Genomic DNA, 449404 nt, shown 5'->3' with positions numbered 1-449404 from the left:
GCTCTGAAATGCGGAACCAAGCGATGACACTGGCGGCTGCGGCGCAATCCGCGACATGGACCTTCGTGGATGGCGACTGGTATGAAGGCAACGTCGCCATTCTGGGGCCGCGCAGCCATGCCATGTGGCTCGGCACCAGCGTGTTCGACGGCGCCCGCTGGTTCGAGGGCGTCGCCCCCGACCTCGACCGCCACGCCGCTAGGGTGAACGCCTCGGCGATCGCGCTTGGTCTCAAACCATCCATGAGCGCCGAAAAGATCGTCGGGCTGACCTGGGACGGGCTGAAGAAGTTCGACGGCAAGACGGCCGTCTACATAAGGCCGATGTACTGGGCCGAGCATGGTGGCTATATGGGCGTGCCGGCAGATCCGGCCTCGACCCGGTTCTGCCTTTGCCTCTACGAATCGCCGATGATCTCGCCGGCAGGCTTTTCTGTCAGCGTCTCGCCGTTCCGGCGACCGACCATCGAGACCATGCCGACCAACGCCAAGGCCGGCTGCCTTTATCCCAACAATGGTCGTGCCATCCTCGAAGCCAAGATGCGCGGCTTCGACAACGCCCTGGTGCTCGACATGCTGGGCAATGTCGCCGAGACCGGAACCTCGAACATTTTCCTGGTCAAGGATGGTCATGTCCTGACGCCGGCGCCGAACGGCACGTTCCTGTCCGGCATCACCCGCTCGCGGACGATGACGCTGCTTGACGAATATGGCTTCAAGACCATCGAAAAGGCGCTGTCGGTGCGCGAATTCCTCGAAGCGGACGAGATATTCTCGACCGGAAACCATTCGAAAGTCGTGCCGGTTACCCGCATCGAGGATCGCAGTCTTCAGCCCGGGCCGGTAGCGAAAAAGGCGCGCGAACTCTATTGGGAGTGGGCGCATTCGAATTCGGCCGGCTGACTGGCTAAAAGGGGAACCGGCGCTTCATTCCGGAGTTGTTCCACACCAATCCAGACCTATGTTAGTCCGGTATCGACACCGGATTTTTCCACGAGGAGTACGACCGATGGCTTTTGAATTGCCCGCCTTGCCCTATGACTACGAGGCATTGCAGCCTTACATGTCGAAGGAGACGCTGGAGTATCACCACGACAAGCACCACAAGGCCTATGTCGACAACGGCAACAAGCTGGCTGCCGAAGCCGGGCTCGGCGATTTGTCGGTCGAAGAGATTGTGAAACAATCCTTCGGCAAGAACCCCGGGCTCTTCAACAATGCCGGCCAGCACTACAATCACATCCATTTCTGGAAGTGGATGAAGAAGGGCGGCGGCGGCAACAAATTGCCGGGCGCGCTGCAAAAGGCATTCGACAGCGATCTTGGCGGCTACGACAAGTTCAAGGCCGACTTCATCGCCGCCGGAACCACCCAGTTCGGTTCGGGCTGGGCCTGGGTTTCGGTCAAGGACGGCAAGCTGGCGATCTCGAAGACGCCGAACGGCGAGAACCCGCTGGTCCATGGCGCGACCCCAATCCTGGGCGTCGATGTCTGGGAGCACTCCTATTATATCGACTATCGCAACGCCCGGCCGAAATATCTCGAAGCCTTCGTCGACAGTCTCATCAACTGGGACCATGTCCTTGAGCTCTACGAAAAGGCGTAGGCCTGACTGAATTGCAGAAAAGCCCCGGCAAAACCGGGGCTTTTCTTTTCTCTGTGTACCAAAGGATCGGCCACCCTTTTCCAGCACAGAACGACCGTCGCGAAAATTCACACAAGCGTGAGGCGAATTTCCGGAATTTTCAAGCCACCTTTGCCGTTATCGATCAGTCGGACCTTCACCCGAAACATCTTCACCATGGAGCCAGTTGAATGAGAAAGCTTATCCTCGCCATCTCGATGCTCGCCTTCGCCGGTTCGGCGGCGGTTGCCGATCCAATCCAGGAGCGGCAGGCCATTATGAAGGAACGTGGAAAGATCGCCGGCCAATTGTCGAAAGTCGTCAAGGGCGAGACCCCTTACGATGCAGCGGCCGTGCTGGCGGCGTTGAAGGCGCTGCAGGCCAACGCCGAGAAATTCCACGCAAACGTCGATACTCTTTTCCCGGCTGGCAGCGACACCGGCGACACCACCGCCGCCCCCAAAATCTGGCAGGATTTGGCCGGCTTCAAGGCGGTGGAGGAAAAATATCTCGCCAACGTCAAGGCTGCGGCGGCCGCCGCTCCTGCCGACGTCGATGCCTTGAAGGCGGGGTTCAACACCATAGGCGGCGATTGTGGCACCTGCCACCAGACATACAGGATCAAGAAGGGCTGATAGCGGGCGATGCGCCTGCTGAAAAAACTCGTCGGCGTCGCCCTTGTTTTGGGCGCCGCCGGCGCGGTTGCCGGCTGGTTCCTGTCGGCGCCGGTCAGGCTCGACAGCGAAACCCTGGCGCAGCTCGGCCCCGGCGATGCCGCCAGGGGCAAGCGCATTTTTTATGCCGGCGGCTGCACGTCCTGTCATGCGAAGCCAGGCGCGCAAGGCGATGCCCGTCTTCAACTGGCCGGCGGTCTCGAACTCAAGACGCCGTTCGGCATCTTCGTGCCACCGAACATCTCTCAGGATGCCACGGACGGCATCGGCGGCTGGTCGGTCGAAGATCTCGCCAACGCCATGCTGAAGGGCGTGTCGCCGAGTGACGAGCACTTCTATCCGGCGTTTCCCTATGCTTCCTACGCACGCATGAAGCCGGCCGACATTGCCGATCTCCATGCCTTCCTGAAAACGCTTCCGGCGGTCGCCGGCAAGTCGCCGCCCAATTCGCTGGGATTCCCGTTCAATATCCGTCGCGGCATCGGCCTGTGGAAACGTCTCTATTTGAGTGACCAGCCGGTGGTCTCCTTCCCCGATGGCACGCCGGATCCGGTGATGGCCGGCCGTTACCTTGTCGAAGGGCCCGGCCATTGCGGCGAATGCCACACGCCGCGCGATTTTGCTGGCGGCACCAGGAAGAGCGAGTGGCTGGCGGGGGCCGCGGCTGCCGAAGGCAGCGGCATCGTGCCGAACATCACTTCGGGTGAAGGCGGGCTCAGTGACTGGTCGGAGGCCGAGATAGCCTACTTTCTGGAAACCGGCTTCACCCCGGATTTCGATTCCGTCGGTGGCGCCATGGTCGACGTGCAGAGAAACATGGCCGAACTGACGCCCGAGGACCGGGCGGCGATATCAGCCTATCTCAAGGCCATACCGCCGCATCCCAGTGGCTATCCGGCGCGCAAGCAGCCAGCGAACTGATTCCGGGGACCGGACGGGATCGCGGCGCATCAGCGGTCGCCGAGGAAATCGAAGCCGGTTTCGAAGAAATGATTGTAGTTGCAGGTCATTTCCTCGCCGGGCGCGATGTCGCGCAATGCATATGTCTCCTCGGGCGAGGCGACGTCGCAATTGGGATCGTCGGCGTGGTTCATGAAGCGGGCGTCGTCGGCTTCGAAGACGACGAAGTTTGGATCGCGCCGATCGGGATAGGAATAGCGATCGAGATAGGCTCTAACCGGCCCAGTTTCGCGCTCATAGACCTCGACAGGGATGCGCCGGTCGTATTTGGGATCGAGCTTCCAGACCAGTGTGCCGCGGGGAATGTGGTTCTTGGCAAAGACACCGATGCCTTGGATGGGCGATTTGTCGAGATAAACGTCGACGAGCAACATGGCGGACCCTTGGCGTGACTGGATGATTTTGGTTGGCGCGGCTGCGAAAAGCCGCGCATTGGGTAGCGCTCGGCTATTGCAATTGCGAGCGGAAAATCGACCAGGCCTGACCCGAAATCGGAATCGATTTCCCGCTGGTGGGGACGGTGCGCAAGATCACGCTCCTACAGCGCCGTTTGTGCGTCCAAAAGGGTCGGCGGCGCTGTGGTGGCAAGATCGGCCTTGCCCGCCACCTTCAGCGCAAACGCATAAATGAAGGCGATTTCCTCGAGCCTGGAAAACCGGCCGGATGCGCCGGCATGACCGGAGTCCATATTTATCTTGAACAGCACCGGATTGTCGCCGATCTTGCGGTCGCGCAGCCGCGCCACCCACTTGGCCGGCTCCCAATAGGTGACACGCGGGTCGGTGAGGCCGGCAAGCGCCAGGATCGGCGGATAGTCGAGCGCGGCGACATTGTCATAGGGCGAGTAGGCGGCGATCGTTCGGTAGTCCTCCTCCGAAACGATCGGGTTGCCCCATTCCGGCCATTCCGGCGGCGTCAGCGGCAAGGTCGCGTCGAGCATGGTGGTGAGCACGTCGACGAACGGAACCTCGGCGACGATACCGCCGAAGCATTCCGGCGCCATATTCGCGACGGCGCCCATCAGCAGGCCGCCGGCCGAGCCGCCCTGTGCGACGATGCGGTCATGTTGCGTATAGCGTTCGGCGACGAGGTGGTGGGCGACTGCGATGAAATCGGTGAACGTGTTCATTTTGTGCGCCCGCTTGCCGTCGTCGTACCAGCCATAGCCCTTGTCCTTGCCGCCGCGGGCATGGGCAATCGCGTAGACGAAGCCGCGGTCGACCAGCGATAGCAAATTGGTGTTAAAGGCGGCCGGGACCGTGATGCCGTAGGAGCCGTAGCCGTAAAGCAGGCAAGGCGCTGATCCGTCGAGCGGCGTGTCGCGATGGTGAATGAGCGAGATCGGCACCAGTTCGCCGTCGGCTGCAGGCGCCATCAGCCGCCGCGTCACGTAATGGTCCGGGTCGTGACCGGACGGAACTTCCTGGGTCTTCAGCAGCACGCGCTCGCGGGTCCGCATGTTGTAGTCGAAGACCTGCGCCGGTGTTGTCATGGACGAGTAGGAAAATCGCATGATCTCGGTATCGTATTCATAGGATCCCGACAGGCCGAGCGAGAAGGCTTCCTCGTCGAAGGAGATGAGGTGTTCCTCGCCGCTGTTGCGGTCATGCACGACGATGCGCGGCAGGCCTTCCTTGCGCTCAAGCCTGGCCATGTGGTCCTTGAAGCCGATCACCGAAAGGATCAGCCGGCCCGCTTCGTGCGGCACCAGCTCCTGCCAATTGGCGCGCACCGGGTCGCTCGCCGGCGCAGTCATGATCTTGAAATCCTTGGCGCCGTCGGCGTTGGTGAGAATGAAGAAGACATCGCCGCCTTCTTCGAGGTCGTATTGCAGGCCGGTCTCGCGCGAAGCAACCAGCTTCGGTTCGGCGAACGGCTCGCTGGCGCTCATGATGCGATATTCCGAGGTCTCGTGGTCGTTGATGCCAACCATGATCCACTCGTTGGAGCGTGTGCCGCCGACATTCATGAAGAAGCCTGGATCGGTTTCTTCGTAGATCAGCCGGTCGTTCTCAGGACTGTCGCCAAGGGCATGAAACAGCACCTTGGAAGGACGGTGGTTGGGATCGAGGCGGGTGTAGAAAAATCCGTCATTTCCGGCATCCCACACGCCGCCGCCACCGGTATCCGGAATCCTGTCCGCCAGATCGTTGCCGTCGGCGAGATCGCGGACGCGAAGCGTGTAGAATTCGGAACCCTTGTCGTCGAAGGCCCACAGAAGCTTGCGGTGTTCGGTCGAATGGTCGACACCGCCAAGGCGGAAATAGGCCTTGCCTTCGGCCTCGAGATCGCCGTCGAGCAGGATCTCCTGGTCGCCGCCGTCGCGCGGCGTGCGGAAATAACGCGGCTGCTCGCCGCCAAGCTTGAAAGATGACCCATAGGCGTACGGCCCATCCTTCATCGGCACGGACGAATCATCCTCCTTGATGCGGCCCTTCATCTCCTTGAAAAGCTGCTTCCGCACCTGGGCGGTGTCGGCCACGAGCGCTGCCTGATAGGCGTTCTCGGCTTCGAGATGGGCGCGGATCTGCGTGTCGAGCAGCGACGGATCCCTGAACATCTCTTGCCAATTGTCGGCTCTCAGCCAGGCATAGTCGTCCGTTCGGGTCACTCCATGATGCACATCGAAGACCGGTCGCTTCTCTGCTTGCGGCGGGCTGACAGTCGGAAATGCTGCGGTTCGGGTCATTGTCTCTCGCTGTGAAAGTTATTTTGAATGGGGAATGAACACGCCGTCAGCGCAGGTTCAAGAGCCGGAATGTACGTTTGCGCCGGGCTGCGCCGAATTCTGGCGTGCTTGCAAACAGCAAATCGCAACCTATGGTTTCGCGGATTCTGAAAACAACCAGATAGCCTGCGCCACAACCAAGCATAGCCAAGCATTGAGATTTTTTTTACTGGCTCTCATGGATGTAACGGCACCTTGACCTCGCGTCCGCCGCTGCTGGTCTGGCCAGAAAATATCGCAAAGTTACAGAGTGCACGAAAGGTTGAAGCTGATCGTCGAATAATTTATTGCCGTCGATGAATACAGCGCAAGAAGCGAATTGACTTACTTGGTTTAGTGGCTCATTAGGATGTTGCGACGCGAATCGCAGAGGCTCTTTCCTGCAAAAATTTCGCGCGATGCCCGACCTATCAAAAATAGGGCGCAGGTAGAAACAACTCACGTTGGGGCCAGGATGCCATGGATATTATCGAAACACCTTCCAGAAATAGTGATGCGCTGATCGAATTGACGGCCGACGTCGTAGCCGCCTATGTCAGCAACAATCCAGTGCCGGTCGGCGAGCTGCCCAGCCTCATCGCCGATGTCCATGCCGCCCTCGGGCGCGTGGGCGGGGCCAGTGAACAGCCTCCTGCCGACAAGCAGAAGCCGGCAGTAAACCCGAAACGCTCCGTCCATGACGACTACATCGTCTGTCTTGAAGACGGCAAGAAGTTCAAGTCGCTGAAGCGTCACTTGATGACCCACTACGGTCTGACGCCCGACGAGTATCGTGAAAAATGGGGCCTGGACGCAAGCTACCCGATGGTTGCTCCCAACTATGCTGCCGCCCGCTCACAGCTCGCCAAGAAGATGGGTCTCGGCCGCAAGCGCAAGGGGCGCTGATACCGGCTCTTCTCCCAACCTGGGTTAGACGATCAACGGCGCCTCCGGGCGCCGTTTGATGTTGGGGCGATGCTGGAGCAATCGATATGCGTTGCGATATCTGCGGCTCCGGCCATGTCGGGCCATCGCGCTGTTCGTCTGATCAGGCGGTCTGCTTCAAGGCCGCCTCGGCGTCGCGCTTGATGCGCTTGACCATGGAACGAAGACCATTGGCGCGTTGCGGCGATAGGTGCTCGTCGAGGCCAAGTGCCTTCAGCGTCGCTTCCGCGTCGGTTTTCTGGATCTCGCTGGCGGGTCGTCTCGAAAACAGCGCGAGCATGATAGCGACGAGGCCGCGCACTATATGCGCGTCCGAATCACCGGCGAAGGTGACGACTGGGTCGGGCCCCGGTCCATATTCGGTGGTCAGCCAGACCTGGCTGACGCAGCCGGGCACCTTGTTGGCAGGGTTGCGTGCCTCATCGGGAAATGGCGGCAGGGCCTCGCCCAGTTCGATCACATAGCGATAGCGGTCTTCCCACTCGTCAAGCAGGGAGAAGTCGTCGCGGATCGTTTGGATCGTCGTGGTCATAGCCCCGGATATAATCATCCGGCGACGCCGCGTCACGGAAAAAGAGGAAAAACACCATAGGCGTCAGAGCGCGCACGGCCTGCGGTGCTGTGACAGATGCGCTGAAAGATATCTCAGTTTTTCGCCGGCAAGTGGACTTTCGCCGGCAGGACGAAATCTTCGGGCACGCTGCCGGTCGTTGTCGCCGTGTCGGGTTCGGCGGTCTTGTCGTCCAACATGGCAGCTGCGATCTTGGCTGTCTCCTTGGCCCGGGCGCTGATCGTGTGCATTGCGGACTTGCCGGTTTCGCAGACGTCGGGCTTGCGCTCGCATATGCCGGCAATATCGCCGACGGCTTCGCGTGCCGCAAACAACGCCTGGATCGGCCCGACGCTTTGGTGGCCTGTCTCGTCTGAGCCGACATTCAGCGGCAGCGCCAGAAGCACCAGCGAAAACCAGAAAGCCATTCTGATCAGAAAGCCCATCTGTATGCCCTCATTCATGACCGGATCATGCGTTCGTGCGGCATGACCTCTTTATGGATACGATAGTGGCATGGACACGCAAAGGACGGCTTGCCCGGTCAGCGAAAATTTTCCTCAAATTTTTGGCAAATTCGAAACGAAGCATTTTGCAATGGATTTGTCTCAAATCCAGCCGATTTTCTTCACTTAAGGTTAACCATCTATCCGACTGTTTTCCTTATGTATTTTCCAGAAATTCGGCTTGCCGGAGGCGATTGTCAGAGGCGGAAGGGCGGTCCGCCCGGATAACGTTGCATTTACTATGGCCACAATTGCCAAGGTTTGGCGGCGCCGGCCCTCCCAATATCTGCCTCAGGCCGGGCATTGATCGGTCCTGCCTTATCCATTCCTTAAACGCTGGATGAGAGTTTCAGATCAGCAAAAGCAAGCTGCGAAGCAGGGCTGTTCACGACCAGGTGCGAGTGCGTTGAGTTGAGTTCGATAAGGGCCAGATACGTTGAGTTGCCCGGCGCGATGGCAGCCGGTTGCGAACGTATGGTTCATCCGTCGATCCTCGGACACAACGACCGCCGATGCCAGAGGCGGTTTATCGGTGTCATGCTGGCCGCCCCGTTTTTTGCCGCAGGCGCAGCAGTCACGCTGGTCACCTCGGGCATGGGCGTAACCGTGACCATGGCTGCGATCTTTGCGACGTTCGGCCTCTGCTGGTTTGCTGCCTTGCTGGTAGCCGCTTCGGGCAAGATGGCGTTCGCCGGCCAGGTCGCCCTGGTGATGGGCAGTCTTGCTCTTGCCGGTATCATTGCCGCGGCGGGCGGGATGGCCTCGCCGGTCGCCATGCTTGTCGTGGCGCTGCCGTTCGAAGCCTGGTGGATCGGCGCGTCTCGTCGCGCTGCGCTCTGGGGCGCCGTATCCGCATGTGTCGCTGTCCTGCTGCAGGCTTTTGCCGGTTCTGTCTTCCCGTTCGGCCCGGCGGTAACAGCCGCTTGGCATTGGCTGCTGCCGCTGGCCTGGGCGCTCACCCTCGTTCCCCGCGTCGCAGCGCCTGGCAGCCCGGCCGGCGCGCAGCTTGATCAGGCGACCGACGATCGGCTCGAGAACATCATCGACGCCGTTGTCCTGCGGGCCGGCAGGCATGGCGAGGTTCTGGATGCGTCGGCAAAGGCGCGCACGATCCTGAAGCTGCAGCCGGAGCTGCTGTTCGGTACCGGCCTGTTCGATCGTATCCATCTGTCCGATCGCGTTGCATACCTCAGCGCGCTGGCCGACATGCGCGATGGCGCGCCGGCGCGCCGGCTCGATCTTCGCGTCCGGCTGCCGCAAAACGGCAATGGCCCGACGGCGGACAATTACCGGCCGTTTTCGCTTGAATTGGCGCGCGGGGAAGAGCAGCAGGACGTCCTCACGTTCGTCCTGCGCGAAAACGACGAACTCGCCGGCTTGCGCGAAGAGCTTGCCGCTGCGAAAGAGGCGGCCGCGTCTGCCGAAGTGGCAAAGGGACGGTTTCTGGCGGTCGTCAGCCACGAGCTGCGCACGCCGTTGAACGCCATCATCGGTTTTTCCGACATGCTGCTGCATGAGATGTTCGGCACCTTCAGGGATCCGCGCCAGAAGGAATATGTCGGCCTGGTCAAGGAGTCCGGCCAGCATTTGCTTGCCGTCGTCACCTCGATACTCGACGTGTCCAGGATCGAAGCCGGCGCCTACGCAACCGAGCCGGAACCATTCCGTTTCGTGGAAGCGGTCGAAATGTGCCAGTCGATGATGAGCTTGCAGGCCGAGGCAAAGAACATCGATCTACAGGCCCAGATCGCACCGGATGCAGGCGAGATAAACGCCGACCGTCGTGCCGTGCAGCAGATACTCATCAACCTCGTCTCCAACGCCATCAAGTTCACGCCCGATGGCGGCGATGTCGTCGTCGGCGCCAAGCGGATCGGCTCGCGACTGCATTTCTGGGTCAGCGACACCGGCATCGGCATTGCCGAGGAAGACTTTGCCAATCTCGGCAAGCCGTTCATGCAGATCCAGAACGACTATACCCGCCGCTTCGAGGGCACCGGGCTCGGCCTGTCGCTGGTGAAGGGTCTGGTGGCGCTGCACGAGGGCACGATGTCGATCGAAAGCATGCCGGGGGAGGGCACCACGGTCACGATCAGTCTGCCGGTGAACGGACCGAAAGGACGTTCGAACGACAAGCCCGGCGTACTGCCGATGCCTGCGGCCAAGGCGGAGACGAAAGGGGACAGGCATGGCTCGCTCCGCAAAACAGCCTAAGGCGGTCAAGCGCCGCGGCAATGCCTTCCAACGCAGCGCGGTCGCCCTCGGCAGCCAGATTTCACGCAATCCGGTTCTGGTTGGCGGTTCGACCGCCTTCCTGGTGACGCTGTTCTACGTCTCGGCGAACGCTTTGTGGTATCAGCCTTTTCCTCATGCCGGCGCGTTTTTTGCGACCAGGAGCATCGAGGGCTTTGCTCGAGCCGGCGCCGACGAGCCTGAAACCACCATCAACATCGTGCGGCCGGACCCGGCCCCGATCAAGAGTGATCCGATGGTCGAGCAGGTCCAGGGCATATTGAAGGATCTCGATTTCTATTCCGGCACCGTCGACGGCATTTCCGGCCCCAACACGCGTAAGGCCATCCAGGCCTATCAGCAGAAGGTCGGGCTCAACGCTTCCGGCGAGATCGACGGTGTTCTGCTCGATCAACTTGGCGCCACGCCAACCGCCTCGACGGTCGTGCCGCATCCGGCACCCCGTCCGGACGACACGGCCGCGATTCCCGTTTCCGCTTCGGCGCCGGCAGATGCGCCGGCGCAGGCACCCGACGCCCGCATCATCAAAATCCAGGCCGGGTTGAAGGCATTCGGCAATGACGACATGCAGCTCGATGGCGTGGTCGGGGCCCGCACCAAGGCAGCGATCAAGGAGTTCCAGTCGCTGTTTGGTCTGCCTGAGACCGGCGAGCCCGACGAGGTCGTCTACGTCAAGATGCGCGAGATCGGCCTGACCAACTGATGGTCGCAGGGCGGTTTTGGTTTCACCAAGACGCAAAGCGTTCTAAGTACCGTCCGATGTCGTCCAGAATCCTGCCATGCGCGTAACCACCGATCTGTGGGTGTCGGCCCTGTTGCGCCGGGTTTTCGGCGCCGGCGGCTTTGCCGCCGTGGTCAAGCGCGGCGCAACCGAGGCCGGCGCCGTCTTCGTGCTGGCGCGTGGCCGCATGGGCGAGATTGCCTTGTTTGGCCCGGCGCCGCAGACGAGTTACGATTCAGCCAAACCCGACGATCGTTTCTTCAGTCTGCTCGGCGCCGGCGAAGACGCCGCCGTCTTTGACGCGCGACTGGAAAGGGAGAAGAAATTCGATCCCGACATCTGGGTGGTCGAGATCGAGGCCGGCTCTGTTCCCGTCGAGGAGCTTATTTCCGTCAAGTCGCAATAGCGATATGCATGAAAGACAAAGGCTTAGAGCGTTCACTTGAATCTCTTTTCAGGCGCGACGCGCCTTAATGCATGTCGCGCAAAAGCCACGCCCTCGGGCCTGACCCGAGGGTGTGCAGCGGTTTTGCGATAAGGCCGGGTCAAACGCGACGCGCTTTAGAGCGGGATGAGATTACCTGCGGTCATAGCCTGAGTTTGCGAAGTAATTTGAGCACTCGAGCGGTGTGACGCGGTTGAGAATCTGGCCGATGGCGTTGCAGACCGTTTCAACGGTGCGCTTTGCGGCCTTTCGCAGCCAGTGCTTGAGCTTGGCGAAGAGCTGTTCGATCGGATTGAGGTCAGGCGAGTATTTCGGCAGGAAGAAGAGCCTCGCGCCGGCCTTTCGGATGGCGCGACGCACGGCCTTGCCTTTGTGGCTGCCGAGATTGTCCATCACAACGATGTCGCCCGGCTGGAGAGTGGGCACGAGAACCTTCTCGACATAGAGGAGGAACCTCTCGCCGTTGATCGGCCCGTCGATGAGCCAGGGCGCTTCGACGCGATCATGACGCAGCGCAGCCAGAAAGGTCATTGTCTTCCAGTGGCCATTGGGAACTTTGGCCTTGATCCGCTGTCCGACCGGTGCCCAACCCCTGAGCGGGGCCATGTTGGTCTTGGTCCAGGTCTCGTCGATGAACACCAGGCGGGCGGGGTCGATCCGGTCCTGATACAGAACCCATTGCCTCCGTCGGCGCGCAACATCGGGACGATCTTGCTCGGCGGCGATCAGCGTCTTTTTTTGTGAGACAGCTTCTCGGCGTGCACGAACTCCCACACCGAGCGGTAGTCAACCTTCAGGCCACGCTCGCCAAGTTCGGCCACAAGCCCGCGCAAGGTGAAGTCCTTCTCCCGGCAGCGCTCGACAAGCCAGTCGCGCCACGCTCCCGATATCTTCTTCGGCTTGTAGCCGCCCACTTGGCGGGGCGCCACGCTCCCCGTCTGTTCCACCCGCTTCAGCCACTCGATCGCCGCGCTGTAGCTGACGCCAAATCGAGCAGCCGCCGCGCGCCGCGAAAGCCCTTCAACCTTGACCGCCGCAACAACCCGTTCGCGCAGGTCCATTGAATATCCAACCATCAATGCTGGCCTCCTGCCCAGCAGCAAGGTTGAATCAGATCATCGCTGATTTGGGAATCCCACGACTCCCATAAATCTCATCCCGCTCTAGGGCTGGCGGCAGTATTGTCGCTGTCCGCTTTGCGGCTGTCGGCGTTTGCCGCGATCGGTCCGGCATTGCGAATGGCCTTCGACAGTGTCTCGGCTTTCCAGCCGCGTAGCCTGTCCAGCGCTGCGTCGCGATGCAGCAGCCGATAGCGGTCGAGAAAGATGCGGATGGCCTGCGGATGCGAAAACTCTGCGGGATAGACGGCCACGGTGATCAGGAACGCCCGCTCTTCACCGAGATCGAGCGCGCGCAGGGCGGCCAGCAGCGACGTGTAGTGCTGGTTCGCGGTGAGCGACCGCGCCGTTGAAAAATCGATCTCGAGCGCGTCGGCCAGTGCTGTCTGGAAGAATGCGGCATTGCCGGTCAGCGCCGTCTCGCGCAGTTTGACGTAGGTGTTAACGCCGGCGAACGGATTGATGGTCGCGCCGCCGCTCTCGGCATCACGCATCATCGACCGCAGCCGGCGCCGTGCATTCTCGGCGGCGGCGCCGGGCACCTGCTGGCTGCCATCGGCGACGACTTCGGCGCTTTCGGGCACCGTCTTGGCGTTCGCCTCCGGCTGCCGCACGCTCACCAGCGTCGGCTTTTCAAGCGCCCTGATCAGGTGGGCGATGGTCGGGTTCAGATCCTTGCGGCGCGCAATGGCGCGCGCATGCGGCAGGCCATGACGCCCGATCAGCGCGATGAGGTCGATATCGCTGAGCGCGCGCGAGCGGATGAGCAGCGGCGCGGCAACCTCGACCGGCTCCTCGCAAAGCCGCCGGACCAGCGCAGCAGGCGCATATTCGCATTCGGAAAGGGCGGCGGCGACGTAGCGGCGCGATTCGACCGACACATCGGCGAAAAGCGGAAGCGTCAGATCCTCAAGTTGCGCGATCTCCCGGCGCGAAGGGCGGGTCAGCGAACAGAACGCCGACACCGTGGCGCGGAACAGCCTTTCGGCCTTTCCCGATTCAGCCCGTATAGCGATTTGCCTGAAATCCGCAGATGACACGAAGGATACGCCTGACACTCGACACAATCTGGACCATGCTCGACCGGGACTGTGTCGGTTTCGCATTTGCCTCGGGTCAGGACTTGCCGACCCTGGAACAAAGATCAAATTAGCGGAGATCCGTTAGCGTTCCGTTAACCTACTGGCTCCTTAATCAGATTGGAGGCGTTGCGTTGTGCTCCGGGGCAACCGAGAGGAATGCACGAACCATGGGCATGGTACTGTCTTTCGTGCCGCGAACGGCGGCAACCAATCGAGCAGAACGAAAGGGAACGCCGGCGGCGGTGATCATTTTCCCCGGCGTCCGCTACGAGCAACCGCAACTGACGGGCGAGACGCGGCCAGGCGCTGGTCCGGACAAGCCGGGCTCGTCAAGGACGGTGCCGGGGACGTTGCCTGTTCCGCATCATTAAAGCGCGTCGCGGCTGAATGGATTGGCCGCGCCCTGTTGGGCGCGCAAAGGATGCTCTATCCGCTTGAATTAGCGCCGCGGCGGCTCGCAAGGCATGGGCCGGAACCGGCGGCATATTTCGGTTGACGTCAGTAATCCTGCAGCTCGCAGGAACTCTGCTCGAGAAACCGCGACACTGTCGGCTTCCAGCTGTCGTCGGGCACGAAGGAGCGGATGACGAACATGCCTTCGTCGATGGGCGCTTCGACGAAGATTGCCCCTTGCAATTCCTCCGGCAGATCCTTGCGGATCTCGATCATCTGCGCCGGTGTCAGTACGATACTGTCCAGCACCCTTCCGGTCGCGCTGTGGTCGTTGAAGGAGTAGATGTTATGGCCGCTGCGGTCATAGACCGATACGGACCAGAACGGGACGTTTCCCGGTGCCTTCACCCGAACCATCCCATCGGACAGATCGAAGCGGCAAGCCGCAGCATAAAACAGCGGATCGACGGATTTCACCACTGGCGTACCGCCGGCCTCAGCGTCCAGCCTGGTCATCCGATAAAGGTTGGAGGCCATGGCCAGCCGCGACCAGGCATTGCCTTCGGAAAATTCCGGGACGAGCAGCAGCACGATGATGTGTACGATGCCGGCGCCAAGCAGGCCGATCAGGATCGCGTGCAGCAGCCTACGCATTGCAGCCGACCTTCACGATCTGCGGCAGCGTGACATCCGAAAGGCCCGTGCTGCTGGCGATCGGCGTGTCGTAGAATGTCAGCACGAGATACATCCGGCCGAAGCCGTCGGAAAGCAGCCAGTTGCCCGGCGCGGGGCGGTTGCTGACGGAAATAAGCACGGAATTGTCGGGCTGGCGCAGCACCTGGTAGGACTGAAGTGCCGCAAGCCTTGGCTTGCCGGTCTCGACCACGCTGAGCGACCGATCGGCGGCATAGAGGGTCCAGAACCGAGCCGTGGGAAATCCGCCTTCTATTTCATAGGCGCATTGGCGTTTCAACAGTTCGCCGTCGGAATCGCGTTCGGCGACAAACGACAGGCCTTCTGCCTGCCCGAGTGCAAGGACACCCTCGCGCGCCACGCGGGCTTTCGAGTAAGGATCCGCAGCCTGCGTGCCGATATCGGGAAACGCCGTCCATTGGCCGATCCTGATCGCGCCAATGCCATCCTGCGTCTTGAGAGCGTACCAGACGCTGCCGCCGCCGCCGCCGATGGCTATGGCAAGCGCGAAGAGCGTCAGGAATGCGTTTTTGAGCATGGAGAGCCGCGGGCAAGAGGAGTGCCGCCCGGGGATATCGCGGGGCAGGGGGCCATGGCAAGCGGACCTCTGTGGAATTGCGGCCGAGCGATGGCCTGGCCCGTCGTGCCGGCATCAAAGCGCCGACAGGGTCTCCGGCGTCGCAGGCGCCTGGAGGACGGGCGCCGACTGGAACAGCCTTGTGATGTCCCTGAGCGCCCGCGTCGTCTGGCTGGACAGCACCGGCGGGCGCTCGGCAGCGGTGTCGGCCGCTGCCTGCTCGGCATTCTTCTTTTCCGCTTCCTCGGCCTTGGCGGCGATCTCTTCGTCGACGAAGGGATGATCGAGGCCGGGGATCGGCTTGAGGTCGATATTCTGGTGCGCATAGACCATCAGCCGCTGCCAAACCATCGCCGGCAGCGAGCCGCCGGTCATGTTGTTGGTCGGGGTGAAGTCGTCATTGCCGAGCCACACGGCAGCCGTGTAGTTGCCTGTGAATCCGACATACCAGGCGTCGCGGTAAGACTGGGTTGTGCCGGTCTTGCCGGCCGAAACGATATTGGGAAGGGCAGCGCGCCGCGCCGTGCCCATCACCGGCACCGCCGCCAGCATGGTGTTCATGGATTTCAGCGCCTGTTCCGAGAGCACACGGCGCGGCGGCGGCGCATCCTTGGCGAAATCGTAAACCACCTCGCCGGTACGGGTGACGAGTTGGGTGATGCCATGCCGGGAGCCGACGAAGCCGTTCTGGGCAAACACGCTATAGCCTGTCGCCTGGTCCATCACGGTCATGCCCGATGTGCCGAGCACCATCGTCTTGTGCGATTCGAGCGGCGATTCGACGCCCATGGCTTCCGCCATCGCCTTGATCGGCTTGATGCCGAGATGATTCTTGGCCAGCCGCACCGGCACGGTGTTGACCGATTTGGCCATCGCCGTGATCAGCGTGACCTTGCCGGCCCGTCCGTCATTGTAATTGTGCGGCGACCAGGCACCCCAGGAGATCGGCGCGCCGGAAACGACGGAGTCCGGCGTGAAGCCGTGCTCCATCGCCGTTGCGTATACGTAAGGTTTAAACGATGAGCCGCTCTGGCGCAGCGCCTTGGTGGCGCGGTTGAACTGGCTGGCGCCGTAGTCGCGGCCGCCGACGATCGCCCTGACTGCGCCATTGGTTTCGATGACGACCATGGCGCCTTCGGTGACGTTGTATTCCTTGCCGAACTGGCGGAGATGGAACTCCATCGATTCTTCCGCCGCCTTCTGGATGTTGGCGTCGAAAGTGGTGTGGGCGACCAGCGAATGCTGGCCGGACTTCGCGGCGATCTTCTTGACCTCTTCGAATGCCCAGTCGAGGTAGTAGTCCGGGCTCTTCTGCTCGCCGCGGTCGACGATTTCAGCCGGATTCAGCCGCGCCTGCAGCACCTGACCCTCGCTCATGAAGCCGCCTTCGACGAGATTCGACAGCACCACATTGGCCCGCGCCCTGGCAGCAGGCAGGTTGATGTGCGGCGCGTATTTGGTCGGTGCCTTGAACAGGCCGGCCAGCATCGCCGCTTCGGCGAGGTTCACATCCTTGACGCTTTTGCCGAAATAGAAATCGGCGGCCGCTTCGATGCCGAACGTGCCGCCGCCCATATAGACGCGGTCGAGATAGAGCTGCAGGATCTCCTTCTTCGACAGATTGGCTTCGAGCCACAGCGCCAGGAAGGCTTCCTTGACCTTCCGCTCCAACGTCCGTTCATTGGTCAGGAACAGGTTCTTGGCCAGCTGCTGGGTGATGCTCGAGCCGCCCTGCACCACGGAATTCGCCCGCACATTCGCGAAGATCGCGCGCGAAAGACCGAGCGCATCGATGCCGTAGTGATCGAAGAAACGCCGATCCTCGGTGGCCAGCACTGCCTTGATGACCTGGTCGGGCATCTCGTCGACCGGCACCGAATCGCGCTGGATGATACCGCGCTGGCCGATCTCATTGCCATAGCGGTCGAGGAAGGTGATGGCGAAATCGCCCTGGGCGCGCCAGTCGCCGGCGGTTTCCTGGAAGGCCGGCAAGGCGAGCGCCAGCATGACGACGATGCCGCCGGCGCCGAGCGTGAAGCCCTCACTCAACAGTTCGATGATGCCGCGGCGCCAGCCGGAGACGCGGAAGCGCCGGAAAAAAATGGTGGCCGCTTCCCAGAACCGGCGCGCCTTGAAGCCGATCTCGTAGAGCGAGGAATCGAACCACGCATCCGCCGCCAGCAGTCTTGCGGCAATCGGACCCCTCTTCCTGCGTGTTTTCAAAGGACTGGTCATTCCAAGATCCGGCTGCGGCTACGCCTCCCACTGAGAAGCGGCACTCCTACCAGACTATTTGTCCATTTTGGCCTCGCTCACAAGGGTGAGGGGAGCTTTCGCGGTACAGTTTGTTGATACCAGGGTAGGACATGCCACCTCCGCCACCTCGCACCCGCCTACCGCGCCGCGATAAAGCGCATGAAACGCGCCACGTCGCCATCGCTTGGCTCCTGGCCGGTGAAACTGCACGGAAGAGGGTGGCGCAGCACCGGTCTCGTGAGGATCAGTGCAGTCCCTGCACGAAGGTGGCCGCCGTGAGCCCTGGCCGTATTCCGCACCGCGGATGCTGTGCCCTGCCGCTTCGCTTGTTGCAGTCGGTGCCGCATTGAGCTCTGTGCGAATGAATCTAGTATTATTTCACGATGTCATTTCAAGCATTTGTTCAATCAAAAACATTCTGAAAATTGGTTTTTCCGTCCCGAGTTCCTATTTTAGGTGAGAAACTAATTTTCAACACCTCAGCGAAAAGGAGATTTTATCGATGGCGGAACCCAATCAGAATATCATGGAAAAAGCTGAGGCGCGCTTCATGGAGAAGCAGAAGAAAACCGCCGAGCGAAACCAGGCTACCGCCGAATATATTTCCGAGGCCAAGGCCAGGACCATCAAGACCGAAAAGTTGCGGGCGCTGCGGCTGGCCAAGGAAGAGGCCGACCGTGCGGCGGAAGCCCTCAATCCCGTCGCTCCCAAGAAAAAGCGGGCGGCAGGCAAGAAAGCGGGGGCCGCTTGACGGCATCAAGCCATGAGCCTGACATTTCCAAACCTAAGCCGAAGCTATGACGAGGCGAGCCGGCGGATCCGCTTCGTCGGCTATGATGGCATGTGCCAGATCTCTTTCTTTGTCCATGCCGACGCCATCTCGACGGCGCCGCCGGGGACGGCGACAGCCGAAGCCGCATATCTCGCCGCCTTCGATTCGGCCGTCGGTCCCATACATGACGTCGCAAGGAACGCTTATGCCCGTACCGGCAAGAGCATGTATGTGCTGACCGCAGCCGATTTTCGATGAATACCGACTGTCCGCGCGATCGCGGCCTTGGAAATCCCGGGATCTGGCGGCAGAATTTCAACGCGGCTACGCTGCACGGAAATCGATGTCGGATGAAGGCCTGTTCAGCCGCGACGGGCGAGGGAGAAAACAATGGCCGCGCCGGCTGCCGCGTTGCAGAAGGCCTTGTTCCAAGCACTGGACGCTGACGGTTCCCTGTCGGCGGCATTGGGCGGCGCAAAACTATTCGACCATGCCCCGGACAATATCCCGTTTCCCTATGTGACGTTCGGCCGGACCAGCGTCTATGACGAGGTAACAGGCAGGGAGAATGACGCCGAGCAGCTTTTCACTCTGCATTTCTGGTCGAAATCCGAGGCCAGGAAAGAAGTGCTCGACGTGATGGACATGGTCAGCGCCCGCCTCCAGCATGCGCCGCTGGCGCTCGACGAGCATCACCGCGTCAATCTCAGGCTCGAATTCAGCGAGGTCCGTTACGACGAGGATCTGTCAGCCTGTCACGGGCTGCTGCGTTTTCGTGCCGTAACGGAAGAAAACGCCTGACGCGCTTTCAATATGGCTGCAACCCAGTCTAGACTGGCTTGGATTTGCCGGGTTGGGGCGGCGAAATCACAAGGCTGGTTGTGTCGCATTTCAGGGGGTGAGACAGGCTGTGTTGCAGGCATTCGATGTTCATTTCACGTTCAGCACCGATGCGTTAGGACGCTGATCATGAAAACATTTCGCTCCCACTTCCCAACCGCGACACTTGCGCTCTGCGCTGCCGGTCTGTTTGCGTCGCAGGCGACGGCGCTGCCGGTCGTCGTGCCCGAGCACAACCGGCCGATCGTCCTGGCTTCCTCCGACTGCTACGCGATCGGTCAGCAGGTCGCCGAGCAGAATGGCGGCACGCTGGCCAAGGCGTCGCAGTCGACGCGAGGTGGCCAGCCGGTCTGTGTCATCGTCGTGCTGGTTCCGGGCAAGGATGGGCAGCGTCCACGCCGCACGGAGATCGTCATTCCGCTGAACTGATGCCTGCCGTATCCCAGGCGCTGGAATCGGCCTATATCTGAAGTCCAGCGCCTCAACAGGCCGATTCCTCAACTGGTATTGTCCCCGCATGCGCGTACTCGTCGTCGAAGATGACAAGGATCTGAACCGGCAGATATCCGACGCGCTTGTCGATGCCGGCTATGTTGTCGACCGGGCCTTCGACGGTGAGGAAGGGCATTTCCTCGGCGACACCGAGCCCTATGACGCCGTGGTGCTCGACATCGGCTTGCCGCAGATGGACGGCATCAGCGTGGTCGAACGCTGGCGGCGCGGTGGCCGCAAGATGCCGGTCCTGATTCTGACGGCGCGCGATCGCTGGAGCGACAAGGTATCCGGCATCGATGCCGGCGCCGACGATTATGTCACCAAGCCGTTCCACATCGAAGAGGTGCTGGCCAGGGTCAGAGCACTCATCCGACGCGCGGCCGGCCATGCGTCGTCCGAGCTGACCTGCGGGCCGCTGCGGCTCGACACCAAAGCCTCCAAGGCCGATGTCGACGGCGTGCCGTTGAAGCTGACGTCGCACGAATTTCGCCTGCTTGCCTATTTGATGCACCATATGGGCAAGGTCGTGTCCCGAACCGAGTTGGTCGAGCACCTTTACGATCAGGATTTCGACCGCGATTCCAACACAATCGAGGTCTTTGTCGGGCGGCTTCGCAAGAAGATGGGCATCGACATGATAGAAACCGTTCGCGGCATGGGGTATCGAATGCGTGAGCCGGAGGCGTAAGGCGGAACCGCAAAAAAAAACTGCAAGGACGCCGCTTTCGCTGCGGTTCGGGCCGCGTTCGCTGGCGTTCCGGGTGATCGCCTTTTCCACGGTCTGGGCGATACTCACCCTGATTGTCATCTTCACGCTGATCACGACCCTTTATCGCCAGGCGAGCGAGCGCGGTTTCGACAGCCTGCTGTCGGCGCATCTGTTCAATCTGATCGGCTCGGTCGGCGTGTCCGAAGGCGGTTCGCTGACCGGCGCTCCCGACCTGGGCGACCTTCGGTTCTCGGAGCCGAATTCCGGCTGGTACTGGTCGGTGGAGCCTGCGTCGGAAGGCGTGAGCGGTGAGTTGCACTCCTCCTCGATGACCGAGGCGATCCTGTCGCCAAGCGTCGCCGAGGTTCCTTTCAACGCCAGCTTCCAGCGCAGCTATGCGACAGAAGGCATCGATGGCGAGGAACTGGAAGTGTTCGAGAGCGAATTCGTTCTCGACGCGAAAAATCGCGCAGCGCGCTTCCGCGTCATGGGCAACAAGACCGAGCTCGAGCAGGAGATAAGCGCCTTCCAGCGTCGCCTGCTGACCTATCTTTCGCTGTTCGGCGTCGGCATGATCGCCATCAACGCCATTGCCATCCTGCTGGGCCTGCAGCCATTGCGCCGGGTCAGGGACGCTCTCGCCATGGTGCGCGAAGGAACCGCGCAAAAGCTCGACGGTCGCTTCCCTGCCGAGATCGAGCCGCTCGCCGACGAGACCAACGCGTTGATCGAAAACAACAAGCGTATCGTCGAGCGCTCGCGGACGCAGGTCGGCAATCTCGCCCATTCGCTGAAGACGCCGCTGGCGGTGCTGATCAACGAGGGGCGGGCGCTCGGCGGCGCCAAGGGCCAGCTCATAGCCGAACAGGCCGCCTCGATGCAGAAGCAGGTTGACCACTATCTGCAGCGCGCCCGCGTCGCGGCGCAACGCGACAGCGTCGTCTATCGCACGCCGGTGGCGCCGCTGGTCGAGCGCATGGTGCGCGTGCTGCAAAAACTCAATCCGCAGACCGCTCTCTCACTTTCGCTGCCGGCAGTCGATATCGTCTTTGCCGGCGAACGCGAGGATCTGGAAGAATTGCTTGGCAATTTGCTCGACAACGCCATGAAATGGGCAAAGAGCGCGGTCGCGGTGACGGTGGCGCCAATCTCCGGCAAGAGGACTGGCTCCGGCAAGATGACTGGCTCCGGCAAGATGACTGGCTCCGGCAAGGAGGGTGCTGTCAATCTGTTCGAGATCAGCATCGAGGATGACGGGCCGGGCATTCCAGAAGACAAGGCACGCGAGGCGCTGAAGCGCGGACGGCGTCTCGACGAGACTAGGCCGGGCACCGGGCTTGGACTTGCCATTGTCGCCGACCTCGTCAACGAATACGGAGGCGTTCTGGCTCTGGAACGGTCCAGCATGGGCGGGTTGAAGGCGGTGGTTCGATTGCGGAGCCTTCACTAGGCCTATGCTTTTTGCTGGGCCAGGTCGACATTGATCAACGGTGCGTGATATTGCGGCAAGTCGACTGGTCCCGGAGCCGTCGGCCGCGGCCAAACTTCCGACAAACATCGACACTATGGCCACGCCGACTTCCCCCGATGGCGCGGCCCCCCGCATTAACTCAAGAGACCGGTTGTTGGCATGAAGATTCGCGTCGCGCTCGTTTCCGCACTGCTGGCCGTTTCCGGCTGTACGACGCTGGGCACGAGCCCGGGTCCCACGGTGGCGCCGCAGCCGGCCGCAACGCCGCCAAGTGGCGGCAAGATCGCGACGACGGTCATTTCCGCCATGGGCGGCGGCCTCGTCAGCGGATCGATCGGTACCGGCTTGAGCGATCCCGAAAAGCGCAAGGCGCTGGAGGCGGAATACAGGGCGCTCGAGTACACGGCGAGCAGCCATAAAGTGACGTGGAAGAGCGATCGGTCGGCGCATTACGGTGAAGTGGTGCCCGCCCAGCCCTATCGTGTCGGCTCGCAGGACTGCCGACAATACACCCATACGGTGTTTACCGGCGCCGCCGGCGCCACCGCGCGCGGAACCGCTTGCCGCAACGCCGATGGCAGCTGGACGCCGTTGACGTAACGACCGGCCGGGGCCTGACCCGAGGGTGTGCAGCGGTCTTGCGATGACGACATGCATGAAAACAATTATCTAAGTGCGTAGCATTACGTCGGTCGAACGCGACGCGCTTTGGGTCCGGTCGACAACGATCAAGGACATGCGACGCATCTGCCGTCAAAGCGTCGCAGGACGCCTGTGTTGGCAGGGCAGGGCTCTGCCGGTATTGGAAGAAGCATGCTGTTCTGGGTCATAGCCGCCATTCTCACGCTGGGTGCAAGCCTGGCGGTTCTGCTGCCGCTGGCCGGCGGCCCGAAGGGGGGTTCGGCGAGCAGCGATCATGACCTTGAAGTCTATCGCGACCAGTTGTCCGAGCTTGACCGCGACGTGGCGCGTGGCCTGATCCAGCCGGCGGAGGCCGAAGAGGCGCGTGCGGAGATCGCCCGCCGCATCCTTCGCCTGGACAATGCCGCCGACAAGGCAGCGGCGCGGCAACCATCGATGGCGACCAGGCTGGTTGCGACGGCTGCGGTCCTGGCGGTTCCGCTGGTCAGTTGGGGCTTGTACAGCCAACTCGGCTCGCCCGATCTGCCGTCGCAGCCGCTCAGCGAGCGACTGGCCAAGAATCCCGCCGACAGTTCGGTCGACGAGCTGGTGGCACGCGCCGAGGCCCACCTTGCCGCCAACCCGTCCGATGGCAGGGGTTGGGATGTTTTGGCGCCAATCTATCTGCGCATGCAGCGGTTTTCCGATGCGGTGACGGCGTACCGCAACGCCATTCGCCTCGACGGCGACAGCGCAGCCCGCCAGGCCGGCCTCGGCGACGCGATCGCCAGCGCAGCGGGCGGCATTGTCTCGGCCGACGCTCAGGCCGCCTTCGAGGCGGCGCTGAAGCTCGATCCGGCAAATCCGAAGGCCAGCTTTTATCTGGCGATGGGCATGGCGCAGGAAGGCCGCATTGCGGAGGCGACGGCTGGCTGGCAGAAAATGCTTGCGGCCTTGCCGCAGGACTCGCCCTGGCGCGGCGCCGTCGAGCAGGCACTGGCCGAATCCGCCAGGCGCAGCGTCGCTTCGGGAGTGCCTGCAAAAGGCCCGAACCCCGGGGATGTCGACGCCGCCTCGTCGATGTCGCCGCAGGATAGGGAAGCGATGATCAACACCATGGTTGCGGGGCTTGATGAAAAACTGCGGCAAAACCCGCGCGATGCGGAAGGATGGATGCAGCTTATTCGTTCCTATGTCGTGCTGGGCAAGGCCGATCAGGCGCGCGACGCGCTCAATCGCGGTATCGCCGTTTTTGGCTCCGATAGTGACGAAGCGAAGAAATTCACCGCCTTTGCCGCCTCGCTTGGCCTGACGGCGACGGAGTAAGAAATGACGCGCAAGCAGAAAAGACTGTCGGTGATCGCCGGAGGGTTGGCCTTCCTCGGTGCCGCCACCGGCCTGACCTTCTACGCGCTCGGCCAGAAGGCCTCCTACTTCTACATGCCCGCCGATCTGACCACCGCCAGCCTGCAGCCCGGGCAGCGTATCAGGCTCGGCGGCCTCGTCGAAAAAGGCACGATCGAGCGCGGTCAGGGGACCACCGTCGCTTTTTCGGTGACCGACAACCAGAAGCAGGTCAAGGTCACCTACACCGGCATTCTTCCCGACCTTTTCCGCGAGGAGCAGGGCGTCATCACTGAAGGCACGTTTCGCCCGGACGGCGTGTTCGTCGCCGACAGCGTGCTGGCCAAGCACGACGAGACCTACATGCCCAAGGAGGTGGCCGACGGCCTCAAGTCCAAGGGCGTGTGGCAGGAGAGCAAAAGTGAGTAGCGGCCTTGGTTGAAACCGGACATTTCGCGCTGGTCCTGGCGTTCGCGCTGTCTTTGGTGCAGACGCTGGTGCCGCTGTTCGGCGCACGCCTCGACAACCAGAAGTTGATGGCCGTAGGCGGTCCGGTCGCGGTGACCGGCTTTACCTTGACCGCTCTCTCCTTCGCGGCGCTGGCGACGGCCTACGCGACGTCCGACTTTTCGGTGGCCAACGTCTGGGACAACTCGCATTCGCTGCAGCCGCTGATCTACAAGATCACCGGCACCTGGGGCAATCACGAGGGCTCGATGCTGCTCTGGGTGCTGATCCTGAGCTTCTTCGGGGCGCTCGTCGCTGCTTTCGGCAGCAATCTTCCCGCGACCCTTCGAGCCAACGTGCTGGCCGTGCAAGGCGCGATCGGCGCCACCTTCTTGCTGTTCATCCTGGCGACGTCCAACCCGTTCGCCAGGCTCAATCCGGCGCCGATCGAGGGCCGCGATCTCAACCCAATTCTGCAGGACCTTGGCCTCGCCATCCATCCGCCGCTGCTTTATCTCGGCTATGTCGGCTTCTCGATCTGCTTTTCCTTCTCGGTCGCCGCCCTCATCGAAGGCCGCATCGACGCGTCCTGGGCGCGCTGGGTGCGGCCATGGACGCTGGTCGCCTGGATGTTCCTGACCGGCGGCATCGCCATGGGTTCCTACTGGGCCTATTACGAACTTGGCTGGGGCGGTTTCTGGTTCTGGGATCCGGTCGAGAACGCCTCGTTCATGCCTTGGCTGGCCGGCACGGCGCTGCTCCATTCGGCGATTGTCATGGAAAAGCGCTCGGCCCTGAAGATCTGGACGCTGTTGCTGGCGATCCTGACCTTCTCGCTGTCGCTGCTTGGCACCTTCCTGGTGCGCTCCGGCGTGCTCACCTCCGTCCACGCCTTCGCCACCGATCCGACGCGCGGCGTGTTCATTCTCTGCATCCTGACACTGTTCATCGGCGGATCACTGGCGTTGTTCGCCTTGCGCGCCTCGAGCTTGACGGCCGGCGGCCTGTTTCATCCGATCTCGCGCGAAGGGGCGCTGGTCCTCAACAATCTGTTCCTGACCACGGCCACCGCCACCGTGCTTATCGGCACGCTGTATCCGCTGGTCGTCGAGGCCGTTTCAGCCGACAAGATTTCGGTCGGCGCGCCATTCTTCAACCTGACATTCGGCCCGCTGATGGTGCCGCTTCTGATCGCGGTTCCGTTCGGGCCGCTGCTGGCCTGGAAGCGCGGCGACATTTTCGCCGTCGCCCAGCGGCTGATGGCGGCCTTCGCCGCAGCGCTTCTGGCCGTGCTGGTGACGGCCTTGTTCATCGATGGCGCGTCGGTGTTCGCCGCACTTGGCGTCGGCCTGGCCTGCTGGCTGATCTGCGGCGCGCTCACCGATATTGCCGTCAAGTCCGGCTTTGGCAGTGTCGCGCCTGCCATCATGCTCAGGCGCTTCGCCGGCCTGCCGCGTTCGGTCTTCGGCACCGCGCTCGCCCATCTCGGCCTCGGGCTGACCACGCTCGGCATCGTTGGCACGCTTTGCTTCGGCACCGAGAAGATACTGTCGATGCATGCCGGCGAGACCGTGCAACTGTCCGGCCACACGCTGCGTTTCGACGGGCTCCATCCGGCCCAGGGGCCTAACTACAGCGAGGATCGTGGCCGCTTCGCCCTGCTCGGCGCTGATGGAAGCACCACCGCCCTGATCACCTCGTCCAAGCGCTCCTATCCGGTCCGGCAGATGACGACGACCGAGTCCGGTATCAGGACGATCGGGTTCAGCCAGCTCTACCTCTCGCTTGGCGACGAGGCGACCGACGGCTCCGTCGTGGTGCGGCTGTGGTGGAAGCCGCTGGTGACGCTGATCTGGGGTGGCAGCCTGGTCATGATGGCAGGTGCTGCGATGTCGCTGATGGACCGGCGGCTGCGGGTCGGCGCACCGTCGCGCCGCCGCAAGTCGGCCGGCGCCGTGCCTTCCGCGAGCCAGCCATGACCGCAAGATTTTCGCTGGCATCGCTGATCCTGCTGCTGACACTGTTGTTTGCCGGCGCCGCACTGGCGGTGAAGCCGGACGAGGTTCTGGCCGATCCGGCGCTCGAGGCGCGGGCACGGACGCTTTCGGAAGAGCTGCGCTGCATGGTTTGCCAGAACCAGTCGATCGACGAATCCGATGCCGACCTTGCACGCGACCTGCGCGTGCTGGTGCGCCAGCGCCTGGTCGCCGGCGACACCGATCGGCAGGTGATCGATTACATCGTTTCCCGCTACGGCGAGTTCGTGCTGTTGAAGCCGCGCTTCAGCCTGCGCAACGCGTTGCTCTGGGGCACGCCGATCCTTCTGCTGCTTGCCGGCGGGATTTTCATCGTGCTGAGCGCCCGGTCGCGCCGTTCGACGCCTGCGGCCATGCTCACCGCCGAGGAGAAGGCAGCGTTGGACAAGGTGCTGGGTAACTAATTCGGCCTGTCCCGCGCGATGAAGGCGATTTGCTGTTTGATGTCGTCCAGCGCTTCTTGCGACCAGGTGACGACCGCTTCACGCCTTGTCCGCGCGCCTGGCTTCAGACGCTTCGATGATGGCGTCGATTTCCGCCATGGCTTCGTCGTGCGGCACGACACGGCCAGCTGCCGCGTCGGCCATGCCGCGCTTGATGCCTTCGACGACCCCAAGCTCGCGATCGACATAGGCCGATATTGCCTCGGCCGCGAGGAAGGATTTGCTGCGCCGCGTCTCGGCGGCGATCCGCTCCAGCTTCAGCTTGGTTTCGGACGAAACCCGAATCGTCATGGTGGCGCTTGCGGTCATGGTGAAAGCCTTGTGCTGAACTGTATACAACATAGGGCAACGGGCGGGCGCAAACCCAAGGGTCTTATCCGCAAACATTACCAAAGTTTCATGCACTGGAAATGGCGCCGTAATGTGCGCGCCTCTATTTCTCTTACCCGAGGATGCCGACCGAAGCGCATCCCTTGAAAGAGGATACGAGACCCATGAATATTGCCCCCAATTCACATTCCCGCACCCGCAAACGCCTGATGGCTGCCGCCGCATCTGTGGCCATTGCCGGCGCGATCGGCTTCGGCGCGGTTGCCACCGGGACAGCCCCCGTCCTGGCCGAGGCCGTGCGTGTCGAGGCGCCTCAGGTCCCGAGCTTCGCCGACGTGGTCGAGCGCGTTTCGCCGGCGGTCGTCAGCGTCCAAGTCAAAGCCAAGATAGAATCGACCGCCGACGACGGCTCCGACCTGCCCGACGCCTTCGGCAATCTCCCCGACGATCCGCAATTGCGCCGCTTCTTCAGGGAGTTCCGTGGCTTTGGCGATCAGGATGGCCGGGATGGCATGCGACGTTTCGGACGCCGTGACCGCCAGCCGCGGCCGGTCGCCCAAGGGTCGGGTTTCTTCATCTCCGAGGATGGCTACCTCGTCACCAACAACCATGTCGTCGGAGACGGCTCGTCGTTCACGGTGGTGATGCATGACGGCAAGGAACTCGACGCCAAACTGGTCGGCACAGATCCGCGCACCGATCTTGCAGTGCTCAAGGTCGAAGGCGACGGCAAATTCACCTATGTCGACTTCGCCGATGATTCAAAGGTTCGCGTCGGCGACTGGGTCGTGGCGGTCGGCAATCCGTTCGGCCTCGGCGGCACGGTCACCGCCGGCATTGTTTCGGCGCGTGGTCGCGACATCGGCGCCGGTCCTTATGATGACTTCATTCAGATCGATGCCTCGGTGAACCGCGGCAATTCGGGTGGCCCGACCTTCAACCTCAACGGCCAGGTCGTCGGCATCAACACCGCGATCTTCTCGCCGTCCGGCGGCAGCGTCGGCATTGCCTTCGACATTCCCGCCTCGACCGCCAAACAGGTCGTGCAGGATCTGATGAAGGACGGCACCGTCGAGCGCGGCTGGCTTGGCGTCGAGATCCAGCCGGTCACCTCCGAAATCGCCGAATCGCTCGGCCTGAAGTCCGATAAGGGCGCGCTCGTTTCCAGCGCCCAGGACGATGGTCCCGGCCAGAAGGCCGGCATATCGGCTGGTGACGTCATCACTCAGGTGGACGGCAAGGACGTCGCTTCGCCGAAGGAACTCGCCCGTCTGATCGGCGCCTACCCGCCCGGCAAGGCGGTCGACGTCACGCTGTGGCGTGACGGCAAGAGTGAAACGGTCAAGGTCGACCTCGGCACGCTGCCTTCGAGTGACAAGCAGGCTTCGGCCGACCAGCAGCCTTCCGCTCCGCCAACGGCCGATACGCTGGCCGATCTCGGTCTCACCGTCACCAGGTCCGAGGATGGCAAAGGGCTTGTGGTGACCGATGTCGATCCCGACAGCGATGCCGCCGATCGCGGTATCCAGCCCGGCGACGTCATCACCTCGGTCAATTCGACGGAGGTCAATGGCACCGACGACGTCGCCAAGGCCATGGCTGACGCGGTGAAGTCGGGCCGCAAGGCGGTGCTGATGCAGATCACCCGCGACGACAGCAACCGCTTCGTCGCGCTGCCTGTCGCCAAGGGCTGACGTTCCAGACTTTTCCGATGCGGCGGTTTCAAACACCCGAGCCGTCGCATGGGAAAGCACGGGGCTTGAATACGTTAGTCAGTCATCGTGTTCCGCCCCAGCGGCAGCGGGCCCATCGCCCGCTGCCGCTCGAACAGGGCATGACGATATGCTCAAGTAACAAAGCATCTCGCCCAATTCCGAGGATGCCGCGGCTCGGGTCAACGGCGCTCAAAAACAAAGACTTGCTGCTCGTTCTTGATTCACTTTGTTCGCGATACACCTGGAGGCCATGACGCCTATGCCGGCCACTCAATCTTCCAGCGAAATCGCGTATAACGGTGCCATGAAGATTCTCGTCATAGAAGACGATCGCGAGGCGGCCGATTATCTCCAGAAAGCCTTTACCGAGGCCGGACATACCGCCCATGTCGCCGGCGACGGCGAAACCGGCTTCGCGCTCGCTGACTCCGGCGACTATGACGTGATGGTCGTCGACCGCATGTTGCCGCGCCGCGACGGCCTGTCGGTCATCGCCGGTCTGAGATCCCGAGGCAAGACTACGCCGGTGCTGATCCTGTCGGCGCTCGGCGAAGTCGACGACCGCGTCACCGGCTTGCGCGCCGGCGGCGACGACTATCTGACCAAGCCCTATGCCTTTTCCGAGCTTCTGGCCCGGGTCGAGGTGCTGAACCGCCGCGCCAGCGCCAGGGAGGCCGAAACCGTCTACCGGGTCGGCGATCTCGAACTCGACAGGCTGTCGCATTCGGTGCGGCGCGCAGCCCGCGAGATTACGCTGCAGCCGCGCGAGTTCCGCCTGCTCGAATATCTGATGCGCCATGCCGGCCAGGTGGTGACGCGCACCATGCTGCTGGAAAATGTCTGGGACTATCATTTCGATCCGCAGACCAACGTCATCGACGTTCACGTCTCGCGGCTGCGCGGCAAGATCGAAAAGGGCTTCGACAAGCCGATCCTGCATACCGTTCGTGGCGCCGGCTATATGCTCAAGAGCGGCTAGCATGGCCCTTTCCATGCCGGCCCTCATGAAGACGACGGCAGCGCGGCTTTCGGCGCTCTATCTCCTGCTGTTCGCCATCTGTGCGGTGCTGCTCGTCCTCTACATGACCTCGCTGTCGGCGCGCATGCTGACCGGCCAGACGCAGGAGACCATCAACGACGAGGTGCTCGGCCTCGCCCGGGTCTATCAGCGCGGCGGCTTGCCGCTGCTGGTGCGCGTGGTCGAGCAGCGCTCCCGCCAGCCCGGCGCCAATCTCTATTTGATCGCCGATGCCAACGGCCAGATCCTGACCGGCAACGTGCAGAGCCTGGAACCCGGCGTTCTCGAGGCCGAGGGCTGGACGACGGAGCCGTTTTCCTACCGACGCTTTGGCGAGGGCGAGCTCGAGCGGCAACGCAACCCGATCGCCGACCCGAACGAACCCAGCCAGAACGAAGTCCAGGTCGAAGGTGAGAAGGGCCACAACGCCATTGCCCTGGTGCTGCGCCTGCCGAACCAGATGATCATGCTGATCGGTCGCGATCTCGGCGAGCCTGAGCGGTTCCGCGCCGTCATCCGCCGCGCCTTGACGTTGGCGCTCGGCATGATGGCGCTTGGCGGAATTTTGATCTGGTTCTTCGTCGGACGCGCGGCGCTGAAGCGCATCGACTCGGTGTCGCAGGCCAGCCGCCGGATCATGGGCGGCGACCTTTCCGGCCGGCTGCCGGTCACCGGAGCCGGCGACGAGTTCGATCGGCTCTCCGAAAATCTCAATTCCATGCTGGCCAGGATCGCTACGCTGAATGAAGGGCTGAAGCAGGTCTCCGACAACATCGCCCACGATCTGAAGACGCCGCTGACCAGGCTGCGCAACCGCGCCGAGGCGACGCTCTCCGGCAAGCACAGTCCCGCCGACTACCGGCAGGCGCTGGAAGCGACCATCGCCGAGTCCGACCAGCTGATAAAGACCTTCAACGCCATTCTGATGATCTCGAGGCTGGAGGCGGGCTATTCCTCAGAAAGCACCAGCCGGGTCGATCTGGCTGCTTCCGTGCGCGATGTCGTCGAGCTTTACGAGCCGGTGGCGGAGGAGGCGGGAGTGACACTCGAGACCTCGGTGCAGGATGGCTTCGCCGTTGAAGGCAATCGCGAGCTGATCGGCCAGGCGCTATCGAACATCGTCGACAACGCGATCAAATATTCTACCGACTCGACAGCCAAGCCGACCGTTCACGTGGCGCTCGATCGCGTCGGCAGCGAAATCAGGCTTTCCGTCACAGACAACGGCCAGGGCATTCCAGACGATGCCGATCGCGCGAGGGCTACCGAGCGCTTCGTGCGGCTGGAGAAGAGCCGCTCGCAGCCGGGTTCCGGTCTCGGCCTCAGTCTCGCCAAGGCGATCATGACATTCCACAATGGACGGCTTGATCTCCTGCCCGCAGATCCCGGATTGTCCGTCGTCATGAGATTTCCCGAACCGGAGGATCGCTGATGGCGGTGAAGGCGGCTGCGGAACACGCCAACTGGCTTCTGAAGCCGGCGGCGAGGCTCGTGCCTCTGGATCAGAACCGAGCCCGGCGGGAACTGTCGGAGATCGCTTCCGCAGCGCAGGAAGGGGGGCTTGCCCGGCTGGCGCAATTCCTGGCCGGCGAGGGCGCCGTCCAGGAGTTCCTCGCCGCAGTGTTCGACCTGTCGCCGTTCCTGCGCGACACGGTGCGCCGCCGCCCGCAGATCCTGGATGCGCTTTTCGATGCGACCGTCGAGGCGCGGCTGGCGTCGATCGGCACCGCCATCGACAAGGCCGCGCGGGCGGAAGCCATCTCTGAAAACAGCCTGATGATGGAGCTGCGGCAATGGAAAGCGGAAGCGCATGTCCTGATCGCGCTGGCCGATCTCGCAGGCGAGGCCGAAACTGCAATCACAGTACGGCGGCTGAGCGATCTTGCCGATGCCTGCACCCGCGCTGCCGTCGACTTCCTGCTTCGCGACGCGCACGGACAAGGCAAGCTCAAACTGCCGGACCTCGAGGATCCGGCGCGCCGGTCGGGCTGGATCCTACTCGGAATGGGCAAGCTTGGCGCGCATGAGCTGAACTTCTCTTCCGACATCGACCTCGTCGTGTTCTTCGACCCGCATGCGCCAGCAGTCGTCGATCCGCTCGATGCGACCGAGCTGTTTTCGCGCCTGACACGCCGGCTGGTCCGCATTCTCCAGGACCGTACCGAACACGGCTATGTTTTCCGCACCGACCTCAGGCTTCGACCTGACCCGGGTTCGACGCCGCTGGCGATCCCGGTCGAGGCGGCGCTGCGCTACTACGAGGCGCGCGGGCAGAACTGGGAGAGGGCCGCAATGATCAAGGCGCGTCCGGTGGCCGGCGATGTCAACGCCGGCACTGCGTTCCTGAAGGACCTCCAGCCCTACATCTGGCGCAAATACATGGACTATGCGGCGATCGCCGACGTCCATTCGATCAAGCGTCAGATCCACGCCCACAAGGGTCTTGGCGAGATCGCGGTGAAGGGCCACAACGTCAAGCTCGGCCGCGGCGGCATCCGCGAGATCGAGTTCTTCGTCCAGACCCAGCAGCTCATCGCCGGCGGCCGCTTCCCCGAACTGCGCGGCCGCGAGACGGTGCCGATGCTTGGCCAGCTTGCGGCACGCGGCTGGATCACCGCCGATGCGCGCGATACGCTCACAAGGCAGTACTGGCTCCTGCGCCGCGTCGAGCACGCCGTCCAGATGGTCGCCGACGAGCAGATCCATATACTGCCGGACGATGACGAAGGGCTCGAACGCATTGCCCGCCTGCTCGGTTTTACCGATGCGGCGAGCTTTGCCGAGGCGTTCCGTGCTGCACTCCATCAGGTCGAACGCCACTACGCAGCGCTTTTCGAGACCGCGCCCGAGCTTTCGGCGGGCATCGGCAATCTGGTCTTTACCGGCGATGTCGATGACCCCGATACGTTGCAGACCCTGCAAAGATTGGGATTCCAGCGGGCGAGCGACATCTGCCGCGTCATCCGCGGCTGGCATTTCGGCCGCTATCGCGTCACGCAGTCGGCCGAGGCGCGCGAGCGGTTGACCGAACTGACGCCGGCGCTGCTGCAATCCTTCGGCCAGACGCGCCGGGCGGACGAGGCGTTGATACGTTTCGACGAATTCCTTGCCGGTCTGCCCGCTGGCATTCAGCTGTTCTCGCTGCTCCATTCCAATCCAGCTCTGCTGAAGCTGCTGGCGACGATCATGGGTGCGGCGCCCCGGCTGGCCGCCATCATCACACGCCGGCCGCACGTGTTTGACGGCCTGCTTGATCCGGCCCTTTTGACCGAACTGCCGGACCGCGCCTATCTGTCCGGCCGTCTCGCCGCGTTCCTCGAAGGCGACAGGGCCTATGAGGACGTGCTCGACCGCTTGCGCATCTTTGCGTCCGAGCAAAAATTCCTGATCGGCGTCAGGCTGCTTGCCGGCTCGATCGATCCGGCGCGCGCCGGCCGTGCCTTTTCCGATCTGGCCGATCTCACCATCGACGCGGCGCTGCGGGCGGTCATCGCCGAGTTCGCGCTACGCCACGGTCGCATCGCCGGCGGCACGGTTGCGCTGCTCGGCATGGGCAAGCTCGGCAGCCGCGAATTGACGGCCGGCTCAGACGTCGACCTCATCCTGCTTTACGATCACGACGCCGATGCCGAAGAATCCGATGGCGACAAGCCGCTCGCCCCGTCCCACTATTACGCCAGGATGACGCAGCGGCTGATCGCTGCGGTTTCAGCGCCGACCGCCGAGGGCGTTCTCTATGAGCTCGACCTTCGCTTGCGGCCGTCCGGTAACAAGGGGCCGGTGGCGACCCATGTCGATGCTTTCAAGAAGTACCAGCGCAAGGACGCGTGGACCTGGGAGCATATGGCGCTGTCAAGGGCCCGCGCGATCGGCGGCGATCAAGCGCTGTGCGCCGAGGTTGAGGCCGAAGTGGCACAGGTGCTTGCCCTGCCGCGCGACAGCGCCAAGGTGATGGCCGAAGCATTCGAGATGCGCGCGATGATTGAGAAGGAAAAACCGCCGCACGATCTCTGGGACATCAAGCTGATCCCGGGTGGTCTCATCGATCTCGAATTCATCGCGCAGGTGGCGGTGATCACCGGAAAGGTCGAAGCCGGCCGCCGGGTCACCGGGACAGCGGAAGTCCTGTCTAGGCTGGCGCCGGATTTCGCCGAGGCGCAGATCAGGCAGGAGCTTTGCGACGCCTATGCGCTCTATCTGGCGCTGACCCAGATGACGCGGCTCTGCCTCACCGGCGTATTCGAGCGGGACGACGTTCCGCCGGGGCTTTCGGATCTGCTTCTGGCGGTCACCGACCTGCCGGATTTCGGCGTGCTGGAAGCGCACCTCAAGGAGACGTCGCAAAAGGTCAGGAAGGATTTTGGCTTTTTGCTTCGTGCGGATGAGTAGTGAATAGCGAATAGTGAGTAACGAGTAATGAGTGGTGAAATGGTGAATGGAACTAAATATTGACTACCGACTATTCGCTATCCGCTATTCAGGCGGCGGCTCTGACCGGCTGCGCCGGTTTCCTGGTCGGAATGCGCACCGACACGATCGTGCCGGTGCCTTCGGTGGAGCGGATTTTCAAGGCGCCGCCCTGAAGCTCGGCCAACGAGCGTGAGATGGCAAGGCCAAGGCCGGAACCGGCATGGCTCTTGGAAAACTGGTTCTGCACTTGCTCGAACGGCCGCCCGAGCTTGCTCAGCGCCTCCTTCGGGATGCCGCAGCCATTGTCTTCGATCGTCAGCACCAGAGCGCTGGAAGTGTTGCGGGCCCTGACCGCAATGCGGCCGCCCTGTCCGGTGAACTTCACCGCATTCGACAGCAGGTTGATGATGATCTGCTTGATCGCCCGGCGGTCGGCGAAAAGCGTCAGTGAATCGGGGATGCGTGTTTCGACGGTGATCGACTTTTCCGCTGCCTGCAGCGAGATGACGCGCACCGTTTCCCGCATCAGCGGGCAGAGGTCGATTTCCTCCTGATCCATCGAGAATTGGCCGGCCTCGATCTTCGACATGTCGAGGATGTCGTTGATGACGCCCAGAAGATATTTGCCGCTGCCGTTGATGTCGGTGGCGTATTCCTCGTAGCGCGGCGAACCCAGAGGCCCGAACAGCGCCTGTTCCATCAGCTCGGAGAAGCCGATGATCGCGTTGAGCGGCGTACGCAATTCATGCGACATGTTGGCCAGGAACTCGGATTTGGCCCGGTTCGCGGCCTCGGCACGCTCGGTTTCCTTCATGTATTTGTGATTGAGCTCGACCAGTTCGCGCGACCGTTCTTCCTCTGCCCGGCGGGCAAGGCTGAGATCATGGATCGTCGCCATCAGCCGGCGCTCGCTGTCGACCAGCTTCTCCTGGTGCAGTTTGATCTGGGTGATGTCGGAGCCGACCGAGACGGTGCCGCCGTCCCTGGTCCGCAATTCGTTCACCTGCAGCCAGCGGCCATCGGCAAGCTGCCGCTCGAAGGTCACGCCGCCTTGCTGCCCGTTGGTGTTGGCAAGCCTGCGCTCCGAGGCGAAGGCAAGCATGCGATTTTCGAGAACGGCGCGCGGGGCGCCCGGCATCACGTCGCGATCCGACAGGCCGTTGTCCTGCTGGTACTTGGAATTGCACATGATCAGGCGCTGGGACGAATCCCAGAGCACGAAGGATTCGTTGATGTTTTCGATAGCCGTTCGCAGGCGAAGATCCGCGGCCTCGGAGCGTAGCGCCAGGTGCCGCTGCTCGGTGACGTCGACGGCGATGCCGATCAGCTGGATTTCCGGCGCTTCCGGGTCGATCACCTGCGCCCTTGCGCGCATCCACACCCATTGTCCGTCGGCGTGGCGCATCCGGAATACCTGGTCGATGTGGTCGATCTCGCGTGCGACGATCCTGTTGGCGAGTTGGAACAGGTCGCCGTCCTCGGGATGGATGATCCCGTCGACCTCGCCGAACGACAGCATCGTGTCGCAGGGCTCATAGCCCAGCATATCGTACATCGAACGCGACCAGTACATTTTGCCGCGCACCATGTCCCAGTCCCACAGGCCGCAACGGCCGCGCACCAGCGCCATGTCGATGCGCTGGTGCGCTTCGAGATAGATGCGGTCGGCGGTCTGGGCGCGCGCCGCCTGGCCGAAATAGGCATAGAGAATGATGATCAGCACGCCGGCCGTCAGCACGAACAGCGTGACGTTGAGCGAAACGGTCTTGCGCCACGTGTCGAAGACCGCATCCCGCGGAACGAGCGCTGCGGCAGCACCATTCCTGCCGTTTGCCAGGCTCAGCGCGGCATACCAGTCCTGGCCGCCGATGCTGACCTCCATCACCCCGGCGCGGTCGCCGAACATGAACAGCGGTTGACCGCCCTGGGCGATGGCGTCGAGCGACCGCCCTTCCCAGCCCGTCGATTGCGGTGTCACGGCAACGATCTTGAACGCGCCGTCGGTGACCGCAAGCACGTGGCTTCGGCCCATAGCGCCCTGACGGCTGATGCCCTCCAACAGATCCTGCGTCGCGCCGGGCGTCGTGGCCATGCTCGCATCGACGCTGATCGAACTGGCCAGTTGGCCCGCCGCGAGCGAGAGGATCGCCTTGGCGTCGCGTTCCACGTCGTCGCGCTCGTGCATCAGCGACAGGAACCGCAGCGCCGCGATGACAAGCAGGAAAATGATGATGAGGGCCGGTATCGATCGGCGCAACAATGGCTCAGCCGCCAGGAGCCGTCGGTAGGCGGGTTCGGCAATGAGCCGCGCGTTGCCGGCAAGACCGTCGCTTCCCGCCTCACGCCGCTCAAAACCCGTCCCTCCGGGCGCGCCCCACGCGTCCGCCTTCGCCATAAATGGCTCTCCCCGATCTAATCTGCTTGACGATCCGGCGACGCCGCACTTCCGAATCTTCACCTAAAGAATCAAAGGTGATTCGGCTTGTCCATAGGCGCGGAGAAAAAACATTAAAAATCGACTAAAATAGTGGCTAATACCGCCGATCTCCCTCCCCTGGAGGAGGTTGGCCCGTAGGGCCGGGATGGGTCCCCGTCGAAGCGCTCCATCCTTGGATCAACAGTCGAGGCAGGTGGCGTCGGTCGAGGCCGCGCACTGCCGCAGCGACCCATCCGCCTTCGGCGGCTGTCCACCCTCCCCTCGAGGGGGAGGGAACCCTTACGCCAGCGTGCGTTCAATGATGTCCCGCAAATCGGCCGACAGGTTCTCGGTATTGGCAATCAAAAGCAGCGCTTCCCTTGCCTTGCCCTGCCGGGCCGGTTCGAGCGAGCGCCATGATCTGAGTGCCGTCGCCAGCCTGGCGGCCAATTGCGGGTTGCGCCTTTCGACCTGCAGGACAGTTTCGACGAAAAACCGGTAGCCTTCGCCGTCGGCGCGATGGAAGCCGGTCTGGTTGGCGCTGGAAAACGTGCCGACGAGCGAGCGCACCCGGTTCGGATTGGCCATCGAGAAGGCCGGGTGGTTGGTGAGGGCGCGCACCGCATGAATGGTTTGCGGGCCCGGCACGCTGGCCTGGATCTGGAACCATTTGTCCATCACCAGCGGATCGGTCGCATATTTCGCTTCGAAGTCCGCCAGCGCCTTGACCGTCTCGGGCGAACCGCGGTGGCGCAGCGCAAGCACGCTCAGTGCGGCGGCGCGGTCGGTCATGTTGGTCGCGGACTGGAAATGCCGGGCGGCAAGCGCCGCACCGCCATGCAGCAGCGAAAGATAGTCGAGCAAGGTGTTGCGCAGCGCCCGGCGCCCGGCGCTCGCCGCATCAGGACTGAATGCGCCCTTGTCGCCTAGTCGGTCGTAGAGGTCGGAGAATATGTTCCGGTTCGCCTCGGCAATCGCGACCGTAAGCGCCTCGCGGGCCGAGAAAATGGCATCGGGGTCGATGTTCTTGCCGATGTCGCGGGCGATATCGGCTTCGCTCGGAAGCGCCAGGGCCAGCGCCCGATAGGCCGGTTCGAGTGTCTCGTCGCCGGCTATTTTGCCGGCAAGCTCGATCAACCGCGATGCGAAACCGGGCTGCTTGCCGTCAAGGGCATGGCGGAAGGCTGATATCAGCGCCTCGGTCAAAAGCGTGTTGAACGCCTGCCAGCGCGAGAAGGTATCGCTGTCATGGCCGGCAAGGAAGAACTGATCGTCGGCCCTCTGCTCGACGGAAAGCGTCACCGGCGCCGAGAAGCCGCGGTTGAGCGACATCGCCGGGCGCGCGGCGACGCCCGAGAAGCGCACCATGTGCCGGCGCTTGCGGATATGGATGACGCCGTCCTCGACGCTGGCGCCCTCGACGCCGCTATATTCTATCGCTTTGCCGTCGGTGCCGACCAGGCTGAAGGCCAGCGGAATATGCATCAGCCGCTTGCGGCTTTCGGACGGCGTTGGCGGCACCGACTGCTCGATCTCGAGCGTGAATTCCTGGGCTGCCGCATTGTGCGTCGAACTGATGGTCAGATTGGGCGTGCCGGCCTGATGGTACCAGAGCGAGAATTGCGAGAGGTCGCGCCCGGACACATCCTCGAACACCTTGATGAAGTCCTCGATTGTCGCAGCCTCGCCGTCGTGGCGCTCGAAATAGAGATCCATGCCGGCCCGGAACGTCTCGGCACCGAGAATGGTGCGGATCATGCGCACCACTTCCGAGCCCTTTTCGTAGACTGTCGCGGTGTAGAAATTGTTGATCTCGCGGTAGCGGCGCGGTCGCACCGGATGCGCCAGCGGTCCCTGGTCTTCGGGAAACTGATGTGCCTTGAGCGTGCGCACTTCGGCGATGCGTTTCACCGCTCGCGATCGCTGGTCGGCGGAGAATTCGTGATCGCGGAAAACCGTCAGCCCTTCCTTCAGGCAAAGCTGGAACCAGTCGCGGCAAGTGATTCTGTTGCCAGTCCAATTGTGGAAATACTCGTGCGCGATGATCGCCTCGATATTGGCGAAATCGGTGTCCGTTGCAGTCTCCTGGTCGGCCAGCACATATTTGTCGTTGAAGATGTTGAGGCCCTTGTTCTCCATCGCGCCCATGTTGAAGTCCGACACGGCGACAATGTTGAAGACGTCGAGGTCGTATTCGCGGCCGAACGCCTCCTCGTCCCATTTCATCGACCGCTTCAGGGCGTCCATGGCGTAGCCGGCGAGTTGCTCCTTGCCCGGCTCGACAAATATGCCGAGCTCGACCTCGCGGCCGGACGACGTGACGAAGCTGTCAACGACCTTGCCGAGAGCACCTGCGACCAGGGCGAACAGATAGGACGGCTTGGGGAAGGGGTCGTGCCAGACTGCGTAGTGCCAGCCGTCGGCAAGGTCGCCGCTGCCAGCCGGGTTGCCGTTGGAAAGAAGCAGTGGCGCCTCGTGGTGCGGCGCCTCGATGCGCACCGTATAGACCGACAGGATATCGGGACGGTCGAGAAAATAGGTGATGCGCCGAAAGCCCTCGGCCTCGCATTGCGTGCAATAGACGTTGCTCGAGCGATAGAGGCCCATCAGGGCTTCGTTGTGCGCCGGCGCCAGCTCGGTCTCAATCAGGAGCTGGAAACGGGCTGCTGCGGGCGGCGTGGTGATCGTCAACTGATCGGGCGTGGCGAAAAAATCGGTGGGCGCGAGTGTCTGGCCGTCGATTGCGATGCGGCTGAGCGTCAGGCCATCGCCGTCCAGCACCAGCGGCACTGACGTCGCTACGCCGTCGCGGCGCTCGACTGTCAGCACGGCGATGACGCGCGTGGCTTCCGGCGACAGGCGGAAAGTCAGGCCGGTTTCCGGAATGAGATAGTCGGTGGGGCGATAGTCTTCGAGCTTGAAGACCTGGCCGGTGTCGGTGCGCATGCCGTTGGTTTTCCTGTCGATTCCCGCAGCGGCAGGTGTGTCCGCTGGTCGAAGAAATGTGAAGCACGCGCTCTTTACACGAAACCGTCACTCGACAAAACTGGCGCAGCGCCTATTTCAGGCACTCGTTTTCCAATCATCGTCGCGAGGTATCCATGACCGTCGTCACACCGAAATTCGGCATGGGCGCCTCTGTGCTGCGTCGCGAGGACCAAGCCTTCCTAAAGGGTCTCGGCCGCTATACGGACGACATCCAGCCGGCCGGCCTCCTGCACGGCTATGTCCTGCGCTCGCCGGTGGCCAAGGCAAGCTTCACCGTCGGTTCGACCGAGGCGGCCAAGGCGGCACCTGGCGTCCATCTGGTGCTGACCGGTGCGGATCTTGCTCATCTCGGCGAGCTGAAATCCGGCGTCATGCAGAGGCAGCCGGACGGCACCAAGGCGCCGACCCGCGATATCCCGGTCCTTTGCCGCGACCGGGTCAATTATGTCGGCGACGCCGTAGCCTTCGTCGTCGCCGACAGCCGCGCGCTGGCGCAGGACGCTGCCGAACTGATCGAGGTCGAATACGAGGGCGAGGATGCCGCGTCCGGCACCGCCACGGCGCTTGACGAAGACACGCCGCTGGTGTGGCCGGAACTCGGCTCCAACCGCGCCTTCAGCTATCACATCGGCGACAAGGCAAAGACCGCGGCGGCATTCGCCAGGGCGGCGCATGTCACCCGCATCGAATTCATCAACAACCGGCTGGTCTGCAACTACATGGAGCCGCGCTCGGCGATCGGCGAGTGGAACACGCAGGAGAACCGCTTCGTGCTGACCACGGGCTCGCAGGGCGTTCATTCCATGCAGTACATCCTGGCTGAAATATTCAAGATCAAGAAGACCCAGCTGCGCGTCATCACGCCGGATGTCGGCGGCGGCTTCGGGCCGAAAAGCTTCGTCTATCGCGAGCATCCGCTGGTGCTGGAGGCCGCCAGGCGCCTTGGCCGCCCGGTGAAATGGGCCGGCGACCGGACCGAGCATTTCCTCACCGATGCGCAAGGCCGCGACAATGTCGTGACCGCCGAGATGGCGATGGACCAGGACGGCCGCTTTCTCGGCATGAAGGTCGATCTCATCGCCAATATCGGCGCCTATATTTCGCAATACGGGCCATTCATTCCCTATATCGGCGTCACCATGTCGACCGGCGTCTACGACATCCAGGCGCTCGACGTTTCGGTGACCGGCCTCTACACCAACACTTGCCCGGTCGATGCCTACCGCGGCGCCGGCCGTCCGGAAGCGGCATTCCTGCTGGAAAAGCTCGTCGACGCCTGCGCCCATGATCTCGACTTGCCAGTCGAAGAGATCCGCCGGCGCAATTTCATCAGGCCCGAGCAGTTCCCTTACCGCACGCAGACCGACCGCCTCTATGATACCGGCGAATTCGCCGGCCATATGGACCGCGCCATCGAGGAAGCGGAGTGGCAGGCGTTTCCGGAGCGGCTGGCGCAGTCGAAGGCGGCCGGCAAAATCCGCGGCATCGGCATGGCGACCTATATCGAGGCCTGTGCCTTTCCAGGCTCTGAACCGGCCTTTGTCGAATTGAACGGCGACGGCACGGTGACGCTGAAGATTGGCACCCAGACCAACGGGCAGGGGCATGCGACCGCCTATGCGCAGTTCCTCTCGGAAAAGCTTCATCTCGACATCGGCAAGATTCATGTCCGCCAGGGCGACACCGACGAGCTGAAGGCCGGCGGCGGCACCGGCGGCTCGCGCTCCATTCCGCTTGGCGGTGTATCAGCTTCTCGCGCCGGCGAGGATCTGGCCATCAAGATCAGGCGCATCGCCGCCGATGAGTTGGAAGCCTCGGCCGACGACATCGAATTGTCCAACGGCGTTGCCCGCATCGTCGGTACCGACCGCACGATCGATTTTTCGAGCATCGCCAAGGCCGCCAGGAACCCGGACGATCTCAAGGGCTTTGGCGAATTCGTGCAGGACGAATGCACCTATCCGAACGGCACCCATATCTGCGAGGTCGAGATCGATCCCGACACCGGCGTGACGGAAATTGTCCGCTATACGATCGTCGACGATTTCGGCGTCACCGTGAACCCTGTCCTGCTGGCAGGCCAGGTGCATGGCGGCGTCGTCCAGGGCATCGGGCAGGCGCTGACCGAGAACACGGTCTATGACGAGGACGGGCAGCTGTTGACGGCAAGTTTCATGGACTATGCCATGCCGCGCGCCGACGATTTGCCGTTCTTCCATTTTGAAACCCGCAACGTGCCCTCGACCACCAATGCGCTCGGCATCAAGGGGGCAGGCGAGGCGGGCACGATCGGAGCGACGCCGGCCGCGCTCAATGCGGTGACGGATGCGCTTTATCGCGCCTACGGCATCAGGCACATCGACATGCCGGCAACGCCGGCGCGCATCTGGGCGGCGATCCAGGAAGCAGCTGCCAAGTGAACCCGACCGATCATACCGGCGGGCACAGCACGCTGACCGGGATCATGCTCAAGATCGTCTCGGTGGCAATCTTTGTCGCCATGTCGTCCTGCATCAAGGCGGCGGGCACGGTGCCGGCCGGCCAGATCGTCTTCTTCCGCTCGTTCTTTGCCATCTTTCCGATCGTCGTCTACCTGGCCTTCCAGGGAAAGCTCGGCACCGGGTTTTCGACCAAGCGCCCGCTCAACCACATTGCGCGCGGCGTTGTCGGCGTCTGCGCCATGGGGCTCGGCTTCTTCGCGCTGATACGGCTGCCGCTGCCGGAAGCGATCGCGCTGAACTACGCACAGCCGCTGCTGGTGGTGGTGTTCAGTTCGATCTTCCTCGGCGAAGCGATCCGCGTCTATCGCTGGAGCGCGGTTGCGGTCGGGCTGGTCGGGGTGCTGGTCATCTCATGGCCGGAACTGACGCTGCTGGGTTCGGGCGCAGCACTGGGCGATCAGGAGGTGCTCGGCGTCATCGCCGCACTGGTCGCCGCAGCGATGTCGGCCGTCGCCATGCTGCTGGTGCGCAACCTCGTCCAGAGCGAACCGACGGCAACCATCGTGCTGTGGTTTTCGGTGACGGCGAGCCTCCTGGCGTTGCTGTCGCTGCCGTTCGGCTGGCAGGCGCTGACACCGGCACAGGCGGGCCTGCTCATTGCTGCCGGCTTTTGCGGCGGGCTCGCTCAGATTCTGATGACGGCTGCCTATCGCCATGCCGAGGCCTCGGTCGTAGCGCCTTTCGAATACACCTCGATGCTGCTTGGCATCGTCGTCGGCTATCTCGCCTTCGGCGACGTCCCGACGGCTCATATGCTCATCGGCGGCGTGATCGTCGTTGCCGCCGGCATCTTCATCATCTGGCGCGAGCGCCAGCTTGGCCTCGAACGTGCCCGCACCCGCCAGGCGACCCCGCCGCAAGGATGATCAGGACGGCTCGGACCGCTCGTTCGCCAATCGTACCAGCACGGTCCTTGTCTGCTCATCGGCGGGGAAAAACGATTCGATCGCAAGTTCCGACAGCGTCACGTCGAGCGGCGTGCCGAACACGGTGATGGTGCTGATGAACGACAGCACCGCATCGTCATGCGCAAGCCGCAGCGGGTGCACGATCGCGTTCGGCTCGACCGGCAGCGGCCGTGCGCCGTTCCGGCCGGACGGATAGGTCCGAAGCTCGCGCTCCAGTTCGACCAGAACCGGGTCGCCAGTGGCGTCGTTCTGGTGTTTCAGCCGGTCGAGAAGATGCGCGCGCCATTCGGCCAGGTTGACGATGCGCGGCGCGACGCCACCCGGGTGCAGGCTGAGCCGCAGCACGTTGACCGGCGGCTTCAGCAAGGAAGGCTCGGCGACATTGGCCAGGAACGGGCCGATGGCGGCGTTCGCCGATACCAGGTTCCAGTGCCGGTCGACAGCCAGAGCTGGGAAGGGTTCGTGCCCCTTGAGCACGATCTCGACCGCCGCCATCGCCGGCGCCAGCGAGGCATCGGTGAGCGGACGCTCGCTGAAGCTAGGGGCAAAGCCTGCGGCCAGCAGGAGCTGGTTGCGCTGCCTCAGCGGGATCGACAGCTGCTCGGCCAGATGCAGCACCATGTCGCGCGAGGGCGCCGCGCGGCCGCTTTCCACGAAACTCAGATGCCGCTGCGAGATTTCGGCTTCCATGGCGAGATCGAGCTGGCTCATGCGCCGGCGCGTGCGCCATTCGCGAATGAGGCTGCCGGCGGAAGTCTGGGTTGCTGTCATGAGCGCATGACTAGGCCTGCCGCAGATGCATTTCAATTACCCGGGAGGTTATAGCGCCGCTCTTACCTTCTCTCCTTGTGGGAGAAGGTGGCCGAGCGAAGCTCGGTCGGATGAGGGGTGTTCCAGCTTGGCGAACACCCTCATCCAAGTCGAGAAGCTGGCGCACGGCGAACGAATCATCAGCGCCTCATTTCTTCCAGCACCCCTCAACCGTCTTGGCGCTACGCGCCAATCCACCTTCTCCCACAAGGGGAGAAGGGAAGACGCGCCACCCTCAACCCAGCGTCCACAGCTTCGCTTTCACTTCAAGGAAATCCCGCCACGCCAGCTTCTTGTGTGCGGGGTTTTTCAACAGATAGGCCGGATGAAGCGTCGGCATGGCAGGAATGGCAATGCCGGCGGCGGTCGTGTGGACGCGCCAGTTGCCGCGCAGCCGCAGGATGGCCTCGGTGGTGTCGAGAAGGATATTTGCCGAGAGGCCGCCCAAATTGACGAGTACCTTCGGATTGACCAGTTCGATCTGCCGTTCGATGAACGGCCGGCAAATCTCGGTCTCATGCGGCGTCGGCGTGCGGTTGCCCGGCGGCCGCCAAGGAATGACATTGGCGATGTAGGCCGAGGTCCGGTCGAGGCCGATCGCGGCCAGCATCCGGTCGAGCAGCCGGCCCGAGCGGCCGACGAACGGCAATCCTTCGATGTCCTCGTCGCGCTCGGGCGTCTCGCCGACCAGCATGACCGCGGCGTTCGGATTGCCGTCGGCGAACACCAGGTTCTTGGCGGTGAATTTGAGGTTGCAGCCGTCGAATGCCGCCATGTGCTGGCGAAGCTCGTCCAGGGTAGCCGCGGTCGTCGCCAGATGGCGCGCCAATGCCGCTTGCTGCTCGTCGGGCACGGTCGCCGTACCGGACGGCGCGCGCAGCGCCGGTGCCGCAGCTTGCCTTTCGCCCATTCCGGCGCGTGACAGGCTTGTCGAGCGTGGCAGTGCGGCGTTTTCCCTGGTTGGCGTCGTAATTGTCGCTGGCCCGCGCTCAGGCGGCTTTGACGCATTCTCGGCAAACCTGTTCAGCGGCTCCTCTTCGAGCGCTTCATCGACGCCGGCACTGGCGTAGAAGGCCAGCAGGTCGGCAATATCAGGTCCTCGGGAAACGGCAGTCATGCTTTCACATTCAGCCGCGCGGCAGGAATTTGCAACATCGTGATTGGCGCGATGCCTCGTGATTTCGTCATCCAGGGCCTCCGCGACGTCGCTTTGCCCCTGCTTCACCCCTGATGGCGAAGCAGCTCAGCTCGACGGTATACGCGGATCCTGCACCAGATAGAATGTCCAGCGGGGTGTGTAGTCGGTGATCAGGTAATCGAATTTTGCTGTCTTCAACGGGTCGATCTGGCCGCTCTTGAACAGCAGCCGGTCATAGGGTTCGAAGTCGCGATCGAAATCGGCAAAGCTGCTCGACCAGATGTTGTCAGGCGTTTTGTTGCGCTGGTCGAACGACAGGCCGTCGCCGAACACGCTCGGTCGGTGGAGTATCTCCTGGAGCTCGAACTGGAACTCGACCCAGGCCTGGCCGCTGTTGTTGAGCACGTCGATGCGCATATACATGAGGCCGTTGGCAAATTGGCCCGCAGTGCCGAAGGGATGGATCGGCTTTGTCGTGCGGATCGTCAGTGTCACTGGTGTCGCCGAATTCAGCTCCTCGGTGATGACAAGCGGGTCCTCCTTTGTCCCGATGCCCGAGGCGCTGGTGATGCGGAAGCCGCCCAGTTCGTCGGAAAAGGAGTAGGCTCCGGCCACCCAGACCCTTTGCGGCTCGGCGTGGGCGGCAACCGACGCCAGCGGCAAAAGGGCCAAAACGAGCGCCCGGCAGACCCGTCCGGGCGACGAAAAAAAGCGCGTCGATGAAAAGCCGGATGGCCCGTATGTGCGCATGGTGCGAAGTATGGCCGATAAGCAAGCCGTCGAACAATTAAAAAACGTCAGGGCAACGGCTCTCTTTGCGATGGCTTGGCCCGGATCGTGTTCCGGTGAACCGCAAATCGCGATTTTGTATTATGATGCGCGGCCTTTCTGACGAAATCGGCATTGTCACGTCAGCGCCGGTTTCGCGTCGCGAATTGATGCGCTATGCAGCGGATAAGCCAGCAAGATGCGCAAATGCGGCAGCCAGTGAGGGGTTGATGAGCGAGATCGAACGCGAAAGCATGGAATTCGACGTGGTCATCGTCGGCGCCGGTCCGGCCGGCCTCGCCGCCGCGATCCGTCTCAGGCAGGTCAATCCCGAGCTTTCCGTCGTCGTCCTGGAAAAGGGTGGTGAAGTCGGCGCCCACATCCTGTCCGGCGCCGTCGTCGATCCGATCGGCATCGACCGGCTGCTGCCGGCCTGGCGTGACGAGGAGGGACATCCGTTCAAGACGCCGGTCACGGCAGACCATTTTTTGGTCCTCGGCCCCGCCGGTTCGTTCCGTCTGCCCAACTTCCTGATGCCGCCGCTGATGAACAACCACGGCAACTACATCGTTTCGCTCGGCAATGTCTGCCGCTGGCTGGCGACCAAGGCCGAGGCGCTGGGCGTCGAGATCTATCCGGGCTTTGCCGCCGTGGACCTCATTTACAGTGGCGAGGGCGCGGTCACCGGCGTTGTCACCGGCGATATGGGCGTCGAGAAGGACGGCACGCATGGCCCGGGCTTCGCGCCGGGCATGGCGCTGATGGGCAAATATGTGCTGATCGGCGAGGGCGCGCGCGGCTCGCTGGCCAAGCAGCTGATCGCAAAATACCATCTTTCCGACGGCCGCGAGCCCGGCAAATACGGCATCGGTCTCAAGGAGCTGTGGCAGGTCAAGCCGGAGAACCACCGGCCAGGCCTTGTCCAACACTCCTTCGGCTGGCCGCTCGACATGAAGACCGGCGGCGGCTCCTTCCTCTACCATCTGGAGGACAACCAGGTCGCGGTCGGCTTCGTCGTCCACCTCAACTACAAGAACCCCTATCTGTCGCCGTTTGACGAGTTCCAGCGCTTCAAGACCCACCCGGCGATCAGGGGCACATTCGAGGGCGGCAAGCGGCTCGGCTATGGCGCCCGCGCCATCACCGAGGGCGGCTGGCAGTCGGTGCCGAAACTGTCCTTCCCCGGCGGTGCGCTGATCGGTTGTGCTGCCGGCTTCGTCAACGTGCCGCGCATCAAGGGCTCGCACAATGCCGTGCTCTCCGGAATGCTGGCGGCCGAGCATGTCGCCGAGGCGATCGGCGCCGGCCGCGCCAATGACGAACTGGCTTCCTACGAGGCGGCATGGCGGGCGACCGACATCGGCAAGGATTTGAAGAAGGTGCGCAACGTCAAGCCATTGTGGTCGCGCTTCGGCACCGTCGTCGGCGTCGGCATCGGCGGCCTCGACATGTGGCTGAACACGCTGCTCGGGTTCTCGCCTTTTGGCACGCTGAAGCACGGCAAGGCCGATTATGCGACGCTGGAGCCGGCCGCCAAGCACAAGAAGATCGCCTATCCGAAGCCGGACGGCGTGCTCACCTTCGACCGCCTGTCCTCGGTGTTCCTGTCCAATACCAACCACGAGGAAAACGAGCCTGTCCATCTGCTGGTTGCGGATATGGATCTGCAGCGGCGTTCCGAGCACGATGTCTATGCCGGGCCCTCGACACGCTACTGCCCGGCCAGTGTCTACGAATGGGTAGACAAGGATGGAAACCCCGCCGCCGATCCCGAGGCGAAGGACGTGCGCTTCGTCATCAACGCGCAGAACTGCGTCCACTGCAAGACCTGCGACATCAAGGACCCGAACCGAAACATAACCTGGGTGCCGCCACAGGGTGGCGAAGGCCCAGTCTACCAGAACATGTAGCGTCAGAACGGCTGCCGGCCGTCTCGACGTCACCTAATGAGAGCCGTTAAAAGCCCCGTTATATGTGCGGCATCTAAAAGATGTTGAAGCGGCGCGGCGCTTGTGGTTCCCTTTCCTCCTGACCCGGGGAGATGACCATGCGCCTGGCGGTTCTGACGTGCCTTGTGGCGATTGGTGGCTTGTGCGGCTTCGCGCCGTCGGCATTGGCTGACACGAAGGTGCTGGTCAAGACCCGGACCTACGACATCACTGGAACCACGGGCGCCGCCCTGATCGAGGCCATGGACCGCAACGGTCCGAAGCGGCACGGCTTCATGACGCACGCCATCGCGCTGACCGCCTATACCGTAAACTGGGACCTTGATATCCGCAGGGAAGGTGGTGCCTGCCGTCTGCGCCAGGCCAATGGCACGCTCGATCTCACCTACACCTTGCCGCGTTTGGCCTCAGCCGCGACGCCGGCGCTGCAGAAGCGCTGGAAGGCGTTTTTCGCGGGCGTTCGAGCTCACGAGCATAACCATGGCCGCATCGCCAGGACAATGATGCGGGCGACCGAAAAATCGATCACTGGACTGCAGTTCGCCGACAACTTGTTTTGCAGCAAGACGCACCGCGAGGCGAGGCGCCGGATCAAGGCCGTCTATGCCGAATACGAGGCGAGACAGAACGCCTTCGACGCGCGCGAGCATCGCGACGGCGGCCATGTCGAGCACCTCATCAGGGCGCTGTTGCGCAAGCAGTAGCTCAGCCTCGGGTCCTGCCGTTCTGTCTCACGGATGCCGTCGCGGTTTCGTGTTCGTCCACCGGTTTGTTCTGTTCCGGCCTGAGCGAGAACTCCACCATCAGCGGAAGATGGTCGGAGCCGGTTTTTTCCAGCCTCGACACCGATTTGATGAGAACTGCGCCCTTGCTGAAGGCAAGGTCGATCGGCAGGCCAGCGAAGCGCAGGAATTCCGGCAGCTTGATCGGGAGCCAGGTCGGCCCCGGCGAAGGCGCCACGGTCAGCCTGCCAAGGCCTGCGACGCGCCGGACGGCGGCGCTCCACGGCACTGCATTGCAGTCGCATGCCATGATCGATGTCTCGCCGAGCGAGGCGAACTCCCCCGACAATTCGCCGATCTGCTGTGACTGGTTGCGCGGCCATGGCCAGGTGAGGTGCATGGCGGCGACGTCGACGTCGGTTCCGCCGAAATCGACCGTCGCGATGGCCATCGCGCCGCGGCCATCACAGCGCGGTTGCGTGGCCGCGGCAAACGGCCGTCTGGACAGCAGCGCAACGCCGAACACGCCATTGGGGTAGGGGCAGAGAATCCGGTGGGGATAGGCGCTGGCGAGAAGGCCAAGCTTCGCCTTCCACATGTCGGACACCTCGTCGAGGGTGATCACATCAGGCTGGGTCCGGCCGATCAGCGACAGGACTTTTTCAGGCGTTGAATTGTCGAACCGCAGGTTCATCTGCAGCAGGCGGTAGACCGTCTGGTCACCGGGGTAGACCGCCTGGTCACCGGGGTAGGCCGCCTGATCGCCGGCCTCGGCTTCGTAGGCTGCCTGGACCGGCCACAGGCGCGGCACCGACAGGGCGTTCGACGTGGTGGCGATGGCAGCCACCGCAAAGAGCAGCGCCGTGGCCGCCTGCAGGCGAAACGAGGTCGCCAGCAGCGGCAGCGCGCAAAGCGCCATCAGCACGGCAAGATGGACGCGGAAATGAGCGAAGGAATCAAAGGCCGGATGGAGCGTTCCGAAAAACCCGGCCACCAGCGCGACCGAGAGGACGAGCATTGCTACGAATGCCATCGAAGCCATCATGTCTCGAACGGGTGCCATCTACTTTGTTTATCGGCAGAAATGCAGCCCAAATCAAGCTTACGAAATGCCCCTGCCGCGCTGTGACCAGGGTCACGGGCCGAGCGGTGCTACTGGAACGCCGTCTCCGAAAAGCTTCTGAGCTTGCGCGAATGCAACCGTTCCATCGGCATCTCGGCCAGCTTTTCCATCGCTCTGATGCCGATGGTCAAGTGCTGTGCCACCTGCCGCTTGTAGAACTCGGTCGCCATGCCGGGCAACTTCAATTCGCCATGCAGGGGCTTGTCGGAGACGCAAAGCAGCGTACCGTAGGGTACGCGGAAACGGAAGCCATTAGCCGCGATCGTCGCCGACTCCATATCGAGCGCGATCGCCCGTGACTGCGACAGCCGCTGCACCGGCCCACGCTGGTCGCGCAACTCCCAGTTGCGGTTGTCGATGGTGGCAACAGTGCCGGTGCGCATGATACGCTTGAGGTCATAGCCGGAAAGGCCGGTGACTTCGGCGACCGCCTCCTGCAGCGCCACCTGGATTTCGGCCAACGGCGGGATCGGCACCCAGACCGGAAGATCGTCGTCCAGAACATGGTCTTCCCGCACATAGGCATGCGCCAGCACATAGTCGCCCAGCGCCTGGGTGTTGCGCAGGCCGGCGCAATGGCCGAGCATCACCCAGGCATGCGGCCTGAGCACCGCTATGTGGTCGGTGATCGTCTTGGCGTTGGAGGGGCCGACGCCGATATTGACCATGGTGATGCCGCCATGGTTCGGCTTCTTCAGATGATAGGCCGGCATCTGCGGCAGGCGCGGCGGCGCCACGCCATGGCTGGGCGCGTTTTGTCCAGCCTTGGTGACGACGTTTCCCGGTTCGACGAATGCGACGTATCCGCCGCCGCCTTTCGCCATCAGATCATGCGCACGGGCGACGAATTCGTCGATGTAGAACTGGTAATTGGTGAACAGCACGAAATTCTGGAAATGCTGGGGACTGGTCGCCGTGTAGTGCGACATCCGGTGCAGCGAGTAGTCGATGCGTTGCGCTGTGAACGCAGCCAATGGCCTGGCTTCGCCTAACGCAACTTCGAACGTGCCGTTGGCGATCTGGTCGTCGGTGCCGTCGAGATCCGGAACGTCAAACAGGTCACGGATCGGCCGCCTGATGCGCTCGGCTGCCGCGCCGTCGACATGCGAGCCTTCCAGGAACGCGAAATGCAGCGGGATGGGCGTCGTCGATTCCGAAACCGTCACCGGAACGCCGTGATTGCGCATGATCAGGCGAAGCTGTTCGATGAGATAGCGTTCAAAAAGGGCGGGCTGGGTTATGGTGGTCGAGAAATGCCCGGGCGTCGGCATATGGCCGTAAGCCTGCCGCGAGTCGATCTGGGTGAACGAAGTCGTGGTGACACCGACCTCCGGATAAAACGCCCGGTAGCGCTTGTTGTTGTCGCCGCCTGCGGCGAGCGCCGTAAACGAATCGCGCAGGAATTTGGTGTTGCGGTCGTAGAGGGCCTGCAAGGCCGCGACCGCCTTTGCTGCATCATTGAAGATCTGCCGGCCAAACGGCTCCGGCATCACGACTGAGTCTATCGCTTGGGGGTAGATTCGCTTTTCCATGACCCAATATAGAGGCTTGGCCATGCGGTTGGGAGGGGGCCGAAGGGTCGTTTTTTGTTTTGAATGGTTTCGATGATTGCCTAACCACGCCGCAGGCTGACCAACAGCACAAAGCCGACGCCGGTCTTCTTCAGCGCCGGCGCTTCGATCGTCGAGCCGGCATCGGCGCGCATCGTTGGCACGGCCAGGACCGGCGCTGCAAGCACGGTCAGGATAAGCGCCGCCCGCGGCAGGAGCCGAAGGGTTTTCAGGGCATTGGCGACGATGTGGTTCATGGCTTTTGCTTTTGTCTCTCGAGGTCTTTGTCGGTTCAGAGGCGGATATGGTTCACGCAACCAAACCGGCAGGAATTGGCCTGGTCCCGGGAGCGGGCCGGACGGCCTGCCTCTGCGACGAGGATGGCGAAGAACATTCCGAACAGGCTCAGCAGCAGGCAGACGATGGTAAAGCGGCGAGCGAGCATTGCGTGGTGTCTCCTTCAATATGCACGAAAATGCCCGAGCCCGACTGAACCGGCTCTGATGCCAGCGTTCATCTGCGGTTCAAATTCATTAACGAGTTGTTGGACACGCAACAGTTCGAGTTTTGATGCGGCAGGCGATGCAAGCGCAGATCGCCGACGAAAAGAAAACGGGGCCTGCAAAGGCCCCGTTTTCATGTCCTTCGAATGGGAACGATCAGAGCTTGTGCCAGGTCTGGCTCCTGCAGATCAGCCCACCGAGCACGCAGCCGCTCATCTTGAGCGAAGCGCCTGAGACCGAGGCCTTGCCCGAATAGGTCTTGTCGGTCTCCGGGTCGGTTATCGTCCCCGTATATTTGTTGGCGCCGGACACCTTGAACGAACCGATGCGCTTGCCGGCAAACTTGCCAGATTTGAGCGTGATGGAAAATGCGCCGCCGCCGCCCGCGATGGCGGCGGTCGAACCGGCCTGCGTTTTCCAGTTGCCTTCGATCGGGTCGGCCCAAGCCGTGCCGGCCATGATCAATGTGGCCGCAAGGGCCATGCTGATTTTGCGAAACATGTTTCTCCTCCCTGTGGGGCATCCGGCCGGATGTTGCGCCCCGCCAGTCTGCCTCTTACGCAAACGTAAGCTAATCCACCTCCCGGTAAAACAAAAGCGGTGCCGCTGCGGAAGACTTCGGGATTTCTGAGGCCGCCCGAGGCGGTCTGGTCGGCGAGAAATGAAAACGCCTTGCATGCTGGCTTTGTCTCCCGTGGTTAGCGGAGTCTTGATTTGCGCCTCGCAAATTTTCATCAATTTTAGTCCAAACCGGCGCGATTGCTGGCTTTGCATCGTTAATGAATTTCCGCGTTTACCTCTTGTTTTAGCTTTGTTTTCCTCAAATTAAGCACGCCGTTTAACGACGGATTCAAGCCTTCGGTTCATTCTCGAAAGCATCGAAAGAGCAGCCGCCCCAAGGGTTTCCAAGGGACAGAACGAGGCAGCTCTCGGGAGCCTGACAGGGGCTAGAACAGGGGATGAAATGGCACGTTTTGAAATGCCTGAAGCCGGCTTCGGCGCCATGGGGGCAACTGCCCAGGCCGACATTCTTTTCGAACTGGGTATGATGTATGCGACCGGCCGCGATTGCGAGACCGATGTCGTCGCCGCCCACAAATGGTTCAACATTGCTGCGATCAAGGGCTCGGTCCGCGCCGCGGAACTGCGCTCAGAATTGTCGGCCGCCATGTCGAAGCTCGAGATCGCCAGGGCGCTGCGCGAAGCTCGCGAATGGATGACGATGCACTAAGTCTAGCCCTCAGTTCATCAGGCCCCTCAGTTCATCAGACACTGAGATCACCGACAGGGACGCTTCAAGGCCGCACAAGACGGCCGGACCAACAATGACAAGAACGCTGCAGGCCGGATACGGCCAAGCTGCGCCTAGACCATGATCCCGAAAAGTGGGAACAGGTTTTCGGACAGAATCATGGTCAAGCAAGAAGATAGAGCCTGCCATCCCGCTTCTATCGGGATGGCTGGGCTCTGGACAGGGAAGGCGAGCGGTTTCGGGAAGCGCGGGAGCGTTCGGGATTGTTCGATCGACAAAAGCCGCGACCGGCCGGAACAAGGCCGGCGCGGCTTTTGCGTTTCCGAACCATGATCCCAGAAAGTGGAGACCGGTTTTTGGAAGAAGATCTTGGTCAAACAATCGGACCGCAATTCCAAAAAGTGCAAATCGGTTTTTTGGAAGAAGTTCAAACAGAAGGCGGCAGGCCCAATCGAGTGCCGTCGATGCGCCTAGACAGGCTTGGCGAGGGGTGAAATTCTCCCACCTATTCTGGAAGAGGCGCGGCCGAAGCGGCCGCGCGAGTGGAGGAGTTGTATCGCCATGAAAAAATTGGGTATTTTGAGCGCGGCCATTGTCGGCCTGGTAATGAGCGCGCCGGTTGCCTTCGCCGAAGACATCACCTTTTCGGTGGTCGGACCGATGACCGGACAGCTTGCCACCATCGGTGACCAGTTCAAGCAGGGCGCGCAAGCCGCTGCCGATGCGATCAACGCCGCTGGCGGCGTCGACGGCCGCCAGATCAAGCTCGACGTCCAGGATGACCAGTGCGATCCGAAGCAGGCGGTTTCGGTCGCCAACCGCATCGTCGCCAACGGCGTCAAGTTCATCGATGGCCATGCCTGCTCGGGCTCGAGCATCCCGGCCTCGGCCGTCTATGCCGAAGCCGGTGCGCTGATGATGAGTCCGGCTTCGTCGAACCCGGAGCTGACCGACGCGGCGGCGAAAGCCGGCTGGCCGACGATCATGCGCCTTTATACGCGCGACGATGCGCAAGGCGCCTTCATCGGTCCATGGATGGCCAAGAAATACGCCGGCAAAAAGGTCGTCATCATGCATGACAAGAGCGCCTATGGGCAGGGCGTGGCCGACGCCGTCAAGGCGACGATGAACCAAAACGGCCTCAAGGAGATCCTCTACGAGGGCATCAACGCCGGCGAAAAGGACTATTCTGCGCTTGTCACCAAGCTCAAGGAGCTGAAGGCTGATGTGGTCTATTTCGGCGGCTACCACCCAGAGGCCGGCCTCATCCTGCGCCAGTCGGCGGAACAGGACTTCAAGTTCCAGCTGATCATGCCGGACTCGATTGCCACGCCGGAATTCTGGCAGGTTGCCGGCCCGGCCGGCGAAGGCACCATGTTCGTCTTCCCGTCGGATCCGCAGGCGAAGCCCGAAGCCAAGCAGGCCATCGAAAAGATCAAGGCGGGCGGCTTCGTGCCCGAGGGCTTTACGCTGTTCTCCTATGCCGTGATCCAGGCCTTTGCCGAGGGTATCAAGCGCGCCGGCAGCGACGACCCGGCCAAGGTTGCCGAAGCGCTGAAGAATGGGCAGCCGATCAGCACCGTCGTCGGTCCTGTCACTTTCGATGAAAAGGGCGACCTCAAGAACGTCAGCTACGACATCAACCAGTGGCACGACGGCAAATACGCGCCGATCCAGCCGTGACGGCTAATGCATGTCGCGCAAAAGTGCGCAGCGGTTTTGCGATAACGACATGCATAAGACAAGAACTAAAGCGCGTCGCATGAGACGCGCTTTAGAGCGGGATGAGATTTATGGGAGTCGTGGGATTCCCAAATCAGCGATGATCTGATTCAACCTTGCTGCTGGGCAGGAGGCCAGCATTGATGGTTGGATATTCAATGGACCTGCGCGAACGGGTTGTTGCGGCGGTCAAGGTTGAAGGGCTTTCGCGGCGCGCGGCGGCTGCTCGATTTGGCGTCAGCTACAGCGCGGCGATCGAGTGGCTGAAGCGGGTGGAACAGACGGGGAGCGTGGCGCCCCGCCAAGTGGGCGGCTACAAGCCGAAGAAGATATCGGGAGCGTGGCGCGACTGGCTTGTCGAGCGCTGCCGGGAGAAGGACTTCACCTTGCGCGGGCTTGTGGCCGAACTTGGCGAGCGTGGCCTGAAGGTTGACTACCGCTCGGTGTGGGAGTTCGTGCACGCCGAGAAGCTGTCTCACAAAAAAAGACGCTGATCGCCGCCGAGCAAGATCGTCCCGATGTTGCGCGCCGACGGAGGCAATGGGTTCTGTATCAGGACCGGATCGACCCCGCCCGCCTGGTGTTCATCGACGAGACCTGGACCAAGACCAACATGGCCCCGCTCAGGGGTTGGGCACCGGTCGGACAGCGGATCAAGGCCAAAGTTCCCAATGGCCACTGGAAGACAATGACCTTTCTGGCTGCGCTGCGTCATGATCGCGTCGAAGCGCCCTGGCTCATCGACGGGCCGATCAACGGCGAGAGGTTCCTCCTCTATGTCGAGAAGGTTCTCGTGCCCACTCTCCAGCCGGGCGACATCGTTGTGATGGACAATCTCGGCAGCCACAAAGGCAAGGCCGTGCGTCGCGCCATCCGAAAGGCCGGCGCGAGGCTCTTCTTCCTGCCGAAATACTCGCCTGACCTCAATCCGATCGAACAGCTCTTCGCCAAGCTCAAGCACTGGCTGCGAAAGGCCGCAAAGCGCACCGTTGAAACGGTCTGCAACGCCATCGGCCAGATTCTCAACCGCGTCACACCGCTCGAGTGCTCAAATTACTTCGCAAACTCAGGCTATGACCGCAGGTAATCTCATCCCGCTCTAGCGCCTGGCAACAATCGGAGATGGCCGGGTCAACCCCGGCCATTTCATTTCTGGGAGTGCGTTTTGTGGAGCGTGTCTTCCGCCGTCGCTGGTGGGTGAACAGCGTCAGCCGTGGGCTTCCTCGGCAAAACGCACCAGCACCGTCCCGTCGGTGACCTGGGCGCCCTCTGTTGCGATCTCGGCGATCGTCCCGTCATGCGTCGCGGAAATCGTGTGCTCCATCTTCATCGCTTCCAGGATCAACAGCGGCTGGCCCTTGATGACGGCTTCGCCTTTCGCCGCGCGCACCAGCTTGACCAGGCCCGGCATCGGCGCGCGCAGGCTGTCGGCACCGGCTGCGAGTTCGTCGGCCTTTGCCAACGGGTCCGGCACCGCGAAGCTGTAGCCGACGGCACCCGAAAAGACGGTGACATGACCTGGCCAGCGGGCGAGGCCGGCGGCGCGAAGATCAAGCGCGCTGTCATAAGGTGCGTCCAGTGCCACTTGGAAGCGCCCCTCCGGTCGCACCGATACATGCGCGAGGATCTCATTCTCGCCGTAGCGCAGCCGCGTGCGCCGCGCGATCGGGTGGAAATGCGCATAGCCGGCAAGCGACGACCACGGGTCGTCTGTCGGCGCGTGAGCCCCGGCGCCGGACGCCGCAAGTGCGGCCGCGGCCACGATCTCGCTGCTCGGCGGCGACACCGCGGTCAGCACTTGCTGGTGCCTGCCGATCAGTCCGGTGTCGACGTCACCAGCCGAAAAATCGGCGTCAGCGGCAAGCGCCGCGAGAAAGGCGGTGTTGACGGTCGAGCCGGCGATCTCGGTCTGCGAAAGGGCTATGCCCAGGGCTTCGAGCGCTGCCGGCCTGGTCTTGCCGTGGACGACGAGCTTGGCGATCATCGGGTCGTAGAACGGCGAGATGGCATCGCCGGTCCGTACGCCAGTCTCGATCCGCATGCTGGCGCCCTCGGGCGCTGTATCCGGAAATTTCAGGTGATGCAGCGTGCCCGTCGCCGGCAAAAAGCCCCTTGCCGCGTCCTCGGCATAGATGCGCGCCTCGAAGGCGTGACCGGAGAGCGTGATCTCGCTCTGCGTCTTCGGCAGCTTTTCGCCGGACGCCACCCGCAACTGCCATTCGACCAGGTCGGTGCCGGTGACCATTTCGGTGACGGGGTGCTCGACCTGCAGGCGGGTGTTCATTTCCATGAACCAGAAGCGGTCGGCCTTCAGCCCTTGCGAGGCGTCGACGATGAACTCGATGGTGCCGGCGCCGGAATAGTCGATCGCCTTGGCGGCCTTCACCGCAGCCTCCGTCATCGCCTTGCGCAATGCCGGTGTCATTCCGGGGGCGGGGGCTTCCTCGATCACCTTCTGGTGGCGGCGCTGCGCCGAGCAGTCGCGCTCATAGAGATGCACGACATTGCCGAAGATATCGCCGAATACCTGAACCTCGATGTGCCGCGGCTTCTCGATATATTTCTCGACCAGCACGCGGTCGTCGCCGAAAGCGGCCTTGGCCTCGCGCCGCGCACCCGACAGCGCCTCGGAAAAGTCGTCGGGATGTTCGACGCGCCGCATGCCCTTGCCACCGCCACCGGCGCGCGCCTTGATCAGCACGGGATATCCGATCTCGCGTGCCTTGGAGGCGAGCAGCACAATCTCCTGCGCCTCGCCGTGATAGCCCGGCACAACCGGCACCCCGGCCTTCTCCATCAGCCGCTTGGCCGCGTCCTTCAGCCCCATAGCGCGGATCGAGGCGGCCGACGGGCCGATGAAGACGAGCCCGGCCGCTGTCACCTGATCGACGAAGTCAGGGTTTTCCGACAGAAAACCGTAGCCGGGATGGATGGCTTCGGCGCCGGTGGCCAAAGCCGCCGCGACAATCTTGTCGCCGCGCAAATAACTTTCGCCGACCGGCGAGGGCCCGATATGCACCGCTTCGTCGGCCATCTCGACATGCAAGGCGCCGGCGTCGGCGTCGGAATAGACGGCGACCGTGCGCACGCCCATCCTGCGCGCGGTGCGGATCACCCGGCAAGCGATCTCGCCGCGGTTGGCGATCAGGATTTTGGCGAACATGGGACCTCCAAAGCCAGAACTTGCCGCCAACGGCGCGGGTGTTCCTTCGCGCCCCCCTCTGTCCTGCCGGACATCTCCCCCACTTGGGGGGAGATTCGCTGGCTCCCCTGCTTTCGCCAATCTCCAACGTTGAAAGAAGGGCTGCGAGGCAGCAGCTGCCAATCTCCCCCCTTGTGGGGGAGATGTCCGGCAGGACAGAGGGGGGCGCTGTCCCGCCAGCGCAACCGAGCGAGCGTTCTCATCGCCGTATCACATCACTCTCCCGCCAGGCGCAGCAACGCCTGTTGGTATAGATCCGCCGTCTGTTGGTCGAAGCAGCAGAAGATGACGGTTTCCGGAACCGCGTTGTGGCTGATGAAGGCGCTCACGGTGCCAACGGCGATCTGCGTCGCCTGGTCCTTTGGATACCGGTATACACCGGTCGAGATCGCCGGAAATGCCACCGTCCTGCAATCCTTGGCGGCGGCGAGTTCGAGGGACCGGCGATAGCAGGAGGCCAACAGCTCGGCTTCGCCCTTGCCGCCGCCTTGCCAAACCGGTCCGACCGTGTGGATCACATAGCGTGCCGGCAGCCTGTAGCCTTTGGTGAGTTTTGCGTCACCGACCTTGCAGCCATTCAGCGACCGGCATTCGGCCAGAAGCTCGGGACCGGCCGCCCGGTGGATGGCGCCGTCGACGCCACCGCCACCCAGAAGCGAGGTGTTGGCGGCGTTGACAATGGCATCGGCCCCCAGCTTGGTGATGTCGCCGACATGAATGCGAATCCTGGGGTCGATCTCGCTCATCGTCACATCCTGAACACGCCGAAACTTGTCTCCTCGATCCCGGCGTTCAGCGCGGCGGACAAGCTGAGCGCCAGCACCTCGCGCGTCCTGGCTGGATCGATGATGCCGTCGTCCCAGAGCCGGGCGGAGGAATAGAGCGGGTGGCCTTCGTGCTCGTATTTCATCAGGATCGGCTTCTTGAATTTTGCCTCTTCCTCCGCGCTCCATTGCCCGCCCTTGCGCTCGATCCCCTCGCGCTTGACGACGGCCAGCACGGTGGCCGCCTGCTCGCCGCCCATCACCGAAATGCGGGCATTCGGCCACATCCACAGGAAGCGTGGCGAATAGGCGCGTCCGCACATGCCGTAATTGCCGGCGCCGAACGAGCCGCCGATGATCATGGTGACCTTCGGCACGCGGGCCGTGGCGACCGCCATCACCAGCTTGGCGCCGTCCTTGGCGATGCCGCCGGCCTCATATTTCCGCCCGACCATGAAGCCGGTGATGTTCTGCAGGAAGATCAGCGGGATCTTGCGCTGGCAGCACAGCTCGATGAAATGCGCGCCCTTCAGCGCGCTTTCGGAAAACAGCACGCCGTTGTTGGCGATGATGCCGACCGGCATGCCGTGGAGATGGGCAAACCCGGTGACCAGCGTGGTGCCGTAGTTCTGCTTGAACTCGTCGAAGTCGGAGCCGTCGACGATGCGGGCGATCACTTCGCGCACGTCATAGGGCTGGCGCAGGTCGGTCGGCACGATTCCGTAGAGTTCTTCGGCTGCATGAAGCGGCGCAATCGGATCGCGTAGCGCCAGCCCGATCTGCTTCTTTCGATTGAGGTTCTTGACGATGCGGCGCGCGATCGCCAGCGCATGCTCGTCGTCCAGCGCAAAATGATCGGCAACGCCGGAAAGCCGCGTGTGCACATCGGCACCGCCCAGCTCCTCGGCGCTGACGTCTTCGCCGGTGGCGGCCTTCACCAGCGGCGGACCGCCGAGGAAGATGGTCGCCTGGTTGCGCACCATGATCGTCTCGTCCGACATCGCCGGGACATAGGCGCCGCCCGCCGTGCACGAACCCATGACGCAGGCGATCTGCGGAATGCCTGCAGCCGACATGTTGGCCTGGTTGTAGAAGATGCGGCCGAAATGGTCGCGGTCGGGAAACACCTCGTCCTGGTTGGGCAGGTTGGCGCCGCCGCTGTCGACCAGATAGACGCAAGGCAATTTGTTCTGCAGCGCTATCTCCTGGGCGCGCAGATGCTTCTTCACCGTCAGCGGATAATAGGTGCCCCCCTTCACCGTGGCGTCGTTGACGACGACCATCACTTCGGTGCCTTCGACGCGGCCGATGCCGGTAATGATGCCGGCCGATGCGATGTCTTCGCCATACATCGACCACGCGGCGAACTGGCCGATCTCGAGGAATGGCGAGCCGGTGTCGAGCAATTGGGCGAGGCGCTCGCGCGGCAAAAGCTTGCCACGGCTCTGGTGGCGCTCACGCGCTTCCTCCGCGCCGCCACGCTCGACCATTGCCGCCTTTTGCGCAATGTCGGCGACCAGCGCCCGCATGCGCCCGGCATTGGCGCGGAAAGTGTCGGAGGCGGGCGAGATCTGCGAGGTGAGGGTGGTCATGTCCGGCTCTACGCCTGCGCCAAGAGTTTGCCGTTGCGACGTTCGAAAATTTTGTCGGACAGCAGATTGAAGCCGTCCTCGAATGTAACGTCTATCATTCGTCTGGCCGCGGTTTGGGCCTGCGAATTGCCTGCATCGAAGACGAACAATTGATCCCGGCGTGGCAGCACAAACAAAACATCGCCGGGAAATTGAGGTCGGATCGAAAGCCAGAACTCGTCAAGAAGAACAAGGCTTGAGGACAGCATCGTGTTGCCGTCGACATAATACAGATGAACTATACCGAGTTCACCATCAGAGACAATTTTTGGCAGCCATTTCTTCACATTGTCTAGCGCGACGCCGCGCAAATCCGAAAGCGTCCGGCCTGGGAAGTCCTTTGGCGCAACAGGTGACATTGAATTGGGAAGGTCGGCCATGTATACGATTGCAAGTTCGCCAACCAATGGCTCCGACAACAAATCCATACCCGTCGATGTAAGTTGATCGACATACTGATGGGTCCGGACCACGGCGATAAGATTGTTTTCGCCGGCCTTGGCGAGATGCGCTTCTGCCAAGGCTCGAGCAAACCGGTCAATGGCAGCTTCGGCGTCCTCGTCGGGATATGAGTTCAAGTAGCCGAACACGTTTGTGATGTCCGAGGCTATGTCCGTATCGCCAATTCTGGTATTGATTTTTGCGGGGTCCGATGGATCCGCTATGGCGCTCTCGACGCCCGGTTGCCGTTTTAGGGCGGCAATTACAAGCTCTCTGAATTCCGCGATGTCTGGAAAGCGCTGCTTCTGTGCCTTGACGTGCACGAGAAGGCCCGCAATTGAGGAAAACAATGCCATCGCAAATATCCCCCGCCTTGTGACTGGTTGCGCCGACGATGGAACCATCTATCCCCCCTGCCTGTCTCTCAATACTCGCAAAACTACAGCCTCCCATGAGATAGCTATTTGACGTGTCAAGCAATCCGCAGCCCCTCGGGTACGTCTGGCACGCGCCTGCATCTCTTGCCAGGCTTCATACTTCCTCCGCCATGATTTCCCGCCCGATCAGCCAGCGGCGGATCTCGCTGGTGCCGGCGCCGATCTCGTAGAGCTTGGCGTCGCGCAAGAGACGGCCGGTCGGATAGTCGTTGATGTAGCCATTGCCGCCCAAAAGCTGGATGGCGTCGAGCGCCATCTGCGTCGCCTTCTCGGCAGCGAACAGCACGCAAGCGGCGGCGTCCTTGCGGCTCGTCTGGCCGCGGTCGCAGGCAGCGGCGACGGCATAGACATAGGCGCGCGCGGCGTTCATCGTCGTATACATGTCGGCGAGCTTGCCCTGCACCAGCTGGAATTCGCCGATCGGCTGACCGAACTGCTTGCGTTCGTGCACATAGGGGACCGCCACATCGAGGCACGCCGCCATCAGCCCGAGCGGGCCGCCGGCGAGCACCGTGCGCTCGTAGTCGAGGCCCGACATCAGTACCTCGACGCCGCGCCCTTCCTCATGCAGCACATTGTCGAACGGCACTTCGACATCTGAAAAAACCAGTTCGCCGGTGTTGGAGCCGCGCATGCCGAGCTTTTCGAGCTTTTGCGCGACGGAAAAGCCGGCCATCGATTTTTCGACGATAAAGGCGGTGATGCCGCGCGACTGGAGTTCTGGATCGGTCTTGGCGTAGACGACCAGCGTCTCGGCGTCCGGGCCGTTGGTGATCCACATCTTGGTGCCGTTCAGCACATAGCGCTCGTTACGCTTTTCGGCACGCAGTTTGAGCGACACGACGTCGGAGCCGGCGCCGGATTCCGACATTGCCAGCGCGCCGACCTTTTCGCCGCTGCACAGCGCAGGCAGATATTTTTCCTTCTGCGCCGGCGTTGCCCAGCGATTGATCTGGTTGACGCAGAGATTGGAATGGGCGCCGTAGGAGAGGCCGACCGAGGCCGAGGCGCGCGAAATCTCCTCCATCGCCACGACATGGGCGAGATAGCCCATGCCGGTGCCGCCGAATTCCGGATCGGCGGTGATGCCAAGCAGGCCGAGCCCACCGAACTCGGCCCACAGATGCGCCGGGAATTCATTCGAGCTGTCGATCTCGGCGGCGATCGGGGCGATCTTGTCCTGGGCGAAGCGCCGCACCAAGTCGCGCAGCGCTTCGATGTCTTCGTCAAGCCCGAAGTTGAGTGTGTGCGTGTACATGCCGTTCCTCCCGGCGCACGGCCCCGAAATCAAATTCAATTTCGGGAAGGGCGCAAAATCAAACTGCTACAGCGTCCTTTGCCCGCCGGCTGCGGCGCTGCAGGTCGTTGTCGCGCCATCGGCCTTTGCTTCCAACCAGGCGCATCGTCATTGAAAGATATGTGGCGGTTACCTCCGAGATCGATAGCCGCTCGCCCGGCCGGAACCAGACGATGACGCCGGTCATCATCTGGATCAGCGCCATGGCTGTCAGCCCTGTGTCTTCGACTCTGAAGACGCCGGCTTCTGCGCCGTCGCGCAAGATGACGCGTAGCTCCTTCTCATAGGCGGTGCGCATACGCAGGATCTGCGTCAGGCGGTCATGCGACAGGCTGCGCAATTCCATGTTCGAGACATGGGTGGAATGGCGGCGCTCGATATGGAAGGCGATGTGGTTTTCGACATAGGCGGCGAGCCGTGTCGCCGGATCGGCCGCGGCCGGGCGCGCCGCGTCCCACGCCTCGATCAGCCCTTGCATGTGCTCGCGCATCAGCGTGAACAAGAGGTCTTCCTTGGTCGGAAAATAACGGTAGAGCGCCGCCGCCTGGACGCCGACCTCGGCGGCTAGCTGGCGCATCGACATCGCCTCATAGCCGAGACGCGCAATCAGGCTGACCGCCGCCTCGCGGACCGCCGCTTCGGTCTTTTCGCCGTCGGAACCGGTCGTGCGCGCCATGCAAGCCTCGTTGAGAGGCGGAGCATAAAACGAACGTTCAATTAATTCAAGTGCGACTTTTTCCTTCTCCCCTTGTGGGAGAAGGTGGATCGGCGCGTAGCGCCGAGACGGATGAGGGGTGTTGGAAGGATCGCCATCGGTGCCAAGCTGGAACACCCCTCATCCGACCTCGCTTCGCGAGGCCCCCTTCTCCCACAAGGGGAGAAGGGGGAGCGCTGCCATTCGGCGCTTTGGCCAACGTGAAGTTGGCGATTTGCGTTGGACGGAGTGCTGAGGTTAGGTAATCTCGCCCGATGCCGCATCAGCCCGTCGCTCCGACCAAACGTCGTTTCGCCCGCTCGATGCGCCGCGAGCCAACGGAGGCGGAGGACCGCCTGTGGCACGAACTGCGCGGACGAAAGCTCGATCGTATCAAATTCCGGCGTCAGGTCCCTGTCGGCAGATTCATCGCCGATTTCGTTTGCGCCGAGGCCAGGCTGATCGTTGAGATCGATGGCAGTCAACATGCGGATTCGAACTATGATCGGGAGCGAGACGCCGAATTGAAGGCGAGGGGCTTTCGCGTGCTGCGTTTCTGGAACGACGACGTGCTGCGGGATTTGAACGCCGTCTGCGACACCATCATCGCTTATGTCCGTGATGAGAGTTTGCAACCGTGGCGGTAGCGCAGTCTTGCCTTCTCCCCTTGTGGGAGAAGGTGGATCGGCGCGGATAGTGTTCTGAAGGTTCTGCAAAAAGCTCTGGAGAGAGAACAGCCCTTACTCTGAGGCGAGGGGCGGCCATGGCACGCTGGTGACGTTGCGATCACCGATTCCCGTGGAAGGGTAAGTGCCATGACCAAGCGAGAGGTTAGACTGAGCAGAGGCGAGTTGAAAGCGTTGCTGTTGTCGGATGAGGACGGCTTCCGCAGAGTTTTGCAGACTGTGGTGCAGGAGGCTTTGGAAGCCGAGATGACGGAGGCGATCGGGGCCGAGAAAGGCGAGCGGACGACGGAGCGGGTTGGTTACCGGTCCGGCTATTACGAACGCAAGCTTGTGACGCGGGTTGGCGTGCTGGAACTTCGGGTTCCGCAAGATCGGGCCGGCCGGTTCTCGACGGAGTTGTTTGAGCGTTACCAGCGCTCGGAGAAGGCACTGGTATCGGCGCTGGTCGAGATGTACGTGCAAGGCGTGTCGACGCGCAAGGTGAAGGCGATCACCGAGGATCTGTGCGGCCATTCCTTCTCGGCCTCGACGGTAAGCCAGGCGACGGCGCGGCTGGATGAGGCGCTGAAGGCGTTCTTTGAGCAGCGGCTTGCCGAACCTTACCCGTACCTCATTCTGGACGCGCGCTACGAGCGGGCGCGCGAGGCCGGCGTGATCGCCAGCCAGGCCGTCTTGGTGGCGATCGGCGTCGACTGGGAAGGCCGGCGCCAGGTGCTCGGTGTCGAGCTGGCCAACCGTGAAAGCCATTCGAGCTGGCGCGCGTTCGTGGCAGGGCTCAAGCAGCGCGGGCTCGCCGGCGTCGAGTTTGTCGTCTCCGACGACCATCCGGGGCTCAGGGCAGCGATCCGCGAAGTCCTGCCCGAGGCAGTCTGGCAGCGCTGTTACGTGCACTTCCTCAGAAACGCGCTCGATTATGTGCCGCGCAAGGTCGATGACGACTGCCTGATGGAGCTCAGATGGTTCTATGACCGGCGCGACCTCGCCGAGGTCAAGCGCGACCTGGCGCAGTGGATCGCCAAATGGCAGGCCAAATACCCGAAGCTGGTGGATTGGGTGGAGAACAACATCGAGGAGACGCTGAGCTTCTATCGGCTGCCGCTGCCGCATCACAAGCACATGAAGTCGACGAACATGCTGGAGCGGCTGAACCAGGAGATCAAGCGGCGCACCCTGGTCGTTCGCATCTTCCCCAACCCGCAGAGCTGTTTGCGGCTGGTTCGGGCATTGGCGGTGGAGATCCACGAGAACTGGCTCGAGGCGACCCGCTACCTCAACATGGATCATCTGCGCGAGCACAAGAAGGAGAACCTGAGGGCACTGGCCGCCTGACGCGGCCGCCATGTCCGCCGCTCCGCTAAACACGGGGGCTGCGCGGCGGACACGCCAACGTCACCGCTGAATGCCACGCCATTTTTGCAGAACTTGACGCACACAACTTCGGCGCGTAGCGCCGAGCCGGATGAGGGGTGTTGGACCGAGCGCCGTCGGTGCCGAGCTGGAACACCCCTGCCATGAAAGTAATTTCAAACCCTGTTTCATTTCAAAGAGATAGCGGCTTGGGCCAAGAACTCGATTTTAGAGCCGATATACCAGAGAAAGCGGCCCGCGCACCTTTCATCTGCGATGGCGCCCGGTTCCGGGCGATGTGTCTCATCCGACCTCGCTTCGCGGGGCCACCTTCTCCCACGAGGGAAGAAGGAAGAGCGCTATTCAGCTCCCCCGGGCCGCCGCCAGCGCGCCCGGCAATTCCTCGGCGAAAATGTCGAGCTCGTGGTCGAGTCCGACGCTGACCCTGATGCAGCGGTCGAGCACCGGCACCATCGGCTTGCGGATGAACACGTCGCGCGACAAAAGCGCCTGCAGCAGCTTCAGCGCGAAGGCGCCGTCGCCGCCGCAGTCCATGGTGACGAAGTTGGTTGCAGACGGTAGCGGCTTCAGCCCGTTCGCCTCGGCTATTTCAGCGATACGCCGGCGGCCGGAAGCGACCCGCGCCACCACGCTTTTGAGATAGTCCTGATCGGCCAGCGCCTCGACGCCGGCGATCTGCGCCATGCGGCTGACGCCGTAATGGTTGCGGATCTTCTCGAAATCGCGGATCACCTGGGCGTCGGCTACCGCATAGCCGCAACGGATGCCGGCCAGCCCGTAGGCTTTTGAGAAGGTGCGCATGCGGATGACGTTCGGCCGCGACACGTCGATCGGCGGCAGCGCCGAGGCAGGGCCCAATTCGCTATAGGCCTCGTCGAGCACCAGCATGGTGGTCTCCGGCAGGGCTTCGATGAAGCGGATGAGCTCCGGCGCCTCCCACCAGCTGCCCATCGGATTGTCCGGATTGGACAGGTAGACCAGCGGCGCTTTGTCCTTGGCGATCGCAGCCAACAGGCCGTCGAGGCTTTCCCGGTCGTTCTCGTAGGGGACCGCGACCAGCCGGCCGCCGACGCCGGCAATATGGAAATTGAAGGTCGGATAGGCGCCGAGCGAAGTGACCACCGCGTCGCCCGGCGCCACATACATGCGCGCCACCAGGCTGAGCAACCCGTCTATGCCTTCGCCGACCACCACGTTTTCAGCACCAATGCCAAGATGCGCGGCAACAGCCAGCTTCAGATCGTGATTGTCGGGATCACAATACATCCACATGTCGCCGGCGATGCCGGCCATGCGGGCGATGACGCGCGGCGAGGGGCCAAAACTGCTCTCATTGGCGCCGATGCGGGCGCGAAAGGCGCGGCCGCGGTCCCGCTCCTGCGCCTCCGGCCCGACAAACGGCACCGTCGAGGGAAGTGCACTGATGATTGGCGTGAGGGGAGGGCGCTGGCGCATGGCAAGGCTCGCTCGAAAAGGGGGCTCGCTCGAAAAGGACCTTCTTGCTAGCCTGCCGGGTTGGCCGGCGCAAGTTCCTAGCAGCTGGAACTGTCACGCTGGATTCTGCCGGCTCTTTTTGCTAGCGAGACAGCATGAACACTCGAATGCCGCCCGCCTGGTCCAAGCACATAAAGGCCCAACCTGCGCCGAAAGTGAAACAACCGAAAGTGAAGCCACCGTCGCGTGCGCAGGCCGACGATATACTGCTGAGACAAGCGCTCGACCTTCAGCAGGCCAAGCGGCTGTCTGAAGCCGAGGAACTGTGTCACCGCGTCCTGGCACGCACGCCCAATCACCCCCTATCGCTATACATCCTCGGCACGCTCGGGCTTGGTTTCGATGATGAATTGGCGATCCAGTATTTTGCGCGAGCTATAGGTCAGGCGCCTCAAAATCCGTATTTCCACCTCAGTCTGGGCGAGGCCTATCTGAAGGTCGGCGACAGCTTGCTTGCGATCAAACACCTGCAGCGCGCCTGCGAATTGAAGCCAGATCTGGTGGAAGCGCTTTGCGGATTGGGGCGCGCTTACGTCAGCTCCGACAAGGCCGCCATGGCTTTGCCGCTCTACGAGAAAGCGCTCAAGATCAATAGCATTCATCCTATGGTCCGAACGGGTCTGGCAAACGCGCTCACCAGCCTCGGTCGCATGGACGACGCCAGGGCCTATCTGAAAGAGGCGATCGAGCGTCGCCTCAATATGCCGGCCGCCTACAACGATTTGATGCACACGCGCAAATTCACCGAGGAGCCCTCCGAACTCGCTTCCATCCTGAGCGAACTCGCCAACCCGAACCTTGCCCCAGATCTCGCACAGCAGCTCCATCACGCCGCAGGCAAAGTGTTGGACGACCTTCAGCGTTATGACGAGGCAATGGATCACTTCCAGAAAGCCAAACGCGTCGCAGGCTACGATTTCGACCTGGAATCTTACCGCCGCTGGGTCGATTCCATGATCGAGTTATTCAGTCCGGAGATGCTGGCAGCCAAGGCCAGCCACGGAAATCCGTCCGAAATACCGGTGTTTGTGCTCGGCATGCCGCGTTCGGGGACGACGCTGACTGAGCAAATCTGCGCGAGCCATCCGGATGTTCATGGCGCCGGGGAGCTTACGAAGCTGCGGCGAATCGCGAACTCGATGGGTTTCAGGACGCAGCCGGACGAAGCCTTCCGCGGTTCGATCATGTCAATGACGAGAGACCAATCGAGAACGCTGGCCGAAGAATATTTGTCCTACCTGCGTCAACACCCGCCTGCCGCGCTGCGCATTGTCGACAAGCTGCCTCATAATTTCGAGCTTATGGGTCTCATTGGAATTCTCTTTCCCAACGCGCGCATCATTCATTGCCGCCGCGATGCCATCGACAATTGTCTCTCCTGCTTTGTTTTGAATTTCACCAAGCAACACAGCTACAACGCCGACCTGCAGACACTGGGGCTGTACTACCGAGAGTATGATCGCCTGATGCGGCACTGGGACAAGGTTTTTCCGGGACGCATCTTCGAAAACCGCTACGAGACGCTGGTTGCGGATCAGGAGACGCAATCGCGCCGTCTCATCGAACATCTTGGCTTGCCCTGGGACGATGCCTGCCTGCGCTTTTTCGACAAGGATGGTTCGGTCAACACGGTCAGCCGCTGGCAGGTTCGTCAACCGATTTACAAATCGTCCGTCAAGCGCTGGAAGCATTACGAAAGCGAAATTCAGCCGCTGATACAGTCGCTGGGCGATCTTGCAGAGATTTGACTTGAGGCCGGCGGACCACATTGCGTGGACCGCGAGGTCGCAAGCGCATAGGCTTGCTGCCAACCGACCTTCTGCCGCCAATCCCCAACGATTAGGCTAAGCTAAATGCCACCTAGCTATCCGTCTTCCCCCAAAGGACGGGAGCGAACTCCCTATTCTGTTCCTTGCAGCGCTGCTGCGGTGCAGGATCTTTCGAGACGCTGGAGGGACAGGCCCCCCTCTGGCCTACCGGACATCTCCCCCACGAGGGCAGGGCTATCGCATTTGAGTCATGAGTTGGAAGAGATAAGCATCGTTCCAGCCTGCACGCATCATTTTGCCACGCATGGTGTCCTTTTTGCTGTCGGCTCGGAAAGTATTGAGGCAGAAGCGCCGCAGCAGAGCGAGGTTTTCGGGGCCGTGATCCTTTCTGGTCCGGCAGTCGTCCTCGCGGAAGACCACGTCGAGTTGCCAGTGCAGGCCATTCTCGACATCCCAGTGACGGCGCACGACGGCGAGCAGGTCGTTGGCGGACATCGGTCGCGAGAGCACATAGAGACAGCACTCTTCCTGCCGTTTGCCATTGATCACACGCGTGCGCTTGACCTCGCCGATGGCTGCGAGGCCGGTAAAGCCGTGCTTGCGGCCAAGCCCCGGCGCACGCACGACACGCGCCGCCCGCCGCTCCTGGCGCCCGTGGCTCTCCTCCTCGGTAACGGCCAGCGCCGCCTTGGGCGTTGGGCGGCCGGCGATCAGGCGCTCGGCATCGGCCAGAAGCAGCCCCTGATTGCCCTTCAAGGCCAGCACATAGTCGCCGCCGCGCCGCGTGATCTCCTCGGCCATGCGGGCCGAGCAATGCAGCGCATCGGCCGTAACCACGGCGCCGCGCAGGTCGATCAGGCGCAACAGTTCGATGGCCGCCCTGGCCTCGTTGCCGCCCTGCGCCGGCACGGCCGCCAACGTCATGCGCAACTGCGCGCGCCCCAGGCCGACACCATCATGCGCGGCGCGAACTGGCGGCCCTTCTCGAAGGCGCCACGCATCGACTTGCCGTCGAGGGCGATCTGCCCCGCGCCGCCAGAAGCGCTGGCGACATGGCGCATGAAACCGGCGAAGGCCTCGGCGAACGCCGTAGGGACAAGATTGCGAAACAGCGTCGAGAAGGTGTCGTGCGAGGGGATGCCATGCGCCAGGGTGAGCACATTTCGCAGCATTGCTTCCTTTTCCTGCCCAAAGCGCCAGATGTCGGAGCAACTCTTGGCGCCGCACAGCATCGCAGCGAAGGCAATGAACAGTATCTCGCAAAAATCGTGTCGAGCGTTCTGGTCGCGCGGATCGAGATGACCGAACACAGCCTGGATCGTTTCCATCGAGAGCTCCCCAATTACGGAGTCCTCCCAAGAATCCACAATCCGGCAATTGGCAAGTCATTTCCCAACTACTCAAATGCGATTCCCCTGCCCACGAGGGGGGAGATTGGCAGTTCCGGCGACGGCACTCTTCTTGCGACCTTTGTGATTGGCGAAAGCGACGATGACGGCCGATCTCCCCCCTCGTGGCAGGGCTGTCCGGGGAAAGTTTTGAGTGAATCGAAATGCCACATGTGCATGCCCCGTAAAACGGGGTTTGTCCGTCTTTTCTCTGGTTGTCGAGACTCAGAAAAGGAACGGGGCATGCGCTTTGCACCTAGCATCTTCGGGCAGCTTCTTGAACCCATCGATCGGCGTCAATTCCAAGCAATTGTGGATCGCCACGACGGGGATGCGTACGACAAATCGTTCAGAAGCTGGGATCATCTGGTGGCGCTGATCTATGCCCAGTTCTGCGGCAGCAGCAGCTTGCGTGGCCTGGAAGCCGGCTGGAACGCCAACAGCCAGCATCATTATCACCTGGGCAGCGGTCCGTTGATGCGTTCGACCTTGTCGGATGCCAACAGACGGCGTCCGGTCGCCATCTTTGCCGAGGCGTTCGGTCTGGTGGCGAACCTGCTCGACAGGCAAATGCGGCGCGAGGGCGAAGCGATGCTGCGGCTGATCGACTCGACCCCCATTCCGCTCGGCAAACTGTGCGATTGGGCCAAGTCGAACGGGCGCATCCGCGGCATGAAGGTGCATGTCGTCTATGACCCGAAGACCGACTGTCCGCGCATCCTCGACATCACCGACGCCAACGTCAACGACGCCCAGGTCGGTCGCCAGATCACGATCGAAGCTGGAGCGACCTACGTGTTCGACAAGGGCTACTGCCATTATGGCTGGTGGACGGCGATCGCCGAAGCCGGATCGATCTTCGTGACGCGGCCCAAATCCAACATGAGGCTGGCGCTGCTGCGTGATCGCCCTATAGCCGAGCCGCAGGGCGACGGCTTCCTGGTTGTGGAAGACAGTGAGGTAAGCTTGGTCAGCAAGGCTGCTTGCAAGCTGCCGATGCGGCTGCGTCGCCTGCGCGTTCAGCGCGAAACGGGCGACACCATCACGCTTTTGACCAACGATCTGGAGCGCTCTGCCGTCGAGATTGGACGGCTTTACAAAGGCCGCTGGCACATCGAGCTTCTGTTCCGATGGATCAAGCAGCACCTCAAGATCCGCAAGTTCCTCGGCAACAACGGCAATGCAATCCGCCTGCAACTCTTTGCCGCAATGATCGCCTTTGCGCTGCTGCGCATTGTCGCGCGCACCCGCCGCGTCACTATTCCTATCTTGAGGTTCACAGAACTGGTCGCTCAATACTTGTTCGGGCGGCGGAAACTGCACACCATCGATAAGCCGCCACCGGTCAATCCAAGCCGACCAAGGGACCGAGCCTCTCCCAATCAGATGGCCTTCATTTATGAATAACTTTCCCCGGACAGCCCTGCCCTCGTGGGGGAGATGTCCGGCAGGACAGAGGGGGGCGCGAAGGATCGCTGCTGGTTTCGTTCTGCGCAGCTGCATTCGTCGGCTGAGTATCGGCCGCGCCACGCACTACGCAACTTGACAGCCACGCAGACACGAAAAAACCCGGCGGTTGCCCGCCGGGTTCGAGTTCAGTCAGGCAAAGCCTGTTAGAATGAGCGCTGGAAGCGGAGGATGCCGCCGATGCTGTCCTCATCGTCCGCACCAGTCCAGTTGGAGAAGTCGGGATCGTCAAAGTCACCTGCGTGCAGGTAGTCGACTTCGGCCGTGATCGTCAGGCCGGGGACGATATCGTAGGCGATGTTCGCCGCGATACCGAGGTTCTCCCACTCGTCATACGAAGCCTGCAGGTTGAACGAGGTCTTCTCGTTGATGGTGTAGGTGCCACCACCCCAGACTGCCCAGTTGCCGCCCCAATTCTTGTAGAAGCCGCGGCCGTTGGCGTCCTTTGCGTAGCCGTCGTCATTCAGGTTGTCGTCCGTGCCGTAGCCGGCCATGATGAACAGCGACAGGTTCTCCATCGGCTTCACGTCGAGTTTGACCTTGCCGGCCACTTCTTCATAGTTGCTGTCATAGGCAATGACGCCCGTGATCGCACCCCAGCCCTGCGTCCACTTCACGCCGCCGACGACATGCGGAACGTAGCTGTCGATCGTGCCAATGTCGCCTGCGCCTTGTTCGAGCGAGATCACGGCCGAGAAGCCGTTGCCGGCGTCGAAATAGTACTGAACGACGTTGGTGTCGAAAGAACCATAGGGGACCAGCGTATCGTTGATGACGGCGCCAGCGTAGTCGTGAAACGTGAGGAAGGCCGATTCGTCCTTACCGACGCGCAGCCCACCGAGCTGGAGCCAGGCGAAGTTCAGCGAGACAGCGTCGTCGTCGTCGGCAGAGTTGTAGAAGGCGGAGCCTTGGGTGTTGAGGAAGTTGAAGCGGGTCTCGGTGTAGGTCTTCAAGGTGCCGAGTTCGGTTTCCTGGCCGGTCCAGGTCCTCAGCGAGAGGCGAGCGCGCTTCCAGTAGGTGTCATTCAAGTCGCCGTCCTCGGCGTCGCCGTTCTGCGCACCAGTAAAAGCGCCGATGTCGCCGACGCCGATGTCATAGCGGACGTAGCCGCCGATGCGCAGGCAGATTTCGGTGCCGGGGATGTAGAAGTAGCCAGCGCCGTAGACGTCGCAGATGCGGACGTATTCAGCGGGTTCCGGCTCGGCGACGACGACGGCGTCGGCGGCGCGCGCACCGGATACTGCGACCAGAGCCGCAGCGGAGCCGAGAAGAAGGCTCTTGATGTTCATTTTCTGACCTCCAGTCAAAAGTTAAAAAACGGGTCTGGGTATTCTTTGCTGAAGGACAGCGTTCCCTGCCCCATCCCCACTACCGAAAAAGATGCGCACCGCGCCGCTCCTTCGAACCCGACATTACCCATGAGGCGGCGGCGTTCAACAACCATCGCATCGGCGACAGGTCTGTGCAGGCGCTATCACCCTGCCTTGTTGCACAAATGACACGATTTGGCCTCACTCGGAAAGCTCCCGTTAACCATTGAGCGGTCGGAGACCCTTGGGCGAGCCCTTGCAATCCGGCCGATTCCGGCAATTGCCTGCCGCAATTGTGGCGATGTTTGTGAGTCGTCAGCCAAGGGCATTGCCGCAGAATCGCCGCATGGCGAAAAGCGCCGTTTCGGCGAGAGCCGGTTTTTTCAACGATAATGGGTCAGGCTTGTTGATTGTGCCGGCGCTTTTCTTTATCCACCGGCGCTACGGAGAGGTGGCCGAGTGGTCGAAGGCGCTCCCCTGCTAAGGGAGTAGAGGTCAAAAGCTTCTCGTGGGTTCGAATCCCATCCTCTCCGCCACCCTGCTTCGCGCTTCGCAGGACAAGTCCGGCGAATTCCTTTCTGCATTGGCGCTGCCCCTCACCTGCCTGCCGGCATCCTCTCCCCGTATAGGGACAGTATAGGGACGGGGAGAGGGCGGTGTCGTCGACGGTTTCGCCAATCACCAGCGTTACAGATAAAGGCGCCGCGGCCGCGGCCAGCTTCTTTCTCCCCGTCACTATACGGGGAGAAATGCCCGGCAGGGCAATGAGGGGCGGCGCTGACGTCGACATTTGGTCATAGCGATTGGCCTGCGTAAAACTCCCGGGATGATTTACTTTCGACCTTGGGTTTTACTTGGTGAACAGATCCGTTGCTCGGCCCTGTCCAGAAAAGCGGCGATGGCGCCGGGCAGGCCGCCGGTCTCGAGCAAAGGCGCATGGCCTTGGCCTTCGACCGTGATCGTCTCGACACAGGGATGACGGTTTCGCATTTGTTCGAAGGTCTCGGCGGACAGCAGCTTCGAATTGGCGCCGCGGATGGCGAACAAGGGTATTACCGCCAGCGCCTCGAACTGCGGCCACATGTCTGTCAGCTTCTGGGTCGGGTCGAGACCCGCCAGCGTGTCGACCAGCTTCGGGTCGAAATCCGGCAATAATCCTTCATCCGTCTCTCGGTAGAGCGCCGCTACCATCCGCTCCCAATCCGCCTCGGTCAGAGCAGGAAAGTCGCTGCCATGCGCGCCGCGCACGGCACTGAGCGCCTCAGCGCGGGTTTTCGGCTTCGGCGCGCGCTCGAGATAGGAGCGGATATGGGCGAGACCGCCGGCCTCGAGCACCGGGCCGATATCGTTGAGCACGATAGCCCGCAGGACGGCCGGCCGCATTGCGCCGAGCACATGGATAATCAGCCCGCCGCGTGACGTGCCGATGAACGCCGCTTCCTCGATGCCCAGCGCCGCCAACCCGGCGAGGACGTCACCGGCTTCGACGCCGACATTGTAGTGGCCGATATCGGGGTCGTAGGCGGATTGCCCGCGGCCGCGATAGTCGAAGGCGACGATGTTTCGCGGCGTTTGCGCTCGCCGCGACAGGTGCAGCGCCAGTCCATGAAAATCGCGGCAATTGCGGGTCAGGCCAGGCAGGCAGACGACCGGCCAGTGGCCGGAATTCGCTTCGCCGTAGATGCGGGCGTGGAGTTCAAGCCCGTCCGGCGAGGTGTAGAAGAAGTCGGAAAAACCGCTCGACATTTGGATTCGATTCCTCGCTTTGCCGGATCTTCGAGACTGCTACAGGCGAGGGCGGGCTCCCCCTTCTCCCCCTGTGGGAGAAGGTGGATCGGCGCGCAGCGCCGAGACGGTTGAGGGGTGCTGGACGGAGTGCCGTCGGTGCCAGCTGGAACACCCCTCATCCGGCCGCTTCGCGGCCACCTTCTCCCACAAGGGGAGAAGGAAGATCAACTCCGCCCGTTCACCAAATCCCCGACAATGTCGTACTTGCCGGAAATGCGCATCTTGTAGACTTCGTAATTCTCCATCACGCGCTGGACGTAACTTCTTGTTTCCGTATAGGGAATCCGCTCGATCCAGTCGACGACGGCGTCGATGTCCTTGCCGCGCGGGTCGCCATATCTGGCCACCCACTGGGCGGCGCGGCTGGGGCCGGCATTGTAGCCGGCGAAGGTCAGCACATAGGAGCCGTCGAAGCGGCCGAGCTGCTCGCCGAGGAAGGCGGCGCCCAGGGTCGCGTTGTAGCCGGCGTCGGTGGTCAGCCGCGCCTGCGAGAAGGTCATCCCGGCCTTCTCAGCCAATTGCCGGGCGGTCCCCGGCATCAGCTGCAGCAGCCCGCGTGCGCCGGCGTTGGAGACGGCGCCGATGTTGAATTCGCTTTCCTGGCGGGCGATCGCATAGGCCAGCGCCTTGCCGGAGCCGGCAATGTTGGCGGTCTCGGGAATGACGCCGAGCGGATGCGACAGCGCCCCGACATCGATGCCGCGCGCGCCGGCGATCTTGCCGACTTTCAGCGCCAGGAAGTGATTGCCCTGCTTTTCCGCCATCGCGGCCAGCAGCGCCAGCTCTCCGGGACTGCTCAACTGTCCGGCGAGGTCGCGGTAAAGCGTGTCGGCGTAGCGCTGATAGCCCGCCTGCTGCAGTCGCTTGATGGCGCTGACCGCCTCGCGGCTGGCGAAATTCCGGTGATCGGTGGCGCTCGGCTGCGGATGGGCGATCTTGAGGACCTGCCGGCCAACGCGCTCGCCGGCGAGCTGGCCGTAGAACGTCGTGCCGTAACCAGCGGCACGGCTAAAATAATCCCTGGCGCTGCCGGGACCGCCGGCTTCGGCCGCACGGCCGAGCCAGTAGTAGGCGCGCGACAGCGATATCGGCCCTTGGGCGAGACCGGCGATCCGCTCAAAATGCTTGGCAGCGGTGGTGGGATCGTTGAGGCCGCGCAGCGCGTACCAGCCGGCATGAAACTCCGCATCGGCCGCGTTGGCAGCAGTTTCGGCGGCGTGCGCGGCGACTATCCTGTAGGCGGTCTTCATCTCGCCCTGGTCGACCAGTTCGCGCGACAGCACCCGGCGCTCGGCCCACCAGGCGTCCGGGTCGATCAGCGCGTCGCGGTCGCTCGGCGCCTTCATCATCATTGCGGCGGCGTCGGAAAACTGCTTCTGCTTGCGCAGATATTGGGCTTGGGCGAAGAGATAGCCGGCCGAACGCTGCGCGGCTGGCACCGCCTTCAGCAGTCTGGCCGCGTTCTTGTCGCCCCTGTCTGCCGCGGCCCAGGCGTCGGCCAGATGCTGGGCGCCGGCAAGGCCGGCGACGCGCAGCGCCGAATTGACCCGGTCGGCATAAAACATGCGCTCCATGCGGAAACGGTGGTCGGCTGCGGGGATCAGCGTGCCGAATTCCCGGATGATCGCCGCATCGTCCCTGGCTTGCAGTTTCTCGGTGCGCCAGAAAGGTGACAGCACCGAGCGCGACGCCTCGAAATTGCCCTGCGCGACATAGGAGCGGGCGAGGATCACCACGCCCTCTGATGTTTGCGGCTGGCTGCCGCCGAAAGCCTGCACCACGATCTCAGGCGCGGGGTTCTCGCGGTAGAGCGCGCGCTCGCTGTTCTTGCGCAAGGCGATCATGCCCGGCCAGTTTGGCAACATTTTCGCAGCATCGGCGATGTCGCCGCTTGGCACCCTGTCACCGCCATAGAGCGCGATCGCCCAGGCAAGGATGTGCCGGTCGAGCGAATTGACCGGCAGGGCGTCGCGCACCTGGCGCGCACCGGCAATGTCGTTTGCCGCCAGCGCATCGAGGCCGCTCTTTAGCCTGGCGATACTGGCGGACGGAGATCCCGTATCTTGCTGGCCCGTATCCGGCAGGCCCGCATCCTGCAGATATGGCCTTGGAATGGCCGAAGTGACCCGCACATCGATTTTGCCGGCGGCCACAAGGATCGGCGTCAGCAGGACGATTGCGCCAAGCAGCGCGAAAAAATGAGGCTGCCTGGTCGGCATGGTCTTCATCGTTTCCTGCCTTGCACATAACCAACAGGCACAGATCAGCTGAAGCCTAGTTGGCTGTGATGAAGAGCCCGTAAACAAAGGGCTGTCGAGGACGTTCAAATTGCGCCTGCTGGCACTACTGCCATGCTTGCCGCGCAACGGTGTCGAGACTATGGTGCGCCGCTTCGCTTTCGGCTAGAAGGCGCGCACGACAAAACACCTGCAGCGCCGCGCGTCTTCTCGGACGCGCAAGGGACGCTGTAGCACTTTCAATTTGGCGCATGACCTTTCCGTAAATCGACACCGATTTTCGGGTCATGCGCCAGTCCCAAGGAGTTGGACGACATGCTGAGAGGCTCGCTTACCGCGCTCGTGACACCGTTCGAAAAGAGCGGCCGTTTCGACGAGAAAGCGTTTCGCGCCTTCATCGCCTGGCAGATCGCTGAAGGCACGACCGGCGTGGTTCCGGTCGGCACCACCGGCGAGTCGCCGACGCTGTCGCATGACGAGCACCGCCAGGTCGTCAAGGTCTGCATCGAGGTGGCCAAGGGCCGGGTTCCGGTCGTCGCCGGCGCCGGCTCCAACAACACCGAAGAGGCGGTCGGCCTGGTGCAATATGCCGAGAAGGCAGGCGCCGACGCGGCACTTGTCGTCACGCCTTACTACAACAGGCCGACGCAGCGCGGCCTCTACGCGCATTTCGCCGCGATCGCCAAGGCGACCAGCCTGCCGATCATCATCTACAACATTCCGCCGCGCTCGGTGATCGACATGATGCCCGAGACGATGGGCCAGCTGGTGCACGACTTCAAGAACATCATCGGCGTCAAGGACGCCACCGGCAAGGTCGAGCGGGTTTCCGAGCAGCGCGCCACCTGCGGCAAGGATTTCATCCAGCTTTCCGGCGAGGACGCCTCGGCGCTCGGTTTCAACGCCCATGGCGGCGTCGGCTGCATCTCGGTGACGGCGAATGTCGCACCGCGGCTGTGCGCCGAATTCCAGGAGGCGACGCTTTCCGGCGACAACGCCAAGGCGCTGGAGTTGCAGGACCGCCTGCTGCCGCTGCACAAGGCGATTTTCCTGGAGCCCGGCGTGTCCGGCGCGAAATATGCGCTGTCGAAGCTCGGCAAGATCGAGAACGTGCTGCGTTCGCCGCTGCTCACCGTCGAGCCGTCGACCGCCGAAAAGATCGATGCGGCGATGAAGCACGCCGGCTTGATTAACTAGCAATAAGCCCCCACCTCTCCGCATCATGAACCAGGTCAGAAAAGCCGATCCCAACAACAAGACCGTTGCGGAAAACCGCAAGGCGCGGTTTTCCTACGAGGTGCTCGACACGATCGAGGCCGGCCTGGTGCTGACCGGCACCGAGGTGAAGTCACTGCGCCAGGGCCAGGCCAACATCCAGGACAGCTATGCCTCAGTCGAGGGCGGCGAGATCTGGCTGATCAACTCCTATCTGCCGGAATATCTGCAGGCCAACCGCTTCAACCATGAGCCGCGCCGGCGCCGCAAGCTCCTGCTCAACAAGCGCGAGATGGCCAAGCTGGCGCAGAGCGTCGATCGCGAAGGCATGACGCTGGTGCCGCTAAAGATCTATTTCAACGAACAGGGCCGGGCGAAGCTTTTGCTCGCCGTCGGCCGCGGCAAGAAACTGCACGACAAGCGCGAAACCGAAAAGCAGCGCGACTGGTCGCGCGAAAAGGGCCGGCTGCTGAAGGAGCGTGGGTGAGGAGTGGTCCGCAAAGCGGACGAAAAGCCAAGGATTTGGCTTTTCGAGCGACGAACGCCTGCAGCCATTGCGGAGGGCAGGGCGGTTCAACAGGGATAGGCCGCTTTTGAAGAACCGGATTGTCCTTTGGGGTGCGGCCAGCCTGATCCTGGTGTGCCTTGTCGCGGCCGCCGGTTATTTCTACTTCCAACCGTTTTCTCCGGACCGCGGCAAATATCCGGTCAGGGGCATCGACGTTTCCCATCACCAACCACAGATCGACTGGCGGCGTGTTGCCGCCGACGATGTCGCCTTCGCCATCATCAAGGCAACCGAGGGCGGCGACCATGTCGACGATGCCTTCGCCGCCAATCTGCGTGGGGCGCGTGCGGCTGGTCTGGCGGTCGGCGCCTATCATTTCTTCACCTTCTGCCGGCCTGGCGCCGATCAGGCGAAGAATTTCATCTCCGTCGTGCCGCGCGATCAACGGCTGCTGCCGCCGGTGGTGGATATCGAATTCGTCGGCAATTGCCCGCGGCGGCCATCGCCCGAAGAATTGGGCGTTGAACTCTCGGCTTTCCTCGGCCCTGTCGAGGCAGCTTTCGGCAAGACGGCGATCCTCTATGTGACCGACGACGCGGCACGAGCCTATGCCGGCCAGATCGCCTGCCGCCCGCGCTGGGTTCGTTCACTGGCGCTGCAGCCGGGTCATGACGACTGGATCTATTGGCAGTACCACGACAGCGGTCGGGTCGACGGCATCACCGGCGATGTCGATCTGAATGTGCTTCGGGGCGGGCCGCAGAAATTGGCCGAGCTGTTTGCGCCACCGCCCGAATCTATCTCTCCAGAAACGCCGCTATCTCCCTGAAGACGTTGACGAACATTGCTTCCGTCAGCACGCCGGTGTTGGTGTTGTAGCGCGAGCAATGATAGCTGGAAAACAGCGTCACGCCATTGGTTCGCTGCTGCCCGCCATGCTTGAACGGATAAGCGGCGACACGCTGGCCGAGCGCCCGCACGGTCGATTGGTGCGCGATCGAGCCCAGCGCCAGCACGGCGCGCAGGTTTTCAAACCGCGCGATCGTCGGCACCAGGAACCTCCGGCAGGTGGCAATCTCGGCGCCGGCCGGCTTGTTGTCCGGCGGCACGCAGCGAACTGCATTGGTAATCGCCGTGCCGACAAGTTCCAGCCCGTCATCGGGCCGCGCCTTGAATTGGCCGCGCGCAAAGCCGTGTGCGATCAGCGTGTTGTAGAGCAGGTCGCCGGCAAAATCGCCGGTGAAGGGGCGCCCGGTGCGGTTTGCCCCGCGCAGGCCCGGCGCCAGTCCGACGATCAGCAGCCGCACCGCATCCTCGCCCTCGGGCGGCAGGAAGGTCGGCACCGGCGCATTGAACCAGGACGGCTCGCGCTGCCGCCATAGCGCTCTAAATGCATGCAGCCGCGGGCAGAGCGGGCAGTCGCGATCGGGTTCGGAGGACGCGACCAGGGGAGCGGTCAAGACCGCCGCCGTCAATACTCGTCCTCGTCGACTTCGGCCGGTTCGGGCCGGCGCACCGGCCGCTCGGACGGATCGCGGCCGACATCGCTCTTCAAGGTCATCAGGTCGATGAAATGATCGGCCTGGCGGCGCAGATCGTCGGAAATCATCGGCGGCTGCGAAGCCATGGTCGAGACGATCGAGACCTTGCGCCCGCGCCGCTGCAGCGCCTCGACCAGCGTGCGGAAATCGCCGTCGCCGGAAAAGATGACATAGTGGTCGACGACATCGGCGAGTTCCAGCGCATCGACGGTCAGCTCTATATCCATATTGCCCTTGATCTTGCGGCGGCCGGTCGAGTCGGTGAACTCCTTGGCCGGCTTGGTCACCACCTTGAAGCCGTTATAGTCGAGCCAATCGATCAGCGGCCGGATCGAGGAATATTCCTGATCCTCGACCAGCGCGGTGTAGTAGTAGGCACGCAGCAGGTAGCCGCGCTTCTGGAAGCTCGACAAAAGCCTGCGGTAGTCGATGTCGAAGCCGAGCGCGCGCGAGGTGGCGTAAAGATTGGCACCGTCGATGAAAAGAGCGATTTTCTCACGAGGGTCGAACATGGAAATATTCCTTTTCGAAAATAAGCGGTCGTCCAAATGCGCGTGACTATCGGTCGGCTTGAAATAACCGGCTGACCTTTCGTCATTTGAGATAACGCCGCTTTTACGGCAATCCAAGGGTATGATGCTGCACAGCAAGCAATTGTGATCGGTGCCGTATGTCGCAGGCGGCGAGCGCCCAGACTGGGCTTGACCCGGCCCCGGGCCTGGCCCCCGACCTGGTATTGCCAAAAAGCTTGTATTTTGGCGGCGTTCGGGTTATGGACCGCGCCTGTTTTCCATCAAATCCAGGCATGAAAGGGGCAGCTCATGGCCCGCGTAACCGTTGAAGATTGCATCGACAAGGTCAACAACCGCTTCGAGCTCGTGCTTCTGGCCGGCCACCGCGCCCGTCAGATCAGCCAGGGCGCGCAGATCACCGTTCCTCGTGACAACGACAAGAATCCGGTCATCGCGCTGCGCGAGATCGCCGAGGAGACATTGTCGCCCGACGACCTCAAGGAAGACTTGATCCACTCGCTGCAGAAGCATGTCGAGGTTGATGAGCCGGAAGCCGACGGCGAGGCGATCGCCGACCAGACGGGTACCGCCGCTGCGGCAACCGACGCTGACGACACCGAGGACAACATCACCTTCGACCGCATGACCGAGGAAGACCTCCTGGCCGGCATCGAAGGTCTGGTGCCGCCGGAAAAAAGCGACGATTATTAATCTTCCCACCGGCCGCCGACACTTTCGCGCCGGCGGTTTCGTGGTTATCTATGACATGCGCCGTACGCCAGTGCGGCGCATGATTCATTTCAGCACTGCGAGATCCCGCCCATGATGCGTCAGTATGAGCTTGTCGAGCGCGTCCAGCGCTACAAGCCTGACGTCAACGAGGCGCTGCTCAACAAGGCCTATGTTTACGCCATGCAGAAGCATGGTCACCAGAAGCGCGCCTCCGGCGATCCTTATTTCTCGCACCCGCTCGAAGTCGCCGCCATCCTCACCGAAATGCACATGGATGAGGCGACCATCGCGGTTGCCTTGCTGCACGACACGATCGAGGACACCACGGCGACCAGGGCCGAGATCGACGAGCTGTTCGGTCCGGAAATGGGCAAGCTGGTCGAAGGCCTGACCAAGCTGAAGAAACTCGACCTCGTCTCCAAGAAGGCCGAGCAGGCGGAAAACCTGCGCAAGCTCTTGCTGGCGATATCGGAAGACGTTCGCGTGCTTCTGGTCAAGCTTGCCGACCGCTTGCACAACATGCGCACGCTCGACCATGTGCCCGAAGCCAAGCGCCTGCGCATCGCCGAAGAAACGATGGATATCTATGCGCCGCTGGCCGGGCGCATGGGCATGCAGGGCATGCGCGAGGAGCTCGAGGAGATCGCCTTCCGCTTCATCAATCCCGAAGCCTACCGCGCCGTCACCGCGCGGCTCGCCGAAATCTTCGAGCGCAACAGGGATGTGCTGTCCGAGATCGAGAAGGCGCTGTCGACGCTGTTCGACAAATATGCGATCAAGGCCGAGGTCAAGAGCCGTCAGAAGAAGCCGTGGTCGGTGTTTCGCAAGATGGAGGCCAAGGCGCTGTCCTTCGAGCAGCTATCCGACATTTTCGGCTTTCGCGTCGTCGTCGATACCGTCGAGGACTGCTACCGGGCGCTCGGCGCCATCCACACGACCTGGTCGATGGTGCCCGGCCGCTTCAAGGATTACATCTCGACCCCGAAGCAGAACGACTACCGTTCGATCCACACCACCATCGTCGGGCCGTCGCGGCAGCGCGTCGAGCTGCAGATCCGCACCTATCAGATGAACAAGATCGCGGAATATGGCGTTGCCGCGCATTCGATCTACAAGGACAGCGGCGGCAAGGTGAACGGCACCGCCCACGCGATCTCGAAGGAGACCAACGCCTATGCCTGGCTGCGGCGCACCATCGAGCAGCTGGCCGAAGGCGACAATCCCGAGGACTTCCTCGAAAACACCAAGCTGGAGCTGTTCCAGGACCAGGTGTTCTGCTTCACGCCCAAGGGAATGCTGATCGCGCTGCCGCGCGGCGCCACGCCGATCGACTTCGCCTATGCGGTGCACACCGATGTCGGTGACACCTGCGTCGGGGCCAAGGTCAATGGCCGCATCATGCCGCTGATGACCGAGCTGAAGAATGGCGACGAGGTCGAGATCATCCGCTCCAAGGCGCAGGTGCCGCCGGCGGCATGGGAATCGGTCGTCGTCACCGGCAAGGCGCGCTCGGCGATCCGCCGCGCCACCAAGAATGCCATCCGCAAGCAGTATTCGGGTCTCGGCATCCGCATACTGGAACGCGCTTTCGAGCGGTCAGGCAAGGTTTTTACCAAGGAAAGCTTGAAATCGGTGCTGCATCGGCTGGCACGCAAGGACATCGAGGATGTGCTGGCCTCTGTCGGCCGCGGCGAGCTTGCCTCCACCGATGTCATCAAGGCGGTGTTTCCCGACTACAAGGACGAGCGCATCACGCTGGCGGCGCCCAAGCAGCGCGAGGAGGGCTGGTCGAAGATCCGCAACGCCGCCGGCATGCTGTTCCAGATTCCGGGCCGCGCCGCACGCAAGGACAAGGACCAGCCAAGGGACGGCGCCGTACCGATCCGCGGCGTGCGCGGCGACCTGCCGGTGCGCTTCGCGCCGGAAGGTGCTGTGCCCGGCGACCGCATCGTCGGCATCGTGCAGCCGGGGACCGGCATCACCATCTATCCGATCCAATCGCCGGCGCTGCAGGCCTTCGACGACCAGCCTGAACGCTGGATCGACGTGCGCTGGGACATAGACGAGCGCACCAAGGAGCGGTTTCCGGCGCGGGTTTCGGTCACCGCCATCAACGCGCCGGGCTCGCTGGCCGACATCGCGCAGGTCGTTGCATCCAACGACGCCAACATCCATACATTGTCGATGGTGCGCACCGCGCCTGATTTCACCGAAATGCTGATCGATCTCGAAGTCTGGGATCTGAAGCACCTGAACCGGCTGCTGTCGCAGCTCAAGGAGAATTCGAGCGTCAGCGATGCGCGGCGCGTGAATGGGTGAAAATGGTGAATAGCGAATAGTGAATAGCGAATAGTGAATAGTGAATAGTGAATAGTGAATAGTGAATAGTGAAATAAGGTGCTCTCGCTACTCGCTACTCTCTATTCGCCACCATTCACCATCGACATGGAGCCAACAATGGACACCGACGAAGTGCTGGGCGTTTTCCGTGAGGCCGGTGCCGTTCTCGAGGGGCATTTCATCCTGACATCGGGCTTGCGCAGCCCGGTCTTCCTGCAGAAGGCGCGGGTCTTCATGCATGCCGACAAGACCGAGCGCCTGTGCAAGGCGCTGGCCCAGAAAATCCGCGCTGCTGTGTCCGGCCAGATCGATTACGTCGTTGGCCCGGCGATCGGCGGGCTGATCCCGGCCTACGAGACCTCGCGCCATCTTGGCGCACCGGCGATCTGGGTCGAGCGGGAAGGTGGCGAGTTCCGGCTCCGCCGCTTCGAGATCGCCAGGGGTTCGCGCGTCGTCATCGTCGAGGACATCGTGACCACCGGCCTGTCGATTCGCGAAACCATTGACTGCCTGCGCGCGCTTGGAGCCGAGGTGGTTGCCGCTGCCTGCATCATCGACCGCTCGGCCGGCAAGACCGATGTCGGCGTGCCGCTGATCGCGCTCGCCGAATATGAGGTTCCGGCCTACCCGGCCGACAGGCTGCCGCCCGAGCTTGCCGCCATACCGCCAGTCAAGCCGGGCAGCCGCAACATATAAGGCATGATATAAAGGCATGTCGCCCAAAAGCATGCCCCCTTGGGCTTGCATCGGGACTTGAACCGAGGGTGTGCAGCGGTTTTGGGACACGACTTGCTAAAACAGACATTAGCTGAGGCGCTACCTTGATTGCCGGTATCGATCATTTCGTGCTGACGGTTGGCTCCGTCGAGGACACCTGCGCCTTCTATCAGCGCGTGCTCGGCTTCAGGCGCCTCGACGAGCCGGACCGGCCGACGGCGCTGCTGTTTGGATCGCAAAAGATCAATGTGCATGAGGCAGGCCACACTTTCGAGCCGAAGGCCAAGGCGCCGACGCCAGGCTCCGCGGATTTTTGCCTGGTCGCCGCGCGCCCGCTCTCCGAGATATGCGCCAGCCTGGCGGCCAACGACGTGGCGATAGAAGTCGGTCCGGTCGAGCGTATCGGCGCCCGCGGCCCGATGATGTCGGTCTATTTCCGCGATCCGGACGGCAATCTCGTCGAGATCAGCTGGTACAACAGGTAACCGGTATTTTCGGCGAGAACGAAGTGCGTCGGCAAGGTTGGCTTGCGGGCAACCGTGTTCACGCCGGCCGCAGCCATCACCGAGGTGCGACGCGCTTTAATTTGCCAAAGCCACAGCTCAGGCCAGTTCCGCTTCCACAGGGCAGTCGAGGCACACGGTATAGTTGCAGAGTCGGCAAATACGGTATGCATGGTCCTCGGTGCTGACGAGCCCACGCAACAGCTTGGCGGCTAGCTTACCGAATTCCTGCAACTCCTCCTGATTTAGAACAGCAAGCGCTGACGCGAGCCCTTTCTGGCGAGCGGAAAGAATGGCACTGCAGGTCGTCTCGCCCAAAGGAGTGAGCTTGATCGCTACCGCGCGATGGTCGTCAGGCGCCGAGAACCGAGCTGCCAATCCATTCGCGACCAGTCGATCGACCAGTCTGACGGCACCCGAATGAGACAGTGACAATGCGCGGCGCAGCCTTTCGATCGACAGGCCCGGCACGTGGCCGATAAGGGTGATCGCGGAAGCCGCTGGGCCGGGCTCCGGTGCCTTGGCCTGAGCGTCCCGGTGCAACGTGTCGGCAAAGGCGAGCGCTAGAGCGCCAATCACATTTTCAATCCTGGAATCGGTCATCGGCAAAAAATATATGCTCGGAGCATATACATCAAGGTCGAATTATTATATGCTTGGAGCATACAAATCGAAAGGAGAAGGCCATGTTCATCTCTGCAACCGCCAACGCTCCCTTCGTGGCGCGCATCAATCAAGCTGGCTACCAACTTGCTGCCGTCGGTCGCGCGGTAACCCTTCTGGGGGTGGTGCTCCCTCTGCTGTTGATCGGCATTTTGAAATTCACCGCAATCGAGATCGAGGCGCTTAGGCCATTCATCGAGAAAACGCCTTGGCTGGCATGGCTCTATCCCGCATTCGGATCTGCGGGGGCCTCCTACTTCCTGGGCGTCGTCGAACTGGCCACAGCGTTTCTGCTGGTGGCATCTGTCCGTAGCGTCTGGGCCGGCGTCATAGGGGGCGCCGTCGGTTCAGTCATCTTTGCGCTGACCTCCTCGACAATGCTGACCCTGCCGATCTGGGAAACCGGATCCGGAGGGTTTCCTTTCCTCAACGGGTTAGGTGCCTTTCTGATCAAGGATGTCGCCTTGCTCGGCGTGAGCCTGGTCATTTTGGGAAGCAGCCTTCAGCAACTCGTATCCGACCCCGACCGAAAAATTGATCGTGGTGATGAACAACGAATCGAGAGGTGAGAGCATGTCTCTAATCGCTATCTGGCGCAGGACGGACGAACCAGGGCACGATGTCGTGCAGCTAAAGCAGACAGACCTCGGCTGGCTCTTGGATGGAGCCGCTGTATACCTATCGGATGCGGGCCCGGCACGTTTGGACTACACCGTGCAACTGGCCGAAGATTGGACGACCAAATCCGGCAGCGTTCGCGGGTTCATCGGTTCCCAGTCAGTTGATCTCACAATCCTCCGTGACGAGATCGGCTGGACTGTCAATGGGCAGTGGCAGCCGGCGGTTCAGTCGATGGTGGATCTGGACTACAGCTTTACGCCGGCGACGAACCTGCAACAAATTCGCAGAATGAACCTGAAGATCGGCGACAAGGCGGATTTTCCGGCGGCCTGGCTGGTTGCCGGCACGTCGAGTTTGGTTGTTCTGCCGCAAAGCTACCATCGTGTGAGTGAGACCGAGTATATCTACGAGGCTCCCACAGTGCCATACCGTGCTACGCTGCTCATTTCCGAGGCTGGCTTTGCTCAAGATTACCCCGACGGCTGGGTTTTCGAGACCGGCAACCCCGGCCGTGCACTATAGGATTGCGGCTGAAGCTTGGCTGCTCGCAAGCTGACATCCATGCAACTTGCTACTTCGGGGCAAGGCGAACCCCATTTGGCCACCTCCTGTGGCAGACCATCGCGGCAGCGTTTCGTTGTCTTGGGGCCCGGGTGTCGCTATATCGAAGCCTTGATTGCCATCCGGCGTGCTTGCAGCGCAAGTTGTGAAGCCCGCTACTGGGTTGCCGGGCCGGCGTAGTTGGATCAGGACAGGAACAGAGTGCTTTTTCGACGCCGCAAGCCTGATGGTTTTCTCGAGCGGGTGCGTACCTGTCTGTGGCGATGCCGCTTGTTCTCGCGCTCCACGCGCCTGGCGGATAGACCTGGAATAGCCGGACGGGAAGTTCCCGCCCAATGATCATTGGCATCGGCAGCGACCTGATCGACATCAGACGCATCGAAAAATCGCTGGAGCGCCACGGCCAGCGCTTCATTCAGCGCATCTACACCGAGGTCGAACAGGCCCGCTCCGAAAACCGCGGCGCTCGCGCCGCCTCTTATGCCAAGCGTTTTGCCGCCAAGGAGGCATGCGCCAAAGCGCTGGGCACCGGTATGGCGCAAGGGGTGTTCTGGCGCGACATGGGCGTCGTCAATCTGGCCAGTGGCAAGCCGACCATGGCGTTGACCGGCGGGGCGGCGGCGCAGTTGGACAAAATCCTGCCTGAAGGGCACAGAGCGGCGATCCACCTCACCATTTCAGATGATTTTCCGCTTGCTCAAGCCTTTGTGATAATCGAGGCGATGCCCGTCGAAGAAGCGCCATATTGATCGCATCTGACCACCGGCATGACGTTGCCCAGCGCGCGCCGAGACTCTATACCAACCAACGCATAATCGAGGACGACATGAGCGTGGCTGAAAAATCCCAGAAGAAATCCGGCGGGCTTGGCGAAACCGTCAGCGTCATCGTCCAGGCGCTGTTGCTCGCTCTGGTCATCCGCACGCTTCTTTTCCAGCCATTCTCTATCCCGTCCGGGTCGATGCGGCCGACCTTGCTCGAAGGCGACTATCTCTTCGTCACCAAATGGTCCTATGGCTTCTCGCGCTATTCGCTGCCGTTCGGGCCGGACCTGTTTTCGGGCCGCATCTGGGGCGCCGAGCCGAAGCGCGGCGACGTGGCGGTGTTCAAGTTCCCGCCGGACCCCTCCGTCGACTACATCAAGCGCGTCGTCGGCCTGCCGGGCGACAAGATCCAGGTCAAGGATGGCCAGCTCTTCATCAACGGCGTCGGCGTGCCGCGCCAGAAGGTCGGGCAGATCGACAATCGCGACATCACCGAGGAGAGCGGGCCGGTCGACGTCTATCGCGAGACATTGCCGAATGGCGTCAGCTATGACACGCTCGACCTGATACCCAACTCAATCGGTGACAACACCCAGGAATTCGATGTGCCGCCCGGCCACTATTTCATGATGGGCGACAACAGAGACAATTCCTCGGACAGCCGCTTCACCGTCGGATTCGTGCCCGACGACAACCTGGTTGGCCGCGCCAATCTCATCTTCTTCTCGATCGGTGGCAGCGCCAGCCCGCTCGAAATCTGGAAATGGCCGTCGCTGATGCGCGCGTCGCGCCTGCTCCATTTCGTCAATTAGGATCATGGTGGCGACAAAACGGCTGACCGTCGACGCGCTCGCCGAAGCGCTCATGGAGCGCACCGGCCACGCCTTTGCCGACCGACAGCGCTTGCAGCGCGCGCTGACTCATGCCAGCGCCCGCAGCAGCCATGCCGGCATCGACTATGAGCGGTTCGAATTCCTGGGCGACCGCGTCCTCGGCCTGGTCGTTGCCGACATGCTGCTGGCGGCGTATCCGGACGCCGCCGAAGGTGAGCTGTCGCTGCGGCTCAACGCGCTGGTTAACGCCGAGGTGCTGGCCGAGATCGCCGAGGGGATCGGCCTGCCGGAGCTGATCCGTGCCAGCTCGGACGTACGCGGCCTGGACGGGCGCAAACGCGTCAATCTGCGGGCTGATGCGCTGGAATCGCTGATCGCCGTGCTCTATCTCGACGGCGGGCTGGAGGCGGCCCGCGCCTTCATCCACAAATACTGGCGGCCGCGCTCGCAGGCCATCGGTGCCGCCCGCCGCGATGCCAAGACCGAACTGCAGGAATGGGCGCATCAGGCGGCAGGCGCCGTGCCGGTCTACATAATCGACAGCCGCGAGGGACCGGACCACGATCCGCTGTTCACCGTCACCGTCAAGGTCGGCGCCTATCCGCCGGCGACCGGCAGCGGGCGCTCCAAGCGCGAGGCCGAGCAAGCCGCCGCGACTGCACTGCTGTTGCGCGAAGGCGTCTGGCTGAACAAGGGGAGCGCGGCATGACCGCCACCGAAGACGTCCCGCCGGCACCGGAAGCCGCCACCACGCACTCCGGCTTCGTTGCGCTGATCGGCGCGCCCAATGCGGGGAAATCGACGCTGGTCAACCAACTGGTCGGCGCCAAGGTGTCGATCGTCACTCACAAGGTGCAGACGACGCGCGCCATCGTGCGCGGCATCGCCATCCACAATAACGCACAGATCGTCTTCGTCGACACGCCGGGCATCTTCAAGCCGAAGCGGCGGTTGGATACGGCGATGGTGACGACCGCCTGGGGCGGCGCCAAGGACGCCGACATCGTGCTGCTGCTGATCGACGCCGAGCGCGGCATCAGGGGCGACGCCGACGCGATCCTCGAACGGCTGAAGGATGTCCGCCAGCCGATGGTGCTGATCCTCAACAAGGTCGACCGGGTCAAGCCCGAGGCGCTGCTGGCCCTGTCCGCGGCAGCGAATGAAAGAGTGCCCTTCAAGCGCACCTTCATGGTCTCGGCTCTAACCGGGTCGGGCTGCAAGGACCTGGTCGACTATCTCGCGGAAACCCTGCCCGCCGGCCCCTGGTATTACCCGGAAGACCAGATCTCCGACCTGCCGATGCGTCAGCTGGCGGCCGAGATCACTCGCGAAAAGCTCTATCTCAGGTTGCATCAGGAACTGCCCTATTCCTCCCATATCGAGACCGAGAAATGGGAAGAGAAGAAGGACGGCTCGGTGCGCATCGACCAGACCATCTATGTCGAGCGTGACAGCCAGAAAAAGATCGTGCTCGGCCACAAGGGCGAGACGATCCGTGCCATCGGCCAGGCGGCGCGCATGGAGATATCCGGTATCCTCGAACAGAAGGTGCATCTTTTCCTGTTCGTCAAGGTGCGCGAGAACTGGGGCGACGACCCCGAGCGCTATCGCGAGATGGGGCTGGAGTTTCCGCATTAGAGCGGGATGAGATTACCTGCGGTCATAGCCTGAGTTTGCGAAGTAATTTGAGCACTCGAGCGGTGTGACGCGGTTGAGAATCTGGCCGATGGCGTTGCAGACCGTTTCAACGGTGCGCTTTGCGGCCTTTCGCAGCCAGTGCTTGAGCTTGGCGAAGAGCTGTTCGATCGGATTGAGGTCAGGCGAGTATTTCGGCAGGAAGAAGAGCCTCGCGCCGGCCTTTCGGATGGCGCGACGCACGGCCTTGCCTTTGTGGCTGCCGAGATTGTCCATCACAACGATGTCGCCCGGCTGGAGAGTGGGCACGAGAACCTTCTCGACATAGAGGAGGAACCTCTCGCCGTTGATCGGCCCGTCGATGAGCCAGGGCGCTTCGACGCGATCATGACGCAGCGCAGCCAGAAAGGTCATTGTCTTCCAGTGGCCATTGGGAACTTTGGCCTTGATCCGCTGTCCGACCGGTGCCCAACCCCTGAGCGGGGCCATGTTGGTCTTGGTCCAGGTCTCGTCGATGAACACCAGGCGGGCGGGGTCGATCCGGTCCTGATACAGAACCCATTGCCTCCGTCGGCGCGCAACATCGGGACGATCTTGCTCGGCGGCGATCAGCGTCTTTTTTTGTGAGACAGCTTCTCGGCGTGCACGAACTCCCACACCGAGCGGTAGTCAACCTTCAGGCCACGCTCGCCAAGTTCGGCCACAAGCCCGCGCAAGGTGAAGTCCTTCTCCCGGCAGCGCTCGACAAGCCAGTCGCGCCACGCTCCCGATATCTTCTTCGGCTTGTAGCCGCCCACTTGGCGGGGCGCCACGCTCCCCGTCTGTTCCACCCGCTTCAGCCACTCGATCGCCGCGCTGTAGCTGACGCCAAATCGAGCAGCCGCCGCGCGCCGCGAAAGCCCTTCAACCTTGACCGCCGCAACAACCCGTTCGCGCAGGTCCATTGAATATCCAACCATCAATGCTGGCCTCCTGCCCAGCAGCAAGGTTGAATCAGATCATCGCTGATTTGGGAATCCCACGACTCCCATAAATCTCATCCCGCTCTAGAGCTTGTTCCCGAAAAGTGCGAGCTGGTTTTCGGAAAGCTGCCTAGGCATGCGCCTCTGCTGCCGCGGCTCTTCCTTCGCCCCGATTGCCCTGTTGCCCGACCCTTGCCTCACGAGGGGCAATCATTCAGAAGGACGGTCGAGGTCGGCGCCGCGCAATGAGGGGCAGCGCAGCCGAAGCGATTTTGTTCTTGCCGCCGAGGGTTGGAGCCTTGGCATCCGAGGCTCCAATCTTGATTTCGCCACCGAAGCGGTGACAAGCTGCGTTCATGGAATGGCGCGACGAGGGAATTATTCTCGGCACCCGCAAGCATGGCGAAACCAGCGCCATTCTTGAGGTCATGACCCGTGCGCACGGCCGCCACCTCGGCCTTGTGCGTGGCGGTCGCTCGCGCAAGCAGCAGCCGGTTCTGCAGCCCGGCAACCGCGTCGACCTGTTGTGGCGGGCGCGGCTCGACGAACATCTTGGCACCTTCCAGGCCGAGGCGATCGAGATGAACGCTGCCCGGCTCATGGACAGCGCCGTCGCCATCTATGGGCTGCAGACCATGGCGGCGCATCTGCGCCTGCTGCCCGAGCGCGACGCCCATGACGGCCTCTACGAGACGCTGGCCGTGATGATCGCCCATCTCGACGATGCGGACGCCGCCGGCGAGTTGGTGGCGCGTTTCGAATTGCTGATTCTCGACGAACTCGGCTTCGGCCTCGATCTCAGCCAGTGTGCCGCGACCGGCGCCAGGCAGGACCTTGCCTATGTCTCGCCGAAGTCCGGGCGCGCCGTGTCGCGCGTCGCAGGCGCGCCATGGCGCGACAAGATGCTGGTGCTCCCCGCATTCCTGCAGCGCGGCTCTGGGCTGCGCGCCGATCCGGCGGCGATCGAGGATGCCTTCCGGCTGACCGGCTTCTTTTTTTCCCGCCATGTCTACGAGCCGCGCGGTATCGAGGCGCCCGGCGCCCGTGCCGGCTTCCTCGCCGCCTTGCGCAAGCACCATGCGCTGCACAAGGTGATCGGCGGAGAGACCGTTACATGAGCGACGTGGAACTCTATCCCGGCCGGGTGTCGCCGCTCCGCCTCGGCATTCCGCACGCCGACGTCGCTGAATATACCGGCCTGGAATTGCTCCAGCGCATCATCGACAACAAATACAAGGCGCCGCCGCTGGCTTTCGGCACCGAAACATGCTCGATCTTTCTGGCCGCCAGTCTTCCGGCCGCCAGTCTTCCGGCCGCCAGTCTTGCGGTCGCCGATCTGGCGGCGCACTGAATCGGCTGGCCGTCGGGCCGCCGAAGGCCTGGTTTGGGGGAACCGCCATGTTCGAAAGCCTGATCGGCCTCGTCGCGATCATAGCGCTGTTCGTGATTATCTCGCGCCAGCAGAGCCGCATCGGCCTGATCGAGCGCGAACTCGGTGCGCTGCGCAGCCTCGTGCTTTCGGGGGCCCCGCCACAGGCCAAGCCGGTAGATCAGGCCGCAAACGACAGCATGCCGGCAGACGCGGCAATTGCGGCCGTGACCGACTTTGCCCCGCCATCGGCGGGCGAGGCTGAGGAAAAGCCGCTCACGGAGGTTGAAGCCGCGGAGGCTGCGTCCGGACCGTGGGCTACGGTCGAAGCGGCGCCGGCTGGGCCTGCACCTGCGCAACCGGCCGCCGCGACGGCGAAAGCGGCCCCAAAACCCGATATTGAAACGGCGCTCGGCACCCGCTGGGCGGTCTGGGTCGGCGGCATCGCGCTGGCGCTGGGCGGGCTGTTTCTGATCCGCTACACCATCGAGGCCGGCATTTTCGGTCCCGGCGTGCGGCTGGGCATGGCAGCAATGCTCGGGCTGGTGCTGGTCGCCGTCGGCGAGTTCATCCGCCGCACCGGCTTCAGGGTGCCGGTGCAGGGCGTCGCCGGCGCCTATATTCCCGCGATCCTGACGGCGGCCGGTGCTTTCATCTTGTTCGGCACGGTTTATGCCGCGCATGGCGTTTACGGCTTCATCGGGCCGGCGCTCGCCTTCACGCTGCTCGGCGCCATCGGCGTGGCGACGATTGCGGCAGCCCTCGTCCATGGCCAGGCACTGGCCGGCGTTGGCCTGCTCGGCGCGGTGGTGACGCCGATGTTGGTCGCCTCGCAGGCACCGAATCCTTGGGCACTGTTCGGCTATTTGGCGATTGTGCTCGCCGCTACCGGGGTGATCGCCCGCCTGCGCGACTGGAAATTGCTGATGGCGGCAGCGTTCGTCGGCACCGGCCTCTGGACCATTCTTTACATGACCGATGCACCGGGCGCCAACCTGCTTGTCATCCTCTTCATCAACGCGGTGATCCTGGCCGTTCTCGCCCTCGTCTGGCTCGGCCGTCGCGGTGGCGAAGCAGGCCCCGCCAGGGGCTTCGACTGGCCATCGATCGCGCCTGGCTTCTTCGTCGGCCTTTCGGCGATGGCGCTGTTCGTCGACCCCGCATACGCTGCCGGCGATGCTCTGCCGGGAGCAGCCCTTATCGCAGCCCTGGTCGCGGTAGCGCTCTACCGGCCGCTGGCGCTGGCGCTTCTGCACGCCGCAGGGCTGGCGACGGTTCTGGTCTATCTCGGCATCATTCCGCCAACCTCTGTCGCTTCAGACTTTTCAGGTGCCGCCCTCGGCGTCGATGGCCTGCCGGCTGCAGTTGCCGATACGCTGATGCTCAGGATCGGCATCTTTCTCGGACTTGTGTTCATCGCAGCTGGCTTCTGGGCAGCGCGCAAATTTGCGGAATCGGCTCACATCCGCGCCGGCTCATGGGCGGCATGGAGCGTTGTCGCACCGCTGGTCATTCTGTTGGCGCTCTGGCTCACCTTCGGCAATCTCGACCGGGATCTTGTCTACGCGGCGGTCGCAGCCCTTCTGGTCACGGCCTTCGCCGCCGGCGGCGAGTGGATAGCGCGCGGTGAACAGCCGCCGCTACAGGGCGGTGCTGCCGTCTCGTTCGCGCTTGGCGGGGCAGCAGTCGCCGCCTTGCTGATGCTCTACATGGCCTTTGGGTCCGGCTGGACGACCATGCTTCTCGGTGCCGCGGCCATCGTGCCGGCGCTGGCCACCCGCTGGCGCGCCTACCCGGTGCTCGGCTGGATTTCGGTCGCTGCGGTTGTCGCGGTCATCGGCCGCATCGCCTTTGATCCGACAATCGTCGGTGCTGAATTCCTGTCGAGGACGCCGGTGTTCAACTGGCTGCTGCCGGGCTATGGCGTGCCGGCGCTTGCTTTCGGCTTTGCCGCCTGGCAACTCGCCCACACCACAAACGGCCGCCCACGCCTCGCCATGGAAGCGGGCGCAGCACTGTTTGCAGTGCTCACGGTTGCCATATTGGTGCGCCACGCCATGCATGGCGGCGTCATCGACACGGGCGCAGCGACGCTCGCCGAGCAGGCGATCTACACGCTGATCGCCATTGGCGCCGGCGCCATCCTGGTCGCCATCGACATGCGCTCGCCAAGCTCGGTGCTGCGCTATGGTTCGCTTGCCGCGGGCGTCGTCTCGGTCGCCTTCATCGTCATCCAGCATTTTGGGGCGCTGAACCCGCTGCTTACCGACGAATCGACTGGCCGGATCCCGGTGTTCAACCTGTTGTTCCTCGCCTATCTCTTGCCGGCCCTTGCTGCTGGGGGGCTCGCGCTCTACGCACGTGACAAGCGGCCGAAATGGTATGCCGCGATGCTGGCGCTGATGGCGGCGCTGCTCGCCTTCGTCTATGCGACGCTGTCGGTGCGGCGGCTGTTCAAGGGCGAGTTCATCGGCCTGTGGAGCGGCCTCGGCCAGCTCGAGACCTACACCTATTCCGCGCTGTGGCTGATCATCGGCGTGGCGCTGCTTACCGCCGGCGTCTGGCTGAAGTCGCAGGTGCTGCGCGTTGCGTCGGCCGCGCTGATCTCGGTCGCGGTGTTGAAGGTGTTTCTCTTCGACATGTCGGAACTGGAAGGCGTTCTGAGGGCGCTGTCCTTCATCGGCCTCGGCGCGGTGCTGATCGGCATCGGCCTGTTTTACCAGCGGCTGCTGACAAGAGCAGCGAGAGGGACATAGTACGCTTCTTGAAACAATATGCAGAATAGGATATCTGGATATGCATTGGGAGATATCCAGATGCCGCTCTACATCCGTGACGACGAAGTGGATGCGCTGGCCACCAAATTGCAGCGCGAGACGAACGCTTCGAGCAAAACGGAGGCGGTGCGGATCGCACTTTTGCACGAACTCGAGCGCAACCGTACCAAGGTGCCGCTTCGTGAACGAATCGCCAAGCTGCAAGCCGAGGCGGCAAAGATCGGCCTGCCCAATCCCGACTTCGACATGAAGAAATTCACCGACGAGATGTGGGAAGACTGATGTTTGTCGACGCGTCGGTGATCGTCGCCATTCTCAACCAGGAACCGGGCTGGGAGGAATTGATGAAGCGGCTCTCCGGTTTTGCCGGCTTGCTCTACGTTTCTCCGTTGGTGCGTTTCGAAGCGACACAGGCAGTGGCACGCGCAGCCGCGGGCGCCCGCAAACCTACCGCTGAAGTCCTGCTCAAGGCTCGCGACCTGGTCGACCAGTTCATTGTCGAGATTGGTGGGGAAAATGTGATGGTCAGTGAGGAAATCGGTTCCCGGGCCATCGACGCTAGCGCGCGTTATGGCAAGGCCGTTGGGCATCAGGCCGGCCTCAACTTCGGCGATTGTTTCACCTACGCTTGTGCGAAAATCCTCGATGTGCCGCTGCTTTATAAGGGCAACGACTTTCTCCAGACAGATATGGGTTAGGATTTTCGCCAAGCGCTTCCCTTAACTTTCGGATGCAAGCCGGGAATAAATCGCCCCCTGGCCAGCGTTATTGAATTGCTTGGGTGGCCGGGCGGCGGACCGCTTCGCGCTGGCCGCTTGCGCCGCGCGGTGAAGGCGCGTTCAATCGGATGAACAAGGGCGACCTCAGAACCAGCGGTCATGGACGAAAAGAAGGCAGCAATCCTGGGCGAGATACCACGCCTGCGCCGTTATGCGCGCTCGCTGCTGCGCGATCGCGATTCCGCTGACGATCTCGTTCAGGACTGTCTCGAACGGGCGCTTGTGCGGCTCGACAATTGGCAGACTGGAGAAAGCCCCAGGAGGTGGCTGTTTACGATCATGCATCATTTGTTCATCGACCAGATGCGCAAGGTGAACCGGCGCGGCGAAGCAGCGATTCTGCCGCTGGAAGCGCGCGAGGCGCAGGCAGCACCCGCTGAGCAGGTCGAGAGCATCGCCTCGCGCGAGATCATCGACGCGTTGCAGGCGATCAGCCCCGATCGGCGCGCAGCACTGGTCATGGTTGCCATCGAAGGCTTTTCCTATGCCGAGGCCGCCAACATCCTCGGCGTTCCGGCCGGCACGCTGATGTCGCGCATCGCGCGCGGGCGTGACGAGTTGCGCAGGTTGCTGGATGATGCCGCGCGTCGCCGGGCGATAAGGATCGTCGAGAAATGACCCGGCGCGATTTTTCCGAACGCGACATCCATATGGCCCTCGATGGCGAGTTGCCGGTTGACGAGCGCGTGGCTTATGACGCCTGGCTCGAGGCCGTTCCTGAAATGAAGGCGAGGCGTGACCGCTATGTCGCTGACCGCGCAGCACTGCGTGCCGCCTTCGCCGGCGTGCTCGACGAGCCGGTGCCGGTGCGGTTGCAAAATATCGTGTTCGGTGAGGCGCCGGTCAAAACGGCGGCATCGAACTCGCGCTGGTGGCGGGCGGCTGCCGCAGCGGCGATGCTGACCATTGGCGGTGTTGGCGGTTATGTCGCCGGCATCGACCATCTCGGTCTGGAAGACCCTGCCGAGGACCAACTCGCTGAGCAGGCGATCGCAGCCCATGTCCTCTATGCCGCCGAGCAGCGGCATGCGGTGGAAGTGCCGGCCAGCGACAAGGATCATCTGCAAACCTGGCTGTCCAATAGGGTCGGCCTGAAGCTGGTCGCACCGGATCTGGCGGCGCAAGGATTCCAGCTCGTCGGCGGTCGGCTGCTGCCCGCTGGCGAGAGCAAGGCCGCGATGTTGCTCTATGAGGACGCCAAGGGCGAGCGCATCTCGCTGTTCGTCACAGCAGAATCGGCCGAGAAGGCCAAGGGCACTTATGGATCGCAAGAAGACGGCCCCGAGGCGATCTACTGGTTAGACAAGGGCTATGGCTGCGCCGTCGTCGGCTCGCTGCCGCGCGCGCAACTGACTGCAGTGGCGAAGAGCGCCTACAGCCAGCTTGTCGCCGGGCTGGCCAGCTGAGCTGTGCTGTTTTTCAAAGGTCGCGTCTGCATCGCCGCGCGTCTTTGGACAGGCAAAGGACGCTGTAGCACTTTAATTTTTGCGCATGATCCTTTCCGAACCGAAGGTCAGCGAAGCAAAAATCGATTCCGATTTTGGGGGTCATGCGCCGCCGAAACTGTCACAATTCAGCCCGAATCGAGGTGCGATAGCGCTTGACGGATGCTGGTGCTTCGGCTGTGTTGTCGACACTTCTGACCAAGCCTTTCCACAATCCAATCGAGGTTTTCCAAGCCCGCATGCCTGCCGAGATTCGCACGGCCCGCGCGTCCGACGTCGATGACCTTGCGGCGATCGAAAAGGCTGTTTTCTCTGGCGACCGCATTTCCCGCCGTTCCTTTCGTCAGCTGATCGAACGCGAGACCGCCGAGATGCTGGTTGCCGAAAACGACGGCCGCATCGCCGGCTATGCGGTCGTGCTGTTTCGCAAGGGCAGCGGAGTCGCGCGGCTCTATTCCATCGCCACCGGTCCGCTCTTCACCGGCCTCGGCATTGGCCGCATGCTGTTGAAGCGGGCCGAGGAAGCCGCCTTCGAGCACAACCGCATGATGCTGCGTCTCGAGGTGCGTGAGGACAACAGCCGAGCCATCCGCATCTACGAGCAGAGCGGCTACCGCAAGATCGGCCGCGAACCGGGCTATTACGAGGACGGCGCCACGGCGCTGCGCTACGAAAAGACCTTGCGCGGCGACATTCCGGTCGCCACCAGGGTGCCGTTCTACCAGCAGACCTGCGATTTCACTTGCGGCCCGTGCTGCCTGATGATGGCGATGGCCAATTTCGATGCCGGCTTCGTGCCCGACCCGGTGATGGAAATCCGTTTGTGGCGCGAGGCGACCACCGTTTTCATGATGTCGGGGCCAGGCGGCTGCGAGCCGTTCGGCCTCGCCGTTGCCGGCCACGAAAGCGGGCTCTCTGCCGAGATATATGTCTCCTTCCATGGTGCGCTGTTCCTGCAGTCGGTGCGCAGCCAGGACAAGCGCCGGGTGATGGAACTGGCGCAGGTCGACTTTCGCCGGCGCGCGGAACGTTACGGCATCCCGGTGAATTACCGTCCATTCGCCATCGACGATATCCGCACCGCAATCGCAGAAGGAAAACTGGTGTTGGTCCTGATCAGCGGCTTCCTTATGTTCGGCAAGAAGGTTCCGCACTGGGTTCTGGCCATCGGTGATGATGGCGACCATATCCTGATCCACGATCCCTGGGTCGAAAACGAGAGACAGGAGACCATCCTTGATGCCGCCAACATTCCGGTGCCTTACGGCATCTTCATGAACATGGCGCAATTCGGCCGCGATGGATTGCGGGCCGCCATAATCCTCGGAAAGCGCTGATAACAATGACCTGGGTTATCCTTACCGGCCGGCAGAACGATCTCGATCAGGTGGCGACACCGCACAAGATCATCACCAATCGCGACTATCTTGCGCATCCGGCGCTGTTTCGCGGCCAGCGGCCGAAAGTCATCAACCTGTCGAACAATTACGGCTACCAAAGCCGCGGCTACTATGCCTCGCTGCTCGCCGGTTCGCGCGGTCACAAGGTCATTCCCACGGTCGAGACGATGATCGACCTGTCCGAGCGCAAGCTCTACGATCATGCGCTGCCGGAACTGGAACTCGCGCTTAACAAATGCCGCAAGGATCTGGGCGGAGCCTTTCCGCAAAAAGTCTGCATCTTTTTCGGCATCGGCTCGTCGAAGATATGGGATCGCTTCGCCAAGCTTTTGTTCGACTGGTTCCGAGCGCCGGCGTTGGAAGTCCACATCACCGACAGCGCCGAATGGGCGTCGATCCGCAAGATCGGCTTTCATCCGCTGGCCAGGATGACCGAGGAGGAAGAAAAGCGCTTTCTTCAGTGCCTTGAGACCTACACCAGCCGCGAATGGCGTGACACCAAGGGCCGCACACCGGCGCGCTACACCTTCGCCACGCTGGTCGATCCGCATGAGGAGTTGCCGCCATCGGAGATCTCGTCGCTACGCTATTGGGCCAAGATCGCCGAGAAGATGGGCGTCGAAATCGAGCCGATCACCAAAAAGGATCTGGCCAAGCTCGCCAATTACGACGCGCTGTTCATCCGCGAGACGACCTCGATCTCCAATCACACCTACCGCTTCGCGCGCCGCGCCCAGCAGGAAGGCATGCCGGTCATCGATGATCCGCTGTCGATGATCCGCTGCACCAACAAGGTCTATCTCAACGAACTGATGACCTACAACAAGGTGCCGGTGCCGCCGACGGTGATGATCGCCGGCATCTCGGACCTTGAAGTGGCGGCGCAGACGCTGGGCTTTCCGCTGGTGCTGAAAATCCCGGACTCGTCGTTTTCACGCGGCGTCAAGAAATGCGCCACCTTTGATGAGCTGAAGACGCTTGCCACCGAATGGCTGGAGGATTCCGATCTCCTGATCGCACAGAAATTCATTCCGACCAAATATGATTGGCGCGTCGGCGTGCTCGGCGGCCAGCCTCTGTTTGCCGTGCACTACCTGATGGCCAAGAAGCACTGGCAGATCGTCAACCACAAGGCCAACGGCAAGCCCGACCAGGGCGGCATCAAGACCTTCACCTTGAAGGAGGCGCCGGCCCATGTCGTCGAGACGGCGGTGAGGGCGGCGCGCTGCATCGGCGATGGCCTCTACGGCGTCGACCTCAAGGAGACCAAGGACGGTGTCTTCGTCATAGAGGTCAACGACAATCCCAACCTCGACCATGGCTGGGAGGATTCTGGCGAAAAAGACGAGGTCTGGGTGCGGCTGACGCAGTGGTTCCTGGAGCGGCTCGACCGACAGGGGCGGTAGCAGGGGGTTCTATCCGATCGACGCCCCAGCCTTCTATCCGTCGCGGCGGACCCACACCTTCCGCTCCCCGCCCGAGGACGGCACTGTTATCCCCTGCGGTCAATTAGCGTTTTTTCAGTCGGCCGGCTGCAGCGTTTGGCGCCGCGATTTCTCAATTGCCGCATACCGTTTGAGAAAAGCGTTTTGCGCCCAGGTCACCGAACGCGGGGTGAAATCGAAGCGGTCGGCATTGAAGCCGCGCGGCCGGCCGAAGAATTCGGTCGCCTCGGCGGTCGAAAAACCGGCAAGCAGCGTCGCCTCGAAATAGGCGGCGATCTGGTCGGCGCGCTTGATCTCCTTGCGCAGGCCCGCAACCGGTTCGATCGGCAGCGAAAAGCGCCGATGGATGGCTCGCTGCAGCCTCAGCTCGCATTCCTTGTAGCTGCCGCCCATCACCGATTTGAACGGCGAGATCATGTCGCCGATGACATATTCAGGCGCGTCGTGCAGCAAAGCCGCCAGCCGCGCATCGGCTGGGGCGTCCGGCACCAGCTCGCCGAACAGCGCCTCGACCAACAGCGAATGCTGGGCGACGGAAAAGGCGTGATCGCCGATGGTCTGGCCATTCCACCGGGCGACGCGGGCAAGCCCATGGGCAATGTCCGAAATCTCGATGTCGAGCGGCGAAGGGTCGAGCAGATCGAGCCGCCGGCCCGACAGCATGCGCTGCCAGGCGCGCGGCGGCGCGCCGGGACGGTCGGCCGCCATCAGGCCTCCTCCGCGCCGACGGGTTGCTGCGGGAAAGTGAATTTCGCCCAGGCGGGAATGGCGAGCGACACAGTGACGTCATCCGCCACAATCGGCTGGCCGGCGTCGAGCGCTGCCTTGACGCGGTCGATACGGGCTATGGCCAGGCCTGTCGTGCCGGCGGCAGTGCCAAGCGTGCCGACCGGTCGCCCTGCAACTGTCAACTCTGTGCCAGGAGCGGGCAGTGGCCGTTCGGCCGAAACGATCAGCACCCGCCGTCTGGCAGTGCCGCGATGCTGCATCCGCGAAACCACCTCCTGGCCGACATAGCAACCCTTCCTGAAGCCGACGCCGCCGGTTTCATCGAGCAGCACATCATGCGGGAAGGCGTCACCGAGCTGATAGTCGCTGCCACTTTCGGCAATCCCATGGGCGATGCGCAGAGCTTGCCACGCGGCAGGGTCGCCGCCCGCCGCAATGGCGCCATAAAAGCGATTGACGACCGCGTTGCGGAACCGTGCATCGGCAAACGGTGTTGAATCGAATTGCGAAGTGGTTGCACCATCTCCCCACGCAACAGCGACAAGCCCCTGATCTACCTTGGCGATCTCGACCTTGGCGCGCAATTTGTAGAGCATCAGCCGGCGCATGAAATCGTCTGATATGTCGGATCGGCATTCGAGGCGAAACAGATTCTCGCCAGCGCGGGAGATCAGGAAGTCGAACAGGATTTTGCCTTGCGGCGTCAGCAAGGCGCCCGGCTTTGCCTCGCCGGCAGCCAGTGCGTCGAGGTCGGTGGTCAGAATGTTCTGCAAAAAACTCTCGGCATCCGGGCCTGACACGGAAACGAGCGCGCGGTCTTTCAACTGGGCAAAGGGCATGGGCGGAAAAGAACCTGATCTTGCAAAACGGTCGGTCATTACGTAAGCCGCTGGCACTCCCCCCGCAAGAGACCGGATCAGCATGGCCACGACCTACGACCTCATCCTGACAGGCGGCACGGTGGTCAACCACGACGGCGAAGGCCGACGCGACATCGGCATCAGCGGCGGGCGCATCGCTGCTATCGGCGATCTCGCCCAGGCTTCCGCCGGCGAGACGGTCGACTGTCGCGGCCTGCACATCCTGCCGGGCGTCATCGACAGCCAGGTGCATTTCCGCGAGCCAGGGCTGGAGCACAAGGAAGATTTGGAGACAGGCTCGCGGGCAGCGGTGCTGGGCGGCGTTACCGCCGTCTTCGAGATGCCCAACACCAACCCGCTGACCACCAGCGAAGCAGCGCTTGCCGACAAGGTTCGGCGCGCCACCGGCCGCATGCATTGTGACTTTGCCTTCTGGGTCGGTGGCACCCGTGAGAATGCCGGGGATGTGGGCGATCTTGAGCGGCTGCCCGGTGCTGCCGGCATAAAAGTGTTCATGGGCTCCTCCACCGGCGATCTATTGGTCGAGGATGATGAAAGCGTCGCCTCGATTCTCAGGAATACCCGCCGCCGTGCGGCCTTCCATTCCGAGGACGAATTCCGGCTGCGCGAGCGGCTCGATGAGCGCATCGAGGGCGACCCGGCCTCGCATCCGGTTTGGCGCGACGAGATCGTCGCTATACGCTGCACCGAGCGCCTGGTGCGCATCGCGCGCCAGGTAAGCGCCCGCATCCACGTGCTGCACATCTCGACCGCCGAGGAGATTGTTTTCCTCGAACAGCACAAGGACGTCGCGACCTGCGAGGCGACGCCGCATCATCTGACGCTGAGCGCGGACGATTATGCGCAGCTTGGCACGCTGATCCAGATGAACCCGCCGGTACGCGCATCGCGCCACCGCGACGGCATCTGGCACGGCATTGCGCAAGGCATTGTCGATGTGCTGGGTTCCGACCACGCCCCGCACACGCTGGCCGAGAAGGCAAAACCCTATCCGGCCTCGCCGTCCGGCATGACCGGCGTGCAGACGCTGGTGCCGATCATGCTGGATCACGTCAATGCCGGCCGGCTGACGTTGCAGCGTTTCGTCGACCTGTCCAGCCACGGCCCGCAGCGCATCTTCGGCATGGCCAGGAAAGGTCGCATCGCCGCCGGATACGACGCCGATTTCACGATTGTCGATTTGAAGCGCCGCGAGACCATCACCAATGCGCAGGCAGGCTCTAAGGCCGGCTGGACACCCTATGATGGCAGAGAAGTGACCGGCTGGCCGGTCGGCACCGTGGTGCGCGGCCAGCGTGTGATGTGGGAAGGCGAGATGGTCACGCCAGGACAGGGTCGGGCAGTGGAGTTTTCCGAGGCGCTGGCGGTGTAGGGCGGCGGACTTTCAAATCGCATCGTACCGCCGCTTATCTTCTGTTTGAGCATTGGATTTTCCCAAAACCGCTAACCACTCCGATGCTCTGGGCGGTTGCAGGTAGGAGAGGCAATGCAGCTCAATCCCCTGCGACGAAGAACGTCCACTGTCCATCCGGGGTGATGCCGACGCGGTAGAAGATGTAGGCGCCGAACTGCTTCATGCTGTCATAGTCGCCGGCGGTGACGATCTTGAACAGCTCGACCCGCTGCCTGGCGTCGAGCTTGTCCAGCGGCAGCGCGAAGAAATATGGCCAGACATAGAGCTCCTGCGGCGTGCCGACATCGATATGGACATAGCCGGCACTGAGCACCTCTTCCAGGATGGCGAGGATTTCCTGGCCTTCCGTGTCACCCGAAAGCCCTTTCAGGAAGGTGATCGGGTCGCCTTCGATCTCGCTCAGTGACAATTGGGTCATCGCATCGCCCTGGCCGATCAGCGGCCGGAGTTTTTCGATGTCGCCGCTCTTGCAGGCCTCGATGATCAAATCGTGCATGCGCCTGACCGGCTCCGGCAGCTTGCCGAGATCATAGACGACCTCTGGCAAGGGTTCATCCGGGTCGACTTGCGGATTGGCCATGCCACCATCGTCTGTTGGCCCGCCCGGTTCGACCTGTTCCCGTTCGTCGGGGCTGGCCGCAGGCGGCGTCGCGCCGAGCGGGCCGGGCGTCGGCGCCGCGTTTCCCGGCGGCGACATGTCGTCGTCGGCGGGCGGCGTGACTGGCGAGGGCAGGTCCTCGCGCTTGATTTCACTCAAAGCATAGGCGGGGCTGATTGCGAGGCAAGGCGCCAGCGGAAACGCAGCGCAAAAAGCGGCGAGCTGGATGCTGAGGGCCAAGCCACGCGGCTGGCCTGACGTCGAAAAGTTCACCGCCTGCCTCTCCATGATTCCGTCCAGCTGCCCAGGCCCGCCCAGGTGCCCGGGGCATGACGCCCAAGCGGCACGCCGTCATCGAAGAGCCTGATGCCAGTCAGTGCCGCAGCCGTCCTGGTTCGAAGGCCCCGGCTATCACCTTTTCACGCATGCGGTCGAGCAGGGCAAGGGCCGATGTCTCGCCATTGGCGCGCAGCATCTCGCCGAACGCGGTTTCGAGGGCCGCCTCGGCAATGATTTCCGGCTCGATTCCGGCCGAAAGCCCTTCCGCCCAGGCCTCGCTGTGGCTTTCCACTGCAGTCAGGCGCTTTTCTTCCCTGACCAGCGCGTCGATGTCGTTGACGCCATGTTCCATTGCGATGTCCACCCTTTTCAAGCGGCGATCCGGCAGATGCGGATCAGGCTTGGGCTGTCCCTTTTACACGCAGGTTAAGTAAGTACTTGTAAATACGACATTTTTGGGGTCGTCTCGACAAGGGCTCGTCACGTTTTGCACACCTGCGTTCGATCCGATTCAAACTTAGCCGATTAGGCCGGCGAGCGGGATGAAAACCTTCAGTTTGAGTTAATTCCACATCCGCGCCGTAACGTTTCATTAACACCGTTGCAGAAGTGCAACACAACGATTGCACTAAGAGGCAACTGGACACAAGCGGGCCCGGACACATGTGGGCCGGACACAAGCAGGAGGAGCCAGGGTCAGTTGCCGTAGCGTGAGGCGATGTCGCGCGACAGCGTCTCGCCTTCCTTCATGTAGCGGCTGATGGCTTCGGTCGCCGAGGCGGTACACTGTGTGTAGCTGCCGCCGAAGGAGCGGTAGCCGCGGTTGAAGCTGGCGATGAAGCGGGCGCGCCGCTCCGGGTCCGGGTTTTCCGAAGCGATCAGCTTCTCCATCTCGACCCGCCACTGGTCGCCCTTCTCGCCGCACAGATTACGCAGGAAGTGCAGCGACCCAAGCACCTCCGCCAGCCGCATCAGCCCCGGCTCGAACGGCGACTCGGCGGCCACAGCCGGCCGCGCCCCGATTGCCGTACTGGCGGCGAGGCAAGCTGCAAGGAAAACCGATGCGCGGATCATAAGTCTATGTGGCCAAACAATTTGTCGCCTGCAAGGCGATTTTGGAGGTTACGCCCCTGCATCCCTGAGCAATTCGTCGGCAACGGCAAATACCGAAGCGGCAAGCGGCAGCGCCGTCATTTCGCCGAGTGTATAGAAGGCGGCGGTCTCGGCGTCGTCGTTGGCCACGGGCTCTCCGCCGGCATAGGTGGCGCCGAATACCGTCAGCAGATAGTCGACCGGGTGCCCATCGCGGTCGCCGTCGATGTGGATTTCCCGAAGGCGGCGGTAGTTGTGCGCATGCAACCCGGTTTCCTCCAGCAATTCGCGCTGCGCGGCTTGTTCCAGCGTTTCGCCGGCCTCGACCTTGCCGCCTGGAAACGCGTAAAATCCTTGCGAAGGCTGCCGCGCCCGCTTGACCAGCAGCACCGTGTCGCCGCGGACAATGGCGACCGATACAGCCGGGAGCATTTTGCGCATCTCGTCCATGGGTCTCCGATCGCCATTTGCCGCAGCCGGTTGTGGACCGGTCGGCAAGAGGAAGCATTAGCGGTTGCGCAACGCCGGTTCCATCGCCACCTTCACATCCGACCAATCCAACGAGTGTTTAACTTATGTGCGGACGCTTCGCCTTGACCGCCACGCCGGACCGGGCCGCCGCTTTTCTCGGTCTGCCAGAACTGGAGGATTTCCCGCCCCGCTACAACATCGCACCGACGCAGCCGGTGCTGATGGCGATTGCAGGCTTGCCGCGGGCGCCAGGCTCGAACCTGCCGGACCGGCAGCCGATGCTGGTGCGCTGGGGGCTGATCCCGGCGTGGGTGAAGGACACGCGTGAGTTTCCGCTGCTGTTCAACGCGCGCTCGGAGGGAGCAGCGGAGAAGGCCTCGTTTCGCGCCGCCATGCGCCATCGCCGCGCATTGGTGCCGGCTTCCGGCTTTTACGAATGGCGTCAATCAGGCGGCAAGAGGGGACAGCCCTATTGGGTGCGGCCGAAGCATGGCGGGCTTGTCGCCTTCGCCGGACTGATCGAGACCTATGCCGAGCCGGGCGGTTCGGAGATGGACACCGGCGCCATCCTGACCGTCAATGCCAATGCCGACATTGCCCATATCCACGACCGCATGCCGGTGGTGATCGATCCGCAGGATTTCGCCCGCTGGCTGGATTGCCGCACGCGCGAGCCGCGCGACGTCGCCGACCTGCTCAGACCGGCACCGATCGATTTCTTCGAGGCTGTCCCGGTTTCCGACCGCGTCAACAAGGTCGCCAACACCGGACCGGACATTCAGGAAAGGGGCATGGTGGGGCAGGAGCCCGAGAAGGCCAGGCGCCGGAAGCCGGGCGCGGACGACAGTCAGATGAGCTTGTTTCAGCAGTAGCTGCTATTTCCTGGGGCGCTTCAGCGCCTTCATTGCCGGCGCTCCCATTTACCGGCGAACCGCCGGCCGCACGTCACATCAGGCAGCGCGCGGCGATGTGATCTTCTGCACCGGCTTCTTCTTCTTCGCCGTGTGGAGAAGGGCGGCGACGATCGCCGCCGGGCCGATCGCCCGGTATTGACTGGCGAGCGCCGGTTGCTTGGCGCTGCTGGAGTCCTGCTTGGCTCGAGGCATTTTTCTCTTCCCTGGTAACGTCTTCGTGTCCGCGTTTGCTGGTCGAATCCGACCAAATCGTGACATCTGGTGATCTAGCCCGCGAATGTTTCATGACTGTGCCGAGATGTTTAATAAAATGTTTCACCACGTCATTACCTGTGATCCAGCGACTCTTTTGCCGAAAGTTGCGACTTGACGGCAACACTGGGTGAGGCGATAAAGCCGCTCATGAGAACGTCTTTCGCCATTTGTGGCATCTGCATTATTGGCTAGCTTCGCGCTGGTCCGGACGTTTTCGCCTATCTTCCTTCTAGAGTGGACAAACGCCCCGGCCAGCAGGCTGGTGGCTGATTTGCGTCTCGGCGCAAGTGGCCCCAACCAAAAAGTAACGCACCGGGAAGGCACGAATGTCTGACGCATCGAAGGGCCTGCGCCTCTACAACACGCTGACGCGGACCAAGGAGGATTTCTTCCCGATCGATCCGCGCAATGTGCGCATGTATGTCTGCGGCCCGACGGTCTACGACTTTGCCCATATCGGCAATGCGCGGCCGGTGATCGTCTTCGACGTGCTGTTTCGTCTGCTGCGCCATCTCTACGGGCAAGCGCACGTCACCTATGTGCGCAACATCACGGATGTCGACGACAAGATCAACGACCGCGCACTGCGCGATTTCGGCGCCGAGATTGCCTCGGGAAAGCTGTCGCTGAACGAGGCGATCCGGCGGGTCACCGAAAAGACCGCCGACCAGTTCCACAAGGATGTGGCGACGCTCGGCTGCCTGGAGCCGACGGTCGAGCCGCGCGCCACTGAATTCGTCGAGCCGCGCGCAGATGGCAAAGTCGACATGATCTCCTTGATTCAACGCCTGATCGAACGCGGCCATGCCTATGTTGCGGCAGGCGAAGTTCTGTTCGACACGGCCTCGATGCCGGACTACGGCCAATTGTCGAAACGCAATCTCGACGAGCAGCAGGCCGGCGCTCGCGTCGCCGTCGATCCGCATAAGAAAAGCCCTGGCGATTTCGTGCTGTGGAAGCTGTCCTCGCCGGAAGAGCCGGGCTGGGACAGCCCTTGGGGCAGGGGCCGGCCGGGCTGGCACATCGAGTGCTCGGCGATGTCGGCCGCCTATCTCGGCGAGGTCCTCGACATTCATGGCGGCGGGCTCGACCTGATCTTCCCGCACCACGAGAACGAGATCGCCCAGTCGCGCTGCGCCCATGGCACCGAGGTGATGGCCAAGGTGTGGATGCACAACGGCTTCCTGCAGGTCGAGGGGCAGAAGATGTCCAAGAGCCTGGGCAACTTCTACTCGATCAACGAGTTGCTGGAGACGGAGACCTTTGGCGGCCGCATGTGGCCAGGCGAGGTGCTCAGGCTGGCGATGCTGATGACACATTATCGCGAGCCGATCGACTTTTCCGTGCGTAAGCTGGAAGAGGCGGAAAATACGCTGCGCAAATGGAAGCGGGCGGCGGACCTGGCACCGGCGGCGGCCAAGCAATTGCCGGTCGAAGTGGTGGAAGCGTTGTCGGACGATCTCGCAACCTATCCTGCGTTCCAGGTGCTGACGCAACTGGCCGGCGAGGCTGCGGATTCCAATGCTGCCGGCGCGGGCAACGATGCTGCCGCTTCGCTGAAGGCGGCACTATCGTTCCTCGGCTTCGACGTTGCGCCGGCCAAGGTTGATGAAGATGCCATCGCCAGGGCCATTGCCAGGCGCCTGGAACTGATCGCCGCCAAGAACTGGACCCAGGCCGATCGCATTCGCGACGAGCTTTTGGCGCAAGGCGTGCAACTGAAGGACGGCAAGGATCCGACCACGGGCGAGCGGGCGACGACGTGGGAGGTAAAGCGGTGAGGGCGGTTGGCGGACGGTTGGCGAAAGCGCCGGTGACGGCCGATCTCCCCCCTTGCGGGGGAGATGTCCGGCAGGACAGAGGGGGGTGCTGTCCCGCCAGCCTATCAACGAATTGCAGCCATGCCTTTAAGCTGGCTCCGAGGTGCGAATGGGTTACATCGAAAGTCGGCGATCCTTCCCACCCCCCTCTGTCCTGCCGGACATCTCCCCCGCAAGGGGGGAGATCGGCTGTCGTCGATGATTTCGCCAATCATGAAGGCGAGGGTGCTTGATGGGTCACGACCTCGTTCCATCGCGCCAGCGCAAGAATGCAAAATCCATGCGTCGTGTCATGACCGATGCCGAGTTGAAGCTTTGGAACGAATTGCGCGCCCATCGTCTGATGGGGATGAGCTTTCGCCGGCAGGTGCTGATCGGACCTTACATCATAGACTTTGCTTGCTCGACACACAGCTTGATCGTCGAGGTTGACGGCAGCCAGCACGCGGATCCCGAAAACGTCGAGCGTGACGAGGCACGAAGCGCCTACTTGAAGGCCAGTGGCTGGACCATCTTGCGTTTCTGGAACGACGACGTCATCCGCGATATCGACAATGTCTGCCAGCACATCGTCATCGAGGCCGGCCTGGCCGCTCACGAAATGCCGGCCGGCGAACCAGCAGGGAGGTAAAAAGATGATCGACCATCTTGGCATCACCGTTTCCGATTTCGACGTGTCGAAAGCTTTCTACGACAAGGCGATGGCACCGCTCGGTGCCTGGCTGCTCTACATGGTGCCGCAGGAATACACCGGTGGCGCCAAGGTCGGCGGCTATGGTCGCGACCGGCCGGTGTTCTGGCTGCATCAAGGCAAGGACATGCCGAAGGACCGTCAGCACGTCGCCTTCACCGCGCGCAGCCGCGCCGAGGTCGATGCCTTCCACACCGCCGCCATCGCCGCTGGAGGCAAGGACAATGGCGGGCCGGGCCTTCGTCCGCACTATCACGCGAACTATTATGGCGCCTTTGTCTTCGACCCCGACGGCAACAATGTCGAAGCCGTCTGCCATGCCCCGGAGTGAAGCGATGAGCCTGGATAACAGACCGGTCTACACAGGCGGCTGCCAGTGCGGTGCCGTGCGTTTCCGTGTCGAAGGCGCGCTGGGCGACGCCTCCGTCTGTCATTGCCGCATGTGCCAGAAAGCAAGCGGCAATTTCTACCTGCCGCTGGTGTCGGTGCGTGGTGCAAAACTCGACTGGACGCGCGGCGCGCCCAGACGCTTTCGTTCCTCCAACGCCGCGTGGCGCGGTTTTTGCGCCGATTGCGGCACGCCGCTGACGTTCGAGGCGCCTGACGGCATCGCACTCGCCATAGCGGCGTTCGACCATGCGGAGGAGATCGCGCCGACCGTTCAGTGGGGCATCGAAGCAAAACTCCCCTATGTCGATCACATCCACGAATTGCCCGGCGAGGACACGCTGGCCGATACTTCTTCGTCCTCCTCTCGCCGATCTCGTCTCTTACCAGCACCCCGACCACGACACCGAACAATGGCCGCCGGAGGAAAGATCATGACCGAAACCGTTCGAACCGGCGGCTGCCAGTGCGGCGCCGTGCGTTTCCGCATCCGTGGGGCGCTTGGGCGCCCTTCCATCTGCCATTGCCGCATGTGCCAGAAACAGTTCGGGTCCTTCTTCGGCGCGCTGGTGACGGTGCCGAAGGACGGTGTCGAATGGGTGCGCGAGGAGCCGAGCTATTTCCAGTCGTCGGTCAACATCGATCGCGGCTTTTGCCGCCGCTGCGGCACGCCGTTGACCTACAGGCAGCCTGGCGGGCTGGAGATCGCCATCGGTGCATTTGACGATCGCTCCGACCTCGCACCGCAGATCCAGATCAATTACGCCGCCCGGCTGCCTTGGGTGGAGAAGATCTTCGACGCGCCGGTCCATGACGATCCCGACTACTATACAAGGCAGGAATCGATCATCTCCTTCCAGCATCCGGATCACGAGACGGCCAATTGGCCGCAGCAGGGCCTGAAATTATGAGCAATGAACTGCGCAGCCTCTACCCGGAGATCGAGGCCTTCGCGTCAGGCATGCTCGATGTCGGCGATGGCCATCAGGTCTATTGGGAGCGTTCCGGCACCAAGGGCGCCAAGCCGGCCGTGTTCCTGCATGGCGGACCAGGCGGCACCATTTCGCCAAAGCACCGGCGGCTGTTCGATCCGAAGCTTTACGATGTCATCCTGTTCGACCAGCGCGGCTGCGGAAAATCAAGGCCCAACGCCTCGCTCGAGGCCAACACCACCTGGCATCTGATCGCCGACATCGAGCGCCTGCGCGACATGTGCGGCTTCGACAAGTGGCTGGTGTTCGGCGGTTCGTGGGGCTCGACCCTGGCGCTGGCCTATGCCGAGACGCACCCCGAGCGGGTCAGCGAACTGGTCGTGCGCGGCATCTACACGCTAACGCGTGCGGAGCTCGAATGGTATTATCAGTTCGGCGTCTCGGAAATGTTTCCCGACAAATGGGAGCGCTTCCTGGCGCCGATCCCCGAAGCCGAGCGCGGCGACATGATGGCCGCCTATCGCAAGCGGCTGGTCGGCAGCGACCGCAAGGCACAGGTCGAAGCCGCCCGCGCCTGGAGCCTGTGGGAGGGCGAGACGATCACGCTGTTGCCCGATCCGGAAACCAGCAGCCGGTTTGGCGAAGACGACTACGCCGTCGCCTTCGCCCGCATCGAGAACCATTATTTCGTCCATGCCGGCTGGTTGGAGGAAGGGCAATTGCTGCGTGATGCCTTCAAGTTGAAGGACATCTCCGGCACCATCGTTCATGGCCGCTACGACATGCCGTGCCCGGCGCGCTTTGCCTGGGCGCTGCACAAGGCGTGGCCGAAGGCGGACTTCCATCTGGTCGAGGGCGCAGGGCATGCCTATTCGGAGCCGGGCATTCTCGACCGGCTGATCCGGGCAACGGACAAGTTTGCGGGGAAATGAGCATGGGCCGCGAGCGCCTCTATCTCTTCGACACCACACTGCGTGATGGCCAGCAAACCCCAGGCATCGACTTTTCGGTCGAGGACAAGATCGCCATCGCCGGGCTGCTCGACGGGTTCGGCGTCGACTATATCGAAGGCGGCTATCCCGGTGCCAACCCGACCGACACCGCTTTCTTCGCCCAGCACCGCACGGCCAGTGCCAAATTCGTCGCCTTTGGCATGACCAAGCGGGCAGGGGTGTCGACCTCGAACGATCCAGGCCTTGCCGCACTGGTCCAGTCGAAGTCGGACGCCATCTGCTTTGTCGCCAAGAGCTGGGACTACCATGTCCGCGTCGCGCTGGGCTGCACCGACGAAGAAAATCTCGAGGCGATCAAGGCCTCGGTCGAGGCGGCGGTAGCTGCCGGGAAGGAAGCGCTGGTCGACTGCGAGCATTTCTTCGACGGCTTCAAGGCCAATCCCGATTATGCGCTGGCTTGCGCCAGAACCGCCTACGGCGCCGGCGCGCGCTGGGTGGTGCTGTGCGACACCAACGGCGGCACGCAGCCGTCGGAACTGCGTGCTATGGTCGAGAAGGTCATTGCCTCCGGCATTCCCGGCGACCATCTCGGCATCCATGCCCATGACGACACCGGCCAGGCGGTGGCCAATTCGCTGGCCGCCGTCGAGGCCGGCGTGCGCCAGATCCAGGGCACACTGAACGGCATCGGCGAGCGCTGCGGCAACGCCAATCTGATCTCGATCGTGCCGACGCTGGCGCTGAAGCCGGCCTTTTCCGACCGCTTCGAGACAGGCATCTCGGCCGACGCGTTGGCCGGCATATCGCGCCTTTCCCGCGCCTTCGACGAATTGCTGAACCGCGCGCCGGAAGCGCAGGCGCCCTATGTCGGCGCTTCCGCCTTCGCCACGAAGGCCGGCATCCATGCCTCGGCGCTGGCCAAGGAGCCTGCCACCTACGAGCATGTGCCGCCGGAAGCGGTCGGCAATCGTCGCCGAGTCATGGTCTCGGACCAGGGCGGCAAAGCCAATTTCCTTGCCGAGTTGAAACGGCGCGGCATCGACATGCCGAAGGACGACCACCGGCTCGATGCGCTGATATCAGTGGTCAAGGAGCGCGAGGCCGAGGGCTATGCCTATGAAGGCGCCGACGCCAGCTTCGAGCTGCTGGCGCGCAAGATGCTGCACGGCCTGCCGGAATTCTTCAGCGTCACCTCGTTTCGCTGCATGGTCGAGCGCCGCTTCGACGCCAATGGCCAGCTGAAGACGGTCTCGGAGGCGATCGTCAAGGTGCTGGTCGATGGCGAGGAGAAGATGTCGGTGGCGGAGGGGCACGGCCCGGTCAACGCACTCGACATCGCGCTGCGCAAGGACCTCGGAAAATTCCAGAACGAGATCGCTGACCTCGAGCTTGCCGACTTCAAGGTGCGCATCCTCAATGGCGGCACCGAGGCGATCACGCGTGTGCTGATCGAATCGCACGATGCGAGCGGCGCCCGCTGGTGGACGGTCGGTGTCTCCGAAAACATCATTGACGCTTCGTTCCAGGCGCTGATGGATTCGATCGTCTACAAGCTGATGAAGAACCGCGAGATGGCCGGTCTGGTTGCAGCGGAGTAGGATTGAACCATCAGCGAAAGTCGATTGATCCATCAGAACTTTGCGATGGTCTTGGCCCGGCGGCTGGCGCATAGCGTTGGGCCATGGCCACGCAAGCAATTCAGCTCGAAGCAGACTCAAAGGCCCGGCGTGGATTCCTGCTGGCGCTGGGCGCCTATCTCCTGTGGGGGCTGCTGCCCTTCTATATGAAGGCGGTCGCACATCTGCCGTTGGCCGAAGTCATCGCGCACCGCATCGTCTGGTCGGTGCCGATCGCGGCGGCCGTTTTGATCTGGGCCGGCCGCACGGCGGATTTCAAAGCGGCGTTGCGTTCGCCGCGCATCATTTCCATGGCGGCGCTGACGGCGGCGCTGATTTCGGTCAACTGGGGCATCTATGTCTGGGCGATCGCGGTCGACCGTACCATCGAGACCGCGCTTGGCTACTACATCAACCCGCTTGTCAGCGTCGTTGTCGGCGCGCTGCTGCTCAGCGAACGGCTCGACCGGCTGCAAATCGCGGCGGTGGTGCTGGCGGCCATCGCGGTCGCGGTGCTGACGATCGAGGCCGGCAAGCTGCCCTGGGTGTCGCTGGTGCTGGCGTTTTCCTTCGCCGCCTACGCCTTCTTCCGCAAGACACTGCCGATCGGTCCCAGCCAGGGTTTCTTGCTTGAAGTGCTTTTGCTGTCGATGCCCGCGCTCGGCTACATCATCTTCCTTATCGTCACCGGGCAGGACCATTTCGTCTCCAGTTCCCTGAGCGATACCGCATTGCTGATCGGCTGCGGCCCGGTCACCGCTATACCGCTGCTGCTGTTTGGCTTCGGGGCCAAGCTGCTGCGTCTCTCCACCATCGGCATCATGCAGTACATCGCGCCGACCATTGTGTTCCTGATCGCCGTGCTGATTTTCGGCGAACCCTTCGGCAGCACCCAGGCCATCGCCTTCGGCCTGATCTGGACTGCGCTGGCGATGTATTCGTGGTCGATGTTCCGTGGCCGCGAGATCCGGCCTGCCGCAACGGCAGCGCGGTAAAGGCAAGGGATTTCCGATGTATGTCCTGCATATCGCCAACAAGAACTATTCCTCATGGTCGCTGCGGCCATGGGTGCTGATGCGGACATTGGACGTCCGCTTCGAGGAGCGGCTGACACCATTTCCGACCGGATCGAGTTGGAGCCTCTACCGGCCGTTCTCGCCCAGCGGCCTCGTACCGTGCCTGATTGACGACGGCTGGGCAGTTTGGGATTCGCTCGCCATCACTGAATATCTGGCCGAGCGCCACGCGGGCGTCTGGCCTGCCGAGGCGAAGGCGCGAGCCTGGGCGCGGTCGGCGGCAGCCGAAATGCATTCGAGCTTCACCGCCTTGCGCGGCTCCTGTCCGATGAACTGCGGTGTCCGCGTCGCGCCGGTGGCGATGTCGGATGCGCTGAAGCACGACCTCTTTCGTCTCGGCGATCTCTGGGACGATGGGCTGCGGCGCTTCGGCGGACCGTTCCTCACTGGCGATCGCTTCACCGCCGTTGACGCCTTCTTTGCCCCGGTGGCGTTTAGGGTTCAGTCCTACGGACTGTCCTTCGAGGGCGCAGCTGCCAGCTATCCGGCGCGATTGCTGGCACTGCCGGCGATGCGCGAATGGTACGCGGCAGCCCTTGCAGAGGAGTGGCGCGAGCCGAACCACGAAGCGGAGGTGCGCGCCGCCGGCACTGTCATCGAGGATTTTCGCGCGAGCTTGTAACGGTTGCCGCTACATCCCGCGCCCCAGCCGTCTGACGAACAGATAGACGACCGCCGCGACGGCGAGCGATATCGCCGACGCCAGCCAAAAGCCCACCGGCGTGTCGACCAGCGGCAGCCCGCCGACATTCATGCCGAACAGGCCTGAGATGATCGTCATCGGCAACAGCACTGCGGTCATCACCGACAGCATGTAAAGTAACTGGTTCGACTGCGTCGTCAGCTTGGCCATCAGCTCGTCCTGCAAGAGCCGGGCGCGGGCCTGCAACTGCTCGCCGTCATGATGCAATGTATGGGCACGGTGGGAAAGTCGTGCCGCCATGTCGTTGATCGCGTCCGGCAGGTCATTGCGATGCGAATGGTCGAGATGGCGGAACAAGGTGGTTAACGTCGCCATCTGCCGGTGGATGACCACCAGTTGCCGGCGCGCATCGACCAGCGCCTGCCGCTCACTGTGCCATGCGTCGCAGACGATGCGGTCCTCAATGCCGTCGAGCGTGTCGCCCAGGCTAGCGAGTTCCGTCGCCATGCCGTCGAGCGACTGGCCCATGACAGCCTCGATCAGTTCGGCCGGAGAGCGGAACTTTCGCGATCCGTTGTCGATCGCCTTGCGGATTTTGTCGACCGATTGCAGCGGTTGCTTGCGGCCGCCGATCAGCATTGTGTCGTTGAAGGCGAAGCGGAAATGGCCGAGCCCGCGCGCCTCCGCCGAATAGTCGTGTCGCAGGTCCGGCAAATCGCCGTAGAGCCAGTCGCCCTCGAGGTCGATATGGCAGCCATGGCCGGCCGACAGGAAAGCATCGCGCACCGGCGGCGGCAAAGCCGGCTCGGTGGCGATCTCGTGGCGGGCGCGCAGGTCGGAAAGCTGGTAGCTGCGCCAGGTCCAGTGTGTGGCGGTCGCGTCTTTGGTTCTCGCGCCTTCGGCGGTGAAGTGATAGATGAAGAACAACCCGTGCTCGTCTGGCAGATAAGGCGACAGATCGCCGCCTTCCGGGTTGAGAGTGATGGTCATGGTCGCGTCGTCAGCCTCTCGAATATGCCGCCGCGCGGCGGCGACCAGGCTGTGATTACTAGCACGGGCGAACCGGTTTGGTGTGACGGTTTTGACGGTCATCCGAGGCGGCGTACCAACGCCGTTATTTGGAGCCAGTTTGGAATAATACGTCGTTGAGTCGCGTTCGCGTAAAGAGCACGACGCAATCCACGCGGAGGACGTCCGATGCATGCCGGCTTCCCACGAAGCATGCTCATAGCGGTATTGGGAGTCGTCATGGCGAGCTGCGCTGGCTTTTCGGCGCAGAAAACGGGGGCAATAACCGGCTATGGCCCCAACCCCACTTTACCGAAACCAAGACCGACGCTGATCCCGACCGTCAACATCGCCGAGGCGAAAGGCTGGCAGAAAGGTGGTATGCCGACCCCGGCGAAGGGCCTGACGGTGAACGCCTTTGCCACCGGCCTCGACCATCCGCGCTGGCTGCACGTGCTTCCGAACGGCGACGTGCTGGTTGCCGAAACCAATGCCCCTGCCAAGCATGACGAAGGTTTCAGCCTTAAAAAGGTCTTCATGGACCTGGCCATGAAGCGCGCCGGGGCCGCGACCAAAAGCGCCAACCGCATCACGCTCCTGCGCGACACCAATGGCGACGGCATTGCGGATGTGCGCAGGACGTTCGCAGAAGGCCTCAATTCACCCTTCGGTATGACGCTGTCCAAAGGCAGGCTTTATGTGGCGAATACCGACGCGCTCGTCGCTTTCCCCTACTCCAATGGCCAGACCCGAGCCACAACGCCGCCGGAAAAGATCGTCGACTTACCGGCCGGCGATCTCAATCACCATTGGACCAAGGATGTGATCGCAAGTCCCGATGGACGCAAGCTCTATGTCACCGTCGGCTCCAACAGTAACGTTGGAGAAAACGGCATGGCTGTGGAGAAGAACCGCGCCGCCGTCCTTGAAGTGGACCGGTCGACCCGCCGTACCCGGGTCTTCGCGTCAGGGCTGCGCAACCCGAACGGGCTCTCCTGGAACCCTGAAACTGGCGAGCTTTGGGTAGCCGTGAACGAGCGTGACGAGATCGGCGACGATCTCGTGCCGGACTATATGACCTCGGTTCGTGACGGCGCTTTTTATGGCTGGCCTACAGCTACTTCGGACAGAACGTCGACGAACGCGTCAAGCCGCAGCGCCCCGATCTCGTGGCGAGGGCGGTCAAGCCCGATTATGCGCTGGGTTCCCACACCGCCTCGCTGGGACTGACCTTCTCCAAAGGCGCGTCGCTCGGTCCTGCCTCCGGCTCCGGCGCTTTCGTCGGCCAGCACGGCTCGTGGAACAGGAGCGTGCTCAGCGGTTACAAGGTGATCTTCGTGCCGTTCCGCGGTGGTAAACCGGGCGGCCACCCGAGAGATGTGCTCACTGGCTTCGTCGGGCGTGACGGCAAGGCGATGGGCCGTCCGGTCGGCGTTGCAATCGATCAGACCGGGGCACTGCTCGTCGCCGACGATGTCGGCAATGTCATCTGGCGGGTCGGTAGGGCAGTAGGGCAGTAGGGCAGTAGGGCAGTAGGGCAGTAGGGCAGTAGGGCAGTAGGGCAGTAGGGCAGTAGGGCAGTAGGGCAGTAGGGCAGTAGGGCAGTAGGGCAGTAGGGCAGTGCCTCATGAGCGCGGCATGGATAGTGCCTCATCAGCGCGGAATTCACTACCTACTGCCCTACTGCCTTACTCCCCTACTGCCTACCCCTAAAGCTTGTCGATCACCGACTGCACACCCTCGGTCGGTGCGTCGACCGACGATCCCGCGACCATGATGGCGGCGACGATCGCTTCCGGGTCGTCGACCACCAGCGGCCTGACCCGCTGCGCGGTGTGGATGAAGCCTTCGGCCATCATATGGTCGAGCAGCGCCAGCATCGGATCCCAGAATCCTCCAACGTTGCCGAAGACGATCGGCTTGCGGTGATGGCCGAGCTGGCCCCAGGTCATGATCTCGATGATTTCCTCGACCGTGCCGATGCCGCCCGGAAGCGCCACAAACGCGTCGGATTTCTCGAACATGGTATGTTTGCGCTCGTGCATGTTTTCTGTGATGACGAGCTCGTCGAGCCGGTCAAGCGCGGTTTCGGTGGCCTCCCTGTTGATCAGGAAGCGCGGAATGATCCCTGTCACCTTGCCGCCGGCCCGCATTGCGCCTTCGGCGACGGCTCCCATGATGCCCCTGGTGCCGCCGCCATAGATCAGACGCAGGCCGGACTTGGCGATCGAACGCCCAAGCAGGTGTCCGGCCTTGGCGTAGGTTACATCGCGGCCAGGAGACGAGCCGCAATAGACGCAGATGGATCGAATCGTGTTCATGAGATGATTGGTGATTGGGTCTTTATTCGCGGTCAAGCCCGGGCGGGTTTTTTCTTGTCGGCCCCGTTTATTCGTGTCGGCCCTTTTCGTGTCGGCCCCCTTGTTCTCGTCGGCCCTTTTTCTTGTCGGCTTGGGCAAAACAGGCTAGACCGCATTAGGTGGCTAAGGGCAGGGAAATATGGCAATTAATCCTTTGAAGGCGTTTTTGTTCGTCGTCGGCGGCTCCGTCGCCGCGGCGGGAACCGCCTATGTGTCGGGCGCGCTCGATCCGTATCTCAATCGCACGCCGCCGGCGGACATGGCATCGCTGACGCCGCCGGTGGAGAAGCCGGCCGAACCGGCGACCGACGCACCGCCGCCGCCGGCGCCTGCCGCTGGTGCGATGGCACCGGCAGCGCCGGCCACGGCCGATGCGATCGCGCCGACTTTCGACATCGTTCGGGTCGAGATCAAGGGCTCTATCGTCGTCGCCGGTAAAGCCGCACCCAACGCCAAGGTCGAAATCCTCAACGGTTCGACGGTTCTTGGCTCGGCGGTCGCCGGTGCCGATGGCGCTTTTGCCATCGTTCTCGACGATCCTTTGAAACCCGGCGATTACACGATCGCGCTGCGCTCGATGACCGGCAATGTCGTGACCCCCTCGGCGCAGACGGCTATCGTCTCGATTCCCAAGACTCCTGCTGGCCAGGTGCTGGCGATGATCGAGGAGCCGGGCAAGGCCTCCGAATTGCTCACCGTTCCTACACCCGAGACAAAGCTTGAGTTGCCGCCTGCCGGCGACAAGGCGGCCGCCCCGGCTGCCGAGGACCCCGCTGCCGGGGACCCCGCTGCCGCAGCACCAGCCGCACCGGCTGCCACGGCGCCGGCCACTGTCGGAGCCGCCCCCGCGCCCGCTCCGGCGACACCAGCTTCAGGGCAAAAGGTCGTCGTCGAAGCGATCGAGATCGACGGCAACAAAATCTTCGTCGCCGGGCTCGCCGACCCCGGCCGCAAGGTGCGCGCCTATGCCAACGATATCTTGCTCGGCGACGCGAAGACTTCGCCCGACGGCCATTTTCTGGTCGAGGCGACGCGCAACATTCCGGTCGGCACCTACACGATCCGTGTTGATGCGCTCGATGCCGATGGGGTCAAGGTGGTGGCCCGTGCCGCCGTGCCGTTCGAGCGCGAGCCGGGTGAGTCGATCGCCGCCGTGGCGCCTGCCGAGGCAAAGCCGGCCGCGCCGGCAACCACGCCTGCGGCGCCCGCGGCCGAGGCGCCAGCCGATGTGGCGGCTGCGACGCCCTCGGCTGAAGTGCCCGAGACCGCAGCGCCGAAGCTCGAACACGCCGACAGCGCCGTTATCATCCGGCGCCACGATACGCTGTGGCGGATTTCGCGGCGCGTCTACGGCCAAGGTGTTCGCTACTCGACCATCTACCTCGCCAATCAGGATCAGATCAGGAATCCCGACCGCATCTGGCCGGGGCAGGTGTTCAAGGTCCCCGGAAAATCCAGGGAAGGCGAAGCCGCCAACATCAAGGCGATGGGCGACCAGATGACGACGGCCCCGACAAAGGCAAACTAGAAATCCTTTTCTTCCCTAGCGGGCTCTTGCAGAAAGTTCGTTCATCGTCTATCGCCGATAGACGATGAATGCTCCCTTGACTGAGAAGACCTGCGGCTTCGCCGACAGCCAGACCGTCGCCGCGAAGCTCGCCGCGCTTTCGCATCCGGCCCGGATCGAAATTCTCCGGCATCTTTCGGCCAGCCGCTCCTGCTGCTGCCGCGAGGTCGTCGACCATCTCGACCTGGCGCAGTCCACCGTTTCGCAGCACTTAAAGATATTGGTCGAAGCCGGGCTCGTCCGCTACGAGCCGGATCGGCAACGCTCGCGCTATGAAGTCGACAGCGATGCGCTCGAAGATGTTTCCGCATCGCTGGCCGCACTGGTCAATTCATGCTGCTCCGGCCGCTAGACCATCAGCCCGATCCGAAGGACCGCTTCAGCGATTTTCGGAAAAGATCGTGGTCAAGCAATAGAAATACGAAAAGGCGATAAAATGGCCGAAAAAACCGTCTCCGCCGATTCTGGCTCGACCTTCAAGACATTGCGCAATCTTTGGCCCTATATGTGGCCGGCCGACCGTGCCGACCTGCGGGCGCGGGTGGTGTGGGCAACCGTGCTTCTGGTCGTCGCCAAGCTGACCCTGGTTGCCGGTCCCTACTTCTTCAAATGGGCGACCGATGCGCTGGCTGGCGACGCCAAGTCGGCGCCGCCGCTGCCGGCCTTCATGCTTGCGCCAGTCATGCTGGTCATCGCCTACAATGTCGTGCGGCTGGTGCAGCTCGGTTTCAACCAACTGCGCGACGCGCTGTTTGCCCGCGTCGGGCAATATGCGGTGCGCCAACTCGCCTTCCGCACTTTCGTCCACATGCATCAATTGTCGCTGCGCTTCCATCTTGAGCGCCGCACCGGCGGCCTGTCGCGCATCATCGAGCGCGGCACCAAGGGCATCGAGACGATCGTCCGCTTCACCGTGCTCAACACCTTGCCGACCATCCTCGAATTCGCGCTGACAGCCGGCATCTTCGCGGTCACCTATGGTTGGAAGTACGTGGCTGTGGTGGCGGTGACGGTCTGGCTCTACATCTGGTTCACCATCAGGGCGAGCGACTGGCGCATCGTCATTCGCCGCGACATGAACGACAGCGACACCGATGCCAGCACCAAGGCGATCGACTCGCTGCTCAATTTCGAGACGGTCAAATATTTCAACAACGAGGGCATGGAAGCCGAGCGCTTCGACCGTTCGATGGCGCGCTACGAGACCGCCGCCACCAGGATATGGACCTCGCTCGGCTGGCTGAACTTCGGCCAGGGCGTCATCTTCGGTCTCGGCACGGTTATCGTCATGTGCCTTTCGGCGCTGGAGGTGCAGGCTGGCACGCAGACGGTTGGCGACTTCGTCTTCATCAACGCCATGCTGATCCAGCTTTCGGTGCCACTCAACTTCATCGGCTTCATCTATCGCGAAATCCGCCAGGGCCTGACCGACATCGAGCAGATGTTCGATCTGCTCGATGTGCCGCAGGAGATCGTCGACAAGCCGGGTGCCAAGCCGCTGGTCGTCGGCTCCGGCAAGGTCGAGTTCCGTGATGTGCAGTTTTCCTACGATCCCAACCGCAAGATCCTGAAAGGCATCAGCTTCGAAGTGCCGGCCGGCAAGACGGTTGCCATTGTCGGGCCATCGGGCGCCGGCAAGTCGACCATTTCGCGGCTGCTGTTCCGTTTTTACGACATCCAGGGCGGCAAGATTCTGATCGACGGCCAGGACATTCGCGACGTGACTCAGCACAGCTTGCGCGCGGCGATCGGCATGGTGCCGCAGGACACCGTGCTGTTCAACGACACCATCGCCTACAACATCCGCTACGGCCGCATCGATGCCAGTGAGGAGGATGTGCGCAAGGCGGCAGAACTCGCCCAGATCGGGCCGTTCATTGAGCGGCTGCCCGACGGCTACCGTTCGATGGTCGGAGAGCGCGGACTGAAACTGTCCGGCGGTGAGAAGCAGCGCGTGGCGATCGCCCGCACCATTTTGAAGGCACCGCCGATCCTGATGCTCGACGAGGCGACCTCGGCTCTCGACAGCCATACCGAACAGGAGATCCAGGCGGCGCTCGACCTCGTCAGCAAGGGTCGCACCACCATCGTCATCGCCCACCGGCTGTCGACGGTGATTTCGGCCGACGAGATCATCGTGCTGCAGGACGGCCAGATCGCCGAGCGCGGCACGCATGCCGCCTTGATGCGCAAGGCCGGCCTGTACGCGTCGATGTGGGACCGCCAGCGTGAGGCAACCGAGGCCGAGGAGCGGTTGCGCATTGCTCGCGAGCGCGACGAGTTCGGCGTCGTTGTCCGCCGCCGCCCCTCCGAGGTGTCGTAGCCCTTACGGCCAGCCAGCGCCAGGCGCGGAAGCCTCGATGCTGAGCACCTGGCCGGTGCGCGCATCGCTGATCATGTGCTCGAAGCCGCGCCATTCGGCAGCGACGATGAACAGCGTCTTGCCGTCGGCGCCGCCGAGCATGCAGGCAAAGCAGCCGCGATCGGCGTCGACGCTGTCGAGCATCGCCCCGCCCTCGCGCACCCGCACGCAGTGCCGGTTGGGGACGTCGGCATACCAGATGGCGCCTTCGGCGTCGAGGCAGATGCCGTCGGGAAAGCCGTTGCCGAGGTCGGCCCATCGCCGCCGGTTGGCAAGGCTGCCATCGGCGCCGATGTCGAAGGCAGTCAGCCTGTTGGCGTGGGACTCGGCGACGATCAACGTCTTGTTGTCAGGCGACACCGCCATCCCATTGGCGAAGGCGATCTTGTCCGCCACCTGACGCACGGACCCGTCCGGCGCAATCAGCACGATGGAGCCGGGGCCGAAATGCTGGCCAGGAACCGGCGCTGGCCCACCGCCATTGACGTAGGTGTTGCCGCGCCCGTCGACGACGATCTCGTTCCAGGCGTTCCCCGAGAGGTGTCGCAGATCGGCGTGGGTGACCAGCGTGCCGTCTGCTTCTTGCCGCAGCACCAACCCCTCACGCCCGCAGACGACGACCAGGCGACCGTCCGGCAGCCAGTCGACCGAAAAGGGCAGGGTGGCCGGAACGGTGAGCATGATTTCACTGTTGCCGTCAGCATCGACGGCGATGATCTGGCCGGTTCCCCAGTTGCAGAACCAAAGCCTGCCATCATGCCAGCGCGGCGATTCGCCAAACGCCAGACCGTTCATCACGACCCGCGCTTCCTTAGCTGCTGATTTCTGTGACAGCATTGTTGCCTCCAGCTTTCGTTCGGCGGGCGCTTTGACAAGGCCCGTATCTCCAAGGACGCATGAGACCGGTTCGCCCCGACAACAGTCATGCTTTTTGGACAGGCTCATCGGACCCCTTCCAACGCCCGCGATCGACCAATGCGGCGAGAACGCCCCGATCCAGCTTTCCCTCATTGTCGCGTTGCGGCCACAGGGTGTTTCCGCTATTGAGGCCGGACCTGAAACTAGGCTGTTTCCATTCCATGGACCTCGTCGACACGATCAAGAAAACGTTCGTTCCGATCCATCGCGAAGGCTATCCGTTTATCGCCGCCTTCGCAGCGGTGACGCTCTTCCTCGGCTATTTCTCTTCGATCCTGTTCTGGGTCTGCCTCATCCTGACGGCCTGGTGCGTGTATTTCTTCCGCGATCCCGAGCGCGTCACGCCGGTCGACGACCGGCTGGTGGTGAGCCCGGCCGACGGCATCGTCACGGCGGTCGGTCCGGCAGTGCCACCGCGCGAACTTGGCCTCGGGGGCGGCGAGATGACCCGCATTTCGGTGTTCATGGACGTCTTCTCCTGCCATGTGAACCGGGCTCCGGTGCGCGGCCGTATCACAAGGATAGAGCATCGGCCTGGCCAGTTCCTCAACGCCGCACTTGACAAGGCGAGTGCCGACAACGAGCGCAATGGCCTGGTCATCGATAGTCCCAACGGCACGGTGGCTGCGGTGCAGATAGCCGGCCTGGTGGCGCGGCGCATCGTCTGCTGGGCCGAGACCGGCGGCACGATCGGCGTCGGTGAGCGCTTCGGGCTGATCCGCTTCGGCTCGCGCGTCGATGTGTTCCTGCCGTCGACCGCAACACCGCGTGTCGCCGTCGGCCAGACTGCGGTCGGCGGTGAAACCATACTGGCCGAATTCGGCGGCATTGCCGCAACGCCGCTCGTGCGGGTGTCCTGAGCGGTGGGCGCGTCGTTCAAAAAATTCGAGGCGCATGGCAGCGGCGGCCCGCGCATCCGTGAAATTCCGATGCGCATGGTGCTGCCCAATCTCGTCACAGTGCTCGCCATCTGCGCCGGCCTCTCGGGCATCCGCTTCGGCTTCGAAGGCCGTTTCGAGCCGGCAGTGGTGATGGTGCTGCTGGCCGCCTTCCTCGACGGCATCGATGGCCGCCTGGCACGCATGCTGAAGGCGACGTCCAAATTCGGCGCGCAGATGGATTCGCTGGCCGACATCGTGAATTTCGGCGTAGCACCTGCGCTGGTGCTCTATGCCTTCCTGCTCGACCTGGCCGGCTCGCCGGGCTGGATTGCCGCGCTCCTGTTCACCATCGCCTGCGGGCTGAGACTCGCCCGCTACAACGTGCTCGACGAAGAAACTGATCGCCCGCAGTGGCAGACCGAGTATTTCGTCGGCGTGCCGGCGCCGGCGGGCGCCGTGCTGGTGATGCTACCGCTTTATCTGTACTTCCTGCGGCTTGGCGTCGAGCCATCCCGCCCTGCCGCCTTCATCGCCGCCGGTTTCACCGTTCTGATAGCCTTCCTGCTGGTCAGCCGGCTGCCGGTCTATTCCGGAAAAAGCCTGAAAGTCCCGGGCGACAAGGTGCTGCCGATCATCCTCGGTGTCGTCCTCTACATCCTGCTGTTGATGACGTATCCTTGGTACACGCTGACGGCGTCGGTTGCCGGCTATCTGCTCTTCCTGCCGCTCAGCATCCGCGCCTATTCCAGGCGCGCCAAGCGCGAAGGCGAGAAGGTGCCGCCTTCGGACTTCGGCTGACAGACCGGTCAACCATTCGCTGATGGGCATCCCGAGCATTTTGCAGCCAAGTGGAATCACTTGGCGTCGCAGAAACGCGGCTAAAACGATAGAGCGGGATGCGCAGTTCAATTGGTTCAATTCGGACGCATACCGCTCCTAGCGGGAACCTGCCGGCGCCTAGACCGTTCTGACTCAGCGGGCGAGGTGCGCGACGTAGCCTCGCTATCACCTTGAAGCTGCTGTCCTAGGCGCAGGAGCTCAAAGAAGAGTAGGAGAAATGGCCGTCGTCCTCATTGGCGCGTTGCTCATTGTCGCTGGCGTTGTGTATATGGCTGGCGCAGCCCTATGGCGTGGGCGGCTCAGCGATCCGGCGCCTGCTCGCGCGGCGCCGGATCGCTCGACGCCAAATCTTGCAACGCCAGGCCCGACACTTGAGCCGCGGCGGCGCGGTCTCGGTTTCCTCGGCCTGTCGCAGAACTGGCCGGGCCTGCTGATGATGGCGGTCGGGTTCATCCTGCTGTTGTCGGTGGCGGTCCTCTAGGCGCTAGGCCGCCGCACTGAGCCCCAGTCGCTCAATCGCCAGTTTGCGGGTCGAGACGTAGTCGGTCTTGCCAGAGCCCAGCACCGGGATTTCCTCGACCTTGACGATGTCGTTGGGCACCATCAGATCGGCGGCACCGGCTTGCCTGCCGAATTTGCGCAATTCATCGGGGTCGGCGTCATCGGCGGTGGTGACCAGCACGATACGCTCGCCGCGGCGCTTGTCCGGCACCGCCACCACAGCGTGGTGCTCTTCCGGCCACAGCGACTGCACCAGCATCTCGACCGCGCCCAGCGACACCATCTCGCCGGCGATCTTGGCGAAGCGCTTGGCCCGTCCGCGAATGGTAATGAAGCCCTCGCGGTCGACAGAAACGATGTCGCCGGTATCGTGCCAGCCGTCGAGTGGTTGCAATTCTCCGGGCCGATCTGAAGTCATGTAGCCCATCATCAAATTCGGCCCCTGGAGCAGTAGCCGTCCGGCGCCGCTGATGCCCTCGACCGGCTCGAGCTTCATGCGCATGGCCGGCAACAGCCGCCCGACCGTGCCGTCGCGGCCGTGGATGGCGGTATTGACAGCAACGACTGGTGACGCCTCGGTCAGCCCGAAACCTTCGATGATCTCGGCCTGAAAACGCTCCCGGTAGACGCGGCGGGTCTCCGGTTTCACCGCCTCGGCGCCTGCGACGATGAAGCGCAGGCTGGAGAAATCGCCGTCCTTGGCGGTGCGCGCATAGTTGGCGAGGAAGGTGTCGGTGCCGAACATGACGGTAGGCCTTGCCTTGCGTGCGACCTCGGGGATCAGCTTGTAGTGCAGCGGCGAGGGGTAGAGGAACAGTTTCACGCCGGTAACCAGTGGCAGGATGGTGCCGCCGGTGAGCCCGAACGAGTGGAACACCGGCAGCACGTTGAGCAGGATGTCGGCCGGCGAGATGGTGATGCGGGCCTCAGCCTGCATGGCGTTGACGAGAAGATTTCTGTGCGACAGGACCACCGCCTTCGGCGTGCCTTCCGAGCCTGAGGTGAACAGGATCACTGCTGGCTTGGCCGCATTCTGCGGCTGCAGCGGCCAGCGCCACAGCAAGGCGGCAGCGAGCTTGTCCAGCACGGTAACGCTGGCCCGCACATCCTCCAGCCATAACAGCCTGGCGCCGCCCTCTTCCACCGCCGCGACGATATCAGCGAGGTTGGCCTTGTCGATAAAGGCTCGCGACGAAACCACGGTGCGGATTTCGGCCGTGCGCACGGCGGCGGTGACGTTGGCCGGGCCTGCGGTGTAGTTGATCATCGCCGCCACCCGGCTCGCTGACAACAGGCCAACGAGCGACAGCACGACACCGTTAGCGTTGGGCAGCAGCACTCCAACCGCTTCATCCGGCGCCGTCACCGCCTCGAAGCGGCGGCCCAGCACCCGCGCGCCGATGAACAGCTTTCTGTAATTCAACGTGCCGCTGACCACGTCTTCGAGGATTGGATGCGAAGCGCCGATTCGGTCGGCGGCGTCGCGTATGGCGAGGAACAGGCCGCGGTCAAGATCGTTGCCGAAAAGCCGGGCTTCGGCGACACTGTCGAACAGCGCGTTGGTGTTCGAGGACTGATCAGGATTTCGCGCTACCAACTCGGCGATGGTCATTGGCTCCAGCACGCTGATCGACAGAAGGGGAAACCAGCGCCTCGGCGCCTTGTCTGCCGGCGTCAGCGATACCGGCAGAGTACGCGCGCCGGCGACGAAGATCGGCACGATGCGGGCATCGGCCTGCATGGCGATGCGGGTGACGGCGCGAAACAGGCGAAATGTCTTGATATCAGGCTCGACCGCATCCGGCAGATAGACGGCAAGGCGGCCCTTGCCCTTCAGCACCCGCACCAGCCGGCGGCTGACGAAGATATGCTCGGCGTTGAAGGCGATGGTGCGGCCAAGCTCGCGCCATGGTTCGAGCCAGGGCGACCTGGCAGAGGCCTGGTCGAGAATGTGCAGCGTGTCTTCCGGCAGCAGCGACAGCATCAGCGCCGGTTCGAGGCGCGACTGATGCGAAATGACGTAGATGACCGGGGCGGCTGCGTTGCGGGCGATCTTGATGCGGTCGTCGGCAATCCGGTAGGCGAGCTTGAACGGCACATAGAGCAGCGCCTGCGTGAAGCCCAGGCCGAGGCGGAACTTTTCCACCACGCCGATCAGCAGCCAGGCCGCGACGAGCCCCGCAAGCAGCGCCAGTGTCAGGATCATGCCGCGTCTCTCCCAACAGATTTTCACCTCGCGGCTCTTCCCGACCGCTTCGATGAGAACCTAGACGAAGTGGGCTCAACGTCAATGCGGAGGTGCGATACCTTCGCCTTGCCTGGCTAGCCGGCCCTGAAAAAAGTGCGATGCCTATCTTTTCTTGTGGCAGAGAAAGCGCCTACGGCATGAGTGCCTGCCTGGCCGGGCTGCTTCTCTGCCGACCCCGCCCAGGATTTGGCTGCGCTGTTCAGCAGCAACCTTGCCTTGGCCGGCGCACCTAGCTGATTTCGCAAAAGAAAAAGCCGACCTTGCGATCGGCTATAGGTTAGACGGGCCGAGGGGTTTGGGGGGGACTTGGATGACCCGTCGAACTCAACAATGCCTGAACGCGCTGATGGTTCCATGACCTTGCTAATTAATTTGCACGGGCAAGTTAATTTCAGGGGCGGATCTTTCTCAGGCAGAGCGCTGCCTGGCCGCATGCCAGTCGCGCCCGGCATGGGCGAACACCGCGCAGAGCACGATGGCGCCGCCGATCATGCTGGCGGCTGGCGGGACCTCGGCCAGGAACAGGAAGGCGAACAGGATCGCGAACGGTACTTCAGCCGAGCCCAGCAGGCCGGATTCGGCAGCCGGAATGAGCCGCGCGCCCTCCGTCCACAGAATAGAGGCCAGCGCGAACGACGTGCCGAAGGCGACGAGCAACACTGCGTCCTTGGCCGAGACGGCCAATGGATCGGTGACGAACCAACCGAGCACGAACAAAAGAAATGCCGACACCGCCCCGGCCCACACCACCGGCGTATCGCGGAAAGCGCGCACCATGATCATGTAGAGCGCGCTGCCGATTGTCATCAGCAGCGCCAGCCCGTCGCCGAACAGATGGCCGGTGCCGAAGCCGGACCAGACCATGATCGCCACGCCGCTGAGCGACACGGCGGCGGCGGCAAGCGTCTGCAGCCGGAAGCGCTCACGAACCAGAATGAAGGCGAGCAGCGCGGTAACGAAGGGCGCAGTGGCGTAGATGATCGCAACATTGGCGACGAAGGTGAACTTGAACGCCGAGATGAAGGCGATGCTGGCTAGCGCTCCCTGGCTCGCCAACAGCCAGCCGCGCCAGCCGAGGCGAAGGCTTTCACGCCCACCGGATCGGAGGCGCCGCCAAAGCACATAGAGGCTGATCAGGATCGAGCCGACGAAGCCGCGCCAGCAGGTGATGGTCAGCGGATCGGCATGGATCGACTTGGTCAATACGCCGGTGAGGCCGAACACCGCCGCCGACGCCGAAACCAGGATGATGCCAAGGGTGCGCTCGGCGGCGGTGTCAGTACTGCCTGGCATGCTTAGGGATCCCGTCATCTCACCAGACTACGCTGCCTTGTCCTGACACCGTACTGTCAGCAGGGGTTTGCCGTATTCTACAGCCGCTGCGGAAATGCGCATTGCGGTCGATTCATCTTATCAAGCCGATGCTTGTCACTCCGATCCAATGTCGTGAGATCGGGCTTGGGCCGTACCGGTCCATTCGAATATCGTGACGAGCGATGAAAACGACCCGTCGAAAGGATTGGAGATGGACGCCACCGGACTGAAGGCCATGCAGGCACCGCTCAAGGAGGTGTATCGCGACGATGCATCGCGCGCGCTGATCACGCTTCGGGCCAAGGGCTCGGTCGACGACCAGTCGATCGCCTGCAAGGTCGAGACCGGCAGGGCGCTCGCCGTTGCTGGTCTGCATCCGGCTACCGGCGGTTCCGGGCTCGAACTGTGCTCGGGCGACATGCTGCTGGAGGCGCTGGTCGCTTGCGCCGGCGTAACGCTGAAGGCAGTGGCGACGGCGCTGGAGTTCAAACTCGGCGCCGCCACGGTGGAGGCCGAAGGCGATCTCGATTTTCGCGGCACTTTAGGCGTGGCAAAAGATGCGCCGGTCGGCTTTCGCGCCATCCGGCTGAATTTCGGCCTCGACACCGACGAACCACAAGAGCGCGTCGACACACTGCTCAAGCTGACCGAACGCTATTGCGTGGTGTTTCAGACCATCAATACCAGGCCAGAACTGACGGTCAGCGCTCAGCGCTGAACCTGCGCCGCCGGCTACTCGCTTTCGCCCTCGTCGGCGAACGGCGAGGCGCTCGGCACGCATTGCACCGACCAGCCGGCCGGCGTTGGCTGCTTCTGATATTCGGTGACGGCGAAGGCGCACTGTTCGCGAGTGTCGAACGTGCTGGGCAGCACCACCATGCCGCCTTGCGGGCCGGCAATCACCAGATACCAGACCAACGCTGCGCTCGAAGCCATGGAAGTTCCTCGCTTGTTGTGGGAGTCGGGCGATCCTATCAACTCCGGGCGATCGGCGAAAGCGCGGCCTGGCGCGGTGGGTCGCCACGCCAGGCCGCGTGATGTCCTGCATTTGTTGGGCCAGCTCAGTTCACGGCAAAGCAATAGAAAAGGCCGTCGCCGCCGGTGCTCCTCAGTGCCTCCTGACTGCAGCCGCCGCGTGAAGCGTGCGAGGAATTCCACGATTTGGCGGCGGCCGAATCGTCGAGACCGGTGCGGTCGTGATGGCCCGTCATTGCCGCACCTTCCGCTCCGCTGAGCGTCCAGTCGCCGCAAGTCTGGTCGGCAATTTTCGTGCCGTCGGGCTTGGAGCCGGTCAGAATGTCGTGGCGGTTGGGCTTGTCGCCGCGGCCGTTGACCATTTCGCCCTTTTCGTTGAGCGCTGTTTGCTTGGTGATGGCGTTGGCATCGCTATGCAGCGAAGCGACATCGTCGGCGATCTTGACGCCCTTGGCGTTGGACCACGGTCCCCTACCAATGCGATCGCGCGCATCGGTGTCGCTGGTCGAGAGGTAGGCGCGCCATGTCTTGCCCGCAACGCCAGCGGCTTCAGCCAGCGAGGCGCAATGCGCATCGGCGCCCGCCAAGCCGCCGAGATCGGCGCCCTTGCCCGAGCCGACGCTGGTGACGAAGAAGCTCATCGTCGCATCCTGCGAGGATGCGACGCCGATGGCTGCCAGCGATGCAGCGGCGGTGACGAGAAGCAGTCTGCGCATGGTGGTCCTCCGTTTTGGAAAATCTGGCATTCCAATAACGTCGGCTGCGGCGCAATTCTTCCGTCGAAATGCGCGATGCGTCTACTCCGGCTGCCGGTAGGCAACAAAGCGGTTGTGCTTGGCCTGGAAGATCAGCCCGGTTTCCGTAAGCGCAGGGCTGGCCAGCGGCACGATGCGTTTGGCGATCTCCTGGGGATGCGGCAGCGTCTCCGGATCCTCGCCGGGCACCGCTTGCGCACGCATGGCGGTGCGGGTGGCGCCGGGATCGGCGGCATTGACCCTGAGGGCCAAGTTTTCCGTCTCATGCGCCCAGGAACGCATCATCGTCTCGACTGCCGCCTTCGACGCCGCATAGGGTGCCCAGAAGGCCCGCGCCGAATGGGCGGCATTGGAGGAAAGCACGATGGCACGGCCTGCGTCGGAGAGCCTGAGCAACGGGTCGACCGAGCGGATCAGTCGCCATGTCGAGGTAACGTTGATGGTCATCACCTTCTCGAAGGTCTTGGCCTCGACATGGCCGATCGGCGAGATGACGCCGAGCACCGCCGCATTGGCGACGAGGATGTCGAGCTTGCCCCATCGCTCATGGATGGCACCGCCCAGCCGGTCGATGCCGGCCATGTCGGCGAGGTCGAGCGGCACCAGCGTCGCCTGTCCGCCCGTTGCCTTGATCTGGTCGTCGAGTTCCTCCAGTCCGCCGACGGTGCGGGCAACCGCGATGACGTGCGCTCCAGCGGCGGCAAGTTCGAGGGCGATGAAGTAGCCGATGCCGCGCGAGGCGCCGGTGACGACCGCGACGCGGCCGGAAAGGTCGAGGGGAGGGGTCACCGGGCAACTCCGAAGTTTAGCGCTCTACGTCGCCCCGAAGAAAACTGCAAAAAGGTGAAATTCACAACTATCGCAAAGCCCTACGCCCCGCCCGCCGCCAGCAGCGACAGCGTGCGGACATTGTCCGAACCTTCGAAATCGGCAAGTCGGGTCGGATATTGCCCGGTGAAGCAGGCGTCGCAGAATTGCGGCTGCTCATTGTCGCGGCCGGCCTCGCCGACGGCGCGATAAAGCCCGTTGATCGACAGGAATCCGAGCGAATCGACGCGGATGAACTCGGCCATCTCTTCCACCGACATGCGCGACGCCAGCAGCTTCGACTTCTCCGGCGTGTCGACGCCATAGAAACAGGAAGCGCGCGTCGGCGGCGAGGCGATGCGCATGTGCACCTCCTTGGCGCCGGCATCGCGCACCATCTGCACGATCTTCTGGCTGGTGGTGCCGCGCACGATCGAATCGTCGACCAGCACCACGCGCTTGCCTTCGATCATGCGGCGGTTGGCGTTGTGCTTGAGCTTGACACCCATATGGCGGATCGAATCGCCAGGCTGGATGAAGGTGCGGCCGACATAGTGATTGCGGATGATGCCGAGTTCGAACGGGATGCCCGCAGCTTGCGAAAAGCCGATCGCCGCCGGAGTGCCGCTGTCCGGCACCGGCACGACGATGTCGGCGTCGACTGGGCTTTCGAGCGCCAGCTCGGCGCCGATGCGTTTGCGCACCTCGTAGACATTGCGGCCTTCGACCGACGAATCCGGACGCGCGAAATAAACATATTCGAAGATGCAGAAGCGGGTCTTCTGCGGCTCGAACGGAAACAGGCTCTCGATACCTTTGGCGGTGACGACGACCATCTCGCCGGGCTTCAGGTCGCGCACGAAACGCGCGCCGATGATGTCGAGCGCGCAGGTTTCGGAAGCCAGGATCCAGGCGCCGTCGAGATCGCCGAGCACCAGCGGCCGGATGCCGAGCGGATCGCGGCAGCCGATCATCTTCTTTGAAGTCATCGCCACCAGTGAGAAGGCGCCTTCGACCTGACGCACCGCATCGATGAAGCGCGAGTTGAGATCGCGTTCCCTGCTGGTGGCAACCAGATGCAGCAGCGTCTCGGTGTCGGAGGTCGACGAGAAGATCGCGCCTTGTTTCTGCAACGCGCGCTGGACCGTCATGGCATTGGTGAGGTTGCCGTTGTGGGCGACGGCGAAGCCGCCATCGGCGAGTTCGGCAAAAAACGGCTGGATGTTGCGCTGGCCGGCGCCGCCGGTGGTGGCGTAGCGCGTGTGGCCGATGGCGCGGTTGCCTTGCAGGCTGTCGATGACGCGCTGTTTGGTGAACGTATCGCCGATCAGGCCGACATGATGTTCGACATGGAACTGGGTGCCGTCATAGGAAACGATACCGGCCGCTTCCTGGCCACGATGCTGCAACGCATGCAGGCCGAGCGTGACGATAGCCGCAGCGTCCTGCCGGCCGAAAATGCCGAACACACCGCATTCGTCATGGAAATGGTCGTCGGCTTCGGCGGAAAGCACGTCGTCTGCGTCTGCCATCTTCAGCTCCGCTAAAGTCGCTATATAGTGTGGTGGCCGCTCGAGAGCAACGTAGAGTTTGCGGCCTTCACATGATCGTCAGTTTGCCGGGGCCGGATTGGCCGGCGCATTGTCGGCTGGTGGCGCGTCGGTCTCGCTGCCATCGGGCGCCGGAGCATCGTCGCCGGTTGCCGGTGCGTCCGCCGCGGGTGCATCCGCTGCCGGAGGCGTCTCGGCGCCGGTCTCGGGTGCCGGCTGGCTAGGATTGAGCCTGTTGAGGATCGCGTTTTCCGGATCTTCGGGCAGCAGGCTTTCGAGCTTGGCGCCGATCGATTCGAGCAGCGGCCGCGACTTGGCATCGGCGACCCAGCCCGGAGCCTTGGGGCCGGCCAGCCAGTTGAAGAACAGCAGGGCCACCGCGACGACCAGGATACCGCGCGCCGCGCCATAGAGGAAACCAAGCGTGCGGTCGAGCGCGCCGACCCTGGAATCGATGATCCAGTCGGCGAGCTTCATGGTGATGATGGAGACGACGATCAGCGCGACGATGAAGACGATGCCGGCGGCCACCACCATGGCAATCTTCTCATTGTCGACATAGGGCTGAACGTAAGGCAGGACTGGTTGATAGAAAAAGAACGCTGCCGCCGCCGCTGCTATCCAGGAGATGACGGACAGGATCTCGCGCGATAAGCCGCGAACCATGGCGAGCATCGCCGAGACCAAGGTGAAGCCGACGAGAATTCCGTCAAGCAGCGTAATCGGCATGTCTTTTGCCCCACTTCATGAGCCGCGTCATTCTTGCTCGTCGGCGCGGCTGCGCCGTGAGCCGGCTATGCGCGCCACGAGATCGGCAAGCTCGGTGGGCTGGAAAGCGCCGGCCCCTATCCCCCCGGCAAGTTCCTCGCTGCCCAAGGGCAGAACCGCGCTTCCAAAACCCAGCTTTTCGGCTTCCTTCAGGCGCTGCTGCGCGTGCGCAACCGGCCTCACGGCGCCCGAAAGGCTGATTTCGCCGAAATAGACGCAATCGGCGGGAAGGGCAAGACCAGTGAGCGAGGAAACCAGTGCAGCCGCCACCGCCAGATCGGCAGCCGGCTCCGAGATACGGTAGCCGCCGGCGACGTTGAGATAGACGTCATGCGTGCCAAAGCGGACTCCGCAATGGGCTTCGAGAACGGCGAGGATCATCGACAGCCGGGCGCCGTCCCAGCCGACGACGGCGCGACGCGGCGTGCCCAGCGACGACGGCGCCACCAGCGCCTGGATCTCGACCAGCACCGGCCTGGTACCTTCCATGCCGGCGAAAACCGCGGCGCCGGGCGCTTTCGCATGGCGTTCGCCGAGAAAAAGCTCGGATGGATTGGCGACCTCGCGCAGGCCCATATCAGACATTTCGAACACGCCGATCTCGTCGGTCGGTCCGAAGCGGTTCTTGACCGTGCGCAGGATGCGGTAGTGGTGGCCGCCTTCGCCCTCGAAATAAAGCACCGCGTCGACCATATGCTCGACGACGCGCGGCCCGGCGATCTGGCCTTCCTTGGTGACGTGGCCGACAAGCACAATCGCCGCCCCTGTGGATTTCGCATAGCGGATCATCGCCTGGGCGGCGGCACGCACCTGGGTGACGGTGCCGGGCGCCGAATCGGCCATGTCAGTCCACAAGGTCTGGATCGAATCGAGGATCACCAGATCCGGCCGCCTGCCGTCGGCGATGGTAGCGAGGATGTCCTCGACATTGGTTTCTGCGGCAAGCTCCACCGGGGTCGAGGCGACGCCAAGCCGCTGCGCGCGCAGCCTGATCTGGGCGACCGCCTCTTCGCCGGAGACATAGACGATGCGGTGGCCTTTTGCCGCCAGTGCTGCGGCAGCCTGGGTCAACAGCGTCGACTTGCCGATGCCGGGATCGCCGCCGACCAGAAGGGCCGAGCCGCGCACGAAACCGCCGCCGGTGGCGCGGTCGAGCTCGCCGATGCCGGAGACGATGCGCGGCGCATCCTCGATGTCGCCGGACAAAGTCGTGAGCACCACGGCGCGACCCTTGCGCGCATTGCGGGTATTGGCCGGCCCCGACCCGATGCCGCCGGACGTGCCTTCCTCGACCAGCGTGTTCCACTCGCCGCAGGAATCGCATTTGCCGGCCCAGCGCTGATGCACCGAACCGCAATTCTGGCAGATGAACTGGATGCGGGATTTGGCCAAGCTTTACCCTCCCGTATGCTGGTGAGGGCTGTGATCCCCCCGTAGAGCGCTGCTATCCCGCATCTTGGGTGTGACGTCGGACAAGCGGCTACTCAAACCTCTCCGCAATATGATGCTCTTCGGCAAGGTCGGAGAAGCGGGTGAACTCGCCCTGGAAGGCGAGGCTGACCGAGCCGGTCGGTCCATGGCGCTGCTTGGCGACGATGACCTCGGCCTTGCCGCGCATCTCGTTCATCTCGTGTTCCCATTTGATGTATTCGTCGGTGCCCGGCTTCGGCTCGCGGTTCTTCAGGTAGTATTCCTCGCGATAGACGAACATCACCACGTCGGCGTCCTGCTCGATCGAACCCGATTCGCGCAGGTCGGAAAGCTGCGGGCGCTTGTCGTCACGGCTTTCGACCTGGCGCGACAGCTGCGACAGCGCGATGATCGGCACGGCAAGCTCCTTAGCCAGCGCCTTCAGGCCGGTGGTGATTTCGGTGATCTCCTGCACGCGGTTCTGCGAAGATTTGGCGCTCGACCCTTGCATCAGCTGGATATAGTCGATGACGATGACGTCGAGGCCGCGCTGGCGCTTCAGCCGCCGCGCCCGCGCCGAGAGCTGGGCGATCGAGATACCGCCGGTCTGGTCGATGAACAGCGGGATCTTCTGCATGGTCTGCGAGCAGGCGACCAGCTTTTCGAAATCCATTTCGCTGATCTCGCCGCGGCGGATTTTCGACGACGGGATTTCGGTCTGTTCGGAAATGATGCGGGTGGCGAGCTGTTCCGACGACATTTCGAGCGAGAAGAAGCCGACGACGCCGCCATTTGCCGCCTTGAACGAACCGTCGGCCTGTTGCGCCGGCACATAGGCTTCGGCGATGTTGAAAGCCATGTTGGTGGCAAGCGAGGTTTTGCCCATGCCGGGGCGGCCGGCAATGATGATCAGGTCGGACGGCTGCAGGCCGCCCATGCGGCGGTCGAGATCGCGCAGGCCCGTGGCGACGCCCGACAGGTGGCCGTCGCGCATATAGGCGGCGTTGGCCATGTCGACGGCGGTCTTGACCGCGTCGGTGAAGCTCTCGAAGCCGCCATCGTAGCGGCCGGTCTCGGCCAGTTCGAACAGGCGCCGCTCGGCATCCTCGATCTGCTCGGATGGCGACATGTCGACCGGCGCGTCGTAGGCGATGTTGACCATGTCTTCGCCGACGGTGATCAGCGCGCGTCGCGTGGCGAGATCATAGATGGCGCGGCCGTAGTCGGCGGCATTGACGACGGTGACCGCCTCGACGGCCAGCCGTACCACATATTGCGCAACCGTCATGTCGCCGACCTTCTCGTCGGCCGGCAGGAACGTCTTCAGCGTGATCGGCGTCGCTATCTTGCCCATACGAATGAGCTCGGCGGCGACCTCAAAGATTTTTCTGTGCAGCGGCTCGTAAAAATGGCCGGATTTCAGGAAATCAGAGACCCGGTAGAAGGCGTCGTTGTTGACGAGGATGGCGCCGAGCAGCGCCTGCTCGGCCTCGATGTTGTTCGGTGCCTCGCGATAGAGCGGTGTTTCCGCCACGCCGAATTTTCGTGCTGCCTCTGCCATGATGTCCCCGATTTCGATCCCGGTCTCTCGATATCAGAACGGGATAAATCGGCGATGACTTATCTGCATCAGTCCCCATCCAATCAGCTTTGGTGCCCGCGATTCACAGCCGAGATCTTTCGGTGGAAAGAATGTTGATTGACTCGAATCAAGATGGCGAGCCTAGCCGTTCCCGGGCGAGAACAAAACAGGAAAATAGCTGCCAATCACTTCGGCAGCGCGTCGCCCCAGTCGAGCCGCCGCGCGGCCTTGAACATCTGGCCGTCGCGCTTGGTGAACAGTTTCTCGTCGGCACCGCCGTCCTTTTCGCAAAGTTTCAGCAGGACCTTGCCCGAGCCTGATTTCGGCGGTGCGATCACACGCGCCTGCGGCGGGGCGACAGAGTGGCGGGAGGCGGCGACATAGATGAATTTCTCGTCCTCCCATGGCACGTCGGCGTCCTTGGCCAGCCGGTGCAGGCGCGAACGCGCGACACGGCGCGAAAAATGGCACCAGTCGGGCGGCGCGAGCGGGCAGGGAGCCGCATGCGGGCAAGGGGCAAGCACGTGCGCGCCCGCCTCGATCAGCTGCCGGCGCACGGCAAGGATGCGCTGCCATCCGGCCGGCGTGCCCGGCTCGACGATCAGCAGCGTGTCGTCGGTCAGGCGCCAGAGCCGGTCGATGAGTGCTGGCAGCGACTCCGGTCCGATCTCGTCCAGCACATAGGCGCAGGTGACCAGCTCGGCCGGCCTGAGATCGGCAAGGTCGACGGTGACATCGCCGGCCAGCCAGGCGACCCTGGCCGTCATCGCCTCAGCGGCAAGCGCCGCGCCGACCCGGCGCACCGCGGCGCTCGCCTCGATCAGCACCGCCTGCTCGAGGTCGGGCCAGAGATCGAGCGCAGCCCAAAGCACGGTGCCAGGGCCGGCGCCGACGTCGAGCAGGGTTTTGGGCGCATGATCGGGCCTTGCCTCGCTGACCGCATCGAGACTGGCACGGACGGCGGCATAGGTCGCCGGCAGCCGCGTCGCCAGATAGGCCTTGACCGAGATCTCCTCGGCTATATGCAGGCGGCCGTCGCGCAGTTCGGCGCGATAGCGGTCCGACAGCGTTTTTGCCGCTTGCTTCAGCGTCGGCAGCGGCACTTTTTCGAGTAGGCGCTCGACGCCCTGCCGAAGCGGGATAGGCAGTTCCATAGCTCAGGCACCCCGAGGTGCGAGCAGGATCACCGAGGCGCCAACGATGCAGAGCGCGGAACCGGCAAGGTCCCAGCGGTCGGGGCGCACGCCTTCCACCAGCCACAGCCATCCGAGCGAGGCGGCGATGTAGATGCCGCCATAGGCGGCATAGGCGCGGCCCGCGGCGCTGATGTCCACCAGCGCCAGCAGGAAGCCGAACAAAGCGAGCGAGACCATGCCCGGCGCCAGCCACAGCGGCGACTTTTCCAGCCGCCACCACGCCCAGATCGAAAAGCAGCCGGCGATCTCGGCAAGGGCAGCAACGATGTAGATGAGATAGGTCATGAAAAAAGGTCTCGCGGCGACGGCGAGACCTTTTTCAGCGTGTGGGCCGGCAATGGCAAGCGGCAATGGCGTGATCGCCGGCGGTCTATTCCATATCCGCCACCTTGCGGCGCCGGGCGGGCTTGGCGGCAGGGGTTTTTGGGCGATGCCCCATGTCGCGCAGCTGCAATGCCTTCTCGCATTTGGCCATATAGTCGCGAGACATCGGCAGCGTGTCGTTCTTCTTGGCGATCTGGATTTGGAAGACCACCAGATCCTGCCAGCGGAATGCGGCTTCCGAAGCTGCCAGATAGAACTCCCACATGCGGCAGAAACGCTCGTCATAGATCGCCTTGGCCTTGTCGCGGTTGGCGGCAAAGCGCTCGCTCCAATGTCTCAGCGTCTCGGCATAATGCAGGCGCAGGACTTCGATGTCGGTGACGATAAGGCCCGACTTTTCGATCGCCGGCATCACTTCCGAGAGCGAGGGGACGTAGCCGCCCGGGAAAATGTATTTGCGGATGAAGGCGCTGGTTGCCCACGGCGCGCCGGAGCGGCCGATCGTGTGCAGCAGCATGACGCCGTCCGGCTTCAAGAGCGTCGCCGATTTGTCGAAGAAGGTGCGGTAGTGGTTGACGCCGACATGCTCGAACATGCCGACCGAGACGACGCGGTCGAAGCGCTCGTTGAGCTCGCGGTAATCCCTCACTTCGAAATGCACGCGGTTTTCCAGGCCTTGCGCATGGGCGCGGTCGGTGGCGACGCCATGCTGCTCGGTCGACAACGTCACACCTTGCACGTCGACGTCGAAGGACTTGGCGAGATAGAGACCGAGCCCGCCCCAGCCGGAGCCGATATCAAGCACCGTCTGGCCGGCCTTCAGCCTGAGCTTGGCGGCAATATGGCGCTTCTTGGCTGCCTGCGCCTCGTCGAGCGTCATGTCCGGCTGCTCGAAATAGGCGCAGGAATACTGCATGTCCTCGTCGAGGAAGAGCCTGTAGAGGTCGCCTGACAGATCATAGTGACGCTGCACGTTGCGGCGCGCGCGCGCCGCCGTGTTGATCTGCTGCAGGCGGCGGAAAGCGTGACGCAGGCCTTCAATCGCCTTCGACCAGGTGGCATCGATGCCGCCGCTTTCCATGTTCTGGAAGGCGATGCGCATCACCCCCAGCACGCCGCCCTCGAGTATGTCGAGCTCACCGTCCATATAGGCTTCCGGCACCGCCAACATCGGATCGAAGGTGATGGCGCGCTCAGCATGCGCGGTCTTGATGTGCATGTGCACCAGATCGCCGCTGCCGTCGCCGAAATCCACCGACAGGCCCTTAGGTCCGGTGACTTTGAGATTGCCGGTGCGCACCAGGCGGTCGAAAATGCGTTTCAGCAGAATATTCATGACCAAATGTCCCCTCTCGGTCAGACACGCTGTCTCGGCGCATGACCCCGAAAATCGAGATCGATTTCGGAAAGGATCATGCGCCAAATCAAAGTTCTACAGCGTCTTTTGTGCGTCCAAAGGACGCGCGGCACTGTAGTCTGCATCAATATATAGGGGGTCGAAAAGTTCCTTATGGCACAAAAAAGCCCGGGCGAGGCGCCCGGGCGTTGGTCCAGAAATGACTGGAAGCCGACGAAACGTTTTAAAGCGCCGCTCTGACGCCTTTGTGACGTGCAATCAGCCGTTGTCTTCGCCGCCTTCGAACTCCGCATTGGGATCGAAGAAGTTGTCCGGGCGCGCATTGTCGTTGATGTCGTCGCCATAGATGGCTTCGGCCGTGGTCAGCGTCTCACCCTTGGCCTGGCGCTCGGCTTCGTCGGCGGTGCGGGCGATGTTGAGCGTGATGGTGACCTCGACTTCCGGATGCAGTGCGATCGCCACATTGGTCAGGCCGATGGTCTTGATCGGCTGGTTGAGCAGGATCTGGTTGCGGTTGACCGAGAAACCTTCCGCCGTCAGCAACTCGGCGATGTCGCGGGTCGACACCGAGCCGTAGAGCTGGCCGGTTTCGCCGGCCGAACGCACGGCAATGAAGCTCTTGCCGTCCAGCTTTTCCGAAATCTGCATCGCCTCGGACTTGCGCTCGAGGTTGCGGGCTTCGAGCTGGGCGCGCTGGCCTTCGAATTTCTTCTTGTTGGCTTCGTTGGCGCGCAGCGCCTTGCCCTGCGGCAGCAGGAAGTTGCGGGCGAATCCATCCTTGACCTTGACGGTATCGCCCATCTGGCCGAGGCGGGAAACGCGTTCGAGAAGAATGACTTCCATGGTATTGTTCCTTCGTTTGGGCGCCAAATCACTGGCATGGACGCCGAATTTGTCTGGAACAGGTCAGGAAGCTGAGGGCGTCGCCGCCGGTGTCGCTGTCCTGCCTGTCGCGGCAGTTAGAGGTCTTCACCTCAACCCGGGATTTTCAATGCATGTCGCCCAAAAGTGGTCCCGGTTTTGGGACAACGACATGCATCAAATCAAAGTTCAACCCTGCGGCGCCCGTCGCCGTGGGAAAAGCGGGCGGCGAACCGCCCGCTGGCTAGACCATGATCCCGAAAAGTGGAAACCGGTTTTCGGACAAGATCATGGTCAACTAATCAGTGTTGGCCATGATCCCGAAAAGTGGAAACCGGTTTTCGGACAAGATCATGGTCAACTAATCAGTGTTGGCCATGATCCCGAAAAGTGGAAACCGGTTTTCGGACAAGATCATGGTCAACTAATCGGTGTTAGCGAACCACGTAGGGCAGCAGGCCGAGGAAGCGGGCGCGCTTGATTGCCTTGGCGAGTTCGCGCTGCTTCTTCTGGCTGACGGCGGTGATGCGCGACGGCACGATCTTGCCGCGCTCGGAAATATAGCGCTGCAGAAGACGTACGTCCTTGTAATCGATCTTGGGCGCGTTGGCGCCGGAGAACGGGCAGGTCTTGCGGCGGCGATGAAACGGGCGCCGGGTCGGGATCTGGTTGATGTCGACCATTATTGTGCACCCCCTTCAACGCCTTCGCGCGGGCGGCGCGGGCCACGGTCTGCCCCATCGCCACCGAAGCTGCGCGGCGGGCGATCGCCACGGTCGCCGCGATCCCGGTCGCCGAACGAGCGCGGGCCACGGTCACGGTCGCCGAAGCCGCCGCGTTCCGAGCGCTCTTCGCGCTTCTGCATCATTGCCGACGGGCCTTCCTCATGCGCATCGACCTTGATGGTGAGGAAACGCAGCACATCCTCGGACAGGCCCATCTGGCGCTCCATCTCGTTGAGCGCGGCCGGCGGGCAGGTGATGTCCATCAGCGTGTAGTATGCCTTCCGGTTCTTGTTGACCCGGTAGGTGAGGGACTTCAGTCCCCAGTTCTCGACCCGGCCGACGGACCCGCCATTCGCTGAGATGACGCCCTTGTACTGTTCGACAAGCGCATCGACCTGCTGCTGCGAGAGGTCCTGCCGGGCAAGAAACACATGTTCGTAAAGAGCCATATTGTTCTTTGCCTTTCTTCGTTTCTCTCCCGGTCCCGGCGGCAAAAGCCTCTGCAACTTCTCTGACCCGGCGATCTCTGGCGGCGCGGGGAAGAAAGGAGCATGACGAGACGGTCGAGAGCGGAGACACGGGAGGCGGAAGCGCTTCTGGCCCCACACGAAGGTTTCGAAAAACCTCCGGCCCTCCGTTCAGCCCCCAGCAAGGACCGGCAGATTGCGGGCGTCTATACAGGAATTTGGCCGCAAGACAAGGGCAAGCCGAAAAACCGCCGCGTAGGACGACATGTCGCGCCACCTTCAGCTTGTATGCGGGACCCGCTTGTTCACCGTTTCAGGGAAGAAATCGGGCGCTGCACGGCGCTTGCCGAACATCATGTCGTATTGCAGCAGGCGGAAATCGCGAATGGCCGGGTCGATTTGCTTCTTGCGCGCCCAGTCGGGTGTGTCCTTGCCCGCGGGCGTCAACAATAGATTGCGGTCGACGACGCTGTAGCGCTCGCGCATCTGGCCGAGGAAGCCGGTGTAATAGGGGTGGCTGATCCCGGCCGTGGTCAGGACGTGGTAGGGCAGAAAGGCTGGACTGACAGTGCCCATGTCCGTGACCGGACCGCTGCGGTTGGACCAAACGATCAGCGGTGTTCGGTGATGCAGCAGCATCTGGTCGGGCGGCTCCTTGCGTGGCGCGACGTTATCCCTGAGGAAGCCGGTCTCGACATAGACCGGACCGAGCGGCGGCAGATGGTCGCCGAAGAAGGCGATGACCGTCGGTCGCCGCCGGTTCTTCGCCCATTCGATGAGGCGCTCGAGACTCTTGTCGGCGTCGGATGCGCCTTCCGTGAAGCTCAGCAGCGAATCCTTTGCCCACTGGCTGGTCGGAGCCTGCACCTTGTGGGTCGGATTGTAATAGCGATTCGGTTCGTAGGGTCCGTGGTTTTGCAGGCTGACGGCGAAGTAGAAGAACGGATCGTCCGTGGCGTCGGCTTCGCGGATGATCTCCTCCGTCATCGCCGCGTCCGATGTTAGCGGCCCGCGCTTTTCGAGATATGGCATGTTTTCTTCGGACTTGAAGTCATCAAAGCCGAAATCAGCATAGACCGGCGTTCGGTTCCAGAACCAGCTTGTGCCCGGATGGATGGCGCGCGTCTCATAGCCCTGGCTCTTCAGGAACGTCGCCATCGACGGCACCGGCGCGCGGACATATTGCTGGTAGGGGATGCTGCCGGCCGGCAGGAAGGCGTTGGAAAAGCCGGTCAGCGCCTCGAACTCGACATTGGCGGTCATGCCGCCGAATTCGGGCGAGAACACGTGGCCGGAGCGCAGCGACCGCACGTTGGGAATCGGATCGGGCGTGATGGTGACGCCGGGCAGTTCGGTCGGATCCCAGAAGGATTCGCTCATGACGATGATGATGTCTGGCTTCTCGGTCGGCACCGATGCCTTCACGTCAGGCCTTTCGATCGCCGCGATCGCCTTGTCGGAGTAGCCGGCAGGCGCGGGGACATGGGCCATCGGCACGTTGAGGGCGAAGGCCAGTGCGAAGCCGTTGGAGGCGTAATTTTCCTTCTGGTCCCACATGATCGGGATGATTTGCAGCCGGTCGCGGGTCCACGAGAACGTCGCGTAATCCATGATCGACACGAAGAAGGCGAGCAGCGGCACGGTCAGCGTCAGCCGGGCCAGGCGCCCCTTGCGACCGAGCGCTGGTACCCGGCGGCGCCACAGCCGCCAGCCATAAACGAGCAGCGAGAGGCTGCCGACGATGCCGACCGCCAGAGCGATGGCGGTTCCCGGACGTTCGCGCACCAGCAGCGGCATCAGCGCCACGATCTGACGTGAATAGAGGAAATCGGTCGGATAGAGCGGATCGCCGAGATAGAGCGATTTCTGGTGGCCGACAAAGGCCAGCGCCAGCGTCAGCGGCGCGACGATCATCAGGCTCTGGTGGCTGCGGCCGAGCACGGCATCGAGGCCGATCAGGATCAGGGCGAAGATGATGATGGTGGTCCAGCCCGGCTTGAAGGGCTGCAGGAAGAAGCCGACGGTGCCGGCAAAATCGCCGCGCACGATCAGTTCGATCGCAAAAACCAGGATGGTGGCGGCGAGCAGGCTGACGAGGCCATAGCGGATAACAGGCCATTTCCGGCCCGGCAGATAGCCGGTGGCCGGATCGCCTTCCAGGAACTGTGGCGCGGATTTGCCAACGCCTTTCTTAATCCTTGCCACCTTTACAATTCCCCCGACCATACACAAAAGTGTCATTGAGCTGTCATCGATATGTCACGAAAAGCTAGCGCCTGTGGCTGAAATAAGAAGAGCCAGCAAACGAATCGTGAGCGGTTTTCATCATGAGTGATCGAAAAAAAGCCTTTTGGAACAGGTACTCGGCCAGCGATATCGAGCCGGAGCGGCCCGGGTCGGGGTGCTAGCGGACTTGACTTGCCCGCCCGCCTTGCGTCACAGGCAGGAAAAATCAGCCGCTTGGGAGCCACGCATGGCCGTCGCATTCACCTTTCCGGGACAGGGCAGCCAGGCTGTCGGCATGGGCAAGGACCTCGCCGACGCCTTTCCGGAATCGCGGCAGATCTTCGAAGAGGTCGACGACGCGCTTGGCGAAAACCTGTCGAAGCTGATCTGGGAAGGGCCGGAAGAGAGGCTGACGCTGACCGCCAATGCCCAGCCGGCGCTGATGGCTGTGTCGCTCGCCGCCATCCGGGCACTGGAATCGCGCGGCCTCTCGCTGAAGGAAAAGGTCGCTTATGTCGCCGGCCATTCGCTCGGCGAATATTCGGCACTTGCCGCCGCCGGTTTCGTTTCGGTCGCCGATGCCGCTCGGCTCTTGCGTATCCGTGGCAATGCCATGCAGGCGGCTGTGCCGGCCGGCGAGGGCGCCATGGCGGCGATCATCGGACTGGAACAGGCCGATGTCGAAGCCGCCTGCGCTGAAGCGGCCAAAGAGTCGATTTGCCAGATCGCCAACGACAATGGCGGTGGCCAGCTGGTGATTTCGGGCACCAGGGCGGCGGTCGAGCTGGCGGCGAAGCTGTGCACGGATAAGGGCGCCAAGCGGGCGTTGTTGCTGCAGGTCTCGGCGCCCTTCCATTCGGCGCTGATGGCACCGGCGGCCGAGGTCATGCGCGATGCGCTGGCCGGCGTGACGAAGAACGCGCCGTTCGTCCCCGTGGTCTCCAACGTGTCGGTCACCCCGTCCAGCGATCCGGATGCAATCGCCCACCGCCTGGTCGAACAGGTGACGGGGCGTGTGCGCTGGCGCGAAACGGTGGAGTGGTTTGGCGCCAACGGCATTGCGACGCTGTACGAGGTGGGCGCCGGCAAGGTGCTGTCGGGACTGGCGCGGCGCATCAACCGCGACATCGCCACTGGCGCGGTCGGCACGCCAGCCGATGTCGAGGCGGCGCTAGCGGCATTGGGGTGAACCGCGTAAGCTTGAATTCACCGACGCTTGGCCACATGAATACAAATATCCCAACGAGGTATGGGCATGGCCACGTCGATCCGCCTTTCCCCTGAAGTCGAGCAGCGCCTGGAGTTTCTCGCGGCCAAGACTGGTCGCAGCAAGGCCTGTTGTCTGCGCGAACTCATCGAATGCGGTTTGGAGGACATTGAGGATTATTATCTCGCAGCCGAGGTTCTGGAGCGGATCAGGCGTGGCGAGGAAACGACCGTGAACGCCGAGGACTTCTGGCGCGGCAACGTTTAGAGGTAGCCGAACTCACCGGCTTGTACGATTGAGAAGAGGATAAGACATGTTCGAATTGACCGGCCGCAAGGCGCTTGTCACAGGCGCATCGGGAGGCATCGGCGAGGCGATCGCCCGAGTGCTGCATGCGCAGGGCGCCGTCGTCGGCCTGCACGGCACCCGTGTCGAGAAGCTGGAGACGCTGGCGATTGAGCTCGGCGATCGGGTCAAGCTGTTCCCGGCGAACCTTTCCAATCGCGACGAGGTCAAGGCGCTTGGCCAGAAGGTCGAGGCCGATCTCGAAGGCGTCGACATTCTCGTCAACAATGCCGGCATCACCAAGGACGGGCTGTTCGTACGCATGGCGGACGCCGACTGGGATTCGGTGCTCGAGGTCAATCTGACCGCGGTGTTCCGGCTGACCCGCGAACTGACCCATCCGATGATGCGGCGCCGGCATGGCCGCATCATCAACATCACCTCTGTGGTTGGCGTCACCGGCAATCCCGGCCAAACCAACTACTGCGCCTCCAAGGCCGGCATGATCGGCTTTTCCAAGTCGCTGGCGCAGGAGATCGCTACGCGCAACATCACCGTCAACTGCGTCGCCCCGGGTTTTATCGAATCGGCGATGACCGACAAGCTCAACGACAAGCAGAAAGAGGCGATCATGGCGGCGATTCCGACACGGCGCATGGGCACCAACGCCGAAGTCGCCTCCGCCGTCGCCTACCTCGCTTCCAACGAAGCCGCCTACGTCACCGGCCAGACCATTCACGTCAATGGCGGCATGGCGATGATTTGACAGTTGCGGGAGAACACCCCTTTTCACCTTGGACCCCGGCTGATTTTCGTGTAATGCGGCCCGCAACCCGGCGGTTCGGGCAAAAACCGGTCCGGTGTCGTTGCGTTTCCGACAGGACCATCTTTCAGCTTGATTAGCGGCATTCTGCCCGCTAACGAAGACAGACAAACAAAAGACGAGGATGCCCAAATGAGTGACACCGCAGAGCGCGTCAAGAAGATCGTTATCGAGCACCTTGGCGTCGATGCCGACAAGGTGACGGAGCAGGCGAGCTTCATCGATGATCTGGGCGCGGACAGTCTCGACACGGTCGAACTCGTCATGGCGTTCGAAGAAGAATTCGGCGTCGAGATCCCGGACGATGCGGCCGAAACCATCCTGACTGTTGGCGACGCGGTGAAGTACATCGACAAGGCTTCGGCCTGACGCTATTTGCAGTCATCACCGAGGAGAACCTGCGATGAGGCGTGTCGTCGTCACGGGCCTTGGGCTGCTTTCGCCGTTCGGCGTCGGCTTCGAGCATGGCTGGAAGGAGCTTCTGACCGGCCGCAGCGCAGCCAAGCGCATCACCGAGTTCGAGGTGGAGGATCTTGCCTGCAAGGTCGCCCACGTCATCCCGCGCGGCAATGGTGAGAATGCCACCTTCAATCCCGAGACCGTTCTCGAGCCGAAGGAACTGCGCAAGATCGGCGACTTCATCCTCTACGGGATCGCGGCCGCCGACGAGGCGCTGAAGGATTCGGGGTGGGCGCCGAAGACGCATGAGGAGCAGTGCGCCACCGGCGTGCTGATCGGCTCCGGCATCGGCGGCATCGAAGGCATCGCCGAGAACGCGATGATCCTGAAGGAGCGCGGTCCGCGCCGCATCAGCCCGTTCTTCATCCCCGGCCAGATCATCAATCTCGTATCAGGCCAGGTTTCGATCCGGCATAAGCTGAAAGGCCCTAACCACGCCGTCGTCACCGCTTGCTCCACTGGCGCGCATGCCATCGGCGATGCCGCCCGGCTGATCATGTGGGGCGATGCCGACGTGATGGTCGCAGGCGGCACGGAAGCGCCGGTGACGCGGCTGTCGATCGCCGGCTTCGCCGCCTGCCGGGCGCTGTCGACCGATCGCAACGACGCTCCGGAAACGGCCTCGCGTCCCTATGACCGCGACCGCGACGGCTTCGTCATGGGCGAGGGCGCCGGCGTCGTCATTCTGGAGGAACTGGAACACGCCAAGGCGCGCGGCGCCAAGATCTATGCCGAGGTCACCGGTTACGGCTTGACCGGCGATGCCTATCACATCACCGCGCCGGCCGAAGATGGCGACGGCGCCTTCCGTTGCATGGTTGCGGCGCTGAACCGGGCCAAGCTGGCGCCCGCAGACGTCGACTACATCAATGCGCACGGCACCTCGACCATGGCCGACACGATCGAGCTCGGCGCCGTCGAGCGGCTGGTCGGCAACGCCGCGTCGAAAATATCGATGTCGTCGACCAAGTCGTCGATAGGCCACCTTCTGGGTGCGGCGGGCGCCGCCGAGGCGATTTTTTCGATCCTCGCCATTCGCGACAGCATCGCGCCGGCCACCATCAATCTCGACAACCCGGAGCGAGAAACGGCGATCGACCTGGTGCCGCACAAGCCGCGCGCCCGCCAAATCGATGTGGCGCTGTCCAATTCCTTCGGCTTCGGCGGCACCAATGCCTCGCTGGTTTTCCAACGCTACAATGGCTGACCGGTCCGCCGACCGGCACGGTGTATACATGCCGTCAATTTTGCCATATTCGCCCCTACTGTGCCCCAAGGGGATTCGTTGCAAGATCAGACGGTAGGGCGCCATGAGCACAAATTCGGCGGACAACGGGCAATTCGGGCATCGATCCGCACCGTCGGGTCCGATCGTGCCGAAAACGGCCAGCGAGGCATTGCGGCCTGAAGCCGGCACGCCGCCGCCCAAGCGCTCGCGCGCCTCGCGCAGCCAGTTCGTCGTGTTCTTGAACTTCGTCATCTCGTTGGTGATGCTGCTGGTTCTGGCGGCTGGCTTTGCATTGTATTTCGGCAAGCAGGAATTCAATGAGCCCGGCCCTTCGGCCAATGCCGACACCTTCCTGGTCAAGCCGAACACCGGCGTCCAGGAGATCGCAGAGCAACTCGAGCGGCGCGGACTGATCAGCGACGCGCGCATCTTCCGGCTTGGCGTGCGCGCTTTCGGCAATGATTCCGCCCTGAAGGCCGGCGAATACGAGATCAAGCCGCGGGCCTCGATGCGCGACATCATGGAGTTGCTGAAGAGCGGCAAGTCGGTGATGTATTCGCTGACCGTCCCCGAGGGGCTGACGGTCGAGCAGGCGCTGCAGCGCATCGCCGATCAGGCAGCGCTCGACGGCGATATGCCGGGGACCATTCCACCCGAGGGCAGCCTTGCTACCGACACGCTGCGTTTCACCCGCGGCGCGACACGCCAGCAGATGGTCGAAAAGCTTTTGGCGGACCAGAAGAAGCTGGTCGAGGAAGTCTGGCAGCGGCGCGCCCCCGATCTGCCCCTGGCCAGTGTCGACGACTTCGTCACCCTGGCTTCGATCGTCGAGAAAGAGACGGGCAAGGGCTACGAACGCTCACGGGTCGCGGCCGTCTTCCTCAACCGGTTGGCCAAGGGCATGCGGCTGCAGTCCGATCCGACCATTATCTACGGTCTGTTCGGCGGCAAGGGCAAACCCGCCGACCGCCCGATCTATCAGTCTGACATCAAGAAGCCGACGCCCTACAACACTTATCTGATCAACGGCTTGCCGCCGACGCCGATCGCCAATCCTGGCCGTGCGGCACTGGAGGCCGTCGCCAATCCGTCGAAGACCGACGACCTGTATTTCGTTGCCGACGGCACCGGCGGTCACGTCTTTGCCGCGACGCTCGCCGAGCACAACGAGAACGTCGCCCGCTACCGGGCGCTGCAGAAGGAACTGGCCGATGAAGCCGCCAAGGCCGGTGCTGCCAAGGCCGACGCCGCCAAGGTGGAAGGTCAGACCGATGCGCCGGTTGACGGCGGCGATGGCGACGCCGGAGCGGCGGCCCAGTAGCGCCGGACGGTTGTGAAGTCGTCCCCGGAACCGCTTCCGGGATCATGCGCAAGGGGGAAGCAAGGGCATCATGAATTTGCAGAGCATGACCGGTTTTGCGCGGGCCGTCGCCGAACATGACGGCACGTCGATCGCCTGGGAGGTCAAGTCGGTCAACGGCAAGAGCGTCGAGGTCAGGCTGCGGCTGCCGCAGGGCCTCGAGCGGCTCGAACCGGCCGTTAGGCAGACGGTGCAAAAGCGCTTTGCGCGCGGCAATTTCCAGGCAACGCTGACCGTCGGCCGCGCAGCCGGCCAGCAGGCGCAGCCTGTGGTCAACGAGGCCTTCCTGAGGGATCTGGCGGGGCTGGCCAAGCGGCTGCAGGAGCAGTTCGGCGCAGCGCCTGCGACAGCCGACGGGCTGCTTTCGCTGCGCGGCGTGCTCGACATCCCCGAAAGCGCCGAAACCGAAGAGGCGCGGGCGGCGCTCGACAGCGCGATACTCTCGACGCTCGAAGTGGCTCTGGGCGGGCTGGAGCAGGCACGCCAGGGCGAGGGCGCCGCCCTTCGCTCGCTGCTGTCCGGTCACGTCGACGCTATCGAGGCGCTGACGCTGCGCGCCGAGGCCGATCCGTCGCGTGAGCCGGCGGTGATCCGCGAACGGATTACCGAGCAGGTGCGGCTGCTGATGGATGCCTCCGCCAATCTCGATGCCAGCCGGTTGCATATGGAAGCGGCGTTCCTGGCCACCAAGGCCGACATCCGCGAGGAGATCGACCGGCTTAAGACGCATGTGGCATCCGGTCGGGTGCTGCTGGCAGGCGGCGGCGCCATCGGCCGCAAGCTCGATTTTCTGGCGCAGGAATTCAACCGCGAATCGAATACGCTGTGTTCGAAGTCGAACGCCGCTGCGATCACCGCCATAGGGCTGGAGTTGAAGGCGGTCGTCGATCAATTTCGCGAACAGGTCCAGAATCTGGAGTAACCCTGATGGTCGCCAAGGAGCCTATGGTTGCCAGGGATTTGGGTTCCCGCATTCGCCGCCGGGGTTTGATGCTCGTGCTGTCGTCGCCGTCAGGCGCCGGCAAGTCGACGATCGCGCGCAATCTTCTGGAGAGCGATTCCAGTCTCGAACTGTCGGTCTCCGTCACCACGCGGCCGCGCCGCGGCAGCGAGATCGAAGGCGTCCACTATCATTTCCGCACCATGCGTGAGTTCGAGCGGCTGCGCGATTCAGACGAACTGCTCGAATGGGCCGAAGTGCATGGCAATTGCTATGCCACGCCGCGTGAGCCGGCCGAACTGGCGCTGGCACAGGGCCGCGACATGTTGTTCGACATCGACTGGCAGGGCGCCCAGCAGCTTAAGGAGAAGATGCGCGCCGACATCGTCTCGATCTTCATCCTGCCGCCCTCGATGAAAGAGTTGAAGGCGCGGCTGAAGCGCCGCGCCGAGGACCAGGAATCGGTGATCGAGACGCGTCTGAAGAACGCTCGCAACGAAATCGAGCACTGGAAGGAATATGATTTCGTCATCATCAACGACGATCTCGACCGTGCCTTCGCCGAGGTACGCGGCATAGTCATTGCCGAGCGGCTCAGACGCGACCGCCGGCCCGGTCTGTTCGATTTCGTTTCGGGGCTGCTCGACGAGAAGACGGATTGATGCCTTTTTCCTTCTCCCCGTTCACCGGGAGAAGGTGGCCCGAAGGGCCGGATGAGGGGCTCTCCACTCCTTCGTTGGTTCGCGCTGCCCCTCTCTGCCTGCCCGGCATCTTCTCCGCGTAAACGGGGAGAAGAGAGCTAAACCGCGTTGGTCAGTCGCACGAATTCCTCGACGCTCAAGGTCTCCGCCCGCCGCGTCGGATCGATGCCGGCGCGGGTGAGCAGGGCTTCGCCGCCGAGGCTCTTGACGCTCTGCCGCAGCATTTTGCGGCGCTGGCCGAAGGCCGCTTCGGTAACGCGGCCGAGCTTCTTGACCTCGGCAGGCAGCGGATTTGCCCGCGGCACCAGATGCACCACAGACGACATCACCTTGGGCGGCGGCGTGAAGGCTTGCGGCGGTACGTCGAAAGCGATTCTTGCCTCCGTCCGCCAGCCTGCCAGCACGCCCAGCCGGCCATAGGCATCGCTGCCGGGGCGGGCGACGATGCGCTCGGCCACCTCACGCTGGAACATAAGCGTCATCGATGCGTAAAAGGGCGGCCACTCGGCGACGGTCAGCCAGCGTATCAAAAGTTCGGTGCCGATATTGTAGGGCAGGTTGGCGACGATCCTCACAGGCGCATTGCTCCCAGATGCGCCTTCGGCAAGCGCTGCAAAATCCGTCTTCAACGCGTCGCCGGCAATGATTTCCAAACGGCCCGGATAGTGATCTGACACCTCGGCGAGCGCTGCCAGGCAGCGCTCGTCGCGCTCGATGGCGATCACCCGAGCCGTGCCTTGGGACAGCAGCGCCCGAGTGAGGCCACCTGGACCCGGACCGACCTCGATTACCGTGGCGCCCGTGAGGTCGCCGGCAGTACGCGCGACCTTGCCGGTAAGGTTGAGGTCGAGCAGGAAATTCTGGCCGAGCGCCTTTTTCGCCTGCAACCCATGGCGTTCGATCACCGCGCGTAACGGCGGCAGCCCGTCGGTGCTCATGCGACCGCTCTCATGCAAAACCTCATGCGGCGGCAGCCTTTGCCCCGATGTCAGCAAGCCTGCGGGCGAGCCTGAGCGCCGCGATCAGGCTGTCGGTTCGGGCTATGCCCTTGCCGGCGATATCGAAAGCGGTGCCGTGATCTGGTGAAGTGCGGATGAAGGGTAGGCCGAGCGTAACGTTGACCGCCTCGTCGAACGCCAGCGCCTTAGCCGGGATCAGCGCCTGATCGTGATACATGCACAGCGCCACATCATAGCTGGCTCGGGCGCGGGCATGGAACAGCGTGTCGGCCGGCAGCGGCCCGAAAGCGTCGATGCCCTCTGCCCTCAGCCTTTCGATCGCCGGGCGGATGATGCGCTCGTCCTCGGCGCCCATCGCGCCGCCTTCACCGGCATGCGGATTGAGGCCGGCAACGGCAAGCCGCGGCTTGGCAACGCCGAAGCGATATTCGAGGTCGGCGGCGGTGATGCGGGCGGTCGCGACGATCAAATCCGTCGTCAACGCTTCCGGCACCTCGCGCAGCGCAATGTGGATGGTGACCGGAACCGTGCGCAACTCGGGACCGGCAAGCATCATCACCGGCATCGCTTGTGCGCCGGTGTGGAGCGTCGCCAGATGCGCCAGATACTCAGTGTGACCGGGAAAACGGAAGCCGGCATCGTAGAGCGGCTTCTTGGCGATCGGGCACGTAACGACCGCCGCCGCGCGACCGCCAAGGCAGTCGTCAACAGCGCGGTCGATGGCCTCGATGATGCCGGCGGCGTTGGCCGGGTCCGGCCGGCCGGGGTCGTCGACGAAGCGGGCGGCAAGCGGCATGACGGGCAGGGCGCGCTCAAAGACGCGCTCCGCCTCGGCTGGCACTGTCTCCGTGATTGGCACATTGGCGCCGAGCAGGCGCGCCCGTGCGGCAATCAGCGCCGGATCGGCTATAAGATAGAAGGGCGGCACACCGGCGCTGTCGCGCGCCTGCCAGGCGGCAATGGCGATTTCCGGCCCAACGCCGGATGGATCACCGGCGCTCAGCGCCAGCGCTGCCTCTGGCGGCTTCAGCGCTCGACGATGCGGGCTTTCTTCCGCAACTCCTCGACATATTTCGTGGAGAGCGCGTCGGCGTCCTTGCCACTCGAGCCTTCGCTCTGGAACACCATCTGGGCGGCCTTGTCGTCGGACACTTCGCGCGACGAGCAGATTCCGATGAACTCGACACCGCGGTCTGTTTCGCGCGTGGGGGTGGCGCCGCCGACCTTGGTGGCCTTGATCTGGTCGGCCCAGTCAGGCGGCAATTGCGGCGCCAGTATCCGGCCGAGATCGCGAACGGTGACGTCGATCAGGCCCTTGGCGAATTGGCGCGAGGTGTCGCAGCCGTTGAAGCGGGCGCGCATGGCGTCGGCCTCGCGCTTGCGCTTGGACAGCGTCGCGCTGCGCTCGGCCGCCGGCACGACGAAAATGACCTGCTGCAGCATGTACTCCATGGCGGTCGGCTTGTTGCCGCCATTGTCGAGCATGCGCCTGACCACGTCCTGCTCGCTCAACGCGCCGCCGCTCTCTGAGCGATGGCGCGCGGTCAGCGCCTGGTTCCAGGCCATCTGGGAGCGGATGAACTCCTTGAAATGCTCCTTGCCGACGCCGGACTGCGCCATGACGCCATCGAGTTGCTTGAGCTGCATCTTGTTGTTCGTGGCAAAGCGCTGATAGGCGGCGTCGACCTGGGCGTCGCTGATGCGGATGCCGAGACGCTTGGCTTCGGCGACGCGCAGCGTCTGCTCGATCATTTCCTCGGCGGCATTGCCCTTCTTGCGCTGCAGGCGCAGGAAGGCAGCCCGATGCTGGATGTCGCCGGTGGTGATCGGCACGTTGTTGACGACGTATTTGATCTGGCTGGCGAAAGCCGGCGGCGTCATCATGGTGATCGAGGCTGAGGTCGCCGCCACCAGCAGTGCGAACCCTGCCGAAAAGAGGTATTTCCTCATCGAAAGCATCCCAATCCTATCTCGGTTCCGGCCCAATTTATCGCAGTTTTTAAGGGAACTGAAATCCGTGCCTGCCCTATGCGGCGAAACGATGTCGTTAGTTGCGACGTGCGTCCACTTTGACGCACGAAGTACGCTCAAACGCTGTGAATTTATTTCGGGCCGTGCGTTGGCCGGCGGCCCGTTCCGATATTGGCCAGTCGTCTGCTACTGGACAGTGTTGAAGGAGCTTTGTGTCGAGCCGAAATCGCCGAGCGTGCGAAACGACAGGTTGAAACCGATATTCTGTGACACTTCCTTGGTGCTCAGGTCGCGGGATTCCGAGAATGTCATCAAATAGGTGAAGCATGAATCGCTATAGGCAAAGCCAACCCCGTCCTTGACCAGCACGCTTTGCTCGAGATCGTAGGTCCCGGTACCGAAGATGCGCCAGTTCTCGGCAAGTTGCGCCGAGGCGCCGAGCGTGACCTCGTGTCGATCGGTCGTAAAGCCATAGAGCGGCTGCGCCTGGATGAAGGCGTATTTGGCGCTGAAAGAAATCGGCAGGCCGGAATAGGCTGCCTTCACCTCGGCGCGGCGAATCTCGAAGCTCTGCTCGTCGAAACGGCCGCTGACCGAGCCGGAAAGCCCGCTGGGGCTGTTGAAGCCGACCAAGCCGACATAATCGGAGGTCTCGGTCTCCAAGCCCGAATCGGCGCCGACATTGACCAGGTCCGGCGCATCGAAGGAGTTCTGGCCGTCAAGCTGGTAGGATTGGCCGAACAGCGCGTTGGTGCTCCAGCCATTGTCGTAGGCGCCGGAATAGCGCAGCCCGACATTGGCGCGCGTGCCGCCTTCCAAGCGGTCGTAACCGGAGAACTTGTCGCGCTCGAACAACGTCGTGGCATCAAAGACGAAGCTCTGCGCGTCCTCGTTGGGAACAGCGAGACCGCCGACATATTGCTCGTTCGGACGCATGAAGACCTGGGCCATCGGCTCGAAGATGTGACTGGAACTGGTCGACGAGAACAGCACCGGCCAGCGCATTTCCAGCCCGGCGGTCGCCATGAAGCGGGCGAGCGACGATCGCGTATCGTCGTCGACGCCGAGGTTGGACGCCATCTGATTGATGGCATTGAGCGATCCCGAAGAGGCGTTGACATAGCCGGCGTCGCCGCGCAGCGCCAGCAGGGGCGTCAGCAGCAGCCCGCCATCGGTGGTGAAGGTGCGCTTCCATTCCGCTTCGGCGGTGAGACGGCCCGACTGGCCCTCGATGCCGCGTACACTGGTGACGGACGCAGCGTTGTTCGGATCGGCAAGGGTCCTGTCCAGCCTGTCGCGGCTGATGGCCTGCGCGTTGACATTGAGCGACAACTGCCCGCCGCCCACCGCCATGTCGGGGATGTAGGCGTAATCGAGCGAGGGCAGCACCCAGGGCTGCTTGCCGGCGCGCGCGGTCGGATCGTCAGGGAGTGTCTCTTCCTGGACCTCAAAGCGCATGGCGCGCACGTCGAAATAGTTGCGGCCGTTGAGGCCGGTCAGGTAGATCGAGGAGCGATGCACGCTGTCGCCGAAGTCTTCGATGGCGTAGGTGCGCGAGAAGTTCTTGTCGGTCTGCAACAGGACATCCCAGCCGAAGTCCCAGCGCGGATTGATAGCGAACTGGCCCTTGGTGCCCATCATGCCGCGGAACTCGTTCGGGTCGCCGGCCGCACCCGAATCGACATTGCGCCCGTCGCCGTCGATGAACTCGTCGGGATCCTCTTGCCGGATGCCGGCGATCTTCAGGCTGTACTGGCCGTTGTTGAAGCGCTGGCGCCACTCGGCTTCGCCGAGAAAGCCCTGCTTGGTATAGCCGCTGCCGGTGACGGTGAGGTCGTAGGTTGGTGAGAGCGCGAAATAATAGGGGACTTTGACGCCGAGGCCGAGGTCGCTCTTGTAAGCGATGCCGGGGATCAGGAAGCCGCTCTTGCGCTTGACGGTCGGGTCGGCAATTTCGAAGGCCGGCAGATAGGCGATCGGAAAGCCGAAGAACTCGAAATTCGAATTCTCGAAGCGAACCGTCTTCTTTTCGCCGTTCCAGATGATCTTTCTGGCCTTGATGCGCCAGGTCGGCGCTTTGTCCGGCTGGTCCTCGCACGGCTCGCAGGCCGTGTAGACGCCGTTGTGGAACGTCGTCAGCACGCCGCCCATGCGTTCCGCGCTTTCGGCGGCGAAATAGGCCTTGTCGACGGTTTCGACACGCAGCGCGTTGACGAAGCCGTCGGCGAAATCGTCGGTGATGTCGACATGCTGCGAATAGATCTTGGTGCCGTCGCTGTTGATGACCTCGACATTGCCGCTGGCGACGAGCCGCTTGGTGTTGCGATTGTATTCCACCCGCTGGGCGACGAGGCGGTTGCCGCCATAATCGATCTGCACGCCGCCGACGGCCGTTACGGTCTGGTTGTCATTGTCATAGACCAGCGTATCTGCCGCCAGCAGCATTTGCGAACCGGCGGGAACGTCGGCTGCCATGCTGCTGATATCCTGGGCAAAAGCCGGGATACTCGGAACGATGCAAGCGAGCAGGCACGCCAAGGCGCTCGCCCCATAGAGGCGCGCCGAATCGGCCTGCCTATGGCTGCGCAAAACCGCCCCCCTCACTAGCCGTCTTCCTTGTACAGCAAGAAAGTCACCCCGAAGAACATAGCCACGACAACCGGAACCCATGCAGCGACGACTGTGGGTACGAATCCCGCCACGCCGAATGCCTTGACCAGCACTGTCACGACATAAAGCAGAAACCCGGCCAGGACGCCACCCAGAATCATCGTCGCGGATTGTCCCATCCTCGCAAATCGCATCGACACCGTTGCGGCGATCAAAGTCATGGCGACGAGAAGGAACGGCAGCGCTACCAGTGAATCAAACTGCATGGCAAAGGCATTTGCCTTGAGGCCGAAGGAGCGGGCAACCTCGATCTTGCCGGGCAGATCGTAGAACGGGATGGTTTCCGGGCGCGCCAGACGCTCTTGCACGAACTCGGGCTTGAGATCGGTCGGTATGCGGTCGGTTGCCACCGATTGGATGTTGCCATCCCGGAACACCTTGACGTCCTGCAGTTCCCAGTAGCCATCCCGCAAATAGGCGTGCGCCGCGTCCTTGCGTTCGACGATGTCGCCTTGCGGGTTGAGGACGAAGAAGGCGGCGTCGGCCATCTCCAGGCCTTGATTGAGGATGGCGCGCGCGCCGATGATGGTATCGCCGGAACTGGTTTTCTGCCGGATCCAGGGCTCGGCGTCAGCCGAGACGGTGTTCGACTTGCCGGAGCGGAGCTGGGTTTCGATTTTCTCGGACCAGGAAAACGCATACGCGGCGATCGGATTGATGATGCCGACCGACAACACCCCGAACAGCAGCGCCCCGATGCAGCACGGCAGCAGGAATTGCCATGCGGAGACGCCGGCGGAACGTGCGATGACCAGTTCATACCTGCGATTGAGCGAGACCAGCGTCGCCATTGCCGAGAACAGGCCGACGAACGGCACCGTCTGCAGCATGATCATCGGCATTCGCAACCCTGAAATGGCAAACGCCGTGCCGTAGGTAAAACCCGGCAAGCCGGTCGTGCGGCCGGAAAGCTCGGTGAAGTCGATCAGGAACACAAGCGCCAGGAGGCCGATGAACAACCAGATGGTGATCGTCACGTAGCGGAAGAAGAAGTATCTGCCCAGAGTCCAGCCCATTAGTGTGTCCAGCCCATCAGCCGGCCCCTTGGCCAGAAGCGCCGCGCCTGGCGAAGCGGAGCTTCAGGGCGCTCCAGCCCTCACCGAAGCGGCCGGCGAAATTCGTCATCCAGTCGGCCCAGGCGACCGGCAGCTCCATGGTCCGGTTGGAGACGATGAACCATGTCGCGACTGCGGACGCCACGATAGGAACGCCGTAGACCATATAGGCGTATTGCGGAATGTTGTCGGCCTTGCCAGCGGCAAAGAAACCGAGCCAGCGCACGAAAAGAGCAATCGCGATAGACGTGATCAGCGGATGAATGCGCGCCTCGCGATGGGAGCGCGCGTCTCCCGCGACCGCAAGCGCGATCAGCGCGAAAACGAGTGAATAGGACCATTCGGAGAAACGCTGGTGGACCTCGGCCAGGTACTTGTTCGGCCTTTTCTGGAACATCTTGTCGTTCGGACTGGGATTGAGCAGGTACTGTGTCGTCCGGTCCTTCGGCAAGAGCAATACCTCTGATGAGGCCGACATGAAGGCCGACAGGTCGAAGGCATAGGAGGTGAACCGGATGACCGAAAGATCGCCGGCCAGCGTTTCGCGGTGGATGACGCCGTCGTTCATCATCAGCACCCTCTCGTCGCCGCTTTCAATGATGGCGCCGCTCTTGGCGTAGTAGATGAGGTTGACGCCTTCTTCGCGTGAATCGGCGACAAAAATGCCGCCAAGGCGGTTGTCCGGAAGCCGCTCGCCGATCTGCAGGAACAGGCCGTCGTCGATCTTGCGGAAGGTGCCTTCCTGGATGACGAGCGACAGAAGATCGGCGCGCGACGACGCCACCAGCTCGCGGTTTTTCTGTCGTGCATAGGGGTCGACGCCGTTGTCGACGGCGAACGAAAAAACGCTGGCCGCCAGCGCCAGGAGCATGATCGGCCTGACGATGGTCCAGCGCGAAGCGCCTGCGGCGTTCAAGACGGCAAGCTCAGAATCGGAATTCATCGCGCTCAGTGTCTGCGCGACCGCGACCACCAGGGCGAAGGGCACGACGATAGGGACGATCGACGGAATGATCAGAGCAGCGACCTCGAAGAAGGTCAGCGCCGACTGCCCGCTGTCGGTCACGAGATCGATGCGGGCGAGCACCTGCGTCGTCCACACGATCGCCAGCGTCCAGATGAGCGCTGCGAGGAAGACCGCCAACGCACGACGCATGATGTAGCGTTCAACGACCTTCATGAAGGCTTTTCTCGATTTTGCCGAACGGCATCATGCCTCCAGACAAGGTAGTCGCCCGGAGACGCCTGCACAACCGGTCCGTTGGGTGTTCGATCTGGTTCCCGTCCCACATCGTTATTTCCGGTGGCCGGAGTGTCGGCGGCATTGGATAAGAAAGGGCGAACATCAATGGTTAACAACAGGTTGCGGCAGTAAGCGGGGCCGTGCCGCGACGAATCGCCATTGATTCCATCTGACATATGGGATCGGATTCCGGCAAAGTCTTGCCAAATGCCGGAAAACGACCAAATGTCGCGCCGGTCACGGTCCTGGCCGCCGTAGCTGCGACGGGAACCCAAAATTGCCGGCCTGTGGTTTACCGGCATGCGGCCAAGCATTCGCGGTTGCTTCGCCAAACGCACGATTTCAGGCCAACGCTATCGCGCAGCAGATCGTCAGATAGCGGCGATGATTGAAAATTGGGGTGGTGCTTCCGGTCGGAAACAGCCAAATATCTGGTTTCGCCAGGCACTCTTCCAAAAAAACCAACGCCGTTCCCGAAAGCAGGACATGATGACTTCGAGACCTTCGATCGCCTTCGCCAAATTCGCAGCGCCCAAGAAGGGCAGTGTTTTCGTCCTGGCGGCCAACGATGGCGGTCTCGGCGACACGGCAAAGGCTTGCGATCCGGCAAAGACCCTGGAGCGGGCGTTTCCGGTGGCCGACTTTTCCGGCAAGTTCGCCGGCCTGGTCGAAGTGCTGGCGCCGGAGGGCACATCGCTCGACCGGCTGGTGGCGGTCGGCGCCGGCAAGGTCTCGGCGCTCGACGACTATGCCTGGCTCAAGCTTGGCGGCACGATCGCTGCATCCTTGCGCAAGGCGACGGAGGTGGCGGTCGTGCTCGATCTGCCGGGTGCTGACGTCGGCGGCAGGCAAGCGGCACAGCTTGCTGCGGGCATTCTTCTGCGCAGCTATGCTTTCGACAAGTACAAGACGAAAAAGGACAATGGCGACGGCCAGCGCGACGGTAACAAGGCCGAGCCGAAAAAGCCCGTTAAGGTGATCATCCATACCGCCGATCCGGCGGCGGCGAAAAAGGCCTTCTCCGACGAGGTGGCGGTGATCGACGGGGTGCTCCTGGCGCGCGATCTGGTCAACGAACCGGCCAATATACTGGGGCCGGTGGAATTCGCCGCCCGCGTCAACGAACTGGAGGCGCTCGGCGTCGCGGTCGAGATCCTGGTCGAGAAGGAGATGAAGAAGCTCGGCATGGGTGCGCTGCTCGGCGTCGCACAAGGCTCGCCGCGTGGGGCGCGCCTGGCCGTCATGCGATGGAACGGCGGCAAGGCCAAGGACAGCCCGATTGCTTTCGTCGGCAAAGGCGTCACTTTCGACACCGGCGGCAATTCGATAAAGACGGCCTCCGGCATGGAGGACATGAAGGGCGACATGGGCGGCGCGGCCGCGGTGACCGGGCTGATGTACGCGCTCGCCGCGCGCAAGGCCAAGGCCAATGTCGTCGGTGTCATCGGGCTGGTGGAAAATGCCGTCGACGGCCATGCGCAGCGCCCCGGCGACATCGTCACTTCGATGTCGGGCCAGACCATCGAGGTGCTCAACACCGACGCCGAGGGCCGCCTCGTCCTGGCCGATGCGCTGTGGTACTGCAATGATCGCTTCCAGCCGAGATTCATGGTCAATCTGGCGACGCTGACCGGCGCCACCATGGTCGCGCTCGGCCAGCACTATGCCGGGCTGTTCTCCAACAATGACGAATTGGCGAATCGGCTGACGAGCGCCGGGCAGGCGACGCAGGAACGAGTGTGGCGGATGCCGCTCGGCACCGAATACGACAAGCTGATCGATTCGAAAAATGCCGACATGAAGAATATCGGCGGCCGCTATGGCGGCGCCATCATCGCGGCGCAGTTCCTGCAGCGCTTCGTCAGGGATGCACCCTGGGCGCATCTCGACATCGCCGGCACCGCGATGGGCGCGCCGTCCAGCGAGATCAACCAGTCATGGGCGTCCGGCTTCGGCGTCAGGCTGCTCGACCGGTTGGTTCGCGACAACTACGAGGAGTGAGGCCTTTCAAGGCGCGATCATGGCCGACGTCCTGTTCTACCACTTGACCGAATCGACTCTGGAAGATGCGTTGCCCGGCCTGCTCGAGCGCAGTGTCGATCGCGGTTGGCGCGCCGTGGTGCAGACCGGCTCCGAGGAACGGCGCGACGCGCTGGACCAGCATCTTTGGACCTTCAGGGACGATTCCTTCCTGGCGCATGCGACGGACCGCGAATCCTTTCTGGCCGAGCAGCCGATCCTTTTGACCACCGGCCATGACAATGCGAACGAGGCGCAGATACGCTTCCTGGTTGACGGCGCGGTGCCACCGAAGCTTACCGGTTATGAGCGCGCCGTGTTCCTGTTCGACGGCCACGATGCGGCTCAGGTCGAGGCGGCGCGCGCGCATTGGAAGACGATGAAGGAAGCCGGCCACGCAGTCACCTATTGGCAGCAGACGCCAGACCGGCGCTGGGAACGAAAGGCGTAGTAACGCCTGCCTCTTTGGCTAACCCGGGACTGCCGCTGAGCAATCGGGTCACGGCGCTGTTCGTTGAGACGCGCTACAACTCAAGTCGTTCAGCCAAGTCAATGAAGTCGCAGGCCACCAGGTCCCACGCTTGATCAGGGTGCAGATCCGTCGTCTGCGTTACCCCGTGCTCGGTCGGACGCAGGACAAAGGCAGTTCGCAATCCGCATGCCCGAGCCGCTGCAAGGTCGCCATTGTGGGCGGCCACAAGACAGATCTCATTCGGCTTCATTGCCAGCACGTCAGCAGTGCGAAGATAGGCTTCCGGCGTAGGCTTGTAGGCTTGCACGACTTCGGCGCCGAGGATCGCATCCCAGGGGATACGACTACGCTTCGCCATGTTGAGCATGAGGACGATGTTGCCGTTCGAGAGCGGCGCGATGATATAGCGGGCCTTCAGCCGTGTGAGGCCGGCCACCGCGTCCGGCCATGGCTCCAATCGGTGCCATGCCAGGTTCAGTTCGTCCAGTTCGGACGCTGGCACCGAAGCAGGGTCGATCCCGAATTCTGGCAAAACAGCTGCCAGATTCTCCCGATGCAGCACGTCGAGCCGTGTAAAAGGCCGCCGGCCGCTGCGCACCTCCTCCATCGCTGGGGAGTAACGGCTGCGCCACGCATCCGCGAAAGCGGTAGGAATAGTGGATCCTGCTCCATGCCACTTCAGGAACGGCTCAGCTTCGCGCGCCACGCCGCTGCGCCAATCGACGACAGTGCCGAACACGTCGAATACCAACGCACGTACGCCATCCAATGCCATCCCAATCGGCTCCTTGATCCCACACTAAATGACCGCATTGGGTGGGGCGAGCGCCCCTTGCGGCTGTCCCAACAATCGCCCGCGAAACACGCATTTTTGCGAGGAAAATTTGCGAGAGGCAAACCATTGACCGGATGGACAGGGTGAAACTATCGCGAAGCTCAGGATATGTGCGAAAGACGCCCTTTGCGGCAACATTCGAGGTTCCGCGATGGGTGTGAGCCGATATGCACACTGAGACACTGCCCAGGCCACTTGACGAAAGGCGCGCGGCGCGCAAATCTGCTAAGATGTCAGACCAATTTCGGGCATAGGTACCTATGCGAACACGCGGCGAACTGCCCGGGGCACCTGCCACGCGTGTGGCAATCGCCACGCTCCCGCCGTTGGACCGCGGCAAACAGGTTATGGAAGCGCTGGCTGACTATGTCGAGCGCGCTGCCCTGAAGAGTGGTGACCGGCTTCCGACCGAACGCGAATTGATGGCCGCGCTTTCCGTGGGGCGTTCGACCATTCGCGAGGCGATCGGGCGTTTCGAAGCGCTCGGCGTCACCGAGACCCGCAAAGGCAGCGGCACCTATCTGCTCAAGCCGATATCCGCCGGCACGATCCATTTGCCGCTGTCGCTCAATACTGCACAGCTGCGCGACCGTCTCTTGCACACACTCGAGGTGCGCCGCGGCATCGAGGCCGAGGCAAGCATGGTTGCGGCGCGGCGGCGGACGGTCGACGATCTGCGGAGGATCGAGGAGAAACTCATCGAGATGGAGCGCGTCCATCTCGCCACCGGCACGTCGGGGCCGGAAGACCTGGCCTTTCACCTGGCGGTCTACGATGCCACGCACAATCCGCTTTTCCGGCAGCTCCTGGGGCAGATGCGCGAAGCGTTCGAGCGCTTCTGGGACCATCCTTTCGACCGGCAGGATTTCGCGCGGCGATCGTTCCCGTATCACCGTGAGCTGTTCGATGCCATCGTCGCCGGGGACGCGGAGCTGGCGCGCGGAAAAACGCTGCAGATCCTCGAGATCGTGGAAGAGGATATCGAGGAAATGTCGAAATGAACGGTTCCGATTTTTTCGACCAGGCCTCGCTGATCGCCGCCCATGACGAGGGCAACGCCTTCGATGCCGTCGTCCCGCCGATCGTGCAGACCTCGCTCTTCACCTTCCCGAATTATGACGAGATGCTCGAGACATACCGCGGCGAAAAAGTGCGGCCGACCTACACGCGCGGGCTGAACCCGACCGTGCGCATGTTCGAGGAAATGCTGGCAAAGCTGGAGGGCGCCGAGGACGCGATCGGTTTTGCAAGCGGCATGTCCGCCATCTCATCGGCAGTGCTGAGCTTCGTCGAACCGGGCGACCGCATTGTCGCGGTCAGGCATATCTACCCAGACGCGTTCAGACTGTTCGGGACATTGCTAGCCCGCATGCGCATCGAGGTGACCTATGTCGACGGGCGCGACGAGGCGGCCGTCGCGAGCGCCCTGCCTGGCGCCAGGTTGTTCTATATGGAAAGCCCGACCAGTTGGGTCATGGAAACGCATGACATCGGTGCGCTCGCTACGCTGGCAAAGTCCCGCGGCATCCCGACCATCATCGATAACAGCTGGGCAAGCCCGGTCTTTCAGCGGCCGCTGTCGCTCGGTGTCGACGTTGTGGTCCACTCCGCATCCAAGTACCTGGGCGGCCACAGCGATGTGGTCGCCGGCGTGGTCGCGGGCTCGAAGGAATTGATCGGCCGCATCCGCGGCGAAGCCTATCCCTATCTCGGCGGCAAGCTGTCGCCATTCGATGCCTGGCTCTTGATTCGCGGCTTGCGCACGCTGCCGATCCGGATGCGCGCGCATCAGGTCTCCGGCCTCGAAATCGCACGGCGCCTGCGGGATCATCCAATCGTCGAGAGGGTCTGCCATCCAGGATTGGCCAACCTGCTTCCCGCGGGGCTCACCGGCACGTCGGGCCTGTTCTCGTTTGTGTTCCGCGACGGCATCGACATCCGCACGTTTGCCGACCGCCTCAAGCTGTTCAAGCTGGGCGTGTCGTGGGGCGGCCACGAAAGCCTCATCGTGCCCGGCGAGGTCGTGCTGCAGCAGAAGGCCCAACCGAATTCCGCGATGGCGTTCGGCGTCCATCCGCGGTCCGTGCGTCTCCATGTCGGCCTCGAGGGAACCGAGGCGCTGTGGAGTGACCTGGAAGCGGCGATCGACGCTGCTTCCGAAGAAAAGACCTGAAGCAACCAGACAAGAAGGGAACGGAAAATGAAGAAGCTTCTTATCGCCGCATTCGCCACCGTACTGATGTCGGGTGCTGCACTCGCCGACACGACGCTGAAGCTCGTGGAGGTGATCACCAGCCCCGAGCGTACCGAAACCCTGAAGTCGATCGTCTCCAAATTCGAGGCGGCCAATCCGGGCACGAAGGTCGAGGTGATCTCACTGCCCTGGGGCGAGGCGTTCCAGAAATTTGCGACCATGGTGTCCGCCGGCGAAATCCCCGACGTCATGGAGATGCCGGATACCTGGCTGTCGCTCTATGCCAACAACGGCCTTCTCGAAAGCCTCGAACCCTATATTGCCAAATGGGAGCACACATCGGGCCTCACCGATCGCGCGCTCGAACTCGGCCGCGACGTGAACAACACCGCCTACATGCTGCCCTACGGCTTCTATCTCCGGGCGATGTTCTACAACAAGAAGCTGTTCAAGGAGGCCGGTGTCACCGAGCCGCCCAAGACGATGGACGAGTTCGTGGCGGCGTCGGAGAAAGTATCCAAGCTTCCAGGCAAATATGGCTACTGCCTGCGCGGCGGGCCGGGTGGCCTCAACGGCTGGATCATGTTCGGCGCAACCATGGCCGGCTCCAACGAGTTCTTCAATGAGGACGGCACCTCGACGATGAACAGCGAAGGCTGGGTCAAGGGACTGACCTGGGTCGTCGACCTGTACAAGAAGGGATTGGCGCCGAAGGATAGCGTCAACTGGGGTTTTAACGAAATCGTCGCCGGATTCTACACCGGCACCTGCGCAATGCTTGATCAGGATCCAGACGCGCTGATCGCGATAGCCGAGCGGATGAAGCCGGAAGACTACGGCGTCACGACCATGCCGAAGGGGCCGAGCGGCAAGACGTTCCCGACCATCGGCTATGCCGGTTGGTCGATGATGGTGGCCAGCCAGAACAAGGACCTCTCCTGGAAGCTGATCGAAACGCTCGAAGGGCCCGAGGGCAATGTCGAGTGGAACAAACGCACCGGAGCGCTGCCGGTCCACAAGTCGGCCGAAAAGGATCCCTTCTACGCAAGCGAGCAGTTCAAGGGCTGGTTCGCCGAACTCGAGGACAAGGATGCAGTGCCAACGGTCATGCCGACCTATCTCGAGGAGTTCGCCTTCTTCAAGGACTCGATGGTCATCAAGACCAGTCAACAGGCACTGCTTGGCGATATCACGCCAGAGGAAATGGCCAACCAGTGGGCCGACTATCTGACCAAGGCGCAGCAGAAATACCTGGCCAAGAAATAGACGGCGTACGCCAGGCATCGGAGCCGCCCATCATGGGTGGCTCCGATAGGGTTGGTCCATGGTCGATTGGGAGGATGATCGATTGAGGAGGATGGCCAATTGGAACGAAAGCGTTAGCTGATGGTTATTGACGCCACCGCCGGGTTCCCGGAATCGCGCCGCCGATCGCTGGTCGACCGGATCACGCGCCACGCCGAGCCATATCTTTACACCGCCCCGGCGTGGATTCTGATCGTCACAATCATGCTGGCGCCGCTGGTGCTAGGCCTGTCCTACGCCTTCCGCGACGTGCACTTGCTCAATCCCTTCTCTGGCGGGTATGTCGGGCTCGATCATTTTCGCACCCTTTATGACGACGACAATTTTTACCGCGCGCTGCGCAACACGCTGTGGTGGACCGGCGCATCCGTCTTGCTGCAATTCGTGTTCGGCCTGGTCCTGGCGCTGTTGCTCGACCGGCCGTTTGCCGGCCGCGCCATAGCGCAGGCGCTGGTGTTCCTGCCCTGGGCGGTGCCGACTTTCCTCACCGGGCTCAACTGGGCGTGGCTGTTCAACCCGGTCATCGGACCGCTGCCGCATTGGCTTTATGCGCTCGGCCTCATGAATGAGCCGGCCAACATCCTTTCCAATCCGCAGCTTGCCATGTGGGGACCGATCATCGCCAACGTCTGGTGGGGCATTCCCTTCTTCGCCATCACGCTGCTGGCCGCGCTCCAGGCCATCCCGCGCGACCTCTACGAGGCGGCGGCGATCGACGGCGCCGGGGCTTTCAGGCGGTTCACGTCGATCACGTTGCCATTCCTTGCGCCGACCATTGCGATCACCGTGCTGTTGCGCACCGTCTGGATCTCGAACTTCGCCGACCTGATCATCGTCATGACCAGCGGCGGGCCTGCCGACCGCACGCAGATCGTCGCGAGCTACATCTTCACGCAAGCCTTCAGGGCCCTGGATTTCGGCTATGCCTCGGCCATTGCGCTGGTGCTGCTTGTCCTGTTGCTCGCCTATTCGATGCTGATCGTCATGCTGCGGCAGATCCTGATGGATCGGGCCTGATCGGGATGACCAGATGAACAGCTATTCGTCCTTTGGCACCGCGCTGCACCGCCTGGCGATCCTTGGCTACGTTCTCTTTGCACTGTTCCCACTGTTCTGGTTGTTGAAAGTATCGGTCACGCCGAACGACCTGCTCTATTCCGAGGGCGTGCGGATGTGGCCGTCGCGGATAAGCTTTGAACATTTCCGCTTCGTGCTGGCCCACAGCGCCTTCCCGATCTTCTTCAGGAACAGCCTGATCGTTGCCGGCGCGACGGCCGTGATCGTGACGCTGCTTGCGTCTCTTTCTGGCTATGCGCTGTCGCGCTTCACCTTCCGCGGCAAATACTGGCTGGTCGCCCTGATGCTGCTCACCCAGATGTTTCCATTGGTGATGCTGGTCGCGCCGATCTTCAAGATGCTCTCGCCGCTCGGGCTGACCAACAGCCTGACCGGGCTGGTGATCGTCTACACCGCCTTCAACATCCCCTTCGCGACGTTCCTGATGCAGTCGTTTTTCGACGGCATTCCCAAGGAACTGGAGGAGGCGGCCAAGATCGATGGCGCCACGCAGTTCATGGCGTTTCGCCAGATCGTCCTGCCGCTGACGCTGCCCGGCATTGCGGCGACGCTGGGTTTTGTATTCACCGCCGCATGGAGCGAACTGCTGTTCGCGCTGATGCTGATTTCGGGCAACAGCGCCGCCACGTTTCCGGTCGGTCTGCTCACCTTCGTGTCGAAGTTTTCGGTCGATTTCGGGCAGATGATGGCGGCCGGCGTGCTGGCGCTGATCCCGGCCTGCCTCTTCTTCCTGTTCATCCAGCGCTATCTGGTCCAGGGCCTGACGGCCGGCGCGGTCAAGGGCTGAGTGAGGTTCCATGGCATCGATCGACATCCGCAACGTCCGCAAGAATTTCGGCATCGTCTCCGTGCTGCACGGCGTCGACCTGTCGATAGAGAACGGCGAGTTTGTGGTGCTGGTGGGGCCATCGGGCTGCGGCAAGAGCACTTTGCTGCGCATGATCGCCGGGCTCGAGGAGGTGACCGAAGGTGAGATCCGGATCGACGGCATGCGCGTCAATGAGCGGGCGCCCAAGGATCGCGACATCGCCATGGTGTTCCAGTCCTACGCGCTCTATCCGCACATGAATGTCGCTGAGAACATGAGCTACGGCCTGCGCATCCGCAAGGCTGCCCGCGAGAAGATCACGGCCGCCGTCAGCAATGCAGCCAGGAAACTTGAACTGCAGCCGCTGCTTGCGCGGCGGCCGAAGGCATTGTCGGGCGGTCAGCGCCAGCGCGTGGCGATGGGCCGTGCGATCGTGCGACAGCCCAAGGCATTCCTGTTCGACGAGCCGCTGTCCAATCTCGATGCGCGCTTGCGCGAGCAGATGCGGGCAGAGATCAAGAAGCTGCACCGCGACCTCGGCGCGACCTCGATCTATGTCACCCACGACCAGATCGAGGCGATGACACTAGCCGACCGGATCGTCGCCATGCATGAGGGCGTCGTGCAGCAGGTCGGCAGCCCGTTGGAGCTTTACGACCGCCCTGCCAACCTGTTCGTGGCCGGCTTCATCGGATCGCCGGCCATGAATTTTCTGTCGGCGCGCTATGAGGTCGGCGCAGGGACGGCCGGCGCACGATTGCCTGACGGAACGCTGATTGGGCTTTCGTCTGGTTATCAACTGGAGCAAGGCGTGGCGGTGACGCTCGGAATCCGGCCGGAGCATGTCGAGATGTCGCCGGCATCGGAGAGCGGCCTGAGGGCGACAGTCGACCTGATCGAGCCGACCGGCTTCGGCATCATCCTGCATCTCGGCCTGCATGGCCTGCCATTCAACGTCTTCACGCTGGACAGGGCGGCGCTGACGGCTGGCCCGACGGTGACGGTGGCTTTCCCGCCGCAACATCTGCATTTGTTCGACGAGACTGGAATGCGCGCATCGGAAACGAGCCTCCAGAAGGGGAAGGGCTGATCCTCCTTATCGGCCGCTCAGATCATTCGGATTTTCCCATATCCGGTTCCCACCTTTGGGTCCGATGCTATTGTCTATCTTGGCACCGCCGAATTCGATACGACATTTCGATCTCGGCCTCGACATGGCTCTGGGACGAGATGGAACGCGCCCGCGGCGGCGCTAATGCTAATATTCGGGCAAGGTAGTCGAGCGCATGCGCTTTCTGTTTCTTCTGATCCTGCTCGCCGGCATCGGCATCGGCGTCGTCTATCCCTGGGCGATGACCAATTTCTCCGGCCATGAGATCGGTTCCTGGCGGGTCTACGAACAGGGCCGGTTCATGCCGGCGACAGTGCCGCTGGCCGCTGGAGACGCGCCGGTGCGGGTGCTGGTCGATCTCACCGCGAGAACCGAACGCATCGTCGTCTCGCAACAGCGCACCGTGCTGACGCTGACCGCCGCCACCGGCGGCAGGACGGTGCTCGCCTCGACGCTGCAATTCAACCATTCGGAAAATCCGCGCCAGGTCAGCCCGCAACTGCCGGACAAGATCTTTCGCGACGAAGCCGGCCTGATCGCGAAGGTCAGCCCCGGCCCGCACCTCTTCACCATCGGCCCGGGCGACGCCGAAGGCATCGAGATGCGGGCGGTGGACCTCGTGCTGCGTTCCGGCGTTGGCGAGGTCGATCAACGGGCGCAGCCGGTCGGCTTCTCGCTAATGGCTGTCGGCCTGATCGGGCTGGTACTGGCGCTTCGTTACGGCGGCCGCCGGCCTCAAGAACCGAACTCGCAGCCGCCACCGCCACGCTGGGGCAGGGGCTCGAACTAGATCGTGAATTACCGCCACGCCTATCACGCCGGAAACTTCGCCGATGTCGTCAAGCATGTCGTGCTGAGCCGGCTCGTCGAGTATCTGAAGCAGAAGGACAAGGCCTTTCGCGTCATCGACACCCATGCCGGCGTCGGCCGCTACGACCTGTCGTCGACTGAAGCGCAAAAGACCGGCGAATGGCAAGGCGGCATCGGCCGACTGGTCGATGCCGCGCTTGACGGGCCGGCGGCAGCACTGCTGGCGCCTTATCTGGAAGCCGTCCGTTCGCTCAATCCTGAAGGCGGCGTGAAAAAATATCCGGGCTCGCCGCTGATCGCGCGTCATCTCATGCGCAAGCAGGACCGGTTGTCGGCGATCGAGTTGCATCGTCAGGACGCCGCGAAGCTGAGGGTGCTGTTCCAAGGCGACTTCCAGACCCGGGTGATCGAACTCGACGGCTGGCTGGCACTCGGCGCGCATCTGCCGCCGAAGGAAAAGCGCGGCCTCGTGCTGGTCGATCCGCCGTTCGAGGAGGAGGGCGAATTCGACCGCCTCGTCGATGGGCTGCGAAAAGCCCACAAGCGCTGGCCCGGCGGCGTCTATGCGTTGTGGTATCCGGTTAAGGACCGCAAGGCGGTCGCCGCCTTCCGCAAGGCGCTGGCGCAATCAGGTGTCCCGAAGCTGCTCGACATCGGCTTCGAGATCAGGCCGCCATCAGCCGAGCCCAGCCTTGACGGCAGCGGCATGGTGGTGGTCAACCCGCCGTTCACGCTGGAAGGCGAATTACGCACGCTGCTGCCGGCCTTGCACAAATTGCTTGTCGTTGAAAAACCGGCGCATTGGACGCTGGAATGGCTGGCGGCGTAGAGGTGGCAGACGTATCCGCGCGCCTGCCCTGGTTGAAGGCGATTTCAGACTAGGAAACCATTGTCGCTACAACCGCTTGACCGCGCGCAAGCGAATCCGCACAGTGCACGCAGTCGACAATAAGAGGCTGCCATGACTCGCTTCGCCAAATCCGCCCTTGCCGCACTGATCGCGCTTTGCACGCCGCTTGGCACGTCACTCGCTGTCACCCAGGCAGCAAAGGCAGCCGACCTTGCCGTCTATACCGAAGAAGACAGCGGCGTTTGCGGTGAGGCCTGGGTGCTGAACAAGATCACCAGCCGCTTCTCCTACCAGGTGCACCACGTGCCGAATCTGCCCGACGTCGAGATTGTCGATTTCCAGGGCATCCACCAGCATCGCTATCTGCCAGCCAACGAAACCTGGCCGATCGGCCGCCGCTATTGCGGCGCCACCGTCAGCCTGTCCGACGGCCACGCCCGCACCATCTGGTATCTGATCGAGGAAGGGCAGGGCTTTGCCTCGATCGGCGATAATGTCGAATTCTGCGTCGCGGGCTTCGACCGCTGGATGGTCTACAACGGCCGCTGCCGCGTCCTGCGCTGAACGCGTTTGCCGGGCTGCTCTGCCTCATCGAGGATGGCGCGAAGGAAGGCGGCGTGACCGCGAAAGGCGCGCCGTCCGATTGACGTCGCCTTGACCCGCGTCTGCGGTCGACGTCCGACAAACAGCTTTTCGACATCGACATAGCCCGCCGTGGCAAGCGTATCGATATGCGCGCCGAGATTGCCGTCGGTCGCATTGACGATAGCCTTCAATCGGGTGAATTCCAGCGCTTCGCGCCGTTCCAGAGAATTCAGTGCCGCCATGATCCTGAGCCGCACGCTCTGGTGGATGATTTCGTCGGCAGCCATTATCGGGCCTGCTGTGGTGTCCGGCGTTCAGTCTCACTGATCTGGGACAGCGCCGCCCGATATTGCGCGAATGACATGCGCTCTTCCCGAAGATTCAGAATACTCTGCCAAATAGAGTAATCTGTCAACCACGGACAAGTCACGGCGGAATGGGCCGCGCTTTGCTTTTGCAGCTTGTGTAGATCGCCTGGTAGAACAAGAAGATGAGATCGATGAAGCAGCCCGTCATGGTGTTGTCGGTCGACGATCAACGAACAAAAAAGGCTTGCTAACCTTCAGCGCCTTGAAGTGGGATTGGTTCCGGCAAAGCGCACAAAATGTCTGTCGCAAACCCCTGGCAAAGCTCAAAGAGCAGCGCCGGCATTTTGCAAAATCGGCACGAGCGTGTGTCGCCTGTAACCGAAAGTTAAACTGTAAAAATCATGCTGATGCTTCGCTGGCTAGACAAGCGCGAGTCAGGTATGCATTACGCGCCGGGTCATTAACGGCCGTCGGCACAACTAAGGGGCATGATATGGCTAAACAGTCATCCAAAGCGCCGGCATCCAAGTCACCGGCAAAGCAGGCACCGGCAAAGAAAGCACCAGTAAAAGCAGTGGCGGCAAAGGCCGCGGCCGCTGTGAAGAAAGCAGCACCTGCTGCCAAGCCGAAGGCCGCCGCGGCCAAGGCAAAAGCAGCGCCGGCCAAGAAGCCGGCCGCAAAGGCCGCGGCAAAACCGGCAGTGAAGAAAGCAGCACCTGCCCAGACTTCACCTGCCAAGAAGGCTGCGCCCGCCAAGGCAAAAGCAGCGCCGGCCAAGAAGCCGGCTGCAAAGGCCGCGGCCAAGCCGGCAGCGAAGAAAGCTGCGCCTGCCAAGACTTCGCCTGCCAAGACTGCACAGGCAAAGAAGGCTGCGCCGGCAAAGAAAGCGGCTGCAGCGAAGTCATCGGTAGCGGTGAAGAAAGCAGCGCCTGCGGCCAAGCCAAAGGCGAAGGCCGCGACCGCCAAGAAGTAATCGCGTTTCTTCGCACGCGGAGGACAGTGCTGAAGACGGTTGAGGGCGGGTGCCGGACAGGCGCCTCGCTCGCAGGGTCAGTGCTCGAGCAGCAACAGAGGCGGAGGGAAGGCAGCTTTTCGCAGCTCCCACGACTTCGCCGTATGGCGAAGTCCGGCGGGGCATTTCTCTGTGCCCGGAGGGAAATTTTTGGTGCAAGACCGAGTTGGCTCGGTCTCGGATCCATCTGACCTGTTCAGATGCTCGTAGGCTGGAACTGTACCGCTCATTTGCCTCGCGATCGTGGAAGAGGACGGTCGTTCGCCGTGGCGCCCGGTTTTCCGCCTGTGGGCTGTTGATCATGCCGCGTTGTCCGGCCAACAGTGTCGCGGAAACGGATCATACGCAAAATTCAAAGTGCTACAGCGTCATTTGCGCGTCCATGCTCTGTACTCGGCAAACAGGAACCCGATCATGCCCAGACTGCTCTACGCGTCCACGTCACCCTATAGTTCCAAAGTGCGCATGGCCGCGCTTTATGCCGGCATCGCCGTCGATCTCGTGCCGATCAAAACCGAAGCCAAACCGGCTGAACTGATCGACGCCAATCCGCTCGGCAAGATTCCGGTGCTGGTGCTCGACGACGGCCGCTCGATCCACGATAGCCGCGCCATTACCCAGCATCTCAACCGCATGTCGAAGAACGCGCTGTTTCCGCGCAATCCCGACAAGCGCCTCGAGGCGGAAGTGCTTGAGGCACTGGCCGACGGCATCTGCGACTGCGCGCTGTCGATGGTCTATGAGCGGCGCACGCGCCCCGAAGACATGGTCTACCAACCGTGGCTCGACCGCCAGTGGGCGAAGATCACCAGCGCGCTCGATCTGCTCAACGCCAATCCGCCAAAGCTGCCAAAGAAGATCACCGCCGGCCAGCTGGCGCTGCGCGCCTGCCTTGGCTATCTCTCACTGCGCTTTGCCGGAAAATGGGAAAAGGGTCGCAATCGGCTGATCCGCTGGGCGGCGCGATTTGACGAGAAGTTTCCGGAGCTGAAACCCTGCGTCCCGGCGTGAGCGGCAGCCAGAGAAGGGGTCATAAAAAAGCCGGGCACGAGGCCCGGCTTTTTCGTGTCGTGGCTTGGGCGATTTTAGAACTTCATACCGACGCCGAAGGTGACGCGGTTGTCGGTCGACTTGACCTTGCCGATACCGTCAAAGTCCTTGTCGCCGAAGTCGGTGTAGCGATACTCGACACGGCCGAACACATTGTCGGTGATCTTGATGTCGGTACCGACGCCGGCCGTCCAGCCGAGCATGGTTTGTTCGTCGCTGACGCCGGCCGCTTCGATCTCCTGGTTCTTGAGCGCGCCACCGGCGGTGCCGTAGAGCAGGATTTCCGGGGTGACGGCGTAGCCGAGGCGGGCACGCAGCGAGCCTTCGAAGCCGCCCTTGGCCTCGACGCCACCATCGTCGCCCTCGATGCCGCTATAGCCGATATCGGCTTCAGCACCGTAGACGAAGTTCTCCGCCTGCCACTGATAGCCGCCGAAGACGCCGCCGACAAAACCATCGGTGTCGACGTCAGTGCCGATATCCTCGGCATCGGCGTGACCGCTGAAGCCGTAGCCGACGCTCACACCGGCATAGGGACCGGCCCAGGAAGCGACCGGAAGTTCGGCGATCGGGGCGGGGGCCGGCGGCTCTTCCGCGATGACGTCAGCAGCATAGGCGGTTCCGCCGAAGGCGAAGAGCCCGAACGCCACCGCCAGCGGTCGCGCAAATTTAAGATTGGCTTGCATTGTTCTTTACTCCTTAAGCCACAGGCACTGGCTTGCTTTTCACAAGCGCCCTCAACCCGCCGGGGGGATAAACGGGTCTGGCGCTCAACGGCTCCGAATGTCGTGTCGAAATGCGGCTGAAGCGAACCTGAACTTGGGTCATTACCCGGCACGAATGAGGCTGAATTTTGACGTTGCATCAGCGCAACAGATGGTGTCAGGAGGCTTTGCCGGGCCGCGCTGAACACCGCTTGGAGCAAGGGGTCCGGAGCCCTATATTGCGGTCTGACGGCCGAGTCCCGGCCACAGTCGAAAGACCGATCCGGCCGCTTTGCCACAATGCTGCCCAAGGTCCGAACGGCATTTAACGCTTCGCCGGCCATAGTTCGCGGGCTGGCTGAAATCGAAGCCCATTGAGGATTGACAGGATGAGCAAGGCCGCTGGAACGGCGCTGGTGACGGGCGGGGGCAAGCGGATCGGCAGGGCGATCGTCGAGGATCTCGCCGCGAACGGTTTTGCCGTCGCCATCCATTGCAACCGCTCGCGGGCCGAGGCGGAAGCATTGGCCGCGCGGATCAACGGCGGTCGCTTTGGCCAGGGTGGCCGCGCTGCTGTGGTCGCCGCCGACCTGACCGACATGGCCGCGGTCGAGGACCTCGTTGGCGGCGCCGAAGCCGCGCTTGGGCCTGTTACACTGCTGGTCAACAATGCGTCGCTGTTCGTGGACGATACGGTTCAGGACGTCGACTGGCTTGCCTGGGACCGTCACTTCGCCATCCACGTGAAGGCGCCTGCATTTTTGGCGCAACAATTCGCCCGCGCGCTGCCGAAAGGCGAGGAAGGGCTGATCGTCAATATGATTGACCAACGCGTCTGGCGGCCGACGCCACGCTATTTTTCCTATGCGCTATCGAAATCGACATTGTGGACGCAGACGCAGGTGATGGCGCAGGCGCTGGCTCCCCGCATTCGCGTCAATGCCATCGGTCCTGGCCCGACGCTGAAGAGCGCGCGTCAGCAAGACAGCGACTTTGCCGCACAGGTCGACGGCCTGATCCTGAAGCGCGGCCCGGAATTGCCTGAATTCGGCGCCACCATCCGCTATCTCTGGGGCGCAAGCTCGGTCACCGGCCAGATGATCGCGCTCGACGGCGGCCAGCACCTTGCATGGCAGACGCCGGATGTGACAGGCATTGTCGAATGAGTCCCATGGACCAGAAACACAAACGCGGCGGCGCCGCCGACGACCTGCCCCCCGATGTCGACCTCGAAGACGAGGTGGCGGAGGAGATCGTCGAACCGTCAGCTCCCGGTTCCGGCGGCCCTGATGTCGCCTTCACGGCCATCGATTGGACGCCGCATGCCGGCGATGCCGACGGCATGGTCGGCGCCGAAGTCATCCAGACGCTGGTCAAACGGCTGCCCAACGCGCCAGGCGTCTACCGCATGATGAATGCCACAGGCGACGTGCTCTATGTCGGCAAGGCACGCAGCCTGAAGAAGCGGGTGACCAATTACGCACAAGGCCGTTTCCACACCAGCCGCATCGGCCGCATGGTGCGCGAGACGGCGACGATGGAGTTCGTCGTCACCCGCACCGAGATCGAAGCGCTGCTGCTGGAAGCCAACCTTATCAAGCGCTTGCGGCCGCGATTCAATGTGCTGATGCGGGACGACAAGTCGTTCCCCTACATCCTGTTGTCCGGCGACCATGTCTCGCCCGGCATCTACAAGCACCGCGGCGCGCGCTCGCGCAAGGGCGACTATTTCGGCCCCTTCGCCTCGGCAGGCGCCGTCGGCCGCACCATCAACTCGCTGCAGCGCGCCTTCCTGCTCAGGAGTTGCACCAACTCCTTCTACGAGAACCGCACCCGGCCGTGCCTGCTGTTCCAGATCAAGCGCTGCGCCGGCCCCTGCACCGGCGAAATCTCGCATAGTGACTATGCCAGGCTGGTCGCTGAGGCGAAGGACTTCTTGTCCGGCCGCAGCCAGAAGGTGAAGACCGACATCTCCGCCGCCATGCAGCAGGCCGCGGAGAATCTCGATTTCGAGCGCGCCGCCATCTATCGTGACCGGCTGGCCGCGCTATCGCATGTGCAGAGCCATCAGGGCATCAACCCGCAGACCGTCGACGAGGCCGATGTCTTCGCCATCCATCAGGAAGGCGGCCAGGTCTGCATCCAGGTGTTCTTCTTCCGCACCGGCCAGAACTGGGGCAACCGCGCCTATTTCCCCAAGGCCGATCCGGCGCTGGAGGCGGCCGAGGTGCTGGGCTCGTTCCTGGCGCAATTCTATGACGACAAGCCGACGCCGCGCACCATCTTGTTGTCGCAGGCCGTCGAGGACCAGGAATTGCTGGCTGAGGCGCTCTCCACCCGCGTGGGTCGCAAGGTGGCGATCTCGGTGCCGCAGCGCGGCGAGAAGAAGGACCTGACCGACAACGCCCTGCAGAATGCCCGTGAGGCGCTCGGCCGCCGGCTGGCCGAGACCTCGACGCAAGGGCGGTTGCTCACCGGTTTCGCCGAGACTTTCGGCCTGAAGAAACCGCCGGTGCGCATCGAGGTCTATGACAACTCCCACATCATGGGCACCAACGCCGTCGGCGCCATGATCGTCGCCGGGCCGGAAGGCTTCGTGAAGAACCAGTACCGAAAGTTCAACATCCGCTCGACCGAGATCACGCCGGGAGACGATTTCGGCATGATGCGCGAGGTGATGGAGCGGCGTTTCTCCCGCCTCCTGAAGGAACATGGCGATGTGCCGGGGAGCGAACAGGCGGCCGACGACGCCTTGGCCGAACAGGGCGACGATCTCGAGGATGCGGGCGGCTTCCCGGCCTGGCCAGACGTCATCCTCATCGATGGCGGCCAGGGCCAGATGACGGCTGTGCGACAAATCCTCGCGGACCTCGGCATCGAGGACCGTGTCCAGGCCATCGGCATCGCCAAGGGCCAGGACCGTGACGCCGGCCGCGAACGCTTCTTCGTCAGGGGCAAGCCGCCATTTTCGCTCCCTGTGCGCGACCCCGTGCTCTATTTCGTTCAGCGGCTGCGCGACGAGGTCCACCGCTTCGCCATCGGCTCGCACCGCGCCCGCCGCAAGAAGGAGATGGTCAGGAGCCCGCTTGACGAGATCAGCGGCATCGGTCCCGGCCGCAAGCGCGCGCTGCTCATGCATTTCGGCACCGCCAAGGCGGTCAGCCGCGCCGCGATCGAGGATCTGGTCAAGGTCGACGGCATTTCCGAGCAGGTCGCCAAGCTGGTCTACAACCATTTTCACGAGAGCTGATGCATGTCGCCCAAAAGTGTGCAGCGGTTTTGGGACAACGACATGCATCGCACTTTAAGGCGATTGCCGGCTATTTTCGGCTGGTCCATCGACTATCACCTGTTGACCCCCCACATTCGCTTCTGATTTGAGTAGGCAGGCAGAAAGAGTTCCAAAGATATGGCCCAGCGCGCATTCAACCTGCCCAACATGCTCACTTACGTCCGCATCCTCGCGGTGCCGCTGGTTGTGCTGTGTTTTTTTCTCGAAGGCCATCTGAAGTCGAGTGACTTCGCCCGCTGGTCGGCGCTGATCATTTTCCTGCTCGCCTCGATCACCGATTATTTCGACGGCTATCTGGCGCGCGCCTGGCAGCAGACCTCGAATATCGGCAAGATGCTCGATCCGATCGCCGACAAGTTGCTGGTCGCCACCTGCCTGCTGCTGCTGGCGGCCGATACCGATAGGCATGCCGGCATCGCCGGCTGGTCGCTGTGGGCGGCAATCATCATCCTGTGCCGCGAGATCCTCGTCTCCGGCCTGCGCGAATATCTGGCGGCGCTGAAGGTATCGGTTCCGGTGACGCAGCTGGCAAAGTGGAAGACCACCATCCAGATGATCGCCATCGCCTTCCTGCTCGCGGGACCTGCCGGCGACAAGATCTTCCCGCTGACCACCCAGATCGGGCTTGTGCTGTTGTGGATCGCCGCGCTGGTGACGCTTTACACCGGCTACGACTATTTCCGCGCCGGCCTCAAGCACATCATGGACGAGTAGCATGTCGACGAGGCTCATCTATTTCGCCTGGGTGCGCGAGCGGATCGGCAAGCCGCAAGAGGACGTCGATTTGCCCGCCGGCATCGAGACGGTGGCCGACCTGCTGCGCTGGCTGAAAACGCGCGGCGAGGAGTACGAGCACGCGCTGCAATATGCTGACGTGATCCGCGTCGCCATCAACCAGGAACATGTCGAGCACCGCGAGAAGCTATCGGGCGCGCGCGAGATCGCGCTGTTCCCGCCGATGACGGGTGGCTGAAATGCCCGGCGCGGTGGTGCCGACGGTGCGCATCCAGGCGGAGGATTTCGATGTCGCCGCCGAGATCGCCAGGATGACGCAAGGCCGCGCCGACATCGGCGCCGTGGTGACTTTCTCAGGTCTCTGCCGCGATGAAGCGGGCAGGCTCGCGGCACTCGAACTCGAACATTATCCCGGCATGGCCGAGGCCGAGATCGGGCGCATCGCCGCCGAAGCGGTTCGCCGCTGGCCGCTGCAGGGGCTCACCGCCATCCATCGCCACGGCAGGATCGCGCCCGGTGAGAACATCGTGCTGGTGGTCGCTGCCTCCGCCCACCGGCAGGCGGCGTTCGAGGCGGCGAACTTCCTGATGGATTACTTGAAATCGCGCGCACCGTTCTGGAAGAAGGAACACCACACCGACGGCTCGCAAGGCGGCTGGGTCGACGCCAAGGAGGCCGACGACGAGGCCGCAAGCCGCTGGAAACAGGCCGTGCCGAAACGAGATTGAGGCGCGTCACCCGCAAGAGGTCTGCCGAATGGCACGTTCGGCCTTTCTGAAACCTTCTGCAGGTTTCCCTTGTTGATCCTCGCACCGGCGGAACAACTGGAGATCGCTCGCCAGCGTCAGTCCTTGGATGCCGTGATGACGAGCGCCGGCATGTCGAAAGCGACGGCGCCGACTGCTGTCACGAAAGGCATAAGTGCCCGCTCGGCCTCCTCCAGAAGCCGCTTAAACTGCTCGTTGTCCAAAAGCCCGCCCAACGTCCAGATGCAGGCCCTTTCAGTCGAGATCAGCGTCTCGATCGAGGCAAAACGGACCGTTCCGCGGTGCCGCTTCACCTCGGCACGCTCTATGCCTGCCTTCGCGCAGAGCGAGCGCAGTAACTCCACATTGCCGAGCACAAAGGGCGCCCGGAACGCGTTCGCAACGTCGCTTCCAAACAGCCGTTCAAGCATATCCGCCACTGCGGCATAGCCGGGCGACTGGTCGAGCGGTCCGCAGACCGCGACGGCGAGCCGGCCACCGGACTTGACCACGCGCATCATTTCCCGCAGTCCGGCTGCTCGATCCTCGAAGAACATCAGGCCGAACTGGCTGACTGCGGCGTCGAAGCTTTCATCCGCGAAAGGAATCTGCTCGGCGCGCCCTTCTCGCCACTCGATGCGAGTGCTTTTGCGGCGGGCAACGCAAAGCATATCGAGATTGGGGTTAAGCCCGACCACCTTGCCCTCCGCGCCAACGCAGTCGAGGGCCGCGAGCGCCAGCACACCCGTACCGCAGGCGATGTCGATCACGCGGTCGCCCCTCCCTATTCGCGCCTCGGCGGCGACGATAGGCCCCCATTGTCGGAACAGCGCTGGAACGAACAGCGAGTCGTAGATTTCAGCCGGAGTTTTCGATGTCTTGCCCCGGTGGGTCTGGACCGCCGCTTGCTCCGATCCCGGCGTTGCACCTTCAAGGAACACTGCGTTGGATCGGGTTCCGGCGACGCGAAGCGCTTTCAGCGGCTCGTATTCGGGCGATGAGTACCAGCGCTTGGCATGCTCGGCGTCGGCAAATTCGACGATGACCGGATAGACCGGCTGCCAGTCTCCTTCGACAAGGTCGGATTTCCCGCCCAGCACCAAATAGCGCCCTCCATATTGTTCAACCGTTGCAAAGACCCCTGCCAGATACTGCTCGACCTTGGCTTGGTCGGTGATTTCACGCACGTCGAAGAAGCAATAAGTAGACATGGCCGACCTCCGTTGATCGCATGGACTGCACGGGATGCGCGGTGGATATGCAGTTCGGCGCATAGTAGACTTGGCCATGGGCACGCTCCATGACCCAGCGTCTCAATCGCTTGCCGTAGCGTCCGTTCTTGCGCCATCGCCTGGGCGGCCACCGCAAGAGGTCGTTGCCGATGCCGCACCTTCGGCCGTGCCGGACAAGGATGTTCTTTCAGATGTGCTGCGCGTGATAAAGCTCACCGGCGCGCTTTTCTTCTGGGTCGATGCCTCTTCGCCCTGGAGTGTGGAAGTGCCGCGGGCGGATTCATTTGCCCATCTCATCCTGCCGCGCGCCCAACACGTGATTTCCTACCACATCATCACCCAAGGATCGGGCTCGGTCAGCATCGGTGACGGTCCGCCGATGGAATTTGCCGAAGGCGACATACTTGTGATCCCGCATGAGGATTCGTACGCGATGTGCAGTACGCCCGGAGTGCGGTCAGGTTTGAGCCAGGAAGATTCGCTCGACTTCTTTCGCGCCATGGCGGCCGGACAACTGCCCTTCGTGGTCAACGAAGGCGGCGGCGGCCCCCTTCTGACCAGATATGTCTGCGGTTTTCTTGGCTGCGATGCACGGCCGTTCAATCCTCTGCTCGAGGCCCTTCCTCCGCTGATATGCATCCGGCGCGCGGCCGGCGCACCGAGCGACCTGCTCGACCGGTTGATCGAGCTAACGCTGGCAGAGGTGTCCGCTCAGCGGCCTGGCGCTGAATGCATCCGCCTGCGCCTCAGCGAGCTGATGTTCGTTGAGGTCGTTCGCCGCTATCTTGAGGCACTACCGCCGGAGCAGACCGGCTGGCTGGCCGGCTTGCGCGACCCCGCCGTCGGCCGAGCCGTTGCGCTTGTTCACGAGAATCCGGCGCGTGGCTGGACAATTGAAGAACTCGCGTGCGAAACCGGCGTCTCGCGGTCCGTCCTCGCGGCCCGCTTCACGCGTCTCGTCGGCTGCCCACCGATGCAGTATCTCACGCGATGGCGCGTACAACTGGCCGCACGACTGCTCGCTGATGGGGTGGCCAAAGTCTCGGCAGTCGGGCGTGATGTCGGCTACGAGTCCGAAGCGGCCTTCAGCCGGAGCTTCAAGAAGCTCGCGGGCGTCTCGCCGGCTGGCTGGCGCGACGGGGCGCGGATAGCACGCTAATTAGGCCTGATTCGCGGGCCAAAGGGCCGCCAGATATTCTCAGCCCGCTAGGCTGCCTTCGCGATGTTAGATCGTTTAGAAAAGAGACCCTCAAACTGCTGCGCGGGCGAATGTCGAAGGCTGACATTCCCTTTCGCCACCCGTTTCCATGCTGCCCCGAACGCAGTAGAATGGAGGAGTTTTTTAGGGCGCCTCGAACCGAGACCGTGGCCGAGACCAGATATGCCAGGGGCCATTTGTGGCAGAAGCGACTTGGTCGCTAACGGAATTTAGCATGCGTAGAGACCGATAACGTGCCCGTTGGGGTGGAGGGCTGATCCATGAAAGCGTTCGCCGTCCTTTTGAGCGTAGTTGTTCTGTTCGTCCTTGCCGCGTTCGGCGCCCAGGCCGCCGCCACGACCGACGCCGCCAAGCGCGTCGCGCTGGTGATCGGCAACAGTAAATATGTCAACGCCGTGCCGTTACCCAATCCCGCCAACGACGCGCAGCTCATCGCATCCACGCTGTACAATGCCGGATTCGAGGTAATAGAGGGGGTCGATCAGGACAATGCAGGCATGCGCAGCCTGATCAGCCGGTTCACCGAGGCATCCTACAATGCCGACCTTGCCGTCATTTTCTATGCTGGCCACGGCATGCAGGTCGACGGCAAGAACTATCTTATTCCGGTCGATGCCGAGTTGACGTCGCCCGCCTATCTCAAAACCCGCACAGTCCAGATCGACGAATTCATGGAGGCGCTGCCGCCCGATCCCGCGGTCGGCGTCATCATCCTAGATGCCTGCCGCGACAATCCGCTGGCAAGGACGCTGGCCGCCTCGCTGCCAAAAAGCCGCTCGCTGGGCGCTGGCCTTGCGCCGGTCGAAGCGAAAGCGGACGGCGTCGGCACTGGCGGCTTGCTGATCGCCTACGCAACCGATCCGGGTGCCATCGCCTTCGACGGCCCCGGTGTCGACAGCCCGTACTCGCTGGCGCTCGCCAAGCATCTGACCGAGCCCGGCGTCGAGATCCAGAGCGCGCTGACGCGCGTGCGCGGCGAGGTGACGGGGGCCACGCAAGGACGGCAGCGGCCCTGGCACAACGCATCGCTGGGACGCGAGGTTTTTCTAGGCAAACCACCGGCACCATCCGCCAAGCCCATCGTCGAAGAGTCCAACGCGGCTGCAGTTCCCATGACCCACGATGTGCTGTCCCGGGAGATTGAGACGCGTCTTTGGGACGAGGCTTCGAAAAAGAATTCCACTCCGTTCTACGAGGCCTATCTCGAACAATTCCCGAACGGCCGCTTCGCCACGGTGGCGAAGCTCAACATCGATCAGTTGAAGGACCCGAATGCCCAAAAGAAGCAGGTCGCGGCACTCGACACGGGTCAGGCAAACGCCAATTTCGGCTCGACCGTTCGCATCTCTGTCGGCACTACGGACGAAATGAAGACGCCAGGCACTGAGCAGACGGAAGGCGCAATCGGGCTCGATCACAACGGCCGCATCGATCTGCAGCTACGCATCGAGGCCCTTGGTAACGAGCTCGGCCACGTCGACGGCAAAATCGGTCCGAAGACCCGCCAGGCGATCGGCGTCTGGCAGGGCAAGAACGGCCTGCCGCGGACCACCTATTTGACGCGCGAGCAACTGGCGTTCCTGATGGTCCAGACCGACCCGATGATGGCGGCGATCCGCGCCAGAAGGGCTGCCGACCAGGCGCGCTCCGCACAGCCACTTGCGAAGCCACAGCCGAAGGTCGTTCGCGCGACAACTGCGCCTAGGATCGTCGAGCACAAAAAGGCTACGGCGAGGAAAGTAGTCGAACCGGTTAAGCGGAGCACTCCAAGGACGCCTCTCTTTCCTGCCACGGGCGGCGGAGGCGGGAGTGGAGGCGGGGGTGGAGGTGCAGGTGCAGGTGGAGGTGGAGGCTGGTGAGGGTGAACTGGCAGGCGCTTTATCGAGGGGCGCTAGCCACGGCCATCGAAAATCCTGAAGTGATGCGTGGCGCAAGTCCCCCTTGCCTCGCAGGTGCTTCACGCGGGTGGCGCGACGGCCGGCGCGGATAGCACGCTAAACCTCGCATTTTGGGCGGGAGTCCATCACCACTCTAGCCGCCTGATGGCAATGCGGACGCGGAAGAGTTGGATAAGCTTAGCCCTTGTCAGTGCCGATCCAGTGATCGAGCGCAATCCGACCGGGTCCCCACGCCATGATGCCGAGCGCCATCGCCGCCCAGGTGATGTGCAGCGGCCAGCCGTCGGGCACGGTGAGTTGTATGACCAGCGTCATCACGAGCAGGCCGAATGCCGCCAGGCGTGTCGCCAGGCCGAGAACGAGAAGAATTGGCAGCAGGATTTCCGCCGACCCTGAGACGAACGCCACCAACCCAGGCGCAGGAAAATCGTAAGGGCCGCCTGGGAGATGCAGCTTGAGCTCCGAGCTGAAAAGCAGCACGGCCACCTCGTTCAACTGCAAAAAACCGTCCCATTTGTTAATGCCGGACCGCCAGAACGGGACAGCGAGCGCGCAGCGCAGGACGAGTTGCGTCAACGATGGTGTGGCACTCGTGCGCAGCGCGGCATTCACCCTCTCGACGAGGGTGGCAGCCCCTCGCGGCTCGGTGCTGGCGTTCCATCCATGGTTCGTCATGCTCACCCTCCCTGGTGTGCCGCTGTGAAGGCGCCTGCTTGCAGCAGGCCGGCAATGTTGGCGGCAAGGTCGAATTCGGCAGTTTCCGCAAATGCTGCCGCGGCCGCCGCGCCGAGCGGCTCGCCCGCCATGAGACGATCCACAAAAGCTGCGCCGCCGGGCGGCAGGTGGCGAACAAAGACTTCGAGCCCGGGCCGCGTGACCAGCGCGTCTTCAGGGCCGTCCGCCTCGATCCGCCCGACAGGGCGGTCGCCCCGGTTCGCCGCAAAGATCGTCACGACCGGATAGCGCGAGCGCATGGCACGCGTTGCCGGGTGCGGCGTGAACACGGTATCGGCTAGCCTTTCGAGCGGGATCGCCGCCAGTGCCACGGGATCAAGCGGTTCCGCGTCGGCGGCATGATAGGCGTCAAGCCAGGCCCGTTCCAGGCGCGCCACGTCGGCCAGCCATGGCATCGGCCGCGCATAGTCGTAGCGCTCGATGAAATCGGGAAAGTCGCGGCCGTATTCGAACAGAAGCGGCGAAGTGGGCGGCGTTTCGCGGACATGGAAGCGCGCCATCGCCCGAAAGAAGTCCGGGCCGGTGATGCGCAGCGTCGCTGGAAAGCTGGCGGCCAGCGCATCGATCAGGCTGACCGTGACGTTGTTGCGGTAGACGGCGTATCGTTTGACCGCTGCCTTGCCGTTCGGCCCAGAGACGGCATCAGGCGGGGCACGGTCAGGATCGAGCAAACCGGCGGTGAATGCCGCGGCATAGTCGAACCGGTGGCTAAGATCGCCCGACTGGAGTTCATCCTGCGGCATGGGCTTTTCCGAATACACGGTGGCTGTCGGCGTGATGGTCGAGAATCGCTTGCGCGGCGGCGGCTTCCGCCTTGAGCACCGGCCAGTCGGGAATGGCGCTGTCCCATTCGATCAGCGTCGGCAGCGGTCCGCATCGGCCGATGACGATATCGGAGAGCTTCCAGACCGGGTCGGCGACCGGACCGTCATGGCTGTCGATGAGCAGCAGGGCGCCCTCGTCATCCTCCTGCTCGGCGTGCCCGGCCAGATGGATTTCGCCGACATGCGCCAGCGGGAAATCCGCGAGGTAGGAAAGGGCTGAATAGCCGTGGTTGGTGGCCGAAACGAAGACATTGTTGACGTCGAGCAGCAGGCCGCAACCGGTGCGCTGTACCAGCGCGCCGATGAAATCCGTCTCGCTCATCGTCGATTCCGCGAAAAGGACATAGGTCGAGGGGTTCTCGAGCAGGATCGGGCGTCCGATCGTCTCCTGCATTTCATCGATGTGATCCGCCACGCGCGAAACCGTTGCCGGCGCATAGGGCAGGGGAAGCAGGTCGTTGTAATAGGTGCTGTCGTGGGTCGACCAGGCGAGATGCTCGGAAACGAGCGCCGGCTCATAGCGGTCGACGAGCGCCTTGAAACGGCCGAGATGCACTTTGTCGAGCGGCCGCGGTCCGCCGATCGACATGCACACCCCGTGCAGCGAAACGGGATAGTCGCGGCGAATCCTGGCCAGAGCATCGTGCGGCGGGCCGCCGGCGCCCATGTAGTTTTCGGCGTGGACCTCGAAGAAGCCGTCCTTTGGGCCGTCGCCGAGGATCGCGTGTAGATGCTCGTGCTTGAAACTGGTGCCGGCAAGGCCGGCGATCGGGTGCGCCGGAAAGCGCGAGGTTTTCGATATGCCGGATGCCGGGGCCAGTCCGTTCATCTTCATCTCCGCTTTCCGGGCAGCTTGCGTTGCTTAGGACGGGACGTCGCGGCTCAGTGCCGTGAGCGAGCCCTTGCGGTCGCCGGGCAGGTCCATCGTCGTGCAGGTGCCGCCGTCGACGAACTTCCAGGCGTTGCCCTGGTAATCGACGGTCGAGGTGCCTTGGCAGGTAGTGCCAGGTCCTGCCGCGCAGTCGTTCTGCCCCTTTAGGGCGACGCCAAAGCACTTCTCCTTGCCGGCATCCATCGCCGCCTTGGCTTCTGCCTCGGACAGCGGCGCGGCCGTCGCAAAAGAAGCAAGAGCCGTGGCAACGGCGCCGGCCAGGAAGGCCGCGCTCACGGTTGATCTTGTTGACATGATTTAACCTCCGCTTGGGTTGTTGCGCGCGCCATTCCTCAAGCGCGCATGGTCAGTTCGGTCCGGAGGTTCGCTGCGTTACATCTTTTGGGAACACGACTTCGTGATCGCCTGACTTGAGCAAATCTTGCCGGGCACGCCAAGGAGACCGACGATTAGCCGCAAGCCGCCGGAAGGCACCCGCCGTGCGAATAGTCGGTGTGGGCGCCACGGAACCACCGCAATCCTGCGAGACCTTCCGACCAGGGCGCATGGGGAGCAGGATCATGCTGGACAGGATCGCCGAGTTCTTCATCTTCGGTGTCGTGCCGCTGGTTGTTGCTATACTGGTGGTGCCTGAGTTGTCCTTCGCTGCCGAGAAGACCCTGACGGGCGAGGTGATGTATCGCGAGCGCATTGCGCTGCCGCCCAACGCCGTGCTTTCCGTGCAGCTTGCCGATGTCTCGCAGGCCGATGCGCCGGCCGCTGTCATCGGCGAGCGTAAAGTGACGCCCGCCGGCCAGGTGCCGATCAAGTTCGAGATCAGCTTTGATCCCCAGGTGATCCGGCCTGATATGACCTATGTGCTGCAGGCGCGCATCACCGTCGACGACAGGCTGTTGTTCATCTCCGATATGCGCCACCAGGTCGATCCGCTGAGCGACGCGCCCCAGATCATCATGCTGAAGATGGTGACGTCGAGCGAGCAGCCGGCGTCGGCCCCGGTGTTCGGGCAGAGCTGGCTGATCGAGTATATCGACGGCATTGGTGTGATCGCCGAGCCGCAGGCGACGTTCAGGATCAGTGAGACCGGCAAGGCCGGCGGCAGCGGCCCTTGCAACGTCTACTTCGCCACCGCCAAAGTCGATGGTTCGACGATCGTCATCAGTGACATCGGTTCGACCTTCAAGGCCTGCGCCTCCAAGATCATGGCTGAGGAACAGGCGCTGTTCAAGGCGCTGGCCAAGGCGGCAGCGTATCACATCGACGCCGGCAAGCTCATCATCGCCGACAAGGACGGCGGCGTCATCCTGCGCTTCAACGCCGCGAGCTGATCGCTCAAAATCGGTTTCGGTTTTTGAGCATCATGCGCAGTTGGCGGGTGTCGGCTCCGGCGTCCGGTGCCGGATCGCCGCAACGAAAAAGGCCAGCATTGCGCCGGCCTTTTTGCATGTGACGTGGTGATGGACTTATCGGCTCAGCCGACGATCTCGGTGTCCGAGAACCAGTACTTGATCTCCTGCGCGGCGGTCTCGGGGGCGTCGGATCCGTGCACGGAATTCTCGCCGATCGACAGCGCGTGCAGCTTGCGGATGGTGCCTTCGGCGGCGTTGGCCGGGTTGGTGGCCCCCATCACGTCGCGGTTTTTGGCAATGGCGTTCTCGCCTTCCAGCACCTGCACGACCGTTGGGCCCGACGACATCGACTCGACCAGTTCGCCGAAGAACGGACGATCCTTGTGCACGGCATAAAAACCTTCCGCCTCGCGGCGGCTCATCCACACCCGGCGCGAAGCGACGACGCGCAGGCCGGCTTCTTCGAGCATCTGGGTGATGGCGCCGGTGAGATTGCGCCGGGTTGCGTCCGGCTTGATCATGGAAAAGGTGCGTTCGAGCGCCATGGGGTCGTCCTTGTGATGGAGAGTGGAATTGAGGGTGGCGGGCTCTATACAAGCCGCCCGCCGGCTTGCCAAGGGGCTGGCGCTGATGCATGTCGGGCAAAAGTGCGCAGCGGTTTTGCGATAGCGACATCTATAAAAACAAGAACTTAAGCGCGTCTTCGACGTGCTTTAGCCACCGCAAGGCGTATCGCCGTCAGCCAAAACCAATGTTGTCATAACTTCATCTCGATCGTCAGCTTGGCAGTGTCGCCAGCCCGAAGGCCTTCGCGGACCCGCACCGCCGTCTTGATCGGCAACAGCAGGCTGCCGGATTTCTTGTCGGGAAACAGCGATGTTCGCCATCTGGTCTGGCCGATGACGGCTTCCACGCCAAGCGAGCCCCAGGGCCGTGCCATCCCCGCCATTGCCGTCTTGATCCGTGCCCCAAGCTCCGGCGGCGGCGTCACGAAATGCCAGCCGCCTTTGCCTGGATAGACCCAGATCTCGGCCTGCACGTCGTAGCGAAACATTTTTGCCCTTCCTCAGATCAAGGCTGTCACGGCTGGCTTCGCCATAATGGCTTGTTGGCGATGCCGGCGATTGGCGAAAACATCCATGATATCCATTCTTCCCTGCAAGGGAGAAGCCATACTTCCCTGCAAAGAGGGTGGCAGCGTCGCCGTTGCACTACCGCCTTATCACCATCGAAGCGCGCCGGACTTCCCAGCCTTCTCGCTCCAGTTCCGGCACGCTGTGGTTCTCGCAGGGGTAGCCGACGCAGAAGTAACCAATCAGAGTCCACTCCGGCGGCGCGTCCAGGATCGTCGCCATTTCGGCCGGGTCGAGGATCGAGACCCAGCCCATGCCTATTCCTTCCGCGCGCGCCGCCAGCCAAAAGGTGTGGATCGCCATCACCGCCGAATAGTCGATGGTCGCGGGCATGGTCAGGCGACCGAGCCCATGCCCCTGTTCCGTCGCGCGGTCGGCAAAGACAGCGAATTGACAAGGCGCCTCGTTCAGGCCGGCAAGTTTCAGGCGCGCATAGAGCGCGGCGCGTTCGCCGCCGAAAGATGCGAGCGCCTCCGCATTGCAGCGCTCAAAGCATGCCCTCACGGCGCCGCGGCATTCCGCGCTCTCGACCACGACGAAACGCCAGGGCTGGCTCAGCCCGACCGAAGGCGCAATGCTGGCGACCTCAAGCAGCCGCTCCAGAGCGCCTTCGGGGAGCGGCGTCGGCCTGAATCGCCTGACATCCCGCCGCCACAGGAAGAGATTGGCCAGATCGGCGCGAAAATCGTCCGGGAATTCCGGGTCTGACGTCATGGTGTTCGTACTGTCTTTGCTAGGGGAGTAGGGCAGTAGGGCAGTAGGGCAGTAAGGGAGTAGGGTAGTAGGAATGCGCGCCGCCGCTACTCCCTTACTCCCTTACTCCCTTACTCCCCTATGCGGCCGCCGCCGCCACCTTGCGGCCGAGCCCATCGTGCAGGTCGAGGCAGCGCTCGAACCACTGCGCCACCACATCGCTGTCGTCGAGCAACCGGTAGGGTGAGGCGATGCGCGCCCATTGCAGCGCGCCGAAGACGATATAGTCGGCAAACAGCGGTGATTGGCCGCCGATGAACGGCTGATAGGCAAGCATCGAGCGCAATGGTTCCAGCGAGGCACGGAAGGCACCAAGGCCGGCGTCCCGCGCCGCCTCCACCTCTTCCAGTCTCTTGCCGAAGCGTTGCTCGCGGTTTTGGCGAAAATAGGCGGCGTTGGCCTCGTCCTGCATGGCGTGCAGGTCCATGATCGCCGCAGTGGTGACATAGGGGTGGATGGTCAGTTGCGACCAGCGTTCGACGAAGCGCGCCATCGCCTTGCCGCCGTCGCCGCAAAACAACGTCGGTCGCTCTGGATAGGCCTCGTCGAGATAGAGCGCGATAGCGAAAGAATCGGCGACCACCTTCTCGCCGTCGCGGATCACCGGAACGAGTTTTGAAACGCCGCCTTCAACGGTGGGCACTTCGAGAAAGCGTGTCGGCACCGTTGAGATATCAAGCCCCTTGTGGGCAAGCGCCATCGTCGCCTTCCAGCAATGCGGGCTGAACGGACGGGCGCCATCGCGTCCGACGAGATCATAGAGCAGAATGGTCATTGGCGGCAGCTTCCTTGCGGTCTACTAGAGCGACGTTTCGGCCTTGCGGTAAGCACCCGAAACGGGGTCTCGCCGGCCGGAGAAAACGATGAAACAGCACTTCATGATGTTTGCGGCCTACAATCAATGGGCCAATAGCCGCATCTACGATGCCGCCGCCGATCTCGACGATGAAGAGTTCAACCGCAATGTCGGCGCCTTCTTCGGCTCGATGCTGGGCACGCTCAACCATCTTTTGACCACCGATCGCATCTGGATGAAGCGTTTTACCGGCGAGGGCGACACGCCGGCTAGGCTCGACACGATCCTGCACCGCGCTCTGCCCGTATTGCGGATGGCGCGCGAGGCCGAAGACAGGCGCATCATCGACTGGGTCGGCGCCTTGAGCGACAAGGCCTTGTCCGGCCGCTTCACCTACATGACCGTTTCCGACATGCGCACCGTCTCGCAGCGGCTGGCGCCGGCGCTGGCTCATGTCTTCAACCACCAGACCCATCACCGCGGCCAGGCGCACGCGATCCTGACCATTCTCGGCCGGCCTTCGGTGCCGCTCGACCTGACGCTGTTCCAGCGCAGCGAAGAGGGCCGCGCCTACGCATGATTTGGGATTGTCACGCGGCGATCACGGGCTGAGTTGAAAGGACAACCCGTCGAAGACGTTCGGCGGGCCACGGTCACAAAGAGGCCTGGCCAGTCAGGCGGCGTATCCGCCCTGGCCGCGGGCGATCGGCTTGACCGAGGCTGCCGGCTGCGCCGAAGGCCAGAGAATACCTGCCGAAACTGCGAAGGTGATCAAGGCGTCGCGCGCGGCTTCGGGCGAGATCTCGCCGGCGCGGGCCGCCTCGCAGGCCTTCACCGCCGCGCCATAGCTCAGGCGTCGCCGCGATGGCTGGAACTCGGTCAGGAACTCATGCATGTCGAACAGCGAAGCGATCATGCGCTTATGGCCGGCGCCGACGGTTACGGCGACCGGGGTGAAAAATGTCGTGTCGTGCATTCTGGCCTCTCGAATTGGGCGGAGGTGACGGGCGGACGCCGCTCTCCGACCGGGGGTAGGACGCCCAGAAACGCGGATTGCGGCATCAGGTTCCATGTTGCCGAAATTTGGGTTGCCGAAATTTGGTTTTCGCCACCAAGCTCCGTGACATGAGCGTCGTGCCGAAGAGCGGCCTATTTCCACATGTCCCGCATGCGGGCGCCAAGGTCGACGCGCACTTGCGGCTGGCGGCGCGGATCATCCTTGGCCTGGACGCTCGCCCATGATGTCTGTTCGAAGGCGCCGAGGATCGAGGCCGGGATGAAGCGGGTGCGCGAGGCGTAAACATGGCGATCGCCGCGCGCCGCCTGGCGGTGGACGAAAAAGCGCTGCGGCATGACCAGGTGCAGGCCGTCCTTGGCCCGCGTCATCGCCACGTAGAGCAGCCGGCGCTCCTCGTCGATATCCTCCTTCGAGCCGACGGCGAGATCGATCGGGATGCAGCCGTCGACGGTGTTGAGCACGAAGACGTTCTTCCATTCCTGGCCCTTGGCCGAATGGATGGTCGACAGGATCAGATAGTCCTCGTCGCGATGCGGCGGCCCGGCCTCGTCGCTGGTTGCATCCGGCGGATCGAGGGTCAGCTCGGTGAGGAAACGCTCGCGCGAGGCATAGCCCGAGGCGATCTGTTCGAGCTGCAGAATATCGGCCCGGCGTGTCGTTGCGTCCTCGTGGATGCGGTCGAGATGCGGCTCATACCAGAGCCTGACCTGTTCGAGATCAACGGGCCATTTTCCCGACCCGGTGCGAAGCTGCGAGAACAGCGCGACGAAACCCGGCCAGTCGTCGGCGGCGCGTTGCGGCGGGCGGTAGCGCGCCAGCCCCATCGCTTCGTCGAGCGACGTCGCCATGGTGTCGACGATCTGCGAAGCCGCCGAAGGGCCGATGCCAGGCAAAAGCTGCAGCACGCGAAAACCGGCGACGCGGTCGCGCGGGTTCTCGGCGAAGCGCAGCACCGCCAGCACGTCCTTGACATGGGCAGCGTCGAGGAACTTCAGCCCGCCGAACTTGACGAACGGGATGTTGCGGCGCGTCAGCTCGATCTCCAGCGGCCCGCTGTGGTGCGAAGCGCGAAACAGCACGGCCTGCGCCTTCAGCGCCGTGCCGGCCTCGCGCTCGGTCAGGATCGCCTGACAGACGTAACTTGCCTGCTCGGCGTCGTCGCGGACGCTGACCAGCTTCGGCTTTTCGGTCGATTTGCGCTCCGACCACAGGTTCTTGGTAAAGCGCTCCGAGGCCTCGCCGATCACCGCATTGGCGGCGGCCAGGATGGTCTCGGTCGAGCGGTAGTTGCGTTCCAGCATGACGATCTCGGCCGGCCGGGCGAACTGTTTTGGAAAGTCGAGGATGTTGCGCACTTCCGCGGCGCGAAACGAATAGATCGACTGCGCATCGTCGCCGACCACCGTCAGCCCGGATCCGTCCGGCTTGAGCGCCGCGAGGATCGAGGCCTGCAGCCGGTTGGTGTCCTGGTATTCGTCGACCAGCACATGGTCGAAACGCCCACCCAGATGCGCCGATATCTCCGGCTCGCCGGCCATCTGCGCCCAGTAGAGCAGCAGGTCGTCGTAATCGAGCACGTTCTGCGCCTGCTTGGCCTCGACATATCGGGCGAACAGCGTCTTAAGCTGTTCTGCCCACCCCGCGCACCAGGGAAACACCGAACCCAAAATTTCGCCGAGCGGCGCCTGCGCGTTGACGGCGCGCGAATAGATCGCCAGGCAGGTGCCCTTGGTCGGAAAACGGCCTTCCGTCTTCGAGAAGCCGAGTTCGTGCCGGGCGAGGTTCATCAGGTCGGCCGAATCCTCGCGGTCATGGATGGTGAAGGCCGGATCGAGGCCGATCTCCAGCGCATAGTCGCGCAGCAGCCTGGCGCCGATGCCGTGAAACGTGCCGGCCCAGGTGAGAGCATCGGTGATGACGGAAGCGTCGCGGCCGAGCACCTCGCCGGCGATGCGCTCGACGCGCTTGGCCAATTCCGATGCGGCGCGACGCGAAAACGTCATCAAAAGGATGCGCCTGGGGTCGGCGCCCCTGACGATCAGATGCGCGACGCGATGCGCCAGCGTGCTGGTCTTGCCGGAGCCGGCCCCGGCGATCACCAGCAGCGGCCCGGCGACCTTGCCGTCACCATGTTCGACGGCAACGCACTGCTCGGCATTCAGCTTCGCGAGATAGGCAGGCCGGAATGTCGAATCACGGGCAGCGAGGTTCATTGCCCATCAAGCATCGTTTCTGCTTTGTTCGCAACGCTTTCGTACGTGCGACCGAACCGAAACTAGCGCTGCGGCTCCACGCCCATCGCCGCCGACTGCCGCGGCAGCGACTTGTCGTCATCGGCAGGCGGCGGCAACAGCGGATCGAAGTCGTCGGGAACCTCGTCGACGATTTCCCTGACTATGCGGTAGGCGACATAGACGGCGGCCCCGGCTATGAGCAGACGGATCATGATTTTCTCCATTGGTGTGGACCAACCGAGGAGCCAGCGTTTTGTTCCCCGCCCTCTCGTTCCCCGCGGTCCAAACACTCCGCCCTAGGGTGCAACCAAATCGGCACCGTCTCGTTTGCCCGGTGACAGGAGGTTGCGATGAACAAGCTTTCAATTTTGCTGGCTCCGACTTGGCTCGTTTTGGGCGCAGCGCTGGCAATCGCTGCCTGCGACAACAACATTCCGCCGACAAAGGCTCCCGGCGCCGATCAAAACCCGCAGGTCGACCCTGCGCCCAACTCGGCGCCAGGCGATGATCGACCCGCCGCGCCTCCGGCGCAGTGAAAGCTGCAGGAAAATGGCCGGCGCCGCTTGGGAGGGGAGCGATGACGCCGGCCAGGCGGGTATCAGGTCCGCCGCACACCTAGACATAGCTGAGTCTTGCCTTTGCGTCATGACGCGATAGCCGAAAACGCCGCCTTTGCACCGGCAATTAACTGACAAATGCGCAGTTTCGGCTGCGAGAAGCCGATGCTCGCCAGGAGCCAAGCCATCGCAGCCGGTTCCCGGCCCAGCCCGGAGCTGGTCCGTTGATCCGTTGAGGCCGGCGATCGGATCAGTCCGCCCGCGGCACCGGCCAACCTGCCGCTGGCGGCCATTTTCATGCGTTGTGCGGCCAACCGCCGCTCGAGGTCTTGCGAAGCGCTGACGTCCCGTGCAAAAGCGCGGCCATGCTGATCATTAACGACCTTTCGCTCCGCATGGCTGGACGCCTGCTTCTTGACCATGCCTCGCTGAGCTTGCCGGCCGGCAGCAAGGCAGGGCTTGTCGGCCGTAACGGCACCGGCAAGACCACTTTGTTCAAGGCGATCACCGGCGACCTCGCCTCCGAGACCGGCTCGATCAGCCTGCCGAAGAACACGCGCATCGGCCAGGTGGCGCAGGAGGCTCCCGGCACCGAGGAGCCGCTGATCGAAATCGTGCTCAAGGCCGACCTCGAACGCTCTGCACTGCTCGATGAGGAAAAGACGGCGAGCGATCCGCACCGCATCGCCGACATCCACATGCGGCTGGCCGATATCGACGCCCATTCGGCCGAGTCGCGTGCCGCCACCATCCTCGCCGGCCTCGGCTTCGACGACGCCGCCCAGCGGCGGCCGGCCTCGTCGTTCTCTGGCGGCTGGCGCATGCGCGTCGCACTCGCCGCGGTGCTGTTTGCCGAGCCCGATCTGCTGCTGCTCGACGAGCCGACCAACTATCTCGACCTCGAAGGCACGCTGTGGCTGGAAAACTACGTGTCGAAATATCCCCACACGGTGCTGTTGATCTCGCATGACCGCGACCTGCTCAACCGCGCCGTCAACTCGATCGTCCATCTCGACCAGAAGAAGCTGACCTTCTGGCGCGGCGGCTACGACCAGTTCGAGCGGCAATACACCGAGCAGCGCGAACTGCAGGAGAAGGGCAGGGTCAAGCAGGAAGCCGCGCGCAAGCACATGGAATCCTTCGTCGAGCGCTTCCGCGCAAAAGCTTCGAAGGCGAGACAGGCGCAGTCGCGCATCAAGGCGCTGGAGAAGATGAAGCCGATCGCCGCGATTGTGAACGACAACGTGCGGCCGTTCTCCTTTCCCGAGCCGGTGAAGACTGTGGCGTCGCCGATCATTGCGCTCAACAACGTCAATGTCGGCTATGTCGAGGGTGAGCCGATCCTGAAGAAGATGACGCTGCGCATCGATGCCGACGACCGTATCGCGCTGCTTGGCGCCAACGGCAACGGCAAGTCGACCTTCGCCAAATTGCTGTCCGGCCGCCTGAAGCAGGAGAGCGGGACCATGACGGTAGCACCCGGCCTGAAGGTGGCGATCTTCGCCCAGCATCAGCTCGACGATCTCAGGCCGAGTGAAAACGCCTATGAGCATGTCCGCCGGCTGATGCCGGAAGCACCGGAATCGAAAGTGCGCGGCCGCGTCGCCCAGTTCGGACTGACCACCGAGAAGATGAACACCGCCGCCAAGGACCTGTCGGGTGGCGAGAAGGCGCGGCTGTTGATGGGCCTGTCGGCGTTCGAGGGACCAAACCTGTTCATCCTCGACGAACCGACCAACCATCTCGATATCGACAGCCGTGAATCGCTGATCCATGCGTTGAACGAGTTTCCCGGCGCCGTCATCCTGATCTCGCACGATCGCCATCTGCTTGAGGCGACGGCCGACCGGCTGTGGCTGGTCAAGGACGGGACGGTCAATCCTTTTGACGGCGACCTCGATGATTACAAGACGCTGGTCACCGGCGTGGCCGGCGACCGCCGCGGCAAGCGCGAGGCCGAAAAGGCCTCGAAGGCCGACCGCCGCCGTGACGCGGCAGCGCGCCGCGCCGCCTTCGAGCCGCTGGCCAAGGAGATCCGCGCCACCGAAGCGCTGATGGACCGCATCCGCAAGCGCATCGACTTGATCGAGGACGAACTCGCCAATCCGGCGGTCTACGAAAAGGACCCGTCGACGGCGACACGGCTGGCCAAGGAGCGATCGCAACTGGCCCAGACGCTGGCCGCCCATGAGGAAAAATGGCTGTCGATGTCGGCGGAGTATGAGGAAGGCACGGCGGAGTAAGGGAAGAGCTAATCTCCCCCTTGTGGGGGAGATGCCCGGCAGGGCAGAGGGGGGCGCTGTCCCGCCGACCTCTCAATTGATCATGGTTGCGTTCTCAGGCCAGTCTCGGGTGTTGCAGGGCGAACAAGGTAGGCGATCCTTCGCGCCTCCCTCTGTCCTGCCGGACATCTCCCCCACAAGGGGGGAGATCGCAGCTTCGCCATCTGGCCCTACACGCCGCCGCCATAAACGGCTATGCCGACCGCGTCCATCACCCCGAGCGCTTGCTGAGGCCACTGGTGCGCTTGGCGTCAGCACCTGATGGCTGCTGACGGCGTCGAATGCACGTGGACACAAGCGAAGGGCGGCCTCGGTAACATTACCGTGAGCCTGTAACGTTCGCCGTCGCTGGCGCGAACAACGGACCGTATCCTCATGTCCGCCATGGCGGGATTACTTGCTCGCCGACACCTTCAGGAGTCAAGAAATGCTAGACCGTCGCACCTTCCTCATCGGCCTGACCGCAATATCGGGTCTCGCCTCGGCTCCGGCGGCGCTGGCTGCCAGCCGCATGGCCTACACACGGCAGGCCTTCAAAGCGGCGCAAAAGGCAGGCAAGCCGATCCTGGTCGAGATCACCGCCAGCTGGTGTCCGATCTGCAAGGCGCAGAAGCGGGTGCTCGGTCAGTTGCTGCCTGCGCCCGAGCACGCAAACCTGGCCGTTTTCGAAGTCGATTTCGATTCCCAAAAAGAGGTTGTTCGGGCTCTTGGTGCGCGGATGCAGAGCACGCTGATCACCTTCAAGGGCGCAACGGAAGTCGGTCGGCTTGTTGGCGTGACCAAGGCGGATGCCATCAAGCAATTGCTTGATAAAACGATCTGAGCGGCGGCGATGCTACTCGGCTTCATATTTTCGTTCCTGGCCGGGATGCTGTCGACGCTGTCGCCATGCGTGCTGCCGCTGATCCCGGTCGTGCTCGGTGCTGCCGTCAGTCAGCATCGCTATGGCCCCATCGCGCTGGCCGCAGGACTTGCCATATCCTTCACGGCCATAGGGCTTTTCGTCGCCACGATCGGGTTCTCCGTCGGGCTTGACGGCGGTGTCTTTCGCAGCGCCGCCGCTGTTCTGATGCTCGTCCTCGGCACGATATTGATCGTGCCGGCATTCCAGACGCATATCGCGCTTGCGGCTGGTCCCGCCGGCAACTGGGTCGAGCAGCGGTTTGGCGGCTTTTCCTCCGTTGGCCTTTGGGGGCAGTTCGGCGTCGGTCTGCTGCTCGGCGCGGTGTGGAGCCCTTGCGTTGGCCCGACTCTCGGTGCCGCTTCCGTCCTTGCAGCGCAGGGCCAAGACCTTGGCCAGGTTGGGGTCACCATGGTCCTGTTTGGTCTCGGTGCTGCCGTGCCGTTGCTGATCCTCGGACTACTGTCCCGCGAGACCTTGCTGAGTTGGCGCAGCCACATCGCCGGCGCCGGCAGCGGGCTGAAGGTCGCGTTAGGCGTCTTGCTGGTGATGACCGCCGCCGCGATACTGTCTGGGTTCGACAAGGCGTTGGAAACCGCAGTCGTCAACGCTTCGCCCGAGTGGCTGACGGCGTTGACGACGCAGTTCTAACGGCTCCGTGCTGGCGGTCGCCAGATTTCAGCTTGCCTCAGCAAGGAGAAGCAAGTTAGCGCTGCATCTGGCCCTACACTCCGCCGCCATAAGCGGCTAGTTTGGGCTCATGAATCAGCACGCAAAGCTCAGGATCGGCCATTCGGCCTGTCCGCATGATTGCCCGTCGACCTGCGCGCTCGAGGTCGAGCTGCTCGACAGCAAGCGCATCGGCCGCGTCCATGGCGCCAAGGCCAACAGCTACACGGCTGGCGTCATCTGCGCCAAGGTCGCCCGCTATGCCGACCGCGTCCATCATCCCGACCGCTTGCTGAAGCCGCTGATCCGGGCGGGCGCCAAGGGTGAGGGCCTTTGGAAGGAAGCGACTTGGGAGGCCGCACTTGACCTGGTCGCCGAAAAATTCATCGCGGCCGAGGCGAGATACGGCTCGGAGACGGTCTGGCCCTATTATTATGCCGGCACGATGGGGCTGGTGCAGCGCGACGGCATCGAGCGGCTGCGCCATGCGAAAAGGTACTCCGGCTTCTTCGGTTCGATCTGCACCAATCTGGCCTGGACCGGCTGGATGATGGGCGCCGGCGCGTTGCGCGGTCCCGACCCGCGCGAGATGGCCAAGTCCGACTGCGTGGTGATCTGGGGCACCAATGCCGTGGTCACCCAGGTCAACGTCATGACTCACGCGATCAAGGCGCGCAAGGAACGCGGCGCAAAAATCGTCGTCATCGATGTGTACGAGAACGCGACGATGAAGCAGGCCGATCTCGGCCTGGTGCTGAAGCCCGGCACTGACGGCGCGCTGGCCTGCGCGGTGATGCATGTGCTGTTTCGTGACGGCATGGCCGACCGCGGCTACCTGGAAAAATACACCGACGATCCGCACGGTCTGGAAGCGCATCTTCAGACGAGAACGCCGCAATGGGCGGCTGATATCACCGGGCTTTCCGTCGATGAGATCGAGGCTTTCGCCCACCTCGTCGGCACGACCAAGAAAACCTATTTCCGCCTCGGCTACGGTTTTTCGCGGCAGCGCAACGGCTCGGTCAACATGCATGCCGCCGCCTCGATCGCCGCGGTCACCGGCTGCTGGCAATATGAGGGCGGCGGCGCCTTCCATTCCAATTCGGGCATCTTCAAGCTGAACCAGGAACTGCTGGAAGGCGCGCGGATGCGCGACCCGGCGATCCGCCACCTCGATCATTCGCGCATCGGCCCGGTGTTGACAGGCGCTGAGGATGCGCTCTATGGCGGCCCGCCGGTGACGGCGCTGCTGATCCAGAACACCAATCCGGTCAATGTCGCGCCGGAGCAGCGGCTGGTGAAGCAGGGTTTTTTGCGCGACGACCTGTTTTCCTGCGTGCACGAGCAGTTCATGACCGACACCGCAAAACTTGGAGATGTCGTGCTGCCGGCGACGATGTTTTTAGAGCATGACGATGTTTACAAGGGCGGCGGCAATCAGCACATCACGCTCGGGCCGAAGCTGATCGACCCGCCGGAAGGGCCGCGCAGTAACCACTTCGTCATCGAGGAACTCGGCAAAAGGCTCGGTGTTGGCGACAGGCCCGGCTTCGGCATGACCGAGCAGCAGCATATCGACACCATTTTGGGCAAGCGCGGGCTGGGCAGTTTTTCGAGCCTCAAGCAACAAAAGTGGCTCGATTTGCAGCCTGATTTCGAGGCGGCGCATTTTATCGACGGCTTCGGCCACGCGGACGGAAAATTCCGCTTTCGCGCCGACTGGATCGGGCAGGCGGCACCCAACCGGCCGCCGAAAAGCATGGGCCTGTTTGGGCCGGTGGCACGCCTGCCGGAATTTCCCGACCACGTCGACCTGATCGAGGTGGTGGATGCGGCGCATCCGTTCCGGCTGGCCACCTCGCCGGCCCGCAATTTCCTCAACTCGACTTTTTCCGAGACGCCGGTGTCGAAGGCCAGGGAGGGCCGGCCGGAACTGCTTTTGCATCCGGACGATGCGGCAGCCTGTGGGCTGGCCGATGGCGATCGCGTCGAGATCGGAAATGCGCGCGGCGAAGTTGTGCTGCACGCAAGATTGTTTGACGGCATCAAGCGCGGTGTCGTGGTGGCCGAAGGCATCTGGCCCAACAGCGCCCACGAGCGCGGCGAGGGCATCAACGTCCTGACCGGCGCCGACGCGCCGGCGCCCTATGGCGGTGCGGCGCTCCACGACAACAAGGTCTGGCTGCGCCCGGCCAATTGAAGCGTCGGAACGATATACCCATCCAGCCGTTTTTGCGTGGCGGTGGAGACATGGTGATGGCAGAAGCCTTGGCAGCGCCGGCCCCCATTGGAAGAACGCTTTCGCCCGGCGAACTCGTGACCACGATGGCGCATTTTCATCGCGCCGAGATTCTGCGCATGACGGGGTGGCGCGACCGCCTGGACCGGACGAGCAATTGGGCGATTACGGTCGTCGCGGCGATGTTGTCGATCTCGCTTTCGACGGCCAGCGCGCATCACGGCGTGCTGCTTTTTGCCATGCTGCTTGTCCTGTTGCTGCTGTGGATAGAAGCGCGGCGATATCGCTTCTTCGACGTTTACCGGGCCCGCGTGCGCCAGTTCGAACGGCACTATTTCGCGCAGCTATTCTCGCCGCAGCCGGACTTCGCGTCCGATTGGCTGTTGGTCGTCGGCGAAAGTCTGCGCACGCCAAAATTCCTCATCTCGCAGCGAGCGGCGTTGGCGCGCCGTCTGCGTCGAAACTACATCCACATGCTGCTGATCCTGCTGTTGGCCTGGATCCTGAAACTGTCGACCCCCAGTCTTTTAACCGAAGGTGTCCGCATCGACTTCGTCAGTTCGCTGCGCGAGGCGGTTGCCGGCGCCGCTCTGGGGCCGATTCCCGGCCTGGTCATCGTCGTGCTGGTCGCCGCCTTCTATGCCAGTCTGCTGGTCACGGCGTTCTTGACCGCTAGCGAGGACGGCGAGCTCTCTTTTGGCGACGTGCACGTCTAGAGCGGTAAATCTGCGAACGTACTTGCGCGTCAGCAGAAAATCGAACCGATCGGTTCGTTTCTGTTGACGCATCGTGCAAGAAAGAGTGAACGCCGGCTCAGCAAATGGCCGCGCGACGGCTGCGCCTGTTGGCAATGCGGCTGTTGGAAATGTCGACAACACGTTCACGGGCTCGATCCGTAGGCTGCTCCCGACCGAGCACAACGCTGTCAACACCAATGCGACATCCGAGTCAGGCACCGGTCAGTCCGCCGCGCCTCAATCGGGCCGAGGCAACTGGGGCCGCCGCTAAGCCCTGAAGCTTCGGAACGAAAGAACGGCGGGCCTTGGCCCGCCGTTCTTGCTTATCAAGTCACAGCTCTCGCTTAGCGCAGATCCTTCGGCCAAACGCAGTGCGTCAGCCGCGCGTCGCCGAGAGCCAGCCGTGCCCAGTCACCGTCGAAAAGGAAGCGGGCAAGAGCCGCTGTCGGGAATTTTTCTTCAAGCTTTTTGAGTGCGGCGGCATCCGACCCGGCGCCGGCAAGCCGGCGCGCGAATTCCTCCAGGCCGGGATTATGGCCGAGCACCAAGAGGCTGCTCGTTGCCGCTTTTGCTTGCCGGACCTTGGCGAGAACGTCTGCCGCGCTGGCCTCGTAGAGCGCCTGGACAAATTTGGCCGGCGTTTGCGCCGGCAGTTCCGCCGAAACCAGCCGCCATGTGTCGCGGCTGCGCAGCGCCGGCGATACCAGCGCCAGATCGGGCAGCCAGCCCTGGCTGGCCAGTTCGCGACCGACCAGCGGGGCGGCCTTCAACCCGCGCGCGGACAGCGGCCGGTCGAAGTCGATAAGATCAGGATCGTCCCAGCTCGATTTGGCGTGACGCAGAAGAAGGAGTTGCTTCATGAGTTCAATTTGTGACCAAGGAATGTCGGGCTGAAAGTCTTTCCCATATCCGCCCCCATGTTTTGTACGCATGGCGGTATCAAAGGTCGCCCAAAGCGCACCAAAGATGAACAAACCTACCCGCCGTTCATCCTTATCCCACCTGACCGAAATGTCTGCTTCAGTAATGGCCCAATCGCCCGATCGAATGTGAATTGCATCGATGACAGAACCTACTCGCCCGTCCTCGATTCGATACAGATAGAAGTATGCCGTGGCATTCGTTGGATTGTCTCGAAGACACCGGCCAGATCACCTTTTGCCCGCATAGCGCTGTCGAAGAGATTCATTTGCCTGTCTGCATCTGTCAAAATAATGTTGAGACGTCACGTGCGCCGTGCACCACGCGCACGATCTCGACGCGCTGTTCGGCCAGGCGATAAAGCACGAGATAATTGCCGATCGTCAATGCTCGCACTTCGGCGCCGATGTCGGGCCTCCGGTTACCGGATTCCGGGAATGTCGCCAATTGCTGGATGCGCGCCGCAATGGCGTCCAGAAAGCGATCCGCGGCAAGCGGGCTGTCGGTTGCAATGCCGAACCAGATGTCGATCAGATCGTCTTCGGCGGACGGGCTGCGGACAATGAGGACGTCAGCCATTCCGCCGTTTTTTGTCGGCGTCGCTAAACCGGCTGTGCGCCTTCAGTTTGATGTCCTCGATGTCGAAAGGCGCGAACGGGCCATTCTCCAGCCCTTCCGTCCAGGCTTTCCGCAGCCGTTGCGCTTCCGCCTCGCGCAAGGGCTGGCGAAGGCGCCATTCGCGGAGCGCCTCGCGGATCACTTCGCTTGCCGAACCGTATTGCCCGCTGGCCACCGCGCTCTTGACCATGTCCAGCAGTTCCGGCGAAAGCGCCACGCTGACTTTTTCGACTGTCGCCATCAACCTGTCTCCTTGCCAAGATGGTAGCAATAATTACTACCTTTTTCAAGGATGAGCGTCAGGGCGTGATGCGCGCCAGCTGCTCGAGGTCGGTTTCCTCGCGCAGCGGATCGGGCGCCATGATCACGGAGGTGCTGTTGTCGGCATCGTCGGCGAAGTGGGCAAGCACGGTGCGGCCGCCTTCCATCCGCGCTTTGCCTTCGGCGACCAGCCCGAGCGCCAGCGGATAAAGCCGGTGCTCGGCCTTCAGCACGCGCGCGGCGAGCACGTCCTCATTGTCGCCGACCATCACCGGCACGGCGGCCTGGGCGATGATCGGGCCGTCATCCATGTCCAGCGTAACGAAATGCACCGTGCAGCCATGGATGCGTATGCCCGCGCGCAAGGCGCGCGCATGCGTATCCAGCCCCTTGAAGGCGGGCAGCAGGGCAGGGTGGATGTTGATCATCCGGCCCAGCCACTTCTCGACGAAGCGCGCGCCGAGAATGCGCATATAACCGGCCAGCGCCACGATCTCGGCGCCGAACGAGACAAGTGCGGCGTCGATCGCCCCGTCATGCGCTTCCTTGCTGCTATAGTCGGCTCGCGAAATCACCTTGGTGGCGATGCCGCGCGCCGCCGCAATGCCGAGACCGGCGGCATTGGCCCGGTCGGAAATGACGCCGACGATCTCGGCCGGATAGTCCGGGTTGGCGGCCGCGGCGATCAGCGCCGTCATATTGGAGCCGCGTCCCGAAATCAGCACCACGGTGCGTTTGCGCATGCTCATAGGCCGATCGCGCCCCGATAGATCACGCCGGCGTCGCGGCGCGGCACGATGCGGCCGATCGGCGTCACGCTCTCGCCGGCCTCCTGCAGCACGGCCGCGACCTGTGCCGCCTGGCCGGAGGCGACGGCGAGGATCATGCCGACGCCGCAGTTGAAGGTGCGCATCATCTCCTCGGGCGCCACGCCGCCGGTCTTGGCCAGCCATGAGAACACCGCCGGCACTTCGATGGCGTCGAGGTCGAGCTCGGCCGAAAAATCCTTCGGCAGGACGCGCGGGATGTTTTCCGGGAAACCGCCGCCGGTGATATGGGCCAGCGCCTTGATGCCATGCGTGTTACGGATCGCCTTGAGGATCGACTTGACGTAGATGCGGGTCGGCTCGAGCAGCGCCTCGGCCAAAGTGGCTTCATCGTTGAAGGGCGCTGGATCGGTCCACGCAAGGCCGCTGGTGGCGACGATGCGGCGGACCAGCGAAAAGCCGTTTGAATGCACGCCCGATGAGGCCAGCCCCAACAGCACGTCGCCCTCGACGATGTCGTCGGTCGGCAGCAGCTGGCCGCGTTCGGCCGCGCCCACGGCAAAGCCGGCGAGGTCGTAGTCGTTGCCGTGATACATGCCCGGCATTTCCGCCGTCTCGCCACCGATTAGCGCGCATCCGGCCTGCCGGCAGCCCTCGGCGATGCCGCCGACGATCGCCGCACCCTGGTCGGGATCGAGCTTGCCGGTGGCGAAATAGTCGAGGAAGAACAAGGGCTCGGCGCCCTGCACGACGATGTCGTTGACGCACATGGCGACGAGGTCGATGCCGATCGTGTCGTGCTTGCCGGCATCGATGGCGATCTTCAGCTTGGTGCCGACGCCGTCATTGGCGGCGACCAGCACCGGGTCGGTGAAGCCGGCGGCCTTGAGGTCGAACAGGCCGCCGAAGCCGCCGATCTCGCCATCGGCACCCGGCCGGCGCGTCGCGCGCACCAGCGGCTTGATCTTCTCGACCATGAGGTTGCCGGCATCGATGTCGACACCCGCCTCGGCATAGGTGAGCCCGTTCTTGCGCTTGCTCATCACTCTTTCCTGCTTTCCGGGGCTCTTCGCATGAACGGCTGCGCCTCGCAAGGATAACGGCTGGCTCAGACACTTTCGGCATCACAAAATCGTGGACAGAGGCCTCAGGCAAATCTCCAACCTTGGCGATTGGCGACGGCCTTGAAGACAGCCAATTTCTTGGCACGAGCGGAGATTGGCAGCATCTGCGTCGCTCTCACTTGCCGTGGCCTCTCATCTCTATCATGTATCATCAAAACAGAAGCGACGGACATGCGTTTGACCATCCCCAACATGATCACGATCATGCGTTTCGTGCTGGTGCCGGGCGTGGTGCTGGCCATGCTGCAGGGGCGTTGGGACTGGGCTTTCGCCGGCTTCCTGATCGCCGGCATTTCCGACGGCGTCGACGGCTTCATCGCCCGCCATTTCAACCAGTTTTCGCAGCTTGGCGCCTATCTCGATCCGATGGCCGACAAATTGCTGCTGGTCTCGGTGTTCGTGGTGCTGGGCTTCATCGGTGAATTGCCGCTATGGCTGGTCGTCACCATGGTGTCGCGCGATGCGCTGATCGTCTGCGCCGTCGTTCTGTCCACCGTCATGGCCCACCCGGTCGAGATGAAGCCGCTGTTTGTGTCGAAGGCCAACACCGCCGTCCAGATCGGGCTGGCGGCGGTGGTGCTGGGCGAACTGGCCCTCGCCATCGATCTCGATCCGCTCAGGCCGGTGCTCATATTGCTGTCCGGGGTCTTGACCGTGGCTTCGGCCGCGGCCTATCTCGTGGCTTGGCTGAGGCATATGAGCGGCTATGGCGAAGGCTCCACACCGGATACCTGACCAGAACATCGACGCGGCAGCCGAGGCTGCGGCTGCCGATGCGGCCGCGTCTGGCGTGTTTCGCCGCCAAATCCGCTTCTGGCTGGTCAGCGCCATCATCCTCGCGATCTTCCTCTATGTCTTCAGCGGCATCCTGCTGCCGTTCGTCGCCGGCATGGTGCTCGCCTACTTCCTCGACCCGGTCGCCGACCGGCTGCAGCGGCTCGGGCTGTCCAGGCTGATGGCGACAATTGTTATCCTGTTTGCCTTCATCGTCGTTCTGGTGCTGGCCTTCGTCATCCTGATTCCGGTGCTGGCTTCGCAGATGGCCGATTTCGCCAGCAAGCTGCCGGAATACCTGACCCGGCTGCAGTCCCTGATCACAAGCTTCGATCCGAGATGGCTGGAAGAGAAATTCGGCGTCGACGCCAATGGCCTGCGCGAGGGGTTGAACTCGCTGCTGACCTCCGGCTTCGGCCTGCTGACCACGGTGTTCACCTCGATCTGGAGCTCCGGCGTGGCGCTGGTCTCGGTGGTCAGCCTGTTCGTCGTCACGCCTGTCGTCGCCTTCTACATGCTGCTCGACTGGGACCGCATGGTGACGATTGTCGACAGCTGGGTGCCGCGCGATTATGTCCAGACCGTCAGGTCGATCGCCAACGACATCAACACCGCCACCGCCGGCTTTGTGCGCGGCCAGGGCACGCTGTGCCTGGTACTGGGCGCCATGTACGCCACCGGGCTGACCTTGACCGGCCTGAATTTCGCCATCCTCATCGGCCTGTTCGCCGGGCTGATCTCCTTCATCCCCTATGTCGGCTCGCTGACCGGGCTGGTGCTGGCCGTCGGCGTCGCCTTCGTCCAGTTCTGGCCGGACTGGACCATGGTCGCGGCGGTGGCCGGCGTGTTCTTCGTCGGTCAGTTCATCGAGGGCAACATCCTGCAGCCGAGGCTGGTCGGCAAAAGCGTCGGCCTGCATCCGGTGTGGCTGATGTTTTCGCTGTTTGCCTTCGGCGCGCTGTTCGGGTTCGTCGGCCTGCTGATCGCCGTGCCGGCCTCGGCCGCCGTTGCCGTCCTGGTGCGCTTTGCCATCGCCCGCTATCTCGAGTCGCCGCTCTACAAGGGCCACAACACCGAACCTGTGCCGCCGCTACCGGCGCGTCGCCGCGGGAGCGGTGGGCGGCGCAGTTGAGCCAGATGCCGGACAACAGGATCGACCCGCCGCGCCAGTTGCCGCTCGATCTCGGCCACGGCACCGGCTATTCGCGCGACGAACTCGTCGTCTCCGGCACCAACAGCCAGGCGGTGGCGCTGGTCGATCGCTGGCCGGACTGGCCGTCGCCGGTGGTCGTGCTGGCCGGCCCCGCAGGCTCTGGAAAAACCCATCTGGCGTCGATCTGGCGCGCCCGCGCCGGCGCAGTGAAGGTCGACGCCGGTCGGATCGGCGACTGCATGGCGAGCCTCGGCGCGCGGCCGGCCCTGATCGACGATATCGATGCCGGCCCGGTCGATGAAGAGGGGCTGTTCCACCTGATCAACGCGGTGCGCGCGGCCGGCTCGACCTTGCTCTTGACCGCGCGGCGCTTTCCGTCCGCCTGGGGTGTCAGGCTCCCCGACCTCGCATCGCGGCTGAAGGCGGCGGCGATGATCGAGATCCACGAGCCCGACGATCTCTTGCTGGCCGGTGTCATCACCAAACTGTTCGCCGACCGCCAGGTCGAGGTCGAGCCGCATGTCGTGCAATATCTGGTGCGCCGCATCGAACGCTCGCTGGCCACCGCGATGCGCGTGGTCGAACGGCTCGACCGCACGGCACTGGAGCGCAAGACGCCGATCACAAGGGCGCTCGCCGCCGAAACCGTCAGCGCCATGGATGAGGGGCAGGGCGAGTTCGAGATCTGATACGTCAGGCTCAGGCGGTGTCCCATTTCGGGGAATCAATGCTGGCATCCATCTTGCAACGTCAGCCTTGCCGGCTAACCCCGGTCCTGATGCGTATCAATCAGGTTGTAGGCTCGCCGGGAGATGAGGCGGTTGGGGTTCTCTTCCCGGCGAGCTTGCCTTCGATAGTGGCGTGTACTGGCAACCGTGCCCACGGAAAGGCGCAATCCCGCTCTGCCTTTGGCCGTTGTAATGGACCGTTGAATGGTCTATTTGACTGCAAAATATGGACCAGAGGATGGTCCATACAGGAGAGCGCCGATGCAGGTATCCGTTACAGACGCCAAGGGACAGCTGACCGAATTGGTGCGTCGGGCCGAGGCAGGTGACGAGATCATTCTGACCCGTCACGGTCATGCAGCCGTGCGTTTGGTTCCGGTCAAGACAGTGCCGGACAGAAAAAACCGCCGGGCATTGCTGGAGGCGATGAGGGCGTCCGGCGCCGCGAGGGCGAAAGCCGGGCCATCCGCTGCGCGAAGCCAGGATTTCCTCTACGGCGCTGATGGCCTGCCCGAATGATCGTGGTCGATACCTCGGCGCTGATGGCGATCGTTCTTGACGAGCCGGAGGCTGATGTCTGCATCGCGGCGCTCGAGGCCGAAGACGACATTCTGATTTCCGCCGGCACCGTGGCCGAAGCGCTGATCGTCGCGTCGCGGCGCAATGTCGGCGAAGAACTGTCCGGCCTGATCGACGGGCTTGGTTTTGAAATTGCGGCAGTGACCCCGGCCTCTGCGCGTCGCATCGCCGGGGCTTACGCGAAATGGGGTAAGGGCATTCACCCGGCCGCGCTCAATTTCGGTGACTGCTTCGCCTATGAAGTCGCGAAGGAACATGCCTGCCGCCTGCTTTATGTCGGCGACGATTTTTCGAAGACGGATGTCCAAAGCGCTCTCTAAGGAGCAAAGCACGGACGACAGGCAATCCTGTTTTGCTGCCCGGTCGAGCCGTCCCAGTCGGTCCGGTTGAGACTCGTCACAAACCGCAACTGCCGTAACTCAGCTCGCTGCGCCCGCCACCGCCGCTCGTTCCGCGCCAAAGCGCCTGCGGTAATCGCCCGGCGCCAGGCCGGTTATCCTGGCGAATATTTTGCGGAAGGAGCCGGGATCGTCATAGCCGACGTCCCAGGCGATCTGGTCGATTGATCGGGTCGTCGCTTCAAGCATCTCACGCGCCTTTCCGACGCGCAGGTGCTGGCAATACTCGGTCGGCTTGAGGCCGGTGGCGTTGCGAAAGCGGCGCAAAAAAGTCCGCTCCTCCAAGGCCGCATGCTCCGCCATGGTGGCAAGCGTCACATCGCGCGCGCCTCTCGCCTGGAGCCAGTGCTGCACCTTGAGAATGGCCTCGTCGCCATGGTTCAGCCTGGGAGCAAAGGGGCTGTAGATGCGTTGCTCGCGTCCCGGCGGGTCGACCAGCATGAAACGGGCGGTGTCCATCATCACGGTCGGCCCAAGCACCCTGTCGACGAGTTTCAGGCCAAGGTCGGTCCACGCCATATAGCCTCCGGCGGTGATGATGTCGCCGTCGTCGATGACCAGTCTGTCGGTATCCAGTGCGATGTCGGGAAAGCGTATCGCCAGCGCGTCGCGATAGGCCCAGTGCGTGGTCGCCGCACGGCCCGACAGCAGGCCGGCCTCTGCAAGCACGAAGGCGCCGGCGCAGACCGAGCCGAGCGTCGCGCCCGCCGCATGACGAGCCCTGAGCCAGTCGGCATAGGGCGCAGCCGTCTCGCGAGCGATCGGATCACCTAGGGTCGGAGGCAAGATGACCATGGCAGGTCCATTGTCGGGGCCGGGCTCGCTGTCGAAGCTGCGGATAACGGTCTGGCTCGCCTCCTGCCATTGCCAATGGCTGACGCGAAGCCTCAACGCATCGAGCGACCGGTCGGCAGCCAGCCTGTTGGCCAGTTGGAAGAGATCGGTGAGGCCCAGCACTGCCGCTTGCTGAACGCCGGGATACACCACAAGCCCGATTTCGATCGGATCACGCGCCGCACCCATTTGTCAGTTTTGCCTTGTTCAATGTCTGTTTTGCCAATTCTCACCATGACTCCGCTGCAATAGCTTGTCCACAGAAGGGACGAACCTTCCCCCCGCCAATTCAGCCAACTGCAGCAAGGAGTACGACGATGAGCACATTCACCACTAGGGACGGCACCGAGATTTTCTACAAGGATTGGGGCACAGGCCAGCCAATCGTGTTCCATCACGGCTGGCCCCTGAGCGCCGACGACAGACAACCAGATGCTGTTCTTCCTCGACAAGGGCTATCGCGTCATCGCGCATGACCGGCGCGGCCACGGCCGCTCGACACAGACCGCGACCGGCAACGAGATGGACACCTATGCCGGCGACGTCGCGGCTCTGGTCGCTCATCTCGATCTCAAGGGCGCCGTCCATATCGGCCATTCGACCGGCGGCGGCGAGGTGGCGCGTTACGTGGCCCGCTACGGTGGCGAAGGACGCGTCGCCAAGGCGGTGCTGATCGGCGCGGTGCCGCCGATCATGCTCAAGACCGACAGCAACCCCGGCGGCCTGCCGATTGAGGTCTTCGACGGGTTCCGTGCCGCTTTGGTCGCCAACCGCGCCCAGTTCTACAGGGATGTGCCGGCCGGCCCGTTCTACGGCTTCAATCGCGAGGGAGCCAAGGTCTCGCAAGGGGCTGTCGACAATTGGTGGCGCCAGGGCATGATGGGCGGAGCCAAGGCTCATTACGACTGCATCGAGGCTTTTTCCGAAACCGACTTTACGGAAGACCTGAGGAGGATCGACGTACCCGTCCTGATCATGCACGGCGACGACGACCAGATCGTGCCGATTGCCGACTCAGCCCTGCTTGCCGCCGAGCTGGTAAAGCACGGCACGCTCAAGGTCTACGAGGGCCTGCCGCACGGCATGTGCACCACCCACCCGGAGATTATCAATCCGGATCTCCTGGCGTTCATCAAGGGCTGACGCTTCGCAAGCTTCAGGCGGGCACGCCGGAAATCCGGACTCTTCGTCGGTCGCTTGGGTGCTTCGTCAGTCGCAGATGCTGTCCGGCGCAGCTGCGCCGGCAGCACGGCCGATGATTTCCGGTGAATGGATGGTCGGAGTGGAGAGATTCGAACTCCCGACCCTCTGGTCCCAAACCAGATGCGCTACCAGGCTGCGCTACACTCCGAGTCCTTGGCGGCGTATAGGGTTCCGGACTTGGCTGCGCAACCCCTAAAACACGAAAACGGAACAAACGGCGCGGCAGCGCCACCTCAGGCGCGCCCAGGTTGCTGTCAAGCGGCAGGCTGCCGTTGTACGTCCCCGCCGGGAAGAAAACGCCCGGTGCGATCTCGATCGTCCTTTCCGGGCCGAGAGGGTTCGGCAGGCTCGGCCTTGCCGCCGGCAGCATTGCGCAGTAATGACGGGAATACAGCGGCGGTGCCGCTTGCATGTAGTAACGAGGTGTTCATGTCCGCGCGCATTTTCAGCCCAGCCAAAACCGCGATGCAGTCCGGCAAGGCCAAGACCGGCCACTGGGTGCTGGAATTCGATCCCGAGATGCGCAAGAAAATCGATCCGCTGATGGGCTACACCACGTCGGCTGACATGCGCAGCCAGATCAGGCTCACCTTCGACACCCGCGAAGAGGCGGTGGCCTATGCGGAGAAAGAGGGGCTGGCCTACCGCGTCGAGGAGCCGAAGGAATCCAAGCGCCGCCAGATTTCCTATGCGGAGAATTTCCGCTATGACCGCAGGACGCCCTGGACGCATTGACCGGCAAATGCCGGGCAGCCGTCCCAGCGCATGGATTAGCCGGCCCTTGCGTCGGCCAGCGGTCCCGTAGCTCAGCTGGATAGAGCACCGGCCTTCTAAGCCGATGGTCACAGGTTCGAATCCTGTCGGGATCGCCAATAAATCAAGGACTTAGGTCCGGCTCGGGTGAAAAGTTCCAACTCGGAAAAGAACCGAGTTCCAACTTTCACCCCTTTTCGTTCTCGCGGATGCGCTTGCGGCCGATGCGGCGGGCGGCCCGCGTCCTCGCCCCGAGACGCGGGCTTTCATCTGTCAGCTTGGCGCTAAGTGCGACTAGCTCCAGGTGCCTCGTCGAGGAGATTTGGACCCTTGCTCACAGGCATCTGGCCGTCGGGAGTAAGCTTGTCCACTGCTTCGGGCAGTTCACTTGTGAGCCGATCGAGGAGTTCCTCGCGGGACAATCCGGTTTGCTCCGCGAGATCGCTCAACGTTTGCGGGTCGATCGCTTTCTCGACTTGGTCGCGCTGAACGGGGCGATTTGATCCTGTACCGACCCAAGAATCGACCTGATCGCCCGCACCCGCATTCCTGAGACGCTCCAGGATGTCGCCGAGCCCGCCGGGGGAGCCAGCGTTTTTGGCATCTGTCGAGTTCCTGCCGGCGATTAACTCGCCGATCTTATCCCTGTTCTTGTAGGCAAGCAGGCCAAGCAAGGCTATGGCGACTTTTCCTATGTCAAGGCTCATTTCGACCTCCTTCCATGAAGAACGGACAAGGCATGCGGCTTTGAAAGGTTCCACGGTATTTGCTGCTGGGCTGGTTTTTCAGTTCGGTTAAGGGCGATGGGGCTTCCCGGTCGAATCCCCGCAGGACTTCAGCACGGGCGCCGCCGAAACGATCAAGGCTATCGGACGTGCATGTTCAGCCTCGATCGTATCCGACAGCGGCGCTCTGAATTCACACCATGCAACCACTGCCTTGTCTTCGCGTTTAGCCGCCATCAATACCGGCGAGCTTAAAAATGACGGCGTTCACCCCGATCTCAATCTACTTGAATGGCAAAGCGATGGCGATCGCGTCGATAGCCGACGCAGCGAAAGCGCTGCAGCAAACTTGGCCATCCATGGACAAGCCGTCCCGACGTGAAGCGATCCGAATGATCGAGGAATGCTTGGCCGGACATTGCAGTCACCAGGCTGCGTTCGCTGCTTTCGAGGCGGCCGCATCTGAACAGGGCCTTCTTGAGCAAAAGCCTCCAAGCGCAGGCCTCAGGAAATTCGACGGGGTTGCCGAAGACCTGATGTGAGGTGACCCTCGCGACCTTGATCCGCTGACAGCCTCGCCAGGGCGGACGTAGCTAGCCGTGATTGTGGACCACCCGCCAAAATTGAGGAATGGCGGGTAGTCCGTATCAGCGCAGGAAGGGACATAGCTGCGCAGATCTCAGTCGTTCTTGATCCAATCGTCAAAGTCCGGCCGGTACCCTAGCTAACGACCGTTCCATCGCTAGGAACTGATGGAGACGTCGAAGACCGCAGCGAATAACCAGCGGGCTTGGTGGACGCTATTTTCCTTCCATCGGCTCCTTCCGCGAGCTCACAGCTAGCAACTGCTACGAGCAGCCTCAGTTCCGGGTGGCGCGGTGTCCGGGCTATTACGCGAAAACAGGTGAGACTTAGGTCCCGTCTCGAATCAGACCGAAGCCCAACCAAGGAACGTTTGCGGCTGCCTGAGGTTTGGTGAGCCTGGCGCAAGACGATGCCGTTCAGCGCTATAGAGCTCACATAGAGGAGGCACTTATGAGTATGCGTCTTTCCACTGCAGCCGCTGGGTTTTTGTTGCTGGCCGGTATCGGCGCGGCTGCCGCTCAGGACGTAGTCATCGAGCCTGAACAGGAGACCGTCATCAGGGAATATGTCAAAAAGCAGCCGCTGGCGTCGGTGAAAATCCCTGGAGTGGAGCTCAATATCGGCTCAACCTTGCCCGAAACCGTCGAACTTCATGAAGTCCCCAATACAAAATACCGTTACGTGGTGGTCGACAACCGGACCGTTGTGGTTGAGCCGGGCACGCGCAAGATCGTCAAAGTCATCGAATGAGCCAAGCGACTGGACCCGCCGTGCCGAAAGGTGCGGCGGGAAGTCGAGCGAGAGGAATGTGATCACCATGTCGAACCGTGAAATTGGAGCGTCGCAGGCGCTGCGGATACGCGTGGCTGACCTCGCTGAGAGGATGCGCGGCGCCCGGATTACCGAGAACGAACTGAAGACCTTTCGAAAGGTCGCAGCAGTGCTGGAGGGCGGCAAGGGTAGAATCGATGCCGACGATTTGATTGCCGCATCCTTCGTCGTCGAGACGCCGGACTAACAAGAAGTGCTGCAATGTCCCTGTCTCCCAGCCTGTTCTCTGTTGGCCTGACTTTCCAATGCCCGCAGTGCAACTTCACCGTTGTCAAGAACGGCAGCTGGTTTCAGGTCGTTTCCCATTACAAGTGCGAGGGATGCGGACGCGAGATCCGGATTACCTATCCCGACAAGATTGCGATCTTCCAGAAGCACGCGCACTTGGCCATGCCGCCGGGAGCGCGGTAGCTGGGGCGCAAGACCAACTTCTTCATCGCCAACTCCTTCATTGAAAAGTGAGCTCGAATTGGCGGGCTGGCGCGCGAGTGTCATGGTGACCTAGATAAACCAGGTCGCCACCAGCCCCAAAGAGGCGGAAAAGATTGCGATCGTAGTAGCCCATCCCATGGCGTTGGTTGTCCGGCTGTTGACCTTGTCTCCCATGATCCGCGGGTTGTTCGTCATCAACATGATGAGAAGAAGCAGTGGCGGCGTGGAAAAGCCCTGCACGATACCGGACCAGACGAGCGCCTTCATTGGGTTGAAACCCAGGAAATTCAGGCCAACAGCAATCAGCGTGAAGGCGCCGATCGCGACATAGAACTTTGGCGCCTCATGCGGCTTGGCATGAAGGCTGTGCTCCCATCCAACTGCCTGCGCCAAATCGTATGCCGCGCCTGTCGTCATGACCGGAACGGCAAGGAACCCGACCCCGATCACGCCGGCAGCGAACAGGACGCCAGCGGCTGCACCAGCGAGCGGCTTGAGAGCTTCGGCTGCTTGAGCGGCGGTCTCGACGTCGTGCTCGCCGGCTTCATAGAGCGTAGATCCTGTCGACAGGATGATGAAGTACATGATGAGGTTGGAAAAAATCATGCCGATCAGAATATCGCGGCGGGAGCGACGCAGTTCACCGTCCGTGGCACCCTTGCGCTTCTTCAGCGTCGTTCTCCCCTCGGCAATCTCTTCCTCTACCTCCTCATTCGACTGCCAGGTGTAGAGATACGCTGAAAGGGTGGTGCCGATGATGGCCACCACAATGGACAGGAACTCGCGGCTGAACTGGATCTTTGGAACAAGGGTTCCCCACAGCACGGCTGCCGCATCGGGCTTCGCCATGATGGCTGAGCCGACGTAGGCAAGCAGGGCCAGCGCGAGCCAGCGGAAGATATTGCGTATGAGAGTGTAAGAGCCCCAAAGCTGAAGAGCAAAGATCACGGCCGCGACTACAATCACAATGAGGGGGATCGGAACAGGCAGGAAGATGTTGATGGATGCAGCCATGCCGCCGAGATCGGCGGCTGCTTCGATCGTGTTGCCGATCAGCACGCCCACAAGGACAGCCCAGAGCAGCCACCGGGGGTAGAAGTCCTTGATCGCATGAAAGAGGCCGTGGCCCGAAACCTGTCCAAGCTTCGACGAGAGATACACGACCGTGTACATCATCGGCAGCGTTAAAGGAGCAGTCCAAAGCAGGTCCGGCCCAAAGCGCGCTCCGGCACTTGCATAGGTACCGATGGCCGAGCAGTCGTCGTCAGCGGCGCCGGTGATAAGGCCGAGTCCAAGGGCTCGCCCTATGCCGTCCTTCTTGTCTTCCCGTGGTGAAGTGGCATTGCGATCGCGCTGCGTCATTGCGGTCACGCTGCGCTGAGAGCGTGGTGCGCCAGCACGCCTGAAACACCGAGAGCAATTATCCAATAAATGTTCTGCAGCACGGGACTGGAGTTCATTTCCGGCAAACCTCTACCGCCGTTCCAACTCCGCAATCGGCTGCTTGTTCCCGGCGTCAGCCGAGTGTTCAGCGCGTCAGCCGAGTGTTCAGCGCGCCATGCCGAGGGCGGGTTCTTCGCTTTGCTGGTCGGCCGGCCCAATGGTGGGGACAGTCTCGGTCTTGGCCATGATCGAACCACGATTTCGATGGGCTTGGGCCTCTCTTTCATCTTTTGACGGAACCCTACCCGGCGTTTTACGAGATATTCTGCCGGTGTGATTGTCTGTTGGCCGATGGTGCGCCAGTCGCTTCATGGTTCGACGTGCGCGTCGCATCAATGTGTGATGTTGCCAAAAAGCTTGCTCGATCGGATTGAGTTCGGGTGAGTATGGCGGCAGGAATCACTGCTTGCGCCGGCTATCCTTATGGCCTTGGACAGGGCGGATCTGAACGGGGCTTTTCCAAAATGACTTTGATGGGCGCGGCGGCACTGCTGATCCTGATCCTGACCTATGCCGGCGTCGCCGTCGGCACGATCCCTGGCCTGCGCCTCGACCGGGCAGGCATCGCGCTGCTCGGCGGTGCGGCGATGATCGCCATCGGCGCACTCAGCCTGGAGGACGCATACCGCGCCATCAGTTTCGACACGATCACACTGTTGCTCGGCATGATGATCGTCGTGGCGCATCTGAAAGTCTCGGGCGCCTTCCGTGCACTCGGCGCCGTTGCCATCGAGCATGCACATGCGCCGTTCATGCTGCTGGTGATGGTGACGCTGCTGACCGGAGCGCTGTCGGCGTTTCTGGTCAACGACGCGATCTGCCTGGTCATGGCGCCGATAGTCGTTCACGTCACCCGCGTCATCAACCGAAACCCTGTCCCCTATCTGATCGCCACCGCCACGGCGTCGAATTGCGGCAGCGTCGCCACCATCACCGGCAACCCGCAGAATATGGTCATAGGCGCGCTGTCGGGGATTTCCTATCCGGCCTTTTCGGCGGCCCTGGCGCCGGTCGCGCTGTTCGGCCTAGTCGCCGTCGTCGTCATCGTGCGCATCGTTTATCGCGCCGAGTTCGCGCGCAAGGTCGAACTCAGCCCCGAAGTCTATCGCGGCCGCATGTTGCCGGGCCAGGTACTCAAGGCGGTGGTAGTCTGCATCGGACTGGCGATCGCCTTCTTTGCCGGCGTTCCGGTCGCCAAGGCGGCGCTCATCGGCGGCGCCATTCTTCTCGTGACCCGTGCCATTAAGCCGGCGCGCGTCTACCGCGAGATCGACGGGCCGCTGCTGTTCATGTTCGCCGGCCTGTTCATCGTCGTCGCCGGCGCCGAGAAGACGCTGCTCAGCCCCGACATCATCGCCTCGGCAAAAAGCCTCGGGCTGGACGACGTCTGGCGGCTGTCCGGCTTCACCGCGGTGCTATCCAATATCATGAGCAACGTTCCGGCCGTGCTGGCGCTGCGGCCGTTCATACCAGGCCTCGAAGACCCCGAGCGCGCCTGGCTGGTCGTGGCGATGAGCTCGACGCTGGCCGGCAATTTCACGCTGCTCGGTTCGATCGCCAATCTGATCGTCGCCGAGCACGCGCGGGTTTCCGGAAAGACGCTATCTTTCCGGGCGTTTTTCAAGGTCGGCCTGCCGCTGACGCTGGTTACGCTGCTTGCCGGGACTGCGTGGCTGGCGCTCGGGTTTTAGGCCGCCGGCAAGGCGGCTTCAGGTGCAGGCCGCCTGATCGCATTACTCGGCGTGGGTGGGCCAGAACGCCCAGATCAGCAAAGCTGCCAAAATCAGCCAGAGCGCAACGACAAGAAACATTCCCGTCCTGCTTTGCGGGCGAGTTTCGAGCGCTGCAGCCCGCGCTCGAAACTCGTCCATCAGCGGCGGCGGGACAAGCGTGATGGCCAGGATTACGCCGAGCGGCACGATGATCAGATCGTCGATATAGCCGAGCACGGGAATGAAATCCGGGATCAGATCGATCGGGGAAAGCGCATAAGCGGCCACCATCCCGGCAACGAATTTCGCAAACCAGGGCACCCGACGATCGCGTGCGGCGAACCACAGGGCGACGACATCAAGCTTGATGTCGCGCGCCCGCCTCTTTGCCGTTTCCAGCCAGGCTTTCATGACGTTACTTTAGCACAGATTGTCGTCCGTCTGCATTCGGGCGGCGGTCGCTGGTCGTAGAAACACTGGACCAGACCGTCCATGGCGCGTCCCAACGGATACGCGGCGCTCTAACGCTCCGACGATTCGGTGCTGCTCGCCGGCTTCGCGCCCGAAACATAGGCGTCGGGAAAATCCTGCGAGGCGACATCGTCGGCGAGGCTCCTCAGCTTTTCGGCCGCGGCTGCCCCCAAAATCGCCTCGACGCGCCGGTTGGCCTCGACCCACACGACGTATGCCTGCTGGTATCGCGCCTTGCCGAGCCGCGTCAGCACAGCATGCTTGGTTCGCCGACCTGGGTATCGTGGCGGACCTCGACCAGACCGTCGCGCACAAGGGGCCGCAGGGCATGCGTCAGCGCTGAGATCTGGATCGCCAGGCGGTCGGCGAGGACTTGCAGCGTCGGCCCATCCTCGCCGTAAGCGGCCGCGAGCCCGTCGATCTGGCCGAGCAGAAGAGTTTGCGTCGATGTCAGCCCGGTTGGGACCAGTGCCACGTCATACAACTGGCCAAGCCGGCGCGCAGCACGGCGCAGCGATCGACGAACAATACGTCCGACGAGAATGCCGCGTCGACCATCGCCCTTAACATCACGGCGCTGACGCGCCTGACCCGAGCGGCGCTCCCGGCATTCCTGTCGCGCAACGCAGGGGCGATAATCAACATAGCCTCGGTCATGGCACTGCACTCGCTGCCGATCACCTCCCTCTACAGCGGCACCAAGGGTTATGTGGTGAACTTCAGCCGTGGCCTGCAGGAGGAGCTTGCCGGAACCGGCGTCAGGCTGCAGCTCGTTCTTCCTGCCGCGACCGCCACCGAATTCTACGAGTTCGCCGGCATGCCGCTTTCAGCGTTCGACCCGGCAGTGGTGATGACCGCGGAGGATATGGTCGATGCGGCCCTGGCAGGGTTCGATCAGGGTGAAGCCATCACGCTGCCGTCGGTCCACGACCGCGCGCTGTGGGAAACCTACGACGCCGCCCGCGCCACCTTGTTCGCCGCGACGCAGACCGGCGAGCCGGCGCCTCGCTACCAGGCGGCTTGAGGTCGCCGGACCGCCCTGCGCGCGCAGGGCGGTCTCGGCTGGCATGGCTAGGGCGACGTCACCGTCAGACGGCCTTTCATATTGGGGTGGAAGCGGCAGAAATAGTCGACCGAACCTGCCGTCTTCAACGTCAGGCTCGCCGCCTTCTTCGGCGGGATCGTTACCTCCCAGCCGCCTTTTACGGTCGCCGTGTGGGCGAACACGTCCTTGTTGACCCACTCGATCGTATCGCCGACCTTCGCTTCGACAGTGGCTGGCGAGAAAACCAGCTTCTCGATCGTCACCTCAATCGTTTCGGCCTTGGCTGGTGCGGCAGCAATAGTTAGCGCCATTGTAAGCCACAGATGCCTTTTCGATACCGTCGGTGCTGTTCTCATTTCAGCATGCCAGCGACATGTTCGGCATGTTGTTCATGGCCCTGGAATAGCTTCAGGCCGGTCTCCAGCAGGCTCTTCAGTTCGGCATTCTCGGCCGAGGGGATCAGCAGCGTTTCGAGCGCCCCGTTGACCTGCTTGTGATAGGCGACCTCGTTGTCGACATAGGCCTTGTCGAACGCGGCGCCGTCGAGCTCGGCGAGCTTCGCTCGTTCCTCGTCCGCCGCTTTGGTCAGCGCCTTGCTGGTGGCGTTGTCCTCTGGCGTTACGTTGAGCTTCTTGACCAGGTCAAGCGCTTGTTTGTTTACGGCTTCATGGTCTCGCACCATGTTTTTGGCGAAATCGAGGATCTCCTTGTTCTTCGATTTCTTCAGCGCTTGCATGGCCGCCTCGACGTCAAGCACGCCGGCTGTGTAGGCGATGTGGGCGATCTGCGGGTCGCTCGGCTTGTCGGAGGCTTGCGCCAACGTCGCTGCGCTGAGCAGGAAAAGCGCTGCCAGTGGGGTGGTCGATCGAATAAACATGACGTTCTCCTTCGCCGGATGCGGTTGGCTCCGAGCATTTTCAGTTGACGATGATTGGATGCCGGAAGGGGGCAGACGTTCCTGGGAATCCAGGAAAATCAGTTTGTAAAACCAAGCCGCTGCATCACCGCGGCGGTCAGCCGTTCACACCGGCGGCCGGCGAAGGGGAAGGCATCGAGCAGCACCGGGCCGATCTGATCGGCCAGCGCCTTGCGGACGAGGACGCGGGCGCGGTGCAGCCGGGTCTTGACAGTTTCGGGCCGAACATCAAGCAATTCGGCGGTCTCCTCAATGCTGAGACCCTCGATCACCCGCGCGACGAACACAGTCCGGTAGACATCGGGAAGGCGATCGGTCGCCCGTTCGACAAGCTCGAGGATCTGCCGTTGCGCCATCGTCCGCTCCGGATCGTCGCTGAGGGGGAACTTGATGATTTCGGCTTGTAACCTTTGCGGCATCGCTACAGTTCGCCGCGTTTTGCGCAAACGCCCAAGCGCCTCGTTGATGACGATGCGCGATAGCCATGTGGCGAGAGAGGATTCGCCACGAAAATCCCCGAGATGGGCAAAGGCCCTGACATAGGCCTCCTGCACGACGTCTTCAGCCTCGCTGTCGTTGCGGACGACGCTGCGGGCGATACGGTAGAGTCGCTGGTTGTGCATTTTGACAATCGTGCTGAAGGCTCCGCCTTCGCGCGCCAGCGCACGGCCGACAAGCTGCATCTCGCCAGATGCGGCGGGCATGACGGTCGCAGACATGACCGGGTTCCTCATCGCGAGCCAATCTCCTGACCGGAGGCAAATCGTCCGATCGAAACATTGGACGGCCTGACCGGCAAAAGGTTCCCGAACGTTTTTTCCGGCGGCCAGCACCGCCTAGACTACCGCTTCCGCCAGCAGCTTGTCTGCAGCTTGCGCGCGCGCCGTTGCGGCCAGCAGATCGGCCTGCGTGATCGGGCCGAGGATGCGCCCGTTGGAAGCCCCGTGCCGTCGCTCAAGCTCCCGCCGCCGCAGTGAGGCCGCGCGCCAGATCGGCCGTGAGGTCGTCGACGTCCTCGAGCCCGATCTGCAGGCGCACCAGCGGGCCGTCATAAGGGCCTTTGGCGACGACGCGGTCGCCGAGGAAGACCGGCACCGCAAGGCTCTCATAGCCACCCCAGGAATAGCCGAGGCCGAATATCCTGAGCGCGTCGAGGAAGGCATGCTGCTGTTTCTGGCCGCCACCCGCAAGGACGATCGAAAAAATGCCGCTCGAGCCGCAAAAATCGCGCTTCCAGAGATCGTGGTCGGGATGGCTGGGAAGCGCAGGATGCAGCACGCGCGCCACGCCCGGCTGACGCTCCAGCCAGCCGGCGATGGCCAGAGCGCTGCGCTGATGGTGGTCGAGGCGCACGCCCATCGTGCGCAGGCCGCGCAGCACCTGATAGACGTCGTCCGGCCCGGCGCAGCAGCCCATCGTGTAGAAGGTTTCGCAAAGCTGTTTCCAGCAGGACTTGTTGGCCGACGCGGTGCCGAGCAGCACGTCGGAATGGCCAGCCGGATATTTCGTCGCCGCATGGATCGAGATGTCGACGCCGTGGTCGAGCGGGCGGAAGTAGAGTGGGGTCGCCCAGGTGTTGTCCATCATGACGATCGCACCTGCGGCGTGCGCCGCGCTGGCGATGGCCGGTATGTCCTGCACCTCGAAAGTGTTGGAGGCAGGCGATTCGGTGAACACGACCCTGGTGTTGGGCCTGATCAGCGCCGCTATACCGGCACCGACATGCGGGTCGTAGTACTCGACCTCGACGCCCAGCCGTCTCAGCACCGTGTCTGCGAAATTGCGGGTCGGGTGGTAGACGGAATCGACGATCAGGACATGGTCTCGCGCCGACAGGAAGGCGAGCAGCGGCAGCGTCACCGCCGCCAGGCCGGAGGGCACCACAATCGTGCCGGCCGAGCCTTCCAGCCCGTCGATGGCGCTGGCAAGCGCGTCGGTGGTCGGCGTGCCGCGCGTGCCGTAGGTGTATTTCTGGCTGCGTGCCGCCATCGTCGCCGCGTTGGGATAGAGCACGGTCGAGGCATGCACGACCGGCGGGTTGACGAAGCCGAAATAGTCGTGCGGATTGTTGCCCGAGTGGGCAAGCCGCGTGTTGATACCCATTTCGTTGCCGTCTTTTGCCATTGCGCTTCGCCTCTGATGAAGCGCTAGCCATAGTGTGGCGGCATTGGCCGCGCAACCGTTCGCCCATCCGCCAGCCTGCGGACTTTGGCTATGCCAATTGCTGCGATGGCATTCAGGCGCGGCGCTGCCTCCCCGAAGACGGTCTCAGAAGCCCAGCTCCGATTCGCGTTGGCCGGACCTTGCAGTTGCTTCTAATTTTTCGGGCGCGTTTGTCTGCAGTTCAGGCATTTGCGGCAAATGGTTTCAAACTCTTGGGGTTTCGGTCATTTTCCTTGACCTCACTGTGATAATCGCCTTCGATGCAGTTCGTGAATGGGAGGCAGCGCGTCGGTTGCGATGCGGGTTCCGGTGATGGGCCGGAACGGGAAGCTGCGTTCACACGGAAAAAAGTCAGGTTCGCCTGAAAAAAACAGAAAAGGGTCTGTGGGTTATGAAACACATTGCAATCGGCATTCTGGGCGCCGCCACGCTTGGATTGTTCGCTTCGTCCGCGTCGGCGGCCACGCTCGACGACGTCAAGGCCAAGGGCTTCATCCAATGCGGCGTCTCGACCGGTCTGGCCGGCTTCTCGGCGCCGGACGACAAGGGCGACTGGCAAGGCATTGATGCGGACTTCTGCCGCGCTGTCGCGGCCGCCGTGTTCGGCGATGGCACCAAGGTCAAGTTCACGCCGCTCAGTGCCAAGGAACGCTTCACCGCGCTGCAGTCGGGCGAGATCGACGTCCTGTCGCGCAACACCACCTGGACCATCAATCGCGACACGGCGCTTGGTCTGAACTTCGTCGGTGTCACCTATTATGACGGACAGGGCTTCATGATCAACGCCAAGAAGTTGCCGGGGGTGAATTCCGCGCTGCAGCTTTCGGGCGCGGCGGTCTGCGTGCAGAGCGGCACCACGACCGAACTCAACCTCGCCGACTACTTCAAGACGAACAAGATGGAGTACAGCCCGGTCGTCTTCGAACAGCTGTCAGAGGTCGACGCGGCCTATGACGCCGGCCGTTGCGATGTCTACACCACCGACCAATCAGGTCTCTACGGCATCCGGCTGACGCTGGGCTCGCCCGCCGACCACGTCGTGCTGCCTGAGATCATCTCCAAGGAACCGCTCGGACCGGCCGTGCGCCAGGGCGACGACCAGTGGTACCACATCGTCAAGTGGACCTATTTTGCGCTGTTGCAGGCTGAGGAACTCGGTATCACCAAGGCCAATGTCGAAGAAATGAAGGCCTCGGATAATCCCGAGATCAAGCGCGTGCTCGGGCAGGAGGCCGATACCAAGATCGGCACCGATCTCGGCGTCTCCAACGACTGGGTCGTCAACATCGTCAAGGCCGTCGGCAATTACGGCGAAATGTTCGAACGCAATGTCGGGTCGGGCAGCCCGCTGAAGATCGCGCGCGGCATCAACGCGCTGTGGACCAAGGGCGGTCTGCAATACTCTCCGCCGATCCGCTGATCGAAATGTGATCCGGGAGGCAGATCGTCTGCCTCCCGGTTTCTCTTTCCAGGGGATGGTCGAATGGCATCGCAGGAAATTCTTCGCGAGGAGCCAAGCCGCAGCTCCTTCATCAATGATCCAAAGGTCCGCGGCATAGTCTTCCAGGCGGTGGTCGTCATCGTGCTGGTTGCGTTGGTCTGGTGGATCGTCCAAAACACAATAGACAATCTGACGCGCCTGCGCATTGCGTCAGGCTTCGGCTTCCTCAGGGGCCGCGCCGGCTTCGACATCAGTGACAGCGCCATTGCCTATTCGTCGGATTCGACCTACGGCCGGGCCATTCTGGTCGGCTTTGTCAACACGCTCATCGTTGCCTTCGCCGGCATCGTTACCGCCACCATCATCGGTTTTATCCTCGGCGTCGGCCGGCTTTCGCATAACTGGCTGATCCGCAAGATCTGCATGGTCTATGTCGAGGTCTTTCGCAACATCCCGCCGCTGCTGGTCATCTTCTTCTGGTATTCCGGCGTGCTTTCGGTGCTGCCGCCGCCGCGTGAAAGCATCAATTTGCCGTTCAGCTCCTTTCTCAACCAACGCGGTTTTTATTTTCCACGCGCCGTGTGGGGCGATGGCTCCTGGCTGATCCTGGTTGCTTTGCTTCTCGGCATCGCCATGGCGTGGTTCGTCGCCCGCAAGGCGCGTCAGCGGCAGATGGCGACCGGCCAGCAATTCCCTGTGTTCTGGACATCGGCTGGTTTGATCATCGGTTTGCCGTTGCTGGCCTACGCGCTCAGCGGCTTCCCGCTGAGCTTCGATTATCCAAAGCAATCGACCTTCAACCTGACTGGCGGCTTTCAGGTCAAGCCGGAGTTCCTGTCGCTCTACCTGGCGCTGTCCTTCTATACGGCGGCCTTCATCGCCGAAATCGTGCGGGCCGGCATCATGGGTGTCAGCAAAGGCCAGACCGAGGCAGCCGGTGCGCTCGGCCTGCGGCCAGGATCGATCCTGCGGCTTGTCGTCATCCCGCAAGCCATGCGCATCGTCATTCCGCCGCTGACTAGTCAGTATCTGAACCTGACCAAGAACTCGTCGCTGGCCATCGCCATCGGCTACCCGGACCTCACGGCGACGACCGGCACGGTGCTGAACCAGACCGGCCAAGCGATTGAGTGCGTGCTGATCATGATGGTGGTCTATCTCGCACTCAGCCTGTTGACGTCGGCGGTCATGAACGTGGTCAACGCCAGAATGGCACTGGTGGAGAGGTAGAGACATGCAGGAGCACGATCTTTCCTTCGTCCGCGTCGAAATGGCGCTGGCACAGTCGGCGCCTGCAAGCGAGCGCGGCCTGGGCGCCTGGGTACGCAAGAACCTGATTGCGTCGACTGGTGACACGATCCTGACCATCATCGGCATCGTGCTGGTCGCGATGATATTGCCGCAACTGATCAGCTGGGCCTTCATCAACGCCCAATGGACCGGCGCGGACCGTACCTTTTGCGCCACGGCGGCACAGGGCGGCATCCAGCCGGACGGCTGGTCCGGCGCCTGTTGGGCCTTCGTCAACGCCAAGTTCGGCCAGTTCATGTTCGGCCGCTATCCGATCGATGAACGCTGGCGCCCGATCCTGGTCGCCATCCTGTTCGCGGCGCTGCTGGTGCCGCTGCTCATCCCGAAGGTGCCGCGCAAGGGGCTGAACGCCATCTTGTTCTTCGGGGCGCTGCCGATCTTTGCCTTCATCCTGCTGGTTGGTGGCGTGTTCGGCCTGCCGCATGTCGAAACCCCGCTATGGGGCGGGCTGCTGGTGACGCTCACCCTGTCCTTCGTCGGCATTGCCGTGTCGCTGCCGCTCGGCATCGTGCTGGCGCTCGGCCGGCGCTCGAAGATGCCGATCGTCAAGATGCTGTGCGTCATCTTTATCGAGACGGTGCGCGGCATCCCGCTGATCACTGTGCTGTTCATGGCCAGCGTCATGCTGCCGCTGTTCCTGCCGGCCGGCGTCAGCTTCGACAAGTTCCTGCGCGCGCTGATCGGTGTCTCGCTGTTTGCCGCTGCCTATATGGCCGAAGTGGTGCGGGGCGGCCTGCAGGCGATCCCCAAGGGCCAATATGAGGGTGCGGATTCGCTCGGCCTCGGTTACTGGCAGAAAATGGGCCTGATCGTGCTGCCGCAGGCGCTGAAGCTGGTCATTCCCGGCATCGTCAATACCTTCATTGGCATGTTCAAGGACACCAGCTTGGTGTCGATCATCTCGATGTTCGACCTGCTCGGCGTCGTCAAACAGAATTTTAACGACCCCAACTGGGCAACGCCGCAGACGGCCAGGTCCGGCCTGGTGTTCGCTGCCTTCGTCTTCTGGCTGTTCTGTTTCGGCATGTCGCGCTATTCGATGTTTACGGAACGCCGGCTCGACACCGGCCACAAGCGCTAAGAACAAAAAAGGGAACCTTCCATGACCATAGAAAATGCAGTCAGCGCGGAAGAGATCAAGGTCAATGCCGCCAAGATGCAGGTTTCCACAACCGATGTCGCAATCGACATCATTGGCATGCACAAATGGTACGGCGAATTCCATGTGCTGAAGGACATCAACCTGAAGGTGATGCGCGGCGAGCGCATCGTCATTTGCGGCCCTTCGGGCTCCGGCAAATCGACGATGATCCGCTGCATCAACCGGCTGGAAGAGCACCAGAAGGGCAAGATCATCGTCGACGGCAAGGAATTGACCAATGATCTCAAGAAGATCGATGAGGTGCGCCGCGAGGTCGGCATGGTGTTCCAGCACTTCAACCTGTTCCCGCATTTGACCATCCTGGAAAACTGCACGCTGGCGCCGATCTGGGTGCGCAAGACGCCGAAGAGGCAGGCCGAGGAAATCGCCATGCATTTCCTCACCCGCGTCAAGATTCCGGAACAGGCCAACAAATATCCCGGCCAGCTTTCCGGCGGCCAGCAGCAGCGCGTCGCCATCGCCCGCTCGCTGTGCATGAACCCGCGCATCATGCTGTTCGACGAGCCGACCTCGGCGCTCGATCCGGAAATGATCAAGGAGGTGCTGGAGACGATGGTTGGTCTCGCCGAAGAGGGCATGACCATGCTCTGCGTCACCCACGAGATGGGCTTTGCCCGCAAGGTCGCCAACCGGGTGATCTTCATGGACCAGGGCCAGATCGTCGAGCAGAACACGCCGGCCGAGTTCTTCGACAATCCGCGCCACGAGCGCACAAAACTGTTCCTGTCGCAGATCCTGCACTGAGCGCTGAAATCAAATCAAAAGAGCCCGGCCGAAACGGCCGGGCTCTTTTGAACCGCGCTGCCAGAAGCGCCTCATCCCTTCGCACCTCCCTCTGGCCTGCCGGCCATCTCCCCCGCAAGGGGGGAGATCAGCAGCTTCGGCGCTCCGCTCACTCCTGCAGCGTTGGAGATTGGCGAAGGCTGCTGTGACGGCCAATCTCCCCCCTTGCGGGGGAGATGTCCGGCAGGACAGAGGGGGGCGCTGTCCCGCCAGCCTATCGAGCTTTCATCGCCGATCGCCAACCTCCGGCGGCCGCCAGCCATAGAGCCAGTCGAGATCGGCCGCGAGCATCTCCGGCGAGCGCCACTTCAGGAACAGGTTGCGCGCGACCGCCACCGGCCCTGCTGCATGCCAGGCGAGCCGGTTGACGGCACCGCGGCGCGAGACCTTGGCGATGCGCGGGCGGCGCAGCTTTTCCCAGGCGGCAAGCGCGCCCCAGCGATCGGCGGGCGAGGCGGCGACGAAGTCGGCAAGGGTTGCGGCATCCTCGATCGCCATCGCCGCCCCCTGCGCCGCGAACGGCGTCATCGCATGCGCCGCATCGCCGATCAGCGCGATGCCGGCGGGCGTCGTCCATGGCAGGGACTGGTCGACCGTATGGATCGGCCACGCGGTCCACGGGCCGGCATCCTCGGCAAGCCGGGCCAGCGCTGCCGCCGTGCCACGCATGGCGCCGACGAGGATGTTGGGGTTGGCGTGGCCCGACCAGCGCTCGGCGATGATCTCGCCCCTGGTGAAGGCAGCCAGGTTGAACGCCATGCCGTTGCTGACCGGATAGGCAACGAGGTGAAAACCCGGATGCAGGAAGGTGGTCACGCAATTGGCGGCGCCGACCGCCGCAAGGGCTTCTCCTGCGACACTGTCTGCACCGATCGTAGCGCGCCAGGCAAGCTCGCCCGAAAACCGGCTTTTGGCGGCAAACTCGCCAAAAGCCCGGATCGCCGACCAGACGCCGTCGGCGCCGATCAGCAGAAAGCCGCCGGCTTCAACTGTCTTGCCGGCAATCTCGACTGTAGCCGTGGCATGGCGCGGTCCTGTGGCGATGCCGCCGACGCGCGCGCCGGTGATGAGACTGATGTCCGGCTGTTCGGCGAGGCGCGCCATCAGTGCGTCTTGCAGATCAGCCCGATGAGCGACGAGATAGGGCGCCTGCCAGCGCCTTTCGGCTGCTTCGCCAAGCGGCACCCGCGCCAGCTCACGCAGCGTGGCGGCGTCCTTGAGCACCACCGCCTCCGGCCGCACCGCCGCCGGCAACAGCCGGTCGAGCACGCCGAGTTGGCGAAGGATGCGCGTCGCGTTGGGTGAGAGCTGGATGCCGGCGCCGGCCGCTTCGAGGCGCGGCGCCTGTTCGAACAGCCGCACCAGATAACCCCGCTCGGAAAACGCCAGTGCCGCGGTCAGTCCGGCGACGCCGGCTCCGGCGATAACGACGTGCCGGGACCGGGGGTCGTCCATGGGATGGCGTGCGCGTCAGGCGGCCTGGTCGATATACAGGCATCCGGCAGGCTGCGTTTCCGTGGCCTTCAGCTTTGGCGAATAACGAAAAAGCGTCGAGCAGTAGGGGCAGACTTTTTCATCGTCGTCGCCCATGTCGAGAAACACATGCGGATGGTCGAAAGGCGGGTTGGCGCCCGTGCACATGAATTCCTTGACGCCGATGTCGATTGCCGCATAGCCCGCATCGTTCTGGAAATGGGGAATGGAACCGCCTGCCATCGTCGTCTCCTGCATTTGCCGCATGACCGCCGATCATGCGCAAAATCAAAATTCACCGCGTTCCTGGCGCGTCCAAAGGGCACGCGCCCGCTGCAGCCCGGATTACGCGTCCAAAGGACGCGCCGCGCTGCACCTGGATTGCATCTGGATCATAAGCAGTCTCTTTGCAAGATCGATGAAATCAAACTGTCGTAAAAGCCTGTCACAGGATAAGCTAAGCCGGTTAAGGCATGGCCCCGAAACCGAATTCGGTTCGCCGGGGATCGTGCGTGGCTTAGGAGTGGTAGAGCGTCTTTGCGCGTCCGGAAAGACGCGCGGCGCTGTGGCCAGCGGGTGCGAAACGAGCAGGAACCATGAACGAACTAAAGCCGGTGCAGAGCGAATTCACCACTGTCGAGGTGGCGAGCCGAGAGGGCGGCAACCCGGACCGGTTCGTCAACCGCGAGTTTTCCTGGCTGCAATTCAACCGCCGCGTCCTTGAGGAATCGCTGAACGCCAATCATCCGCTGCTCGAGCGTGTTCGCTTCCTGTCGATTTCGGCTGCCAATCTCGACGAGTTCTTCATGGTCCGCGTCGCCGGTCTCGCCGGCCAGGTTCGCGAAGGCATCACGCTGAAGAGCCCGGACGGCCGCACCCCCGAACAACAGCTGGAACAATTGCTGCGCGAGGTCGAGCGCCTGCAGGAGGACCAGCAGAAGAGTCTATCCGCGCTGATGCTGCTGCTCGACAAGGAAGGCATCGAGAGCATCAGCCGCGACGGCCTGACCAAGGACGAGAAGACCTGGCTCGAGGATCATTTCCAGGAGCAGGTGTTTCCGGTGCTCACACCGCTTTCGATCGACCCGGCGCATCCGTTCCCGTTCATTCCCAATCTCGGCTTCTCGATGGCACTGCAACTGCGCCACCGCAGGAATGGCGAGGAGATGAGCGCGCTGTTGCGTCTGCCGGTGGCGCTGAAGCGCTTCATCCGCTTGCCTGACCGCAAGCATGATGTCCGCTTCATTCCGCTGGAAGAAGCGGTCGGCCTCTATATCGGCAAGCTGTTCCCCGGCTACGAAGTCAAGGGCTCCGGTACGTTCCGCATCATCCGCGACAGCGACATCGAGGTCGAGGAGGAGTCCGAGGATCTCGTGCGCCTGTTCGAGACGGCGCTGAAACGTCGTCGCCGCGGCTCGGTCATCCGCATCGAATTCGACAAGCTGATGCCGGCCGAACTGCGCGAGTTCGTCGCCGGCGAGCTTGGCGTCTCGTCGAGCCGGATCAGCGTGCTCACCGGTCCGCTGGCGCTCAGCCAGATTTCCGAGATCGTCGCCATTGCCCGCGACGATCTCAAGTTCCAGCCCTATAATCCGCGCTTTCCCGAACGCATCCGCGAGCACGGCGGCGACTGTTTCGCCGCCATCCGCGAGAAGGACATCATCGTTCATCACCCCTACGAATCCTTCGACGTGGTGGTGCAGTTTCTGCGCCAGGCGATGGCCGATCCGGAAGTGGTGGCGATCAAGCAGACGCTCTATCGCACCTCGAACGACAGCCCGATCGTGCGCGCTTTGGTCGACGCTGCGGAAGCCGGCAAGTCGGTGACTGCGTTGGTCGAGCTCAAGGCGCGTTTCGACGAGGAAGCCAACATCCGCTGGGCGCGCGACCTCGAGCGCGCCGGCGTTCAGGTCGTGTTCGGCTTCCTCGAACTGAAGACCCACGCGAAAATGTCACTGGTGGTGCGGCGCGAGGACGGCAAGCTGCGCAACTATGTGCATCTCGGCACCGGCAACTACCATCCCGTCACCGCGCGCATCTACACCGACCTGTCCTTCTTCACCACCGCTCCGACAATCGCCCGCGATGTCGCCCACCTGTTTAATTTCATCACCGGCTACGCCGAGCCGACCGAGGAGATGCAACTGGCCATCTCGCCGTTCACGCTGCGCAAGCGCATCCTCAGGCACATTTCGGACGAGATTGGCCATGCGCTGGACGGCAGGCCGGCCCGCATCTGGATGAAGATGAATTCGCTGGTCGACCCGATCATCATCGACGCGCTCTATGACGCCAGCCGCGCCGGCGTCGAGATCGATCTCGTCGTGCGCGGCATCTGCTGCCTGAGGCCCCAGGTGCCGGGCCTGTCGGAAAACATAAGGGTCAAGTCGATCGTCGGCCGCTTCCTCGAGCACAGCCGCATCTATTGTTTCGGCAACGGCCATGGACTGCCGTCGGACGGGGCGGTCGTCTACATCTCATCGGCCGATTTGATGCCGCGCAATCTCGACCGTCGCGTCGAAACCATGGTGCCGATCACCAATCCAACGGTGCATGAACAAGTTCTCGGCCAGATCATGCTGGGCAACATCATGGACAACCAGCAAAGTTTCGACGTATTGGCTGACGGAACCTCCCGGCGCGCCACGCTTGAGGAGGGTGAGGAACAGTTCAACGCGCAGGAATATTTCATGACCAATCCGAGCCTTTCCGGACGCGGCGATGCGCTGAAATCGCATGCGCCCAAGCGCATCGCGCAGTTCAAGCGCCGCAAGAAAAACGCCGCAGCGACCGGCTGATGATTTCAACGTCCCAGGGCCGGCTTCAGGACCGCCGACCGCTGTCCATCATCGACATCGGCTCGAACTCGATCCGGCTTGTCGTCTATGAGGGGCTGGCGCGCTCGCCGACCACGCTGTTCAACGAAAAGATGCTGGCCGGCCTCGGTCGCGGCATCGTCTCGACCGGTAAGCTCGATCCGGAGGCGGTGACCCGTTCGATGGAGGAGTTTCGGCGTTTCCGCGCGCTGTCCGAGCAGGCCGGCGCAGAGCGTATGTATGTGCTGGCGACCGCCGCCGCCCGCGAGGCGGTCAACGGCCCCGATTTCATCCACCGCGCCGAAGACGTGCTCAAGACCGAGGTCCAGGTGCTGAGCGGGCGCCAGGAAGCCCACTATTCCGCGCTTGGCGTCATTTCCGGCTTCCACCCGGCCAACGGCATCGCCGGCGACCTCGGCGGCGGCAGCCTCGAACTGGTCGACGTCGATGGCGAGGCAATCGGCGACGGCATCACGCTGCCGCTGGGCGGCCTGCGTCTGCAGGACATGGCCAGGAACTCGCTGGCCCAGGCGGCAAAGATAGCACGCGACGAGCTCGCAAAGGCAAGGCTGCTGAAAGGCGGGCAGGGCAGGCCGTTCTATGCAGTTGGCGGCACCTGGCGAAACCTCGCTCGGCTGTACATGGAAATGACCAGCTATCCGCTGAGCGTCATGCACCATTACGAGATCGGCATTGACAGCGCTGCGAACTTCCTCAAGCAGGTCGCCAAGGGCGAGATCGAGAAGATAAGGGGTATCGAGGGCGTCTCAAAGAACCGCCGCTCGCTGCTGCCTTATGGCGCCATCGTACTGCAGGAGATCATGGCGGCGATGCAGCCGTCCAAGATCATCGTCTCGGCGCTTGGCGTGCGCGAGGGCTTTCTCTATTCGCTGCTCGACAAAGCCGAGCAGAAGGCAGATCCGCTGATCTCGGCCTCGGAGGAACTCGCCCGGCTGCGTTCGCGTTCGGTTACCCACGCGCAAGAGCTTGTCGAGTGGACGGGAAAGACCTTCGCCGCCTTCGGCATCGAGGAGACCGTCGACGAGGCGCGTTACCGCCAGGCCGCCTGCCTGCTTGCCGACATCGGCTGGCGCGCGCATCCCGAATATCGTGGCAAGCAGTCGCTCAACATCATTGCCCACGCCTCCTTCATCGGCGTCGACCATCCCGGCCGCGCCTTCCTGGCGTTGGCCAACGCCTACCGTCATGAGGGCATCTTCAACGAATCGATCGCGCCGGAAATCAAGGCGCTGGCGACGCCGCGCTATATCGAGCGTGCCCGTGTGCTGGCCGCGGTGATGCGCGTCGTCTACCTGCTGACGGCGGCAATGCCGGGGGTCATGCCGCGGCTGAAATGGCAGAGCCGCGGCAATGGCGTGCTTGCGCTGGTGCTGCCGGCCCCGCTGGCCGATCTTTACGGCGAGCGGCCGGCCGGGCGACTGGCGCAGCTGGCGCGGGTCACCAATCGCCGGCTGGTACTGGCGGTCGAGGGCGGCCCCAATATGCCAGCCAAGTAGTCCGGCTCAGCCAAGCTCAGGCAAGTAAGTCGGCTCAGTCCGGCAGCTTGTGTCGGTCAAGTCGTTTCAGCGCCGATCCGAAGTATCCGCCCATCGATCGAGTAGGCGCCGGCGCCTGCCATTGCCAGCGCCAGAAAACCGCCCGATATCGCGATGTCCTTCATCAGCATCTGCGAATGCATGAAGGTCAGCGTCGGATCGTCGCCACCATGGCCATAGTGGCCGATGAAGCCTGCTGCGATGCAGAAAGCGGCAAGCAGGAGCGCCACGATCGGTGTCTTGAGGCCGACGAGAATGAGCAGGCCGGCGATCAATTCGAACAGCCCGGTCGCCCAGGCTACGAGCGTCGGCAGCGGCAGTCCGAGGCCGGCAAAATAGCCTGATGTGCCGGCAATGTCGGTAAGCGCGTGAAAGCCGGACGGAACGAACAGAGCGGCCAGCAGCAGCCGGGAAAGCAGAAGCAGCGCATCGCGCGGCATTGGTCACCTCCGATGTCGGCCAGCCGGTCGGCTTCACCCCGACAGCTCGATCCTAGCAGAAACTATGGGCGGCTGGTCGACGGGCATAGACCGACAACGAAAAAGGGACGCGGAAAATTCCGCGCCCCTTGCTGCAAATTGTTGCTGGACCGCTTCAGCCGCGCTTGGCGTCGACCGAATAGGCGCCGGCGCCCGAGGAAGCCAGCACGAGGAAGCCGCCGGCAATCGCCAGGTTCTTCATGAAGCTGATCATCTGCATCTGATCGGCCCAGCCGGTGTGGGCGACCAGTCCCGTGGCGACGGTGAAGATTGCCAGCACCCAGGCGGTGATTCGGGTCTGAAAGCCGATGAGGATGGCGACACCGCCGAGCAGTTCGAGCAGGCCGACGACGACAGCCGTCACGGTCGGCATCGGAAGGCCCATGCTGCCGAAATAGCCGGCGGTGCCGGCGATCGCAGTGAGCTTGCCGAAACCGGAAAGCACGAAGATGACCGAAAGCAGGATGCGGCCAAGGAGGATCGTGCCAGAGGCGTTAGAAGTGGCGTGGGAAGCGGCGTTGGAAACGGTGCCGGAACCGGCAACGGACGTGTTGGTGGACATGATGGGCTCTCTCCGGAAGGGTTGCGTTGCCCATCCACATAAAGCAGGGCGACTGTTCACCAAAGATGCAGATTTGGTTACAGATTGTTCACCGCAGTAACATTTTTGCGATCAATTCCAACTTATCCGGGACGCGTCATGTCCTCCGGCCGCACCAGGCGGTCGTAGTCGGCCTCGCTGACCAGCCCGGTGGCCAGCGCTTCCTCACGCAAGGTTGTACCGTTCTTGTGCGCGGTCTTGGCGATCTTGGCGGCGTTGTCGTAGCCGATGGTCGGCGCCAGTGCTGTCACAAGCATCAGCGAACGGTCGAGGGCGGCCTTGATGTTATCTTCCCGCGCCTCGATGCCGACGACGCAGTTGTCGGTGAAGGAGATCGAGGCGTCGGCGAGCAGCTGCACCGACTGCAGGAAGTTGTAGGCCATTAGCGGGTTATAGACGCTGAGCTCGAAATGGCCCTGGCTGCCGGCGAAGGTCACGGCGGCATTATTGCCGAACACCTGGATGCAGACCTGCGTCAGCGCCTCGCACTGGGTGGGGTTGACCTTGCCCGGCATGATCGACGAACCCGGCTCGTTTTCCGGCAGCGACAGTTCACCAAGGCCGGAGCGCGGGCCGGAGCCGAGCAGACGAATGTCGTTGGCAATCTTGAACAGGGCGCCGGCGCAGGCGTTGATGGCGCCATGCGAAAACACCATGGAATCATGCGCCGCCAGCGCCTCGAACTTGTTTGGCGCAGTGACGAAGGCGATGCCGGTGATCGCGGCGATGCGATCCGCCACTCGCTCGGCAAAGCCGATCGGCGCGTTGAGGCCGGTGCCGACGGCCGTGCCGCCTTGCGCCAGTTCCTGCAGGCCGGGCAGCGTCATCTCGATGCGCTTGATCGAGGAGGCGACCTGCGCGGCATAGCCTGAGAATTCCTGGCCAAGGGTGAGGGGCGTCGCGTCCTGGGTGTGGGTGCGGCCGATCTTGACGATGTGGGCGAAAGCTTTGGTCCTGGCATCCAGCGCAGCGTGCAAATGCCTGAGCGCCGGCAACAAATCGTGCACGATGCGCTCGGCACAGGCGATGTGCATGGCCGTCGGATAGGTATCGTTCGACGACTGGCTCATATTGACGTGGTCGTTGGGATGCACCGGTTTCTTCGACCCCATGACACCGCCCAGCAGTTCGATCGCCCGGTTGGAGATCACCTCGTTGGCGTTCATGTTGGATTGCGTGCCCGAGCCGGTCTGCCAGACGACCAGCGGGAAATGATCGTCGAGCTTGCCGTCGATGACTTCCTGAGCGGCTTCGATGATCGCCTTGCCGATGGCCGGGTCGAGCCGCTTCAGCTCCATATTGGTTTCGGCCGCCGCCCGCTTGACGATGCCGAGCGCGCGAACGATCGACGCCGGCTGCTTTTCCCAGCCGATCTTGAAATTGCCCAGCGAACGCTGCGCCTGCGCGCCCCAGTAACGGTCGCCGGCGACCTCGATGGCACCGAACGTGTCGGTTTCGGTTCTGGTCTCTGGCGCGCTCACATCTCTCTCCGGTCTGTCGAATTCGCACCGGCGTATCGCGTTGCACAAATGGCTTCAAGCGGAGATTGCCGGCAGCAAGGATGCAAATCGGTTGAAGGAGCGGGAAGAGGCTCCTCTCTCACCGCCCAAACAGCGATCGTGAGGTTGGAGATAGGCGCAAGGTCTCGGTCGATCCAGCCAGGCATGACTGGGCCTCCCGCTCGAATGCCTGCCACTGCGGGGAACCGGAAAGGGCTGCTTCGTGGCGGGCATGGGCGTCGGCGCTGCCGAAGGCGGCGACGCTGATGAAGACATTTTCGCCTGATCGGACCGGCAGGCGGGGAAAGCTGTTTGCGGCATGCTCGGTGACAAACGCAGCACGCGGCCGTCCGCTAAGTGCCGCCAACACGGGAATCGCATCGGCTTCGAAGCGGCTGGCGAAGTCGGCTTCGGCGCCGGGCCGCAGATGATGAATCTTGATAACAACAATACCCGACAAGCGATTGCCTCTGCTTGGCTTTTCGTGTCCCGGCAAGGCCGCCCCCGACAGATCGAAGCCGGCGCCCGGCCATGCCGGTTTCAGCAGCAGCACGTCGTCGGAGGAAATCATCGTGGCGTTGGCGGCGTCGCGCCAGGCTGCCCATACGGGACCCTCGTAGAAAGCGGTCAGTGCATTTTTCCGCGCTTCCATACCGTCGAATCCGCGCAGCCAGATGAACATGTCAGGCCGGTCGAGATCGCGAAACTGACCGATGACGATCATCCCTGCCGCTTCCTGACCATCGATCAGATGACCGTCGAAGATGTCGATCAGCGTGTCGCGCCGGCCCGGTTTCAGCGTGTATTGCCTGAGCTCGACGACCGGCGAGGCGTTGAGGCCGGATTTCGACGCGGCATTCAGCGGCAGGCTCATCGCGCACTCTCCAAAACAGGGCGTTCATCCTGTTTTATAAACAGACCGGTTGTCCTGTTTTGTCAATCTGCTATCGTTGGAAAATGTCAGCAGAGATGACCGCTCGCCCAAAGGCGCAGTCCGGCAAACGCACCAACGACCCGGAAGGCCTGCGCAAACGTGTCCTCGATGTCGCCGAAGCCTCGTTTCAGGCGCGCGGCTACCACGCTTCCAGCCTGGGCGACTTGATGGCCGCGGCAGGCGTCACCGGCGGCGCACTGCATCATCATTTCCCGACCAAGAAAGCGCTGGCCCTGGCGGTGATCGAGGAGCGGGTGGCGGCTGCCGTCGAAGCAACTTGGATCGCGCCGGTGCAGGCGGCAGGCTCGGCGCGCGAGGGCGTCCGCAGCGTGTTCGAGGCCGTGGCGGCGGAACTGGAGCAACAGGGTTTCGTGCGCGGCTGCCCGCTCAACAACCTGGCGCATGAATTGTCGCTTGCCGATCCGGATTTCCGCACCGCCCTTGCCGGCATCTTTTCGGCGTGGCGCCAGGCGATCGCCGACAAGGTCAGGGCCGACCAGCAAGCGGGCAGTGAGCAGGACACCGATCCGCAGCGTTTCGCCGCACTCGCGGTCGCCACCTATTCCGGCGCCATGTCGATGGCCAAGACGGCGCAGGATTCTGCTGTGCTGCGCGATTGCCTGAATGCGCTGGAGCAGGGAGTTTCCTCAGCAAGAGCGAAGCGACGTCGAAGGGTGCTGCGGCAGTACAAAGCCTTTTGACGCCGGAGCGCCAGTCGCCCTCTGCCCTGCCGGGACTTAATTCGGCAGCGGTTTGATGACCTCGTAGCCGACGACGCTTTCGGCGTTGGTGCCCTCGTCATAGCGCCTGGCCAGAACGGCCTGCAGGTCGGGCGCGTAGAGCGCGGTGAATTCATCCTGGGTCTTGCCGGCCTCGCTCTTGATAGTCTGCCTGACCGCCAGCACGTTGTATTTGCAGTCGCCCAGGCTGAACGTCTCCTTGCCCTTGACGTTGATCTCGAGCGTCTCTGTGCCCTTCGGCTGCTTGTTTGCAGCGAGGCGGACGAAAACGGTCTTGCTTTTCGCCCCGGCCTTGAGCGGAAACAGCTTTCTCAGATCCGAAAACGGGATCATCGCAAGCTGACCGGTCTCGCTGTCGCGAAACACCTCGATCAGGCCGCCGAACAGAAACTGCGTCTGCGGCGACTGGGATTGGTAGTCGTGGCGACCGACACCATTCCACCCGCCGCCGGTCGAAACTCGCTGTGGATGCCGGGCCTTTCGAGAATGAATCCGGCCTTGGCGGCTTTGGCGTCGATGCACTCGGCACCATGAGCGGCGCTCGCCAGGATGGTAAGTGCTGTCGCGATGGATATAGTCTTCATAGCGTTTGCCCGCGCAAGTTGAGTCCTGACCTGAAAGCAATGCCAGACCTGCGGCAGCGTGTCGACATACCGTTCGCGGCAACTGGACGAAGAGGCGCCGGCTGTGCAGAATTTGACGCCATGAACCGCGTCTCGGCAGGATCACTTTCCCGGCGCCGCTTCCTGGCGCAGGCGGCTGGGCTTGCTGCGGCCGGCGCGCTTGCGCGACCGGCGCTCGGACAGACCGGGCAGCGCATTGCGCCTGTCGACGCCACCTTCCTGTTCGTCGCCGATATCCATGCCTGCCGCATGGCCGGCGGGCTGAGCCCCAATTGCCAGCAGGAAGGCAAGACCGACCCCGCCTTGCTGCGCAGTGTCGCCGCGTTGAACGCCATTGGCGAGAAGCACTGGCCCGCCGAAATCAACGGCATCGCCACCGGCCTGCGCTCAGCCGGCAGCCGCATCGGCACGCCGTTCGGCCTCGTCGTCGGCGGCGACATGACCGATGACGGCGGCGGCCAGGTCACCCAGCCCAGCGAAGGCACGCAGCTGCTCCAGTTCAGCCAGCGTTACCAGCAGGGCGTCGGCCCCGATCGCGTGCATGTGCCGGTCTATGTCGGCCTCGGCAACCACGATCTCGACCAGAACGGCCCGCCAAACCACGTCGACTGGTACCGCCGCGAAATGCGCGACTATGTCGAGGTCAACCATCGCGCCGGCGTGTTTTTCAAGCCGCCGATGCCGGTGACCAGTTACGATGTCGACACCGACTGCTACTCGTGGGACTGGGGTGGCCTGCATCTCGTCCAGACGCACCGTTTCGCGGGCGACACCGGCCACGGCGCGGTCTCCGGCCTGCCATGGCTGAAGCAGGATCTGGCGACCTATGCAGCGGACGGCCGCCCCGTCATCCTGTTCCAGCACTATGGTTGGGATGTTTTCTCGATCGAACGGTGGGATGCCGCCAAAGGAACCTTCGACGATGACGGCGCTGGTGCGCCGCACTGGTGGAGCGAAGCGGACCGGCAGGCATTGCTGGCGGCGCTGAGGGGCTACAACGTCGTCGGCGTCTTCCATGGCCACCAGCACGAGACCCCGATGATCTACCGCGCCGACGGGCTCGACCTGTTCAAGCCGAAGGCCGCTTATATGGGCGGCTTCGCGCTGGCGCGGGTGACCGGCGACAGCATGGACGTGGCGCTTGGCGAAGCCGTTGGCGACCATGGCGAGATCGCCTTCACCAACGCTTTCTCAAAGCGCCTGAACTTCTAACTGCAACGGGAGCAGGCACCAGACCGCGTAACCCGCTTCCTCATCGCAATTGAAGCAGCAGGGTTCAGATCACCTTCCTGAGCTTGTCCTTGATGTCGCCATAGGCCTTCTGCATTTTGCCGGCGATCTTGTCGGCCACGCCTTCAGCCTGGACGCGCCTGTTGCCGGTGGCCTTGCCGGCGGCTTTCTTCACCGAGCCCTTGAGCTGCTTGGCTAGGCCCGCAATCTGATTCTTGTTCACCATGGCCGCATCTCCCGGAATCAATCTGCCGTTTGGGAAACGGGCGGCTGGGTTTTCGGTTCCGGAGCCTGGCCTCCTGGGCATTAACGAAGCCACGGCCTTGGCCCTGCCGGGGCTAAGTGGCGATCGCTGCTCGGCATAAAAGAACGCCCCTCGCGCGTTTTATTGCACGGGAGGCGTCCTTTGTGTCAGCCCTTCCTGAGATTGCTCTCATGAACTGCTGACGATACCCAAAATGCACGGATGCCAAAATGGTTCCCGGCATCGTGCAATTTTTTTTAAGGACTGATTCTGCCCGGTTCAGCGCCAGATCCGCCTCCTCACGGAGACAGAAAACCGGACAACTCCAGTGCTATCTAACCCGGACAACTCCTGTGCTGCCGACACTGCGAAAGCAAAAAATTGACACGGCGCCAAAAGAAGTCTAAAAGCAATTCGTCGATATTTGTTTGACCGACTTTTGTTATCCGCGTGTCCAGGCGCGCCTTTGACGAACTTCCCCCATCAAAATCGAGACAAACGCTGTTGTGCATTCGCATGACCGCGAACGAATATTTGCCACGGAAAGGGTTCGTTATGAGCACAGGCACAGTTAAATGGTTCAACGCCACCAAGGGTTTCGGTTTTATTCAGCCTGACGACGGCTCGGCCGACGTTTTTGTCCACATCTCGGCCGTAGAGCGCGCCGGAATGCGCGACATCGTCGAGGGCCAGAAGCTCGGCTACGAGATGGTCCGCGACAACAAGTCGGGCAAGATGTCTGCCGATCAGTTGAAGGCGGCCTAAAACGGAATTCAGCCTCGCCGGTGACCACGGATGTACTGGCACTGGTGAACGGCTATTTCCAGCGCATGACCCGGAGACCTCGTTTCCGAAAGGATCATGCGCGGTCGAAAAGTGCCAGCGCACCCGAAAGGATGCGCGGCGCTCCAGTGGAAGGTCAGGCAATGCCTGGCCTTTTGCGTTTGGGCGCTACAAAGTTCGAAAAGAGAACCGCGCGTTCGCTTGGACGTGCTAAAGATGCTCCAGCAATTTGAAACCGACTGCCGTATTGCTTTGTGCGTGGTCCTGGTCGAAAGACCGGTCTCGCCATTTTTCGGCATTACGCTCCGAACCGGGAGAATGACCTTGACCGCCACTTCAAAGAAATCCCGCGACCAGGCCGAATCCATCTTCAGCAAGACCCAGACCCAGTCCATGTCGCTCAACCGCATTATTTCCGAGCAGGATGCTGCCAGCCAGGCCCGGGAAGCCAAGACCGCGCGGCTGCGCGAACTGCGCCTGGAAAAGGAAGCTGACGAGTTGGCCGCGGCCGCCGTGCTCGCCGCCGCGCCGAAGCGCGCGGGCAAACGCTGATGGCCACCAAGCGCGTCCCGCAAAAGGCGATCGCCTCCGATTCGACCATCGCCGACGTCGTGGGAGATCTCGACAAGCCGGTCGAGTACGTCCGGCGCGTGCTCGAAAAGCTCGAGCGCTGCAAGCGAGCCCACGGCGATGCCCAGGTCAGGCTCGGCGTGCGTGGCCGCTCCGAATGCCCCAACTATCTGATCGAGTATGTCCGCGAAAATGCCAAGACCCATGAGCGCGTCACCCATCAGGATGCCGCCTATAGCGGCAGCACGCATCGCGAGCTGGCACCCCGGCACATCGAGGAGGCCAGGAACTGGTCGCCCGAGGAAATGAACATCACGGCGGTCTCGGCGCTGATCGGCCGGCTTCGCAACCCGAATGCGCCATCATCGCGTTTCTCTGACGAGGATTGATATGGCCATAAAATTTTCCGCCAAGGATCAGCCGGCAGCATCCGCTGCCACCGCAAAGCTGGCCAAGCCGGCCGCCGCGCCGAAAGCCGATGTTGCCGCCGAGGCCGCGACCGATCTGTTCAAGTCGCCGGCGGACGTGGTGTCGCGCAAGACCAGGAAGAAAAAATAGCGCCTTTGCCGCGAAGCGCCGACCTGAATCCCGTTGCGTCAGCGCTGCTCGCCTTGGCGAGCGCCGGGAATGTTTCGTCAATGGAGGAGCGCGCTGTCCCTCTCTTCGATTGCCAGAGCTGCGGCGCCTGCTGTTCTTATTCATCCGAATGGCCGCGCTTCTCGACCGAAGATGACGCGCAGCTCGACCGGATCCCGCAAGATTATGTGGCTGCCGGCGAAACCGGCATGCACTGCGACGGCGTGCGCTGCTCGGCACTTTCCGGCGAGGTCGGCAAGTCGACCATTTGTGGCATCTACGACGTTCGGCCGGACGTCTGCCGCGCCTGCATGCCTGGCGGCGACGATTGCCTGATGGCGCGCAAGGCACATGGGCTGCCGGTGGAGCCGCCGATCTCCCCCCTTGTGGGGGAGATGCCCGGCAGGGCAGAGGGGGGCGCTGTCCCGCCAACGTATCAATCAATTTCCGAACTAAATTGTCGAATAATCTTCGAACGGCAAAAGGACTGAACGGTTGGCGATCCTTGGCGCCCCCCTCTGTCCTGCCGGACATCTCCCCCACGAGGGGGGAGATTGCGCTCCCGCCTCTACCTTCGCCAACCGCGAAAGCCGCAATCGCTTGGCGCCGGCGAAGGATGCGAGGACATCCGTCCACCACCGCAGCTTGTGCGCCGTGCTCTGGCTAGTTACCTTTCCACCCGGGCAGGACAGCGGAGGAACAACGCATGACCATCGAATTCTTGTTGACGTCGCTGATTGTCGTGGCTTCGCCCGGCACCGGCGTTCTCTATACGCTGGGCGCCGGGCTTTCGCGTGGCGCGCGTGCCAGCATCATCGCGGCTTTCGGCTGCACGCTCGGCATCATTCCGCATATGGCGGCCGCCATTACCGGGCTGGCAGCGCTGCTGCACACCAGCGCGCTCGCCTTCGAGACGCTGAAATATCTCGGCGTCGCCTATCTGCTCTACATGGCATGGAACACGCTGAAGGAGAGCGGTAGCTTGAACGTCGGGCAGGACGTCGCGCCGCGCTCGGTCGGCAAGGTGATCACCTCGGGCATCCTCATCAATATCCTCAACCCAAAACTGTCGATTTTCTTCTTCGCCTTCCTGCCGCAATTCGTCAGCACCACCGAACCGCATGCGCTGTCGAAGATGCTGGAGCTCAGCACCGTTTTCATGCTTTTGACCTTCGTCGTCTTCGTCGGCTACGGCATCTTCGCCGCCTCGATCCGCAGCCATGTCGTGTCGCGGCCGATGGTGCTGACCTGGATGCGCCGCAGCTTCGCCGGCGCCTTCGTCATGCTTGGCGCCAAGCTGGCGCTGACTGAGCGGTAGCGCCTGTTGGCGCTAGCCCTTCACGTATCCCATCGCCTCGACGATCAGCCCATCCGCTACGCGCATCAGATTGACGCCACGGATGGAGTTGCCGTCGGCAGGCCAGTAACGCCAGCGAATTGTCGCCCGTTCGCCGGCGACGAACGTCTCCTCGATGTCAAAACGGGTGCCGGGTTCGCTAGCGATCGCCGACCACAGCCGCACGCACGCCTCCCGCCCGGCATGGCGGGCGCCATCCGGCGCCGGCACGGTGTTTTCGATGACGCAGTCTTCGGCCACGAGGCCCGGGAGTGCCGACGGATCATGATTTTGGAACACGTCGTTGAAGCGCTGCATGAGCTCGGCCGTCTGTCTGGATTGATCGTCTGGATGGACGACCACGATGCTGTCCCGTTCCATCTCGGTATCTCCTTTCATTTTTCCGCAGCGGCCACGACGAGGTCGGCCTTGAGCCTGATATCAGCCACGCCCGCCAAAGCCCGGGAGACGAGGCATGTTGCCTTCGCCGATTGGGCAAGGCGCTGGAATTCCTCGGGGGGGGGCCAGGCCCGGGACCTCGGCTTCCGTTTCGAGGTCGATGCGGGTGAGCGTCGGTCCCGCCGTGCTCGTGCCGAGATGCACCTTGGCGACGGTGTGGATCCGTACCGGGATATGGCCGCCGCTGCCCAGTATGGCGCTCAACGCCATCGAAAAGCAGCCGGCATGCGCCGCCGCAATCAGTTCCTCGGGATTGGTGCCGGGACCGTTTTCGAAGCGCGACGGGAAGGAATAGGCGCCTTCGAAGACGCCGCTGCCGAGCCGCAGACGGCCCGAACCCTCTTTTAAGGACCCCTGCCATTGGGCCTCAGCTTCACGAATGGTCATTTCGTTCTCCTGTTTAACTGGTTTCCGATATATAGACTGATCTACATATTATGTAAACCGATTGTCATATTTAGGGCGAGGCTTATAATGCTCACTCCTGACAGAGGCTGACATGGCGAACGACACCCGCATCCGCATGATCGAGGCGACGGCGCTGCTGCTAAGGCAGCGCGGCTATCACGGTACCTCGCTCAACGACATTTTGAGCGCCTCCGGTGCGCCAAGAGGATCGCTCTACTTTCATTTTCCTGGCGGCAAGGACCAGCTGGTCATCGAGGTGACGCGCGACAGCGTTGACAAGGTGACTCGATGGCTTGGCGAAGAGCTGGCCGCCGAAAAGGATCCGGCGGTGGCTGTCCACCACATTTACCAGTCGGTCGCACGCATGCTGGAGGACAACCAGTTCACGCTTGGCTGTCCGATCGCACCCGTGGTGCTGGACGGGCCCGCCGACGTGCCGGAACTCGCCGAACTGTGCCGCTCGGCTTTCGAGCAATGGATAGGCCTGCTGCAGGCGGCCTTCGTCAGGGCAGGGGTGCCCGAGCGCCGCGCCCGGGCCCTGGCGCTGCTTGTCGAATCATCGCTGGAAGGGTTGATGGTGATCGCGCGCGCCAGCCGCGACCGCGCCCCGGTGCTGGCGGTGGCCGATGAGGTCGCCGCGCTGATTGAGGGTGCTTTGCCGGCCAAAGAGGTCGCTGTAACGGTGAGTTGACGTTTTTGTGGCTTTCATCGCATGGAAGCCGGTGCGGATGCCGTCGGGCGCCGTCCACCCCATCATGCCGTAACTATTACCAAAGCGTACAACGGTACAGGAGTCTCGCCCGCCGATTCACAGCTGGCACGGCGATTGTGGTGCATGACAAACAAAAAGGGCGACCTCTCGGCCGCCCTTTCCGTAGCTGAAAGCTGATGGGCTGGATTAGAAATCCATGCCGCCCATGCCGCCCATGCCGCCGCCGCCCATGCCGCCTGGCATGCCGCCGCCAGCCGACTCCTTCTTCGGCGCCTCAGCGATCATGGCTTCGGTGGTGACCAGCAGGCCGGCGACCGAGGCCGCGTCCTGGAGAGCCGTGCGCACGACCTTGACCGGATCGACGATGCCCATGGCGATCATGTCGCCATATTCGCCGGTCTGGGCGTTGAAGCCGAAGGTCGGGCCCTTGTTCTCGAGGATCTTGCCGGCAACGATCGATGCTTCCGCACCGGCGTTGGCGGCGATCTGGCGAGCCGGAGCCTGCAGCGCGCGACGCACGATGGCGATGCCAGCGGTCTGGTCGGAATTGGCGCCGACAGCCTTGATGGTCAGCGAAGCACGCAGGAGTGCGACGCCGCCGCCGGGAACGATGCCTTCTTCGACGGCCGCGCGGGTCGCGTTGAGGGCGTCATCGACGCGGTCCTTCTTTTCCTTGACTTCGATCTCGGTCGCACCGCCGACGCGGATGACGGCAACGCCGCCCGCCAGCTTGGCGAGACGTTCCTGCAGCTTCTCCTTGTCGTAGTCCGAGGTGGTCTCCTCGATCTGCTGCTTGATCTGGGCGACGCGGCCCTGGATCTCGGCCTTCTTGCCGGCGCCGTCGACGATGGTGGTGTTCTCCTTGGAGATCGACACCTTCTTGGCGCGGCCGAGCATGTTGAGGCCGACATTCTCGAGCTTGATGCCGAGGTCTTCGGAGATGACCTGGCCACCGGTGAGGATGGCGATGTCTTCCAGCATGGCCTTGCGGCGATCACCGAAGCCCGGCGCCTTGACGGCGGCGATCTTCAGGCCGCCGCGCAGCTTGTTGACGACCAGCGTGGCCAGGGCCTCGCCTTCGACGTCTTCCGAGATGATGACCAGCGGCTTCGAGGTCTGCACGACAGCCTCGAGGATCGGCAGCATGGCCTGCAGGTTGGAGAGCTTCTTCTCGTGGAGAAGGATGTAGGCGTCTTCCAGATCCGCAACCATCTTGTCGGCATTGGTGACGAAGTAGGGCGAGAGATAGCCGCGGTCGAACTGCATGCCTTCGACGACTTCGAGTTCGGTCTCGGCGGTCTTGGCTTCCTCGACCGTGATGACGCCCTCATTGCCGACCTTCTGCATCGCTTCGGCGATCATCGAGCCGACCGAAGCATCGCCATTGCCGGCGATAGTGCCGACCTGGGCAACCTCTTCCGAGGTCTTGATCTTCTTGGCGTTCTTGATCAGCGTCGCGACGACGTCGCCAACCGCGAGGTCGATGCCGCGCTTCAGGTCCATCGGGTTCATGCCGGCGGCAACCGCCTTGTGGCCTTCCTGGACAATCGACTGCGCCAGAACGGTCGCGGTCGTGGTGCCGTCGCCGGCGATGTCGTTGGTCTTCGAAGCAACTTCGCGGACCATCTGTGCGCCCATGTTCTCGAACTTGTCCTCAAGCTCGATTTCCTTGGCGACGGTGACGCCGTCCTTGGTGATACGCGGTGCGCCGAACGACTTGTCGATGACGACGTTGCGGCCCTTGGGGCCGAGCGTGACTTTCACTGCGTCGGCGAGGATGTTGACGCCGCGCAGCATGCGCTCACGGGCATCGCGAGAAAATTTTACGTCTTTGGCAGCCATTTTTAGCTCCTGGCAGGGGCTTGAATTGAGCCCGAAGATTTAAATGAGGGTGAGGCCGATATTCAGCCGATGATGCCCATGATGTCGGATTCCTTCATGATCAGAAGGTCTTCGCCATTGAGCTTGACTTCGGTGCCCGACCACTTGCCGAACAGGATGCGATCGCCTGCCTTGACGTCGAGCGGGACGAGCTTGCCGGCTTCGTCGCGGGCGCCGGAACCAACGGCGATGATCTCGCCTTCCTGCGGCTTTTCCTTCGCCGTGTCGGGGATGATGATCCCGCCGGCAGTCTTGGATTCGGATTCAACCCGGCGTACGACCACGCGGTCATGAAGCGGGCGGAACTTCGACTTTGCCATTTTTTATTCCTCGGTGAGAATGGTGAGAACAGTTCCTCCGTCCGGCGGCGCCGGACAAACCTACAAGCCCGGCGGCGCCGGACCTACGTTTAGCACTCACCAATGGCGAGTGCTAACGTGGCGGTGAGATAAGCCGGCGGCTGACGAGAGTCAAGGCGCTGAGTGAGCCGATCGATGGCCAGCGATGAAGTACTGGCGCCTCGGCAGAGTAAGCACCACCGGCGCGCATCGTTTCGCCAGCGGATGGGAGCCGCCCGGCAGGACGCGCACTTCGTCGAACCAGTCGCCCCGCCTCGTCTATCAGCATGGCAAGCGTCGCGAAGCAACAAGTCGGCGTCATTCTCGGACTGGGCAATGCCCTGCTTCGGATACTTGACTAAGTCAAGTAAATGGTTGATCTTGCGCTGGTGGAGGATGCCATGACGATTCATCATCAACCCGGCAGGGAGCGGATCGATGCTGTGCGGGGTTTCAACCGCTTCTACACCCGCCAGATCGGGCTGCTCGACGAGGGGCTGCTGAAAAGCCCCTTCTCGCTGACCGAGGCTCGGGTGCTCTATGAACTGGCGCATCGCGACGGCCTGACCGCCACCGATCTTGCGCGCGATCTCGGTCTCGACCCCGGCTATCTCAGCCGGTTGCTGAAAAAGTTCGAGGAGCGCGGTCTGGTCGAGCGCGCGGCGACGCAAGCCGATGCTCGGCGCTCGTCGATTACGCTGACGCCGGCGGGAAGGGCGGCGTTCGCGCCGCTGAACCAGGGTTCGCACGATCAGGTCGCGACCCTGCTCGACCGGCTTTCCGCACCGGAACAGGACAGGCTGGTCAAGGCGATGCAGACTGTGCAGCGCCTGCTGGGCGAGAGTGCAGAGCCCAAGGTCCCCTACATGCTGCGGCCCTTGCAGGTCGGCGACATCGGCTGGATCATCCATCGCCAGGGCCTGCTTTATGCGCAGGAATATGGCTGGGACGAAACTTATGAGGCACTGGTCGCCGAAATCCTCGGCGCTTTCGTCAAATCCTGCGATCCGAAATGCGAACGCAGCTGGATCGCCGAGCGGGAAGGGGAAGTCGTCGGTTCGGTCTTCGTCGTGCGCCAGTCGGACGCGGTGGCGAAGCTGCGCCTGCTCTATGTCGAACCGTCGGCGCGCGGTCTCGGCATCGGCAGGCGGCTGGTCGAGGAATGCATCGGCTTTGCCCGTGCCAAGGGCTACAAGACGTTGACGCTGTGGACCAACGACGTGCTCACCTCAGCGCGCCGCATCTACGAGGCGGCCGGCTTCAAGCTGGCCGACCAGGAAGGCCACCACGCCTTCGGCAAGGATCTGGTCGGCCAGAATTGGTACCTGGAGTTGTAACGCTCTTTCCTACTCCCCTTGTGGGGCCCGAAGGGCGGGCGAGGCCGTGACTGGCCCCGGGGCGGCGGATCGGCGCGCAGCGTAGAGACGGAAGGGGTGCTGGACGGAGTGCGGTTTTTGCCAAGTTGGAACACCCCTCATCCGGCCGCTTCGCGGCCACCTTCTCCCACAAAGGGGAGAAGGGGGAGCCAATCTCAAAGGTCGGCGATTTGCGTGACGATGGTGCTGGACAACCGTGGCGGTAACAGCGCGGTCTTGCCTTCTCCCCTTGTGGGAGAAGGTGGATCGGCGCGCAGCGCCGAGACGGAAGAGGGGTGTTGGACGGAGTGCTGTCGGTGCCAAGCTCGAGCCCCCCTCATCCCGAGCTTCGCTCGGCCATCTTCTCCCACAAGGCAGGGCTGTCCGGGGAAAGTTTTGAGTGAATCGAAATGCCACATGTGCATGCCCCGTAAAACGGGGTTTGTCCGTCTTTTCTCTGGTTGTCGAGACTCAGAAAAGGAACGGGGCATGCGCTTTGCACCTAGCATCTTCGGGCAGCTTCTTGAACCCATCGATCGGCGTCAATTCCAAGCAATTGTGGATCGCCACGACGGGGATGCGTACGACAAATCGTTCAGAAGCTGGGATCATCTGGTGGCGCTGATCTATGCCCAGTTCTGCGGCAGCAGCAGCTTGCGTGGCCTGGAAGCCGGCTGGAACGCCAACAGCCAGCATCATTATCACCTGGGCAGCGGTCCGTTGATGCGTTCGACCTTGTCGGATGCCAACAGACGGCGTCCGGTCGCCATCTTTGCCGAGGCGTTCGGTCTGGTGGCGAACCTGCTCGACAGGCAAATGCGGCGCGAGGGCGAAGCAATGCTGCGGCTGATCGACTCGACCCCCATTCCGCTCGGCAAACTGTGCGATTGGGCCAAGTCGAACGGGCGCATCCGCGGCATGAAGGTGCATGTCGTCTATGACCCGAAGACCGACTGTCCGCGCATCCTCGACATCACCGACGCCAACGTCAACGACGCCCAGGTCGGTCGCCAGATCACGATCGAAGCTGGAGCGACCTACGTGTTCGACAAGGGCTACTGCCATTATGGCTGGTGGACGGCGATCGCCGAAGCCGGATCGATCTTCGTGACGCGGCCCAAATCCAACATGAGGCTGGCGCTGCTGCGTGATCGCCCTGTAGCCGAGCCGCAGGGCGACGGCTTCCTGGTTGTGGAAGACAGTGAGGTAAGCCTGGTCAGCAAGGCTGCTTGCAAGCTGCCGATGCGGCTGCGTCGCCTGCGCGTTCAGCGCGAAACGGGCGACACCATCACGCTTTTGACCAACGATCTGGAGCGCTCCGCCGTCGAGATTGGACGGCTCTACAAAGGCCGCTGGCACATCGAGCTTCTGTTCCGATGGATCAAGCAGCACCTCAAGATCCGCAAGTTCCTCGGCAACAACGGCAATGCAAGTCGCCTGCAACTCTTTGCAGCAATGATCGCCTTTGCGCTGCTGCGCATTGTCGCGCGCACCCGCCGCGTCACTATTCCTATCTTGAGGTTCACAGAACTGGTCGCTCAATACTTGTTCGGGCGGCGGAAACTGCACACCATCGATAAGCCGCCACCGGTCAATCCAAGCCGACCAAGGGACCGAGCCTCTCCCAATCAGATGGCCTTCATTTATGAATAACTTTCCCCGGACAGCCCTGCCCACAAGGGGGAGAAGGCAAGATAAGGCGGTGCCTCACCCTTTGACCGGTATCCAGATTTCCAACCCGCCATTGCCGCTGCGCGGATCGAATTCGTGCGGCGGATGGTCGAGATGTGGTCACGATGGGCGAACACGGCGTATTTCTGCGCCGGCACGCGTACGCGCGAAAACTCCTTCGGCAGGTCCGAAAAATCGGACACCTCGACGCCGGCGATATAGTCGAAATTGCCTGCATCGTCGCCGTTGACGCAGACGCCATAGGCGACGTCGCCGACCTCGCCTGGAATGTTGCCGATATAGGGGCCGAACCTTTGCCATTGCATCGGGATGCCGGCGCTGGTTTCACAGCTATAGCGTTCGCCGAGACCGGCGATGAGGAACGGCCGGCTCGTTTCGAAACGCGGCGGCTCGAGATTGGTGAGGAAGGACTGGTCCATCAGGATCGGCTCCACGAGATCGAGGTTCTTGAGTGAGCCTTGCGCGCGCACCAGTTCTGGCGTGGTGCCGAACTGGTCGCGGAAGGCGCGGGTGAAAGCCTCATGCGAGGCATAGCCGGCGTCGAGCGCGACCGAGAGGATGTCCGGTGCGCCGGCGGCGAGCCTGCGCGCCGCCTCGGTCAGCCGGCGAGAACGCAGGTAGCCCATCACCGAACGGCCGGTCGCCGCACCGAAAGCTCGCGTCACGTGAAAGCGCGACACGCCGCTGTTGTTGGCGACATCGTCGAGCGAGATGGCTTCCGGCAGACGGCTTTCGACGAACCACAGCGCTTTCTCGGTCGGGTTCATATCACTCCTCGCATTGGCAGTCCTGGTATCCGACATGCCCTCATTGGCACGGCCTCGCATTTGGCACGAGGATGGTGCCGTCTCGTGGCATCGCCAGTTTGATCGAAATTGCGCTCCGCGCAAATTCCTGCTCGCCCCACACGCCTCTTGACGGGACGCGCATACGGTATGTCAATGAGCTTGTCAGGGAGGGTATCCCAGTGGCGATCGCGACTGCCGATCAGACCTTTCGATTTGGCGGATTCACGCTGGATCTGGCCAGGGGGACACTGCGCGGCCCCGATGAGCCGCTATTCCTTCGTCCCAAAGCCTATACCCTGTTGACACATCTCGCCCGCAACATGGGCCGCATCGTGCCCAAGTCAGAGCTGATGGAAGTCGCTTGGCCCGGCATTTTCGTTACCGAAGATTCGCTGACGCAATCGATCCGCGAAATCCGCAAGGCAATCGGCGAGGATATGGTTCGCACCGTCTCCAAACGCGGCTACATGCTGGCGGCCGAAGCCGAGCAATCGCCGGAGATCGGCGGGCAGCCGATCGTGGCGGTGCTGCGTTTCCGCAATGAAAGCGGCGATCCGGCGGACGAGGCGATTGTAGACGGCTTCGCCGAGGATATCATCAACGGGCTGGCGCGCTTCGGAACCGTCACCGTCCTGGCACGCAATTCGAGCTTTTCCTTCGCCTCTTTTGCGCGCACCGAGTGGCCGCAGATCCGTTCGCGCATCGGCGCGGACTTCCTCGTCGAAGGCTCGGTGCGGCGTCAGGGCGAACAGGTGGTGGCGGCTGTAAATCTGGTCGATACCGCGAGCGCCAGCCAGCTCTGGGGCGACCGCTACCAGTCGCGCGGCACGGGCCTGTTCGCGATCGAGCGGGAGATCGTCGAGCAGATCGTCAGCCGGCTGGTCACGCGGGTCACCAATGCCGGTCTGGAGCAGGCTTCGCGCAAGCCTATCACCAGCCTCGCCGCCTATGAGCTGGCGCTGCGCGGCTTCGCGCTCCTGCGCGATCCCGCCCAGACCGATCAGCGGGGTGCGGAGGCGTTGTTCGAGGCGGCCATCGCCAAGGACCCGACCTATGGCCTGGCCTACACATATCTCGCTTTGGCTCGCGCATTGGATGGAGAATTCGGACGCGCTAGTGACGCTGTGCTGGAAAACGCCCGCGACCTTGCAGACAAGGGCCTGTCCTTATCGCCGGATCAGGCGACCGGCCACCGCGTGCAGTCACTGGTACGACTTTATATGCGCGACCACGAGGCAGCGGAACACCACATGCGCATCGCCCTGCAGCTCAACCCTTATGACGCCGACAGCATCGAGCAGATGGGTATGCTGCTTACAATGCGCGGTAGACCGCTCGAGGCGCTGACCTGGCTGGCGCGTGGCATACGCATCGACCCCTTGCACCCACACTGGTACCAGTTCGACCGCGCATTGGCGCTCTACATGATGGGCGAATACCGGCCAGCGGCGGAGGCGTTGGAGCTTGCCACACGCCCGGCGCCGTGGATCCGCACGCGAATCGCCGCCTGCTACGCCCAGATGGGCGAGATGGAACGGGCGAGGCGGCAGATCGCCCTCATCGACGAGGGCGATCCGTTTTCGCCGGTCGACTATGCGCTGCGCGGCGTCCCGTTCGAGAATCAGGCCGACGCGGAGCATCTCGCCGAAGGCGTCATGCTTGCGCTTGGGCGGCAGGCTGCGCCCGGGGTCGGTTAATCGACGACAACGACGATATAGCGGCCTTGATAGGCTCGATAGTAGGTGCCGCCGCAACGCCAGACGGCGAAGCCGTTGACCTTGGTGCGCACGCAGCCCGCGGGCAGCGCGGGAACCCATGCTGTAGTGTGCCGGAGCACGCGCCATGTGGTGCGCCGTGCGACGCCTGCGGCACTCCGGGGCGTCCAGGGCTGGCCGACTCGGGCCTCGGCCTGGCTGACCAGCGACAGCGCCGGCGCGGCGATGCCGATGATCTCGACGGCGGCGAGGCCGGCCGCGAGCAATGCAGCGGCCGAGCGGAATTTCTTCGCGGATTTCAGAGGCATTTTTTTCGTTTCTCCTGATGTTGATCGAAGGTCAGTGCGATGACGCGACTGGCCGGGCAGTGCCCGCCAGAACCGCGAGGTGGGCAACCACGAACAGCCAATGTGCCGCGGTCGTCGCGTCGCCGACGATGAGCACGTCGGCGGCGATGAAGAACTGCCAGAACAAGAGGTTTGCGGTTCCGAGCAGTGCATGGACGGCCGCCAGGACAGCGTGCCAGTTCAGGGAATAGGCGCTGCGCCACATGGTCAGCCCGATGATCAGGGCAAGCCCGTGCGCCTCGATGAAGCCGATGCCGGTCCCGGGTGCATTGGCGAGCAAGGCTGCCTCGGCGCTGCGCCCGAAGAAGGAGCCGGCAATGTCGGTTATCAGGCCGCCTGCCGATGCGAGAATCAGGAAGCTGGCGTTGACGCGGATGAGAAGGTTTCCGAAAACGGGTGGTCATGTTCGGTCCTTTCAGTTTAAATCTTGCGAGCGGCTGCCACGGCGGTTCCGCCGCCGTGGCGTTTGTTGGGAAGGGTCGCCTTTAAGCGGCCAGCGGCTGCGGTTCGGCGACGGACTCGATGGGCTCAGCCGCCGACTCCGCCGGTGCCTTGATGCCGAACCAGGCGACGTAGAGGGTCGGCAGAAAGATCAACGTCAGCGCGGTCGCCACCATCAGGCCGCCCATCACCGCATAGGCCATCGGGCCCCAGAACACCGTCGGTGCGATCGGGATCATGCCGAGGATGGCCGCGGCTGCCGTCAGCAGGATCGGCCGCAGCCGATGCGCGGTGGCGCTGATCACCGCCGACCACGGCTCTTCGCCCGAGGCGATGTGCTGGTCGATCTGCGCGATCAGGATGACCGAGTTGCGGATCACCATGCCGATCAGCGACATGACGCCGAGAATGGCGACGAAGCCCATCGGTGCTCCCGACATCAGCAGCGCGGCAGCAACGCCGATCAGCGCCAGCGGAGCGGTGAGCAGCACCAGCACCAGGCGCTGGAAGCTCATCAGCTGGATCATCAGCACGGTTATCATGATGAACAGCATCAGCGGGAAGACGACGAAGATGCTCGCTTGCGCTTTGGCGCTGTCCTCCATGACGCCGCCCTGTTCGACGCTGTAGCGGGCCGGCAGTTCCGCCTTGAAGGCAGCGATCGCGCTGTCGAGCTTGCGCACCACGGAGGCCGGATCGGCGCCCGGCACGACGTCGGCCTGCACGGTCACTGTCGGCAGGCGGCCTCGGCGCCAGATCAGCGGTGCCTCGGTCTGATAGGAGAACGAGGCGACCTGGTCGAGCGGCACGCGGCGTCCGCCCGAAGCGCTGACCGTCAGCGTGCGCAGCGTGTCGATGTCGGCGCGTTCCGATTGCACGGCACGGGCTACGATGTCGACCAGGTAGGTATCGTCGCGCATCTGCGTGATTTTCGACCCCGACAGGATCGAATTAATCGTGTCGGCAAGCTGCTGTGAGGAGATGCCCAGCGCGCGCGCCCTGTCCTGGTCGACCTCGACCTTGATGACCTTGGCAGGCTCGTTCCAGTCGTAGTTGATATTGCGCACGGCACCATTGCTGCCCAGGACCTGTGCGAACTGCTGTGCCAGGCTGCGCGTCTTGTCCGGATCCGGTCCGCTGACGCGGAACTTCAACGGCCAGCCGACTGGCGGTCCGAGTTCGAGCGGCGTGACACGGGTCATGACGTTGTCGAAGCCGCTGGACAGCGACTTTTCCAGCCGATCGATCACGGCCTGGCGCACGGCGTGGCCCTTGGTCACGACCACCGCCTGGGCGAAGAAGTCGTTGGCGAGCTGCGCGTCGAGCGGCAGGTAGAAGCGGACCGCGCCCTGGCCGACATAGAAGCTCCAGTGCTCGATGTCGGGATCGGCGGCGAGCAGCTTCTCGACGCGGCCCACGACCTCGTCGGTCGCCTTGATCGACGCCGTCTGCGGCAAGGTGAGATCGACCATGATTTCGGGCCGGTCGGATTTCGGGAAGAACTCCTGACCGACAAAGCCCATGGCCACGACCGAGAGCGCGAACAGCCCGGCGGTCGCCGACAGTACCAGCCACTTCGCCCGCATTGCCGTTTCGAGCAGCACGCGGAAGCCGCGCGCCAGGCGCGACGGCTTGTAGCTGCCATGACCCTTGATGCGCTCGGGCAGCAGGACGACGCCGGTCAGTGGCGTGAACAGCACCGCGACGACCCAGGAAACGATCAGCGCTATGCCAACGACCGCGAACAGCGAGAAGCAGTATTCGCCGGCGCCACTCTTGGCGAAGCCGACCGGCACGAAGCCGGCAATCGTCACCAGCGTGCCGGTGAGCATCGGGAAAGCGGTCGAGGTGTAGGCATAGGTGGCGGCCGAGATCCGGTCGTAGCCTTCCTCCATTTTGGAAATCATCATCTCGACCGCGATCATGGCGTCGTCGACCAGAAGGCCGAGAGCGATGATCAGCGCGCCGAGCGAGATGCGCTGCAGCGAGATGCCGAAATACTCCATCGTGACGAAGGTGATCGCCAGCACCAGTGGGATGGCGACGGCCACCACGATGCCTGGACGCCAGCCGAGCGCCAGGAAGCTGACGGCGAGCACGATGGCGATGGCTTCGCCAAGGCTCTTGGTGAACTCGCCGACGGATTCTTCGACCACATGCGACTGGTCGGCGACCAGGCCGAGCTCGACGCCGAGCGGCAGCTCGGCCGCCATCTCGTGCATTTTTTCCTTGACGTTCTCGCCGAGCGCAAGCGCGTCGCCGCCTGATGTCATCGAGATGGCGATGCCGAGAGCCGGCTTGCCGTTGAAGCGGAACATCGGCTGTGGCGGGTCGGAATAGGCGCGCCTGACCTCGGCAATATCACCCAGCCTGAAATAGTGGCCGTTGGCATAGAAGTTGATCGCCTTCAGGCTCTCCTCGGAGGTGAAGCTGCCGGAGACCCGGATGGCGATGCGTTCGGGGCCGGCATCGACCGTGCCGCTCGGGGTCAGCGCGTTCTGCGCCTGCAGCGCCTGCGACAGCGTGCCGACGTCGAGCCCGAGTGCGGCGACCTTCTGCGTCGAGAATTCGAGATAGATCTTCTCGTCCTGCTGGCCGATCAACTCGACCTTGGCGACGTCGGGCACCGTCAGCAGCCCGGCGCGCAGGCTGCTGGCCAGGTCCTTCAGCTCACGATGGCTGATGCCGTCGGAGGTGAGCGCGTAGATAAGCGAATAGGTGTCGCCGAACTCGTCATTGTAGAAGGGGCCTTGGACGCCTGAAGGCATCGTCGATTTGATATCGTCGAGCTTCTTGCGCACCTGGTACCAGAGCGGCTGCACCTGATCGGCCGTCACCGTGTCCTTCAGGTTGACGAAGACCACGGATTCGCCGGGCTTGGTGTAGCTCTTGACGTAGTCGAGGTTGGGAAGCTCCTCGAGCTTTTTCTCGATGCGGTCGGTGATCTGTTCGACCGTGTCGCTGGTCGTGGCGCCCGGCCATAAAGTCTTGACCACCATGGTCTTGATGGTGAAGGGCGGGTCCTCTTCGCGGCCGAGGCCCGTATAGGCGAACATGCCGGCGAGCGCGGCCGCGATCATCAGGTAGATGACGAAGCTCTTGTGGCGCAGCGCCCATTCGGAAAGGTTGAATCTGGTCATGATGCAACTCCTTGATGTCGCGCGCAGTCTGGCGCGCGGCCGGCCGACGCCGGCTACGTTGTGCTGTTGAAGGTCGGTCGGTGCTGCGCCCGCGGGTCGGCGGGCGCAGCAACTGTCAGGCCAGGCTGTGCATGGTGCCTGCAACCCGGTAGGGCGCGCGCTCGGCCAGCCTCGGCCGGAGCGAGAGCGCTGCTAGATAGCGCTGGAACGCTGCTGCCTCCTGCACCGGCGAGGCCAGCGCGACATGGCCGTCGGGCCGCACCAGATAGGCACCGTCGCGATGCAGGCCCGTAGCTTTGGCCATGTCGGACCAGGCGAAGCTGTGGATCGGGATGCCGGTCGGAGCCAGCATCGCCCGGAACTCGGCATTCGCCGCGCCATAGACATGCACCTGCCAGTCCAGCGAGCGCAGCGGCTCGAAATTGTTGCCGCTGGCGGTGAGGACATAGGGCAGGCGGTCGCCGCCGCTGATTTTCCCGGCCGTTCCTGAACTGATCGGCCCGGAACGGTACTGGATCGCGGCCTGCGAGATCAGGCCGAAGAAGGCGCGCGAGCCGAACGACGTGTGCAACAGGACGTTCAGGATCTTTGGCATCAGATAGCGGCGAAACAGGCCGACCAGGCGCGAGCGGCTGGTGATGAAGCGGAACGCCGTGTCGGTGCTCTCGATCAACTTCCGGGCAAAGGCGATGCGCTCCGGCTCGTAGCTGTCTAGCAGGCGTTGATCGGCACGGCCTTGAACCACGGCAGCGAGCTTCCAGCCCAGGTTGACCGCATCGCCCATGCCGGTGTTCATGCCCTGGCCGCCGGCCGGGCTGTGGATGTGGCCGGCATCGCCGCAGAGGAACACGCGGCCGACGCGGAAGCGTTCGGCAACGCGGTGGTGGACGCGGTAGGTCGAGAACCAGTTGACTTCGTTGACCTTGATGCCGGTGTCGCGCTCGACATCGGCGCGGATTGCCTCGAAGGTGATCGTCTCATCGGCTTCATGCGCCTTCGGCACGATGCCGATCAGACGCAGTGAACCGGATTGCCTGACCGGCATGGCGATCGCGAAACCGTAAGCGCTGACCGTGGTGTCCATGCCGTTGCGGGTGACCGCGCCGCTGCCCGTCACGTCGGCGACGTAGAAGGCCTGTTCGTAAGTACCACCCGGGAAGCCGATATTTAGCCCATGCCGCACGGTGCTGCGAGCGCCGTCGCAACCGACGAGATAGGCGGTACAGACTGTCTCGGTCACACCGCCACTGCGCAATGTGGCGACAACCGAACTGGTCCTGTCCTCGAAGGCGACCAGTTCGGTGTTGCGCTCGACCCGAACCCCGGCGCGCTCGAGATGCGTGATCAGGATGCGCTCGTGAATGTCTTGCGGCAGCGCGAATGCGAAGGAGTACGGGCTGATGCCGCGGCCGAAGTCGGAGAGCGGCAGCCTTGCGGCGATGCCGGCCGGCGTGCGCACGGTGAGTTGCTCCAGCCGCACGCCGGCGGCAAGCACGTCCTCGACGATGCCGATCTGGCGGTGGAACTCGAGCGTGCGGGCCTGGACGGCGAGCGCGCGCGATGTCTCGCCCGGACCTGCGGCCTTGTCGAAGATGCGGACCGGCACGCCGAGACGGGTGAGCCAGAGGGCAAGCGTCAGCCCGGTTGGTCCGGCGCCGGCAATCAGCACTTTCGTTTGTGACGGGCTCATCTGGCTTCTCCTGCAGCAATGCGAACCTTTTCGTGTTCGCGCAGCCGGTTGATGCCGGCGGTTACGACGACGTCGCCTTCGGCCAGGCCGCTGCTGACGACGACCCGCTCGGTCTCGTAACGGGCAATGACGACTGGCTTCAGCTCGACCGCCGACGAAGCGCTCACAATCCAGACGGCCGGCTTGCCGTCCTTGTCGAACAGCGCACTTCCCGGCAGCATCACGACAGGCGCGCTGGATTCGTTGACACGGCCCGCGACGCTGCTGCCAAAGCGCATTTCATCCGGGGCGTTGCGCAGCGAAACCTTCACCTGGAAGGTGCGGGTAGCGGCATCGGCCACCGGCGACACCTCGCGGATGACGCCGGATGTCGAGATCGCCGGGTTGCTGAGCAGCGAGACAATGATCTCCGGCGGATGCCCGGCCCTGCGGCCATTCGAGAAAGCTGCCTCGGCGATCGAGAAGACGGCGTCGCGGGCTTGCGGATCGGCGATGCGCACGACCATCTGCCCGACATTGACGAGCTGGCCTTCCTCAGCGCCAGTCGCCGTCACCACGCCGTCGAAATCCGCGTGCAGTTCGGTATAGGCGAGCTGATCCCTGGCCATCTCCAAGCCAATCTTTGCCGAGTCCAGCTTGGCTTGCGCCGAGCGGAGGTTCTTCAACGTCGCATCATAGCTGGCGCGCGTCGTGAAGCCTTTGGCAAGCAGTGCTCCGAGGCGGACCTCTGCGGCACTCGCCTCGACCAGCACGGCCTGCGCCGCCGCGACATCGGCCTCGGCGCTACGCAAGCGGTTGCGATAATCCTGGTCCTCGATCCGGGCGAGCACTTCGCCTTTCCTGACCATCTGGCCTACTGCTGCCGTGCGCTGCACGAGCTTGCCGGAGAGCCGGAACCCGAGGTCGCTTTCGCGCTGTGGGCGGATTTCGCCGATGGCGATGCGACTGTCTGCCTGCGGTTCCGGCTTCACCGTCACGGCCTTGACCAGCTTCGCTTCCGGCACATCCGGCTTTGCAGTCGCGGCCTCGCCCTTGGCGGCGTACCAGGTGACGGCAGCGGCGCAGCCGAGCGCCGCGATCGATACGCCGACGAGGCCATGTTTCAACCTGCTGTGGAATGCGGCAGTCATGTTGTCTCCTATCCATGTTGCGGCCGGCGCCGGAACGGGCGCGACAGCCGGCAATGATCCTTGACTGGAGACGGGCCGGGCGCCCTGGCGCGAAAACATGGGGTCAATTGGCCCGTTCACCAGCACGCTTTCATTCGGCTTTTTGGACGCTGAAATCCCGATCGGATTCTGAAAATTTTCCGATGTTTTGGCGACCGACCTCTTCCACGCTGGTCCATTGAAAGGTCGTTGAATTGGGCATCCGGGAAAAACCGGAGCACAGGTATGCCGGTGTTGACAGCAGAGAGTAGCGCTTGATATGTAATATCATTACATATGCGAACGACCGCGCATCATGGTGCGAGCCCAATCAAAACCATTGCGACGCGGTCGGCGGAAATCTACGGTGGAAAGGTGATGGTCCCCGAGTCGAAAGGCAAGGGGTGAAAAGGGAACACGGTGAGATCTTCGGATGGAGGCCGTGGCTGCCCCCGCAACTGTAAGCGGCGAGCAAAATCCGAAATGCCACTGGCCGGCAAGGCTGGGAAGGCTGGATGGCGCAAGGACCCGCGAGCCAGGAGACCTGCCATCAGCATGAGTTGACCGGACGGGGTGTGCCGGGAGGAGACGTGGACATCGGTTTGTCGGCCGGTTCGCTTCCTTCCGTCGCCATTGGAGAAAGTGACGGTAAGTGGACGCCTCCCAGCCTCTTCTTGAAGCGCGTGAACTGAACGCGACGGCGAATGGCCAGCGCCTGGTCAGTGCGGTCAGCCTTTCGGTGGCGGCGGGCGACCGCCTCGCCATCATCGGCCCAAACGGCGCCGGCAAGACGACGCTGCTGCGCATGCTGTGCGGTACGCTGCGGCCAAGCGCGGGAGATGTGAGGTTTGGCGGGCGCCGGCTGGAGACGTTCTCGGCCGCCGAGCGGGCTCTGCACATGGCTGTCGTCGGCCAGACCGATCAGCCTGATCCGCGGCTTGCCGTAATCGATTATGTCGGGCTTGGGCGGGTCCCGCATGCCGGCTTGCGACGCAGAAGCGAGCAACGCGACATCGTCGCCGAAGCGCTTCGCAGAACCGGCCTGCTGCCGCTGCTCGGCCGCACGATCGGCTCGCTGTCCGGTGGTGAGCGGCAACGCGCCCAACTGGCGCGCGCCATCGCCCAGGAGCCCAAAATCCTGTTCCTCGACGAACCGACCAATCATCTCGATCCGCGCGCCCGCAGCGAACTTCTTGAACTCGTATCGCAGTTTGGCATGACCGTCGTGGCGGTGCTGCATGATCTGTCGCTGGTCACGCCATTTGCCACCAGGGTCGCGGTGATGAACGCTGCCCGCCTGCAGGCGTTCGCCGGTCCGCGCGAGGCGCTGACCAAGCAGTTGATCCGCGAGATTTTCGGCGTCGACGTGCTTCGGCTGCGCCATCCGACCGAAGACCGCGAACTCACGGTGTTCGACGTTCCAAACCGTGCCTTCCCTGATTTAACCAAGGAGCAGCATTCGTGAAACGCCTGGCACTGTCTTTTACCTCCCTCCTGCTTGCCCAGACCGCCTTCGCTTTCCCGGTAACGGTCGACAGCTGCGGCACGCCGCTGACGTTCGACGCCGCGCCGAAGCGCGCCGTCATCCAGGATATGAACATGGCCGAGATGGCCTTCGCGCTGGGGCTGCAACCGTCGATCGTCGGCCTGACCGGCATCACCGGATGGTACAAGGTCGGTCCGGAATTCAAGGCCGAGCAGGGCGCGATCCCGGAACTTGCGCCAAAGTATCCGACGCTCGAAAATCTCGTCGCTGTCGAGCCCGATTTCTTTTTCGCCGGCTGGTACTACGGCATGAAGCCGGGCGGCGAGGTGACGCCCGATACGCTGGCCCCGCACGGCATCAAGACGCTGGTGCTGACGGAAAGCTGCGTCCATCTCGACACCAACCGCCCCGCCGCTTCGATGGACCTGCTGTATGGCGACATCGAAAAGCTGGGCAAGATTTTCGGCAAGGAAGCCGAGGCGAAAAAACTTGTTTCGGGCTGGAAAACGCAGCTCGCCGAAATCATGGCGAAGATTGGCGACCGCGAGGGAACGCGGGTGTTTCTCTACGATTCCGGCGAAGACAAACCGTTCACATCCGGCAAGTTCGCGATCCCCAACGCCATGATCGCCGCTGCCGGCGGCGACAACATCATGGCCGACATGCAGACGAGCTGGGGCAATACGGATTGGGAAACGGTCGCTTCCCGCAATCCGCAGTTCCTGATCCTGCTCGATTATCAGGACGGCGGCGGCTACAGGAAACTGCTCGAACTCCTCAAGGTCCATCCGGCGATGAAGGAGACCGATGCGGTCAGGAACGAGCGCTTCGTCGCGCTCCGCTATGCCGAGCTGACGCCTGGACCAGCCAACATCGAGGCGATCGCCAAGATCGCCAGGGCGATGCACCCGGAAGCCTTTTGAGCTTGCGCCACAGGGCATTCGAATTGGCCATGGCAGCAGGGGCAGCAGCGATCGCCGCTCTTGCTTTGCTGTCGATCGCCTATGGATCGACGGTCATAGCGTTGAGCGACGTGATTGCTGCGCTCGGACATGCGGCCGGACTGGACGGAAACCTCGTGCCCGGCCCGGTCGGCAATATCCCGGTTGCCAAGATCCCGGTTGCCAAGATCGTCGTGGATCTCAGGCTGCCACGCACGATCATGGCGATCTGTGTCGGCGCCGGGCTGGGCGTCATCGGCACGCTGTTGCAGACGGTAACGCGCAACGACCTCGCCGATCCGTTCCTGTTCGGCCTGTCCTCGGGCGCCGCGGCGGGTGCTGTTTCCGTCATCACCATTTTTGGTGATCATTTCGGCATCTGGACGTTGCCGGTTGCCGCCTTCACCGGCGGCATATTGGCGGCCGGCATCGTGCTGTTGCTGGTTTCGCGGGTGAGGGGGCAAGGACCCGAACGGCTGATACTGGCCGGGCTTGCCGTCTCTTTCATGTTCATCGCCCTGACCAACTATCTCGTCTTCGCCGGAGACCAGCGCGCCGCTCACTCGGTATTGTTCTGGACGATGGGCGGGCTCGGCCTGGCGCGATGGGACAATGTCGGGCTGGCTGCTCTTGGCGCGGGCACCATTCTTGCCTATGCGCTGTGGAACCATCGCAAGCTCGACGCTTTCCTGGCCGGCGAGAATGCTGCCGAAAGCCTCGGCGTGCCGGTTGTGCGGATGCGCAGGACGGCGTTTCTCGTCGCTGCCTTCTCAACGGCGATCCTGGTCTCGGTCGCAGGTGTCATAGGTTTCGTCGGGCTGATGATCCCGCATCTGTCCAGGTCCCTGGCCGGCCCGTTACATCTGCGCCTGATTGCAAGCTGCGCCCTGTTCGGAGCGGTGCTGCTGCTTGCCAGTGACCTTCTGGCGCGCACGCTGCTGCCGCCGCAGGAACTGCCGATCGGCATCATCACCAGTTCGGTCGGCGCTTTCTTCGTGGTCACCATGCTCATTCGCAATCGCCTTTGAGTTGCGGCCTCGGAGCAGATCAGCTGAGGGCGCGGCCAGTATCGGCATCGCAAGCTATCCAAGGATGGGGCCATTGCCGAGGGCGTCGAGACGGACGATCAGGTGGCCTTCCTGCGCAAGAACAACTATGGGTCGATCATGATCTCGTCAGCCGACGCGGCATTGTCGACGGCGCGGATTGGCCTTTGCCCGAATTGCTATCTGCCCAGGACAAGGCTCCAATAGCGCCGCGAGCTGTCGCGGCCGTCCCGCACATAGGCCAGGCCGAAGCGGGTGAAGCGCGGGTCGAGCATGTTGCGGCGGTGGCCGGCCGAATGCATCCAGATGTCGAACAGCTTCTGCTGATCGAAACGACCCTCGGCGATGTTTTCGGCGGCAGCACCGGCAATGCCGTTGCCCTTGACGCGCGAAGCAAATCCCTTGCCCCAGCCGGTCGAGTGGGTCATGCGGCCGCCGAGCGCCATATAGCCGGACTGCTGCAGGGCTGCCTGTTCGAGCTGACGGTCGGGGACAAGCGGTTCGAGGCCGGCTGAGGCGCGGATGCCCGCCAGCGTGCCGACGGCGGAGGCGGAGACCCCGGCGCCTTCGCCGGTGGGCAGCACGGTGGCGCAAGCGGCAAGCCCGGCCAGCGCGGCAAGGCCGGCAGCTCTGAGCAGCATTCGCCTGTTTGGCGTGCGGCGCATTTCGTCAGGGCGGGATTCTGGGGATGGTTGATTGGCGGTGCCGGTGAGCGTCATGCCTGCCTGACATAGCGGCAATAGTGGCTATTGCCGGGCAGGCGTTCAGAAATCTCGCTCGCGGCGTCCGTCGTCCCACTGGTGAATCCGGCGCGCGGTACCGAGACGGAATACCAGTTTGACCCATCGGTACCTCCAGCGGTGTGGCCTGAGAATGACTGCTTGTGCGCAATGTCGGCCGTAGAGGTCAGTCTTCCCGTTGCTTAGAGGCGCATGACTTCGGCGGCCACTGGAGGTCATGATTGCGAAGCGGACATCGACCGAGGCGGGATTGCTGCCGAATCGTCGTGTCGATAAACGTTGGGTAACTTTCTCCAAGTGCGAAGCCGTTGACCTGTTCCTAAATATATGCCCACCTCGTAACGAAGCGTTCGCTTACGCGTTGTATGATGGCACCGGGCAAATATGACCGGCCCAACAAAGGTGAGGAATGCCTAGCGTCAATCCCGACGTGCTGAAGTGGGCCCGCGAAACTGCGGGGCTTGACCTTGAAGGCGCAGCAAAAAGGCTGGGCCTCAAGGACACGCGTTCTGTCGCTGGTGCGGATCGTCTTGCGGCGTTAGAGAATGGCGATGGCGAACCGTCCAGGCCATTGCTCCTGAAGATGGCGAAAAACTACCGGCGCCCATTGCTTGCGTTCTATCTGTCCGCGCCGCCGAAGCGGGCTGAGCGTGGCGAAGATTTCCGCACCTTGCCAGCAGACTACGCTCGGCGCGACGAGGCCTTGGTTGATGCTTTGTTGCGCGAAGTCCGGGCACGGCAAGAGATGGTCCGCTCGCTTCTCGAAGTTGAAGATGAGGCAAAAAAGCTGCCTTTCGTTGGTGGCTTCGATATCAATGGCGGCCCCAAGGCACTCGCAAAGGAAATTGAGGGCACTCTCAGTTTCAACCTCGCTCAATTCAGGCGCGGTGCCCGAAATGATGCCTTCGCCTATCTGAGGGACCTCGCCGAACAAGTCGGTGTCTTCGTGTTGCTGATTGGGAACCTTGGGAGTCACCATAGCACCCTTGACGTAGAGCTTTTTCGCGGGGTTGCCTTGGCGGACCCTGTCGCTCCTTTCGTTGTCATCAACGATCAGGACAGTGAAGCAGCATGGGCTTTTACTCTGCTCCACGAACTGGCGCATATCTGGATCGGCCGCACGGGCATCAGCGGGGCAAATCCTTCCTCCGCGATAGAGGTGTTTTGCAACGACGTTGCTGGGCAAATCCTCATGCCTGAAGGCGAATCTGCACGTGAAGACGCTCTACGAGGCGCACCAACCGAACAAGTCGTCGCGAGAATAAGGCAACTCGCTGATGCTTGGCGCGTGAGCCATTCTGCAGTTAATTATAAGTTGTTTCGCGAGGGGTATATCTCGCGTGAGGTGTGGGCCGAGATCAGTGGTATCCTCCGTCGCTTTTGGCTTCAAAGCCGAGCGGCGACGCGAGAGCGAAATAAGGACAACGAAAACGGACCCGACTACTACGTTGTTCGTCGGCACAGGCTGGGTAATCGACTTGTGACCCTTTCCGGACGGATGCTTGCCGAGGGCGCTCTCTCGCCATCAATGGCAGGCAGAATCTTGGGAGTTAAGCCGACCAACGTTTATGCTTTGACGGGGGCGTCGGCTGCCGGCGCCTCTGGCCGCGCAGCCTGAGGGGGCAACGATTTATCTCCTCGATGCGAACGTCCTAATCACCGCCAAGAATTCGTACTACGCCTTCGATCGCGTGCCCGAGTTCTGGGAATGGCTATTGCATTGGGCTGAACGCGGTGCCGCCAAGATTCCTCTCGAAATCCTTGAGGAAATCGTTGGGGGGACCGATGACCTGGCTCAATGGCTTGGTGACAAAGACAATAGGAATGCGCTTTGCCTTGAAGAGGAAGCCGATGTTGGACGAGTTCAGGAAGTCTTAGCGAATGGTTATGGAAATGACCTCACAGACGCCGAAATCATCAAGATCGGACGTGACCCCTTTTTGATATCGTATGCCATGTTTGCCCCGGATGTCCGGACTGTCGTTACGACCGAAGTATCAAAGCCGGCAGCCGAACGTGCAAACCGTAGGATTCCTGATGTCTGCAATCAAATGCACGTCACGTGGGGCGATAGTTTCTTGCTCATTCGAGACCTCAATTTCTCGACCAAATGGCGTGATCGCATTTAGACCGTCGCTCGCTCCCCTTGTAAGAACGTTTCGAAAGCGGACTGGGCGCCGGCGACATTGCTGCAGGCGGTGCAAAAACCACGAGCGGTGTCAGGCCGGATTTTGGCGCCGTGAGCCGGCCACAAGGCGGTCCGAACGATCGTGGGCGACGACGCGTCTCGCCTCACCGCAAATTCCCCTGAGGCAACCGCGCCATAGCTTCGCAGTTTCCATAAGTCGCTTGCGGAAAAGACGCAACCACATCCACGTCATCGCGGTTGATGGTCTAGCCAGTCTTCGTCGGCACTGCACCGATAGGTCGTCGTTGTTCATGATGTGATCAGCATGACGTCCGCGCCTACGCACCTCTGGTCAGCGGCAAAGGAGTTACGCGATGGCCTGGAGGATCACCGACGAAGTTATTAATGCGCTGCAGCACTGCAGGCTAAAGGCGTATTTTCGACTGCGCGGTGAAAAAGGCATCAAATGCGGCTATGAGAAGTTGCTGATTGAGCAGCGCGCCAACGCGCAGCGCAACGCGATCGAAAAGATTCGGCGCGAATATAAAGAAACCGAGGTCGCGACTGAACTCAATGTGTCCTTGACCAATCTTCGCAAAGGGGCTGCGCTAATTCTTTGCGCTCGTTTGGAGGACGATCGCCATGCGATCGTCTTCGATGGACTTCGCAAGACCAATGGGCACTCAACGCTCGGAGACTTCCAATATCAACCGGTGATGTTTTGCGCGGCGACACAGGTTCGCGCCTCGGATCGTCAACAGCTTGCCGCGCGCGCCGTTCTTCTAGCGCGGGTTCAGGGAGCGTTTCCTGGCGGCGGGGTTATCTATAATGGGCGAAACAACACGAAGACGGTCATTCGTTTCGGGCCGACCCTGACGACTGCGGAAAACCTCCTCCGAGACGCCGAGCGCTTGCAACGGGCGGAAGGCCCGCCGAAGCTGCTGTTGAATGACCATTGCCACATCTGTGAGTTCCGCGACCGCTGCCGTGATCAGGCCATCAGGGAAGACAATCTGAGCCTCCTGCGTGGTGTCGGCGAAAAGACAATCAAGCGATACGCTCGTAAGGGCGTACTCACGCTCACCCAGCTAGCACATACCTTTCGGCCCCGACGCCGCGGCAAGCGGGCCGATGCTCCGCTCAGATTGCGCGACCACGCGTTGCATGCACTGGCCATTCGCGACCAAACGACCTACGTGCTTGGTGCACCGAAACTTCCGACCGGGTCCGTGCGGATCTACCTGGATATCGAGGGTGTCCCCGAAGAGGGCTTCACTTATCTGATTGGGCTCGTTGTTTGCGATGGCGAACGCGTTGAACGCCACTCGTTATGGTCCGATGACCGGAAAGGCGAAGCCGAAATATTCGCCCGGTTTCTCAATATTGTTGGGCGTTACGAAGCTCCGCGCATCTACTGTTTCGGAAACTACGAAAGCAGCTTTATCGCGCGCATGCGGCGCCAGGCCCGACGCAAAAGGAGCATTGACGCTGTTTTGAATATGCTAACGAACGTAGTCACGGTCATATATCCGCATTTCTATTTTCCAACTTATTCGAACGGTCTCAAGGAGGTTGCGGGCTACTTGGGCTGTCGCTGGACCGAGCCGGACGCATCCGGCATTGAGAGCATCGTCTGGCGTAAGAACTGGGAGAAGACCGGCGACGCGTTGTGGAAAACCAAGTTGATCGAGTACAACCTCGATGATTGCGAAGCACTACGCAGAGTCAGTGCTTTTTTGAGCGAGACACTGACTGGAAACACTGAGAGTAAACCTGGTATATTGCCGCGCGTGGCGCCCGTGGCGCAACTCGATAATCTGGCGCGTATCGTGACTTGGTCACAATTTGCGCATGCCGATTTCGCGTTCATCAACAAGCGTGCCTATTTCGACTACCAGAAACGCCACGTATTCATTCGAACGAAACCAGTGCGGAGGACACGAGGCGGCAAGACACAGCGCCGAAAGTGGCAAAACCGCGAATTGCGGGCGACACACCGAATGGAAATTACGGCAACACGCTGTCCCTTCTGCAAAAGCAAGCACATTACATCCATTGACGCGAAGCAACGGCCGAAGGGATTGCAGACGAGGCGCAAGCGCGCCTTCGATCTCGTCATCACACCGGGAGCGATCCGCCGGAAGGTGATTGAGTTCAGGGCGGTCGCTTATCATTGCACAAATTGTGAACGATGCTTTACTCCCGAGCGCTACGAGCGCCTTGCGCGACACTTTCACAACTTCATGAGCTGGTTCGCGTATCAGCACATCACGCATCGACTCGGGGGCAGGTCGCTCGGTGCGCTATTCTATGAGATCTTCGGCATCCGGGTGAACTCGTGGGAGTTCCTAACCTTCCGGCATTTGCTCGTCCGTCGTTATCGCAAGACCTTCAATATGCTTCTCAGGCAATTGATCACAGGGCCTGTGTTACATATTGACGAAACCGAGGTGAAATTGAAGGACGGTAGCGGTTACGTCTGGGTGTTCGCGAGTGAATCCGCCACCATCTACATTTTCCGACGCTCGCGCGAGGGAAATTTCCTGCGGAAGATGCTCAAAGACTTCAAGGGAGTGATAGTTACCGATTTTTATGCAGCCTACGACGGGCTCCCCTGTTTGCACCAGCGCTGCCTTATTCACTTGATGCGCGACATGAATCGCGCAATCCTCGACAATCCGTTCGATCAGGAGCTTCAGTCCATTACGGTGCCGTTTGGTGCCTTGTTGCGGTCAATCGTCGTCATAGTCGATAAGCATGGCCTCAAGCGCAAGTACCTAAGAGGCCACGCGAGGGCTGTGGCGGCGTTCTTCGATGCGCTTGCGGAGCACACCTACGAATCCGATGTCTCCAAAACTTTGCAGGAACGTCTACTCCACAATCGCGAGCGCCTGTTCACGTTCCTGCAACATGACGGTGTGTCGTGGAACAACAATCTGGCCGAGAACGCAATCAAACGCATCAGCGATTATCGGGAGGATGTCGGACGAAGCGTCAAAGAAGCAGGGCTTACAGAGCAGCTGATATTGTTGAGCATTTATCAAACCTGCCGTGTGAGAGACATAAGCTTCCTGAAATTCCTGCTGTCGCGGGAACGCGATGTGGACGCCTTTGCAACGAGCAAGCACCGCCGGCGACGCCCCTCGCGCATTGAGCTCTATCCGAAGGGCTTTTTGCCATCTTCGATCCTTTCACTTCGCAGAGAACGAGTTGCCACGACAGTCGCGGAAGCTAAGTGACCGCTTGGGTGGAAACGGACGAAAATCGCCCAAGTACTTTGGTCGAATCCGGCCGAACGGTTGAAGCGGAACGAACGGCGGCTTCCCGGCTCCGTCGACTTCAGAGCGGTCACGTCGCTTTGGCCCAGAACGCGACGTTAGAGTATCTGCTCGCCAATGCTGGCTCCTGGCGCTGCGCGCGCGTCCGGTATCCGACGATCTGGCTGTCCGCCAGTCGCTGGCATTCCTGCTCGCGTCGGACGGCCTTGCGGTCAGGCTGCACGAATCCGCCTCCGCCTTCCTGGAAGACGTGGAGGGTTCGGATTCCGGTTGCATCGTTACCGACGTGCGGATGCCGGGCATCGACGGCATCGAATTCCTGCGTCGGCTGAAGGCTCGTGGCTCGCTTCTCCCTGTGATCGTGATGACGGGCCACGCCGACGTGCCCATGGCAGTCGAGGCAATGAAGGAGGGCGCGATCGATTTCATCGAGAAGCCGTTCGACGACGACCTGCTCATCGCGACCATCCGCTCCGCACTTGGCCGCCGGACGAAGACCATCCACGATGGCGCACACGTCAGGGAGGCGGCGAGCCGGGTAGGATCGCTCACACAACGCGAACGCCAGGTCCTGGACCTGCTCGTCGACGGCAAGGCGAACAAGGTGATCGCGCACGAACTTGGCATCAGCCCGCGAACGGTTGAAATTTACAGGGCCAATGTCATGTCGAAGATGCAGGCGAAGAGCCTGTCCGAGCTCGTCCGGCTGGCGTTGTTGGCCGACCGCTCTGCTCAGTAGCCACACTGTAGGGGCTACCGCCGGTAGCCACATTGCTCTCGACAAGATCACTCCTGCTGCAGACCGCCGGCTATCTGGCAGACACTTGGCTGATCCCGGTATCGATCCAGGCACGCGTCTGTTCCAGAACTTCGTCCGAAAGCGCCGGATCATCGATGGCCCGGGCGAGGATCACTGCCCCCACCATCGCTGCCCAGCATCCGATCGCTGCGCGGCGTCTGTCTGCCGGATCCAACTCCGGTAGCGCCTTGCCGATATGGCCGATCTGCGAGCGAAGGCCTTCCGTCATGGCCGAGCGTGCAGCCGGGGTCTGATGGCGGATATCCGCAACAAGACCCGCCGTCGGGCAGCCACCGGCGGCGTTGTCGCGATGGCGGGGCGAAAGATAGGCTTCTGCATAGGCGCGAAGATCGGCCCCGGCGCCTGAGTCCGCGGCGAGCACATCGGCAAGCGTCTGCGCGATCAGGTCGTCCTTCGAGCTGAAATGGCCATAGAAGCCGCCATGGGTGAGCCCGGCGGCTTTCATCACCTCCGCCACGCTGACCGCGTCAAAACCCTTGGCGCGAAACAGCCGGCTGGCGACATCCAGGATTCGGCGGCGGTTCTCCGCCATCTGTTCTCGACTGACCTTCATCTCAAAATTCTCCGCCGGCGCCGTTGACATTTACATGATGATCATCATATTTAGCGGCAATCATGATGATCGTCATGAATATAGAGTCCGTCAGAGAAAAGAGCAATGCCATGACCACCATTCCGTCAGTCCTGATAACCGGCGCCTCCACCGGCATCGGAGCCGCCTATGCCGAGCGCTTCGCGCGCCGCGGGCACGATCTCGTGCTGGTTGCCCGTGACAAGGCACGAATGGAGGCCCTGGCGGCCCGTCTGCGTCAGGAAAACGGCGTGGCGATCGACATCATCCAGGCTGATCTTACGCAGCCTGCCGAGCTTGCAGCGGTGGAGACGAGGCTGCGCGATGACACCCGCATCGGCATCCTCGTCAACAATGCCGGAACGGCCATCGGCGGAAGTTTTATCGAGCAGAGCACCGACAACGTCGCGCGTCTCGTTGCGCTCAACACGACCGCGCTTCTGCGGCTAGCCAGCGCCATCGCCCCGCGCCTTGCGGCGGCCGGCGAAGGGGCGATCGTCAACATCGGCTCCGTGGTCGGCCTGGCGCCGGAGTTCGGCATGACGGTCTACGGCGCAACCAAGGCCTTCGTGCTGTTTCTGTCGCAGGGACTTAGCCTCGAGCTCGCCCCGAAGGGTGTCTACGTCCAGGCCGTGCTTCCCGCCACGACGCGAACGGAGATCTGGGAACATGTCGGCGCCGACGTCAACACGCTTTCCAACGTGATGGAGGTGGGCGACCTGGTGGATGCGGCGCTGGTCGGCTTCGACCGCCGCGAACCGGTGACAATCCCGCCGCTGCCCGATGCAGGGCAGTGGGACGCGCTTCAGGCCGCACGTCAGGCCATGCTTCCGAACTATGGCAACCAGCATCCCGCCGAGCGGTACCGCACCGTCGCCTGAGCATCAACGAAGCCATCTCGATAAGACCCTGCCGCGGCGGGGACAAACAAAGGTGACCTATGACGAGCACAACCCTGTTTGAGCCCTATACTCTCGGCTCGCTCACTCTCTCCAATCGTATCGTCATGGCGCCCCTGACGCGCAATCGCGCTGGCCCGGGCTTCGTTCCAGGCGATCTCGCCGCGCAATATTACGGCCAGCGCGCGTCGGCCGGCCTGCTGATTTCCGAGGCCACACAGATCTCGCAGCAGGGACAGGGCTACCAGGACACGCCCGGCATCTACTCGCAGGCGCAGATCGGCGGCTGGCGCAAGGTCACTGACGCCGTGCATGCCAGGGGCGGGCGGATTTTCCTGCAGCTCTGGCATGTCGGCCGCGTCTCGCACGTCGACCTGCAGGAGAACGGCGCCGCCCCCGTCGCGCCCTCGGCGATCCGGGCCGCGACCAAGACCTTCGTCGGCAACGGTTTTGTCGACGTTTCGGAGCCCCGTGCGCTGGAGCTCGATGAGCTTGCAGGGATCGTCAGCGATTTCCGGCAAGCAGCCGCGAACGCCATCGCGGCCGGTTTTGATGGCGTCGAGATTCACGGCGCCAACGGCTATCTGCTGGACCAGTTCGCCAAGGACGGCGCCAACCTCCGCGCCGACGCTTACGGCGGATCGGTCGAGAACCGCGCCCGGCTGATGCTGGAGGTTGCGACTGCGGTGGTCGAGGAGATCGGCGCCGAGCGCACCGGCATCCGGATTTCGCCGATCTCGCCCGCCAACGGCGTCTCGAGCAGCGCCCCCCAGGCGCAGTTCGACTATATCGTCGATCACCTTGACGCTTTGGGCATCGTCTACATCCATGTCGTCGAGGGCGCCACGGGCGGATCGCGCGATATCGCGCCGTTCGACTTCGGATCGCTGCGCCGGCGCTTCAACAACACCTACATCGCCAATAACGGCTATGACCTCGACCTCGCGGCGTCGCGGCTCGCCGAGGGGAAGGCGGATCTGTTCGCCTTCGGGCGCCCGTTCATCGCCAATCCCGATCTCGTGGAACGGCTGCAGACGCGCGCGCCGCTGGCCACGTTCGATCAGGCCACGCTCTATGGCGGCGGCTCCGCTGGCTACACCGACTATCCCGCGATCGCCGCTTCAAGCCGGCCATGAGCCATCGCAGCGCCGCGCCCGCGCGGCCATCCCACGTCGACAGCAGCGCCGCCGCCTTCGCCGGTGGCAGCACGGTGGCGGCAAGGCCGCCTGCCTGACATAAGCGCAATCCTGGCTGCGCCAAATAGACCGGGCGTGGATTGTTTCCACGCCCGATCAAATCAGCGTTTTGGCAGTTCAGGCGTTCGATATCCCAGCCAGCGGAGCGACCAGCGCGTCGTCTGCCACGGCTGCCCCCTCGAACAGACCGGCCCGTCAGCATCCGTATCCCGCGGCCGTGTCGAGACCAGATCCTTCAGAGAGCCACCGGCGCGCCACGCGCCATATAGCCGGCCTGCTGCATGGCTGCCTGTTCGAGCTGGGGATCAGGGAGAAGCGGTCCAAGACGGGTGAGGCGCGAGCTGACGGTTGGAGCGGTATGAGATGAGCGCCGTCGGGCCTTTGGCGCAAGAAATTGATCTCCACTGCACTGATCAGAGTGCAACTAGTCTCGCCCAATCAGTGTTTTGATCAGCGTCTCGGCAAGCCAGCTTTCGTATTCGTCTGAAGACCAACCCCGCTCCAACACGAGCATGCGATAGACGTCGCGGCCGGTATACATCCATAGGATGTCGCGCACGCGGGCCAAGCCGAGTTGGCGCGCGACAGCAACGGATGCGACGAGAAGCTTGGCACGCGCTTCCTGCAGCTTGAAGCGGACGGTCTCCAGCTCCGTCTCGATCGCCTTCAGCTCGGGAGACAGGGCCGAGACGCCGCGCATAAGGCCGATCTCCTCGCGTTCCGCATCAAGGATGACCCGAGAGATCGAGGCAGTAATACGCAGAATCTCCTCGGGGTCTCTCGCGTTCTCGGCCTGCCTGGCTATCTCCGCATAGCGCGGGCCGAAGAAGGAACGCTCGACCACGGCTCTTAAAATGCCGGTCTTCGACTGGAACAGGGCATAGACGGTCGGTGCCGAAACACCGGCGTCTGATGAGATGTCATTGATCGTGACCTTTTCCACTCCGCGCGCAGTAAAAAGCTCTTTCGCCACATCGAGAATGCGTTGGCGCGTGCCGGAAGCGCGCTCCGACCGCAGCCGTGCGTCGTAGCGCCTGCGGGTCTTTGAATTGTCATTCATATTGGATATAGTAAGCTATAACAAATATAGCCGCCAGATCATTGAATCAGTAGGCTGGACGGAGGGGCAGCATGATCGAGTTTGTGCCGATAAATCTCTGGGGGATCGGAACTGCGGTCCTCGCAGCCTGGGTTGTCGCTGGGCTTTGGTATTCGCCGCTGCTCTTCATCCGTCCGTGGGCCGAGATGTCGGGCGTCGACGGCGCGAAATTCGCCGCTGGCCTGCGGCGGGCAATTGCGGTCGACCTTGCCTCGTTTGCGGTCATGGCGTTTATCCTCGATCAGGTACTTCACGCCTGGGGCGCGCTGACGATCGTCTCGACCGTCCTCGGCACTTTCCTGCTCTGGCTCGGCTTCGTCGCTGTCACGCTGGTGCATTCGGTGACCTATGAGCACCGGCCTCTGCGCTATTATGCGATCAATGCCGGCTATCGCTTGGTCAGCATGGTGGCAATGGGCGTGATCCTGACCGTGTTGCGGTAACAAAGGCGCCTCACCCGGGAGGACGCGGAAGCGCCGCAACGCTTGTCGCCGTCGCTCGGCGGCCGCTCGAATGTCCGCTCTTTGAATATTCGCAGCCCGACTCTGCCGGTCTGCACCGATGACCCGCACTGGCTGCCTGGCGCCGCTCCTTTCGGTATCCGGCCCGGACGGCAGATCCAACCCAAGGCGGTTGTCAGCCTCGGGTGGCAGACGTCAGATTTTCCCCACTGCTTATTCCGCCGCCACCAGCCTTGTCTCCGGCGTCGATGAGACCCGGCCGGCCCGATCGTCCTCGGTATCTTCCCACCAGTCGCCCAGGGCGTCGATGAGCGGCACAAGCTTGGAGCCCGCTGCGGTGAGATCATAGTCGACGCGCAGCGGATAGCCGGCATGCGCCGTTCGCCGCACGATCCCGGCTTCCTCCAGCTTGCGCAGTTCCAGCGTCAGAATGCGGTGCGACACGGTCGGGTTGTCACGCCTCAGGTCGCTGAAGCGCTTGGTCCCGTCCTTGAGATAGTAGAGCAGCAAGGTAGGCCAACGACCGCTGAGCACACGCATGGCCTCTTCGATCGGGCAGCTTGAGACGACATCTTTCATGGCGCGTCCTGGTTACAAAATAGTGCGTAATTTACATGGGACGACCACCGTTTAGGGTCAAGCGTCGCTGCGCAGCGTGATCCCTAAACATGGAAGAGGACAAAGAAATGGAACCTATCCTCCTTTACGGCGTCCCGGCGGGAAGTTCGATGGGGCTCGTCGCTGCTTTTGAACGCCTCGGGCAGCCCTACCGCCTGTGCCGCGTCGACATGCTCACTGAAATGAAGAACGACGCCTATGCCCGCATCAACGGCCGTCAGGAAACGCCGGTGATGATCACCGACGAAGGCAGGGCGCTCACCGAGACCATGGCGATTGCCGCGTGGCTCGAAGCCCGCGACTCGCAACGTCGCATCAGCTTCGATCCGCGTTCGCCGGAAGCCGACCGGATGCATCAGTTGATGGCTTTCGTGAACACCGGTTTCACCGCCGCTTTCACCCCGCTCTGGGCTGCCTATGAAATGGAATCGGCCGAACCGGCCCTGCTGGCGACCTTGCGTGACTTTGGCCGCCAGGCCGTTGCCGAGCGCCACGACCGGCTTGAGGCGATGATCGGCGACACCGACTTTCTGGTCGGCGATCGCCTGACGCTTGCTGATACCACGCTGATCGGCGTGGCCCGTTGGGCGGAGTTCCACCAGGCGGTCGACGGAGCCGCCTATCCCAGGCTGGCGGCGCTGCGCCGCCGGATCGAAAGCGATCCGGACGTGCGATACGCGCAGGCCATCGAGGACGGCGAAACGCCGGCGGGTTCGGGTGCCTGCCTTGGCCACGTTCCGCTCGCCGAGGTGATTGAACGATTTGGTGCATAGCACGCGGCACGAACACGCCCTGTGCCGCGCCGCGCTTGCTCAACCCCACCCGATTCGCGACAAGCACATCGAATTCGGCTATCATGCCATCGCTCTTGAAGTGGCAGCTACGGGCGGCCATCCTGGCGGTGGCCGCTCCCTGAATACGGGAGAATGGGTATGGCCAGCTTTCATGTCATGTCGGATGCGCGTGGGATGCACGTGCAGCCAAGGGTGCGCCGCATCACCACGGCGGACCTGATGGATGCGCTGCGGCTCGGCGTCGAGGACTTTTGGGCGAAGCCATCGCATTACGTCTTCATGTGCCTGATCTATCCGGTGGTCGGATTGATCCTGGCGCAGTGGACGACATCCGGCGCCTACGCCATCCAGCTGCTTTACCCGCTGATGTCCGGCTTCGCCCTGCTTGGACCGTTCGCCGCGATCGGCCTCTACGAGATCAGCCGCCGCCGCGAGCTCGGCATGGACACGTCCTGGTGGCACGCGCTCGAGGTGCGCCACTCGCCGGCGCTGCCGGCGATCGCGGTCATCGGCATCATGCTGGTGGCGCTGTTCCTGCTCTGGCTGTTCACCGCGCAATCGATCTACACCAGCCTGTTCGGCGCTCAGCCGCCGGCCTCGATCGGTGGCTTTGTCCGTGAGGTGCTGACAACGCCCAAAGGCTGGACGCTGATCCTGCTCGGCAATGCGGCTGGCTTCGTCTTCGCCGCGATCGTGCTGGCGACGACCGTCGTCGCTTTCCCGCTGCTGCTCGACCGCGATGTCGGCGCGGTTTCGGCGATCGAGACCTCGGCACGGGCGGTGATGACAAACCCGCTGCAGATGGCGCTGTGGGGCCTGACGGTCGCCGTGCTGCTGGTCATCGGCTCGATCCCGCTGTTTGCCGGGCTCGCCGTCGTTATGCCCGTGCTTGGCCATGCGACCTGGCATCTCTATCGCAGGGTGGTCGAACCGGAGCGGGCGCAGCCGGACCGGCGGCCAATGTAGGGACGCGAGACGCAGAAGCTGCCGATCTCCCCCCAAGTGGGGGAGATGTCCGGCAGGACGGAGGGCGCTGTCCCGCCGGCCTCTTTAAGTCACCCACCCACCTCAGCCGACGATACGCAGGTTCGACAATTCGTTGGCGATTTCCTTGAAGTTGTCCGACAGCGTCGCCCCGGTCGCGTTCCAGAACAGCTTGGCCGGCTTGCTCGGATCGGTGGGATCCTTGCGGAAGCGCGAGTCCGAGGAGCAGGCCTTCAGCGCGTCGAGTGCTTTCTTGTCGCCGGCATCGGTGGTCGACAGGTCGAGCGCAACGGTCATGACGAGAACGTTCGATTTCTTCGCGTTGCCGCAAAGGGTCTGCATCTGCTCGTCCAGCGCGGCGGTGTAGTTGGCGCCGGTGTAGGTCGTCTTGCCGATGTCGGTGCTTGTGTTCATGAACAGGCGCGTCACGCTGCCAGACCCCGGATATGTCAGGCCGGTGTAACCATAAGCGGCGTAGGTCGACCTGTTGTTGGCATAGCCGCTGTCGCTGACGGCGCTGTAGGTATTGGCGCCGTCGGTCAGCACGATGACCACTTTGTCGTTGCCTCTTTCAGTGTTCGGCCGGCCCTCGGTGAAAGGTTCGTTGCTCGACACCGTCCGCCAGCCCCAGGCAAGGCCTTCCGGCACGTTGGTGTTGCCATTCGGCGCCATGGCGTCGATGGCGTTGTCGATCTCCTCTTTCTGGGCAAGCTGGGTCACGTCTTTGAGCGGCGTGATCGGGTTGGTCGTGCAGGACGAATTGGGGCCGTCGCCCGCGTTAGCCGACTTCGAACCGTAGGGCTTGACCAGAAAATATTTGCGCATGTCCGACTGCCGCTGCGATGCGGTTGGGCTGTCGGTGTAATAGGGCCAGTCGGCCCACCAGTTGTTGCCGTAACCATAGGACAGATAGGTCGCGTCGTTAGCGCCGTCGCGGTTGAAATCGAGCCACAGCGTGCCGGCCTCGTCGGGCGCAAACATCGGCACGAACAGCGTGGCAGGCGTGGCGGTGCTGGGCGTCGTGTCGTCGTTGTTGTAGGGGTACGGCCTCGCCTCCACGCAACCCTGCCAGCTCGCATAGCGGCTGGTGGTGTAGATATATTCCGGCGTGGTCCAGTGGCCGGTCCGGCAAGTGCCGTTTCTCCTGTACTCATCGCAGATATACTGCCTGCTGTTGGGTACTTCTTCCCGACCGGATTCGACCGTCATGTCGGCGAAGAGGCTGAAGCGAGTCAGTGGTTGATCCTCGGTATCGCCCCAGCCGGTGCCGCGTTTGTACCAGACGCCGTTGAGTTTTTCGGCGTATTTGTCCGGATTGTCGGCGGCGGTCATCTTCGTCCAGTCGAAATCCTCGTGCTGGATCGGGGAGATGCCGTCCTGGTCCATCCAGCTATCCAGGTCATGGGTGGGACCGACATTGACCGAAGCCGCGAACGGCACCAGGGAGAACTGCACCGGTTTGCTGACCTGCTTCATCTGCTGTGCCTGCAGCGCCAGCGTATCGACAAGCTGCTTGGCGGCAGTCTTCAGCAGGTCTATTCGCTTCTCCCCGGTGCCCGAACCGAGGTCGTTCATCGAGCCGGAATTGTCGAGCACAAGGGCGACTTCCAGCGTGTTCTTGAGGCGGATTTCCGAGCACTCCGTGAAAGTTGTACCGCCGCTGGTGGTCCCGCCGCCCAACAGCATGGCGGCGGCCGGCAGGAAATAGGGGTGATAGGTCAGGGCGCTGCACAGCTTCAACGTGCCGCCACCCGCATTGCTGTTGGGCAGCGTGACGGTAAGCGACGTGTTGGCCGGATCGACGGGGCCGAGATTGGTTTCGAAGAACGTCTTGGCATAGGCCCTGGCGGCGTCGTCGGTTGCGCCGGAGACGACCTGCTGTGCGGTGGCGAGACCGGCGGCGTCCAAAGCGTTCAACGTGGCATGCTTCTGGCGCAGCAGTTCCGAGTAATCGACGCTGAGCGCCACTCCGCCCATCAGCGGCACCATCGTGATGACCGTCATCAGCGTATAATTGCCACGCCGGTCCCTACCGAATTTTCGGATCATTGCCTTCAGCACCCAGCCAGAACCCCTAGTCGGCGAAAGATGCCATCAATCCTTAAATTTCCGATTGCTGAAACCCGTCCAAGGTCGGCACACTTTTTCAGAGCTCGTTAACCACGCCGGCGATGCCGGCATTTGCTGCGCGCGGCTGAACCGCCGCCGAAAGCCTGCAGAATGGGTGAAGCCTCGGCAAGAGCAGCTTGCGCGCTTGCCTTCGTCACTGCCAAGGCAATCCTGAAACCAGGGCAATCCCGAAACCAGAGCAATCCTGAAAACTGTGAAAGCTGGTGACAGGGTCAAGAGCTTCGGTTAATGCGAACCTGCCACGGCGGACCGTCGGCGGCGACGCTCGCAACCATCATGATTTGGGAAACGATATGGCGGACTCGCCCGATATCATCGGCTCGCTCGCGGATTTGTCGGGAGCCTATTGTGCCATCCTGTGCGACGTCTGGGGTGTGGTCCACAATGGCGAGCGGCATTTTCCGGCCGCGGCTCTGGCGCTGGCCACCGCGCGCGAGGCGAAGATACCCGTTGTGCTGATCACCAATTCGCCGCGCCGCAGCGCTGATGTGGTGGCGCAGATGAATTCGATCGGCGTTCCCTCTGTCGCCTATGACCGTGTCGTCACCTCCGGCGACGTGACCCGCGACCTGATCATGGAGGGGCCGCGAAAGATCTTCCACATTGGCGCCGATCGCGATTTCACGCTCTATGACGGGCTTGATGTCGAACTCGTCGAGGAGTTCGAGGCGTCCGGCGTGGTCTGCACCGGGCTATTCGACGACGAGGTCGAGAAGCCGGAAGACTACGCCGATCTTCTGCGACGGCTGCGCGCCAGGAACCTGCCCTTCATCTGCGCCAATCCCGATATCGTGGTCGAGCGCGGCGAGCGTATGATCTGGTGCGCCGGGGCCCTGGCCCGCGACTATGCCCAGCTCGGCGGGCGCACACTGATTGCCGGAAAACCTTATGCTCCGGTCTATGACGTCGCGATGAAGGAGATCGCCGACCTGCTCGGCCGCCCGGTCGAGCGCTCGGACGTGCTGGCTGTCGGCGACGGCATGATGACCGACATCAAGGGTGCTGCGGACAATGGCTTCGACGTGCTCTACGTGTCGGGCGGCATCCATGCCCGCGACTACGGCGATCCGCTACAACCGGATCCGGCCAGGCTGATCGCCTTCCTGGAGAGGCACGGCTACCGGCCGGTCGCGGTCATTCCGAGACTGCAGTAGGCTCGCTCGATGACGGAAGCCTCGAAATGACGCAAGCCTTCGAACGCGTTTCTGCAATCTCGCCGCTGCCGGCCCATTTGCGGGGTGGCGTGGTGGCGATCGGCAATTTCGACGGCGTGCACCGCGGCCACCAGGCCGTGCTCGAGCGCGCGCTTGCCGAGGCCCGCCGGCGCGGCGCGCCGGCTCTGGTGCTGACCTTCGAGCCGCATCCGAGAAAGGTGTTCCGGCCCGAGATACCGCTGTTCGTGCTGACGCCGCCGCCGATGAAGGCACGGCTGCTGTCGCATCTGGGCTTTGCCGCACTCGTCGAGCAGCCGTTCACGCGCGACTTCGCCGCGCTGTCGGCGGAAGCGTTCGTGACCGACGTACTCGACAGGAATCTCGGCATCATCCATGGCGTGACCGGCTTCGACTTTCACTTCGGCAAGGACAGGCAAGGCGGCCCGGCCTATCTGATGGCCGCCGGCGAACGCCACGGCTTCGGCGTGACCCTGGTCGACGCCTTTCGCGACGAAGGCGCCGAGGTGGTGTCGTCGAGCCGCATCCGCGCGCTGCTGTGCGAAGGCGCGGTGACCGAGGCGGCCGGCCTGCTCGGCTACCGCTTCACGGTCGAGAGCGAGGTGATCGGCGGCCAGCAGCTTGGCCGGACGCTCGGCTTTCCCACCGCCAATATGAGGCTTTCGCCGGAAGCCACTCTGAAGGAAGGGATTTACGCCGTCCGCTTCCGCCGCGCCGACGGCACGCTTCATGACGGTGTTGCCAGTTTTGGCCGCCGCCCGACCGTCGATGACAACGGCGCGCCGCTTCTGGAAACCTTCGTCTTCGACTTCTCCGGCGATCTCTACGGCGAGATATGCGCGGTTTCCTTCTTCGGTTTCCTGCGCGCCGAGGTGAAGTTCGACGGGCTCGACGCGCTGGTCGCGCAAATGAAACGCGACGAGGCCGAGGCGAGGGCGCTGCTTGCCGGCGTCAGCCCGCTTTCCGAGCTCGACGCGGCCGTTGCTTTCTAGAGCATGATCCCGAACCGAAGGTCAGCGAAGCAAAAAGTGGGAACCGGTTTTCGGACAAGACCATGCTAAGACAAGAACCTATTTTTTCAGCGCCAGGCCGATCGCAATGAAGGCCCAGCCCTGGAAGATCAGGTCGACGGCGAGAAACAGCCCCAGCACCCATACGCTGTTGACTGGCCAGCCCATGGCGATGATCAGGCCTGCCAGCGCGCTGATGACGCCGGCCGCAACCAGCCAGCCCCAGCCTTTTTCCGGTCTGTGCCTGTACCCGACCCAGGCCCTGAGCACGCCTGATGCGAGAAGGGCGACCGCCAGCAGGAAGGTCAGCACCGCCGAGGCCAGCAGCGGGTTGTAGAAGGCGAAGAACCCGGCGACTGCATAGAGAAGACCGCTGAGCAGCCAAAAAAAGAACCGGGTCCATGTCTTCACACCGAAGGCATGCATGATCTCGATGATTCCGGCCATCAGCATCAGCCAGCCGACGACGTAGATCGAGGCGACGGTGGCGATGAACAGATTGCCAAAGGCGATGCCGCCGAGGATCAGCAGCAGAACCCCGAGCCCGACGAACCATCCCCATTTCGCCCGCGTCTGACCGATTGCATCTTTCAAGGCATCGCCGTGCAGTGTCATCGCCCTTCTCCGTCAGTTACCTTTGCCGGCTTGGAAGGTAACGCTGACAGGCCTGCCGGTAAAGCGAGCAGGGTGCGAGCGCCACACCCCGAGCGATCGCTTGCCAGACGTGGCTAGACCCGAAGCGGCCATATATCAGACGGAATATTCGACCATGTGCGGCGGCAGTGCTAAAGCATGACAAGCGGCTTCCGGACGACCTGTCGTCCCCGTGCGTTCGCCGTGGCGCAAACGGAAAATTCTCCAGCGCTGGCCCAGCGCTGGCGTTGGCGTTTTATTTGGATGACGTAGGGCTGCTGATCCGCCCGTTTTTATGCTTGATGAGGGGAGGGAGCAATTGAGCGATGTGGACGAAAGCCTCGATCTGACGGAGATTAATGCCGTCCGCAGTTTGCTGACGTCAAAGCCACGACCGGTGGGCTGGGACGAACGCCGGGCACGGCTCGACGAGGTTGGTTCGGTCTGGCCGATTGCGGACGACATCAGATGCGAGCATGCGGTTTTCGATGGCATCGAGGGAGAGTGGTCGCTAGCGCCTGGGAGTGACAGCGATAAAGTTCTGCTCTTTTTCCATGGTGGTGGCTACTGCTCTGGCTCGCTCAAAAGTCATCGTCGAATGGTGACCGAGGCTGGTCGAGCAATGGGAATGCGCACCCTCGCGATCGACTATCGACGTGCACCGGAACATCCTTTCCCTGCGCAACATGAAGACGCACTCAGCGCATGGCGCTTTCTGGGGCGGCAGGGGATCGCGCCGAATCGCATCGTGGTTGGCGGCGACAGCGCGGGCGGCAACCTCACTTTGTGCCTGATCAGTATATTGTGCGCGGCAGGGGAGCGGTTGCCGCGATGTCTTTGGCTGGTCTCGCCCTGGACGGACCTTTCGATGTCCGGTGCGACACTGTCAACCAAGGACGCGATCGACCCTATCGTCCACCGGGCGTATTTGGAGGAACTGGCAACCGCCTATGTTCCCCCTGGCGTTGCTCGGCGCGATCCCCTGATCTCGCCGTTGTTTGCCGATCTGAGTGGATTTCCCCCAATGCTGATACAAGTCGGTTCGGCCGAGACGCTGTTGTCGGACGCAACTCGGCTCGCGCAAGCCGCTGGCGCGGCTGACGTCAAAGTAGGTCTCGAAATTTGGCCGCATATGATTCACGCCTGGCCGGTTTGGAATGCGGGATTGAGTGCCGGTCGCCGCACTCTTCACAGCGCGGGAAGCTTTGTCCGCGGATTTTTGTAACTCTTGGGTGAGCAGCCAGGGTCATACGGCTATTGCCAAATTCAAACAGCAGCCGAGACATTCCAGGATGGGAAGCGAGTTGGCAGCTGCTGGCGCATTTCCAGACGTCTTGATCGGGGACCTCGGCGGTCAGGACAATCGACGGCTATGCGGAACAGTACGACCAACGCCGCCGATGTTTCGGACATTAAGCCAAATTTTACTGAACTGGCGCCATGGCTTGTGAACGCTGGTTGTATCGCCGACCTGTCCGACTTATGGAGTAATGATGCGTTTTGTCCGAGCGAATCCGGTGGTTCTGGCCGCCTTCATACTTGGGGCCACCAGTGTCGCCGAAGCCGGCGAGGGCGCTTTCGGCTGGCTGTCCGGCGACTGGTATCTGACGGTCGGCGCCACTGGCTTGGTCGCCCCCGATTTCGAAGGCAGCAAGAGTTATATACTCAGCGCCCAGCCGATCATCTCGCTCGGCAAGGCCGGTCCTGCGGCCCGCTTCACCTCGCGCAACGACAACATCTCGCTAGGGTTGATCGACGAAGGAGGCTTCCGCGCCGGCCTGGCCGGAAAAATCCTGTTTTCGCGCGATGGCGACGACGCCGACGAGTTGAGGGGCCTCGACCCGGTGCGCTGGGGCGGCGAGGCCGGCGGCTTCTTCGAATTCTATCCTTTGGACTGGGTGCGCGCCCGCGCCGAATTGCGGCACGGCATTCGCGCCCATAGCGGCTTCGTCGCCGACATCGCCGCCGACGCATTTTACGATGTGACGCCGGAGGTCAGGATTTCGGGCGGGCCGCGCGTTTCGTTCGCCTCGTCGGACTATTTCGACGCTTATTACGGCGTCGACGCCGGGGAAGCCGTGGCATCGGGCCTCAGCCGGTACCGACCGGGCGGTGGCGTGAAGTCGGCGGGCCTCGGCGGCGCGGTGACCTGGAAAGTGACTGAGCCGATGACGGCCAGCCTGTTCGGCGAATATGCGCGGCTGATGGGCCCGGCTGCCGATTCCAGCCTGGTCAAGGAGCGCGGCTCAAGGGATCAGTTCACGATCGGCGTATCGACGACCTATCGCTTCGATTTCTCGATGTGAGCGGGCAGGCGTCGGCTGGTTCATTTGATCAAACGGCTGTCGAACGGATAGCGGTACAGGCCGGCAATCGTGATGCTTGACGCCTGCTCGGCGATGCGTTCCAAGCGCAAGGCGCGGTCGGATTCAGCTGGCGAAAGCGGCTCGGCATGTTCCTTGCGGCGCGCCAATGTGCGGCACGGGGCAATGATACGATAGAGCTCTTCACTGCTGAACCCCAGACTGCGCAGATGATCGACCTTGTCCGTGGGGACCGACACAGGCGTCTCCTTGGCATCTTGCTGCCATTTGCCTACAAATGTATGCGCAACTGGCACATGAAGCGAGGAGGCGTCCGCGAGTTCGGGCTTTTCAATGGCGCCGGCCTCGTCTAAAAGCCCGGTCATGACGCAGTCTCCTCGCGTGCTCGCGATTGCGATACGAGTTACAGGCCCGGTGTTCCGGGCGGCCTGAGTGCCGCCGGAGCCGCCGGGAATTTTGCGCGCGGCCCCTCGCGCTTTTTCCAGATCATGATAGTTCAACGCCCGGGCTCTTTTGCCGGCAATGCATATGGCAGACCAATGACCGATACGCCGATGACCGACACTGTTGAAACGATCGACTATTCCAAAACGCTTTATCTGCCGCAGACGGATTTTCCGATGCGTGCCGGCTTGCCCGAGAAGGAGCCGCTGCTGGTCAAGCGCTGGCAGGACATGGAGCTCTACCGCAAGCTGCGCGAAAACGCCGCCGGTCGCGAAAAATACGTGCTGCATGACGGCCCGCCCTACGCCAACGGCAACATCCATATCGGCCATGCGCTGAACAAGATCCTCAAGGACGTCATCATCCGCTCGTTCCAGATGCGCGGCTACGACTCGAACTACGTGCCCGGCTGGGATTGCCACGGCCTGCCGATCGAATGGAAGATCGAGGAGCAATACCGCGCCAAGGGCAAGAACAAGGACGAGGTTCCGGTCAACGAGTTCCGCAAGGAATGCCGCGAGTTCGCCGCGCACTGGATCAAGGTGCAGGGCGGCGAGTTCCAGAGGCTCGGCGTCGTCGGCGACTTCGACAATCCCTATACGACGATGGCGTTCCATGCCGAGGCGCGCATCGCCGGCGAGTTGTTGAAATTCGCCATGTCGGGCCAGCTCTATCGCGGCTCCAAGCCGGTGATGTGGAGCGTGGTCGAGCGCACCGCACTGGCCGAGGCCGAGGTTGAATATCAGGATTATGAGAGCGACATGATCTGGGCGAAGTTCCCGGTCGTCAGCCTTGCCCGGCAAGTCACCGACGTCATCGATGGACAACTCGCAAAGCTGGATCCGAAGCTTACGCAGACGTCACTGGACTTGCTGGAGGCCGATGTCGTTATCTGGACGACAACGCCATGGACCATCCCCGGCAATCGCGCCGTGAACTATTCGCCACGCATCAACTATGGCCTCTACGAGGTCACTGCGGCCGAGAATGCTTTCGGCCCGCAGCCCGGCGAAAGGCTGATCTTTGCCGACGCGCTGGCGCAAGAGGCTGCAACCAAAGCCAAGGTGACGATGCACCGCCTCCGTAGCATTTCTGCCGAAGAGCTTGGAAGCCTTACGCTTTCTCATCCCTTCAAAGGTTTGAATGGCGGCTATGAATTCGATGTCCCATTGCTCGCCGGCGAGCATGTCACCGACGAAGCCGGCACCGGATTCGTCCACACCGCGCCGGGCCATGGCCGCGAGGATTTTGACGCCTGGATGGATGCGGCGTCGGATCTGCGCCAGCGCGGCATCGACACCGCGATCCCGTTCACCGTCGACGATGCCGGCTTCTTCACCAAGGATGCGCCAGGCTTTGGCGCGGACCGCGAGGGCGGTGCGGCGCGCGTCATCGACGACAACGGCAAGAAGGGCAACGCCAACCAGGCGGTCATCGACGAACTGATCAAGCACAACGCGCTGTTCGCGCGCGGCCGGCTGAAGCACAGCTACCCGCATTCCTGGCGCTCGAAAAAGCCGATCATCTTCCGCAATACGCCGCAATGGTTCGTCTATATGGACAAGGATCTCGGCGATGGCACGACGCTGCGCAGCCGTGCCCTGAAGGCGATCGACGACACCCGTTTCGTGCCAGGGGCGGGCCAGAACCGCATTCGTGCCATGATCGAGGAGCGCCCCGATTGGGTGCTGTCGCGCCAGCGCGCCTGGGGCGTGCCGATCGCCGTCTTCGCCGATGCCGACGGCAACATCCTGCGCGACGAGGCGGTCAACCAGCGCATCATCGACGCCTTCGAGAAGGAAGGCGCCGACGCGTGGTTTGCGGCCGGCGCCAAGGAGCGCTTCCTCGGCAATCACGATGCCTCGAAATGGCAGCAGGTGATGGACATCCTCGACGTCTGGTTCGATTCCGGCTCGACCCATGTCTTCACCCTGGAGGATCGTCCGGATCTGAAATGGCCGGCCGACGTCTATCTCGAAGGCTCCGACCAGCATCGCGGCTGGTTCCATTCCTCGCTGCTCGAAAGCTGCGGCACCAGGGGCAGGGCGCCTTACGACACCGTCGTCACCCATGGTTTCACCATGGACGAGGAGGGGCGGAAAATGTCGAAGTCACTCGGCAATACTGTGGTGCCGCAGGACGTCATCAAGCAGTCGGGCGCCGATATCCTGAGGCTATGGGTGGTGACCACCGACTACTGGGAAGACCAGCGGCTCGGCAAGAACGTGCTGCAGACCAACATCGACGCCTACCGCAAGCTGCGCAACACCATCCGCTGGATGCTGGGCACGCTTGCCCATGACGATGGCGAGGACGTGCCGCTGGACAAGATGCCGGAACTGGAGCGGCTGATGCTGCACCGGCTTTCCGAACTCGATGAAGTCGTGCGCGCCGGCTACGACGCCTTCGAGTTCAAGCGCATCACCCGCACGCTGCTCGACTTCATGGTGGTCGAGCTGTCGGCCTTCTATTTTGACGTCCGCAAGGACGCGCTCTACTGCGAGGCGCCGTCCAGCGTGAAGCGCAAGGCTTCGGTGCAGGTGGTGCGCCATCTGTTCGACTGCCTGGTGAAATGGCTGGCGCCGATGCTGCCTTTCACCATGGAGGAGGCCTGGCTCGACCGTCATCCGGACGCCGTCTCGGTGCATCTCGACCAGTTTCCGCAAATCCCGGCCGACTGGAAGAATGAGGCGCTGGCGGAAAAATGGCGCAAGGTGCGGCAGGTTCGCCGTGTCGTCACCGGCGCGCTGGAGATTGCCCGCGCCCAGAAGGTTATCGGCTCGTCGCTGGAAGCGGTGCCGGTCGTCACGCTCGATGATGCGGCGCTCGAAGCGGCGATATCAGATGTCGACATGGCCGAAATGGCGATCACCAGCGATCTGGTCATTGCGCATGGCTCAAGCGGTGACCGAGTGCCTTCTGGCGCCTTCACGCTGGACGACGTCAAGGGCGTCGCAGTGGTGGTCGAGAAGGCCGAGGACCGGGGCCTGCTCAAATGCGCGCGCTCATGGCGCTACACGGCCGATGTCGGGCAGGACAAGGAATTCCCCGACGTTTCGGCGCGGGACGCGGCGGTGCTGCATGAATTGAAGGCGCTTGGTCGGTTTTGATGCATGTCGCCCAAAAGCATGCCCCCGGGGCTGACCCGGGGTGTGTAGCGGTTTTGGGATAACGACATGCACGGCCAGAATGCATGTCGCCCAAAAGCATGCCCCCCGGGCCTGACCCGGGGGTGTGTAGCGGTTTTGGGATAGCGACATGCATCAGACCATATCGGTGCACAAATGCCACTGCGGGCGGCTGATCGGCCCCCGCTCGTTGCCCTTAACGAGTGGTTGAGGTAAACACGCGAAACTCCGGACGACAAATTGTCGCCGGATTTCCGTCGGAAGAGCATAGGCGATGGGGACCGGACCTTTGGCCGGTGGCGATCGAGAGGCTGTCTAGAGTGGGACTTTTTGGCATGACCGAAAGAACTTGCGCGCGCGTTGCGCTGCTGGCGCCGCTTGTCGTATCCGGCCTGGCCCTGTCCGGCTGCATGGGCTCGCCGACCTACGGGACCGACAAGACCGCCTCCGCCCAGCTTGCCGGCGATCTCACCAGCGCTTTTTCAGTGATGCCGAAGAACAAGGAAAAGATCGACTACAAGCCGCGCCCCGAACTGGTGAAGCCGGCGCCGGGACAGAAGGAATTGCCGCCGCCGCAGGACAGCATCGCCACGGCAAGCGCCGATTGGCCGGAATCGCCCGAGCAACGCCGCGCTCGCCTGCGCGCCGAGGCCACGCTCAATCAGGACGATCCGTTCTACCAGGCGCAGATCGTTGATGACGTCCAGACGGATCCGGCCGCGATCAAGGCTGCATTGAAGGAGTCGGGTTCCAGTCATCCGCCGGCCTGGAAGCCGGCGGATTCGGACAAGGGCCGCGCCGCCGAGGTCAAGCGCCGCCTCGCCGAACAAAAGCAGGGTGACCCGAACACCCGCAGATATCTGAGCGAGCCGCCGGTGCAATATCGCGCCGCTGCCGCCACCGCGCCGGTCGACGACCTCGGCGAGGACGAGTACAAGAAAGAACGCCGCCTCAAGCGGGAAGCGGCCGCCAAGAACAAGAGCGGCGGCATGTTCGACTGGCTGCCGTGGTAGGCTGCCGGCGCTACGGTTCGCGTCGCTCCCTGAAAAAATCCTTCAGAAGCAGCGCCGCGTCGCGCTCGGCCATGCCTGGATAGATGTCTGGCACGTGGTGGCAGGTCGGTGAGGCGAAGAATCGCACGCCGTTGACGACAGCGCCGCCTTTCTCGTCGGCGGCGCCAAAATAAAGCCGGCGCAGCCTGGCGAAGGAAATGGCGCCGGCGCACATGGCGCAGGGCTCCAGCGTCACATAGAGATCGTGGCCGATGAGCCGCTCGCTTGACAGTTTGCGGCATGCCTCGCGGATCGCCAGCATCTCGGCATGGGCGGAAGGGTCGGCAAGCTCGCGGGTGCGGTTGCCGGCACTGGCAATGACCGCATCGCCGCTGGCGATGACCGCGCCGACCGGCACTTCGCCGCGCAGCGCGGCGGCTGCGGCCTCCTTCAGCGCCAGCGCCATGAAATCCGGCCGCTTCAAGCGGTTTCCATTCCTATTATCTCCTCGCTACTGCGGCGTGATCCTGTTATCTAATGCATGTCGCGCAAAAGTGCGCAGCGGTTTTGCGATAACGACATGCACAAACAACAACCTAAAGCGCGTCGCCTGAGGCCGGCCAAACGCGACGCGCTTTAGCGCATGACCCCGAAAACCGGAATCGGTTTCGCAAGGGATCATGCGCCAAATCAAAGTCCTGCAGCGTCGTTTGCGCGTCCCGTACGGACGCGCGGCGCTGTAGTGCAAACGAGCAAAGCCACATGGACGACAAAGACAAGAAATTCCCGGGCCAAAAGGGTCCGCGCCAAAAGGATCCGGGCCAAAAGGGTTCGGGCAAGAACGGCCCGAAACCGTCGAGCCCGCATGGTCGCGATGCAGCTGCCGGCAAGGGCGGCAAGCCGTCCTTCGGCGCGAAAAAACCGTACGCGCCGCGTGGCGACCGGCCGATGGCGGCTGACGGCGAGCGGCCGAAGCGTGACTTCAAAAGTGGCGACCGGCCGTTCAGCAAGGGGCCGCGCCCTGACGGCAAGCCCTACGAGAAGCGTGACGGGCCGCGCAAGCCATACGCCCCGCGCGGCGACCGCCCGCTGGCGGCTGACGGCGAGCGGCCGAAACGCGACTTAAAGAGTGGCGGGCCGTTCAGCAAGGGGCCGCGCCCTGACGGCAAGCCTTATGAAAAGCGCGAGGGGCCTCGAAAGCCCTATGCGCCGCGCGGCGACCGGCCGATGGCAGCCGACGGCGAGCGGCCGAAGCGCGACTTCAAGAGTGGCGAACGGCCGTTCCGCAACGGGCCAGAGGGCAAGCCTTACGAGAAGCGCGAAGGTCCGCGCAAACCCTACGCGCCGCGCGGTGAGCGGCCGGCGGCTGCCGAAGGTGAGCGCAGTGAAAGGCGCTTCGACCGTCCCAGGGGAGACTTCAGCGATCGCCCAAAACGCGACTTCGGCGATCGGCCCAAGCGCGATTTTGCCGGTGATCGGCCGCAAGGGGCATCGGGCGGGTTCAAGCCGCGCCCGCGTCCCGCCGAAGCGACGGAAGAGGCTGGTGAGCGCATTGCCAAGCGGCTGGCCCGCGCCGGCCTTGCCTCGCGTCGCGATGCCGAGGAACTGATCGCGGCCGGCCGCGTCAAGGTCAATGGAAGGGTGCTGTCCTCGCCGGCCTTCAATGTGATGCCTGGCGACATCATCCATCTCGACGGCATGGAGATCCCGCCGATCGAGCGCACCCGGCTGTTCCTGTTCCACAAGCCGGCCGGCGTCGTCACCACCAATCGCGATCCCGAGGGCCGCAAGACCGTCTTCGACGTGCTGCCGGCCGACCTGCCGCGGCTGATGACCATCGGCCGGCTCGACATCAACACCGAAGGCCTGCTGCTGCTCACCAATGACGGCGGGCTGGCGCGCGTGCTCGAACTGCCGGCGACCGGCTGGCTCAGGCGCTACCGCGTACGCGTCCACGGCAAGGTCGAGGAAAGTGCGCTCGCCGGCTTACGCGAAGGCATCGCCGTCGACGGCGTCTTCTATGGCGCCATCGAGGCGACGCTCGACCGCGAGCAAGGCACCAACGCCTGGCTGACGCTCGGCCTGCGCGAAGGCAAGAACCGCGAAGTCAGGAACATACTGGGCTCGCTCGGCCTCGACGTGACGCGACTGATCCGCATTTCCTACGGACCGTTCCAGCTCGACGACCTGCCCGAGGGCCATGTGCTGGAGATCAAGGGCCGGGTGCTGCGCGACCAGCTCGGCGAGCGCCTGGTCGAGGAGTCCGGCGCCAATTTCGACGCTGACATCACCAAGCCGTTTTCCAACAGGCCGGTGCGGCGCGAGCGGGAAGAGGAACCGGAGCGGCCGAAATTCATCCGCGATGGCGAACGCCGTCCGATCGGCGAGGGCGGATTGATCAAGAACCGCAAGCGCCGCGAAGGCACCCGCGACGAGGCGCTGGGCAAGCTGTCGACAAGTCTCGGCAGAAGTTTTGGGCCGGAAAAGAGCTTTGGTGAGCGTGGCCCCAAAACTGAACGCAGCGGGCCAGGCGGCTTTGGCGGCAAGCCGGGCGGCGGGAAAAAATCCGTACGCGAGCAGCGCCCGATCGAGCCGCCGGGCCAGCGCAAGGCCAATGTCTGGATGGCGCCGGGCGCGCGGCCGATCGGCAAGGGCAGGGCGGACGCCGATGCCGCCAAGGCGGCCGAAGCCAAGGAACGCAAGGCTTCGTTCAAGCCGTCTTACGGCAAGCCCGCCCATGGAAAGCCGGGAGGGGGAAAACCGGGAGGCGCAAAGCCGTTCGGCAAGCCGCGTGGCGAACGCCCAAGTTCCGGCGGCAGTGATAGCGGCAAAGGCGGTGACCGACCGCGCAGCGGCCCCAGGGGATCAAGGGGAGGCAATGCGGATCGTCGGCGGTGAGTTTCGCGGGCGTCCGCTGGCGACGCCCCGCTCAAGCGCCATCCGTCCGACCTCCGACCGCACCCGCGAGGCTGTGTTCAACGTGCTGGCGCATCGTTTCCCCGACAGGCTGGTCGGCGCGCGGGTGCTCGACCTGTTCGCCGGCACCGGCGCGTTCGGCCTCGAGGCGCTGTCGCGTGGCGCGTCTTATGGCGTCTTCATCGAAGAATCGGCGGAAGGGCGCGGCCTGATCCGCACCAATGTCGAGGCCTTCGGCCTCACCGGGCGTACCAAGATATTCCGTCGCGACGCTACGGCTCTGGGCGAGGCGGGCACGATGGCCGCGTTCGGCCTGGTGTTCGCCGACCCGCCCTATGGCAAGGGCCTCGGCGAGCGTGCCTTGCGCTCGGCCAAGGCCGGCGGCTGGCTCGCCCCCGGGGCGCTCTGCGTCGTCGAGGAGGCGGCAGCGGCGCCGTTCGAGGCAGGACCGGGCTTTTCGGTTATCGACGAGCGCAGCTATGGCGAGACGGTTATCCGTTTTATCGAGGTTGGATGAAGGGGGCGCAGCGCCTTCAAAATGACGAACAAATCAATTTGCCTGTGGCAACACCCCCGCCTATCGTTCCACCCCATGACGACCGGAGTCGTTAATGACATCTCAGGCTGACTGGCTGCGCGGAACGCTTTTTGCGCTGGCTCTCGTGATGACCGGCCCGGTTCTGGCCGAAAACAAGCCGGACGACGGCAAGGTGACGAATTTCCTGCTCGACAACGGCATGGAGGTTGTTGTCATCCCCGATCACCGCGCCCCGATTGTCACTCATATGGTGTGGTACAAGATCGGCAGCGCCGATGAGCCGCCGGGCAAGTCCGGCATCGCCCATTTCTTCGAGCATCTGATGTTCAAGGCGACGACCAATCATGCGGCCGGCGCGTTCGACCGCGCCGTCTCCGCCATCGGCGGTTCGAACAACGCTTTCACCTCCTATGACTACACCGCCTTTTACGAGACGGTGGTGCCGCAGGCGCTCGAGCAGATGATGGATTTCGAGGCCGATCGCATGCGCAACCTCATCCTCAACGACGACGTCATCGCCACCGAGCGCGACGTCATCCTCGAGGAACGCCGCTCGCGCATCGACAGCAATCCGCAGGCAGTGCTCGGCGAGGAGGTCGACGCCACGCTCTGGCAGAACCAGCCCTATCGTATTCCGGTGATCGGCTGGATGCAGGAAATGGAGAAGCTGAACCGCGCCGACGCCAAGGCCTTCTACGACAAATATTATACGCCCAACAACGCCGTGCTGGTGGTCGCCGGCGATGTCGAGCCGCAGCTGGTCAAGGCGCTGGCCGAAAAGACCTATGGCAAGGTCGCGCGTGGTCCAGACCTGCCGCCGCGCATCCGCCCGGTCGAACCCGAACAGAACACCAGGCGCACGGTGACGCTCACCGACGCGCGTGTCAGCGTGCCGAACTTTTCGACGCAATGGGTGGTTCCCTCCTATCACACTGCGAAGCCGGGCGAAGCGGAAGCGTTGGACCTGCTGGCGGAGATCCTCGGCGGCGGCAGCCGCAGCCGGCTCTACCAGCAGCTTGTCGTCAAGCAAGGCATTGCCGCCGAGGCCGGCGCCTTTTTTCAGGGCACCATGCTCGACGCCACCAACTTCACCGTCTATGGCGCGCCGCGCGGCGACGCCAAGCTGGCCGACGTCCAGGCGGCGGTCGAGGCCGAGGTCGCCCGCATCGCCAAGGACGGCGTCACATCAGGCGAGCTGGAGAAGGCCAAGGATCGTTTCGTCCGCTCGATGATCTTCGCGCGCGACAAGCAGGATTCGATGGCCAACATCTACGGCGCGACGCTCGCCACCGGCGGCAACGTCAGGGATGTCGAGGAATGGCCTGGCCGCATCCGCAAGGTCACCGCCGACGAAGTCAGGCAGGTTGCGGCGCGCTATCTCAATCTCAACCATTCGACATCAGGCTATCTCTTGCCGCAGACACAGGCAGGGAATTGATGTGATGAGGAACCAGCATAGCCGCGCGTTTTGCCTTCTCCCCTTGTGGGAGAAGGTGGATTGGCGCGCAGCGCCAAGCCGGATGAGGGGTGTTGGACGGAGTGCTGTTGGTGCCAAGCTGGAACACCCCTCATCCGACCGAGCTGCGCTCGGCCACCTTCTCCCACAGGGGGAGAAGGGAAGATCGCGCATAGCCCCTTTAGTCACCCTGCTCCTCTCCCTCGTCTTCCTCGTCCTGCCGGCGCTTTCCGCTCGTGCGGCCATGAGCATCCAGGAGGTGACGTCGTCAAAGGGCATCACCGCCTGGCTGGTGGAGGATTATTCCGTGCCGCTCGTCGCCATCCGCTTCGCGTTCGATGGCGGCACGACGCAGGATCCCGCTGGAAAGGAGGGCCTTGCCAATCTGATGAGCGGCCTGTTCGACGAGGGCGCCGGCAATCTCGACAGCGAGGACTTCCAGATCAAGCTCGACGACGTCGGCGCCGAGTTGAGCTTCGAGGCGGCGCGCGACGGCATCTATGGCTCGATGCGCATGCTTGCCGAGCAGCGCGACGCGGCGTTCGACCTGTTGCGGCTGGCGGTCACAGAGCCGCGTTTCGACCAGGCGCCAATCGACCGCATCCGCGCGCAAGTGCTGTCCGGCATCATCGCCAACGAGCTTGACCCGGACACGCTCGCCCAGCGCAAATGGCTGGAGGCGCTATACGGCACTCATCCCTATGCACGGCCCGAGGAAGGCACCAGGCAAAGCATTGCCACCATCACGCCGGACGATCTCATCGCCTTTCACAAGGCGAATTTCGCTCGCGACGGGCTGCATGTGGCGGTGGTCGGCGCCATCGATGCCGAGACGTTGAAGAAAAAGCTCGATCTGGTCTTCGGCGGCCTGCCGCAACATCAGGCGCTCAGCGCGGTCGCCGATGTCGATCCGAAACTCAACCAGCAGCTCGAGGTCAACTACGATCAGCCCCAGACATCGCTGCAACTCGCCTATCCCGGCGTCGAGCGGAGTGCGCCCGATTTCTTCGCCGCGGTTCTGATGAACGAGATCCTCGGCGGCAGCGCCTTCACCTCGCGGCTGTTCGAAGAGGTGCGTGAAAAACGCGGTCTGGCCTACAGCGTCAGTTCCGACCTGGTCGACCACCAGCACGCTAACGCCCTGGCCATCACGACATCGACCCGCGCGGATCGGGCGGCCGAGACTTTGGCAGTGGTGCGCGAGGTGGTGAAGCGCATGGCCCAGGAAGGGCCGACCGAAGCAGAACTGGCGGCGACCAAGAAATACTTGGTCGGCGCCTACGCCATCAACAATCTGAACTCCTCTGCCGCCATCGCCGCGACGCTGCTCGAACTGCAACTCGACAAGCTCGGCATCGACTATATGCAGCGGCGCGCCGCCCTCATCAACGCGGTGACGCTGGATCAGGTCAAGGCGGCGGCGAAAAAGCTGCTCTCCGCCGAGCCGGCCATCATGGTCGTCGGGCCGAAGCACGGTGAGGCCAAGGAGGAATGAGCCATTGCCCGCATGCCGCACACTGGCCTGCGCCGGTTGGCTCCCCCTTCTCCCCTTGTGGGAGAAGGTGTCGCCGAAGGCGACGGATGAGGGGTGCTCCAGCTTGGCGCCAACAGTACTCCGTCCAACACCCCTCATCCGTCTCGGCGCTGCGCGCCGATCCACCTTCTCCCACAAGGGGAGAAGGAAAGACGCGCAGCGGCCCCGAATTCCCCTTTAGCACCGCCGCATGGAGTGTGGGAAATGGCGGCTAGCAACGGCCCCACTTTCGGCATCGCCTTCGGCGGCGGCGGCGCGCGCGGCCTGGCGCATATCCATGTCATCGAGGTGCTGGACGAGCTGGGTATAAGGCCGGTCGCCATATCAGGCTCATCGATCGGCGCCATCATGGGCGCCGGCATGGCTTCGGGCATGGCCGGCAGCGACATTCACGCCTACTTGCGCTCGATCCTCGGCCGCCGCGCCGAGGTGGCGGCGCGCATGTGGCGGGCGCGGCCAGGCACCTTTGCCGAGGCGCTGCAGGGCGGGCTGGGTGTCACCCAGTTCAATGTAGAGCGCATCCTCAAGGCATTCATGCCCGACGCCATACCCGAAAGCTTCGCCGAGCTGAAAATACCGCTGAAGGTGACGGCCACGGATTTCTTCGGCCATAAGGTCGCCGTGCTGAGCGACGGCGACCTGCATTCAGCGCTTGCCGCCTCTGCGGCTATTCCCGCGGTATTTCGCCCTGTGATGCGCGACGGCAGACTGCTGATCGACGGCGGCATCTACAATCCGGTGCCGTTCGACCTGATCGAGGACGACGCCGACATCATCGTCGCCGTCGACGTCGTTGGCGCGCCGACCAAAGGCGGGCGCAAATACCCGACCTCCGTAGACCTGATGTTCGGCGCCACGCAATTGATGATGCAGTCGATCATCGCCGCAAAGCTGAGGCAATGCCAGCCGGACATACTGGTCAGGCCGGCGGTGTCGAAATACCGCGTGCTCGATTTCATGAAGATCGACGCCTTGATGGCCGAAACGGCTGATATCAAAGACGAGCTGAAGCGGGAGATCGAGAAGGCGGTGGAGATGCGGGCCAAGGTCGACACGAGCAAGCGCACCAAGCAGGTGGGGGGCGTGGCGCGGAAACTCTGACGCCTGGCGGCCTCAGTGCATGCGTTTGACCTTCTCGAACATCCGCACTCCGAGAAACCCAGCAGACCCCCCGCAGCATGACTATTCCGTTGCGGCCTGAACCGTTCGCCGGTCGACCGAACGGTTGAGGATCAGCCCCCCGGCACGGTTTTCGCACGCTGTTCGCGGCTGTTGCCGCACGCCCGGGCAGATCGCCGCCAGTCCCTCCATAGTCAGCACGTCGGGTATTCTGGTGTGGCTGACGCAAAGCGCCCCGCCGGCGCCCCATGCCGCTTCGAACGACATGTCAGGCGCGGCCTCGTCCTGTTGAATGCCCTTGTGATCGTAGACGACGATCGGCGTCCCGTTGCGGGTGTGGCCGACGCCATCGCCGCAATAATCGGCGCGGATCATGCGGGTGCACGCCTGATGATGATCCCACAGCGGTGTGCCGTCCGGCGACCTCTCCCAGGGCCGATATCCAAAGCGCACGCATTTCGCCTGGGCACCGCCGGTGCAGGTGATGCTGAACGCCGTGTCGGACGGCAAATGGCGACCGTCCTGCGTCCAGGTGCCGGCGAGCGGAAAGCCCATGCGCCGGCCCTCGATGTCCGGTTCGCAGATGTTGCGCCACGCACCGCCAGTCGGGTCGCGGGTCGACATGGCGTAGAGCATGATCCCGCCATCCGGATTCCTCGGATCGATCTCGACCGCATCGATGCGCAGCGGCACCTGGTCCCGTCCGTCAGCAATCGTCAGAATGGCGCCGACGAGATCCTCTTGAGGAAGAATGCGACCATCTGCCGTCGTCACTTCGAACCTTGTGCCGACAACGGAGATCGACCTGATCGTTTGTTTGGCCCCTGCATCAGCCGGAGGCACCGCGGCCATGCTGGAAATGGCTGTGGCAAGGACCACCAATGCATGGCGGCCGATATGGGCAGGGCGGTGGGCTGACATGGTTGGTTCCTGACGGCAGTTTTGCTAGCGAAGCGCGGCCAATGAGAACGGACAGCACAACGCCGTCCGTTCGATTGTCGATAAAATCGGGTGCGCGCCTTAACGCCTCCGCGTCGGGGTCGGCCGGTCGTTATTGGTCCCGGCGCTGCCAGTGCCGTGCTGGCCGGACGGAAGCCCGTTGCTCTTCTTGCCCGCGATCGATGACCGGTTCTTCTGGACAGCCGGCAAACCGCGGATGTTAGGGTCGATGACGGAGCGGAAGTTCGGGTCGATGACGGAGCGGATGTTCGGGTCGATGATGGACCTGCCGGCCGGAGCGAGGCTTTTCGCCAGAACGATGCCGTCGGCATGCACGCCGTTGAGTGCATAGACGCCGAGGCCGTTGTGGGTCAATGAATTGCTGGTCAGCGAATTCTGCTTCAGCCCGTTCAGCGATTTGCCGTTCCCGGTGACGACCGGCCAACCGGCGCTGGCCGGGGCCGCGAGGCAGGCCATTGCCGCGGCAGCGGCCATGTATGTCTTGAAGCGATTCATCTTGATTTCCCTTTTTCGTTTTCAGCGGAGCCATCCCGTCGGGTTCGCTCCATAAGCGGCTTTTCGCTCCCGGCTGTTTCGGACGAATGCCGAATTCAGCCGTTTCTGTTTCAATTGTTGCGGTCTGGCCCGGTCACGCACTCGGCGAGCGCCCGCCTTGTCATGGTGCAGACAGGTATGACGGCCCGCGTCTGCATCCCCTCAAATAAATCACCGCGTACGCACGGCGCAGCGACACAAAGGAAACCTTCAGCCGGCAAATTGACAAATCCGTGCAACATCCCCGCGTCATTGGTGAGGCCAGAAACAGGAGATTTCTGGCGATGCAATCTTTGCGAACCACCCGATCGAGCGGCGAGGCGACGGCGGCCCAAACGGCACGTCTGGCGGTGGTGGCGGGTACGCCTGGCCTGCTGCTGACGGCATATGCGGCGGCGACGTCGACGTCGCTGACCATCCGCGCCGATCTCGCGCTGACGCTGATGGACATGCTGGTGCTGGCCACCGTCGCCGTAGTGGCTGGCGGCCGCAACAATGCGGGCACCGGTGGCAAGCGTCAGGCGGCCTTGGCCGAGACGCTCGCCAATGCGTTCGCTGCGCTGGGCATGTGCCTCTCAATGGCTGTCGTCGCCAGCATCGCGGTCCAGCGCATCGCAGCCGGTGGCGTCGAGCCCCACGGCCAGGGCGTCGTTCTCGCCATGAGCGTGAACCTGGCTTACGCGATAATCAACCTATGGATCCTGCGCCGATGGAAGGCCCGCAACAGGCTTGCTGCATCCGCGCTGGCCCGCGCGCAAATCTGCCTGTTCTCGGACAAGATGTCGTCGAACCTGCTCATCGCCGCATCGCTCGCAACAGCGATGATTTGGCAAGGCACGATGATAGCCCGCTTCATCGATCCGGTTGCCGGGCTGCTGATCGCGACGATGACCGCGCGCTGGACCATTCCTGTTGTGCACGACACGGTGCGAAGCTTGCGGCGGGAACATCGCCGGGCGCGCCGGCCGGTCGTGTAAGGCGAAGCCACAGACCATACCGGCCGGCCGGCGCTCAGTAGTTAGCGGCGCCGCGCCTCATCGTAAGCAGGCTCGTAGACATAGCCTTCGCCGCGAACCGTCACCAGGACGGTCGGAGTGTCCGGTTCGGTTTCGAACTTCTTGCGCAGTCGGGTAATGCGGATGTCGATGCTGCGGTCGCCCGGCTCGAGGTCGCGGTTGTGGGCCAGCCTGCATAGCTGGTCGCGCGACAATATCTGCCGGGGATGGCGCGCGAAGACGCACAGCAGGTCGAATTCCATCGACGTCAACCGCACCTCGGCGCCGTACGTATCGACCATCGTGCGGCCGCCCATATCGAGGATGCAGCCGCCGAAACGGATGCGGTTTTCGGACGTCCGCTCCTCCTCGCCCAGGCGCCGGATGACGCTTCTGACACGCGCCAGAAGCTCACGCGGCTCGAACGGCTTGGCCATATAGTCGTCGGCGCCGGCGGCAAGGCCTTCGAGCCGATGCGGCAGGTCACCGACGGCGGTCAGCATCAGGATGCCGGCGCGGCTGCGTTTGGCGATTTCGCGGGCGAGGTCATAGCCGCTTTCGCCGACAAGATTGACGTCGAGAACGACCAGATTGGGGCCAAAGCGATCGAGTTCGGTTAGCATTCCCGCTCCATCCGCCACGGATCGGACATCGAAGCCGTGCATGAGCAGGTAGTCCGACAGCATCTCGCGCAACGGCGCCTCGTCGTCGACGATGAGCAATTTCTGTTTTGTCACGCTTTGGCCTCTTCCATTGCGCTGGTCTGCGTCGCTCCCAGGCGTTCCATCACCAGCCTGCGAAAGGTCTGTGGATCGAGCGGCTTCTCGATCACCGGCGCGCCCGTCTCGCCGATGAAGCGATCGATCTCGGGTGCCAGTGTGTCGCCGGTCACGAACAGCAGCCGTCGCGTGAGCCCGGGGCGCAATTGTTCCAGCGCGCGGTAGAGGCCGGGGCCATCGAGGCCGGGCATGCGTATGTCGCTGATCAAAAGGTCTATTTCTTCCTCACGCACAGCCTTGAGCGCGGCATTGGCGTCGTCGGCGACGCTGACGTCGTGGCCGTCGCGGCGCAGCATCTCGGCGATCATCGAGGCAATGTCGGCGTCGTCGTCGACCACCAGAATTCGTGCGGCCGAGGGCGCAGGCGGCGTCCTGCCTGCGGCTTCGGGCGGAGCAACCGTCTCGGCTCGACCACTCGCAAGCCGGATCGTAAACCGTGCACCGCCGCCCTCCGTCGAATCCAGTTCTATGCTGCCGTCGTGCGCCGTGACGATGCCCTGGCAGACGGATAGCCCGACGCCGGTGCCTTCGCCGGCCAATTTGGTCGTATAAAAGGGCTCAAAAGCACGCGCGCGGACCGTCTCCGGCATGCCTGGACCATTGTCGGCGACAACAATCTCGACGCCATCGTCCTCCCCGGTGGTGACAATGGTCAGCCGCCGCGGGTGCGGGACCTGCAGCAAAGCCTGCTGCGCGTTCACCACCAGGTTGGTGACCACCTGATGAAGCTGGTCCCTGTCGCCCCAGATGTTGGGAAGCGGTTCCGCCAGTTCGGTGCGGATCTCGATCCCGGCCGAGCGCAGGCTGTAGGCGGCAAGTTCCAGCGAAGCGACGACGACTTCGTTGATGTCGACGGCGCCCCGTGTCGGCGGCTTCTTGCGGGCCATCGCCAGAAAGGTGCGGACGATGCGCGAGCATCGCTCGGCCGCCGCGTGGATCTTGTCGGCGCGTCCCACGGTCGCCTTGTCCGTCGAAAATTCCTTCAGCATCGAACTGTAGCCGATGACGACGGACAGCGGGTTGTTGAGCTCGTGCGCCACGCCGGCCAGCAGCGAACCGAGAGCGGCGAGTTTTTCCGACTGGTACAGCGTCTCGCGCTGGCGTGCGATCTCCGCCTCGGCCTCGCGCTGGCGGGTGATGTCGGTAACGGCGGCAAGCATGGCCGAACGACCGGCCTGCGTGATCAGCCGCGCCGAAACCAGTGTATCGATGCTCGAGCCCTGCATGTTGGTCATGCCGGCTTCGAACGCGTCGACGATACCGTCTCTCAGCAAGAGCCGCAGCAGCTCGTCTCGCCGAGAGAGATCCGCCCAGGTCGCCGTCGCTTCGGCCCCGACCTGGCCGACCTCGATGCCGAGCACCTTGCGCGCCGGTTCGTTGACGAACAGGATTTCGGGACCTTTGATTGCCGAGATGATGATCGGCAGCGGTACGCCTTCGGCGACGGCGCGAAACTGCGCCTCTCTTTCGGCCAGCAGCTTCTCGGCTTCCAGCCTGGCTTGCTCGGCCAGGACGCGGTCAGAGATATCGCGGCCGACGGACTGCACTTCGACAAGGCGCCCGTCGCTGTCGAAAATGCCATGATCGTTCCAGGCGAGCCATCGGCGCGCACCATCAGGCATCGCATTGAAAAGTTCCATGCTGGCATCCGGCGCCTGCGGGGTGAGGCGGGCAAGGTGGTCCAGGAATCTGTGCCTTTCCTGTGGCGGCAGCACGTCGAGTTCGCACCAGGACGGGTCGAGAAGCTGTTCGCGGGTCATCCGGCACGCCCGGCAATAGGCATCGTTGACGAAGCTCAAATGACCTTCCGGCGACATCCGGACGACGAATTCGGTCTGCAGCTCGACGACGCTGCGGTAGCGCTGCTCGCTGGCTTCGAGTGCCTGACGGGCGAGTTTCTGTTCGGCAACATCGCGCCCGACCGACTGGATTTCGATGAGCTTGCCGCTGTCGTCGAAGATGCCGCGATCGGTCCAATGGATATGGACCTCGCGGCCGTCACTCAGTGCGCCGGCCTCTTCCACCTCGCAGACAGGCCGTTCGGGGGTCACGCGACCGATGATCTCGTCGAAGCTGCCGAAATCGGCGGAAAACGAGTTGAAATAGTGCCAGTCCGGGCTTAGCAACTCTTCGCGCGTCTTGCCGACCAGGCGGCAATAGGCGTCGTTGGCGAAGCTCATGCGCCCATTCGGCGCGACCCGGATGATGTATTCCGTCTGAGCCTCGACAACATTGCGGTAGCGCTGTTCGCTGTCGGCCAGTTCGCGCAAGGCAGTGCGGTTTTCGGCAAAGATGCTCGAAGCCATGTCGATCCAGGGCTGCCAAAGCGCCGACCTTTTGAGGATGGCCCCGCGGTTGTCGGTAGGCTTGCCGGCGGCGCCGGAGCGGACATGGTCGACGAGCGAGATCGCAGGATCGACGATCTCCCTCAGAAGCACTCGGTGCAAGGCGAATACGCAGACAAGCGACCCGACCAGGATGACCGCATAAGGAAAAAACGACTGTTGCTGGGCGTAGGACTGATAGAGGCCGATGCCGGCGACAAGCACGAGAAGCGGCATAATGCAGGCTGCCATCAACGACGCGCAATGCCTGGACAGCTTCGAGGAGGTCGGCACGGCGAGGTCTCCACAGACGGATGCGCCGTCACGACGGTTGCAGGGCAGTGGACTGAACGGCCCGCGGCCTGTCAAGCCGGCCTGCATGGCCACCTGCCCGAAGTCGTTGAAAGATAGAAGGAGGATGTTTCGCAATGATGCCGTACGCCCGGTCTCCCGGCTTCTATTGTTTCAATTGTGTCGTATCGCCGGATCGGCAGCAGACGGGGCAGCCCTCAAGGTTGACCCTGGGCGAATGAGCCCTGTACTTTGACGCGTCGCTCGCCGCGGGGGAACGCATGGCCGACATCATTGTCGTGGACGACGAGACCGACGTGGCGTTCATGATCGCCGATTATTTGCAGGCGAAGGGCTATCATATACGCACGGCATCCGGCGGCGCCGAACTGCGCCAAGCCATTGCGGCGGCGAAGGCCGATCTTGTCGTTCTCGACCTCAACATGCCGGGCGAGAACGGCTTTAGCCTGGCCCGCTGGCTGCGTGAACATCACGACACCGGCGTCCTGATTCTGACCGGCGCCGATTCGGTGTTCGACAAGGTGGCCGGCCTCGAGGTCGGCGCCGACGATTATCTGGCAAAGCCGTTTTCGCCGGTCGAACTGGAAGCGCGGATCGCCGCGGTGCTGCGCAGGCGCAGGCCGAGAGGATCGGACAATGCCGACACTTTGCCGGCCGGGCATCTCGCCTTCGGAACCTTTGTGTTCGACGCCCGCGCGAGAGACCTCTTTGACGCCGACGGCGCGGCCATTCCGCTGACGCCGATGGAGCTTGATCTGGTGGCGGCGTTCGCCACCCGGGCCGGCCAGGTTATCGGTCGCGACGAACTGCTCGATCTGGCGCCGCCCAGAGGCGACGAGCCGTTCGATCGCAGCATCGACAGCCGCATCACAAGGCTGCGCCGCCGGCTCGAAAAGGACCCGGCCAAGCCGGAACTGATCAAGACCATCCGCGGCGCTGGATACCTGTATCCAAAGCGGTGAACGAGTGCGGTTCAGGGACCAGGCTGCCCCGCGGGCGGAACAATCTGCATGACAAGGCGCATCAGATCGGCCTGGCGGGAGGCGCCGGTCTTCTGGAAGATATTGTCGAGATGCGTCTTGGCGGTCGCGTTGGCAATGTGAAGGCTGGCGGCGGTCTCGGCCAAGGTGTGCCCGGCGACAAGGCTGGCGAGCACGCGGGTTTCGGCCAGCGTAAGCCCAAAGGCTCTCGCCAGCATTCCGGCGGCTTCATGCTCGTCCGGTGCGTTGCCGATGAACACCGCGGCTACCGCCGCGGGTTCCATGCCGGCGCGCAGATCGCCGCCGGCCATCGGCAGCACGCGGGCGAAGACGGGCGGCAGGCCGGATTCACTGAGGAGAACGGCAAGCCCTGTCCAGCCGATGCTGACCTCATCCTGAGCCGCAAGCATGATGGCCCTGTGAAGTTCCTTGGAAGCCGACGGGATCTTCGCTTGCAGAATGCCCCGGACATCCTGGATCGGGCCGCCGCTCCGCAGCATGTGCCTGGCCGAGCGGTTGGCGTGCAGGACGGCGCCGCGTTCATTGGTCAGGACCACGGCGCATCTGAGCGCATCGAGCGCCTCGGCCATTCCTGCGCGCTCGACAGTGCCGATGTCCAGCATGTTGCTGATAATCACCGAACGGCGCACATGCGGCAGCAACAGTCTGCCAAGCTTGATTTCGCGCTCGGTGATAATGCCTTGCCGCTTATGTCGGGCAACGGCGAAGCCGGCGAGGCGGGTAGGGGTGTGGATCAGGAAGAACGACATGACGTCGACCAGGCCTTGCGGCTTCAGGAACTCCTGAAAATATCGGGAGGTCTCCAGATAGGTTTGAGGAATATGGCGTGAAACCACATGCGGCATATCGAGCGAAGGCCATGTCGAGAGATCCTCGACCAGCCGGGCGTGGATCTCGGGGAGATATTTCGCCTGTTGCTCCAGCCAGTATGGCTCTATTCCCACGGTCCTGTAGATCAGCAGCCGATCGTTGGCGAGGTCGTCGAGGTGCAGGACCGCAGTCTGGGCATCGAGCGCATCCCTGATCCCGGCCAGCGTCTGCTCCCATCGCCCCGGGTCGAGTGCGCAATCGTAGATTGAGCCGATCAGCTTCGACAGATCATGATGCGACAATGCCTTGGCCATCGACGGCCCCCCGCATGTCGACAGCGCGTCCGACGCGCGCTCTCACAGGTGCTCTCGCCTCTCCAAATTTTAGCGATCGCTTAAATTCCGATTATCTCCCCCAAACAGGGGATGCGCAAGCACCCGGGCGGTGAAATACTTTCGCCCAGAAGTAAGGTCACACTTAACGGTGACCAGTGGGGTTCAGCGTTCTCGGCTCGCGGACCTTCGCCATTGTGATGCAGCCGGGGGGCCTAATCCAGAATTTCTGCCTGCGTGCGCCGACTAACACGGCGCGCGACCGTCTATTGTTGAAAACTTGAGCCGGGTTCGTCCCGGACAATTCGGGATGGAGCAGCCTTATGAACAGGTACATTGCTTTTGCAGCACTTTGCATGGCGGCGATGCCGGCGCATGCCGACGAGCTTGGAGCCATGAAGGCTGAAAGCATCGATCTCGCCGGCTTCCTTGGTGTCGTCTATTACACGCCGCAGGAGGACGGCTATCGGGTGGTCACCACAATCGCGCAGGGCGAGGCTGGCTTGCCGGTGCGATTCGTGGCGACACTGACCGAGAACCAGATGGTCGCGGTCTCAGTGCCGGGCAAACTGGGCGAGTCGGACCAGATCATCGACATATCGCGCGTCGGCGGCAAGCTTGTCGTCAGCCCGCATCCGATAGACGGGATCGTCGTTTCGTCTCCGAAGCCCGCCGTCGACTGATCCAAGGTCGAGTGATCCAACAGATCAAGGGACATGCGCGTTGCGGCGGCGCGGGATGACGATGTCTGCATGGTTCGTCCTGTGTCTCGTTGTCGTGACCGCCGGCTTCGCCGCGTCTTCAGCTGAACTGGCCCCGGGCAAGTTCTACCAGGCTGTCGGCAACAAGGTCGATGCGCGAACCTATAACGGATTTCGTCGCTACCATGGCAGCTGCAATCACTGCCATGGCCCCGACGGCATGGGTTCGACCTTCGCCTCTGGCCTTGTCGACCGGCTGCCCGGCATCGAGGTCTTTCGGCGCAATGTTCGCGACGGCGTGCGCAGCGGCGCTTCGGTGATGAAGGGTTTTGCCGACGATCCCAATGTCGCTCCTTACATCGACGACATCTACGCCTATTTGCAGGCCCGCGCCGACGGTGCGCTTGGCCGGGGTCGGCCTGAGCGGCTTGAAAATTAGTGCCATTGCCTGCTGACCGCGGGCATTTCACCAGACGACGGTGAGACGGTTATCGCTCCCGAGCGCCACATGCGTGCCGAAAGGTGAGCACTCGCGCTCAAGCATGGCTGCGAGCCAGGCGGCATCTTCGCGCAGGGCGCGGTTTAGCCGGAACCTGGCGAGCCGGAACGGAACCAACTCGAGCGAAACAAGCGTACCGTCCGGTACGGCGAGCCGTGGCAGGTACATCAGAGAAAGCTCGCCGCGGAAGGTTTCGTACCCTGTTATCCCCTCATAGTCGGTGAGGAAGTCGCCGCATCCATAGAGGATCAACCGGCCGTGATGGATTTCGATCGGCTTGGGATGGTGGGAGGAGTGCCCATGCACGACGTCGAACCCTGCGACATCGATGAGAGCATGGGCAAGCGCGCGTTCTTCCGCCGGGACTTGGTAGCCCCAGTTGCCGCCCCAGTGGATTGAGGCCACCGCAAGGTCGCCAGGCTGTTTCATGGCCTGCACGGATCGGGCGATCTGGTCGAGCGAGCGGGCCGAGAGATCCGCCAGCAAATTGATCCCAGGCTTGTAAGCTCCGGCTGCCCATGAAGCTGGAACGCCGCTGGTCTCGAGCGCGAAGCTGAAGACCAGCACGCGGCCCCCGCCGGCCAGTTTGATGACGGCAGGCGCCGCCGCCTCGTCCGCGTCAAGCCCGGCCCCGGCATAGGCGAGGCCGGCAAGTCGGAGCGTATCGAGGGTCTCGACCAGGCCAGGCTCATCCCAGTCGAGCACATGGTTGTTGGCGAGCACGCAGCAGTCTATCCGTGCCGCCGCCAGGCAGCCGATGTTGGCCGGGTTCATCTTGTAATTGATCCCCTTGGGCACCAGGGACAGGCTGGTGGTGATACTGGTCTCGAGATTGATGATCCGCGCGTCGAGCGCTTCTCGGTCCAATTCGCTGAGCGCATCGCCCCAGACATACGCCTCGTCGACCTTTCTCGGGATCGGGCCACTGACGCGTTCGGCAAGCTCGACATAGGTCGTCGCCGATTTGACATAGCGCTCGCTAAGGTGCGGATCGCCCGGACTGGCGAGAATCTGGTCGATGCCGCGCCCGAGCATCACGTCGCCGCACAGGAACAGCTTTGCGCTGCTTCGGACGGACCGTTCAGATCCTGCGGCGTTGTTCGCGATCTGCGGCATCTTGGACCTCCTTCCCCGCCAACACCCGGTGAGCCCAAGGGGTTCCCAGCAGGGCAATCGCTTCAGGTCTGCGCCGCCCCTCATCGCCCTGCCGGCCACTCTCCCCGTATAGTGACGGGAGAGCGGCTGGCCTGTCCGAACCGATCGATAGGTAACAGGGGCGCCGAGGCTGAAGCTGCCGATCTCCCCCCTTGTGGGGGAGATGGCCGGCAGGCCAGAGGGGGGCGCTGTCCCGCCAGCCAATCGACGAAATCGCAACCGCACCGTCACGCCAGCCTGAACCTCAAATGCTTGCGTTCCTTCGCGCCCCCCTCTGCCCTGCCGGGCATCTCCCCCACACGGGGGGAGATTGGCTGTCATCGGCGCTTTCGCCAATCACCAGCGCTGCATGCAGGATGAGCGCCAAGGCCCGAAGCTGCCGATCTTCCCCCAGTTATGGGGGATGCCCGGTAGGACAGAGGGGGCGCTGTCCGGGCGCTGTCTCGCCAGTCTATCGTGGGGAAAAGCTTCTGCGACCTGGACTAAGCTCCCGAGATCGGATTTTGGTGTTACATCTGGCATTCCCAAAGTTACAGGAAGATCATGGGATTCGGGGTCTTCATTCATCGATCGGATTCGAGATACAACGATCGGCCCGAAGAGCAATATCAATTTCCTGGCCAGTATTTGCGTCGCGTCGAGGCATGCGTCGGCGACTGGATCATTTACTACGAGCCCAGCAAGGTAAACGAGACGCGTGGATATTTCGCCATGGCTAAAGTCCAAGAGGTAATTCCCGATCCCGTGACGCCCGATATGTACCTCGCTCTGATTGAGCCTCGAAGCTATCTCGAATTTTTCAACCCAGTTCCATTTAACGGAACCGATGGTCTTGTTGAGCGAGGCTTGCTCAACGAGCAAGGACGGATTTCCGGTCGTGCCCAATCGGCCGTCCGCCCAATCAGTCCAGCCGATTTCAACCGCATTATCGACCTGGGCCAGGACACGAATGAGTTGTTTCTGCCGCGCATTGATGAGGCCGGCACCGGCTTCCACGATGAGCAGGCGCCATTCGAATTCGAGCAGAGCCGTGATCGCGTAAACTACATCGGATCGCGAATTGTGCGCGACCGCATTTTCCGTCGCATAGTCTTGCGCGCCTATGACGAGCGCTGCGCGATCACGGGACTCAGATTGATAAACGGCGGCGGCCGAGCAGAGGTTTCAGCCGCCCATATTCGACCGGTCGAAGCGAACGGACCCGATGTCATCAACAATGGGATCGCACTGTCAGGCACCGCGCACTGGATGTTCGATCGCGGGTTGATCAGCCTATCCGACGATCTGGAAATCCTGATCTCGCGGCAGGTCAACGACCTCGACAGCGTGCAGGCATTCATAAACACGACTCGCCGAGCGCTTCCGCCTCGCCGGCAGTTTGACCGTCCGCATCCTCGTTTTTTGCAATGGCACCGTGAGCACTGCTTCAAGCAGTGAGGCGTGGCCGGCGTGTTGGTGGGAGTTGGAACGGCCGCTTTTGACCCAATCACGACAGCCGAAATCACAGCGGCAGAGCATCGAAAGACCGCTCTTGGAGCGACCTTCCCGTTCGGAATGACCCGAGGCGGTCATGCCCCAGTGGCAAATTCCAACGTCTCCGGGACCAGCTTTCCTAATATCGCCAATGGGGCACGATTTTTGGCAGAAGGAGAGAGAGGGAGCCTGAGCTGCCGAGCTCCGCTTCCGTTGATGCGGTTTGCATTTATCCGCGCGAGGTAAAGCACGCGCTTCTATTCCGGGCAACAAGGGTGTGCGAGGTGCAAAGTAGCCGGCTGGGCCGCATCTCACTTCTTGCGCGGATCGTCAGCCGGGTTGATGTAGTTGATCCCTCCCGGACCGACCAAATGAACTTCGATGATACCCTCTTCGCCTGCTGTCCAGACGTAATGCGCATGATTTGCTGGTTGCGCGTAGAAGGTGCCCGGTTTGAGCAGGTCACCATTCTTTTCGACCTTTTCCCCAACACCAAAGCCGACGCTACCGCTGATCACAGTAATGGTCTCGGCATACGGGTGAGTATGGGGCGGAACCTGATAGTTGGCCGGAAACTTGGCGCGCAGGACGACCACGTCGCCAGCTTTCGCCGGATCGCCCACCAAGATGGCGGTTTGAGCCCCTTTCGGCAGGCCCGGATTATCCTTCCATACCAGCTTGTCAGGCGTAAGCAGGGTCACATCCATATCGTCCGCGAATGCCGAACCTCCACATACGGTCAAAACTGCTGCAACTGTAATACCGAAGGCAAGTGTGGATCTGCGACTCATAGATTTCATCGCTTCCTCCTTTTAGCATGTGCGTGGTGCGCACGAACAAATCATCCCAGAGCCCGACCCGACCAATTGTCAAATCAACTAATCGGTGGTCGCCACAGCCAACCCCACAGTCGGGAATCTGGGCGTGAGGCGACCTTACCTGTTCCCGCTGTGTAGGTCAGGATATGGCGCAATGCGGTCATTGACGAACAACCGCATCGCCTGCTCATAGTACCCCTTGCCATCCCTAAATCCTTTCCTTAATCTCCCTTTGAGAAAACCTTTTCCCAAATCGCCCTGCGCTCGCTGATCTCACCATCCAGCGCTTGGCAGGACCACAAGAGAAAAGCTTTTCCCAACTAAAGGAATCCGCCTCGCACCATGTCCTCCGACGCCCAGCCAGTCTCCGCCAAGACCCCCGTCACCCTACGCGAGGTGGCCTCCCTTGCCGGCGTCAGTGTCGCTACGGCCTCAAAAGCTCTCAACGGGCAGGGGCGGATGACCGCCGAGACGCGCGAGCGTATTCGCGAGACGGCGCAGCGGCTGGGCTTTCGGCCGAACAGCCTGGCGCAGAGCCTGTTGCGGCGGCGCTCCTTTACCGTCGGTCTGTTGACCAATGACACCTATGGCCGCTTTTCGCTGCCGGTCATGTCGGGCATTTCGGATGCGCTGGTCGACAAGGGCGTCTCGGTGTTTCTGTGCAATGTCGAGGACGACCAGCGCCTCGGCCAGCTGCATGTCGATGCCATGCTCGACAAGCGCGTCGACGGCATCATCGCCACCGGCAAGCGCATCGACCGCCACCTGCCGGTCGATCTCTCCAATCTCGGCATTCCCGTGATTTACGCCTTCACCAAGCCCGATCCTGGCGCCGTCGCTTTCGTATCTGATGATGCCGGCGGCGCGCGCCTTGCGGTCGAGCATTTTAGCCGGCTTGGCCGGCAGCGCATCGCCCATGTCAGCGGGCCGGCGAGTTTTGCCGTGGTACACGCGCGGGCACAGGCCTATCGTGACGTGCTGACCGAGAAAGGCTTGTCGGTCATGGAACCATTGCTCGGATCATGGTCGGAGGCGTGGGGTCACGAGGCGGTGAAGAGGCTTTTCGACGGCAGGCTGTCAAAGAGCGGCGGCGAAAAACCCGACGCCGTGTTTTGCGGCAACGACCAGATCGCGCGCGGCGTCATCGACGCGCTGCGCGAGCGCGGGCTTGATGTGCCCGGCGATGTCGGCGTCATCGGTTTCGACAACTGGCAGATCGTCGCCGAGGCGACCCGCCCGCCGCTGACCTCCGTCGACATGAACCTGGCGGCACTCGGGCGCGAAGCCGGCCTTACCTTGCTTTCGCTCGTCGGCGGCGAACCCGCCGAGCCGGGCATAAGAAAACTGCCGTGCCGGCTGGTGGTGCGTCAGTCATGCGGCCGTCCGCCGGACGGTTGAAATGCATGTCGCCCAAAAGCATGCCCTCGGGCTTGAACCGAGGGTGCGCAGCGGTTTTGGGATCACGACATGCATCAAAGCAAAAGGTCGCACGCGCCTGCAGGCCAGCGCGGCCGAATGAGGAGAAAAACATGAGGAGGAGAACCATGAGAACTACGATTGCCGGGCTCGCCTTTGCCGCGAGCATTTTTTCCACGCTCGCAACAGTCGCGCCGGCCGCAGCCGCCGAGACCGCCAACATCTGGGTTCGCGCCGACGGCTCGAACTTCATGCCGCGCATCGTCGATGCCTTCAACAAGGGACATGAGAACCAGATCAAGCTGGACATCATTCCCAATGCCGAGATCATCCCGAAATATGGCGCTGCCGCCGCCGGCGGCACAGCGCCCGATGCGCTGTCGCTCGACCTGATCTACACGCCGTCCTTCGCTGCCGCCGGCCAGCTGGAAGACATCACCGACTGGGCGAAATCGCTGCCCTATTTCAACAGCCTGTCCCCGGCGCACGTCAAGACCGGCACCTACAAGGGCCGCATTTACGGGCTGCCGTTCTCCGCCGATAGTTCGGTGCTGATCTGGAACAAAAAACTGTTCAAGCAGGCCGGCCTCGACCCTGAAAAGGGCCCGACCAACTGGGCCGAGATCGAAGCCTATGCCGAAAAGGTCAACGCGCTCGGCGGCGATATCAAAGGCTTCTATTTCTCCGGCAATTGCGGCGGCTGCAACATCTTCACCTTCACGCCACTGATCTGGGCCTCGGGCGGCGACATCCTCACCGAGGACGGCTCGAAGGCGACGCTCGACAGCCCGCAGCTGCGCGGCGCCATCGATCTTTACCGCTCGATGGTCAAGAAGGATCTGGTGCCGGCAGGCGCGCAGACCGATACCGGCTCCAACTTCTTTGCAGCGTTTGCCGCCGGCAATATCGGCATCTCGCCGTCCGGCGCCTTCGCCATCGGCGCGCTGAACACGCAGTACCCAGACATCGACTATGGCGTCACCTTCCTGCCTGGCAAGGATGGCGGCTGGTCGTCCTTTGCCGGCGGCGACAATTTCGTCGTCACCAAGGGCACGACCAAGGTTGCGGTGGTCAAGGAGTTCCTCGATTTCGCCTATTCGCTGGAGGGCCAGACCATCCTGGCGAAATACGGCAGCCTTCCGGTGCGCGGCGACATCGCCAACGAGGCGCTGAAAGACCTCGACCCGCGTTACAAGATCGCCGCCGAGGCCATGGCCAAGGGCCGCACGCCCTATTCGGTGGTGTTCAACGACCTGATCAACTCCGCCAACGGTCCGTGGAACCAGATGGTCAACGAGGTCTTCTTCGGCGAAGACGTCGATGGCGCCATCGCCAATGCGCAGGAAACCATGCAGTCGATCATAGACTCGGCGCCGCAGCAGTAAGCGCAGCGCCCTACCTCCCCCTTGAGGGGAGGTCGGACCGCAGGTCCGGGTGGGGTCGTTGCGGCAGTGCTCGACGTTCTCTTTGCGTCGGCGCACTTCGCGGGCGACCCCACCCCCGGCCTTCGGCCGGACCCTCCCCTCAAGGGGGAGGGGGACGTCGCGCTAATGGAAGAACAGCCATGACTTCGATCGCAGCAACCACCGCTGGCTCCCCCTTCTCCCCTTGTGGGAGAAGGTGTCGCCGAAGGCGACGGATGAGGGGTGCTCCAGCTTGGCAACGACGGCACTCCGTCCAACACCCCTCATCCGTCTCGGCGCTGCGCGCCGATCCACCTTCTCCCACAAGGGGAGAAGGAAAGGCATGACTTCCCCAGCCCGCCCCAGAAAACTGGTCGGCGCCGGCCGCCGGCAGTGGGTCGGCCTGCTTTATGTCGCGCCGGCCGTCGCGCTCGTCGTCGTCTTCTTCATCATTCCGCTTTGCATGACCGCGTGGATGTCGCTGCACAACTGGCCGCTGATGGGCGCGCATTCCTTCATCAGCCTCGACAATTACTGGGCGATCCTGCGTGATACCAGGTTCTGGAACGCGCTTAAATTCACCGGCTACTATACGGTGGTCGTCACCATCGCGATCTTCGTCGTCGCCTTTCCGCTGGCGCTGTTCATCGAAAGGCCGCGGCCGCTGACCGGCTTCTACCGGACGTCGTTCTTCATGCCGGCCGTCATCGGTTTTGCCTCGGCCAGCCTGCTCTGGTCGTGGCTCTTGAATGTCGATTCCGGCCTGTTCAGCCCGGCCGCCTTCGAGCTCGGCCTGACCGAGAAGAAAGTCAATCTGCTGGCGACGTTCCAGCCGGCATTCTGGTCGATCATCGCCATGGTCGTCTGGAAGGTGGCGGGTTTTACCATGATCATCCTGATGACCGGCCTGCAATCGATCCCGCCGGATCTGCAGGAGGCGGCGATGATCGACGGGGCAGGGCCGCTGGCGCGGTTTCGCGCCATCACCCTGCCGCTGATGCGCCGCACCCTGGCGCTGGCGCTGATCCTGTCGGTTGCCGGCTCGGTGCTCGCCTTCGACCAGTTCTACATCATCCTGCGCGGCGGACCGCGCAACCAGACGCTGACCGCCGTCTACTGGATTTTCAACCAGTCGTTCGTGTCGTTCAAGCTCGGCTATGGCGCCGCCCTGTCGATGGTCCTGCTGGTCATCCTGGTCGCGCTCAGCCTGATCCAGCTGCGGCTGCTGCGCCAACCGGAGGGCGTTGAGTGATGGCGCAGGCACGCAGCCGCAAACGCCGCCTCGGCATGCAGATCGCCGAGCACGCAACGGGCATCGTCGCCTCGCTGCTGTTCCTGGCGCCGATCGCCTGGACCGTGCTTTCGGCGTTCAAGCCGGCGCAGGAGTCGCGGCAGCCGCCGCTGCCGCCCTGGCCGACGACCGGTTTTTCGGTCGAGAACTACGCCACGCTAAACACCTTCGGCGACGGCCTGTGGCTGCCGGCGCAAAACAGCATCTATGTCTCGGTCATGACGGTGGTGCTGTCGGTGATCGTCAGCGTGCTGGCCGGCTACGGCTTCTCGCGCTTCCGCTTTCCGCTGAAGAACCTGCTCTTCGTCCTCATCCTGTCGACGATCATGATCCCGTTCCAGTCGATCCTGACGCCGATCTTCCTGGTGCTGACCAAGATCGGCCTGCACAACACGCTGACCGGGCTGGTCTGCGTCTATGTCACGCTGCAGCTGCCGTTCTCGATCTTCATGATGCGCAACGCCTTCGACGCCGTGCCGCGCGAGATCGAGGAAGCCGCGCGCATGGACGGCGCCAACAACGTCACCATGCTGCTGCGGGTGATGCTGCCGCTGGTCTGGCCGGGCATCGTCACCATCGCGCTGTTCGCATTTCTCGGCGCCTGGAACGAGTTTTTGGCAGCATTGGTGCTGATGACCGACCAGTCCAAATTCACGCTGCCGATCATGATGACGGCGCTGCAGTCGGGCCGCTTCGGCGCCATCGACTGGGGCGCGGTGCAGGCCGGCGTCACCCTGATGATGGTGCCATGCCTGGTGCTGTTCCTGTTGCTGCAGCGCTTCTACATCCGCGGCCTCATGGCAGGGGCCGTGAAGTGACCAACCGCACCGAACCGGAGTAAGTTGATGACCGCATCGCAATCCGCCAACCCGGCTGCCGAGCTGGACAAGCCAAAACGCGCCTTCCGCCCGCTGCCGGTGCCCCAGGTCGATGTGCGCGGCTTCTGGGGCGACCGTGTCGATGCCGTCGCCACCAGGACCGCCGGCATCCTCTATGACCGCTGCGTCGAGGCGCGCATGCTCGAGCAGATTGATCCGGACCGGCCATCTCCGGGCGTCGTCATTCCGTTCCACTCCCCATCGCCGGACGAGGCAGCCACCGCCGGCAACGAGTTCACCGGATCGACGGTGACCACCCAGATGTTCTGGGACTCTGACTGGGGCAAGACCATCGAGACCGCCGCCTATTCGCTCTATCGCCGCCGCAATGACGACCTGGAGAAGAAGATCGACGCCGTTATCGACATGTACGGCAGACTGCAGCAGCCCGACGGTTATCTCTCCAGCTGGTACCAGCGCATCCAGCCTGGCTTGCGCTGGACCAACCTGCGCGATTGCCACGAGCTCTATTGCGCCGGCCACCTGATCGAGGGCGCGGTCGCTTACTACCAGGCGACGGGAAAACGCAAGCTGCTCGACATCATGTGCCGCTATGCCGACCATATCGCCGAGACCTTCGGCCCCGAGCCCGGCAAGACAAAGGGCTATTGCGGCCACGAGGAGATCGAGCTGGCGCTGGTCAAGCTCGCGCGGGCCACCGGCGAGCAGAAGTATATGGACCTGGCAAAATACTTCATCGATCAGCGCGGCCAACAGCCGCATTATTTCGACGAGGAGGCGCGTGCCCGCGGCGCCGACCCGAAAGCCTATCACTTCAAGACCTACGAATACAGCCAGTCGCACCAGCCGGTGCGCGAGCAGGACAAGGTGGTCGGCCATGCGGTGAGGGCGATGTATCTCTATTCCGGCATGGCCGATATCGCCACAGAATATGGCGACGACACGCTGCGGGCGGCGCTCGACCGACTGTGGCACGACCTCACCACCAAGAACCTCTACATCACCGGCGGCCTCGGACCGTCGTCGCACAATGAGGGCTTTACCGCAGACTACGACCTGCCCAACGAAACCGCCTATGCCGAGACCTGCGCTTCGGTCGGACTGGTGTTCTGGGCGAGCCGCATGCTCGGCATGGGCCCCAATGCGCGATACGCCGACATGATGGAGCGGGCGCTCTACAACGGCTCGATTTCGGGCCTGTCGCTCGACGGCTCGCTGTTCTTCTACGAGAATCCGCTGGAAAGCCGGGGCCAGCACAACCGCTGGAAGTGGCATCGCTGCCCGTGCTGCCCGCCGAATGTCGGGCGGATGGTCGCCTCGATCGGCAGTTATTTCTACGGCCTGTCCGACGATGCCCTTGCCGTCCATCTCTATGGAAACAGCACGGCTCGTTTCGATATCGCAGGAACGCAGATAGAGCTGCGCCAGACCAGCAACTATCCATGGGACGGCGCGGTCTCGATCACGATCGAACCCGAGGCGCCGACCGAGTTCAGCCTGCACCTGCGCCTGCCGGGATGGTGCCGCAAGGCGGCGCTCAAGGTGAACGGGGAGGCGGTCGATCTGCAGGCGGTCACCAGCGACGGCTATGCCGCGATCCGGCGCGAATGGCGCAAGGGCGACCAGGTCGAGCTCGACCTCGAAATGGCTGTCGACCGCCTCTATGCCAACCCGCAGGTGCGGCAGGATATCGGCCGCGTCGCGCTTGCCCGCGGGCCGCTGATCTATTGCGTCGAGGAGATCGACAATGCCGGCCAGTTGCACCGCATCGCTTTGCCGCGGACAGCACAGATCGAGGCGCATCAGCAGCCGAACCTTTTGGGCGGCGTCGTGACGCTTTCGGCTGTTGCCAGGAAAGAGGCGTTTGAGAGCTGGGACGACGGCCTCTACCGCACCGAACCGCCGGCGGTTGAGGAAGCAAAAGTCACCGCCGTTCCCTATTTCGCCTGGGACAACCGCGATCCCGGCGAGATGCTGGTCTGGCTGAGAGACTCGTGATCCGGGGACGAGATGATGCCGGCGACGAAAGGGATGTCTTGAATTTGCCCCGGCGGCGCTAATTTTAGAGGGGAGAGTGGCGCCAGCCACTCGAATGGGTGGAGGCAAAGTTGGCGCTCGAAGATGTCGCGCGTCCGAGCGCTGGCGTTCGCGCCATGGTCCTGACCGTCGCAGCGGTGCCGTTGCTGTTCGTGATCAGTGGACTGGCCATCCGCTATGCGGCTTTTGCTTCGGTGTCGGAGGAAACAGGTTTCGCGGCCTATGCCCGCGCGCTGTGCCGGTGGGATTGCGCCTGGTACATTGGCATCAGCGAACAGGGCTACGAGCGCTTTCCCATTCCAAACCACAGCAATGTCGGTCGCTGGGGCTTTTTCCCGCTCTATCCGATGCTGGTGGCGGCGATCCGGTCAGTTTTCCCTTTCCCTACGATACTGATCGCGACGATCACCTCAATTGCGTGCAGCTACGCCGCCTGTCTGGTGGCGTGGCCGCTTCTCGACAAGAACATGCGCGCCTATGTGCTGTATTGCGCGTTTCTGCTCAGTGGCCCGTTCTCCTTTCACTTCACGACCTTCCTCAGCGAACCGCTTTTCGTGCTCCTGACTTCGTGCGTCTTTCTGGCGCTCAAACGCTCCAGCTATCTCGCCGCGGGCGTTTCATCGGCGCTGCTGTCGGCGACCAGGCTGGTCGGCGTCTTCGTCGTCTTTGCAACCGTCATTCAAATGTTCAGCGAGCACCGCCGGCAGGGCGGATCGGCGCTGTCTTTCCCACGCTGGCTGCTTGGCCGACCGGATCTGCTGGTCGCTGTCCTTATCTCGCCGGCCGGTTTGTTCGCTTACATCCTGTTCCTGTACCTCACCGTCGGAGACGGCTTTGCCTTCTTGAACATCCAGCGCGCCTTCGGGCGGGTGGCCGGCAATCCGCTGGCCTTTCTCTGGGACGGGCTCTCCGCTGTTCCGAAGACGGGCTGGCTGCCGACGTCGCCGCAATGGAGCGCGCTCGCCGCGACTACCGGACTGGCGTTGTCGGCCGTCCTGGCGGTCCGCAGGCAATATGGCGCGGCACTGTTCTGCGCGCTCTGCATCATCTTGCCGCTGATCACCAACCTGGCCTCGATGGTCAGATATGTCATTGGGCTTGCGCCCCTGACAATGTTGCTCGCCATCCTGTTGTCGGCGTCGAAGCTGATTTGGCTCGCGGCTTTGGTTCTCTTCCTTGGCGCCTGCTATTTCACGACTGTGGCGTGGATCGGAGGCTACCTTGCCCTGGTCTGACGGTCCGGACCCGTATCGGCGCGCTGCCTGGCTCGGTGGCTACGCGCTCGCGGCGGCTCTGGCCGGGTCCGAGATCGTCATCCTTGCGCTTGCTCTCAATCCGGACGTCAACGCCGACTATCGCGCCTATTACATCGATCGGACGACGACCTGTCTCAATCGCGATGCCGTCGGCAGCTACACGCTTGGCCAGACGGTATCGTTCCGCAACGACGGCGCCGGGCAGGCGGCCGGCATAAAGGTCTGCGGCTGGTCGGGACCGGTCGGCGACGGCACCCATTCGCTAGGTGAGACCTCGCGGCTTCGCCTGAAAATGCCGCCGCTGCGCAACGGGCTGGCTGCCACGCTGCAAATGGCCGCCGTCATTCGTCCGCCACAGATCACGCAGAGGGTTGTGATCTCGGTGAACGGTGTTCGGGCGCATGCGGTGACGCTGTCCGGCAAAGAACCACGCACGGTGTCGTTCGTCATTCCACCGGCGGCGCTCGGCAAGGCCGATACACTCGAAATCGCCTTCGACTATCTCGACGGCATTCCGCCAACTCCGGCCGCCAGCAACATCTATAAGCGCTCCATCAAGCTGGTGTCGTTGCGGGTGGATGCCATTTGAGATCACGCTCAACGACCTGCAGTCCATGGCTATCATGGCGACCAGCGTCAGGGCCGCACGGTACCAGCTGCACCCGAGCGCGCTTTAGCGAAAGGACTCCGGCCCGGGGCGCGCCATGGCCCGCTCGCGCGGCGTTTTGTCTGCGGCCGCCATGATCAAGCTGGCGAAGCGCGTGAGATCCACATTGCCGCCACTGACGATGACACCGATGCGCTGGCCGCGCAGGCTTTGCGATTCCCTGCGAACCGCCGCCGCTGCAAGGCAACCGGTGGGTTCGACCACGATTTTCATGCGCTCGGCGAAAAAATGCATCATTTCGATGAGCGCGTCGTCGCTGACCGTGGTGATAGCGGCGACCTTGTCGCGGATGACAGGGAAATTATGCGCGCCAAGATGGGTGACGACCGCGCCATCGGCGATGGATTTCGGCACCTCGATGGTGACGACCTCACCCCGCGCGAGCGATTGCTGACCATCATTGCCGGCCTCGGGTTCAACTCCGACGACCCTGCAGGCGGGGGCGCATTCCGCCGCCGCCAATGCGGCGCCGGCCAGCAGGCCGCCACCGCCAAGGCAGACATAAAGGGCATCGAGCGAGCCGGCTTCCTGGAAAAGTTCAAGTGTCGCCGTGCCCTGCCCGGCAATCACATCGGGATGGTCGTAGGGTGGAATAAGGGCGGCTCCCCGCTCGGCGGCGATCCTGCCGCCAATCTCTTCGCGATTATCGCTGTAGCGGTCGTAGAATATCACTTCGGCGCCATAGCCGCGGGTGGCACGCACCTTCAGCTCGGGCGCATCCTTGGGCATGATGATGACTGCCTTCATGCCCTTGATCGCGGCCGCATAGGCCAGCGCCTGCGCATGATTGCCCGAAGAATAGGCCACCACTCCGCGCGCCCGCGCCGAAATATCCAAGGCCAGAAGCGCATTCATGGCGCCGCGGAACTTGAACGCGCCGCCACGCTGGAAGTTCTCGCACTTGAAGAACACCTCGGCGCCGGTCAGCTCGTTGAAGGTGCGCGAGGTCAGCACCGGCGTCCGGTGGGCCAATCCGGCGAGGCGCGCCGCGGCGGTCAGAACATCGTCGAAAGTCGGGATATTGAGGGGCATTGCGGGTCGCCTTCTACACTTGCCGATGGCGGGCTGGCCGATGGTAGGCTGCCCGATGGTGGGCTGGCCGATGGGCTGGCTTGTCTGCGAGGATACGTGTTTGCGCGAGCCGGCGATCGCATTCGATGGAAGGTTGGGCGCAACATTCGCCCGAATGACGGGCGACAAACCGTAGGAAATGCCGCTCGTTAGCCAACACCGCTGTCTTCCCCTGAGAACCGCTCGCTAGAATGAGGGAAACCCGGGGAGATGTCATGTCCGTCACCGCAGACGAGTCGCAGCTGGTACTGCTTGCGGGCCATCAGGTCGCGCCGCTGTTGGAGCCGGATGCCGTCCTCGATGCCGTGCGGCGGTCCTTCGAGCTTCACAGTGCGCGCGAAGGCAGGGTCTTTCCGCTTGTGCGCGAGAAGCTGCATACCGGCGGCATTTTCGGTATCAAGTCGGGCGACGTGCCGAAAGCCGATCTTCTGGGCTTCAAGGCAGCGGGCTTCTGGCCAGCCAACCGCGAGGTCGGCAAGGAGCCGCATCAGGCGACTATCGTGCTTTTCGACCCCCATACCGGGCGTCCCTTGTGCATCATCGACGGCAACGCCATCACCACCTTGCGCACAGGGGCGGCTGGCGCCATTGGCCTGACCCTGCTGGCCCGCCCCGAAAGCCGGTCGATCTGCGTTTTCGGCATCGGCACTCAGGGCCGGATCCAGCTGCGCCTGGCACTGCGTGCAATGCCCGGTCTTGACACCATTCATTACCTGACGGCGGACGGCCGCCCCGACGCAGCGTTCGAGGCGGCGTTCGAGGATTTCGCGCCGGCCCACACGAACCAAACCGCCAAAGCTGTCGGCTCGAGCGATATCATTATCACCGCGACCCCCGGCAGCGGGCCGCTGTTTCCGGCAGACGCGGTGCGGCCCGGCACGCACATCAATGCCGTGGGTGCCGATACGCAAGGCAAGCGAGAACTGCCCGACGGCCTGCTGCGCCGGGTACGGCTCTTTGCCGACGACTGCGAGCAATCGGCCGCTATCGGCGAAGGCCAGTGGGACACCGGCTGCCGGGCAATCGAAATCGGCGATCTTCTGACCGGAAAATTGCCGTTCACGCGCGATGCCGCCGACATCACGGTCTTCGACATGACCGGGCTCGCACTGCAGGATCTGACGGTCGCGGATATGCTCTGGCGACAGGCCAGGAGCAGGGGCACAGGAACGCGCGTGCCATGGCGCTGGTAACGCGGCAGAAACAGGCAATGGCAACCAGAACCGTCCATTTGTTCATGCGCGGGACGGCGCACGGAACAGTCAATCAGCTCGCCCTGAAGGATCCACTCAAGAAGATCTTTGTCATCGCTGAAGAACTGACCATTGCCACAGGCTTCCGCCGTCTCATGGAAGGAACGAACGCCCCTACAGGACCAGGTCGATGTGGCTCCTTTCGGCGAAGCCCCGGAGATCGGCCATCTCGTTCGCATCGGACCAAATGCTCCTGCTCTCGATCACCTGGATATCGCCATCGGCGACGCGGTCGCCGAAAAACAGGAACGATAGGTCGGGGTCGCACCGTTTGGATGTCCAAACCAACCCGTCGGCGTCGGGGCGACTCTGGTGGATGGCCAAGGCCCATTGACCAGTGATGGGATAGTAAAACGCCGTCGTATCGATCAGATCCTGTCTGGTGATATTCCACCTGGCGAGGTCGGGCGTGAACAGGGGGACGAGAACGAGCGCCCGCTTCAACCGGACCACCGCGTGATTCAATGGCTTTATGCTGTTGGTTCCAACGGTCTTGTCGGGTTCGTCGAATGGGATGTCGTGGAAGATTGTCTCGTGGACGGCGCATTCGAACGACGTCGCCGCATACTGGGTCGGTATCTTTCCAAGCTCGAGCGGGGCGAAGCGGCTGCGACGCCCGAGGCCCGGATTGAAGGCGTTTGCGGCGAACTGGCGGTCGTGGACGCGGTGAAGCTGTGTGCCTGAAGCGAGCCTGTATGTATTGGATGCCGGAAAAGGGTGCGGCGGCGGCTTTATCATCCGACGATTGGTTCCGCTTCCTCCGTCGCCGCCCCGACGACAGCATCCGCGTCGTTCAGGCATTCAGCTGGTTTGCGGCCGTTCAGCCAGCCATTAGGCGATGTGAACCAAAACGCCGTCTGCCAGCCCGACTTCCTCTCGCCCAGCAGCCGGAGGACCCGAGAAATTGTCTCAAGCGGCTGTCCGTCCTGGAACTGGAACGCGGGGAAATACTCCACGCCGTTGTACCTGACGGAAAAGATTTTCCCGCTGCCCTTCCAGCGCGACGTGGTCATGCTCTGGTTCTTGGAACCATGGCCGGCGGCTTCGGCGACTTGCTTGCTTGTCAGGCATGGCCACGCCTCAAAGAAACGAGCCCTGGCTCTTGCATTGCTGTCCAACAGAAGCTGCGTCGTGTCGGTGTCAGGCGGCGAAGGCATGTAGACCGATACCAGGGCATCGATCTTGTCCTCCGTCAGTTGCTGTTGACGTGCTTCGACAATGGACGGCACGCGCTCCATGATGTCGTGTACGGTCTTCCGAACCAGCGGGTTCTCGTTCCTGAGCACTACGACCACCATATCGGACGGGCGCGATTTCTTCGTCGGCGTCACTGTTCTGGCGATCGCCTCTTGAATCCGCTTTCCGACGGCTCCGAGCTTGCCGGGCTTTCCCTTCTGGGCAATGCGGGCCGCCCTGGCAGTCTTTCCTGCTGGCGTTGGTTTCCCAGACGACATCCCGGCCTGCAGTGCCAACGCGAACTCGTCCCCGTCGAATATTTGCATGTCGCGCTGCTTCTCCATACTTTTCCGCCTTGCATGGTTATTTAGGTTACCATATGCAACATTAACCTAATTCACCTATGTGCGAATTTCAATCGCATTCTGGTTATCGACCCAAGCAATCCGGTATCGGCAGGGAACTGGGGACGCGACGCATATTTGGCCAACCGCAGGGCCAAGAGCGTCCTCATCGAGCTGTGAGAGCGGCTGAGCGCCATGGCGCGGGGACGGTTTGCGGGCCGCCGGGGCAGTGCAAACGCCCCTGGGGCAGGTGAGGGGCAGGTGCGACCTGCGAAACGGGACGTTCAGCCCAGAGCGTATAGAACCTATGCGACCGCATCGACCAGAGCGGTCACCAAACAGATCGCGCGTGAGCCTGTAGCTAACGATCGCTCCAGCGCTCTTTGGTGTCGCCATGCGGATCGCATCAGAAGGCGCCGACTTACATTTTCGATCTGTCGGTGGAGCGTGACAGGCGGAATGGAGTCGGATCGACGCATGCCGCGCCGCCGGCGACCAGATCCGCCGTCAGATGGCGGGGCTCGCCCATGTGGGGGTCGCCACGCTTCGGGGTGCAAGCAATATCCCGCACTCCACGAACCTACGCATCTTTGCCCTGACCAGCCAGGCCCTCGGCTGAGCCCACTGAGGCTCGCATGGATCAGGTGGGGGGTCGCCTTGCTCGCCCGGATCCTCGCTGCGCAAAAACCCATCGGTCGAGCATGAGAAGATTGACCACCGGAATAAGCAGGCATGTAACCAGAACGGCAATGATCGGCGGCAGGCCCAGTTTCGTCGTCAAAAGCGTCGGCGCCGCGTAAGCCACGGCAAAGCCTGTCGCCGTCAGCAGGAGAAAACGCGCAGCTTCCGATCGGTGCGATCCATTCGACATGAAGGTTACTGATTTGTGGGCGAGATAGGAAAAAACGGCAGCCGCGGCGTAAGCCGCAAGCGACGCCTGGACCGGCGTGAAACCGATCCATTTCGATTTGACCAACGCAACAGCCAGCACAGCATACAGACTCGTCGCGGCGATGCCGACCAATCCAAAGCGCGCCAGCAGCTTCAGCCCGGCGCCGGCGGTCGACCCGCCCTCAGACATGCGCGCTGCACACGTACTGGGCTCCGAGCGGCAGCGGCGCGAGCAGGCGCTCGAGTCTTCTGGCGAAGGGTCTGGCCGACGGCAGCAGCAGGAAGTGCTCGCATCGGATATCCTGAAAACCCGTCTCCTGAAAAAGCGATCTTGCCTTGGCGGCGTTGAGCAGGACCGCGTCCTGGTCGAACGGACACCGCAACACCGCAAGACGCGTCAGCGGATTATAGGGGTTATGCTCCATGATGCAGGCGACGCCGCCCGGCCGCACGACGCGCCGCATTTCCCGGAAGAAATCGAGCCAGGAGGCGGGCGCAACGTGATGGACGACGCAACTGGCGAAAGCCAGATCGAACGCACCGTCGCCGTAAGGCAGGCGCGGCGTCGTGCAGGCCCTGTAGGTCACACACGGATTGTCCTGGCTGGCGCGCAGGATCGATTGTTCCGAGACGTCGCAGCCGTCCAGGCTCTCGAACGCGCCTTCGAGATAAGGGTGGAGCGACCCGACGCCGCAGCCGATATCCAGCGCCCGCACCCCGCCCTGTCGAAGCCCTCGCTCGACGACGAGGCGCCGCAGCAGGTCGGCCTTGGCGATCAGAAAAAAGTCGTGCCTGAGTCCGGAAAACCGGATGGATCCTGCGACCGCCTCGCCATAATTCGATTTATAGCTGTCGAAGAGTTCGGCCATCAGCCGAGGCTCCGTTCCTGGGTTTTCGAAACGGTCGACGGCTGTCACTGGCGGCACGCATCGCCTTGTCGAAGCCGGCGACCCGATCGATCACGTAAAGCGGACGGCGTTTCACCTCGGCGTGGATGCCGCCGACATAGAGCCCGACCACGCCGGTCATGAAAAGATTGATGCCGCAAAGCAGCGAGACGATCACCACCGTGGATGTCCAGCCGGCAGTGATGCCGGTTTCAAAAATCCAGGCGAAGATGGCGTAAATGCCGAATACGACCGCAAGCGCTGAGATCGCCAATCCGCCCCACAGCGCCATGCGCAGCGGCTTCTCGGAGAAGCTGACGATGCCGTGAACGGCAAGGTGCATCATCTTCCAGAATGGGTATTTGGTCTGGCCAAGACTCCGCGCCGGGCGTTCGAACGGCACCGCCGTCTGCTTGAACCCCATCCAGGCGAACATGCCCCTGACGAAACGGTCATGTTCAGGCATTTGCTTGAAGGTTTCCAGAGCCTTGCGACCGACCAGGCGAAAATCGCCGACGTCGCGGGGGATGTCGACCGACGTCATCTTCTCCAGCAGGCGGTAGAAGAGACTCGCCGTAAAGCGCTTGAACCAGGATTCGCCCTCACGCCTGACACGGCGGGCATAGACGATCTCGAAACCTTCCTTCCACTTCGCCACCAGATCGAGGACCACCTCCGGCGGGTCTTGCAGGTCGGCATCCATGACGATGACGGCATCACCCGCGGCCGCATCCATGCCGGCCGTGATCGCGACCTGATGGCCGAAATTGCGGGAAAGCTCGATCAGCCGGAAGCGCGGCTCGACGGCGACGACGTTGCGAAGGTATTCGACGCTCCCATCGAGGCTTCCGTCATCGACGAAGATCACCTCAGTCTCACCATCCAGCCGGCCAATCAGCGAGCTGATCCGGTCGATCAGTCGCGGCAGCACCTGTTCTTCATTGTATATGGGAAGGACCAGCGAGTACCGCGGCGGCGACACGTTCACCGCAGTCCTGATGCTTTGGATCACAGAGTCTCGCATGCCGTTGAAAATGGAACGCAAGCTACAAAGTTCCAAGGAGACACAAGAAATCGCTAAATTTAGCGGTTTCGGGCAGGTGCTGATCATGCGTGGAAAGGAACACAGGCGCGTTACCGCAATCGAACATCCACTTGTGGTCGGAGCACGGCGTCAATGGGCTATCGGCCAGTCCCAAACCGCCGCGAAGCAACCCTTTGAGGACCCGCTTCGATCATGCCGCCCAAAACCGGGTGTCTGCTGGCCGATCTACCCCGCTTGCCACTTCTGCCATTGCACAAGCCACATCAGAACAATAGATGGTGCGGAGCGGCCGCCCCTTATGTCAGGCGGGAAAACAGGACCAAGCGCATGATCGATACGCTGGACTCAGCGAAATTGACCGACCGGGTCACGGCCCTGGTCGAGGCTGCCAAGCGGGCCGGCGCCGACGCCGCCGACGCGGTTGCGGTGCGCGGCCGTTCGACCGGCGTGTCGGTGCGGCTTGGCAAGGTCGAGGGCACCGAGGCGTCCGAGAGCGAGGATGTCTCGCTGCGCGTCTTCGTCGGCAAGCGGGTGGCGAGCGTCTCGGCAACCGCTGCCTCCGACCCGAAAGCGCTGGCCGAGCGCGCCGTGGCGATGGCGAAAGTCTCGCCGGAAGATCCCTATCAGGGCCTCGCCGATCCAGCCTTGCTGGTCAAGAAGCCGCGCGACCTCGATCTGTTCGATCCAACGGAAGTCTCGGCCGACCAGTTGAAGGAAGCGGCGCTGGCCGCGGAAGCGGCGGCCCTTGCCGTCAAGGGCGTTACCAATTCGGCCGGCAGCGGCGCCAGCGCCGGGCTTGGCGGGCTGGTGCTCGCCACCTCGCACGGCTTTGTCGGCCACTATGTCGCCTCGCGCTTTTCGCGCTCGACCAGCGTCATCGCCGGCGAGGGCACCGGCATGGAGCGCGATTATGAATTCTCCTCGCGCCAACATTTCTCCGATCTCGACGCACCCGAAGACATCGGCCGCAAGGCTGGCGAACGCGCTGCGCGGCGCGTCGGCGCGCGCAAGGCGGCGACCGGGCCGGTCGATGTGGTGTTCGACCCGCGCGTCGCCCGCGGCATCGCCGGCCATCTCGCCGCCGCCATCAACGGCGCCTCCGTCGCGCGCAAGACCAGCTTTCTGCGCGACATGATGGGCAAGCAGGTTGCGGCGGTCGCGATCACCGTCACCGACGAGCCGCTCCGGCTCCGTGGCCAGGCGTCGCGTCCGTTCGACGGCGAAGGCATCGAGGGCGAAAAGCTGCTCATGGTTGAGAAGGGCGTTTTGAACCACTGGTTCCTATCGACCTCAGTCGCGCGGGAATTGGGGCTGACCACCAACGGGCGCGGCTCGCGCAACGGCTCCTCCGTCTCGCCGTCATCGACCAATCTTGCCATCGAGCCGGGCGAGCGGACGCCCGAGGACCTCATCAAGTCGCTCAAATCAGGCTTCTACGTCACCGAGGTGTTCGGCCAGGGCGTCGACATGGTGACTGGCGAGTACAGCCGCGGCGCTTCCGGCTTCTGGATCGAGAATGGCGAGCTCGCCTACCCGGTTGCGGAAGTGACCATTGCCTCGAACCTGAAGACCATGTTCCTCAACATGGTTCCGGCGAGCGATCTCGATCGCAATTTCGGCACCGCCGCACCAACGCTGCTGATCGAAGGCATGACCCTTGCCGGAGCTTGACCAGATCGCCTCCGTCGCCGGGGCTCGTGAGGATCTGCTGCTGCTGCGCGACGCAGCCCGCGAGGCGGGCGCCATCGCCATGCGCTATTTCGGCAACAATCCGCAAGTGTGGATGAAGGGCGGCACCTCGCCGGTGAGCGAGGCCGATCACGCCGCCGACGCCTATCTGCGCCAAACCTTGCTTGCAGCGCGGCCGGACTATGGCTGGCTGTCGGAGGAGACCGCCGACGATCCGGCAAGGCTTGCCGCCCGCCGCACCTTCGTCGTCGACCCGATCGACGGCACGCGCGGCTTCCTCGAAGGCCTGCGCTCCTGGTGCGTCAGCGTCGCGGTGGTCGAGGACGGCCGCACGCTTGCCGGCGTGCTCGAATGTCCCGCCACCGAGGAGACCTATTGGGCGCTGCCAGGTGAGGGGGCGTTCCTGAATGGCCGTCACATTGCCGTGCGCCGCCCGGCAGCAATGGTCGAAATTGGCGGGCCGAAGCCATTGATCGCGCTGATGCCGGCGCAATGGCAGGGCCGGCTGAGCCGCGTGCCCTATATTCCCTCGCTCGCCTACCGGCTGGCGATGGTCGCCAATGGCAGGCTCGACGCGACGTTCGTCAAACCCAACGCACATGACTGGGACATCGCCGCGGCGGATCTCATCCTGCGCGAGGCCGGCGGCGCATTGCTCGACCACAAGGGCCGCGCACCGCGCTATGCCAGTGAAGTGATCCACCACGGCGCGCTGGTTGCCGGCAGCGGCGAACTGCTCGCCGTCCTCTCCGCCGTCGTCGCAGGGCTGGACGGTTGAACATATCATCAATGGTTCCAAAGTCGGCGGCTTTGGTCTAGACCTGTCACAAACTCACGATATGTGAAGGACCGACATGACCGCGGAAGACGGAAAGAAGCAGCTTTTGCACCTGGTGTTCGGCGGCGAACTGAAGACGCTTGGCGGGACAGAATTCCGTGATCTCGACGCGCTCGACATCGTCGGCATCTATCCGGATTATCAATCCGCGCAAACGGCGTGGAAAGCCAAGGCCCAAGCCAGCGTGGACAATGCCCACATGCGTTATTTCGTCGTTCACCTGCACCGGTTGCTCGACCCCGACAACAAGCCTGCCGGTTGACATGGATGGATCATGAAGGCGTGAAAGAGCCGGCCACGAGGTCCGCGGCAAGGGGGCGTCGCGGTGGTACCCCGAAGACATTCTGGCGCAAGATACGCGAACCGCTGGCGCAATCGCGATTCGTCAAGAACGCCATCGCCAGCCTGTTTGCGCAGTTCGTTCGCCTCGTCCGGCTGACCAATCGTGCTGTCGACGGATCGGCTGAGATGTCGGGCGGCGCCTACTCGGAGCTCGAACCCGGCATCATCGCCCTGTGGCACGGCCAGCATCTTCTGACTCCGGCCTACTATCCCAGGGGACGGCCGCTGGTCGCCATGGTGTCGCGTAGTGCCGATGCCGAGCTGAACGCACTGATGATCGAGAAATTCGGCATCGAGGCGGTGCGCGGCTCGGGCGGACGCGAAGGCTCGAAGCGTCGCGACAAGGGCGGCGCCAAAGCGCTGATCGCCCTGAAAAAGTCACTCGCCACCGGCAAGAACGTCGCCATGATCGCTGACATTCCGCATGGCACGCCGCGCGACGCCGGGCTTGGCATCGTTCTCCTGGCGCGGCTTTCGGGCCGGCCGATCCTGCCCGCCGCAATCGCCACCAGCCGCCGCAAGGTGCTGGAGCGCAGCTGGGACAAGACCACGATCAATCTGCCGTTCGGCCGCTCCTCGATCGTGCTTGGAGCGCCGGTGTTCGTTCCGGCCAATGCTGACGAGGCTGAAATGGAACGCAAGCGCCAGGAGGTCACGGCCGCGCTCAACGCCGCGACCGCCGAGGCCTACCGCCTCGTGGATGGCTCAAAATGAGCGAGCGCTGGGCGCGCACTTTCCTGACGGCGTATCGTTTCGCAGGCGCAGCTGCCTATCCCCTGGTCGGGCCCTATGTCGCCTGGCGCACCTCCAGGGGCAAGGAGGACCGAATTCGCCGGCGCGAGCGCTATGGCATCGCCGGGCGCGAGCGCCCAGACGGGCCGCTCATCTGGATCCATGCGGCGAGCGTCGGCGAGACGATCGCCGTCGTGCCGCTGGTCGAGAGCATCCTCGACTACGGCGTCAACATCGTGCTGACGACGGGGACCGTCACCTCCGCCCAGGTTGCCGAGGAACGGCTCGGCGACCGCATCATCCACCAATACGTGCCGCTCGACCTCAAGCCGGCGGTCAGCCGCTTCCTCGACCATTGGCGGCCGGATCTGGCGATCATCGCCGAATCGGAAATCTGGCCGATGACCATCCTCGAGCTCGGCGCACGGCGTGTGCCGCAGGTGCTGGTTAATGGCAGGCTGTCGGACCGTTCGTACAAATCCTGGAAGAAGCGCGCCAACATCGCCGAGGCGCTGTTCGAGAATCTCGCCCATGTTGTCGCCCAGTCGGATGTCGACGGCGAGCGCTTCCTCTCGCTTGGCGCCCGGCCGGTCACCGTATCCGGCAATCTCAAGGTCGACACCACGCCGCCGCCGGCCGATGAAAGGGCGCTGTACACGCTGAAGCGCCAGATCGGCGCCCGCCCGACCTGGGCCGCGATCTCGACCCATGACGGCGAGGAGGCGGTCGCCGCCGAGGTTCATGCGATGCTGCACAAACGTCACCACGGTCTTTTGACGATCGTCGTACCGCGCCATCCCGATCGCGCCGAAGCGCTTGCCGCGCAGATTTCCGGCATGGGCCTGAAAGTCGCTCGGCGCAGCAAGGGCGACCGGATCATCGCCGATACGGACATTCTGCTCGGCGACACGATGGGCGAGATGGGGCTTTATCTCCGGCTGACAGAGATCGCCTTCGTTGGCCGTTCGCTCACCTCGGAGGGTGGCCAGAACCCGCTGGAGCCGGCCATGCTCGACACGGCGGTGCTGGCCGGCCGCAATGTCCAGAATTTTCGCGAGACCTATCAGCGCCTGATCGACAGCGGCGGCGCAAAGCTGGTGCGCGACCGCGACATGCTGGCCGGCGCCGTCAATTTCCTCTTGACCAACGAGGTGGCCCGCCATGAGATGATGGCCGCCGGTGCGGCAACCGTCGACGAGATGCGCGGTGCGTTGGCGCTCACCTTGAAGTCGCTCGAACCCTACATTCAGCCTTTGGTCGTCAAGTCGCGCCTCAAGGGCGCCAACGGCCGTTAAGATGGCCAGCGAAGCGCCCCCCTTCTGGTGGGAAGAACCGGACTGGCGGGCGCTGGCGCTGGCGCCGCTGTCGGCGATCTATGCGCTCGCTGCCGGCCGCCGCATGCGCTCAGCGGCGCGCGAGAAGATCGAGGCGCCGGTGCTTTGCGTCGGCAACTTCACCGTCGGCGGCACCGGCAAGACGCCGGTGGCGATCGCACTGGCCCGGCAGGCCAGGCGCATGCAGCTCAATCCAGGTTTCCTGTCGCGCGGCCATGGCGGTTCCTTTGCACGGCCGCATGTCGTCGATCCGCATCATGACGCCGCCAGGCATGTCGGCGATGAACCGCTGCTTTTGGCCGCGCACGCGCCAGTCGCAGTGACGCCGAACCGTGCCGCCGGCGCCCGCCTCCTGCTGGAAAAGCATGGATGTGATTTCCTGATCATGGATGACGGTTTCCAGAGCGCGCGCATCCATATCGACTATGCGCTGGTCGTCGTCGACGCACGCTACGGCGTCGGCAACGGCCGCGTCATTCCTGGCGGTCCGCTCAGGGCTGGCATCGTCGACCAACTGGTTTTCACCAGCGCGCTGCTGAAGATGGGCGACGGCCTTGCTGCCGATGCCGTCGTTCGCCAGGCGGCGCGTGCCGGCCGACCGATCTTCGAGGCGCATACGCGGCCAACCAGCAGGGCGGGGCTGGCCGGCAAGCGATTTCTGGCCTTTGCCGGCATCGGCCATCCCGAGAAATTCTTCGACACCGTCCGTCAGGCCGGCGGCGAGGTTGCGCTGACCCGGTCGTTTCCGGACCATCATTTCTATGGCCAGGACGAGCTTGCCGAACTGGCAACGACTGCGCGAGGTGCCGGGCTTGGCCTCGTCACCACCGCCAAGGACGCCGCCCGGCTGCGCCATGATGCCGCGTCGGCCGATTTCCTCCGGCAGCTCGACGTGCTGGAGATCGACACCGTGTTCGATCCCGACCACGTGCCCGAACGCATCATCGACGAGACGCTGGATGCCTGGCGGCAGCGCAAGCTGCAGGGTTGATCCAGGGACTTTCGACCTTTTTGCGGAGACGCCGGCGCGAAGGATCGCTACAGAAAGTCTTTTATGCGACTAACGCCGGCTGCGCAGTTCGGGATGTGCCTCGATCTCGCGGCGCAGCGAGGCCGCGGCGCTTACATAGGGCTCTTGCCTGGCGACGCTCCAGTATTTGAGCTCATCGAGCGGGATGCTTTCGCCGGTGACCGCACAGCGCACGAAGGCGCCGGGGCTGGTCACCTGGAAGTCGCCGTCCAGGTAGCGGATACGGGCTTCCTTGCCGCCGGGGCCTTCAAAGCGATTCATCATGACATGGAGCCAAGGTTCATGACGATGTCATCGCCACAAAATGCCGGCAAGGTCAAGCTCGCAGCGAGCCAGGATTGGCTTCGATCGGCTTTCTTTCGGACGGCAACCAGCGAGCAGGTCGGCAAAGTGGATGCCCCGCATATTACTGCTCGGCTGCGATGAAATCCTCGATCTTTTCCGCCGCCAGTCCGGCTTGGGCCGCGATGCGCCGGGCAAGCTCGGCTGCGGCGGCACGCGGGCGCCCGATAGGTCGGTCGAGCCAATAGGATATCGGGCTGAGGACAATGCGCTCGTCGGCGGCGATGATACGGCCAGACTTCAGTTGATCCTCGGTCATCGGCGGCCGCGCCAGCGCGATGCCGAGACCATGGGCTGCGGCGCCGAGCACCAGATTGTAGTCCTCGAAACGGCGGTCCTGCGGACGCGGGCGGTAATCGATGTCCTGTGCGGCAAACCAGGCACGCCAGGCCGAAGCGTCGGAATCATTGATCAGCGGGAATTTGAGCAGCCGGGCAGGGTCGCCTCGGCCGATCTCGCGGGCGAGGTCCGGCGAGGCGACCGGAAACACATGTTCCTCGAACAGCTGCACCGAGACGCGGCCGGGGATGCGGCCGCGGCCGCAGCGGATCGACAGATCGATGCCCTCGTCGGCAAGGTCCGCCTGGCGGATATCGACGTCGAGCACGATGCGCAGCCTGGACGGATTGTTTTCCAGCGCCGCCATGCGCGGCATCAGCCACAGCCCGCTGACCGAGGGAATCGAGGTCAGCCGCACCACGGCGGCGCCGCGCGGGTCGATCCAGCGGTCCGAATTGCTCGATATCAGCGCGAAGGCCTCGGTGGTGCGCAGATGCAGGCGGTTGCCTTCGATCGTCAGCGACACTCCACGCGCGCCGCGATCGAACACTTTCAGCCCGAGCCAATCCTCCAGCTTGGCGATCTGCCGGCTGACGGCGCCATGGGTGATGTTCAGTTTTTCGGCAGCGGCCGAAAAGCTGCCCGTCCGCGCCGCGGCGTCGAAGGCGCGCAGGGTTTCGAGCGGCAGCATCGCGTCAGAGCTGTGATCCATAGTCACAGCTGATCCTCGATTTGGTCGTTTGTCAACCGATCAGGAAAGGCGCTTTGTGTGGTTGAGGACATGAAACGCGGGAATAATGAAATGAACGCCTGTACCGGCACGTTGAATACGACACAGCGGATAGATACCACGGCGGCCATTGCGGTGGCTCTGACAGTGGTCGGCTGGGCCTCGGCCTTTCCGGCGATCCGCGCCGGCCTCGTCGCTTTCGGGCCGCTGGAGCTCGGCGCGCTGCGCTTCGCCATCGCGGCGGTTCCGGCGGCGATTTTCCTCGCCGTCAAGCGGCCGGCGCTGCCCCGGGTCGATGAATTGTGGCGCTTTGCCTTCGGCGGCGCCGTCTTCGTCGCGCTGTACACCGCGATGCTCAATTTCGGCGAGCTGACCGTCTCGGCGGGTGCCGCCGGCTTCATCATCAATGTCAGCCCGATCTTCACCGCGATCATGGCGATGGCGCTGCTTGGCGAACGCTTCTCGGGCCTGGCCTGGGCCGGCACATTGCTGTCCTTCGCCGGCATCGGCATCATCGCCATGGGCGAGGGGCAAGGGTTGCATTTCAACAATGGCGCGCTGCTGGTCCTCGGCTCGGCGCTGTGCTCGGCTGTCAACACCATCGTGCAAAAGCCGCTGTTTGCCCGCCATCATCCGCTGACCATTTCGGCCTCGAACATGGTGCTCGGCGCGCTCTGCCTGCTGCCCTTCCTGCCGAACGGCCTGGCGCAGGCGGCGGTTGCCGATACCGCCGGTCTCGGCGCCGTCATGTTTCTCGGCATCGTGCCAAGCCTCATCGCCTACGCCGCCTGGGCGACAGCGCTTTCCCGGCTGCCGGCGGCGCGTGCCTCGAACTTCCTTTATCTGGTTTCCCCGGTGGCGACGCTGATCGGCTTCTTCTGGCTGGGCGAGGTGCCGACGCTGCTCGGCATCCTCGGTGGCGCACTGGCTCTGGGCGGCGTGATCGTGGTGAATTTGAAGAGGTAAATCAGAGGTTTGGAGGGCTTGGTTGAATCATAGAGAGCTGTTTCGAACGGCTCTTTAGGATTTCCCCTCTCCGGTTTGCTTCGCAAACCACCTCTCCCCACTTCGTGGGGCGAGGAACCCAAGTTTTCCGGGGTCGCGGCCCTGGCGATTGGTGTTTCCTCGCCCCCATTTTAATGGGGGAGAGGTGGCCGCGAAGCGGCCGGAGAGGGGGACTGCGGCGTCAGAACTGACAAGCTCAGTACCTTCACCGCCGCCCGAACAGTCTCTCGATATCAGCGAGCCTGAGCTCGATATAGGTCGGGCGGCCGTGGTTGCAGGTGCCGGACCCGGGCGTCGCTTCCATCTGGCGCAGCAGTGCGTTCATCTCCTCGGGTTTGAGCAGGCGGCCGGAACGCACCGAGCCGTGGCAGGCCATGGTCGCGGCTATTTTGTCCAGCCGCTCTTTCAGCGTGTCGACGGTGTCGTTGTCGGCGATCTCGTCGGCAAGGTCGCGCACCAGCTGCTGGACATTGGTTTCGCCGAGCATCGATGGCGTCTCGCGCACCGCGACCGCACCCGGGCCGAAGCGCTCGACCGCGAGGCCGAAGCGAGCCAGTGTTTCGGAATGCAAGGCGAGCCGCTCTGCATCCTCTTCCGGCAGATCGACGATCTCGGGCAAAAGCAGCATCTGCGACGGCACGGCGCGCGAATGCAATGCGTTCTTCAGCGCCTCGTAGACCAGCCGCTCATGCGCCGCATGCTGGTCGACGATCACAAGCGAATCCCTGGTCTGCGCGACGATATAGTTCTCGTGTACTTGCGCGCGTGCGGCACCCAGCGCCATGCCGAGCAGCGTCTCCGTCGCTTCGTCTTGTCCGGCGCGCGCGTCGGCGCTGTGAAGCGAACCGGCATCGAACGCCGCCTGATCGTTTTCGCCGAAGCCGCCATTGGCAAATCCTGCATCCAGCGGCCGTTGCGACGAGCGCGCCGGATCGAAACCGGCGGAGCCGGAGGCCCGGTAGGCCGCTTCGTAGCTGCGATGGCCGTTGGCCGGTCCTGGATGCGCATAGGATGCTGCGCCTGGCCGGAATGCCGCCATCATGCCGGCCGCTCCTGATGTGGCGGCACGGATGCCGGCATTGGCCAGCGCCTCGCGGATGGCGCCGACGATCAGCCCGCGCACCAGCCCCGGATCGCGGAAGCGGACGTCGGCCTTGGCCGGATGGACATTGACGTCGACGATGGCCGGATCGAGCGTCAGGAACAGCACCGTCACTGCATGGCGGTCGCGCGGCAGCACGTCGGCGAAGGCGCCGCGGATGGCGCCGGCAATCAGCTTGTCGCGCACCGGCCGGCCGTTGACATAGGCGTATTGCTGCAACGCGTTGGCGCGGCTGAAGGATGGTATCGAAACGTGGCCGGCAAGATGCACACCGTCGCGCATGGCGTCGATGGCGATCGCATTGGCCGGAAAGTCGGCGCCCATCACTTGCGCGACGCGGCGCAGCCGGCCTTCCGGGCTGTCGTCGGTCGCCGGCAGCTCCAGGGTCGAGCGGTCGGAACCGGCCAGCGTGAAGCGCACGGCCGGGAAAGCGATCGCAATACGCTTGATCACGTCGCTGGTCGCCGAGCTTTCGGCGCGCTCGCCCTTCATGAATTTGAGCCGCGCCGGCGTGGCGAAGAACAGGTCGCGCACCTCGACCGTGGTGCCGCGATTGGCGGCCGCCGGCTTGACGGCGGACACGCGGCCTCCCTCGATGCCGATCTCGGCGGCGCTGTCGCCGTTGGCGGTGCGCGAGCGGATCGACAGCCGCGCCACCGAGCCGATCGACGGCAGCGCTTCGCCGCGAAAGCCGAGCGAGCGGATGTCGTGAATGTCATCGGCGAGCTTCGAGGTGCAATGGCGTGCGATCGCCAGCGGCAGTTCCTTTTCCGGGATGCCCGAGCCGTCGTCGGTGACGCGGATCAGGTTCAGCCCGCCGCCGGCGGTGACGATCTCTATTCTCGCAGCGCCGGCGTCGAGTGCGTTCTCGACCAGTTCCTTGACCACGCTTGCCGGACGCTCGATGACTTCGCCGGCGGCGATCTGGTTGATCATCGTTTCGGAAAGCTGGCGGATGGGCATGGGGGTACTATAGGCGGATTCGAGGGCGGTGGGAGGGGCTGAAATGCATTGACCGCTACCAAGGGCAGCCAAGCTATAAGCGTTGCGCTCCGTCCCACCCCCCTCTGGCCTGCCGGCCATCTCCCCCGCAAGGGGGGAGATCGGATGTCGCCTCGGCCTTCGCTAATCTCCAACGGTTGAAGGCTTGCGGAACGCGTGAACAGCCAATCTCCCCCATGCGGGGGAGATGGCCGGCAGGCCAGAGGAGGGTACTGTCCCGCCACGACGTAGAGATAGGAATGTTGTTGAAATGAATGGGCTTGGCCCCCAATTGACCTAGTGTAATTAGTGCGAAGGGCCTTAATCTAATCAAATTTCCGTTGGAGGCGACATTTGGACTTCATCCTGGATTACTTAATGGTAAAATTCGGTCGATGGATACAGCGTCGAAAGGGTAGAATTGAAAAAATAGTGTGGTTCACATTTTGGACGGTTATTTCGATATTGTTAACGGTTTTTCTGATTTACCTCCTGTATATACGAGGTCTGACCATATAGCTTCTTGTTCTATCGTCGGGTTCGTTCTCAAGGAAATCACGAAGCTGAGCGCTCGTGCATTCAACTCATCAGCCTGGGCAGTGCCGCTGCCAGTGCGTCGACGGCAAGGCGGACCTTCAGCGGCAAGTGAGGCGTCTGCAGCCAGAGCGCGTAGGCGTCGTAAAGAAATCCCGGCTGTTCCGGCAACAGCGGGACAAGTGTGCCGGCCTGAATGCGCTCACGGACCAGCCAGTATGGCAGCCAGGCGAGCCCCATGCCTGCTGCCGCAGCATCGGCGATTGCAGCGAGGTCGTCGAGCCGCAGCCGGCTGACCGGCATGACTTCCAGGGCAGGCTGGCCGTGGCGCGGGAACAGCCACGGTTGAACGACACGGCCCGAACGGCGGTAGATGATGGTCTGGTGGTTGCCGAGATCCTCTATCTGCCGTGGCAACCCATGCATCTCGAGATAGGATGGCGACGCGCAGACGACCATGCGCTGGCGCGCGACGCGACGCGCCATCACGCCGGCTTGGTCTTCCAGATTGCCGGTCCGGATGGCAAGATCGCAGCCATCCTCTGCAAGATCGGCGATGGGATCGCCGAACGACAGGTCGAGTTCCAGAGCGGGATATCGCTGCGCAAGCTCCAGCAGGATCGGGGCAACGCAGCGCCGGCCGAAGTGCACGGGCATGATGACGCGCAGCTTTCCGCGTGGTTCGGAAAGTTGATCGGCCACGAGTGCATCCGCAGCTTCGGCTTCAGCGAGTACCATCCGGCAGCGCTCATAGTAGGCGCGCCCGAAGTCGGTCAGGCTCTGACGGCGTGTGGTCCGGTTGATGAGGCGCACGCCCAGACGCTCCTCGAGAAACCGGACATGCTTGCCGACCATCGGTCCGGACAGGTCGAGAGCGGCAGCAGTCGCCGCGAACGAGCCGAGATCGACGGTTTTGACGAACACGGCCATGCTCGTAAGACGATCCATATTCAAAACGTCCAGTTTCTACTGTCTTGCCCAAGCAACCATTTATCTGCCGGATGGCCGCTGGCATAGCGCATTCGGATCAAATATTTTGGAGTTATGACCGCATGGCACGTGTTGTTCGCTTTCATGAGCATGGTGGTCCCGAGGTTCTGCGCATCGAGAATCTCGATATTCCCGCGCTCGGTCGGGGCGAGATTCAGATCCGGGTCAAGGCACTGGGTCTCAACCGAGCCGAGGCTCTGCTGCGTTCGGGCACTTATATCCAGGCGCCGCCGTTGCCTTCCGGTCTTGGCCTTGAGGCAGCGGGTGTCGTCGAAGCGGTCGGCGAAGCCGTGCACGGTTTTGCGCCAGGTGACGCCGTCAGCGTCGTGCCGCCATTATCGATGGCCCGCTGGCCCGCCTATGGTGAGATTGCCACATATCCCGCCGAGCTTGTGGTCAAGCACCCGCCATCGCTTACCTGGGAAGAGGCGGCAGCCGTCTGGATGCAATATCTCACCGCCTATGGCGCACTGATCGACATTGCCAAGCTCAGCAGGGACGACTTTGTCGTCATCACCGCGGCATCGAGCAGTGTCGGACTTGCCGCGATCCAGATTGCCAACATCGTTGGTGCGACCGCGATCGCGGTCACGCGGACATCTGCCAAGAGACACGCCCTGCTCAAGTTCGGCGCGGCCCATGTCGTCGCTTCAGCGGACGAAGATTTGGAAGCCCGGCTGAAGGAAATCGCCAGTCCGGACAACATCCGAGTGGTGTTCGACTCGGTCGGCGGCCCGATTTTCGCGCCTCTGACGGTGGCGATGGCACGGGGTGGCATTCTCATCGAATATGGCGGCTTGAGCCCCGAGCCGACGCCGTTCCCGCTGTTCGCTGTGCTGGCCAAGACGCTGACGCTGCGCGGCTATCTCGTCCACGAGATCACTGGCGATCCGGTGAAGTTGGAAGCTGCCAAGGCGTTCATCCTCGACGGATTGATGTCAGGTTCGCTAAAGCCGGCGATCGCCAAAACCTTTCCATTCGAGCAGATCGTCGAAGCGCATCGCTTTCTCGAGTCGAACGAGCAATTCGGCAAGATCGTCGTGACGGTTGATTGAGCATTAATGGGAGCCTCACGCCTGCGCAGCCAGCCAGTCCCGCACCTTGCGGGCATTGTCGCTGAGCTCGCGGGTTTTCGACCAGATGACATGAAAGCCCTTGCCGGTCGTCATCGTGTGGCCGGTCGCACGCACCAGCAGTCCTGACGCCAGCAGGCGCTCGGCGAGGTGGCCCCAGCCGAGCGCAATGCCTTGCCCTTCCATGACCGCCTGGATCACCAGCGCATAATCGTTGATGCGCAATCCGCGCCCGGCATCGGTGATGTTGACCCCGGCCGAGGCGAACCACTCGTCCCAGCTCGCAGCCTCGCGAAACGGCTCTTCGAGATGGATGAGCCGATGTGATGGCAGATCCTCGACGGTATCCGGCAGCCCGAACCGTGCCACATAGCTCACGCCGGCAACCGGGAATATCTCCTCATCGGCCAGTGGCAACGAATGATAGTCCGGCCATTCCCGTGGCTCGCCACCGCGCACAGCGAGCGGGATGCCCTCGACGATGATGTCGAGATCGCGGTCGGCGGTCTGGATGCGCAGGTCGATGCCCGGCAGTTCGTCGCGGAACTGCTGCAGGCGCGGCATCATCCAGAACGAGCCGAAAGCGGTCGAGGCGGCAAGCGTCACATGGCCGCCGGTCGCCTGTAGGCGCAGATCCTCCGCCGACTTGCGGATGTGCGACAGGCCGAGTGAGACGTCGGCGTGGAAACGCTCGCCGGCTTCGGTGAGGCTGACCTGACGATGGCGGCGCTGGAAGAGTATCGCGCCGAGCTGCTCTTCAAGGCCGCGGATCGCATAGGACACGGCAGCCTGCGTCATGCCGAGCTCCCGCCCGGCGGCGGTAAAGCTCGACAGCCGGCCGGCGGCCTCGAAAACGATCAGGCTGCCGGCCGAGGGCAGCAGATGGCGCAAGCTTCGCATAAGCTGAGCTTATACAAGTAATCAGGATTTTCCAGCGTCACAGCCATATTTCCTGTCGCTAGGCTGGTCATCATTGGGAGGATAGAGTTGCCATGAACGCACCGGCCGCCGAAGTCGCCGAACACGCCAGCCGCCGAGGTGGCGGCCGCCTGGGCCGCAAGGCACTGCGGGGAACTCCGATGGCGTCGTTTCCGACGCTGGTTCGCAACATACCCGCATACCAAATGGTCCCGGACGAGGCTGTCGAGCTGATCCACCAGGCGTCGCTCTCGATCCTGGAAGAGGTTGGCTGCGAGTTCCGCGACGACGAGGCCATAGCACTGTGGCAGGCCGCCGGAGCCGATGTCTCTGAGACGCGCGTCCGCATTGACCGCGCGCTCTTGATGGAGCTGGTCTCGAAGGTCCCGGCGGAGTTCACGCTCAATGCCCGCAACCCTGAGCGCTCGGTCCGCGTCGGCGGCAAAAATTCCATTTTCGTGCCGATGTATGGCGCGCCTTACGTGCGCGACCTCGACAACGTCAGGCGCTATGGCACGCTCGCCGACCTTCAGAATTTTCATAAGCTCGCTTACATGGCGCCGGCGCTGCATTCGTCGAGCTCGATCATCTGCGAGCCGATGGAAATTGCGGTGCCGAAGCGTCACCTCCACATCATCCATTCGGCACTGAAGCATTCCGACAAGCCGTTCATGGGCATCGTGACATCAAAGGATCGCGCCGAAGACACGATGACGATGGCGGGCATCGTGTTCGGCGACGATGTTGTCCGTGACAACCCTGTGTTGGTCGCGATCACCAATTGCAACTCCCCACTGGTATGGGACGCCACCATGCTGGACGCGATGAAGGTCTATGCGCGTCACAACCAGCCGTTGATCCTGGCGCCGTTCGCGCTGTGCGGCGCCTCGACTTCGGCCTCGGCGGTGGGAGCGGTGGCGCAGGTCAATGCCGAAGCGCTGGCGGGCGTCGCCTTCACGCAACTGCTGCGTCCGGGTTCACCGCAGATCTACGGACAGTTCATGGTCACGGTCGACATGAAGACCGGCGCGCCGATGGGCGGCACGCCCGAGGCCGCCCAGATGATGTATCTGATGGGAGCACTGGCGCGGAAATACCGGCTGCCCTGGCGCACGTCGGGCTTCCATGTCGGGTCGAAACTCAACGATGCCCAGGCGGGCTACGAGGCGAACATGCTGATGCATGCCGCCATCCTTGCCGGCGCCAATTACATCTGGCACTCCGCCGGATGGCTCGAGGCCGGCCTGACCTGCGGCTATTCAAAATTCGCGACGGACTGCGAACAGCTTGTCGGCTGGTACAAATATGCCGGCGGCCTGCCGTTCGACGACTTCAAGGAAGCGCTGGCGGCGATCCGCGAGGTCGGGCCGCAGGGCCATTTCCTCGGCACCAAGCACACGCTCGAGCATTTCGAGTCCGCGTTCTTCATGCCCAGCATCATGGACTTCAATTCGTACGAACAGTGGAAGGCTGAAGGGGCAAAGGACCACGACACGCGCGGCCGCGAGAAAGCGCGCAACATGCTCGCGGATTATGAGGAGCCGAAGCTCGATGAAGGCATCGCCGATGGTCTCAAAGATTTGATCGCGCTGCGCGAGGAGAAGCTGCCGGACAGCGTTAGTTAATCCAACGGGCGAAGACCCAAGGAAACCATAAGGGAGGAAACAATGGCAGTCTTCAGAAACAACGGTGATCGTGTCCCCAGCGTTATCGAGGCGATGGCTGAAGAAGCCCGCTCAGGCCGGATGGACCGGCGCGAGTTTCTGGCGCTGGCAAGTGCCTTCGGGGCATCGACTGCCCTTGCCTACGCTATGATCGGTCTTGCGGTGCCGGGACGGGCTTTGGCCGAAGAGCCCAAGAAAGGCGGAACGCTGCGCGTATCGATGTCGGTAAAGGCGCAGAAGGATCCGCGTACTTACGACTGGGTGGAGCTTGCCAACATTTCGCGCTGCTGGCTCGAGCCGCTTGTCCGCTACACCCGCGAATTCACTTTCGAGCCGGTCCTGCTCGAGAGCTGGGACGTCAACGACGACGCCACCGAATATGTGCTGCATCTGCGCAAGGGCATCACCTGGAACAATGGCGACGCCTTCAACGCCGACGACGTGGTCTTCAATCTGACGCGCTGGTGCGAGAAGGATGCCGCCGGCAATTCGATGGCCGCCCGCGTCGGTGCGCTGATCGACACCAAAACCGGCAAGGCCAGGGACGGGGCGATCACCAAGGTCGACGACAACACGGTCAAGCTGACGCTGAACGAACCCGATATCTCGCTGATTCCGAACTTCACCGACTATCCGGCGCTCGTCGTCCACCGCAAATTCGATGCCGACGGCGCCGATCCGATCGCCAAGCCGATCGGCACCGGGCCATTCGAGCTTGTGTCTTATTCGGTCGGCCAGAACGCGGTCGTCAAACGTCGCGAGAATGGCAAATGGTGGGGCGGTGAAGCGCCGCTCGACAGCGTCGAATTCATCGACTACGGCACCGACTTCAACGCCTCGGTGAACGCATTCGAATCAGGCGAAATCGACGTCAATTTCGAGACACCCGCCGACTTCATCGACATCCTCGACCAGATGGATCTGGTGAAATCGGAGGTCGCGACAGCAACCACGCTCGTTGCCCGCACCAACATCACGCACAAGCCTTATGATGACAAGCGGGTACGCAACGCCCTGCAAATGGCCGTCGACAACAATGCGGTGCTCGAACTTGGCTACGCCGGGCGCGGCACCCCAGGTGAAAACCACCACGTCAGCCCGATCCATCCGGAATATTTTCCGCTGCCCAAGAAGACACGCGATGCGGCCGGCGCCAAGAAGCTGATGGCCGAGGCCGGTCAGGCCGATTTCGAGCATGAACTGATCACCGTCGAGGACGATTGGCAAAAGAACACCGGCGACGCGATTGCCGGCCAGTTGCGCGATGCCGGGATCAAGGTGAAGCGCACGGTGCTGCCAGGATCGACCTTCTGGAACGACTGGACGAAATACCCCTATTCCATGACCATCTGGTACATGCGCCCGCTCGGCGTTCAGGTGCTGGCGCTCGGCTATCGCACCGGCGAGGCCTGGAATGAAACGGCTTATTCGAATCCTGATTTCGACGCCAAGCTCAAGCAGGCTCTCTCACTCATCGACGTGGAGAAGCGCCGCGAGGTGATGAAGGACGTCGAGCAGATCCTGCAGGATTCGGGCGTCATCATTCAGCCGTTCTGGCAGAAGCTGTACAGCCACATGAACAACAAGGTGAAGAACTACGCGGTCCACCAGACTTTCCAGATGGATCTCCAGAACGTCTGGCTGGACGCCTGAGTTAAATGCCCCAGGGGCGCCTGAGTTAAATGGGGCGGATCTCATGGGCCGCAAAAAAGCCGGGATGCAGGATTCGTGGTATTGAACGGTCACGAAAGCCTGGAGATTATCGGATGAGACTGACTGTGCTTGCCGCCGCTCTCTCGATCGCAGCGCCTGCGGCCGCCCTGGCCGGGCCGGCCTCCAATGCGGTGAAGTTCTTCTACATGCCCGAGGTCAAGTTCGAGGCCGACGCGAAATACCGCGACCGTTTCACCGAGCCGGTGACAAGGCTGTTCGACCTCAACGACCAAGCCCGGAAGAACAAGCCGGACGAGGTGCCCTGCATCGACTTCGCCCCCGGTCTCGACGCGCAGGACTTTGACGAGAAGACGGTCGCCAAGACGCTGAAGCTGTCCGAAGCGGTGGATGGCGACAGCGCCAAGGTGACAGTGACGTTCAACCTTTTCCCGGAAGGCGATGAATCCAAACGCGAAATGGTCTGGTCGCTGAGGAAGGTCGACGGCCAGTGGAAGGTTGCCGACATCACCTCGAAGACCAGCGGTTGGACGCTGAGTGCGCTCGAATGCCTGGCTGGCCAGACCCCGGAGTGATGCCATGGCCCGCGCCCCGAGCCTGGCGACTGTGTGCCTGCTGGCCGCGGGCTTGAGCAGCACCGCTGGCCAGGGCGTGTTCGGCGCGCCGCTCTCAGCAGAAAATGCACGGGCAGCTCCGCTGCGGCCGGGTTCGCCGACGGCGCTGGTGAAACCATTTTACGAGCATGTCGGGCTCGAGCTCGATCCGGCTCAGCGCAGCCATTTCGTCGATCCCGCGAAGTCGGTGCTCGACAAAAGCGATGCGCTGCGGAAATCGGGGCAGGGCGAATGCCTCGATCCCAACATGGCGCTCGACAACGCGGCGTACGACAGGGCCGAGATCGACAACAGCCTGAAGACTGTTGAAGCGGTCAAAGGCGATGAGGCCAAGGTCATCGTTGCCTTTATCATTGCCGGCAATCCGCACCGGCTGGAATGGAAGTTCAAAAAGGTCGACGGCGACTGGAAGATAGCGGACCTTCTGTCGGTGACCGGCGAATGGGCGCTCAGCCAATATCAGTGTGAGTAAGAAGGGACCGATGAAGATCACCAACATCCGAGTCACCCATGTCAACGTTCCGCTAGACGCGCCATTCTGGTGGACGGCCGGGCTTTATGGCGGCGCCTCGAAGTCGATCATCGAGGTCGAGACGGCCGAAGGCGTGGTCGGGCTGGGCGAGGCGCCGTGGTGGCATTTCGGCGAGGTGATCAAGGCCGAGATCGCGCCGGCGCTGATCGGCGCCGATCCGCTCGACATCGCCGATTGCGAGGCGCGCTGCGTGCCGCCCTGGCAGATCACCGCCAACACCGGCGAGAATGCCGCTTCGGTGGCCTTCGGCGCCGTCGAACTGGCGCTGTGGGACATCAGAGGCAAGGTCTTCGGCATGCCGCTCTACAAAGTCCTTGGCGGCGCCGTGCGCAAGGACATTCCGTTTTCGGAGTATTTCTCGTTTCGCGCCGCGCAGGACGGAGCGGGTGGCGAAATGACGTCCGAAGCGATCGTCGAGTACTGCCTGAAGATGCGCGAGGAGCATGGCTCGACCATTTTCGAGGGCAAGCTGATCATGGGCGATCCCGAGCTCGAGATCAGGACGGTGCGCATGCTGCGCGAGGCGCTCGGCAACAAGGCGCAGATCAGGCTCGATTCCAACATGCAGTGGTCGCTGACCACCGCGCGCTGGGTGCTGCGCGAGATCGAGCCGTTTAACATCCGCAATTACGAGGATCCCGTCGCAACCTTCGAGGAGATGGCGGCGCTGCGCCAGCACTCGCGCATTCCGTTCTCCACGCATATCCCGGATCTCAGACGGGCGGTCGCGCTCGGCGCGCCGGATTACTTCGTCTGCAATTTCGCAGCACTCGGCGGACTGTCGAAAACCCTGAAATTCATCGCCGCCTGCGAAGCGATGGGCAAGGGGTTCTGGTGCTATTCGAACGATCTCGGCATCATGACATCGGCCTATCTGCACGTCGTTGCGGCGACGCCGTGGATCACCGAGGCATCGCAGTCGCTGTTTCGCTGGCAGATCGGCGACGTCATCAAGGACGGTCCGTTCCGGCAGACCGGCAACACCGTGCGTGTGCCGGAGGGCAACGGACTGGGCGTTGGGCTTGACCCCACTGCGATGAAGCGCTGGGCGGCGCACTTCGCCGAACATGGGCCGATGGGCCATTTCAATGACCCGAACAATCCCGGCCGCTACCGGCGGCTGCCGCTCAACTGATGCGACCTACGTTCCATGGAAACTCAGGCTCAGCCGCGTCCGCGATAGGGCGCAACACCGGTGTCGGGCAGCCATGCACCTTCCGGCGGCGCGCCGGTCTGCCAGAACACGTCGATCGGAATGCCGCCGCGCGGATACCAATAGCCGCCAATCCGCAACCACAGTGGTTTGGTCGCGGCGATGATGCGGCGGCCGATCATGACGGTGCACTCTTCATGGAACGCGCCATGGTTGCGAAACGAGGTCATGAACAGCTTCAGCGACTTCGATTCCACCAGCAGCGTGTCGGGTGCGTAGTCGATGACGATGTGGGCGAAGTCCGGCTGGCCGGTGACCGGACAGAGCGAGGTGAATTCCGGGCAGGTGAAGCGAACGATGGCCGGCGGCCCGTCGCCGCGCGAAAACGGCACGGTCTCCAGGACTGCTGCTTCAGGATTCTGTGGCGCTTCGACGTTGGTGCCGAGCTGGGTAAGGTTTTTCGTGACGGTCATCGGCGGGTTCCTTACTGCATGTCGCCCAAAAAGCCAGCCCACGGGGCCTGACCCGAGGGTGCGCGAATTTGGGTGCGACATACGCAAAAACAAAAATTTGCCGCTCATTAGCACAATTTGAGACAGGAAGACGATGACCAGCAGCGATCCGCTTCTCCAGCCCTATCAGCTCAAACATTTGACGCTGAAGAACCGGGTCATGTCGACCAGCCATGAGCCGGCCTATTCGGAGGAAGGCATGCCGAAAGAGCGTTACCGGCTCTACCACGCCGAAAAAGCCAAGGGCGGCATGGCGCTGACCATGACCGCCGGTTCGGCGATCGTCTCGCGCGACAGCCCGGCCGCCTTCGGCAATCTGCATGTCTATGACGACCGCATCGTGCCATGGCTCACTGAACTCGCCGATACCTGCCACGAGCATGACTGCAAGGTGATGATCCAGATCACCCATCTCGGCCGCCGCACCGGCTGGAACAAGGCCGACTGGCTGCCGGTGCTGTCCGCCTCGCCAGTGCGCGAGCCGGCGCATCGCGCTTTTCCCAAGACCATCGAGGACTGGGACATCGAGCGCATCGTCGCCGACTACGCCGCCGCCGCCCAGCGCTGCCAGGCCGCCGGCCTCGACGGCATCGAGTTCGAGGCTTACGGCCATCTGATGGACGGCTTCTGGTCGCCGGCCACCAACCAGCGCGACGACGATTTCGGCGGCTCGCTCGACAACCGCTTGCGCTTCACCGGCATGGTGCTCGACGCCGTGCGGGCGGCGGTCGGCGAAAAGTTCGTCGTCGGCATCCGCATGGTTGCCGACGAGGATTTTGAAAAGGGCCTTTCGAAACAGGAAGGCGTCGAGATCGCCAGGCGGCTGGCCGGCTCCGGCAAGGTCGATTTCCTCAACATCATTCGCGGATCGATCGAAACCGATGCCGCGCTGACCAAGGTCATCCCGGTAACCGGCATGCGCTCGTCGCCGCATCTCGATTTCGCCGGCGAGGTGAGGGCGGCGACGAAATTCCCGACCTTCCATGCGGCGCGGATTTCCGATGTCGCCACTGCGCGTCACGCCATCGCCGCCGGCAAGCTCGACATGGTCGGCATGACCCGCGCCCACATCGCCGATCCGCACATCGTCAGGAAGGTGATGGAGGGCCGCGAGCACGAAATCCGCCCTTGCGTCGGCGCCACCTATTGCCTTGACCGCATCTATGAGGGCGGCGAGGCGCTGTGCATCCATAACGCGGCGACCGGCCGCGAGGCTGATATTCCGCACATCATCCCGAGGACCGAGGGACCGAAGCGAAATGTGGTCGTCGTCGGCGCCGGCGCCGGCGGTCTGGAGGCGGCGCGTGTCGCGGCCGAGCGCGGCCACCAGGTGACGGTGCTGGAAGCGTCGAGCCAGGCCGGCGGCCAAGTGCGGCTTGCGACACAGAACCCACGCCGCAAGGAACTGATCGGCATCATCGATTGGCGACTGGCCGAGCTCGACCGGCTCGGCGTCGAAATCCGCTATGACACCTGGGCGGAGAAGGACGATGTTCTGGCGCTGTCGCCGGACGTGGTGGTGGTCGCCACCGGCGGCCTGCCGCAGAACCCGCCGCTGGCGGCGGGCGACAATCTCGTCACGTCGAGCTGGGATATCATGGCCGGCAGCGTCAAGCCCGCTGAAAACGTGCTCCTCTACGACGACAATGGCGGCCATCAGGGCATGGGTGCCGCCGAGTTGATCGCAAATAGCGGTGCAAAGCTGGAGCTGGTTTCGCCCGAACGCTTCTTCGCCCCGGAAATGGGCGGCATGAACCACGTGCCCTATATGCGCGCCTTCCACGAAAAAGGCGTCACCATCACCATCAACACGCGGCTGCGTTCGGTGCGGCGCGAAGGCAATCAACTGGTTGCGGAGCTCGGCTCAGACTTCGCTGACGGCTGGCGCGGCGAGCGGCGGGTCGATCAGGTGGTGGTCGAGCACGGCACGCTGCCGCTCGACGATCTCTATCTCGCACTGAAACCGCTGTCGAAGAATGGCGGCGCGGTCGATTACGAGCGGCTGGTCAATGGTGGCGACATTTTCCCGGCGCGCAATCCGGAAGCGCGCTTCGTGCTTTTCCGCATCGGCGATGCGGTCGCCTCGCGCAACATTCACGCCGCCATCTATGACGGCATCAGGTTCGGTCTGCGGATCTGACGATCGCCTTGATTGCTGGCGCCAGCCGAAGGCGCTGGCCGGGCTGCGGGTAAATGTCGATTGATCCCATCTGCCGAACGCATTGTTTCAGGGGGCCCAAGATGTTATAATGACTACTTTGGTCATATATAGGGCAGCAGCATGCGAGAAATTCAGTTGAAGGATGCCAAGGCTACGCTTTCGGCGGTGGTTGATCAGGCCGTGGCAGGAGAACCTGCCGTCATCACGCGTCACGGGCGCAAGCAGGCTGTGATCCTGTCTTTCGAAGACTACGAACGGCTGTCGCGGGTGCCTAGCTTTGGCCAATTGCTGGCGGCTTTTCCCGGTGAAGAAGGCGATATTCCCCGCCGTTCCCGTAAACAGGTTCGCAAGGTTGCGTTGTAACGCCGTCGAGTGGTCCTGATGTTTCTGCTTGACACCAACATCATCTCGGCAGTCGCGCCGGCCAAGAAGGCGGATCGGGCAGCGCTGGCAACATGGCTCGACAAAGCCAGCGAACACCTGTTCCTGTCCGTTGTCACTGTATCCGAAATCGCTGCAGGGATAGCCAAGGCCGAGCGCGAGGGTGCGACGACAAAGGCGGCTTTGCTACGCAACTGGTGGCAAGCGGTCGAGCACCTTTATGGACAAAGGGTACTTCCCTTCGATTTGCGCACAGCACATGCCGCTGGGTCTATTCTCGATCGGGCGAGGGCGCATCGGCCAGGCTTCGAAGACATCGCTATCGCCGCGACGGCCGAGGTCCACGGCTTGACGATACTGACGGACAACGAGCGTCATTTTGCACCGCTCGGGGTGCGGATGCTCAACCCGCTGAAGAACTTGCCGCCATTGCAGCAGTCGGCGGCACCTTAGCCGGACCCACCCGTTAGGCGCCATCTTCCGAAGAGGCGTGTCAAGATTGGCGCCTTACGCCAGCCTTCCCTGCAACACCGTTAGCCTGGCTCTCTTCGGCGTCCGCGCGACCAGCCATTCGCGTGTCTGGTCCTGTGGCATCGGGAAGGCGATGGAGTAGCCCTGCACCTGGTCGCAGCCGATCGCCATCAGCTTATCGAGCTCAGCCTCGGTTTCGGCACCCTCGGCGACGATCGAGATGCCAAGGCCGCGGGCGAGTTCGGTGATGGCACGCACGATCTTGGTGTTGTCGCCGTTCGCATTGATGTTCTGAACGAAGCGGCGATCGATCTTCAGCCTATCGATCTCGTTCGGGTTGACGTGGCTGAGCGACGCGTAGCCGGTGCCGAAATCATCGAGTTCAAGATGCACACCGGCGGCGCGGATGTGCCGCAGCTTTGCCGCGATGCCGGTCTTCTCGTCGTCGAGGATGACGGATTCGACGATCTCGAGCGACAGTTTTTGTGGCGGCAGCCCAGCCTTTTCCAGCGCGCCGAAAAGGAAGGCGTCGAAATCGACCTCACGCAATTCGGAGCCGGAGACGTTGACGGCGAGCCGTCCGAAGGCAATGCCGGCACGGTTCCACTCCGCCGCCTCGCCGATTGCCTTGGCGATGACGATGCGGCCGATCGCCGGCATCAGTCCGCATTTCTCGGCGATGGGAATGAACTCGCCGGGTGCAATCATGCCGCGCTCGGCATGTCTCCAGCGAACCAGCGCCTCGATGCCACCGATCGTGCCGTTCGACAACGAAACCTGTGGCTGGAAATAGACCTGGAACGCCTTCTGCGCGATAGCGATCCTGATGTCATGCTCGAGCCGCTTGCGGTAGTCGAGTTCATGCCGCAACGCCTCGGAGAAGAATGAGAGACTGCCGCCACCCTGCTTCTTGGCAGCGTGGAGCGCGAGGTCGGCATGAACGAGCAGATCTTGCGCATTGTCGGCATCAATCGGATAGACGGCGACGCCGGCGCTGGCGCCCGGAAGGATGGTAGTGCCCCGATAGACGATCGGTTCATTGATCTGCGTCAGGACGCGCCCGGCGACCGTGTTGATGTCCTCGGTGCCGCCGGCACCGTTAAGGATCATAACGAACTCGTCGCTGCCGAGACGCACGCAGAGATCCGACGCCCGGCAAGAATCACGCATGCGCTGCGCCGTTACCACCAGCACATAATCGCCGGCGGCATGGCCAAGCGTGTCGTTGATCTGCTTGAACCGGTCGAGGTCGAGGTGGACCGCCGCAAGCCGCTCTCGCCGGCGCTGCGCGCCCTTGATCAGCGTATCGAAATGGTCTGTCAGGAAGGTGCGGTTGTGCAGGCCGGTAAGACCGTCATGCACGGCGATGAAGGCCATGGAGTTGCGGGTATCGATCAGTTCACGCGTCTTGCGCAGGATGGCGTTCGACATCGGCCTGAAGATGAAAAGTGCCACCAGCACGATGACGCCGATGGTCGAGTAGAACAGCGTTCGATGAAGATCGAGAAGTCTTCCCGATTGCGCATCGGCTTGGGCGCTGATGCGCTGGCCGAGTGCCGCGTAGCCCGACAGGGTTGCATTGGCGACGGAAGCGTCGAGATTGACGCGTTCGCCGCCACCCTTGTAGCCGCCATTGTCGGCCATGCCGAGTTGCGATTCAAACGCCGAAACCAGTCGCTCGCCGTTGGCGATAAGCCCGACCGAGAAGTAGTCGAGATGAAACGGCTTGGCGAAAAGGACGCTCTCGACTGACTTTGGATCGAGCCTTGCCGGTGACGCCGGGTCGGCGACCACCCGCTCGAGCAGGAGGTCGTAGTTCCTCTCGAACTCGGCCGTGGCTTGCTTGAATGCGGTGACCAGAGCCGGTTGTTGGTTGGGCGAAGCTGCGCCTGCCGCGTTGGCAAGGAAGACAATGCGTTGCGACAGCACCTTTTGCATGCCGACAATATCGAGCAGCGTCTCGTCGTTCCGCTGGCCAGCCATCATCTGCTGGAGAAGGATGAAGGAGGCCATCACCATGGCTGCAATGATCAGCAGCGCCAGCCAGTAGCCTGCCTTGATCAGCAGTACGAGCCTGCCCGAAATGGTTTGCATCGGTTGCTGCGACATTTTCTGGGGCGGTCCCTCTCGCCGACAGATCGTTGGGTATGGGAACCATTGGCTTGAAAGGTTAACAGCTCCGGAAGCCGACAGAGCAGCAGCGTTGGAAAGCTCGCAAAATGGTTATCGCCTTCTTTCGCGCCGTAGCTGCATTTGAACATCTGCCATTTGGCGGCATTCTGGGCCAGCATTCTGGGGCGGCATTCTGGCCACTGACCGTCGGGTCACCGAAGCCGTCGCTTTTACGGTGGATTTTTCGCCCGCGCGGGGCGACAGTCCATTCGTTCTCAACAGGGCCAGATCATGAGCGCGGCATTCCTCTCCCATATCGACAGCGAGCTCCAAGGGCTGAAATCGGCCGGCCTCTACAAATCCGAGCGGGTGATCACCTCGACGCAATCGGCTAAGATCGAGGTGGGCGGCCAGAGTGTGCTGAATTTCTGCGCCAACAATTATCTTGGCCTCGCCGATAGCGCCGAGTTGCGCGAAGCGGCCAAGCAGGCACTCGACCGCTATGGTTATGGCATGGCGTCGGTGCGTTTCATCTGCGGCACGCAGGAGGAGCACAAGCAGCTCGAGGCGACGATTTCTGGCTTTCTCGGCATGGAGGACACGATCCTCTACGGCTCCTGCTTCGACGCCAATGGCGGCCTGTTCGAGACGCTGCTCGGCGAGGAGGATGCGGTCATTTCCGACGCGCTGAACCATGCCTCGATCATCGACGGCGTGCGGCTGTCGAAGGCGAAGCGTTTCCGTTACGCCAACAACGACGTGGCCGATCTGGAAGCGCGGCTGAAGCAGGCGATGGATTGCCGTTTTCGGCTGATCGCCACCGATGGTGTATTTTCCATGGACGGCATCATCGCCAATCTGAAGGGCGTCTGCGATCTCGCCGACAAGTACGATGCAATGGTGATGGTCGACGACAGCCATGCAGTCGGCTTCGTCGGCAGGAACGGGCGCGGCTCGGCCGAGCATTGCGGCGTCGAGGGCAGGGTGGACATCATCACCGGCACGCTCGGCAAGGCATTGGGCGGCGCGTCGGGCGGTTATACGAGCGCGAGCAAGCCGGTCGTGGAATGGCTGCGCCAGCGCTCGCGGCCCTATCTCTTCTCCAACACGCTGATGCCGGCGATCGCCGGCGCCTCGATCCGGGTTTTCGAACTGGTCAAAAATGGCGATGCGCTGCGTCAGCGCCTCTATGCCAATGCGGCGCGGTTCCGGTCTGAAATGGGTAAGCTTGGCTTTACGCTGGCCGGCGCCGATCATCCGATCGTTCCGGTCATGCTCGGCGATGCGACGCTGGCGCAGGAGATGGCGGCGCGCATGCTGCAGCGCGGCATCTATGTCATCGGCTTCTCGTTTCCGGTGGTGCCGAAGGGCCAGGCGCGCATCCGCACGCAAATGTCGGCCGCCCATTCCAGCGCCGACATCGACCGCGCCGTGGCAGCATTTGGCGACGTCGGAAAAGAGCTGGGTGTAATCGCTTGACCCTATCGCAGGAAGCCGGCCATGACGATCGACGTGACGAGCAAGATCGAGATCGCCAGGCCACGCGCGGTCGTCGCCGATTTTTCCGCCGATCCGGACAACGTTCCGCGCTGGTACGTCAATATCAAATCGGTGGAATGGAAAACGCCCCGACCGGCCCGGGCAGGATCGAGAATTGCATTCGTGGCGCAGTTCCTCGGAAGGCGGCTTGTTTACACCTACGAAATCGTCGAGTTCGTGCAGGGCGAACGGCTTGTAATGCGAACCGCCGAAGGGCCGTTTCCCATGGAAACGAGTTATGCGTGGCGGGATGCTGGCGAAGGCCGTACCCATATGGCACTCAGGAACCGCGGCGCGCCAACCGGCTTTTCCCGTCTGGTTGCCCCGTTCGTGGCTTTGGCCGTCCGGCGTTCGACCGATCGAGATTTGCTGCGACTGAAGAGAATCCTGGAGGCGGCTTGATGCAGCCGATCCGTCAAGACAGGCAAGATTTTTGAGGAGCGTCTGATGTCGAACATGATGAAGGCGCTGGTCAAGGCCAAGGCCGAGCCGGGCATCTGGATGGAAGAAGTGCCGGTGCCGGAAATCGGCCCGAACGACGTTCTGATCAAGATCAGGAAGACCGCGATCTGCGGTACCGACGTCCACATCTACAATTGGGACCAATGGGCGCAGAAGACCGTGCCGGTGCCGATGGTGACCGGCCACGAATTCGTCGGCACGGTCGCCGACTTCGGCGCGGCGGTCACCGAATACAAGATCGGCCAGCGTGTTTCGGGCGAAGGCCACATCGTCTGTGGCCATTGCCGCAACTGCCGCGCGGGCAGGGGGCATCTGTGTCGCAACACGCTCGGCGTCGGCGTCAACCGGCCGGGCGCCTTCGGTGAATATCTGGCGATCCCGCAGCACAACGTCGTGCCGATCCCCGACGACGTGCCCGACGAGATCGCCGCAATCTTCGATCCCCTGGGCAATGCGGTTCACACCGCATTGTCCTTTGATTTGGTCGGCGAGGACGTGCTGGTCACCGGCGCCGGGCCGATCGGCATCATGGCTGCACTGGTCGCTCAATGCGTCGGCGCGCGAAAAGTGGTCATCACCGATATTAATCCGGTGCGGCTGGCGCTGGCGAAAAACCTCCGCGTCCAGCATGTGGTCGACGCGTCGAAGGAAAAGCTGCGCGATATCATGCCGGCGCTCGGCATGACCGAAGGTTTTGACGTCGGCCTCGAAATGTCGGGCGCCGCACCCGCTTTCCGCGACATGATCGACGCCATGAACAATGGCGGCAAGATCGCCATTTTGGGCATCGCGCCGACCGGCTTCGAGATCGACTGGAACAAGGTCATCTTCAAGATGCTGCATCTCAAGGGCATCTATGGCCGCGAGATGTTCGAGACCTGGTACAAGATGATCGCCCTGGTGCAGGGTCCGCTCGATGTTTCCGGGCTAATCACCCACCGTATCGGCGTGGACGACTTCCAGAAGGGGTTCGACGCGATGCGCAGCGGCAATTCGGGCAAGGTGGTGATGGATTGGTAGGTAGTTAGAAACGCCGGCGCTGCCCCGCCGGCATCAAAAATTCTGCAACGGCGCGGCGCGCTAATGTTGAGCAACTAACTTATCCCCGTACAAAGCCGTCTCCAGCGCAGACAATCCTTCCGCGATCGCCACGCGCTCGCCAGCGCTGAGTTTTGACAGCAAGTCCCGCTCGAACGCCTTCGCCAGCGGCACCATTTCGCGATAGGCGGCAAGGCCCGCTCCGGTCAGCGTCAGATGCTCGACACGGCGGTCTTTTTCATCCGGTTTTCGCGTCAGCCAGCGGCGCCGTTCTAGCTCGGCGACGGCGCGAGAAACCTTCGTCTTGTGCATGGCCGACTGTTCGCCGAGCGCCGTTGCCGTCATCGTGCCGTGCTGGCCGAGACCGGCCAGCGTGCGCCATTCGGGCCGCGTCAAGCCGTGGCGGTCCTTGTAAACCCTGGAAAATTCGCGGCTGACCGCATCGGCAAGGCGATAGAGCCGGTAGGGCAGGAAGCTTTCAAGTTCGAGGGTGTCAGCCTCCATGGTCTGCTCCATCGCGATTGATAGTTACATTTTCGATGGTTACAAACGAAACCAATTTGGTCAATCCAGGGAGGATGCCATGGCCTTTTCCTACATGCCGGGGTTCGGCAACGACTTCGAAACCGAGACTTTGCCTGGTTCGCTGCCGCAAGGGCGAAATTCGCCGCAGCGGCCGGCCTACGGCCTCTATGCCGAGCAGCTTTCGGGCTCGCCCTTCACCGCGCCACGCGGCACCAATGAGCGTTCCTGGCTTTATCGCATCAGGCCGAGCGTCAGGCACACCGGCCGCTTCAAGGCGGCGAATTATCCGCTGTGGAAAAGCGCGCCGAATGTCGGCGATCACGAACTGGCGCTTGGCCAGTACCGCTGGAACCCGGTGCCGATGCCGAAGGAACCGACCGACTTCATTGCCGGCATGCGCTCGATCACTACCGCCGGCGACGTGCTCGGCCAGACCGGCATGGCTGCGCATGTCTATGTCGCCAACCGCTCGATGGCCGACGACCATTTCTTCAACGCCGACGGCGAGTTGCTTATTGTGCCGCAAGTGGGGGCGCTACGCTTCGTCACCGAGATGGGCGTCATCGAATTGCGACCCGGCGAGATCGCCGTGCTGCCGCGCGGCCTCGTGTTCAAGGTCGAACTGGTCGATGAAACAGTGCGCGGCTATGTCTGCGAGAACTACGGCGCCAAGCTGACGCTGCCGGATCGTGGCCCGATCGGCGCCAATTGCCTGGCCAATCCGCGCGATTTCAAGACGCCTTGCGCCTGGTTCGAGGACAAGGAGACGCCGTGCCGGCTGATCGTGAAATGGTGCGGCCAGTTTCATGTCACCGAACTGGATCACTCGCCGCTGGATGTGGTCGCGTGGCACGGCAATTACTCACCCTATAAATATGATCTTGCAACGTTTTCGCCGGTCGGCGCGATCCTGTTCGACCATCCCGATCCGTCGATCTTCACGGTGCTGACCGCGCCGAGCGGCGAGGAGGGCACCGCCAACATCGACTTCGTCATCTTCCCGCCGCGCTGGCTTGTGGCCGAAAACACGTTCCGCCCGCCTTGGTACCACCGCAACATCATGAGCGAGTTCATGGGCCTGATCCACGGCCAGTACGACGCCAAGGAGGAGGGGTTCGTTCCGGGCGGCATCAGCCTGCACAATCTGATGCTGGCCCACGGGCCCGACGCGTCTGGCTTCGAAAAGGCCTCGCGCGCCGAGCTGAAACCGGTCAAGCTCGACAACACCATGGCCTTCATGTTCGAGACGCGATTCCCGCAGATGCTGACCCGCTACGCCGCCGAGGTTGAAACCCGGCAGGACAATTATATCGACTGCTGGGCCGATCTGAAGAAGCGCTTCAACGGCACGCCGGAGGGCGACTGGTCTTGAGCGCTGATCCAATGCGGGGTCGGCTGGTGCTGCTGGGCTCGAAGGGCGGGCCGGCGCTCCGGCCGGGCGGGCCGTGGCCGAGTTCGTCGCTGCTGAAATTCGGCGGACGCACCATCGTCGTGGATTGCGGGCTTGGCGTGACGCGCGGGCTGGCCGAGACCGGCATCAGCCTGAAGTCGCTCGACCTGGTCTTCATCACGCATCTGCATTCCGACCATGTGCTGGAACTCGGTCCGCTGATCCACACCGCCTGGACGGCGGGTCTGGCGACACCGGTCACCGTCTTCGGCCCGCCCGGCACCGGCCATTACTGGCAGCGCTTTTGCCAGGCGATGGAATTCGACATCGAGATACGCATCGTCGACGAAGGCCGACCTGATATCCAAGATCTGGTTTCGATCGTCGAGTTCGGCGAAGGCCTTGTGATGGAGGAGCGCGGCCTGAAGGTTTTGGCGCTGCGCGTCGACCACCCGCCGGTGGCCGACTGCTTTGCGCTGCGCTTCGAGCATGCCGGACAGAGCGTGGTGTTTTCCGCCGATACGGCGTTCTTTCCGCCATTGGCCGATTTCGCCAAAGGCGCCGACATTCTCGTCCACGAAGGCATGCTGGAAGACGGCATCGAGCGACTGGTTGCTAAGACCGGCAATGGCGAAAGGCTAAGGGAACACCTGCTTGCCAGCCATACTTTTGCTGAGGAGGCGGGGCGCATCGCCAGTGACGCAGGAGCCAAAAGACTGGTGCTCAACCACCTCATTCCGGCCGACGATCCCGAGATCGGCGAGGCCGACTGGATCGCCGCCGTCAGGAAAACATGGCCCGGAGACTTGACGATCGCCCGCGACGGCCTTGTTGTGGGGCTGGAGCATGATCCCGAACCGAAGGACCGCGCTAGCGAAAAGTGAGAACCGCTTTCGTAAGCGATCATTGCGCAGGTCAAAATTCAAAGCGGCACCAAAGCCGCATCAGGAGAGGAAACCGCATGAAGCTTGCCACATTGAAGGACGGGACGCGCGACGGAAAGCTGGTCGTCGTCTCGCGCGACCTGACGCGGTTCACCGATGCCTCGTTTCTTGTGCCGACGCTGCAGGCGGCGCTCGACGACTGGAGCCGGATCGCGCCGCATCTGGCGACAATAGCGGAATCGCTGGAGAACAATGCGGTGCCGTCAGCGCGCTTTCACGAGCATGATGCCCATTCGCCGTTGCCGCGCGCCTATCAATGGGCTGATGGCTCGGCCTATGTGAATCATGTCGAACTGGTGCGGAAGGCGCGCGGCGCCGAGATGCCGGCAAGCTTCTGGACCGATCCGCTGATCTACCAGGGTGGATCAGACAGTTTCATCGCGCCGCGTGATCCGATCCGCACGGTCGACGAGGCTCTTGGCGTCGACATGGAAGGGGAAGTCGCTGTCGTCGTCGATGATGTGCCGATGGGGGCAAGCCTCGATGAGGCAAGAGCCGCGATCCGGCTGATCATGCTGGTCAATGACGTCACGCTGCGCTCCCTGACCGCGCCGGAGCTTGCCCAGGGTTTTGGCTTCTTCCAATCAAAGCCGTCTTCGGCGTTTTCTCCCGTCGCCGTGACGCCGGACGAACTGGGCGAGGCCTGGGATGGCGGCAAGGTCTGCCTGCCGCTGCTGGTCGATCTCAACAGCATGCCGTTCGGCCGCGCCAACGCCGGCGTCGACATGACCTTCGATTTTCCGGTGCTGATTGCGCATGCCGCGAAAACCCGGCCGCTGGCCGCCGGCACCATCATCGGTTCGGGCACGGTTTCCAACAAGCTCGACGGCGGCCCTGGCAAGCCGGTCTCGGCGGGCGGCGCCGGCTATTCCTGCATTGCCGAGTTGCGCATGATCGAGACGATCGCAGCCGGCGAACCGACAACGCCGTTCCTGCGCTTTGGCGATACCGTGCGCATCGAGATGAAGGACAGGGCCGGACATTCGATTTTTGGTGCGATCGAGCAGAAGGTCGAGAGATACATCAGGTAAGATTGCACTGGGAGGACGTCTGAAACGATGGACCTGCTGGACCATTTCAGCCGCATGGCGCGCAACAACCTCTGGTCGAACGACCGGCTCTACCGCGCTGTGCTGCAGCTTGAGTCCGGTGAATTCGAGGCCGAGCGAACCAGCTTCTTTCCCTCGATCAAGGCGACGCTCAACCACATCCTGGCGGTCGATCATCTCTATCTCGATTTTTTGGAAGAGGGCGGCGTTGGTGCCGCGGCCCATGACAATTTCGTGCCGTTCGATGAACCATCAGCGCTGTTTGCCGCCCAGGTCGCGGCCGACCGGCGGCTGATCGCCTTTTGCGACCGCCTGTCGGCCGAAGATCTCGACCGCCGTGTCATCACCGACCGGCGCGAGGACGGAAAAATACCGGAGCGCATCGGCGATCTGCTCGCCCACCTCTTCATCCACGACATCCATCATCGTGGCCAGGTGCACGCCATGCTGTCCGGCACGTCGGTGAAACCGCCGCAGCTCGATGAGTTCTTCCTCGACTATGATCTGAAACTGAGGGAAGCGGAGGTCGAGAGGTTGGATTTGAATGGTGGTGAAGAATAATTATTGTAGTTACGAAAATTATTGGAAAAATACCGGAGCGCATCGGCGATCTGCTCGCCCACCTCTTCATCCACGACATCCATCATCGTGGCCAGGTGCACGCCATGCTGTCCGGCACGTCGGTGAAACCGCCGCAGCTCGATGAGTTCTTCCTCGACTATGATCTGAAACTGAGGGAAGCGGAGGTCGAGAGGTTGGATTTGAATGGTGGTGAAGAATAATTTGTAGTTACGAAAATTATTGGAAAAATACCGGAGCGCATCGGCGACCTGCTCGCCCACCTCTTCATCCCACGACATCCATCATCGCAGCCATGTGCACGCGATGATGTCCGGCACCTCGATAAAGCCGCCGCAACTCGATGAGTTTTTGCTCAACTATGATTTGAAGTTTGAGGAAGGCGGAGGTCGAGCGGCTGAACCTGGAATGATCAGACCAACGCGACGTCATAGGCTGAGAAATGCCGATCCGCAGTGAGCAACGTCAGGCCTTCAATTTGAGCCTGTGCGATGAGCAGACGGTCGAAAGGATCGCGGTGATGGAGCGGCAAATGCTCAAGCCTCGCCGCGTGTAGTTCATTCACACTGAGGATCGGAATGCCGTTCGATCGCAAGATTTCCACGATGTTGCCTGTGAGCGTGACTTTGCCGAGCGATTTCTTGATGGCAGATCTCTGCTACCGAGACGGCACTGACGACCACATCCTCGCCCGCAAGAAAGATGTCGCGATGGTGGTCCGAAAGGCGTGAGTCTGCGTAACCAGATATTGGTGGCTCATTTAATGTACTCGTCCCATTCGGGACCGAGTTCATCAAAATCATCCGATATCCGAATTTGGCCTTTCAGGGCTCCAAAAAGGCGCTTGCTCCCGCCAGCCCGGGCGGGAGCGCTCAAGGTTGCCACAACCTCGCCATGCCGCGTCAGATGGATCTCTTCGCCGGCCTGCGCACGTTTCACCAACTCGGAGAGCTGGGCCTTCGCTTTTGCCATCGGAACATTCATGATCAGACCTCTGACCAGAATTTAGGCATATCTGATCGAACCGCAAGGTATGAGAGGCGCGGTCGCCTACTCCGCCGCCTGCACCTTCAGCACGCCGCGCTTGATCTGGTCCTGCTCGATCGATTCGAACAGCGCCCGGAAATTGCCCTCGCCAAAACCTTCGTCGCCCTTCCTCTGGATGAATTCGAAGAAGATCGGCCCGATTACGGTTTTCGAGAATATCTGCAGCAGGATCTTGGTCGTGCCGCCGTCGACCACGCCTTCGCCGTCGATCAGGATGCCGTGCTTTTTCATCCGCTCGATCGGCTCGTCATGGCCGTGCACGCGGGCATGAGACATCTCATAATAGGTTTCCGGCGGGCCGGGCATGAACTTCAGCCCGTTGGCTGCCAGCCTGTCGGTGGCGCCGTAGATCTCGTCCGTGCCGACGGCAATGTGCTGGATGCCTTCGCCATTGTACTTCTTCAGATATTCGGCGATCTGGCTGGTTTCGTCCTTGGACTCGTTAAGCGGGATGCGGATCTTGCCGCAGGGCGAGGTGATGGCGCGGCTGACCAGGCCGGTGATCTTGCCGTCGATGTCGAAGAAATGGATCTGCTTGAAGCCGAACAAGTCGCGATAGAAATCCCACCATTTGTCCATATTGCCGCGATAGACATTGTGGGTGAGGTGGTCGAGATAATAGAAGCCGACGCCTTCCGGCTTCGGGTCGCGCTCGCCCAGCCATTCGAACTCGGCATCGTAGGCCGAGCCCTTCTCCCCATAAGTATCGACGAAATAAAGCAGTGAACCGCCGATGCCGACGATTGCCGGCACGTCGAGCGCCTTGTCGACGCCTTTATAGGGTGTGGCGCCCTTGGCGACAGCATGGTCGAACGCGTGCTTGGCATCGACCACCCGCCAGGCCATCGAGGAAGCGCAGGGGCCGTGCTTGTCGACGAATTTCATCGCATGCGAGCTGGGTTCGGCATTGACGACATAGTTGATGTCGCCCTGCCGCCAGACCGTGATGTTCTTGGTGCGGTGCTTGGCCACCGGTACATAACCCATGCGGGTAAAAAGCTCGGCGAGCTTTGCCGGTTCGGGATGCGCGAACTCGACAAATTCGAAGCCGTCGGTGCCGGCCGGATTGGCCTTGCTGATCGTTGCGGGCGGTGCATCGTGAGGGAAGGGACCCATGGTGTTGTCCTCCAAAAGCTGGTTGGCCGCAAAGGGCCATTTTGACGCCATTATAGCGCGGAGCAGGCGCATGGTGCTTGCATTCAAACGCTTTAAACGGGTAGACCATGCGGGAGTTGTGCATGGTGGATGAAAAAATCATGGATGATGCGCGCATCGACCGGTTTGACCGCAAGATAATGGCTCTCTTGCAGGGCGACGCACGGCTGACCAACAACGATTTGTCGGAACGGGTGAACCTGTCGGCCTCGCAATGTTCGCGCCGCCGCCAGAGGCTGGAGGAGGACGGCTATGTCAGGGGCTATCGCGCGGTGCTCGACCGCGACAAGCTCGGCTTCTCACTGGTCAGCGTCATCTCGGTGACGCTCGCCACCCACAACCGCGACAATGCGCGGCGCTTCGGCGAGTTGGTGGCGCGGCTGCCGGAAGTGCAGGAGGCGCACGCGCTGACCGGCGAGATGGATTACATCCTGAAAGTGGTGACGCCCGACCTGAAATCGCTGTCGGAATTCGTCAACGGCGTGCTCCTGCCGCACGAATCCGTGCAGCATGTGAAGACGGCGATCGTGCTGGAAACGCTGAAGGAAACCGGCGCGCTGCCGATCTGACCGCGTGCCGCCGTAATCAGCCCTTCGACTGCTGGATCAGCCCAAAAAGGTTGGTGCAGCGTGCGCCGGAACGGCAATAGGCGAAGATCGGGCCTTCGAGTTCATCGAGCGCTTCAGCCTGGTCCTCGACATTTTGGGCCGTGATCTGGCCGCTGATGACCGGGATGTAGCGAAACGCAAGCCCGGCGGCTTCGACTGCCGCTTTGACCGTGTCCGCCGAAGGCTGGCCGGGCTGCTCGTCATCGGGTCGGTTGCAGATGACGCTCTTGAAGCCGGCGGCCTTGATGGCGGCGACCTCATCGGGCTGGATCTGACCCGAGACCGAATAGTCCTCGCTGATCTGACGATATTCCATGATGGCGTCCTCGCAATGTTCGATGCCTGCCGGCCAGGGGCGGAGTCTTGCCACTCTCTAGCTCGTGCGGCAATCCGCGCAGAAAAGAAATCCCGCTGCGCAGATAGACATTGTCTTGCCGGAAATCCAGCCGGGGCTGCCTACGGCGTCGTGCCGGGCGCGGATTGATTTCGGCATGGACAGATCTGCTTTGGGGTCAGGCGGTTCTGTGGCGATGATGCACGATACGGGCGCGCAGGATGCCGCGCGTGCCGAACAGGATCGAGGCAAAATAGACGACGCCGGCCGACAGGATGATGGCCGGGCCGGAAGGCAGCGACACGTGGTAGGACAGAAGCAGCCCGGCGACGCAGGAGGCAAAGCCGATCAGCACCGCCAGCACGCACATCGGCTCGACGCGCATGGTCCAGAAGCGGGCGGCGGCCGCCGGCAACATCATCAGCCCGACGGATAGCAGCGTGCCGAGCGCCTGGAAGCCGCCGACCAGGTTGAGCACGACGAGGCCGAGGAAGATGAAATGCACCGGGCTGCCCAGCCGGCTGACCGAACGCAGGAACAGCGGGTCGAGACATTCGGCGACGAGCGCCCGCCAGAAGATGGCGAGGCTGACCAGCGTGACCAGCACGATGCCGCCGATCAGCGTCAGTGCTTCGTTGTTGAGTGCAAGCACGGTGCCGAACAGCACATGCATGAGATCGACGCTGGAGCCGCGGATCGACACCATCAGCACGCCGATCGCCAGCGAAATCAGGTAGAAGGCCGCCATCGAGGCGTCCTCGCGCTGGATGGTGAAGCGCGAGACAGCGCCGGCGCCGAGCGCGACGATGATGCCGGCAATCAGCCCGCCGATGGTCATCGGCAGGATTTCCAGCCCATAAAACAGGAAACCGGCGGCAGCACCCGGCAGGATGGCGTGGGCCATGGCGTCGCCGGAAAGGCTCATACGCCGCAGCATCAGGAACACGCCGACCGGGCAGGCGCCCAGCGACAGCATCAGCGAGCCGGCAAGCGCCCGCTGCATGAAGGCGAATTCGGCGAACGGAGCGATGAGAAGACCGTAGAGCGTATCCATCATGCTGCCCGCGGCCCGGAGCCGTGATGGTGGTCGTGCGCATGGTCGTGCCCATGGTTGTGCCCAGGGCCGTGACCGTGATCACCGTGCTTGTCGGGCTCGCACCAGGGCGCGTTCTCTTCCCAGGCTTCGTGGAAGCGGCGCGCGCGCAACAGGTTTTCCGGCCGCAGCGTTTCCCTGGTTTCGCCCCAGGCGATTGGCTGGCGCGCCAGCAGCAGCGTCTCGGGGAAGTTCTGGCGCACCAGTCCCAGATCGTGGACGACGACCAAGATCGTGCGTTCCTCGCCATGCCAGCGCTTGATCAGTGCGATCAGGTCGCCGACGGTCTTGGTATCGACGGCATTGAACGGCTCGTCGAGCAGGATGAGATCGGCGTCCTGCAGCAGCACGCGGGCGAACAGCGTGCGCTGCAGCTGGCCGCCCGACAGGGTGTCGATCGGGCGCTTCTCGAAGCCGCCGAGGCCGACGGCCATCAGCGCCTGGCTGACCGAATCGCGATCTTCCCTGGTGTAGCGGCCGAGCAGCCCGCGCCGTGGCCACAGGCCGAGCGAAACCAGATCAACGACCCGGGCGGGAAAGGAGCGGTCGAGTTCCGACTGTTGAGGCAGATAGGCGGCGCGCACGCCGGGCGCCCGGACAACCGTGCCGGCCATCGGCTTCAACACGCCGACGATGCCCTTCATCAGGGTCGACTTGCCCGAGCCATTGGCGCCGACGACGGCAGTCAGCGACCCGCGGCGGATCGTGCCGTCGAGATGATGGATCGCCGGATGGCTGTTGTAGCCCAGCGTCAGGTCGCGGAATGTCAGGCAGGTTTTGGTCATGTGACGATCCGTGAGAATACGGCAGCGGCGCTGGATATGTGATGTTATTACATTAGTCAACAAGTCAATCCGGCGGAATTGCGGCGACCGCAGCAAATTGGCGTGTGCCTATTTTCGCCCCACGCCTGCTGGCTCAAGAGGATTCGCTCATGCAACCTTGCTCCCAGCGAACCGCGACTCTAAAGAGGCGCGACCCACAAAGGAAGGAAACGTTCCAATGAGCATTCGTCGCATCGATGTCGGCCCACGCATGAGCCAGATCGTCATCCACGGCAACACCGTCTACCTGGCTGGTCAGGTCGGCGAACCGGGCGGAAACGTCGGTGCCCAAACCAGAGACATCCTGGCGGCCATCGACGAATTGCTGGCCAAGGCCGGCACCGACAAGACCAAGATCCTGCAGGCGATCATCTGGCTGGCCGACATGAGCACCTTCGCCGAGATGAACGCGGAATGGGACAAATGGGTGCCACAGGGCCATACCCCGGCCCGCGCCACAGGCGAGGCCAAGCTTGCCGGACCGGAATATCTGGTCGAGATTATTATTACTGCAGCGATTTGAGATGCGGCTCTTAACCCTCCCCCTTGCGGGGAAGGTCGGCGAGTAGTCGGAGCGAAGCGGAGATTGCGAGACGGGGTGGGGTCGGCGAGGTTGCACCGACCCCACCCCGCGTCACAAAATGTCGCCATGCGGCATTTTCCTCCGCGACCCTCCCCTCGAGGGGGAGGGTTGCCCCTGCGAAGGCGTGAACCTTGCCACCAGCGCGTGGCTCTCGGCCGCATAGGTGAAACGGACATGGGTGACCGGGTGCTCGGCGCTCCATGTCCGTCGCTCGATCACCAGGCAGGGGGCGCCGGCCTCGATATCGAGTGCAGCCGCAATGTGTCCGTCGGCGGCGACGGCGCGGATGCGGTGTTCGGCGGCACTCCATGGCACGCGGGCGATCAGCCACGGCCCAGGCGCGACAGCAAAAAATTCCTCGTCGGCGGCCTCGGCGACAGCGGCCAGGTTGATCAGCCGCTGTTCGTGGGCGAACGGCCGCTTGCCGGCAAAATGCCGGCACTCCAGCGCCAGCACCGGCCCGTTGGAGTCTAGTTCCAGCAACCTGCGATCCTCGGCGCTGCTGCGCCTTTTATGGCGCGCCACACGCTCGTAGCGATAGGGCAGGCCGAGCGCCTCGACCTCGATCCTGATGTCATGGATTTCCAACACCGCGGCTTGCGACTGCGGCCGCCGGACAAAGCTGCCAGAGCGGCGGCGGCGCTCTATCAGCCCGGCCTTGGCAAGCTGCGACAGCGCCTTGTTCACCGTCATGCGCGAACATTTGTACTCGGCCGTCAGTTCGTGCTCGAACGGGATGCGGTGGCCGGGCGCCCAGGCGCCGGACAGGATCCGTTCGCTGATGTCGGACAGGATGCGTTGATGCAGCGAGAGAGGCTCGCCGCCGTCAGCATCCCCGCCGTCCACATCCCCGCCTTCCACATCCCCGCCTTCCACATCCATTGTCTGGATCATGCTCATGCCGAAAGCGCCGTCATCACCTTGCGAAAACGCTCGGCAATGGAATCGCGCCTTGCATGCCTGCCGCTGCTGACCAGTTTCTTGCCATGCACCCAGACACAATCAATCTTGCAACCGTTGGCGAAGATCCAGCTGTCGAGCACCGCATCGCCGGTCTTGCCGGCAAGCGACGGATGCTTGCCATCGAGCGAGATGAAATCGGCTGAGGCACCAGCGGCGATCCGCGAGGGACCTGCGCCAAGCGCCGTACTGCCGCCGTCGAGCGCTGCATCGAACAGTGCCCGTCCAGTCGAACCGCCGGCGACCGCCAGCACGTTGCGGGCACGGTGGGCGAGGCGCTGCGAATATTCGAGCTGCCGCAATTCGTCGGGCAGGCCGATCAGCACGTTGGAATCGGAGCCGACGCCGAAGCGGCCGCCATGTTGTTTGAACAAAGGTGCTGCAAAGGTGCCGTCGCCGAGATTGGCCTCGGTGATCGGGCAGAGGCCGGCGATGGCCCCGCTTTTCGCCATGGCCGCGGTCTCGGTCTCGGTCATGTGGGTGGCGTGGATCAGGCACCAGCGCTTATCGACTTTGGCATTGGCGAGCAGCCATTCCACCGGCCGCGCCCCGGACCAGGCAAGGCAGTCCTCAACCTCCTTCACTTGCTCGGCGATATGGATATGGATCGGTCCGGCCGGTGCCATTGTCGCGATGGTTTCCAACTGCTCCGGCGTCACGGCGCGCAGACTATGCGGGGCGATGCCAACGACAGCTTGATTCAAGGTGCGAAAGGTTTCGTGACATTTCTCAACAAGCCGCGAGAACCGATTCATATCGTTGATGAATCGCCGCTGGCCTTCATTCGGCGCTGCGCCGCCGAAAGAGGAATGTGCATAGAAGACCGGCAGCAGCGTCAGCCCAATGCCGGTGTCGGCAGCCGCGGCGGTGATGCGGTCGGCCATTTCGGCGATGTTGGCGTAGGGCTGGCCGTCGCGGTCGTGATGCAGATAGTGAAACTCGCCGACGCGTGAGAACCCAGCCTCCAGCATCTCGACATAGAGCTGCGCGGCGACCGCCTCGACCTGATCCGGCGTCATCGACAGCGCGAAGCGATACATCACCTCGCGCCAGCTCCAGAAACTGTCGGCTGAAGGGCCGCGCAGCTCGGCTAGACCGGCCATGCCGCGCTGGAAGGCGTGGCTGTGCAGGTTCGGCATGCCTGGCAGCAGAATGGCATGGCGTTCGTCGCCGGGCTGGGATGCGGTGTTAGGCTCGACCGTGGCGATGTGGCCATCACTGACCACGACCCGGGCATTGGAATGCCAGCCGTCGGGCAGAAGCGCCTGTTCCGAAAAGATCGCTGTCACGTTTTTCTCTCCGATCCCCTGTGTCCCGTGCAATGATACCGCTTGCACTGCGTTTCAATATGTATATACATAACCGCGGCCGATTGAAACGGAAAAGATGATGGCTGGAGAGAGCAAAGATCGGGCTGGGGAGGTACGCCTCTGGCGCAATGCGCGTCTGGCGACCATGGCTAAAAGCGGACTGGGCATCGTCGAAGACGGCGCGATCGCCGCGCGCGATGGCCTGATCGTCTATGCCGGCCCGGAAGCCGACATGACGGCAGCACTTTTGCGAGACGCGGAGATTGTCGATTGCGAAGGCCGCTGGATAACACCCGGCCTGATCGACTGCCATACTCATCTGGTCCATGCCGGCAATCGCGCCAACGAATTCGAGATGCGGCTGGCCGGCGCCACCTATGAAGAGGTCACCAGGGCCGGCGGCGGCATCATCTCTTCGGTCAAGGCGCTGCGCGCCGCCAGCCCGGACGAACTGGTCGCCCAGTCGCTGCCGCGCCTCGATGCGCTGATCGCCGAAGGCGTCACCACGGTCGAAATTAAATCGGGCTACGGGCTCGATCTGGAAAACGAGAAGAAATCGCTGCGCGCCGCGCGGCTCCTGGGCGAAAACCGTCCAGTTACGGTAACAACCAGCTTTCTCGGCGCGCATGCGCTGCCGCCTGAAGCGCAAGGCGACAAGGACGCTTTTATCGATCTGGTCGCAAACGAGATTTTGCCGGCCGTCGCTGCCGAGGGCCTGGCTGATGCGGTCGACGGCTTTTGCGAGGGCATCGCCTTTTCGCCCGATCAGATTTCTCGCGTGTTCGACGCGGCGAAATCAGCAGGCCTGCCGGTAAAACTCCACGCCGACCAACTGTCCAACCTGCATGGGGCGGAACTCGCGGCACGCTATGGTGCCCTGTCGGCCGACCATCTCGAATACACCGATGAGGCGGGTGCGGCGGCGATGGCGAGGGCCGGAACCGTGGCGACGATCCTGCCCGGAGCCTACTATTTCATCCGTGAGACCAAGAAGCCGCCGATCGGCCTGTTTCGGCAGCACGGCGTAAGAATGGCGGTCGCCACCGATTGCAATCCCGGCACCTCGCCGCTGACCTCGCTGCTGCTGACCATGAACATGGCGGCGACTTTGTTCGGTCTGACTGTTGACGAATGCCTTGCCGGTGTCACCCGGGAGGCCGCCCGCGCGCTTGGATGGCTCGGAAGAACCGGCACGCTCGAGGCTGGAAAATCAGCCGACCTGGCGATCTGGGACATCGAGCGCCCGGCCGAGCTCGTCTACCGCATGGGCTTCAACCCGCTGCATGCCCGCATCTGGAGGGGACAATGAGTGGACTCAAACTCAAGCCGGGCAACACAACCCTGGCCGACTGGCGCGAAATCTATCGTGGCGCGGTGCCGAAGCTGGATGCGGCCTGCTGGCCAAAGATCAAGGCCAGCGCCGAGGCCGTTGCCCGGATCGTCGCCAAAGGTGAGCCGGTCTATGGCATCAACACCGGTTTCGGCAAATTGGCCAGCGTCCGTATCCCAGCCGCCGATCTCGCGACCCTTCAACGCAACATCGTGCTGTCGCATGCCGCCGGCGTCGGCGAGCCGATGCCGGCCGCTGTTTGCCGGCTGATGATGGCACTGAAGCTGGCCAGCCTGGCGCAGGGCGCCTCAGGCGTGCGGCCGCAGACCGTTGAGCTGCTTGAAGCGATGCTCGCCAATGACGTGATTCCGGTGGTGCCGGCGCAAGGCTCGGTCGGCGCCTCTGGCGACCTTGCGCCGCTGTCGCACATGACTGCGGTGATGATCGGCGTTGGCGAATGTTTTACCCCGCATGGCCGATTCCCGGCCAAGGTCGCCTTTGTCTCGCACGGGCTGGAGCCGGTCACGCTTGGCGCCAAGGAAGGGGTGGCGCTGCTCAACGGCACCCAGTTTTCGACCGCCTACGCGTTGGCCGCCTTGTTCGACGCCGAAGTGCTCTACCAGTCGGCGCTGGTCGCCGGTGCGCTTTCGACCGATGCCGCCAAGGGCTCCGACGCCCCATTCGATCCGCGCATCCATCTGCTCAGGAAGCATCCCGGCCAGATCGAGACGGCAGGCGCGCTGCGCAACCTGATGGCCGGCAGTGCCATCCGTGAATCGCACCGGGTCGGAGACGAACGCGTGCAGGACCCTTACTGCTTGCGCTGCCAGCCGCAGGTGATGGGTGCAGCACTTAGCGTGCTGCGCCAGGCCGCCGACACGCTGGGCACCGAGGCCAACGGCGTCACCGACAATCCGCTGATCTTCGCCGAGGACGACACAGCACTTTCCGGCGGCAATTTCCACGCCGAGCCGGTGGCCTTCGCCGCTGACATGATCGCGCTCGCCGTCTGCGAGATCGGCTCGCTGTCGGAACGGCGCATCGCCATGCTGGTCGATCCGGCGCTGTCGGGCATGCCGGCATTCCTGACGCCGAAGCCAGGCTTGAATTCAGGCTTCATGATCCCGCAAGTGACGGCGGCGGCACTCGTCTCGGAAAACAAGCAAAAGGCCTATCCGGCCAGTGTCGATTCGATCCCGACCTCGGCCAATCAGGAAGACCACGTCTCGATGGCGGCACATGGCGCGCGCCGGCTGATCGGCATGATCGAGAATGCGACGGCCGTCATCGGCATCGAATTGCTGGCCGCCACGCAAGGCTGCGATTTCCATGCGCCGCTGGCATCGAGCGCGCCGCTCGAAGCGGTGCGCAGGCTGGTCAGGGCCGAAGTGCCGCATCTCGACAATGACCGGCATTTTCATCCTGACATGGAAAAGGCCATCGCCATGGTGCGCAGCGGCGCTGCGGTGAAGGCAGCGGGCGCGGTGGCACTGCCCCCGGTGACGGGAGTGCTGTGATGGATTGCTTTGCCTATGGAGCCGGTATGAAGACGATGGCGGGACAGCACCCCCCTCTGTCTGTCCGGCAGGACAGAGGGGGGTGCTGTCCCGCCAGCGTTTCCTATGATGACGCATTCAATGGGGCGCGGTCGTGATACCCTCCTGGCTCACTGTAACGCGCGGCACCGCCCCGCTGCTGGTCTCGATCCCGCACACCGGCATCGATCTCGCCGGCCTTGAGAACCGGCTGGTATCGCCTTGGCTCGGCCGCCGCGACGCCGACTGGTGGATCGACAAGCTCTATGACTTTGCCGAAGACCTCGGCGCGACGGTGGTGCATACCGCGATCTCGCGCACCGTCATCGACGTCAATCGCGACCCGTCCGGCGTCTCGCTCTATCCCGGCCAGGCGACAACCGGCCTGTGCCCGACCGAGACCTTCGACGGCGATCCGCTCTATCGTGTCGGGGAAGAGCCTGATGCCTCGGAGGTCGACGAGCGCCGCGAAAAGTACTTTGTGCCTTACCATGCCGCCATGCAGGCCGAGATCGACAGGCTGCGCGCCTTGCACCGGAAGATCGTTCTCTATGACTGTCATTCGATCCGCTCGGTGCTGCCGCGCCTGTTCGAAGGCACTTTGCCGGTGTTCAACCTCGGCACCAATGACGGCAAAAGCGCCGATCCGGGTTTGCAGGCAATGGTCGGCCAGATTCTCGCCGAGACCGGCGAGAGTTTTGTCGTCAACGGCCGCTTCAAGGGCGGCTGGATCACGCGCCATTTCGGCCAGCCGCAAAACGGCGTCCATGCGCTGCAGATGGAACTGTCCAACCGCGGCTATATGCGCGAGCCCAAAAGCAAGGGTGCGCCGGACAATTGGCCAGTGTCTTACGACCCCGCATTCGCCGCGCCGATCCGCGCCACGCTGAAGCGGATCCTGGAAAGCGCGATTGCCTGGGCCGGGCGCTGACGCATCGCCGCCTCTCATTCGAAAGGAAAAGTGACGCCATGACCGATCCTCGCCACAACATCCGCGAAGTCCGCAGTCCGCGCGGCAGCGAACTCAACGCCCGCACATGGCTGACTGAAGCGCCGTTGCGCATGCTGATGAACAATCTCGATCCCGACGTCGCCGAAAACCCCAACGAACTGGTCGTCTATGGCGGCATCGGCCGGGCGGCGCGCACCTGGAACGACTTTGATCGCATCGTCGCCTATCTGAAGACGCTTGGAGACGACGAGACGCTGCTGGTGCAGTCGGGCAAGCCGGTCGGCGTGTTCCGGACCCACACCGATGCGCCGCGCGTGCTGATCGCCAATTCCAACCTGGTGCCGCACTGGGCGACATGGGAGAAATTCAACGAGCTCGATAAGAAGGGCCTGATGATGTACGGCCAGATGACGGCCGGCTCGTGGATCTACATCGGCACGCAAGGCATCGTGCAGGGCACCTACGAGACCTTTGTCGAGGCCGGCCGCCAGCATTACGGCGGCAATCTCAGGGGCAAATGGATCCTGACCGGCGGCCTCGGCGGCATGGGCGGCGCCCAGCCGCTGGCCGCGGTCATGGCCGGCGCCTGCTGCCTGGCGGTCGAATGCGATCCCGACCGCATCGATTTCAGGCTGCGCACCCGCTATGTCGACGAACGCGCCGACACGCTCGACGAGGCGCTGGAAAAGATCGAGCGCTGGACCAGGGCCGGCGAGGCGAAATCGGTCGGCCTGGTCGGCAACACCGCCGACATCGTGCCGGAACTGGTGCGGCGTGGCGTGCGCCCCGACCTGGTCACCGACCAGACGTCGGCGCATGATCCGCTCAACGGTTACCTGCCCAAGGGCTGGTCGCTCGCCGAATGGCGCGAGAAGCGCGCCAGCGACCCGAAGGCGGTCGAAAAGGCGGCGCGCGCGTCGATGCGCGAACATGTCGAGGCGATGGTGGCGTTCTGGAACGCCGGCGTGCCGACGCTCGACTATGGCAACAACATCCGCCAGGTGGCGAAGGAGGAAGGATTCGACAACGCCTTTGCCTTCCCGGGTTTCGTGCCGGCCTATATCCGGCCACTGTTTTGTCGCGGGATCGGTCCGTTTCGCTGGGCAGCCCTCTCAGGCGATCCCGAGGACATCTACAAGACCGACGCCAAGGTGCGCGAGCTGACGCCCGGCAACACCCACCTGCACAACTGGCTCGACATGGCGCGTGAGCGCATCGCCTTCCAGGGTCTGCCGGCGCGCATCTGCTGGGTTGGTCTCGGCGACCGCCACCGGCTTGGCCTCGCCTTCAACGAGATGGTGGCGACAGGCGAGCTCAAGGCGCCGGTGGTCATCGGCCGCGATCATCTCGATTCAGGCTCGGTTGCCTCGCCCAACCGCGAGACGGAATCGATGAAGGACGGCTCCGACGCCGTGTCCGACTGGCCGCTGCTCAATGCGCTGCTCAACACCGCGTCCGGCGCAACCTGGGTATCTCTGCATCATGGCGGCGGCGTCGGCATGGGCTTTTCTCAACATGCCGGCATGGTCATCGTTGCCGACGGCACACGCGAAGCGGCCAAACGCCTGGAGCGGGTGCTATGGAACGACCCCGCAACCGGCGTCATGCGCCACGCCGATGCCGGCTATGACCTTGCCATCGACTGCGCCAGGGAGCACCAGCTCAACCTGCCAGGCATCCTCGGCTGAACCGCGCCTTGCGCATTCTCCGGGCAGCCGAATACCGGTCTATGCCGTGGAAGAACGGCGGCGGGATGACGACGGAAATCGCCGTCTCGCCCGCAGGCGCTGCGCTCGACGATTTCGACTGGCGCGTCTCCATGGCGTTCGTCGAAAGCGGTGGACCATTCTCCGAGTTTTCCGGAGTGGACCGAAGCTTGGCCGTGCTGGAAGGCGAGGGCATGATCCTTGATATCGCCGGCCGCCCGGCGGCTACGGTGACCAAAACTTCCGCTCCGCTTTCGTTTCCGGCCGATGTGCCGACGCAAGCGGCGCTGATCGCCGGTCCGATCACCGATCTCAACGTCATGACGCGGCGTGGACGGATGAGCCATGCCGTCGATCGCTTGGTGATTTCAGCCTCGACGGACATCCAGTCGGCCGCTGATGCGACCCTCATCCTGTGTGTTGACGGCGAGATAACGGTGGCCGGCGCGGCGCCTGTCCGTATCGGACCGCGCGACGCGCTGTTGCTCGGACCGGACGCCCTGAAACGGCGCATTGAGCCTGCGCGACCGGCGACACTGTTCGTGATCCGCATCGAGCGTATTGCGGCAAACGATTAACGCCTGTTTCGAAACATGATCACAACGCAGGCGAAATATGCCGTAAGCTCAAGCCCAGATCACGAAAAAGCCCGAATCCTTCCGTCGATCAACTCCTGGCGGGAGGGAGGTGGTTCGTCTGCAGGTCTTGGTGCGAAAATAAACTTTCGGCCCTTGTTTCGATGCAACCAATTCCATTTCAATCGGTTCTAGGGACATTGCCGTGGCGGTGACGCCGCTAATGCGTCCCCTATGCGGAATTTTCAATGAATATACAGACAGACCCCACCCAAATGGAAAAGACGAGCGCGAGCTTTCCGGCCATCACGGAAGAGCCGATACGCTCCAATTTCCTGCCGGAAGAGCGCCTGCGCACGCTGGGTGCAAGCCTCGCCAAGGGTGACGTCAAGGATCTGTTCGGGCTGGAGCCGTTCGATTTCCAGCCACGCGTCCGCGACAGCGCCAGCAAGGTCCTCGAAGTCTACCGTTCGACCAATGCCGCGCAGGCGAGAGGCGAGACGATCACGCCGGCGGCGCAATGGCTGCTCGACAATAACTATCTGGTCGAGGAAACCATCTTCCAGGTCAAGCGCGACCTGCCACGCCGTTTCTATCGGCAGCTGCCGACCCTGAAGCTGCGCGACGGCGCTCGTGTGCCGCGCGCGCTTGCGCTGGCCTGGACCTATGTCGCGCATTCGGACAGCTCCGTCTCGGCGGCGATGTTCAAGGCGATCGTCGAAGGCTTTCAGGCTGTCGAACCGCTGAAGATCGGCGAGCTCTGGGCGCTGCCATCACTGCTGCGCTTCGTTCTGATCGAAAATCTTCGCCGGATCGCGGTCCGGGTCAGTCGTACCCGGCAGATGCGCCAGATTGCCAACGAGGTCGCCGACCGCGTGCTGGCACTCGATGAAACCGCCGACCGCCAGGCGATCCTGTCGAACTACGTCGCCCATGCACAAGACACCACCTTTGCCACCCAGTTGCTCTACCGCCTGCGCGACGGGTCGCAAAATGCCGGCAGGGCGCTGGAATGGCTGGAGGGCGAGCTTGAAAAGTCCGGCTCCGATGCCGAGGAAATCATCATCAGCGAGCATCGCACGTTGTCCAGCGGCAACGTAACCACCGGCAACATCATCCGCGGCCTCAGGCTCATCAACGATATCGACTGGACAGTTTGGTTCGAAGATGTCAGCCGCATCGACACCTTGCTGCGCGAGCGCACCGATTTCGCCGCGCTGGATTTCTTCTCGCGCGACCAGTACCGGACCGCGATCGAGGAAATGGCGCGCCGCTCCGATCGTTCCGAATTCCGCGTTGCTGAAAAGGCGATCGAACTTGCCGGCCATGCCGCTGTCGCCGAGACCACCACCGTCACCGATCCGACCGCTCACACCGACGTCGGGTTCTTTCTGGTCGGCCCACGCCGGCTGGAACTGGAAAAGGCGATCGGCTATCGGCCGACAGTCAGCGTCACGATCAAACGGGCGTTCGGCAAGACCGGATGGCTGGGTATTGTCGTGCCGGTGTTCGCGCTGACGGTCCTGCTGCTTGTCCTCTCCGGCAACGCCCTTGTCAGTCTCGGCCTGTCCATACCGTCGATCGTCCTGATGCTGGCGCTGTTTGCCGTGCCGGCCAGCGAAGGCGCGCTTGCCTTCTTCAACACCGTCGTATCGTTGTTCCTGAAGCCGACGCGCCTCGTCGGCTACGACTATAAGCGCGGCATGCCGCCCGAGGCACGCACGCTGGTGGTGGTGCCGTCGCTGATCGGCTCGCGCGACGACGTCGAGGAGAACATCCGCAACATCGAAGTGCACCACCTGGCCAACACGGCGGACGAAATCCATTTCGCACTGCTTTCGGACTGGCCGGACAGCAAAAACGAAATCGATGCGGCGGATATCGAGATCCTCCAATATGCTCGCGACGAGATCGCGCGGCTGAACGCCCGCTATCCCAGCGAAGGCGCGCCGCGTTTCTACGTCCTGCACCGCCGGCGGCTCTACAATGAATCCCAAGGCGCCTGGATGGGCTGGGAACGCAAGCGCGGCAAGCTGCACGAACTGAATCTTCTGCTGCGTGGTGACAGCGACACCACCTTTCTGCCGCTGGACGTGCCGTTGCCGGAAAACGTCATCCATGTGATGACGCTGGATGCCGACACGCGCACCACCCGCGATGCCGTCGCCAGTTTGGTTGGCAAGCTTTGCCATCCGCTCAACCGCCCGCATTACGATGCGGCAAAGCGCGTCGTCAGCGCCGGCTACACCATCCTGCAGCCGCGCATCACCGCTTCGCTGACCAGCGGCGACGACGCATCCTTCTTCCAGCGGGTCTTTTCTGCCAATCGCGGCCTCGATCCCTACGTATTTGCCGTCTCGGACATCTACCAGGACGTCTTCGGCGACGGCTCCTTCACCGGCAAGGGGCTTTATCATGTCGACGCCTTCGAGGCGGCGCTGAAGGGCCGCATCGAAGAAAACACCGTGCTTAGCCACGATCTGCTCGAAGGCGCGTTGGCGCGCGCGGCACTGGTCACCGACGTCGAACTGGTCGAGGACTATCCGACCCGCTATTCGGTCGACGCGTCGCGCCACCATCGCTGGGCGCGCGGCGACTGGCAGCTTCTGGGCTTCATTCTCAATCCGCGCTCCGGCGTGCCGGCGTTGTCGCGCTGGAAGATGGTCGACAATCTGCGCCGGTCGCTGACGCCGATCTTCTGGGTGATGGCCGCGATCGCCGGCTGGACGCTGCTGCCCTTCACCCAGGCCGCGCAATGGCAGGCGCTGCTGATCCTCACACTTTTCATGGCGCCGACATTCGACATCGTCCACGCCATCCTGCCGAAAAGCGGGGACCAGACGCCGCGCGGTCATTTCTCGGCGCTGGCGCGCGACGTCGTCTTCGGCACCGCCCTGGTGGCTCTGAAGATCGTGCTGATGGCGCATCTGGCCTGGATGATGGGCGATGCCATCATTCGCACGCTCTACCGCCTGTTCGTCAGCCGCAAGAACTTGCTCGAATGGCGCACTGCCTCGCAGGCCCACAAGAACGGCGACAACGATCTCGGCTCCTATTACGGCATGATGTACGGCGCGGTGATCGTCGGCGTCGTCGGCCTCGCCATCCCTGTTGTGGCCGATTCCACCGGAGCTTTCGTCGCCTTCTTTTTCGCGCTGTTCTGGATCGGCTCGCCGGCCTTCGCCTTCTTTATCAGCCGCTCGGCCGAAACCGAGGACCGTTTGCGCATATCGGCGGCCGACATCCATGTGCTGCGCACGATTGCGCGGCGCACATGGCATTATTTCGAGACCTTCGTGACAGCCGAGCATCACAATCTGCCGCCCGACAATTTCCAGGAAAGTCCGGCGCCTGTCGTGGCGCCTCGCACCTCGCCGACCAATATCGGCGTCTATCTCCTGTCAGTGGTTTCGGCCCGCGATTTCGGCTGGATCAGCCTGTCCGACGCCACCACCCGCATCGACGCCACGATGTCGACGATCGAGAGCATGCCGCGTGAGCGCGGCCATCTCTTCAACTGGTATGATACGACGACGCTGAAGCCGCTCTATCCGCTGTACATTTCCGCCGTCGATAGTGGCAATCTCGCCGGCCATCTGGTTGCAGTGGCGGCAGCGTGTGCCGAATGGGCGGAAGCGCCTGCAGTCCACCTTCAGGGCGACTTTGAGGGTATCCTCGATACGGTGACGATCCTCGACGAAAGCCTGGCGGAGTTGCCTGACGACCGCCGCCAGTTGCGGCCGTTGCGCCAGCGACTTGCCGATCGCCTCGACGGCATGCGACGCGCGGTCGAATCGATCAAGGCACAGCCCGAGATGGCGTCGATCCGCACCATCAACCTGGCCGTTCTGGCCGGCGAGATCCGCAAGCTCGCCATTGCTATCCATACTGAGGCCGCATCGACGCAGAGCGACACCATCGCCGATTGGGCGGCGAGACTGGAAGCCACCTGCGAAGCGCATGTCCATGACGCGCATAGCGACGACAATGCCGTCGAGGCGCTGCGGGCCAAGCTTCTGTCGTTGCGCGAGCGCACGCGCCGCTTTGCCTTCGAGATGGATTTCTCCTTCCTCATGCGCAAGGAACGCAAGCTTCTGTCGATCGGCTACCGGGTCGAGGAGCATCAGCTCGATGAAAGCTGCTACGACCTGCTGGCTTCCGAGGCGCGGCTGACCAGCCTGTTCGCCATAGCCAAGGGCGATCTGCCGACGGAGCACTGGTTCCACCTCGGACGGCCGATCGTCGAGATCGGGTTCAAGGGCGCGCTGATGTCCTGGTCCGGCTCGATGTTCGAGTATTTGATGCCGCCGCTGGTGATGAAGGAGCCGCAAGGCAGCATCCTCAACCAGACCAGCAAGCTCATCATCAAGCGCCAGATCCAGTACGGCCGCTCGAAGAACGTGCCCTGGGGGATTTCGGAAGCGGCCTACAACGCCCGCGATCGCGAACTGACCTACCAGTACACCAATTTCGGCGTGCCTGGTCTGGGCCTGAAGCGAGGTCTTGGCCAGAACACGGTGATTGCCCCTTACGCGACCGTGCTGGCGGCGCAGTTCACCCCGCGTGAATCGGTGCAGAATCTGGCCAGGCTGAGGCGGCTCGGCGCCCTTGGCCGGCACGGCTTCTACGACGCGGTCGATTTCACGCCGCAACGCGTGCCGGAGGGCACTGACCATGTCGTCGTGCTGAATTACATGGCCCACCATTCCGGCATGTCGATCGCCGCCGTCGCCGACGCCATCTTCGAAGGACGCCTGCGCGACCGCTTCCACAGCGATCCGGTGATCGAGTCGGCCGAGCTGCTGCTGCAGGAAAGAGCGCCGCGCGACATCCCGACCGCCACCGTCAGGACCGAGGCCGACGAGCGGTCGAAGGACGAAACGGAAGCCGAGAGCCCCGATACGCGCATCGTGCTCAACCCGCTCAAGGCGCTGCGTTCGACCAGCGTCATGTCCAATGGCCGCTACTCGGTCATGGTTACCGCGACCGGCTCCGGCTACAGTCGCTGGGGCGAGCTCGCCGTCACGCGCTGGCAGCCGGATCCGACCGAGGATCGGCTTGGCTCCTATATCTTCCTGCGCGACTCCGGCACCGGCGACTGGTGGTCGGCCACCGCCGAGCCGAAGCGTGCCATCCACGAAGAGGTGCGGACGCTGTTCTCCGACGACAAGGCGAGCTTCGTCAAGTCAGTGGGATCACTTCGTTCGGAGGTCGAATGCATCGTCATTTCGGAGGGAAATGGCGAAGGCCGGCGGGTGACGCTCTACAATGACGGCCCGGTCGACCGGCATATCGAAGTGACCTCGTTCGCTGAACTGGTACTGGGCTCCGAGGCCTCCGACAACGCGCATCCGGCGTTCTCGAAAATGTTCGTGGAAACCGAAATCGCGGCGAATAAGGGAGCGATCTTCGCCACCAGACGTAAGCGGGAAACGGACGAGCCTGATGTCGCCATGGTGCATTTCGTCACCGACCCGTCTGGGTCGACGCGCGACGCCGAGGCCGAAACCGACCGGCGCGCCTTCATCGGCCGCGGCCGCACCATTACCGAGGCCGCCGCATTCGATCCCGGCGCCAGGCTTGGCGGCCATTCCGGCTTCACGCTGGATCCGGTCGCGGCACTTCGCCGCCAGGTGCGCGTGCCGGCCAACAAGAAGATATCGCTGACCTTCTGGACTGCCGTCGGGGCCAACCGTGCCGAACTCGAAGAAGCCATTGCGCGGCTTGATCATCCGGAAGCCTTCGCGCGCCAGGCGATGCTCGCCTGGACCCGCTCGCAGGTGCAGACCCGGCATCTCGGTCTCAGCCTTGCCGATGCCGCCAATGTGCAGAATCTGGCGCGCTACCTGATCTATCCGGATCCGTTCCTGCGGCTTCCGGCCGAATCGATCGCTTCCGGGCTCGGTAGGCAATCGGGCCTATGGCCGACCAGCATATCCGGCGACTTTCCGATTTTCCTGGTCAGGATCGGCGATGTCGCCGATCTCGAAATCGTTGCCCAGGCGCTCCGTTTCCAGGAATACATGCGCGCCCGCGGCATGATGATCGACTTTGTCGTCGTCAACGAGCAGGCTTCGTCCTACGTGCAGGACCTGCAACGGGCGGTCGAGACGCTGTGCGAAAACAGCCGCCTGCGCGGCAAGGAGCTGGGGCCCCGTCAGCACATCTTCGCGTTGCGCCGCGACCTCATGGACGAGGCGACCTACAAGACGCTGCTGGCCACCGCTCGCGTCGTTCTGCACACGCGCAATGGCACCATCTTCGATCAAATCGAGCGCGCCGAGGCCGCTGCGCTGCAAGCGCGGGACGCGTTGCAGCCGGCCGGTGCAGCAGCGCTTCGTGAGCCATCTCCGCCGGCGCCGCAGACGTGGGCGCAAGCCTCGTTCGAAGGCAGCGCCGACGGCAGCGGGCTCAACCAGTGGAACGGTTTTGGCGGCTTCGATGGCGACGGACGTCACTATGTCGTGCGCCTTGCTGGCCGGCGCACGACGCCGCAGCCCTGGATCAACGTCGTCTCCAACGCCTCGTTCGGTTTCCACGTTTCGGCTGAAGGCGCTGCCTTCACCTGGAGCCGAAACAGCCGCGACTATCAACTGACGCCGTGGGCGAACGACCCGGTCACCAACCGGCCAGGCGAGGGCATCTATATCTACGATCATAACGGCGGCCGGGCGTTCTCGCCGCTGGCCGCCGTCGTCCGCGATCCCGCCATGACCTACGAAACATGGCATGGGCAGGGGTTTTCGACCTTCCGTTCGAAGCGCGGGCCGCTGTCGATGGACCTTACCCATGTGGTGGATTCCGTCGATCCGGTGAAAATCTCCCGGTTGCGCATCCAGAATTCCGGTTCGGCGCCGGCGCGCCTGCGCGTCTACGCCTATGCGGAATGGGTTCTTGGCAGCCATCGTTCGCGCACGGCGGCGACCATCGTTCCGTCGCGGGATGCCGCGACCGGCGCGTTGCTGGCGCAAAATCCCTACGGGCTCGATTTCAGCGAGCGGGTCGCCTTCCTGGCCGCCGACGGCGCGGCACACTCGGTGACGGCCGACCGCGGCGAGTTCATCGGCCGAAACGGCACCAGCGAACTCCCGCAAGCCGTGCTCAGCGGCGCAAGCCTGTCGGGCCGCGTCGAGGCGGGCGACGATCCTTGTGCGGCAATTGCGCGCGACGTCGACATTCCCGCCGGCGGCGACGTGACGCTGCTCTGGCTGCTCGGCGATGCGGCCTCCGCCGAGGAAGCCAGCGCGCTGGTACAGCATCACTGCGGCAGGGATTTCGATCAGCGGCTGACTGACAATGAACGCACCTGGCGAGGGTTTCTCGACACCATCCAGGTCGAGACGCCGGACAAGGCGCTCAACGCGATGGTCAACCACTGGCTTCCCTATCAGAGCCTCGCCTGCCGCATCCGCGCCCGTTCGGCGTTTTACCAGGCGAGCGGCGCCTTTGGCTTCCGCGATCAGTTGCAGGACACGCTAGCCCTGCTTCTCCATGATCCGAAACTGGCGCGCGACCAGATCCTCAACGCGGCGCGGCGGCAATTCCCTGAAGGCGACGTGCAGCATTGGTGGCTGCCGCGAACCGAGGCAGGCGTCCGCACCATGATTTCCGACGACGTGGTCTGGCTCGCCCATGCCACGGCACACTATTTGCTGGTGACCGGCGATACCGCGATCCTCAGAGAACAACTGCCCTTCATCGAAGGGCCGCCGCTGGAAGAAGGCGAGCACGACGCCTTTTTCACCCCGGAAATATCGAAGAAGACCGCTTCACTTTACGATCATTGCGCGCGCGCACTTGACCTTGCCATCAAGCGCAGCAGCCCCGCCGGACTGCCGCTGATCCTCGGCGGTGACTGGAACGACGGCATGAACCGTGTCGGCGAGCACGGCAAGGGCGAGAGCGTCTGGCTGGGTTGGTTCCTGCTGAAGACGCTGGGCGACTTTGCAGCTGTCGCCAAGGCGGAAGGCGACGCCAAGCGCGCGCAAGCCTGGACAAAACACGCCAGCGTGCTGAAGCGGGCGCTGGAAAGCACGGCCTGGGACGGTGAATGGTATCGTCGCGGCAGCTTCGACGACGGCACGCCGCTGGGGTCGCGCAACTCGCAGGAATGCAAGATCGACTCGATTGCGCAGTCGTGGAGCGTGCTGTCGGGCGAGGGCGATCCGGCGCGATCGACGACGGCGATGCAGCAGGCGATGAAAATGCTCGTCGACGACGAGCTCAACATCGTCAAGCTTTTCACCCCGCCCTTCTCCAGGGCGGAACAGAACCCAGGCTACATCAAGAGCTACCCGCCGGGTGTCCGTGAAAACGGCGGCCAGTACACCCACGCGGCGACGTGGTTCGTCATTGCGCTCGCCGAAATGGGGCGCGTCGACGACGCCTACCGCTGCTTCTCGATGCTCAACCCGGTCAACCATGCGCTCGACGAGGCCGCTGCCGAGCACTACCGCGTCGAACCTTATGTCGTCGCGGCAGACGTCTACGCCGGGCAAGGCAACGGCGGCCGCGGCGGCTGGACCTGGTATACCGGCTCGGCAGGCTGGCTTTATCGCGCGGCGGTCGAAGGCATCCTCGGCATCGAGCGCAGGGGCGAGCGCATCCAGTTCAGGCCGAAACTGCCCAGCCATTGGGATGGCTATGCGGCAACGCTCAAGGTGCTGGGGGCCGAGCTCAGGGTTCAGGTTGTCCGCGACAAGAAGGCCAAAGCCGTCTCGCTCGAGGTAAATGGTAAAAAGACGAAGGCTTCGTCTTTCGAACCGAAAGCCGGCGACAAGGCCGATCTGGTCGTCAGGATACCGGCGTAGCTTCAAGGATTTGGAGCGTCTTTGTACATGTTGAGGATGTGCGTTATTCAAAGTTGCTCGAGCAATTCTATTGCGCATGAGATTTCCCAAAAGCCGATGCAGGCTTTTGGGATTCGTACATGGCTAGTTGCTGATTAAAATTTCGGCAGTGCTTCCAACCTGCCACGATTTTGCCGCAAGGCTGACATTTTACCTTTCTTCTCAAACCGTTAGGTGATCACGACAGATTTCGCAGCGTCGCCATCTTTTGTTCGCGAATTGGGAACTGAAGCGATACACGGGCATTGTTTCGCGACACGTCAACGGGTACGAGTCAGAAAATGATGCAGTGCACAATAACAATTGGCCGGAGTAGCTGAAGTGTCCCTTCTGCAAATCTATTGGAGAGCGCTCGGTTATCTCGCTGCCGACAGAAAACGCGTTGCGTTTATCTGTGGGGCGAATGTCGCGCTTGCGATTATCGCCATCCTTGAGCCGATCATGTTCGGACGGGTGATCGATGCCATATCGGATAGCGGCTCGGTCTGTTCGACGCTCGGCCTATGGGCCGGTATCGGCGTCTTCAACGTCATCGCCTTCGTCCTGGTGGCGCGCGGCGCGGACCGTTTTGCCCATGCGCGGCGCAGCGAGGTCCTTTGCCAGTCATTCGAGCGCGTGATCACCATGCCGCTTGCGTGGCATCATCAGCGCGGCACCTCCAATTCCCTGCATACGCTGCTGCGCGCGGTCGAGACCTTGTTCAGCCTCTGGCTCGAGTTCATGAGACAGCATTTGTCGACGGTTGTCGCGTTGGTTCTGCTGGTGCCGACGGCGCTCAGCATGGATATTCGCATGTCGATGGTCCTGCTGGCGCTGGGCGCGCTCTACGTCGGAATCGGCCGGCTGGTGATGCGTCGTACCAGGGAAGGCCAGGCGTCCGTGGAGCGGCACTTTCACCAGGTGTTCGCGCATGTGAGCGACTCGGTCAGCAATGTCGCCGTGCTGCAGAGCTATAATCGCATCGGCCACGAGACCGACGCCTTGAAGCGCTATGTCAAGAATCTGCTTGATGCCCAGTATCCGGTGCTCGACTGGTGGGCGTTGGCTAACGCTCTGCACCGCCTGTCGTCGACCATTTCGATGATGGTCGTGCTGTTGATCGGCTCCTATCTGGTCATGCATGGCCAATTGCGTATCGGTGACGTCATCGCGTTTACCGGCTTCGCCACGCTGCTGATCGCCCGGCTCGACCAGATGTCGGCCTTCGCCAACCAGATTTCGGAAGCCAGGGCCAAGCTCGAGGAATTTTATCGGCTTGAGGACTCCGCGGCCGACGCCGCCGAGCCGGACGGGTTGCGTGACCTGGTCAACGTCACTGGTCATGTGCGTTTCGAAAACGTCAACTTCGAATTCGCCAATTCGGGGCAGGGCGTGAACGACGTGTCGTTCGAGGTCCGTGCCGGCCAGACCGTGGCCATCGTCGGCCCGACGGGCGCAGGCAAGACCACGCTGATCAATCTCTTGCAGCGAGTCTTTTCGCCGTCCAGCGGCCGTATCCTGATCGATGGCATCGATACCCGCACGGTGACCCGCAAGTCGCTGCGCCACTCGATCGCCACCGTGTTCCAGGATGCGGGCCTGCTCAACCGCTCGATCGAGGACAATATCCGCGTCGGGCGCGCCGAGGCGACCTATGATGAGGTCCACGCCGCCGCCAATGCCGCTGCCGCGCAGGATTTCATCCTGTCGAAGAGCAACGGCTACGATACGGTCGTCGGCGAACGCGGTGGACAACTTTCGGGCGGCGAGCGCCAGCGTATCGCAATCGCGCGCGCCGTGCTGAAGGATTCACCGATCCTGGTGCTCGACGAGGCGACCAGCGCGCTTGACGTCGAGACGGAAGACCGCGTCAAGGAAGCGATCGACGAATTGCGGCGCGGCCGCACCACCTTCATCATTGCCCACCGCCTGACCACCGTTCGCGATGCCGATCTGGTCGTCTTCATGGACAAGGGCAAGGTGGTCGAAATGGGTGGGTTCGCCGAATTGTCGATGCGCAATGGCCGCTTCGCCAGCCTGCTGCGCGCCGGCGGCCTGCTCAACGACGAGGAAGTCCGCCGCCTCAGCCGCACCATCACCGACGCGGCCGCCTGAGTTCTTCCCTTCTCCCCTTGTTGTGGGAATTTGTTGTGGGAGAAGGGAAGACCCCGCCTGCGACACGGTGCTGTAGTTGCCCCAAGCCTGTCACCGGTTTATGTAAAGCTGCATGAGTGACATGACTTCGCGCAGCGGCTGGATGGATTTCGCCAACCCGACGCGGTTTGTCGGGTTGGCCGACAAGGCGGTGCCGTGGCTGGCAACCATCGCCACGCTCCTCCTGACCGCCGGGCTCTACATGAGCTTCACGGCGCCGGAGGATTTCCAGCAGGGCATCACCGTTCGTATCATGTACATCCATGTGCCTTTCGCCTGGCTGGCCATGATGTGTTTCACGCTGATGGCGGTTTCCGCATTGGGCACGCTGGTGTGGCGCCATCCGCTGGCCGACGTCGCGCTGAAATCGGCTGCACCCATCGGCGCCGTCTTTACAGCGCTCGCGCTGATCACCGGCTCGATCTGGGGCAAGCCGATGTGGGGCACCTGGTGGGTGTGGGATGCGCGGCTGACCTCGGTGTTCGTGCTGTTCCTGATGTATCTCGGCATCATCGCGCTGACGCGGGCCCTCGACGATGCGGCGCGCGCCGCCTGGGCCGCCGCAATCATCACCCTGGTCGGCTTCATCAACATCCCGATCATCAAATTCTCGGTCGACTGGTGGAACACGCTGCATCAGCCGGCTTCAGTGTTCCGGCTCGGCGGGCCGACCATCGATCCCAGCCTGTTGCGGCCGTTGCTGGTGATGGCTCTGGGCTTTACCGTGCTGTTCTTCGCGCTGCATCTGATGGCGATGCGCACGGAAATCCTGCGTCGCCGGCTCATTTCGATGCGCCGCGTCGCGGCACGGCAGGCTAACTAAGTTCCGTCGAGTTCCGTCGCGCCCCCCTCTGTCCTGCCGGACATCTCCCCCACTTGGGGGGAGATTGGCAGTTCCGTCGATGTCCCTCACTTCAAGAAAGTTGAAGCGCTAGAGCGGGATGAGATTACCTGCGGTCATAGCCTGAGTTTGCGAAGTAATTTGAGCACTCGAGCGGTGTGACGCGGTTGAGAATCTGGCCGATGGCGTTGCAGACCGTTTCAACGGTGCGCTTTGCGGCCTTTCGCAGCCAGTGCTTGAGCTTGGCGAAGAGCTGTTCGATCGGATTGAGGTCAGGCGAGTATTTCGGCAGGAAGAAGAGCCTCGCGCCGGCCTTTCGGATGGCGCGACGCACGGCCTTGCCTTTGTGGCTGCCGAGATTGTCCATCACAACGATGTCGCCCGGCTGGAGAGTGGGCACGAGAACCTTCTCGACATAGAGGAGGAACCTCTCGCCGTTGATCGGCCCGTCGATGAGCCAGGGCGCTTCGACGCGATCATGACGCAGCGCAGCCAGAAAGGTCATTGTCTTCCAGTGGCCATTGGGAACTTTGGCCTTGATCCGCTGTCCGACCGGTGCCCAACCCCTGAGCGGGGCCATGTTGGTCTTGGTCCAGGTCTCGTCGATGAACACCAGGCGGGCGGGGTCGATCCGGTCCTGATACAGAACCCATTGCCTCCGTCGGCGCGCAACATCGGGACGATCTTGCTCGGCGGCGATCAGCGTCTTTTTTTGTGAGACAGCTTCTCGGCGTGCACGAACTCCCACACCGAGCGGTAGTCAACCTTCAGGCCACGCTCGCCAAGTTCGGCCACAAGCCCGCGCAAGGTGAAGTCCTTCTCCCGGCAGCGCTCGACAAGCCAGTCGCGCCACGCTCCCGATATCTTCTTCGGCTTGTAGCCGCCCACTTGGCGGGGCGCCACGCTCCCCGTCTGTTCCACCCGCTTCAGCCACTCGATCGCCGCGCTGTAGCTGACGCCAAATCGAGCAGCCGCCGCGCGCCGCGAAAGCCCTTCAACCTTGACCGCCGCAACAACCCGTTCGCGCAGGTCCATTGAATATCCAACCATCAATGCTGGCCTCCTGCCCAGCAGCAAGGTTGAATCAGATCATCGCTGATTTGGGAATCCCACGACTCCCATAAATCTCATCCCGCTCTAACCCATGCGGCCGCGCGCCGCCACCGGCAGCGTCTCGAGCACCCTTTCTCCGGCGATCAAGTGAACTTCGTCGAACAGATTGGTGACGACGCAGCAATGGTCGGGCACGATGCGTACGCGCTCGCCGATATGCAGCCTGGCGTCGGCGGAAAGCGTGACGTTGCCGTGCTCCTCGCTGAGGCTGGTGACGGTGGCGCCCGCAACGCCCAGCAATTCGCCGAAATCGGGCAGCCCCAGCGTGTCGCTGGACAACGCCTTGCTGCCGGCATCGAGGATGGCGCGTGTCGATGTCGGATGGCTGACCACCGTCGACAGCACCGTCAGCGCGCAATCATCGAGGCTTCCGACGCCTTTCGCGACCTGGTAGCGGTCGAGATAGATGTAGGTGCCGGGGCGATACTCGGTGACGACGGAAGCCTCGCTGGCGCGCCCCATATCCGGCGTGCCGCCGCTGGAGATGCGTTCGCAGGCAAGGCCGGATGCGGCAAGCGCTTGGCGCCCATCGGCCAGCCAGGTCTCGGCCTCGGCGGCGCGGCCTGCCGCCGGATAGGTCATCAGCCCGCCGAAGGCCAGCCCCCTGGCCTTGTCGATCTCTCTGGCCAATGCGACCGCCTCGCTGGCCGACTGGACGCCGCAGCGGCCCATGCCGGTGTCGCATTCCACCAGCACCTGTAGCGGCTGGCCTGGATCGGTGAAGGTGGCGGCGAGACCCGCAAGCGTTTCCATGCTGTCTGACGTCACCGACAGCGTCACGCGGCCGTGCAGCGCCTTGAGGCGCTCCAGCTTGGCCCCGCCCAGAATGTTGTAAGGGAGAAAAATGTCGGTGAGCCCGGCATCGGCCATCACCTCGGCTTCACCGATCTTCTGGCAGGTGATGCCGACGGCACCGGCTGCGATCTGCTTTTTTGCCCAGTAAGGCAATTTGTGGGTCTTGATGTGCGGCCTGAGCTTCAGCCCGTGCCGGTCGGCGTGGGCCTGCGCCCGCGCGATGTTGGCTTCGGCGCGGTCGACATCGATCAGGATCGCCGGCGTATCGAGGTCGTCTATGCTCAGCATGGAATTTTACCCTGCGGATTTGCCCGGACTTATGGCCTTGATCGGCCCGGATGTCATGAGGCCAGCAAGCGGTTTACGTCGACACCGGAGCGGTGTTCGGCTATTCGGTTTGGAGATCGCCCAGGCCGACTGGAAGGAACCACAACCATGAAACGCTCCGCTATCAACGATATCATTCGCGACGCCGATGCCTTCATCCGTTCGTTCGGCTACATCATGCCGCCCTTCGCCTATTGGACCCCGGAACAGATGAAGGCGCGCCGGCAGGATTCCTCGGCCATCTTCTCCTCCCGGCTCGGCTGGGACATCACCGATTACGGCCAGGGCAAGTTCGATGAGCTCGGCCTCTTCCTGTTCACCGTTCGCAACGGTCGCTACGAGGACATGAAGAAGGGCATGGGCGTGCTCTATGCCGAGAAGATCATGATCTCGCGCAAGAATCAGCTGTCGCCGATGCATCGCCACAACATCAAGGCCGAAGACATCATCAACCGCGGCGGCGGCAAGCTGGTGCTGGAGCTGTTCATGCACGATCGCGATGGCGGCATCGATCCGAAGGCGGAAGTATCGGTGCCGGTCGACGGGACCATCCACCGGCTGCCGGCGGGCGGGCTCTTGAAGCTCGATCCGGGCGAGAGCGTGACGCTTTTGCCAGGCGTCTGGCATGCGTTCTGGGCCGAGGGCAAGGACGTGCTGATCGGCGAGGTTTCGACCGTCAACGACGATCTCACCGACAATGTCTTCCGCGAGCCGATCGGCCGCTTCGCCGACATCGACGAGGACGTCGCGCCGCTGCACCTGTTGGTGTCAGATTATGAGAAGTGGGTGGGGTAAGGCGGCGTCGTTTGAACCTAGTGAGAGGGGCTCCTCAAGTATCGTCAGTCGGCGCGGCCCCTCATTGCCCTGCCCGTCCTCCGCAGCAGCTGCGGAGGGTGGACCGGGCATTTCTCCCCGTATAGTGACGTCCCTATACGGGGAGCGGATGCCGGCAGGCAGGTGGGGGGCAGCGCAAACGTCAAGCCATTGCCCGCGGCAGGGGTGACAGCAGGAGACAAATCCCGTATACTCACATAAAGATGTCTTTATGTCGCTTAAGCGCGACCGTCGCCCTGAGGACGAAATATGTCGCAAAACCCATCATCGCTGGACGACCTGTTCGGCCCCGTCGCGGCCAAGCCCGACGGTTCGGAAGTGCTTGCGGCGCTGACGGCGGCAGCGCGCGAGCGCATCCTTATCCTCGACGGCGCTATGGGCACGCAGATCCAGGGCCTGGGCTTCGACGAGAACCATTTCCGTGGTGACAAATTCGCCGATTGCGCCTGCCATCAGCAGGGCAACAACGATCTTTTGATCCTGACGCAGCCCAAGGCGATCGAGGAGATTCACTATCAGTACGCCATCGCCGGGGCGGATATCCTTGAAACCAACACCTTCTCCTCGACCTCCATCGCCCAGTCGGATTACGGCATGGAGGATGCGGTCTACGCGCTGAACCGCGACGGTGCACGGCTGGTGCGCCGGGCCGCGGTGAGGGCTGAGCAGGAGGACGGCAGGCGTCGGTTCGTCGCCGGCGCCCTGGGGCCGACCAACCGCACCGCCTCGATGTCGCCGGATGTCAACAATCCCGGCTACCGCGCCGTGACGTTCGACGAATTGTGCCTTGCCTATGGCGAACAGTTGCGCGGTCTCATCGACGGCGGCGCTGACATCATCCTGATCGAGACCATTTTTGATACGCTGAACGCCAAAGCGGCGATCTTCGCCTGCAACGAGATCTTCATCGAGAAGGACGTGCGTCTGCCGGTGATGATCTCCGGCACGATCACCGACTTGTCCGGCCGCACGCTGTCCGGCCAGACGCCGACGGCTTTCTGGCATTCGGTTCGCCACGCCAACCCGTTCACCATAGGCCTCAATTGCGCGCTGGGCGCCAAAGCCATGCGCGCGCATCTGGACGAAATATCCGGCGTCGCCGACACCTTTGTTTGCGCCTATCCGAATGCCGGCCTGCCCAATGAATTCGGCCAATATGACGAAAGCCCGGAATTCATGGCGGCGCAGATCGAGGATTTCGCGCGCGACGGCCTGGTCAATATCGTCGGTGGCTGCTGCGGCTCGACGCCCGACCACATCCGCGCCATCGCACAGGCAGTCAAGAAACATCCGCCGCGAACTGTTCCCGACATCGAGCCGAAGATGCGCCTTTCCGGGCTCGAGCCGTTCACGCTGACCGACGAGATTCCGTTCGTCAATGTCGGCGAGCGGACCAATGTCACCGGCTCGGCCAAGTTCAGGAAGCTGATCACCGCGGGCGACTATGCCGCGGCGCTCGAAATCGCCCGCGACCAGGTCGCCAACGGCGCGCAGATCATCGACATCAACATGGACGAAGGCCTGATCGATTCGAAGCAGGCGATGGTCTGTTATCTCAACCTGATTGCCGCCGAGCCGGATATCGCCCGCGTTCCCGTGATGATCGACAGCTCCAAATGGGAGATCATCGAAGCCGGCCTGAAATGTGTCCAGGGCAAGCCGCTGGTCAATTCCATTTCGATGAAGGAGGGCGAGGCGGCTTTTCTGCACCATGCGAAGCTCGTCCGCGCCTATGGCGCGGCGGTGGTCGTCATGGCCTTCGACGAAGAGGGTCAGGCCGACACCCAGGCGCGCAAGGTCGAAATCTGCACCCGCGCCTACAAGCTCTTGACCGAACAGGCCGGATTCCCGCCTGAGGACATCGTTTTCGATCCGAACATCTTCGCCATCGCCACCGGCATCGACGAGCACAACAATTACGGCGTCGACTTCATCGAAGCCGCCAGGCAGATCACCGCGACGCTTCCGCATGTCCACATATCGGGCGGCGTGTCGAATCTCTCCTTCTCGTTCCGCGGCAACGAGCCGGTGCGCGAGGCCATGCATGCGGTGTTCCTCTACCATGCCATCCAGGCCGGGATGGACATGGGCATCGTCAACGCCGGGCAGCTTGCCGTCTATGACGCAATCGATCCGGAACTGCGCGAAGCCTGCGAGGACGTCGTCAACAACCGTCAGCCGAAGGGCGGCGGCAGCGCGACCGAACGCCTGCTGGACCTCGCCGAACGTTTTAGGGGCACGGCGGGCAAGGAAGCGCAGGAACGCGATCTCGCCTGGCGCGACTGGCCGGTCGAGCAGCGCATTTCGCACGCGCTGGTCAACGGCATCACCGAATTCATCGACCAGGACACGGACGAGGCGCGGCGCGCCGCCGAGCGGCCGCTGCATGTCATCGAAGGCCCGCTGATGGCAGGCATGAACGTCGTCGGCGACCTGTTCGGCGCGGGAAAAATGTTCCTGCCGCAAGTGGTGAAATCCGCTCGCGTCATGAAGCAGGCCGTCGCCGGCCTGCTGCCGCATATGGAGGCTGAGAAGCTGGCGAATGCCGCCAAAGGCGTTGACACCGGCGAGCGCCAGACCGCCGGCAAGATCCTGATGGCGACGGTCAAGGGCGATGTCCACGACATCGGCAAGAACATCGTCGGCGTGGTTCTGGCCTGCAACAATTACGAGATCATCGACCTCGGCGTCATGGTGCCGGCGGCAAAAATCCTGCAGACGGCGCGCGAGCTAAATGTCGACATCATCGGCCTGTCCGGCCTGATCACGCCCTCGCTCGACGAGATGGCGCACATGGCCGCCGAGATGGAGCGCGAGGGTTTTGACATTCCGCTGTTGATCGGCGGCGCTACGACCAGCCGCGTGCATACCGCGGTAAAGATCCATCCGCGCTATATCAGAGGCCAGACGGTCTATGTCGCCGATGCCAGCCGCGCGGTCGGCGTGGTGTCGGCACTTTTGTCGAACGAGACCAGGGGCGGTTATGTCGACAACGTTCGTGCCGAGTACAAGAAGGTTGCCGATGCGCATGCGCGCAGCGAAGCCGACAAGCAGCGCCTGCCGCTGGCCAAGGCTCGGGCCAACGCCCACCGGATCGACTGGTCGGCCTACGCGCCGCCAAAACCGTCCTTCCTCGGCCTGAAAACCTTCGAAGCCTGGGATTTGGCCGAACTCGCGAACTATATCGACTGGACGCCGTTCTTCCAGACCTGGGAGCTGAAAGGGCGTTACCCCCGGATCCTCGACGACGAGGCGCAAGGACCGGCGGCACGCCAGCTCTTCGACGACGCCCAGGCGATGCTGGCCAAGATCATCGCGGAAAAATGGTTCGCGCCAAAGGGCGTCATCGGCTTCTGGCCGGCGAATACCGTCGGCGACGACATCAGGCTGTTCACCGACGATGCCAGGTCGCAGGAGCTGGCGACCTTCTTCACGCTGCGCCAGCAGCTGACCAAGCGCGACGGCAAGGCGAACGTCGCGCTGTCGGATTTCGTCGCGCCTCTGGACAGCGGCAAGGCGGATTATCTCGGCGGCTTCATCGTCACCGCCGGCATCGAGGAAGCGGCGATCGCCGAGCGCTTCGAACGTGCCAACGACGATTACTCGTCGATCATGGTCAAGGCGCTGGCCGACCGTTTCGCCGAGGCCTTCGCCGAGCGCCTGCACGAACGCGTGCGCAAGGATTTCTGGGCCTATGCGCCGGACGAGGATCTGGCGCCGGACGAGCTGATCGGCGAACCCTATCGCGGCATTCGCCCGGCCCCCGGCTATCCGGCGCAGCCCGACCATACCGAGAAAGCGACTCTGTTCCGCCTGCTCGACGGCGAGCGCAACGCCGGCGTCAGCCTGACCGAAAGCTTTGCCATGTGGCCGGGCTCCTCCGTGTCAGGCATCTACCTGTCGCATCCCGAAAGCTATTATTTCGGCGTGGCCAAGGTCGAGCGCGACCAGGTCGAGGACTATGCGCGCCGCAAGGCCATGCCGCTGGCCGAGGTCGAGCGCTGGCTCGGCCCTATACTCAACTATGTGCCGGCGCAGGGGCTTGATGCGGCTGCGTGAGGTCGTGAAATCACGCTGCGAGGCTAGCCCCAGAGCCGGGGCTGCCTTTTTGAAATAGAAGCCAGCAGGCGCGGTTGAAGAACCGGCGGGCATGAGCGCGGTCATTGTCACACGCGAGCGTGCGATTCTACTGGAAATCCACGTGCAGTTTCTAAATAATAGTGCAACACTCACTTAAAAAGGTGATGACGCATGCCACACGTCCCACCCGACATTATCGACGGCAAGGCCGTCAAGAGCCTCGTGGACGCGCAGGCGATCCAGGGCGCGGTGGTGCTGGGCCAGCCGGGCGGATGGGCGGTGCTGGTGCGCTATGGCGCCATGGAGCGGGCGATCTCGGCGCAGCGGGCACGGAGGCCGCGTCTGTGGCGTAACCTCAACACGGCAGCGGCTTTCGTGCGCGAGGAACTGGGTGTCCCGCGCTTCGAGGTGGATACGGCCGACTACGACCCCGATGCGGTCGAGCGCAAGCGGCCCGACCAGGCCGAGCGGCTGCTCCGGCAGCGCGAGGCGGCCGAGCATGACGCCTGGTTCCGTTCCGAGGTGGGAAAGACGCTGGATGGCATCGCGGCGGGCACGGTCGGCCTCGTGTCCGACGAGGATCACCGAAAGCGTTGGCAGAAGAAGCGGACTGAGATGCTGGCGCGGGCCGGGCAGGCCGGGTGAAGCGGCTGGTCTGGTCGCAGGATGCCGAAGCGGACCTGGATTCAATCACCGACTATATTGCGCGTGACGACGTGATGGCGGCGATCGGTGTGCGCGACGAGATCGAGCGACAGGTCCAACGACTTTGCAGGTTTGCGCTTTCCGGCCGGGAGGGAAGGCTGGAGGGAACGCGCGAACTGGTCGTAGCCCGAACACCATTCATCGTCGTCTACGCGGCAGGCGAGACGGTACTGATCGTGCGCGTTCTCCATGGGGCTCAGCGGTGGCCGCCAAGGATCTGACCGTCGACGCAGCCCGATTGGCCGCACAACCTCATGCGGGCCTGATTGCACGTTCGTTCTGCACTGACACCTGATCGACACCTCCGCCTTGAACAGCCTGACCTGCGGTCATCGCGCACCGGCCCGCCACGGATTGACGCGCGACACTTTAGCTGCAAGGTATATTAACGTTCTGTTTACCATACATTGGTTTCGGCAGGGATTTTTTAGGGGGGCAATTTGGAACCGTTTCTGGGGGCGAACCGCCTTAATTGGGATGATCGGGCCGAGCTGCATTCGACCGACACGACGGGCAGCTACCACATAGAAAATGTCCTGGCTGGTGGATCCAATCTCTACGAGCTGGAAACGCGCGAGGTCGGCGATATCATCGGCAAGGATATCGTCCATCTGCAATGCCATATCGGGCTCGACACGATCAGCTTGAAGAACCTGGGCGCGGGCAGCGTGACCGGCCTCGACTTCTCACCGACGGCGATCGCAGCGGCGCGGGATTTTGCAGCAAAGGCAGGCACTGACGTGCGCTTCGTGGAGGCGCCACTGTTCGAGGCAGTCGAAGCGCTTGGCCGAACCTTTGACATCGCTTACGTTACCTGGGGTTCGGTAAACTGGCTTGACGACGTGTTCCGCTGGGCGCGGGTGGTTGCCGATCTCCTGCGGCCCGGCGGCCGGCTCTATCTCGCCGAGGGCCATCCATTGATGTTCCAGTGTGACCGCAAGGCTGCGGCGCTGGAGTTCAAGCATGACTGGCGAACGCCAATAGCTCGTCCACTCGCATGGAACGAGGAACTCACCTATACCGGCGACGACCGCATCTTGAAACATCCGCGCTACTATGAGTGGATTCATCCGGTCAGCGACGTGGTGAACGCGCTGATTTCAGCTGGGCTGACGCTGGATTTTCTCAATGAGCATGACACGGTTTCGTGGCAGCACTTTTCATTTGCCGTGAGGGCCGGCAAGGATATGTACGGCTTGCCAGAAAACTCTCCCAAGATCCCAATGGCCTATTCCATTGGCGCGACGAAGCGTAGCGTCGGCAAGATACCCTACCTGGTTACCCCCAAGGCGATTGAGGGCCACTAGGGTTTCTCCTGCGCTGAGGATTTGATTCTCTGGCTGACCGTCGCTGCCGGCCGGCTTGCAGCCACGATCTGACGCTGAGGATTAGCCACATGCCACCCTGCCTTCGTTTCCCAAGGCGGGACAGAAGCCTCAGGCAGTAGGAGCGTGCAAAAATTTTGGCCCGTGAAGGTCAAAATTAAACATTGACAGCTAATATACCTTGGTCGGGTTGGCCAGAACCTGAATAGCAGCTGAGGAATCGCCTATTGGCTCTTTTCCGCGCCAGGTTCGGCGGTATCAAGAAGGCCGTTTTCTCGTCGGCAAATATCCCGGCGGCAATGGCTATGATCGTTATTGCCGTTGGCGCGGCGTTCGCGGACCACCAGAACAAAATCGTCTCGGATCAAGCCGTCCGTGCCGATGTCCTGGCCAAGGTCAATCTTATCCGCGCCAAGCTTGAAGGCAACATCAACGGAAACCTTCAACTGGTGCAGGGACTGGTCGCGACGATCGTGACCGAGCCCTATATGGGACAGCAACGTTTCGCCTCGCTGGCGAGCAACCTGTTTGGCAGGGGCTCGCAACTGAAGAATATTGCCGGCGCGCCCGATCTGGTCATTTCCCTGATGTACCCGATGGACGGCAACGAGAAGGCGATAGGCCTCGATTATCGCAAGGACGAGCGCCAGCGTGTGGCCGCGCTAAGGGCGCGAGACGAGCGCGAACTGATTCTTGCCGGACCCGTCGACTTGAGGCAGGGAGGGCAGGGCTTCGTCGGTCGTATCCCAGTTTTTGTACGCAGTGCCGGCAACACCGAAAGGTTCTGGGGCATCATTTCGGCCGTTGTCGACGTCCAGCGCCTTTATAAGGCGAGCGGCCTGCTTGACGCTGATCTGGGGATCGACATAGCGCTGATCGGTAAGGACGCTCTCGGTCCAGGTGGAGAGCAATTCTTCGGCAATGAGCGCGTCGCCAAAAGCAATCCGGTGACAGCCGACGTTCTGCTCCCGTCCGGTTCGTGGCGGATCGCTGCCATTCCAAAAAACGGCTGGCCTTCGACGCCCGACAACGCCTGGTTCCTGCGCGCCATGATGGCGGTGGCCGGGGCGTTGGTTGTGATCCCATTCCTGGTTACGGGTCGCCTGATTGGCGAGAGACAGCGCAATTATGCGGAACTGAGTCGCTTGTCGAGACGACTGGAACTCGCTCTGGAAGCGTCGGCCATTGGCGTTTGGGAACACGATCTCGCGACCAACGAACTTACGTGGGACGACCGCGTCAACGAAATATATGGCAAACCAACTGGGGAGGGCCGCGGCTACCTGGACTGGGCGGGAGCAATCCACCCGGATGATCTGGCTGCCGCCCACGCTGATTTCGACCGCGCGCTGGCCGGCGGCGGGCCATATTTGTCGGAGTACCGGATTATTCGGCCGGATGGCGAGATTCGTCATGTCCGATCCAAGGCGATAATTTACCGGGGCGCGAACGACACCCCAAAAATGATCGGCGCCGAATGGGATGTGACAGCCGATGTCCTGCTGAATAAGGACCTGGTTCGCGCAAAACAACTTTCCGAGTCGAAAAATGCAGAACTCGAATCGGCCAAGGCGCGCATAGAGCACATTGCGCTCCACGATTCGCTGACCGGTCTGCCCAACCGGCGTTACCTCGACCAGGTGCTGGAAGACTACGCGGCAGACGCTAGGCGCGCCGGCTTGTTTGCGGCGCTGCTTCACATAGATCTGGATCGGTTCAAGCACATCAACGACACGCTTGGCCACGCCGCAGGCGACGCAATGCTTGTTCACGCCTCGACCGTCCTCCGATCCAAGGTCGACGGTGAGGGTTTTGTTGCTCGGATCGGAGGAGACGAATTCATCGTCCTGTGCGTGGTGGATGACGATATCGAGCAACTGGCGCTGCTCGCTGACCGCGTCATCAGCCAGATGCGAGAACCGGTCTACTATCAGGGCCATCGATGCCGTTTCGGCGTGAGCGTTGGAATTGCAGTCGATAACGGAAAAGATGTCGAAGCCAAACACCTGCTGGTCAACGCTGACATCGCGCTTTACCGGGCAAAGAGTCGTGGGCGCAATCGATACGAGTTCTTCACCGAGGCGATGCAAAGCGAGATCGTCGACACAAAACGGATAGCCGACGAAATTCTCGGTGGCCTTGAGCGCAACGAGTTCATTCCCTTCTACCAGCCGCAATTTGACGCAAAAACGCTTGAAATCGTCGGGGTTGAGGCGCTGGCGCGATGGAGGCATCCGGAGAAGGGTATTTTGGCGCCCGACGTCTTCCTAAGGATTGCGGAAGAATTGAATGTCGTCTCGATCATCGATCGAAACATATTAGAGCAATCGCTTTTGGATCTCGAAGGGTGGACAGCCGCCAATCTTCACATTCCGCGGGTGTCAGTCAACGTTTCGGCACGTCGCCTTCAGGATGAGGAACTCATAAAGAGTCTTAGGGAACTAAATATCAAGAAGGGAACACTTTCCTTCGAGCTCGTTGAGTCAATTTTCCTTGACGAGAATGACGATTTTGTTACCTGGAATCTTGAGCAGATAAAAGATCTCGGCATTGACGTAGAAATAGACGATTTTGGCACGGGCTATGCCTCTATAGTCAGCTTGCTCAAGCTGCAGCCTCGCCGGCTGAAGATAGATCGCCAACTGGTCATTCCAATTGTCAAATCGCCGCAACGAAGGCAGGTCGTCTCGTCGATCATTGAAATCGGCAAATCCCTGGGCATCGAGGTCGTAGCCGAGGGTGTCGAGACGATGGAGCACGCACAGACACTCAAGACCTTGGGCTGCGACATACTGCAGGGCTATGCCTTCGGGCATGCGTTGGATGCCGACGGACTAAAGGCCTTCGTTCGCTCTCGGCGCCTGCGCACGGCCAGCTGACTGTCGACGTCCGCCTCGGGGCAGGCAGGGAGGCGGCTCGATCAAAGTCCGCACCCCCACTGATACAGAGCGGCCAAATCAGCGTTGTTGTGGGCAATGAGTGCCAGCTGCGGAGAGCGGAGTGATGGCGCAAAGCAACGACAGACGGTCAGGACACCAGGTAAACGAAGCGAACCTGGGGAGGGACCCAAGCCTACGGGTGCACCATCGGTCAGCCTGGCGGCTTCCGGCAAGGCAAAGGGCCGACGGGTCCAATTCGTCAAACGCCGCTGCGAACCCGTTCCGAATTGGTCAGGGCTTCGCCAAGACGACCTACGGCTTGTTTCAGTGCCTTTTCCGCAGAATCCGTCAGCGATTTGGCGCCACCCTCGCAAACGACACCAGCATCGCCTTGAGCGTTGCCTTGGCCTTCCACGGTTGAGCCAAGCAATCGACCTTTGCGGCCATCAAGAGTTATCGAAGCAACCAGATCGACATTGGTTTCTATGCCGGCAGACCAAAAGCCCGGCACGACCCGAAGCCGGGCGTTCAATTCTTCGCCTTTCACCACGATCATTCCTCGACTTTTGCGCTCGGTGAGGCCAGCGGCATCTACTGGTTGGTCGACCACTTCGAGCTCTGTAACCAGAGATTCGAGTGTCTTGCGAACGGATCCAGAGAACCCGCTTCGCATGTCGATCGGATAACTGTGAGCGGCGCAATTTAAATCTGAGGGCTTGACCGACCTATTCAGCGCCGTAGAGTCGACAAACAGTAAATATTTTCCAGGCAGTCTTTCTCCGTAACTTGAATAGACGTTGTATGCCGCAATTGGCAATGGCTCAGCCTTATACTGGCAACCAGCAAGCGCAAATGCGGCCGTCAAAACGACCACCGTTCTATATTTCATCCCCAAGCCCTCCCAAGGCCAATGAGAGCATTGCGTAAGATCGCCGCAGACGCAAGCGCTCGCTTACGTTATTCCACTGCTTGATGATTAAGAGAAATTATTTTGAGACCATACCGGTAGGCGCAGTGAATCTTGGCTGGGGAACCTGGATTCGAACCAGGACTAACGGAGTCAGAGACAAATTGATCCGTTGTTTTGCTAGGAAATTTCGCCTTGTGTTGCAGTCGTGTTGCAGTCTTCACTACGAAAATAGCCGGGCCTCGATCTCGGCAACTGCCGTCTGATCGGCGGCGTCGTCTTCGAAAAGATGGCCGTATGTGTCGAACGTCACCGTGATCGAGCTATGCCCCATGATCGTCTGGACGCGCTTCGGTGAAAGCTTTTGTTCGATGAACAGGCTCGCCGCCGCATGACGCAGGGCATGAAAGTTGTACTTGGCGATTTTGAGCGGATTGCCCTCCGCATCGCTCCTGGTCGCATGAAGGCGGAAGAGCCCGGCACTGACAAGCAAGGGCGTCCAGACGCGCGCAAGAATGTTATGTGGTCGAGGGGAGTTCACTCGTCCGACGGAAACACCAGACCATCGGGGCCATTCGCGATTGAGAGGCGCTGCTGCTTCAGGGCGTTGATTGCCATCGGCGCCAATGGAACGTCGCGCTCGCCGGCCGACGTTTTCGGCAGGCCAAAATCACCCCATGCGTCGACCCGGCCCTTCACCGTGAGAACGCCGCGTTTCAGGTCGACGGCGTTCCATCTAAGGCCGCGCAACTCGGAGGCGCGCAGGCCGCTGAACAGCGCCGTGACGATTAGCGCGCGATGCTTGCCCTGTGCGGCGTCGAGTATGACTCGCAATTCTGCCTTAGTCGGGATCTCTGGCCGCTTGGACTTCCGCCGATCGTTCGTCTTAACCTTGGCATCCGACACCGGATTGGTCGCCGCCAAACCGCGCCGCCTTGCGTCGACGAAGATTGCCCCAAGCGAACGCACGATGCGTTTGACCATGGCCGGTGACCGATCCTTGGCCAGTTCGTCGGCGAAGGCATGGACGTGTGGTGTATTGAACTGCGAAAGCTTCCTCGCGCCGATCAGCTGCACGATGTGGATGTTCACATGCTGGGCGTAGGCCGCGCGCGTCGAGCGCTCAAGGCCCTCTGCGTCGCACCTTTCCAGCCAGAGCTTAGCTGCCTCTTTGATCGTGATCGAGGCGCTGTCAGCGACGTGAACGCCAAGTTGCAGGTCGCGCCGGACCTTGACCAAATAGGCATCTGCGTCCTTGCGCTTGTCGAACTGCTTGGCGCGACGGTTCCCCCCTGCATCGGCAACGATGACGTTCGCCCGCCGCCTTGCTCATTGCGAAACTATCCCGCAGCAAGACAGCGCCGAACGTGCTTTCAACAAGCTCGCCAGGACATTCGCGGCCCAGGTGGAAGCCCTAAAGAAATACCGCACGGGCGGCCAGCAGCACGTCACCGTGAAGCACGTCACGGTGAACGAAGGCGGCCAAGCTATTGTCGGCAATGTCTCGCATGGGGGGCAGGGTGGCGGGAAAAAATAACGTCAACCTCATGAACCTAGCGCCTCGGTGTCATGCTCGGTCGAAGCGGACGGGTTGCCAGTGTCGATCGCCAGCGGTGAGGGGCAGAGCAGTCTGCCGCATGCACGGTGCGGGCGGTGGCGCACCTGAAGGCAAGCGGAACGGCAACTATCGCAACGGAGGCAGGACCAAACGCACAAAGGCAGCCTTGGCGGCTGTCCAGGCAATGGCGCGGATATGTCGGCAGACGATCGATGACCTACCGGATTAACTGGGAACTAGTCGCCATGCTACTCGCCGCCGCCAGCTTGGCAGTACGCCTGCTGCGTCGACAAACGAGACGCGCCAATCTATCGCCTCGCTATCGACAACCCTGGCCGAGCGCAATCGACCGCATTACCAGGCGCTCGGCTTCGGCCTCAGCGTCATCCTCGCCGTCGGCGCGTTGGCCTACTGGCCGATGCGGGAATCCACAAACGACCTCAAGGCGAGAAACACCGAACTGGTCCAGTCGATTCAAATGCTCTCCAGTGAAACCAACAAGACCATCCAGGCGCTGGCGGCCAATACCGTTTCCCGGCAGGAAATGGACTGGCGCGCTGATCGCGGCACCGAGGACCGCAAGCGGACCGATGAGTCGGTCGCCGCGATCCGGAACGCCATGGTCTATCGCAACGAGTGGATGGAGCGGAATCTCTCCAGGGGTCACGACATCGAAAACCTCCGCGATGACGCGGTGCGCGATGTCACCAACCTCCAACGTCAGCTTGATCAGCAGCGGTCGGATTTCCAGGTGTTTTCCAACTCGCTCGGCAACGGCAGGGATTTCATCACAGACTTGAAGGCTGAACAGAGCCGCCTGCGCGATCAGATCGCGGCGCTCACGGCCAAGGTCGCGGCTGAACAGAATAGGTCGACGCCTTAGAGCGAGCCCGCCGGTGCCAACTGCCGGTTGGTGGACGCACGCCGGCGGCGCGCGTAAAATTTACTTACGATCCGGGCACAACCACCCCGTCCCACTCCTCGTGCCTGGTGAACGACTGACTGCCCGCCGTGCCGAAAGGTGCGGCGGGCTTTTTTTGTCGTCCGGATGGAACACGATGTGGGCGACGGTCGTTCGGGGCGGCAACACTGCGCCGTTCCGTCAGATCGAGGACAACAATGCGGGAAAGGCAAACCTTCACCGATAAAGAAAAACAAGACAGACGGGAGCGAACGTCGGATTCTGCGCGGGAGTTGATCGAGGTCGAGCGCGCGGCACGAGAAGCAAAAACAGCTCGGCTCCGGGAGCAGCGACTGAAGGGTGCCCTTCCTGCGGCATCGGCATCGAAACGGACAAGCCGGAAAGGCAAGAAAACCTAGCGGGCGCTGCGCATTTCATTCGATCGGCCGATGTGCAAGTCATAGAAGGCTTTCATATTGAAGCAGGGGGGCACGACTTTGACCCCAATTTGCCCGCTGCCGACCGGCCCGGCGGGCTTTTTGCTTTTCTGGATGGAACACAACCCTGAGAAGAAAGTTAGGCGCCTGCAGCATCTCCCCTGTGCTGCGAGATCGGATCGCATCGTCCGATCAGCCCGCGTCCCGCCCTCCCGGACGCGGGGTTCTTCGAGCGATGGGGACCTGTTGATTCGGCAAAGTCGCCAACGCTGTGATGATCTGGACCATCACGCACGGCTTCGAAATCATAATGCTGTCGGGCACACCCTCGGCATGCCAGTCCAGCGCGCCATCGCCGCTCAGGTAGATGATCGGCATTGTCGGTACAGCCCCCCTGATGTCGCGCGCGAGCTCCCAGCCGTTGGTGCCACTGCCAAGCCTGATGTCGGTTACGACGGCATTGATCCGCGACGTGTCGCGATCGAATTCGGCCAGCGCCTTGGTCGCATTGGTCACGGCTATGACATCAAAGCCTGCTTCAATTAGCGCTCCCTCTATGTCCAAGAGTACCATCGCCTCGTCTTCGACGAGCAATACGACACTGGTTGCCATGAACTGTTTCCGTACAGGCCGAAACACTTATACGTGTGACGAGCCAGATTGGTTCCAAGGCCACACCTCTCGCTGCCACTCTATCGACTCTACCGCAGTGCATTTCGGCGCTATCCGCCCAGAAGCGGACTTGTTATGCTCACCTTTCTTCCCGTTTTGACCCTAAAGAGACGCGCGCGTCGCTGGCTCGATCTCCTAAAAGGAAACGTGATGGCACCGGATGAGCAATGGCAGTTGGAAGGTACCGCTGCAGAACTCTATCAGCGATATCTTGTCCCTCTTATCACGTCGCTCTGGGCAGCCGACCTAGTCAAACGGTCTGCGCCTCGCCCCGGCGAGCAAGTGCTCGATGTGGCGTGCGGCACCGGTGTGGTTGCCAGACTCGCCGCCGAACAAATGGGCACTGGACGCGTGGTCGGACTGGACCTCAACTCCAGCATGTTGGCGGTTGCACGAGCTGTCGCTCAGAACGGGGGTCCAAAGGTTGAGTGGCACGAAGCTAGCGTGCATCAGATGCCATTCCCGAACGGCACCTTCGATGTGATCCTCTGCCAGCTAGGCCTGCAGTTCTTCCCTGATCGTGCCCGAGCGTTGGCGGAGATGTTCCGGGTGCTCACACCGGGGGGACGCCTCGCGCTTAGCGTCTTCACGGCAATCGAACGAACTCCCGTCGCGCATGCCCTGGCCGATGCACTGGACCGGTATCTTGCGCCCGGCGCCTCCTCGATCAAGCGATCTGAGCACACCCTTTCGGACGGAAGTCTGCTGGAGAATCTCGTCTCCGCGGCCGGGTTCAAGGACGTCACTGTGACATCAGTGACCCAGATGCTGCGATTCCCATCGCCACGCGACTATGTGCGCCTTCAGCTTTCGGCGACGCCTCAAGCGGGCATGGTTGCGGACATGGACGCCGACAAGCGCGACGCGCTGATCGATGCAATCACGGGCGATCTCGTGCTGTCGCTAGGAGGAAACGCAACGGGCGTAGAGCTCGTGTCTCCTCAGGAATGTCACGTCCTTCTCGCCACACGCTAGATGGGTCTCAACATCTGGCGCACGCTGCCGAATCTTGCCCAGGCGCCGGAAACCGGTGATGATGGGCATCGATGCTTGATGAAGGGTTTCAGGTCCGGCCGGGCGTCGGCGCTGTATTAGCCGGCACAGTAGCGATCTCAAATCTCGCGACCACCTGCAGCAGGATCTCGCCGATTTCGCTGCGAACCGTCACTACAAGTTCGCGGTAGATGCTGTCTCTCGAACGGTCTCTTACGATTTCCGCAAGTGCCGTTGCGGCCTCGGCCTTGGCAGCTTCGACATTCGGCAGCTCGGTACCCTCAGTGTCTGGATACGTCGCGCCGGCATCGGCAAAGTCGAAGAAAAACCGCGGCATTTCCCCAAACTCACAACTCAACGGATTGTTTCCGATATTTTGCCAAACCCCTGTCGGAATCACGATCTGTTCACTCTGGCTAATATATCGTGGCCACATAGATCCTATGAGTGCGTAAAATTGTAAGTACCGGCGCCGGCCGGCTCGAGTTCATACCGCCTATGGAGCCCAAACTGGTCCCCAAGCCACCCGAGGGCGACGAGTGGATTCACGAGGTAAAGCTCGACGGCTACCGCTCGCAGATCTTCATCAACGGCGACGATGTGCGCATCTACACCAGGACCGGCATCGACTGGTCGAGCAAGTTTCGCGACCTGGTCGAGGCCGCCAGGGCGCTCGGCCTCGGCAGCGCCATCATCGACGGCGAGACGATCGTGACCAACGAAGCCGGCCTGCCAGACTTTGCCGCGCTTCGCAGGGCAATCACGCAGCGCCAGCACGATCTCTATCTCGTCGCCTTCGATCTGCTCCACCTTAACGGCCAGGACCTGCGCGACCTCGGCGTCGAGGAGCGGCGCGATATCCTGCACGGGCTGATCAGGCCGGGCGAGCGCATCCAGTTCAGCGAGGCGATGCCGGGGGAATCGGATGCGCTGTTCTATCTGATCGACAAGGCAGGCATGGAAAGGCATGGCGCTCGAAGCGCCGCGGCAGCAGTACCGCAGCGGCGAAACCAGGCAGTGGCTGAAGACCAAGAGCTTTGTCGTCAGCGAGCTCGAGCTGCTCGGAGTGCAGCGCGAGAGCGGCAAGGCAGCGTTTGCGCTGCTGGCCGAGCCCGACACAAGGCGATATGTCGGCTCTGCCTTCATCACCCTGCCGCTGGATATCCGCGAACGGCTGTGGAAGCGGGTCCAGGAACACGCCGGTCCGCCGCCAAGGGGCATGAAGAAGCGGCCGGCGACGCAGTGGGTCAAGCCTGGCGTCAGGCTGCGCATCAAGCATCTGCGCGGCGACCACAGCCACATACGCCATGCATCGCTGCTGAGTTTCAGTGACGAAAGCTAATATTTCTTTTCGCTAATGGAACCGTTTTGATCTGGCGCGACTTATCAGGCCCATGAGCACACGCGGCACGAACTTCTTTTATAAGTGGCTTAGCAACAACCTGCCCGCTATCGTGCGGGCCGACGTGATCTCGGTCAGTGAACTGGCACATAAACTATTCGCCGACGCCAAGTCTCTCGGAATTAGCAGCACCGAGATAGAGGAAGACACCGGCGGCGTTCATGAGGCGATCCTGGACGCGATCGTTCATCATGACGCGGGCGTAGTTGGCTGATCCCTATCGCGGCCTTGCAGCCGTTCGACCGTCTCGATGGTCGCCTTCAAAGGGCTGCATCAAAGCCTGCGTGAAGCACCGAAGACCTGCGTCATGTTTCGCTTCAGGACTTCTGGGATGAGGACTAGGGCGCCTTGTCTGCGTCTTTGAGCGAGTACCGACTTCGCTTGCGGGCGATCGGAACTAACGGTCTGCGGCGGCGTTGCGATGGCAGTAAAACCTATACTGACCAACGGAGACAGACATGACAGATTCCCAGGAACGCCTGACGCAGTGGCTTCGCGACGCTCACGCCATGGAAGAACAGGCCGAGACGATGTTGAGCGGCCAAATCGGGCGCCTTGAAAACTATCCTGAGCTACGCGACCGGATGAGGATGCATCTCGATGAAACGAGGCAACAGGCACAACGTCTCGAACAATGCCTCGATCGGATGGGGGAAGGATCATCGACGCTTAAAGATGCCGGCGGGAAGATAGTCGCGATGGGACAGAACATCAGCGGCATGTTTGCAGGCGACGAGGTGATGAAAGGATCGCTGGCCAGCTACACGTTCGAGCATATGGAAATCGCCAGCTACAAGATGCTCATCGCCGCAGCCGGCGAGGTCGGCGATGCCGAGGCCCAGAGAGTCTGCGAACAAAATCTGCGCGAGGAGGAGGCGATGGCCGACTGGCTGGAAAGCAACCTCGGCACGGTCACCACCGAGTTTCTCCGACGCGACGAGCGGGACGCCGACAGCGCGAAACGGTGACGGGCATATTGGCTGGCCCGAAGTTGGGTTGCCTAAGGAGAAAAAGGGATGGCGACGATGACCTCGGAGCATCGCCGATTCCCGACGTCCGCAGGCATTCTGCTCGGACTTGGCTTAGGCGGATTCTTCGATGGAATCGTACTGCATCAGTTGCTCCAGTGGCATCATATGGCGACCAGCGCCGGCTATCCCGCCGACAGTGTCGAGAACCTTCGGTTCAACACGTTCCTCGATGGCCTGTTCCACGCCGGCACATACTTATTCGTCGCGCTTGGTCTCATCGTGCTCTGGCGCGCTGGGCATAAATCTCATCTCTGGTGGTCAGGAAAGTTGTTGCTTGGGACGATGCTCATGGGCTTCGGCATATTCAACCTGGTCGAGGGGGTGGTCGATCATCAGCTTCTCGGCATCCACCATGTCAACGAAACCGTCCCGCGGGACCAGTGGATCTACTGGGACGTCGGGTTCCTGATTTGGGGTGCGCTGATGCTGATTGGTGGCTAGGCCTTGTCAAGGTGGGGCAAACGGGAGCGCTGGCCTCCACCTGGTCGAATTGATGGATAGGTCCCACAGTAGGTCTTGACGATCAAGGAAACTGTTCCTTTATTCGTTCTCACTGCCGTTCCGCCAACCTCATGATGGTTTATGGCGGCGGCGCCGATCCGCTGAAGCTCAAATTCGACTGCAGCCGCTGCAAGCCGACGGTGAAGATTACGTTGCTCGAGGTTCATCCGTTGAAGGCTGATATCACGCCGTAGATAACGAGAATCAATAGACCGATCCCAATCAGCCCGAGAATTCGCTTTGCCATGCCGGACGCCCTCCCTGCGTGACATCTTAGGCAAACGGAGTTATTTCTCAATCTGCGGGCCCCCAAGGTCACGCAGAGCATACTAAATGCCGCCAATCACATAATGATCTCCTGATCGGGATACTCGCCCTGTCGTCCAGGCCGGCTCGTTGGCGGTCGCGATGGTGAATATGCGCCACGACGGTAAGTGGCAAGGCGCCCATTGTAAGTTTTCTAAACAGAGATTTGGATCACTGAAACCATGCCGAACAGCATCAGCGCGCCGAGGCGCGAGAATAGGCCGAGGAAAAGCAGCGCCGAGCCAGGGATCTCGGCGGTCGTCGCCAGAGCCGCGGCGACGACGGATCTAGGAACGGCAGTTTCCGCTTATAAAAGGAGTAGGGGATTGCCGCGCGAGAACGTTGCGCACGTTCGAAACCTGCCATTGACCATCGCGCGCTGTGCGCACACCCCGGCTGTTCAGGGCAATGGCCAGGCCACACTGGTGATGCCGGAGCGCTGGATAGAGTCGATGATCGGCAGCACGGTCTGGGAAAATCTGTCAGCCTCCCGGATCGAGATCTTCCGACCTTTCGCGGCAGCTTCCCCTGTGTTGGTCGGATTGCCGAGCTTCATTCCATTGATCTTGCGAGAGGCGAGGGCGGCCTTGGTCCGTTCCGAGATCAATCGACGCTCCTTCTCGGCCAAAGCGGAGTAAAGGTGCAGCATAAACGGGTCGGCGTCAGCGCCGAGTTCGGCGACGATGAACGGAACGCGCTGGACCATCAGTCCGGCAATGAAGGCGACATCACGAGAGAGGCGATCGAGCTTGGCCACGACCACCGGGCATTTAGTCTGGCGGGCAAGGGCGGGGGGCGGCTGTCAGTTGTGGGCGTCGATCAAGAGCATCCGCGCCCTTTCCGGTTTCGATCTCGGTGAACTCCTGGAGGATGATCATTCCCTCGGCCTCGGCAAAGCGGGCGACCGCGGCACGCTGGGCCTCGATGCCCAGCCCAGAACGTCCTTGCCGCTGTGTGGAGACTCGATAGTAGGCGAGCGGCGGCTAAGGTGCGCCCGTAAGCTTTATAGCGGACTGACCGGCGCTAGAGTGAGCGAGCCTCAGCGCATATGCGGGGCTACGTCCGTTTCCTGCCGCGATTACGTCGTCCCGATAGGCGCCCCATACGGCAAGTTGCACCCTGAGCTGCCCTACGCGTCGGGTAGCAAGCGTCAGGCTTTCACCACTAGTAGTGGAGCAGGCAACGAGTCCTGCACAATTCGAACTCGGTTCACGAGACGGAATTGCTCCCGGCCGTTCCGTCAGCAACGAGCTAACATTAACCACGCAATGTGTGTTCCGGCCGTGGCCAGCGATGATGCCGTTCTTACCATCCACCATGACCGGGTTCGTTCAGCCGAATTCTCGGATCGAGGCGGCGATCTGCGCCACCTGGGCATCGGAGTGGGTGCGGGCCTTCCTGGCGTATGGGATCAGAGCCGCGGCAGGACGGTACTCCACAGCAAGGCGAGGAGCAGGATTTTCGATGCTGCCGTTCTGACCAGCGACGGCCGGAATGGTGTCATCCGTATCAGCCGCAGTAGCGCAACCGAGAACCGCTTCATGCTTGCCCCGCCTGCATCAGAGTTCCTTTCCGCACAGGCGGAGTGGGTGGTGAATGTCCGCCTGCTTCAGGATTTGATTGTAGCGTGGCCTTATGTGATTGTAATCACAGCCGTTTTTTGCTTGGCTACGATTGTTTTCGAACTGCTTCGCTGGTCGTACTGGCAGTGCTTGCGCTTGGCGAAATAGAGGGTGGGGAACGAAGTCGCCTCTTCTACATTCTCACCCGGCATCATTTGTTGCTCGAAGCGGGGAATTTTGCAGGACAGGAGAGGTCGACCAAATGACAGGCAGGCGCGCCTCACCGCGCATCCGCGGCGGATGCACGTGCAGCTAAGAGGGGGATAGGTGAAACGGCTGCTCGACATTCGCCTTCCCATAGGGGTCGTCCTGGGTTTCGTGTTGCTGGTCCTTACGCTCAACCTCATTCCCGAGCAGCATGCAGTACGCCAACCCATTCCACATACCTATGGCATTTCCGACCCGCAGTTCCTTGAGACCATGGAGGCCGTCTACGGCGGCGAAGTACGCCGGGGACATGGCGTTGAAACGCTTGTAAATGGTGATGAGATATTCCCGGCCATGCTCGGCGCAATCAGGGAAGCGCGGTCCTCGGTCAACTTTGAAACCTACATATATTGGTCCGGAGAGATCGCTTTGCACTTCGCCAACACTCTCGCCGACAAGGCGCGGGAGGGCGTACCAGTTCGCGTCCTCGTCGATTGGGTGGGGAGCATTCCGTTCGACCAACGCCTCATCGACATCATGCAGCAGGCCGGGGTTTCGTTTCACCGCTTTCGGCCGCTCCACTGGTACACCCTCGACCGGGTGACCAATCGCACCCACCGCAAGCTCCTCATCGTTGATGGATCTGTCGGGTTCACCGGCGGAGTTGGAATTGGCGACGAGTGGCTGGGTGACGCACGCAACGCCGACGAATGGCGTGACACTCACTATCGCGTCACCGGCCCGGCAGTGTCTGCAATGCAGGCAGCGTTTGCCGATAACTGGCTGGAAGGGACGGGCGAGGTCTTGCAGGGCAGCAAGTTCTACCCGGCCCAGGACGAGGGCGGCTCTTTAGGGGCGCAGGTCGTCATTTCGTCGCAGCCCGAAGGTTCGGTATCAATGCATCAGATGATGCTGATGGCGTTGGCGGCGGCGGAACGCCACATCCGGATCGGCATGGCGTATTTCGTGCCCGATGATGTTGCTCTCGCACAGTTGCTTGCGGCTCGGGCACGCGGCGTCGAGATCGACATCATAGTTCCCAGCGAGAACACCGATGTGCCGCTCGTGCGGAAGAGTTCGCGTTATTTCTGGGGCGACCTGCTGCGTTCCGGTGTGCGGATACATGAATTCCAGCCGACTATGTATCACCCCAAGCTCGTGATCGTGGACGACTCTTGGGTAACCATGGGATCGGCCAATCTCGACGAGCGTTCGCTACGGCTCAACGACGAGGCTAACCTCAATATTTACGGGGAGGAGTTCGCCGCCGAACAGATTGCGATCTTTCAGGACGATCTGAAACGGTCGCGGCAGATCAGTCTTCAGGAATGGCAAAGTCGACCGCTCAGTGAAAAATTCACTGACTGGATCGCGAGCTGGATGAGAGCTCAACTTTAGGAGCTCCGGGCGTTCCGCCTCCGGTCAGGATCACGGCTCCTGTTCATTTGGCTGATTAGCTTGGGCCGGCCACAGTTTTACGCGACCCCTGCCACCGGTACGCCCCGGCCGGGGAAGTGGCGCCATGGTCGAGGAACCGGCCACGGAACATGTCCTTTTCACGATCCAGCCAACGACGAACCGTACAGGACGCACCAGTTTGCGAGGCCCGGAACGCGGTGCTTTGACCCAGCAGTGATGGCCGGGGCACAATGTGGGAGGAGCGGGGGACGCCTGCCTCAATAACAAGGCAGGCTTCACGCTCGTTTGGGCCTTATCGGGGGAACGGGGTGATGATCGGATCCTCGTCCTGACTACGTCGGTACTCGCTGCGAGCATCTTCATCCCATGGATCGGCCGATTCATCAAAGCCAACCCACCCGTCAGCTTCAAACTCGCGCCTCAGTGCGGCTGCATCCGACGCCTGTCCCAATATGGCCTGCGCGGAATCCGCCTGAGCTTCATCAATGCGGGCAATCACTAAGGTCTTCCCCCGTCTGATACCCTCGGCGTAAACGTGCGCGTCGTGCTCATCAATTCCTGCGTCGGTTAAGGAACCGAGCAAGCCGCCCACCGCTCCGCCGGCCGCGGCCCCAATCAGGGTAGTCGCCAGCCACCCCACGCCGACAACCGGACCGATGCCCGGAATGGCAAACGCGCCAAGTCCGGCCAGCAGGCCCCCAACACCTCCGACGGCAGCGCCAACACTCGCGCCGGCTACTGTTCCGTCCGCATCCTGCATCTCTGCCGACCCACTTCCGGACGGTGCAACAAGACTGATGTCGCTGCTTGAAACCCCGGCATCCTCCAGAGCTTCGACTGCCTGGGTGGCCTGTTCATAGGTATCATAAAGCCCGCTGATCGTTCTCATTCTTCACCTTTTTTGCCACCCGCGGATGCGGGCGGTCCGAGCAGTAAACTCGGGCCTTCGCGAAACGTTCCGACTTTAAGACAAGCGCCCCTTACAGTGACGATGAGGTCGAGGTTAAGGGAGATTCTAGGGCGCGGCGCTATGTCATACTTTATAGCGCCCTAGTCGAACGGATGATGTTATGTTCTCAAGTCGCCCGGCATTCAACGGCAAACGGGCGATTGGAAGAGTAGATCACGCTTTCGTCAACCCCGCTGTCGAGGCGAAGTTCGCGTCAGCCGCTCATCGCGCCGACAAGCGAGTTGGACGACCGACTCGGGTGGGAAAGCGGCCGTCTGACAGTCTCGCTCTCGGCAACGACGCGCCAGGAGCGTACCTTTTCAAAACGCGCGAGGACATTGCCGGTAGGCTTGATGCAAGTGTCCGTCTGGACGATTGGATAACAGCCGTGCATGTTGCACCGACACACTCGTCATCGACGGCGTCGAGTTGGTCATGAAGGACCTACGGCCGATCCCGCCGGCCGCGTATATCGCTTTCGTGGCGGGTTAGCCGCCGAGCGATATCCCAGAAAAGAGCGACGCCAGCGACGACCGCATGTGAGACTTGGCAACAGCGATGTCCCCTTCGAAACCGGAAAAATCGATCTCCATATGATCGAACGTGGACAGTGCCCGCTCTTCCATGTCAGCCAATGCCCGATCTGGGTCATCCGATTGCTCAGCAACCATTGATGCAATTGCCATGAGTGCGATGCGAAGCACCACAAGCTCCGTCGAATGATGGGCCAAGACATCCATACCAGTCTCCTTTTAAGGTCCGGAACGAATGCTCAAACGCCTATCCCCCGTGATCGTTTCGAACAGCTTGTCTCGACCTATGAGCCGATGCTGCGGACCGCGTTTATCGAGGCGATCGACGACATCCGCTCCAACATCGTTCTGCGCCGTGTGGTGGAGCGCTTGGAGCGCGGCGACGTCAACGGCGCCATTGCAGCCATGAACCTCGACGAGGCCGCGTTTCGGCCGCTGGAAGAAGCCATCCGGCAGGCCTACAACGGCGGCGGTGTCGCCACGGTCGAACAGATGCCGGCGCTGCGCGATCCGAGCGGCTTTCAGGTCGTTCTTCGTTGGGATGCGCGCAATCTTACGGTTGAGACCTGGTTGCGCGAGCACTCGGCGCAACTGATCACCAACATTGTTGCTGATCCGGTCGGGCGATGCTCCGATCAGCCCGCGCCCCCACTTCGTGAGGCGCGGGGTTCTGCGTTCAGGGGAACCGAAACGATCAAGGCTCTTCGGACGTGCCATTTCAGCCTCGTTCGTATCGGACAGCGGCGCTCTGAATTCACAACGATGCAACCACTGCCTTGTCTTCGCGTTTAGCCGCCTTCAATCCTGGCGAGCGACAAAGATGCCGACGTTCATTCCGATTACAATTTACCTGAATCACAAGCCGATAGTGGTCGCGTCGATACCCGAAGCTGCGAACGCGCTTCAGCAACCATGGCCATTCATGGACAAGCCGTCCCGACTTGAAGCAATTCGAATGATCGAGGAATGCCTGGCCGGACACTGCACCCAACAAGCCGCGTTCGATGCCCCGTGAACCTGCAGGGACCAACGACTATGCGCAGCGGCGGTTCCGGGTGGCGCTATGTCCGGCCTATTACGCCAAAATAGGAGATGAAGAACGCAAAGATTCGAATCGGCGTCGAATTCGGGCCGGTGGTGGCGGGAATCATCGGGCACGGCAACACGGGTTCGGCCGGCGTCCACCCCAACATCCGCAAGATCATCTTGGAAGCGATCGCCAGGCTGCGCGAGCAGGGAACCAGCTTCTTCGTCGTCGAGCATGACATGGAAATGGTGCGCAATGTCTGCGACCGCATCATCGTCATGGATTCGGGGCGGGTGGTGACCAGCGGCGCGTTCGAGGACATCGTGCAAAATTCCGAAGTCATGCAGACCTATCTAGGGCGTCCGCAATGAACACGTTGGTCGCAGACAGCGTCGTTGCGGGCTACGGCAAGCAGGAGATCGTCCATGGCGTCTCCCTTGTCGCGGAAGCCGGCAAGATCACCTGCATCTTCGGCCCCAATGGCTGCGGCAAGTGATGCTGGCGCATCTGAGAACCGTCGAAAGAAATCTACTGCAGCGGTGAGGCGACGGCCGCAAACTTCGCGCAATCCTGCGCCTAGCCCCACTACCGAAGCTGCGCCTTACCTCCCGATTTGTGACGCTGCCGACATCAATTCCTGAGTGTTCGGGGCGCCGAATAGGCCGCCATCGAATACCTCGTTGGAAGTCCAGCGAACGACGCCATCGCGGTCCAGCAAGAACTGGCCGACGAGCTGCCCAATGCCGGTGGCCATCATCTGTTGATCCGCTTCCGTGATATCGTAGCTGTCCTTCTTGTTCAGATATTCGAGCGCCGCAAACGGGTCCATCGGTTCAGGCATCTCGCCCGGCAAGTCGACCCGCATCGACTTCACATCGCTCATCGAAACCTTTTGCGGCCATGCGCTCTCGTCTTCGGTGATCTGCATATTCGGCAATCCAAAGGCGCGGTGTGAAGTCCGCTCCGGATCGGATGCCGCGAGCAGGCCGAGCATCGGATGGTACCGCAGATACAGGCGCGCCCGCTCGATGGGCGTGTTGACCACTGTCAGGCTTTCGATGCCCTTCTCGTTGAGGGCGGGGGTGAGTTGCGAAAGCATGGCGATATGACGCCTGCAAAAAGGACAATGGAGACCTCGATACAGCCCAACCAGCACTGGTTTCTCGCCTCGGAAATCGTCGATGGCGATCTTGCCCTCGCGGGTAATCGCGTCGAGCACGACATTGGGCGCAGTTTCACCAGGTTGCAGCGGGCCTATGTTGAGACGTTCTGACATGCTGATCCCTCCTCGCGGGTCAATCCACAACGGATGTGCGGGCGGGTGGCTTGAGCCCATGTGCGGCACATACGTCCTTGGGCATGCTGAAATGGCGGTCGGCCTTAGGACGGCGTCGCGGTCGGCGTCGTCGGCGTCGTCGGCGTCGATATTCCATTTTATAGCACGGAGAGGGCGGACGCTAGTTCTTACGGAGGGCAACGCTTTTACTAGATGGGCACTGGCGCGACCAAGACGCGGATTGAAGGCAATCCCGATCCGGTGCACGTCAGCACGTCGCATATCGAGCGCGCCAATCTCACCATGCGCATGGCAAACCGCCGCTTCACGCGCATCACCAATGCATTCTCAAAGAAGTTCGAAAACCATGTCCACATGGTCGCGATTTACACCGTCCGGTACAACTTCATCAAAATGCACAAGACGCTGAAAATGACGCCTGCAATGGCCGCTGGCGTGTCCAAGACGCTCTGGTCTATGGAAGACCTTTGCGAGAAGATGGAGGCCGTTGCGCCGAAGCCGGGCAAGCGCGGCCCGTACAAACGGCAAGCCTAGTAGGGGGATAAAAATGCGACATCAATTGACGGGCAACGCCGGTCTATACCACGTAGCGCGCGAATTATCGCGGCGCGGTTGGCATGTAATGCCCACCGTACGCAACGCTAGGGGCGCGGACCTCTATGCCGTAAGTGACGATGAGAGCCGCGTCCTGCCGATTCAGTCAAAAGCTCTATCGAAGAGATTCCCGGTACCGTTGGGTCGTTCTCTGGACACGCTTCGCTCAGATTGGTGGGTTGTAACGATCAATGCGAACACCGCAGCACCGACCTGCTATGTCCTCACGAAAGATGAAGTGAAAGCCGCAGCACAGCGCGGAACGAGTCAGGCTGGCGCGGTATCGTATTGGCTAGCGCCAAAGTCTTATGCGCTTCCCCACTATGAAGAAGCCTGGCACAGGTTAGGCACTCCCTCCGCTGCGGAGATCCTAAAATTTCAAACTGAGACACTACCCAGCCCGGTCACCAGTCCGTCGTCAGACGGCAGGCTTACACCATGATCCAGCAGGCGTTCGCGGCGAACGGCATCCATTTTGCCCAGCCCACGGTCCAGGTGGGAAGTGATGAGAAGCAAGCGGCCGCGGCTGCAGCTACCGCCAATGCGATTGCGCGCAAGCAAGCCGCGGAGGTTGTGGAAGGATAGGGTTGGAATGACAACCAATCAGGGGATTTCCGTTTCGGCGATGGTTTTCAGGATAATCTCGTCGAGCGCGGCCGACCGGGTTGAGAGGGCGCGGTGTCCAAGCACGCTGGTCGACGTGGTTCCGCCGAAGTAGCCTCAATTCGAACCACCGGCGTGTTCGCCCGGCTGACAGAGTGGATGACGACCAATGACCGGAATGGGCTCGTATCGAGCCCTTCGAACATAGTCAGGCGAACAGCCGCTTGCTCGTTCCGATCGCGGGAACGTACGGCAGGAAACCAAGAGGCGCCCCTGACGTCTCAACGCGAAATTCCCAGTTAGCCCGCTGCCTCATGGTGGCGGGCTTCATCGTTTGGGGAACAGGCTAAGAACGTGCTGCTACGCTTTTTGCAACGCAACGCTGCGGTATTGGAAGGGACGACGCGGCACAAACGGCGCTGGCGAGTCTTCAAACCCTTGCTAGAGAAGGCTTTGCAGGGACGCTGCGATATGGCTCGGTATGGCTGGCACCGAATTTCAAGACCGGTGCCTTAAACCGCTCGGCCATCCCTCCAAGTAGTTGACTTGACAGTGCTTTCTGCCTCTCTGCGGTTTACTCAAAAGGCCGTTTGCGGTCGGCTCTCATCGGAGAGGAAGAAAAGAGCCTCGGCCACTGCATCGTCACTCCATTCAAAGTTATCGCTCATAACGAGTGCGTCTGCGATGTAGCTGGCGGCCTCCATCGGCAACTTAGCTTCGGCCAGTGCCGCCAAAAGCCACGTCCACGTGTTTTGCGCGTCACCTGCGTCTGTGGCCCATCCGTGATGATGACGTACCCCTTGCCGCCGAGCTTGGACGTGGCGGCTACGCACTCATTCACCTCGGCATCAATCTCTTGCCAAAGCTCGCCTGCCGATATCGCACTGTTGATAGAGGACACAACGGAAGAGTGACGCATGTAGTACCTTTATGCATATGCGGAGAAGGTCAGCAGTTAGTTGTTTGTCGACTGGCGGCTTTCTAATTGCGGCGAGATTTGATTCAGGCTCCTGCCCCGGTCTTGAATCAGGTTTGCCAACACCGCCGACACAGGTTCTACTCATAAGCCGACGCTGACAGCAGCAACTGCGCCGCATGCCGCCATGGATTGCTATGAGCAGAAGAATACCAGTCGCTCACCCAGGCAGCCATCGCCTCTAGTGGTCAAGATCTGACACTTGGTACCGGAGCCGTAGGGCCGCTCAGGGTGGAATGTTGCCTCAACTGGCGAATCAAACAAGCCCGCTGCCTCACGGTTGCGGGCTTTCTTCGCTGCGAACATGGCGGGAACAAAGTAAGCGCGTAGGCGTCCCCACGTAGCGTGCAGGCGGTTGATCGCTCATTTTCAGCATGAATCATGCGGAGAATCCTATGAGCGACAGTATGAGCCATCATCGAACATTCGAGATTTTGACGGCGGAGCCTGTGCCGTCCCGACGCAAGCCGCGCCATCGGTCGGACGAAGAGAAGGCACGGCTTGTCGCCGAAGCGTTCTCGCCAGGGGGCAATGTCTCGGCGGTTGCGCGTTCCGAGGGGCTGGACCCCTCGCAGCTCTATGCGTGGCGCCGCAAGGCGCTTTCGTCGGGCATGGTTGCGCCACTGACGGAGGGAGCGAGCAAGCCGGCGAAGTTCACGCGCTTTGAAGCGGTGGGCAGCGACACGGTGGAAATCGTCATTGGCGACGCAGTGGTGCGCGCCGGCGGCGATGTCGATCCCGATCGCCTGGCGAGGATCATCCGCGCGGTTCGTAAGGCATGATCGCTTCCGGTGTGGTGGTTTACGTGTCGTGCCAGCCGGTCGACTTCCGCAAGGGCGCGGCATCTTTGATGGCGCTGGTCAGGGATGGCGGCCTGGACCCATTCTCGGGGGCACTTCACGTATTCCGTTCGAAGCGTGCGGACCGGGTTCGCATCGTGTGGTGGGACGGCAGCGGGGTTTGTCTTTATTCGAAGACTCTGGAAGATCACAGCTTCTGCTGGCCGGGGATATCGGCCGCGCGCATGCGTCTCGACCACGCCCAGTTGATGGCGCTTCTGGCCGGACTGGACTGGAAAAAGATTCGTCCGGCCAGGGTCAGGCGGCCGTTATCGACGGGCTGAAACCGGCCTGCGGCAAGATGAATCATGCGGCTGGAACGGTTGGGAAAGCGGCTGTTTTTGTGCTCTGTTGCTTGCCATGGTTCTACCGGGTCTTGCCCTTCCCGACGACGTTGATGCGCTGAAGGCGATGATCCTTTCCATGGCTCGCGAGCAGGCTGCAAGCGAGGCCCGGATCGCAGTCGCCGACGCTCGGATCGCAGCATCTGAGGCGGAGGTCGCCCGGCTGAAAGCTGTCGAGAAAAGCGCCAGCGAGCGGATCGCCAATCTCACGTCAATCCTGAAAGTTTTACAGCGCACGCAACATGGCACGCGTTCCGAGCGGCTACGCCTGGCCATCGACGACGAGCAGGCCTCCTTTGCCTTCGAAGAGGTCGAGACCGGCCTTTCGGAAATCCGGAGCGAACTCGACCGCGCGGTCGGGAACAAGCCGAAGCGCGCCCCGCGTCCGCGCAAGGGCTTTGCTGCCCACCTCGAACGCATCGAGGAGGTCGTCGAGCCGGAAATCCCGGCCGACTGCGAGGGGCTTGAAAAGGTTCTGATCGGCGAGGATCGATCCGAGCGGCTGGACGTCGTGCCGCCGAAGTTCCAGGTCATCGTCACGCGCCGTCCCAAATACGCCTTCCGGGGCCGTGACGGCGTGGTCCAGGCTCTGGCGCCGGCGCACATCATCGAAAGCGGGCTGCCGACGGAGCGGCTGCTCGCCTATATCGCCGTCTCCAAATACGCCGACGGCCTCCCGCTTTATCGGCAGGAGGCGATCTATCTGCGCGACGGCGTCGAGATCAGCCGGTCGTTGATGGCGCAGTGGATGGGGCATCTGGGCTTCGAGCTGCAGATGCTTGCTGATTACATACTGGAGCGCATCAAGGAGGGCGAAAGGGTCTTCGCCGACGAGACGACCTTGCCCACCCTTGCCCCTGGTTCCGGGAAAACCACGAAAGCCTGGTTGTGGGCCTACGCACGGGATGACCGACCCTATGGCGGAACCAGTCCGCCAATGGTTGCCTATCGTTTTGAAGACAGCAGAGGTGCGGATTGCGTGGCGCGCCACCTCGCCGGATTCAGCGGTATCCTGCAAGTGGATGGCTACTCGGCCTATACCAACCTGGTCAAGGCACGGGCCAAAGCCGGCAGCAATGAAACAATCCGGCTCGCCGGGTGCTGGGCTCACCTGCGGCGCAAATTCTACGACCTGCACATCAGCGGGGTCTCGCAGGCCGCGACGGATTCGATCATCGCCATGACCGAATTGTGGAAGGTCGAGGACGAGGTCCGCGGCAAGGATGCCGGAAGCCGCGCCGCGCTACGTCAGGAAAAGTCCGTGGCCATTGTCGCGAGCCTCTTCGATCTATGGGAAGCGGAACTGGGCAAGGTCTCCGGAAAATCCAAGACCGCCGAGGCGATCCGCTACGCGCTCACCCGGCGGGAGGCGCTGGAACGCTTTCTGATGGACGGTCGCATCGAAATCGACTCCAATATCGTCGAGCGTGCAATCAGGCCCCAGACGATCACGCGAAAGAATAGTCTATTCGCCGGCAGCCACGGCGGTGGACGAACCTGGGCGACGGTAGCCACCTTGCTGCAAACCTGCAAAATGAACAGCGTCGATCCGCTCGACTGGCTCTCGCAGACCTTGACCCGCATCGCTCAAGGCTGGCCGGCATCCGAAATCGAAATGCTCATGCCTTGGAACTTTAGGCCTGACGTTATCGGCTGACCGCTTACGGAACAAATGGGCTGATCCGTGTTGCAGTCATGTTGCAATGACAACAAGGGACGGACCGAGACAGGCCCGGAAAGCAAGGGGTTGAGCGCTACAGGACGTGAAAACCCATGCAACACGCGCCGGTCGCGATGGTGCTGCGTAACCAATTGTTTTCATTCATGAAGTTCTTGGCTGGGGAACCTGGATTCGAACCAGGACTAACGGAGTCAGAGTCCGTGGGTCTACCGTTAACCTATTCCCCAGCAGGCGCGGCTGTTGAAAACCACGCGGCAGGGCGACAATGTCGCCGCGCGTGCCTTGTAGCCGCCGCCGGAAAATAGTCAAGCCTGCCGAAGGCATTTCAATTCTCACCCCGCCCGAGCTGCGAGTGCTCGAAATACAGCACGACACCGAGCCCCATCACCAGCGGGATGATCAGGTAGAACAGCCGGAACACCAGCAGTGCGGCCAGCACGCCGACCGGCTCCATATGCGACAGGCCGGTCAGGAAGACGACCTCGAACACGCCGAGCCCGCCCGGCGCATGCGAGATCTGGGCGACCGAGAACGACACCAGAAAGACGCCGAGCACGACGAAATATCCGGGATTGCCTGATACGGGCAGGGCAAAGAAGATGATCGCTGCCGCCGCCAAAAGCTCAATCGGGCCGATCAGCAATTGCCGGGCGACGATCGGCAGCGCCGGATAATGGACCTGGAAGCTGCCGATCTTCAGCGGCCTGAGGTGCAGCCAGCTGCCGAAGACATAGGCCGCCACCACAAGCAGCATCGCGAGCCCCGCCGCCTGCGAAAGCCGATGATGCGGTGTGCCGGAAAAACGGTCGACGATCTCCGGCGCGAGCATCAGCACGATGCCTGAGACCAACACTGTCGACAGCACGAAGGTGATCCAGCAGATCGCCACCAGAATGCCGACGTCCTTGCCGGTCAGCCCCCTGGTTCCGTAAGCGCGGTAGCGGATCACCGCGCCTGAAAATACCGAGCCGCCGATATTGTGCGACAGCGCGTAGGTGGTGAAGGAGCACAGGGTGACGAACAGCCACGACACTCGTTTGCCGATATGCAGGAGCGCGATGTGATCGTAGCCGGCCAGCGACGCATAGGCGATGACCGAGCTCAACGCGGCGAGCACCCAGCCGCGGGCAGGGATGGCGACGATGCCGTCCCAGACGTCGTCCAGCGAAATGCCGCGCAGCTCGTGCAGCAGCAGCCACAGCGAGAAGACGACCGCCGCAACGCCGACGACCGGCCAGAAATAACGCCTCCAGTTCATCGCGTGACGATCATGCGTTGCAGCCCCGTTGCCCTGTTCCGGTTCGCGTTACGTAAACAGCCGGCGATATTGAATGTTTCATCCCACCATTTCAGAAATGCCTTATCGAAGCCGGCTATTCAACTGCGAAGGCGCGTTGCTGCAGGAGAAGGAAAGGCTGGCGATCCTTCGCGCCCCCTCTTTCCCGCGATCATCGGGCCGAGCGGAGCGGCGAGACAATGCCGCCGACAAAATTCGGCCCCTGCGCTCTTGGTGATCCGGCCCGGCGCTGCTAGTCTGGCGGCAACTTAGAACACATGAAAGCGCCTGCTGCGTCCGGTCTCCGGTTCGCGCGGCGCCGGAAGGAACTGAAGTGGAAGACCACGACACCGGCGCCGGCGCGCCGGAAGTGGGCGTGTCCAGGGCTTCGCCGCCGCCTTCGGGCCAAGCAAGCCCACCCGCCGGCCGGCACAATGGCCGCCCGGTGCAGCCTTGGTCCGGGCACGGACAGGCAGGCGACGCGTCCCAGCATCAGAATGGCCAGAAGGCCAAGACCAGGAAGCGGCGCAAACGCCGGCGCGGCCGCAAGGTTTTTGCGCGCGACGACGCTCGCCTCGCCGCGGCCGGAGTGGCGGCGGCTGCTGTCAGCGCTCCAGCCAACCGCCCGCCCGCGGAGATCGTCGCGGCTTTGCCGTCGGTTGCGCCAGGCAGGCCGGAGCCGGATGCTCGCCGCCCGCCGCTGCAGGAACTGCCGGTGTTTGCGGCACTCGATCTCGGCACCAATAATTGCCGGCTGCTGGTGGCGGTGCCGACGCGCCACGGTCAGTTCCGCGTCATCGACGCTTTCTCGCGCATCGTCAGGCTGGGCGAGGGCCTCACCGCCAATGGCCGGCTCGGGCAGCCGGCGATGGACCGTGCGGTCGAGGCGCTGAAGATCTGCGGCGACAAATTGCGCAGCCGCAAGATCAGGAAGGCCCGGCTGATCGCCACCGAAGCCTGCCGCACGGCCGCGAACGGCGCCGAGTTCCTCGACCGCGTCGAGCGCGAGGCGGGGCTAAAACTCGAGATCATCGACCGCCAGACCGAAGCGCGGCTGGCGGTGTCGGGCTGCGGCTCGCTGGTCGACCGCGACACGCAAGGCGTCGTCCTGTTCGACATCGGCGGCGGCTCCTCGGAGATCGCGCTGATCGATCTCACCGGCCACCGCTCGCCGAGGCTCGCCAACCACATCGTCTCGTGGACGTCGCTGCCGGTCGGCGTCGTCTCGCTGGCCGAGCGCTTCGGCGGCCGCGCCGTCACCCGCGAGATCTTTGCCGCCATGGTCGAGGATGTGGCTGTGCGCCTGCACGCCTTCGACGGGCGCGACCGGCTGAGCCATGTGCTCGCCAGCCCGAAATTCCACCTGCTCGGCACCTCGGGCACGGTGACGACGCTGGCCGGCGTTCACCTCGACCTGGACCGCTACGACCGCCGCCGCGTCGACGGTCTGTGGATGGACCGTGACAGCGTCGATCGCATGGTCGAAAAACTGGTCGGCTGGGATTTTCAGCAGCGCGTCGCCAATCCCTGCATCGGCGCCGATCGCGCCGATCTGGTGCTGGCCGGCTGCGCCATCCTGGAAGCGATCCGCGCGGTGTGGCCCTCGGAGCGGCTGCGCGTCGCCGACCGCGGTCTGCGCGAGGGCATATTGAGCGAATTGATGGCCGACGACGGCGTCTGGCGCAACAACGGGCGGGGCAGAGCATGATCCCGAAAAGTGGCGGCCGGTTTTCAGAAAAGATCATGCTCAAACGAGAAATCATGATTCCGAACCGAAGGACCGCGTCAGCGAAAAGTGGCGGCCGGTTTTCGGAAAAGATCATGCTCGAACAAGAAGTCAGCCAATGACCAAGAAACCGCAGAAGCCCGGTACCGCCGGCATTCGCGTGCTGAAGACGCGGATCAAGAAGAAAAGCGGCCTGAAGGAATCGTCGCGTCGCTGGCTGCAGCGCCACATCAACGACCCCTATGTCCAGCGCTCCAAGGCCGATGGCTACCGCTCGCGCGCCGCCTACAAGCTGATCGAGATCGACGACAAGCACCATCTGCTCAAGCCCGGCATGAAGGTGATCGACCTTGGTGCGGCACCCGGCGGCTGGTGCCAGGTCGTCGCCGCGCGCACGAAATCGACGGCCGAACACCCGCATGTCGTCGGCATCGACTATTTGGAGATGGACGCGGTGCCCGGCGCGCCGGTGCTGTTGATGGATTTTCTCGACCCGCAGGCGCCGGAAAAGCTCGCCGAAACGCTCGGTGGCCAACCGGACATCGTCTTGTCCGACATGGCCGCACCCACCACCGGCCATCGCCGAACCGATCACATCCGCACCATGTATCTGTGCGAGGTGGCCGCCGATTTCGCGCTATCGGTGCTGAAGCCGGGCGGCCATTTCCTCGCCAAGACTTTTCAGGGCGGCGCCGAGAACGAATTGCTCGCCAGGCTCAAGCAGAATTTCCGCTCGGTCCGTCACGTCAAGCCGCCGGCCTCGCGCGATGAGTCGGTGGAGCTTTATCTGCTGGCGAAGGATTTTAAGGGCGGAAGCGGGGCAGGGTAAAGCGCGGCGTAGCGTTCCTGGCCCGCCGGCAACGAAAGGTTCTGCACCCTCCGCTCTCAACTCCCCGGTGGGCTCACCCCCACCGTCTTGGGCGCCGTCAGCCCGCCATGACCCGATACGGCGTTGCCGGCATCGGGCGCCAGCTGCATGAACGACAGCGATGCGGCGGCCGACACGGCTGCGACAATGAAGAATGCGATGTGGAAGTCGCTCAGCCTCAGCGGCCCGCCATGGATTGTCGTCGACACTTCCAGGATGCCGCCGGCCAGCGCCACGCCGAGCGCGATCGACAGTTGCTGGAACACTGCGGCGATCGGCGTTGCCCGGCTGGTGTCGGCGGTCGAAATCTCGGCATACGCTAGCGCGTTGATGCCTGTGAAGAACATCGAGCGGATGAAGCCGCCGGCGAGCAGGGCGGCGAGGATCAGCAGATAGGGCGTCTCGGGCGTCAGCAGGCCGTTGATGGCGATCGACGCCGCCGCGATCAGCGAGCCGAAGATCAGCACGCGGCGGAAACCGGCGATCCTGAAGATCAGCGCGGTGACGAATTTCATGCCGATCGCGCCGATCGCCGCCACGAAGGTGATCATTCCCGACTGGAACGGCGTCAGCCCGAAGCCGATCTGGAACATCAGCGGCAAAAGGAAGGGCACGGCGCCGATGCCGATGCGAAACAGCCCGCCGCCGAGGACCGAGGCGCGGAACACCTGGTTGCGGAACAGCTCGAGCGCCAGCAGCGGATTTTTGGCGCGGCGCGCATGCAGGAGGTAAAGCACGGCTGAAACCAGCCCGACAGCCACGGTGAGGAAGCCGGCAATCGGCGGCAAGGCCGGCAGGCTGACCACCGACAGGCCGAAGACGATGCCCGATGCCGCCAGGCCGCTCAGCACGAAGCCGATGAAGTCGAGCGGCGGTGTCCGCGCCGGCCCGGTCTCCGGCAGGAAGCGCGTCGCCAGCCAGATGCCGATCAGCCCGATCGGCACATTGATCAGGAAAATCCAGTGCCAGCTGAAATAGGTGGTGATGAAGCCGCCGACCGGTGGCCCGACGAGCGGCCCGACCAATGCCGGAACAGTCAGCCACGACATCGCGGCGACGAGTTCGCTCTTGGGCGTGGCGCGCACCAGCACAAGCCGTCCCACGGGCGTCATCATGGCGCCGCCAATACCTTGCAGGAAGCGTGAGATCACGAAAGCCGGCAGCGAATTCGACATCGCGCAAGCGACCGAACCGGCGATGAACACGGCAATCGCCGCGCGAAACACGGTCTTGGCGCCAAAACGGTCGGCCATCCAGCCGCTGATCGGAATGAACACCGCCAGCGACACCAGATAGGCGGTCAGCGCCAGCTTGAGAGCCACCGGGCTGGTCTGGAGGTCGACGGCGATCGCCGGCAGCGACGTCGCGAGAACGGTCGAATCCATGTTTTCCATGAAAAGGGCGACCGCCAGGATAAGCGGGATGGTGCGGTTCATGGAGCGCGTCCGGATTCGATTGTTGCCGCCGATTGCCGGGCCCAGGGGGGCAAGCCGATACGCGGGCCGGTTACCACGGGTTGGGTTGGATGTCGCCTTAACTTGCTGTCACATTTGTGCGACCGCGGCAGCCGTGCCAGTTCGGAGCCGGGAAGAAATGGCGCCTGAATAAAAAACCCTGCCAAGACCTGGGTTCCTCGCCCACCGCGGAGCGGGGGAGAGGTGGCCGCGAAGCGGCCGGAGAGGGGGCTTTCGTAGGGCGCGGTTCCCCCTCTCCGTCTCGGCTTCGCCGAGCCACCTCTCCCCCACTTTCGTGGGGGCGAGGAACCCAAGCTGGAATGAAGCCGCGATCCTTCCCTCTGTCCTGCCGGACATCTCCCCCGCAAGAGGGGAGATCGATGCCGCTTCGGCTTTCTCCAATCACCAGCGGTGAATGCCGGTCGCCATCCGTCACCGCGAAAGGATCAAGCTGAGTTCGTCGCCCTGTCGTGCACAAGCAATCGGCTTTTCAACGGCGACGGGACGTGTTACGAGCCAGCGCCAATCCTGAGAGGGAAGAAGACGAGTCGGCGCTGTCCATCCGGTCCAGCGCTTTTCATGCATTCCGAGGGCTGGCCATGGCAAAGATTATCGAAACGTCCACGGGCGCATTGGCGCTGACTTTTGACGATGTGCTGCTGCAGCCGGGTCATTCCGAGGTCATGCCCGGCGAAACCGATATCCGCACCCGCATTGCCGGCGACATCGACCTCAACGTGCCGATCCTGTCCGCCGCCATGGATACCGTCACCGAGGCGCGTCTTGCCATCGCCATGGCCCAGGCCGGCGGCATCGGCGTCATCCACCGCAATTTCTCGCCGGCCGAACAGGCCGAGCAGGTGCGGCAAGTCAAGAAATTCGAATCCGGCATGGTGGTCAACCCGGTCACCATCGGCCCCGACGCGACGCTCGCCGACGCGCTCGGTCTGATGCGCACCTACAGCATCTCGGGCATTCCGGTGGTCGAGAATGGCGGCGCCGGCGGGCATAAGGTGGGACGGCTGGTCGGCATCCTGACCAACCGCGACGTGCGCTTCGCTTCCGACCCGGCCCAAAAAGTCTACGAGCTGATGACCCGTGAGAACCTGATCACGGTCAAGGAGAACGTCGATCAGGACGAGGCCAAGCGGCTCCTGCACCAGCACCGCATCGAAAAGCTGGTCGTGGTCGATAGCGGCGGCAATTGCGTCGGGCTGATCACCGTCAAGGACATCGAGAAGTCGCAGCTCAATCCGCACGCCACCAAGGACGTGCAGGGACGCTTGCGCGCGGCGGCCGCCACCAGCGTCGGCGATGACGGTTTTGAGCGCGCCGAGCGGCTCATCGATGCCGGTGTCGACCTTTTGGTGATCGACACCGCGCATGGTCACTCGCAACGCGTGCTCGATGCGGTGACGCGGGCCAAGAAACTGTCCAATTCGGTTCGCATCCTGGCCGGCAACGTCGCCACATCGGAGGGCACGCTGGCGCTGATCGATGCCGGCGCCGACGCCGTCAAGGTCGGCATCGGCCCCGGCTCCATCTGCACCACTCGCATCGTCGCCGGCGTCGGCACGCCGCAGCTTTCGGCAATCATGTCGGCGGTCGAGACGGCGCAGAAATCGGGCGTCTCAGTCATCGCCGATGGCGGCATCAAATATTCCGGCGATCTCGCCAAGGCGCTCGCCGCTGGCGCCAGTGCCGCGATGATCGGGTCGCTGCTGGCCGGCACCGACGAGAGCCCTGGCGAAGTCTATCTGCACCAGGGCCGCTCGTTCAAAGCCTATCGCGGCATGGGCTCGGTCGGCGCCATGGCGCGTGGCTCCGCCGACCGCTATTTCCAGGCCGAGGTGCGCGACACGCTGAAACTGGTGCCGGAAGGCATCGAAGGGCAGGTGCCTTACAAAGGGCCCGTGTCCGGCGTGCTGCATCAGCTTGCCGGCGGCCTGAAAGCCGCCATGGGCTATGTCGGCGCGCGCGACCTTGCCGATTTCCGCGACCGCGCCACCTTTGTACGCATATCCAACGCCGGACTTCGTGAAAGCCACGCCCATGACGTCACGATCACCCGCGAAAGCCCGAATTACCCCGGCGGAGCCTAACCAGATCGCACGAAGCCTGACGGCAATGATGCTGCGGCTGTCGCGCCACGCAGCCGCGCTCTGTTTTGTCTGCGTGGCGGTTTTCGTCGCCATGACGGCAATGGAGTTCCTGTATTTCCGCCAGCTGAGCAGCGGCCTGCCGTCGCTCGATTTGCGCTTTGCCGGGTTCACCCCGGACGAGGGTATGGCCTGGCTGACGGCACTCGGCCGTCGCGGCAGCGAGATCATCCTGGTCTGGCATTATTTGACCTTCGACCTGCTGTTCCCGGCGCTGCTGTCGCTGACATTGGTCAGCCTCATCCTTGCCGCCGGGCGGCGGCTGAAGAACTTCCGGGCTCTGTCCGCCCAGCTTCAGTCGCTGTTCGCGCTCGTCCTGGTGCTGCCCTACACGCTTGCCGATTATGCGCAGAACTTCGCGGTGGCCCGCATGCTCTCCGACTTCCTGTCGGCCAATCCGGACTCGCTGTCCCACGCCTCGGCGCTGATCGTCACCAAATTCGCGCTTCTGGCGATACCGGTGACCGTCATCGCGGCTTTCCAGCTGATGGGGCAGCGGCGTCGGGCGTAAGAACTGACAGAGCCGCGTCCTAATTGGACGCGCAAAGAGCCCGGTCTGTCGAGATCTTCACGCCGGCGTTCGCTCGAACGCTTGGCTACACGTCGAACAGCGCGATCTTGCGCTTGTCGAACTTGATGGCGAGCTCGCCGCGCACCAGTTTGAGCGCCGCCTCGCCGAACACGGCGCGTCGCCAGCCTTGCAATGCCGGCACGTCGGCGTCCTCGCCCTCGGCGGCGATGCGGTCGATGTCGTCGCTCGAGGCCAGCACCTTCGAAGCGACGCCCTCCTTTTCGGCGACGATCCGCAACAGCACTTTCAGCAGTTCAGCGGCGGCGTTGGAGCCTTCGGGCGGCTGAAAACTCTTCGGCAGCTTCGGCATCTCTTCCCTGGGCAAGGCAAGCGCGCTGTTGACCGCACCAAGCAGGGCTGTTGCCGTCGCCGAGCGTTCCCAGCCTTTCGGCGTGGTGCGCAGCTTGGCGAGTGCTGCCGCGTCGCGCGGCGCCTGCTGCGCCACCTCGTAGATAGCGTCGTCCTTGAGCACCCGGCCGCGCGGCACATCGCGTTCGCGCGCCTCACGCTCGCGCCATGCCGCCACCGCTTGCACGATCGCCAGCTCCTGCGGCTTGCGCAGCCGCATCTTCAGCCGCTTCCAGGCGTCCTCGGGATGCGGATCGTAGGTTTCGCGGGCGGTCAGCACGTCCATCTCCTCATTCAGCCAATGGGCGCGGTTTTCCCGCACCAGCTCGGCGCTGAGGTGCTGGTAGACCTCGATCAGATGGGTGACGTCGGCAAGCGCGTAGTCGAGCTGCTTCTCGGAAAGCGGCCGGTGGCGCCAGTCGGTGAAACGTGAGGACTTGTCGAGCCGAGCGCCGGTGATTTTTTGGACGAGTTGGTCATAGGAGACGCTGTCGCCGAAGCCGCAAACCATCGCCGCCACCTGGGTGTCGAACACCGGATGCGGCACCAGATCGCCGAGATGAACGATGATTTCAATATCCTGGCGCGCCGCATGGAAGACTTTGACGACCGCCTCGTTGGCCATCAGCCTGAAGAACGGCTTCAGGTCGATATCGGGTGACAGCGGGTCGATCAGCGCCGTCACGCCGGGTGCCGCCATCTGGATCAGGCACAGGATCGGCCAAAAGGTCGTTTCGCGAATGAATTCGGTGTCGACGGTGACGAAATCCGACTTTTCGAACGCGGCGAGGGCTGTTTCGAGTTCTTTTTGGGTGGTGATGACGTGCATCAAATCGCTTTTGGCAAAAGGGTAGGTCCCCTTCAATTTCAGCCGCGCGGGCTTTCGTCAAGCCGCCCCACGGGGTTCAAGACATAGGGGGCCGTCATCATCGCTTCTCAGGCCCGTCGGAATCATCGTTGCGCTTGGCCAGCCGGGCGAACACCGTCGAAGTGCGCAAGAGGCCGATGAAACGGCTGCGTTTGCCCGCCGGCACGCCGGATCGCACCTGCATCCGGTAGAGGATGACGACGACGAAGATGGCGTAGACGGTGGCGGTGAACACGAACAGCGCGCTTGGCCCGAAATACTGCATCGCCGTCGAGGCGGCGAACGGTCCGCCAATGGCGCCGAAGGAATAGAACAGCATCAGCGCCGCGTTGATCAGCACGAACTCGCCCTTGTCGGCGCGGTCGTTGGAATGCGCCGCCGACAGCGAATAGAGCGGCATGGCGAAGCAGCCGAAGATGAAGACGATCACGAAGTTGAGCGACGGGTCGCTGCGCGCCCAGAACACCAGCGCCAGCGACGCCAGCAGCGCGCAGCACGTCGTTATCAGCAGCACGGAACGCCGGTCCCAGCGGTCGGACAAATAGCCGAGCGGATACTGGATGATGGCGCCGCCGAAGATGCCGACGCTGACGAAGGTGACGACGTCGGTGACCGACATGCCGATCTGTTCGGCATAGACCGGCGACAAGGTGCGAAAAGCGCTGTTGGTGACGCCGACGGCAATGCAGCCGAAGCAGCCGAGCGGCGAGATCCGCCAGACGCGGGCGAGGTCGAGCTTGACGTCTTCGGGCGGGGTCGGGTTGGAGCGGTCGCCGAGCGACACCGGCACCAGCGAGAGCGTGATCATGATCGACATGACGGCGAAGATGGCGAAACCACTGGCGCCGACGATCGGGATCAGGAACTGTGCGCCGGTGACCGAACCGATGTCGACCATCCGGTAGATGGCCAGTACCCGCGCGCGATCCTTGTTGGCGGCCCCGGAATTGAGCCAGGCTTCCATGATGGTGAACAGGCCGGCGAAGCAGAAGCCGCCGGCGAGACGCAACGCGCACCACATGACCGGGTCGACGACCAGCACCAAAAGCAATGTTCCGGCCGAAGCGATCGCCGCCAGCGCGGAAAACGCGCGCACATGTCCGACGGCCTTCATGATGTGGGTGACGGCGAGGCAGCCGAGCAGGAAGCCGGCGAAATAGAACGTCCCCATCAGGCCGATGGTCGAGGCCGAAAACCCCTCCTGCGCACCGCGCAATGCGATCAAGGTGCTCTGCAGGCCGTTGCCGCCGAGCAGGATGCCGGCGGCAATAAGGAGCGGGATCAGCGGGCGCATGGAGGACATGAAGGAAGGCCTGTCGTTGATGCTTCTTGAACCATCGCCTGCGCCAATGCCAGCGGCAATTCCCGGCGGTTAGCAGGCCAGCGCCGGCAACCGGTTTCTCAGTTTGATTTTTTGGCTGAGGGGCAATCTTTCGCGCTCCCGATGGCGCGCTTGGATGGTGGGGCGTCCTACCGCAGAATTCTGTTTGTCATCAGCCATTTCACGGAGCGGGGCCACGCGTAATTCGCACCCATGCGCAGATCGGTAAAGCCTTGGGAAACAGGTTTCCCGGTTTCAGCGTCGAGAATGCGAATGAACATCGTATGCTCCGTTCGGTTGACCCGCGTCACGACGCCCAGCAAGGCAAGAGAGGCGCCGTGTTCTTTGGCGATCTTGCCTTCACAGCCGCCGCAGTTGCGCAATCCGTGCGGCGCCACCGCCTGCATATCCCCGGCTGGCACATCAACCACCGTAAAACGCCCGGACTGGGAGAGCATGTCCTTCGCCATTTGTGCCGACTCGGACAGATAGCGCCTGTCGTGTTCATCCGGCGGAATTATTCCTGCGCCAGCGCTCTTGTCTTCCAATTCGAAAGGAAACACCTCGATCGACATCGGCTTTGTCTGGGCCTGTGCAAATGTGCAGGTGCCAACAAGCAGCGTTATCAGGACCGTCAATGTGCGAATGCGCATGGTCGTCCTCCCGCCAATGTGACGGCCATTGTACACGGCTTAATCATCCTGATCACAATCAAATCAAAGCAGCGCAAACTCTACGCTTTAACTGTGGCGTGGTCTTTTCAGGGAACCTCGAGCGAAAGCCGAAGTCCAACCAGAGATGCCACCCGTGCGCCGCCTGCCTTGACAAAGCCGGTCTCTCATGTGCTTTTCGCGCAAATTTTCCGGCCGGGCCATCATGCCTTGGGCGCAATCAAACATCCGGACTTACCAATGACAATGCATCGTTACCGCAGCCATACCTGTGCCCAGTTGAGGAAGAGCGACGTCGGCTCTTCCGTTCGCTTGTCGGGCTGGGTGCATCGCGTGCGCGATCATGGCGGCCTGCTGTTCATCGATTTGCGCGACCACTATGGCCTGACCCAGATCGTCGCCGACCCGGATTCGCCGGCTTTCAAGATCGCCGAGACCGTGCGCGGCGAATGGGTCATCCGCGTCGACGGCGAGGTCAAGGCGCGTCTGGCCGAGACGGCGAACGCCAATTTGCCGACCGGCGAGATCGAGGTTTTCGCGCGCGAGATCGAAGTGCTTTCGGCGGCCAGGGAACTGCCGCTGCCGGTATTCGGCGAGCCGGACTATCCCGAGGACATCCGTCTCAAATACCGCTTCCTCGATTTGCGCCGCGACACGCTGCACAAGAACATTGTGGCGCGGACAAAAATCATCGCCGAGATGCGCAAGCGCATGGGCGAGGTCGGCTTCACCGAATTCTCGACGCCGATCCTGACCGCTTCGTCGCCCGAAGGGGCGCGTGATTTTCTGGTGCCGTCACGCATCCATCCCGGCACCTTCTACGCGCTGCCGCAGGCGCCGCAGATATACAAGCAATTGATCATGGTGTCGGGCTTTGACCGTTACTTCCAGATAGCGCCGTGCTTCCGCGATGAGGACCCGCGCGCCGACCGCCTGCCGGGCGAATTCTACCAGCTCGACCTGGAGATGAGCTTCGTCGAGCAGGACGACGTTCTGGCAACAATGGAACCGGTAATGCGGGGCGTGTTCGAGACCTTTGCCGCCGGCAAGCCGGTGACGCAGGCGTTTCCGCGCATCGCTTACGACGCCGCCATGCGCAAATACGGCACCGACAAGCCCGACCTGCGCAACCCGATCGAGATGCAGGCGGTCTCCGATCATTTTCGCGGGTCCGGATTCAAGGTGTTCGCCAGCATCCTTGCCAACGACCCGAAGGCCGAGGTCTGGGCCATTCCGGCCAGGACCGGTGGTTCGCGGGCTTTCTGCGACCGGATGAATTCGTGGGCGCAAGGCGAGGGCCAGCCTGGCCTCGGCTACATCTTCTGGCGCAAGGAGGGCGAGAAGCTCGAAGGCGCCGGTCCGCTCGCCAAGAACATCGGCGAGGAGCGCACCGAGGCGATCCGCCTCCAGCTCGGCCTTGCCGATGGCGACGCCGCCTTCTTCGTCGCCGGCGACCCGAAAAAGTTCGTCTCGTTCGCGGGCGCGGCGCGCACCCGCGCCGGCGAGGAGCTGAACCTTGTCGATCGCGACCGTTTCGAACTGTGCTGGATCGTCGACTTTCCCTTCTTCGAATGGAACGAGGACGAGAAAAAGATCGATTTCGCCCACAACCCGTTCTCGATGCCGCAGGGCGGCATCGATGCGCTCAACGGCGAGGATCTGCTCGGCATCAAGGCTTTCCAATATGACATGGTCTGCAATGGTTTCGAGATTGCTAGCGGCGGCATCCGCAACCATCTGCCGGAGACCATGGTCAAGGCATTCGAGACCGTCGGGCTTAATCGCGAGACGGTCGAGCAGCGCTTCGGTGGCCTCTACCGCGCCTTCCAGTACGGCGCACCGCCGCACGGCGGCATGGCGGCCGGCATCGACCGCGTCGTCATGCTGCTGGTTGGTGCCAGGAACCTGCGCGAAGTGACGATGTTCCCGATGAACCAGCAGGCCTATGATCTGTTGATGAGCGCGCCGTCGGAAGCCAGCCCGCAACAGCTTCGCGAATTGTCGTTGCGCGTCGCAGTGACCAAGAAAGAGGCTTAAAAACCTCCCGCAACCGTCTCTATCGACTCATAAAAAAGCCCGGCATCGCTGCCGGGCTTTTTGCTTCAAGGGATCGCTCCGGTCAGTCCTCGTTCGCCTTGACCGTCACGCCAAGCGTCTTCGTCAGGTCTGTCGGGTTGGACATGGCGCCCGCCATGATCAGCGCGAACGGCACCGCTGCCGGCGGCTTGGCCAGGATCTCGATGCTTTGCGGATCGTCGAGATATTTGCCGACCGCAGCCGACACCTGCGCCGTCAATTCCGGATTGTTGAGCTGCGCCATGCCGAAAGGCACGACCGCCTTGGCCTGGTTGGCGACGTCCTTACCGGACATGCCTTGCTGCTTGCCGACATAATCGAGCACCTTGTTGGTCAGCGAATCGTCGTCGAAGCGGATCGAAGCACTGTTGAACGAAAGCTGCTGCAAGACGCCGAGCATGGCCATGCCTTGCGCCGAATTGTCGGCGCCTTCGGGCTGCGCCGCCATCTTCTTCTGCATCTCCTGCAGCGACTTGATGACGTCAAGCGTGTAGCCGCCGAAACCGAAGGTCATGCCGAGCGTTCCGGCATTGTCAACGGAGATGTCGTATTTCGACAGCTCCATCTTGCCGTCCGCAGGCTGCCAGGTGCCCTCCATGGCAAGGTTTCCGGTGATGTTCTGGTAACCGAGCGCGTTGATCACCTCCTTGGACTTTGGGTCCTCGACCAGCGTCAGGTCGGCATTGAACTTTTCCGTGGTGCCGGAAAACGCCATCGCCTTACCGTCGGCCGGCGGGGTGATTTCGATGGCGAGCCCGTCCATCGAGAAGGCGGTCTTGTCGGCGACCTTGACCGTCATGTTGTCGAGCTCGGCTGATTCATACATCATCATTGAACCGAGCGGGCCTGTGGCGCCGTCGGCCGGAACGGTCATGTCGTGGATGATAAAGGGGCTGAGGTCGAGCGTGACGCCGTTTTCGCTGTGCTGGAATGCCGAAGTCGAGACGGTTTCGATTTCATAGCCGCCATTGGCTTCGCTCACGCCTTCGAGCTTGATGTCGCCGATCTTGAACGCTTCCTTTTCGGCCCCCGGTTTGAAGGTCACGCCTTGCAGCACCATGCTGGAGGCATCGCCCGTCACCCCGGTCCAGGAGATGTCGACGCCCTGGGCGGCGAGAGCCGCCTTCAGCCGGTCGGCGACCGCCGCATCCTGCGCGAAGGCCGCGTGCAGCGGCAGTGTCACCAGCAAGGTCGAAAATGCGAGTTTGTTGAGTGTCGAGCGTCTGATCGTCATTGCGGTTCCCTGAGTGAAGATTGTTTTCAATTCGTTGCGCCGTCACCCTTTCGTGACGAACTGGACGGGAAAAAGGCATTCTCCCGCACAATGGTCGAAAACCATGGCTAAAGGCAAATCCATCCATTGCCGTAGAGCCCTGATGTAACCGATTGATGTTGGTCGGCGCAGCAGTGCGTCCAGTTCGTGTTGCGCAAGAGGCTACCCCATTCAAGCGCCTCTTGCCGCGAATCACCCGCTCGGCTAGTCCCACCCCATGGGAAAAAGGCTTTTGCCGCCTGGCGATGGCGGTGGCGACAACATCGAGCCGGTCGATCTTAAGAAAGCGCTGGAAGAGCGCTATCTCGCCTATGCGTTGTCGACCATCATGCACCGGGCGCTGCCGGATGTGCGCGACGGGCTGAAGCCGGTGCATCGCCGCATCATGCATGCCATGCGGCTGCTCAGGCTCAACCCCGACCAGGGCTTTGCCAAATGCGCCCGCATCGTCGGCGAGGTGATGGGCAAGTTCCATCCGCATGGCGACCAGTCGATTTACGACGCGCTGGTGCGGTTGGCGCAGAATTTTTCGATGCGCTATCCGCTGGTCGACGGCCAGGGCAATTTCGGCAATATCGACGGCGATAACGCTGCTGCGATGCGCTACACCGAAGCGCGCATGACCGACGTGGCGACCGAGCTGCTGTCCGGGATCACCGAGGATGCGGTCGATTACCGGCCAACCTACAATGAGGAGGACGAGGAGCCGGTCGTGCTGCCCGGCGCCTTCCCCAACCTTTTGGCCAACGGCTCGTCCGGCATTGCCGTCGGCATGGCGACTTCGATCCCGCCGCACAATGCCGCCGAGCTCTGCGACGCCGCCCTGCATCTGATCGAGCATCCGGATGCGCCGGTGACGACGTTGATGGATTTCGTCCAAGGCCCGGATTTCCCGACCGGCGGCATCATCGTCGACAGCCGCGCTTCGATCCTCGAAGCCTACGAGACCGGCCGCGGTGGTTTCCGCGTCAGGGCGAAATGGAGCCAGGAGGACCAGGGCAGAGGCACCTGGAGCCTCGTCGTCACCGAAATCCCCTATGGCGTCCAGAAGGCGCGGCTGATCGAAAAGATCGCCGAGCTGCTGATGGTGCGCAAATTGCCGCTGCTCGAGGACATCCGCGACGAGAGTGCCGAGGATATCCGCGTCGTGCTGGTGCCGAAGAGCCGTTCGGTCGATCCCGGCATCCTGATGGAATCGCTGTTCAAGCTGACCGAGCTTGAAAGCCGCTTTCCGCTCAACATGAACGTCCTGTCGCGCGGCAAGATACCCAACGTGCTGTCGCTGAAAGGCGTGCTTAGGGAATGGCTGGAGCATCGCCGCGAGGTGCTGTTGCGCCGCTCCAGGCACCGCCTCGGCGAGATCGAAAGGCGGCTGGAGATCCTCGCCGGCTATCTGATCGCCTATCTCAACATCGACGAGGTGATCAGGATCATCCGTGAGGAGGACGAGCCCAAGCAGGTGATGATGGCTCGCTGGTCGCTCACCGACAATCAGGCCGAAGCCATCCTCAACATGCGGCTCAGGGCCCTGCGCAAGCTCGAGGAATTCGAGATCCGCAAGGAATTCGACGGCCTCACCACCGAGAAAAAGCAGATCGAGGCGCTGCTTGCGTCCAATGCCAGGCAGTGGTCGACGATCAAGTGGGAAGTCTCCAGCATCCGCGAGAAATTCGGACCGGAGACCGCGCTCGGCAAGCGCCGGACCCAGTTCGCCGACGCGCCCGAACATGATCTGACCGACATCGCCCATGCCATGATCGAGCGCGAGCCGGTCACCGTGGTCGTTTCGGAAAAGGGCTGGCTCAGGGCGATGAAAGGTCACCTGACCGACCATTCGTTGCTGACCTTCAAGGAGGGCGACAGCCTCAAGCTCGCCTTCCACGCCCAGACCACCGACAAGGTGCTGGTCTTCACCACCGGCGGCAAGTTCTACACGATCGGCGCCGACCGGCTGCCGGGCGGGCGCGGCCATGGCGAACCGATCCGCATCATCGTCGACATGGACAACGACCAGGACATCGTCACCGCCTTTGTCCATGATCCCAAGCGCAAGCTGCTGTTGGTGTCGCACGACGGCAATGGGTTCGTCGTGCCGGAAGAAGAGGTCGTCGCCAACACCCGCAAGGGCAAGCAGGTGATGAACGTCAAGGCGCCCGACGAGGCCCAGCGCTGTGTGCCGGTCGCCGGCGACCATCTCGCCATTGTCGGCGAGAACCGCAAGATGCTGGTCTTCCCGCTCGCCGAGATCCCTGAGATGGGTCGCGGCAAGGGCGTTCGCCTGCAGAAGTACAAGGATGGCGGCGTCCTCGACCTCAAGACCTTCACGCTCGCAAGCGGTCTCTCCTGGCAGGATTCTGCCGACCGTACCTTCACCAAATCACGTGAAGAGCTGGTCGAATGGATCGGCGCCCGAGCCTCGGCCGGACGCATGGTGCCGAAGGGATTCCCGCGGACGGGGAAATTCGGGTAGCGAGGCTCTCCCCCCCTTGAGGGGGAGATGGCCGGCAGGCCAGAGGGGGTCGCCGCGCGTGAAGCTCCAACCCCCTTTGTTCGCAATAAGAGGTTGCGTCAGGAACGTTCCGACCCCCTCTGTCGCCTTCGGCGACATCTCCCCCACAAGGGGGGAGATTAGCAACTCCAGATAGTGTTCTGAAGGTTCTGCAAAAAGCTCTGGAGAGAGAACAGCCCTTACTCTGAGGCGAGGGGCGGCCATGGCACGCTGGTGACGTTGCGATCACCGATTCCCGTGGAAGGGTAAGTGCCATGACCAAGCGAGAGGTTAGACTGAGCAGAGGCGAGTTGAAAGCGTTGCTGTTGTCGGATGAGGACGGCTTCCGCAGAGTTTTGCAGACTGTGGTGCAGGAGGCTTTGGAAGCCGAGATGACGGAGGCGATCGGGGCCGAGAAAGGCGAGCGGACGACGGAGCGGGTTGGTTACCGGTCCGGCTATTACGAACGCAAGCTTGTGACGCGGGTTGGCGTGCTGGAACTTCGGGTTCCGCAAGATCGGGCCGGCCGGTTCTCGACGGAGTTGTTTGAGCGTTACCAGCGCTCGGAGAAGGCACTGGTATCGGCGCTGGTCGAGATGTACGTGCAAGGCGTGTCGACGCGCAAGGTGAAGGCGATCACCGAGGATCTGTGCGGCCATTCCTTCTCGGCCTCGACGGTAAGCCAGGCGACGGCGCGGCTGGATGAGGCGCTGAAGGCGTTCTTTGAGCAGCGGCTTGCCGAACCTTACCCGTACCTCATTCTGGACGCGCGCTACGAGCGGGCGCGCGAGGCCGGCGTGATCGCCAGCCAGGCCGTCTTGGTGGCGATCGGCGTCGACTGGGAAGGCCGGCGCCAGGTGCTCGGTGTCGAGCTGGCCAACCGTGAAAGCCATTCGAGCTGGCGCGCGTTCGTGGCAGGGCTCAAGCAGCGCGGGCTCGCCGGCGTCGAGTTTGTCGTCTCCGACGACCATCCGGGGCTCAGGGCAGCGATCCGCGAAGTCCTGCCCGAGGCAGTCTGGCAGCGCTGTTACGTGCACTTCCTCAGAAACGCGCTCGATTATGTGCCGCGCAAGGTCGATGACGACTGCCTGATGGAGCTCAGATGGTTCTATGACCGGCGCGACCTCGCCGAGGTCAAGCGCGACCTGGCGCAGTGGATCGCCAAATGGCAGGCCAAATACCCGAAGCTGGTGGATTGGGTGGAGAACAACATCGAGGAGACGCTGAGCTTCTATCGGCTGCCGCTGCCGCATCACAAGCACATGAAGTCGACGAACATGCTGGAGCGGCTGAACCAGGAGATCAAGCGGCGCACCCTGGTCGTTCGCATCTTCCCCAACCCGCAGAGCTGTTTGCGGCTGGTTCGGGCATTGGCGGTGGAGATCCACGAGAACTGGCTCGAGGCGACCCGCTACCTCAACATGGATCATCTGCGCGAGCACAAGAAGGAGAACCTGAGGGCACTGGCCGCCTGACGCGGCCGCCATGTCCGCCGCTCCGCTAAACACGGGGGCTGCGCGGCGGACACGCCAACGTCACCGCTGAATGCCACGCCATTTTTGCAGAACTTGACGCACACAACTCAACTCCATCCAAACATTTGGAATGTCGTCACGATTGCTGCACTATCATGGTGCATAAGCATCGCTACATAGAGCGCGGACAGACGCGTTTGGGAGAAATGGGCATTTGAAGGAAGCCAGGGTTCGGAAACCGGAAGGGCAGCAACGCCTGTTCGGCCTGTCGACGCCGGTCAGATCCGCCGTCATTCCGCCGCTGTCGGCGGCGCGGTGGCTTCTGGTGCTGATCGTCGCCGCCGGGGTCTATTTCTTTCATGGGTTCCTCGTCCCGGTGCTGGCTGCACTCGTCATCGCCTTTGCCAGCTGGCCGCTCTATCGGCGGTTGCTTGCGGCCGTCGGCGGCAACCGCACGGTCGCCGCGACATTGGCGATCCTGTTCATCCTCACCTTCCTGGTGGTGCCGATCGCGCTCGCCGGCGCCTACGCCAGCAACGAAGTCCGCGAATGGGTTGGCTGGGCGATCGAGACCAACCGCCATGGCGCGGTGACGCCGCACTGGATCGCCACTCTGCCTGTGGTCGGCGACTGGCTGAACGAGCAGTGGACGCGCAACCTCGGCCATCCCGGCGGCATCGGCGAACTGATCCAGCTGATCAGCGGCGCCAACATCGGCAGCATCTACCGCGGCGTGCTGGCCGCCGGCGGCAGCGCCTTCGGCCTTCTGCTGGCGCTGCTGTTCATGATGATCGCGCTGTTCTTTGCCTATCGCGACGGCGAGCATTTCGCCGGGCAGGTCGACCGTCTCGGCGAACGCATCCTGCCGACCAGGTGGGAGCGGATTTCACGCGTCGTGCCGGCGACGATTTCCTCGACGGTGACCGGCATGACCATTATCGCCATCGGCGAGGGGGTGGTGCTGGGCGTGGCCTACTGGCTGGCCGGCGTGCCGTCGCCGGTGACGCTCGGCGCCCTGACCGGCATCATGGCGCTGATCCCCGGCGGCGCACCGCTGTCCTTCACGCTTGTTTCGATCTATCTCGCCGCCAGCGGCTCGCCGATGGCCGGTTTGGCGCTGTTCGTCTGGGGCAGCGTCGAACTGTTCATCGTCGACAAGACATTGCGCCCGAAGCTGGTCGGCGGCCCGATAAAGCTGCCGTTCCTGCCGACCTTTTTCGGCCTGGTCGGCGGCGTCAAGACGATGGGCTTTCTTGGCCTGTTCATCGGTCCGGTGCTGATGGCGTTGCTGGTCGCGATCTGGCGCGAATGGCTGCGCGAGGTGGAATTGGCCGACGAGCTTGCCCCCGTAGCACCGGCGGAACTCGAAGCGGCGCCGTCGCCGCAGATCGAGATCGTTGCCGAGAAGAAGTCTCAGGCCGGGTGACGGACGGCGAGGGTGGCGCGGCGCTTTCGCCCCTCATGCAGCTGCCATAGCGAATGGGCGACCAGCGTGACGATCAGGATTGCGCCGCCGATCAGGCTGTTGCGCGACGGCGTCTCGGCAAAGATCATCCACATCCAGACCGGCGCCAGCACGGTCTCGAGCAGATAGAACATCGCCACTTCCGGTCCCGAAATATATTTCGGGCCGTTGGCGAGGCAGAAGAACGAGATCGGCATGACGACGGCGCCGTTGAAGATGATCCACCATGGCGCGTTCACCTGAAACCCTTTGCCCGAGACCATGAACACCGCGACGGCCAGGGGCAGGATCACGCCGATCAGCGAAGTGAAGCCCATGTCCTTGCCGCTGGCGCGAGATGGTGATGGCCAGCGCGATGAAAAAAGCCGAGCACAGCGCCATGAGGTCGCCGAACAGGTGGCCGGTGCCGATCGAATCGCCGACGATGATCGCGACGCCAAGGACCATGACCAGCATCGCGATCACGGTGACCAGTCGCGGCCGCTCCTTCAGGAACAGCCAGGACAGCAGCGCCGCGAACACGGTGTTGAAGGCCAGGATGAAGACCAGATTGGCGGTCGTGGTGTGGTAGATGCTGGTGACGAAGGTGACCGAGGTCAGCCCATAGCATAGGGCGACGATGAGCCCCGACCAGCCGGGGATGAGCTGCGGCGCGTTCCGGCTCAGCGAGCGCCACACAGCCCAGATGATCAGCGCCGCGACCAGGGTGGTGCCGGTGCGCAGCAGGAGAATCGTCCATGCGCCGCCGTCGGCGAGCCGGATCAGTGGAATGTCGATGGTCAGCGTCAGCCCGCCGATGGCAGTGATGAGAAGGCCTTTTTTCATGATCGTTGTGGGACGACATGGCAGTTCTCGCAATGAATTTGGAGGCAGGCGCAAAACTGGCCCAGCGTCTGGCGTTTCAGCCAAGCAGCCGAAAACCAGAAGCATCCTCTTTGAAGCAGTTTTAAGGATGATTGGCGAAGCAGCGGATCAGCGCGAAACCGCCTCGTGGTCGTAGCGTTCCCAGCCTTTTGGGCCGAGATGTTCCTGCGGCATGAAGCGCATCTTATAGTTCATCTTGCGCGAGCCGTTGACCCAGTAGCCGAGGTAGACATGGGGCAAGCCCATCGCTCTGGCGCGGGCGATGTGGTCGAGGATCATGAAGGTGCCGAGCGAGCGGTCCTCGAAGTCCGGATTGAAGTAGGAATAGACCATCGACAGGCCATCGGCCATCTTGTCGGTGAGCGCGACCGCGATCAGCTCGCCCTGGCCCTTGCCGGTGATGAAACTGTCGGGGCCGCGGCGCCGGTATTCGATGACCTTGGTGTCGACATGCGTGTCCTCGACCATCATGGCGTAGTCGAGCACCGTCATGTCGGACATGCCGCCGCGGCGATGGCGGGCATCGAGATAGCTGCGGAACAGCGAATACTGCTCGGTGGACGGTTGCGCGTCGTGCATCGCGCCGATGAGGTCTGAATTGTGCTGTATCACCCGCTTCATATTGCGGCTGGCAGTGAATTCCTGGGCCAGGATGCGCACCGAAACGCAGGCGCGGCAGGTCTCGCAGGCCGGTCGGTAGGCGATGTTCTGCGATCGCCGGAAGCCGCCTTGCGTCAACAGGTCGTTCATCTCCGATGCCTTGTCGCCGACCAGATGCGTGAACACCTTGCGCTCGAACTGGCCCTCAAGATACGGGCATGGCGACGGCGCGGTCAGGAAGAACTGCGGCGACTGGGTTGGATGCTGCGTCATCGACCCTTGGAAACACTCCTGCGAATCATCATACCTTTGGCGCGCACGGCGAAAAATTCAACAGGATTGTGAAAGCGTGGCTATCGGACGCCTTCACTTTGCACATAAATGCTCGCGGGGACTGGTGAAAAGCTGTTTCAGCGGTCACTGCGGCTGACCACCGTGCCGAGCAGCAGGTCGTGCAGCGTGCGCTTGCGGTCGGCAAATAGCGACACCAGCAGGACCAGCGGCGTCAGGATGACGTTGCCGGCCCAGAACAGAACCGAATGCACCACTGCCGTCAGCCCGTCGATGCGAGTGCCGTCCAGACGGTCCAGCCGAATCCCCATCATCTTCATGCCTGTCGTGGCCTGGTCGGTGCTGCCGAGCGTGTTCCAGATGTAGAGGATGGCGACGACCGGCACGAGGATGGAAAACAGCATCCAGCCAAGGCCTAGCGTCAAAATCCCGAGGAAGAACACCAGGATCGCGAACGGAATGGTGAGCAGCGCGACGATGCAATAATCGATGATGAAGGCGAGGACACGCCGCGTGCGCACGCCATCATAGGCCCTGACATCATCGAGCCTGGTGATTTCGCCGTCGAGAACGCGCGCGTTCATGTCATTCCTCGTAATCAGGCCCGGGATAGTTGCAGGCCGCCTGGTGTTGAAATGGTGAAGTCCTGCGGCGGAATCAAGATCGAGCCTTTCTTCGGCCTGTGACTGCAGGCAACGCCGAATGTAGCCGTGATCGGTTGAATTCACAGCACGGATGACGTTAGTTTGCTGCAGCGCAGCAAATACGGCATTGCGCGAGGGGCGAGGGACAGGGCTAATATGGACTACGACATGCTGGTGATCGGCAGCGGGCCTTCCGGTCGCCGCGCCGCGGTGCAGTCGGCCAAGCTCGGCAAATCCGTGCTGGTGGCCGACAGGGGCCGGCGCCTTGGCGGCGTGTCCGTCCATACCGGCACCATTCCGTCGAAGACCCTGCGGGAGACGGTGCTCAACCTCTCGGGCTGGCGCGAGCGCGGCTTCTACGGGCGCGGCTACCGGGTCAAGCAGGACATTTCTGTCGGCGACCTGATCGAACGCCTGCACAAGACGCTCGATCACGAGGTCGAGGTGCTGCAGCATCAGTTCATGCGCAACACGGTCAAGAGTGCGCGCGCCACAGTCAAGTTTCTCGGTCCCAACAGAGCCAGCCTGACGACGGATACCGGCGACTACAGCGAAGTCGGTTTTGCGCATGCGCTGATCGCAGTCGGCACCCGCCCGCACCGGCCGAGCGACGTGCCATTCGACAAGATCCGTGTCTTCGACAGCGACGAGATGCTGGAACTGGAGCGTCTTCCGCGGACGCTGACGGTGATCGGCGCCGGCGTCATCGGCGTCGAGTATGCGACGATCTTTTCGGCGCTCGACGTGCCGGTGACGCTGGTCGAGCCGCGCGAAACCATCCTCGATTTCGTCGACCGCGAGATCGTCGACGATTTCATCCATCAGATGCGCGACCGCGGCATGACGATCCGGCTCGGCAGCGCGATCAAGGAGGTCGCCTCGAAACCCGACTATGCCGAGGTGACGCTTGCCGACGGCCGCAGCATACGCTCGGAGATGGTGCTTTATGCGGCGGGGCGCACCGGCAATGTCGGCGCGCTCGGCCTCGAAATGGTCGGCATCGAGGCCGATTCCCGGGGCCGCATCAAGGTCGATCCGCAGAGCTTCCGGACCAGCGCGCCGAACATCTATGCCGCCGGTGACGTCATCGGCTTTCCGAGCCTCGCCTCGACCTCGATGGAACAGGGCAGGGTGGCCGCCTGCCATGCCTTCGGCGTGCCGTTGCCGCCGCCGCCGGAAACCTTTCCCTACGGCATTTATGCCGTGCCGGAAATCTCGACCGTCGGCCAGTCCGAGGAGCAGGTGCGCGAGGGCGGCGCCGCCTACGAGGTCGGCGTGGCGCGCTTCCGCGAAACCTCGCGCGGCCATATCATGGGCGTGAACACTGGCTTCCTGAAGCTTCTGTTCTCGATCGAAACGCGCCGGCTGCTCGGCGCGCATATCGTCGGCGAGGGCGCAACCGAACTGATCCATATCGGCCAGGCGGTGATCAATCTCGGTGGCACCGTCGATTTTTTCGTCAACAACACCTTCAACTATCCGACGCTGGCCGAAGCCTACAAGATCGCCGGGCTGGATGCCTGGAACCGCATGGGGCGGGCATAGAGCGACGGCTCGTCAATTCGCCTGCGCGATGGCGGTTGCCGGGCCCGCCATCCACTGCCTGACGATTTCAGCATCCCGGTCGCCGATTTCATGGCCGGAGCCGATGGTGTGGGCGTCGACCGCGGCGCCATGCGATTCGAGCAATGCGACCAACACCGGCGCGAAGGGCGCGTAGGTCAGGTCATCTGCGCCGGCGATGGTCAGCACGCGCGCCTTGGACAGATCGACCGGTGGGACGTCGTCGAGCACCGGCATCGGGCGCAGCAACGCTGCCCGTTCGATGCGGCCGGAATGCAGCAGCATCACGCTCGAAACCAGATTGGCGCCGTTCGAATAGCCGAGGAAAATCGTCCGGGCGAGATCGAGACCATGGCGCTTCGCGGCCGCGGTGATGAAGCCGGCGAAAGCGTCGGCCTCGGTGCGGATGCTCTCCTGTTCGAAGCGCGTCGGCGTGATCCGCGCGAACCAACGGAAACCGTCCTCCTGGGCGATGCGGCCACGCACCGCCACCAGCACGGCGCGCGGTGCGATTTGCCGCGCTAGCGCCACCAGCGTCGTCTCGTCGACACCGGATCCATGCAGCAGAAAAAGGCATTCGCCGCTCGCATCCACGGGCCGATAAAGGCGGTAGAAAAACGGCAGGTCGCGCCGCAAAAAGCCGTCTTCCGGAGGTCTTTCGGCCATATTGCATCCTTTTGATTTCGTGTGATTTTTATTCATTTGCCGGCTTCAAAACGGAATATTTTCGGGCTCCTTCAAAGTTGATTGAACCGGGCGCATTTCAGTCCGTTTGTTTGCCGATATGCTCCCGCGGGAGGAATCGAAGCGGTGCGTCCGGCGGTCGCATCGATCGCGGCATGAACAACCAGCTTTGAGGCCTTTTATCGATGACCATGCCAATTTCACCGGATCGCGATACGCGTATCCCGGATCGCGGCACGCGTATCCCGGATCGCGATACGCGTATCGATGTTTTTCGCGCTCTCGCCCTGCTGATCATATTCGTCGATCATGTCCCGGGCACGGTTTTCGAAATCCTGACATACAAGAATTTCGGCTTTTCGGATGCCGCCGAGGCCTTCGTGCTGATCTCCGGCATGTCGGTCGCGCTCGCCTACGGCTCAAAATTCCAGTCCGGAGACCGGCTCCTGGCGACATTGAAATTGTGGCGCCGCGCCGGTGTGCTCTATGTCGCCCACATCGTCACGACTATGGCGGTGCTGGCCATCTTCTGCGCGGCGGCGATGTTGGCGAAGCGGCCGGACATGCTGATGCTGATCAACATCGAGCCGTTGATCAGGGACCCGCAACATGTGCTGATCGGCATCGTCACGCTTGGCCATCAGCTTGGCTACAACAACATCCTGCCGGTCTATGCGGTGCTGCTGCTGATGGCGCCGACCTTCCTGCTATTCATCAGCCATCGGCCTTTCACGGCGCTCGCGCTGTCCGGAACTCTGTGGCTGGTTGCCGGGATCTACCAGATCGCCCCGCCGAACTACCCTGAGCCCGGCTTCTGGTTCCTCAATCCGCTGTCGTGGCAGTTCCTCTTCAACATCGGCCTGGCGAGCATGCTGCATGTCAGGCGCGGCGGCAGCATTCCGGTCAATCGCTGGCTGGTCGGCGCGTCGGCGGTCTATGTCGCGACGGCATTTTTCTGGGTGCACAGCCCGCTGTGGGGGCACGTGTCGTGGCTGAACCTGCCCGTGGTGCTGACCGGCTTCGACAAGACCTTCCTGTCGCTGCCGAGGCTGCTGCACATCCTGGCGGTGAGCTATCTGATCGTGGCGTTTCCTTCTATCTCCAACCTGTTCCGCACCGGCCGCGACCATCCGCTCGCCATCTTGGGCAAGCGATCGCTGCCAGTTTTCATCACCGGCACGCTGATCGCCATGGCGGCGCAGGTGATGAAGCTGATCAACCCGGGCGGATTTGCCTATGACAGCCTGCTGATATCAGCAGGCATCGCCATGCAGTTCGCGCTCGCCTATTATCTCGAATGGCTGTCGGCTATCGGCGGCAACGGCAAGCCGGTCCGCAGCGAGGCGCCGCCGGTCCATCCATCCTTCGGCGTGGGTATGGCGTAAGCGGTCAGCCGATAACGTCAGGCCTAAAGTTCCAAGGCATGAGCATTTCGATTTCGGATGCCGGCCAGCCTTGAGCGATGCGGGTCAAGGTCTGCGAGAGCCAGTCGAGCGGATCGACGCTGTTCATTTTGCAGGTTTGCAGCAAGGTGGCTACCGTCGCCCAGGTTCGTCCACCGCCGTGGCTGCCGGCGAATAGACTATTCTTTCGCGTGATCGTCTGGGGCCTGATTGCACGCTCGACGATATTGGAGTCGATTTCGATGCGACCGTCCATCAGAAAGCGTTCCAGCGCCTCCCGCCGGGTGAGCGCGTAGCGGATCGCCTCGGCGGTCTTGGATTTTCCGGAGACCTTGCCCAGTTCCGCTTCCCATAGATCGAAGAGGCTCGCGACAATGGCCACGGACTTTTCCTGACGTAGCGCGGCGCGGCTTCCGGCATCCTTGCCGCGGACCTCGTCCTCGACCTTCCACAATTCGGTCATGGCGATGATCGAATCCGTCGCGGCCTGCGAGACCCCGCTGATGTGCAGGTCGTAGAATTTGCGCCGCAGGTGAGCCCAGCACCCGGCGAGCCGGATTGTTTCATTGCTGCCGGCTTTGGCCCGTGCCTTGACCAGGTTGGTATAGGCCGAGTAGCCATCCACTTGCAGGATACCGCTGAATCCGGCGAGGTGGCGCGCCACGCAATCCGCACCTCTGCTGTCTTCAAAACGATAGGCAACCATTGGCGGACTGGTTCCGCCATAGGGTCGGTCATCCCGTGCGTAGGCCCACAACCAGGCTTTCGTGGTTTTCCCGGAACCAGGGGCAAGGGTGGGCAAGGTCGTCTCGTCGGCGAAGACCCTTTCGCCCTCCTTGATGCGCTCCAGTATGTAATCAGCAAGCATCTGCAGCTCGAAGCCCAGATGCCCCATCCACTGCGCCATCAACGACCGGCTGATCTCGACGCCGTCGCGCAGATAGATCGCCTCCTGCCGATAAAGCGGGAGGCCGTCGGCGTATTTGGAGACGGCGATATAGGCGAGCAGCCGCTCCGTCGGCAGCCCGCTTTCGATGATGTGCGCCGGCGCCAGAGCCTGGACCACGCCGTCACGGCCCCGGAAGGCGTATTTGGGACGGCGCGTGACGATGACCTGGAACTTCGGCGGCACGACGTCCAGCCGCTCGGATCGATCCTCGCCGATCAGAACCTTTTCAAGCCCCTCGCAGTCGGCCGGGATTTCCGGCTCGACGACCTCCTCGATGCGTTCGAGGTGGGCAGCAAAGCCCTTGCGCGGACGCGGGGCGCGCTTCGGCTTGTTCCCGACCGCGCGGTCGAGTTCGCTCCGGATTTCCGAAAGGCCGGTCTCGACCTCTTCGAAGGCAAAGGAGGCCTGCTCGTCGTCGATGGCCAGGCGTAGCCGCTCGGAACGCGTGCCATGTTGCGTGCGCTGTAAAACTTTCAGGATTGACGTGAGATTGGCGATCCGCTCGCTGGCGCTTTTCTCGACAGCTTTCAGCCGGGCGACCTCCGCCTCAGATGCTGCGATCCGAGCGTCGGCGACTGCGATCCGGGCCTCGCTTGCAGCCTGCTCGCGAGCCATGGAAAGGATCATCGCCTTCAGCGCATCAACGTCGTCGGGAAGGGCAAGACCCGGTAGAACCATGGCAAGCAACAGAGCACAAAAACAGCCGCTTTCCCAACCGTTCCAGCCGCATGATTCATCTTGCCGCAGGCCGGTTTCAGCCCGTCGATAACGGCCGCCTGACCCTGGCCGGACGAATCTTTTTCCAGTCCAGTCCGGCCAGAAGCGCCATCAACTGGGCGTGGTCGAGACGCATGCGCGCGGCCGATATCCCCGGCCAGCAGAAGCTGTGATCTTCCAGAGTCTTCGAATAAAGACAAACCCCGCTGCCGTCCCACCACACGATGCGAACCCGGTCCGCACGCTTCGAACGGAATACGTGAAGTGCCCCCGAGAATGGGTCCAGGCCGCCATCCCTGACCAGCGCCATCAAAGATGCCGCGCCCTTGCGGAAGTCGACCGGCTGGCACGACACGTAAACCACCACACCGGAAGCGATCATGCCTTACGAACCGCGCGGATGATCCTCGCCAGGCGATCGGGATCGACATCGCCGCCGGCGCGCACCACTGCGTCGCCAATGACGATTTCCACCGTGTCGCTGCCCACCGCTTCAAAGCGCGTGAACTTCGCCGGCTTGCTCGCTCCCTCCGTCAGTGGCGCAACCATGCCCGACGAAAGCGCCTTGCGGCGCCACGCATAGAGCTGCGAGGGGTCCAGCCCCTCGGAACGCGCAACCGCCGAGACATTGCCCCCTGGCGAGAACGCTTCGGCGACAAGCCGTGCCTTCTCTTCGTCCGACCGATGGCGCGGCTTGCGTCGGGACGGCACAGGCTCCGCCGTCAAAATCTCGAATGTTCGATGATGGCTCATACTGTCGCTCATAGGATTCTCCGCATGATTCATGCTGAAAATGAGCGATCAACCGCCTGCACGCTACGTGGGGACGCCTACGCGCTTACGGTATGGCAGCAGGCATGAATCGATAGCGCCGGGCTCAGGCTGTTTTGGGCGGCGGCCCCGAAGATGCCCTGACGACAAGCTCGACGCCAAGCGTCTCGCGCCGCACCGTGCCGTCGAAATCGAGGATCGTTCGCGCCGCCCGGCGGCCGATCTCGGCGATTGGCTGCGCGACCGTGGTCAGCGGAGGATCGCAAAGTGCGGCGTCAGGCACGCCGTCGAAGCCGACGACGGAGACGTCGCCGGGAACCGCAATGCCACGCGCGGCCAACCATTCGATCGCGACCATGGCGATCCAGTCTGACATCGCCAGGATGGCGGTCGGCGGCTCTGCCGAGGCGAAGATCGTTTCGAGGCCGGCCGTTGTGCTGGCTTCGTTGTTTTCAGTCTCGTATACCGGTATCCCGGCGGTATCGACGCCATACCGGGAAAATGCCTCGAAATAGCCGACGAGGCGATCGCGCGTGCCGGTGTAGAGCGCCGTCCGGACCTTTTCCGGCGAGACAAGGCCGGTGCTGCCGTCGGCGAAAGGCAGCGCAAGCACGGCGAAGCGCCGATGGCCAAGCTCGGCGAGATGCTGCGCCGCCAGGCGCGCGCCGGCGACATTGTCGACGCCGATTGCCGAAACGGTGTCGTCGTCGAAGCCGAGCTCAAGCGCGACGAAGGGGAGTTTGCGTTCGCGCGTCAGTTCGACAAGCCGTGAGCCGCCCTCGATGCAGAACAGGATGAAGCCGTCGACCAGCGCGCTCTGGATGTTCCAGGCAAGTTTTTCCTGGTTGCCGGCCGATACCAGCGCTATTCCCGCGCCGGTGGCATCACAGGCCTCGGAAATGCCGGCCATCATCGCGCGGGCAAAGGGATCGTCGAAGAAATAGGACAGCGGCTCGGTTGTGGCGACGCCGATCGCGTTGACCTTGCCGGCGCGCAGCAGCCGTCCCTTCGGGTCGGGACCTGCATAGCCCATCGCCTCGGCCGCCGCCTTGACCCGTTCGCGGACTTCCTCGCGCACGATCTCGGGACGGCTGAACACGTTGGAGGCGGTGCCGTGCGAAACCCCGGCGGCCCTGGCGATGTCGGCAAGCCGGATGGGTCTTGTATTGCTTTCGCCGGATGATGCCATTTTTCTGCCTCCAGCTTGCTATCTAGCATCTTTGTTGGATCGATTCAAATTTTGCTTGACATCAACGCGGTCCAGGTTTAGGTTTGAATCGATCCAATTGAGCGTGATTCATTCATTGGATCGATTCAAGGAGGAGCGAGCCATGCACCCCGTCAATTATCTGTTCGAAGACGTCTATCGCAACGACTGGAGCATAGTTTCGAAGGCGATGAAGCGGACGCGTCGCAGCGCCGGCCCGTGGATCCGCGATCTGCGTTTTCTCGTGGAGCGCAGGCGGAGCTGATCGGCAGCGCCTTTCTCATGCCTGTCGATTGGATCGATTCAAATCTCAAGTCGAAGAGGAAACCAAGCCATGCACCCGATCAATCGTCTGTTCGAGGAGATCTATCGCAACTATTGGGGCATCTCGCCGGCCAGCGACAGGCCGGAGCGGCGGCGCCTGGCCAAGCCGGCGGCACGCTATCGCGACCTGCCGGTCCGGCCCGAGCGCCGGCATGAGTGGCCATCGTCCGACTGACCGTCGTTTGGCGGAAGCCGAATCCGGCCGCCTCAGGAGCGCGGGCGCTTCAGCGCCGAGGCCGCAACCGCCAGCCAGCCGGCGATGAGCAAGGTGCCGCCGATCGGCGCGGACATCGAAAAAAGCCGCGAGCCGAGGAAGTCGCGGGCAAGCAGATCGCCGCAGAACAAGACAAGTCCGAAGAGAAGAACAAGGCTTGCGGTTCGCATGATCCGGTTTGCGCCGACGAGGCCGACGGCAAGAAAGACCGGTGCATGCATGAGCAGGAACGACGCGACCGTGCCGACGAAAGCGCCGCCCAGATGTGCCGCCGCGGCAGAAAGCGCCACACCGGCCGCGCCGCACAGGCCGCCGACGAAAACGAGGGCGCGGCCGCTGCCGCTTGCTGGGTGGTCGGCTGTGCTCATGTCTTGGACTCCGTGAAGTGGCCCGCCAACGGTGTCAGGATTTGCCCGCCTGCACCAGCATGTCGCGTGCGCGGCGCGACTGGACCAGCCAATTGTACGCCGCTCCGCCCGCCATCAGCACCGACGTGCCGAGAAACACCGCCCGCATGCCGAAGTGACCGCCGACGAAGCCGCCGAGCAGCGGCCCGGCGACCTGCCCGACATATTGCGCCGAGATCGACAGACCGAGCACATTGCCGCCGACGCCGTCCGGAACATTGTGGCGGATGACGCTGGTGATGCAGGGCAAGAGGCCGCCAAGCGCCAGTCCCATCAGGAAACGCAGGCCGACGAGCTGCCAGCCCTGGGTGACGAAAGCCTGCGGGATCAGCAGCAGCGCCGAGGCGGCAAGCGCCGCAATGATGACGTTCCAGTGGCCGACGCGGTCGGCGAGCTTGCCGAGACGCGAGGCCGACAGGATGGCGCCAAGTGCCGCCGCCGACATGACCACGCCGGACATCAGCGTGACCCGGCTTTGGTCCTCGATGATCTGTTGTACATAGACCGCGATGATCGGCTCGATCGACATGGTGGCGAAGCTCAGCAGCGCGCCGGTCACCAGCATTGCGACGATCGGGCGCTTGTCCGGGATTTGCGACCAGCCGCCTTTCGGCTTCTCGGTCGATGCTGATTTGGCGGTTGCCGGTCGAGGGTTCTCCTTGATGAGAAAAGTCGTTGCCAGGAACGCCAGTAAAATGACGCCGCCGGCGAGCAGGAAGGTGGCGCGGATGCCGATCAAGGGCGGCAGCGCGCCGCCGAGCAAGGGACCGACGAGAGCGCCGCCGGTGATGCCGGCCGACAGCACGCCGAGCGCCCAGCCCGACCGCTCCTTCGGCGTCTGCATGGCGACGAGAATGGTCGAGCCGGAGGAATAGCCACCGGCGAAACCGATCAGCAGGCGCAGCAGCACCAATTGCCAGACGGTCTGCACCATGCCGGTCAGCGACATGCAGACTGCCATGCCGAAACTGGCGCGCACCAGCATCAGCTTGCGGCCGTAGCGGTCGCCAAGCCGTCCCCACAGCGGCGCGACCAGCGCGGCGGCGAAGAAGGTCGCGCCATAGGCGATGCCGGACCACTGCACGACAGCCGCGTGGCCCTCGGCGCCCAGCTGCTCGACGTAAAGCGGCAGGAAGGGCAACAGCAGGGTCATGGCGACAAGCGTGCTGAACGAGCCGGCAAAGCACACGGCGAGATTGCGGCGCCAATGGATATTGTGGGCGCCTTGGGTGGCAACGTTGGCGTCTTGCGGCATGTCATGTCCTGTCGGGCCAGTTCTGCGGACCAGGGGATTTGCCAGCGTCGCGGCGTGATTGCGGTGGCAACCACTTTCGCGCTCGCTTCGCGAGCCCCGATGGCGTAAGAGCGGCGATGGAAAACAACCGATTTGAAACACCCGTGACCGTCAAGGGCGCGGCGGGAACCACTCAGCTCTTGCGGACCGCCCGCGAGGCTTCCGATTACCTCCTCAACAACTGGCCCGGCAAGCGCAGTCAAAAACATCGCGAAGCGCTGCAGGCCTGCCATGATGCGCTGGCCGGCGACAAACCGGCAATGATCGCAAGGCGTGCCTTCATCGCCGCCGCCCGCGAAGTGAACGTTTTCGTCAGCGACAAGGCGCCGGTCTGAAGACGCAGCGCCTCGCGGGCCGGATGCGCTTTTACCAAAGGGCAATCGCTTCAGGTTTGCGCTGCCCCTCATTGCCCTGCCGGGCATTTCTCCCCGTATAGTGACTGGGAGAAAGCGGCCTGCACCAAGGGTTTCGCCAATCTCCAGCGTTGCAGAAAGCGAGCCGAGGTTGCGGCCAGATCCCTTCTCGCCGTTACTGCGAGGCGATTGCCGTGCAGTTTACTCTGCGGTTTCTGTTTCGGTCTCGGACGTGGTCTCGTCTTCCGGCTTCGAACGTTCCTTGGCTGCGACCTTGGCCGCCTGCTTTTCCGCCTTCTTGGCAGCCTTCTGCCGATCGCGTTCCTTGCGTTCCTGGCCGTAATTCGGTGCTCGCGCCATATCTCTTCCTTTCGCAATCCAAAGGGTTATTAGCCCTGCCTAGGAGCATTGGCCTACAAATACAACACCACAAAGGGCGATCGGCTCCATAGACAGCCGGCACGCCGACTGAACACGGTTCCGTGGCTTGCAAGATAGCCGGCACAATGGTGTAGGAGCGACCGGGGGGCAAATCACAAGCCGACTTTTCGCCAAGTGACCGATGGCCACCCTTCAAAGAAACGCACAGAAGCTATTCTACTATGCGCGCAATGCCGTGCGCGATATCGCACCGCAGGCGCTGTTCCGCCGCAGGCTCGCCGCGCTGCTCGATCAGGCCAGGCTTTCGGACGGATCGGTCCGCGCGCGTCTCAACTACTACAACAGATTGCAGGTCGCTTTCGCGCCGAGCGGCGGGGCCGTGCCGGTCAGCCGGCTACCAAGAGGCCGGAGCATGTACTACTACGATCTGAAGGAATTTGCCCGCTACTTCGATCCCGATTTGCGCATCGATCTCGAATTCGGCGACGTCGTCGACGTGCCTACGATGCCGTCGATCGTCAAGGATCGGCCGATCGCCGGTGACAACAGAAACGGGGTCCTGTTCAAGCTCAACAAGTTCCGCCACTTCCACATGCCCGCCGACGATGTAGCCTTCGCGGACAAGCTTCCGGTTGCGGTGTGGCGCGGCGAGCTCAACAACCCGATAAGGACCTTGCTTCTGGACGCTGCGCGCGATCTGCCCTTTTGCGATGTCGGAACGCCCAAGCCGACGGCAGCGCCGGAATATCGCAAGCCTTATCTGAGCATCGACCAGCAGCGGCGCTGTCGCTACATCATTTCGCTCGAAGGCAACGATGTGGCGACCAACTTGAAATGGATTATGAGTTCGAATTCGCTGTGCCTGATGCCACCGCCAACATATGAGACATGGTTCGCCGAAAGCGAACTCGTGGCTGGTGTTCACTATGTGCCGCTCGAACCTGATTTCACGGATCTTGCCGAGCGGGTGCAATATCTCGAAAGGCATCCGACTGAGGCCGAACGCATCGTTGCCGCCGCTAACGCCTATTGCCGCCAGTTCGCCGACGAGCGGGCCGAGCAGGCGATCTGCCTGCTCGTGCTCTACAAATATTTCGTGCTCAGCGGCCAGATCGAGCCTGATCCCGAGGTCTGGCGTTTTATCTCAGGCTAAGCCGGCGACCTTCGACCTGATCTGGATCGATGTCAGATATCTTCCCGGTCAAGAACCAGATCGGCCGGACCAAACCGGTCCTTTGCCGTGAACTGCTGGTGCCAATAGGGGTAGAGAACCGGCGGGCGGCTGACAGCGTCGAGGCGTGCGCGCTCATCGCTGGTCAGCACCAGGCTGGCGGCGGCGATATTGTCCTTGAACTGGGCTTCGGTCCGTCCGCCGATGACCAGCGAACTGACCGCGGGCCGGCCGAGCAGCCAGGCAAGCGCCACCTGCGCCGCCGAAACGCCATGGTTGTTGCCGATATGGGCGAGCACATCGACGATCCGCCACAGCCGGTCCTCGTCGCGGATCGGCGGTTCGGTCCAGCCGCTGAGCTGGCGGGCGGTGGCCTGGTCGCGATGGTATTTGCCGGACAGCAGTCCACCGGCGAGCGGGCTCCACACCAGCACGCCAAGCCCCTGGTCGACCGAGATCGGCAGCAGTTCATATTCGGCTTCGCGCGCTTCCAGCGTGTAGTGGATCTGCTGGGTGACGAAGCGCGGCTGGTGCTGGCGGTCGCTGATCCCCAGCGCCTTCATCACTTGCCAGCCGGAATAGTTGGAACAGCCGACATAGCGGATCTTGCCCTGGCTGACGAGCGTGTCGAGCGCGGCGATGGTCTCTTCGAGCGGCGTCGTGCCGTCCCATTCGTGCAGGAAATAGATGTCGATGACGTCGGTCCTGAGGCGCTTCAGGCTCTTCTCGCACTCGCGGATCAGATGGTAGCGCGACAGGCCCTCATCGTTGGGGCCGTTGCCGATCCGCATGCGTGCCTTGGAGGCGATCAGCACATCGCCCTTGCGTTTGCCGCCGAGCGCTTCGCCGATGATCTCTTCCGAAAGCCCGTTCGAGTAGACATTGGCGGTGTCGATGAGATTGATGCCGGCGTCGATGCAGAGGTCGATCATCCGGCGAGCCTCGTAGAGATCGGTCTTGCCGACCGCCGAAAATGCGCCGGCGCCGCCAAAAGTCATGGTGCCCATGGTCAGCGTCGAAACCTTCAGCCCGGAACGGCCGAGTGTACGATATTCCATGTCAGATCCTCGCAATTGCGTTGAGAAGGGAGCTTTGAAGGCTGCCCGGGGATCCTGGCTTTGTAGGACAATTCGGCCCGTTTGTCGTGCGCGCCAGGGAGGCTGATCGATCACATCTCACGGATTTGCGCGGCCGGTGCGCGGGCCGGCTGCAATAAAACCGTCATTGCCGGCCTATATGCAAATCGGCTCAAGGTGTCCGATCTCGGCCGGCAGGCCGACGCCGACACGGGCGTGCAAGCGGAGCAGCATAAATGACCGAAGCAAAACAGAATTCTCCCGCCAAGGACTGGCTGGAAGCGGAGCTGGCCGACACGCTCGACGAGGACTACGAGCTGGAGATGTCGGAACCGGCGCTGTCGCTGGAAATCGCCAAGATCTACAAGAACACGCATCCGCCCTCGATGGATCGCCTGCAATATTTTCGCGACCTGATCACGCTGCAATCCGAATTGATCAAGCTGCAGTCCTGGGTGGCTTACACCAGGAAGAAGCTGGTGGTGGTTTTCGAGGGCCGCGACTCGGCCGGCAAGGGCGGCGTGATCAAGCGCATCACCCAGCGGCTCAATCCGCGCATCTGCCGCGTCGTCGCGCTTCCGGCGCCGACCGAGCGCGAGAAGTCGCAATGGTATTTCCAGCGTTACGTGCCGCATCTGCCTGCGGGCGGCGAGATCGTGCTGTTCGACCGCTCCTGGTACAACCGCTCCGGCGTCGAGCGTGTGATGGGCTTCGCCGAGCCGGAGCAGGTCGAGGAGTTTTTTCGCGACGTGCCGGAGTTCGAGCGCATGCTGGTCCGCTCCGGCATCACCCTGGTCAAATACTGGTTCTCCATCACCGACGAGGAGCAGCAGATGTGCTTTCAGATGCGCATCCATGATCCGATGAAGCAGTGGAAGCTGTCGCCGATGGACCTGCAGTCGCGCGTGCGCTGGGAACAGTACACCAAGGCCAAGGAAGAGACGTTCGCCCGCACCAACATCCCCGAAGCCCCGTGGTTCATCGTCGAGGGCAACGACAAGAAACGGGCACGGCTGAACTGCATCGATCACCTCCTCAAGCAGATGCCCTATGAGGAGGTGCCGCACGAGGAGATCACGCTGCCCGACCGCGTATTCAATCCCGAATACGAGCGCCAGGTGCTGCCGCGCGAGCTGTATGTTCCGCAGAAGTATTGAGACAGCGCTCCCTTCTCCCCGTCACTATACGGGGAGAAGGTGCCGGCAGGCAGATGAGGGGCGGCGCCAACCTCGACAGTTTAACCAGCCCAAGTCACTGCGTCGATCAAACTTATTCTGAGGTCATATTGCCCTCAGTATATTGTCCGGCAGCGTAATCTTCGATCGCTTGCGCCGCCCCTCATTGCCCTGCCGGGCATTTCTCCCCGTATAGTGAGGGGGAGAAAGGGGCCAGCACCGAGGCTTTCGCCAAAAGAGCAGACGAAATGTCCTAATCGCGCTCGATGATGACATGCATGGCATTCGGCGTTGCGACCTGCTCGCTGCAGCGGTAGCCGAGCTTGACCATGTCGATGCCGGCAAAAAGGTTCTCGCCTGAGCCGAGCAGCATCGGCGATATCGCCAGATGCATGTCGTCGATGAGCTTTTCCCGGAGATATTGCCGGATCGTGGCGACGCCGCCGCCGAGCCGGACATCCTTGCCGTCAGCCGCGGCCTTCGCCTTTTCCAGCGCTGAGTGAATGTCGGGCACGAAATGGAAGGTCGTGCCGCCCTCCATGACGACAGGATCCCGCGGATGGTGGGTGAGCACGAAGACCGGCACATGATACGGCGGGTTGTCTCCCCACCAGCCTTTCCAACTTTCATCAGGCCATTCTCCCCGGATCGGCCCGAACATA

The 449404-nt window shown here is 62.7% G+C and carries 435 protein-coding genes, 4 tRNA genes, 10 pseudogenes and 1 riboswitch (1 of these 450 cut by a window edge); of the genes and pseudogenes, 257 read left to right on the top strand and 192 right to left on the bottom strand.

The features are described from left to right. The first annotated feature begins 23 nt into the window (after positions 1 to 23). From JG739_RS23140 to JG739_RS23125, 4 genes are all read left to right on the top strand, one after another. The gene (locus JG739_RS23140; protein ID WP_202367591.1) at positions 24 to 902 is read left to right on the top strand and encodes a branched-chain amino acid aminotransferase; all 879 of its coding nucleotides are present in this window, start codon (positions 24 to 26) and stop codon (positions 900 to 902) included. A gap of 106 nt (positions 903 to 1008) precedes the next feature. Beyond that, positions 1009 to 1605, top strand: coding sequence for a superoxide dismutase (locus JG739_RS23135; protein ID WP_202363537.1), 597 nt, complete (start codon positions 1009 to 1011; stop codon positions 1603 to 1605). Between the two features lie 209 nt (positions 1606 to 1814). After that, positions 1815 to 2258 carry a c-type cytochrome gene (locus tag JG739_RS23130; protein WP_202363536.1) on the top strand — a complete coding sequence of 148 codons (444 nt, stop codon included), beginning with the start codon at positions 1815 to 1817 and terminating at the stop codon, positions 2256 to 2258. Between the two features lie 9 nt (positions 2259 to 2267). Beyond that, complete coding sequence (locus JG739_RS23125) at positions 2268 to 3218, top strand: cytochrome c (protein ID WP_202363535.1); 951 nt, start codon at positions 2268 to 2270, stop codon at positions 3216 to 3218. Between the two features lie 29 nt (positions 3219 to 3247). On the opposite strand, the gene JG739_RS23120 is transcribed toward JG739_RS23125, so the two are convergent. Both JG739_RS23120 and JG739_RS23115 read right to left on the bottom strand, forming a co-directional pair. Then, a complete protein-coding gene (locus JG739_RS23120) occupies positions 3248 to 3631 on the bottom strand; it encodes an SET domain-containing protein (protein WP_202363534.1) in 384 nt (127 codons plus the stop codon). Between the two features lie 164 nt (positions 3632 to 3795). Continuing rightward, on the bottom strand, positions 3796 to 5946 hold the full coding sequence (locus tag JG739_RS23115) for a S9 family peptidase (RefSeq protein ID WP_202363533.1): 2151 nt from the start codon (positions 5944 to 5946) through the stop codon (positions 3796 to 3798). 34 nt (positions 5947 to 5980) lie between these two features. Here JG739_RS23115 and JG739_RS23110 point away from each other — a divergent pair, with 34 nt between their 5' ends. Together JG739_RS23110 and JG739_RS23105 are read left to right on the top strand one after the other, a co-directional pair. Continuing rightward, positions 5981 to 6184, top strand: a complete 204-nt coding sequence (locus JG739_RS23110) for a hypothetical protein (protein ID WP_202363532.1) — start codon at positions 5981 to 5983, stop codon at positions 6182 to 6184. A gap of 260 nt (positions 6185 to 6444) precedes the next feature. Beyond that, entirely contained in the window at positions 6445 to 6870 is a 426-nt protein-coding gene (locus tag JG739_RS23105) for a MucR family transcriptional regulator (RefSeq protein ID WP_023800837.1), read from the top strand. A gap of 142 nt (positions 6871 to 7012) precedes the next feature. Here JG739_RS23105 and JG739_RS23100 read toward each other — a convergent pair whose 3' ends face one another. Together JG739_RS23100 and JG739_RS23095 are read right to left on the bottom strand one after the other, a co-directional pair. Further along, on the bottom strand, positions 7013 to 7441 hold the full coding sequence (locus JG739_RS23100; protein ID WP_202363531.1) for a SufE family protein: 429 nt from the start codon (positions 7439 to 7441) through the stop codon (positions 7013 to 7015). A gap of 113 nt (positions 7442 to 7554) precedes the next feature. After that, entirely contained in the window at positions 7555 to 7905 is a 351-nt protein-coding gene (locus tag JG739_RS23095) for a DUF5330 domain-containing protein (protein WP_202367590.1), read from the bottom strand. Between the two features lie 534 nt (positions 7906 to 8439). Between JG739_RS23095 and JG739_RS23090 the strand changes: the two genes are divergently transcribed. From JG739_RS23090 to JG739_RS23080, 3 genes are all read left to right on the top strand, one after another. After that, entirely contained in the window at positions 8440 to 10179 is a 1740-nt protein-coding gene (locus JG739_RS23090) for an ATP-binding protein (protein WP_202363530.1), read from the top strand. Further along, positions 10154 to 10921 carry a peptidoglycan-binding domain-containing protein gene (locus tag JG739_RS23085; protein ID WP_202363529.1) on the top strand — a complete coding sequence of 256 codons (768 nt, stop codon included), beginning with the start codon at positions 10154 to 10156 and terminating at the stop codon, positions 10919 to 10921. The genes JG739_RS23090 and JG739_RS23085 overlap by 26 nt, the downstream gene beginning before the upstream one ends. 76 nt (positions 10922 to 10997) lie before the next feature. After that, the gene (locus tag JG739_RS23080; protein WP_202363528.1) at positions 10998 to 11345 is read left to right on the top strand and encodes a DUF1491 family protein; all 348 of its coding nucleotides are present in this window, start codon (positions 10998 to 11000) and stop codon (positions 11343 to 11345) included. 171 nt (positions 11346 to 11516) lie between these two features. Here the strand turns inward: JG739_RS23080 and JG739_RS23075 are convergent. The 5 genes from JG739_RS23075 to JG739_RS23055 all read right to left on the bottom strand — a co-directional run bounded on the left by JG739_RS23075 (position 11517) and on the right by JG739_RS23055 (position 17482). After that, positions 11517 to 12460, bottom strand: a protein-coding gene (locus JG739_RS23075; protein WP_446720497.1) for an IS630 family transposase whose coding sequence is annotated in 2 segments (ribosomal slippage) — positions 11517 to 12124 and positions 12124 to 12460 — 945 coding nt in all. Because the reading frame shifts where the segments join, the coding sequence is not laid out codon by codon here. A 77-nt stretch (positions 12461 to 12537) separates the two neighbouring features. Then, a complete protein-coding gene (locus JG739_RS23070; protein ID WP_202363527.1) occupies positions 12538 to 13542 on the bottom strand; it encodes a hypothetical protein in 1005 nt (334 codons plus the stop codon). Between the two features lie 540 nt (positions 13543 to 14082). Continuing rightward, positions 14083 to 14631, bottom strand: a complete 549-nt coding sequence (locus JG739_RS23065; protein WP_202363526.1) for a DUF1254 domain-containing protein — start codon at positions 14629 to 14631, stop codon at positions 14083 to 14085. Then, positions 14624 to 15208: a DUF1214 domain-containing protein gene (locus tag JG739_RS23060; RefSeq protein ID WP_202363525.1), complete on the bottom strand. Its 585-nt coding sequence runs from the start codon at positions 15206 to 15208 to the stop codon at positions 14624 to 14626. Before JG739_RS23060 ends, JG739_RS23065 begins: the two co-directional genes overlap by 8 nt. Before the next feature lie 114 nt (positions 15209 to 15322). Then, positions 15323 to 17482 (bottom strand): transglycosylase domain-containing protein, encoded by a 2160-nt coding sequence (locus JG739_RS23055; RefSeq protein ID WP_202363524.1) that lies wholly within the window; start codon positions 17480 to 17482, stop codon positions 15323 to 15325. Positions 17483 to 18005: 523 nt separating this feature from the next. Here JG739_RS23055 and JG739_RS23050 point away from each other — a divergent pair. From JG739_RS23050 to JG739_RS23000, 11 genes are all read left to right on the top strand, one after another. After that, complete coding sequence (locus tag JG739_RS23050; RefSeq protein WP_023800824.1) at positions 18006 to 18254, top strand: hypothetical protein; 249 nt, start codon at positions 18006 to 18008, stop codon at positions 18252 to 18254. A 12-nt stretch (positions 18255 to 18266) separates the two neighbouring features. Beyond that, positions 18267 to 18533: a DUF1488 family protein gene (locus JG739_RS23045; protein ID WP_202363523.1), complete on the top strand. Its 267-nt coding sequence runs from the start codon at positions 18267 to 18269 to the stop codon at positions 18531 to 18533. 132 nt (positions 18534 to 18665) lie between these two features. Then, positions 18666 to 19076: a DUF3168 domain-containing protein gene (locus JG739_RS23040; protein ID WP_202363522.1), complete on the top strand. Its 411-nt coding sequence runs from the start codon at positions 18666 to 18668 to the stop codon at positions 19074 to 19076. 168 nt (positions 19077 to 19244) lie between these two features. Further along, positions 19245 to 19544 carry a hypothetical protein gene (locus tag JG739_RS23035; RefSeq protein WP_202363521.1) on the top strand — a complete coding sequence of 100 codons (300 nt, stop codon included), beginning with the start codon at positions 19245 to 19247 and terminating at the stop codon, positions 19542 to 19544. Positions 19545 to 19632: 88 nt separating this feature from the next. Continuing rightward, complete coding sequence (locus tag JG739_RS23030) at positions 19633 to 20298, top strand: response regulator transcription factor (protein ID WP_202363520.1); 666 nt, start codon at positions 19633 to 19635, stop codon at positions 20296 to 20298. Next, positions 20282 to 21769 (top strand): ATP-binding protein, encoded by a 1488-nt coding sequence (locus JG739_RS23025; protein ID WP_202363519.1) that lies wholly within the window; start codon positions 20282 to 20284, stop codon positions 21767 to 21769. The genes JG739_RS23030 and JG739_RS23025 overlap by 17 nt, the downstream gene beginning before the upstream one ends. Before the next feature lie 180 nt (positions 21770 to 21949). Further along, entirely contained in the window at positions 21950 to 22390 is a 441-nt protein-coding gene (locus tag JG739_RS23020; protein WP_202363518.1) for a hypothetical protein, read from the top strand. 213 nt (positions 22391 to 22603) lie between these two features. Beyond that, positions 22604 to 23737, top strand: a complete 1134-nt coding sequence (ccmI, locus tag JG739_RS23015) for a c-type cytochrome biogenesis protein CcmI (protein WP_202363517.1) — start codon at positions 22604 to 22606, stop codon at positions 23735 to 23737. Between the two features lie 3 nt (positions 23738 to 23740). After that, positions 23741 to 24184 carry a cytochrome c maturation protein CcmE gene (ccmE, locus tag JG739_RS23010; RefSeq protein WP_202363516.1) on the top strand — a complete coding sequence of 148 codons (444 nt, stop codon included), beginning with the start codon at positions 23741 to 23743 and terminating at the stop codon, positions 24182 to 24184. A gap of 5 nt (positions 24185 to 24189) precedes the next feature. After that, entirely contained in the window at positions 24190 to 26181 is a 1992-nt protein-coding gene (locus tag JG739_RS23005; RefSeq protein ID WP_202363515.1) for a heme lyase CcmF/NrfE family subunit, read from the top strand. Next, a complete protein-coding gene (locus tag JG739_RS23000) occupies positions 26178 to 26642 on the top strand; it encodes a cytochrome c-type biogenesis protein (RefSeq protein WP_202363514.1) in 465 nt (154 codons plus the stop codon). The genes JG739_RS23005 and JG739_RS23000 overlap by 4 nt, the downstream gene beginning before the upstream one ends. A gap of 78 nt (positions 26643 to 26720) precedes the next feature. Here the strand turns inward: JG739_RS23000 and JG739_RS22995 are convergent, their stop codons facing one another. Then, entirely contained in the window at positions 26721 to 26990 is a 270-nt protein-coding gene (locus JG739_RS22995) for a CopG family ribbon-helix-helix protein (RefSeq protein ID WP_202363513.1), read from the bottom strand. Positions 26991 to 27175: 185 nt separating this feature from the next. On the opposite strand from JG739_RS22995, the gene JG739_RS22990 reads away from it, so the two are divergent. From JG739_RS22990 to JG739_RS22975, 4 genes are all read left to right on the top strand, one after another. After that, positions 27176 to 28705, top strand: coding sequence for a DegQ family serine endoprotease (locus tag JG739_RS22990; RefSeq protein ID WP_202363512.1), 1530 nt, complete (start codon positions 27176 to 27178; stop codon positions 28703 to 28705). A 325-nt stretch (positions 28706 to 29030) separates the two neighbouring features. Further along, entirely contained in the window at positions 29031 to 29705 is a 675-nt protein-coding gene (locus tag JG739_RS22985) for a response regulator transcription factor (protein WP_023800810.1), read from the top strand. Between the two features lies 1 nt (position 29706). After that, positions 29707 to 31176, top strand: a complete 1470-nt coding sequence (locus JG739_RS22980; RefSeq protein WP_202363511.1) for a sensor histidine kinase — start codon at positions 29707 to 29709, stop codon at positions 31174 to 31176. Beyond that, the gene (locus tag JG739_RS22975) at positions 31176 to 34133 is read left to right on the top strand and encodes a bifunctional [glutamine synthetase] adenylyltransferase/[glutamine synthetase]-adenylyl-L-tyrosine phosphorylase (protein ID WP_202363510.1); all 2958 of its coding nucleotides are present in this window, start codon (positions 31176 to 31178) and stop codon (positions 34131 to 34133) included. Before JG739_RS22980 ends, JG739_RS22975 begins: the two co-directional genes overlap by 1 nt. A gap of 88 nt (positions 34134 to 34221) precedes the next feature. Here the strand turns inward: JG739_RS22975 and JG739_RS22970 are convergent, their stop codons facing one another. Beyond that, positions 34222 to 36549, bottom strand: a complete 2328-nt coding sequence (locus JG739_RS22970; RefSeq protein ID WP_202363509.1) for a PAS domain-containing sensor histidine kinase — start codon at positions 36547 to 36549, stop codon at positions 34222 to 34224. A 321-nt stretch (positions 36550 to 36870) separates the two neighbouring features. Beyond that, positions 36871 to 39516, bottom strand: a complete 2646-nt coding sequence (gene pepN / locus JG739_RS22965; RefSeq protein ID WP_202363508.1) for an aminopeptidase N — start codon at positions 39514 to 39516, stop codon at positions 36871 to 36873. A 155-nt stretch (positions 39517 to 39671) separates the two neighbouring features. On the opposite strand from pepN, the gene JG739_RS22960 reads away from it, so the two are divergent. Together JG739_RS22960 and JG739_RS22955 are read left to right on the top strand one after the other, a co-directional pair. Continuing rightward, the gene (locus tag JG739_RS22960; RefSeq protein ID WP_202363507.1) at positions 39672 to 41978 is read left to right on the top strand and encodes a xanthine dehydrogenase family protein molybdopterin-binding subunit; all 2307 of its coding nucleotides are present in this window, start codon (positions 39672 to 39674) and stop codon (positions 41976 to 41978) included. Positions 41979 to 42022: 44 nt separating this feature from the next. Then, the gene (locus tag JG739_RS22955; RefSeq protein ID WP_202367589.1) at positions 42023 to 42925 is read left to right on the top strand and encodes a DMT family transporter; all 903 of its coding nucleotides are present in this window, start codon (positions 42023 to 42025) and stop codon (positions 42923 to 42925) included. Here the strand turns inward: JG739_RS22955 and JG739_RS22950 are convergent, their stop codons facing one another. From JG739_RS22950 to JG739_RS22940, 3 genes are all read right to left on the bottom strand, one after another. After that, a complete protein-coding gene (locus JG739_RS22950) occupies positions 42926 to 43738 on the bottom strand; it encodes a helix-turn-helix domain-containing protein (RefSeq protein WP_202363506.1) in 813 nt (270 codons plus the stop codon). 274 nt (positions 43739 to 44012) lie between these two features. Continuing rightward, positions 44013 to 44894 (bottom strand): uracil-DNA glycosylase, encoded by an 882-nt coding sequence (locus JG739_RS22945; protein WP_202363505.1) that lies wholly within the window; start codon positions 44892 to 44894, stop codon positions 44013 to 44015. A gap of 126 nt (positions 44895 to 45020) precedes the next feature. After that, positions 45021 to 45665 carry a hypothetical protein gene (locus tag JG739_RS22940; protein ID WP_202363504.1) on the bottom strand — a complete coding sequence of 215 codons (645 nt, stop codon included), beginning with the start codon at positions 45663 to 45665 and terminating at the stop codon, positions 45021 to 45023. A gap of 248 nt (positions 45666 to 45913) precedes the next feature. Here JG739_RS22940 and JG739_RS22935 point away from each other — a divergent pair, with 248 nt between their 5' ends. Both JG739_RS22935 and JG739_RS22930 read left to right on the top strand, forming a co-directional pair. Beyond that, a complete protein-coding gene (locus tag JG739_RS22935; RefSeq protein WP_202363503.1) occupies positions 45914 to 47593 on the top strand; it encodes an electron transfer flavoprotein-ubiquinone oxidoreductase in 1680 nt (559 codons plus the stop codon). A 137-nt stretch (positions 47594 to 47730) separates the two neighbouring features. Then, positions 47731 to 48336: a DUF922 domain-containing protein gene (locus tag JG739_RS22930; protein WP_202363502.1), complete on the top strand. Its 606-nt coding sequence runs from the start codon at positions 47731 to 47733 to the stop codon at positions 48334 to 48336. A gap of 1 nt (position 48337) precedes the next feature. Here the strand turns inward: JG739_RS22930 and JG739_RS22925 are convergent, their stop codons facing one another. The 5 genes from JG739_RS22925 to JG739_RS22905 all read right to left on the bottom strand — a co-directional run bounded on the left by JG739_RS22925 (position 48338) and on the right by JG739_RS22905 (position 52031). Continuing rightward, a complete protein-coding gene (locus tag JG739_RS22925) occupies positions 48338 to 49387 on the bottom strand; it encodes an endonuclease/exonuclease/phosphatase family protein (protein WP_244749525.1) in 1050 nt (349 codons plus the stop codon). Between the two features lie 119 nt (positions 49388 to 49506). After that, positions 49507 to 50967, bottom strand: a complete 1461-nt coding sequence (locus tag JG739_RS22920) for an AMP nucleosidase (protein WP_244749524.1) — start codon at positions 50965 to 50967, stop codon at positions 49507 to 49509. 122 nt (positions 50968 to 51089) lie between these two features. Then, positions 51090 to 51284 carry a hypothetical protein gene (locus tag JG739_RS22915; RefSeq protein WP_202363501.1) on the bottom strand — a complete coding sequence of 65 codons (195 nt, stop codon included), beginning with the start codon at positions 51282 to 51284 and terminating at the stop codon, positions 51090 to 51092. Positions 51285 to 51319: 35 nt separating this feature from the next. Then, on the bottom strand, positions 51320 to 51472 hold the full coding sequence (locus tag JG739_RS22910; protein WP_202363500.1) for a hypothetical protein: 153 nt from the start codon (positions 51470 to 51472) through the stop codon (positions 51320 to 51322). 214 nt (positions 51473 to 51686) lie between these two features. Next, positions 51687 to 52031: a DUF2147 domain-containing protein gene (locus JG739_RS22905; RefSeq protein WP_128241943.1), complete on the bottom strand. Its 345-nt coding sequence runs from the start codon at positions 52029 to 52031 to the stop codon at positions 51687 to 51689. A gap of 463 nt (positions 52032 to 52494) precedes the next feature. Here JG739_RS22905 and JG739_RS22900 point away from each other — a divergent pair, with 463 nt between their 5' ends. The 4 genes from JG739_RS22900 (at position 52495) to JG739_RS22885 (ending at position 55591) form a co-directional block, all read left to right on the top strand. Continuing rightward, positions 52495 to 52761 (top strand): SEL1-like repeat protein, encoded by a 267-nt coding sequence (locus JG739_RS22900; RefSeq protein WP_202363499.1) that lies wholly within the window; start codon positions 52495 to 52497, stop codon positions 52759 to 52761. A 377-nt stretch (positions 52762 to 53138) separates the two neighbouring features. Further along, on the top strand, positions 53139 to 53276 hold the full coding sequence (locus tag JG739_RS22895; protein WP_202363498.1) for a hypothetical protein: 138 nt from the start codon (positions 53139 to 53141) through the stop codon (positions 53274 to 53276). Positions 53277 to 53343: 67 nt separating this feature from the next. After that, positions 53344 to 54465 carry a branched-chain amino acid ABC transporter substrate-binding protein gene (locus JG739_RS22890; protein WP_202363497.1) on the top strand — a complete coding sequence of 374 codons (1122 nt, stop codon included), beginning with the start codon at positions 53344 to 53346 and terminating at the stop codon, positions 54463 to 54465. Between the two features lie 182 nt (positions 54466 to 54647). Continuing rightward, a protein-coding gene (locus JG739_RS22885) for an IS630 family transposase (RefSeq protein WP_446720497.1) occupies positions 54648 to 55591 on the top strand; the annotation gives its coding sequence in 2 pieces (ribosomal slippage) (positions 54648 to 54984 and positions 54984 to 55591; 945 coding nt in all). 120 nt (positions 55592 to 55711) lie between these two features. Here the strand turns inward: JG739_RS22885 and JG739_RS22880 are convergent. The 6 genes from JG739_RS22880 to JG739_RS22855 all read right to left on the bottom strand — a co-directional run bounded on the left by JG739_RS22880 (position 55712) and on the right by JG739_RS22855 (position 62952). Then, on the bottom strand, positions 55712 to 57667 hold the full coding sequence (locus JG739_RS22880; protein WP_202363496.1) for an acetyl/propionyl/methylcrotonyl-CoA carboxylase subunit alpha: 1956 nt from the start codon (positions 57665 to 57667) through the stop codon (positions 55712 to 55714). 254 nt (positions 57668 to 57921) lie between these two features. Continuing rightward, positions 57922 to 58452, bottom strand: a complete 531-nt coding sequence (locus JG739_RS22875) for an O-acetyl-ADP-ribose deacetylase (RefSeq protein WP_202363495.1) — start codon at positions 58450 to 58452, stop codon at positions 57922 to 57924. A 2-nt stretch (positions 58453 to 58454) separates the two neighbouring features. Then, positions 58455 to 60062 carry a carboxyl transferase domain-containing protein gene (locus tag JG739_RS22870; protein ID WP_202363494.1) on the bottom strand — a complete coding sequence of 536 codons (1608 nt, stop codon included), beginning with the start codon at positions 60060 to 60062 and terminating at the stop codon, positions 58455 to 58457. Positions 60063 to 60070: 8 nt separating this feature from the next. Further along, positions 60071 to 60898, bottom strand: a complete 828-nt coding sequence (locus JG739_RS22865) for a DUF1444 family protein (RefSeq protein WP_202363493.1) — start codon at positions 60896 to 60898, stop codon at positions 60071 to 60073. A gap of 175 nt (positions 60899 to 61073) precedes the next feature. After that, the gene (locus JG739_RS22860; RefSeq protein ID WP_202363492.1) at positions 61074 to 62237 is read right to left on the bottom strand and encodes an isovaleryl-CoA dehydrogenase; all 1164 of its coding nucleotides are present in this window, start codon (positions 62235 to 62237) and stop codon (positions 61074 to 61076) included. Positions 62238 to 62295: 58 nt separating this feature from the next. Then, complete coding sequence (locus JG739_RS22855; protein ID WP_244749523.1) at positions 62296 to 62952, bottom strand: TetR/AcrR family transcriptional regulator; 657 nt, start codon at positions 62950 to 62952, stop codon at positions 62296 to 62298. 293 nt (positions 62953 to 63245) lie between these two features. On the opposite strand from JG739_RS22855, the gene JG739_RS22850 reads away from it, so the two are divergent. Both JG739_RS22850 and JG739_RS22845 read left to right on the top strand, forming a co-directional pair. After that, positions 63246 to 63617, top strand: coding sequence for an endonuclease domain-containing protein (locus JG739_RS22850; protein ID WP_202363491.1), 372 nt, complete (start codon positions 63246 to 63248; stop codon positions 63615 to 63617). Positions 63618 to 63785: 168 nt separating this feature from the next. Continuing rightward, on the top strand, positions 63786 to 64985 hold the full coding sequence (locus tag JG739_RS22845; protein ID WP_202362577.1) for an IS256 family transposase: 1200 nt from the start codon (positions 63786 to 63788) through the stop codon (positions 64983 to 64985). A gap of 381 nt (positions 64986 to 65366) precedes the next feature. Here the strand turns inward: JG739_RS22845 and JG739_RS22840 are convergent, their stop codons facing one another. Beyond that, a complete protein-coding gene (locus JG739_RS22840) occupies positions 65367 to 66479 on the bottom strand; it encodes a pyridoxal phosphate-dependent aminotransferase (RefSeq protein WP_202363490.1) in 1113 nt (370 codons plus the stop codon). 134 nt (positions 66480 to 66613) lie between these two features. Between JG739_RS22840 and JG739_RS22835 the strand changes: the two genes are divergently transcribed. Continuing rightward, on the top strand, positions 66614 to 68266 hold the full coding sequence (locus JG739_RS22835; RefSeq protein ID WP_202363489.1) for a tetratricopeptide repeat-containing sulfotransferase family protein: 1653 nt from the start codon (positions 66614 to 66616) through the stop codon (positions 68264 to 68266). A 255-nt stretch (positions 68267 to 68521) separates the two neighbouring features. Here the strand turns inward: JG739_RS22835 and JG739_RS22830 are convergent. After that, a pseudogene (locus tag JG739_RS22830) lies at positions 68522 to 69615 on the bottom strand (ISAs1 family transposase). Between the two features lie 303 nt (positions 69616 to 69918). Here JG739_RS22830 and JG739_RS22825 point away from each other — a divergent pair. Next, entirely contained in the window at positions 69919 to 71082 is a 1164-nt protein-coding gene (locus JG739_RS22825; protein WP_202362951.1) for an IS4 family transposase, read from the top strand. A 206-nt stretch (positions 71083 to 71288) separates the two neighbouring features. Here the strand turns inward: JG739_RS22825 and JG739_RS22820 are convergent, their stop codons facing one another. Further along, positions 71289 to 72431 carry a porin gene (locus tag JG739_RS22820; protein ID WP_202363488.1) on the bottom strand — a complete coding sequence of 381 codons (1143 nt, stop codon included), beginning with the start codon at positions 72429 to 72431 and terminating at the stop codon, positions 71289 to 71291. A gap of 265 nt (positions 72432 to 72696) precedes the next feature. Here JG739_RS22820 and JG739_RS22815 point away from each other — a divergent pair, with 265 nt between their 5' ends. Both JG739_RS22815 and JG739_RS22810 read left to right on the top strand, forming a co-directional pair. After that, the gene (locus JG739_RS22815; protein WP_202363487.1) at positions 72697 to 72936 is read left to right on the top strand and encodes a hypothetical protein; all 240 of its coding nucleotides are present in this window, start codon (positions 72697 to 72699) and stop codon (positions 72934 to 72936) included. Further along, positions 72898 to 72988 (top strand) — tRNA-Ser (locus JG739_RS22810). The genes JG739_RS22815 and JG739_RS22810 overlap by 39 nt, the downstream gene beginning before the upstream one ends. Positions 72989 to 73283: 295 nt before the next feature. Here the strand turns inward: JG739_RS22810 and JG739_RS22805 are convergent. Further along, on the bottom strand, positions 73284 to 74198 hold the full coding sequence (locus tag JG739_RS22805; RefSeq protein WP_202363486.1) for an alpha/beta fold hydrolase: 915 nt from the start codon (positions 74196 to 74198) through the stop codon (positions 73284 to 73286). 206 nt (positions 74199 to 74404) lie between these two features. After that, the gene (locus tag JG739_RS22800) at positions 74405 to 76459 is read right to left on the bottom strand and encodes a lytic transglycosylase domain-containing protein (protein WP_202367586.1); all 2055 of its coding nucleotides are present in this window, start codon (positions 76457 to 76459) and stop codon (positions 74405 to 74407) included. A 333-nt stretch (positions 76460 to 76792) separates the two neighbouring features. Between JG739_RS22800 and dapA the strand changes: the two genes are divergently transcribed. From dapA to JG739_RS22785, 3 genes are all read left to right on the top strand, one after another. Further along, entirely contained in the window at positions 76793 to 77674 is an 882-nt protein-coding gene (gene dapA, locus JG739_RS22795) for a 4-hydroxy-tetrahydrodipicolinate synthase (RefSeq protein WP_202363485.1), read from the top strand. 25 nt (positions 77675 to 77699) lie between these two features. After that, entirely contained in the window at positions 77700 to 78179 is a 480-nt protein-coding gene (smpB, locus tag JG739_RS22790) for an SsrA-binding protein SmpB (RefSeq protein ID WP_202363484.1), read from the top strand. A 106-nt stretch (positions 78180 to 78285) separates the two neighbouring features. After that, the gene (locus tag JG739_RS22785; protein ID WP_202363483.1) at positions 78286 to 79029 is read left to right on the top strand and encodes a glycoside hydrolase family 25 protein; all 744 of its coding nucleotides are present in this window, start codon (positions 78286 to 78288) and stop codon (positions 79027 to 79029) included. Here the strand turns inward: JG739_RS22785 and JG739_RS22780 are convergent. Both JG739_RS22780 and JG739_RS22775 read right to left on the bottom strand, forming a co-directional pair. Further along, positions 78998 to 79675, bottom strand: a complete 678-nt coding sequence (locus JG739_RS22780) for a uracil-DNA glycosylase (RefSeq protein WP_370463540.1) — start codon at positions 79673 to 79675, stop codon at positions 78998 to 79000. The genes JG739_RS22785 and JG739_RS22780 overlap by 32 nt on opposite strands. After that, positions 79672 to 80253, bottom strand: a complete 582-nt coding sequence (locus JG739_RS22775) for a LabA-like NYN domain-containing protein (protein ID WP_202363481.1) — start codon at positions 80251 to 80253, stop codon at positions 79672 to 79674. The genes JG739_RS22780 and JG739_RS22775 overlap by 4 nt, the downstream gene beginning before the upstream one ends. 309 nt (positions 80254 to 80562) lie before the next feature. Between JG739_RS22775 and rpoZ the strand changes: the two genes are divergently transcribed. The 4 genes from rpoZ (at position 80563) to JG739_RS22755 (ending at position 84527) form a co-directional block, all read left to right on the top strand. Beyond that, positions 80563 to 80964, top strand: a complete 402-nt coding sequence (gene rpoZ / locus JG739_RS22770; protein ID WP_023800772.1) for a DNA-directed RNA polymerase subunit omega — start codon at positions 80563 to 80565, stop codon at positions 80962 to 80964. Between the two features lie 111 nt (positions 80965 to 81075). Continuing rightward, positions 81076 to 83304: a RelA/SpoT family protein gene (locus JG739_RS22765; RefSeq protein ID WP_202363480.1), complete on the top strand. Its 2229-nt coding sequence runs from the start codon at positions 81076 to 81078 to the stop codon at positions 83302 to 83304. A 138-nt stretch (positions 83305 to 83442) separates the two neighbouring features. Next, the gene (pyrE, locus tag JG739_RS22760) at positions 83443 to 84021 is read left to right on the top strand and encodes an orotate phosphoribosyltransferase (protein WP_202363479.1); all 579 of its coding nucleotides are present in this window, start codon (positions 83443 to 83445) and stop codon (positions 84019 to 84021) included. A gap of 125 nt (positions 84022 to 84146) precedes the next feature. Beyond that, complete coding sequence (locus JG739_RS22755) at positions 84147 to 84527, top strand: VOC family protein (protein WP_202363478.1); 381 nt, start codon at positions 84147 to 84149, stop codon at positions 84525 to 84527. Positions 84528 to 84644: 117 nt separating this feature from the next. Here the strand turns inward: JG739_RS22755 and JG739_RS22750 are convergent, their stop codons facing one another. After that, positions 84645 to 85148 carry a MarR family winged helix-turn-helix transcriptional regulator gene (locus tag JG739_RS22750; protein WP_244749970.1) on the bottom strand — a complete coding sequence of 168 codons (504 nt, stop codon included), beginning with the start codon at positions 85146 to 85148 and terminating at the stop codon, positions 84645 to 84647. 83 nt (positions 85149 to 85231) lie between these two features. Here JG739_RS22750 and JG739_RS22745 point away from each other — a divergent pair, with 83 nt between their 5' ends. The 6 genes from JG739_RS22745 (at position 85232) to era (ending at position 89625) form a co-directional block, all read left to right on the top strand. Further along, entirely contained in the window at positions 85232 to 85777 is a 546-nt protein-coding gene (locus tag JG739_RS22745) for a DUF417 family protein (protein ID WP_202363476.1), read from the top strand. Further along, positions 85755 to 86351 (top strand): putative glycolipid-binding domain-containing protein, encoded by a 597-nt coding sequence (locus JG739_RS22740; protein WP_202363475.1) that lies wholly within the window; start codon positions 85755 to 85757, stop codon positions 86349 to 86351. Before JG739_RS22745 ends, JG739_RS22740 begins: the two co-directional genes overlap by 23 nt. Before the next feature lie 374 nt (positions 86352 to 86725). Beyond that, positions 86726 to 87139, top strand: coding sequence for a holo-ACP synthase (acpS, locus tag JG739_RS22735; RefSeq protein WP_202363474.1), 414 nt, complete (start codon positions 86726 to 86728; stop codon positions 87137 to 87139). Positions 87140 to 87216: 77 nt separating this feature from the next. After that, positions 87217 to 87966 (top strand): signal peptidase I, encoded by a 750-nt coding sequence (gene lepB / locus JG739_RS22730; protein WP_095496799.1) that lies wholly within the window; start codon positions 87217 to 87219, stop codon positions 87964 to 87966. Between the two features lie 4 nt (positions 87967 to 87970). Next, the gene (rnc, locus tag JG739_RS22725; protein ID WP_202363473.1) at positions 87971 to 88696 is read left to right on the top strand and encodes a ribonuclease III; all 726 of its coding nucleotides are present in this window, start codon (positions 87971 to 87973) and stop codon (positions 88694 to 88696) included. Continuing rightward, positions 88693 to 89625, top strand: coding sequence for a GTPase Era (era, locus tag JG739_RS22720; protein WP_202363472.1), 933 nt, complete (start codon positions 88693 to 88695; stop codon positions 89623 to 89625). Before rnc ends, era begins: the two co-directional genes overlap by 4 nt. 12 nt (positions 89626 to 89637) lie before the next feature. Here era and JG739_RS22715 read toward each other — a convergent pair. Then, a protein-coding gene (locus tag JG739_RS22715; RefSeq protein ID WP_446720497.1) for an IS630 family transposase occupies positions 89638 to 90581 on the bottom strand; the annotation gives its coding sequence in 2 pieces (ribosomal slippage) (positions 89638 to 90245 and positions 90245 to 90581; 945 coding nt in all). 359 nt (positions 90582 to 90940) lie between these two features. On the opposite strand from JG739_RS22715, the gene recO reads away from it, so the two are divergent. The 9 genes from recO (at position 90941) to JG739_RS22670 (ending at position 99760) form a co-directional block, all read left to right on the top strand. Beyond that, positions 90941 to 91702 carry a DNA repair protein RecO gene (gene recO, locus JG739_RS22710; RefSeq protein ID WP_202363471.1) on the top strand — a complete coding sequence of 254 codons (762 nt, stop codon included), beginning with the start codon at positions 90941 to 90943 and terminating at the stop codon, positions 91700 to 91702. After that, entirely contained in the window at positions 91699 to 91935 is a 237-nt protein-coding gene (locus tag JG739_RS35500) for a hypothetical protein (RefSeq protein WP_244749522.1), read from the top strand. Before recO ends, JG739_RS35500 begins: the two co-directional genes overlap by 4 nt. 47 nt (positions 91936 to 91982) lie before the next feature. Continuing rightward, complete coding sequence (locus JG739_RS22700) at positions 91983 to 94709, top strand: DUF2339 domain-containing protein (protein ID WP_202363470.1); 2727 nt, start codon at positions 91983 to 91985, stop codon at positions 94707 to 94709. 60 nt (positions 94710 to 94769) lie between these two features. Further along, complete coding sequence (locus JG739_RS22695) at positions 94770 to 95012, top strand: type II toxin-antitoxin system VapB family antitoxin (protein WP_202363469.1); 243 nt, start codon at positions 94770 to 94772, stop codon at positions 95010 to 95012. Beyond that, positions 95012 to 95428, top strand: a complete 417-nt coding sequence (locus JG739_RS22690) for a type II toxin-antitoxin system VapC family toxin (protein WP_202363468.1) — start codon at positions 95012 to 95014, stop codon at positions 95426 to 95428. Before JG739_RS22695 ends, JG739_RS22690 begins: the two co-directional genes overlap by 1 nt. A 180-nt stretch (positions 95429 to 95608) precedes the next feature. Further along, positions 95609 to 96127: a sigma-70 family RNA polymerase sigma factor gene (locus JG739_RS22685; RefSeq protein WP_202363467.1), complete on the top strand. Its 519-nt coding sequence runs from the start codon at positions 95609 to 95611 to the stop codon at positions 96125 to 96127. After that, positions 96124 to 96915 carry an anti-sigma factor family protein gene (locus tag JG739_RS22680; protein ID WP_202363466.1) on the top strand — a complete coding sequence of 264 codons (792 nt, stop codon included), beginning with the start codon at positions 96124 to 96126 and terminating at the stop codon, positions 96913 to 96915. Before JG739_RS22685 ends, JG739_RS22680 begins: the two co-directional genes overlap by 4 nt. A 278-nt stretch (positions 96916 to 97193) precedes the next feature. Then, complete coding sequence (locus tag JG739_RS22675) at positions 97194 to 98291, top strand: peptidase C39 family protein (protein ID WP_202367585.1); 1098 nt, start codon at positions 97194 to 97196, stop codon at positions 98289 to 98291. Between the two features lie 5 nt (positions 98292 to 98296). Further along, positions 98297 to 99760 (top strand): RimK family protein, encoded by a 1464-nt coding sequence (locus tag JG739_RS22670; protein WP_202363465.1) that lies wholly within the window; start codon positions 98297 to 98299, stop codon positions 99758 to 99760. 114 nt (positions 99761 to 99874) lie between these two features. On the opposite strand, the gene JG739_RS22665 is transcribed toward JG739_RS22670, so the two are convergent. Next, a complete protein-coding gene (locus tag JG739_RS22665) occupies positions 99875 to 100507 on the bottom strand; it encodes an HD family hydrolase (protein WP_202363464.1) in 633 nt (210 codons plus the stop codon). Continuing rightward, positions 100507 to 101367 carry a CAF17-like 4Fe-4S cluster assembly/insertion protein YgfZ gene (gene ygfZ / locus JG739_RS22660; RefSeq protein ID WP_202363463.1) on the bottom strand — a complete coding sequence of 287 codons (861 nt, stop codon included), beginning with the start codon at positions 101365 to 101367 and terminating at the stop codon, positions 100507 to 100509. Before ygfZ ends, JG739_RS22665 begins: the two co-directional genes overlap by 1 nt. Before the next feature lie 82 nt (positions 101368 to 101449). Between ygfZ and JG739_RS22655 the strand changes: the two genes are divergently transcribed. Further along, entirely contained in the window at positions 101450 to 102781 is a 1332-nt protein-coding gene (locus JG739_RS22655; RefSeq protein WP_202363462.1) for a dihydroorotase, read from the top strand. 121 nt (positions 102782 to 102902) lie between these two features. Here JG739_RS22655 and JG739_RS22650 read toward each other — a convergent pair whose 3' ends face one another. The 4 genes from JG739_RS22650 to JG739_RS22635 form a co-directional block, all read right to left on the bottom strand. After that, on the bottom strand, positions 102903 to 103694 hold the full coding sequence (locus JG739_RS22650; RefSeq protein ID WP_202363461.1) for a hypothetical protein: 792 nt from the start codon (positions 103692 to 103694) through the stop codon (positions 102903 to 102905). Between the two features lie 100 nt (positions 103695 to 103794). Beyond that, complete coding sequence (locus JG739_RS22645; RefSeq protein WP_077381793.1) at positions 103795 to 104052, bottom strand: hypothetical protein; 258 nt, start codon at positions 104050 to 104052, stop codon at positions 103795 to 103797. Between the two features lie 344 nt (positions 104053 to 104396). Continuing rightward, positions 104397 to 104774 carry a TIGR02301 family protein gene (locus JG739_RS22640; RefSeq protein WP_202363460.1) on the bottom strand — a complete coding sequence of 126 codons (378 nt, stop codon included), beginning with the start codon at positions 104772 to 104774 and terminating at the stop codon, positions 104397 to 104399. A 48-nt stretch (positions 104775 to 104822) separates the two neighbouring features. After that, complete coding sequence (locus JG739_RS22635; RefSeq protein WP_202363459.1) at positions 104823 to 105242, bottom strand: NUDIX hydrolase; 420 nt, start codon at positions 105240 to 105242, stop codon at positions 104823 to 104825. 125 nt (positions 105243 to 105367) lie between these two features. Between JG739_RS22635 and JG739_RS22630 the strand changes: the two genes are divergently transcribed. Continuing rightward, on the top strand, positions 105368 to 106135 hold the full coding sequence (locus JG739_RS22630) for an SOS response-associated peptidase (protein WP_202363458.1): 768 nt from the start codon (positions 105368 to 105370) through the stop codon (positions 106133 to 106135). A 78-nt stretch (positions 106136 to 106213) separates the two neighbouring features. Here the strand turns inward: JG739_RS22630 and JG739_RS22625 are convergent, their stop codons facing one another. After that, entirely contained in the window at positions 106214 to 106369 is a 156-nt protein-coding gene (locus JG739_RS22625; protein ID WP_023800743.1) for a hypothetical protein, read from the bottom strand. Between the two features lie 389 nt (positions 106370 to 106758). Here JG739_RS22625 and cysS point away from each other — a divergent pair, with 389 nt between their 5' ends. The 9 genes and pseudogenes from cysS to JG739_RS22580 all read left to right on the top strand — a co-directional run bounded on the left by cysS (position 106759) and on the right by JG739_RS22580 (position 114529). Next, on the top strand, positions 106759 to 108213 hold the full coding sequence (gene cysS / locus JG739_RS22620; RefSeq protein ID WP_202363457.1) for a cysteine--tRNA ligase: 1455 nt from the start codon (positions 106759 to 106761) through the stop codon (positions 108211 to 108213). Positions 108214 to 108484: 271 nt separating this feature from the next. After that, positions 108485 to 108883 carry an endonuclease domain-containing protein gene (locus tag JG739_RS22615; protein ID WP_202363456.1) on the top strand — a complete coding sequence of 133 codons (399 nt, stop codon included), beginning with the start codon at positions 108485 to 108487 and terminating at the stop codon, positions 108881 to 108883. 4 nt (positions 108884 to 108887) lie between these two features. Further along, a complete protein-coding gene (locus JG739_RS22610) occupies positions 108888 to 109274 on the top strand; it encodes a VOC family protein (RefSeq protein WP_202363455.1) in 387 nt (128 codons plus the stop codon). A gap of 4 nt (positions 109275 to 109278) precedes the next feature. After that, positions 109279 to 109768 (top strand): annotated as a pseudogene (locus JG739_RS22605) (GFA family protein). Further along, on the top strand, positions 109765 to 110241 hold the full coding sequence (locus JG739_RS22600; protein WP_202363454.1) for a GFA family protein: 477 nt from the start codon (positions 109765 to 109767) through the stop codon (positions 110239 to 110241). Before JG739_RS22605 ends, JG739_RS22600 begins: the two are co-directional and overlap by 4 nt. Next, positions 110238 to 111194: a prolyl aminopeptidase gene (gene pip / locus JG739_RS22595; protein ID WP_202363453.1), complete on the top strand. Its 957-nt coding sequence runs from the start codon at positions 110238 to 110240 to the stop codon at positions 111192 to 111194. Before JG739_RS22600 ends, pip begins: the two co-directional genes overlap by 4 nt. Positions 111195 to 111196: 2 nt before the next feature. Next, complete coding sequence (gene cimA, locus JG739_RS22590) at positions 111197 to 112813, top strand: citramalate synthase (protein ID WP_202363452.1); 1617 nt, start codon at positions 111197 to 111199, stop codon at positions 112811 to 112813. Positions 112814 to 112896: 83 nt separating this feature from the next. Beyond that, complete coding sequence (gene rarD / locus JG739_RS22585) at positions 112897 to 113826, top strand: EamA family transporter RarD (protein WP_202363451.1); 930 nt, start codon at positions 112897 to 112899, stop codon at positions 113824 to 113826. Between the two features lie 16 nt (positions 113827 to 113842). After that, complete coding sequence (locus tag JG739_RS22580; protein ID WP_202363450.1) at positions 113843 to 114529, top strand: glutathione S-transferase family protein; 687 nt, start codon at positions 113843 to 113845, stop codon at positions 114527 to 114529. A 9-nt stretch (positions 114530 to 114538) separates the two neighbouring features. Here the strand turns inward: JG739_RS22580 and JG739_RS22575 are convergent, their stop codons facing one another. Beyond that, entirely contained in the window at positions 114539 to 115540 is a 1002-nt protein-coding gene (locus JG739_RS22575; RefSeq protein ID WP_202363449.1) for a transporter, read from the bottom strand. Between the two features lie 207 nt (positions 115541 to 115747). Between JG739_RS22575 and JG739_RS22570 the strand changes: the two genes are divergently transcribed. Continuing rightward, a complete protein-coding gene (locus JG739_RS22570) occupies positions 115748 to 116788 on the top strand; it encodes a PQQ-dependent sugar dehydrogenase (RefSeq protein ID WP_244749521.1) in 1041 nt (346 codons plus the stop codon). Next, positions 116728 to 117078, top strand: a complete 351-nt coding sequence (locus JG739_RS35495; protein WP_244749520.1) for a hypothetical protein — start codon at positions 116728 to 116730, stop codon at positions 117076 to 117078. Before JG739_RS22570 ends, JG739_RS35495 begins: the two co-directional genes overlap by 61 nt. A 189-nt stretch (positions 117079 to 117267) precedes the next feature. Here JG739_RS35495 and JG739_RS22565 read toward each other — a convergent pair whose 3' ends face one another. Next, the gene (locus JG739_RS22565; protein ID WP_027152697.1) at positions 117268 to 117879 is read right to left on the bottom strand and encodes an LOG family protein; all 612 of its coding nucleotides are present in this window, start codon (positions 117877 to 117879) and stop codon (positions 117268 to 117270) included. A gap of 178 nt (positions 117880 to 118057) precedes the next feature. Here JG739_RS22565 and JG739_RS22560 point away from each other — a divergent pair, with 178 nt between their 5' ends. From JG739_RS22560 to JG739_RS22550, 3 genes are all read left to right on the top strand, one after another. Continuing rightward, complete coding sequence (locus JG739_RS22560) at positions 118058 to 119446, top strand: Ig-like domain-containing protein (protein WP_202363448.1); 1389 nt, start codon at positions 118058 to 118060, stop codon at positions 119444 to 119446. Positions 119447 to 119510: 64 nt separating this feature from the next. After that, the gene (locus tag JG739_RS22555) at positions 119511 to 119837 is read left to right on the top strand and encodes an ArsR/SmtB family transcription factor (protein ID WP_202363447.1); all 327 of its coding nucleotides are present in this window, start codon (positions 119511 to 119513) and stop codon (positions 119835 to 119837) included. 84 nt (positions 119838 to 119921) lie between these two features. Beyond that, positions 119922 to 121808: an ABCB family ABC transporter ATP-binding protein/permease gene (locus tag JG739_RS22550; RefSeq protein ID WP_202363446.1), complete on the top strand. Its 1887-nt coding sequence runs from the start codon at positions 119922 to 119924 to the stop codon at positions 121806 to 121808. A 3-nt stretch (positions 121809 to 121811) separates the two neighbouring features. Here JG739_RS22550 and JG739_RS22545 read toward each other — a convergent pair whose 3' ends face one another. Beyond that, complete coding sequence (locus JG739_RS22545) at positions 121812 to 122684, bottom strand: SMP-30/gluconolactonase/LRE family protein (protein WP_202363445.1); 873 nt, start codon at positions 122682 to 122684, stop codon at positions 121812 to 121814. A 242-nt stretch (positions 122685 to 122926) separates the two neighbouring features. On the opposite strand from JG739_RS22545, the gene JG739_RS22540 reads away from it, so the two are divergent. The 3 genes from JG739_RS22540 to JG739_RS22530 all read left to right on the top strand — a co-directional run bounded on the left by JG739_RS22540 (position 122927) and on the right by JG739_RS22530 (position 124967). Continuing rightward, positions 122927 to 123625, top strand: a complete 699-nt coding sequence (locus JG739_RS22540; protein ID WP_202363444.1) for a phosphatidylserine decarboxylase — start codon at positions 122927 to 122929, stop codon at positions 123623 to 123625. A gap of 3 nt (positions 123626 to 123628) precedes the next feature. Further along, on the top strand, positions 123629 to 124444 hold the full coding sequence (locus tag JG739_RS22535; protein WP_202363443.1) for a CDP-alcohol phosphatidyltransferase family protein: 816 nt from the start codon (positions 123629 to 123631) through the stop codon (positions 124442 to 124444). A 259-nt stretch (positions 124445 to 124703) separates the two neighbouring features. After that, positions 124704 to 124967: a hypothetical protein gene (locus tag JG739_RS22530; RefSeq protein ID WP_202363442.1), complete on the top strand. Its 264-nt coding sequence runs from the start codon at positions 124704 to 124706 to the stop codon at positions 124965 to 124967. Positions 124968 to 124970: 3 nt separating this feature from the next. Here JG739_RS22530 and JG739_RS22525 read toward each other — a convergent pair whose 3' ends face one another. Further along, positions 124971 to 127193 (bottom strand): AMP-binding protein, encoded by a 2223-nt coding sequence (locus JG739_RS22525; protein ID WP_202363441.1) that lies wholly within the window; start codon positions 127191 to 127193, stop codon positions 124971 to 124973. Between the two features lie 450 nt (positions 127194 to 127643). Continuing rightward, positions 127644 to 128528 carry a DMT family transporter gene (locus JG739_RS22520; protein WP_202363440.1) on the bottom strand — a complete coding sequence of 295 codons (885 nt, stop codon included), beginning with the start codon at positions 128526 to 128528 and terminating at the stop codon, positions 127644 to 127646. A 232-nt stretch (positions 128529 to 128760) separates the two neighbouring features. On the opposite strand from JG739_RS22520, the gene JG739_RS22515 reads away from it, so the two are divergent. After that, complete coding sequence (locus JG739_RS22515; RefSeq protein WP_202363439.1) at positions 128761 to 129267, top strand: OsmC family protein; 507 nt, start codon at positions 128761 to 128763, stop codon at positions 129265 to 129267. 14 nt (positions 129268 to 129281) lie between these two features. Here JG739_RS22515 and JG739_RS22510 read toward each other — a convergent pair whose 3' ends face one another. From JG739_RS22510 to JG739_RS22445, 14 genes are all read right to left on the bottom strand, one after another. Continuing rightward, positions 129282 to 129485 (bottom strand): hypothetical protein, encoded by a 204-nt coding sequence (locus JG739_RS22510; protein WP_202363438.1) that lies wholly within the window; start codon positions 129483 to 129485, stop codon positions 129282 to 129284. Between the two features lie 125 nt (positions 129486 to 129610). Then, a complete protein-coding gene (locus JG739_RS22505) occupies positions 129611 to 130240 on the bottom strand; it encodes a hypothetical protein (RefSeq protein WP_202363437.1) in 630 nt (209 codons plus the stop codon). A gap of 81 nt (positions 130241 to 130321) precedes the next feature. After that, positions 130322 to 131068, bottom strand: coding sequence for an SDR family NAD(P)-dependent oxidoreductase (locus tag JG739_RS22500; protein ID WP_202363436.1), 747 nt, complete (start codon positions 131066 to 131068; stop codon positions 130322 to 130324). 80 nt (positions 131069 to 131148) lie between these two features. After that, on the bottom strand, positions 131149 to 132618 hold the full coding sequence (gene purF, locus JG739_RS22495; RefSeq protein WP_202363435.1) for an amidophosphoribosyltransferase: 1470 nt from the start codon (positions 132616 to 132618) through the stop codon (positions 131149 to 131151). 78 nt (positions 132619 to 132696) lie between these two features. Continuing rightward, positions 132697 to 133365 (bottom strand): CvpA family protein, encoded by a 669-nt coding sequence (locus tag JG739_RS22490; protein WP_202363434.1) that lies wholly within the window; start codon positions 133363 to 133365, stop codon positions 132697 to 132699. Between the two features lie 27 nt (positions 133366 to 133392). Then, entirely contained in the window at positions 133393 to 134796 is a 1404-nt protein-coding gene (gene radA / locus JG739_RS22485; RefSeq protein WP_202363433.1) for a DNA repair protein RadA, read from the bottom strand. Between the two features lie 88 nt (positions 134797 to 134884). Beyond that, entirely contained in the window at positions 134885 to 136375 is a 1491-nt protein-coding gene (locus JG739_RS22480) for a replicative DNA helicase (RefSeq protein WP_123149771.1), read from the bottom strand. A gap of 206 nt (positions 136376 to 136581) precedes the next feature. Further along, positions 136582 to 137550 carry a small ribosomal subunit Rsm22 family protein gene (locus JG739_RS22475; protein WP_202363432.1) on the bottom strand — a complete coding sequence of 323 codons (969 nt, stop codon included), beginning with the start codon at positions 137548 to 137550 and terminating at the stop codon, positions 136582 to 136584. 3 nt (positions 137551 to 137553) lie between these two features. Further along, entirely contained in the window at positions 137554 to 137877 is a 324-nt protein-coding gene (locus JG739_RS22470; RefSeq protein ID WP_202363431.1) for a YnfA family protein, read from the bottom strand. Between the two features lie 85 nt (positions 137878 to 137962). Next, positions 137963 to 139252, bottom strand: coding sequence for an SAM-dependent methyltransferase (locus tag JG739_RS22465; protein ID WP_202363430.1), 1290 nt, complete (start codon positions 139250 to 139252; stop codon positions 137963 to 137965). A gap of 279 nt (positions 139253 to 139531) precedes the next feature. After that, positions 139532 to 140116, bottom strand: coding sequence for a 50S ribosomal protein L9 (rplI, locus tag JG739_RS22460; protein WP_027152677.1), 585 nt, complete (start codon positions 140114 to 140116; stop codon positions 139532 to 139534). 452 nt (positions 140117 to 140568) lie between these two features. Continuing rightward, the gene (gene rpsR, locus JG739_RS22455; protein WP_006203718.1) at positions 140569 to 140817 is read right to left on the bottom strand and encodes a 30S ribosomal protein S18; all 249 of its coding nucleotides are present in this window, start codon (positions 140815 to 140817) and stop codon (positions 140569 to 140571) included. Beyond that, positions 140817 to 141308 carry a 30S ribosomal protein S6 gene (gene rpsF, locus JG739_RS22450; protein ID WP_202363429.1) on the bottom strand — a complete coding sequence of 164 codons (492 nt, stop codon included), beginning with the start codon at positions 141306 to 141308 and terminating at the stop codon, positions 140817 to 140819. Before rpsF ends, rpsR begins: the two co-directional genes overlap by 1 nt. A gap of 297 nt (positions 141309 to 141605) precedes the next feature. Continuing rightward, positions 141606 to 143531 carry an LTA synthase family protein gene (locus tag JG739_RS22445; protein ID WP_446720512.1) on the bottom strand — a complete coding sequence of 642 codons (1926 nt, stop codon included), beginning with the start codon at positions 143529 to 143531 and terminating at the stop codon, positions 141606 to 141608. A gap of 268 nt (positions 143532 to 143799) precedes the next feature. Between JG739_RS22445 and fabD the strand changes: the two genes are divergently transcribed. The 8 genes from fabD (at position 143800) to gmk (ending at position 150516) form a co-directional block, all read left to right on the top strand. After that, a complete protein-coding gene (gene fabD / locus JG739_RS22440) occupies positions 143800 to 144741 on the top strand; it encodes an ACP S-malonyltransferase (protein WP_202363427.1) in 942 nt (313 codons plus the stop codon). Positions 144742 to 144807: 66 nt separating this feature from the next. Then, positions 144808 to 145026: a type II toxin-antitoxin system RelB family antitoxin gene (relB, locus tag JG739_RS22435; RefSeq protein WP_202363426.1), complete on the top strand. Its 219-nt coding sequence runs from the start codon at positions 144808 to 144810 to the stop codon at positions 145024 to 145026. A gap of 46 nt (positions 145027 to 145072) precedes the next feature. Continuing rightward, entirely contained in the window at positions 145073 to 145810 is a 738-nt protein-coding gene (fabG, locus tag JG739_RS22430; RefSeq protein WP_202363425.1) for a 3-oxoacyl-[acyl-carrier-protein] reductase, read from the top strand. A 189-nt stretch (positions 145811 to 145999) separates the two neighbouring features. Then, positions 146000 to 146236: an acyl carrier protein gene (locus JG739_RS22425; protein ID WP_006203723.1), complete on the top strand. Its 237-nt coding sequence runs from the start codon at positions 146000 to 146002 to the stop codon at positions 146234 to 146236. A gap of 34 nt (positions 146237 to 146270) precedes the next feature. Further along, positions 146271 to 147533 (top strand): beta-ketoacyl-ACP synthase II, encoded by a 1263-nt coding sequence (gene fabF, locus JG739_RS22420; RefSeq protein ID WP_202363424.1) that lies wholly within the window; start codon positions 146271 to 146273, stop codon positions 147531 to 147533. Positions 147534 to 147636: 103 nt separating this feature from the next. Next, positions 147637 to 148875 (top strand): endolytic transglycosylase MltG, encoded by a 1239-nt coding sequence (gene mltG / locus JG739_RS22415; RefSeq protein WP_202363423.1) that lies wholly within the window; start codon positions 147637 to 147639, stop codon positions 148873 to 148875. Positions 148876 to 148945: 70 nt separating this feature from the next. Continuing rightward, complete coding sequence (locus JG739_RS22410; RefSeq protein WP_202363422.1) at positions 148946 to 149836, top strand: YicC/YloC family endoribonuclease; 891 nt, start codon at positions 148946 to 148948, stop codon at positions 149834 to 149836. A gap of 5 nt (positions 149837 to 149841) precedes the next feature. Then, entirely contained in the window at positions 149842 to 150516 is a 675-nt protein-coding gene (gene gmk, locus JG739_RS22405; RefSeq protein WP_027152668.1) for a guanylate kinase, read from the top strand. Positions 150517 to 150653: 137 nt separating this feature from the next. On the opposite strand, the gene rsmA is transcribed toward gmk, so the two are convergent. The 7 genes from rsmA to JG739_RS22370 all read right to left on the bottom strand — a co-directional run bounded on the left by rsmA (position 150654) and on the right by JG739_RS22370 (position 158767). Next, positions 150654 to 151493, bottom strand: a complete 840-nt coding sequence (rsmA, locus tag JG739_RS22400) for a 16S rRNA (adenine(1518)-N(6)/adenine(1519)-N(6))-dimethyltransferase RsmA (protein ID WP_202363421.1) — start codon at positions 151491 to 151493, stop codon at positions 150654 to 150656. A 22-nt stretch (positions 151494 to 151515) separates the two neighbouring features. Beyond that, a complete protein-coding gene (pdxA, locus tag JG739_RS22395) occupies positions 151516 to 152544 on the bottom strand; it encodes a 4-hydroxythreonine-4-phosphate dehydrogenase PdxA (protein ID WP_202367584.1) in 1029 nt (342 codons plus the stop codon). After that, positions 152541 to 153473, bottom strand: a complete 933-nt coding sequence (locus tag JG739_RS22390) for a peptidylprolyl isomerase (RefSeq protein ID WP_202363420.1) — start codon at positions 153471 to 153473, stop codon at positions 152541 to 152543. The genes pdxA and JG739_RS22390 overlap by 4 nt, the downstream gene beginning before the upstream one ends. A gap of 198 nt (positions 153474 to 153671) precedes the next feature. Beyond that, entirely contained in the window at positions 153672 to 156089 is a 2418-nt protein-coding gene (locus JG739_RS22385) for an LPS-assembly protein LptD (protein WP_202363419.1), read from the bottom strand. Beyond that, entirely contained in the window at positions 156089 to 157171 is a 1083-nt protein-coding gene (gene lptG, locus JG739_RS22380) for an LPS export ABC transporter permease LptG (RefSeq protein WP_202363418.1), read from the bottom strand. Before lptG ends, JG739_RS22385 begins: the two co-directional genes overlap by 1 nt. Before the next feature lie 16 nt (positions 157172 to 157187). Further along, the gene (gene lptF, locus JG739_RS22375; RefSeq protein ID WP_202363417.1) at positions 157188 to 158390 is read right to left on the bottom strand and encodes an LPS export ABC transporter permease LptF; all 1203 of its coding nucleotides are present in this window, start codon (positions 158388 to 158390) and stop codon (positions 157188 to 157190) included. Then, entirely contained in the window at positions 158387 to 158767 is a 381-nt protein-coding gene (locus tag JG739_RS22370) for a hypothetical protein (RefSeq protein WP_202363416.1), read from the bottom strand. The genes lptF and JG739_RS22370 overlap by 4 nt, the downstream gene beginning before the upstream one ends. A 175-nt stretch (positions 158768 to 158942) precedes the next feature. On the opposite strand from JG739_RS22370, the gene JG739_RS22365 reads away from it, so the two are divergent. Next, positions 158943 to 160454 (top strand): leucyl aminopeptidase, encoded by a 1512-nt coding sequence (locus JG739_RS22365; RefSeq protein ID WP_202367583.1) that lies wholly within the window; start codon positions 158943 to 158945, stop codon positions 160452 to 160454. A 19-nt stretch (positions 160455 to 160473) separates the two neighbouring features. Then, on the top strand, positions 160474 to 160923 hold the full coding sequence (locus JG739_RS22360; RefSeq protein WP_202363415.1) for a DNA polymerase III subunit chi: 450 nt from the start codon (positions 160474 to 160476) through the stop codon (positions 160921 to 160923). Between the two features lie 73 nt (positions 160924 to 160996). On the opposite strand, the gene JG739_RS22355 is transcribed toward JG739_RS22360, so the two are convergent. Beyond that, positions 160997 to 161719 carry a haloacid dehalogenase type II gene (locus JG739_RS22355; RefSeq protein ID WP_202363414.1) on the bottom strand — a complete coding sequence of 241 codons (723 nt, stop codon included), beginning with the start codon at positions 161717 to 161719 and terminating at the stop codon, positions 160997 to 160999. Between the two features lie 320 nt (positions 161720 to 162039). Here JG739_RS22355 and JG739_RS22350 point away from each other — a divergent pair, with 320 nt between their 5' ends. From JG739_RS22350 to JG739_RS22310, 9 genes are all read left to right on the top strand, one after another. Next, positions 162040 to 162780 carry a FadR/GntR family transcriptional regulator gene (locus tag JG739_RS22350; RefSeq protein ID WP_202363413.1) on the top strand — a complete coding sequence of 247 codons (741 nt, stop codon included), beginning with the start codon at positions 162040 to 162042 and terminating at the stop codon, positions 162778 to 162780. Next, entirely contained in the window at positions 162777 to 163952 is a 1176-nt protein-coding gene (locus tag JG739_RS22345; protein ID WP_202363412.1) for a PLP-dependent transferase, read from the top strand. The genes JG739_RS22350 and JG739_RS22345 overlap by 4 nt, the downstream gene beginning before the upstream one ends. Before the next feature lie 27 nt (positions 163953 to 163979). Beyond that, the gene (locus JG739_RS22340; protein WP_202363411.1) at positions 163980 to 165239 is read left to right on the top strand and encodes an ABC transporter substrate-binding protein; all 1260 of its coding nucleotides are present in this window, start codon (positions 163980 to 163982) and stop codon (positions 165237 to 165239) included. Positions 165240 to 165359: 120 nt separating this feature from the next. After that, positions 165360 to 166295, top strand: coding sequence for a carbohydrate ABC transporter permease (locus JG739_RS22335; RefSeq protein WP_202363410.1), 936 nt, complete (start codon positions 165360 to 165362; stop codon positions 166293 to 166295). Between the two features lie 13 nt (positions 166296 to 166308). After that, positions 166309 to 167142 (top strand): carbohydrate ABC transporter permease, encoded by an 834-nt coding sequence (locus JG739_RS22330; protein ID WP_202363409.1) that lies wholly within the window; start codon positions 166309 to 166311, stop codon positions 167140 to 167142. Between the two features lie 10 nt (positions 167143 to 167152). Beyond that, on the top strand, positions 167153 to 168253 hold the full coding sequence (locus JG739_RS22325) for an ABC transporter ATP-binding protein (protein WP_202363408.1): 1101 nt from the start codon (positions 167153 to 167155) through the stop codon (positions 168251 to 168253). Between the two features lie 196 nt (positions 168254 to 168449). Continuing rightward, positions 168450 to 169064 carry a hypothetical protein gene (locus JG739_RS22320; protein ID WP_202363407.1) on the top strand — a complete coding sequence of 205 codons (615 nt, stop codon included), beginning with the start codon at positions 168450 to 168452 and terminating at the stop codon, positions 169062 to 169064. Positions 169065 to 169067: 3 nt separating this feature from the next. Further along, positions 169068 to 169913, top strand: a complete 846-nt coding sequence (locus JG739_RS22315; protein WP_202363406.1) for a 23S rRNA (adenine(2030)-N(6))-methyltransferase RlmJ — start codon at positions 169068 to 169070, stop codon at positions 169911 to 169913. A 132-nt stretch (positions 169914 to 170045) separates the two neighbouring features. Continuing rightward, the gene (locus tag JG739_RS22310) at positions 170046 to 170498 is read left to right on the top strand and encodes a hypothetical protein (protein WP_123149744.1); all 453 of its coding nucleotides are present in this window, start codon (positions 170046 to 170048) and stop codon (positions 170496 to 170498) included. Here JG739_RS22310 and JG739_RS22305 read toward each other — a convergent pair. Next, a complete protein-coding gene (locus JG739_RS22305; RefSeq protein WP_123149743.1) occupies positions 170468 to 170806 on the bottom strand; it encodes a transcriptional regulator in 339 nt (112 codons plus the stop codon). The two genes, JG739_RS22310 and JG739_RS22305, sit on opposite strands and share 31 nt — an antisense overlap. A 420-nt stretch (positions 170807 to 171226) precedes the next feature. Then, positions 171227 to 171793, bottom strand: a complete 567-nt coding sequence (locus JG739_RS22300; protein WP_202363405.1) for a hypothetical protein — start codon at positions 171791 to 171793, stop codon at positions 171227 to 171229. A 460-nt stretch (positions 171794 to 172253) separates the two neighbouring features. Between JG739_RS22300 and JG739_RS22295 the strand changes: the two genes are divergently transcribed. After that, positions 172254 to 172850, top strand: coding sequence for a glutathione S-transferase family protein (locus JG739_RS22295; protein ID WP_202363404.1), 597 nt, complete (start codon positions 172254 to 172256; stop codon positions 172848 to 172850). 74 nt (positions 172851 to 172924) lie between these two features. On the opposite strand, the gene JG739_RS22290 is transcribed toward JG739_RS22295, so the two are convergent. Next, positions 172925 to 173575 (bottom strand): outer membrane protein, encoded by a 651-nt coding sequence (locus JG739_RS22290; protein ID WP_202363403.1) that lies wholly within the window; start codon positions 173573 to 173575, stop codon positions 172925 to 172927. Between the two features lie 407 nt (positions 173576 to 173982). On the opposite strand from JG739_RS22290, the gene JG739_RS22285 reads away from it, so the two are divergent. From JG739_RS22285 to JG739_RS22265, 5 genes are all read left to right on the top strand, one after another. Further along, positions 173983 to 174759, top strand: coding sequence for an SDR family oxidoreductase (locus JG739_RS22285; protein ID WP_202363402.1), 777 nt, complete (start codon positions 173983 to 173985; stop codon positions 174757 to 174759). Continuing rightward, on the top strand, positions 174756 to 176843 hold the full coding sequence (gene uvrC, locus JG739_RS22280) for an excinuclease ABC subunit UvrC (RefSeq protein WP_202363401.1): 2088 nt from the start codon (positions 174756 to 174758) through the stop codon (positions 176841 to 176843). Before JG739_RS22285 ends, uvrC begins: the two co-directional genes overlap by 4 nt. A 159-nt stretch (positions 176844 to 177002) precedes the next feature. After that, positions 177003 to 177599 (top strand): CDP-diacylglycerol--glycerol-3-phosphate 3-phosphatidyltransferase, encoded by a 597-nt coding sequence (gene pgsA, locus JG739_RS22275; RefSeq protein WP_128185562.1) that lies wholly within the window; start codon positions 177003 to 177005, stop codon positions 177597 to 177599. A 1-nt stretch (position 177600) separates the two neighbouring features. After that, on the top strand, positions 177601 to 177858 hold the full coding sequence (gene moaD / locus JG739_RS22270) for a molybdopterin converting factor subunit 1 (RefSeq protein ID WP_202363400.1): 258 nt from the start codon (positions 177601 to 177603) through the stop codon (positions 177856 to 177858). 1 nt (position 177859) lies between these two features. Next, positions 177860 to 178348: a molybdenum cofactor biosynthesis protein MoaE gene (locus JG739_RS22265; RefSeq protein ID WP_202367582.1), complete on the top strand. Its 489-nt coding sequence runs from the start codon at positions 177860 to 177862 to the stop codon at positions 178346 to 178348. A 116-nt stretch (positions 178349 to 178464) separates the two neighbouring features. Here the strand turns inward: JG739_RS22265 and JG739_RS22260 are convergent, their stop codons facing one another. Next, on the bottom strand, positions 178465 to 179577 hold the full coding sequence (locus JG739_RS22260; RefSeq protein ID WP_202363399.1) for a DUF1330 domain-containing protein: 1113 nt from the start codon (positions 179575 to 179577) through the stop codon (positions 178465 to 178467). Positions 179578 to 179764: 187 nt separating this feature from the next. On the opposite strand from JG739_RS22260, the gene JG739_RS22255 reads away from it, so the two are divergent. Next, the gene (locus tag JG739_RS22255; RefSeq protein WP_244749519.1) at positions 179765 to 180757 is read left to right on the top strand and encodes an AraC family transcriptional regulator; all 993 of its coding nucleotides are present in this window, start codon (positions 179765 to 179767) and stop codon (positions 180755 to 180757) included. Positions 180758 to 181077: 320 nt separating this feature from the next. After that, positions 181078 to 182676 carry a caspase family protein gene (locus JG739_RS22250; RefSeq protein WP_244749518.1) on the top strand — a complete coding sequence of 533 codons (1599 nt, stop codon included), beginning with the start codon at positions 181078 to 181080 and terminating at the stop codon, positions 182674 to 182676. A gap of 216 nt (positions 182677 to 182892) precedes the next feature. On the opposite strand, the gene JG739_RS22245 is transcribed toward JG739_RS22250, so the two are convergent. Genes JG739_RS22245 through JG739_RS22230 form a run of 4 tightly spaced genes read right to left on the bottom strand, consistent with a single transcriptional unit; the run spans position 182893 to position 185460 of the window. Beyond that, positions 182893 to 183390: a DoxX family protein gene (locus JG739_RS22245; RefSeq protein ID WP_202363397.1), complete on the bottom strand. Its 498-nt coding sequence runs from the start codon at positions 183388 to 183390 to the stop codon at positions 182893 to 182895. Positions 183391 to 183392: 2 nt separating this feature from the next. Continuing rightward, positions 183393 to 184193 (bottom strand): HvfC/BufC N-terminal domain-containing protein, encoded by an 801-nt coding sequence (locus JG739_RS22240; protein WP_202363396.1) that lies wholly within the window; start codon positions 184191 to 184193, stop codon positions 183393 to 183395. Continuing rightward, the gene (gene bufB, locus JG739_RS22235; protein WP_202363395.1) at positions 184180 to 185109 is read right to left on the bottom strand and encodes an MNIO family bufferin maturase; all 930 of its coding nucleotides are present in this window, start codon (positions 185107 to 185109) and stop codon (positions 184180 to 184182) included. The genes JG739_RS22240 and bufB overlap by 14 nt, the downstream gene beginning before the upstream one ends. Before the next feature lie 27 nt (positions 185110 to 185136). Further along, entirely contained in the window at positions 185137 to 185460 is a 324-nt protein-coding gene (locus tag JG739_RS22230; protein WP_202363394.1) for a BufA1 family periplasmic bufferin-type metallophore, read from the bottom strand. Between the two features lie 266 nt (positions 185461 to 185726). Here JG739_RS22230 and JG739_RS22225 point away from each other — a divergent pair, with 266 nt between their 5' ends. Continuing rightward, positions 185727 to 186494, top strand: coding sequence for a YbaY family lipoprotein (locus JG739_RS22225; protein WP_202363393.1), 768 nt, complete (start codon positions 185727 to 185729; stop codon positions 186492 to 186494). A gap of 143 nt (positions 186495 to 186637) precedes the next feature. Here JG739_RS22225 and ndk read toward each other — a convergent pair whose 3' ends face one another. From ndk to JG739_RS22205, 4 genes are all read right to left on the bottom strand, one after another. Continuing rightward, complete coding sequence (gene ndk / locus JG739_RS22220) at positions 186638 to 187060, bottom strand: nucleoside-diphosphate kinase (protein WP_077375544.1); 423 nt, start codon at positions 187058 to 187060, stop codon at positions 186638 to 186640. A gap of 212 nt (positions 187061 to 187272) precedes the next feature. After that, positions 187273 to 187569: a DUF1905 domain-containing protein gene (locus JG739_RS22215; protein ID WP_202363392.1), complete on the bottom strand. Its 297-nt coding sequence runs from the start codon at positions 187567 to 187569 to the stop codon at positions 187273 to 187275. Between the two features lie 157 nt (positions 187570 to 187726). Continuing rightward, positions 187727 to 188362: a 5,6-dimethylbenzimidazole synthase gene (gene bluB, locus JG739_RS22210; RefSeq protein ID WP_202363391.1), complete on the bottom strand. Its 636-nt coding sequence runs from the start codon at positions 188360 to 188362 to the stop codon at positions 187727 to 187729. Between the two features lie 118 nt (positions 188363 to 188480). Beyond that, positions 188481 to 189176: a glutathione S-transferase family protein gene (locus JG739_RS22205; protein WP_202363390.1), complete on the bottom strand. Its 696-nt coding sequence runs from the start codon at positions 189174 to 189176 to the stop codon at positions 188481 to 188483. A gap of 88 nt (positions 189177 to 189264) precedes the next feature. Between JG739_RS22205 and JG739_RS22200 the strand changes: the two genes are divergently transcribed. Next, a complete protein-coding gene (locus JG739_RS22200) occupies positions 189265 to 189777 on the top strand; it encodes a DinB family protein (protein WP_202363389.1) in 513 nt (170 codons plus the stop codon). Positions 189778 to 189870: 93 nt separating this feature from the next. On the opposite strand, the gene JG739_RS22195 is transcribed toward JG739_RS22200, so the two are convergent. The 4 genes from JG739_RS22195 to JG739_RS22180 form a co-directional block, all read right to left on the bottom strand. Beyond that, the gene (locus tag JG739_RS22195; protein ID WP_202363388.1) at positions 189871 to 190173 is read right to left on the bottom strand and encodes a DUF982 domain-containing protein; all 303 of its coding nucleotides are present in this window, start codon (positions 190171 to 190173) and stop codon (positions 189871 to 189873) included. A gap of 173 nt (positions 190174 to 190346) precedes the next feature. Then, positions 190347 to 192428, bottom strand: a complete 2082-nt coding sequence (locus tag JG739_RS22190; RefSeq protein ID WP_202363387.1) for an ATP-dependent helicase — start codon at positions 192426 to 192428, stop codon at positions 190347 to 190349. A 62-nt stretch (positions 192429 to 192490) separates the two neighbouring features. Further along, complete coding sequence (locus JG739_RS22185; protein ID WP_202363386.1) at positions 192491 to 192661, bottom strand: hypothetical protein; 171 nt, start codon at positions 192659 to 192661, stop codon at positions 192491 to 192493. 431 nt (positions 192662 to 193092) lie between these two features. After that, the gene (locus tag JG739_RS22180; protein WP_202367725.1) at positions 193093 to 193428 is read right to left on the bottom strand and encodes a hypothetical protein; all 336 of its coding nucleotides are present in this window, start codon (positions 193426 to 193428) and stop codon (positions 193093 to 193095) included. Between JG739_RS22180 and JG739_RS22175 the strand changes: the two genes are divergently transcribed. From JG739_RS22175 to JG739_RS36415, 6 genes are all read left to right on the top strand, one after another. Next, the gene (locus JG739_RS22175) at positions 193372 to 195249 is read left to right on the top strand and encodes an ABC-F family ATP-binding cassette domain-containing protein (RefSeq protein WP_202363385.1); all 1878 of its coding nucleotides are present in this window, start codon (positions 193372 to 193374) and stop codon (positions 195247 to 195249) included. The two genes, JG739_RS22180 and JG739_RS22175, sit on opposite strands and share 57 nt — an antisense overlap. 436 nt (positions 195250 to 195685) lie before the next feature. Continuing rightward, positions 195686 to 196111 (top strand): thioredoxin family protein, encoded by a 426-nt coding sequence (locus JG739_RS22170; protein ID WP_244749517.1) that lies wholly within the window; start codon positions 195686 to 195688, stop codon positions 196109 to 196111. A gap of 9 nt (positions 196112 to 196120) precedes the next feature. Beyond that, entirely contained in the window at positions 196121 to 196840 is a 720-nt protein-coding gene (locus tag JG739_RS22165; protein ID WP_202363384.1) for a cytochrome c biogenesis CcdA family protein, read from the top strand. Between the two features lie 109 nt (positions 196841 to 196949). After that, the gene (locus JG739_RS22160; RefSeq protein WP_202363383.1) at positions 196950 to 199058 is read left to right on the top strand and encodes a molybdopterin-containing oxidoreductase family protein; all 2109 of its coding nucleotides are present in this window, start codon (positions 196950 to 196952) and stop codon (positions 199056 to 199058) included. A 56-nt stretch (positions 199059 to 199114) separates the two neighbouring features. Continuing rightward, positions 199115 to 199813 (top strand): DUF2270 domain-containing protein, encoded by a 699-nt coding sequence (locus JG739_RS22155; protein WP_202363382.1) that lies wholly within the window; start codon positions 199115 to 199117, stop codon positions 199811 to 199813. 73 nt (positions 199814 to 199886) lie between these two features. Further along, positions 199887 to 200105, top strand: a complete 219-nt coding sequence (locus JG739_RS36415; protein ID WP_366930762.1) for a DUF680 domain-containing protein — start codon at positions 199887 to 199889, stop codon at positions 200103 to 200105. A 73-nt stretch (positions 200106 to 200178) separates the two neighbouring features. Here JG739_RS36415 and JG739_RS22150 read toward each other — a convergent pair whose 3' ends face one another. The 5 genes from JG739_RS22150 to purM form a co-directional block, all read right to left on the bottom strand. After that, positions 200179 to 200694 carry a SixA phosphatase family protein gene (locus JG739_RS22150; RefSeq protein WP_202363381.1) on the bottom strand — a complete coding sequence of 172 codons (516 nt, stop codon included), beginning with the start codon at positions 200692 to 200694 and terminating at the stop codon, positions 200179 to 200181. Between the two features lie 346 nt (positions 200695 to 201040). After that, complete coding sequence (locus JG739_RS22145) at positions 201041 to 201334, bottom strand: type II toxin-antitoxin system RelE/ParE family toxin (RefSeq protein WP_202363380.1); 294 nt, start codon at positions 201332 to 201334, stop codon at positions 201041 to 201043. Beyond that, entirely contained in the window at positions 201327 to 201614 is a 288-nt protein-coding gene (locus JG739_RS22140) for a type II toxin-antitoxin system ParD family antitoxin (RefSeq protein ID WP_202363379.1), read from the bottom strand. Before JG739_RS22140 ends, JG739_RS22145 begins: the two co-directional genes overlap by 8 nt. 58 nt (positions 201615 to 201672) lie before the next feature. Continuing rightward, positions 201673 to 202383 (bottom strand): phosphoribosylglycinamide formyltransferase, encoded by a 711-nt coding sequence (gene purN / locus JG739_RS22135; RefSeq protein ID WP_202363378.1) that lies wholly within the window; start codon positions 202381 to 202383, stop codon positions 201673 to 201675. After that, on the bottom strand, positions 202380 to 203444 hold the full coding sequence (gene purM / locus JG739_RS22130) for a phosphoribosylformylglycinamidine cyclo-ligase (RefSeq protein ID WP_202363377.1): 1065 nt from the start codon (positions 203442 to 203444) through the stop codon (positions 202380 to 202382). The genes purN and purM overlap by 4 nt, the downstream gene beginning before the upstream one ends. 258 nt (positions 203445 to 203702) lie before the next feature. Here purM and JG739_RS22125 point away from each other — a divergent pair, with 258 nt between their 5' ends. The 5 genes from JG739_RS22125 (at position 203703) to JG739_RS22105 (ending at position 207079) form a co-directional block, all read left to right on the top strand. After that, positions 203703 to 204260, top strand: coding sequence for a CDP-alcohol phosphatidyltransferase family protein (locus tag JG739_RS22125; protein WP_202367580.1), 558 nt, complete (start codon positions 203703 to 203705; stop codon positions 204258 to 204260). Further along, the gene (locus JG739_RS22120; protein WP_202363376.1) at positions 204232 to 205431 is read left to right on the top strand and encodes an AI-2E family transporter; all 1200 of its coding nucleotides are present in this window, start codon (positions 204232 to 204234) and stop codon (positions 205429 to 205431) included. Before JG739_RS22125 ends, JG739_RS22120 begins: the two co-directional genes overlap by 29 nt. Before the next feature lie 5 nt (positions 205432 to 205436). Beyond that, entirely contained in the window at positions 205437 to 206141 is a 705-nt protein-coding gene (gene hdaA / locus JG739_RS22115) for a DnaA regulatory inactivator HdaA (protein ID WP_202367579.1), read from the top strand. A gap of 300 nt (positions 206142 to 206441) precedes the next feature. After that, positions 206442 to 206699, top strand: coding sequence for a type II toxin-antitoxin system Phd/YefM family antitoxin (locus tag JG739_RS22110; protein WP_202363375.1), 258 nt, complete (start codon positions 206442 to 206444; stop codon positions 206697 to 206699). Continuing rightward, positions 206696 to 207079: a type II toxin-antitoxin system VapC family toxin gene (locus JG739_RS22105; protein ID WP_202363374.1), complete on the top strand. Its 384-nt coding sequence runs from the start codon at positions 206696 to 206698 to the stop codon at positions 207077 to 207079. The genes JG739_RS22110 and JG739_RS22105 overlap by 4 nt, the downstream gene beginning before the upstream one ends. A 99-nt stretch (positions 207080 to 207178) precedes the next feature. On the opposite strand, the gene JG739_RS22100 is transcribed toward JG739_RS22105, so the two are convergent. Then, the gene (locus tag JG739_RS22100) at positions 207179 to 208180 is read right to left on the bottom strand and encodes a GlxA family transcriptional regulator (protein ID WP_202363373.1); all 1002 of its coding nucleotides are present in this window, start codon (positions 208178 to 208180) and stop codon (positions 207179 to 207181) included. 128 nt (positions 208181 to 208308) lie between these two features. Between JG739_RS22100 and JG739_RS22095 the strand changes: the two are divergent. After that, positions 208309 to 209134, top strand: a pseudogene (locus JG739_RS22095) (alpha/beta fold hydrolase). 131 nt (positions 209135 to 209265) lie between these two features. Here the strand turns inward: JG739_RS22095 and JG739_RS22090 are convergent. Continuing rightward, positions 209266 to 209342: transfer RNA gene (locus JG739_RS22090), tRNA-Pro, on the bottom strand. A 281-nt stretch (positions 209343 to 209623) separates the two neighbouring features. Here JG739_RS22090 and JG739_RS22085 point away from each other — a divergent pair. Further along, entirely contained in the window at positions 209624 to 209929 is a 306-nt protein-coding gene (locus tag JG739_RS22085; RefSeq protein ID WP_023800638.1) for an ETC complex I subunit, read from the top strand. Between the two features lie 60 nt (positions 209930 to 209989). Continuing rightward, a tRNA-Arg gene (locus tag JG739_RS22080) sits at positions 209990 to 210066 on the top strand. A 165-nt stretch (positions 210067 to 210231) separates the two neighbouring features. On the opposite strand, the gene JG739_RS22075 is transcribed toward JG739_RS22080, so the two are convergent. Continuing rightward, the gene (locus tag JG739_RS22075) at positions 210232 to 210654 is read right to left on the bottom strand and encodes a YidB family protein (protein WP_202363372.1); all 423 of its coding nucleotides are present in this window, start codon (positions 210652 to 210654) and stop codon (positions 210232 to 210234) included. A gap of 275 nt (positions 210655 to 210929) precedes the next feature. On the opposite strand from JG739_RS22075, the gene JG739_RS36410 reads away from it, so the two are divergent. From JG739_RS36410 to JG739_RS22060, 3 genes are all read left to right on the top strand, one after another. Continuing rightward, complete coding sequence (locus JG739_RS36410) at positions 210930 to 211214, top strand: DUF982 domain-containing protein (RefSeq protein ID WP_202363371.1); 285 nt, start codon at positions 210930 to 210932, stop codon at positions 211212 to 211214. Between the two features lie 493 nt (positions 211215 to 211707). Next, entirely contained in the window at positions 211708 to 212007 is a 300-nt protein-coding gene (locus tag JG739_RS22065) for a DUF1236 domain-containing protein (protein WP_202363370.1), read from the top strand. 67 nt (positions 212008 to 212074) lie between these two features. Beyond that, entirely contained in the window at positions 212075 to 212275 is a 201-nt protein-coding gene (locus JG739_RS22060) for a hypothetical protein (RefSeq protein WP_077375612.1), read from the top strand. A 314-nt stretch (positions 212276 to 212589) separates the two neighbouring features. Here the strand turns inward: JG739_RS22060 and JG739_RS22055 are convergent, their stop codons facing one another. Continuing rightward, positions 212590 to 213882 (bottom strand): NRAMP family divalent metal transporter, encoded by a 1293-nt coding sequence (locus JG739_RS22055; protein ID WP_202363369.1) that lies wholly within the window; start codon positions 213880 to 213882, stop codon positions 212590 to 212592. A gap of 545 nt (positions 213883 to 214427) precedes the next feature. Here JG739_RS22055 and JG739_RS22050 point away from each other — a divergent pair. Beyond that, positions 214428 to 215654 carry an anion transporter gene (locus JG739_RS22050; protein ID WP_202363368.1) on the top strand — a complete coding sequence of 409 codons (1227 nt, stop codon included), beginning with the start codon at positions 214428 to 214430 and terminating at the stop codon, positions 215652 to 215654. Positions 215655 to 215696: 42 nt separating this feature from the next. On the opposite strand, the gene JG739_RS22045 is transcribed toward JG739_RS22050, so the two are convergent. From JG739_RS22045 to JG739_RS35485, 3 genes are all read right to left on the bottom strand, one after another. Beyond that, a complete protein-coding gene (locus JG739_RS22045) occupies positions 215697 to 216086 on the bottom strand; it encodes a YkvA family protein (protein WP_202363367.1) in 390 nt (129 codons plus the stop codon). A gap of 110 nt (positions 216087 to 216196) precedes the next feature. Further along, the gene (locus JG739_RS22040; protein WP_202363366.1) at positions 216197 to 216400 is read right to left on the bottom strand and encodes a hypothetical protein; all 204 of its coding nucleotides are present in this window, start codon (positions 216398 to 216400) and stop codon (positions 216197 to 216199) included. Beyond that, a complete protein-coding gene (locus JG739_RS35485) occupies positions 216394 to 216621 on the bottom strand; it encodes a MarR family transcriptional regulator (protein ID WP_244749515.1) in 228 nt (75 codons plus the stop codon). Before JG739_RS35485 ends, JG739_RS22040 begins: the two co-directional genes overlap by 7 nt. Between JG739_RS35485 and JG739_RS22035 the strand changes: the two genes are divergently transcribed. After that, positions 216586 to 217170 carry an SDR family NAD(P)-dependent oxidoreductase gene (locus JG739_RS22035; RefSeq protein ID WP_244749514.1) on the top strand — a complete coding sequence of 195 codons (585 nt, stop codon included), beginning with the start codon at positions 216586 to 216588 and terminating at the stop codon, positions 217168 to 217170. The genes JG739_RS35485 and JG739_RS22035 overlap by 36 nt on opposite strands. A gap of 47 nt (positions 217171 to 217217) precedes the next feature. Here JG739_RS22035 and JG739_RS22030 read toward each other — a convergent pair whose 3' ends face one another. From JG739_RS22030 to JG739_RS22020, 3 genes are all read right to left on the bottom strand, one after another. Beyond that, positions 217218 to 217502, bottom strand: a complete 285-nt coding sequence (locus JG739_RS22030; RefSeq protein ID WP_202363365.1) for a cupredoxin domain-containing protein — start codon at positions 217500 to 217502, stop codon at positions 217218 to 217220. Positions 217503 to 217543: 41 nt separating this feature from the next. Continuing rightward, complete coding sequence (locus tag JG739_RS22025; protein ID WP_202363364.1) at positions 217544 to 218068, bottom strand: DUF4142 domain-containing protein; 525 nt, start codon at positions 218066 to 218068, stop codon at positions 217544 to 217546. A gap of 98 nt (positions 218069 to 218166) precedes the next feature. Beyond that, the gene (locus tag JG739_RS22020) at positions 218167 to 218826 is read right to left on the bottom strand and encodes an RNA polymerase sigma factor (protein ID WP_202363363.1); all 660 of its coding nucleotides are present in this window, start codon (positions 218824 to 218826) and stop codon (positions 218167 to 218169) included. A 60-nt stretch (positions 218827 to 218886) separates the two neighbouring features. Between JG739_RS22020 and JG739_RS22015 the strand changes: the two genes are divergently transcribed. Beyond that, positions 218887 to 219084, top strand: a complete 198-nt coding sequence (locus JG739_RS22015; protein WP_202363362.1) for a hypothetical protein — start codon at positions 218887 to 218889, stop codon at positions 219082 to 219084. On the opposite strand, the gene JG739_RS22010 is transcribed toward JG739_RS22015, so the two are convergent. After that, the gene (locus JG739_RS22010) at positions 219062 to 220231 is read right to left on the bottom strand and encodes a cystathionine beta-lyase (protein ID WP_202363361.1); all 1170 of its coding nucleotides are present in this window, start codon (positions 220229 to 220231) and stop codon (positions 219062 to 219064) included. The genes JG739_RS22015 and JG739_RS22010 overlap by 23 nt on opposite strands. 430 nt (positions 220232 to 220661) lie before the next feature. Here JG739_RS22010 and JG739_RS22005 point away from each other — a divergent pair, with 430 nt between their 5' ends. From JG739_RS22005 to JG739_RS21990, 4 genes are all read left to right on the top strand, one after another. Beyond that, entirely contained in the window at positions 220662 to 221690 is a 1029-nt protein-coding gene (locus JG739_RS22005) for an amino acid ABC transporter substrate-binding protein (protein ID WP_202363360.1), read from the top strand. 63 nt (positions 221691 to 221753) lie between these two features. Then, entirely contained in the window at positions 221754 to 222941 is a 1188-nt protein-coding gene (locus JG739_RS22000) for an amino acid ABC transporter permease (RefSeq protein ID WP_202363359.1), read from the top strand. A 4-nt stretch (positions 222942 to 222945) separates the two neighbouring features. Next, positions 222946 to 224103 carry an amino acid ABC transporter permease gene (locus tag JG739_RS21995; protein ID WP_202363358.1) on the top strand — a complete coding sequence of 386 codons (1158 nt, stop codon included), beginning with the start codon at positions 222946 to 222948 and terminating at the stop codon, positions 224101 to 224103. A 21-nt stretch (positions 224104 to 224124) separates the two neighbouring features. Then, entirely contained in the window at positions 224125 to 224928 is an 804-nt protein-coding gene (locus tag JG739_RS21990) for an amino acid ABC transporter ATP-binding protein (RefSeq protein ID WP_274609397.1), read from the top strand. 264 nt (positions 224929 to 225192) lie between these two features. On the opposite strand, the gene JG739_RS21985 is transcribed toward JG739_RS21990, so the two are convergent. Beyond that, positions 225193 to 226422 (bottom strand): FAD-dependent monooxygenase, encoded by a 1230-nt coding sequence (locus JG739_RS21985; protein ID WP_202363357.1) that lies wholly within the window; start codon positions 226420 to 226422, stop codon positions 225193 to 225195. A gap of 15 nt (positions 226423 to 226437) precedes the next feature. Then, positions 226438 to 226683, bottom strand: coding sequence for a zinc-finger domain-containing protein (locus JG739_RS21980; protein ID WP_202363356.1), 246 nt, complete (start codon positions 226681 to 226683; stop codon positions 226438 to 226440). 353 nt (positions 226684 to 227036) lie between these two features. On the opposite strand from JG739_RS21980, the gene JG739_RS21975 reads away from it, so the two are divergent. Next, positions 227037 to 229238, top strand: coding sequence for an RNA degradosome polyphosphate kinase (locus JG739_RS21975; RefSeq protein ID WP_202363355.1), 2202 nt, complete (start codon positions 227037 to 227039; stop codon positions 229236 to 229238). Beyond that, complete coding sequence (gene ppx, locus JG739_RS21970; protein ID WP_202363354.1) at positions 229238 to 230773, top strand: exopolyphosphatase; 1536 nt, start codon at positions 229238 to 229240, stop codon at positions 230771 to 230773. Before JG739_RS21975 ends, ppx begins: the two co-directional genes overlap by 1 nt. 56 nt (positions 230774 to 230829) lie before the next feature. On the opposite strand, the gene JG739_RS21965 is transcribed toward ppx, so the two are convergent. From JG739_RS21965 to JG739_RS21950, 4 genes are all read right to left on the bottom strand, one after another. After that, positions 230830 to 231252, bottom strand: coding sequence for a DoxX family protein (locus JG739_RS21965; RefSeq protein ID WP_202363353.1), 423 nt, complete (start codon positions 231250 to 231252; stop codon positions 230830 to 230832). A gap of 154 nt (positions 231253 to 231406) precedes the next feature. Beyond that, a complete protein-coding gene (locus tag JG739_RS21960; protein ID WP_202363352.1) occupies positions 231407 to 231853 on the bottom strand; it encodes a DoxX family protein in 447 nt (148 codons plus the stop codon). 122 nt (positions 231854 to 231975) lie between these two features. Next, positions 231976 to 233373, bottom strand: coding sequence for a class II fumarate hydratase (fumC, locus tag JG739_RS21955; protein ID WP_202363351.1), 1398 nt, complete (start codon positions 233371 to 233373; stop codon positions 231976 to 231978). Between the two features lie 118 nt (positions 233374 to 233491). Further along, the gene (locus tag JG739_RS21950) at positions 233492 to 234265 is read right to left on the bottom strand and encodes an NIPSNAP family protein (RefSeq protein WP_202363350.1); all 774 of its coding nucleotides are present in this window, start codon (positions 234263 to 234265) and stop codon (positions 233492 to 233494) included. A gap of 95 nt (positions 234266 to 234360) precedes the next feature. On the opposite strand from JG739_RS21950, the gene JG739_RS21945 reads away from it, so the two are divergent. Further along, positions 234361 to 235026: a TetR/AcrR family transcriptional regulator gene (locus JG739_RS21945; RefSeq protein ID WP_202363349.1), complete on the top strand. Its 666-nt coding sequence runs from the start codon at positions 234361 to 234363 to the stop codon at positions 235024 to 235026. 36 nt (positions 235027 to 235062) lie between these two features. On the opposite strand, the gene JG739_RS35480 is transcribed toward JG739_RS21945, so the two are convergent. Both JG739_RS35480 and JG739_RS35475 read right to left on the bottom strand, forming a co-directional pair. Next, positions 235063 to 235431, bottom strand: coding sequence for a hypothetical protein (locus JG739_RS35480; protein WP_244749513.1), 369 nt, complete (start codon positions 235429 to 235431; stop codon positions 235063 to 235065). A 5-nt stretch (positions 235432 to 235436) separates the two neighbouring features. Next, positions 235437 to 235649, bottom strand: a complete 213-nt coding sequence (locus tag JG739_RS35475; protein ID WP_244749512.1) for a hypothetical protein — start codon at positions 235647 to 235649, stop codon at positions 235437 to 235439. A 120-nt stretch (positions 235650 to 235769) separates the two neighbouring features. Between JG739_RS35475 and JG739_RS21935 the strand changes: the two genes are divergently transcribed. Next, a complete protein-coding gene (locus tag JG739_RS21935; protein WP_202363348.1) occupies positions 235770 to 236900 on the top strand; it encodes a metallophosphoesterase in 1131 nt (376 codons plus the stop codon). A gap of 64 nt (positions 236901 to 236964) precedes the next feature. Here the strand turns inward: JG739_RS21935 and JG739_RS21930 are convergent, their stop codons facing one another. Continuing rightward, a complete protein-coding gene (locus tag JG739_RS21930) occupies positions 236965 to 237144 on the bottom strand; it encodes a CsbD family protein (RefSeq protein WP_202363347.1) in 180 nt (59 codons plus the stop codon). 573 nt (positions 237145 to 237717) lie between these two features. Between JG739_RS21930 and JG739_RS21925 the strand changes: the two genes are divergently transcribed. The 6 genes and pseudogenes from JG739_RS21925 (at position 237718) to JG739_RS21900 (ending at position 240409) form a co-directional block, all read left to right on the top strand. Continuing rightward, positions 237718 to 237927 carry a cold-shock protein gene (locus tag JG739_RS21925; RefSeq protein ID WP_010915421.1) on the top strand — a complete coding sequence of 70 codons (210 nt, stop codon included), beginning with the start codon at positions 237718 to 237720 and terminating at the stop codon, positions 237925 to 237927. A 342-nt stretch (positions 237928 to 238269) separates the two neighbouring features. After that, the gene (locus JG739_RS21920) at positions 238270 to 238497 is read left to right on the top strand and encodes a hypothetical protein (protein ID WP_202363346.1); all 228 of its coding nucleotides are present in this window, start codon (positions 238270 to 238272) and stop codon (positions 238495 to 238497) included. Beyond that, positions 238497 to 238904: a hypothetical protein gene (locus JG739_RS21915; RefSeq protein ID WP_202363345.1), complete on the top strand. Its 408-nt coding sequence runs from the start codon at positions 238497 to 238499 to the stop codon at positions 238902 to 238904. Before JG739_RS21920 ends, JG739_RS21915 begins: the two co-directional genes overlap by 1 nt. Position 238905: 1 nt before the next feature. Then, positions 238906 to 239073, top strand: coding sequence for a hypothetical protein (locus JG739_RS21910; protein WP_202363344.1), 168 nt, complete (start codon positions 238906 to 238908; stop codon positions 239071 to 239073). Positions 239074 to 239078: 5 nt separating this feature from the next. Continuing rightward, positions 239079 to 239465 (top strand): annotated as a pseudogene (locus tag JG739_RS21905) (YkgJ family cysteine cluster protein); the annotation flags it as partial. A 332-nt stretch (positions 239466 to 239797) separates the two neighbouring features. Next, positions 239798 to 240409 carry a LysE family translocator gene (locus tag JG739_RS21900; protein ID WP_202363342.1) on the top strand — a complete coding sequence of 204 codons (612 nt, stop codon included), beginning with the start codon at positions 239798 to 239800 and terminating at the stop codon, positions 240407 to 240409. Between the two features lie 12 nt (positions 240410 to 240421). Here the strand turns inward: JG739_RS21900 and JG739_RS21895 are convergent, their stop codons facing one another. Together JG739_RS21895 and JG739_RS21890 are read right to left on the bottom strand one after the other, a co-directional pair. Continuing rightward, the gene (locus tag JG739_RS21895) at positions 240422 to 240808 is read right to left on the bottom strand and encodes a nuclear transport factor 2 family protein (RefSeq protein ID WP_202363341.1); all 387 of its coding nucleotides are present in this window, start codon (positions 240806 to 240808) and stop codon (positions 240422 to 240424) included. A gap of 14 nt (positions 240809 to 240822) precedes the next feature. Beyond that, positions 240823 to 241273, bottom strand: a pseudogene (locus JG739_RS21890) (OsmC family protein). Positions 241274 to 241385: 112 nt separating this feature from the next. Here JG739_RS21890 and JG739_RS21885 point away from each other — a divergent pair. After that, positions 241386 to 241985 carry a TetR/AcrR family transcriptional regulator gene (locus tag JG739_RS21885; RefSeq protein ID WP_202363340.1) on the top strand — a complete coding sequence of 200 codons (600 nt, stop codon included), beginning with the start codon at positions 241386 to 241388 and terminating at the stop codon, positions 241983 to 241985. Positions 241986 to 242192: 207 nt separating this feature from the next. Here the strand turns inward: JG739_RS21885 and groL are convergent, their stop codons facing one another. Further along, positions 242193 to 243848 (bottom strand): chaperonin GroEL, encoded by a 1656-nt coding sequence (gene groL / locus JG739_RS21880; RefSeq protein WP_202363339.1) that lies wholly within the window; start codon positions 243846 to 243848, stop codon positions 242193 to 242195. 62 nt (positions 243849 to 243910) lie between these two features. Continuing rightward, positions 243911 to 244207, bottom strand: a complete 297-nt coding sequence (groES, locus tag JG739_RS21875) for a co-chaperone GroES (RefSeq protein WP_006203049.1) — start codon at positions 244205 to 244207, stop codon at positions 243911 to 243913. Between the two features lie 419 nt (positions 244208 to 244626). Here groES and JG739_RS21870 point away from each other — a divergent pair, with 419 nt between their 5' ends. Both JG739_RS21870 and JG739_RS21865 read left to right on the top strand, forming a co-directional pair. After that, positions 244627 to 245562, top strand: coding sequence for a bifunctional helix-turn-helix transcriptional regulator/GNAT family N-acetyltransferase (locus tag JG739_RS21870; RefSeq protein ID WP_202363338.1), 936 nt, complete (start codon positions 244627 to 244629; stop codon positions 245560 to 245562). Between the two features lie 507 nt (positions 245563 to 246069). After that, entirely contained in the window at positions 246070 to 247233 is a 1164-nt protein-coding gene (locus JG739_RS21865) for an IS4 family transposase (RefSeq protein ID WP_202363337.1), read from the top strand. A 54-nt stretch (positions 247234 to 247287) separates the two neighbouring features. Here JG739_RS21865 and JG739_RS21860 read toward each other — a convergent pair. Further along, positions 247288 to 248039: pseudogene (locus JG739_RS21860) on the bottom strand (AraC family transcriptional regulator). A gap of 200 nt (positions 248040 to 248239) precedes the next feature. On the opposite strand from JG739_RS21860, the gene JG739_RS21855 reads away from it, so the two are divergent. Next, positions 248240 to 249757 carry a winged helix-turn-helix domain-containing tetratricopeptide repeat protein gene (locus tag JG739_RS21855; protein WP_202363336.1) on the top strand — a complete coding sequence of 506 codons (1518 nt, stop codon included), beginning with the start codon at positions 248240 to 248242 and terminating at the stop codon, positions 249755 to 249757. On the opposite strand, the gene JG739_RS21850 is transcribed toward JG739_RS21855, so the two are convergent. The 5 genes from JG739_RS21850 to JG739_RS21830 all read right to left on the bottom strand — a co-directional run bounded on the left by JG739_RS21850 (position 249754) and on the right by JG739_RS21830 (position 256523). After that, the gene (locus JG739_RS21850) at positions 249754 to 250083 is read right to left on the bottom strand and encodes a hypothetical protein (RefSeq protein WP_202363335.1); all 330 of its coding nucleotides are present in this window, start codon (positions 250081 to 250083) and stop codon (positions 249754 to 249756) included. The two genes, JG739_RS21855 and JG739_RS21850, sit on opposite strands and share 4 nt — an antisense overlap. Positions 250084 to 250114: 31 nt before the next feature. Further along, the gene (locus JG739_RS21845) at positions 250115 to 250402 is read right to left on the bottom strand and encodes a hypothetical protein (RefSeq protein ID WP_202363334.1); all 288 of its coding nucleotides are present in this window, start codon (positions 250400 to 250402) and stop codon (positions 250115 to 250117) included. A 205-nt stretch (positions 250403 to 250607) separates the two neighbouring features. Beyond that, complete coding sequence (locus JG739_RS21840) at positions 250608 to 253703, bottom strand: efflux RND transporter permease subunit (RefSeq protein WP_274609396.1); 3096 nt, start codon at positions 253701 to 253703, stop codon at positions 250608 to 250610. Between the two features lie 115 nt (positions 253704 to 253818). After that, positions 253819 to 255393 carry an FAD-dependent monooxygenase gene (locus tag JG739_RS21835; RefSeq protein WP_202363333.1) on the bottom strand — a complete coding sequence of 525 codons (1575 nt, stop codon included), beginning with the start codon at positions 255391 to 255393 and terminating at the stop codon, positions 253819 to 253821. Continuing rightward, positions 255390 to 256523, bottom strand: coding sequence for an efflux RND transporter periplasmic adaptor subunit (locus JG739_RS21830; RefSeq protein ID WP_202363332.1), 1134 nt, complete (start codon positions 256521 to 256523; stop codon positions 255390 to 255392). The genes JG739_RS21835 and JG739_RS21830 overlap by 4 nt, the downstream gene beginning before the upstream one ends. A gap of 380 nt (positions 256524 to 256903) precedes the next feature. Continuing rightward, positions 256904 to 257107: riboswitch (cobalamin riboswitch) on the top strand. Positions 257108 to 257193: 86 nt separating this feature from the next. On the opposite strand from JG739_RS21830, the gene JG739_RS21825 reads away from it, so the two are divergent. Genes JG739_RS21825 through JG739_RS21815 form a run of 3 tightly spaced genes read left to right on the top strand, consistent with a single transcriptional unit; the run spans position 257194 to position 259996 of the window. Continuing rightward, entirely contained in the window at positions 257194 to 258006 is an 813-nt protein-coding gene (locus tag JG739_RS21825) for an ABC transporter ATP-binding protein (protein ID WP_202363331.1), read from the top strand. Continuing rightward, complete coding sequence (locus JG739_RS21820) at positions 258003 to 258950, top strand: ABC transporter substrate-binding protein (protein WP_202363330.1); 948 nt, start codon at positions 258003 to 258005, stop codon at positions 258948 to 258950. The genes JG739_RS21825 and JG739_RS21820 overlap by 4 nt, the downstream gene beginning before the upstream one ends. A gap of 29 nt (positions 258951 to 258979) precedes the next feature. Next, positions 258980 to 259996: a FecCD family ABC transporter permease gene (locus JG739_RS21815; RefSeq protein ID WP_244749511.1), complete on the top strand. Its 1017-nt coding sequence runs from the start codon at positions 258980 to 258982 to the stop codon at positions 259994 to 259996. Between the two features lie 197 nt (positions 259997 to 260193). On the opposite strand, the gene JG739_RS21810 is transcribed toward JG739_RS21815, so the two are convergent. After that, positions 260194 to 260679 carry a CAP domain-containing protein gene (locus JG739_RS21810; protein ID WP_244749969.1) on the bottom strand — a complete coding sequence of 162 codons (486 nt, stop codon included), beginning with the start codon at positions 260677 to 260679 and terminating at the stop codon, positions 260194 to 260196. Positions 260680 to 261163: 484 nt separating this feature from the next. On the opposite strand from JG739_RS21810, the gene JG739_RS21805 reads away from it, so the two are divergent. The 4 genes from JG739_RS21805 to fixJ all read left to right on the top strand — a co-directional run bounded on the left by JG739_RS21805 (position 261164) and on the right by fixJ (position 266899). Further along, entirely contained in the window at positions 261164 to 262372 is a 1209-nt protein-coding gene (locus JG739_RS21805; protein WP_202363328.1) for an ImmA/IrrE family metallo-endopeptidase, read from the top strand. 73 nt (positions 262373 to 262445) lie between these two features. After that, on the top strand, positions 262446 to 262883 hold the full coding sequence (locus JG739_RS21800; RefSeq protein ID WP_446720511.1) for a DUF4411 family protein: 438 nt from the start codon (positions 262446 to 262448) through the stop codon (positions 262881 to 262883). 373 nt (positions 262884 to 263256) lie between these two features. Further along, on the top strand, positions 263257 to 266121 hold the full coding sequence (locus JG739_RS21795; RefSeq protein ID WP_202363327.1) for a TM0106 family RecB-like putative nuclease: 2865 nt from the start codon (positions 263257 to 263259) through the stop codon (positions 266119 to 266121). 166 nt (positions 266122 to 266287) lie between these two features. Next, complete coding sequence (fixJ, locus tag JG739_RS21790; RefSeq protein ID WP_202367573.1) at positions 266288 to 266899, top strand: response regulator FixJ; 612 nt, start codon at positions 266288 to 266290, stop codon at positions 266897 to 266899. A gap of 70 nt (positions 266900 to 266969) precedes the next feature. Here fixJ and JG739_RS21785 read toward each other — a convergent pair whose 3' ends face one another. Continuing rightward, the gene (locus JG739_RS21785) at positions 266970 to 267533 is read right to left on the bottom strand and encodes a TetR/AcrR family transcriptional regulator (RefSeq protein ID WP_202363326.1); all 564 of its coding nucleotides are present in this window, start codon (positions 267531 to 267533) and stop codon (positions 266970 to 266972) included. A 110-nt stretch (positions 267534 to 267643) separates the two neighbouring features. On the opposite strand from JG739_RS21785, the gene JG739_RS21780 reads away from it, so the two are divergent. Together JG739_RS21780 and JG739_RS21775 are read left to right on the top strand one after the other, a co-directional pair. Next, on the top strand, positions 267644 to 268432 hold the full coding sequence (locus tag JG739_RS21780; protein WP_202363325.1) for an SDR family NAD(P)-dependent oxidoreductase: 789 nt from the start codon (positions 267644 to 267646) through the stop codon (positions 268430 to 268432). Between the two features lie 59 nt (positions 268433 to 268491). Continuing rightward, a complete protein-coding gene (locus tag JG739_RS21775) occupies positions 268492 to 269586 on the top strand; it encodes an alkene reductase (RefSeq protein WP_202363324.1) in 1095 nt (364 codons plus the stop codon). 484 nt (positions 269587 to 270070) lie between these two features. On the opposite strand, the gene JG739_RS21770 is transcribed toward JG739_RS21775, so the two are convergent. Next, positions 270071 to 270706 (bottom strand): TetR/AcrR family transcriptional regulator, encoded by a 636-nt coding sequence (locus tag JG739_RS21770; RefSeq protein ID WP_202363323.1) that lies wholly within the window; start codon positions 270704 to 270706, stop codon positions 270071 to 270073. Between the two features lie 71 nt (positions 270707 to 270777). On the opposite strand from JG739_RS21770, the gene JG739_RS21765 reads away from it, so the two are divergent. Then, positions 270778 to 271188 carry a DUF1761 domain-containing protein gene (locus tag JG739_RS21765; protein WP_202363322.1) on the top strand — a complete coding sequence of 137 codons (411 nt, stop codon included), beginning with the start codon at positions 270778 to 270780 and terminating at the stop codon, positions 271186 to 271188. Positions 271189 to 271419: 231 nt separating this feature from the next. Here the strand turns inward: JG739_RS21765 and JG739_RS21760 are convergent, their stop codons facing one another. Next, on the bottom strand, positions 271420 to 271785 hold the full coding sequence (locus JG739_RS21760) for a winged helix-turn-helix transcriptional regulator (RefSeq protein WP_202363321.1): 366 nt from the start codon (positions 271783 to 271785) through the stop codon (positions 271420 to 271422). A 107-nt stretch (positions 271786 to 271892) separates the two neighbouring features. Between JG739_RS21760 and JG739_RS21755 the strand changes: the two genes are divergently transcribed. Both JG739_RS21755 and JG739_RS21750 read left to right on the top strand, forming a co-directional pair. Beyond that, positions 271893 to 272597 (top strand): glutathione S-transferase family protein, encoded by a 705-nt coding sequence (locus JG739_RS21755; protein ID WP_202363320.1) that lies wholly within the window; start codon positions 271893 to 271895, stop codon positions 272595 to 272597. 159 nt (positions 272598 to 272756) lie between these two features. Then, on the top strand, positions 272757 to 273584 hold the full coding sequence (locus JG739_RS21750) for a DUF2189 domain-containing protein (protein ID WP_202363319.1): 828 nt from the start codon (positions 272757 to 272759) through the stop codon (positions 273582 to 273584). Positions 273585 to 273686: 102 nt separating this feature from the next. Here JG739_RS21750 and JG739_RS21745 read toward each other — a convergent pair whose 3' ends face one another. Next, a complete protein-coding gene (locus JG739_RS21745; RefSeq protein ID WP_202363318.1) occupies positions 273687 to 275651 on the bottom strand; it encodes a TadE/TadG family type IV pilus assembly protein in 1965 nt (654 codons plus the stop codon). Between the two features lie 374 nt (positions 275652 to 276025). Here JG739_RS21745 and JG739_RS21740 point away from each other — a divergent pair, with 374 nt between their 5' ends. Together JG739_RS21740 and JG739_RS21735 are read left to right on the top strand one after the other, a co-directional pair. Beyond that, positions 276026 to 276886 (top strand): TIGR01459 family HAD-type hydrolase, encoded by an 861-nt coding sequence (locus JG739_RS21740; protein ID WP_202363317.1) that lies wholly within the window; start codon positions 276026 to 276028, stop codon positions 276884 to 276886. Between the two features lie 26 nt (positions 276887 to 276912). Beyond that, a complete protein-coding gene (locus JG739_RS21735; protein WP_202363316.1) occupies positions 276913 to 277896 on the top strand; it encodes a bifunctional riboflavin kinase/FAD synthetase in 984 nt (327 codons plus the stop codon). 78 nt (positions 277897 to 277974) lie between these two features. On the opposite strand, the gene JG739_RS21730 is transcribed toward JG739_RS21735, so the two are convergent. Continuing rightward, on the bottom strand, positions 277975 to 278529 hold the full coding sequence (locus JG739_RS21730; RefSeq protein ID WP_202363315.1) for an HdeD family acid-resistance protein: 555 nt from the start codon (positions 278527 to 278529) through the stop codon (positions 277975 to 277977). A 337-nt stretch (positions 278530 to 278866) separates the two neighbouring features. Between JG739_RS21730 and JG739_RS21725 the strand changes: the two genes are divergently transcribed. Both JG739_RS21725 and JG739_RS21720 read left to right on the top strand, forming a co-directional pair. Then, positions 278867 to 279772 carry an alpha/beta hydrolase gene (locus tag JG739_RS21725; protein WP_244749510.1) on the top strand — a complete coding sequence of 302 codons (906 nt, stop codon included), beginning with the start codon at positions 278867 to 278869 and terminating at the stop codon, positions 279770 to 279772. Between the two features lie 268 nt (positions 279773 to 280040). Further along, a complete protein-coding gene (locus JG739_RS21720; protein ID WP_202367572.1) occupies positions 280041 to 280853 on the top strand; it encodes a MipA/OmpV family protein in 813 nt (270 codons plus the stop codon). A 20-nt stretch (positions 280854 to 280873) separates the two neighbouring features. Here JG739_RS21720 and JG739_RS21715 read toward each other — a convergent pair whose 3' ends face one another. Then, entirely contained in the window at positions 280874 to 281371 is a 498-nt protein-coding gene (locus JG739_RS21715) for an antitoxin Xre-like helix-turn-helix domain-containing protein (RefSeq protein WP_202363313.1), read from the bottom strand. Positions 281372 to 281425: 54 nt separating this feature from the next. Here JG739_RS21715 and ileS point away from each other — a divergent pair, with 54 nt between their 5' ends. After that, positions 281426 to 284425: an isoleucine--tRNA ligase gene (gene ileS, locus JG739_RS21710; RefSeq protein ID WP_202363312.1), complete on the top strand. Its 3000-nt coding sequence runs from the start codon at positions 281426 to 281428 to the stop codon at positions 284423 to 284425. 353 nt (positions 284426 to 284778) lie between these two features. Next, entirely contained in the window at positions 284779 to 285456 is a 678-nt protein-coding gene (locus tag JG739_RS21705; RefSeq protein WP_202363311.1) for a hypothetical protein, read from the top strand. Between the two features lie 10 nt (positions 285457 to 285466). Here the strand turns inward: JG739_RS21705 and JG739_RS21700 are convergent, their stop codons facing one another. After that, positions 285467 to 285919, bottom strand: a complete 453-nt coding sequence (locus JG739_RS21700) for a nucleoside deaminase (protein ID WP_202363310.1) — start codon at positions 285917 to 285919, stop codon at positions 285467 to 285469. A gap of 278 nt (positions 285920 to 286197) precedes the next feature. On the opposite strand from JG739_RS21700, the gene JG739_RS21695 reads away from it, so the two are divergent. The 5 genes from JG739_RS21695 to JG739_RS21675 all read left to right on the top strand — a co-directional run bounded on the left by JG739_RS21695 (position 286198) and on the right by JG739_RS21675 (position 292980). Then, on the top strand, positions 286198 to 288333 hold the full coding sequence (locus tag JG739_RS21695) for a pseudouridine synthase (RefSeq protein ID WP_202363309.1): 2136 nt from the start codon (positions 286198 to 286200) through the stop codon (positions 288331 to 288333). After that, positions 288314 to 288868: a 16S rRNA (guanine(966)-N(2))-methyltransferase RsmD gene (rsmD, locus tag JG739_RS21690; protein ID WP_202363308.1), complete on the top strand. Its 555-nt coding sequence runs from the start codon at positions 288314 to 288316 to the stop codon at positions 288866 to 288868. Before JG739_RS21695 ends, rsmD begins: the two co-directional genes overlap by 20 nt. A 94-nt stretch (positions 288869 to 288962) precedes the next feature. Further along, the gene (locus JG739_RS21685) at positions 288963 to 290327 is read left to right on the top strand and encodes a M16 family metallopeptidase (RefSeq protein ID WP_202363307.1); all 1365 of its coding nucleotides are present in this window, start codon (positions 288963 to 288965) and stop codon (positions 290325 to 290327) included. A 262-nt stretch (positions 290328 to 290589) separates the two neighbouring features. Continuing rightward, positions 290590 to 291840 (top strand): M16 family metallopeptidase, encoded by a 1251-nt coding sequence (locus JG739_RS21680; protein WP_446720510.1) that lies wholly within the window; start codon positions 290590 to 290592, stop codon positions 291838 to 291840. A 243-nt stretch (positions 291841 to 292083) separates the two neighbouring features. Beyond that, complete coding sequence (locus JG739_RS21675; RefSeq protein WP_202363306.1) at positions 292084 to 292980, top strand: patatin-like phospholipase family protein; 897 nt, start codon at positions 292084 to 292086, stop codon at positions 292978 to 292980. Between the two features lie 81 nt (positions 292981 to 293061). On the opposite strand, the gene JG739_RS21670 is transcribed toward JG739_RS21675, so the two are convergent. Together JG739_RS21670 and JG739_RS21665 are read right to left on the bottom strand one after the other, a co-directional pair. After that, entirely contained in the window at positions 293062 to 293919 is an 858-nt protein-coding gene (locus tag JG739_RS21670; protein ID WP_202363305.1) for an ADYC domain-containing protein, read from the bottom strand. 99 nt (positions 293920 to 294018) lie between these two features. Then, positions 294019 to 294453: a hypothetical protein gene (locus JG739_RS21665; protein ID WP_202363304.1), complete on the bottom strand. Its 435-nt coding sequence runs from the start codon at positions 294451 to 294453 to the stop codon at positions 294019 to 294021. A gap of 323 nt (positions 294454 to 294776) precedes the next feature. On the opposite strand from JG739_RS21665, the gene JG739_RS21660 reads away from it, so the two are divergent. Then, positions 294777 to 295469: a hypothetical protein gene (locus JG739_RS21660; RefSeq protein ID WP_202363303.1), complete on the top strand. Its 693-nt coding sequence runs from the start codon at positions 294777 to 294779 to the stop codon at positions 295467 to 295469. 41 nt (positions 295470 to 295510) lie between these two features. Here the strand turns inward: JG739_RS21660 and JG739_RS21655 are convergent, their stop codons facing one another. Together JG739_RS21655 and JG739_RS21650 are read right to left on the bottom strand one after the other, a co-directional pair. Further along, positions 295511 to 296224 carry a response regulator gene (locus JG739_RS21655; RefSeq protein WP_202363302.1) on the bottom strand — a complete coding sequence of 238 codons (714 nt, stop codon included), beginning with the start codon at positions 296222 to 296224 and terminating at the stop codon, positions 295511 to 295513. Next, positions 296221 to 298884: a hybrid sensor histidine kinase/response regulator gene (locus JG739_RS21650; RefSeq protein ID WP_202363301.1), complete on the bottom strand. Its 2664-nt coding sequence runs from the start codon at positions 298882 to 298884 to the stop codon at positions 296221 to 296223. Before JG739_RS21650 ends, JG739_RS21655 begins: the two co-directional genes overlap by 4 nt. Positions 298885 to 299162: 278 nt before the next feature. Between JG739_RS21650 and JG739_RS21645 the strand changes: the two genes are divergently transcribed. After that, positions 299163 to 299864, top strand: a complete 702-nt coding sequence (locus tag JG739_RS21645; RefSeq protein ID WP_202363300.1) for a response regulator transcription factor — start codon at positions 299163 to 299165, stop codon at positions 299862 to 299864. Positions 299865 to 299875: 11 nt separating this feature from the next. Here the strand turns inward: JG739_RS21645 and JG739_RS21640 are convergent, their stop codons facing one another. After that, on the bottom strand, positions 299876 to 301027 hold the full coding sequence (locus JG739_RS21640) for a helix-turn-helix transcriptional regulator (protein ID WP_202363299.1): 1152 nt from the start codon (positions 301025 to 301027) through the stop codon (positions 299876 to 299878). 341 nt (positions 301028 to 301368) lie between these two features. On the opposite strand from JG739_RS21640, the gene JG739_RS21635 reads away from it, so the two are divergent. Together JG739_RS21635 and JG739_RS21630 are read left to right on the top strand one after the other, a co-directional pair. Continuing rightward, on the top strand, positions 301369 to 301728 hold the full coding sequence (locus JG739_RS21635) for a hypothetical protein (RefSeq protein ID WP_202363298.1): 360 nt from the start codon (positions 301369 to 301371) through the stop codon (positions 301726 to 301728). A 55-nt stretch (positions 301729 to 301783) separates the two neighbouring features. Next, a complete protein-coding gene (locus tag JG739_RS21630) occupies positions 301784 to 302185 on the top strand; it encodes a cytochrome C (RefSeq protein ID WP_244749509.1) in 402 nt (133 codons plus the stop codon). Between the two features lie 27 nt (positions 302186 to 302212). Here the strand turns inward: JG739_RS21630 and JG739_RS21625 are convergent, their stop codons facing one another. Then, a complete protein-coding gene (locus JG739_RS21625) occupies positions 302213 to 303361 on the bottom strand; it encodes a CapA family protein (protein ID WP_202363297.1) in 1149 nt (382 codons plus the stop codon). Between the two features lie 582 nt (positions 303362 to 303943). Between JG739_RS21625 and JG739_RS21620 the strand changes: the two genes are divergently transcribed. Continuing rightward, the gene (locus JG739_RS21620) at positions 303944 to 304837 is read left to right on the top strand and encodes an HNH endonuclease (RefSeq protein WP_202363296.1); all 894 of its coding nucleotides are present in this window, start codon (positions 303944 to 303946) and stop codon (positions 304835 to 304837) included. A 347-nt stretch (positions 304838 to 305184) separates the two neighbouring features. On the opposite strand, the gene JG739_RS21615 is transcribed toward JG739_RS21620, so the two are convergent. Continuing rightward, positions 305185 to 305673, bottom strand: a complete 489-nt coding sequence (locus tag JG739_RS21615) for a cupin domain-containing protein (RefSeq protein ID WP_244749508.1) — start codon at positions 305671 to 305673, stop codon at positions 305185 to 305187. Positions 305674 to 306033: 360 nt separating this feature from the next. On the opposite strand from JG739_RS21615, the gene JG739_RS21610 reads away from it, so the two are divergent. The 7 genes from JG739_RS21610 to JG739_RS21580 all read left to right on the top strand — a co-directional run bounded on the left by JG739_RS21610 (position 306034) and on the right by JG739_RS21580 (position 314522). After that, positions 306034 to 307089, top strand: coding sequence for a LacI family DNA-binding transcriptional regulator (locus tag JG739_RS21610; protein WP_202363295.1), 1056 nt, complete (start codon positions 306034 to 306036; stop codon positions 307087 to 307089). A gap of 146 nt (positions 307090 to 307235) precedes the next feature. After that, positions 307236 to 308492 carry an ABC transporter substrate-binding protein gene (locus tag JG739_RS21605; RefSeq protein ID WP_202363294.1) on the top strand — a complete coding sequence of 419 codons (1257 nt, stop codon included), beginning with the start codon at positions 307236 to 307238 and terminating at the stop codon, positions 308490 to 308492. Positions 308493 to 308853: 361 nt separating this feature from the next. Further along, positions 308854 to 309762: a carbohydrate ABC transporter permease gene (locus tag JG739_RS21600; protein ID WP_202363293.1), complete on the top strand. Its 909-nt coding sequence runs from the start codon at positions 308854 to 308856 to the stop codon at positions 309760 to 309762. After that, entirely contained in the window at positions 309762 to 310619 is an 858-nt protein-coding gene (locus JG739_RS21595; protein ID WP_202363292.1) for a carbohydrate ABC transporter permease, read from the top strand. The genes JG739_RS21600 and JG739_RS21595 overlap by 1 nt, the downstream gene beginning before the upstream one ends. Positions 310620 to 310646: 27 nt before the next feature. Next, on the top strand, positions 310647 to 312638 hold the full coding sequence (locus tag JG739_RS21590) for a glycoside hydrolase family 127 protein (RefSeq protein WP_202363291.1): 1992 nt from the start codon (positions 310647 to 310649) through the stop codon (positions 312636 to 312638). 110 nt (positions 312639 to 312748) lie between these two features. Then, positions 312749 to 313912 (top strand): hypothetical protein, encoded by a 1164-nt coding sequence (locus JG739_RS21585; RefSeq protein ID WP_202363290.1) that lies wholly within the window; start codon positions 312749 to 312751, stop codon positions 313910 to 313912. Further along, positions 313899 to 314522 (top strand): hypothetical protein, encoded by a 624-nt coding sequence (locus JG739_RS21580; RefSeq protein WP_202363289.1) that lies wholly within the window; start codon positions 313899 to 313901, stop codon positions 314520 to 314522. Before JG739_RS21585 ends, JG739_RS21580 begins: the two co-directional genes overlap by 14 nt. Before the next feature lie 84 nt (positions 314523 to 314606). Here the strand turns inward: JG739_RS21580 and JG739_RS21575 are convergent, their stop codons facing one another. Beyond that, positions 314607 to 315632 (bottom strand): threo-3-hydroxy-L-aspartate ammonia-lyase, encoded by a 1026-nt coding sequence (locus tag JG739_RS21575; protein WP_202367568.1) that lies wholly within the window; start codon positions 315630 to 315632, stop codon positions 314607 to 314609. Positions 315633 to 315886: 254 nt separating this feature from the next. Between JG739_RS21575 and JG739_RS21570 the strand changes: the two genes are divergently transcribed. Beyond that, complete coding sequence (locus tag JG739_RS21570; RefSeq protein WP_244749507.1) at positions 315887 to 316864, top strand: ornithine cyclodeaminase family protein; 978 nt, start codon at positions 315887 to 315889, stop codon at positions 316862 to 316864. Positions 316865 to 317038: 174 nt separating this feature from the next. Here JG739_RS21570 and JG739_RS21565 read toward each other — a convergent pair whose 3' ends face one another. From JG739_RS21565 to JG739_RS21545, 5 genes are all read right to left on the bottom strand, one after another. Further along, positions 317039 to 317662, bottom strand: coding sequence for an RES family NAD+ phosphorylase (locus tag JG739_RS21565; protein ID WP_244749967.1), 624 nt, complete (start codon positions 317660 to 317662; stop codon positions 317039 to 317041). Further along, positions 317659 to 318444, bottom strand: a complete 786-nt coding sequence (locus tag JG739_RS21560; protein ID WP_202363286.1) for a hypothetical protein — start codon at positions 318442 to 318444, stop codon at positions 317659 to 317661. The genes JG739_RS21565 and JG739_RS21560 overlap by 4 nt, the downstream gene beginning before the upstream one ends. Before the next feature lie 640 nt (positions 318445 to 319084). Then, positions 319085 to 319468: a GtrA family protein gene (locus JG739_RS21555; RefSeq protein ID WP_244749506.1), complete on the bottom strand. Its 384-nt coding sequence runs from the start codon at positions 319466 to 319468 to the stop codon at positions 319085 to 319087. A 49-nt stretch (positions 319469 to 319517) separates the two neighbouring features. After that, positions 319518 to 320204 carry a class I SAM-dependent methyltransferase gene (locus JG739_RS21550; RefSeq protein ID WP_202363284.1) on the bottom strand — a complete coding sequence of 229 codons (687 nt, stop codon included), beginning with the start codon at positions 320202 to 320204 and terminating at the stop codon, positions 319518 to 319520. Next, complete coding sequence (locus tag JG739_RS21545; protein ID WP_446720509.1) at positions 320179 to 321333, bottom strand: glycosyltransferase family 2 protein; 1155 nt, start codon at positions 321331 to 321333, stop codon at positions 320179 to 320181. The genes JG739_RS21550 and JG739_RS21545 overlap by 26 nt, the downstream gene beginning before the upstream one ends. Before the next feature lie 261 nt (positions 321334 to 321594). Between JG739_RS21545 and JG739_RS21540 the strand changes: the two genes are divergently transcribed. The 6 genes from JG739_RS21540 to lpxK all read left to right on the top strand — a co-directional run bounded on the left by JG739_RS21540 (position 321595) and on the right by lpxK (position 327193). Further along, a complete protein-coding gene (locus tag JG739_RS21540; RefSeq protein WP_202363283.1) occupies positions 321595 to 322938 on the top strand; it encodes a TldD/PmbA family protein in 1344 nt (447 codons plus the stop codon). After that, entirely contained in the window at positions 322925 to 323734 is an 810-nt protein-coding gene (locus JG739_RS21535) for a 3'(2'),5'-bisphosphate nucleotidase CysQ (protein ID WP_202363282.1), read from the top strand. The genes JG739_RS21540 and JG739_RS21535 overlap by 14 nt, the downstream gene beginning before the upstream one ends. A 76-nt stretch (positions 323735 to 323810) precedes the next feature. Further along, the gene (locus JG739_RS21530; protein ID WP_027153864.1) at positions 323811 to 324056 is read left to right on the top strand and encodes a DUF4170 domain-containing protein; all 246 of its coding nucleotides are present in this window, start codon (positions 323811 to 323813) and stop codon (positions 324054 to 324056) included. 5 nt (positions 324057 to 324061) lie between these two features. Continuing rightward, on the top strand, positions 324062 to 324850 hold the full coding sequence (locus JG739_RS21525) for a lysophospholipid acyltransferase family protein (protein ID WP_202363281.1): 789 nt from the start codon (positions 324062 to 324064) through the stop codon (positions 324848 to 324850). Then, a complete protein-coding gene (waaA, locus tag JG739_RS21520) occupies positions 324847 to 326163 on the top strand; it encodes a lipid IV(A) 3-deoxy-D-manno-octulosonic acid transferase (protein WP_202363280.1) in 1317 nt (438 codons plus the stop codon). Before JG739_RS21525 ends, waaA begins: the two co-directional genes overlap by 4 nt. A 1-nt stretch (position 326164) precedes the next feature. Continuing rightward, on the top strand, positions 326165 to 327193 hold the full coding sequence (gene lpxK, locus JG739_RS21515) for a tetraacyldisaccharide 4'-kinase (RefSeq protein WP_202363279.1): 1029 nt from the start codon (positions 326165 to 326167) through the stop codon (positions 327191 to 327193). A 69-nt stretch (positions 327194 to 327262) separates the two neighbouring features. Here the strand turns inward: lpxK and JG739_RS21510 are convergent, their stop codons facing one another. Both JG739_RS21510 and JG739_RS21505 read right to left on the bottom strand, forming a co-directional pair. Beyond that, positions 327263 to 327496, bottom strand: a complete 234-nt coding sequence (locus JG739_RS21510; RefSeq protein WP_027153867.1) for a DUF2093 domain-containing protein — start codon at positions 327494 to 327496, stop codon at positions 327263 to 327265. A gap of 142 nt (positions 327497 to 327638) precedes the next feature. Continuing rightward, a complete protein-coding gene (locus tag JG739_RS21505; RefSeq protein ID WP_244749505.1) occupies positions 327639 to 328565 on the bottom strand; it encodes a LysR substrate-binding domain-containing protein in 927 nt (308 codons plus the stop codon). Positions 328566 to 328655: 90 nt separating this feature from the next. Here JG739_RS21505 and JG739_RS21500 point away from each other — a divergent pair, with 90 nt between their 5' ends. Then, positions 328656 to 329549, top strand: coding sequence for a DMT family transporter (locus JG739_RS21500; protein WP_202363278.1), 894 nt, complete (start codon positions 328656 to 328658; stop codon positions 329547 to 329549). A 244-nt stretch (positions 329550 to 329793) separates the two neighbouring features. Here JG739_RS21500 and mutL read toward each other — a convergent pair whose 3' ends face one another. After that, entirely contained in the window at positions 329794 to 331653 is a 1860-nt protein-coding gene (gene mutL, locus JG739_RS21495; RefSeq protein WP_202363277.1) for a DNA mismatch repair endonuclease MutL, read from the bottom strand. Positions 331654 to 332250: 597 nt separating this feature from the next. Then, positions 332251 to 333153, bottom strand: a complete 903-nt coding sequence (locus tag JG739_RS21490; protein ID WP_202363276.1) for a LysR family transcriptional regulator — start codon at positions 333151 to 333153, stop codon at positions 332251 to 332253. Positions 333154 to 333257: 104 nt separating this feature from the next. Here JG739_RS21490 and JG739_RS21485 point away from each other — a divergent pair, with 104 nt between their 5' ends. Beyond that, entirely contained in the window at positions 333258 to 334250 is a 993-nt protein-coding gene (locus JG739_RS21485; RefSeq protein ID WP_202363275.1) for a zinc-dependent alcohol dehydrogenase family protein, read from the top strand. A 15-nt stretch (positions 334251 to 334265) separates the two neighbouring features. Here JG739_RS21485 and JG739_RS21480 read toward each other — a convergent pair whose 3' ends face one another. Next, a complete protein-coding gene (locus tag JG739_RS21480; RefSeq protein WP_202363274.1) occupies positions 334266 to 335168 on the bottom strand; it encodes a LysR substrate-binding domain-containing protein in 903 nt (300 codons plus the stop codon). 92 nt (positions 335169 to 335260) lie between these two features. Here JG739_RS21480 and JG739_RS21475 point away from each other — a divergent pair, with 92 nt between their 5' ends. The 5 genes from JG739_RS21475 to JG739_RS21455 all read left to right on the top strand — a co-directional run bounded on the left by JG739_RS21475 (position 335261) and on the right by JG739_RS21455 (position 340802). Continuing rightward, on the top strand, positions 335261 to 336811 hold the full coding sequence (locus JG739_RS21475; RefSeq protein WP_202363273.1) for a trimethylamine methyltransferase family protein: 1551 nt from the start codon (positions 335261 to 335263) through the stop codon (positions 336809 to 336811). Positions 336812 to 336853: 42 nt separating this feature from the next. Then, the gene (locus tag JG739_RS21470; RefSeq protein WP_202363272.1) at positions 336854 to 338503 is read left to right on the top strand and encodes an ABC transporter substrate-binding protein; all 1650 of its coding nucleotides are present in this window, start codon (positions 336854 to 336856) and stop codon (positions 338501 to 338503) included. Positions 338504 to 338616: 113 nt separating this feature from the next. Next, a complete protein-coding gene (locus tag JG739_RS21465) occupies positions 338617 to 339096 on the top strand; it encodes a DUF3828 domain-containing protein (RefSeq protein WP_202363271.1) in 480 nt (159 codons plus the stop codon). Between the two features lie 4 nt (positions 339097 to 339100). Next, positions 339101 to 339607 (top strand): hypothetical protein, encoded by a 507-nt coding sequence (locus JG739_RS21460; protein ID WP_202363270.1) that lies wholly within the window; start codon positions 339101 to 339103, stop codon positions 339605 to 339607. A gap of 10 nt (positions 339608 to 339617) precedes the next feature. Beyond that, positions 339618 to 340802 (top strand): mandelate racemase/muconate lactonizing enzyme family protein, encoded by a 1185-nt coding sequence (locus JG739_RS21455; RefSeq protein WP_202363269.1) that lies wholly within the window; start codon positions 339618 to 339620, stop codon positions 340800 to 340802. A gap of 29 nt (positions 340803 to 340831) precedes the next feature. On the opposite strand, the gene queF is transcribed toward JG739_RS21455, so the two are convergent. Then, positions 340832 to 341293: a preQ(1) synthase gene (queF, locus tag JG739_RS21450; protein ID WP_202363268.1), complete on the bottom strand. Its 462-nt coding sequence runs from the start codon at positions 341291 to 341293 to the stop codon at positions 340832 to 340834. Positions 341294 to 341426: 133 nt separating this feature from the next. On the opposite strand from queF, the gene JG739_RS21445 reads away from it, so the two are divergent. The 3 genes from JG739_RS21445 (at position 341427) to JG739_RS21435 (ending at position 344327) form a co-directional block, all read left to right on the top strand. Further along, positions 341427 to 343472 (top strand): oxidoreductase, encoded by a 2046-nt coding sequence (locus JG739_RS21445; protein WP_202363267.1) that lies wholly within the window; start codon positions 341427 to 341429, stop codon positions 343470 to 343472. Between the two features lie 141 nt (positions 343473 to 343613). Then, positions 343614 to 343856, top strand: coding sequence for a type II toxin-antitoxin system Phd/YefM family antitoxin (locus tag JG739_RS21440; RefSeq protein WP_202363266.1), 243 nt, complete (start codon positions 343614 to 343616; stop codon positions 343854 to 343856). An 18-nt stretch (positions 343857 to 343874) separates the two neighbouring features. After that, positions 343875 to 344327 (top strand): type II toxin-antitoxin system VapC family toxin, encoded by a 453-nt coding sequence (locus JG739_RS21435; protein ID WP_202363265.1) that lies wholly within the window; start codon positions 343875 to 343877, stop codon positions 344325 to 344327. Between the two features lie 54 nt (positions 344328 to 344381). Here the strand turns inward: JG739_RS21435 and JG739_RS21430 are convergent, their stop codons facing one another. After that, entirely contained in the window at positions 344382 to 346454 is a 2073-nt protein-coding gene (locus JG739_RS21430) for a putative bifunctional diguanylate cyclase/phosphodiesterase (RefSeq protein ID WP_202363264.1), read from the bottom strand. Positions 346455 to 346748: 294 nt separating this feature from the next. Between JG739_RS21430 and JG739_RS21425 the strand changes: the two genes are divergently transcribed. The 3 genes from JG739_RS21425 to tdh are packed head-to-tail and all read left to right on the top strand — an operon-like array spanning position 346749 to position 349478. Continuing rightward, positions 346749 to 347936 (top strand): glycine C-acetyltransferase, encoded by a 1188-nt coding sequence (locus JG739_RS21425; protein WP_202363263.1) that lies wholly within the window; start codon positions 346749 to 346751, stop codon positions 347934 to 347936. 21 nt (positions 347937 to 347957) lie between these two features. Beyond that, entirely contained in the window at positions 347958 to 348398 is a 441-nt protein-coding gene (locus tag JG739_RS21420; RefSeq protein ID WP_202363262.1) for an SRPBCC family protein, read from the top strand. 45 nt (positions 348399 to 348443) lie between these two features. Next, the gene (tdh, locus tag JG739_RS21415; RefSeq protein ID WP_202363261.1) at positions 348444 to 349478 is read left to right on the top strand and encodes an L-threonine 3-dehydrogenase; all 1035 of its coding nucleotides are present in this window, start codon (positions 348444 to 348446) and stop codon (positions 349476 to 349478) included. Between the two features lie 60 nt (positions 349479 to 349538). Here tdh and JG739_RS21410 read toward each other — a convergent pair whose 3' ends face one another. After that, positions 349539 to 350000, bottom strand: a complete 462-nt coding sequence (locus JG739_RS21410) for a MarR family winged helix-turn-helix transcriptional regulator (RefSeq protein ID WP_202363260.1) — start codon at positions 349998 to 350000, stop codon at positions 349539 to 349541. A 79-nt stretch (positions 350001 to 350079) separates the two neighbouring features. On the opposite strand from JG739_RS21410, the gene hmgA reads away from it, so the two are divergent. The 5 genes from hmgA (at position 350080) to JG739_RS21385 (ending at position 354186) form a co-directional block, all read left to right on the top strand. Further along, positions 350080 to 351393 carry a homogentisate 1,2-dioxygenase gene (gene hmgA / locus JG739_RS21405; RefSeq protein WP_128184400.1) on the top strand — a complete coding sequence of 438 codons (1314 nt, stop codon included), beginning with the start codon at positions 350080 to 350082 and terminating at the stop codon, positions 351391 to 351393. A gap of 11 nt (positions 351394 to 351404) precedes the next feature. Next, positions 351405 to 352295 carry an MBL fold metallo-hydrolase gene (locus tag JG739_RS21400; RefSeq protein WP_202367565.1) on the top strand — a complete coding sequence of 297 codons (891 nt, stop codon included), beginning with the start codon at positions 351405 to 351407 and terminating at the stop codon, positions 352293 to 352295. Between the two features lie 77 nt (positions 352296 to 352372). Beyond that, positions 352373 to 353386, top strand: a complete 1014-nt coding sequence (locus JG739_RS21395) for a fumarylacetoacetate hydrolase family protein (protein WP_202363259.1) — start codon at positions 352373 to 352375, stop codon at positions 353384 to 353386. Between the two features lie 27 nt (positions 353387 to 353413). Next, positions 353414 to 353965: a DinB family protein gene (locus tag JG739_RS21390; RefSeq protein WP_202363258.1), complete on the top strand. Its 552-nt coding sequence runs from the start codon at positions 353414 to 353416 to the stop codon at positions 353963 to 353965. Next, positions 353962 to 354186 (top strand): DinB family protein, encoded by a 225-nt coding sequence (locus JG739_RS21385; RefSeq protein ID WP_446720573.1) that lies wholly within the window; start codon positions 353962 to 353964, stop codon positions 354184 to 354186. The genes JG739_RS21390 and JG739_RS21385 overlap by 4 nt, the downstream gene beginning before the upstream one ends. Before the next feature lie 209 nt (positions 354187 to 354395). Here the strand turns inward: JG739_RS21385 and JG739_RS35470 are convergent, their stop codons facing one another. From JG739_RS35470 to hppD, 3 genes are all read right to left on the bottom strand, one after another. Beyond that, the gene (locus JG739_RS35470) at positions 354396 to 354587 is read right to left on the bottom strand and encodes a type II toxin-antitoxin system VapC family toxin (RefSeq protein WP_244749502.1); all 192 of its coding nucleotides are present in this window, start codon (positions 354585 to 354587) and stop codon (positions 354396 to 354398) included. A gap of 152 nt (positions 354588 to 354739) precedes the next feature. Then, positions 354740 to 354955 (bottom strand): type II toxin-antitoxin system Phd/YefM family antitoxin, encoded by a 216-nt coding sequence (locus JG739_RS21370; protein WP_370463394.1) that lies wholly within the window; start codon positions 354953 to 354955, stop codon positions 354740 to 354742. 78 nt (positions 354956 to 355033) lie between these two features. Continuing rightward, positions 355034 to 356146 (bottom strand): 4-hydroxyphenylpyruvate dioxygenase, encoded by a 1113-nt coding sequence (hppD, locus tag JG739_RS21365; RefSeq protein WP_202363256.1) that lies wholly within the window; start codon positions 356144 to 356146, stop codon positions 355034 to 355036. Positions 356147 to 356286: 140 nt separating this feature from the next. Between hppD and JG739_RS21360 the strand changes: the two genes are divergently transcribed. Further along, a complete protein-coding gene (locus JG739_RS21360; protein ID WP_202367564.1) occupies positions 356287 to 356754 on the top strand; it encodes an Lrp/AsnC family transcriptional regulator in 468 nt (155 codons plus the stop codon). 16 nt (positions 356755 to 356770) lie between these two features. Here the strand turns inward: JG739_RS21360 and JG739_RS21355 are convergent, their stop codons facing one another. The 3 genes from JG739_RS21355 to aztA form a co-directional block, all read right to left on the bottom strand. Continuing rightward, entirely contained in the window at positions 356771 to 357109 is a 339-nt protein-coding gene (locus JG739_RS21355; protein ID WP_202367563.1) for a TIGR01244 family sulfur transferase, read from the bottom strand. 196 nt (positions 357110 to 357305) lie between these two features. After that, complete coding sequence (aztB, locus tag JG739_RS21350; protein WP_202367562.1) at positions 357306 to 358181, bottom strand: zinc ABC transporter permease AztB; 876 nt, start codon at positions 358179 to 358181, stop codon at positions 357306 to 357308. Then, positions 358181 to 359005, bottom strand: a complete 825-nt coding sequence (aztA, locus tag JG739_RS21345) for a zinc ABC transporter ATP-binding protein AztA (protein ID WP_202363255.1) — start codon at positions 359003 to 359005, stop codon at positions 358181 to 358183. Before aztA ends, aztB begins: the two co-directional genes overlap by 1 nt. 217 nt (positions 359006 to 359222) lie before the next feature. Between aztA and JG739_RS21340 the strand changes: the two genes are divergently transcribed. Then, positions 359223 to 359567, top strand: a complete 345-nt coding sequence (locus tag JG739_RS21340) for a RidA family protein (protein ID WP_202363254.1) — start codon at positions 359223 to 359225, stop codon at positions 359565 to 359567. Positions 359568 to 359747: 180 nt separating this feature from the next. Here JG739_RS21340 and hutC read toward each other — a convergent pair. Further along, positions 359748 to 360527 (bottom strand): annotated as a pseudogene (hutC, locus tag JG739_RS21335) (histidine utilization repressor); the annotation flags it as partial. Then, positions 360524 to 361876: a formimidoylglutamate deiminase gene (locus tag JG739_RS21330; RefSeq protein WP_202363252.1), complete on the bottom strand. Its 1353-nt coding sequence runs from the start codon at positions 361874 to 361876 to the stop codon at positions 360524 to 360526. The gene JG739_RS21330 and the pseudogene hutC, both read right to left, overlap by 4 nt. 100 nt (positions 361877 to 361976) lie before the next feature. Between JG739_RS21330 and hutI the strand changes: the two genes are divergently transcribed. From hutI to JG739_RS21290, 8 genes are all read left to right on the top strand, one after another. Continuing rightward, complete coding sequence (hutI, locus tag JG739_RS21325) at positions 361977 to 363206, top strand: imidazolonepropionase (RefSeq protein ID WP_202363251.1); 1230 nt, start codon at positions 361977 to 361979, stop codon at positions 363204 to 363206. Next, complete coding sequence (gene hutH / locus JG739_RS21320; RefSeq protein ID WP_202363250.1) at positions 363203 to 364744, top strand: histidine ammonia-lyase; 1542 nt, start codon at positions 363203 to 363205, stop codon at positions 364742 to 364744. Before hutI ends, hutH begins: the two co-directional genes overlap by 4 nt. A 133-nt stretch (positions 364745 to 364877) precedes the next feature. Then, positions 364878 to 365693 (top strand): N-formylglutamate deformylase, encoded by an 816-nt coding sequence (gene hutG / locus JG739_RS21315; protein ID WP_202363249.1) that lies wholly within the window; start codon positions 364878 to 364880, stop codon positions 365691 to 365693. A 38-nt stretch (positions 365694 to 365731) separates the two neighbouring features. Further along, the gene (gene hutU, locus JG739_RS21310; protein WP_202363248.1) at positions 365732 to 367402 is read left to right on the top strand and encodes a urocanate hydratase; all 1671 of its coding nucleotides are present in this window, start codon (positions 365732 to 365734) and stop codon (positions 367400 to 367402) included. A gap of 8 nt (positions 367403 to 367410) precedes the next feature. Beyond that, positions 367411 to 367998 (top strand): HutD/Ves family protein, encoded by a 588-nt coding sequence (locus JG739_RS21305; protein ID WP_202363247.1) that lies wholly within the window; start codon positions 367411 to 367413, stop codon positions 367996 to 367998. 245 nt (positions 367999 to 368243) lie between these two features. Beyond that, positions 368244 to 376805, top strand: a complete 8562-nt coding sequence (locus JG739_RS21300; RefSeq protein ID WP_202363246.1) for a GH36-type glycosyl hydrolase domain-containing protein — start codon at positions 368244 to 368246, stop codon at positions 376803 to 376805. Positions 376806 to 377165: 360 nt separating this feature from the next. After that, entirely contained in the window at positions 377166 to 378938 is a 1773-nt protein-coding gene (locus JG739_RS21295; RefSeq protein ID WP_202363245.1) for a glucan ABC transporter ATP-binding protein/ permease, read from the top strand. Positions 378939 to 379050: 112 nt separating this feature from the next. Next, positions 379051 to 379800, top strand: a complete 750-nt coding sequence (locus tag JG739_RS21290; RefSeq protein ID WP_202363244.1) for a heme ABC transporter permease — start codon at positions 379051 to 379053, stop codon at positions 379798 to 379800. Between the two features lie 124 nt (positions 379801 to 379924). Here the strand turns inward: JG739_RS21290 and JG739_RS21285 are convergent. Beyond that, a protein-coding gene (locus JG739_RS21285) for an IS630 family transposase (protein ID WP_446720497.1) occupies positions 379925 to 380868 on the bottom strand; the annotation gives its coding sequence in 2 pieces (ribosomal slippage) (positions 379925 to 380532 and positions 380532 to 380868; 945 coding nt in all). Between the two features lie 87 nt (positions 380869 to 380955). Continuing rightward, entirely contained in the window at positions 380956 to 382014 is a 1059-nt protein-coding gene (locus JG739_RS21280; protein WP_202363243.1) for a D-TA family PLP-dependent enzyme, read from the bottom strand. A 147-nt stretch (positions 382015 to 382161) separates the two neighbouring features. Here JG739_RS21280 and JG739_RS21275 point away from each other — a divergent pair, with 147 nt between their 5' ends. The 6 genes from JG739_RS21275 (at position 382162) to JG739_RS21250 (ending at position 391876) form a co-directional block, all read left to right on the top strand. Further along, positions 382162 to 382848: a D-lyxose/D-mannose family sugar isomerase gene (locus JG739_RS21275; protein ID WP_202363242.1), complete on the top strand. Its 687-nt coding sequence runs from the start codon at positions 382162 to 382164 to the stop codon at positions 382846 to 382848. A gap of 288 nt (positions 382849 to 383136) precedes the next feature. Further along, positions 383137 to 386946, top strand: coding sequence for a methionine synthase (gene metH, locus JG739_RS21270; RefSeq protein WP_202363241.1), 3810 nt, complete (start codon positions 383137 to 383139; stop codon positions 386944 to 386946). Between the two features lie 192 nt (positions 386947 to 387138). Next, complete coding sequence (locus JG739_RS21265; RefSeq protein WP_202363240.1) at positions 387139 to 387612, top strand: hypothetical protein; 474 nt, start codon at positions 387139 to 387141, stop codon at positions 387610 to 387612. Next, positions 387609 to 387893 (top strand): type II toxin-antitoxin system RelE/ParE family toxin, encoded by a 285-nt coding sequence (locus JG739_RS21260; RefSeq protein WP_202363239.1) that lies wholly within the window; start codon positions 387609 to 387611, stop codon positions 387891 to 387893. Before JG739_RS21265 ends, JG739_RS21260 begins: the two co-directional genes overlap by 4 nt. Before the next feature lie 219 nt (positions 387894 to 388112). Further along, complete coding sequence (locus tag JG739_RS21255; protein ID WP_202363238.1) at positions 388113 to 388979, top strand: class I SAM-dependent methyltransferase; 867 nt, start codon at positions 388113 to 388115, stop codon at positions 388977 to 388979. A 317-nt stretch (positions 388980 to 389296) separates the two neighbouring features. Further along, positions 389297 to 391876, top strand: a complete 2580-nt coding sequence (locus tag JG739_RS21250) for a bifunctional diguanylate cyclase/phosphodiesterase (RefSeq protein ID WP_202367561.1) — start codon at positions 389297 to 389299, stop codon at positions 391874 to 391876. Positions 391877 to 392135: 259 nt separating this feature from the next. On the opposite strand, the gene JG739_RS21245 is transcribed toward JG739_RS21250, so the two are convergent. The 3 genes from JG739_RS21245 to JG739_RS21235 form a co-directional block, all read right to left on the bottom strand. Continuing rightward, on the bottom strand, positions 392136 to 392765 hold the full coding sequence (locus JG739_RS21245; RefSeq protein ID WP_202363237.1) for a hypothetical protein: 630 nt from the start codon (positions 392763 to 392765) through the stop codon (positions 392136 to 392138). 241 nt (positions 392766 to 393006) lie between these two features. Then, positions 393007 to 393276: a tyrosine-type recombinase/integrase gene (locus tag JG739_RS21240; protein ID WP_244749501.1), complete on the bottom strand. Its 270-nt coding sequence runs from the start codon at positions 393274 to 393276 to the stop codon at positions 393007 to 393009. Positions 393277 to 393320: 44 nt separating this feature from the next. Further along, complete coding sequence (locus JG739_RS21235; RefSeq protein WP_202363236.1) at positions 393321 to 394022, bottom strand: tyrosine-type recombinase/integrase; 702 nt, start codon at positions 394020 to 394022, stop codon at positions 393321 to 393323. A 67-nt stretch (positions 394023 to 394089) separates the two neighbouring features. Between JG739_RS21235 and JG739_RS21230 the strand changes: the two genes are divergently transcribed. Together JG739_RS21230 and JG739_RS21225 are read left to right on the top strand one after the other, a co-directional pair. After that, a complete protein-coding gene (locus JG739_RS21230) occupies positions 394090 to 394320 on the top strand; it encodes a hypothetical protein (RefSeq protein WP_202363235.1) in 231 nt (76 codons plus the stop codon). A gap of 439 nt (positions 394321 to 394759) precedes the next feature. Continuing rightward, on the top strand, positions 394760 to 395224 hold the full coding sequence (locus JG739_RS21225) for a hypothetical protein (protein ID WP_202363234.1): 465 nt from the start codon (positions 394760 to 394762) through the stop codon (positions 395222 to 395224). 647 nt (positions 395225 to 395871) lie between these two features. On the opposite strand, the gene JG739_RS21220 is transcribed toward JG739_RS21225, so the two are convergent. Beyond that, positions 395872 to 396291 carry a response regulator gene (locus JG739_RS21220; protein ID WP_202363233.1) on the bottom strand — a complete coding sequence of 140 codons (420 nt, stop codon included), beginning with the start codon at positions 396289 to 396291 and terminating at the stop codon, positions 395872 to 395874. Positions 396292 to 396426: 135 nt separating this feature from the next. Here JG739_RS21220 and JG739_RS21215 point away from each other — a divergent pair, with 135 nt between their 5' ends. Continuing rightward, a complete protein-coding gene (locus tag JG739_RS21215; protein ID WP_244749500.1) occupies positions 396427 to 397326 on the top strand; it encodes a class I SAM-dependent methyltransferase in 900 nt (299 codons plus the stop codon). 88 nt (positions 397327 to 397414) lie between these two features. Here JG739_RS21215 and JG739_RS21210 read toward each other — a convergent pair whose 3' ends face one another. After that, the gene (locus JG739_RS21210; protein ID WP_202363232.1) at positions 397415 to 397681 is read right to left on the bottom strand and encodes a DUF6894 family protein; all 267 of its coding nucleotides are present in this window, start codon (positions 397679 to 397681) and stop codon (positions 397415 to 397417) included. Positions 397682 to 397842: 161 nt separating this feature from the next. Between JG739_RS21210 and JG739_RS36230 the strand changes: the two are divergent. The 5 genes and pseudogenes from JG739_RS36230 to JG739_RS21190 all read left to right on the top strand — a co-directional run. Next, positions 397843 to 398196: pseudogene (locus JG739_RS36230) on the top strand (ATP-dependent DNA ligase); the annotation flags it as partial. A gap of 115 nt (positions 398197 to 398311) precedes the next feature. Next, positions 398312 to 398686 carry a hypothetical protein gene (locus JG739_RS36225; protein ID WP_342216471.1) on the top strand — a complete coding sequence of 125 codons (375 nt, stop codon included), beginning with the start codon at positions 398312 to 398314 and terminating at the stop codon, positions 398684 to 398686. 52 nt (positions 398687 to 398738) lie between these two features. After that, entirely contained in the window at positions 398739 to 398960 is a 222-nt protein-coding gene (locus JG739_RS21200) for a DUF768 domain-containing protein (protein ID WP_202363231.1), read from the top strand. A gap of 244 nt (positions 398961 to 399204) precedes the next feature. After that, a complete protein-coding gene (locus tag JG739_RS21195) occupies positions 399205 to 399714 on the top strand; it encodes a ferritin-like domain-containing protein (RefSeq protein WP_202363230.1) in 510 nt (169 codons plus the stop codon). A 48-nt stretch (positions 399715 to 399762) separates the two neighbouring features. After that, the gene (locus JG739_RS21190; RefSeq protein ID WP_202363229.1) at positions 399763 to 400218 is read left to right on the top strand and encodes a DUF2243 domain-containing protein; all 456 of its coding nucleotides are present in this window, start codon (positions 399763 to 399765) and stop codon (positions 400216 to 400218) included. 520 nt (positions 400219 to 400738) lie between these two features. On the opposite strand, the gene JG739_RS36405 is transcribed toward JG739_RS21190, so the two are convergent. The 3 genes from JG739_RS36405 to JG739_RS36215 all read right to left on the bottom strand — a co-directional run bounded on the left by JG739_RS36405 (position 400739) and on the right by JG739_RS36215 (position 401510). Continuing rightward, positions 400739 to 400819, bottom strand: a complete 81-nt coding sequence (locus tag JG739_RS36405; RefSeq protein WP_446720572.1) for a hypothetical protein — start codon at positions 400817 to 400819, stop codon at positions 400739 to 400741. 165 nt (positions 400820 to 400984) lie between these two features. After that, positions 400985 to 401341, bottom strand: coding sequence for a recombinase family protein (locus tag JG739_RS36220; RefSeq protein WP_342216418.1), 357 nt, complete (start codon positions 401339 to 401341; stop codon positions 400985 to 400987). 13 nt (positions 401342 to 401354) lie between these two features. Further along, positions 401355 to 401510: a hypothetical protein gene (locus tag JG739_RS36215; protein WP_366930523.1), complete on the bottom strand. Its 156-nt coding sequence runs from the start codon at positions 401508 to 401510 to the stop codon at positions 401355 to 401357. A gap of 357 nt (positions 401511 to 401867) precedes the next feature. Here JG739_RS36215 and JG739_RS36400 point away from each other — a divergent pair, with 357 nt between their 5' ends. Together JG739_RS36400 and JG739_RS21170 are read left to right on the top strand one after the other, a co-directional pair. Next, on the top strand, positions 401868 to 402314 hold the full coding sequence (locus tag JG739_RS36400; RefSeq protein ID WP_202363228.1) for a hypothetical protein: 447 nt from the start codon (positions 401868 to 401870) through the stop codon (positions 402312 to 402314). 159 nt (positions 402315 to 402473) lie between these two features. Then, positions 402474 to 403751, top strand: a complete 1278-nt coding sequence (locus tag JG739_RS21170) for a phospholipase D-like domain-containing protein (protein ID WP_244749499.1) — start codon at positions 402474 to 402476, stop codon at positions 403749 to 403751. 313 nt (positions 403752 to 404064) lie between these two features. Here JG739_RS21170 and JG739_RS21165 read toward each other — a convergent pair whose 3' ends face one another. Next, entirely contained in the window at positions 404065 to 404661 is a 597-nt protein-coding gene (locus JG739_RS21165) for a general stress protein (protein WP_202363227.1), read from the bottom strand. A gap of 548 nt (positions 404662 to 405209) precedes the next feature. Continuing rightward, positions 405210 to 405461, bottom strand: a complete 252-nt coding sequence (locus JG739_RS21160) for a hypothetical protein (protein WP_202363226.1) — start codon at positions 405459 to 405461, stop codon at positions 405210 to 405212. A gap of 87 nt (positions 405462 to 405548) precedes the next feature. Here JG739_RS21160 and JG739_RS21155 point away from each other — a divergent pair, with 87 nt between their 5' ends. The 4 genes from JG739_RS21155 to JG739_RS36065 all read left to right on the top strand — a co-directional run bounded on the left by JG739_RS21155 (position 405549) and on the right by JG739_RS36065 (position 406777). Continuing rightward, positions 405549 to 406046, top strand: a complete 498-nt coding sequence (locus JG739_RS21155) for a hypothetical protein (RefSeq protein ID WP_202363225.1) — start codon at positions 405549 to 405551, stop codon at positions 406044 to 406046. Positions 406047 to 406074: 28 nt separating this feature from the next. After that, the gene (locus JG739_RS36395; protein WP_202363224.1) at positions 406075 to 406269 is read left to right on the top strand and encodes a DUF982 domain-containing protein; all 195 of its coding nucleotides are present in this window, start codon (positions 406075 to 406077) and stop codon (positions 406267 to 406269) included. A gap of 77 nt (positions 406270 to 406346) precedes the next feature. After that, the gene (locus JG739_RS21145) at positions 406347 to 406652 is read left to right on the top strand and encodes a hypothetical protein (RefSeq protein WP_202363223.1); all 306 of its coding nucleotides are present in this window, start codon (positions 406347 to 406349) and stop codon (positions 406650 to 406652) included. Continuing rightward, a complete protein-coding gene (locus JG739_RS36065; protein ID WP_274609395.1) occupies positions 406649 to 406777 on the top strand; it encodes a hypothetical protein in 129 nt (42 codons plus the stop codon). Before JG739_RS21145 ends, JG739_RS36065 begins: the two co-directional genes overlap by 4 nt. 105 nt (positions 406778 to 406882) lie before the next feature. Here JG739_RS36065 and JG739_RS21140 read toward each other — a convergent pair whose 3' ends face one another. After that, positions 406883 to 407557 (bottom strand): peroxiredoxin-like family protein, encoded by a 675-nt coding sequence (locus JG739_RS21140; RefSeq protein ID WP_202367556.1) that lies wholly within the window; start codon positions 407555 to 407557, stop codon positions 406883 to 406885. A 222-nt stretch (positions 407558 to 407779) separates the two neighbouring features. Between JG739_RS21140 and JG739_RS21135 the strand changes: the two are divergent. Together JG739_RS21135 and JG739_RS21130 are read left to right on the top strand one after the other, a co-directional pair. Further along, positions 407780 to 408112: pseudogene (locus JG739_RS21135) on the top strand (IS1 family transposase); the annotation flags it as partial. 498 nt (positions 408113 to 408610) lie between these two features. After that, positions 408611 to 408757: a hypothetical protein gene (locus JG739_RS21130; RefSeq protein WP_202363221.1), complete on the top strand. Its 147-nt coding sequence runs from the start codon at positions 408611 to 408613 to the stop codon at positions 408755 to 408757. A gap of 596 nt (positions 408758 to 409353) precedes the next feature. On the opposite strand, the gene JG739_RS21125 is transcribed toward JG739_RS21130, so the two are convergent. Next, positions 409354 to 409509, bottom strand: a complete 156-nt coding sequence (locus tag JG739_RS21125) for a hypothetical protein (protein WP_202363220.1) — start codon at positions 409507 to 409509, stop codon at positions 409354 to 409356. Between the two features lie 637 nt (positions 409510 to 410146). Here JG739_RS21125 and JG739_RS21120 point away from each other — a divergent pair. From JG739_RS21120 to tnpC (JG739_RS21110), 3 genes are all read left to right on the top strand, one after another. Next, entirely contained in the window at positions 410147 to 410533 is a 387-nt protein-coding gene (locus tag JG739_RS21120; protein ID WP_183445375.1) for a transposase, read from the top strand. Further along, positions 410530 to 410874: an IS66 family insertion sequence element accessory protein TnpB gene (gene tnpB, locus JG739_RS21115; protein WP_183445374.1), complete on the top strand. Its 345-nt coding sequence runs from the start codon at positions 410530 to 410532 to the stop codon at positions 410872 to 410874. Before JG739_RS21120 ends, tnpB (JG739_RS21115) begins: the two co-directional genes overlap by 4 nt. 76 nt (positions 410875 to 410950) lie before the next feature. Next, on the top strand, positions 410951 to 412591 hold the full coding sequence (gene tnpC / locus JG739_RS21110; protein ID WP_183445373.1) for an IS66 family transposase: 1641 nt from the start codon (positions 410951 to 410953) through the stop codon (positions 412589 to 412591). A gap of 177 nt (positions 412592 to 412768) precedes the next feature. On the opposite strand, the gene JG739_RS21105 is transcribed toward tnpC (JG739_RS21110), so the two are convergent. Continuing rightward, positions 412769 to 412842, bottom strand: a tRNA-Gln gene (locus JG739_RS21105). Between the two features lie 98 nt (positions 412843 to 412940). After that, positions 412941 to 413873: a lysylphosphatidylglycerol synthase domain-containing protein gene (locus tag JG739_RS21100; RefSeq protein ID WP_202363219.1), complete on the bottom strand. Its 933-nt coding sequence runs from the start codon at positions 413871 to 413873 to the stop codon at positions 412941 to 412943. A 268-nt stretch (positions 413874 to 414141) separates the two neighbouring features. On the opposite strand from JG739_RS21100, the gene JG739_RS21095 reads away from it, so the two are divergent. Both JG739_RS21095 and JG739_RS21090 read left to right on the top strand, forming a co-directional pair. Beyond that, positions 414142 to 415599 (top strand): Ppx/GppA phosphatase family protein, encoded by a 1458-nt coding sequence (locus JG739_RS21095; RefSeq protein ID WP_446720571.1) that lies wholly within the window; start codon positions 414142 to 414144, stop codon positions 415597 to 415599. A gap of 136 nt (positions 415600 to 415735) precedes the next feature. Further along, positions 415736 to 416446, top strand: a complete 711-nt coding sequence (locus JG739_RS21090; protein WP_202363217.1) for an RlmE family RNA methyltransferase — start codon at positions 415736 to 415738, stop codon at positions 416444 to 416446. Between the two features lie 56 nt (positions 416447 to 416502). Here the strand turns inward: JG739_RS21090 and JG739_RS21085 are convergent, their stop codons facing one another. After that, complete coding sequence (locus tag JG739_RS21085; protein WP_202363216.1) at positions 416503 to 417921, bottom strand: MFS transporter; 1419 nt, start codon at positions 417919 to 417921, stop codon at positions 416503 to 416505. Between the two features lie 617 nt (positions 417922 to 418538). Here JG739_RS21085 and guaB point away from each other — a divergent pair. Further along, positions 418539 to 420041: an IMP dehydrogenase gene (gene guaB / locus JG739_RS21080; protein ID WP_202363215.1), complete on the top strand. Its 1503-nt coding sequence runs from the start codon at positions 418539 to 418541 to the stop codon at positions 420039 to 420041. 25 nt (positions 420042 to 420066) lie between these two features. Continuing rightward, positions 420067 to 420609 carry a hypothetical protein gene (locus JG739_RS21075; protein ID WP_202363214.1) on the top strand — a complete coding sequence of 181 codons (543 nt, stop codon included), beginning with the start codon at positions 420067 to 420069 and terminating at the stop codon, positions 420607 to 420609. Between the two features lie 85 nt (positions 420610 to 420694). Here the strand turns inward: JG739_RS21075 and rnd are convergent, their stop codons facing one another. The 3 genes from rnd to JG739_RS21060 form a co-directional block, all read right to left on the bottom strand. Further along, complete coding sequence (gene rnd / locus JG739_RS21070) at positions 420695 to 421846, bottom strand: ribonuclease D (protein WP_202363213.1); 1152 nt, start codon at positions 421844 to 421846, stop codon at positions 420695 to 420697. 97 nt (positions 421847 to 421943) lie between these two features. Then, positions 421944 to 423188: an MFS transporter gene (locus JG739_RS21065; protein ID WP_202363212.1), complete on the bottom strand. Its 1245-nt coding sequence runs from the start codon at positions 423186 to 423188 to the stop codon at positions 421944 to 421946. Between the two features lie 167 nt (positions 423189 to 423355). Beyond that, on the bottom strand, positions 423356 to 423859 hold the full coding sequence (locus JG739_RS21060; RefSeq protein ID WP_202363211.1) for a DUF3280 domain-containing protein: 504 nt from the start codon (positions 423857 to 423859) through the stop codon (positions 423356 to 423358). Positions 423860 to 424123: 264 nt separating this feature from the next. On the opposite strand from JG739_RS21060, the gene aspS reads away from it, so the two are divergent. Next, positions 424124 to 425914, top strand: a complete 1791-nt coding sequence (gene aspS / locus JG739_RS21055) for an aspartate--tRNA ligase (protein ID WP_202367555.1) — start codon at positions 424124 to 424126, stop codon at positions 425912 to 425914. An 82-nt stretch (positions 425915 to 425996) separates the two neighbouring features. On the opposite strand, the gene JG739_RS21050 is transcribed toward aspS, so the two are convergent. Beyond that, positions 425997 to 427187, bottom strand: coding sequence for a hypothetical protein (locus tag JG739_RS21050; protein ID WP_202363210.1), 1191 nt, complete (start codon positions 427185 to 427187; stop codon positions 425997 to 425999). A gap of 256 nt (positions 427188 to 427443) precedes the next feature. Here JG739_RS21050 and parC point away from each other — a divergent pair, with 256 nt between their 5' ends. The 3 genes from parC (at position 427444) to JG739_RS21035 (ending at position 432615) form a co-directional block, all read left to right on the top strand. Next, the gene (gene parC, locus JG739_RS21045; protein ID WP_202363209.1) at positions 427444 to 429696 is read left to right on the top strand and encodes a DNA topoisomerase IV subunit A; all 2253 of its coding nucleotides are present in this window, start codon (positions 427444 to 427446) and stop codon (positions 429694 to 429696) included. 293 nt (positions 429697 to 429989) lie between these two features. Beyond that, positions 429990 to 431189 (top strand): IS256 family transposase, encoded by a 1200-nt coding sequence (locus JG739_RS21040; protein WP_202362577.1) that lies wholly within the window; start codon positions 429990 to 429992, stop codon positions 431187 to 431189. Positions 431190 to 431403: 214 nt separating this feature from the next. Next, positions 431404 to 432615 carry an AI-2E family transporter gene (locus tag JG739_RS21035; RefSeq protein ID WP_202363208.1) on the top strand — a complete coding sequence of 404 codons (1212 nt, stop codon included), beginning with the start codon at positions 431404 to 431406 and terminating at the stop codon, positions 432613 to 432615. Here the strand turns inward: JG739_RS21035 and JG739_RS35460 are convergent. The 4 genes and pseudogenes from JG739_RS35460 to JG739_RS21020 form a co-directional block, all read right to left on the bottom strand. Then, positions 432603 to 433094: a DMT family transporter gene (locus JG739_RS35460; RefSeq protein ID WP_244749966.1), complete on the bottom strand. Its 492-nt coding sequence runs from the start codon at positions 433092 to 433094 to the stop codon at positions 432603 to 432605. The two genes, JG739_RS21035 and JG739_RS35460, sit on opposite strands and share 13 nt — an antisense overlap. Positions 433095 to 433134: 40 nt before the next feature. Further along, positions 433135 to 433479, bottom strand: a pseudogene (locus JG739_RS35455) (EamA family transporter); the annotation flags it as partial. A 147-nt stretch (positions 433480 to 433626) separates the two neighbouring features. Beyond that, positions 433627 to 434391 (bottom strand): arginyltransferase, encoded by a 765-nt coding sequence (locus tag JG739_RS21025; RefSeq protein ID WP_027154654.1) that lies wholly within the window; start codon positions 434389 to 434391, stop codon positions 433627 to 433629. A gap of 137 nt (positions 434392 to 434528) precedes the next feature. Beyond that, on the bottom strand, positions 434529 to 434993 hold the full coding sequence (locus JG739_RS21020) for an RDD family protein (protein ID WP_202363207.1): 465 nt from the start codon (positions 434991 to 434993) through the stop codon (positions 434529 to 434531). A 216-nt stretch (positions 434994 to 435209) separates the two neighbouring features. Here JG739_RS21020 and sthA point away from each other — a divergent pair, with 216 nt between their 5' ends. Beyond that, positions 435210 to 436598, top strand: coding sequence for a Si-specific NAD(P)(+) transhydrogenase (sthA, locus tag JG739_RS21015; protein WP_202363206.1), 1389 nt, complete (start codon positions 435210 to 435212; stop codon positions 436596 to 436598). 12 nt (positions 436599 to 436610) lie between these two features. On the opposite strand, the gene JG739_RS21010 is transcribed toward sthA, so the two are convergent. Continuing rightward, on the bottom strand, positions 436611 to 437282 hold the full coding sequence (locus tag JG739_RS21010; protein ID WP_202363205.1) for an alpha/beta hydrolase: 672 nt from the start codon (positions 437280 to 437282) through the stop codon (positions 436611 to 436613). Positions 437283 to 437485: 203 nt separating this feature from the next. Between JG739_RS21010 and JG739_RS21005 the strand changes: the two genes are divergently transcribed. Then, positions 437486 to 438685 carry an OpgC family protein gene (locus tag JG739_RS21005; protein ID WP_202363204.1) on the top strand — a complete coding sequence of 400 codons (1200 nt, stop codon included), beginning with the start codon at positions 437486 to 437488 and terminating at the stop codon, positions 438683 to 438685. A gap of 4 nt (positions 438686 to 438689) precedes the next feature. Here JG739_RS21005 and tnpC (JG739_RS21000) read toward each other — a convergent pair whose 3' ends face one another. The 4 genes from tnpC (JG739_RS21000) to JG739_RS20985 all read right to left on the bottom strand — a co-directional run bounded on the left by tnpC (JG739_RS21000) (position 438690) and on the right by JG739_RS20985 (position 442329). Next, positions 438690 to 440330, bottom strand: a complete 1641-nt coding sequence (gene tnpC, locus JG739_RS21000; protein ID WP_183445373.1) for an IS66 family transposase — start codon at positions 440328 to 440330, stop codon at positions 438690 to 438692. Between the two features lie 76 nt (positions 440331 to 440406). After that, positions 440407 to 440751: an IS66 family insertion sequence element accessory protein TnpB gene (tnpB, locus tag JG739_RS20995; protein WP_183445374.1), complete on the bottom strand. Its 345-nt coding sequence runs from the start codon at positions 440749 to 440751 to the stop codon at positions 440407 to 440409. After that, positions 440748 to 441134, bottom strand: a complete 387-nt coding sequence (locus tag JG739_RS20990) for a transposase (protein WP_183445375.1) — start codon at positions 441132 to 441134, stop codon at positions 440748 to 440750. Before JG739_RS20990 ends, tnpB (JG739_RS20995) begins: the two co-directional genes overlap by 4 nt. Before the next feature lie 112 nt (positions 441135 to 441246). After that, positions 441247 to 442329: a LacI family DNA-binding transcriptional regulator gene (locus JG739_RS20985; RefSeq protein ID WP_202363203.1), complete on the bottom strand. Its 1083-nt coding sequence runs from the start codon at positions 442327 to 442329 to the stop codon at positions 441247 to 441249. Positions 442330 to 442471: 142 nt separating this feature from the next. Here JG739_RS20985 and JG739_RS20980 point away from each other — a divergent pair, with 142 nt between their 5' ends. Beyond that, entirely contained in the window at positions 442472 to 442612 is a 141-nt protein-coding gene (locus JG739_RS20980) for a hypothetical protein (RefSeq protein WP_202363202.1), read from the top strand. A 69-nt stretch (positions 442613 to 442681) separates the two neighbouring features. Continuing rightward, positions 442682 to 442846 carry a hypothetical protein gene (locus JG739_RS20975; RefSeq protein ID WP_202363201.1) on the top strand — a complete coding sequence of 55 codons (165 nt, stop codon included), beginning with the start codon at positions 442682 to 442684 and terminating at the stop codon, positions 442844 to 442846. 32 nt (positions 442847 to 442878) lie between these two features. Here the strand turns inward: JG739_RS20975 and JG739_RS20970 are convergent, their stop codons facing one another. Continuing rightward, positions 442879 to 443253: a DUF423 domain-containing protein gene (locus JG739_RS20970; RefSeq protein ID WP_202363200.1), complete on the bottom strand. Its 375-nt coding sequence runs from the start codon at positions 443251 to 443253 to the stop codon at positions 442879 to 442881. A 34-nt stretch (positions 443254 to 443287) separates the two neighbouring features. Continuing rightward, on the bottom strand, positions 443288 to 444547 hold the full coding sequence (locus JG739_RS20965; RefSeq protein ID WP_202363199.1) for an MFS transporter: 1260 nt from the start codon (positions 444545 to 444547) through the stop codon (positions 443288 to 443290). 116 nt (positions 444548 to 444663) lie between these two features. On the opposite strand from JG739_RS20965, the gene JG739_RS20960 reads away from it, so the two are divergent. Continuing rightward, positions 444664 to 444921 (top strand): DUF982 domain-containing protein, encoded by a 258-nt coding sequence (locus tag JG739_RS20960; protein WP_202363198.1) that lies wholly within the window; start codon positions 444664 to 444666, stop codon positions 444919 to 444921. 219 nt (positions 444922 to 445140) lie between these two features. Here JG739_RS20960 and JG739_RS20955 read toward each other — a convergent pair whose 3' ends face one another. Beyond that, a complete protein-coding gene (locus JG739_RS20955; protein WP_023798419.1) occupies positions 445141 to 445299 on the bottom strand; it encodes a hypothetical protein in 159 nt (52 codons plus the stop codon). A gap of 202 nt (positions 445300 to 445501) precedes the next feature. On the opposite strand from JG739_RS20955, the gene JG739_RS20950 reads away from it, so the two are divergent. Next, positions 445502 to 446473 carry a glycosyl transferase family 90 gene (locus JG739_RS20950; RefSeq protein ID WP_202363197.1) on the top strand — a complete coding sequence of 324 codons (972 nt, stop codon included), beginning with the start codon at positions 445502 to 445504 and terminating at the stop codon, positions 446471 to 446473. A 32-nt stretch (positions 446474 to 446505) separates the two neighbouring features. Here JG739_RS20950 and JG739_RS20945 read toward each other — a convergent pair whose 3' ends face one another. Next, complete coding sequence (locus JG739_RS20945; protein WP_202363196.1) at positions 446506 to 447549, bottom strand: aldo/keto reductase; 1044 nt, start codon at positions 447547 to 447549, stop codon at positions 446506 to 446508. A 254-nt stretch (positions 447550 to 447803) separates the two neighbouring features. Here JG739_RS20945 and ppk2 point away from each other — a divergent pair, with 254 nt between their 5' ends. Continuing rightward, a complete protein-coding gene (gene ppk2 / locus JG739_RS20940; protein ID WP_202363195.1) occupies positions 447804 to 448724 on the top strand; it encodes a polyphosphate kinase 2 in 921 nt (306 codons plus the stop codon). 271 nt (positions 448725 to 448995) lie between these two features. On the opposite strand, the gene JG739_RS20935 is transcribed toward ppk2, so the two are convergent. Beyond that, positions 448996 to 449404 carry the 3' portion of a dihydrofolate reductase family protein gene (locus JG739_RS20935; RefSeq protein ID WP_202363194.1) on the bottom strand. It continues 233 nt past the right edge of the window, so the window shows 409 of its 642 coding nt (coding positions 234-642); its start codon lies off the right edge, out of view; its stop codon occupies positions 448996 to 448998.

This window comes from Mesorhizobium sp. L-2-11 (assembly GCF_016756595.1).
Lineage (GTDB): Bacteria > Pseudomonadota > Alphaproteobacteria > Rhizobiales > Rhizobiaceae > Mesorhizobium.
This window is presented reverse-complemented; position numbering and strand designations above follow the sequence as displayed.

What these genes read in the sequence shown, in the direction of transcription:
- JG739_RS23140 (WP_202367591.1), top strand. Translation starts at nt 24, where the DNA reads ATGACACTGGCGGCTGCGGCGCAATCCGCGACATGGACCTTCGTGGAT.
- JG739_RS23135 (WP_202363537.1), top strand. Translation starts at nt 1,009, where the DNA reads ATGGCTTTTGAATTGCCCGCCTTGCCCTATGACTACGAGGCATTGCAG.
- JG739_RS23130 (WP_202363536.1), top strand. Translation starts at nt 1,815, where the DNA reads ATGAGAAAGCTTATCCTCGCCATCTCGATGCTCGCCTTCGCCGGTTCG.
- JG739_RS23125 (WP_202363535.1), top strand. Translation starts at nt 2,268, where the DNA reads ATGCGCCTGCTGAAAAAACTCGTCGGCGTCGCCCTTGTTTTGGGCGCC.
- JG739_RS23120 (WP_202363534.1), bottom strand. Translation starts at nt 3,631, where the DNA reads ATGTTGCTCGTCGACGTTTATCTCGACAAATCGCCCATCCAAGGCATC.
- JG739_RS23115 (WP_202363533.1), bottom strand. Translation starts at nt 5,946, where the DNA reads ATGACCCGAACCGCAGCATTTCCGACTGTCAGCCCGCCGCAAGCAGAG.
- JG739_RS23110 (WP_202363532.1), top strand. Translation starts at nt 5,981, where the DNA reads ATGAACACGCCGTCAGCGCAGGTTCAAGAGCCGGAATGTACGTTTGCG.
- JG739_RS23105 (WP_023800837.1), top strand. Translation starts at nt 6,445, where the DNA reads ATGGATATTATCGAAACACCTTCCAGAAATAGTGATGCGCTGATCGAA.
- JG739_RS23100 (WP_202363531.1), bottom strand. Translation starts at nt 7,441, where the DNA reads ATGACCACGACGATCCAAACGATCCGCGACGACTTCTCCCTGCTTGAC.
- JG739_RS23095 (WP_202367590.1), bottom strand. Translation starts at nt 7,905, where the DNA reads ATGGGCTTTCTGATCAGAATGGCTTTCTGGTTTTCGCTGGTGCTTCTG.
- JG739_RS23090 (WP_202363530.1), top strand. Translation starts at nt 8,440, where the DNA reads ATGGTTCATCCGTCGATCCTCGGACACAACGACCGCCGATGCCAGAGG.
- JG739_RS23085 (WP_202363529.1), top strand. Translation starts at nt 10,154, where the DNA reads ATGGCTCGCTCCGCAAAACAGCCTAAGGCGGTCAAGCGCCGCGGCAAT.
- JG739_RS23080 (WP_202363528.1), top strand. Translation starts at nt 10,998, where the DNA reads ATGCGCGTAACCACCGATCTGTGGGTGTCGGCCCTGTTGCGCCGGGTT.
- JG739_RS23065 (WP_202363526.1), bottom strand. Translation starts at nt 14,631, where the DNA reads ATGCGTAGGCTGCTGCACGCGATCCTGATCGGCCTGCTTGGCGCCGGC.
- JG739_RS23060 (WP_202363525.1), bottom strand. Translation starts at nt 15,208, where the DNA reads ATGCTCAAAAACGCATTCCTGACGCTCTTCGCGCTTGCCATAGCCATC.
- JG739_RS23055 (WP_202363524.1), bottom strand. Translation starts at nt 17,482, where the DNA reads ATGACCAGTCCTTTGAAAACACGCAGGAAGAGGGGTCCGATTGCCGCA.
- JG739_RS23050 (WP_023800824.1), top strand. Translation starts at nt 18,006, where the DNA reads ATGGCGGAACCCAATCAGAATATCATGGAAAAAGCTGAGGCGCGCTTC.
- JG739_RS23045 (WP_202363523.1), top strand. Translation starts at nt 18,267, where the DNA reads ATGAGCCTGACATTTCCAAACCTAAGCCGAAGCTATGACGAGGCGAGC.
- JG739_RS23040 (WP_202363522.1), top strand. Translation starts at nt 18,666, where the DNA reads ATGGCCGCGCCGGCTGCCGCGTTGCAGAAGGCCTTGTTCCAAGCACTG.
- JG739_RS23035 (WP_202363521.1), top strand. Translation starts at nt 19,245, where the DNA reads ATGAAAACATTTCGCTCCCACTTCCCAACCGCGACACTTGCGCTCTGC.
- JG739_RS23030 (WP_202363520.1), top strand. Translation starts at nt 19,633, where the DNA reads ATGCGCGTACTCGTCGTCGAAGATGACAAGGATCTGAACCGGCAGATA.
- JG739_RS23020 (WP_202363518.1), top strand. Translation starts at nt 21,950, where the DNA reads ATGAAGATTCGCGTCGCGCTCGTTTCCGCACTGCTGGCCGTTTCCGGC.
- ccmI (WP_202363517.1), top strand. Translation starts at nt 22,604, where the DNA reads ATGCTGTTCTGGGTCATAGCCGCCATTCTCACGCTGGGTGCAAGCCTG.
- ccmE (WP_202363516.1), top strand. Translation starts at nt 23,741, where the DNA reads ATGACGCGCAAGCAGAAAAGACTGTCGGTGATCGCCGGAGGGTTGGCC.
- JG739_RS23000 (WP_202363514.1), top strand. Translation starts at nt 26,178, where the DNA reads ATGACCGCAAGATTTTCGCTGGCATCGCTGATCCTGCTGCTGACACTG.
- JG739_RS22995 (WP_202363513.1), bottom strand. Translation starts at nt 26,990, where the DNA reads ATGACCGCAAGCGCCACCATGACGATTCGGGTTTCGTCCGAAACCAAG.
- JG739_RS22990 (WP_202363512.1), top strand. Translation starts at nt 27,176, where the DNA reads ATGAATATTGCCCCCAATTCACATTCCCGCACCCGCAAACGCCTGATG.
- JG739_RS22985 (WP_023800810.1), top strand. Translation starts at nt 29,031, where the DNA reads ATGAAGATTCTCGTCATAGAAGACGATCGCGAGGCGGCCGATTATCTC.
- JG739_RS22980 (WP_202363511.1), top strand. Translation starts at nt 29,707, where the DNA reads ATGGCCCTTTCCATGCCGGCCCTCATGAAGACGACGGCAGCGCGGCTT.
- JG739_RS22975 (WP_202363510.1), top strand. Translation starts at nt 31,176, where the DNA reads ATGGCGGTGAAGGCGGCTGCGGAACACGCCAACTGGCTTCTGAAGCCG.
- JG739_RS22970 (WP_202363509.1), bottom strand. Translation starts at nt 36,549, where the DNA reads ATGGCGAAGGCGGACGCGTGGGGCGCGCCCGGAGGGACGGGTTTTGAG.
- pepN (WP_202363508.1), bottom strand. Translation starts at nt 39,516, where the DNA reads ATGCGCACCGACACCGGCCAGGTCTTCAAGCTCGAAGACTATCGCCCC.
- JG739_RS22960 (WP_202363507.1), top strand. Translation starts at nt 39,672, where the DNA reads ATGACCGTCGTCACACCGAAATTCGGCATGGGCGCCTCTGTGCTGCGT.
- JG739_RS22955 (WP_202367589.1), top strand. Translation starts at nt 42,023, where the DNA reads ATGCTCAAGATCGTCTCGGTGGCAATCTTTGTCGCCATGTCGTCCTGC.
- JG739_RS22950 (WP_202363506.1), bottom strand. Translation starts at nt 43,738, where the DNA reads ATGACAGCAACCCAGACTTCCGCCGGCAGCCTCATTCGCGAATGGCGC.
- JG739_RS22945 (WP_202363505.1), bottom strand. Translation starts at nt 44,894, where the DNA reads ATGACTGCCGTTTCCCGAGGACCTGATATTGCCGACCTGCTGGCCTTC.
- JG739_RS22940 (WP_202363504.1), bottom strand. Translation starts at nt 45,665, where the DNA reads ATGCGCACATACGGGCCATCCGGCTTTTCATCGACGCGCTTTTTTTCG.
- JG739_RS22935 (WP_202363503.1), top strand. Translation starts at nt 45,914, where the DNA reads ATGAGCGAGATCGAACGCGAAAGCATGGAATTCGACGTGGTCATCGTC.
- JG739_RS22930 (WP_202363502.1), top strand. Translation starts at nt 47,731, where the DNA reads ATGCGCCTGGCGGTTCTGACGTGCCTTGTGGCGATTGGTGGCTTGTGC.
- JG739_RS22925 (WP_244749525.1), bottom strand. Translation starts at nt 49,387, where the DNA reads ATGGCATTCGTAGCAATGCTCGTCCTCTCGGTCGCGCTGGTGGCCGGG.
- JG739_RS22920 (WP_244749524.1), bottom strand. Translation starts at nt 50,967, where the DNA reads ATGCCGGAGCCGTTTGGCCGGCAGATCTTCAATGATGCAGCAAAGGCG.
- JG739_RS22915 (WP_202363501.1), bottom strand. Translation starts at nt 51,284, where the DNA reads ATGAACCACATCGTCGCCAATGCCCTGAAAACCCTTCGGCTCCTGCCG.
- JG739_RS22910 (WP_202363500.1), bottom strand. Translation starts at nt 51,472, where the DNA reads ATGCTCGCTCGCCGCTTTACCATCGTCTGCCTGCTGCTGAGCCTGTTC.
- JG739_RS22905 (WP_128241943.1), bottom strand. Translation starts at nt 52,031, where the DNA reads ATGTTTCGCAAAATCAGCATGGCCCTTGCGGCCACATTGATCATGGCC.
- JG739_RS22900 (WP_202363499.1), top strand. Translation starts at nt 52,495, where the DNA reads ATGGCACGTTTTGAAATGCCTGAAGCCGGCTTCGGCGCCATGGGGGCA.
- JG739_RS22890 (WP_202363497.1), top strand. Translation starts at nt 53,344, where the DNA reads ATGAAAAAATTGGGTATTTTGAGCGCGGCCATTGTCGGCCTGGTAATG.
- JG739_RS22880 (WP_202363496.1), bottom strand. Translation starts at nt 57,667, where the DNA reads ATGTTCGCCAAAATCCTGATCGCCAACCGCGGCGAGATCGCTTGCCGG.
- JG739_RS22875 (WP_202363495.1), bottom strand. Translation starts at nt 58,452, where the DNA reads ATGAGCGAGATCGACCCCAGGATTCGCATTCATGTCGGCGACATCACC.
- JG739_RS22870 (WP_202363494.1), bottom strand. Translation starts at nt 60,062, where the DNA reads ATGACCACCCTCACCTCGCAGATCTCGCCCGCCTCCGACACTTTCCGC.
- JG739_RS22865 (WP_202363493.1), bottom strand. Translation starts at nt 60,898, where the DNA reads ATGGCATTGTTTTCCTCAATTGCGGGCCTTCTCGTGCACGTCAAGGCA.
- JG739_RS22860 (WP_202363492.1), bottom strand. Translation starts at nt 62,237, where the DNA reads ATGTACACGCACACACTCAACTTCGGGCTTGACGAAGACATCGAAGCG.
- JG739_RS22855 (WP_244749523.1), bottom strand. Translation starts at nt 62,952, where the DNA reads ATGGCGCGCACGACCGGTTCCGACGGCGAAAAGACCGAAGCGGCGGTC.
- JG739_RS22850 (WP_202363491.1), top strand. Translation starts at nt 63,246, where the DNA reads ATGCCGCATCAGCCCGTCGCTCCGACCAAACGTCGTTTCGCCCGCTCG.
- JG739_RS22845 (WP_202362577.1), top strand. Translation starts at nt 63,786, where the DNA reads ATGACCAAGCGAGAGGTTAGACTGAGCAGAGGCGAGTTGAAAGCGTTG.
- JG739_RS22840 (WP_202363490.1), bottom strand. Translation starts at nt 66,479, where the DNA reads ATGCGCCAGCGCCCTCCCCTCACGCCAATCATCAGTGCACTTCCCTCG.
- JG739_RS22835 (WP_202363489.1), top strand. Translation starts at nt 66,614, where the DNA reads ATGAACACTCGAATGCCGCCCGCCTGGTCCAAGCACATAAAGGCCCAA.
- JG739_RS22825 (WP_202362951.1), top strand. Translation starts at nt 69,919, where the DNA reads ATGCGCTTTGCACCTAGCATCTTCGGGCAGCTTCTTGAACCCATCGAT.
- JG739_RS22820 (WP_202363488.1), bottom strand. Translation starts at nt 72,431, where the DNA reads ATGAACATCAAGAGCCTTCTTCTCGGCTCCGCTGCGGCTCTGGTCGCA.
- JG739_RS22805 (WP_202363486.1), bottom strand. Translation starts at nt 74,198, where the DNA reads ATGTCGAGCGGTTTTTCCGACTTCTTCTACACCTCGCCGGACGGGCTT.
- JG739_RS22800 (WP_202367586.1), bottom strand. Translation starts at nt 76,459, where the DNA reads ATGCCGACCAGGCAGCCTCATTTTTTCGCGCTGCTTGGCGCAATCGTC.
- dapA (WP_202363485.1), top strand. Translation starts at nt 76,793, where the DNA reads ATGCTGAGAGGCTCGCTTACCGCGCTCGTGACACCGTTCGAAAAGAGC.
- smpB (WP_202363484.1), top strand. Translation starts at nt 77,700, where the DNA reads ATGAACCAGGTCAGAAAAGCCGATCCCAACAACAAGACCGTTGCGGAA.
- JG739_RS22775 (WP_202363481.1), bottom strand. Translation starts at nt 80,253, where the DNA reads ATGTTCGACCCTCGTGAGAAAATCGCTCTTTTCATCGACGGTGCCAAT.
- rpoZ (WP_023800772.1), top strand. Translation starts at nt 80,563, where the DNA reads ATGGCCCGCGTAACCGTTGAAGATTGCATCGACAAGGTCAACAACCGC.
- JG739_RS22765 (WP_202363480.1), top strand. Translation starts at nt 81,076, where the DNA reads ATGATGCGTCAGTATGAGCTTGTCGAGCGCGTCCAGCGCTACAAGCCT.
- pyrE (WP_202363479.1), top strand. Translation starts at nt 83,443, where the DNA reads ATGGACACCGACGAAGTGCTGGGCGTTTTCCGTGAGGCCGGTGCCGTT.
- JG739_RS22750 (WP_244749970.1), bottom strand. Translation starts at nt 85,148, where the DNA reads ATGACCGATTCCAGGATTGAAAATGTGATTGGCGCTCTAGCGCTCGCC.
- JG739_RS22745 (WP_202363476.1), top strand. Translation starts at nt 85,232, where the DNA reads ATGTTCATCTCTGCAACCGCCAACGCTCCCTTCGTGGCGCGCATCAAT.
- JG739_RS22740 (WP_202363475.1), top strand. Translation starts at nt 85,755, where the DNA reads ATGAACAACGAATCGAGAGGTGAGAGCATGTCTCTAATCGCTATCTGG.
- acpS (WP_202363474.1), top strand. Translation starts at nt 86,726, where the DNA reads ATGATCATTGGCATCGGCAGCGACCTGATCGACATCAGACGCATCGAA.
- lepB (WP_095496799.1), top strand. Translation starts at nt 87,217, where the DNA reads ATGAGCGTGGCTGAAAAATCCCAGAAGAAATCCGGCGGGCTTGGCGAA.
- rnc (WP_202363473.1), top strand. Translation starts at nt 87,971, where the DNA reads ATGGTGGCGACAAAACGGCTGACCGTCGACGCGCTCGCCGAAGCGCTC.
- era (WP_202363472.1), top strand. Translation starts at nt 88,693, where the DNA reads ATGACCGCCACCGAAGACGTCCCGCCGGCACCGGAAGCCGCCACCACG.
- recO (WP_202363471.1), top strand. Translation starts at nt 90,941, where the DNA reads ATGGAATGGCGCGACGAGGGAATTATTCTCGGCACCCGCAAGCATGGC.
- JG739_RS35500 (WP_244749522.1), top strand. Translation starts at nt 91,699, where the DNA reads ATGAGCGACGTGGAACTCTATCCCGGCCGGGTGTCGCCGCTCCGCCTC.
- JG739_RS22700 (WP_202363470.1), top strand. Translation starts at nt 91,983, where the DNA reads ATGTTCGAAAGCCTGATCGGCCTCGTCGCGATCATAGCGCTGTTCGTG.
- JG739_RS22695 (WP_202363469.1), top strand. Translation starts at nt 94,770, where the DNA reads ATGCCGCTCTACATCCGTGACGACGAAGTGGATGCGCTGGCCACCAAA.
- JG739_RS22690 (WP_202363468.1), top strand. Translation starts at nt 95,012, where the DNA reads ATGTTTGTCGACGCGTCGGTGATCGTCGCCATTCTCAACCAGGAACCG.
- JG739_RS22685 (WP_202363467.1), top strand. Translation starts at nt 95,609, where the DNA reads ATGGACGAAAAGAAGGCAGCAATCCTGGGCGAGATACCACGCCTGCGC.
- JG739_RS22680 (WP_202363466.1), top strand. Translation starts at nt 96,124, where the DNA reads ATGACCCGGCGCGATTTTTCCGAACGCGACATCCATATGGCCCTCGAT.
- JG739_RS22675 (WP_202367585.1), top strand. Translation starts at nt 97,194, where the DNA reads ATGCCTGCCGAGATTCGCACGGCCCGCGCGTCCGACGTCGATGACCTT.
- JG739_RS22670 (WP_202363465.1), top strand. Translation starts at nt 98,297, where the DNA reads ATGACCTGGGTTATCCTTACCGGCCGGCAGAACGATCTCGATCAGGTG.
- JG739_RS22665 (WP_202363464.1), bottom strand. Translation starts at nt 100,507, where the DNA reads ATGGCGGCCGACCGTCCCGGCGCGCCGCCGCGCGCCTGGCAGCGCATG.
- ygfZ (WP_202363463.1), bottom strand. Translation starts at nt 101,367, where the DNA reads ATGCCCTTTGCCCAGTTGAAAGACCGCGCGCTCGTTTCCGTGTCAGGC.
- JG739_RS22655 (WP_202363462.1), top strand. Translation starts at nt 101,450, where the DNA reads ATGGCCACGACCTACGACCTCATCCTGACAGGCGGCACGGTGGTCAAC.
- JG739_RS22645 (WP_077381793.1), bottom strand. Translation starts at nt 104,052, where the DNA reads ATGGAACATGGCGTCAACGACATCGACGCGCTGGTCAGGGAAGAAAAG.
- JG739_RS22640 (WP_202363460.1), bottom strand. Translation starts at nt 104,774, where the DNA reads ATGATCCGCGCATCGGTTTTCCTTGCAGCTTGCCTCGCCGCCAGTACG.
- JG739_RS22635 (WP_202363459.1), bottom strand. Translation starts at nt 105,242, where the DNA reads ATGGACGAGATGCGCAAAATGCTCCCGGCTGTATCGGTCGCCATTGTC.
- JG739_RS22630 (WP_202363458.1), top strand. Translation starts at nt 105,368, where the DNA reads ATGTGCGGACGCTTCGCCTTGACCGCCACGCCGGACCGGGCCGCCGCT.
- JG739_RS22625 (WP_023800743.1), bottom strand. Translation starts at nt 106,369, where the DNA reads ATGCCTCGAGCCAAGCAGGACTCCAGCAGCGCCAAGCAACCGGCGCTC.
- cysS (WP_202363457.1), top strand. Translation starts at nt 106,759, where the DNA reads ATGTCTGACGCATCGAAGGGCCTGCGCCTCTACAACACGCTGACGCGG.
- JG739_RS22615 (WP_202363456.1), top strand. Translation starts at nt 108,485, where the DNA reads ATGGGTCACGACCTCGTTCCATCGCGCCAGCGCAAGAATGCAAAATCC.
- JG739_RS22610 (WP_202363455.1), top strand. Translation starts at nt 108,888, where the DNA reads ATGATCGACCATCTTGGCATCACCGTTTCCGATTTCGACGTGTCGAAA.
- JG739_RS22600 (WP_202363454.1), top strand. Translation starts at nt 109,765, where the DNA reads ATGACCGAAACCGTTCGAACCGGCGGCTGCCAGTGCGGCGCCGTGCGT.
- pip (WP_202363453.1), top strand. Translation starts at nt 110,238, where the DNA reads ATGAGCAATGAACTGCGCAGCCTCTACCCGGAGATCGAGGCCTTCGCG.
- cimA (WP_202363452.1), top strand. Translation starts at nt 111,197, where the DNA reads ATGGGCCGCGAGCGCCTCTATCTCTTCGACACCACACTGCGTGATGGC.
- rarD (WP_202363451.1), top strand. Translation starts at nt 112,897, where the DNA reads ATGGCCACGCAAGCAATTCAGCTCGAAGCAGACTCAAAGGCCCGGCGT.
- JG739_RS22580 (WP_202363450.1), top strand. Translation starts at nt 113,843, where the DNA reads ATGTATGTCCTGCATATCGCCAACAAGAACTATTCCTCATGGTCGCTG.
- JG739_RS22575 (WP_202363449.1), bottom strand. Translation starts at nt 115,540, where the DNA reads ATGACCATCACTCTCAACCCGGAAGGCGGCGATCTGTCGCCTTATCTG.
- JG739_RS22570 (WP_244749521.1), top strand. Translation starts at nt 115,748, where the DNA reads ATGCATGCCGGCTTCCCACGAAGCATGCTCATAGCGGTATTGGGAGTC.
- JG739_RS22565 (WP_027152697.1), bottom strand. Translation starts at nt 117,879, where the DNA reads ATGAACACGATTCGATCCATCTGCGTCTATTGCGGCTCGTCTCCTGGC.
- JG739_RS22560 (WP_202363448.1), top strand. Translation starts at nt 118,058, where the DNA reads ATGGCAATTAATCCTTTGAAGGCGTTTTTGTTCGTCGTCGGCGGCTCC.
- JG739_RS22555 (WP_202363447.1), top strand. Translation starts at nt 119,511, where the DNA reads ATGAATGCTCCCTTGACTGAGAAGACCTGCGGCTTCGCCGACAGCCAG.
- JG739_RS22550 (WP_202363446.1), top strand. Translation starts at nt 119,922, where the DNA reads ATGGCCGAAAAAACCGTCTCCGCCGATTCTGGCTCGACCTTCAAGACA.
- JG739_RS22545 (WP_202363445.1), bottom strand. Translation starts at nt 122,684, where the DNA reads ATGCTGTCACAGAAATCAGCAGCTAAGGAAGCGCGGGTCGTGATGAAC.
- JG739_RS22540 (WP_202363444.1), top strand. Translation starts at nt 122,927, where the DNA reads ATGGACCTCGTCGACACGATCAAGAAAACGTTCGTTCCGATCCATCGC.
- JG739_RS22530 (WP_202363442.1), top strand. Translation starts at nt 124,704, where the DNA reads ATGGCCGTCGTCCTCATTGGCGCGTTGCTCATTGTCGCTGGCGTTGTG.
- JG739_RS22525 (WP_202363441.1), bottom strand. Translation starts at nt 127,193, where the DNA reads ATGATCCTGACACTGGCGCTGCTTGCGGGGCTCGTCGCGGCCTGGCTG.
- JG739_RS22520 (WP_202363440.1), bottom strand. Translation starts at nt 128,528, where the DNA reads ATGCCAGGCAGTACTGACACCGCCGCCGAGCGCACCCTTGGCATCATC.
- JG739_RS22515 (WP_202363439.1), top strand. Translation starts at nt 128,761, where the DNA reads ATGGACGCCACCGGACTGAAGGCCATGCAGGCACCGCTCAAGGAGGTG.
- JG739_RS22510 (WP_202363438.1), bottom strand. Translation starts at nt 129,485, where the DNA reads ATGGCTTCGAGCGCAGCGTTGGTCTGGTATCTGGTGATTGCCGGCCCG.
- JG739_RS22505 (WP_202363437.1), bottom strand. Translation starts at nt 130,240, where the DNA reads ATGCGCAGACTGCTTCTCGTCACCGCCGCTGCATCGCTGGCAGCCATC.
- purF (WP_202363435.1), bottom strand. Translation starts at nt 132,618, where the DNA reads ATGGCAGACGCAGACGACGTGCTTTCCGCCGAAGCCGACGACCATTTC.
- JG739_RS22490 (WP_202363434.1), bottom strand. Translation starts at nt 133,365, where the DNA reads ATGCCGATTACGCTGCTTGACGGAATTCTCGTCGGCTTCACCTTGGTC.
- JG739_RS22480 (WP_123149771.1), bottom strand. Translation starts at nt 136,375, where the DNA reads ATGGCAGAGGCAGCACGAAAATTCGGCGTGGCGGAAACACCGCTCTAT.
- JG739_RS22475 (WP_202363432.1), bottom strand. Translation starts at nt 137,550, where the DNA reads ATGGAACTGCCTATCCCGCTTCGGCAGGGCGTCGAGCGCCTACTCGAA.
- JG739_RS22470 (WP_202363431.1), bottom strand. Translation starts at nt 137,877, where the DNA reads ATGACCTATCTCATCTACATCGTTGCTGCCCTTGCCGAGATCGCCGGC.
- JG739_RS22465 (WP_202363430.1), bottom strand. Translation starts at nt 139,252, where the DNA reads ATGAATATTCTGCTGAAACGCATTTTCGACCGCCTGGTGCGCACCGGC.
- rplI (WP_027152677.1), bottom strand. Translation starts at nt 140,116, where the DNA reads ATGGAAGTCATTCTTCTCGAACGCGTTTCCCGCCTCGGCCAGATGGGC.
- rpsR (WP_006203718.1), bottom strand. Translation starts at nt 140,817, where the DNA reads ATGGTCGACATCAACCAGATCCCGACCCGGCGCCCGTTTCATCGCCGC.
- rpsF (WP_202363429.1), bottom strand. Translation starts at nt 141,308, where the DNA reads ATGGCTCTTTACGAACATGTGTTTCTTGCCCGGCAGGACCTCTCGCAG.
- fabD (WP_202363427.1), top strand. Translation starts at nt 143,800, where the DNA reads ATGGCCGTCGCATTCACCTTTCCGGGACAGGGCAGCCAGGCTGTCGGC.
- relB (WP_202363426.1), top strand. Translation starts at nt 144,808, where the DNA reads ATGGCCACGTCGATCCGCCTTTCCCCTGAAGTCGAGCAGCGCCTGGAG.
- fabG (WP_202363425.1), top strand. Translation starts at nt 145,073, where the DNA reads ATGTTCGAATTGACCGGCCGCAAGGCGCTTGTCACAGGCGCATCGGGA.
- JG739_RS22425 (WP_006203723.1), top strand. Translation starts at nt 146,000, where the DNA reads ATGAGTGACACCGCAGAGCGCGTCAAGAAGATCGTTATCGAGCACCTT.
- fabF (WP_202363424.1), top strand. Translation starts at nt 146,271, where the DNA reads ATGAGGCGTGTCGTCGTCACGGGCCTTGGGCTGCTTTCGCCGTTCGGC.
- mltG (WP_202363423.1), top strand. Translation starts at nt 147,637, where the DNA reads ATGAGCACAAATTCGGCGGACAACGGGCAATTCGGGCATCGATCCGCA.
- JG739_RS22410 (WP_202363422.1), top strand. Translation starts at nt 148,946, where the DNA reads ATGAATTTGCAGAGCATGACCGGTTTTGCGCGGGCCGTCGCCGAACAT.
- gmk (WP_027152668.1), top strand. Translation starts at nt 149,842, where the DNA reads ATGGTCGCCAAGGAGCCTATGGTTGCCAGGGATTTGGGTTCCCGCATT.
- rsmA (WP_202363421.1), bottom strand. Translation starts at nt 151,493, where the DNA reads ATGAGCACCGACGGGCTGCCGCCGTTACGCGCGGTGATCGAACGCCAT.
- JG739_RS22390 (WP_202363420.1), bottom strand. Translation starts at nt 153,473, where the DNA reads ATGCTTTCGATGAGGAAATACCTCTTTTCGGCAGGGTTCGCACTGCTG.
- lptG (WP_202363418.1), bottom strand. Translation starts at nt 157,171, where the DNA reads ATGGGCTGGACTCTGGGCAGATACTTCTTCTTCCGCTACGTGACGATC.
- lptF (WP_202363417.1), bottom strand. Translation starts at nt 158,390, where the DNA reads ATGAAGGTCGTTGAACGCTACATCATGCGTCGTGCGTTGGCGGTCTTC.
- JG739_RS22370 (WP_202363416.1), bottom strand. Translation starts at nt 158,767, where the DNA reads ATGCTTGGCCGCATGCCGGTAAACCACAGGCCGGCAATTTTGGGTTCC.
- JG739_RS22365 (WP_202367583.1), top strand. Translation starts at nt 158,943, where the DNA reads ATGACTTCGAGACCTTCGATCGCCTTCGCCAAATTCGCAGCGCCCAAG.
- JG739_RS22360 (WP_202363415.1), top strand. Translation starts at nt 160,474, where the DNA reads ATGGCCGACGTCCTGTTCTACCACTTGACCGAATCGACTCTGGAAGAT.
- JG739_RS22355 (WP_202363414.1), bottom strand. Translation starts at nt 161,719, where the DNA reads ATGGCATTGGATGGCGTACGTGCGTTGGTATTCGACGTGTTCGGCACT.
- JG739_RS22350 (WP_202363413.1), top strand. Translation starts at nt 162,040, where the DNA reads ATGCGAACACGCGGCGAACTGCCCGGGGCACCTGCCACGCGTGTGGCA.
- JG739_RS22345 (WP_202363412.1), top strand. Translation starts at nt 162,777, where the DNA reads ATGAACGGTTCCGATTTTTTCGACCAGGCCTCGCTGATCGCCGCCCAT.
- JG739_RS22340 (WP_202363411.1), top strand. Translation starts at nt 163,980, where the DNA reads ATGAAGAAGCTTCTTATCGCCGCATTCGCCACCGTACTGATGTCGGGT.
- JG739_RS22335 (WP_202363410.1), top strand. Translation starts at nt 165,360, where the DNA reads ATGGTTATTGACGCCACCGCCGGGTTCCCGGAATCGCGCCGCCGATCG.
- JG739_RS22330 (WP_202363409.1), top strand. Translation starts at nt 166,309, where the DNA reads ATGAACAGCTATTCGTCCTTTGGCACCGCGCTGCACCGCCTGGCGATC.
- JG739_RS22325 (WP_202363408.1), top strand. Translation starts at nt 167,153, where the DNA reads ATGGCATCGATCGACATCCGCAACGTCCGCAAGAATTTCGGCATCGTC.
- JG739_RS22320 (WP_202363407.1), top strand. Translation starts at nt 168,450, where the DNA reads ATGCGCTTTCTGTTTCTTCTGATCCTGCTCGCCGGCATCGGCATCGGC.
- JG739_RS22310 (WP_123149744.1), top strand. Translation starts at nt 170,046, where the DNA reads ATGACTCGCTTCGCCAAATCCGCCCTTGCCGCACTGATCGCGCTTTGC.
- JG739_RS22305 (WP_123149743.1), bottom strand. Translation starts at nt 170,806, where the DNA reads ATGGCTGCCGACGAAATCATCCACCAGAGCGTGCGGCTCAGGATCATG.
- JG739_RS22295 (WP_202363404.1), top strand. Translation starts at nt 172,254, where the DNA reads ATGCCCAGACTGCTCTACGCGTCCACGTCACCCTATAGTTCCAAAGTG.
- JG739_RS22290 (WP_202363403.1), bottom strand. Translation starts at nt 173,575, where the DNA reads ATGCAAGCCAATCTTAAATTTGCGCGACCGCTGGCGGTGGCGTTCGGG.
- JG739_RS22285 (WP_202363402.1), top strand. Translation starts at nt 173,983, where the DNA reads ATGAGCAAGGCCGCTGGAACGGCGCTGGTGACGGGCGGGGGCAAGCGG.
- uvrC (WP_202363401.1), top strand. Translation starts at nt 174,756, where the DNA reads ATGAGTCCCATGGACCAGAAACACAAACGCGGCGGCGCCGCCGACGAC.
- pgsA (WP_128185562.1), top strand. Translation starts at nt 177,003, where the DNA reads ATGGCCCAGCGCGCATTCAACCTGCCCAACATGCTCACTTACGTCCGC.
- moaD (WP_202363400.1), top strand. Translation starts at nt 177,601, where the DNA reads ATGTCGACGAGGCTCATCTATTTCGCCTGGGTGCGCGAGCGGATCGGC.
- JG739_RS22265 (WP_202367582.1), top strand. Translation starts at nt 177,860, where the DNA reads ATGCCCGGCGCGGTGGTGCCGACGGTGCGCATCCAGGCGGAGGATTTC.
- JG739_RS22260 (WP_202363399.1), bottom strand. Translation starts at nt 179,577, where the DNA reads ATGTCTACTTATTGCTTCTTCGACGTGCGTGAAATCACCGACCAAGCC.
- JG739_RS22250 (WP_244749518.1), top strand. Translation starts at nt 181,078, where the DNA reads ATGAAAGCGTTCGCCGTCCTTTTGAGCGTAGTTGTTCTGTTCGTCCTT.
- JG739_RS22245 (WP_202363397.1), bottom strand. Translation starts at nt 183,390, where the DNA reads ATGACGAACCATGGATGGAACGCCAGCACCGAGCCGCGAGGGGCTGCC.
- JG739_RS22240 (WP_202363396.1), bottom strand. Translation starts at nt 184,193, where the DNA reads ATGCCGCAGGATGAACTCCAGTCGGGCGATCTTAGCCACCGGTTCGAC.
- bufB (WP_202363395.1), bottom strand. Translation starts at nt 185,109, where the DNA reads ATGAAGATGAACGGACTGGCCCCGGCATCCGGCATATCGAAAACCTCG.
- JG739_RS22230 (WP_202363394.1), bottom strand. Translation starts at nt 185,460, where the DNA reads ATGTCAACAAGATCAACCGTGAGCGCGGCCTTCCTGGCCGGCGCCGTT.
- JG739_RS22225 (WP_202363393.1), top strand. Translation starts at nt 185,727, where the DNA reads ATGCTGGACAGGATCGCCGAGTTCTTCATCTTCGGTGTCGTGCCGCTG.
- ndk (WP_077375544.1), bottom strand. Translation starts at nt 187,060, where the DNA reads ATGGCGCTCGAACGCACCTTTTCCATGATCAAGCCGGACGCAACCCGG.
- JG739_RS22215 (WP_202363392.1), bottom strand. Translation starts at nt 187,569, where the DNA reads ATGTTTCGCTACGACGTGCAGGCCGAGATCTGGGTCTATCCAGGCAAA.
- bluB (WP_202363391.1), bottom strand. Translation starts at nt 188,362, where the DNA reads ATGACGTCAGACCCGGAATTCCCGGACGATTTTCGCGCCGATCTGGCC.
- JG739_RS22205 (WP_202363390.1), bottom strand. Translation starts at nt 189,176, where the DNA reads ATGACCATTCTGCTCTATGATCTCGTCGGACGCGATGGCGCCCGTCCG.
- JG739_RS22200 (WP_202363389.1), top strand. Translation starts at nt 189,265, where the DNA reads ATGAAACAGCACTTCATGATGTTTGCGGCCTACAATCAATGGGCCAAT.
- JG739_RS22195 (WP_202363388.1), bottom strand. Translation starts at nt 190,173, where the DNA reads ATGCACGACACGACATTTTTCACCCCGGTCGCCGTAACCGTCGGCGCC.
- JG739_RS22190 (WP_202363387.1), bottom strand. Translation starts at nt 192,428, where the DNA reads ATGAACCTCGCTGCCCGTGATTCGACATTCCGGCCTGCCTATCTCGCG.
- JG739_RS22185 (WP_202363386.1), bottom strand. Translation starts at nt 192,661, where the DNA reads ATGATCCGTCTGCTCATAGCCGGGGCCGCCGTCTATGTCGCCTACCGC.
- JG739_RS22175 (WP_202363385.1), top strand. Translation starts at nt 193,372, where the DNA reads ATGCTGATCATTAACGACCTTTCGCTCCGCATGGCTGGACGCCTGCTT.
- JG739_RS22180 (WP_202367725.1), bottom strand. Translation starts at nt 193,428, where the DNA reads ATGGTCAAGAAGCAGGCGTCCAGCCATGCGGAGCGAAAGGTCGTTAAT.
- JG739_RS22165 (WP_202363384.1), top strand. Translation starts at nt 196,121, where the DNA reads ATGCTACTCGGCTTCATATTTTCGTTCCTGGCCGGGATGCTGTCGACG.
- JG739_RS22160 (WP_202363383.1), top strand. Translation starts at nt 196,950, where the DNA reads ATGAATCAGCACGCAAAGCTCAGGATCGGCCATTCGGCCTGTCCGCAT.
- JG739_RS22155 (WP_202363382.1), top strand. Translation starts at nt 199,115, where the DNA reads ATGGCAGAAGCCTTGGCAGCGCCGGCCCCCATTGGAAGAACGCTTTCG.
- JG739_RS22150 (WP_202363381.1), bottom strand. Translation starts at nt 200,694, where the DNA reads ATGAAGCAACTCCTTCTTCTGCGTCACGCCAAATCGAGCTGGGACGAT.
- JG739_RS22145 (WP_202363380.1), bottom strand. Translation starts at nt 201,334, where the DNA reads ATGGCTGACGTCCTCATTGTCCGCAGCCCGTCCGCCGAAGACGATCTG.
- JG739_RS22140 (WP_202363379.1), bottom strand. Translation starts at nt 201,614, where the DNA reads ATGGCGACAGTCGAAAAAGTCAGCGTGGCGCTTTCGCCGGAACTGCTG.
- purN (WP_202363378.1), bottom strand. Translation starts at nt 202,383, where the DNA reads ATGAGCATGCGCAAACGCACCGTGGTGCTGATTTCGGGACGCGGCTCC.
- purM (WP_202363377.1), bottom strand. Translation starts at nt 203,444, where the DNA reads ATGAGCAAGCGCAAGAACGGGCTCACCTATGCCGAGGCGGGTGTCGAC.
- JG739_RS22120 (WP_202363376.1), top strand. Translation starts at nt 204,232, where the DNA reads ATGGCGAAGGCTCCACACCGGATACCTGACCAGAACATCGACGCGGCA.
- hdaA (WP_202367579.1), top strand. Translation starts at nt 205,437, where the DNA reads ATGCCGGACAACAGGATCGACCCGCCGCGCCAGTTGCCGCTCGATCTC.
- JG739_RS22110 (WP_202363375.1), top strand. Translation starts at nt 206,442, where the DNA reads ATGCAGGTATCCGTTACAGACGCCAAGGGACAGCTGACCGAATTGGTG.
- JG739_RS22105 (WP_202363374.1), top strand. Translation starts at nt 206,696, where the DNA reads ATGATCGTGGTCGATACCTCGGCGCTGATGGCGATCGTTCTTGACGAG.
- JG739_RS22100 (WP_202363373.1), bottom strand. Translation starts at nt 208,180, where the DNA reads ATGGGTGCGGCGCGTGATCCGATCGAAATCGGGCTTGTGGTGTATCCC.
- JG739_RS22085 (WP_023800638.1), top strand. Translation starts at nt 209,624, where the DNA reads ATGTCCGCGCGCATTTTCAGCCCAGCCAAAACCGCGATGCAGTCCGGC.
- JG739_RS22075 (WP_202363372.1), bottom strand. Translation starts at nt 210,654, where the DNA reads ATGAGCCTTGACATAGGAAAAGTCGCCATAGCCTTGCTTGGCCTGCTT.
- JG739_RS36410 (WP_202363371.1), top strand. Translation starts at nt 210,930, where the DNA reads ATGACGGCGTTCACCCCGATCTCAATCTACTTGAATGGCAAAGCGATG.
- JG739_RS22065 (WP_202363370.1), top strand. Translation starts at nt 211,708, where the DNA reads ATGAGTATGCGTCTTTCCACTGCAGCCGCTGGGTTTTTGTTGCTGGCC.
- JG739_RS22060 (WP_077375612.1), top strand. Translation starts at nt 212,075, where the DNA reads ATGTCGAACCGTGAAATTGGAGCGTCGCAGGCGCTGCGGATACGCGTG.
- JG739_RS22055 (WP_202363369.1), bottom strand. Translation starts at nt 213,882, where the DNA reads ATGACGCAGCGCGATCGCAATGCCACTTCACCACGGGAAGACAAGAAG.
- JG739_RS22050 (WP_202363368.1), top strand. Translation starts at nt 214,428, where the DNA reads ATGACTTTGATGGGCGCGGCGGCACTGCTGATCCTGATCCTGACCTAT.
- JG739_RS22045 (WP_202363367.1), bottom strand. Translation starts at nt 216,086, where the DNA reads ATGAAAGCCTGGCTGGAAACGGCAAAGAGGCGGGCGCGCGACATCAAG.
- JG739_RS22030 (WP_202363365.1), bottom strand. Translation starts at nt 217,502, where the DNA reads ATGGCGCTAACTATTGCTGCCGCACCAGCCAAGGCCGAAACGATTGAG.
- JG739_RS22025 (WP_202363364.1), bottom strand. Translation starts at nt 218,068, where the DNA reads ATGTTTATTCGATCGACCACCCCACTGGCAGCGCTTTTCCTGCTCAGC.
- JG739_RS22020 (WP_202363363.1), bottom strand. Translation starts at nt 218,826, where the DNA reads ATGTCTGCGACCGTCATGCCCGCCGCATCTGGCGAGATGCAGCTTGTC.
- JG739_RS22010 (WP_202363361.1), bottom strand. Translation starts at nt 220,231, where the DNA reads ATGGCAAAAGACGGCAACGAAATGGGTATCAACACGCGGCTTGCCCAC.
- JG739_RS22005 (WP_202363360.1), top strand. Translation starts at nt 220,662, where the DNA reads ATGAAACACATTGCAATCGGCATTCTGGGCGCCGCCACGCTTGGATTG.
- JG739_RS22000 (WP_202363359.1), top strand. Translation starts at nt 221,754, where the DNA reads ATGGCATCGCAGGAAATTCTTCGCGAGGAGCCAAGCCGCAGCTCCTTC.
- JG739_RS21995 (WP_202363358.1), top strand. Translation starts at nt 222,946, where the DNA reads ATGCAGGAGCACGATCTTTCCTTCGTCCGCGTCGAAATGGCGCTGGCA.
- JG739_RS21990 (WP_274609397.1), top strand. Translation starts at nt 224,125, where the DNA reads ATGACCATAGAAAATGCAGTCAGCGCGGAAGAGATCAAGGTCAATGCC.
- JG739_RS21985 (WP_202363357.1), bottom strand. Translation starts at nt 226,422, where the DNA reads ATGGACGACCCCCGGTCCCGGCACGTCGTTATCGCCGGAGCCGGCGTC.
- JG739_RS21980 (WP_202363356.1), bottom strand. Translation starts at nt 226,683, where the DNA reads ATGGCAGGCGGTTCCATTCCCCATTTCCAGAACGATGCGGGCTATGCG.
- JG739_RS21975 (WP_202363355.1), top strand. Translation starts at nt 227,037, where the DNA reads ATGAACGAACTAAAGCCGGTGCAGAGCGAATTCACCACTGTCGAGGTG.
- ppx (WP_202363354.1), top strand. Translation starts at nt 229,238, where the DNA reads ATGATTTCAACGTCCCAGGGCCGGCTTCAGGACCGCCGACCGCTGTCC.
- JG739_RS21965 (WP_202363353.1), bottom strand. Translation starts at nt 231,252, where the DNA reads ATGCCGCGCGATGCGCTGCTTCTGCTTTCCCGGCTGCTGCTGGCCGCT.
- JG739_RS21960 (WP_202363352.1), bottom strand. Translation starts at nt 231,853, where the DNA reads ATGTCCACCAACACGTCCGTTGCCGGTTCCGGCACCGTTTCCAACGCC.
- JG739_RS21950 (WP_202363350.1), bottom strand. Translation starts at nt 234,265, where the DNA reads ATGAGCCTGCCGCTGAATGCCGCGTCGAAATCCGGCCTCAACGCCTCG.
- JG739_RS21945 (WP_202363349.1), top strand. Translation starts at nt 234,361, where the DNA reads ATGACCGCTCGCCCAAAGGCGCAGTCCGGCAAACGCACCAACGACCCG.
- JG739_RS35475 (WP_244749512.1), bottom strand. Translation starts at nt 235,649, where the DNA reads ATGAAGACTATATCCATCGCGACAGCACTTACCATCCTGGCGAGCGCC.
- JG739_RS21935 (WP_202363348.1), top strand. Translation starts at nt 235,770, where the DNA reads ATGAACCGCGTCTCGGCAGGATCACTTTCCCGGCGCCGCTTCCTGGCG.
- JG739_RS21930 (WP_202363347.1), bottom strand. Translation starts at nt 237,144, where the DNA reads ATGGTGAACAAGAATCAGATTGCGGGCCTAGCCAAGCAGCTCAAGGGC.
- JG739_RS21925 (WP_010915421.1), top strand. Translation starts at nt 237,718, where the DNA reads ATGAGCACAGGCACAGTTAAATGGTTCAACGCCACCAAGGGTTTCGGT.
- JG739_RS21915 (WP_202363345.1), top strand. Translation starts at nt 238,497, where the DNA reads ATGGCCACCAAGCGCGTCCCGCAAAAGGCGATCGCCTCCGATTCGACC.
- JG739_RS21910 (WP_202363344.1), top strand. Translation starts at nt 238,906, where the DNA reads ATGGCCATAAAATTTTCCGCCAAGGATCAGCCGGCAGCATCCGCTGCC.
- JG739_RS21900 (WP_202363342.1), top strand. Translation starts at nt 239,798, where the DNA reads ATGACCATCGAATTCTTGTTGACGTCGCTGATTGTCGTGGCTTCGCCC.
- JG739_RS21895 (WP_202363341.1), bottom strand. Translation starts at nt 240,808, where the DNA reads ATGGAACGGGACAGCATCGTGGTCGTCCATCCAGACGATCAATCCAGA.
- JG739_RS21885 (WP_202363340.1), top strand. Translation starts at nt 241,386, where the DNA reads ATGGCGAACGACACCCGCATCCGCATGATCGAGGCGACGGCGCTGCTG.
- groL (WP_202363339.1), bottom strand. Translation starts at nt 243,848, where the DNA reads ATGGCTGCCAAAGACGTAAAATTTTCTCGCGATGCCCGTGAGCGCATG.
- groES (WP_006203049.1), bottom strand. Translation starts at nt 244,207, where the DNA reads ATGGCAAAGTCGAAGTTCCGCCCGCTTCATGACCGCGTGGTCGTACGC.
- JG739_RS21870 (WP_202363338.1), top strand. Translation starts at nt 244,627, where the DNA reads ATGACGATTCATCATCAACCCGGCAGGGAGCGGATCGATGCTGTGCGG.
- JG739_RS21865 (WP_202363337.1), top strand. Translation starts at nt 246,070, where the DNA reads ATGCGCTTTGCACCTAGCATCTTCGGGCAGCTTCTTGAACCCATCGAT.
- JG739_RS21850 (WP_202363335.1), bottom strand. Translation starts at nt 250,083, where the DNA reads ATGCCTCTGAAATCCGCGAAGAAATTCCGCTCGGCCGCTGCATTGCTC.
- JG739_RS21840 (WP_274609396.1), bottom strand. Translation starts at nt 253,703, where the DNA reads ATGACCAGATTCAACCTTTCCGAATGGGCGCTGCGCCACAAGAGCTTC.
- JG739_RS21835 (WP_202363333.1), bottom strand. Translation starts at nt 255,393, where the DNA reads ATGAGCCCGTCACAAACGAAAGTGCTGATTGCCGGCGCCGGACCAACC.
- JG739_RS21830 (WP_202363332.1), bottom strand. Translation starts at nt 256,523, where the DNA reads ATGACTGCCGCATTCCACAGCAGGTTGAAACATGGCCTCGTCGGCGTA.
- JG739_RS21815 (WP_244749511.1), top strand. Translation starts at nt 258,980, where the DNA reads ATGGCAGCAGGGGCAGCAGCGATCGCCGCTCTTGCTTTGCTGTCGATC.
- JG739_RS21810 (WP_244749969.1), bottom strand. Translation starts at nt 260,679, where the DNA reads ATGCGCCGCACGCCAAACAGGCGAATGCTGCTCAGAGCTGCCGGCCTT.
- JG739_RS21805 (WP_202363328.1), top strand. Translation starts at nt 261,164, where the DNA reads ATGCCTAGCGTCAATCCCGACGTGCTGAAGTGGGCCCGCGAAACTGCG.
- JG739_RS21795 (WP_202363327.1), top strand. Translation starts at nt 263,257, where the DNA reads ATGGCCTGGAGGATCACCGACGAAGTTATTAATGCGCTGCAGCACTGC.
- JG739_RS21785 (WP_202363326.1), bottom strand. Translation starts at nt 267,533, where the DNA reads ATGAAGGTCAGTCGAGAACAGATGGCGGAGAACCGCCGCCGAATCCTG.
- JG739_RS21780 (WP_202363325.1), top strand. Translation starts at nt 267,644, where the DNA reads ATGACCACCATTCCGTCAGTCCTGATAACCGGCGCCTCCACCGGCATC.
- JG739_RS21775 (WP_202363324.1), top strand. Translation starts at nt 268,492, where the DNA reads ATGACGAGCACAACCCTGTTTGAGCCCTATACTCTCGGCTCGCTCACT.
- JG739_RS21770 (WP_202363323.1), bottom strand. Translation starts at nt 270,706, where the DNA reads ATGAATGACAATTCAAAGACCCGCAGGCGCTACGACGCACGGCTGCGG.
- JG739_RS21765 (WP_202363322.1), top strand. Translation starts at nt 270,778, where the DNA reads ATGATCGAGTTTGTGCCGATAAATCTCTGGGGGATCGGAACTGCGGTC.
- JG739_RS21760 (WP_202363321.1), bottom strand. Translation starts at nt 271,785, where the DNA reads ATGAAAGATGTCGTCTCAAGCTGCCCGATCGAAGAGGCCATGCGTGTG.
- JG739_RS21755 (WP_202363320.1), top strand. Translation starts at nt 271,893, where the DNA reads ATGGAACCTATCCTCCTTTACGGCGTCCCGGCGGGAAGTTCGATGGGG.
- JG739_RS21750 (WP_202363319.1), top strand. Translation starts at nt 272,757, where the DNA reads ATGGCCAGCTTTCATGTCATGTCGGATGCGCGTGGGATGCACGTGCAG.
- JG739_RS21745 (WP_202363318.1), bottom strand. Translation starts at nt 275,651, where the DNA reads ATGATCCGAAAATTCGGTAGGGACCGGCGTGGCAATTATACGCTGATG.
- JG739_RS21740 (WP_202363317.1), top strand. Translation starts at nt 276,026, where the DNA reads ATGGCGGACTCGCCCGATATCATCGGCTCGCTCGCGGATTTGTCGGGA.
- JG739_RS21735 (WP_202363316.1), top strand. Translation starts at nt 276,913, where the DNA reads ATGACGCAAGCCTTCGAACGCGTTTCTGCAATCTCGCCGCTGCCGGCC.
- JG739_RS21730 (WP_202363315.1), bottom strand. Translation starts at nt 278,529, where the DNA reads ATGACACTGCACGGCGATGCCTTGAAAGATGCAATCGGTCAGACGCGG.
- JG739_RS21720 (WP_202367572.1), top strand. Translation starts at nt 280,041, where the DNA reads ATGCGTTTTGTCCGAGCGAATCCGGTGGTTCTGGCCGCCTTCATACTT.
- ileS (WP_202363312.1), top strand. Translation starts at nt 281,426, where the DNA reads ATGACCGACACTGTTGAAACGATCGACTATTCCAAAACGCTTTATCTG.
- JG739_RS21705 (WP_202363311.1), top strand. Translation starts at nt 284,779, where the DNA reads ATGACCGAAAGAACTTGCGCGCGCGTTGCGCTGCTGGCGCCGCTTGTC.
- JG739_RS21695 (WP_202363309.1), top strand. Translation starts at nt 286,198, where the DNA reads ATGGACGACAAAGACAAGAAATTCCCGGGCCAAAAGGGTCCGCGCCAA.
- rsmD (WP_202363308.1), top strand. Translation starts at nt 288,314, where the DNA reads ATGCGGATCGTCGGCGGTGAGTTTCGCGGGCGTCCGCTGGCGACGCCC.
- JG739_RS21685 (WP_202363307.1), top strand. Translation starts at nt 288,963, where the DNA reads ATGACATCTCAGGCTGACTGGCTGCGCGGAACGCTTTTTGCGCTGGCT.
- JG739_RS21680 (WP_446720510.1), top strand. Translation starts at nt 290,590, where the DNA reads ATGAGCATCCAGGAGGTGACGTCGTCAAAGGGCATCACCGCCTGGCTG.
- JG739_RS21675 (WP_202363306.1), top strand. Translation starts at nt 292,084, where the DNA reads ATGGCGGCTAGCAACGGCCCCACTTTCGGCATCGCCTTCGGCGGCGGC.
- JG739_RS21670 (WP_202363305.1), bottom strand. Translation starts at nt 293,919, where the DNA reads ATGTCAGCCCACCGCCCTGCCCATATCGGCCGCCATGCATTGGTGGTC.
- JG739_RS21665 (WP_202363304.1), bottom strand. Translation starts at nt 294,453, where the DNA reads ATGAATCGCTTCAAGACATACATGGCCGCTGCCGCGGCAATGGCCTGC.
- JG739_RS21660 (WP_202363303.1), top strand. Translation starts at nt 294,777, where the DNA reads ATGCAATCTTTGCGAACCACCCGATCGAGCGGCGAGGCGACGGCGGCC.
- JG739_RS21645 (WP_202363300.1), top strand. Translation starts at nt 299,163, where the DNA reads ATGGCCGACATCATTGTCGTGGACGACGAGACCGACGTGGCGTTCATG.
- JG739_RS21640 (WP_202363299.1), bottom strand. Translation starts at nt 301,027, where the DNA reads ATGGCCAAGGCATTGTCGCATCATGATCTGTCGAAGCTGATCGGCTCA.
- JG739_RS21635 (WP_202363298.1), top strand. Translation starts at nt 301,369, where the DNA reads ATGAACAGGTACATTGCTTTTGCAGCACTTTGCATGGCGGCGATGCCG.
- JG739_RS21630 (WP_244749509.1), top strand. Translation starts at nt 301,784, where the DNA reads ATGACGATGTCTGCATGGTTCGTCCTGTGTCTCGTTGTCGTGACCGCC.
- JG739_RS21625 (WP_202363297.1), bottom strand. Translation starts at nt 303,361, where the DNA reads ATGCCGCAGATCGCGAACAACGCCGCAGGATCTGAACGGTCCGTCCGA.
- JG739_RS21620 (WP_202363296.1), top strand. Translation starts at nt 303,944, where the DNA reads ATGGGATTCGGGGTCTTCATTCATCGATCGGATTCGAGATACAACGAT.
- JG739_RS21615 (WP_244749508.1), bottom strand. Translation starts at nt 305,673, where the DNA reads ATGAAATCTATGAGTCGCAGATCCACACTTGCCTTCGGTATTACAGTT.
- JG739_RS21610 (WP_202363295.1), top strand. Translation starts at nt 306,034, where the DNA reads ATGTCCTCCGACGCCCAGCCAGTCTCCGCCAAGACCCCCGTCACCCTA.
- JG739_RS21605 (WP_202363294.1), top strand. Translation starts at nt 307,236, where the DNA reads ATGAGAACTACGATTGCCGGGCTCGCCTTTGCCGCGAGCATTTTTTCC.
- JG739_RS21600 (WP_202363293.1), top strand. Translation starts at nt 308,854, where the DNA reads ATGACTTCCCCAGCCCGCCCCAGAAAACTGGTCGGCGCCGGCCGCCGG.
- JG739_RS21595 (WP_202363292.1), top strand. Translation starts at nt 309,762, where the DNA reads ATGGCGCAGGCACGCAGCCGCAAACGCCGCCTCGGCATGCAGATCGCC.
- JG739_RS21590 (WP_202363291.1), top strand. Translation starts at nt 310,647, where the DNA reads ATGACCGCATCGCAATCCGCCAACCCGGCTGCCGAGCTGGACAAGCCA.
- JG739_RS21575 (WP_202367568.1), bottom strand. Translation starts at nt 315,632, where the DNA reads ATGCCCCTCAATATCCCGACTTTCGACGATGTTCTGACCGCCGCGGCG.
- JG739_RS21570 (WP_244749507.1), top strand. Translation starts at nt 315,887, where the DNA reads ATGTCCGTCACCGCAGACGAGTCGCAGCTGGTACTGCTTGCGGGCCAT.
- JG739_RS21565 (WP_244749967.1), bottom strand. Translation starts at nt 317,662, where the DNA reads ATGATAAAGCCGCCGCCGCACCCTTTTCCGGCATCCAATACATACAGG.
- JG739_RS21560 (WP_202363286.1), bottom strand. Translation starts at nt 318,444, where the DNA reads ATGGAGAAGCAGCGCGACATGCAAATATTCGACGGGGACGAGTTCGCG.
- JG739_RS21550 (WP_202363284.1), bottom strand. Translation starts at nt 320,204, where the DNA reads ATGGCCGAACTCTTCGACAGCTATAAATCGAATTATGGCGAGGCGGTC.
- JG739_RS21545 (WP_446720509.1), bottom strand. Translation starts at nt 321,333, where the DNA reads ATGATCAGCACCTGCCCGAAACCGCTAAATTTAGCGATTTCTTGTGTC.
- JG739_RS21540 (WP_202363283.1), top strand. Translation starts at nt 321,595, where the DNA reads ATGATCGATACGCTGGACTCAGCGAAATTGACCGACCGGGTCACGGCC.
- JG739_RS21530 (WP_027153864.1), top strand. Translation starts at nt 323,811, where the DNA reads ATGACCGCGGAAGACGGAAAGAAGCAGCTTTTGCACCTGGTGTTCGGC.
- JG739_RS21525 (WP_202363281.1), top strand. Translation starts at nt 324,062, where the DNA reads ATGGATCATGAAGGCGTGAAAGAGCCGGCCACGAGGTCCGCGGCAAGG.
- waaA (WP_202363280.1), top strand. Translation starts at nt 324,847, where the DNA reads ATGAGCGAGCGCTGGGCGCGCACTTTCCTGACGGCGTATCGTTTCGCA.
- lpxK (WP_202363279.1), top strand. Translation starts at nt 326,165, where the DNA reads ATGGCCAGCGAAGCGCCCCCCTTCTGGTGGGAAGAACCGGACTGGCGG.
- JG739_RS21510 (WP_027153867.1), bottom strand. Translation starts at nt 327,496, where the DNA reads ATGATGAATCGCTTTGAAGGCCCCGGCGGCAAGGAAGCCCGTATCCGC.
- JG739_RS21505 (WP_244749505.1), bottom strand. Translation starts at nt 328,565, where the DNA reads ATGGATCACAGCTCTGACGCGATGCTGCCGCTCGAAACCCTGCGCGCC.
- JG739_RS21500 (WP_202363278.1), top strand. Translation starts at nt 328,656, where the DNA reads ATGAACGCCTGTACCGGCACGTTGAATACGACACAGCGGATAGATACC.
- mutL (WP_202363277.1), bottom strand. Translation starts at nt 331,653, where the DNA reads ATGCCCATCCGCCAGCTTTCCGAAACGATGATCAACCAGATCGCCGCC.
- JG739_RS21490 (WP_202363276.1), bottom strand. Translation starts at nt 333,153, where the DNA reads ATGGATCGTCTTACGAGCATGGCCGTGTTCGTCAAAACCGTCGATCTC.
- JG739_RS21485 (WP_202363275.1), top strand. Translation starts at nt 333,258, where the DNA reads ATGGCACGTGTTGTTCGCTTTCATGAGCATGGTGGTCCCGAGGTTCTG.
- JG739_RS21480 (WP_202363274.1), bottom strand. Translation starts at nt 335,168, where the DNA reads ATGCGAAGCTTGCGCCATCTGCTGCCCTCGGCCGGCAGCCTGATCGTT.
- JG739_RS21475 (WP_202363273.1), top strand. Translation starts at nt 335,261, where the DNA reads ATGAACGCACCGGCCGCCGAAGTCGCCGAACACGCCAGCCGCCGAGGT.
- JG739_RS21470 (WP_202363272.1), top strand. Translation starts at nt 336,854, where the DNA reads ATGGCAGTCTTCAGAAACAACGGTGATCGTGTCCCCAGCGTTATCGAG.
- JG739_RS21465 (WP_202363271.1), top strand. Translation starts at nt 338,617, where the DNA reads ATGAGACTGACTGTGCTTGCCGCCGCTCTCTCGATCGCAGCGCCTGCG.
- JG739_RS21460 (WP_202363270.1), top strand. Translation starts at nt 339,101, where the DNA reads ATGGCCCGCGCCCCGAGCCTGGCGACTGTGTGCCTGCTGGCCGCGGGC.
- JG739_RS21455 (WP_202363269.1), top strand. Translation starts at nt 339,618, where the DNA reads ATGAAGATCACCAACATCCGAGTCACCCATGTCAACGTTCCGCTAGAC.
- queF (WP_202363268.1), bottom strand. Translation starts at nt 341,293, where the DNA reads ATGACCGTCACGAAAAACCTTACCCAGCTCGGCACCAACGTCGAAGCG.
- JG739_RS21445 (WP_202363267.1), top strand. Translation starts at nt 341,427, where the DNA reads ATGACCAGCAGCGATCCGCTTCTCCAGCCCTATCAGCTCAAACATTTG.
- JG739_RS21440 (WP_202363266.1), top strand. Translation starts at nt 343,614, where the DNA reads ATGCGAGAAATTCAGTTGAAGGATGCCAAGGCTACGCTTTCGGCGGTG.
- JG739_RS21435 (WP_202363265.1), top strand. Translation starts at nt 343,875, where the DNA reads ATGTTTCTGCTTGACACCAACATCATCTCGGCAGTCGCGCCGGCCAAG.
- JG739_RS21430 (WP_202363264.1), bottom strand. Translation starts at nt 346,454, where the DNA reads ATGTCGCAGCAACCGATGCAAACCATTTCGGGCAGGCTCGTACTGCTG.
- JG739_RS21425 (WP_202363263.1), top strand. Translation starts at nt 346,749, where the DNA reads ATGAGCGCGGCATTCCTCTCCCATATCGACAGCGAGCTCCAAGGGCTG.
- JG739_RS21420 (WP_202363262.1), top strand. Translation starts at nt 347,958, where the DNA reads ATGACGATCGACGTGACGAGCAAGATCGAGATCGCCAGGCCACGCGCG.
- tdh (WP_202363261.1), top strand. Translation starts at nt 348,444, where the DNA reads ATGTCGAACATGATGAAGGCGCTGGTCAAGGCCAAGGCCGAGCCGGGC.
- JG739_RS21410 (WP_202363260.1), bottom strand. Translation starts at nt 350,000, where the DNA reads ATGGAGGCTGACACCCTCGAACTTGAAAGCTTCCTGCCCTACCGGCTC.
- hmgA (WP_128184400.1), top strand. Translation starts at nt 350,080, where the DNA reads ATGGCCTTTTCCTACATGCCGGGGTTCGGCAACGACTTCGAAACCGAG.
- JG739_RS21400 (WP_202367565.1), top strand. Translation starts at nt 351,405, where the DNA reads ATGCGGGGTCGGCTGGTGCTGCTGGGCTCGAAGGGCGGGCCGGCGCTC.
- JG739_RS21395 (WP_202363259.1), top strand. Translation starts at nt 352,373, where the DNA reads ATGAAGCTTGCCACATTGAAGGACGGGACGCGCGACGGAAAGCTGGTC.
- JG739_RS21390 (WP_202363258.1), top strand. Translation starts at nt 353,414, where the DNA reads ATGGACCTGCTGGACCATTTCAGCCGCATGGCGCGCAACAACCTCTGG.
- JG739_RS21370 (WP_370463394.1), bottom strand. Translation starts at nt 354,955, where the DNA reads ATGGCAAAAGCGAAGGCCCAGCTCTCCGAGTTGGTGAAACGTGCGCAG.
- hppD (WP_202363256.1), bottom strand. Translation starts at nt 356,146, where the DNA reads ATGGGTCCCTTCCCTCACGATGCACCGCCCGCAACGATCAGCAAGGCC.
- JG739_RS21360 (WP_202367564.1), top strand. Translation starts at nt 356,287, where the DNA reads ATGGATGATGCGCGCATCGACCGGTTTGACCGCAAGATAATGGCTCTC.
- JG739_RS21355 (WP_202367563.1), bottom strand. Translation starts at nt 357,109, where the DNA reads ATGGAATATCGTCAGATCAGCGAGGACTATTCGGTCTCGGGTCAGATC.
- aztB (WP_202367562.1), bottom strand. Translation starts at nt 358,181, where the DNA reads ATGGATACGCTCTACGGTCTTCTCATCGCTCCGTTCGCCGAATTCGCC.
- aztA (WP_202363255.1), bottom strand. Translation starts at nt 359,005, where the DNA reads ATGACCAAAACCTGCCTGACATTCCGCGACCTGACGCTGGGCTACAAC.
- JG739_RS21340 (WP_202363254.1), top strand. Translation starts at nt 359,223, where the DNA reads ATGAGCATTCGTCGCATCGATGTCGGCCCACGCATGAGCCAGATCGTC.
- hutI (WP_202363251.1), top strand. Translation starts at nt 361,977, where the DNA reads ATGGCTGGAGAGAGCAAAGATCGGGCTGGGGAGGTACGCCTCTGGCGC.
- hutH (WP_202363250.1), top strand. Translation starts at nt 363,203, where the DNA reads ATGAGTGGACTCAAACTCAAGCCGGGCAACACAACCCTGGCCGACTGG.
- hutU (WP_202363248.1), top strand. Translation starts at nt 365,732, where the DNA reads ATGACCGATCCTCGCCACAACATCCGCGAAGTCCGCAGTCCGCGCGGC.
- JG739_RS21300 (WP_202363246.1), top strand. Translation starts at nt 368,244, where the DNA reads ATGAATATACAGACAGACCCCACCCAAATGGAAAAGACGAGCGCGAGC.
- JG739_RS21290 (WP_202363244.1), top strand. Translation starts at nt 379,051, where the DNA reads ATGAGTGACATGACTTCGCGCAGCGGCTGGATGGATTTCGCCAACCCG.
- JG739_RS21280 (WP_202363243.1), bottom strand. Translation starts at nt 382,014, where the DNA reads ATGCTGAGCATAGACGACCTCGATACGCCGGCGATCCTGATCGATGTC.
- JG739_RS21275 (WP_202363242.1), top strand. Translation starts at nt 382,162, where the DNA reads ATGAAACGCTCCGCTATCAACGATATCATTCGCGACGCCGATGCCTTC.
- metH (WP_202363241.1), top strand. Translation starts at nt 383,137, where the DNA reads ATGTCGCAAAACCCATCATCGCTGGACGACCTGTTCGGCCCCGTCGCG.
- JG739_RS21265 (WP_202363240.1), top strand. Translation starts at nt 387,139, where the DNA reads ATGCCACACGTCCCACCCGACATTATCGACGGCAAGGCCGTCAAGAGC.
- JG739_RS21250 (WP_202367561.1), top strand. Translation starts at nt 389,297, where the DNA reads ATGGCTATGATCGTTATTGCCGTTGGCGCGGCGTTCGCGGACCACCAG.
- JG739_RS21245 (WP_202363237.1), bottom strand. Translation starts at nt 392,765, where the DNA reads ATGAAATATAGAACGGTGGTCGTTTTGACGGCCGCATTTGCGCTTGCT.
- JG739_RS21230 (WP_202363235.1), top strand. Translation starts at nt 394,090, where the DNA reads ATGACGTTCGCCCGCCGCCTTGCTCATTGCGAAACTATCCCGCAGCAA.
- JG739_RS21225 (WP_202363234.1), top strand. Translation starts at nt 394,760, where the DNA reads ATGCGGGAATCCACAAACGACCTCAAGGCGAGAAACACCGAACTGGTC.
- JG739_RS21220 (WP_202363233.1), bottom strand. Translation starts at nt 396,291, where the DNA reads ATGGCAACCAGTGTCGTATTGCTCGTCGAAGACGAGGCGATGGTACTC.
- JG739_RS21215 (WP_244749500.1), top strand. Translation starts at nt 396,427, where the DNA reads ATGCTCACCTTTCTTCCCGTTTTGACCCTAAAGAGACGCGCGCGTCGC.
- JG739_RS21210 (WP_202363232.1), bottom strand. Translation starts at nt 397,681, where the DNA reads ATGCCGCGGTTTTTCTTCGACTTTGCCGATGCCGGCGCGACGTATCCA.
- JG739_RS36225 (WP_342216471.1), top strand. Translation starts at nt 398,312, where the DNA reads ATGGCGCTCGAAGCGCCGCGGCAGCAGTACCGCAGCGGCGAAACCAGG.
- JG739_RS21200 (WP_202363231.1), top strand. Translation starts at nt 398,739, where the DNA reads ATGAGCACACGCGGCACGAACTTCTTTTATAAGTGGCTTAGCAACAAC.
- JG739_RS21195 (WP_202363230.1), top strand. Translation starts at nt 399,205, where the DNA reads ATGACAGATTCCCAGGAACGCCTGACGCAGTGGCTTCGCGACGCTCAC.
- JG739_RS21190 (WP_202363229.1), top strand. Translation starts at nt 399,763, where the DNA reads ATGGCGACGATGACCTCGGAGCATCGCCGATTCCCGACGTCCGCAGGC.
- JG739_RS21165 (WP_202363227.1), bottom strand. Translation starts at nt 404,661, where the DNA reads ATGAGAACGATCAGCGGGCTTTATGATACCTATGAACAGGCCACCCAG.
- JG739_RS21160 (WP_202363226.1), bottom strand. Translation starts at nt 405,461, where the DNA reads ATGGATGTCTTGGCCCATCATTCGACGGAGCTTGTGGTGCTTCGCATC.
- JG739_RS21155 (WP_202363225.1), top strand. Translation starts at nt 405,549, where the DNA reads ATGCTGCGGACCGCGTTTATCGAGGCGATCGACGACATCCGCTCCAAC.
- JG739_RS36395 (WP_202363224.1), top strand. Translation starts at nt 406,075, where the DNA reads ATGCCGACGTTCATTCCGATTACAATTTACCTGAATCACAAGCCGATA.
- JG739_RS21145 (WP_202363223.1), top strand. Translation starts at nt 406,347, where the DNA reads ATGAAGAACGCAAAGATTCGAATCGGCGTCGAATTCGGGCCGGTGGTG.
- JG739_RS36065 (WP_274609395.1), top strand. Translation starts at nt 406,649, where the DNA reads ATGAACACGTTGGTCGCAGACAGCGTCGTTGCGGGCTACGGCAAGCAG.
- JG739_RS21140 (WP_202367556.1), bottom strand. Translation starts at nt 407,557, where the DNA reads ATGTCAGAACGTCTCAACATAGGCCCGCTGCAACCTGGTGAAACTGCG.
- JG739_RS21130 (WP_202363221.1), top strand. Translation starts at nt 408,611, where the DNA reads ATGATCCAGCAGGCGTTCGCGGCGAACGGCATCCATTTTGCCCAGCCC.
- JG739_RS21120 (WP_183445375.1), top strand. Translation starts at nt 410,147, where the DNA reads ATGAGCGACAGTATGAGCCATCATCGAACATTCGAGATTTTGACGGCG.
- tnpB (WP_183445374.1), top strand. Translation starts at nt 410,530, where the DNA reads ATGATCGCTTCCGGTGTGGTGGTTTACGTGTCGTGCCAGCCGGTCGAC.
- tnpC (WP_183445373.1), top strand. Translation starts at nt 410,951, where the DNA reads ATGGTTCTACCGGGTCTTGCCCTTCCCGACGACGTTGATGCGCTGAAG.
- JG739_RS21100 (WP_202363219.1), bottom strand. Translation starts at nt 413,873, where the DNA reads ATGAACTGGAGGCGTTATTTCTGGCCGGTCGTCGGCGTTGCGGCGGTC.
- JG739_RS21090 (WP_202363217.1), top strand. Translation starts at nt 415,736, where the DNA reads ATGACCAAGAAACCGCAGAAGCCCGGTACCGCCGGCATTCGCGTGCTG.
- JG739_RS21085 (WP_202363216.1), bottom strand. Translation starts at nt 417,921, where the DNA reads ATGAACCGCACCATCCCGCTTATCCTGGCGGTCGCCCTTTTCATGGAA.
- guaB (WP_202363215.1), top strand. Translation starts at nt 418,539, where the DNA reads ATGGCAAAGATTATCGAAACGTCCACGGGCGCATTGGCGCTGACTTTT.
- JG739_RS21075 (WP_202363214.1), top strand. Translation starts at nt 420,067, where the DNA reads ATGATGCTGCGGCTGTCGCGCCACGCAGCCGCGCTCTGTTTTGTCTGC.
- rnd (WP_202363213.1), bottom strand. Translation starts at nt 421,846, where the DNA reads ATGCACGTCATCACCACCCAAAAAGAACTCGAAACAGCCCTCGCCGCG.
- JG739_RS21065 (WP_202363212.1), bottom strand. Translation starts at nt 423,188, where the DNA reads ATGTCCTCCATGCGCCCGCTGATCCCGCTCCTTATTGCCGCCGGCATC.
- JG739_RS21060 (WP_202363211.1), bottom strand. Translation starts at nt 423,859, where the DNA reads ATGCGCATTCGCACATTGACGGTCCTGATAACGCTGCTTGTTGGCACC.
- aspS (WP_202367555.1), top strand. Translation starts at nt 424,124, where the DNA reads ATGCATCGTTACCGCAGCCATACCTGTGCCCAGTTGAGGAAGAGCGAC.
- JG739_RS21050 (WP_202363210.1), bottom strand. Translation starts at nt 427,187, where the DNA reads ATGACGATCAGACGCTCGACACTCAACAAACTCGCATTTTCGACCTTG.
- parC (WP_202363209.1), top strand. Translation starts at nt 427,444, where the DNA reads ATGGGAAAAAGGCTTTTGCCGCCTGGCGATGGCGGTGGCGACAACATC.
- JG739_RS21040 (WP_202362577.1), top strand. Translation starts at nt 429,990, where the DNA reads ATGACCAAGCGAGAGGTTAGACTGAGCAGAGGCGAGTTGAAAGCGTTG.
- JG739_RS21025 (WP_027154654.1), bottom strand. Translation starts at nt 434,391, where the DNA reads ATGACGCAGCATCCAACCCAGTCGCCGCAGTTCTTCCTGACCGCGCCG.
- JG739_RS21020 (WP_202363207.1), bottom strand. Translation starts at nt 434,993, where the DNA reads ATGAACGCGCGCGTTCTCGACGGCGAAATCACCAGGCTCGATGATGTC.
- sthA (WP_202363206.1), top strand. Translation starts at nt 435,210, where the DNA reads ATGGACTACGACATGCTGGTGATCGGCAGCGGGCCTTCCGGTCGCCGC.
- JG739_RS21010 (WP_202363205.1), bottom strand. Translation starts at nt 437,282, where the DNA reads ATGGCCGAAAGACCTCCGGAAGACGGCTTTTTGCGGCGCGACCTGCCG.
- JG739_RS21005 (WP_202363204.1), top strand. Translation starts at nt 437,486, where the DNA reads ATGACCATGCCAATTTCACCGGATCGCGATACGCGTATCCCGGATCGC.
- tnpC (WP_183445373.1), bottom strand. Translation starts at nt 440,330, where the DNA reads ATGGTTCTACCGGGTCTTGCCCTTCCCGACGACGTTGATGCGCTGAAG.
- tnpB (WP_183445374.1), bottom strand. Translation starts at nt 440,751, where the DNA reads ATGATCGCTTCCGGTGTGGTGGTTTACGTGTCGTGCCAGCCGGTCGAC.
- JG739_RS20990 (WP_183445375.1), bottom strand. Translation starts at nt 441,134, where the DNA reads ATGAGCGACAGTATGAGCCATCATCGAACATTCGAGATTTTGACGGCG.
- JG739_RS20985 (WP_202363203.1), bottom strand. Translation starts at nt 442,329, where the DNA reads ATGGCATCATCCGGCGAAAGCAATACAAGACCCATCCGGCTTGCCGAC.
- JG739_RS20980 (WP_202363202.1), top strand. Translation starts at nt 442,472, where the DNA reads ATGCACCCCGTCAATTATCTGTTCGAAGACGTCTATCGCAACGACTGG.
- JG739_RS20975 (WP_202363201.1), top strand. Translation starts at nt 442,682, where the DNA reads ATGCACCCGATCAATCGTCTGTTCGAGGAGATCTATCGCAACTATTGG.
- JG739_RS20970 (WP_202363200.1), bottom strand. Translation starts at nt 443,253, where the DNA reads ATGAGCACAGCCGACCACCCAGCAAGCGGCAGCGGCCGCGCCCTCGTT.
- JG739_RS20965 (WP_202363199.1), bottom strand. Translation starts at nt 444,547, where the DNA reads ATGCCGCAAGACGCCAACGTTGCCACCCAAGGCGCCCACAATATCCAT.
- JG739_RS20960 (WP_202363198.1), top strand. Translation starts at nt 444,664, where the DNA reads ATGGAAAACAACCGATTTGAAACACCCGTGACCGTCAAGGGCGCGGCG.
- JG739_RS20955 (WP_023798419.1), bottom strand. Translation starts at nt 445,299, where the DNA reads ATGGCGCGAGCACCGAATTACGGCCAGGAACGCAAGGAACGCGATCGG.
- JG739_RS20950 (WP_202363197.1), top strand. Translation starts at nt 445,502, where the DNA reads ATGGCCACCCTTCAAAGAAACGCACAGAAGCTATTCTACTATGCGCGC.
- JG739_RS20945 (WP_202363196.1), bottom strand. Translation starts at nt 447,549, where the DNA reads ATGGAATATCGTACACTCGGCCGTTCCGGGCTGAAGGTTTCGACGCTG.
- ppk2 (WP_202363195.1), top strand. Translation starts at nt 447,804, where the DNA reads ATGACCGAAGCAAAACAGAATTCTCCCGCCAAGGACTGGCTGGAAGCG.